415 protein-coding genes, 8 tRNA genes, 1 other RNA gene and 24 pseudogenes (2 of these 448 running past the window's edge) are annotated in these 461,373 nt (G+C 69.9%); 159 read left to right on the forward strand and 289 right to left on the reverse strand.

Annotation, left to right across the window (positions count from 1 at the left end):
* From A0130_02280 to A0130_02290, 3 genes are all read left to right on the forward strand, one after another.
* On the forward strand, positions 1–239 hold the 3' end of the coding sequence (locus A0130_02280; GenBank protein ANF30654.1) for an ABC transporter permease. Its footprint begins 526 nt before the window's first position; only the last 239 of its 765 coding nucleotides appear in the window; its start codon lies off the left edge, out of view; the stop codon is at positions 237–239.
* Positions 240–301: 62 nt separating this feature from the next.
* Complete coding sequence (locus A0130_02285; GenBank protein ANF30655.1) at positions 302–598, forward strand: hypothetical protein; 297 nt, start codon at positions 302–304, stop codon at positions 596–598.
* Entirely contained in the window at positions 595–852 is a 258-nt protein-coding gene (locus A0130_02290) for a hypothetical protein (GenBank protein ID ANF30656.1), read from the forward strand. The genes A0130_02285 and A0130_02290 overlap by 4 nt, the downstream gene beginning before the upstream one ends.
* 156 nt (positions 853–1,008) lie before the next feature.
* On the opposite strand, the gene A0130_02295 is transcribed toward A0130_02290, so the two are convergent.
* From A0130_02295 to A0130_02310, 4 genes are all read right to left on the reverse strand, one after another.
* On the reverse strand, positions 1,009–1,377 hold the full coding sequence (locus A0130_02295) for a hypothetical protein (protein ANF30657.1): 369 nt from the start codon (positions 1,375–1,377) through the stop codon (positions 1,009–1,011).
* Positions 1,378–1,452: 75 nt separating this feature from the next.
* Positions 1,453–2,196, reverse strand: coding sequence for a methyltransferase type 11 (locus A0130_02300; GenBank protein ID ANF30658.1), 744 nt, complete (start codon positions 2,194–2,196; stop codon positions 1,453–1,455).
* A gap of 25 nt (positions 2,197–2,221) precedes the next feature.
* On the reverse strand, positions 2,222–4,039 hold the full coding sequence (locus A0130_02305; GenBank protein ID ANF33262.1) for a hypothetical protein: 1,818 nt from the start codon (positions 4,037–4,039) through the stop codon (positions 2,222–2,224).
* A gap of 269 nt (positions 4,040–4,308) precedes the next feature.
* Positions 4,309–4,698 (reverse strand): translation initiation inhibitor, encoded by a 390-nt coding sequence (locus A0130_02310; GenBank protein ANF30659.1) that lies wholly within the window; start codon positions 4,696–4,698, stop codon positions 4,309–4,311.
* Positions 4,699–4,981: 283 nt separating this feature from the next.
* Here A0130_02310 and A0130_02315 point away from each other — a divergent pair, with 283 nt between their 5' ends.
* Positions 4,982–5,470, forward strand: coding sequence for a translation elongation factor (locus tag A0130_02315; protein ANF30660.1), 489 nt, complete (start codon positions 4,982–4,984; stop codon positions 5,468–5,470).
* 25 nt (positions 5,471–5,495) lie between these two features.
* On the opposite strand, the gene A0130_02320 is transcribed toward A0130_02315, so the two are convergent.
* Positions 5,496–6,338, reverse strand: a complete 843-nt coding sequence (locus tag A0130_02320; GenBank protein ID ANF30661.1) for a class II glutamine amidotransferase — start codon at positions 6,336–6,338, stop codon at positions 5,496–5,498.
* A gap of 121 nt (positions 6,339–6,459) precedes the next feature.
* On the opposite strand from A0130_02320, the gene A0130_02325 reads away from it, so the two are divergent.
* On the forward strand, positions 6,460–6,720 hold the full coding sequence (locus tag A0130_02325) for a hypothetical protein (GenBank protein ANF33263.1): 261 nt from the start codon (positions 6,460–6,462) through the stop codon (positions 6,718–6,720).
* 37 nt (positions 6,721–6,757) lie between these two features.
* Here A0130_02325 and A0130_02330 read toward each other — a convergent pair whose 3' ends face one another.
* The 6 genes and pseudogenes from A0130_02330 to A0130_02355 form a co-directional block, all read right to left on the reverse strand.
* Positions 6,758–7,300: a hypothetical protein gene (locus A0130_02330; protein ANF30662.1), complete on the reverse strand. Its 543-nt coding sequence runs from the start codon at positions 7,298–7,300 to the stop codon at positions 6,758–6,760.
* Positions 7,300–7,728, reverse strand: coding sequence for a hypothetical protein (locus A0130_02335; protein ID ANF30663.1), 429 nt, complete (start codon positions 7,726–7,728; stop codon positions 7,300–7,302). Before A0130_02335 ends, A0130_02330 begins: the two co-directional genes overlap by 1 nt.
* Before the next feature lie 115 nt (positions 7,729–7,843).
* Complete coding sequence (locus A0130_02340) at positions 7,844–8,911, reverse strand: hypothetical protein (protein ID ANF30664.1); 1,068 nt, start codon at positions 8,909–8,911, stop codon at positions 7,844–7,846.
* Positions 8,912–8,957: 46 nt separating this feature from the next.
* Complete coding sequence (locus tag A0130_02345) at positions 8,958–9,713, reverse strand: 3-oxo-5-alpha-steroid 4-dehydrogenase (GenBank protein ID ANF30665.1); 756 nt, start codon at positions 9,711–9,713, stop codon at positions 8,958–8,960.
* Positions 9,714–9,820: 107 nt separating this feature from the next.
* Positions 9,821–12,098, reverse strand: a pseudogene (locus A0130_02350) (glycosyl hydrolase).
* 22 nt (positions 12,099–12,120) lie between these two features.
* Positions 12,121–13,410, reverse strand: coding sequence for a hypothetical protein (locus A0130_02355; GenBank protein ANF30666.1), 1,290 nt, complete (start codon positions 13,408–13,410; stop codon positions 12,121–12,123).
* 99 nt (positions 13,411–13,509) lie between these two features.
* Here A0130_02355 and A0130_02360 point away from each other — a divergent pair, with 99 nt between their 5' ends.
* Together A0130_02360 and A0130_02365 are read left to right on the forward strand one after the other, a co-directional pair.
* Positions 13,510–14,121, forward strand: a complete 612-nt coding sequence (locus A0130_02360; protein ANF30667.1) for a TetR family transcriptional regulator — start codon at positions 13,510–13,512, stop codon at positions 14,119–14,121.
* Between the two features lie 104 nt (positions 14,122–14,225).
* Positions 14,226–14,585 carry a hypothetical protein gene (locus tag A0130_02365; GenBank protein ANF30668.1) on the forward strand — a complete coding sequence of 120 codons (360 nt, stop codon included), beginning with the start codon at positions 14,226–14,228 and terminating at the stop codon, positions 14,583–14,585.
* Between the two features lie 53 nt (positions 14,586–14,638).
* On the opposite strand, the gene A0130_02370 is transcribed toward A0130_02365, so the two are convergent.
* Both A0130_02370 and A0130_02375 read right to left on the reverse strand, forming a co-directional pair.
* Positions 14,639–14,714, reverse strand: a tRNA-Val gene (locus A0130_02370).
* A gap of 149 nt (positions 14,715–14,863) precedes the next feature.
* On the reverse strand, positions 14,864–15,334 hold the full coding sequence (locus A0130_02375; GenBank protein ID ANF30669.1) for a peroxiredoxin: 471 nt from the start codon (positions 15,332–15,334) through the stop codon (positions 14,864–14,866).
* A 157-nt stretch (positions 15,335–15,491) separates the two neighbouring features.
* On the opposite strand from A0130_02375, the gene A0130_02380 reads away from it, so the two are divergent.
* The 6 genes from A0130_02380 (at position 15,492) to A0130_02405 (ending at position 23,087) form a co-directional block, all read left to right on the forward strand.
* Complete coding sequence (locus A0130_02380) at positions 15,492–18,218, forward strand: pyruvate dehydrogenase (acetyl-transferring), homodimeric type (protein ANF30670.1); 2,727 nt, start codon at positions 15,492–15,494, stop codon at positions 18,216–18,218.
* Positions 18,199–19,440 (forward strand): PucR family transcriptional regulator, encoded by a 1,242-nt coding sequence (locus A0130_02385; GenBank protein ID ANF30671.1) that lies wholly within the window; start codon positions 18,199–18,201, stop codon positions 19,438–19,440. Before A0130_02380 ends, A0130_02385 begins: the two co-directional genes overlap by 20 nt.
* 84 nt (positions 19,441–19,524) lie before the next feature.
* Positions 19,525–20,445 carry an ACP S-malonyltransferase gene (locus A0130_02390; GenBank protein ANF30672.1) on the forward strand — a complete coding sequence of 307 codons (921 nt, stop codon included), beginning with the start codon at positions 19,525–19,527 and terminating at the stop codon, positions 20,443–20,445.
* Positions 20,445–21,449 carry a 3-oxoacyl-ACP synthase gene (locus A0130_02395; protein ID ANF30673.1) on the forward strand — a complete coding sequence of 335 codons (1,005 nt, stop codon included), beginning with the start codon at positions 20,445–20,447 and terminating at the stop codon, positions 21,447–21,449. The genes A0130_02390 and A0130_02395 overlap by 1 nt, the downstream gene beginning before the upstream one ends.
* A gap of 44 nt (positions 21,450–21,493) precedes the next feature.
* Positions 21,494–21,745 carry an acyl carrier protein gene (locus A0130_02400; protein ID ANF30674.1) on the forward strand — a complete coding sequence of 84 codons (252 nt, stop codon included), beginning with the start codon at positions 21,494–21,496 and terminating at the stop codon, positions 21,743–21,745.
* Positions 21,746–21,851: 106 nt separating this feature from the next.
* Positions 21,852–23,087: a beta-ketoacyl-[acyl-carrier-protein] synthase II gene (locus tag A0130_02405; protein ANF30675.1), complete on the forward strand. Its 1,236-nt coding sequence runs from the start codon at positions 21,852–21,854 to the stop codon at positions 23,085–23,087.
* A gap of 101 nt (positions 23,088–23,188) precedes the next feature.
* Here the strand turns inward: A0130_02405 and A0130_02410 are convergent, their stop codons facing one another.
* Complete coding sequence (locus tag A0130_02410) at positions 23,189–23,692, reverse strand: hypothetical protein (protein ANF30676.1); 504 nt, start codon at positions 23,690–23,692, stop codon at positions 23,189–23,191.
* 187 nt (positions 23,693–23,879) lie between these two features.
* On the opposite strand from A0130_02410, the gene A0130_02415 reads away from it, so the two are divergent.
* Positions 23,880–24,455, forward strand: coding sequence for a PadR family transcriptional regulator (locus A0130_02415; protein ID ANF30677.1), 576 nt, complete (start codon positions 23,880–23,882; stop codon positions 24,453–24,455).
* A gap of 3 nt (positions 24,456–24,458) precedes the next feature.
* On the opposite strand, the gene A0130_02420 is transcribed toward A0130_02415, so the two are convergent.
* Complete coding sequence (locus tag A0130_02420) at positions 24,459–25,298, reverse strand: hypothetical protein (protein ID ANF30678.1); 840 nt, start codon at positions 25,296–25,298, stop codon at positions 24,459–24,461.
* A 67-nt stretch (positions 25,299–25,365) separates the two neighbouring features.
* Entirely contained in the window at positions 25,366–27,072 is a 1,707-nt protein-coding gene (locus tag A0130_02425) for a bifunctional 3'-5' exonuclease/DNA polymerase (protein ANF30679.1), read from the reverse strand.
* 109 nt (positions 27,073–27,181) lie between these two features.
* On the opposite strand from A0130_02425, the gene A0130_02430 reads away from it, so the two are divergent.
* Positions 27,182–27,517 carry a hypothetical protein gene (locus tag A0130_02430; protein ID ANF30680.1) on the forward strand — a complete coding sequence of 112 codons (336 nt, stop codon included), beginning with the start codon at positions 27,182–27,184 and terminating at the stop codon, positions 27,515–27,517.
* A gap of 10 nt (positions 27,518–27,527) precedes the next feature.
* Here the strand turns inward: A0130_02430 and A0130_02435 are convergent, their stop codons facing one another.
* Positions 27,528–27,986, reverse strand: a complete 459-nt coding sequence (locus A0130_02435) for an NUDIX hydrolase (protein ANF30681.1) — start codon at positions 27,984–27,986, stop codon at positions 27,528–27,530.
* Positions 27,987–28,116: 130 nt separating this feature from the next.
* On the opposite strand from A0130_02435, the gene A0130_02440 reads away from it, so the two are divergent.
* The 4 genes and pseudogenes from A0130_02440 (at position 28,117) to A0130_02455 (ending at position 34,395) form a co-directional block, all read left to right on the forward strand.
* Positions 28,117–28,596, forward strand: coding sequence for a DNA mismatch repair protein MutT (locus A0130_02440; GenBank protein ANF30682.1), 480 nt, complete (start codon positions 28,117–28,119; stop codon positions 28,594–28,596).
* Between the two features lie 61 nt (positions 28,597–28,657).
* On the forward strand, positions 28,658–29,020 hold the full coding sequence (locus tag A0130_02445; protein ID ANF30683.1) for a hypothetical protein: 363 nt from the start codon (positions 28,658–28,660) through the stop codon (positions 29,018–29,020).
* Between the two features lie 128 nt (positions 29,021–29,148).
* Positions 29,149–33,094 (forward strand): annotated as a pseudogene (locus A0130_02450) (amino acid adenylation protein).
* The gene (locus tag A0130_02455; GenBank protein ANF30684.1) at positions 33,091–34,395 is read left to right on the forward strand and encodes a peptidase M1; all 1,305 of its coding nucleotides are present in this window, start codon (positions 33,091–33,093) and stop codon (positions 34,393–34,395) included. Before A0130_02450 ends, A0130_02455 begins: the two are co-directional and overlap by 4 nt.
* A gap of 6 nt (positions 34,396–34,401) precedes the next feature.
* On the opposite strand, the gene A0130_02460 is transcribed toward A0130_02455, so the two are convergent.
* Positions 34,402–34,962 carry a hypothetical protein gene (locus tag A0130_02460; GenBank protein ID ANF30685.1) on the reverse strand — a complete coding sequence of 187 codons (561 nt, stop codon included), beginning with the start codon at positions 34,960–34,962 and terminating at the stop codon, positions 34,402–34,404.
* 160 nt (positions 34,963–35,122) lie between these two features.
* Positions 35,123–35,680 (reverse strand): hypothetical protein, encoded by a 558-nt coding sequence (locus A0130_02465; protein ID ANF30686.1) that lies wholly within the window; start codon positions 35,678–35,680, stop codon positions 35,123–35,125.
* A gap of 490 nt (positions 35,681–36,170) precedes the next feature.
* Between A0130_02465 and A0130_02470 the strand changes: the two genes are divergently transcribed.
* Complete coding sequence (locus tag A0130_02470) at positions 36,171–37,391, forward strand: hypothetical protein (GenBank protein ANF30687.1); 1,221 nt, start codon at positions 36,171–36,173, stop codon at positions 37,389–37,391.
* On the opposite strand, the gene A0130_02475 is transcribed toward A0130_02470, so the two are convergent.
* Positions 37,382–37,645, reverse strand: coding sequence for a hypothetical protein (locus tag A0130_02475; GenBank protein ANF30688.1), 264 nt, complete (start codon positions 37,643–37,645; stop codon positions 37,382–37,384). The genes A0130_02470 and A0130_02475 overlap by 10 nt on opposite strands.
* Before the next feature lie 73 nt (positions 37,646–37,718).
* On the opposite strand from A0130_02475, the gene A0130_02480 reads away from it, so the two are divergent.
* On the forward strand, positions 37,719–37,922 hold the full coding sequence (locus tag A0130_02480) for a hypothetical protein (GenBank protein ID ANF30689.1): 204 nt from the start codon (positions 37,719–37,721) through the stop codon (positions 37,920–37,922).
* Here the strand turns inward: A0130_02480 and A0130_02485 are convergent.
* Positions 37,919–38,500, reverse strand: a complete 582-nt coding sequence (locus tag A0130_02485) for a hypothetical protein (GenBank protein ID ANF30690.1) — start codon at positions 38,498–38,500, stop codon at positions 37,919–37,921. The genes A0130_02480 and A0130_02485 overlap by 4 nt on opposite strands.
* Between A0130_02485 and A0130_02490 the strand changes: the two genes are divergently transcribed.
* Positions 38,481–38,954 (forward strand): hypothetical protein, encoded by a 474-nt coding sequence (locus tag A0130_02490; protein ID ANF30691.1) that lies wholly within the window; start codon positions 38,481–38,483, stop codon positions 38,952–38,954. The two genes, A0130_02485 and A0130_02490, sit on opposite strands and share 20 nt — an antisense overlap.
* 1,935 nt (positions 38,955–40,889) lie before the next feature.
* Here A0130_02490 and A0130_02495 read toward each other — a convergent pair.
* A complete protein-coding gene (locus tag A0130_02495) occupies positions 40,890–41,687 on the reverse strand; it encodes a hypothetical protein (GenBank protein ANF30692.1) in 798 nt (265 codons plus the stop codon).
* 181 nt (positions 41,688–41,868) lie between these two features.
* Positions 41,869–42,408, reverse strand: a complete 540-nt coding sequence (locus A0130_02500; protein ID ANF30693.1) for a hypothetical protein — start codon at positions 42,406–42,408, stop codon at positions 41,869–41,871.
* 282 nt (positions 42,409–42,690) lie between these two features.
* Here A0130_02500 and A0130_02505 point away from each other — a divergent pair, with 282 nt between their 5' ends.
* From A0130_02505 to A0130_02515, 3 genes are all read left to right on the forward strand, one after another.
* Positions 42,691–43,860, forward strand: coding sequence for a hypothetical protein (locus A0130_02505; GenBank protein ANF30694.1), 1,170 nt, complete (start codon positions 42,691–42,693; stop codon positions 43,858–43,860).
* Between the two features lie 70 nt (positions 43,861–43,930).
* Complete coding sequence (locus tag A0130_02510; GenBank protein ID ANF30695.1) at positions 43,931–44,539, forward strand: hypothetical protein; 609 nt, start codon at positions 43,931–43,933, stop codon at positions 44,537–44,539.
* 86 nt (positions 44,540–44,625) lie between these two features.
* A complete protein-coding gene (locus A0130_02515; GenBank protein ANF30696.1) occupies positions 44,626–45,786 on the forward strand; it encodes a hypothetical protein in 1,161 nt (386 codons plus the stop codon).
* Positions 45,787–45,864: 78 nt separating this feature from the next.
* On the opposite strand, the gene A0130_02520 is transcribed toward A0130_02515, so the two are convergent.
* Positions 45,865–46,308 carry a hypothetical protein gene (locus A0130_02520; GenBank protein ANF30697.1) on the reverse strand — a complete coding sequence of 148 codons (444 nt, stop codon included), beginning with the start codon at positions 46,306–46,308 and terminating at the stop codon, positions 45,865–45,867.
* Positions 46,309–46,742: 434 nt separating this feature from the next.
* Here A0130_02520 and A0130_02525 point away from each other — a divergent pair, with 434 nt between their 5' ends.
* Positions 46,743–47,000 (forward strand): hypothetical protein, encoded by a 258-nt coding sequence (locus A0130_02525; protein ID ANF30698.1) that lies wholly within the window; start codon positions 46,743–46,745, stop codon positions 46,998–47,000.
* Positions 47,001–47,666: 666 nt separating this feature from the next.
* Here the strand turns inward: A0130_02525 and A0130_02530 are convergent.
* The 3 genes from A0130_02530 to A0130_02540 all read right to left on the reverse strand — a co-directional run bounded on the left by A0130_02530 (position 47,667) and on the right by A0130_02540 (position 49,460).
* Positions 47,667–47,894: a hypothetical protein gene (locus A0130_02530; protein ANF30699.1), complete on the reverse strand. Its 228-nt coding sequence runs from the start codon at positions 47,892–47,894 to the stop codon at positions 47,667–47,669.
* Between the two features lie 244 nt (positions 47,895–48,138).
* Positions 48,139–49,119, reverse strand: a complete 981-nt coding sequence (locus A0130_02535; protein ANF30700.1) for a hypothetical protein — start codon at positions 49,117–49,119, stop codon at positions 48,139–48,141.
* 80 nt (positions 49,120–49,199) lie between these two features.
* Positions 49,200–49,460: a hypothetical protein gene (locus A0130_02540; protein ANF30701.1), complete on the reverse strand. Its 261-nt coding sequence runs from the start codon at positions 49,458–49,460 to the stop codon at positions 49,200–49,202.
* Between the two features lie 58 nt (positions 49,461–49,518).
* Between A0130_02540 and A0130_02545 the strand changes: the two genes are divergently transcribed.
* The gene (locus A0130_02545) at positions 49,519–49,806 is read left to right on the forward strand and encodes a hypothetical protein (protein ANF30702.1); all 288 of its coding nucleotides are present in this window, start codon (positions 49,519–49,521) and stop codon (positions 49,804–49,806) included.
* A gap of 99 nt (positions 49,807–49,905) precedes the next feature.
* Here the strand turns inward: A0130_02545 and A0130_02550 are convergent, their stop codons facing one another.
* Entirely contained in the window at positions 49,906–50,259 is a 354-nt protein-coding gene (locus A0130_02550; GenBank protein ID ANF30703.1) for a hypothetical protein, read from the reverse strand.
* A gap of 201 nt (positions 50,260–50,460) precedes the next feature.
* Between A0130_02550 and A0130_02555 the strand changes: the two genes are divergently transcribed.
* The 4 genes from A0130_02555 (at position 50,461) to A0130_02570 (ending at position 54,847) form a co-directional block, all read left to right on the forward strand.
* Positions 50,461–50,967: a hypothetical protein gene (locus A0130_02555; GenBank protein ID ANF30704.1), complete on the forward strand. Its 507-nt coding sequence runs from the start codon at positions 50,461–50,463 to the stop codon at positions 50,965–50,967.
* Between the two features lie 483 nt (positions 50,968–51,450).
* Positions 51,451–52,041: a hypothetical protein gene (locus A0130_02560; protein ID ANF30705.1), complete on the forward strand. Its 591-nt coding sequence runs from the start codon at positions 51,451–51,453 to the stop codon at positions 52,039–52,041.
* Between the two features lie 176 nt (positions 52,042–52,217).
* A complete protein-coding gene (locus tag A0130_02565; protein ID ANF30706.1) occupies positions 52,218–54,494 on the forward strand; it encodes a hypothetical protein in 2,277 nt (758 codons plus the stop codon).
* A gap of 44 nt (positions 54,495–54,538) precedes the next feature.
* The gene (locus tag A0130_02570) at positions 54,539–54,847 is read left to right on the forward strand and encodes a hypothetical protein (GenBank protein ID ANF30707.1); all 309 of its coding nucleotides are present in this window, start codon (positions 54,539–54,541) and stop codon (positions 54,845–54,847) included.
* On the opposite strand, the gene A0130_02575 is transcribed toward A0130_02570, so the two are convergent.
* The 4 genes from A0130_02575 to A0130_02590 all read right to left on the reverse strand — a co-directional run bounded on the left by A0130_02575 (position 54,848) and on the right by A0130_02590 (position 56,922).
* Positions 54,848–55,057 carry a hypothetical protein gene (locus A0130_02575; protein ANF30708.1) on the reverse strand — a complete coding sequence of 70 codons (210 nt, stop codon included), beginning with the start codon at positions 55,055–55,057 and terminating at the stop codon, positions 54,848–54,850.
* A gap of 213 nt (positions 55,058–55,270) precedes the next feature.
* Complete coding sequence (locus A0130_02580) at positions 55,271–55,921, reverse strand: hypothetical protein (GenBank protein ANF30709.1); 651 nt, start codon at positions 55,919–55,921, stop codon at positions 55,271–55,273.
* A complete protein-coding gene (locus A0130_02585; GenBank protein ANF30710.1) occupies positions 55,918–56,457 on the reverse strand; it encodes a hypothetical protein in 540 nt (179 codons plus the stop codon). The genes A0130_02580 and A0130_02585 overlap by 4 nt, the downstream gene beginning before the upstream one ends.
* A 75-nt stretch (positions 56,458–56,532) precedes the next feature.
* A complete protein-coding gene (locus tag A0130_02590) occupies positions 56,533–56,922 on the reverse strand; it encodes a hypothetical protein (protein ANF30711.1) in 390 nt (129 codons plus the stop codon).
* A gap of 205 nt (positions 56,923–57,127) precedes the next feature.
* Between A0130_02590 and A0130_02595 the strand changes: the two genes are divergently transcribed.
* The 4 genes from A0130_02595 (at position 57,128) to A0130_02610 (ending at position 58,998) form a co-directional block, all read left to right on the forward strand.
* A complete protein-coding gene (locus A0130_02595; GenBank protein ID ANF30712.1) occupies positions 57,128–57,307 on the forward strand; it encodes a hypothetical protein in 180 nt (59 codons plus the stop codon).
* 547 nt (positions 57,308–57,854) lie between these two features.
* Complete coding sequence (locus A0130_02600; protein ID ANF30713.1) at positions 57,855–58,067, forward strand: hypothetical protein; 213 nt, start codon at positions 57,855–57,857, stop codon at positions 58,065–58,067.
* Between the two features lie 243 nt (positions 58,068–58,310).
* Entirely contained in the window at positions 58,311–58,538 is a 228-nt protein-coding gene (locus tag A0130_02605; GenBank protein ID ANF30714.1) for a hypothetical protein, read from the forward strand.
* A gap of 43 nt (positions 58,539–58,581) precedes the next feature.
* On the forward strand, positions 58,582–58,998 hold the full coding sequence (locus tag A0130_02610) for a hypothetical protein (protein ID ANF30715.1): 417 nt from the start codon (positions 58,582–58,584) through the stop codon (positions 58,996–58,998).
* A 34-nt stretch (positions 58,999–59,032) separates the two neighbouring features.
* Here A0130_02610 and A0130_02615 read toward each other — a convergent pair whose 3' ends face one another.
* From A0130_02615 to A0130_02625, 3 genes are all read right to left on the reverse strand, one after another.
* Positions 59,033–59,632: a hypothetical protein gene (locus A0130_02615; protein ID ANF30716.1), complete on the reverse strand. Its 600-nt coding sequence runs from the start codon at positions 59,630–59,632 to the stop codon at positions 59,033–59,035.
* 1,067 nt (positions 59,633–60,699) lie between these two features.
* Positions 60,700–60,957 (reverse strand): hypothetical protein, encoded by a 258-nt coding sequence (locus tag A0130_02620; GenBank protein ANF30717.1) that lies wholly within the window; start codon positions 60,955–60,957, stop codon positions 60,700–60,702.
* A complete protein-coding gene (locus tag A0130_02625; protein ANF30718.1) occupies positions 60,954–61,172 on the reverse strand; it encodes a hypothetical protein in 219 nt (72 codons plus the stop codon). The genes A0130_02620 and A0130_02625 overlap by 4 nt, the downstream gene beginning before the upstream one ends.
* A 615-nt stretch (positions 61,173–61,787) precedes the next feature.
* Here A0130_02625 and A0130_02630 point away from each other — a divergent pair.
* The gene (locus tag A0130_02630; protein ANF30719.1) at positions 61,788–61,982 is read left to right on the forward strand and encodes a hypothetical protein; all 195 of its coding nucleotides are present in this window, start codon (positions 61,788–61,790) and stop codon (positions 61,980–61,982) included.
* 250 nt (positions 61,983–62,232) lie between these two features.
* Here A0130_02630 and A0130_02635 read toward each other — a convergent pair whose 3' ends face one another.
* The 4 genes from A0130_02635 to A0130_02650 all read right to left on the reverse strand — a co-directional run bounded on the left by A0130_02635 (position 62,233) and on the right by A0130_02650 (position 64,278).
* Positions 62,233–62,499, reverse strand: coding sequence for a hypothetical protein (locus tag A0130_02635; protein ID ANF30720.1), 267 nt, complete (start codon positions 62,497–62,499; stop codon positions 62,233–62,235).
* A gap of 31 nt (positions 62,500–62,530) precedes the next feature.
* Entirely contained in the window at positions 62,531–63,004 is a 474-nt protein-coding gene (locus A0130_02640; protein ID ANF30721.1) for a hypothetical protein, read from the reverse strand.
* Between the two features lie 411 nt (positions 63,005–63,415).
* The gene (locus tag A0130_02645) at positions 63,416–63,766 is read right to left on the reverse strand and encodes a hypothetical protein (protein ANF30722.1); all 351 of its coding nucleotides are present in this window, start codon (positions 63,764–63,766) and stop codon (positions 63,416–63,418) included.
* Positions 63,763–64,278, reverse strand: coding sequence for a hypothetical protein (locus tag A0130_02650; GenBank protein ID ANF30723.1), 516 nt, complete (start codon positions 64,276–64,278; stop codon positions 63,763–63,765). Before A0130_02650 ends, A0130_02645 begins: the two co-directional genes overlap by 4 nt.
* Before the next feature lie 120 nt (positions 64,279–64,398).
* On the opposite strand from A0130_02650, the gene A0130_02655 reads away from it, so the two are divergent.
* The 3 genes from A0130_02655 (at position 64,399) to A0130_02665 (ending at position 67,650) form a co-directional block, all read left to right on the forward strand.
* Entirely contained in the window at positions 64,399–64,986 is a 588-nt protein-coding gene (locus A0130_02655; protein ANF30724.1) for a hypothetical protein, read from the forward strand.
* Positions 64,987–66,532: 1,546 nt separating this feature from the next.
* Entirely contained in the window at positions 66,533–67,135 is a 603-nt protein-coding gene (locus tag A0130_02660) for a hypothetical protein (GenBank protein ANF30725.1), read from the forward strand.
* Positions 67,135–67,650 (forward strand): hypothetical protein, encoded by a 516-nt coding sequence (locus A0130_02665; protein ANF30726.1) that lies wholly within the window; start codon positions 67,135–67,137, stop codon positions 67,648–67,650. Before A0130_02660 ends, A0130_02665 begins: the two co-directional genes overlap by 1 nt.
* Positions 67,651–67,762: 112 nt before the next feature.
* Here A0130_02665 and A0130_02670 read toward each other — a convergent pair whose 3' ends face one another.
* The gene (locus A0130_02670) at positions 67,763–68,137 is read right to left on the reverse strand and encodes a hypothetical protein (protein ANF30727.1); all 375 of its coding nucleotides are present in this window, start codon (positions 68,135–68,137) and stop codon (positions 67,763–67,765) included.
* Positions 68,138–68,240: 103 nt separating this feature from the next.
* On the opposite strand from A0130_02670, the gene A0130_02675 reads away from it, so the two are divergent.
* Together A0130_02675 and A0130_02680 are read left to right on the forward strand one after the other, a co-directional pair.
* Positions 68,241–68,711 (forward strand): hypothetical protein, encoded by a 471-nt coding sequence (locus tag A0130_02675; GenBank protein ID ANF30728.1) that lies wholly within the window; start codon positions 68,241–68,243, stop codon positions 68,709–68,711.
* A gap of 43 nt (positions 68,712–68,754) precedes the next feature.
* Entirely contained in the window at positions 68,755–68,985 is a 231-nt protein-coding gene (locus A0130_02680; GenBank protein ID ANF30729.1) for a hypothetical protein, read from the forward strand.
* A gap of 157 nt (positions 68,986–69,142) precedes the next feature.
* On the opposite strand, the gene A0130_02685 is transcribed toward A0130_02680, so the two are convergent.
* Positions 69,143–69,799 carry a hypothetical protein gene (locus tag A0130_02685; protein ANF30730.1) on the reverse strand — a complete coding sequence of 219 codons (657 nt, stop codon included), beginning with the start codon at positions 69,797–69,799 and terminating at the stop codon, positions 69,143–69,145.
* 1,655 nt (positions 69,800–71,454) lie between these two features.
* On the opposite strand from A0130_02685, the gene A0130_02690 reads away from it, so the two are divergent.
* Complete coding sequence (locus A0130_02690; protein ID ANF30731.1) at positions 71,455–71,787, forward strand: hypothetical protein; 333 nt, start codon at positions 71,455–71,457, stop codon at positions 71,785–71,787.
* A gap of 2,109 nt (positions 71,788–73,896) precedes the next feature.
* Positions 73,897–74,928 carry a hypothetical protein gene (locus A0130_02695; GenBank protein ID ANF30732.1) on the forward strand — a complete coding sequence of 344 codons (1,032 nt, stop codon included), beginning with the start codon at positions 73,897–73,899 and terminating at the stop codon, positions 74,926–74,928.
* A 696-nt stretch (positions 74,929–75,624) separates the two neighbouring features.
* On the opposite strand, the gene A0130_02700 is transcribed toward A0130_02695, so the two are convergent.
* From A0130_02700 to A0130_02710, 3 genes are all read right to left on the reverse strand, one after another.
* The gene (locus A0130_02700) at positions 75,625–76,365 is read right to left on the reverse strand and encodes a hypothetical protein (protein ANF30733.1); all 741 of its coding nucleotides are present in this window, start codon (positions 76,363–76,365) and stop codon (positions 75,625–75,627) included.
* Between the two features lie 95 nt (positions 76,366–76,460).
* Complete coding sequence (locus A0130_02705) at positions 76,461–77,117, reverse strand: DNA-binding response regulator (GenBank protein ID ANF30734.1); 657 nt, start codon at positions 77,115–77,117, stop codon at positions 76,461–76,463.
* Positions 77,114–78,259: a hypothetical protein gene (locus A0130_02710; GenBank protein ANF30735.1), complete on the reverse strand. Its 1,146-nt coding sequence runs from the start codon at positions 78,257–78,259 to the stop codon at positions 77,114–77,116. Before A0130_02710 ends, A0130_02705 begins: the two co-directional genes overlap by 4 nt.
* A 182-nt stretch (positions 78,260–78,441) precedes the next feature.
* Here A0130_02710 and A0130_02715 point away from each other — a divergent pair, with 182 nt between their 5' ends.
* Positions 78,442–78,951 (forward strand): hypothetical protein, encoded by a 510-nt coding sequence (locus A0130_02715; protein ANF30736.1) that lies wholly within the window; start codon positions 78,442–78,444, stop codon positions 78,949–78,951.
* The gene (locus A0130_02720; GenBank protein ANF30737.1) at positions 78,915–79,709 is read left to right on the forward strand and encodes a hypothetical protein; all 795 of its coding nucleotides are present in this window, start codon (positions 78,915–78,917) and stop codon (positions 79,707–79,709) included. The genes A0130_02715 and A0130_02720 overlap by 37 nt, the downstream gene beginning before the upstream one ends.
* Before the next feature lie 118 nt (positions 79,710–79,827).
* Here the strand turns inward: A0130_02720 and A0130_02725 are convergent, their stop codons facing one another.
* The gene (locus tag A0130_02725) at positions 79,828–80,064 is read right to left on the reverse strand and encodes a hypothetical protein (GenBank protein ANF30738.1); all 237 of its coding nucleotides are present in this window, start codon (positions 80,062–80,064) and stop codon (positions 79,828–79,830) included.
* A gap of 216 nt (positions 80,065–80,280) precedes the next feature.
* Between A0130_02725 and A0130_02730 the strand changes: the two genes are divergently transcribed.
* Entirely contained in the window at positions 80,281–81,348 is a 1,068-nt protein-coding gene (locus A0130_02730; GenBank protein ANF30739.1) for a hypothetical protein, read from the forward strand.
* Positions 81,349–81,605: 257 nt separating this feature from the next.
* Here A0130_02730 and A0130_02735 read toward each other — a convergent pair whose 3' ends face one another.
* The gene (locus A0130_02735) at positions 81,606–82,262 is read right to left on the reverse strand and encodes a hypothetical protein (GenBank protein ANF30740.1); all 657 of its coding nucleotides are present in this window, start codon (positions 82,260–82,262) and stop codon (positions 81,606–81,608) included.
* A 293-nt stretch (positions 82,263–82,555) separates the two neighbouring features.
* Between A0130_02735 and A0130_02740 the strand changes: the two genes are divergently transcribed.
* Entirely contained in the window at positions 82,556–83,359 is an 804-nt protein-coding gene (locus A0130_02740) for a hypothetical protein (protein ID ANF30741.1), read from the forward strand.
* Between the two features lie 5 nt (positions 83,360–83,364).
* Here A0130_02740 and A0130_02745 read toward each other — a convergent pair.
* The 3 genes from A0130_02745 to A0130_02755 form a co-directional block, all read right to left on the reverse strand.
* Positions 83,365–83,439: transfer RNA gene (locus tag A0130_02745), tRNA-Met, on the reverse strand.
* Between the two features lie 195 nt (positions 83,440–83,634).
* On the reverse strand, positions 83,635–84,888 hold the full coding sequence (locus A0130_02750) for a glucosyl transferase (GenBank protein ID ANF30742.1): 1,254 nt from the start codon (positions 84,886–84,888) through the stop codon (positions 83,635–83,637).
* 92 nt (positions 84,889–84,980) lie between these two features.
* The gene (locus A0130_02755) at positions 84,981–85,946 is read right to left on the reverse strand and encodes a multidrug DMT transporter permease (GenBank protein ID ANF30743.1); all 966 of its coding nucleotides are present in this window, start codon (positions 85,944–85,946) and stop codon (positions 84,981–84,983) included.
* A gap of 41 nt (positions 85,947–85,987) precedes the next feature.
* On the opposite strand from A0130_02755, the gene A0130_02760 reads away from it, so the two are divergent.
* Positions 85,988–86,554, forward strand: a complete 567-nt coding sequence (locus A0130_02760) for a peptide deformylase (GenBank protein ANF30744.1) — start codon at positions 85,988–85,990, stop codon at positions 86,552–86,554.
* 11 nt (positions 86,555–86,565) lie between these two features.
* Here A0130_02760 and A0130_02765 read toward each other — a convergent pair whose 3' ends face one another.
* Positions 86,566–87,441, reverse strand: a complete 876-nt coding sequence (locus tag A0130_02765; protein ID ANF30745.1) for a hypothetical protein — start codon at positions 87,439–87,441, stop codon at positions 86,566–86,568.
* Positions 87,442–87,521: 80 nt separating this feature from the next.
* The gene (locus A0130_02770; protein ID ANF30746.1) at positions 87,522–87,845 is read right to left on the reverse strand and encodes a hypothetical protein; all 324 of its coding nucleotides are present in this window, start codon (positions 87,843–87,845) and stop codon (positions 87,522–87,524) included.
* A 173-nt stretch (positions 87,846–88,018) separates the two neighbouring features.
* Between A0130_02770 and A0130_02775 the strand changes: the two genes are divergently transcribed.
* From A0130_02775 to A0130_02785, 3 genes are all read left to right on the forward strand, one after another.
* Entirely contained in the window at positions 88,019–88,219 is a 201-nt protein-coding gene (locus A0130_02775) for a hypothetical protein (GenBank protein ANF30747.1), read from the forward strand.
* Between the two features lie 105 nt (positions 88,220–88,324).
* Positions 88,325–89,566, forward strand: coding sequence for a hypothetical protein (locus A0130_02780; GenBank protein ANF30748.1), 1,242 nt, complete (start codon positions 88,325–88,327; stop codon positions 89,564–89,566).
* A complete protein-coding gene (locus A0130_02785; GenBank protein ANF30749.1) occupies positions 89,563–90,225 on the forward strand; it encodes a DNA-binding response regulator in 663 nt (220 codons plus the stop codon). Before A0130_02780 ends, A0130_02785 begins: the two co-directional genes overlap by 4 nt.
* A gap of 46 nt (positions 90,226–90,271) precedes the next feature.
* On the opposite strand, the gene A0130_02790 is transcribed toward A0130_02785, so the two are convergent.
* From A0130_02790 to A0130_02840, 11 genes are all read right to left on the reverse strand, one after another.
* Positions 90,272–90,344, reverse strand: a tRNA-Asn gene (locus A0130_02790).
* Between the two features lie 79 nt (positions 90,345–90,423).
* Positions 90,424–91,437, reverse strand: a complete 1,014-nt coding sequence (locus A0130_02795) for a hydroxyacid dehydrogenase (GenBank protein ID ANF30750.1) — start codon at positions 91,435–91,437, stop codon at positions 90,424–90,426.
* On the reverse strand, positions 91,434–92,321 hold the full coding sequence (locus A0130_02800; GenBank protein ID ANF30751.1) for an oligopeptide transporter: 888 nt from the start codon (positions 92,319–92,321) through the stop codon (positions 91,434–91,436). Before A0130_02800 ends, A0130_02795 begins: the two co-directional genes overlap by 4 nt.
* Positions 92,322–92,331: 10 nt before the next feature.
* Positions 92,332–94,020, reverse strand: a complete 1,689-nt coding sequence (locus tag A0130_02805) for a glutathione ABC transporter ATP-binding protein (GenBank protein ANF30752.1) — start codon at positions 94,018–94,020, stop codon at positions 92,332–92,334.
* Positions 94,017–95,087 carry a peptide ABC transporter permease gene (locus tag A0130_02810; GenBank protein ID ANF30753.1) on the reverse strand — a complete coding sequence of 357 codons (1,071 nt, stop codon included), beginning with the start codon at positions 95,085–95,087 and terminating at the stop codon, positions 94,017–94,019. Before A0130_02810 ends, A0130_02805 begins: the two co-directional genes overlap by 4 nt.
* 1 nt (position 95,088) lies before the next feature.
* On the reverse strand, positions 95,089–96,186 hold the full coding sequence (locus A0130_02815) for a peptide ABC transporter permease (GenBank protein ID ANF30754.1): 1,098 nt from the start codon (positions 96,184–96,186) through the stop codon (positions 95,089–95,091).
* Between the two features lie 95 nt (positions 96,187–96,281).
* The gene (locus tag A0130_02820) at positions 96,282–97,910 is read right to left on the reverse strand and encodes a peptide ABC transporter substrate-binding protein (protein ID ANF30755.1); all 1,629 of its coding nucleotides are present in this window, start codon (positions 97,908–97,910) and stop codon (positions 96,282–96,284) included.
* 166 nt (positions 97,911–98,076) lie between these two features.
* The gene (locus A0130_02825; protein ID ANF30756.1) at positions 98,077–99,930 is read right to left on the reverse strand and encodes a DNA primase; all 1,854 of its coding nucleotides are present in this window, start codon (positions 99,928–99,930) and stop codon (positions 98,077–98,079) included.
* A 47-nt stretch (positions 99,931–99,977) separates the two neighbouring features.
* Positions 99,978–101,213: a hypothetical protein gene (locus tag A0130_02830; GenBank protein ID ANF30757.1), complete on the reverse strand. Its 1,236-nt coding sequence runs from the start codon at positions 101,211–101,213 to the stop codon at positions 99,978–99,980.
* 73 nt (positions 101,214–101,286) lie between these two features.
* A complete protein-coding gene (locus tag A0130_02835) occupies positions 101,287–102,609 on the reverse strand; it encodes a deoxyguanosinetriphosphate triphosphohydrolase (GenBank protein ANF30758.1) in 1,323 nt (440 codons plus the stop codon).
* Positions 102,599–103,789, reverse strand: coding sequence for a tRNA-dihydrouridine synthase (locus tag A0130_02840; GenBank protein ANF30759.1), 1,191 nt, complete (start codon positions 103,787–103,789; stop codon positions 102,599–102,601). Before A0130_02840 ends, A0130_02835 begins: the two co-directional genes overlap by 11 nt.
* Positions 103,790–103,843: 54 nt before the next feature.
* On the opposite strand from A0130_02840, the gene A0130_02845 reads away from it, so the two are divergent.
* Positions 103,844–104,350, forward strand: a complete 507-nt coding sequence (locus A0130_02845; protein ANF33264.1) for a hypothetical protein — start codon at positions 103,844–103,846, stop codon at positions 104,348–104,350.
* A 120-nt stretch (positions 104,351–104,470) separates the two neighbouring features.
* Complete coding sequence (locus A0130_02850) at positions 104,471–105,352, forward strand: hypothetical protein (GenBank protein ID ANF30760.1); 882 nt, start codon at positions 104,471–104,473, stop codon at positions 105,350–105,352.
* A gap of 185 nt (positions 105,353–105,537) precedes the next feature.
* Here A0130_02850 and A0130_02855 read toward each other — a convergent pair whose 3' ends face one another.
* Genes A0130_02855 through A0130_02865 form a run of 3 tightly spaced genes read right to left on the reverse strand, consistent with a single transcriptional unit; the run spans position 105,538 to position 107,794 of the window.
* Positions 105,538–106,209: a disulfide bond formation protein DsbA gene (locus tag A0130_02855; GenBank protein ANF30761.1), complete on the reverse strand. Its 672-nt coding sequence runs from the start codon at positions 106,207–106,209 to the stop codon at positions 105,538–105,540.
* 29 nt (positions 106,210–106,238) lie between these two features.
* Positions 106,239–107,057, reverse strand: coding sequence for an isoprenyl transferase (locus tag A0130_02860; GenBank protein ANF30762.1), 819 nt, complete (start codon positions 107,055–107,057; stop codon positions 106,239–106,241).
* Positions 107,054–107,794, reverse strand: a complete 741-nt coding sequence (locus A0130_02865) for a DNA repair protein RecO (protein ANF30763.1) — start codon at positions 107,792–107,794, stop codon at positions 107,054–107,056. Before A0130_02865 ends, A0130_02860 begins: the two co-directional genes overlap by 4 nt.
* Before the next feature lie 60 nt (positions 107,795–107,854).
* Between A0130_02865 and A0130_02870 the strand changes: the two genes are divergently transcribed.
* A complete protein-coding gene (locus A0130_02870; protein ANF33265.1) occupies positions 107,855–108,604 on the forward strand; it encodes a hypothetical protein in 750 nt (249 codons plus the stop codon).
* A gap of 18 nt (positions 108,605–108,622) precedes the next feature.
* On the opposite strand, the gene A0130_02875 is transcribed toward A0130_02870, so the two are convergent.
* From A0130_02875 to A0130_02950, 16 genes are all read right to left on the reverse strand, one after another.
* Positions 108,623–110,395: a 2-isopropylmalate synthase gene (locus A0130_02875; protein ANF30764.1), complete on the reverse strand. Its 1,773-nt coding sequence runs from the start codon at positions 110,393–110,395 to the stop codon at positions 108,623–108,625.
* A gap of 143 nt (positions 110,396–110,538) precedes the next feature.
* Positions 110,539–113,040: a hypothetical protein gene (locus tag A0130_02880; protein ID ANF30765.1), complete on the reverse strand. Its 2,502-nt coding sequence runs from the start codon at positions 113,038–113,040 to the stop codon at positions 110,539–110,541.
* Complete coding sequence (locus tag A0130_02885; GenBank protein ANF30766.1) at positions 113,037–114,299, reverse strand: hypothetical protein; 1,263 nt, start codon at positions 114,297–114,299, stop codon at positions 113,037–113,039. Before A0130_02885 ends, A0130_02880 begins: the two co-directional genes overlap by 4 nt.
* Positions 114,300–114,477: 178 nt before the next feature.
* The gene (locus A0130_02890) at positions 114,478–115,923 is read right to left on the reverse strand and encodes an ABC transporter permease (GenBank protein ANF30767.1); all 1,446 of its coding nucleotides are present in this window, start codon (positions 115,921–115,923) and stop codon (positions 114,478–114,480) included.
* Entirely contained in the window at positions 115,920–116,675 is a 756-nt protein-coding gene (locus A0130_02895; protein ANF30768.1) for a peptide ABC transporter ATP-binding protein, read from the reverse strand. Before A0130_02895 ends, A0130_02890 begins: the two co-directional genes overlap by 4 nt.
* 10 nt (positions 116,676–116,685) lie before the next feature.
* The gene (locus A0130_02900) at positions 116,686–117,681 is read right to left on the reverse strand and encodes a hypothetical protein (protein ID ANF30769.1); all 996 of its coding nucleotides are present in this window, start codon (positions 117,679–117,681) and stop codon (positions 116,686–116,688) included.
* Between the two features lie 181 nt (positions 117,682–117,862).
* Entirely contained in the window at positions 117,863–118,558 is a 696-nt protein-coding gene (locus A0130_02905) for a DNA-binding response regulator (GenBank protein ANF30770.1), read from the reverse strand.
* A complete protein-coding gene (locus tag A0130_02910) occupies positions 118,555–120,492 on the reverse strand; it encodes a two-component sensor histidine kinase (protein ANF30771.1) in 1,938 nt (645 codons plus the stop codon). Before A0130_02910 ends, A0130_02905 begins: the two co-directional genes overlap by 4 nt.
* Positions 120,493–120,589: 97 nt before the next feature.
* Positions 120,590–121,483: a GTPase Era gene (locus A0130_02915; protein ANF30772.1), complete on the reverse strand. Its 894-nt coding sequence runs from the start codon at positions 121,481–121,483 to the stop codon at positions 120,590–120,592.
* Positions 121,480–122,841 (reverse strand): hemolysin, encoded by a 1,362-nt coding sequence (locus tag A0130_02920; GenBank protein ANF30773.1) that lies wholly within the window; start codon positions 122,839–122,841, stop codon positions 121,480–121,482. Before A0130_02920 ends, A0130_02915 begins: the two co-directional genes overlap by 4 nt.
* 8 nt (positions 122,842–122,849) lie before the next feature.
* On the reverse strand, positions 122,850–123,311 hold the full coding sequence (locus A0130_02925) for an rRNA maturation RNase YbeY (protein ANF30774.1): 462 nt from the start codon (positions 123,309–123,311) through the stop codon (positions 122,850–122,852).
* Between the two features lie 8 nt (positions 123,312–123,319).
* A complete protein-coding gene (locus tag A0130_02930; GenBank protein ANF30775.1) occupies positions 123,320–124,408 on the reverse strand; it encodes a phosphate starvation-inducible protein PhoH in 1,089 nt (362 codons plus the stop codon).
* A complete protein-coding gene (locus tag A0130_02935) occupies positions 124,395–124,751 on the reverse strand; it encodes a histidine triad nucleotide-binding protein (GenBank protein ANF30776.1) in 357 nt (118 codons plus the stop codon). The genes A0130_02930 and A0130_02935 overlap by 14 nt, the downstream gene beginning before the upstream one ends.
* Before the next feature lie 130 nt (positions 124,752–124,881).
* The gene (locus A0130_02940) at positions 124,882–125,610 is read right to left on the reverse strand and encodes a 16S rRNA (uracil(1498)-N(3))-methyltransferase (protein ANF30777.1); all 729 of its coding nucleotides are present in this window, start codon (positions 125,608–125,610) and stop codon (positions 124,882–124,884) included.
* A 2-nt stretch (positions 125,611–125,612) separates the two neighbouring features.
* On the reverse strand, positions 125,613–126,725 hold the full coding sequence (locus A0130_02945; GenBank protein ANF30778.1) for a molecular chaperone DnaJ: 1,113 nt from the start codon (positions 126,723–126,725) through the stop codon (positions 125,613–125,615).
* A gap of 51 nt (positions 126,726–126,776) precedes the next feature.
* A complete protein-coding gene (locus A0130_02950; protein ANF30779.1) occupies positions 126,777–127,799 on the reverse strand; it encodes a heat-inducible transcriptional repressor HrcA in 1,023 nt (340 codons plus the stop codon).
* A 158-nt stretch (positions 127,800–127,957) separates the two neighbouring features.
* Between A0130_02950 and A0130_02955 the strand changes: the two genes are divergently transcribed.
* Together A0130_02955 and A0130_02960 are read left to right on the forward strand one after the other, a co-directional pair.
* Entirely contained in the window at positions 127,958–128,392 is a 435-nt protein-coding gene (locus A0130_02955) for a hypothetical protein (GenBank protein ID ANF30780.1), read from the forward strand.
* A 91-nt stretch (positions 128,393–128,483) separates the two neighbouring features.
* Complete coding sequence (locus A0130_02960) at positions 128,484–128,867, forward strand: hypothetical protein (protein ID ANF30781.1); 384 nt, start codon at positions 128,484–128,486, stop codon at positions 128,865–128,867.
* Between the two features lie 13 nt (positions 128,868–128,880).
* Here the strand turns inward: A0130_02960 and A0130_02965 are convergent, their stop codons facing one another.
* Positions 128,881–130,116 (reverse strand): coproporphyrinogen III oxidase, encoded by a 1,236-nt coding sequence (locus A0130_02965; protein ID ANF30782.1) that lies wholly within the window; start codon positions 130,114–130,116, stop codon positions 128,881–128,883.
* Positions 130,116–130,763, reverse strand: coding sequence for a hypothetical protein (locus A0130_02970; protein ANF33266.1), 648 nt, complete (start codon positions 130,761–130,763; stop codon positions 130,116–130,118). The genes A0130_02965 and A0130_02970 overlap by 1 nt, the downstream gene beginning before the upstream one ends.
* Positions 130,764–130,867: 104 nt before the next feature.
* On the opposite strand from A0130_02970, the pseudogene A0130_02975 reads away from it, so the two are divergent.
* Positions 130,868–131,473 (forward strand): annotated as a pseudogene (locus A0130_02975) (hypothetical protein).
* A gap of 6 nt (positions 131,474–131,479) precedes the next feature.
* Here A0130_02975 and A0130_02980 read toward each other — a convergent pair.
* The 3 genes from A0130_02980 to A0130_02990 are packed head-to-tail and all read right to left on the reverse strand — an operon-like array spanning position 131,480 to position 134,885.
* Complete coding sequence (locus tag A0130_02980; protein ANF30783.1) at positions 131,480–131,725, reverse strand: hypothetical protein; 246 nt, start codon at positions 131,723–131,725, stop codon at positions 131,480–131,482.
* Positions 131,726–131,756: 31 nt separating this feature from the next.
* Positions 131,757–133,607: an elongation factor 4 gene (locus A0130_02985; GenBank protein ANF30784.1), complete on the reverse strand. Its 1,851-nt coding sequence runs from the start codon at positions 133,605–133,607 to the stop codon at positions 131,757–131,759.
* Positions 133,608–133,664: 57 nt separating this feature from the next.
* Complete coding sequence (locus A0130_02990; GenBank protein ANF30785.1) at positions 133,665–134,885, reverse strand: amidohydrolase; 1,221 nt, start codon at positions 134,883–134,885, stop codon at positions 133,665–133,667.
* Between the two features lie 88 nt (positions 134,886–134,973).
* On the opposite strand from A0130_02990, the gene A0130_02995 reads away from it, so the two are divergent.
* A complete protein-coding gene (locus A0130_02995; protein ANF30786.1) occupies positions 134,974–135,852 on the forward strand; it encodes an epimerase in 879 nt (292 codons plus the stop codon).
* Between the two features lie 151 nt (positions 135,853–136,003).
* Positions 136,004–136,264 (forward strand): 30S ribosomal protein S20, encoded by a 261-nt coding sequence (locus A0130_03000; protein ANF30787.1) that lies wholly within the window; start codon positions 136,004–136,006, stop codon positions 136,262–136,264.
* Between the two features lie 114 nt (positions 136,265–136,378).
* Here the strand turns inward: A0130_03000 and A0130_03005 are convergent, their stop codons facing one another.
* From A0130_03005 to A0130_03030, 6 genes are all read right to left on the reverse strand, one after another.
* Positions 136,379–137,419, reverse strand: a complete 1,041-nt coding sequence (locus tag A0130_03005) for a DNA polymerase III subunit delta (GenBank protein ID ANF30788.1) — start codon at positions 137,417–137,419, stop codon at positions 136,379–136,381.
* A gap of 2,386 nt (positions 137,420–139,805) precedes the next feature.
* Positions 139,806–140,486 (reverse strand): hypothetical protein, encoded by a 681-nt coding sequence (locus A0130_03010; GenBank protein ID ANF30789.1) that lies wholly within the window; start codon positions 140,484–140,486, stop codon positions 139,806–139,808.
* Between the two features lie 93 nt (positions 140,487–140,579).
* Positions 140,580–140,843 (reverse strand): hypothetical protein, encoded by a 264-nt coding sequence (locus tag A0130_03015; protein ID ANF30790.1) that lies wholly within the window; start codon positions 140,841–140,843, stop codon positions 140,580–140,582.
* Complete coding sequence (locus A0130_03020) at positions 140,840–141,259, reverse strand: hypothetical protein (GenBank protein ANF30791.1); 420 nt, start codon at positions 141,257–141,259, stop codon at positions 140,840–140,842. Before A0130_03020 ends, A0130_03015 begins: the two co-directional genes overlap by 4 nt.
* A gap of 189 nt (positions 141,260–141,448) precedes the next feature.
* The gene (locus A0130_03025) at positions 141,449–144,034 is read right to left on the reverse strand and encodes a leucine--tRNA ligase (GenBank protein ANF30792.1); all 2,586 of its coding nucleotides are present in this window, start codon (positions 144,032–144,034) and stop codon (positions 141,449–141,451) included.
* Between the two features lie 139 nt (positions 144,035–144,173).
* Positions 144,174–145,535, reverse strand: coding sequence for an anthranilate synthase (locus A0130_03030; GenBank protein ANF30793.1), 1,362 nt, complete (start codon positions 145,533–145,535; stop codon positions 144,174–144,176).
* A 17-nt stretch (positions 145,536–145,552) separates the two neighbouring features.
* On the opposite strand from A0130_03030, the gene A0130_03035 reads away from it, so the two are divergent.
* Positions 145,553–146,350 carry a hypothetical protein gene (locus A0130_03035; protein ANF30794.1) on the forward strand — a complete coding sequence of 266 codons (798 nt, stop codon included), beginning with the start codon at positions 145,553–145,555 and terminating at the stop codon, positions 146,348–146,350.
* Positions 146,351–146,458: 108 nt separating this feature from the next.
* On the opposite strand, the pseudogene A0130_03040 reads toward A0130_03035, so the two are convergent.
* The 4 genes and pseudogenes from A0130_03040 to A0130_03055 all read right to left on the reverse strand — a co-directional run bounded on the left by A0130_03040 (position 146,459) and on the right by A0130_03055 (position 152,240).
* Positions 146,459–148,122, reverse strand: a pseudogene (locus A0130_03040) (thiol reductant ABC exporter subunit CydC).
* Positions 148,123–148,159: 37 nt separating this feature from the next.
* On the reverse strand, positions 148,160–149,788 hold the full coding sequence (locus A0130_03045; GenBank protein ID ANF30795.1) for a thiol reductant ABC exporter subunit CydD: 1,629 nt from the start codon (positions 149,786–149,788) through the stop codon (positions 148,160–148,162).
* 1 nt (position 149,789) lies between these two features.
* On the reverse strand, positions 149,790–150,818 hold the full coding sequence (locus A0130_03050) for a cytochrome C oxidase assembly protein (protein ID ANF30796.1): 1,029 nt from the start codon (positions 150,816–150,818) through the stop codon (positions 149,790–149,792).
* A 12-nt stretch (positions 150,819–150,830) separates the two neighbouring features.
* Entirely contained in the window at positions 150,831–152,240 is a 1,410-nt protein-coding gene (locus A0130_03055; GenBank protein ANF33267.1) for a cytochrome BD ubiquinol oxidase subunit I, read from the reverse strand.
* Between the two features lie 92 nt (positions 152,241–152,332).
* Here A0130_03055 and A0130_03060 point away from each other — a divergent pair, with 92 nt between their 5' ends.
* The 3 genes from A0130_03060 to A0130_03070 all read left to right on the forward strand — a co-directional run bounded on the left by A0130_03060 (position 152,333) and on the right by A0130_03070 (position 154,445).
* Positions 152,333–152,701: a transcriptional regulator gene (locus A0130_03060; GenBank protein ANF30797.1), complete on the forward strand. Its 369-nt coding sequence runs from the start codon at positions 152,333–152,335 to the stop codon at positions 152,699–152,701.
* Complete coding sequence (locus A0130_03065) at positions 152,698–153,654, forward strand: peptidase M48 (GenBank protein ID ANF30798.1); 957 nt, start codon at positions 152,698–152,700, stop codon at positions 153,652–153,654. The genes A0130_03060 and A0130_03065 overlap by 4 nt, the downstream gene beginning before the upstream one ends.
* Before the next feature lie 98 nt (positions 153,655–153,752).
* The gene (locus tag A0130_03070; GenBank protein ANF30799.1) at positions 153,753–154,445 is read left to right on the forward strand and encodes a hypothetical protein; all 693 of its coding nucleotides are present in this window, start codon (positions 153,753–153,755) and stop codon (positions 154,443–154,445) included.
* Between the two features lie 3 nt (positions 154,446–154,448).
* Here A0130_03070 and A0130_03075 read toward each other — a convergent pair whose 3' ends face one another.
* The 5 genes from A0130_03075 to A0130_03095 form a co-directional block, all read right to left on the reverse strand.
* Positions 154,449–155,375, reverse strand: a complete 927-nt coding sequence (locus tag A0130_03075; protein ID ANF30800.1) for a glycine/betaine ABC transporter — start codon at positions 155,373–155,375, stop codon at positions 154,449–154,451.
* Positions 155,376–155,443: 68 nt separating this feature from the next.
* Entirely contained in the window at positions 155,444–156,184 is a 741-nt protein-coding gene (locus A0130_03080; GenBank protein ID ANF30801.1) for a glycine/betaine ABC transporter permease, read from the reverse strand.
* Positions 156,181–156,870, reverse strand: coding sequence for an ABC transporter permease (locus A0130_03085; GenBank protein ID ANF30802.1), 690 nt, complete (start codon positions 156,868–156,870; stop codon positions 156,181–156,183). Before A0130_03085 ends, A0130_03080 begins: the two co-directional genes overlap by 4 nt.
* Positions 156,867–157,763, reverse strand: a complete 897-nt coding sequence (locus A0130_03090) for an ABC transporter ATP-binding protein (GenBank protein ID ANF30803.1) — start codon at positions 157,761–157,763, stop codon at positions 156,867–156,869. The genes A0130_03085 and A0130_03090 overlap by 4 nt, the downstream gene beginning before the upstream one ends.
* A gap of 262 nt (positions 157,764–158,025) precedes the next feature.
* Complete coding sequence (locus A0130_03095) at positions 158,026–158,682, reverse strand: TetR family transcriptional regulator (protein ANF30804.1); 657 nt, start codon at positions 158,680–158,682, stop codon at positions 158,026–158,028.
* Between the two features lie 201 nt (positions 158,683–158,883).
* Here A0130_03095 and A0130_03100 point away from each other — a divergent pair, with 201 nt between their 5' ends.
* From A0130_03100 to A0130_03110, 3 genes are read left to right on the forward strand one after another with little or no spacing between them, the layout of a single operon-like run.
* On the forward strand, positions 158,884–159,981 hold the full coding sequence (locus A0130_03100; protein ID ANF33268.1) for an ACP synthase: 1,098 nt from the start codon (positions 158,884–158,886) through the stop codon (positions 159,979–159,981).
* A gap of 34 nt (positions 159,982–160,015) precedes the next feature.
* Complete coding sequence (locus tag A0130_03105) at positions 160,016–161,125, forward strand: hypothetical protein (protein ID ANF30805.1); 1,110 nt, start codon at positions 160,016–160,018, stop codon at positions 161,123–161,125.
* Between the two features lie 52 nt (positions 161,126–161,177).
* Complete coding sequence (locus tag A0130_03110; protein ANF33269.1) at positions 161,178–162,227, forward strand: hypothetical protein; 1,050 nt, start codon at positions 161,178–161,180, stop codon at positions 162,225–162,227.
* 25 nt (positions 162,228–162,252) lie between these two features.
* Here A0130_03110 and A0130_03115 read toward each other — a convergent pair whose 3' ends face one another.
* The gene (locus A0130_03115; protein ID ANF30806.1) at positions 162,253–164,076 is read right to left on the reverse strand and encodes a hypothetical protein; all 1,824 of its coding nucleotides are present in this window, start codon (positions 164,074–164,076) and stop codon (positions 162,253–162,255) included.
* A gap of 55 nt (positions 164,077–164,131) precedes the next feature.
* On the opposite strand from A0130_03115, the gene A0130_03120 reads away from it, so the two are divergent.
* Positions 164,132–164,920, forward strand: coding sequence for an SGNH hydrolase (locus A0130_03120; protein ID ANF30807.1), 789 nt, complete (start codon positions 164,132–164,134; stop codon positions 164,918–164,920).
* 12 nt (positions 164,921–164,932) lie between these two features.
* On the opposite strand, the gene A0130_03125 is transcribed toward A0130_03120, so the two are convergent.
* Together A0130_03125 and A0130_03130 are read right to left on the reverse strand one after the other, a co-directional pair.
* The gene (locus A0130_03125; GenBank protein ID ANF30808.1) at positions 164,933–166,141 is read right to left on the reverse strand and encodes a D-alanyl-D-alanine endopeptidase; all 1,209 of its coding nucleotides are present in this window, start codon (positions 166,139–166,141) and stop codon (positions 164,933–164,935) included.
* Positions 166,142–166,208: 67 nt separating this feature from the next.
* Complete coding sequence (locus tag A0130_03130; protein ANF33270.1) at positions 166,209–167,033, reverse strand: rRNA methyltransferase; 825 nt, start codon at positions 167,031–167,033, stop codon at positions 166,209–166,211.
* Positions 167,034–167,110: 77 nt separating this feature from the next.
* On the opposite strand from A0130_03130, the gene A0130_03135 reads away from it, so the two are divergent.
* The gene (locus A0130_03135; GenBank protein ID ANF33271.1) at positions 167,111–167,956 is read left to right on the forward strand and encodes an NAD-dependent deacetylase; all 846 of its coding nucleotides are present in this window, start codon (positions 167,111–167,113) and stop codon (positions 167,954–167,956) included.
* Between the two features lie 38 nt (positions 167,957–167,994).
* Complete coding sequence (locus A0130_03140) at positions 167,995–168,594, forward strand: phosphoglycerate mutase (protein ANF30809.1); 600 nt, start codon at positions 167,995–167,997, stop codon at positions 168,592–168,594.
* Positions 168,595–168,603: 9 nt separating this feature from the next.
* Here A0130_03140 and A0130_03145 read toward each other — a convergent pair whose 3' ends face one another.
* Both A0130_03145 and A0130_03150 read right to left on the reverse strand, forming a co-directional pair.
* Positions 168,604–169,683: a mannosyltransferase gene (locus A0130_03145; protein ANF30810.1), complete on the reverse strand. Its 1,080-nt coding sequence runs from the start codon at positions 169,681–169,683 to the stop codon at positions 168,604–168,606.
* Positions 169,680–170,591, reverse strand: coding sequence for a hydrolase (locus tag A0130_03150; protein ID ANF30811.1), 912 nt, complete (start codon positions 170,589–170,591; stop codon positions 169,680–169,682). Before A0130_03150 ends, A0130_03145 begins: the two co-directional genes overlap by 4 nt.
* Before the next feature lie 103 nt (positions 170,592–170,694).
* Here A0130_03150 and A0130_03155 point away from each other — a divergent pair, with 103 nt between their 5' ends.
* The 8 genes from A0130_03155 (at position 170,695) to A0130_03190 (ending at position 178,491) form a co-directional block, all read left to right on the forward strand.
* A complete protein-coding gene (locus A0130_03155; protein ID ANF30812.1) occupies positions 170,695–172,404 on the forward strand; it encodes a trehalose synthase in 1,710 nt (569 codons plus the stop codon).
* A gap of 153 nt (positions 172,405–172,557) precedes the next feature.
* The gene (locus A0130_03160; GenBank protein ID ANF30813.1) at positions 172,558–173,244 is read left to right on the forward strand and encodes a DNA polymerase III subunit epsilon; all 687 of its coding nucleotides are present in this window, start codon (positions 172,558–172,560) and stop codon (positions 173,242–173,244) included.
* Positions 173,245–173,316: 72 nt separating this feature from the next.
* Positions 173,317–173,640, forward strand: coding sequence for a hypothetical protein (locus tag A0130_03165; GenBank protein ID ANF30814.1), 324 nt, complete (start codon positions 173,317–173,319; stop codon positions 173,638–173,640).
* Positions 173,641–173,796: 156 nt separating this feature from the next.
* Positions 173,797–175,068 (forward strand): hypothetical protein, encoded by a 1,272-nt coding sequence (locus A0130_03170; protein ANF30815.1) that lies wholly within the window; start codon positions 173,797–173,799, stop codon positions 175,066–175,068.
* A gap of 684 nt (positions 175,069–175,752) precedes the next feature.
* Positions 175,753–176,076 carry a hypothetical protein gene (locus A0130_03175; protein ANF30816.1) on the forward strand — a complete coding sequence of 108 codons (324 nt, stop codon included), beginning with the start codon at positions 175,753–175,755 and terminating at the stop codon, positions 176,074–176,076.
* A 44-nt stretch (positions 176,077–176,120) separates the two neighbouring features.
* Entirely contained in the window at positions 176,121–176,816 is a 696-nt protein-coding gene (locus A0130_03180; GenBank protein ID ANF30817.1) for a hypothetical protein, read from the forward strand.
* Positions 176,817–176,964: 148 nt separating this feature from the next.
* On the forward strand, positions 176,965–177,357 hold the full coding sequence (locus A0130_03185; GenBank protein ID ANF30818.1) for a hypothetical protein: 393 nt from the start codon (positions 176,965–176,967) through the stop codon (positions 177,355–177,357).
* 219 nt (positions 177,358–177,576) lie between these two features.
* Positions 177,577–178,491 carry a hypothetical protein gene (locus tag A0130_03190; protein ANF30819.1) on the forward strand — a complete coding sequence of 305 codons (915 nt, stop codon included), beginning with the start codon at positions 177,577–177,579 and terminating at the stop codon, positions 178,489–178,491.
* 551 nt (positions 178,492–179,042) lie between these two features.
* Here A0130_03190 and A0130_03195 read toward each other — a convergent pair.
* Entirely contained in the window at positions 179,043–179,258 is a 216-nt protein-coding gene (locus A0130_03195) for a hypothetical protein (protein ANF30820.1), read from the reverse strand.
* 383 nt (positions 179,259–179,641) lie between these two features.
* On the opposite strand from A0130_03195, the gene A0130_03200 reads away from it, so the two are divergent.
* The 3 genes from A0130_03200 (at position 179,642) to A0130_03210 (ending at position 182,116) form a co-directional block, all read left to right on the forward strand.
* Positions 179,642–179,947, forward strand: coding sequence for a hypothetical protein (locus tag A0130_03200; protein ANF30821.1), 306 nt, complete (start codon positions 179,642–179,644; stop codon positions 179,945–179,947).
* Positions 179,948–181,268: 1,321 nt separating this feature from the next.
* Positions 181,269–181,751 carry a hypothetical protein gene (locus A0130_03205; protein ID ANF30822.1) on the forward strand — a complete coding sequence of 161 codons (483 nt, stop codon included), beginning with the start codon at positions 181,269–181,271 and terminating at the stop codon, positions 181,749–181,751.
* A 119-nt stretch (positions 181,752–181,870) separates the two neighbouring features.
* A complete protein-coding gene (locus A0130_03210; GenBank protein ANF30823.1) occupies positions 181,871–182,116 on the forward strand; it encodes a hypothetical protein in 246 nt (81 codons plus the stop codon).
* Positions 182,117–182,438: 322 nt separating this feature from the next.
* On the opposite strand, the gene A0130_03215 is transcribed toward A0130_03210, so the two are convergent.
* From A0130_03215 to A0130_03225, 3 genes are all read right to left on the reverse strand, one after another.
* Entirely contained in the window at positions 182,439–182,693 is a 255-nt protein-coding gene (locus A0130_03215; GenBank protein ID ANF30824.1) for a 50S ribosomal protein L31, read from the reverse strand.
* A gap of 122 nt (positions 182,694–182,815) precedes the next feature.
* Positions 182,816–183,604: an ABC transporter ATP-binding protein gene (locus tag A0130_03220; protein ID ANF30825.1), complete on the reverse strand. Its 789-nt coding sequence runs from the start codon at positions 183,602–183,604 to the stop codon at positions 182,816–182,818.
* Between the two features lie 50 nt (positions 183,605–183,654).
* Positions 183,655–184,842 (reverse strand): glycosyl transferase family 1, encoded by a 1,188-nt coding sequence (locus A0130_03225; protein ID ANF30826.1) that lies wholly within the window; start codon positions 184,840–184,842, stop codon positions 183,655–183,657.
* 47 nt (positions 184,843–184,889) lie between these two features.
* On the opposite strand from A0130_03225, the gene A0130_03230 reads away from it, so the two are divergent.
* Both A0130_03230 and A0130_03235 read left to right on the forward strand, forming a co-directional pair.
* Complete coding sequence (locus A0130_03230; protein ID ANF33272.1) at positions 184,890–186,134, forward strand: glucose-1-phosphate adenylyltransferase; 1,245 nt, start codon at positions 184,890–184,892, stop codon at positions 186,132–186,134.
* Positions 186,131–186,790 (forward strand): phosphoserine phosphatase SerB, encoded by a 660-nt coding sequence (locus A0130_03235; GenBank protein ANF30827.1) that lies wholly within the window; start codon positions 186,131–186,133, stop codon positions 186,788–186,790. The genes A0130_03230 and A0130_03235 overlap by 4 nt, the downstream gene beginning before the upstream one ends.
* Positions 186,791–186,863: 73 nt before the next feature.
* Here the strand turns inward: A0130_03235 and A0130_03240 are convergent, their stop codons facing one another.
* Positions 186,864–187,574: a beta-ketoacyl-ACP reductase gene (locus A0130_03240; protein ID ANF30828.1), complete on the reverse strand. Its 711-nt coding sequence runs from the start codon at positions 187,572–187,574 to the stop codon at positions 186,864–186,866.
* Between the two features lie 158 nt (positions 187,575–187,732).
* Between A0130_03240 and A0130_03245 the strand changes: the two genes are divergently transcribed.
* The 4 genes from A0130_03245 to A0130_03260 all read left to right on the forward strand — a co-directional run bounded on the left by A0130_03245 (position 187,733) and on the right by A0130_03260 (position 190,128).
* A complete protein-coding gene (locus A0130_03245; GenBank protein ANF33273.1) occupies positions 187,733–187,984 on the forward strand; it encodes a hypothetical protein in 252 nt (83 codons plus the stop codon).
* Positions 187,985–188,008: 24 nt separating this feature from the next.
* Complete coding sequence (locus A0130_03250; protein ANF33274.1) at positions 188,009–188,218, forward strand: hypothetical protein; 210 nt, start codon at positions 188,009–188,011, stop codon at positions 188,216–188,218.
* A complete protein-coding gene (locus A0130_03255; GenBank protein ID ANF30829.1) occupies positions 188,215–189,090 on the forward strand; it encodes a sortase in 876 nt (291 codons plus the stop codon). Before A0130_03250 ends, A0130_03255 begins: the two co-directional genes overlap by 4 nt.
* A gap of 165 nt (positions 189,091–189,255) precedes the next feature.
* The gene (locus A0130_03260; protein ID ANF30830.1) at positions 189,256–190,128 is read left to right on the forward strand and encodes a patatin; all 873 of its coding nucleotides are present in this window, start codon (positions 189,256–189,258) and stop codon (positions 190,126–190,128) included.
* A 174-nt stretch (positions 190,129–190,302) separates the two neighbouring features.
* On the opposite strand, the gene A0130_03265 is transcribed toward A0130_03260, so the two are convergent.
* Together A0130_03265 and A0130_03270 are read right to left on the reverse strand one after the other, a co-directional pair.
* Positions 190,303–191,901, reverse strand: coding sequence for an ABC transporter (locus tag A0130_03265; GenBank protein ID ANF30831.1), 1,599 nt, complete (start codon positions 191,899–191,901; stop codon positions 190,303–190,305).
* A gap of 75 nt (positions 191,902–191,976) precedes the next feature.
* On the reverse strand, positions 191,977–192,306 hold the full coding sequence (locus A0130_03270) for a hypothetical protein (GenBank protein ANF30832.1): 330 nt from the start codon (positions 192,304–192,306) through the stop codon (positions 191,977–191,979).
* Positions 192,307–192,527: 221 nt separating this feature from the next.
* Between A0130_03270 and A0130_03275 the strand changes: the two genes are divergently transcribed.
* Positions 192,528–192,977: a hypothetical protein gene (locus A0130_03275; GenBank protein ID ANF30833.1), complete on the forward strand. Its 450-nt coding sequence runs from the start codon at positions 192,528–192,530 to the stop codon at positions 192,975–192,977.
* A gap of 166 nt (positions 192,978–193,143) precedes the next feature.
* On the opposite strand, the gene A0130_03280 is transcribed toward A0130_03275, so the two are convergent.
* The 3 genes and pseudogenes from A0130_03280 to A0130_03290 form a co-directional block, all read right to left on the reverse strand.
* The gene (locus A0130_03280; protein ANF30834.1) at positions 193,144–193,473 is read right to left on the reverse strand and encodes a non-heme iron oxygenase ferredoxin subunit; all 330 of its coding nucleotides are present in this window, start codon (positions 193,471–193,473) and stop codon (positions 193,144–193,146) included.
* Positions 193,473–194,672: a Fe-S cluster assembly protein SufD gene (locus tag A0130_03285; GenBank protein ID ANF30835.1), complete on the reverse strand. Its 1,200-nt coding sequence runs from the start codon at positions 194,670–194,672 to the stop codon at positions 193,473–193,475. The genes A0130_03280 and A0130_03285 overlap by 1 nt, the downstream gene beginning before the upstream one ends.
* A pseudogene (locus A0130_03290) lies at positions 194,669–196,086 on the reverse strand (Fe-S cluster assembly protein SufB). The gene A0130_03285 and the pseudogene A0130_03290 overlap by 4 nt, the downstream one beginning before the upstream one ends.
* Before the next feature lie 285 nt (positions 196,087–196,371).
* On the opposite strand from A0130_03290, the gene A0130_03295 reads away from it, so the two are divergent.
* Positions 196,372–197,313: a cytochrome oxidase assembly protein gene (locus A0130_03295; GenBank protein ANF30836.1), complete on the forward strand. Its 942-nt coding sequence runs from the start codon at positions 196,372–196,374 to the stop codon at positions 197,311–197,313.
* Here A0130_03295 and A0130_03300 read toward each other — a convergent pair.
* Both A0130_03300 and A0130_03305 read right to left on the reverse strand, forming a co-directional pair.
* Positions 197,287–197,847: a hypothetical protein gene (locus A0130_03300; GenBank protein ANF30837.1), complete on the reverse strand. Its 561-nt coding sequence runs from the start codon at positions 197,845–197,847 to the stop codon at positions 197,287–197,289. The genes A0130_03295 and A0130_03300 overlap by 27 nt on opposite strands.
* 53 nt (positions 197,848–197,900) lie before the next feature.
* Positions 197,901–198,821, reverse strand: a complete 921-nt coding sequence (locus tag A0130_03305) for a protoheme IX farnesyltransferase (protein ID ANF30838.1) — start codon at positions 198,819–198,821, stop codon at positions 197,901–197,903.
* Positions 198,822–199,077: 256 nt separating this feature from the next.
* Between A0130_03305 and A0130_03310 the strand changes: the two genes are divergently transcribed.
* The 6 genes and pseudogenes from A0130_03310 to A0130_03335 all read left to right on the forward strand — a co-directional run bounded on the left by A0130_03310 (position 199,078) and on the right by A0130_03335 (position 207,230).
* Entirely contained in the window at positions 199,078–201,168 is a 2,091-nt protein-coding gene (locus A0130_03310; protein ID ANF30839.1) for a transketolase, read from the forward strand.
* A 30-nt stretch (positions 201,169–201,198) separates the two neighbouring features.
* Positions 201,199–202,329 (forward strand): transaldolase, encoded by a 1,131-nt coding sequence (locus tag A0130_03315; GenBank protein ANF30840.1) that lies wholly within the window; start codon positions 201,199–201,201, stop codon positions 202,327–202,329.
* Entirely contained in the window at positions 202,326–203,936 is a 1,611-nt protein-coding gene (locus A0130_03320) for a glucose-6-phosphate isomerase (GenBank protein ANF30841.1), read from the forward strand. The genes A0130_03315 and A0130_03320 overlap by 4 nt, the downstream gene beginning before the upstream one ends.
* Positions 203,937–203,960: 24 nt before the next feature.
* Entirely contained in the window at positions 203,961–205,502 is a 1,542-nt protein-coding gene (locus tag A0130_03325) for a glucose-6-phosphate dehydrogenase (protein ID ANF30842.1), read from the forward strand.
* A pseudogene (locus tag A0130_03330) lies at positions 205,499–206,463 on the forward strand (OpcA protein). The gene A0130_03325 and the pseudogene A0130_03330 overlap by 4 nt, the downstream one beginning before the upstream one ends.
* Positions 206,460–207,230: a 6-phosphogluconolactonase gene (locus A0130_03335; protein ID ANF30843.1), complete on the forward strand. Its 771-nt coding sequence runs from the start codon at positions 206,460–206,462 to the stop codon at positions 207,228–207,230. The pseudogene A0130_03330 and the gene A0130_03335 overlap by 4 nt, the downstream one beginning before the upstream one ends.
* A 147-nt stretch (positions 207,231–207,377) precedes the next feature.
* Here the strand turns inward: A0130_03335 and A0130_03340 are convergent, their stop codons facing one another.
* From A0130_03340 to A0130_03450, 23 genes and pseudogenes are all read right to left on the reverse strand, one after another.
* Positions 207,378–207,809, reverse strand: a complete 432-nt coding sequence (locus A0130_03340; GenBank protein ANF30844.1) for a hypothetical protein — start codon at positions 207,807–207,809, stop codon at positions 207,378–207,380.
* An 87-nt stretch (positions 207,810–207,896) separates the two neighbouring features.
* A complete protein-coding gene (locus A0130_03345; GenBank protein ID ANF30845.1) occupies positions 207,897–208,262 on the reverse strand; it encodes an electron transporter in 366 nt (121 codons plus the stop codon).
* A 23-nt stretch (positions 208,263–208,285) separates the two neighbouring features.
* Positions 208,286–208,531, reverse strand: a complete 246-nt coding sequence (locus A0130_03350; protein ID ANF30846.1) for a preprotein translocase subunit SecG — start codon at positions 208,529–208,531, stop codon at positions 208,286–208,288.
* Between the two features lie 70 nt (positions 208,532–208,601).
* Positions 208,602–209,405 carry a triose-phosphate isomerase gene (locus tag A0130_03355; protein ID ANF30847.1) on the reverse strand — a complete coding sequence of 268 codons (804 nt, stop codon included), beginning with the start codon at positions 209,403–209,405 and terminating at the stop codon, positions 208,602–208,604.
* Entirely contained in the window at positions 209,393–210,610 is a 1,218-nt protein-coding gene (gene pgk / locus A0130_03360; GenBank protein ID ANF30848.1) for a phosphoglycerate kinase, read from the reverse strand. The genes A0130_03355 and pgk overlap by 13 nt, the downstream gene beginning before the upstream one ends.
* Positions 210,611–210,625: 15 nt before the next feature.
* On the reverse strand, positions 210,626–211,630 hold the full coding sequence (locus tag A0130_03365; GenBank protein ANF30849.1) for a type I glyceraldehyde-3-phosphate dehydrogenase: 1,005 nt from the start codon (positions 211,628–211,630) through the stop codon (positions 210,626–210,628).
* A 103-nt stretch (positions 211,631–211,733) separates the two neighbouring features.
* Complete coding sequence (locus tag A0130_03370) at positions 211,734–212,360, reverse strand: superoxide dismutase (GenBank protein ID ANF30850.1); 627 nt, start codon at positions 212,358–212,360, stop codon at positions 211,734–211,736.
* 40 nt (positions 212,361–212,400) lie between these two features.
* On the reverse strand, positions 212,401–213,381 hold the full coding sequence (locus A0130_03375) for a DNA-binding protein WhiA (GenBank protein ID ANF30851.1): 981 nt from the start codon (positions 213,379–213,381) through the stop codon (positions 212,401–212,403).
* A gap of 55 nt (positions 213,382–213,436) precedes the next feature.
* Positions 213,437–214,330: an RNase adaptor protein RapZ gene (locus tag A0130_03380; protein ID ANF30852.1), complete on the reverse strand. Its 894-nt coding sequence runs from the start codon at positions 214,328–214,330 to the stop codon at positions 213,437–213,439.
* A gap of 37 nt (positions 214,331–214,367) precedes the next feature.
* On the reverse strand, positions 214,368–216,389 hold the full coding sequence (locus tag A0130_03385; GenBank protein ID ANF30853.1) for an excinuclease ABC subunit C: 2,022 nt from the start codon (positions 216,387–216,389) through the stop codon (positions 214,368–214,370).
* Positions 216,390–216,392: 3 nt separating this feature from the next.
* Entirely contained in the window at positions 216,393–219,269 is a 2,877-nt protein-coding gene (locus A0130_03390; GenBank protein ANF33275.1) for an ABC-ATPase UvrA, read from the reverse strand.
* Between the two features lie 238 nt (positions 219,270–219,507).
* On the reverse strand, positions 219,508–220,029 hold the full coding sequence (locus A0130_03395; protein ID ANF30854.1) for a hypothetical protein: 522 nt from the start codon (positions 220,027–220,029) through the stop codon (positions 219,508–219,510).
* Positions 220,026–221,378 (reverse strand): hypothetical protein, encoded by a 1,353-nt coding sequence (locus A0130_03400; protein ANF30855.1) that lies wholly within the window; start codon positions 221,376–221,378, stop codon positions 220,026–220,028. The genes A0130_03395 and A0130_03400 overlap by 4 nt, the downstream gene beginning before the upstream one ends.
* Positions 221,375–222,442 carry an ATPase gene (locus tag A0130_03405; GenBank protein ID ANF30856.1) on the reverse strand — a complete coding sequence of 356 codons (1,068 nt, stop codon included), beginning with the start codon at positions 222,440–222,442 and terminating at the stop codon, positions 221,375–221,377. Before A0130_03405 ends, A0130_03400 begins: the two co-directional genes overlap by 4 nt.
* 94 nt (positions 222,443–222,536) lie before the next feature.
* Positions 222,537–223,073 (reverse strand): annotated as a pseudogene (locus A0130_03410) (hypothetical protein).
* Positions 223,010–223,720, reverse strand: coding sequence for a hypothetical protein (locus A0130_03415; protein ID ANF30857.1), 711 nt, complete (start codon positions 223,718–223,720; stop codon positions 223,010–223,012). Before A0130_03415 ends, A0130_03410 begins: the two are co-directional and overlap by 64 nt.
* Before the next feature lie 90 nt (positions 223,721–223,810).
* Complete coding sequence (locus A0130_03420; protein ANF30858.1) at positions 223,811–225,877, reverse strand: excinuclease ABC subunit B; 2,067 nt, start codon at positions 225,875–225,877, stop codon at positions 223,811–223,813.
* Between the two features lie 66 nt (positions 225,878–225,943).
* Positions 225,944–226,546, reverse strand: coding sequence for a dephospho-CoA kinase (locus A0130_03425; GenBank protein ANF30859.1), 603 nt, complete (start codon positions 226,544–226,546; stop codon positions 225,944–225,946).
* A gap of 84 nt (positions 226,547–226,630) precedes the next feature.
* Positions 226,631–228,073: a 30S ribosomal protein S1 gene (rpsA, locus tag A0130_03430; protein ID ANF30860.1), complete on the reverse strand. Its 1,443-nt coding sequence runs from the start codon at positions 228,071–228,073 to the stop codon at positions 226,631–226,633.
* A gap of 108 nt (positions 228,074–228,181) precedes the next feature.
* Positions 228,182–229,165: an NAD-dependent epimerase gene (locus A0130_03435; GenBank protein ID ANF30861.1), complete on the reverse strand. Its 984-nt coding sequence runs from the start codon at positions 229,163–229,165 to the stop codon at positions 228,182–228,184.
* The gene (locus A0130_03440) at positions 229,162–229,800 is read right to left on the reverse strand and encodes a hypothetical protein (GenBank protein ID ANF30862.1); all 639 of its coding nucleotides are present in this window, start codon (positions 229,798–229,800) and stop codon (positions 229,162–229,164) included. Before A0130_03440 ends, A0130_03435 begins: the two co-directional genes overlap by 4 nt.
* Before the next feature lie 14 nt (positions 229,801–229,814).
* Positions 229,815–231,488, reverse strand: coding sequence for a hypothetical protein (locus A0130_03445; GenBank protein ID ANF30863.1), 1,674 nt, complete (start codon positions 231,486–231,488; stop codon positions 229,815–229,817).
* An 87-nt stretch (positions 231,489–231,575) separates the two neighbouring features.
* Positions 231,576–234,248: a DNA polymerase I gene (locus A0130_03450; protein ANF30864.1), complete on the reverse strand. Its 2,673-nt coding sequence runs from the start codon at positions 234,246–234,248 to the stop codon at positions 231,576–231,578.
* A 57-nt stretch (positions 234,249–234,305) separates the two neighbouring features.
* Here A0130_03450 and A0130_03455 point away from each other — a divergent pair, with 57 nt between their 5' ends.
* A complete protein-coding gene (locus A0130_03455) occupies positions 234,306–234,710 on the forward strand; it encodes a thioesterase (protein ID ANF30865.1) in 405 nt (134 codons plus the stop codon).
* A 12-nt stretch (positions 234,711–234,722) separates the two neighbouring features.
* Here the strand turns inward: A0130_03455 and A0130_03460 are convergent, their stop codons facing one another.
* Positions 234,723–235,331: a transcriptional regulator gene (locus A0130_03460; protein ANF30866.1), complete on the reverse strand. Its 609-nt coding sequence runs from the start codon at positions 235,329–235,331 to the stop codon at positions 234,723–234,725.
* A 38-nt stretch (positions 235,332–235,369) separates the two neighbouring features.
* On the opposite strand from A0130_03460, the gene A0130_03465 reads away from it, so the two are divergent.
* A tRNA-Leu gene (locus A0130_03465) sits at positions 235,370–235,455 on the forward strand.
* A 4-nt stretch (positions 235,456–235,459) separates the two neighbouring features.
* On the opposite strand, the gene A0130_03470 is transcribed toward A0130_03465, so the two are convergent.
* Positions 235,460–235,960 (reverse strand): translation elongation factor, encoded by a 501-nt coding sequence (locus A0130_03470; protein ANF30867.1) that lies wholly within the window; start codon positions 235,958–235,960, stop codon positions 235,460–235,462.
* Positions 235,961–236,044: 84 nt separating this feature from the next.
* On the opposite strand from A0130_03470, the gene A0130_03475 reads away from it, so the two are divergent.
* On the forward strand, positions 236,045–236,371 hold the full coding sequence (locus tag A0130_03475) for a thiol reductase thioredoxin (protein ID ANF30868.1): 327 nt from the start codon (positions 236,045–236,047) through the stop codon (positions 236,369–236,371).
* Here A0130_03475 and A0130_03480 read toward each other — a convergent pair.
* Positions 236,364–237,173: a hydrolase gene (locus A0130_03480; protein ID ANF30869.1), complete on the reverse strand. Its 810-nt coding sequence runs from the start codon at positions 237,171–237,173 to the stop codon at positions 236,364–236,366. The two genes, A0130_03475 and A0130_03480, sit on opposite strands and share 8 nt — an antisense overlap.
* A gap of 49 nt (positions 237,174–237,222) precedes the next feature.
* Here A0130_03480 and A0130_03485 point away from each other — a divergent pair, with 49 nt between their 5' ends.
* Together A0130_03485 and A0130_03490 are read left to right on the forward strand one after the other, a co-directional pair.
* On the forward strand, positions 237,223–238,251 hold the full coding sequence (locus A0130_03485; protein ANF30870.1) for an alkane 1-monooxygenase: 1,029 nt from the start codon (positions 237,223–237,225) through the stop codon (positions 238,249–238,251).
* 124 nt (positions 238,252–238,375) lie between these two features.
* Positions 238,376–239,317 carry a hypothetical protein gene (locus A0130_03490; protein ID ANF30871.1) on the forward strand — a complete coding sequence of 314 codons (942 nt, stop codon included), beginning with the start codon at positions 238,376–238,378 and terminating at the stop codon, positions 239,315–239,317.
* 91 nt (positions 239,318–239,408) lie between these two features.
* Here the strand turns inward: A0130_03490 and A0130_03495 are convergent, their stop codons facing one another.
* Positions 239,409–239,876: a hypothetical protein gene (locus tag A0130_03495; GenBank protein ID ANF30872.1), complete on the reverse strand. Its 468-nt coding sequence runs from the start codon at positions 239,874–239,876 to the stop codon at positions 239,409–239,411.
* A 62-nt stretch (positions 239,877–239,938) separates the two neighbouring features.
* Between A0130_03495 and A0130_03500 the strand changes: the two genes are divergently transcribed.
* A complete protein-coding gene (locus A0130_03500; protein ID ANF30873.1) occupies positions 239,939–240,724 on the forward strand; it encodes a GDSL family lipase in 786 nt (261 codons plus the stop codon).
* A gap of 30 nt (positions 240,725–240,754) precedes the next feature.
* On the opposite strand, the gene A0130_03505 is transcribed toward A0130_03500, so the two are convergent.
* A complete protein-coding gene (locus A0130_03505) occupies positions 240,755–241,651 on the reverse strand; it encodes a hypothetical protein (protein ANF33276.1) in 897 nt (298 codons plus the stop codon).
* 107 nt (positions 241,652–241,758) lie between these two features.
* Here A0130_03505 and A0130_03510 point away from each other — a divergent pair, with 107 nt between their 5' ends.
* From A0130_03510 to A0130_03520, 3 genes are read left to right on the forward strand one after another with little or no spacing between them, the layout of a single operon-like run.
* Positions 241,759–244,200 (forward strand): phosphoketolase, encoded by a 2,442-nt coding sequence (locus A0130_03510; GenBank protein ANF30874.1) that lies wholly within the window; start codon positions 241,759–241,761, stop codon positions 244,198–244,200.
* A gap of 40 nt (positions 244,201–244,240) precedes the next feature.
* Entirely contained in the window at positions 244,241–244,810 is a 570-nt protein-coding gene (locus tag A0130_03515) for a GNAT family N-acetyltransferase (protein ID ANF30875.1), read from the forward strand.
* 36 nt (positions 244,811–244,846) lie between these two features.
* Entirely contained in the window at positions 244,847–245,734 is an 888-nt protein-coding gene (locus A0130_03520; protein ID ANF30876.1) for a multidrug DMT transporter permease, read from the forward strand.
* A gap of 18 nt (positions 245,735–245,752) precedes the next feature.
* On the opposite strand, the gene A0130_03525 is transcribed toward A0130_03520, so the two are convergent.
* From A0130_03525 to A0130_03760, 48 genes and pseudogenes are all read right to left on the reverse strand, one after another.
* Entirely contained in the window at positions 245,753–246,634 is an 882-nt protein-coding gene (locus A0130_03525; protein ID ANF30877.1) for an ABC transporter permease, read from the reverse strand.
* Positions 246,621–247,555 (reverse strand): annotated as a pseudogene (locus A0130_03530) (multidrug ABC transporter ATP-binding protein). The gene A0130_03525 and the pseudogene A0130_03530 overlap by 14 nt, the downstream one beginning before the upstream one ends.
* Complete coding sequence (locus tag A0130_03535) at positions 247,552–248,595, reverse strand: hypothetical protein (GenBank protein ANF33277.1); 1,044 nt, start codon at positions 248,593–248,595, stop codon at positions 247,552–247,554. Before A0130_03535 ends, A0130_03530 begins: the two are co-directional and overlap by 4 nt.
* Before the next feature lie 160 nt (positions 248,596–248,755).
* Positions 248,756–250,171, reverse strand: coding sequence for a pyruvate kinase (locus A0130_03540; protein ID ANF30878.1), 1,416 nt, complete (start codon positions 250,169–250,171; stop codon positions 248,756–248,758).
* A gap of 80 nt (positions 250,172–250,251) precedes the next feature.
* Complete coding sequence (gene gltD / locus A0130_03545) at positions 250,252–251,709, reverse strand: glutamate synthase (protein ANF30879.1); 1,458 nt, start codon at positions 251,707–251,709, stop codon at positions 250,252–250,254.
* Positions 251,702–256,279 carry a glutamate synthase subunit alpha gene (locus tag A0130_03550; protein ID ANF30880.1) on the reverse strand — a complete coding sequence of 1,526 codons (4,578 nt, stop codon included), beginning with the start codon at positions 256,277–256,279 and terminating at the stop codon, positions 251,702–251,704. The genes gltD and A0130_03550 overlap by 8 nt, the downstream gene beginning before the upstream one ends.
* 168 nt (positions 256,280–256,447) lie before the next feature.
* Complete coding sequence (locus A0130_03555) at positions 256,448–257,437, reverse strand: prolipoprotein diacylglyceryl transferase (GenBank protein ANF33278.1); 990 nt, start codon at positions 257,435–257,437, stop codon at positions 256,448–256,450.
* An 83-nt stretch (positions 257,438–257,520) separates the two neighbouring features.
* Entirely contained in the window at positions 257,521–258,321 is an 801-nt protein-coding gene (locus tag A0130_03560; GenBank protein ANF30881.1) for a tryptophan synthase subunit alpha, read from the reverse strand.
* Positions 258,318–259,529, reverse strand: a complete 1,212-nt coding sequence (locus A0130_03565) for a tryptophan synthase subunit beta (GenBank protein ANF30882.1) — start codon at positions 259,527–259,529, stop codon at positions 258,318–258,320. Before A0130_03565 ends, A0130_03560 begins: the two co-directional genes overlap by 4 nt.
* Entirely contained in the window at positions 259,529–260,299 is a 771-nt protein-coding gene (locus A0130_03570; GenBank protein ANF30883.1) for an indole-3-glycerol phosphate synthase, read from the reverse strand. The genes A0130_03565 and A0130_03570 overlap by 1 nt, the downstream gene beginning before the upstream one ends.
* 3 nt (positions 260,300–260,302) lie before the next feature.
* Positions 260,303–260,533 carry a hypothetical protein gene (locus A0130_03575; GenBank protein ANF30884.1) on the reverse strand — a complete coding sequence of 77 codons (231 nt, stop codon included), beginning with the start codon at positions 260,531–260,533 and terminating at the stop codon, positions 260,303–260,305.
* 69 nt (positions 260,534–260,602) lie between these two features.
* Entirely contained in the window at positions 260,603–261,298 is a 696-nt protein-coding gene (locus A0130_03580) for a hypothetical protein (protein ANF30885.1), read from the reverse strand.
* Positions 261,288–262,819: pseudogene (locus A0130_03585) on the reverse strand (anthranilate synthase). The gene A0130_03580 and the pseudogene A0130_03585 overlap by 11 nt, the downstream one beginning before the upstream one ends.
* A gap of 5 nt (positions 262,820–262,824) precedes the next feature.
* On the reverse strand, positions 262,825–263,220 hold the full coding sequence (locus tag A0130_03590; GenBank protein ANF30886.1) for a phosphoribosyl-AMP cyclohydrolase: 396 nt from the start codon (positions 263,218–263,220) through the stop codon (positions 262,825–262,827).
* Positions 263,217–263,981, reverse strand: a complete 765-nt coding sequence (locus A0130_03595; GenBank protein ID ANF30887.1) for an imidazole glycerol phosphate synthase cyclase subunit — start codon at positions 263,979–263,981, stop codon at positions 263,217–263,219. The genes A0130_03590 and A0130_03595 overlap by 4 nt, the downstream gene beginning before the upstream one ends.
* On the reverse strand, positions 263,981–264,820 hold the full coding sequence (locus A0130_03600) for an ATP phosphoribosyltransferase (GenBank protein ANF30888.1): 840 nt from the start codon (positions 264,818–264,820) through the stop codon (positions 263,981–263,983). The genes A0130_03595 and A0130_03600 overlap by 1 nt, the downstream gene beginning before the upstream one ends.
* A 43-nt stretch (positions 264,821–264,863) precedes the next feature.
* Positions 264,864–265,127 (reverse strand): phosphoribosyl-ATP pyrophosphatase, encoded by a 264-nt coding sequence (gene hisE, locus A0130_03605; protein ID ANF30889.1) that lies wholly within the window; start codon positions 265,125–265,127, stop codon positions 264,864–264,866.
* Positions 265,128–265,148: 21 nt separating this feature from the next.
* Positions 265,149–265,811 carry a ribulose-phosphate 3-epimerase gene (locus tag A0130_03610; protein ID ANF30890.1) on the reverse strand — a complete coding sequence of 221 codons (663 nt, stop codon included), beginning with the start codon at positions 265,809–265,811 and terminating at the stop codon, positions 265,149–265,151.
* A gap of 10 nt (positions 265,812–265,821) precedes the next feature.
* Positions 265,822–267,252 carry a methyltransferase gene (locus tag A0130_03615; GenBank protein ANF30891.1) on the reverse strand — a complete coding sequence of 477 codons (1,431 nt, stop codon included), beginning with the start codon at positions 267,250–267,252 and terminating at the stop codon, positions 265,822–265,824.
* Positions 267,249–268,172, reverse strand: a complete 924-nt coding sequence (locus tag A0130_03620) for a methionyl-tRNA formyltransferase (GenBank protein ANF30892.1) — start codon at positions 268,170–268,172, stop codon at positions 267,249–267,251. Before A0130_03620 ends, A0130_03615 begins: the two co-directional genes overlap by 4 nt.
* A gap of 246 nt (positions 268,173–268,418) precedes the next feature.
* Positions 268,419–270,488, reverse strand: a complete 2,070-nt coding sequence (locus tag A0130_03625) for a preprotein translocase subunit SecA (protein ID ANF30893.1) — start codon at positions 270,486–270,488, stop codon at positions 268,419–268,421.
* Positions 270,489–270,490: 2 nt separating this feature from the next.
* A complete protein-coding gene (locus A0130_03630; protein ANF30894.1) occupies positions 270,491–271,684 on the reverse strand; it encodes a methionine adenosyltransferase in 1,194 nt (397 codons plus the stop codon).
* Positions 271,685–271,735: 51 nt separating this feature from the next.
* Complete coding sequence (locus A0130_03635) at positions 271,736–273,037, reverse strand: phosphopantothenoylcysteine decarboxylase (protein ANF30895.1); 1,302 nt, start codon at positions 273,035–273,037, stop codon at positions 271,736–271,738.
* Positions 273,038–273,122: 85 nt separating this feature from the next.
* On the reverse strand, positions 273,123–273,383 hold the full coding sequence (locus A0130_03640) for a DNA-directed RNA polymerase subunit omega (protein ANF30896.1): 261 nt from the start codon (positions 273,381–273,383) through the stop codon (positions 273,123–273,125).
* 106 nt (positions 273,384–273,489) lie between these two features.
* Positions 273,490–274,431 carry a guanylate kinase gene (locus A0130_03645; GenBank protein ANF30897.1) on the reverse strand — a complete coding sequence of 314 codons (942 nt, stop codon included), beginning with the start codon at positions 274,429–274,431 and terminating at the stop codon, positions 273,490–273,492.
* Positions 274,424–275,287: an orotidine 5'-phosphate decarboxylase gene (locus A0130_03650; GenBank protein ID ANF30898.1), complete on the reverse strand. Its 864-nt coding sequence runs from the start codon at positions 275,285–275,287 to the stop codon at positions 274,424–274,426. The genes A0130_03645 and A0130_03650 overlap by 8 nt, the downstream gene beginning before the upstream one ends.
* Positions 275,284–278,571, reverse strand: a complete 3,288-nt coding sequence (gene carB / locus A0130_03655; protein ANF30899.1) for a carbamoyl phosphate synthase large subunit — start codon at positions 278,569–278,571, stop codon at positions 275,284–275,286. Before carB ends, A0130_03650 begins: the two co-directional genes overlap by 4 nt.
* Positions 278,571–279,713, reverse strand: coding sequence for a carbamoyl phosphate synthase small subunit (locus A0130_03660; protein ID ANF33279.1), 1,143 nt, complete (start codon positions 279,711–279,713; stop codon positions 278,571–278,573). Before A0130_03660 ends, carB begins: the two co-directional genes overlap by 1 nt.
* A gap of 22 nt (positions 279,714–279,735) precedes the next feature.
* Positions 279,736–280,269: a hypothetical protein gene (locus A0130_03665; GenBank protein ANF33280.1), complete on the reverse strand. Its 534-nt coding sequence runs from the start codon at positions 280,267–280,269 to the stop codon at positions 279,736–279,738.
* Position 280,270: 1 nt separating this feature from the next.
* Positions 280,271–281,626, reverse strand: a complete 1,356-nt coding sequence (locus A0130_03670) for a dihydroorotase (protein ANF30900.1) — start codon at positions 281,624–281,626, stop codon at positions 280,271–280,273.
* Complete coding sequence (locus tag A0130_03675) at positions 281,592–282,560, reverse strand: aspartate carbamoyltransferase (GenBank protein ID ANF30901.1); 969 nt, start codon at positions 282,558–282,560, stop codon at positions 281,592–281,594. Before A0130_03675 ends, A0130_03670 begins: the two co-directional genes overlap by 35 nt.
* Positions 282,557–283,117, reverse strand: coding sequence for a bifunctional pyr operon transcriptional regulator/uracil phosphoribosyltransferase (locus tag A0130_03680; GenBank protein ID ANF30902.1), 561 nt, complete (start codon positions 283,115–283,117; stop codon positions 282,557–282,559). Before A0130_03680 ends, A0130_03675 begins: the two co-directional genes overlap by 4 nt.
* Before the next feature lie 154 nt (positions 283,118–283,271).
* Positions 283,272–283,985 carry a hypothetical protein gene (locus A0130_03685; GenBank protein ID ANF30903.1) on the reverse strand — a complete coding sequence of 238 codons (714 nt, stop codon included), beginning with the start codon at positions 283,983–283,985 and terminating at the stop codon, positions 283,272–283,274.
* A complete protein-coding gene (locus tag A0130_03690) occupies positions 283,982–284,410 on the reverse strand; it encodes a transcription antitermination factor NusB (protein ANF30904.1) in 429 nt (142 codons plus the stop codon). Before A0130_03690 ends, A0130_03685 begins: the two co-directional genes overlap by 4 nt.
* The gene (locus A0130_03695; protein ID ANF30905.1) at positions 284,411–284,974 is read right to left on the reverse strand and encodes an elongation factor P; all 564 of its coding nucleotides are present in this window, start codon (positions 284,972–284,974) and stop codon (positions 284,411–284,413) included. It abuts the gene before it with no gap.
* Between the two features lie 69 nt (positions 284,975–285,043).
* Positions 285,044–285,481, reverse strand: a complete 438-nt coding sequence (locus A0130_03700) for a 3-dehydroquinate dehydratase (GenBank protein ANF30906.1) — start codon at positions 285,479–285,481, stop codon at positions 285,044–285,046.
* 1 nt (position 285,482) lies between these two features.
* The gene (locus tag A0130_03705; protein ID ANF30907.1) at positions 285,483–285,866 is read right to left on the reverse strand and encodes a hypothetical protein; all 384 of its coding nucleotides are present in this window, start codon (positions 285,864–285,866) and stop codon (positions 285,483–285,485) included.
* Positions 285,863–286,940, reverse strand: a pseudogene (locus A0130_03710) (3-dehydroquinate synthase). Before A0130_03710 ends, A0130_03705 begins: the two are co-directional and overlap by 4 nt.
* Entirely contained in the window at positions 286,937–287,452 is a 516-nt protein-coding gene (locus A0130_03715) for a shikimate kinase (protein ID ANF30908.1), read from the reverse strand. Before A0130_03715 ends, A0130_03710 begins: the two are co-directional and overlap by 4 nt.
* A 4-nt stretch (positions 287,453–287,456) precedes the next feature.
* Positions 287,457–288,664, reverse strand: a pseudogene (locus A0130_03720) (chorismate synthase).
* 31 nt (positions 288,665–288,695) lie between these two features.
* On the reverse strand, positions 288,696–289,535 hold the full coding sequence (locus A0130_03725) for a hypothetical protein (GenBank protein ANF30909.1): 840 nt from the start codon (positions 289,533–289,535) through the stop codon (positions 288,696–288,698).
* Positions 289,536–289,829: 294 nt separating this feature from the next.
* Positions 289,830–291,349 (reverse strand): annotated as a pseudogene (locus tag A0130_03730) (hypothetical protein).
* A 112-nt stretch (positions 291,350–291,461) separates the two neighbouring features.
* Positions 291,462–291,917 carry a crossover junction endodeoxyribonuclease RuvA gene (locus A0130_03735; GenBank protein ID ANF33281.1) on the reverse strand — a complete coding sequence of 152 codons (456 nt, stop codon included), beginning with the start codon at positions 291,915–291,917 and terminating at the stop codon, positions 291,462–291,464.
* An 18-nt stretch (positions 291,918–291,935) separates the two neighbouring features.
* Positions 291,936–294,593, reverse strand: coding sequence for an alanine--tRNA ligase (locus tag A0130_03740; GenBank protein ANF30910.1), 2,658 nt, complete (start codon positions 294,591–294,593; stop codon positions 291,936–291,938).
* A gap of 42 nt (positions 294,594–294,635) precedes the next feature.
* Positions 294,636–294,827, reverse strand: coding sequence for a hypothetical protein (locus tag A0130_03745; GenBank protein ID ANF30911.1), 192 nt, complete (start codon positions 294,825–294,827; stop codon positions 294,636–294,638).
* A gap of 79 nt (positions 294,828–294,906) precedes the next feature.
* A complete protein-coding gene (locus A0130_03750; protein ANF30912.1) occupies positions 294,907–295,284 on the reverse strand; it encodes a hypothetical protein in 378 nt (125 codons plus the stop codon).
* Between the two features lie 123 nt (positions 295,285–295,407).
* Complete coding sequence (locus tag A0130_03755) at positions 295,408–296,031, reverse strand: 30S ribosomal protein S4 (protein ID ANF30913.1); 624 nt, start codon at positions 296,029–296,031, stop codon at positions 295,408–295,410.
* Between the two features lie 189 nt (positions 296,032–296,220).
* Entirely contained in the window at positions 296,221–297,507 is a 1,287-nt protein-coding gene (locus A0130_03760; protein ANF30914.1) for an AAA family ATPase, read from the reverse strand.
* Positions 297,508–297,709: 202 nt separating this feature from the next.
* On the opposite strand from A0130_03760, the gene A0130_03765 reads away from it, so the two are divergent.
* From A0130_03765 to A0130_03775, 3 genes are all read left to right on the forward strand, one after another.
* Positions 297,710–298,483: a peptidylprolyl isomerase gene (locus A0130_03765; protein ID ANF30915.1), complete on the forward strand. Its 774-nt coding sequence runs from the start codon at positions 297,710–297,712 to the stop codon at positions 298,481–298,483.
* 79 nt (positions 298,484–298,562) lie between these two features.
* A complete protein-coding gene (locus A0130_03770; protein ID ANF30916.1) occupies positions 298,563–299,792 on the forward strand; it encodes an ATPase in 1,230 nt (409 codons plus the stop codon).
* A 108-nt stretch (positions 299,793–299,900) separates the two neighbouring features.
* A complete protein-coding gene (locus tag A0130_03775; GenBank protein ANF30917.1) occupies positions 299,901–300,512 on the forward strand; it encodes a hypothetical protein in 612 nt (203 codons plus the stop codon).
* Here A0130_03775 and A0130_03780 read toward each other — a convergent pair.
* The 11 genes and pseudogenes from A0130_03780 to A0130_03830 form a co-directional block, all read right to left on the reverse strand.
* The gene (locus A0130_03780) at positions 300,499–302,745 is read right to left on the reverse strand and encodes a GTP pyrophosphokinase (GenBank protein ANF30918.1); all 2,247 of its coding nucleotides are present in this window, start codon (positions 302,743–302,745) and stop codon (positions 300,499–300,501) included. The genes A0130_03775 and A0130_03780 overlap by 14 nt on opposite strands.
* 67 nt (positions 302,746–302,812) lie before the next feature.
* Positions 302,813–303,181, reverse strand: a complete 369-nt coding sequence (locus A0130_03785) for a sulfurtransferase (GenBank protein ID ANF30919.1) — start codon at positions 303,179–303,181, stop codon at positions 302,813–302,815.
* 8 nt (positions 303,182–303,189) lie between these two features.
* Positions 303,190–304,209: a preprotein translocase subunit SecF gene (locus A0130_03790; GenBank protein ID ANF30920.1), complete on the reverse strand. Its 1,020-nt coding sequence runs from the start codon at positions 304,207–304,209 to the stop codon at positions 303,190–303,192.
* On the reverse strand, positions 304,209–305,942 hold the full coding sequence (locus A0130_03795; GenBank protein ANF30921.1) for a preprotein translocase subunit SecD: 1,734 nt from the start codon (positions 305,940–305,942) through the stop codon (positions 304,209–304,211). Before A0130_03795 ends, A0130_03790 begins: the two co-directional genes overlap by 1 nt.
* A gap of 62 nt (positions 305,943–306,004) precedes the next feature.
* Positions 306,005–306,430, reverse strand: coding sequence for a preprotein translocase subunit YajC (locus A0130_03800; protein ANF30922.1), 426 nt, complete (start codon positions 306,428–306,430; stop codon positions 306,005–306,007).
* A 58-nt stretch (positions 306,431–306,488) separates the two neighbouring features.
* A complete protein-coding gene (gene ruvB / locus A0130_03805; GenBank protein ID ANF30923.1) occupies positions 306,489–307,526 on the reverse strand; it encodes a Holliday junction DNA helicase RuvB in 1,038 nt (345 codons plus the stop codon).
* Positions 307,523–308,143 (reverse strand): Holliday junction ATP-dependent DNA helicase RuvA, encoded by a 621-nt coding sequence (locus A0130_03810; GenBank protein ANF30924.1) that lies wholly within the window; start codon positions 308,141–308,143, stop codon positions 307,523–307,525. The genes ruvB and A0130_03810 overlap by 4 nt, the downstream gene beginning before the upstream one ends.
* On the reverse strand, positions 308,140–308,733 hold the full coding sequence (locus A0130_03815) for a crossover junction endodeoxyribonuclease RuvC (GenBank protein ANF30925.1): 594 nt from the start codon (positions 308,731–308,733) through the stop codon (positions 308,140–308,142). Before A0130_03815 ends, A0130_03810 begins: the two co-directional genes overlap by 4 nt.
* A gap of 9 nt (positions 308,734–308,742) precedes the next feature.
* Positions 308,743–309,507, reverse strand: a complete 765-nt coding sequence (locus A0130_03820) for a transcriptional regulator (protein ID ANF30926.1) — start codon at positions 309,505–309,507, stop codon at positions 308,743–308,745.
* 15 nt (positions 309,508–309,522) lie between these two features.
* Positions 309,523–310,148 (reverse strand): annotated as a pseudogene (locus A0130_03825) (glutamine amidotransferase subunit PdxT).
* Positions 310,138–311,037 (reverse strand): pyridoxal biosynthesis lyase PdxS, encoded by a 900-nt coding sequence (locus A0130_03830; GenBank protein ANF30927.1) that lies wholly within the window; start codon positions 311,035–311,037, stop codon positions 310,138–310,140. Before A0130_03830 ends, A0130_03825 begins: the two are co-directional and overlap by 11 nt.
* Before the next feature lie 113 nt (positions 311,038–311,150).
* Between A0130_03830 and A0130_03835 the strand changes: the two genes are divergently transcribed.
* Together A0130_03835 and A0130_03840 are read left to right on the forward strand one after the other, a co-directional pair.
* Complete coding sequence (locus A0130_03835) at positions 311,151–312,461, forward strand: transcriptional regulator PtsJ (GenBank protein ANF30928.1); 1,311 nt, start codon at positions 311,151–311,153, stop codon at positions 312,459–312,461.
* A 28-nt stretch (positions 312,462–312,489) separates the two neighbouring features.
* Complete coding sequence (locus tag A0130_03840; GenBank protein ID ANF30929.1) at positions 312,490–313,341, forward strand: pyridoxal kinase; 852 nt, start codon at positions 312,490–312,492, stop codon at positions 313,339–313,341.
* On the opposite strand, the gene A0130_03845 is transcribed toward A0130_03840, so the two are convergent.
* Both A0130_03845 and thrS read right to left on the reverse strand, forming a co-directional pair.
* Complete coding sequence (locus tag A0130_03845; GenBank protein ID ANF30930.1) at positions 313,338–313,931, reverse strand: HIT family hydrolase; 594 nt, start codon at positions 313,929–313,931, stop codon at positions 313,338–313,340. The two genes, A0130_03840 and A0130_03845, sit on opposite strands and share 4 nt — an antisense overlap.
* On the reverse strand, positions 313,919–315,901 hold the full coding sequence (thrS, locus tag A0130_03850; protein ANF30931.1) for a threonine--tRNA ligase: 1,983 nt from the start codon (positions 315,899–315,901) through the stop codon (positions 313,919–313,921). Before thrS ends, A0130_03845 begins: the two co-directional genes overlap by 13 nt.
* 195 nt (positions 315,902–316,096) lie before the next feature.
* Between thrS and A0130_03855 the strand changes: the two genes are divergently transcribed.
* The gene (locus A0130_03855) at positions 316,097–318,337 is read left to right on the forward strand and encodes a hypothetical protein (protein ID ANF30932.1); all 2,241 of its coding nucleotides are present in this window, start codon (positions 316,097–316,099) and stop codon (positions 318,335–318,337) included.
* A gap of 83 nt (positions 318,338–318,420) precedes the next feature.
* Here A0130_03855 and A0130_03860 read toward each other — a convergent pair whose 3' ends face one another.
* Positions 318,421–320,493, reverse strand: a complete 2,073-nt coding sequence (locus tag A0130_03860) for a hypothetical protein (GenBank protein ANF30933.1) — start codon at positions 320,491–320,493, stop codon at positions 318,421–318,423.
* A 277-nt stretch (positions 320,494–320,770) separates the two neighbouring features.
* Here A0130_03860 and A0130_03865 point away from each other — a divergent pair, with 277 nt between their 5' ends.
* From A0130_03865 to A0130_03880, 4 genes are all read left to right on the forward strand, one after another.
* The gene (locus tag A0130_03865; GenBank protein ID ANF30934.1) at positions 320,771–322,027 is read left to right on the forward strand and encodes a phytoene dehydrogenase; all 1,257 of its coding nucleotides are present in this window, start codon (positions 320,771–320,773) and stop codon (positions 322,025–322,027) included.
* 30 nt (positions 322,028–322,057) lie between these two features.
* On the forward strand, positions 322,058–322,696 hold the full coding sequence (locus tag A0130_03870) for a hypothetical protein (protein ANF30935.1): 639 nt from the start codon (positions 322,058–322,060) through the stop codon (positions 322,694–322,696).
* Between the two features lie 264 nt (positions 322,697–322,960).
* Positions 322,961–323,329, forward strand: coding sequence for a hypothetical protein (locus A0130_03875; GenBank protein ANF33282.1), 369 nt, complete (start codon positions 322,961–322,963; stop codon positions 323,327–323,329).
* Positions 323,308–323,712: a hypothetical protein gene (locus A0130_03880; protein ID ANF30936.1), complete on the forward strand. Its 405-nt coding sequence runs from the start codon at positions 323,308–323,310 to the stop codon at positions 323,710–323,712. The genes A0130_03875 and A0130_03880 overlap by 22 nt, the downstream gene beginning before the upstream one ends.
* Before the next feature lie 47 nt (positions 323,713–323,759).
* Here A0130_03880 and A0130_03885 read toward each other — a convergent pair.
* From A0130_03885 to A0130_03895, 3 genes are all read right to left on the reverse strand, one after another.
* Positions 323,760–323,831: transfer RNA gene (locus tag A0130_03885), tRNA-Val, on the reverse strand.
* Between the two features lie 24 nt (positions 323,832–323,855).
* Positions 323,856–323,929: transfer RNA gene (locus A0130_03890), tRNA-Cys, on the reverse strand.
* A 63-nt stretch (positions 323,930–323,992) separates the two neighbouring features.
* Positions 323,993–324,068, reverse strand: a tRNA-Gly gene (locus tag A0130_03895).
* 169 nt (positions 324,069–324,237) lie between these two features.
* Between A0130_03895 and A0130_03900 the strand changes: the two genes are divergently transcribed.
* Positions 324,238–324,313: transfer RNA gene (locus A0130_03900), tRNA-Val, on the forward strand.
* A 34-nt stretch (positions 324,314–324,347) separates the two neighbouring features.
* Here the strand turns inward: A0130_03900 and A0130_03905 are convergent.
* The 5 genes and pseudogenes from A0130_03905 to A0130_03925 form a co-directional block, all read right to left on the reverse strand.
* On the reverse strand, positions 324,348–324,983 hold the full coding sequence (locus tag A0130_03905) for an alkaline phosphatase (protein ID ANF30937.1): 636 nt from the start codon (positions 324,981–324,983) through the stop codon (positions 324,348–324,350).
* A gap of 103 nt (positions 324,984–325,086) precedes the next feature.
* Positions 325,087–325,931, reverse strand: a pseudogene (locus tag A0130_03910) (hypothetical protein).
* Between the two features lie 117 nt (positions 325,932–326,048).
* Positions 326,049–326,579: a PemK domain-containing protein gene (locus tag A0130_03915; protein ANF33283.1), complete on the reverse strand. Its 531-nt coding sequence runs from the start codon at positions 326,577–326,579 to the stop codon at positions 326,049–326,051.
* A pseudogene (locus tag A0130_03920) lies at positions 326,485–327,766 on the reverse strand (ammonium transporter). The gene A0130_03915 and the pseudogene A0130_03920 overlap by 95 nt, the downstream one beginning before the upstream one ends.
* 82 nt (positions 327,767–327,848) lie before the next feature.
* Entirely contained in the window at positions 327,849–329,132 is a 1,284-nt protein-coding gene (locus A0130_03925; GenBank protein ID ANF30938.1) for an ammonia channel protein, read from the reverse strand.
* A gap of 219 nt (positions 329,133–329,351) precedes the next feature.
* Between A0130_03925 and A0130_03930 the strand changes: the two genes are divergently transcribed.
* Entirely contained in the window at positions 329,352–329,660 is a 309-nt protein-coding gene (locus A0130_03930; GenBank protein ID ANF30939.1) for a hypothetical protein, read from the forward strand.
* On the opposite strand, the gene A0130_03935 is transcribed toward A0130_03930, so the two are convergent.
* Together A0130_03935 and A0130_03940 are read right to left on the reverse strand one after the other, a co-directional pair.
* Positions 329,657–330,091 carry a cysteine desufuration protein SufE gene (locus tag A0130_03935; GenBank protein ANF30940.1) on the reverse strand — a complete coding sequence of 145 codons (435 nt, stop codon included), beginning with the start codon at positions 330,089–330,091 and terminating at the stop codon, positions 329,657–329,659. The genes A0130_03930 and A0130_03935 overlap by 4 nt on opposite strands.
* A 34-nt stretch (positions 330,092–330,125) precedes the next feature.
* On the reverse strand, positions 330,126–331,028 hold the full coding sequence (locus A0130_03940) for a thiosulfate sulfurtransferase (GenBank protein ANF30941.1): 903 nt from the start codon (positions 331,026–331,028) through the stop codon (positions 330,126–330,128).
* A gap of 135 nt (positions 331,029–331,163) precedes the next feature.
* On the opposite strand from A0130_03940, the gene A0130_03945 reads away from it, so the two are divergent.
* Positions 331,164–332,219 carry an ATPase gene (locus A0130_03945; GenBank protein ID ANF30942.1) on the forward strand — a complete coding sequence of 352 codons (1,056 nt, stop codon included), beginning with the start codon at positions 331,164–331,166 and terminating at the stop codon, positions 332,217–332,219.
* A 15-nt stretch (positions 332,220–332,234) separates the two neighbouring features.
* Here the strand turns inward: A0130_03945 and A0130_03950 are convergent, their stop codons facing one another.
* Positions 332,235–333,452 (reverse strand): hypothetical protein, encoded by a 1,218-nt coding sequence (locus A0130_03950; protein ID ANF30943.1) that lies wholly within the window; start codon positions 333,450–333,452, stop codon positions 332,235–332,237.
* A gap of 101 nt (positions 333,453–333,553) precedes the next feature.
* Here A0130_03950 and A0130_03955 point away from each other — a divergent pair, with 101 nt between their 5' ends.
* The 4 genes from A0130_03955 (at position 333,554) to A0130_03970 (ending at position 338,780) form a co-directional block, all read left to right on the forward strand.
* Positions 333,554–334,165, forward strand: coding sequence for a hypothetical protein (locus A0130_03955; protein ID ANF30944.1), 612 nt, complete (start codon positions 333,554–333,556; stop codon positions 334,163–334,165).
* Positions 334,158–335,354: a ribonuclease D gene (locus A0130_03960; protein ANF30945.1), complete on the forward strand. Its 1,197-nt coding sequence runs from the start codon at positions 334,158–334,160 to the stop codon at positions 335,352–335,354. Before A0130_03955 ends, A0130_03960 begins: the two co-directional genes overlap by 8 nt.
* A 73-nt stretch (positions 335,355–335,427) precedes the next feature.
* Positions 335,428–336,636, forward strand: a complete 1,209-nt coding sequence (locus A0130_03965) for an acetyl-CoA acetyltransferase (GenBank protein ID ANF30946.1) — start codon at positions 335,428–335,430, stop codon at positions 336,634–336,636.
* Positions 336,637–336,641: 5 nt separating this feature from the next.
* Entirely contained in the window at positions 336,642–338,780 is a 2,139-nt protein-coding gene (locus A0130_03970; protein ANF30947.1) for a 3-hydroxyacyl-CoA dehydrogenase, read from the forward strand.
* A 74-nt stretch (positions 338,781–338,854) separates the two neighbouring features.
* On the opposite strand, the gene A0130_03975 is transcribed toward A0130_03970, so the two are convergent.
* The 4 genes from A0130_03975 to A0130_03990 are packed head-to-tail and all read right to left on the reverse strand — an operon-like array spanning position 338,855 to position 342,494.
* The gene (locus A0130_03975) at positions 338,855–339,835 is read right to left on the reverse strand and encodes an aldo/keto reductase (GenBank protein ANF30948.1); all 981 of its coding nucleotides are present in this window, start codon (positions 339,833–339,835) and stop codon (positions 338,855–338,857) included.
* Positions 339,832–340,233, reverse strand: coding sequence for a MerR family transcriptional regulator (locus A0130_03980; protein ID ANF30949.1), 402 nt, complete (start codon positions 340,231–340,233; stop codon positions 339,832–339,834). Before A0130_03980 ends, A0130_03975 begins: the two co-directional genes overlap by 4 nt.
* A 48-nt stretch (positions 340,234–340,281) precedes the next feature.
* Complete coding sequence (locus tag A0130_03985; protein ANF30950.1) at positions 340,282–340,533, reverse strand: hypothetical protein; 252 nt, start codon at positions 340,531–340,533, stop codon at positions 340,282–340,284.
* Positions 340,534–340,541: 8 nt separating this feature from the next.
* Positions 340,542–342,494 carry a 1-deoxy-D-xylulose-5-phosphate synthase gene (locus tag A0130_03990; protein ID ANF30951.1) on the reverse strand — a complete coding sequence of 651 codons (1,953 nt, stop codon included), beginning with the start codon at positions 342,492–342,494 and terminating at the stop codon, positions 340,542–340,544.
* Between the two features lie 176 nt (positions 342,495–342,670).
* Between A0130_03990 and A0130_03995 the strand changes: the two genes are divergently transcribed.
* Complete coding sequence (locus A0130_03995; GenBank protein ID ANF30952.1) at positions 342,671–343,357, forward strand: hypothetical protein; 687 nt, start codon at positions 342,671–342,673, stop codon at positions 343,355–343,357.
* A 48-nt stretch (positions 343,358–343,405) separates the two neighbouring features.
* Here A0130_03995 and acnA read toward each other — a convergent pair whose 3' ends face one another.
* The 5 genes and pseudogenes from acnA to A0130_04020 form a co-directional block, all read right to left on the reverse strand.
* Positions 343,406–346,219: an aconitate hydratase gene (acnA, locus tag A0130_04000; GenBank protein ANF30953.1), complete on the reverse strand. Its 2,814-nt coding sequence runs from the start codon at positions 346,217–346,219 to the stop codon at positions 343,406–343,408.
* A gap of 140 nt (positions 346,220–346,359) precedes the next feature.
* Positions 346,360–348,737 (reverse strand): annotated as a pseudogene (locus A0130_04005) (ATPase).
* A 25-nt stretch (positions 348,738–348,762) separates the two neighbouring features.
* Positions 348,763–349,545, reverse strand: a complete 783-nt coding sequence (locus A0130_04010; protein ANF33284.1) for a hypothetical protein — start codon at positions 349,543–349,545, stop codon at positions 348,763–348,765.
* A gap of 9 nt (positions 349,546–349,554) precedes the next feature.
* The gene (locus A0130_04015) at positions 349,555–350,226 is read right to left on the reverse strand and encodes a hypothetical protein (GenBank protein ID ANF30954.1); all 672 of its coding nucleotides are present in this window, start codon (positions 350,224–350,226) and stop codon (positions 349,555–349,557) included.
* Positions 350,223–350,681 carry a deoxyuridine 5'-triphosphate nucleotidohydrolase gene (locus A0130_04020; GenBank protein ANF30955.1) on the reverse strand — a complete coding sequence of 153 codons (459 nt, stop codon included), beginning with the start codon at positions 350,679–350,681 and terminating at the stop codon, positions 350,223–350,225. Before A0130_04020 ends, A0130_04015 begins: the two co-directional genes overlap by 4 nt.
* Before the next feature lie 40 nt (positions 350,682–350,721).
* Here A0130_04020 and A0130_04025 point away from each other — a divergent pair, with 40 nt between their 5' ends.
* Positions 350,722–351,168 carry a hypothetical protein gene (locus A0130_04025; protein ID ANF30956.1) on the forward strand — a complete coding sequence of 149 codons (447 nt, stop codon included), beginning with the start codon at positions 350,722–350,724 and terminating at the stop codon, positions 351,166–351,168.
* A gap of 1 nt (position 351,169) precedes the next feature.
* On the opposite strand, the pseudogene A0130_04030 reads toward A0130_04025, so the two are convergent.
* A pseudogene (locus tag A0130_04030) lies at positions 351,170–351,462 on the reverse strand (dUTPase).
* Between the two features lie 204 nt (positions 351,463–351,666).
* On the opposite strand from A0130_04030, the gene A0130_04035 reads away from it, so the two are divergent.
* Together A0130_04035 and A0130_04040 are read left to right on the forward strand one after the other, a co-directional pair.
* Positions 351,667–352,809, forward strand: a complete 1,143-nt coding sequence (locus tag A0130_04035) for a DNA-binding protein (protein ID ANF30957.1) — start codon at positions 351,667–351,669, stop codon at positions 352,807–352,809.
* Between the two features lie 95 nt (positions 352,810–352,904).
* Complete coding sequence (locus A0130_04040; protein ANF30958.1) at positions 352,905–354,170, forward strand: hypothetical protein; 1,266 nt, start codon at positions 352,905–352,907, stop codon at positions 354,168–354,170.
* On the opposite strand, the gene A0130_04045 is transcribed toward A0130_04040, so the two are convergent.
* Positions 354,118–355,242, reverse strand: a complete 1,125-nt coding sequence (locus A0130_04045; protein ANF30959.1) for a hypothetical protein — start codon at positions 355,240–355,242, stop codon at positions 354,118–354,120. The two genes, A0130_04040 and A0130_04045, sit on opposite strands and share 53 nt — an antisense overlap.
* Before the next feature lie 88 nt (positions 355,243–355,330).
* On the opposite strand from A0130_04045, the gene A0130_04050 reads away from it, so the two are divergent.
* Complete coding sequence (locus A0130_04050) at positions 355,331–357,817, forward strand: DNA topoisomerase IV (GenBank protein ANF30960.1); 2,487 nt, start codon at positions 355,331–355,333, stop codon at positions 357,815–357,817.
* 78 nt (positions 357,818–357,895) lie between these two features.
* Here A0130_04050 and A0130_04055 read toward each other — a convergent pair whose 3' ends face one another.
* A complete protein-coding gene (locus A0130_04055; protein ID ANF30961.1) occupies positions 357,896–359,995 on the reverse strand; it encodes a DNA topoisomerase IV subunit B in 2,100 nt (699 codons plus the stop codon).
* A 211-nt stretch (positions 359,996–360,206) separates the two neighbouring features.
* Between A0130_04055 and A0130_04060 the strand changes: the two genes are divergently transcribed.
* Genes A0130_04060 through A0130_04070 form a run of 3 tightly spaced genes read left to right on the forward strand, consistent with a single transcriptional unit; the run spans position 360,207 to position 362,271 of the window.
* Complete coding sequence (locus tag A0130_04060) at positions 360,207–360,443, forward strand: hypothetical protein (protein ID ANF30962.1); 237 nt, start codon at positions 360,207–360,209, stop codon at positions 360,441–360,443.
* A gap of 54 nt (positions 360,444–360,497) precedes the next feature.
* Positions 360,498–361,184 carry an alanine racemase gene (locus A0130_04065; protein ID ANF30963.1) on the forward strand — a complete coding sequence of 229 codons (687 nt, stop codon included), beginning with the start codon at positions 360,498–360,500 and terminating at the stop codon, positions 361,182–361,184.
* Positions 361,185–361,194: 10 nt separating this feature from the next.
* A complete protein-coding gene (locus A0130_04070; GenBank protein ANF30964.1) occupies positions 361,195–362,271 on the forward strand; it encodes an alanine racemase in 1,077 nt (358 codons plus the stop codon).
* Positions 362,272–362,344: 73 nt separating this feature from the next.
* Here the strand turns inward: A0130_04070 and A0130_04075 are convergent, their stop codons facing one another.
* The 5 genes from A0130_04075 to A0130_04095 form a co-directional block, all read right to left on the reverse strand.
* Positions 362,345–363,061 (reverse strand): cobyric acid synthase, encoded by a 717-nt coding sequence (locus A0130_04075; GenBank protein ANF30965.1) that lies wholly within the window; start codon positions 363,059–363,061, stop codon positions 362,345–362,347.
* A complete protein-coding gene (locus tag A0130_04080) occupies positions 363,058–364,332 on the reverse strand; it encodes a UDP-N-acetylmuramyl tripeptide synthetase (GenBank protein ID ANF30966.1) in 1,275 nt (424 codons plus the stop codon). The genes A0130_04075 and A0130_04080 overlap by 4 nt, the downstream gene beginning before the upstream one ends.
* A gap of 4 nt (positions 364,333–364,336) precedes the next feature.
* Positions 364,337–365,698, reverse strand: coding sequence for an RNA polymerase sigma factor (locus A0130_04085; protein ANF30967.1), 1,362 nt, complete (start codon positions 365,696–365,698; stop codon positions 364,337–364,339).
* Positions 365,699–365,926: 228 nt separating this feature from the next.
* Positions 365,927–367,255 (reverse strand): MFS transporter, encoded by a 1,329-nt coding sequence (locus A0130_04090; GenBank protein ID ANF30968.1) that lies wholly within the window; start codon positions 367,253–367,255, stop codon positions 365,927–365,929.
* A gap of 60 nt (positions 367,256–367,315) precedes the next feature.
* Positions 367,316–368,245, reverse strand: coding sequence for a hypothetical protein (locus A0130_04095; GenBank protein ANF30969.1), 930 nt, complete (start codon positions 368,243–368,245; stop codon positions 367,316–367,318).
* Positions 368,246–368,335: 90 nt separating this feature from the next.
* Here A0130_04095 and A0130_04100 point away from each other — a divergent pair, with 90 nt between their 5' ends.
* From A0130_04100 to A0130_04110, 3 genes are all read left to right on the forward strand, one after another.
* A complete protein-coding gene (locus tag A0130_04100) occupies positions 368,336–369,853 on the forward strand; it encodes a leucyl aminopeptidase (protein ID ANF30970.1) in 1,518 nt (505 codons plus the stop codon).
* Between the two features lie 104 nt (positions 369,854–369,957).
* The gene (locus A0130_04105; GenBank protein ANF30971.1) at positions 369,958–371,331 is read left to right on the forward strand and encodes a dihydrolipoyl dehydrogenase; all 1,374 of its coding nucleotides are present in this window, start codon (positions 369,958–369,960) and stop codon (positions 371,329–371,331) included.
* A gap of 78 nt (positions 371,332–371,409) precedes the next feature.
* A complete protein-coding gene (locus A0130_04110; GenBank protein ANF30972.1) occupies positions 371,410–372,921 on the forward strand; it encodes a dihydrolipoamide succinyltransferase in 1,512 nt (503 codons plus the stop codon).
* Between the two features lie 5 nt (positions 372,922–372,926).
* Here A0130_04110 and A0130_04115 read toward each other — a convergent pair whose 3' ends face one another.
* A complete protein-coding gene (locus A0130_04115) occupies positions 372,927–374,189 on the reverse strand; it encodes a hypothetical protein (protein ANF30973.1) in 1,263 nt (420 codons plus the stop codon).
* Between the two features lie 330 nt (positions 374,190–374,519).
* Between A0130_04115 and A0130_04120 the strand changes: the two genes are divergently transcribed.
* From A0130_04120 to A0130_04130, 3 genes are all read left to right on the forward strand, one after another.
* On the forward strand, positions 374,520–375,179 hold the full coding sequence (locus tag A0130_04120; protein ID ANF30974.1) for a lipoate--protein ligase B: 660 nt from the start codon (positions 374,520–374,522) through the stop codon (positions 375,177–375,179).
* Entirely contained in the window at positions 375,176–376,165 is a 990-nt protein-coding gene (locus A0130_04125; protein ID ANF30975.1) for a lipoyl synthase, read from the forward strand. Before A0130_04120 ends, A0130_04125 begins: the two co-directional genes overlap by 4 nt.
* Before the next feature lie 62 nt (positions 376,166–376,227).
* Entirely contained in the window at positions 376,228–376,923 is a 696-nt protein-coding gene (locus A0130_04130) for a hypothetical protein (protein ANF30976.1), read from the forward strand.
* A gap of 30 nt (positions 376,924–376,953) precedes the next feature.
* On the opposite strand, the gene A0130_04135 is transcribed toward A0130_04130, so the two are convergent.
* Positions 376,954–377,376 carry a transporter gene (locus A0130_04135; GenBank protein ID ANF30977.1) on the reverse strand — a complete coding sequence of 141 codons (423 nt, stop codon included), beginning with the start codon at positions 377,374–377,376 and terminating at the stop codon, positions 376,954–376,956.
* 139 nt (positions 377,377–377,515) lie between these two features.
* Between A0130_04135 and A0130_04140 the strand changes: the two genes are divergently transcribed.
* Positions 377,516–378,940: a type I glutamate--ammonia ligase gene (locus tag A0130_04140; protein ANF30978.1), complete on the forward strand. Its 1,425-nt coding sequence runs from the start codon at positions 377,516–377,518 to the stop codon at positions 378,938–378,940.
* Between the two features lie 168 nt (positions 378,941–379,108).
* Here A0130_04140 and A0130_04145 read toward each other — a convergent pair whose 3' ends face one another.
* The 3 genes from A0130_04145 to A0130_04155 form a co-directional block, all read right to left on the reverse strand.
* Positions 379,109–380,572, reverse strand: a complete 1,464-nt coding sequence (locus A0130_04145) for a hypothetical protein (protein ID ANF30979.1) — start codon at positions 380,570–380,572, stop codon at positions 379,109–379,111.
* Positions 380,573–380,723: 151 nt separating this feature from the next.
* Complete coding sequence (locus A0130_04150; protein ID ANF33285.1) at positions 380,724–383,762, reverse strand: bifunctional glutamine-synthetase adenylyltransferase/deadenyltransferase; 3,039 nt, start codon at positions 383,760–383,762, stop codon at positions 380,724–380,726.
* Positions 383,759–385,096 carry a glutamine synthetase gene (locus A0130_04155; GenBank protein ANF30980.1) on the reverse strand — a complete coding sequence of 446 codons (1,338 nt, stop codon included), beginning with the start codon at positions 385,094–385,096 and terminating at the stop codon, positions 383,759–383,761. Before A0130_04155 ends, A0130_04150 begins: the two co-directional genes overlap by 4 nt.
* A 139-nt stretch (positions 385,097–385,235) precedes the next feature.
* Here A0130_04155 and A0130_04160 point away from each other — a divergent pair, with 139 nt between their 5' ends.
* From A0130_04160 to A0130_04170, 3 genes are read left to right on the forward strand one after another with little or no spacing between them, the layout of a single operon-like run.
* The gene (locus A0130_04160) at positions 385,236–385,448 is read left to right on the forward strand and encodes a hypothetical protein (GenBank protein ID ANF30981.1); all 213 of its coding nucleotides are present in this window, start codon (positions 385,236–385,238) and stop codon (positions 385,446–385,448) included.
* On the forward strand, positions 385,445–385,831 hold the full coding sequence (locus tag A0130_04165; GenBank protein ID ANF30982.1) for a hypothetical protein: 387 nt from the start codon (positions 385,445–385,447) through the stop codon (positions 385,829–385,831). Before A0130_04160 ends, A0130_04165 begins: the two co-directional genes overlap by 4 nt.
* A 35-nt stretch (positions 385,832–385,866) precedes the next feature.
* Positions 385,867–386,718, forward strand: coding sequence for a 3-methyl-2-oxobutanoate hydroxymethyltransferase (locus A0130_04170; GenBank protein ANF30983.1), 852 nt, complete (start codon positions 385,867–385,869; stop codon positions 386,716–386,718).
* Here the strand turns inward: A0130_04170 and A0130_04175 are convergent.
* Entirely contained in the window at positions 386,715–386,924 is a 210-nt protein-coding gene (locus A0130_04175; GenBank protein ID ANF30984.1) for a hypothetical protein, read from the reverse strand. The two genes, A0130_04170 and A0130_04175, sit on opposite strands and share 4 nt — an antisense overlap.
* 12 nt (positions 386,925–386,936) lie before the next feature.
* On the opposite strand from A0130_04175, the gene A0130_04180 reads away from it, so the two are divergent.
* The 4 genes and pseudogenes from A0130_04180 to A0130_04195 all read left to right on the forward strand — a co-directional run bounded on the left by A0130_04180 (position 386,937) and on the right by A0130_04195 (position 391,894).
* Positions 386,937–387,803 (forward strand): type I methionyl aminopeptidase, encoded by an 867-nt coding sequence (locus tag A0130_04180; GenBank protein ID ANF30985.1) that lies wholly within the window; start codon positions 386,937–386,939, stop codon positions 387,801–387,803.
* A 45-nt stretch (positions 387,804–387,848) separates the two neighbouring features.
* A pseudogene (locus A0130_04185) lies at positions 387,849–388,681 on the forward strand (polyphosphate glucokinase).
* Between the two features lie 17 nt (positions 388,682–388,698).
* Positions 388,699–391,211: pseudogene (locus A0130_04190) on the forward strand (histidine kinase).
* Positions 391,208–391,894, forward strand: a pseudogene (locus A0130_04195) (DNA-binding response regulator). Before A0130_04190 ends, A0130_04195 begins: the two co-directional pseudogenes overlap by 4 nt.
* A gap of 17 nt (positions 391,895–391,911) precedes the next feature.
* Here A0130_04195 and rnpB read toward each other — a convergent pair.
* The 4 genes and pseudogenes from rnpB to A0130_04215 form a co-directional block, all read right to left on the reverse strand.
* Positions 391,912–392,281, reverse strand: an RNA gene (gene rnpB, locus A0130_04200) — RNase P RNA component class A.
* A 43-nt stretch (positions 392,282–392,324) separates the two neighbouring features.
* Positions 392,325–393,059, reverse strand: a complete 735-nt coding sequence (locus A0130_04205) for a hypothetical protein (protein ANF30986.1) — start codon at positions 393,057–393,059, stop codon at positions 392,325–392,327.
* 28 nt (positions 393,060–393,087) lie between these two features.
* A pseudogene (locus tag A0130_04210) lies at positions 393,088–393,905 on the reverse strand (Nif3-like dinuclear metal center hexameric protein).
* An 88-nt stretch (positions 393,906–393,993) separates the two neighbouring features.
* Positions 393,994–396,041 (reverse strand): annotated as a pseudogene (locus tag A0130_04215) (hypothetical protein).
* Between the two features lie 59 nt (positions 396,042–396,100).
* On the opposite strand from A0130_04215, the gene A0130_04220 reads away from it, so the two are divergent.
* Positions 396,101–396,907 carry a thymidylate synthase gene (locus A0130_04220; protein ANF30987.1) on the forward strand — a complete coding sequence of 269 codons (807 nt, stop codon included), beginning with the start codon at positions 396,101–396,103 and terminating at the stop codon, positions 396,905–396,907.
* Positions 396,904–397,383, forward strand: coding sequence for a dihydrofolate reductase (locus tag A0130_04225; GenBank protein ID ANF30988.1), 480 nt, complete (start codon positions 396,904–396,906; stop codon positions 397,381–397,383). Before A0130_04220 ends, A0130_04225 begins: the two co-directional genes overlap by 4 nt.
* A 30-nt stretch (positions 397,384–397,413) precedes the next feature.
* Here A0130_04225 and A0130_04230 read toward each other — a convergent pair whose 3' ends face one another.
* Positions 397,414–398,022 (reverse strand): hypothetical protein, encoded by a 609-nt coding sequence (locus A0130_04230; protein ANF33286.1) that lies wholly within the window; start codon positions 398,020–398,022, stop codon positions 397,414–397,416.
* A 107-nt stretch (positions 398,023–398,129) separates the two neighbouring features.
* Here A0130_04230 and A0130_04235 point away from each other — a divergent pair, with 107 nt between their 5' ends.
* Positions 398,130–399,428: an aminotransferase gene (locus tag A0130_04235; protein ANF30989.1), complete on the forward strand. Its 1,299-nt coding sequence runs from the start codon at positions 398,130–398,132 to the stop codon at positions 399,426–399,428.
* 2 nt (positions 399,429–399,430) lie between these two features.
* The gene (locus tag A0130_04240) at positions 399,431–399,940 is read left to right on the forward strand and encodes a GNAT family N-acetyltransferase (GenBank protein ID ANF30990.1); all 510 of its coding nucleotides are present in this window, start codon (positions 399,431–399,433) and stop codon (positions 399,938–399,940) included.
* Between the two features lie 81 nt (positions 399,941–400,021).
* On the opposite strand, the gene A0130_04245 is transcribed toward A0130_04240, so the two are convergent.
* From A0130_04245 to A0130_04260, 4 genes are read right to left on the reverse strand one after another with little or no spacing between them, the layout of a single operon-like run.
* Positions 400,022–400,720 carry a PTS enzyme I gene (locus tag A0130_04245; GenBank protein ID ANF30991.1) on the reverse strand — a complete coding sequence of 233 codons (699 nt, stop codon included), beginning with the start codon at positions 400,718–400,720 and terminating at the stop codon, positions 400,022–400,024.
* Positions 400,717–401,358, reverse strand: coding sequence for a dihydroxyacetone kinase subunit L (locus tag A0130_04250; protein ANF30992.1), 642 nt, complete (start codon positions 401,356–401,358; stop codon positions 400,717–400,719). Before A0130_04250 ends, A0130_04245 begins: the two co-directional genes overlap by 4 nt.
* 32 nt (positions 401,359–401,390) lie before the next feature.
* Entirely contained in the window at positions 401,391–402,389 is a 999-nt protein-coding gene (locus tag A0130_04255; protein ID ANF30993.1) for a dihydroxyacetone kinase subunit DhaK, read from the reverse strand.
* A gap of 23 nt (positions 402,390–402,412) precedes the next feature.
* The gene (locus A0130_04260) at positions 402,413–403,462 is read right to left on the reverse strand and encodes an anthranilate phosphoribosyltransferase (protein ANF30994.1); all 1,050 of its coding nucleotides are present in this window, start codon (positions 403,460–403,462) and stop codon (positions 402,413–402,415) included.
* Between the two features lie 132 nt (positions 403,463–403,594).
* Here A0130_04260 and A0130_04265 point away from each other — a divergent pair, with 132 nt between their 5' ends.
* From A0130_04265 to A0130_04285, 5 genes are all read left to right on the forward strand, one after another.
* Entirely contained in the window at positions 403,595–404,239 is a 645-nt protein-coding gene (locus A0130_04265) for a cytochrome B (GenBank protein ID ANF30995.1), read from the forward strand.
* A gap of 23 nt (positions 404,240–404,262) precedes the next feature.
* Positions 404,263–405,102: a cystathionine beta-lyase gene (locus A0130_04270; GenBank protein ANF30996.1), complete on the forward strand. Its 840-nt coding sequence runs from the start codon at positions 404,263–404,265 to the stop codon at positions 405,100–405,102.
* 45 nt (positions 405,103–405,147) lie between these two features.
* Positions 405,148–406,215: a ubiquinol-cytochrome C reductase gene (locus tag A0130_04275; protein ANF30997.1), complete on the forward strand. Its 1,068-nt coding sequence runs from the start codon at positions 405,148–405,150 to the stop codon at positions 406,213–406,215.
* On the forward strand, positions 406,212–407,834 hold the full coding sequence (locus A0130_04280; GenBank protein ANF30998.1) for a ubiquinol-cytochrome c reductase cytochrome b subunit: 1,623 nt from the start codon (positions 406,212–406,214) through the stop codon (positions 407,832–407,834). Before A0130_04275 ends, A0130_04280 begins: the two co-directional genes overlap by 4 nt.
* Before the next feature lie 76 nt (positions 407,835–407,910).
* Positions 407,911–408,726 carry a hypothetical protein gene (locus A0130_04285; protein ID ANF30999.1) on the forward strand — a complete coding sequence of 272 codons (816 nt, stop codon included), beginning with the start codon at positions 407,911–407,913 and terminating at the stop codon, positions 408,724–408,726.
* A 766-nt stretch (positions 408,727–409,492) separates the two neighbouring features.
* Here the strand turns inward: A0130_04285 and A0130_04290 are convergent.
* The 5 genes from A0130_04290 to A0130_04310 form a co-directional block, all read right to left on the reverse strand.
* Positions 409,493–409,915 (reverse strand): cytochrome c oxidase subunit IV, encoded by a 423-nt coding sequence (locus A0130_04290; GenBank protein ID ANF31000.1) that lies wholly within the window; start codon positions 409,913–409,915, stop codon positions 409,493–409,495.
* 3 nt (positions 409,916–409,918) lie between these two features.
* Complete coding sequence (locus A0130_04295; protein ID ANF31001.1) at positions 409,919–411,667, reverse strand: cytochrome ubiquinol oxidase subunit I; 1,749 nt, start codon at positions 411,665–411,667, stop codon at positions 409,919–409,921.
* Between the two features lie 9 nt (positions 411,668–411,676).
* Positions 411,677–412,576 carry a cytochrome C oxidase subunit II gene (locus tag A0130_04300; protein ANF31002.1) on the reverse strand — a complete coding sequence of 300 codons (900 nt, stop codon included), beginning with the start codon at positions 412,574–412,576 and terminating at the stop codon, positions 411,677–411,679.
* A gap of 145 nt (positions 412,577–412,721) precedes the next feature.
* A complete protein-coding gene (locus A0130_04305) occupies positions 412,722–413,078 on the reverse strand; it encodes an iron-sulfur cluster insertion protein ErpA (protein ID ANF31003.1) in 357 nt (118 codons plus the stop codon).
* A gap of 77 nt (positions 413,079–413,155) precedes the next feature.
* Complete coding sequence (locus A0130_04310) at positions 413,156–414,595, reverse strand: dipeptidase (protein ANF31004.1); 1,440 nt, start codon at positions 414,593–414,595, stop codon at positions 413,156–413,158.
* Positions 414,596–414,636: 41 nt separating this feature from the next.
* On the opposite strand from A0130_04310, the gene A0130_04315 reads away from it, so the two are divergent.
* Together A0130_04315 and A0130_04320 are read left to right on the forward strand one after the other, a co-directional pair.
* Entirely contained in the window at positions 414,637–415,230 is a 594-nt protein-coding gene (locus A0130_04315; GenBank protein ANF31005.1) for a hypothetical protein, read from the forward strand.
* 1 nt (position 415,231) lies between these two features.
* A complete protein-coding gene (locus A0130_04320; GenBank protein ID ANF31006.1) occupies positions 415,232–416,167 on the forward strand; it encodes a DUF4440 domain-containing protein in 936 nt (311 codons plus the stop codon).
* Here A0130_04320 and A0130_04325 read toward each other — a convergent pair.
* From A0130_04325 to A0130_04335, 3 genes are all read right to left on the reverse strand, one after another.
* Positions 416,135–417,178 carry a dihydroorotate dehydrogenase gene (locus tag A0130_04325; protein ANF31007.1) on the reverse strand — a complete coding sequence of 348 codons (1,044 nt, stop codon included), beginning with the start codon at positions 417,176–417,178 and terminating at the stop codon, positions 416,135–416,137. The two genes, A0130_04320 and A0130_04325, sit on opposite strands and share 33 nt — an antisense overlap.
* Positions 417,179–417,364: 186 nt before the next feature.
* Complete coding sequence (locus A0130_04330) at positions 417,365–417,832, reverse strand: transcriptional regulator NrdR (protein ID ANF31008.1); 468 nt, start codon at positions 417,830–417,832, stop codon at positions 417,365–417,367.
* A 16-nt stretch (positions 417,833–417,848) separates the two neighbouring features.
* Entirely contained in the window at positions 417,849–419,159 is a 1,311-nt protein-coding gene (locus tag A0130_04335) for a histidinol dehydrogenase (GenBank protein ID ANF31009.1), read from the reverse strand.
* 59 nt (positions 419,160–419,218) lie between these two features.
* Here A0130_04335 and A0130_04340 point away from each other — a divergent pair, with 59 nt between their 5' ends.
* Complete coding sequence (locus A0130_04340; protein ANF31010.1) at positions 419,219–419,749, forward strand: flavin oxidoreductase; 531 nt, start codon at positions 419,219–419,221, stop codon at positions 419,747–419,749.
* Positions 419,750–419,774: 25 nt separating this feature from the next.
* On the opposite strand, the gene A0130_04345 is transcribed toward A0130_04340, so the two are convergent.
* The 21 genes from A0130_04345 to A0130_04445 form a co-directional block, all read right to left on the reverse strand.
* Positions 419,775–423,290: a DNA polymerase III subunit alpha gene (locus tag A0130_04345; GenBank protein ID ANF31011.1), complete on the reverse strand. Its 3,516-nt coding sequence runs from the start codon at positions 423,288–423,290 to the stop codon at positions 419,775–419,777.
* A 24-nt stretch (positions 423,291–423,314) separates the two neighbouring features.
* Complete coding sequence (locus A0130_04350; protein ANF31012.1) at positions 423,315–424,235, reverse strand: RNA pseudouridine synthase; 921 nt, start codon at positions 424,233–424,235, stop codon at positions 423,315–423,317.
* Complete coding sequence (locus A0130_04355) at positions 424,236–424,793, reverse strand: signal peptidase II (protein ANF31013.1); 558 nt, start codon at positions 424,791–424,793, stop codon at positions 424,236–424,238.
* 31 nt (positions 424,794–424,824) lie between these two features.
* Complete coding sequence (locus tag A0130_04360) at positions 424,825–425,649, reverse strand: cell division protein (protein ANF31014.1); 825 nt, start codon at positions 425,647–425,649, stop codon at positions 424,825–424,827.
* 146 nt (positions 425,650–425,795) lie between these two features.
* Complete coding sequence (locus A0130_04365) at positions 425,796–426,092, reverse strand: hypothetical protein (protein ID ANF31015.1); 297 nt, start codon at positions 426,090–426,092, stop codon at positions 425,796–425,798.
* Between the two features lie 84 nt (positions 426,093–426,176).
* On the reverse strand, positions 426,177–426,704 hold the full coding sequence (locus A0130_04370) for a cell division protein SepF (GenBank protein ID ANF31016.1): 528 nt from the start codon (positions 426,702–426,704) through the stop codon (positions 426,177–426,179).
* Between the two features lie 39 nt (positions 426,705–426,743).
* Positions 426,744–427,457: a YggS family pyridoxal phosphate enzyme gene (locus A0130_04375; protein ID ANF31017.1), complete on the reverse strand. Its 714-nt coding sequence runs from the start codon at positions 427,455–427,457 to the stop codon at positions 426,744–426,746.
* A complete protein-coding gene (locus A0130_04380; GenBank protein ANF31018.1) occupies positions 427,423–428,601 on the reverse strand; it encodes a cell division protein FtsZ in 1,179 nt (392 codons plus the stop codon). The genes A0130_04375 and A0130_04380 overlap by 35 nt, the downstream gene beginning before the upstream one ends.
* A gap of 145 nt (positions 428,602–428,746) precedes the next feature.
* The gene (locus A0130_04385; GenBank protein ANF31019.1) at positions 428,747–429,736 is read right to left on the reverse strand and encodes a cell division protein FtsQ; all 990 of its coding nucleotides are present in this window, start codon (positions 429,734–429,736) and stop codon (positions 428,747–428,749) included.
* A gap of 7 nt (positions 429,737–429,743) precedes the next feature.
* Entirely contained in the window at positions 429,744–431,189 is a 1,446-nt protein-coding gene (locus A0130_04390) for a UDP-N-acetylmuramate--L-alanine ligase (protein ID ANF31020.1), read from the reverse strand.
* A gap of 67 nt (positions 431,190–431,256) precedes the next feature.
* The gene (locus A0130_04395) at positions 431,257–432,327 is read right to left on the reverse strand and encodes a UDP-N-acetylglucosamine--N-acetylmuramyl-(pentapeptide) pyrophosphoryl-undecaprenol N-acetylglucosamine transferase (protein ANF31021.1); all 1,071 of its coding nucleotides are present in this window, start codon (positions 432,325–432,327) and stop codon (positions 431,257–431,259) included.
* Entirely contained in the window at positions 432,324–433,580 is a 1,257-nt protein-coding gene (locus tag A0130_04400) for a cell division protein FtsW (protein ID ANF31022.1), read from the reverse strand. The genes A0130_04395 and A0130_04400 overlap by 4 nt, the downstream gene beginning before the upstream one ends.
* Positions 433,537–435,090 (reverse strand): UDP-N-acetylmuramoylalanine--D-glutamate ligase, encoded by a 1,554-nt coding sequence (murD, locus tag A0130_04405; GenBank protein ANF31023.1) that lies wholly within the window; start codon positions 435,088–435,090, stop codon positions 433,537–433,539. The genes A0130_04400 and murD overlap by 44 nt, the downstream gene beginning before the upstream one ends.
* Positions 435,087–436,202: a phospho-N-acetylmuramoyl-pentapeptide-transferase gene (locus A0130_04410; GenBank protein ANF31024.1), complete on the reverse strand. Its 1,116-nt coding sequence runs from the start codon at positions 436,200–436,202 to the stop codon at positions 435,087–435,089. Before A0130_04410 ends, murD begins: the two co-directional genes overlap by 4 nt.
* Complete coding sequence (locus A0130_04415; GenBank protein ANF31025.1) at positions 436,199–437,623, reverse strand: UDP-N-acetylmuramoylalanyl-D-glutamate--2,6-diaminopimelate ligase; 1,425 nt, start codon at positions 437,621–437,623, stop codon at positions 436,199–436,201. The genes A0130_04410 and A0130_04415 overlap by 4 nt, the downstream gene beginning before the upstream one ends.
* A complete protein-coding gene (locus tag A0130_04420; GenBank protein ID ANF31026.1) occupies positions 437,624–439,168 on the reverse strand; it encodes a UDP-N-acetylmuramyl peptide synthase in 1,545 nt (514 codons plus the stop codon). It abuts the gene before it with no gap.
* Between the two features lie 28 nt (positions 439,169–439,196).
* Positions 439,197–440,939, reverse strand: coding sequence for a penicillin-binding protein (locus A0130_04425; protein ANF31027.1), 1,743 nt, complete (start codon positions 440,937–440,939; stop codon positions 439,197–439,199).
* 19 nt (positions 440,940–440,958) lie between these two features.
* The gene (locus A0130_04430; protein ID ANF31028.1) at positions 440,959–441,627 is read right to left on the reverse strand and encodes a hypothetical protein; all 669 of its coding nucleotides are present in this window, start codon (positions 441,625–441,627) and stop codon (positions 440,959–440,961) included.
* Positions 441,624–442,610: a 16S rRNA (cytosine(1402)-N(4))-methyltransferase gene (locus A0130_04435; GenBank protein ANF31029.1), complete on the reverse strand. Its 987-nt coding sequence runs from the start codon at positions 442,608–442,610 to the stop codon at positions 441,624–441,626. The genes A0130_04430 and A0130_04435 overlap by 4 nt, the downstream gene beginning before the upstream one ends.
* Positions 442,611–442,726: 116 nt before the next feature.
* A complete protein-coding gene (locus A0130_04440) occupies positions 442,727–443,158 on the reverse strand; it encodes a division/cell wall cluster transcriptional repressor MraZ (protein ANF31030.1) in 432 nt (143 codons plus the stop codon).
* Positions 443,159–443,396: 238 nt separating this feature from the next.
* Entirely contained in the window at positions 443,397–443,777 is a 381-nt protein-coding gene (locus A0130_04445) for a hypothetical protein (GenBank protein ID ANF31031.1), read from the reverse strand.
* 78 nt (positions 443,778–443,855) lie between these two features.
* Between A0130_04445 and A0130_04450 the strand changes: the two genes are divergently transcribed.
* Positions 443,856–444,986 carry a geranylgeranyl pyrophosphate synthase gene (locus A0130_04450; GenBank protein ANF31032.1) on the forward strand — a complete coding sequence of 377 codons (1,131 nt, stop codon included), beginning with the start codon at positions 443,856–443,858 and terminating at the stop codon, positions 444,984–444,986.
* A 15-nt stretch (positions 444,987–445,001) separates the two neighbouring features.
* On the opposite strand, the gene A0130_04455 is transcribed toward A0130_04450, so the two are convergent.
* The gene (locus A0130_04455; GenBank protein ANF31033.1) at positions 445,002–445,343 is read right to left on the reverse strand and encodes a transcriptional regulator; all 342 of its coding nucleotides are present in this window, start codon (positions 445,341–445,343) and stop codon (positions 445,002–445,004) included.
* Positions 445,344–445,494: 151 nt separating this feature from the next.
* On the opposite strand from A0130_04455, the pseudogene A0130_04460 reads away from it, so the two are divergent.
* Positions 445,495–446,596 (forward strand): annotated as a pseudogene (locus A0130_04460) (hypothetical protein).
* Between the two features lie 100 nt (positions 446,597–446,696).
* On the forward strand, positions 446,697–448,598 hold the full coding sequence (locus A0130_04465) for a serine/threonine protein kinase (protein ANF31034.1): 1,902 nt from the start codon (positions 446,697–446,699) through the stop codon (positions 448,596–448,598).
* Between the two features lie 360 nt (positions 448,599–448,958).
* On the opposite strand, the gene A0130_04470 is transcribed toward A0130_04465, so the two are convergent.
* From A0130_04470 to A0130_04480, 3 genes are all read right to left on the reverse strand, one after another.
* Entirely contained in the window at positions 448,959–450,329 is a 1,371-nt protein-coding gene (locus A0130_04470; GenBank protein ID ANF31035.1) for a 3-deoxy-7-phosphoheptulonate synthase, read from the reverse strand.
* 66 nt (positions 450,330–450,395) lie between these two features.
* Positions 450,396–451,085 carry a 1-acyl-sn-glycerol-3-phosphate acyltransferase gene (locus tag A0130_04475; GenBank protein ID ANF31036.1) on the reverse strand — a complete coding sequence of 230 codons (690 nt, stop codon included), beginning with the start codon at positions 451,083–451,085 and terminating at the stop codon, positions 450,396–450,398.
* 28 nt (positions 451,086–451,113) lie between these two features.
* The gene (locus A0130_04480) at positions 451,114–452,064 is read right to left on the reverse strand and encodes a glucokinase (protein ID ANF31037.1); all 951 of its coding nucleotides are present in this window, start codon (positions 452,062–452,064) and stop codon (positions 451,114–451,116) included.
* A 139-nt stretch (positions 452,065–452,203) separates the two neighbouring features.
* Here A0130_04480 and A0130_04485 point away from each other — a divergent pair, with 139 nt between their 5' ends.
* Positions 452,204–454,033: a long-chain fatty acid--CoA ligase gene (locus A0130_04485; protein ANF31038.1), complete on the forward strand. Its 1,830-nt coding sequence runs from the start codon at positions 452,204–452,206 to the stop codon at positions 454,031–454,033.
* Between the two features lie 12 nt (positions 454,034–454,045).
* Here A0130_04485 and A0130_04490 read toward each other — a convergent pair whose 3' ends face one another.
* From A0130_04490 to A0130_04510, 5 genes are all read right to left on the reverse strand, one after another.
* Positions 454,046–454,825, reverse strand: a complete 780-nt coding sequence (locus tag A0130_04490; protein ID ANF31039.1) for a hypothetical protein — start codon at positions 454,823–454,825, stop codon at positions 454,046–454,048.
* A gap of 272 nt (positions 454,826–455,097) precedes the next feature.
* Positions 455,098–455,943 carry a UDP-glucose 4-epimerase gene (locus tag A0130_04495; protein ID ANF31040.1) on the reverse strand — a complete coding sequence of 282 codons (846 nt, stop codon included), beginning with the start codon at positions 455,941–455,943 and terminating at the stop codon, positions 455,098–455,100.
* Positions 455,944–455,965: 22 nt separating this feature from the next.
* Positions 455,966–456,457 carry a peptide deformylase gene (locus A0130_04500; protein ID ANF31041.1) on the reverse strand — a complete coding sequence of 164 codons (492 nt, stop codon included), beginning with the start codon at positions 456,455–456,457 and terminating at the stop codon, positions 455,966–455,968.
* A 32-nt stretch (positions 456,458–456,489) separates the two neighbouring features.
* Complete coding sequence (locus A0130_04505; protein ID ANF31042.1) at positions 456,490–457,830, reverse strand: hypothetical protein; 1,341 nt, start codon at positions 457,828–457,830, stop codon at positions 456,490–456,492.
* A gap of 65 nt (positions 457,831–457,895) precedes the next feature.
* A complete protein-coding gene (locus A0130_04510) occupies positions 457,896–461,300 on the reverse strand; it encodes a pyruvate carboxylase (protein ID ANF31043.1) in 3,405 nt (1,134 codons plus the stop codon).
* Between the two features lie 70 nt (positions 461,301–461,370).
* Between A0130_04510 and A0130_04515 the strand changes: the two are divergent.
* Positions 461,371–461,373 (forward strand): annotated as a pseudogene (locus A0130_04515) (chromosome partitioning protein ParA); it runs 815 nt beyond the window's last position.

Consider the following 461,373-nt stretch of genomic DNA (forward strand, 5'->3'; position numbering starts at 1 on the left):
ACCCGCTGATCTTCCTGCCGTTCATCAGCTCGGCCTTCGTGCCGACGGAGTCGATGCCGGCACCGGTCGCCTGGTTCGCGGAGAACCAGCCGGTCACGTCGATCGTGAACACGATGCGGGCGCTCTTCGCCGGGCAGCCGGTGGGCACCGACATCTGGATCGCGCTGGCGTGGCTGGTCGGGATCCTCGTGGTGGCCTACGCCTTCGCGATCGCGAAGTACCGTCGCAAGTTCAACTGAGCACCACGCCGACGCCGCCCGTCTCCCCCTGGAGGCGGGCGGCGTCGCGTACGCTCGGGACTATGTCATTCCAGGCGTACTTGGACACCATCGAGAAGAAGACCGGCCTCACCCCGCGGCAGCTCGTCGACATCGCTCACGAGCGCGGACTCGACGCGCCCGGCGTCAAGGCGGGCGAGATCCTCGCCTGGCTGAAGGACGACTACGACCTCGGTCGCGGGCACGGGATGGCGCTGGTGCATGTCATCCAGAAAGGGCCGACGATCAGCACGAAGCACGTCGGCACCGACGGCGTGCACCGGGACGAGTCGGAGACCCTCTGGCTCGACGGCGTCGCGACCAAGCCTGCCGACTCATGACGCAGTACCGCGCGGTGTTCGACGCCGAGGTCACCTTCTCGAACGAGGGCGGCCTGCAGGCGCAGGGCTTCCGCGTCGACCTGCCGGGACCGGACGTCACCGCGGATGAGATCGGTCGGCTGTTCGTCACCTCACTCGACCTCCTGATGACCGACACGGTGACCATCCACAACGTGCGCATCATCGAGGAGCCGCACAAGGGGACGCGCGGCGGTCCCAGCGACCCCCGATCGTTCGGCCCCGTCAATTCTTGACGGTTTCGGTCCCCCGAATTGAGGACACCGCCGCTCCCCCGCTAGCGTGATGGAGGCCCGGGGATGCCGGACCCGACGCGGACACGAATTCGCTGGCGAAGACGTCTCAACCCGACGCGAACGGATCGGCATCCCGGGGGAACCACCTCCGTTCCCCTAGCTGCTCTTATCGCTGTGGTCGACCAGCGGCTGCACCTGCACTCCGCTGTGGTCGTGCCGCGCCTCCGCCAGCCCGGACGCCAGCTCGACGGCGGTCTCGCGGTCCGGGACATCGATCAGGTAGAACCCGCCGACGACCTCCTTCGCCTCGGTGAACGGCCCATCGACCGCGACCGGTTCGCCGCCGTCGCCACGACGGACGGTCACCGCCGTCCTGGAGTTCTCGAGCTCTCCGGACGCGCGGATCACGCCCTGGGCCTTCCGCCAGAACTCGCCGTGGGCAGCGTCGATCTCCGCCCGCTCGGCCTCGGTCATGGTGCTCCAGCGCTCTTCGTCGCCCTGGATGAGGATGATGTACTCGGTCATCGGTCACGCCTCCTGTCTCGCATCATCTCGTGATGGAGCGTCGAACGGGAACCGCCCGGATCGACACGGTGGGCTTCAGCGCACGGGTTCGAGGACGAGGAGCGGCGTCAGGTAGTGCTCGGTGACCACGCCCCCCAACTCATCCACCGCCCGAGCGGCCTCCTCGGCTTCTGCTGCCGTCCAGTCGCTGAATGTCGTGAACAGGTCCCGGACGGCGTCCGCGTCAAGATCGACGGCCCACGCGAACTCTGCGGCCTGCACGGTTCGGAACAGGCCGCCGGATTCGAGTGCCCGTGCCCAGCTGGCCGTGTCCGTCTCGTCCGGCTGCGCCCGGCGCGGAGCATCCCGGGCGTCGACGATCCGCTGGATGGCTTCGCGGAACGGCCCGGGGGCCACCGATGGGTCGCCGTAGGCGGTGCGCCACACGGCCAGCCGCCCGTCGGTCGTGAGGATGCGATGCAGCTTCGGCAGGACGACGTCGAGGTCGAACCAGTGCACGGCCGTGGCGACGGTCACGAGGCCGAACGATCCCGCGGGGAACTCGACGTCCTCTGCGGTGGAGCGGACCACGCGCACGGCGGGAAGCGCGTCATGGAGACGCGCCGCCAGCGCACCTCCCGGCTCGACCGCCGTCACCTCCATGCCGGCCTCGACCAGGATCCGCGTCGCCTGCCCGGTCCCGGCGCCGAGGTCGAGCGCCCGCACGCCCGCCCCCAGCAGACCGAGCGCGGTGAGGCGGTCGGTCAACGCCGACGGATACGGCGGCCGGGCGCGGTCGTACAGCTCGGCGTACCGGTCGAAGTGCATCGGGTCGGGCATGACGCCGACGCTACGCCTCGACCGGTCAGAGCGAGACGCGGTTGCGGCCGGTGTTCTTGGCGCGGTACATCGCGGCGTCGGCCGCATCCAGCAACTGCTTCGCCGTCAGCCCAGGCTCGATGGTGATGACGCCGCAGGACGCGGTGACGGTCATCGGTCCGCGCGCGGTCCGGATGGGGTCGGCGATGTCGCGCACCAGGCGGGCGGCGAAGCGTTCACCGTCCTCCTGCGTCGCGGCGGCGCTGAGTACGACGAACTCGTCGCCCGCGAGCCGAGAGATCACATCCGTCGAGCGGCTGTCGCGGGTGAGCCGGTCGGCGATCGCCCGCAGCACGGCGTCGCCCGTCTCGTGCCCGTGCCGGTCGTTGATCGACTTGAACTCGTCCAGGTCGAGGAACAGCAGGACGCCGCCCTCGCCGTCGGTCACGGTCTTCTCGAGCTCGTGCTCGAAGGAGCGCCGGTTGTGCAGCCCGGTGAGGTGGTCGATCAGAGCGAGTTGGGCCAGGTGCGCCTCGCGACGACGGTCGAGTGCCCGGGCGAGGTCGCGCCCGAGCTCGCGGGATTCCTCGGCGACCGATCCCCACGGCAGCGCCGTGCCTTCCACGCTCTGCTTCCACTCGGAGAACGACCGGCGCGGCGACAGCGCGTCATCGCGGTTGGCGGCGGTCTGGTCGCCGAGCCAGCGGATCACCTGGGCGACCTCCTGGCGGAAGAACAGCAGCACGCCGTGCGCGCCGACCGGGACGACCATCAGCCCGGCGAAGCCCGGCATCAGGACGCTGAGCGCCGGATGGGTGCGCGCGAGCTCGTTCGTCGCCAGCGGCTCGGTGCCTGCCGCGGACAGGAGCAGGCTGCGGTCGGTGAGAGGCACGGCGCCGACGCTGCGGCTGACACCGTCGAGGGCGAGGATGACGCCGTCGGCGCCTACCAGGCGGCACAACTCCGGGCCACTCTCGACGAGGGTGATGAGCGGGTCGTCGGATGACGGGACACCGGCGAGCACGGCGGAGCGCTGCTCCCGGATGCTGAGGTCGCGGCGCAGCTGCGCGATCGACTCGAGCGCCCCGAGCTGCAAGGTCAGCTGGGTGGCCAGCACCTCCAGCGCGCGGCGCAACAGGATCGGCATCCGCCGCTCGGTGCGATGGGCGCAGGTGATCATGCCGACCAGCCGGTCCTCCTGGATGAGCGAGAACGACACCGTCGACGCCTGACCCATGTTCCGCATGAATTGGAGGTGGTGCGGCGACACCGCGCGGAGCTCCGCGCTGCTGAGGTCGAGTGGTGGGGAGTCCACCACCGAGACCAGCGGCGTCCCGAGGTCGTCGGTGCTGACGATCTGGCGCGAGAGCTTGGTCAAGTAGAGCGAGCGGGCCTGCTGCGGGATGTCGGAGGCCGGGAAGTGCAGCCCGCGGTACGACTCCATGTCGGGCTCGGACGCCTCGCCGGCGACCTCTCCGTGACCGTCCTCGAAGAAGCGGTACACCATCACCCGGTCGAAGCCGCTGATGCGCTTGACCTCCTCGGCCGCGGCCTGGCGGAGCTCGTCGGCGCCGGCCAGCAGCCCGAGCGAACGGATCGCGCCCACGACGGAGGCTGTCGGAAGGTCGGGCGTCGTCTCGGCTGGCTCCAGCTCGATGATCATCTGACCGCCCTGCCGGTGGGTCACGGCGTCGAAGGCCTCGTCGCCGATCTCGACGCGAATGGGGTCGCCGTGGGTCTCGGCGGTGACGCTCCACTCCAGCGTCGGGCTGTTCAGCTCCGACACCGAGCGGCCGAGCCAGCGGCCGGCGTTCTCACTGACGGTGACGATCTCGTACGTCGCGATGTCGACGACGAAGAGCATCCCGAACGACTGGATGCGACCGGGCGTCCTGATCGGTTCTTTGACGCATTCCTGGAGCCGTCGGAGCTCAGCGGGGTCGAGCCCGATCTGTCCATCCACCACTTGACCCTAATGCACGTTTTCCTGCTTCACCACCGCGCCCGACGCGGCCGGCGACGGCGGCAGGGACGACGCAGGCGCCGAGGGCGAGGCCGCCGTCGACGAGCTCACCGAGTTCGACGGCCCCGACGAGCGGGACGAGTAGGCGACCCTCACGGCGTGCCCCTGGGTCAGCCCGGCACGGACGCCACGGCGTCGATCTCGACCAGTGCACCCGGACGCGCCGGAGACACGGCGAGCACCGTGACGGCCGTGCGGTGGTCGCCCCACACGATGCGGGTCGCGCCGTAGGCGGCGGTCGGATCGATGCCGGGCGCGAGGTGGATGGTCAGCTTCACCACGTGCTCCGGCCCGCTGCGTGCGGCTGCGAGCACCGCGAGCAGGTTGCGCAGCGCCTGCTCCGTCTGCGCCTGGAGTCCGTCGAGCAGCTCGCCCTCCGCATCCACCCCGTTCTGACCGCCGACGAAGAGCAGCCGCCCCGCTGGCGCGATCATTCCCTGAGCGAACGCGGGGCTGCGGAACAGCTCCGGCGGGTCGACGGGCGTCGGTTCTCCGGCCATGACGGGTCCTTTCTCCCTATGCGGCCGATACTGCCGCCGACCACCGACATCGGCGCTCGCGTTACAGTGGAGGCGTGAACCCGCTCATCTCGCAGCCCGTCGGGCGTCTGGAGGTCGTCGGCGCGCTCAGCGCCGGCGCGAGATAGCGCTGTCCCCTCTCCGGTGATTCCGCGCGCTTCGGCGCGCCGTCCGCCGCGCGTCTCCGCACGCTCTCGTGCGCCGCGGCGTCTTCCACGGCCGCATCCGGCCGTGTTCGACCGACCTCCGATAGACAGGTTCATCCATGATCCCCCTGACCGAGAATCAGATCCGCTCCTCCTTCGTCAACGCGTCCCAGCGTGAGCGCAAGGAGGCCACCCTCCCCGACCTGGCGCAGCTGCGCTTCGACGACCTCGACTACCTGGGCTGGCGTGACCGCAAGCAGCCGGCGCTCGGGTACGTCGTCGCCGTCGTCGACGGCGAGCCCGTCGGCGTGCTGCTCCGGCTGGCCGACGGCCGCATCCGCTCGCGTCCCCAGTGCTCGTGGTGCGAGGACGTGCACCTCCCTAACGACGTCGTCTTCTTCATCGCGAAGCGCGCGGGAAAGGCGGGCCGCAACGGCAACACGCTCGGCACGCTCGTCTGCGCCGACTTCCAGTGCTCCGCGAACGTCCGCAAGCGGCCGCCGACCGCCTACGTCGGTTTCGACGTCGAGGCGGCCAGGCAGCAGCGGATCGACGCGCTTCGGGAGCACGTGGACGCCTTCGTCCGCCGGGTAATGGACGGCGACTGATGACGCCACTGCGGGAGGCCGCCGCTCAGGCCGCCTCCCGCAGGAAGTCCTGGTGCCGATAGCCGTCGTCGTCGAGGATGGCGACGGTCGACTCCTCCACCTCGATGAATGCACCGGGCATGTCCGTCAGCGGCTCTGAGACCACCACCTTCGCCTTCTCGCCGAACACGTCGAGCCTCGCCGCATCCGGGTACAGCTCGCGCAGCTCCGGGATGGCCGTCGAGTGGAACAGGGTCCGGCTCTTGTGCGCCGTGGAGTAGCGGAAGGCCCACAGGGTGCGGCCGTCCGACACCGCGACCGTGCCCTGCATCGGGTACTGGATTCCGACCTTCCTCCCCTCCTCCTCGACCCGGCGGATCGCGCGCCCGAGCCCGGCGATGGGGTCGTCCTGCAGACCCTCCGTGAGGGCGAGGTAGAACAGCACCTCGGAGTCCGTCGTGCCGTGGATGAGCGGGTACAGCGAGGGGTCGACGGCGAAGGACAGCTCGCGCTTGGTCTTCGTGAACCCGTCGAGGAAGCCGTTGTGCATGAACAGCCAGTTCTCGTAGCGGAACGGGTGGCAGTTGCTCTGCTGGATGGGCGGTCCGGCCGCCGCGCGCACGTGCCCGAAGAACAGCGGGCTGCTGATGGCGTTGGTGAGCTCGCGGAGGTTCTCGTCGTGCCACGCCGGCTCGATGCTGTGGAAGAGGGACGGTGTGGCCCCCTGCACTGGGTCGCCGCCGTACCAGCCGAACCCGAAGCCGTCGCCGTTCACGGTCTCGTTGCCGAGCGGCGAGTTGAGCGACTGGGCGACCAGCGAGTGCTGCGTGTCCAGGATGAGCTCGGCGGGCTTCAACGGCTCCCCCGAGTATGCGAGCCAACGGCACATGACTTTCCTCCCCGAGGTTCCGGATGCGTCCGGGTGCGGACGGCCGCACCCTAACCCGCGGCGACGCATGGCGGGAATACAGAAAACGGCCGTCACTCCTTCGTCTGGGCGCTGTCAAGGCCTGGCCGCAGAACACGCGGTCCGCTTCACTGGACGCATGACGACGCGCACGGTCTTCCTTCGGCAAGGGCTGGAGGTGGCGGAGATCTCGGACCACGAGTGGCGGATCAGCGATGCCGAGGCCGCCGCGCTCGGAGCACCCTCCGTCGTCGGCTTCGTCCTTCAGCTGGACGGCATGTTCGAGGTCACGCAGATCGGGCGGCCAGGGCGCCGCACGTACTTCCGGTCGTTCGACGCGGCGTTACGGGAACTGCGCGGCTGACACGCGCTTCGGCCCGGCCGGTCGATCGCCGGCCCGGTCATGCGATCGTCGGCGTCGCGAGGTCTTTCGCCGTAACCGGCACCACGACGACCGGTCTCCGCTGGTCGTGCGTCAGCCGCGCGCCGACGGAGCCGGCCAGCCAGTTCTCCAGCGTGTTGGAGAAGCCGGGCCGATGCGTCCCGACGACGACGAGCCGCGCATCCGTCTCGGCCGCCAGCCGACCCAGCGCCTTGGCCGGGTCTCCCGCGAGCAGCCGCACCGACCAGGCGATCGGCGCGATGCCGGTGTCGGCCAGCGCCGACTCGATCGCGGATGTGAGTGCCAGCGCGGCTTCGCCCTCCCCCGCTCCCACCTCGGTCGGATGCAGTGACTCCTCCGCGACCTCGCCGGGCTTGTCCCACTCGGTGAGGTAGCTGTCCTCCGACACATAGGCGCAGAGCAATGGCCTGCTCAGCTCGACCGCCAGCCGAGCCGCCTCTATCAGCACGGCCCGCGATTGACCCCGGTGCACTCCGACGATCACCGGACGGTCCCGCGCGGCGGCATCCTCCTCCCGAGCGTGGTCGCCCTCGGCGGTCATCAGTCGCTCGACGCCTGCGGTGTGCCCGCGATGTTCACCAACCACTGCACGCCGAACCGGTCGATCGCCATGCCGAAGCTGTCGCCCCAGGGCGCCTTGTTGAGCGGCTCGAGCACGGTGCCGCCTTCGATCAGCTTGTCCCAGTAGCCGGTGAGCTCCGCCTCGTCGTCCCCGCTCAGCGAGATGGAGATGTTCGAGCCCTCCTGGAGGTCCATGTGGGCGGGGACGTCGGCGGCCATCAGGGTGAAGCCGCTCGGCGACGTGAGCTGCGAGTGCATGATCAGGTCGTTGTCCGCGGGGTCTTGCGCCATCTGGTAGTCGGCGAAGGTGCTGCGCTGCACTTCACCGCCGAAGACGGACTGGTAGAAGTCCATCGCCTCGCGCGCGGACGCGCGGAAGTTGAGGTAGGGGTTCAGGGTCGACGGCATGGTGTCCTCCTCGTGAGAGCTCGTGGATGCCCGTTCGCCGCTCAGCGTAGCGAGCGGTGCGGGCGCGTCACCAGAGCGCAGAGATCCGGAAAAGCATGCGAAGGATCGGGCTCACTCAGCGCCGGTACGCGGCCACGAACAGTTCGCCGCGGATCTCACCCAATCGCCCGAGAATCCGGTCGACGAGCGCGTCGGTCACGCCGCCGGCCGACACGTCGAACGGCCCGATCGGCTGCAGCTTTCCGCACCGCACCCGGACGACCTCCCAGCCGACGGCGCGCAGCAGGCGGTCCTTGCGGCGATCCGACTCCTCGCGCGGGCCCACGTGCTCCAGGCCGTGCCGCCCGGTGGTGTCGTACTCGATGGCGACCTTCAGCTCGGGGATGAGGATGTCCGGCCAGACCTCGAGGTGCGCGTGGAACGGCCTCGCCACCCGCACGGCGTTGGCGTCGAGCGACACATCCAGTCGCGCCGCCAGCCGCCGCTTCAACTCCGGTTCGGCGGCGGACGCGGGAACCGGCGCCCACCGACTGACGAACGCCTCCCCCACCGCGACCCGGTCGGCCCCGCCGCGCGCGTGCCGGCAGATCGGGCACCGACGCCCGCCGAGGATGCGCTCGATCGTCGCCTGGTAAGCGGGATGGCCCTCCTGGCACTGCCACGAGAACTTCCCCGCTGTGCTGTTCGCCGACGACACCGCCACGCGTGAACCGGGGGCCGCCATGCTCACCAGCTGCTCGCGCGTCAGCGTCTCGCGGTCGAGGCGCCGGCACAGGTAGCACCGGTCGTCGTTTGGGACGTTCTCGATGCGGCGCAGGTCGCGCGCGTGCCCGCAGATATGCAGCCCCGCATCCGGCTTCGGCATCTTCACACCGCGCGGCGCCGCCAGCTCGGCGCATTGCGGGCACCACACCGACCGTCGCCGGGTTCCGCCCGGGCGCGACCGCTGCTCCTCCGGCGTCGCGACGAATATGTGACCCGAGTCGCACTCCCACACCAGGTACACGTCGGCCGCGGGCGGGATCTGGGTCAGCGTGATCCCGTGGTTGAGGTCGGGATAGTACTGCCGCACGAGCACGGGATACCGCTCCCAGTCGGTGCGGTAGCGCCCGATCGGGTACGGCACCGCCGCCCTTTTCGACCACTGGCGGCGCGCCCACCACTGCTCGACGCTCTCGGTCACCGCATCCCTCCTCTCCGGCAGAGCCTAAGCGGGGCCGCCGACACCGTCAGAGCACGAACGGGATGAGGGCCCGGCGCTCGGGCGGATAGTCCGGGAACGTCGAGCGGTACCAGCGGTGATTGGACACGGCCCGCGGCGCGAGGTTCGCCACGGTGTAGAGCGCGAACGCGAGGCCCGCGAGCGACCAGGTCGCGACGGCCCACCCCGTCCACTCGACGATCTCGCCGAGGTAGTTCGGGCTCGACACATAGCGGAAGCCGCCGCTGTGCGGGATGCGGTACCCGCCGCTGCCGTCGCCGCGGAGCCGCCGCAGAGTCCGGTCCGACCGCATGTTCAGCGCGAGTCCGCCCGCGAACAGCGCCACGCCGATCCAGAACCGCGGGTCCGCGAGCCAGGCGGCCGGGTACACGCCGTACTCGGAGATCCACCGCGCGTTGACCCACGCGTTGAGCAGGTTGAACAGGATGGCCAGCAGCATGACGAGCACTGGCATCCGCGATCCCGACCGCATCAGGAACGGGTACACGAACGCCCGGTACACGTAGTGCACCTGCCAGAGCAGCAGGAACAGCAGGGGCACGAGCTCGAAGCGGTGCTCGCCCAGCAGGTAGAACGCCGCGAAGAGGATGGACGCCGGCGCCTCCATCACCACCCAGGCGACACGCGCCGGGACGGTCGGCCCCCACCCGCCGCGCCCGTGCCGCCCGCCGTACGGGGCGACGACGAACAGCAGCGCGACGAAGGTGACGGCGGCGAGCAGCAGCTCGGCGTACACGAACCAGCGGTACGGTCCCTCGGGCATGCCGCCAGGGTAGCGGCAGAGTTCTCGTGGTGTCCGTTACCTCGGTCGCAGGCTCCCTCGGCGCTGGGGTCGCGGCATCGCTCCGCGCTGCCCTCAGCTCCACCGCGCTACTGCTGGGGCGCGTTGGCCGCCGCGAGCAGCCCGTCGATCATCTCCGGCGTGACCGACCCCCCGGCCATCATGCCGATGCGGCCGATCGGGAACGAGCCCATCATCTTGTCCATGGACACGCCCTCCGGCATGATCGTCGACGCCCCCTCGAGCATCTGCGACATCCCGGCCAGCGCCTGCTGCACCATCGGACCGGCGACGGGATGCGCCATCACCTCGGCGAGCGACGACTCGCGCGTCAGCGGCAGCCGCACCTCGTCCCCTGCGACGCCGACGGTCGCCGAGGTCCGCAGGTCACGGCTGGAGGCCCCGACCTCGACCAGGTAGTCGCCGCCCTCCACGATCCAGCGGTCGGCGCGGACGTCCCAGTACGCGAGGTCCTGGCGACGCACGAGGATCGAGACCTCGCGCGACTCCCCCGGCGCCAGTTCCACGGACGCGAACCCCTTGAGCTCGCGCGGCGCGCGCTGCACGCCCGAGCCGGGGAGCGAGATGTACGCCTGCACGACCTCGCGGCCGGCGCGCTGGCCGGTGTTCGTGACCGTCAGGCGCACCTCCAGATCGCCGTCCGCGGTCGTCGTCGCGGTCGCATCCCCGTATCCGAACGCCGTGTACGAGAGACCGTGGCCGAACGGGAAAGCGACCTCCATGCGCCGCGCGTCGTACCAGCGGTAGCCCACGAAGATGCCCTCGCCATAGCGGACGTGCCCCTCCTCCCCCGGGAAGTTGAGGTACGCGGGGGTGTCCTCGAGCCGGAGCGGTACGGTCTCGGTCAGCTTGCCGGACGGCGCGACGGCGCCGAACAGCACGTCGGCCGTGGCCGAACCGCCAGCCTGCCCCAGCAGCCACGCCTCGACGATGGCCGGGACGGACCCGGCGAACGGCAGCGCGACCACGCCGCCGTTCGACAGCACGACGACCGTGCGCGGATTCGCCGCGACGACCGCGTCGATGAGCGCGAGCTGGTCGGCCGGGAGGTCGATGTCCTCCCGGTCGTAGCCCTCGGACTCCAGGCGCGCAGGAAGCCCCGCGAACACGACCGCGACCGACGCGCTGGACGCGGCGGCGACGGCCTCGTCGCGCAGGCGAGCGGTCTCGTCGTCGGTGACATCCAACGCGAGCGAGAAGCCCGGCGCGTACGACGCCTGCGGCGCGACCGTGCGGATGGAGGTGAGCGCGTCATCCAGCCGGGTCGGGTGGATCATCGACGAGCCCGCGCCCTGGTACCGCGGCTTCTCCGCGAAGGCGCCGATCACCGCGATCGACTGGTCGTCTCGCAGTGGGAGCAGCGGAGCGCCGTCGACCTCGTCGTTCTTCAGCAGCACGATGGAACGGGAGGCGGCCTCGCGGGCGAGCGCGTGGTGCGCATCCACGTCGAGCGGTCCCTCGACACGCGGGGTGACGGCCCAGCGGACCGCGAGGTCGGCGTTGCGCTGCGCGGACGCGTCGAGCGCCGCCGCATCGAGCGTCCCGTCGTTCACGGCCGCGACGACCTGCTGGTCGGTGATCCCCCCGTACCCGGCATCTCCAGGTCGAGACCGGCCCGCAGTGCCGAGACTCGGTCGTTCACCGCGCCCCAGTCCGAGACCACCAGCCCCTCGAAGCCCCACTCGTCTCGCAGCACGTCGGTGAGCAGCCAGCGGTTCTCCGAGGCGAACACCCCGTTGATGCGGTTGTACGAGCACATCACCGTGTGCGGCTGGGCGTCCTCGACGACCCGCTGGAAGCCGCGCAGGTAGATCTCGCGCAGTGGACGCGGGTCGACGTCGGACGAGGAGCGCATCCGGTCGTCCTCCTGATTGTTCGCCGCGAAGTGCTTCAGCGAGGCGCCGACGCCCTGCGATTGGATGCCGCGCACGATCCCGCGCCGAGCACGCCGGAGACGATCGGGTCCTCGCTGAGATACTCGAAGTTGCGGCCGCACAGCGGGGAGCGCTTGATGTTGATGCCCGGGCCGAGGATGACGGCCACGTCCTCGATGGACGACTCGACGCCCAGGGCGGTGCCGACGCGCTCGGCGAGCTCCACATCCCACGAGGAGCCGAGGGCGACCGCCGGCGGGAAGCAGGTGGCCGGGACGCTGTCGCCGATCCCGAGGTGGTCGCCGCCCTCGCGCTGCTTGCGCAGCCCGTGCGGGCCGTCGGTGAGCATCACGGACGGGATGTCGCCGACCGCCTTGGTGCGCCAGAAGCTCTCGCCGCTTGTGAGCGCCGCCTTCTCCTCGACGGTCAGTCCGCTGAGGTCGGCGCGCGCGCCTGTCGTGGTGTCGGTCATGGGGTTCCTTTCGGTGTGATGGTCAGCGGGTCGCCTTGATGGGCCACACGGCCAGCGCCCCCAGGATGCCGAGGACGATCGCGATCGGGAAGAGCGCGGCGTAGCCGAAGGCGAGCACGATGGCGCCGGCGACTCCCGGGGCGAGGGTCTGCGGGAGGGTGGCGGCGATGTTCACGACGCCGAGATCCTTCGCGAACGACTTCGCCGACGGGAGCACCTCGCTCATCAGCGCGGTGTCGACGGCCTGGAACATCCCGAAGCCGAAGCCCGAGAGCACGGTCATGATGATCCAGGCGTTCACGTCCGGCCAGATCCACGGCAGCAGGAAGCCGAGGCTGACGACAGCGGCGGAGGCGAAGACGAACGGCTTGCGGCGGCCGAACCGGTCGGAGAGCGGGCCGGAGACGATCGTCGAGATGATGATCCCGACCAGGCTCAGCAGGCCGAGCAGCGGGATGAGCTGTTCCGGGTGCTCGACGTGGAAGTAGTCGGTGAGCAGGAACAGCTGGAAGCCGGTCACCGCGAAGTAGCCGGTGTAGAGGAGCAGCCGGCCGGTGAACGCCCAGAAGAAGTCGGGATGCGCGATCGGGTTCACCCAGAAGGTCTTGAGGAACTGGACGAAGGTGAACGGCTCGCGCTCGAGGCGGGTGCTCGAGTAGTCCGGGTTGAACAGGACGAACAGGCTCAGCACGACGAGCGAGAACACGGCGAAGAACACGTACCCGACGGTGAGGCTGTTGAAGAAGAGGGAGCCGACGATCTGGCCGCCGAGAGCGCCCACCATGAGGCCGATGCCGGACAGCGCGGCGAAGGTGCCGCGGCGCTTGAGCGGGACGCGGTCGGGCATGATCGCGGTCAGCGGGCCCTGCGCGAAGTTGTAGCTGATCTGCACCAGCGTCCAGGCGATGACCACGCCGACCAGGGTGTTCGCGAAGGCGAGCCCGATCAGCGACAGGCCGCCCGCGAGTGAGCCGATGACGATCCAGGGCGCGCGCCTCCCGAAGCGGGACCGCGTCCGGTCGGAGATCTGCCCCGCGATCGGCTGCGCGATCATCGCGGCGAAGGCGCCGATCGTCGCCGCGATCGTCAGGTTGGCGACCTTGTCCTGCTCGCCGAACAGCACGGTGATCTGCTGTGGGAGCAGGATGCCCGGCAGCGCGCCCCAGATCAGGTAGATGCCGAGGTTGGCGGGGACGATCCACAGCATCAGGCGGCCGAGGCCCTTGATCGGCGCGGGCGGGTCGTCGTTCCCGGCTGCGGTGCCGACGAAGGTGTTGGTCGTGACCGGTGGGACGGAGGTGTCTGACGTCATTGTCGTGGGGGTCCTCTCACCATCCACCGTGGATGGTGGCAAAACCTTACGTCACTCGGTTTTGGAAAAGCAAGCGTCGTTCGGGTTTATGCTCGGGTCATGGCACGACGGGGCGCGTACGCGAAGGGTGTGGCCAAGCGGGAGGAGATCCTGGAGGCCGCGCTCGACGTCATCGCGCGCGAGGGCTGGCATGGCGCGTCGGTGAAGGAGCTGGCCGAGGCCGTCGGGCTGTCGCAGGCCGGGTTGCTGCACTACTTCGGCAGCAAGGACGAGCTGTTCACCGCCATCCTCCGCAAGCGCGATGAGGTGGATGCGCGGCGTTTCGGCGGCATCGACGAGAACCCGGGCATCGAGCGGATGCGGGAGGGTTTCGTCGGGATCGTCCGGCACAACGCGGAGGTCCCGGGGCTGGTGCAGCTGTTCTCGCGGATGGCCGTGGAGGCCGGCGAAGAGACGCATCCCGCCCACGCGTACTTCGTCGAGCGCAGCGAGGCCCTGCGGCGGATGTTCGCCCGGGCGCTGGCCCAGCGCCAGGAGTCCGGCGACCTGCCGGACGGCGTCGACCCCGAGACGCTGGCCCGCGTCGTCCAGGCGGTCTCCGACGGCATGCAGCTGCAGTGGCTGCAGGACCCGACGGTCGACATGGCCGCGACGGTGGATGCGATGTTCACGCTCCTGGCCGCCCGCTCCCCCGCCGCCCGCGACATCTAGTTGCCGCAACACGCCGTTACCGCCGATGGCGTAGCGGCGTGTTGAGTCACATAGACGAGTGGTGGGGCTTGCGCGGCGCCGGCGGGGCAAGCCTAAGCTCCGGTATGGATGGCGATGCGGCGCTCGAGGTCACGTACCGGAGCTATCTGGTGCGCTGTAATGAGCACCGGTTCGACACGCTGGGCGACTTCGTCCACGATCGCGTCGAGGTCAACGACCGGGTGATGAGCGTTCGCGAGTACGGCGACGGGCTCGCCGAAGTGATCGCGCTCCTCCCCGACTTCCATTGGGAGATTCGGCACCTGGTGATCGACGAGCCCTGGCTGGCGGCGCACCTCGGCGACTCGGGCACGACGCCGAGCGGTGGGACCGTACGGCTCCCGGAGTTCGCCGTCTACCGCTTCGACGAAGGACGAATCACGTCGGTATGGGGAGATCTCGACCGCGACCGGCTGCTTCCTTGAGTTGTGTCGGCACCGCGTCGCGGCTCAGCAGCGAACCGACGACGATGCAGAGATCGTGGGCCCTGCCGGGATCGAACCGACGACATCCACGGTGTAAACGTGGCGCTCTACCAGCTGAGCTAAAGGCCCGTGATGCCGACCAGCCTAGCCGGTCTGAAATGGAGGAGTTCGGATCCGCCGCGCCGGAGGATGTTGCGTTGCGGAGGAGCCGATCGGCTTAGGACCGCACAGACTCCTCCGTTTTGAACGGGAGGAGCGGCAAAGCAGAGTGGACCGGGTCAGACGTGCGCGGGGAGGCGGTCGAGTGCGGCGCGGTAGGAGTCGATCGAGCGGGCCTCGCCCGGCGCGGTGATGAACGACGCGCGGATGATGCCGCGCTCGTCGACGAGGAAGGTCGCGCGGTTCGCGAAGCCCTTCTCGGGGAGGAACACCCCGTACTCCTTCGCGATCTCGCCGTGCGGCCAGAAGTCGGCCAGCAGGGAGAAGGAGTAGCCCTCCTGCTCCGCCCACGCGCGCAGCGCGTACTTGGAGTCGACCGAGATCGCGAGCAGCTCGACCCGGTGGTCCTCGAAGAGGGCGAGGTTGTCGCGCAGAGCGCACAGCTCTCCGGTGCACGTGCCCGAGAACGCGAGCGGGAAGAAGACCAGCGCGACCGCTTTGCGTCCGCGGAAGTCGCTGAGCCGCACGGTCTCGCCGTACTGGTTCAGCAACTCGAAGTCGGGTGCCTGGGTGTCGTTCTCAAGAGCCACGAGGAGACAGCATAAACCTGTCCGATGGGAGCGCCAACCGTGCGGTCAACACCGAGCCCGGAGTGCGGCTAGGCTGAAGGATGGTGTCCACGCTTGTCGAGAACCGACAGCCCAGCGGCACGTCCACGATCCATCCGACACAAGAAAGAGGTCGAGGGTGACTGTAAACGACCAGGACCCGTACTCGGTGAACAACATCGATTCGGACCCGGAGGAGACCGCCGAGTGGCGGGAATCCCTCGACCAACTGGTTGCGGCCCATGGCCACGAGCGTGCTCGCGAGATCATGCTCAGCCTGCTGAAGCGCTCGTCCGAGCTGCACCTCGGCGTCCCGATGGTCCCGACGACGGACTACATCAACACCATCTCCGCGGAGGACGAGCCCGCGTTCCCCGGCGATGAGGAGATCGAGCGCCGCTACCGCGCGTGGATCCGCTGGAACGCGGCCATCATGGTGCACCGCGCGCAGCGCCCCGGCATCGCGGTCGGCGGCCACCTCTCCAGCTACGCTTCCAGCGCGACCCTCTTCGAGGTCGGCTTCAACCACTTCTTCCGCGGCCAGGACCACCCCGGCGGCGGCGACCAGGTCTTCTTCCAGGGCCACGCCTCCCCCGGCGTCTATGCCCGCGCGTTCCTCGAGGGCCGGCTCAGCGCCGACCAGCTCGACGGTTTCCGCCAGGAGAAGTCCCACGCCGGCGGCGGCCTCTCCAGCTACCCGCACCCGCGCCTCATGCCCGACTTCTGGCAGTTTCCGACCGTGTCGATGGGTCTCGGCCCGATCAACGCGATCTACCAGGCGCAGCTCAACAAGTACCTCACCAACCGCGGCATCAAGGACGCCTCCGACCAGCACGTCTGGGCGTTCCTCGGCGACGGCGAGATGGACGAGGTCGAGTCGCGCGGCCAGCTCCAGGTGGCGGCGAACGAGAAGCTCGACAACCTCACCTTCGTCATCAACGCGAACCTGCAGCGGCTCGACGGCCCGGTGCGCGGCAACGGCAAGATCATCCAGGAGCTGGAGAGCTACTTCCGCGGCGCCGGCTGGAACGTCATCAAGGTGATCTGGGGCCGCGAGTGGGACGACCTGCTCGCTCGCGACACCGACGGCGCCTTGGTCAACCTCATGAACCAGACGCCGGACGGCGACTACCAGACGTACAAGACCGAGAACGGCGCGTACGTCCGTGAGAACTTCTTCGGCCGCGACCCGCGCACCCTCGACCTGGTCAAGGACTACACCGACGACCAGGTGTGGGGCCTCAAGCGCGGCGGTCACGACTACCGCAAGGTCTACGCGGCGTTCAAGGCGGCCGTGGAGCACACCGGCCAGCCGACCGTCATCATCGCCAAGACCATCAAGGGCTACGGGCTCGGTCCGTCGTTCGAGGGCCGCAACGCGACCCACCAGATGAAGAAGATGACGCTCGACAACCTGAAGGCGTTCCGCGACGCGATGCGCATCCCGGTGTCGGACGCGCAGCTCGAGGAGAACCCTTACCTCCCGCCGTACTACAACCCCGGCGCCGAGGACGAGACGATCAAGTACCTGCACGAGCGCCGCCGCGACCTGGGCGGCTACGTGCCCGAGCGCCGCGCGAAGTACACGCAGTTCGACCTGCCGGACGACTCCTCGTACGCGATCTCCAAGAAGGGGTCGGGCACGCAGGAGGTCGCCACGACCATGGCGTTCGTCCGCCTGCTGAAAGACCTGCTGCGCTCGAAGGAGTGGGGCAAGCGGATCGTCCCGATCATCCCGGACGAGGCGCGCACCTTCGGCATGGACGCGTTCTTCCCGAACGCGAAGATCTACAACCCGAACGGCCAGAACTACACCTCGGTCGACCGCGAGCTGCTCCTGGCCTACAAGGAGAGCCCGCAGGGCCAGATCATCCACGTCGGCATCAACGAGGCGGGCGCGGTCGCCGCGTTCACCAACGTCGGCACGTCGTACTCGACGCAGGGCGAGCCGCTCATCCCGGTCTACGTCTTCTACTCGATGTTCGGGTTCCAGCGCACGGGCGACGCGCTGTGGGCGGCGGGCGACCAGATGGCGCGCGGCTTCCTCATCGGCGCCACCGCCGGCCGCACCACGCTGACCGGCGAGGGCCTGCAGCACGCCGACGGCCACTCCCCCCTGCTCGCCGCGACGAACCCGGCGGTCGTCTCGTACGACCCGGCGTACGGCTACGAGATCGGCCACATCGTGCGCGCCGGCCTGGAGCGCATGTACGGCGGCAATCACCCTGACCCGAACGTCATGTACTACCTGACGGTCTACAACGAGCCGATGGTGCAGCCGGCCGAGCCCGAGGGCGTGGATGTGGACGGCATCGTCCACGGCATCCACCGCCTCCGCGTCGCCGAGAACCAGGGCCCGAAGGCCCAGCTGCTCGCGTCCGGTGTCGCGGTCCCGTGGGCGCTCGAGGCCCAGCAGCTGCTGGCGCAGGACTGGGGCGTCTCGGCCGACGTGTGGAGCGTCACCTCGTGGGGCGAGCTGCGCCGCGACGGCCTCAAGGCGGAGGAGCACAACTTCCTCTACCCGCAGCAGGAGAAGCAGGTGCCGTACGTCACCCGCAAGCTGCAGGACGCCGAGGGTCCGTTCGTCGCCGTGACCGACTACGAGCACGCGGTGCCCGACCAGATCCGTCAGTTCGTGCCCGGCGAGTACGCCACGCTCGGCGCCGACGGCTTCGGCTTCTCGGACACCCGCCCGGCCGCGCGCCGCTTCTTCAAGATCGACGGCCCGTCGATGGTGGTCCGCACGCTCGAGTTGCTCGCGGCCCGCGGCCAGGTCGACCCGAACGCTCCCGCGTGGGCGATCGAGAAGTACCTGCTGCACGACGTCAACGCCGGCACCACCGGTTCTGCGGGCGGCGAGGCGTAACACCGCCGTGGCAGGAAGCCAGGTAGAGAGGACGAAGCCCGAGACGCTCGCGTGGCTGCGCAAGATCTCGGGTGAGCTGGCCACGACCACGCTCAAGAAGCTCGAGGACACCCTTCCCTGGTACCGCGACATGCCACCGGGCCGGCGCAGCGCCGTCGGCCTGGTGGCCCAGGCGGGCATCTCGTCGTTCATCTCGTGGTACGACGACCCGCGGTCGACGCCGTGGATCGCAGCCGACGTGTTCGGCGCCGCCCCGCGCGAGCTGCTGCGCAGCGTGAGCCTGCAGCAGACCCTCCAGCTGATCAAGATCACCGTGGAGGTCGTCGAGGAGCGGGTCAAATCGGCGGGCGGCGAGGACCTGCGGGAGGCCATCCTGCTCTACTCGCGGGAGATCGCGTTCGCCGCGGCAGACGTCTACGCGCGCGCCGCCGAGGCCCGCGGCCTCTGGGACGCGCGGCTCGAGGCTCTGGTCGTCGACAGCATCCTGACCGGCGAGTACGACGACGAACTGCCCAGCCGGATCGCCGCCCTCGGCTGGCACGGGCACGGTGAGGTCAGCGTGCTCGTCGGCACCGCGCCGAAGATGCTCGATGTCGACCAGCTGCGCCGCACCGCGCGGCACATGTCGGCGGACGTGCTGATCGGCGTGCAGGGCAGCCGGCTCGTCCTGGTGATCGGCCGGGCGTGGCCGAGCGACAGCACCCCGGACGACGCGATCGGCCCGGCTCCGGTGGTCTCGTTCCTCGAGATCGCCTCCCAGCTCGAGCCCGGGTTCGGACCGGGCCACCTGGTGCTCGGCCACGAGGTTCCGAGCCTGGTGGACGCGTCCAAGAGCGCCAAGGCGGCCCTCGCCGGGTTCGCGGTGGCGAAGGCGTGGCGCAACTGCCCGCGTCCGGTGCACGCCGACGACCTGCTGCCGGAGCGGGCGCTCGCGGGCGACGGCCTCGCCCGCGCCACGCTGATCAGCCGCATCTACCGCCCACTGCAGGCGTACTCGTCCGAGCTGCTGACGACGCTCTGGTGCTACCTCGACAACGGCCGCTCGCTGGAGGCGACGGCGCGCGAGCTGTTCGTGCATCCCAACACGGTCCGATACCGGCTGAAGCGCGTGTCGGAGGTCATCGGCTGGGATGCGACGGGCGCGCGCGAGGCGCTCATCCTGCAGGCGGCGCTCATCGTCGGCTCGATCAACGAGCCGGATTCGCCTCGGCGCGGCGGCTGAGTTGTAGACAGCCACAAGCATTCTTCGAATACTTCGTATCCATCCGACACATCCGCCCAGCGGAAGATTGGCAGACTGGAAACCGTGATCGTCATCGTGTGCCCGGGGCAGGGATCCCAGACCCCGGGCTTCCTCGAGCCCTGGCTCGCCGAATCCTCGTTCCGCGATCAGCTCACCGGCATCTCCGACGCGGTCGGCATCGACCTCGTCGCGCACGGCACCGTGAGCGACGCCGACACCATCCGCGACACCGCGGTGGCGCAGCCGCTGATCGTCTCGGCCGGCCTGCTGACGCTGTCCGCCCTGTTCGCCGACGGTCGCCGCGAGCGCGTCGGCGGGATCGCCGGGCACTCGGTCGGCGAGTTGACGGCCGCGGCCGGTGCGGGCGTGCTGAGCGAGACCGATGCCGTCGCGTTCGTGCGCGAGCGCGGCGCCGCGATGGCCACGGCGGCCGCCGAGGTGCAGACCGGCATGAGCGCGGTCCTCGGTGCTGACGAGGGCGAGCTCCTCGCGCGCCTCGACGAGCTGGGCCTCTCCCCCGCCAACTACAACGGCGGCGGTCAGATCGTGGTCGCGGGAGCCCTGGACGCGCTGGCCCAGCTGGCCGAGAACCCGCCGGCCCGTGCACGCGTGATCCCGCTGCAGGTCGCCGGCGCGTTCCACACGCGCTACATGGCTCCGGCCGTCCCCGCGCTGGAGGAGTTCGCGTCCACGCTGACGACGAACGACCCGACCCTGCGCCTCTGGACCAACAAGGACGGCTCCGAGGTGACCGACGGCGCCGAGTTCCTCCGCCTGCTCGTCGGGCAGGTCTCGTCGCCGGTGCGCTGGGACCTCGACATGAAGGCGTTCGAGCAGGCCGGGGTCACCGGTCTCATCGAGGTCGCCCCCGCGGGCGCTTTGGTCGGACTCGCCAAGCGCGGCCTCAAGGGCGTCCCGACCGTCGCCATCAAGACCCCGGACGACCTGCCGGCCGCCTTCGACCTCATCGACCAGGAGGCCTGATGACCCACCCCACGCTGCAGCAGTCGCACGGCCCGCAGTACACCCGCATCCTCTCGATCGGCGCGGCGCGCGGCGACCTCGTCGTGCCGAACGACGACCTGGTCGGCCCGATCAACTCCTCCGACGAGTGGATCCGGCAGCGCACCGGCATCATCACGCGCACGCGGGCCAGCCACGACGTCCTCGCCGTCGACCTCGCCACCGAGGCCTCGAAGGAGGCCATCGCGAAGTCCGGCGTCGACCCGTCGCTCATCGACGCGGTGATCGTCGCCACCATCTCGAACGTGCAGCAGACGCCGTCGCTCGCCGCCGTGCTCGCCGACCGCGTCGGCTCGAACCCGGCCGCGGCCTATGACATGAACGCCGCCTGCGCCGGATACACGTACGGCATCGCCCAGGCGGATGCGCTCATCCGCGCGGGCGTCGCCCACTACGCGCTCGTCGTCGGCGCCGAGAAGCTGTCCGACGTCGTCGACCCGACCGACCGCACCATCTCCTTCCTGCTGGGCGACGGCGCGGGCGCCGTGGTCATCGGCCCGAGCGAGTACCCGGGCATCTCGAAGACGGTCTGGGGCTCCGACGGCTCCAAGGCCGACGCGGTCGGGATGAACGGCACGCTCACCGAGTTCCGCGACGGCGAGAAGGAGTGGCCCACGCTCCGCCAGGAGGGCCAGACGGTCTTCCGCTGGGCCGTGTGGGAGATGGCGAAGGTCGCCAAGCGCGCCCTGGACGAGGCCGGGGTCGCCCCCGACCAGCTCGCGGCGTTCATCCCCCACCAGGCGAACATGCGCATCGTCGACGAGTTCGCCAAGCAGCTCAAGCTGCCCGAGACCGTCGCGATCGCGCGCGACATCGAGACGACGGGCAACACGTCCGCCGCGTCCATCCCCCTCGCGACCCACCGACTGCTCCAGGAGCACCCGGAGCTGAGCGGCGGTCTGGCGCTCCAGATCGGCTTCGGCGCCGGTCTGGTCTTCGGCGCCCAGGTCGTCGTGCTGCCCTAGACTGTTTCCCGGTCACAACGACACCCCCTCAAGGAGAGAAAACCATGGCATTGTCCACCGAAGAAGTTCTTGCCGGCCTGGCCGAGCTCATCAACGACGAGACCGGCATCGCGACCGACACGGTTGAGCTGGACAAGTCGTTCACGGACGACCTCGACATCGACTCGATCTCGATGATGACCATCGTGGTCAACGCCGAGGACAAGTTCGACGTCAAGATCCCCGACGAGGAGGTCAAGAACCTCAAGACCGTCGGAGACGCGGTCGAGTTCATCGTCAAGGCGCAGGACGCCTAAGGCTCAGGCCTGATTTCTCCGCGCGGGCGGCGCTCCCCCCGGATCGCCGCCCGCGCGTGCGGGAGCGCTCTGACTCCCGCGACTCCACTCACAGAGAGTTGCCGTTATGACCAAGAAGATCGTCGTCACCGGCGTGGGCGCATCCTCGCCGCTCGGTGGCACCGCCCCTGAGAGCTGGACCGCGCTGCTCGCCGGCGAGTCCGGAGCCCGCACGCTCGAGCACGACTGGGTCGCCCAGTACGAGCTCCCCGTCACGTTCGCCGCCGAGGCGAAGGTGCGCCCCGAGGAGGTGCTGGAGCGTCCCGTCGCCAAGCGCCTCGACCCGTCCAGCCAGTTCGCGCTGATCTCCGCCATGGAGGCCTGGGAGGACGCCGGCCGCCCGGACGTCGCGCCCGAGCGCCTCGGCGTCGACTACGCCACCGGCATCGGCGGCGTGTGGACGCTGCTCGACGCCTGGGACACCCTCCGCGACCGCGGCCCGCGCCGCGTGCTGCCGATGACCGTGCCGATGCTCATGCCGAACGCGGCCTCGGCCGCCGTCTCCATGCACTTCGAGGCCCGCGCGTTCGCCCGCACCGTCGCCTCCGCGTGCGCGTCGAGCACCGAGTCCCTCGTCAACGCCTACGAGCACCTGCAGGCGGGCCTCGCCGACGTGGTCATCGCGGGCGGAACCGAGTCGGCCATCCACCCCATCACCGTCGCGTCGTTCTCGTCGATGCAGGCGCTGTCGCGCCGCAACGACGACCCGGCGCACGCCTCCCGCCCGTACAGCGTCGACCGTGACGGCTTCGTCATGGGCGAGGGCGCGGCCAGCCTCGTGCTCGAGACCGAGGAGCACGCGCTCGCCCGCGGCGCCCGCATCTACGCGGAGCTCGCCGGCGGCGGCGTGACCGCCGACTCGTACCACATCACCGCGAACGACCCCGAGGGCCGCGGCGCCAGCCGGGCCGTCCACCTGGCGCTGCGCCAGGCGGGCGCCACCCCGGACGACGTCACGCACATCAACGCCCACGCGACGAGCACGCCGGTCGGCGACCCGTCCGAGTACGTCGCCCTGCGCGAGGTGTTCGGCGACCGGGTGCACGGCATCCCGGTGTCGGCCACGAAGGCGTCCACCGGGCACCTCCTCGGCGGCACCGGAGCGCTGGAGGCGGTCTTCACGATCTTCGCGATCCGCGACCGCCAGGCCCCGCCGACGATCAACATCACCGAGATGGACCCGGCGATCCCGCTGCAGGTGAAGGGCGAGCCGCAGCCGCTGGGCGACGGCGCACAGCTGGCGATCAGCAACTCCTTCGGCTTCGGCGGCCACAACGCCGTGGCCGCGTTCCGCAGCTACTGATTCCTCCGCACAGCAGAAGGCCCCGGTCTCGTGACCGGGGCCTTCTGCGTGTCACCGCGTGCGGGCGGCCGGAGCCGGGCCCGCCGCGGGAGGTTCAGCCGTCAGCCGACGTTGTGCAGCCAGATGACCGACGTGTCGTCGTGCGCGTGCCGGAACGGCTCCAGCTCGTCGTCCCAGGCCTGGCCGAGGGCAAGCCGCAGTTCGCGGTGCAGCTCGAGGGCGTTGGCGCCGGCGATCTCCATGGCGTAGCGGATGCGGTCCTCCGGCACGACCATATTGCCGGCCGTGTCGACTTGGGCGAAGAAGATGCCGAGGTCGGGGGTGTGCATCCACCGGCCGCCGTCGGTGCCGTGACCGGCGTCCTCCGTGACCTCGTAGCGCAGGTGCTCCCACCCGCGCAGCGCCGACGCCAGCCGTGCGCCGGTACCGGCGGGACCGTCCCAGAAGAACTCGGTCCGCTGGGCGCCCTTCAGCACGGGCTGTGTCTCCCACGTGAAATTGACCGCGCGACCCAGAGCACGACCCGCCGCCCACTCGATGTGGGGGCAGAGCGCGCTGGGAGAGGAGTGCACGTAGAGCACCCCTCGAGCTGCGTGTGCCGACATGGTTCTCCTCCGTTCGTTGGTGCGTCTTCCCCTACGACCAGGAACGGGATGGAGTGCTTCGGCGTATGAAATTGGATGCGCTCACGCGCGTTGCCACGATTATGCCTGAGAACCGCGGGTAGTTACAAGATTGTGATTCGGCGATTCGGTCGCCTGACGAACGCCCGGGCGGAATAGCATACCGAGTATGTCGGTGCAGAACGGTTTCCTGGCGCTGCTGACGCAGGGCCCCGCCTACGGCTCGCAGCTTCAGAGCGAGTTCCTCTGCCGGGCCGCGCACCGGCGCCAGCTGAACCCCGGGCAGGTCTACTCGACGCTCGACAGGATGACCGACCAGGGTCTGGTGGAGTCGGCGGGCGCGACGGAGGACGGCCTCCCCCTCTACGCGCTGACCGACACGGGGCGGGAGGCTGCGGCGGCCTGGCTGGCCGACGGCCCGGCGGATGGCCGACCCGACTGGGACGAGATGCAGGACCAGGTGCTCATCGCGGCGTCGCTCGACGGCGTGGACGCGCTGCGCATCGTCGACGGGTACCGGGCGGCCTACGCCGAGCGCATCCGCTACCTCTCCCACGAGGCGGACTCGCGGGCGCTGCTGGCCGCGAACCGCGCCGCCGAATTAGGCGCGAAAGCGGCCATCGAGTGGCTGGACGAGGTCACCGCGATGCTCGCGGCGCATCCGGGGGCGCTGGTGCAGCCGCGGTCCCCTGAGCGCCCCCGGCGCGGCCGCCGTCCGGCGGTCGAGACCGCCGCCACCGACTAGGGGTCAGTGGAGCAGCTCGCCCTGCTTGTTCAGGACGTTCTTCTCGCCCGCCTCGATCGGGACCGCGAAGCGGTTCTGCGCCGGCGGCAGCGGGCAGTTGAAGTTATAGCTGAACGCGCACGGCGGCAGCACGGCGAGGTTGAAGTCGAGGGTGACCGTGCCGTCCTCGTTCGGGACGACGAAGAGGAAGCGCCCCACCGAGTAGGTGCTGTCGCCGTTCGTGGTGTCCGCGAAGACCAACTGCAGCGCGCGGCCCGCCTTGAACGCGGCGAGGTTGTAGTCGACGCCGCCCTTGGTGAAGGTGATCTCGCCCGGGATGACCATGTCGCGGGTGGCGCCGTCGTCCTTCAGGTGCTCGAAGCCGACCGTCTTGCCGCCCTCGATCGGCGAGAACGTGGCCTGGATGATCCACTCCGGGTTGAATGGGAAGGCGTCGATCGAACCGAAGTTCTGGATGTCCTCGGAGTTCGCATCCCACACCCGCAGCGCGTAGTCGCCGGCCTCGCTGGCGATGACGAACCCGGTCTGCGTGTCGCTGAACCGGATCGCCGACGGGTTCGGGTCGTCCTTGCCGCGCACGATCGCGGAGCCGTCGACGAGGACGTCGTCGACGAAGATGTTGTCGGTCGCCTGCGCGGTGACCTTGAGCCCCGACTGGCCGGCGGGCAGCGGCGACCAGAGCCCGGGGACACCCCAAACCGGCTGCTGCGACTCGGGGTCGCCGGTGATCCACTGGGTGTTCACGAGCGCGAGGTTGCCCTGCGGTGCGGTGACCGCCTGCTCGCGGCGCGCGCGGTAGCGGGCCAGGACGGCGTTCGGGTCGGTCTGCACGGTGTCGGTCATGGTGTCCATCCTCGATCAGGTCGTAGCTCGTAACCAACTCCGACACTCGGGCATTCCGCGTGGGGCTTCATTTGGCCTGTCCGTAGTCGTCGACGATCGCGGCGGTGACCGGGAACTCGACCGGGAAGCCGCCGAACAGCAGCCGCCCGGCCTGCGCTGCCGACGCGCGCACGGCGTCCGCGACCGCGTCTGCCAGGGCGGCCGGCGTATGGACGATGACCTCGTCATGCAGGAAGTAGACCAGATGGGGCGCCTCCGTCAGCGGCGCCTCCGGCGACAGGGCGGTGAGGCGGTTGCGCAACTCCGCCATCCAGCACAGCGCCCACTCCGCCGCACTTGCCTGCACCACGAAGTTGCGAGTGAAGCGGCCCCAGTCGCGCGCGAGCGTGCGGGCGCGGCGTTCGTCGGCAGCGGTCGACTCGGCGGCGAAAGCGGCGGATTGAGCGACCGCCCACTGCCGACCCGGGAGCGGCGACGAGCGCCCCAGCCGCGAGGTGACCTTCTCGCCGCGCTCCCCCGCACGCGCCGCATCCTCGACCAGCCGCACGGCCTGCGGGAACGCGCGCTGCAGCCGCGGCATCAGCCGACCGCTCTCCCCCGACGTCGCGCCGTACATCGCGCCGAGCATGGCGACTTTGGCGTGCGCCCGCTCCTCCACCGCGCCGGAGGCGACGATGCCCTCGTAGAGGTCCTTGCCGCGTCCGGCCGCCGCCATCGCCTGGTCGGCCGCGAGACCGGTGAGGACCCGCGGCTCGAGCTGGGCCGCATCCGCCACCACGAGCTTCCACCCGGGATCGGCGACCACCGCCGCGCGCACCTGCTTCGGCAGCTGCAGCGCGCCGCCGCCTCGCGTGGCCCAGCGGCCGGTCACCACGCCGCCCGGGACGTAGTCGGGGCGGAAGCGGCCGTCGCGCACCCACGCGTCGAGCCACGTCCATCCGTTGGCCGTCACCAGCCGCGAGAGCTTCTTGTACCGGAGCAGCGGCTCGATGACCGGATGCTCCTGGCGCTTCAGCTCCCAGGACCGGGTGGAGGTGGCCATGATCCCGGCGCGCTGCAGCGCCTTGAGGAGGTCGGGCGGGCTGTCCGGGTTGAGGTCGGGCGCATCCAGCTGGTCGCGGATCTCGTTGGCCAGCTCTTCGAGCACCGGCGGGCGGCCGTAGGACGGGCGCGGGCCGAGCAGGTCGGAGAGCAGCGCGTCGTGGCGCTCGACGCTGTACGGGAGGCCCGCGTGCTGCAGTTCGACGCCGATGAGGGCGCCGGCGGACTCGGCGGCGAGCAGCAGGCGCAGCCGGCGCGGGTCGGCGCTGCGGGCGACGGCATCCTCCTGCGCCTCGAACTCGGCTCGGACGGCGCGCGCGGGAGCGCCCGGCGACGGGTCGGCGTCCTCGAAGTCGAACAGCGCGGTGTGGGCCGGCGCGACGGGCTCGAGCGGCTCGGCCACCGCGTCCCACGGGCCGGGCTCGGCGGCGGCCAGTGGGGTGCCCGCGGTCAGCGTCGAGTTCCGCAGGATGGTGTGGCACAGCCGGAGGTCGACGCAGCGCTCGAGGCGCACCCCGGCAGCGAGCAGGCCGGGATACCAGCCACGCGTGTCGTCCCAGACCCAGCGCGGCCGGTCCGGGCCGCTCTCCTCCGCGGCGATCAGCGCGGGCAGCGCGTCGTCGTCGACGAGCTCCTTCTCCTCCTCCGCCCCGGGGCCGTCGTCGGCCGTCGCGCGGGAGAGCCGCGTGACGCCCACGCGCCCGGGCGCGACGCGTTCGAGGAGGATGTGCACGCATCCATTCTCCGGCCCGCCGCCGACACCGGCGCGTCGCTTGCCATCCGGCTCGACCGTGAGGATAATTCATCGAACGACGATGCCGACCCGAAAGGCATGATCGACGATGACCGTATACCTGCATGACAGTCAGGGTGTGTGGATAGCGTTCCGGACCGACCCGAGGTCCCGGGACCTGTTCAATCCGGATGGCGACTGGATCGGCTGGTTCCCCTGGGGCGACGACGACGCCGTCACGCCTGACGGGGATTACCTGGGCACGATCCGCGGCGACCGGCTGTTCGCCCAGAGTTCGCACGCCTACCGAGGCCGACCCGGCTATCCTGGCGCGCCCGCCTACCCCGGCGCCGCGCCGTATCCCGGCGCCGCGTCGTACACGGGTCTCCCGGACGACTGCGACGACGTCGCCGGCTCGTTCCTCTGGCCGCGCCTCGCGTCCTGACGCGCCCGACTCAGTCAGAGAGGGCGGTCAGGCGCGCCCGGAGCGAGGGCCACGAGGCCGCGAAGCCGGGGTGCAGGGGCAGAGCGAGGACCTCGTCCACCGGCACCCAGCGCAGCTCGATGCTCTCGACGTCGGCCATGTGCGGCTCGAACGCGCGCACCGCCTGCGCGACCACGGTCGTGTACGACCAGAAACCGAGGTCGAGCACGCTCTCGAAGAGGACGCGGACCGCGTCCGCGGGCACGGCAGCCTCTTCCGCGGCCTCCCGCAACGCCCCTTCGACAGCGGTCTCCTCCGCGTGACGGGCGCCACCCGGGAGCCCCCACGTGCCGCCGAAGTGGCTCCAGTCGGCCCGGTGCTGCAGCAGCACCCCGCGTCGCAGGTCGTGCACGAGCAGCCCGGCCGCGCCGAACCGGCCCCAGAACCGCTGGCCGTCCGGCCCCTCCACCCACGCGTCACCCGAGTCCACACCCCCACGTTAGTCGCGCGGGCACGTGCGTCTGCGGCGTCCCGTAACATCTGCGCTCGATCGCCGCGACGCACACGTTACGCAGCGCCGCATGCACGCGACCGGGCGGATGCGGTGGGAGGCTGATTCCATGACCGTCCGCAGCGCCGCCGTCCTCCTCCACCGCCGTCGCAGCGAGGTGGAGGTGTACATCGCGCACATGGGCGGGCCGTTCTGGGCGCGGAAGGACGAGGGGGCCTGGTCGTTCCCGAAGGGGATCGTCGAGGAGGGCGACCTCGGCGACGAGCTGTCGGCCGCGCGGCGGGAGTTCGCCGAGGAGATCGGGACGCCGCCGCCGGACGCCGACTACGTGCCCCTCGGCGAGTTCCGCGGATCGGGCAAGACGATCGTCGTGTTCGCCGCCGAGAGCGAGTTCGAGCCGGGCGAGGTGCGCAGCAACACCTTCGAGCTGGAGTGGCCGCCGCGGTCGGGGCGGCGGCAGGAGTTCCCGGAGGTGGACGACGCGCGCTGGTTCCCGCTCGTCGTCGCCCGCACCAAGCTCACGAAAGCGCAGCGGCCCATTCTGGACGCGCTGCTCGCGCGACTCGGACGCGACGCGGAAATGCCCTAGTCCCCACAGCCTCCCGCGCCCGTATGCTCGGCCCCACAGGGCGAGACCCGAGGGAGGGGCCGTGGCGAAGAGCAAGGCCGAGAAGGCCGCCGAGAAGGCGCTGGACACCGCGCGGGTCGCGGTCGGGGAGGCCGAGAAGGCCGTCCGCAAGCTCGACAAGAAGACCAAGCGCGAGGCCGAGGACCTGAGGGACCGGCTGGAGGCGGCGGCCAAGGACGCCAAGAAGGCCGTCCGCCGCGCGGGCAGGACCGCCGACGAGGCGCGCGCGTCCGCGAAGTCGGTGGCCGAGCACGTCGCGGTGCCCGCCTCGCATACCGGCATCCCGACATTCCGCGAGCTGCGCGACCGCGCGAAGGCGCGCGGCATCCAGGGCTACTCGCGCATGAACAAGGCGCAGCTGCTGCACGCGCTCGGCGAGGGATGACGACCGGGCCCCGAGCGCATCCGGCGGCCGCCGTTCACCGACGCTTAACCCGCCGCCCGTAGCGTGCCGCCGTGCCCGACAGCCCCGCCCGCACCGCTCGATCCGCCCGCACCGGCCCTCCGGCCGACGTGCCCGCCACGTCGCCGACGCCCGGACTGCTGCTGCGCGGCGACGAGGCGCCGCCCGCGCGCACCCTCATCGACGTCCTCACCGAGACCGCCCGCCGCTTCCCCGATGCTTCGGCGCTGGAGGATGCGGCGGGGGCTCTGAGCTACCGCGAGCTGCTCGCCCGGGTCAACGCCGGCGCCGCGGTGCTGCGCGAGAGCGGAATCCGGCGCGGCGACCGGGTCGGAGTGCGGATGAGCTCCGGCACCCGCGACCTGTACCTGGCCATCCTGAGCGTGCTGGCCGCGGGGGCGGCCTACGTGCCGGTGGACGCCGACGATCCGGAGGAGCGCGCCGGCCTGGTCTTCGGCGAAGCGGGCGTGCGGGGCGTGCTCACGGACGCCGGGCTGGAGCTGACGGGCGAGGAGAACGCGCGTCCGGTCTTCGCCGCGGAAGCGCCGCATCCCAGCACCGCCGCCGTCCCGGTCATCGAGCCGCCGACGCCGGAGGACGACGCCTGGATCATCTTCACCTCCGGCTCGACGGGCACGCCGAAGGGCGTCGCCGTCCGCCACCGGTCGGCGGCCGCGTTCGTGGACGCCGAGGCGCGCCTCTTCCTGCAGGAGGAGCCGATCGGCCCGCAGGACCGCGTGCTCGCCGGGCTGTCGGTCGCCTTCGACGCGTCGTGCGAGGAGATGTGGCTGGCGTGGGGCCACGGCGCCTGCCTGGTCCCCGCGCCGCGCTCGCTCGTCCGCACCGGGATGGACCTCGGCCCATGGCTGTCCGCCCGCCGCATCACCGTCGTCTCGACCGTGCCGACGCTCGCCGCGCTCTGGCCGGTGGATGCCCTCGACAACGTCCGCCTGCTCATCTTCGGCGGCGAGGCGTGCCCGCCCGAGCTGGTGACCCGCCTCGGCCTGCCGGGCCGCGAGGTCTGGAACACATACGGACCGACCGAGGCGACGGTCGTGGCCTGCGCCGCGCCCCTCGTGCCCGGCGAACCGGTGCGGATCGGCCTCCCCCTCGACGGCTGGGACCTCGCGGTCGTGGACACCGACGGGCATCCCGTCGCGGACGGTGTGGGCGGCGAGCTCGTGATCGGCGGCGTCGGCCTCGCCCGCTACCTCGACCCGGCGAAGGATGCCGAGAAGTACGCGCCCATGCCGACCCTCGGCTGGGAGCGCGCCTACCGCAGCGGGGACCTCGTCCGCTTCGACCTCGAGGGTCTGTTCTACCTGGGGCGCGCCGACGACCAGGTGAAGCTCGGCGGCCGCCGCATCGAGCTGGGCGAGGTGGAGGCGGCGCTGCAGCAGCTGCCCGGCGTCTCGGGTGCGGCCGCGGCGGTGCGCCGATCCGCGGCGGGGAACGACGTGCTGGTCGGCTACCTCGCCGTCCCCGATCCGGACGCCTTCGACCGCGCCGCGTCGCTTGCGCACCTGCGGGAGACGCTGCCCGCCGCGCTCGTGCCGCTGCTCGCGGTCGTGGATGAGCTGCCGGTCCGCACCTCGGGCAAGGTCGACAAGGCGGCCCTCCCCTGGCCGCTGGAGGACGCGGACGGCGACGGCGGCGGCGCGGCGACCGACGACCCCGTGGCGCAGGCGCTCGCCGCGGACTGGCGCAGCGTCCTCGGCCTCCCGGTGTCGGGCCCCGACGACAACTTCTTCGACCTCGGCGGCGGCTCGCTCGCCGCGGCGCAGCTGGTCTCGCTCATCCGGCAGCGGCATCCCGACATCACTGTCGCCGACATCTACGCCACCCCGCGCTTCGGCGCGATGGCCCAGGTGCTGGCCGAGAGCTCGCCGTCGTCCTCGGCCGGCTCCACCCACGTCGTCCCGCCCACGCCGTTCCGGATGCGCGCGCTGCAGACGGTGCTGGGCGTCCCGCTGTTCATCCTGGGCGGGATCAGGTGGCTGCTCTACCTGCTGACCGCGTCGCTCCTCCTACGGCCGCTCGGCGGCTTCGACGTGCTGCCCGCGGTGGACCCCGTCTGGCTCGTCATCGGCCTCGTCGTCTTCGTGACGCCATGGGGCCGGATGGCGATCTCGATCGTCGCCGCCCGGCTGCTGCTGCTCGGGTGAAGGCGGGCGACCATCCGCGCGGCGGAGGCGTGCACCTGCGCCTCTGGCTGGCGGAGCAGGTCGCCCACCAGGTCGGCGCGGCCAGCCTCGCCGGGGCCCCGTGGATCCTGTACTACGCACGTGCTCTCGGCGCGACGATCGACCGCGGCGTCGACCTGCACACTCTCCCGCCGGTAACCGGGATGCTGCGCATCGGCGCCGGCGCCTCGATCGAACCCGAGGTGGACCTGGCCGGGTACTGGATCGACGGCGACGTCGTCCGCATCGGCGAGATCAGGATCGGCGCGGGCAGCTCGGTCGGCGCTCGGAGTTCGCTCATGCCGGGCACGAAGATCGGCCGCAACGCGACCGTCGCCCCGGGCTCCGCGGTGTTCGGGCGGGTTCCGGCCGGCCAGAACTGGTCGGGCTCCCCGCGGTCCGCATCGGCCGCGCCCACGACTGGTGGCCGCGGGAGCGCCCCGAGCGGCGGACCCGCTGGGTCGCCGCGTACGCGCTCGCCTCGGTCGTCGTGTCGCTGGTGCCGGTGGTGGCTCTCGCCGTCGGCGCCGCGGTGGTGGCCGTGTTCGTGCGCGGCGCAGCGAACTGGGGCGACGTCGTCGCGCGGGCCGCCGTCGGGCTGGTCCCGGGAACGCTCGCGGCCGGTGTCGTGCTCGCCGCCCTGGTGGTCCTGTTCGTCCGTCTGCTGGGCATCGAGATGCGCGAGGGCGTCTACGCGGTGCGCAGTCGCGTCGGCTGGCAGGCGTGGTCGACCGAGCGTCTGCTCGACCTGGCACGCACCATCCTGTTCCCGCTGTACTCGAGCCTCTTCACGCCGGTCTGGCTCCGGATGCTGGGCGCGCGGGTCGGCCGCGACGTGGAGGCGTCGACGGTGCTGCTCCTCCCCCGGATGACGCGCATCCGGGACGGCGCGTTCCTCGCCGACGACACGCTGGTCGCGTCGTACGAGCTGGGCGGCGGCTACATCCGGATCGCGAACGTCGACATCGGCGCACGTGCGTTCCTCGGCAACTCCGGGATGGCCGGCGCGGGCAACCGGGTGCCGCGCGACGGCCTCGTCGCCGTCCTGTCGTTCGCGCCGCGCAAGGCGAAGGCGGGCTCCTCGTGGCTCGGCTCTCCGCCGGTGCGGCTGCGGCGGCAGGCGCAGGATGCGGACCTCTCGCGCACCTTCGAGCCGCCGCTCGGCCTGCGGGTCGCCCGCACCGCCTGGGAGCTGCTGCGCATCGTCCCGGTGTTCGTCACCTGCGCCATCGGGCTGGGGGTCGTCATCGCGCTCGGCGCGATCCACGCGTCCTGGGGGCTCGGGTGGGCCATCGTCCTCGGCGGACCCGTGCTCCTGCTGGCCGGCGCGGTCGCCGCCGCTGTGAGCACCGCGGCGAAGTGGGCGCTGCTCGGGCGGCTGCGCGCGGGCGAGCATCCGCTCTGGTCATCGTTCATCTGGCGCAGCGAGGTGTCGGACACGTTCACCGAGATGGTCGCCGCCCCCTGGTTCGCGTGGGCCGCCGCCGGGACGCCGGCGCTGGTGTGGTGGCTGCGCAGCCTCGGCGCGCGGATCGGCTCCGGCGTGTGGATCGACAGCTACTGGCTGCCGGAGGCCGACCTGGTCACGCTCGGCGACGCATCCACGGTCAATCGGGGGTGCGTGGTGCAGACGCACCTGTTCCATGATCGAATCATGAGCATGGACCACGTCACCATCGAACGCGGCGGAACGCTCGGCCCGCACAGCGTCATCCTGCCCGCCGCCGACATCGGCCGGGAGGCGACGGTCGGACCGGCGTCGCTCGTGATGCGCGGCGAGACCGTCCCCGCCGGCAGCCGGTGGAGCGGCAACCCGATCGGTCCGTGGCGCGAGGTCGTCGTGCGCGAGTACCGGGCGCGGGTCGGCGGATGACGGACGCCGCGCCGCACAGCTACCTCCCTCGCTCGGGCACCGACGACTACGCGGTGCTGCAGTACGACCTGGACCTGAACTACCGGGTGGCGACCAACCGGCTGGATGCGACGGCCGTCATCCGCGCCCGCGCCGCAGTGGACCTCGCCGCGGTCGTGCTCGACCTGGTGCACCTGAAGGCGAAACGCGTCCGGATCGACGGACTCAAGCGCGCGCGCTTCAGCCAGAACGCGACGCACCTGCGGATAACGCCGCCCGCCGTGCTGCCGGCGGGCACGGAGTTCACCGTCGAGATCGCGTACGACGGCTCGCCGGCGCCGCGCCGCACCCGCTGGGGGACGCTCGGCTGGGAGGAGCTGACCGACGGCGTGATCGTCGCCGCGCAGCCCTCCGGCGCGCCCACCTGGTTCCCCTGCAACGACCGGCCGTCCGACAAGGCCGCGTACCGCATTCGGATCACCACCGAGCAGGCCTACACGGTGCTCGCGACGGGCGAGCCGATCAGCCACAGCGTGAGCGGCGGCCGCGGCACCTGGACGTTCGAGCGCGAGGAGCCGACCGCCACCTATCTCGCTGCGGTGCAGATCGGCCGCTACACGCTCGAACGGCGGCGCACCGACGGCGTGGACTGGGCCGTCGCCTACCCCCCGGCTCTCGCCCGGCGCGTCCTGCACGACTTCGAGCCTGTCGGTCGCATGCTGGAGGTTTTCCAGCGGCGGTTCGGACCGTATCCGTTCCCGTCCTACACCGTCGTCGTGACCGAGGACCCGCTGGAGATCCCGCTCGAGTCGCAGGCGATGGCGGCCTTCGGGTCGTCGCACGCCGACGGCCGCGGCGGCTCCGAGCGACTGATCGCCCACGAGCTCGCCCACCAGTGGTTCGGCAACAGCGTGGGGCTCGCCTCCTGGCGCGACATCTGGCTGAACGAGGGCTTCGCCTGCTACGCCGAGTGGCTGTGGTCGGAGGCGTCCGGAGGGCTGTCGGCCGCGACTCACGCCCGTGCCCACCACGACCGACTGCGGCTCGCGCCGAAGGACCTCCTCCTGGGCGATCCCGGCCCCGACGACATGTTCGACGACCGCGTCTACAAGCGCGGCGCCTGCCTCCTCCACGCGCTGCGCAACCGGCTCGGCGACGAGCGCTTCTTCGAGCTGCTGCACGCGTGGACCCGGAACCACCGGTTCGGGACGGTCACCAGCGCCGACTTCGAGGCGCTCTCCCGGGCGTTCTCGGATGAGCCGCTGGATGCGTTCTTCGACGCGTGGCTCCGCGAGACGCGGCTGCCGTCGCTGTCGGGATGAGCCGGGCTAGCGCTGCTCGGCGATCGTGACGACGAAACCCGGTTCGCGGACCGGGCGCAGTCGGTAGCGCCGGCCGTCGAGCGCGGCGCCGCGAAAACCGAGCCGGACGGCGTCGGGCACGACGCGCAGGCCGCGTCCGTCGGCCTTCAGCACGGCCTCGACGGCGGTCCAGCGGCGGAGCGGGTCGCCGCGGCCGGGCGCGAGGTCGTCGATCGCTGCGCGGCGCTCCTCGGGCACATCGGCGGGTTCGGCGTCGATGCCCACGGGGACGCGTGAGGCGACGGCGAAGGCACGTCCGCCGGCGTGGGCGAGGGCCAGGTGCAGCGAGCTTCCGGCCACAGTCGGGCGTCCATGCGAGAGGCCGCAGTCGGGGCAGCTCGCCTCGATCTGGATGCGGGGCTCACCCGCGTCGGCGGCTGCGGCGAACAGGGCGGCGCGACCCGCCAGGAATCGTCGCCGGACCCCATCGTCGCGGAGGCCGTCGAGTCGGCGGCGGTCGCCACCGGACAGGCGCCCGGCGATGTCGTCGGCGGCTGCGCCGTAGGGCACGACCACGAAGGCGGGCACCGCATCCTCCGTTCGCCGCAGCCGACGGACCGATGCTACCCTGCGGTCCGCGAGCAGGCTATCGACCGGTGGCGCCGCGGACATGCGCGAGTCGCCGGACAGCCGTCGGGTCGGCTGCCGGCGCCTCGCCGTCAGGGTAAGCGGGCGTTCGGGGGTGGGATCAGCGGGCGGTGCCGCTGCTCCCGTCGTCGAAGCGCGGTGCCTCGTGGCGCGGCGCGTGGCGTGCGGCGTCGTCGACCGGCGCGGCGTCGTTCGCCGGGATTGTCCCGGCCGGAGCGGGCCCGCCCGCGGCCGCGGTTCCCGCCGGCGCGGCGGCGGGTGCAGCATCGCGCTCGTCGACGTCGCGAGCCGTTCCGTCGTCCACGCGGTTGCCGTGGCGGTCGGTCTTCACGTCCGGGTCGACGCGGTCCGCCTTGCGCAGGGCCTCGTCCGACTCCGCGCGGGCCTTCTCCGCCGCGGCCTGGCGTTCGGCCGACTCCGCCTTCAGGCGCTCGGCGTCGACCTCGGCCTGCTTGGCATCGGCGGCGGCACGGGCGGCCTTCGCTTCCCGTTCACGGGCGTCCAACTGCGTCTGCGCAGCGGACTGCCGCATCTCCTCCGCGCGGCGCCGATCGGCCTCGCGCTTGCGGTTGCGGCCGACGGTCGCGGCGATGACGGCGATCACGATGACGACGATCACCACGACGACGATCAGGATGATCCATCCGGTTGTGTTCATGCCGGGTCACGGTACGCCGGAGCGCCGAAATAGCTAGGGGATTGAAGGATCGGGTCCGTACGCCACGGAGGAGGGCTAACCCACCCGGGGATCTGTGGTAGGGCGGACGGGACTTGAACCCGTGACCGAGGAATTATGAGTTCCTGGGTACGTTCCGATCTCCCGTTGGGCCATCTGGAGCTCCCGCGGAATTACACGGTTTTTTGGTGAACGTTCCGGAACGGAACTGCATGACCATGTGTACCCTAGCGTGTACCCTTGTGTACCCTACCGAGTACCTCGCAGATCGGCACCAGGAGACCAACCCATGCCAGCCAGACGTAAGCCCCGCCCCCGTAACCGCGCCGAAGCGGAAGCGCTCGGTGTCAACCCGCGCGACCGCCGGCGAAATGGCGAGGGTGGCCTGTTCTTCGTCAGCGGGCGTCAATTGTGGGAGGGGCGCATTGAGCTGCCACCGGACCCGGTCACCGGGAAGCGGCGGTACAAGACGGTGCGGTCGAAGAGTGAGGAGCAGGCGCGGATCAAGCTCGATGCTGCTCGTCTCGAACTGATCGAGCACGGCAACGTCATCACCGATCGGTCCACTGTCGAGGACGTCGTCTGGTACTGGTACGAGAACCACGACATCAAGCCGTCAACTCGTGCGTCGTACCGATCGAAGATCACCAACCAGATCGTGCCGTTCTTTGGGGCGAAGCTGGTCCGCCAGGTTACGGTGACTGACATTCGGGAATGGCACAAGTGGCAGACCCGCCCGTCAGTAGTCAACGGGAAGGCGACTGGTGACCTCGGCTTGTCGCAGTCGTCAGCGCGGACAGCCCACTTCATCCTCAGCCAGGCTCTTCAGGAGGCTCGGGCGCAGAAGCTCGTGCGCACCAATGAAGCTGACCTGGCTGGCCCGCCGGAGATCGACGCGTCCGCGACGGGAGCGATGGTCAGAGGCGCTCTTACCTCAGAGCAGGCGTTCACACTCCTCGAGCATGTTGCTGACGATCGCCTCGCCGCCCGGTGGGTGATGGCACTGCTGACCGGCGCCCGGCAAGGCGAATGCCTGGGTCTGACGCTTGACCGGGTGGACTTCGACGCCGGCGTGCTCGACCTGTCCTGGCAGCTGCAACGCATCGCGTGGCGCCACGGGTGCGTACCGGACCGGCAAGAGCCGGTCTGCGGGCATGCATACGGGGCGTACTGCCCCGATCGGGTGCTCGACGCTAAGAAGTCATGGACGCACCGTCACCTTGTCGGTGGCCTGTATCTCTCCAGCCCGAAGACGAAGTCCAGCACCCGGACGATTCCGCTGGTGGAGCCGTTCACGAGCATTCTCCGCGAACGCGTCGAAGCGGCGAAGGACGAGGCGAACCCTCACGGTCTCGTCTTCACCAGCGGCGAGAAGTACTCCGGCCCGAACGCGAAGGAACGCAGCCCCATCGACGGGTCGCCGCTAGACCCGAGCCGTGACTCGAAACGGTGGAAGGCGCTTCTTAACGAGGTGGGCCTCCCTGACGTGAAGCTCCACTCGGCCCGTAACACTGCGGTGACAACGCTGCTCGACCTTGACGTGCCGCCGCATGTCGTCCAGCAGATCGTCGGCCACGGTTCTGTGGACATGACACGCAGGTACGACCGACCGAACGTAGAACGCCTCCGAGCCCACATGGGCAAGCTCGAAGGCGCTTACGGCGGTGTTTGGACGGCTGCTGGTCAGAGGTAGCTTGGGAGGCTCTTCAGCCACCGTTCCAGCTCGTCGGAGGGAATCAGTGGCTTGGAGTTAGCCATGCGGCCGCGGAGCGAACCGTCGGCCAGTCTCGCGCGGATGAACCTGTCGCTGAGTCCGACAGCTGCTGCTGCCTGCTGCACGGTGTACGCGAGGGGGCGCGCTGCCTGCAGGAACACGGTCGCGGGCGGGTTCTCGGCAAGGTACTGCTCGACGGTCTGGGGCGGAGTATAGGTGTTGGTCACCTTCACTCTGTGCGCGAGGTCAGAGGTCGGCTGGGTTCCCGCGCCCTTCCGACGTATCCTCGAACAAACCTTCGAGGAAATGGAGGATGCGGTGGACGAGAACACGCGCGAGTCCGAGGACGGCTTCAACGGTGCTTACCCTTCGTCCGACGGCGACTGGGCGGAGCGGGCGTACCGCGACGCCGGCATGGAACCCCCGTGGACCCTGCATTACGAGGACGGCAAGGTCGTCGGCCCCGCCACTCCCCCGGACGGCGACGCTGCGCCGCCGCATCGGGTCTAGGCGCGGACGTACCGAAGACGAGCGCCGCTGACGTACTCGCCCTTGTACTTGCGGAGTGAGCCGTCAGTACCGGGGATGGAGATCTCCTGCGGCGGCCGCCCGTCGGTGAAGGGAACAGCTCGCTCGGTCACGGCCCCCTGATCATCGTGGAACGGAACGATTTGGAACGTCATCCCCGGTACAGGGGTTGTAGTGGCGCGGACGAGGACGTAGTCGTGCAGCTGTTCGTCGGTGAGCGCGCGGATGGATCGGGCGAGGCCGGCGCCGCTGCGGGCTTCGTCTGACGCCCACGCCCTTACTTCACGGGTGAGCTCATCGATAACGTCGTTGAACGAGCCTTCCACGGTGACGGTGATCCCTGGTGGTGTCATGATCGCCCACGTCGTCGTCCGGCTGGTGCTGTCACGACCGAACACGACCTTGACGTCGGAGCGTGTGGTCCGCATCTCCCGCCAGGCGACGAACTCACCGGGCGTGAACAGGTCGGCGAGTTGGCGCATCGCGTCCGCGTGGTGCAGCCCGGCGGCTGAGGCCAGGACGCTGCGTTGAACGAATGCGGTGTCGTCGGGGATGTTCACTGAGGAATTCTACGGGCGGTCGGACGTCGCTACTACGCTGTCGACCATGAGCGAACGCGCCGAGCATCTTCCGTTGCTACCCGACGCTGCAGGCGCGTACGAGAAGCTACTGGCGGTCGGGTTCGACACGGAAGAGTTGATCGCCGGGTGGTCGGTGATCCTCTTGGAGTTGCGTGAACGGCTCGCGGCCCGGTCGCCAGAGTTCGTCCTGCGGGCAAAGGAGAAATTTGCCCTGCCGACCTTCGTCGCGTATTACACCGGCGACGTCTCGGAGCAGGACAAGGCCGTCGCTGAGTCTGCCGCGCGTTACTCGGAGTCGGTCGCCTCGCTGACGTGTCAGTGGTGCTCGAGACCGGGCCGGCCTCGCTCCGAGAAGATCATCACAGTCGCCTGCGACGGCTGCCTTCCGCTGCTTCTCGCCGCGTGGGATGAGCGCCACGCACCGATCAGCTAGCTGCTTTCGCTGCGGCGACGTACCGGGCGCCGGTCTTGCGGCTGACGCCGAGGGCTGCCGCAACCTCGGGGCCGGTGGGCCAGCTGCCGCGATCGGCAACGCGGTCCAGCACCCACTGGACGCCCGCTGACTTCGCTTCACCGGCGCCGTCGTCACCACGGCCGCAGGGGTCTTCAGCGCGGCGGGTCGTCTGCGAGCCGGAGTCTTGGCGCCGACGAACGCCGTACCGCCCGCGGTGACGGGCATCAGGTACGCCAGCGGGATTGGGATGCGGCTCTGCATCGCCAGCTCGACATGGGCGTGGTAGCTCAGTGTGAACGAGGCGATCGCGACGACAGTCACGAGGGCACCGAGAACCCTGGTGTTGTTGGTCATGCTTCGCCTCTGCGCGGCAAAACCCTTTAGGGTGCTTTGGTTTGTGTTTGCTGAGCGTTCCCTGGACGTGGCAATAAGGGCGAGCACCACCTCCGCGGGCTACCTCCTCATCTCCCCCGCCGAGAATCACTACGAATAAGCAACACGCAACACCGCCTTGTAGAAACCTGCATGGTCTTCAGGTTCTTCATGATTTGTTCAAATGGACTGGTCGCCACAGCGACGAAGCGCCGCCCCCGAATACGGAGACGGCGCGCCTTCATGACACGGAGCCTCATCAGTCATTCAGGGCCGGGCCAAGTCCAGAACACAGGTCTGAAGGGGCTGTTCTGCGCCGGGAACGCGAAGTAAGCGCGACTTGAGGCTCGTACGGCGCGAGAGCTTTCAACGCTGGCCGGGCTAATTCCAGTCGTGGTCTAAGAAAAGCTCGCGTGCCGCTGCCCTTGCGCCACCCTCCTCAAAACCATCCCATTCGTCGTCCCACTCGCGCTCGGGATCGTCTAATTGCGTGTTCTCGTTGACTTCCCGCGAGGACTGCTTGTCCGGTTCCGCGTCCGAGTGTCCGGTCGAACTCTCGATCAGGTTGGCGAGACGTAACGTTTCAGGTGAGGCAGTCTCCTCACCTCGGAGCAAAAGAACTCGCTCGTTGTGGCTGAGGCTCTCTGTCTGTTCGAGAAATGCCCGCGCACTCGCCAGCGCCGAACTCTGGGCCGCCTTGTCGTGGGCCACGCATGCGGGCAGCCGGTCCCCTTGTCGTACCAAGTACCCGGCGTCGCACAGCCGTTTGACGATTGGGTGCATGGCTTGTGGGGAGATCCCGAAGGCAGCCGCCAGCGCTCGCACCGATGGAAGTTGGCGACCCGCGCTCAGCCGGCCCGCTATAACGGAGCTTGCAATTCCGTCGAAAATCTCTTCCGACCGCGACACGTATTTCCTCCTATGAGATCTGTACTAGTGACACTTGCACAGATAGATGCGGCGGTATCGACGGAGCGCTCGCTCTACGCTGAGTTCAGAAACTGTACAAGCAGGCATTGCACACGAGGGAGTGGTTACGCCGCAACGACGATGCGCCGCTTCATAAAATGACCTCCGTTGTACCGGTGTCCGAGAGTTGTCTCATCGACGATGCGACACCGCGATCCCAGCAGACACAAGGGAAAGAGCCCTCTCTAGCCCCCTTGTCTTATCTATCTTTCTTTTAAGGACTCATGAGGAGAGAGAAGAGAGTATATATCTGCCCCTTCTGGGGGAGATATATACACCCATCGGTGACTATAGGGGGCCTGTTTTTACCGAAACCATCTGACAACTACCGCCGATCCCCGATTCTGGCGCGGAATCACGCGGATCTTCGTGTCCGAGGCTGGCTCGTACAGCCCCGGACTGGGCTCAGAGGGGGTACGAGACGCGTGGTCGTGATCTCCGCCCTGACCAAGGATCCGTAGCTAGCACACATTCGCGCTAGCAGCGATTGTCTGTAGGCCGAAGATTCCCTGCCCTATTCCGAGTTGCTTACAGTCGGCCAGGGATGGTGTCGGGCAACCGCCTCGCGCGGCCTCACATCCGGGAGAGAATCTCCTGCTTCTTCGCCGCGAACTCGTCCTCGGTGAGGATACCGGCGTCGCGGAGCTGGGCCAGCTGCTGCAGCTGGGCGACGTGGTCGGGGGCGGTCACGGCTGGCTGCTCCGGGGCGGCGTTCGCGACCTGCACCTGGATTGGTGTGGCGGCGCGGGCCTGCATGAGATTCAGGATCTGCTGACGGAATGCGGCTGCATCGTCACGGTTGACGCGAAATCCGACTGTGCCGCCGGCAGTCTGCACCTCGACCAGGTGGTACAGCATCCCGTCTTTCCGGTTGGAGACTGAGGTGATCTGGTGGATCGGCAACATTTCGTACGCATCCTTGCCGCCCTTCACCCCGGTGGCGAGCAGCGAGAGTCCGCCGGTGAGGACGCCTGCGGTGATCTTCCCACCGGAGACCCCGCGGCCACGTTCCCATTCGATGCGGTCCGGCCACAGCTTCACCTTGGCGTTCTTCCCGTCAATGTGGGAGACGATCTCGTACAGCGGGAGGTCATCTCCGGCGACGACCACCGACACTTCCTGGTCGTTACGGGCGGCGGTCACGGTGGAGACCCCGTATCCGATGTTGGCCCGGGTCTCCGCGGCGACACTAGCGGCAGCGTTCTTCACCTTCGCGAACACCCCCTGCCGCTCGCCGGTGACGACGACCGCGCCGGCCTGGTCGATGACCTGCGGCGTCTGCTGGTCGGAGAAGTGCTCCGTCCACTGGGCGCCGTCCCACCACCGCTGGCGTCCGGATCCGTCGTCGTACCAACCGGCGGGTGTGCTCATATAGATCTCCTTGCTTCTTTGGGGCGAATCCACGCTAGTTGGCGATGATCAACCGTTGGCACCCCAGAACAGGGGTGCAGGCTGGCTGCTCAGGTCGAACTCGTTTGTTCTCGATCACGAGCCCGTTAGAAGGGCGGCGGCTGGTTCGGGTCGCAGCCGCCGCCCGGTACACCGGCGCTCGTCACTTGAGGTTGACGGTCTCCCCCTTGGAGAACGCGTTGTCGGACACCTGGATGCTGGCGGCGGTGGTGCCGGCGGGGACGTCGAACAGGATGGGGCCAGTGATGGCGTTCCCGGGGTTGATCGCGGCGACCCACGCGGACTGGTTCGGGCTGGCGTAGAGAGTCGCGGTCGGGTCGGCGTCGTAGGTCTTCCCGGTCCCGTCGACGAGCTTGACGTAGTTGGAGATGAACGTCGCGGCGCTGGTCCCGACGTTCTTGATGGTCAGGTCCACCTCGATGAACGTGCCCTGCGCGGTCTTCGTGAGCGGGGAGGCTCCGGCGGTGGTGCCGGCGTCCTTGCTTGCCGTGGCGGTGTACTCGAACGAGCCAACCTTCACAGGAGTGTTCAGCCCGGCGGTCGCCGGCGCGGCCGGGGCGGTAGAACCACCACCTCCGGTGGAACCGGCTCCGGCCGTGCCGCTGCCGGCGGAGCATCCGGTGAGAGCGAGACCGGCGATCAGTGCGACGGTGGCGGAGATGGTGGCGGTGCGACGGAACATGGTGTCCTCCTGGTGAGAGTTCTCGGGGCCGACGTTCGGCCTCAACCAGGACACCGCGGGGCGACCCTCCTCCGACACGTCGGAACGGTCAGGATGCCGTGTACGAAAGTACGGTTCGGCCCCTCCGAAAGGTGGTGGGGACCTATCGCAGCCCGCATCTACGATCAGTGCATGACCTCCACCCCACCCCCGACGAGCAGTTGGCCGGCGACCGCGCCCGTCCCGTCCATGCCGTCAACGGCTCGACGTCGCTGGGCGCTGGTCGGCTCGATCAGCTTGGCGGTGCTGTGTGCGCTGTTCGCGATGTCCGCCGGTGGCAACTACGGGACAACCGGTTCGACATTCCCCGCGGCGGTGCAACTCCTGGCGATGGTCGGTGCGTTCGTGATGATCGGTGCGTCCGTGCTGCTGGTCTGGCGGCACCGTTTCCCGGTTCTTGTGTCCGCGCTCGCGATCGGCGGTGCCATCGTCTTCCCGACGACACCGCTGCCAGCCTTGGTCGCGTGTGCTGCGGCGACCGCTGCGATGACCGGGTGGCGGCGGTGGGCGATCGTCGCTGGAACGTACGTGGCGGTCTTCGTCTCGTTCTGCTGGGACATCGCCGCTCACGTGTCGATCCTGTCGGACTTCGTCAACGCGCCCGCGGAGGGAACCCCGGCCCGGCTGGCGATGTTCTGGTCGCTGCCGGTCCTCGCGGCTGTTGCTGTCGCACCGTTCGCTGGGTACGGGTTCGCCCGGCAGCTGCGCCGGGAACGGGACGCGGCGAGGCGTGGCGCGGTCGAAGCGAACCGGAACGTAGCGGTCCTCCACCACGAGGTGGAGCTAGAACGTGACCGGCAGGAGCTCGCCCGGGAACTGCACGACACTCTCGCCGCACGGCTCAGCTCCCTGTCCCTTCACGCCGGGGCTCTCGAGCTGACCGTCGACGGCAGCGATGACCGGGCGGCAGCAGCGGCCCGCGCGGTCCGCGAAACCGCGCAAAGCTCCCTCGACGAGCTGCGCAACGTTGTCCACACTCTCCGCAATCCGACCGCCCCCGGTGTCAGCACTGGGCTCGCGGACATCTCCCATCTCATCGACGAAGCCCTTGCCGACGGCGTTGACGTTCGCGCGCAGGTCCTCGTCAACGACCCGACATCCTGCGACCCGCAGGTCGCGCACGCCTGCTACCGGATCGTGCAGGAGTCGATCTCCAACGTCCGCCGACACGCGCCCGGCGCTGGTATCCGAGTCGAGGTCCGCGGAGGGCCCGACACCGGTCTGACCATCACGGCGACCAACTGGCTCACGCGACAGGCTGCGCCGACCTCAGTCGGGGGCGGGCACGGTCTCGCCGGTATGGGCGAACGGGTCACCCTCGTCGGCGGGTCTTTCCAAGCAGGGCCCACCCCGGACGGGACGTTCACCGTCCTCGTCTGGATGCCGTGGGCTCCCCGCACAATCGGCGTCTGAACCTCCCGGTAGACTCGCCGGCGTGACCGGCAGCCGACCAATCAGTGTCCTCGTCGTCGATGACGACGCGATGGCGGCGAACGGTCTCACTGCGCTGCTCGAACTGTCCGGAGACATCCGCGTCCTCGGCCGCTGCTCAGACGGGACAGAAGTCGCCGACGCCGTCGTCAACCTGCGCCCTGACGTCGTCCTGTGCGATGTGCGGATGCCGCGGATGGACGGGGTCGCCGTCGTCAAGCAGCTCGCCGGTACCGGTCCGGTGTTCCTCATGATGACCGCGTTCGACGAAGACGGACGTGTCCTCGACGCGGTCGCCGCCGGGGCAGCCGGTTTCATGCTCAAAGATGAGGACCCACGTCGGATCATCGACGCTGTCCTCGAAGTCGCCGCAGGGGACGCCGCGTTTTCCCCGCGCGCGGCGAGGCAACTGACCAGCTGGGTGCGGGACTCCCATGCGTCCGAAGCGCGCCGCGACGCGACCGAGAAGATGGGCATGCTCACCGACCGGGAACGGGAGTACGCCATCGGGGTGACCAATGGGGCGTCGGACGCGGAGCTCGCGCAACAGTTCTTCGTCGCGGAGACCACCGTGAAGTCCGCCCTTGCCGGGATCCGCACGAAGTGGGGTGTGCGAACCCGCACTGAGCTCGCCGTGGTCGTCGCCCGCTCCGGCGCGTGACACGTTCGCTCAGCGAAGGGTAGACAGCGCTTCTCACCCTTAGTGGGGGCTGATTGGATCCTATGTGTTCTGACAGGATCGCAAACATGAGTGACCCGAGCACCCCCGAATCACAGCAGCCCAACACCCCAGCATCGCCGCAGCCGACCCCTCCGCCGTCGCCCACTCCGAGCACCGACGGAATCGTCCCGCCCGCAGCGGGTGCGACCCCTCCGCCGCCGGCGCCGAGCCAGGCTCCCGGGGCGTACCCGCCTCCGCCTGCAGCTGGTCAGGCGCCGGGTGCGTACCCGCCACCTCCCGCCGGGACGGTCCCTCCCGCGCCGTACGGTGTTCCGCAGCCGCCGAAGAAGAGCGGGAACGGGTTCGCTGTCGCCGCTCTCGTTCTCGGCATCATCGGCGTCGTTTTCGCGTTCACCCCCGCCGCCGGCTTCGGCATCTTCCTCGGCATCCTTGCCCTGATCTTCGGCATCATCGCCCTGGTGCGGAAGCCCGCGAAATCCGGCGTGCCGATCAGCGGCACCGCGCTTGGAGCGGTCGCGCTCATCATCGGCATCATCTTCGCCGCCGTTTACGCGGGCGGTAAGACCGCACCGTCTGCCGCGGACGCACCGGCAGCGGCGAACACCGCGGCCGCCACCACCCCGGCGGCGCCGTCCCCGGAGCCTTCGAAGACGCAGACCCCGCCGGACCCGAACGCCGCGTACGACAAGACGTTCGGGACGTTCGCTCCGGTGAACCAGACCGGCACCGGCGACTCCGTCATCGCCCTCCCCGCCGGTGTGAAAGCTGGTGTCGTCACCGCGAGCCACCAGGGCTCGTCGAACTTCGTCCTCACCGTCCTCGACGCGTCGAACCAGTCCACCGGTGACCTCCTTGTGAACACCATCGGCAACTACGCCGGTGTCACCGCGTACGGGCTGAACGGACTCGGCGGTACTGGCGTGAACCTCCAGGTCAAAGCGGACGGCGCGTGGAATATCACCATCTCCCCGATCAGTGCCGCGCCGGAGCTCGGACTCCCAGGAGGTGCCACCGGCGACCAGGTGTACAAGTACAACGGCGCCGCCGGGAACTGGACGTTCACCAACCAGGGCCAGTCGAACTTCGTCGTCATCCAGTACGGCGGTGCCATGCCGAACCTCGCCGTGAACACCATCGGCGCGTACTCCGGCAAGGTCCCCATGTTCGCAGGACCGACCGTCATCACCGTGAAGTCCGACGGCGCCTGGACCGTCGCCGCCGGGTAACCCACGACCGCAACGCCAACGGGGCGTCTCCATCTGGGAGACGCCCCGTTTCGTTTGCCCACTATGGGTGGCCCGCCTCTACGACAGTTCGGCGAGCCAGTGGTACCGCTCGAGGTCGGAAGCGGTGAGGTAGTCGGTGTCCTGGTATCCGTCCACATGCAGGCGGTAATACTTCTCTCCTCCTGGCACGCCGTCGATCTTCATCACGTAGTTGCATTCGCCCTGGTTCGCCGCCCACGAGGTAGTCCCCGCGCCGATCTTCCCCGTCGCGACGACGTCGCCGGACTGGTTCGTGACAGTCACCTGGCGCCCCTGCAGCGGATCCTCGAAGTCGCAGCGGCTGCCTTCCGGGAACTGCTGCTTGGTCGCATAACCCAGCCCGAACGTGAACGTCCCATCGACCGTGAACGACGACGAGTGAGTCGCGTCCGGAGTGTCCGGGGCATCGCTTGCCGGCAGGGTCGTACACCCCGCTAAGAGAAGCGCAGAGGCGACCGCGGCAGAGGCAAACAGGGGTTTCATGGTCGCACTCTAGTGTGGGAGCGCAATCGGTGGGCAGCGCATATCTTCATCCCAGTCCGGCACTGAATCGCAGCGGCCCGGCGGTAAACCTATCGGCGCGCACCGGCATCCGATAACGTCTGGTCAACGCCCGCCGCAGTGCGGGTCAGCATCTCCCGAAGGAGCTCATGATGGCCGACCCCGGCTGGTACCCGGACCCGAGCGGTGCCCCGCAGCTGCGCTGGTACAACGGCTCGGGGTGGACAGAGAACACGGCACCGTACGCGGCTCCGACTCCGGCTACTGCACCACAGGTCGCTCGGCAGCCGGCTGCCGGATACCCGGCGACTCCAGCGCCGACGATTCAGCAGGCGCAGCAGTTCTATTCGCCGGCGGCGTCGCCGACTGTTAGCAAAGACCCTGGGTCCGCGCCGCGCCGTGGGCTCGTTCTCGGTGTGATCTCCGCCATCCTGGCCGTGCTGACGATTTTCTTCGGCCTGCTCGGCGGCACCGTTTACGCGTTGAACTGGCTCCTCTGGGTTGCACTGGTGGTCCTCGCTCTCCCCGCAACCGTGCTCGGCATCATCGGCCTCATCCAGTCATCCATCGGTCTCTCACGGTCCGTGGATCCCCAGCAGCGGAGGCAAGCCGGCATCGGACTCGGAACATCCATCGTCGGCTGCCTCTCAATCGTCCTCCTGTTCGTTCTGTGACAGGGCCCGATGACCGTTGACCCGTCCACGCCGGAAGGGCGCCGCCGCACCCGCCGTGGGGTCTGGTTGGTCGCCGCGGTCTTCTCGTTCATGGCGGTCCAAGGACTGCTGCTCAAGTGGGCGATCGTCAGCGGCTCACCAGTCGCCTGGACCATCTGGGCACTGTTCGTCGCCGCCGCGGTGACCGGGTTCGTGGTCGAGTCGCTGGCGGAGCGGCGGCGCAGACGAGGCGGATAGAGGCGGGTACTATCCGGGGCGTGTCCAGGTGGCGGCCATACGAGCGAGCGATCTACACCGTCCTGGCGGTCGTCGCCATCGTGGTCGGGTTGAAGCTCCTCGGCGTCTGGTGAACATCGCACTGAGTGGGGAGACTAATGCTGCTTGCCGGTTCATCCACCCAGGCCGAAGCGGCTGCTGCGCTGCCCTTCGTGTTCATCATCGTGATTGTGACCGTCGTCGCTGCCGTCTTCTTTATTCGGAGGTTCGGTCGACGCGGTTAACCGGTAGGCCCGTGGGAGCGGTCGCTGGCGGCTCAGCGCCTGCGCCGACGCACCAGCAGCGCAGCACCGACGGCGACTGCGAATAGGAGGGTGATCGCAAGCGGCAGCGCGGGCCACGTTCCCGGAAGCATGACGTACGCGCCGCCAGTGCGGAGTGTCGTCCCGGTCACGTCCGTGGTCCGAAGTCCCGTCCCCGCTTGCCCCGCCGATAGTGGCGGAAGTAGACGATGGCGAGAATGCTCGACAAGAACCCGAGTCCGATACCGAACCACCCGGTGGTGATGCCCGCGAACAGAACGAGAATGCCGCCGAGCAGGCAGAGCCCGGCAGCGGACGCGTACACGAAGCCAATGTTCCGCCAGAACTCGGGGCGGCGCGTTCGCGGGTCGGTCACGAGACGGACGATACGCCCAACCGGTCGTGCTTGTGCGAGTTCGCGACCTAGAAGATGTCGACGGAGATGTTCAGGTCCTCGTCTTTGTCCTTGCCGCACCGGATGCAGCGTTGGTAGCGGCCGCCGTCCGGGGTGGTCTCCGTGTGCCAGCGGTGCCGGTTGAGCCGGCACAGAAGTGGCTTGCGCTGCGCGCTCTTCGTCGAGTTGCGTTCGGGCATCTGCGTACCCCCTTCGTGTTTCTGTATCAGCGTCCGATGATGCCGTGCTCGCGGGCGATGGTCACGGCGGTCACTCGGTCGTGGGCGCCGAGTTTCGCGTAGATGTGCTCGAGGTGCTTGTTCACGGTGGAGAGGCTGATCCGGAGCCTGTCGGCGATTGCTGCTGCGGTGTCGCCGGTGGCGACGGCATCGAGGATCTGGACCTCACGGTCCGTGAGCCCGAGGAGGTCCGCGATGCGAGCGCGGACGAGTGTCAGCCCGTCTGGTGACGACAACCTCAGGGTGACCCTGTGGGTACGGTCCAGGTTGACGGTCACTCTCCTCGACCCGTCGGGTGACTCGACTCGGTCGCGGATGAAGCGCCAGAGGTCGGGGTGGTCTGCGAGCATTTCCGCGAAGCCTTCGGTTTGGTAGAGCACCTGGTCATGGTGCTGGTCGAAAAGCAGCAGCATCTGGTTGCCGTCGAGGTAGCCGGTTTCCAAAGCGGTACGGACAAGCGCTGCGGTCCTGAGCTCCTCCACTCGGTCCCACGCCTTCCGCCACAGTGAGCGGTATCCGTCGAGGCGCTGCCGTTCCTTCTCCGTGAAGTCCCGGCCGCCGCGGTTCAACGACAGGGAGATGACGACCGGACCCTGAACCCACATCGCCGCGGCAAGCTGTGCCCGCAAACCCGCCGGTCTGAAGACCTCGCGGTAAAGCGGGTGCTCCGTCCATACCCGGCCGGGGAGCAGATCTTCGATGCTCACCCACTGTGTCGTGCGGGTCTGGAAGTAGTGCCGAATGAGTGGGTGCCCGAGGGGTGCTGCGCGCACGGCCGGCGAGAGGTCAGCGCCGGCGGTCTTCTGCGCCACCATTTCGTACCCGACTGCGGCTCCCACGGCGAGAGCGGCGACCCGCGTACTGTCAGCGCTGACCAGCGAGGCGGCGTCCTCCACCGCCGCCTGCGTCAGCTCGTCTTTGGTCCGCACCTCAAGGAGGCGCCCCACCTGCGTGTCGTATCCCGCCATATCGGCCCCCGCGTGCCCAGCACCGGGATACTTCCATCGTCCCAGCCGGGAGCCGTCCGCGCGATACCGGATGCGGGTGGTCAGAAGGCGCGGCCGAACAACAACGGATGCGCCCGTTGCGTGTGCAAAACCTGCGACGGCATCTGCGGGCACGCCGGAAGCGTGTGAGCCCACGCTCGAGAACCAGTCAGGCACCGTTGCGGGATCGCGTCGGCGGGCGCGACGGCGTGTGTCGTCAGCGCGTCCGGTGCCATCGGCAGCTGCTCCGGTAACGGGGTCGGGGTCAGGCAGAAACACGCTGCGACCGCGACCGCGGTCAGTCCGAGAAGCATGATGATCACCTCCCTCGTCGAGAGGATGCTCCCTGCCGAGTGTCGGCCGCCATCGGAAGAACTACGAATGGCCCCGCTGCTCCTGCAGCGTCAGCATCGGAGCTGGGAGGTGAGTTTCATGCTCAAGAGAACCCGCGCTCAGACCGCCGCGGCGGCCCTCGCCGTCTTCGCAGCGCTCACGCTGACGGTTGCTGCGCCGGCGACCGCTGACGCGAAGATCAAGGGCGAGCCGACGGTCCAAGTAGCGAAGGTCAAAGGCATCGACGGGCAACCGCAGGCGCTGGTCGCTTCGGGTCAGCCTCCGACGCATTGTGTGCCCGGCCGGTACAAGTGCCCACTCGGGATGGGACTCTGACCGGTCCGGTTGGGGGAACGAACCCGGCATCGCCCAGGTCCCTCCGGCGGTGCCGGGTTCGGTAGGACACCAGGCACCTCGTAGGTCGGCGCCGCGGCGCTACTCGAGCAGGTCGGCCGTCATGTCGTAAACGGCTCGAATTTCTTCGTAGAACCGGTCGGCGATGATCACCGGTGCGGTCGTCGTGGTCAGCCCCAGTGAGTACGGGCGACGTGCTGCAGGGTGGGTGAACGCACCCTCCTCGTACGCGACCGGCACGGCGAAATAGAGCCTGCCGTCAGATACCAGGTCGAGGAGGACGAAGTTCCCCGCCCGGTCGAACCGGATCTGGGCGCGGAGCATCCACCCTTCGCCGTACTCGCTTGGGTAGACCCAGAATTGGCCCTGGGGCCACGTTGCCTGTAACCGGGCGAGCATCTGCTCGTAGAGCTTCCGCTCGAACATGTACGCCACCGGAACTCCTCAGTTCGTCGGCGATCGTAGCGACTGCAGGAGTGCCGCGGCTAGGGAGCTGGCTCGTACCGGGTTGGAGCTACCGTAATGCGGCCTGGCTGCCACCCGGAGTAGGGATTGAGCGCACTGAGCAATTCTCACTATCCTGAGCGTCATCTGGGTGCCGCCGCCGCGATACCCTCCGGCCACTGAGGAGTTCCTATGTCACAGCCGGTCCCACCGGGTTGGTATCCCGACACCGACGACCCGACCGCTGAACGCTGGTGGGAGGGCAACTCCTGGACTGACCAGCGCCGGCCACGAGGCGTCGTCACCATCGCCGACCAGCCGTACCTCGTGGTCGATCGGACAGAGGACGGGATCAAAACCGCGAGAACCGCGGTCACCATCGGGTACGTCGGCCTCTGGTTCTGCATCGCCGCTACCATGTTCAGCGTCCTCGGCGCAGGGTTCACCGCGCTCGCGCGGATGCTGATCATCGGGCTCGGTCTCTTCACCCCCATCGCCACGGTCATCGGCATTGTCGTGATCATCCTCGCCGCGCGAGCATTCGGGATGATCCCGCCCGGACCCGACCGTCAACCCGCACGGACCGCGATGATCCTCGGCATCGTCTCCGCCGCAACCGGCGTCATCGCGCTCGTCCTCTGCATCCCGCTCGGGCTGCTCTTCCACTACCTCGGCGCACTCGTCCAGCGACCAAGCTGACCAACAGCCAGCCTCACGAGCCGACGGACCAGAAGCGAGAAGGTAGTGCGCGGATTTAAAAGAAACCGGACGTCAGAACCGGCCACGCCGACAGGCGACCCGACCGTTGCCGCGAAGCGGAGCCGGGGTCCGCGCCTGCTCCTCTGGGCGGCCCTCCTTGCGATCGTCGCCCTTGTCTTGGCGGCCGGCGCCGGTGGCTGGTGGCTAGCCAACCAGACCCTCATCGCGTCAGCAGACACCCACCCGATAGCGGAGACCGCCGCCCCGGTAAGCCTTGACGACGGCGTCACCATGCCGGACATCAGAGGGCTTGCCCGCGACGACGCCGCTCAGGTTCTCGCGGACGCTGGCATCCCCGCTTCTGCCATCGCTTTGACCGACTCCCCGTCGGCGGCGCCAGCAGGTGTCATCGTCACGCAGACACCAGCGTTCGGGGAGAAGAACCCGAAGAAGGTCACTCTTGGAGTCGCCACCCCGGCGACCATGCCGAACCTCGCCGGGAAGACCCGCGCTGATGCCATCACCGCACTCTCCGGTCTGGGTGTCACCGTCACCGTCGAGTTCGCGTACAGCCGGGACAACACACCCGGCACCGTCATCGGGTCGAACCCCGCTACCGGTGCCCCACTTGCGCAGGACGCGACCATCACGGTTGCCGGAACCGCATCCACCATCTCGCTCAGCAACGTGAACACCCTCCGTGGCGACTGCTCCACCAGTTCCTCCGTGACCGTCAGCGGAACCAGCTACCAGACCGCGGTGGTGTGCGACTCGAACACCGAGACGGTCCAGAACGTCTGGCTCATCGAAGGGAAAGCGGACAGGCTCACCGGGACCATCGGAATGCCGGACACGACGGCTGCCGGCTCGACCGCGCGGGTCCAGATCCTCGCCAACGGAACCCCAATCCTCGACCAGCAGCTGACCTACGGGAAGACCATCCCCGTGGACTTGCCTACGGCGGGTGTGCTGCAACTCGCGTTCGTCGTCACCGCACCCGCGGACACCCAAGTCGCATTCGCGGCCGCCACCCTCTACGGTGACGATGCCGCCATCTCCGGGCTCAAGCACTGATGCGACTTCCCCGAACCCTCGCCGCCCTCACGTTGGCGATTGCCGTCGCCCTCACACCGCTTGCCTCGGCCACGGCAGCGACCGCAACGACACCTGCTGCGGCCACTGCCGCCGAACCCGCGAACACCGGTGCGGACATTGCACCGATCGTCGTCCTCCTGGACACGTCCGGGTCGATGGCTGACGACGACGGCGCCGGTGTCATCAAGCTCGACGGGGCTAAGAAAGCCGTCAACGGAATCATCCAGTCGCTCGGCGGCACCTCTGTCTTCGGGTTCTGGACGTTCCCCTCCGGCGGTGACTGCGGGCCGGGACGATTCGCCGTCGAACCGCAACGTCTCACGGATCCGGTCTCCGCGATCGCGAAGGTGAACGCCCAGACTGCTGACGGGCAAACCCCTACCGGTGACGCGCTGAAGGCCGTCGCGGACGACCTCGAGAAACGCGGGTACAAAGCCGCCACCATCGTCCTCGTCTCCGACGGGCTCAGCAACTGCGGCGCCCCGCCGTGCGACGTCGCGAAGACCCTGGTGTCCAACGGGTTCGACGTCACCGTTCCCACCATCGGGTTCCGGACGTCCACGGACGGTGCGAAGGAGCTCGCCTGCATCGCGGAGGCGACCGGCGCGAAAACGTACTCCGCCGGCGACAGCGCCGAACTGAACACCCGGCTCTCGAAACTCGTCGAATCACGCCTCACCCTCAGCGTCGATTTCACGCAGCGGGTGACGACAGGTGGGTCAACGACGATCACCGCCAAGGTGAAGCAGGCCGCAGGACAACCCGCGGCGAACGTGCGGCTGACACTCACCCTCACCGACCGGAACCCGCAGGCGCCGCAACAGGTGGTGATTCCGAAGAGCCCGCAGCGGCGGGCAGCGACCCCACCGCTCGTACGTCTCGGCAACCTGCCCACCGGTGCCTCCCGCGCCTTCACATGGACTCTCGGGACAAGCGCGACCGAGAGCGCGACAGATTTCCTGGTGAACGCGTGGGGCGACAACGCCGCCAAAGTCGCATACGGCGGCAGCTATTTCACGTTCCAGCCGTCGAAAGAAGCCAGCCTCGGAGGTCCTCTCAGTGGGATCTCAAACCAACACCCGTTAGTGATCTTCGGAGACTCCTACTCGTCCGGGGAAGGCACCAAGAACTACCTGCCGACTCCAAACGGTGTCAGCGCAGCCTGTCACCGCAGCTCCGACACATACCTGGCTGACGTCCTCCCCAAGACCCAGTCGGTCGTAGTTGCCTGTTCCGGCGCAGTCACAAACGCGTTGACGACGAGCAGCGATAGGTCGAACCGGTCGCAGATTCAGGAGATGAACAGCCTCGGTATCGTCCCCAGCGCTGGCGCGATGACATTCGGCGGGAACGACATCGGATTCGCGGGCCTGGTCAAACTGTGCCTCGACCCGAAGAGCTCGTGCGCCGACGACGACCTTCTCAACACGACGCGGAACAACATCACGGCGTTGGTCCCGAAGTTGCAGGGCACCTATCAGACGGCGTGGTCAGCCATGAACACGCCGGAAATGCGGGCGAAGCGCGGCGGGAACTACGCGCCCTTGTTTGTTCTCCCGTATCCGTATGTGGTCAAAGAAACCAGGTACGGCGGCTGCGACATCATCGCGCAAACCCAATACGGGATCACCCAGACCGTCGGGTTCGACGCCAAAGAGGTCCAGGTGGCGAACACCATCGTCGAGGAGCTCGACAAGGCAATCTCCCACGCAGTCGCGGACGCGCGGCGAGACGGATACGCCGTCTACTACGCCACCGACGTCGCCGGGTCCTTTCGGCCCAACAACACCGCGTGCGAAAAAGGGGACGCGTCGTACATCAACAATGTGTCTGTCGATATGGAGCTGAATGCCTTCTCGGAGACCATGCATCCCAAGGCGACCGGCTACCACGCTGAGACGACAGCCTTCCTTCGATGGCTTCCCACCGCGGGCACCATCAAGCCGGACGTGTCAGACTCACGGATCAACGACAACCTCGCCCATGTCGGGCCGTCCACCCAGATCGTCTGGCCGACCCGGTACACGCCGGACAGCAGCATGCTGCTCGCCCCTGGCGGGACATTGCAGGTGAACTCCGGCGGATACCAGCCGGGCTCCCCGGTCACGTTCACGATTCATTCGACGCCGACCGTCCTCGGAACCATCACCGCCGACAAGGACGGGGACGCCCGCGGCTGGCTGACCATCCCGGATGACGTGCAGCTCGGCGCGCACCAGCTCGTGGTCAGCAGCATCTCTAAGGCTGGCGCCTTCCAGGTGAAGACGACGCCCGCGGCGGTGATCGCACCGACACCGTGGTGGGTTCCCATCGCGCTCGGAGCGGCGGTGCTCGCCCTACTCGCGGCCGCGGTGCTGGCCGTCGTCGGCCTCGTGCGGCGTCGACGGGCCGCCCCAGTGGCGCAGCTGAGCACGGTGAGTGAGCCCACCTGAGCACCACCGTGGGAAAGAGGGAGATCTTGCGAAAAGTATCTGGAGTGACCGGAGCCCTACTGCTGTGTCTCGTCGCGCTCTCAGGCTGCAGCGCTGCCCCGGCCGCTCCGGACATTACCTTCGACGCTAATTCGCATTCCGATCCGAACGCACCACACAGCTGCGCACAGTACTCCGGCGACGACGTCGCCGCGTGCCATCAGGGTGAAACATACGCGAAGTCGGACGGGGCGACAGAGTCGTCCGCTCGTGAGCAGTGCAAGCAGCAGCCGCTCGCCGGTCAGCCTTCGTCGGTGGAGCTCATCACCGCGTGCGAGTACGGGGTGCTGTTCGTCTTCCACCCCGGGGCGTAATCAATACCGCCCCTGACTGAGGTAGTACGGGACGACGAAGATGAGGATGATGGTGACGGCGATGCTGACGTACCCGATCCATAGCGCGGCGACGGCGAACCCGCGGCCGCTGTCTCCGGTCCGGTTGATCTGCGCGAGGCCGACGTGGGCGAGGACGACGGCGGGGACGGCGAGGAAGAACGACATGACGAACCCGACGACCGCGAGCACGTTCGTCCGCCCGGACGGTGTCACCGTCCCGCCAGGCGTCGGCCGGTTCCTTCTCCGGACTGCCCAGATGATGAGCGCGACGACCGCCGCGACGATGACGATGAGGACCGTGAGAGTGATCGGGTCAATAGCCACGACCGCAGCTTAGTTGAGCGTCGCTCACCCGCCGGTAGTCCCAGCACGGGGTACAGCCCGGCACTACCGGTTCGGATGCTACTTCGGCTCTTCGCTTCCGGCGAGCACCCCGTCCCAGCAGGTAGACCCGCGGTCGGGGAAGGTAGCTTGGATGAGGATGCAGTCGCCCATGACCGGGCCGTTGTCCACGTAGAAGTTCACGTTCGGGACAGCCGGGTTGTACGCCTCGTACACGCCGGGTGCGACCGCGACCAGTTGAGTGACCGCTGACCCGCCCATCCCGGCCCAGTTCTGCACGCGGGAGTCCACACTGCCGACGGACACCACCAGCGGGTAGCCGGGGAACTGCGCCTTGATCTTCTGCACCAGCGGGGACTCAGCGACCGCCGGCGGCGTCGCGTCCGCCGCGGGGACATCCTCGAACGTCAGCGAAACCGTCTCACCCTCCTGCACCTTCGAGCCGGCGGCGGGGTCTTGGGCGGTGACCTTAGGGTCCGTCCCCGTCGGTGCGACGTTCCCGTCCACGGCGGCGAACCCACGGTTCTGCAACGTCCGCCTCGCGGCATCCCGGGTCTGCCCGACAACGTCGGGGACGGTCACCTTCTCCGCGGCTGTGGATGAGGTGATGGCCTTCGGCGAACCATCCTCCGGCGTTGAGCTCGAGCACGCAGCCAACCCGGTGACGGTCAGCGCGGCCGCGACCAGGGCGGTGAGGAACCGGCGGTTCATGAGCAGGCCATCGGGTCGGCGGGAAGGCCCAGCCGGGACCGGATCCGCTGGCTGGCGGCGGACGCGGCGTCCTGGATGGGGAACTGGTTCGCGATCGCAGCCTCCCAACTGGTCGCTGTCGCAATCTGAGACAGGGTGGACGCGGCAGCGAAGTCAGCGTCACGGACGACAGCGATGTCGTCTTTCACCTCGCCCGGCCATGTCGCCTGGTCGAGCTTCGTCGCGGTCGCGGACGACGCGTCCCGGGCCGCAGCCGCTGCGGCACGCAACCCGTCGATGTCGCCGGAGTTCCCCTGCCAGATGGTGTTGAACGCCTGCCCGGTGGTGTTGACCGCGCACGCGCTCGCCTTGTACAGCGCCGCCGCTTCCGCGGTCGTCATCACCGTCGGGGTCGGGGTCGGGGTCGGGGTCGGAGACGTGACCGTGGTGGCCTTCACCGTAGGAGTGGATGCGGTGGTGACGGTCTGGGCGGAGCAGCCGGCAAGCCCGGCGACGAGCAGGACAGCGGTGGCGACACGGGCGGTGCGAGTAAACATGAGCATCCTCTCAACCTATGAAGATCCCATGACCGTCCCCCACCCCCACAATGCGGGACGGTGTTCGCTAGACGATCACCACAGGCGGGCCGGAGCGCCCGCGAGCTGGCGCGGGAACGTCTCATCCTCCGGGACGGTGACCCGGCTGATGAGTCGTCCGGTCGCCTCAATGAAGTCAATCAGCCCGTCGCCTTCGTGGTCGTCGATGAACACGTCAGCGCGGTCGCAGCCGGCAGTGTCAGGGCCGTACGCATAAACGTCGGGGATCAGGTCAGGGGCGGTGTCCGCGCAGGTCACCATCACGTGGACGTCAGCCTCACCCGACTGGGACACCACGGCGACGACCGCCCGAAACGGGACACCACCGAAGGTATCCTTCTGCCAGGTGAAGTGGATGGTGAACTCGTCCCACGACCAGGGGCGGTTCAGAGCTTGCATGGCGGTCTCACGGTTCAGTCGGGCCACGGCGGCACCTCACTTTCTGTCCCCACAGTTATGCGCGGGTCAGGCGGCTCAGCTGTAACAGCGTCACCGGAGGTCCCCGTCGGAAGAGACATCAACTGCCGTCGCCTACCGCTCCGACCATCGGCTCCCGGTGTCCCAAAACTGGGGTGAGTGTTGTGGTCCGAGAACCCGCGCCGCGCTCATCGACCCCCGATACGCTGGCGGAATGGTCTCACCAAACACCCCGGTCCTCATGATCATTGCCACGATCGCGGCCTCGCTGCTCGGCATCATCATCTGGGTGTTGATCTGGTGGGCAATCATCCGTGGGGCAGTGTTGTCCGCGCTCAGAAAACACCATGCAGAGGTCCGCGGACCGGTTCAGGAGCTCTACCGCGGCGAGTAGCAATCTACTGGTGCTCGCGGGGCGAAGCGGTGACTCTTGATATGGCCGTTCCGTCGTTCACGAGTCGATTTCGGCGGCGCTGTTGGTTACCGACCGCTGGCAGAACGCGCTTCGAAGGCGGTGAGCAGCTCGGCGACACGTTCGACACGGAGGAGGACGCGGTCGCTGACGGTCGGGAGGAAGCACAGTCTCGAGGCGCTGAGCATACGATTCGGAACAGCGACGGGACCATCGGGGAGAAGAACTCGCACGGTCACGACCAGCGGAACATCCCCGGCTGACAGCTGCCTTTCGCGGCTGCCCCTGGTGGGGCATGGTGGATCTCGCCCGGGGCGGCGCCGCGTCCACCCTTCTCCCGGCCGGTGCGGCGCCGCTCACGGCCCAGCGTGCAGCGTGCAGACTGGCACGGGCGTACCATCTGCCGCATGCCGCTACTCCTGGTACTGGGCATCGTTGCCTTGATGGCTGTCTTCGCCGTCACCGGCGGCCGCGACGAGGCCCGCGCGCTCCGGAAAGCGGCAACTGCACGAGCGCGGAGGAATAGGCCGTGACTGCCTTGCCGCGCCGCAACGGCGGGATGCTGTACCTCCAGATCGGAACGGCGATGGTGCTCGGTATCGGTGCCGTCCTCCTCGGAGTGCTCGCACCCCCGCCCAACGGACTGGGGTGGCTCGTCATCCTCATCGGCGGAGTCATGATCCTGGCCGGACTAGGCGGCGCCGTCTACGCGTTCGCCCGGACCCGTGGCGGCACCCGGTGAGTTCCCGGCACGTGGCAACCCGCTCTCGTCGTGACACCGTCGTCGGCTGGTGGCTGATCGCGGGCGGCCTGGCTGTCGCCGCTGTTGGTCTCACGTGTCTGGCGACGTACCGGGCCGCGGGTGACGGCACGTGGCTGTCGGCCACGCTCCACTTCGCTGGGTTCGCTTCCGCGGCGGGTGCGTCGGCCTTGGTCGGTACCGGGGTCCGAACGCTACGGCAGCGCGACGGAGATCGAGCGCCTGATGACCGTTGACCCGTCTACGCCAGAAGGGCGTCCCCGGACTCGGCGCGGCATCTGGGTCGTCGCCGCCGTGCTCGTCTTCTTCGTGCTGCAGGGCCTGCTGTATCGTTGGGCGCTCACAACTGGGTCGCCCGGCGCATGGGTCTCCTGGGCCTTGTTCGTGGCCGCCGCGGCGGCGGGGTTCGTGGTCGAGTCGCTGGCGGAGCGGCGGCGGCGGCGTCAACGGTGAGCTGAGGTGCTCTCTGCTACGTTTCGAGCAGGGGGGTAGACCGATGCGACGAACGATCTTCACGGTGGTGCTGGCAGCGTCGGCCGTCATGTTGAGCGGGTGTGTTGGTGCGGCGACACCGTTCGATCAGGCTCGCACCGCTGACGACACGGTCCCGCCGGTCGCGGTGAAGTACATCGAGAACGCCGACATCAACTCGTCCAGGTATCAGGGTGACGCGGACGGTCACGCGCTGTACCTGCTGCGGGGCACCGGTGAGATGAAGGCCTGCCTCGTCTACACAGACGGGACAGCGGACGGGTCGTTCGCGTCGTGCAGCGGTGGCGGCTGGTTGAAAGTGTCTCCATCGGACGGCGCGGAGTTCGTAGTGCAGCTTTCCGGTTTCAGTGACCAGCCTGGTGCGGGCGAAGTCCAGGTCTCACCGTGGGTACGGCAGACCAGGCAGGGGCGAGACGAGTAGTCGCGATCGCGCCGGCAAGCAGCGGCCGCCAGGGTCATCGTCCGCCGAAGAGCCGGCGCAGCCATCCCTTCGACGGCTCCGGGGTGGGCGCTTCCGCAGAGACCGGCTTCGGTTCCGGTTCCGGTTCCTCAGCTTCCGGTTCACCGACGACGAGGAGGTCGATGTGGATTGCCGTGACCGTTCCGTCGGCGGCAACTGACTGCAGGAGTGGGTAGAAGCCGTCGCCCCAGCCGGAGTGGGAGAGCACGAGGTTCTCACCGTCGGTGGCCCGCGGAAGGACAATGTTGGCGGTGCCCGCCGGGTATGGGCTGTCGGCGTCCATCTGCGCGAACCACCCGTCGGCCCCGCCGGTGTCGAACACATCTGAGTACCAGTCCGAGTCCTCGGCAGGCATGCACCGCGGGATCGCGTCCGCGTCGACGAACGCGACGGTACCCGCGTCAACACCGACGCCCCAGAACCGCCCGTCACCCGGCCTACCGGTTTCCTTCGGCGCCGCTTCGACCAAGGCCGGCTCGGCACCGGAAAGCAACACGGAGAGGTACGCCTCCCGCATGTGCGATCCGTCCTGGGCCTGCGACACATCGGCGACGGTCACGAACACCGGATACCGGCCCGGCCGGACCGGAACCACGACCTGGTCCTCTAGATACGCGAACGGATCACACACGCCGAGACGGCCAGACGCGACATTTAACTCACCGAGGTCTACGACGGAGAGTCGAACTCGACGCCCATCGGGAAGGGGTGCCAGGCCAGTCGAGAGGGCGTGAAGTTCGCTGAGGTCCACGCTTCATAATCGCGGTGCATGCATTCCGCCCGCCCACGACACGCTCGGCATCGGTTGGAGGTGCGCCAGGTCGTCGCCGCTGCGGTAGCCGGGTTCGTGGTCGACTCGCTGGCGGAGCGGCGACGCAGACGGGGCGGATAGCGTGCGGGTATTATCCGGGGCGTGTCCATGTGGCGGCCATACGAGCGAGCGATCTATACCGTCCTGGCGGTCGTCGCGATCGTGGTCGGTCTGAAGCTGTTGGGTGTTTGGTAAGCGGGTTCCGTCGTCTTAGGGATCGCGGCGGAGAACCAGAAGGCGCACAGCAGCTCCTGCGGCGACCACCACGAAGACGGCCGCGATCGCCAATCCCACGAACGGCCCCTTTGGGTCCGTGAACGCGAGCAGCACCCCCAGCCCGGCCGCGATTACCGCGAAGAACACGGTGAGTCGGGCTGCGAAGACCTGGAACTCCTGGTTGCCGCGACGCCCGCCATCGCGACGGGCTGGACCGCTCATCGGGATTGCCTGTCGTCGGTGGCCTTGCGGAGGAGGAAGTACCCACCGACTGCGAGGGCGATGAAGAACAGCCCGGTGAGTACGCCGCGCGTGGAGGCGCCGATGACGCCGAGGACGAGGAGAACGATTCCGCTGAGAAGGAACCCGGCGGAGACCACGTACGGAATCCACTTGTTGATCGCGGATGGTTTCCCGTCCGGCGCTCGCCCGCACGACGGCCGCCGGTGCGGATGTTGGCTCGCCCGCTGATACCGAGTAGGACGAAGCCCGCGAGCATGATCGCAACCGACACGAGGGCGAGCCATAGACCCGCGTGCAACGCCCCGATCACGGCGAGCCCGATAAGCCCGACCACGATGACGCCGACGGACACCCACATGGTCGGGCGGATCCATGCCGGTTGCGGTTCGCTGCTATTCGTCATCGTCAGAACTCGCATTCGATTCGTTCTGCAACTCGCGTCGACGCCGGCGCCACAGAGCCGTCAGCTGAACGGCGCTTCCCAAGACGATGAGGGCGAAGACGGTCGTGATGATGGCGGGAGCCCACTGGTGAGTCCCGGAGATTCTGATCCAGCCGAGGATGCCGGTCACCACGATGAGAGCCCCGCACGCCCAAATGAGCCCGAGAAGGATACGAATGCTCCACCGTGGGTCCCGTGGCTTGATCATGAGCGGTTCCAACGGCGGGCCAGGTACCAGACCGCCCACCACGAGTAGGCGGTGAGCACGATGAGCACGACATACACGCTAGCCACAAACCAGTTCTTCCCGGGGAGCCACACGATCGTGAAGAACAGCAGCAGCAGCGTGGACAGGGCTGCGTAGAACCACGCTATCTGTGGGTTCGACCACGCCAGCCACCACGGCCGTCTACCGTTAGCCATCGTCGCGGTCCCCGATTTGAGGCGGCCGGCCGTCTAAGGCACGGCCACGATCTCGTCGCCGCCATCCGAGCGTTGTGCCGGCGAACGTCAGGAGCGCTGAGGCGATGAGGATTAAACAGGCAGTCCAGAGCGCCGTGCTGTGCCGTTCCGCCGCTTGGATGCTGGCGTAGACGGCGATGTTGAGAGCGACCACACCACCGGCACTTGCCCAGATGATGAAGGAGGGCCTCGGGGCGTTGCGTCGGGTCACGATGCGTCCCCGTCCTCACGGTGCCGCTGCTCCCAGAGCGCGACAGCCCACAACCAGATGGCGAGAATCGCCCCGACGACGCTGATGGCAGCGAACCACCAATTGCCGTGTCTCAGCGAGGTCAACAGCCCGCTGCCCGCAGAGATGGTCAGGAACAGCGCCATGAGCAGCGTGTACCAGCGTCCGCGCCCGCCGCGGGCTCGCGCCCACCACGGCTTCTTCGTCGGCGCACCGGTCACGGGTCGGACTGTACTCCCGAGCTGCGCGCCTGGGGGCGGGCGTAGCATGCCTTCATGGCAGAGCCCCAGTCACCGCGTGGATTTCTCGGGTGGCTTCGTGAGCACTATGTCGGCTGGCAGATCGGTGTGGCCTGCTTCTGGGGCCTGTTCGCTGTCTGTTACGCGTTCCTTGTCGTCGCGGACCCCTCGGACGGCCTCCACGTCTTCATGCTCGTCCTCGCCATTGTGGTCTGCGGCCTGACGACGGCCGGGGTTCTGCTCGAGCGCCGCCGACGGCGAAAGCAGCCAAGCGGGGAAAAGACAGACGACGCGGGCGGATAAGAGGCGGTTCCCGCGCCTGTCATGGACGGCGTTTGTCTCGGAAGCCTGCCCATAGACAGAGCCCGATGCCTGCGGCGAACGGGACCGCACCGGCAAGCCGCCAAGCCACCTCGGGACCGAAGGCCAGCAGCAGCGCGCCACCAAGCCACAGCAGCACCCCCAACACGAACCAGAGCTTGAGGTCGGCGCGGCGCGTCTTCGGGTCGGTCACGAGACGCGACTGTACTCCCGGGGGACAGGACGGTGGTCGTTACAGGAAGATGAGCAGCGTCCCGGCGATGATGGCGGCGATGCACACCCCGATGACGAAGCCTTGCACGCGGCGGCTCTTCCAGGCGCTGCCGCGGGCCCGGCCGACGAGCGCTGCGATAACGCCGACGGCCAGCGCGACCAGAAGCACGGTGAGCAGAATGCTTGTGAGCCGGCCTCCGCTGTCTCTTGCAGCCGTCTGCGCGCCCAGCATGCCGGCGCCGGCCCACGCGGCCGCATGGAGGGCGTGCGTTTTCGGGTCGGTCACGGCTCGCACTTTACCCGCGGCCCTCCCCGGTTCACCCGAACAGCGACTGCAGTAGCCTCGGCGTGTACGTTTCCGGGCCGGCGTTGTTCCAGTTGGACGCGATCCAGTCGCCGTGACCGAGGTACTGCGATTCGCCGATCGACCGGCCCGTGTGGGAGTCGTTCGTCAAGCACCACTCGCCGTCGTAGATCGCGCTGCATCCCCAGTTGAGCTGTTCCATGCGGGTGATCGCCGCTTGCGCGGTTGCCGCGTCGACGTGGCGGAACTGGGTGGTCAAGAACGTGTCGGTCGGGCCGTTCGCCGGCGCCCAGTCGCAGATGATGCCGGGGTCCTGGGACAGCATCGGGGCGAGTGTCGAGTCGTAGCTGCCGTAGCCGCTCGCATCCGCCCGAGGTGCCCGCGACCCGGACTTCCAGGGCGGGTTGAGGACGAGCGACCCGTCCGGTGACACGAACGTGGTGAGTCCGGAGAAGAACGCCTTGCAGCTCGTGGGTAGCCCGTCCACGACGGCGGGCGTTGCCGACCCCGTCGGAGAGCTCGGGCCGTGGGCCACCGCGGATTGGGTCGGCGCGCTCGTTGCCGCCGCGGTGCAGCCAGCGAGGGAAAGCGCGATGAGACCGACGACCGCTGACCTTGCGAGCTTCACGCGGGCAACCCTAGCGGACGCCGTCCCTTCCTATCGGCGACGTTGCGTCCTCGCCACGAGCACGATAACGACCACCACGACAGCAATCGTGGCGAGGACTGAAAGCCAGACCGCGTCCGGAATCGGGCCGTATGCCACCGTGTCGTGGCATTCTTGCCCTTGGGGCGGCGCTGTCGCGCACGACGCTCGCAGCAGCAGCTGGGTCATCGCTCCGACACCTGTGACTGCGCCCGGCGCGCGGATACCGTCGAGCCGGATCCTGCACATGCGTCATCGCCGCAGCCACCCGAGGACTGATAGTCCTGCGTTGGAGAACCGGACCCAGTAGAGGATCGCGAGCAGTGCGCACGCGGGCAGCCCGACAGCGAGCGGCAACGCCCGCGCCCAAGCCGGCAGGAGTGTCATCGCACCGACAGTGCCCGCCAGGACGTAGCCGAACACTGCGAGCAAGACGACGCCGATCGACAGATCACGTCGCTGCGCGACCGTGTCATCCTTCGGTGCGGCAAAGCGCACCAGCACGGTGACGATCCGTCGACGGAAGAGGATCACGGCGGTTGCCACGATCAGCACCCAGCCGGTCGAGGCGAGCGTCGCGATCGGGGAGGCGAGGGCGTTCACTGGGTCGCTCCTTCGGGGTGAGCCGAGACGATCGCCCGTGGCTCGTCCGGCCATCCGAGCCACCCGCGGACGTCCATCTCGTAAGGGGTACCGACGTGGAGTGACCGCCCGAGCGTTTCTGCTTCCTGTTCGTCGAGCCCGCCGCCGCCTCCGGTGACTTGCAGCTGCCCGCAGGTGGTGGTGTCGATGTCGTAGACGGTGCCGAGGTACCCAGACTTCCCGTAGGTGTCGTGGTGGGTGTTCCCGTCGACGACGCAGACCATGTCTGTTTTGGTCTGCCACCAGATGTTCGATGCGACAGCCTCCACACCGAGGCCGACGAAAGTGAGACCGACCACGGTGATTGCGGTGATGCTCGTAATGAAGCTGAGCCGTCGCACCCACGGTTTCGTATTCGGTCCGAACCCTTGTCGGGCATCCAGTGAGTTCGCGAACTGCTCCGGCGTCCGCTTGTCCAGCGGGACCATCTCCAACCCGGCCTGCAACCGGTCCGCGAGCGTCTTGCGTGGCATGTACCCTCCTCAACCGATCGTATGCGGCCGCGCGGTATCAGCTCGCTCAGATCATGCGTTCCGAAGAAGGCGGACACCGCGGTAACCTAGTCGCCGTCACGCACCTGGGGAGGTTCCCGCATGAGCGTAGACCCGACGGCCACCCTCACGCTGTACGCACAACCGGGCGTCACCCGCGCCGATTACCTCTCTGCGGCCCTCGACGCACTTTCTCACACCTTTCCTGGCGAGTCCGTCGGCTGGAATCGCTTCGACGCGGTCACCGGAGAGGTCGAGATGGTCGGCACCCCGCCGGAAGTGTTCGGCCCAGACGCTGCGACGGCAGCCGCGCTCGCCCGAGTGCAGGACCATCCGATGGTCGTGAGCTACATGATCAACCTTGAAGGCATGGAGCCACGTCGGCTCAGCGACCTGGTGAGCCTAACCGACCTTCATCGCACGGACGCGTACCACGAGCTGCTGCACCCGGTCGGCGCGGAGTACCAGCTCACCGTGTTGTCTCACCGGCCGGCGAGGACGGCTGCCGCCACCTGGACGTTCAACCGCACCAGTCATGACTTCACCGACAACGAGCTCGAACTTGCCACACACCTCCAACGAATACTCGTGCTCATCGAGCAGACCTGGGGCGTCACCGATCATCTGCCCGAGGAGTCGCCGCTCACCCCGCGGAGGCGCAAGTACTCGCCCTCATCGGTCACGGCATGACCGCCCGCGCTATCGGGTTCCGGCTTGGATCTCCGAAGGCACCATCCACAAGCACGTCGAACACCTCTATCGGAAGCTCGGCGTCACCGACCGGGTCCTCGCTGTCGCCGCCGGCCGCCGTCTCGGCATCATCCCGTAATTAGACGGCCGACGGCAGCGGTCAGCGAACTCGTCCGAGCATGAACAGTCGAGGGCCGGCGTGCGTAACCGGCTGGACCGGCATTCGTGGACACACGGCGGCCAGACGCGACCAGGCCCTAGCTGATGCCAGGCACCGTTCCGGTACCGCATCGGCGGGCACCGCGGCGTGGACCGGAATCTCGAACGCGTCGGGCGTCACCGGAATCTGTTCCGGCAGAGGGGCCGGGGTGAGGCAGAAGCACGCGGCGACAACTGTCGCTGTGACTGCAAGCAGCATGGTGATCACCTCCCATCACCCGTGATGCTCGCGTTTTCCTTATCCAGCCACCATTGGCATATCTGCCCACCCGGCTCTGCCTACGCAGTTCTACCCATACCGCCCGCCTGTCGGAGAGCGCGAGCATCAGCGGTGGAGGTGGTCACCGTGAACGACGAGCACCCGCGGGACGACATCGACTGCATCGTCACGGACTGGTCGAGGATTGCCTTCCCGACCGTCGCCCTGCCGGTGATGGCGGGCGCCCACGCTGCAGCTGCAACCAGCCCACTCCCGGAACGGAGATAGTGATGAGCACGAAACCCCGCGCTGCCGCGGCGACCCTCGCCGTCCTCGCAGCGCTCACTCTCACCGTCACCGCGCCGGCTACCGCCGAAGCGAAGGTCAAAGGCGACCCCACGATCCGGATCGCGAAGATCAAGGACGTCGTCGGGCAGCCGGAGGCCCTCGTCGCTCCTGGGCAACCGCCGACGCCGTGCAAGCCCGATCGGTACAAGTGCCCGCTCGGGGCGGGCTGCTCTGACCGGTCCGGATGGGGGAGAGCTCGGCACCGCCACCGTCCCTCCGGCGGTGCCGAGTTTCGCCGTCAGCTGCTCGAAGATGCCAGCGGTGGTGTGAGTAGCACCGCGACACCTAGAAGGATGAGGGTCGTGACGACCAGTCCGACGAGGACGACCAGCCACACTCGTTGACCTGCTGAGCGGGCGGCGAACCCAGCCCCGACCGCCGCGCCGAACAGGATCAGCACGGACGGGATGACCCAGAGCCCGATCTTGAACTCGGTTTCACCGGCGTTGGCCTCGGCGATGCCGGAGTCGTAGGGTCCGGGCCACCCGTATCGGAGCAGGTGCTGCCATTCTCCGTAGGCGGAAGCGACGGGTACGAGGAGGAGGACTGCCGCGATGCCGTAGATGATCGCGGGGTGGCCGCTTTGTTCCGTTCTGTCTGCGACCTGGGGCCGCTGGGGCCTGGAACCGTCATGTCAACGGAACCTACACCGCGCGGCGGGAAACAATCCGACCAGTACAGCTGCTCCTAGCACCACCCCAGGTGGTCGCCCGGCAATCGGGGGACGGGCGCCACCACCCCGGAATGGAACCTTCTCAAGCGGTCGGACATTACATCAGCATGGAGAGCATGGACGGTCTCACCGACGCGGAACTCTGGTCCCGTGTCCGCGCTGGCGACGGAGCCGCGTTCGGTGTCGTCTACGACCGGCACGTCAACCGAGTGTTCGGCTTCTGCCGTCGCGCGACAGACTCTATCGACGCCGCCGACGACCTGACCGCACTGGTGTTCCTCGAAGCATGGCGGAAACGCTCCGCCGTCCGCGTCGTCGGCGACTCAGTGATCGGGTGGCTGCTCGTCACCGCAGGATACGTCGTCCGGAACCACACTCGCGCGGAACGCCGGTACCGCCGCTACCTTGCTGCCGTCCCACCAGCCGAGCACATCCCAGACCCCAGCGACCAGGTGCTCACACGCCTGGACGGTCAGGCACAGTCAGAACGTGTCCAATACGCGTTCACCCGGCTCAGCGCACACGACCAGCAGGTGCTGACACTCTGCGTCCTCGAGGAAATCCCCCTCGCCGAGGTAAGCAGCGTGCTCCATGTGCCTTTGGGGACAGTGAAGTCCCGACTCAGTCGGGCAAAGGCCAGGTTGGCGCAGCTGCTCAGCGAACCAGCCGGGGACACCCCAGCTCGAACTGTCGAAGAAGGAGGAATCTGATGCCCGCAACACAGCAGGAACGGCGCGCCGCCATCCGGGAAGCGCTCGTCACCGTCGCGGAGAAGAACACTGCAGCGAACCGGCGGCTGCGGAACATCCGCCGAGCATGGATCCTCATCCCTACCGCCGCAGCTGCCGTGGCACTTACCGCCGGCGGGCTCGCCTTCGCCCAGTACGCCAACGTCACCGACAAGAGCAACGTGGCCTGCTTCGCGCGGGCAGAGCTGGACCCATTCGGCAACTTCCCCGGCACGCACGCTGCCGTCGCAGACGAGAGCGGAAACGGACCCGCATCCGTCGAGGACGCCCGCGCACTCTGCTCCGACCTGTGGGCCCAGAACATCCTCGACGCTCAGACCCCGAACGGGACCGCCCCGCATGACGCCTACGACCGGAGCTTCTCCCACCCTGTCCCACCAGAACTCGCCGTCTGCGTCATGCACGACGGGACAGCCGCAGTCGTCCCCGGTGATGACAGCGTCTGCGCGAAGCTGGGCCTGTCAGTCAAACACTGATCGGCGGGACATGGTCCGAGCAGCGGTCACCGGGCCTACCGTAACCGTGACGCCGACTATCAATAAACCGCGTCTTAGACGGCTAAGCACCGTTTTACTGAACATCGGGGCGTCACCGGAGGTCCCCGTCGGCGGTGACATCCACCGCCACTGCCGGTTGTGCGCACGTTGCCCGGGACACCTGGAAGGTTCGGGTCCGCTGGGTCGCGACACCACGGTCCGTCAGCTCCACGGTGACCTCAACCTGCTGCGGGACGATCCGCGCGTCCGGGAACGCCACCCATTCCACAGTCCCACCCGCGGTGACATCCCGGCACCCACCGCCGGCGCAGACAGTCACTCCCGTGCCCGGGTGAGCGCGGACAAACGCGGACGGGTCCACCGTAACCAGCGGTCCCACCGACACCGCGGCAGCGCATGTTCCCGGCTGCGCCGACATCTGCGCGGTCACCACCAGAAGAACCACCGCGATAGCGGCCACCACCACTGACACCCCGACGACCAGTCTCCCCCGCACCACCGCACGGTAACACTAGACGGCCCGTGATGGTCGAAACCGTGACCCCGCTACGATCAGTCCGGGAGGGGATATGGGGCGCAGGACGCTGGCGGAGCGGATCCAGGACGGGTTCGAGTCCCGGCCGTTGACCGAACACCATCCGATGTCTCCGGCACGGCCGGTCACCCCGGCTCGGCGACGCCAGGCGAAGTTCTACTTCATCGCCTCAGGAGTCGTGTTCGCAATGGTCGCCTTCGTTCTGGCATTCCTCGCTGTGGACGGGGTGTGGTGGAACGTGCAGTCCCAGGCGGTCTGCACGATCACATCCGCACAGCATCACCCGGTGTACTCGAAGTCCGGGTTCCTCGGCACCGACTGGAACATCGGGACCGCGCAATGCGGAGACCTGCAAGTGACCCGGAACGGGGAACGGTTCCCGGACGCGGCCGCGCAGCACGTCGCCCGGTCACTCCACGTCGGCGAAACCTACCGGCTGTACCTGCGCGGGTGGAACGGCTGGCCGGAGCCGGCGAAGGCGATCATCGGCGCAACCCACCTCTGACGGCGGCTCCCCACCGGGGAACATGAGGGTTTATCGTTCGCGTATGCGGTTCTTTGTCATCGTCCCCATCGGCCTCGTCGCCACCGGGGTCATCCTCGCAGCTCAGGGTGCGTTCTGGGTCGCGGTCACCGCACTCATCATCGCCGCGCCGTGCCTGGTCATCGCGGTCGCGCACGGGGCGATCGCCCGCTGGTGGGAACGCCGCTCCTTCGCGAAAACCATCGAGCAGCAGCAGAACGGCACCTACGTCGAAGAGTGGCGCCGCCACGTCTGACAAGCGGTAACCGACCCGGCCGGGGCAGTTCACGTCTGCGGCGGCGTGAAATCCACTCGAACGTCCCAGTTGAACTCCCCGGCGAGGTCCCCCTCCCGGAGAAGCCCGACCTCCCGCGCGCGAAGGACCGCGCTAAGACGGTCAGGGACTCCGAGCTTCAGATAGATGTTCTCCAGGTGCTTGTGGACGGTCCCGACGCTGATGCTGAGTCTGCTGCCGATCTCCTTCGCGGTATCTCCATGCGCCAACGCCAGAAGCACCTGCAATTCCCGCGGGTGACAGCGACGGCGGACGAGGCGATCCGGTTGAACGCTCGGAACACAGACACGAGGGCCGGCTGGACGTCGACCGCGAAGCGGAGTTCGGAATCAGTGAAGTCACTCGATGCGCGGTTGACTGCGAGATAGACCCAGGTGCCGGAACCGGTGAACGGCGACAGGGGGATGAAGGTGCTGAACCGGGCCCCGATCGGGTCCAGGTCCTCTCGGTATAGGCGGGAGGCCCTCAGCTCGTCGAACCCGATGGTGTCACTCATCCGCGCCGGCGCCCACCCCGGGTGCTGGTCGTACCACTGGAACACGGGATGCTCGGCGAGGTATCTCGCGACCGCGTCCACGGCCAGCGCTTGACGTTCAAGATAGGGGCGGAGCACGACGCTCGCCGTTCCTCGGTCGAAGTCCATCTCGTTGTAGGACACGAGATCGGCTTCCAGCGTCGTGTCCAGCAGGTTCAGCGTCGAATCGACGAGCGCACCGAAGCTGCTCGCACCGGCGATCCGGTCCAGCTCGCTCAGCAACTGCTGCCTGTCGGGCATGCCCATCCGGTCACCGCCCGCCACACACGCGCATACGACCCTCCCCCACTGAAACGGCGGAATGATACTGCGACACCCACGCCTCCCACCACCGACGCTTGACCGGTCGGACGCCACCTCCGCCCGGCGATAGCCGTTGCGTCGAAAACCCAACCCCGGGACGCGACAGCGGCCCGCCCCGGCGATAGCCGCGGGTCCGTGCGCTAGCCGGCCCGATTCTTAAGAGGGAGAGTCGACAGACACTCCCTCAACCACGGCGGAATCCGAAGGCCCCACGGGAACACGACCACACCCGTAAACAAGAAGGCAACCTCCATCAGAACCGACGCTCTCCCTACCCAACCCAGCCACCCCGAAAACCGACACCCGGTCTACGAAACCCAGCCACCTCGAAAACGACCCGCACCACCCCGAAAACCGACACGTCATCATTCACCGGTCCCTCCTTCGTCGGGACCTCTCGTCGCTGCGCTCCTCACGCGACTCGTCACGGGGATCTCTTCGACCCGTGTGCCGGTTCCCTCGCTCCTCGGGAACCTCTCGTCGTCGCTGGCGCTCCTCCTCACGCCGGGCCACTTCGTGTCCCTCTCGCTGCGCCTCGTTCCTCGGCTTCGCTCACGGTCCAGTGGTCGTCGCTGCGCTCCTCCCCTGCCCCTATTCCGGAGGCCGCTGGCGCGTCCTCCTCTCGCTGCCTTCTCCTCCCTTCGGTCGTCGTCGTTCGCTCACGTTCGTCGTCGGCTGGCGCCTCCTCCTCAGTCGTCGGCTGCGCCTCCTCCGTTCGCTACGCTCACAGCTCCGGCTCGTCTCGTTTCCGGCACGCTTCATCTCGTCCACGCATCGGTTGTCGGTTCGTTCCGGGACGTCTTCGGTGTGACCTCGTCGCGGTGTCTTGGACGTGACGGTGACCGGGACGAACTCGATTCGATTCCTGCGTTCCGACTCGGGACGACGCGGGACGATCAACGAAGCGCTGCGCGCCGCTTCGATGGAGACATTCGCAGAGACAGTCACCACCTCGGGATGGGACGGAACGGGACGACACGATACGACCACGAGCCGGAGACGATACGAACCACCGGGAGGCGACACAGCGGGGACAACCTATGAGACTCAGCCACAGGACCGCGCGCAGCGCCACCACCCGTCAACGGAGGCAACCTGGAGCACACAGCCAGAGCCGACGGAGACGCACCGAAGACGTCCCGAAACGTAACGTGCAGGAGCGCGGAGTCGGAAGAGAACCATGAGCCTGCGAAATGGTTCTCTGAAGCGCAGCGCGCGAGCCAGCGAAGAGAGCGCCAGCGAACGAAGCGCCGCGAGCGGAGGCCGCAGCGAAGCAGAGGCCGACAAGCCAGCCACAGGCCAGCGAGGAGCGCAGCGACGAGCTGACGAGCCGACACGTCACGTCGGCGAGTCAAGGACATTCAAGGGCACAAGTAACCACTGACATATCGAAGGCACTCGTCAACACACAGGGGCGGCGGCCGGCGGGCTGAACGGATTGGGCGAACAACGACCCGTGAACAGCCGGTTTTCTGCCGAGGAACCGGGTGTTTTCCGCCGCATCTTCTCGGGTGAGGACACCGCCGGGTTTCAGGGCGGTTCCGGAAGCTCAAGGAGACGCATTGACCGCAGTGATTCCGCCGCGCGGAACAGTGACCGAACTCGGCGTGACCGAGCTGGATTCCGTGACGCCCGGGAGCGTGCTCGTAACCTGCACGAATGGCATCTTCCGGGTGGCGGTTTACACCACCCCGACGCTCGGCATTTCCACGGGTGTCACCGCCTGGTATCTCGGGCAGGAGATCGTCGAGCTGGAGGACGTTCTCCACGACGAGCTCATCGACGATGTCCGGGAGCTCATCCACGCGATCGGTGACGGGACCCTGTACGCGATCGACGGAAGCGCGCACTCGTCGGTGACGGGACACCGTGTACTTGATCGGTGGCACGTTCATCGGTGTCCAGGCCGCGGACCCAACCGGTGAACGGGAAGGAATCATGGACACGGCGGCTTTAGCCATCCCCGCGATAGAGCCCGGCTAGACCTCGCCGATCCAGGACCGGCTCCCCGACCCAAGCGGCGATATCAGCTTGGGAACGGCAACTCGACCGAAGGCTCGTGCCAGAGGCACTGCTGGGCGGAACGCGATCGAGTTCGATGTGAACGAGCAAGAGCTGCGAGCATCTTGAATGCTTACTTGAATGCTTACTTGAATGAATTCTTGAATGATTTGTGAATGCTCTGGTGATCTATTCCCGATCACTCACTGACATGACTGTGGGTGAACCCGTTTTGGGGGGTTCGGACAGAGGAGCCCACTTGCAAAGGTGAATAGCCACATTGCCCATACACCCCAAGGATCACGTGACGAACACTTTCACTGGCCGCTCCCCAGCACTGAGCAGCACTGCAATGAACTTCGGCGAAACCTTGCGCGGTGTACTGATCAACGTGCTGACTGTCCCGAAGGACCAGCAAGCGACGAGCCCGAAAGACATTCCCGCTCGCTGCCTAACCTCTAACGGCTAGCACAATGGCAACCAGCTACTCCGCGGCGACAAGCAAGAGCATTCCGCTCATCGTTCAGGCGGGTTCACCTGACCCCAAGGTCAGGGCGGCGGCACTCAACCAAGGGCACGCGCATCGCGAGATCCCCGAGCCTGTTCTGACACTTCTCGAGTGGGACGAGGACTCAGATGTCTGCTTCGCGGCGGCGGATTTCAGACGGTCGTCACAGGAACGTGAGCAGGCATACGGCCGCTTGTACGCAGACCCTCGGTTGAGCGCCCATGAGGTGTTTCGTCGAGCCCCATATCTATTGCCCAAGCATGCGCTGGAAACGTCCGCGCTCTGGCACGAGCCCGAGTTTCGGATTCGGGTCGCCGAAATGGCCCGCTACCCAGACCACCGAATCCTCTATGTTTTGTCACGGGACGCCGTCAACGGCGTTAGGCGAGCTGTCGCATCGAGCAGGGACGTTCCGGACTCTGTCCTACGGGAGCTGAAGCGCGACGGAGAACCCACCGTTGCGCAGCTCGCGAAGAAGCACATCAAGGACCGAAGACGCGGCATAGATGCGCTCAGCAAGTCCCAAACGGAACGGGGAGAGCTCGCTGCGTGGAGCCTTGCCGTCGACCGGTTACTCAAAGCATCGGATGCAAGCGTCGGAGAACTCGTCGAGTTGTTAATCGCCGAGTCCCTGGCGTTACCCACAGCGAGGATCATAGAGCAGTCGTGGGTTCCATCCCGGATTCTCGCCTCACTCGTCTCTGGTCGCGACAAACAGCGTCAGGTTGTCCTGACCGCCATCGCCGCCCATCCGAACACCCCCGGTGAGACGCTGGATGAACTTGCGCACGGAATCTGGGGCGAGGAGCCTGCGCTCCTCGCACTCCGCAACCCAAGCCTTCCCACGCAGACTCTGATCGAGCTCGCGAGCACGGCCCGGCAGCCCGGGCGATGGAAGCTCGAAGCACTATGGGCCAACCCCTCCATGCCCGAAAGTCTGATCCTCAGTAAGCCCGCGAATGTCGGCGCGCGGATCGGCATAGCCCAAAATAGTGCCGCACCCGACTTCGTTCTTGCGGCACTCGCACGGGATGAAGACATCTCCGTCCGCGCGGCCGTCGCCACAAATCCGGCCGCGCCCGTAGATGTTCTGCTCAAGTTGGCCGGCAATTCCGAGGAGGAGTTCTTCACCTCGATTGTTGGCGCGCTTGCGTCCAACGTCCGGCTTCCCCGCATCGCGCTCGACACCCTGCTCTCACATCCCACCGCGAAGGTCTGGATAGCGCAAGCACCGCACACTCCCTCCGACGTACTAGTCCAGCTCGCAACTGACGACGATCCTCAGGTGCGTTGGACCGCCGCAAGCAACCCGTCAACACCGGAGTCGGTACTCGAAGGGCTCTCTAACGACGAGGCCGTCAGATTCGTCAACAAGACCTGGTCCCCTGATCTGGTTCGCATGACAGAAGCGACGAGACGCGCAAGGGAAGCATATGAGTCCTCGCCACTGCCAAAGCCGTCATCCCCGGCAGAAGCAGCAGCGGTTTTCATTGCCGCGCTGCCCGAAGATGAGCGCGGCGACCTTGTGACGCATGGTTCACCGCCCGACATTGCCCAGTCGGAGTTCATCCTCGCGGCCCTCGTGAATGACCCTTCGCCCTCCGTGCGGGGTTCGGTTGTACACAGGGCCGGTGAAGAGGTCCTGACGGTCCTTTCCTCTGACCCCGATCAGAGCGTCCGCTTTGCCGTCGCGTGGACAACCGCGAACCCCGCCCTGTTGAATACGATGTCGCGGGATCCGTACGCGAAGAACGCCGTCGTGGCCAACCCCGCCACACCCGCTAGCGTCCTGTGGACGTTCATGGACTCGAGCTCAGAGCTCGACCTTGAGCTTCTGGCACAACACCCGAACGCAACCGCCGAGGTGCTCGACCGATTGGCCCGTTTGGAGCACTCCAGCGAAAAGGTGCGCAGCATCATCGCCAAACACCCAAACGTCGGACCTGAAACGCTAACGATGCTCGCTAACGACGGCCAGGCTATCGTCCGGCAGTTCGTCGCCGCCAATCGTAGAACTCCCACTTCTGTGCTCGCCCGTCTCAGCACCGACGACGATCAACTTGTCCGGGCGATCCTGGCGCTGAACAAGCACACGCCCGTGCCCACTCTCGAGCACCTTTCGACGGACCCCGTGGATCAAGTACGCCAACTCATCGCCATCAACCGTCGCGCGCCAGGACGCCTCTGGGGCGCACTCACGCTCGACGCTGATCCCGTCGTCCGCTCGTTAGCCGATGAGAATATGACCCCTGCCATCGAAGAGCGCCGTCGGCTTGCCGCGGACCCTCGAACGGCCAAGGACCTGCTCGACCTCTTGGCGAGCGACCACGACCCCGACGTTCGGCGGGCGGTCGCCGCCAACCCTAGCTCGCCCGCCGATGCGCTTGCGCGGCTGTCCAGCGACGTCGACGTCGGGATCCGGCTCCTTGTCGCTCGACGAGCCGACGCGACGGGAGAAATCATCTCTAAGCTCACAACCGACGTGAAGTGGTCCGTGCGAAGAACAGCTCGATCCACGCAGCGTCGCAACATCGCCCAGACAAACTGGCCTGTCTAAGCCCGACCTGAGTCAATCTCACATGCCCGGGACGACGTCTTCCACTGTTGAGCACGCCTCGGCATCCAAGGCTCCGCTTGCCCGATTTCTGCCAAACGTGAAACTCCGGCAACTGGCACTTGAACCCGCCCCGCATACGGCTGTCTTCATGCCAATCCGCATGAAAACGGGGCCTCTCGCGCTGCTTCCCCGATAGTTGTTTTGTCACAGAAGCCGCGGCCTCCAGGCTCCAACCGCTCCCTTGCCAGACCGCTCGCCTCCGCTAGGTCTCGATCGTTGCACGCGCTGCCGACATTCTGCAAACACCGTCTCCGACTTGCGCTGGCTCAGTTCCAAGTGCCCGACCCGGTAACGACAGATCTTTGGCTAGTTAGCTAGCTATAGAGCCCCTGGCTATCTAGCTCTAAAGCTCCGTGGCTAGCTAGCTAGCTAGCTAGCTCTATAGTCCCCAACACGGCCAGATGACACCGTCCGCTACCTGCACGACGAGGTGCTCCCTGCATATCGCGCGTACTCGGACTCGTTGGCGAAAATCGAACCGGATACCGCCGACCTGGCAGACGCCCACGCGACCCTCGGACAGGCGGTGACCGAGATGACCACCGCAATCGGATCGTGCGTGCGAGCACCATCGACGGCGACCTGCGCCGATGCGTTGACAGAACCGACCCACGCGACCGGATTGGATCGAGGCCGTCATGCACGCCGACGCGGGTCTCTGACACGCTCAGGGCGCACGCGGAGCGCGCCGAGCACGAACAGTCCGAAGACGAGCAGGACGGTGTCTCCGCCGATCATCAGCCCCCAGCGCCAACTCGCGCTGACGTTGCCGAGGGCGAGTGCCATGTCGGTGACGGCGTGGATGAGGATGAGGGGCCACATGGCGAGCCCGCGCAGTCGGAGCCCGGCGAGTCCTACTCCGTAGCACGCTGCGCCGACGACCTGAGCTGCCGTGACCGCGACGTTCGCTCCGAATGCGATGTTGGACAGATGAGCGAGGCCGAACAGGGCCGAGGAGAGCAGTGCCGCACGGAGCGGAGTCCAGGTGCGGAGGGCGTCCAGGACGAGTCCGCGGAACCACAGCTCCTCGTACACCCCCGTGGCGAGGTAGCCGATGACCAGCACGACCACGGCCTGGGCGCTCGCGTCCTTCAGTCCGCCGGCGAACGGGGCCAGCACGACCAGGAGGGGCAGGACGAGGAGTGCCGGAGGGCAGGATCCATTCCGCAGGAGTCGCGGCTTGCGGACGAGGACGACGACGACAGCGAAGACGGCGAGCAGCAGGACGGCGATGAACCTCTGGGTCATCATGTCGAGCTGCGGCGCGACGAGCGCGAGCAGGCCTGCGCTGGCGATGGTGGCGGCGACGGTGAGGATCCAGAGGGAGATCGCGGTGGCCGCAGGTCGTCGGACGACGGCGTTGACTGGGGTGAGCATGCGCCGACAGTATCCGCGCAGGGAAGGCCCTCGGATCGTGCCGGAGTCGGATTACCGGCTGATCGTACCTCCGCCCTCGGTAGGAGGGTGAGGCGTCAAACCGCGCCGGTACGGAAGGCGTAGATCACCAGCTGAGCGCGGTCGCGACTGCCCGTCTTGGAGAGCAGGCTCCCGATGTGCGTCTTCGCGGTCGCCATGCTGATGTGGAGCCGCGCGGTGATCTCGTCGTTGGAGAGGCCCTCGGCGATGAGCTGCAGCACCTCCTGTTCCCGAGCGGTGAGCGCCACCGCGGTAGGCGCATCGGAGGCCGGGGTGCTGGCAGGCTGTTGCGTTGCGAGGGCGTCGAGCAGCCGCCGCTGCACCGACGGGTCGAGTTGGGCGTCGCCGGCCGCGACGGAGCGGAGCGCGCGTTCGATGTCCTCGGCGGACGAGTCTTTGGTGAGGTAGCCGCGGGCGCCCGCGCGGAGTGCCCGGAATACCCAGGCGTCGTCGTCGTAGGTGGTCATCACGACGACGCGGATGTGCGGCAGCTCGGCGAGGATCTGCGCGGTCGCCTCGACGCCATCGAGGTGGGGCATGTTGAGGTCCATCAGGACCAGATCCGGTTGGCTGGTTCGAGCTTGGCGCACGGCGTCGTCGCCGTCGATGGCGGTGCCGACGACGGTGATGCCCTCGATGAGCCCGAGCAGCAAGGCGACGCCGTCGCGCACGATCTTCTGGTCATCGGCGACCAGCACGCGGAGCTCATTCACGCGGGCACTTCCGTTCGCGACAGGGGCAGGGAACAGCTGGTCTCGAAGCCGTCCTCGGTGGGTCCGCCAGTGAACTCGCCTCCGAGGGCCTGGGCGCGCTCGGCCAGGCCGGAGAGGCCGAACCCGGTGGCGAGCATTTCCGACGGGGCACTGCCGGCGTTTCGGACACTGACGACGACCTCGTCGGGTGACCACCGCAGTTCGATGGCCACGGATCGGCTGTCGGCGGCGTGCTTGCGGACATTGCTCAGTGACTCCTGGACGGTGCGGAACACCGCGAGACCGATATCGCCGTCCACGGCCACCGGCTCGCCCGATTGGTGCAATCGAGCGGGGATCCCCGTGTCCCGGGAGAAGGAGGTCACCAGAGTCGGAAGGTCAGCGAGATTCGCGAGCGCCTCGCCGCGCAGCGCTGCGATGGCCCGCTTGCCCTCGGCGACCCCGTCGCGGGCCGACTTCTGCGCCAGCGCGAGTTGCTCCAGGACGCGCGGGTCCGTGTGCGTCCGCTCGCCCAGCAGGCGGGCGGCTTCCAGCTGCAGGCTCAGGCCCGACAGCGTGTGCGCGAGGACGTCGTGCAGTTCTCGCGCGAGGCGGGCCCGCTCGCCGAGCGCTGCCGCGTCGTCGCGCGCCTTGCGGGTCTCCGCCTCCTGCCGCAGCAGCTGCTCGGCGCGCACCGTGGCGTCGCGCTTGAGGGCCGCGAAAGAGGAGGCCGCGAAGAAGAACAGGAGGCCCAGCACGATGTTGAGCAGCGCGTTCCAGGGGTGGTCGCTGGTGACCGCCTCAGCCGCGGCGACTAGAACGAGCACCGGGATCGACGCGAGCAACGCCGGTCGCGGCGGCATGCTCAGCGCGATGGCGGACACGGCGACGAATCCGGCGACGAAGCCAGGGCCCCACGGTTGCCAGAGGTCGAGGACGGCGCCGGCCAGGCCGTACAGCGCGAACCCCGCAACGCGCCAGCGCATCAGCGAGGTGGGGAGGAGCAGGGCAGGGGTCCAGATCCCCGCGGATAGGAGGACGACGAGCACAAACAGCTCGCGCGGCACGGACTGCGGCGGTTCCGAGAGCAGGCACACGGCGGCGACGACGCCTGCCACCGCCGCACCCAGCTGCGTGAAGGAGAAGGTCAGGTATCGCCTCATGCTCCAACACTAGAAGAGTCGGAATACGCCGGATCGGCCCGAGGTAGGAGAACTTTGGCACGCGGAATCCAACTCTGGGCCGAGGACCCTCGGGCCCGGCACAGACACGATCGACTCATGACGACCCCGGAACGCTTCGAAGGTGCGCACGCACGCCTTATTCACCGTCAAGGAAAGACACTATGACCGTCGACCAATATCTCCTGAACATCGGGCTTCTCGCCTTCATTTTGATCTCCAACCTTGGCGCGCGAAAAGTGTCGTCGCTCCGGCTTCTCCTTCCCGTGCTGATCGCCGCAGTGTGCGGTGGTTTGTTCCTCACCGACGTCCCCACTGCTGGCAACGATGTTCTGCTCGAGGCCATCGGAATTGGCGCGGGGATGGCTTTAGGAGTCGCCGCAGGGTTCTTCATGCGAGCGGACGTGCGTGACGGTGTGACCGTGCTGCGTGCGGGGTGGTCATATGCGCTGCTGTGGATAGTCGTCATCGGCGGACGAATGCTTTTCGCCTACGGTGCGGACCATTGGTTCCCCGCACAGATCGCCGATTTCTCGATGTCTGCGCGAATTACAGGTGCGCCAGCATGGGCGGCTACCTTCATTCTGATGGCCTTGGCGATGGTCGTGGCGAGGGTCGCGACCACCACTCTGCGCACATGGCCCCTCAGGCCGTGGCGCGCGACGACCCGATGAGCGCTGACATGAGACAGAACACCGCGCGAAGCGCGCCACTGAGGAGGGCCCGGGAACTGTTCACCTCGACGCATCTCGTGCGCGGAGGGACCGTTGGTCAAGACAGCGGGCTGACATGGTTCCGTACGGACGCTCCTCACGAAGAGCTGAACGCGGTGCTTGCGGTGACCGGCGACCGCATCGACGATGCCGTCCGGGCGATGGGCGATGCTCCGGCGCTCTGGCATTCCTGGCCAGGCGACCCGCGCTTCGACGTCGAAGCTCGCCTCCGGCAGCGTGGCTTCCGGTTCGTCGAAGAGGAACCGGTGATGGTGCTTTCACTGGACGACGGCCACGCGTTGCCGCCTGTCCGGTCTGTGCCGGGGCTGCGAATCCAACTGGTCGCAGACAGGGAGTCCCTCGCGGAGTGGGTTCGCGTCTGGACGGGCCGCACTGATCCCGATCTCGTGGCCGCCCTCGCTGATACGGGTCTCGGACGCCCCGCAGCCGTCCACCACCTTCTCGCTCGGTTGAACGGGGAACCGATCGGCTGCGCAGCGGCCGTCGTCACCGACTCCGTCGTCGGGGTCGAGCATGTGATCACCTCCGAGGCACACCGCGGGAAAGGGGTCGGAACGGCGCTCACCATCGCCGCGGTCGAGGAAGGAACCACGCGCGGCGCGATCGCGGCGGTGTTGACCGCCTCTCCCGATGGGCTCGGGATCTATCGGCGACTCGGATTCGAGGAACATGCAGCTGTGCGCCGACTCGCTCTGTGAACTGGTGTGTCAGCTGACTCCCCCGTGGTCAAGATGGCGGGTTCCGCAGACAAGACCCAGAGGCCGCGCTTGGAACTTCCGAGATTCCCCAAATCCGAGGAGAGCAGCCTTGGTCGTTTCAGCAAGCCAAGGGGTCGGCGGGAAGCCCGAGCCGGGATTGGAGACGCTGTGACGCTGCGGCGGCTGCGTCGTTGGGCGCGAACGCGACCTGCATCGCCGCTTCCCAGGTCGGTGCGGCGACCATCTGGGTGAGCGTCGCCGGGGCCCGTTCGCCCCGGTGAACTAGAGGGGAATCGGCGACTCGGTCGTCGCTGTCCCCGCTGGCGCAGAAGCAATCATAGTCATCGCCAGCCATCAGGGTTCCACCTTCGTCCTCAAGGTCATCGACGCGAGAAGAAGAGCGCACGCACCTCAGCGCCGCCAAAGATCTATGTCTGTGGCGGGAAGGGGCTCGGGCGGGACGGGAAGCTCCACTGGAACACGATCGGCTGACGCCCCCTACACTCGCCCCGGAATGGGGGCACATCGCAGGATGAGGATGTGTCAGGATTATGCCGCCGGCTCAGTTGAGATGGAAGGCCGCTCCATGAATCGACGCACCCCGCTCCTCCTCATCTCTGTAGCCGTCCTAGCATGCATGATCGTTTCGGGGTGCTCGAGAGATGCCTCCCGGCTCGACACGTCGGGCGGCGGCACCGACATCTCTCGGGTTGACCTGTGCGGCTGGGTGAACGCATCGACAGCGGCAATGGGTGGGACCTTTGGCGTCGCCGGGCCTGCAGCTGCGGCAACAGCGCAGACCATCCGCCGTTCAGGGGACGTGACCGCCGTGACATGCGAGGTCCGCAGCCTCGGAACCGGCGGCATCGGCCAAGACGAGACGCTCGGCGAGGTGACCCTTATCCGTGGCGGCGAGGCGGTGAAGGACGCCAATCCGCGAGGAGTCGCGAAGAAGTACTCCCACGGGTCATACGAAGGGCTCTCCGCCGAGGCGGACTACCCGCCGGCCGCGCTGGTAGCCGTGCAGCTCGAGGACGGCCTCGTTCTCAACGTCGAAGGCTTCCGCGCCGGTAGCAACGTCGACATGTCGACAACCTCAGCGGCCGGCACCGAACCGCTTATGGCTCAGCTGCTCGACCAGCGCGACAGCCACCACATCGGCGAAATCCCGAAGGACTCGATGGCAGATGCCTGGGCCTTCTGCGACTCGCTCGGTATCCCGTCCTCACGCGACAACTTGGGCGTCTCTGCCGGCGACAAGCTCGTAATCAGCGCGACCGGCGAGCCGAACACAAACGGTTCAACCCTCGGCGGCGTGGTGGACCGCGGCCGGCGTGACTGCAAGATGACGCTCGTCGACCCCAACCCAGGCTCGGCGGACATCTGGCCTTGGAATTCGCCATTCGGCCAGGAGCGAGAGGTCGTAGACATCGAGTTCTTCGGCTTCGGCAGCGATGACGACGCAGCCTCGGCCGCCGCCGGAGCGTCGACCTTCCCTCCAGGTAAGGTAGCAGCCGGCAAATGGGCGTACGGGGCAAGCCCGTTGGTGCAGAACCCGGGAACCCAAGAACTCTTGCAGCAGCTCAGCGAGAAGGTCGCCGCTGCTGCGGTGCCGGAAGCCCCAGCCGCTGGCGACTAACTGGCCGATCCGCCGCATATCCCTTTCCGCCCAGGAAGGACCCGCGGGATACCCGAGCTCACCTTCCCGGACGGTGTAGCTGAGGTCTGAAAGCGCTAGCTGGCTTAACAGGTCTCCGACGTTCACGAGGGGCTTTCCTGGCGTTCCTTGAGGAGACTTCGCATCACGTCGGCGAGGACTTGCCGAGGCGCCGCTACAGGCGGCGTCGGGATTCAATGCGTGTTGGCCGAGTCACGCCCTTCGATGTGCGCGGCGCGTCAGCGAAACGCGTGAAGCATCTCCTCCAACGCTGTCACGCCAGCGTCCGCTTCCCGAGGGTCTAGCGACAGCGCTAGGTCAGCAGCGACTGCAGCTGGAAGCGGTTCCACAAGCGGCACAGGCGACGTGTTCTCCCGAATGACGTCCGGCCCGTCGGGATCTTCGACCAGCAGGAACCGCTGAGCCAACTGCTCGAACCTCACACTCGGACGGAGGTAACCGTCCACCCGGCGGAGGTCCTCGATGAGGTCTGACGAGATCACTGAAGCAGCAGCCCTCCCAGACGCCACCAGCTCAGACTGCACTGCCGCGCCATCGGCATGAACCCGCCACGTCCTCGAACGCGAACCGACAGCGCGGTAGAGAACGCCAGCGGAGACATCACGAAGACGGGCGTGAAGACGCGAACGGGTCCGCGAGGTGAGCCAGGTAGGGGTCACGCCGGAAAGCTCGTACAGGGCCGCCCACGCGACGGGAATGCTGAGAGGACGACCCGCCGGCATCCGACGACGCTGGTACTCGTGGACGGAGTCGGAGGACACCAGGTACACGCCGGACAACTTCCGGCTGGCGAGGACTCCGGTGGTGACGAGGTCGTTCGCGTGGCGGCGTGAGATGCCGAGCAGGTCGGCGGCGTCAGCGACGGAGATGTCCACGACGCCACAATACCCCCAAGAGTGGAGGTCATGTGGCCCATAAAGCAAGAACCGCCCGGGGGCGGACCAACGACACCCTAGGCGGTTCTCGGACGGATTCGGGCCCGTCTCTACCCCTATGCGCGGCAGTCAACGTCGGCTGTCGCTCCGGTTGAAAGCCCCCAAGCTCAACCGTTCAACAACGTAAATGCGGCGATTCTTGCTGATAGGTTCACGTCAGGCCGGCAAAGGGGGCAATCGTGACATCACTGCGCGCTGACAGCAACCCAGCTAAAGCCGTGGACGCGCTTCGTATGGCCCTGGGGCGATTCGAGTACGCGCAGCGCATCGCAAACGTTCAGGAGCGATACGACTCCTACTTGCGTACCGCGGTCGAAGCGGAAGCCTCGTTGTTGAAGTACTACAGCCCCGCAGAAGTAGATCGCCTGGTGCTGGGTCCGACCTTCCAGCAGTTCAGCGACTCAAACCTCGCAGCCTTCGGCTGGACGCACCAGCGGCTCGACAACGAGCTCGAGCGCCGGGTGGAAACCCTGACAAACGAAATCACTGACCTTCAAGAAGAGATTGCGCGATGGGCGTACCAGGTGCCCGAAGGCGCCTTCGCTGACCACCGGCTACATGCGCTGGTGATTGACACTGGCGTACTCGAAGAGCACCCCGACCGCGCCGAACTGGCAGACCTGGCTCCCAAGTGGCTGGAGCAGGCGAGGCGTCCGTCAGGAGGGATAGCTCTCGCGTTCGCCTCAGTAACCCTTGATGAGATCGATCGCCACAAGACGGTCGCTCAGAAGATGCACGGTGGGGACAAACTCCTCAAGACGGAGGCGCGTCGGGCTCAGAAGCTACTGGGCTCGCTCTTCGATGGTGGTGTGCAACGATCAGAAATCGACAGCTCGTGGCACGGCATCTACGGGTTCCTCCAAGCGCGCCCACTCGGGCACGTCCCGTTTGCGATCGCCGACAACGAGATCATCTCCTATGCCCTCGACCTGGTGCCGTTCGCCGCGAGTGTCACTTTCGTTACCTACGACCTGGGTCCCTCGATCACTGCCGAGCAGCAGAATCTTCGCGCTCTACGTCTGGATTACGCAGACTAAATCCGTGGGGCCTCAGGGACTCGAACCCTGGACCTGACCAGTTATGAGCTGGCTGCTCTAACCTGCTGAGCTAAGACCCCGAAGCGGTTTTTACCCTACAGGACGGACACCGCTGATCCCGGCCAAAGGGACGCTTTCCGGGCACCATGTGTACCCTTGCGTGTACCCTGCGGCCAGAAATTCCGCTAAAACACTGGGATGTGACTCTTGATCCAGAGAGTTATGAGTTCCCTGCTCTGACCAGCTGAGCTACCGCCCCGAGCGTGCCGGGCCCGTCACTCCGGGGCGGGCACGCTGGAGGCCGCGTCCGTCACCGGGTCGGCCACCGGCTCACCACGATACAGGCTCTCGAAGGTGCTGATCGTCGTCTGGATGTCGTGCGCGGCCACGATGCGGAGCGAGGCTCGCTTGAGCACGTCGAGCTCGTCCTGCGGCAGGCGGAGGACGCTCTCCAGCTTGTCCGCGAGGTCCTGCGCGTCGCCCGGGCGGAACAGGTGCCCGTTCTCGCCGTCGTGCACCAGGTGCGGCAGCGCCATGGCGTTCGCGGCGACGACCGGCAGGCCCGAGGCCATCGCCTCCATGGTCGCGATGGACTGCAGCTCGGCGATCGACGGCATCGCGAAGATCGTCGCGCGCGTGTACGCCTCCCGCAGCTCCTGGTCGCTCACGTAGCCGAGGAACTCGACGCGGTCAGCGATCCCGAGGGTCTCGGCCAGCGACTGCAGGTTCTTCAGCTGGTCGCCGCCGCCGACGATCTGCAGGCGCGCATCCAGGTCGGCGGGGAGCAGCTTGATGGCGTTGAGGAGCACGTCGATGTGCTTCTCGCCGGTGACGCGGCCCACGAACAGGATGCGGTTCGCCGTGCGCGGGGTGAAGTCGGGCGTGTAGTTCTGCGCCTCGATGCCGCAGGAGATCGCGTGCACTCCGCGCAGGCCGGTGGCGTTCTCGAGGAAGTCGGCGGCCTTGCGCGTGGGCGTCGTGACGGCCTCGGCGCGGTCGAAGCTCTTGCGGGCGTCGCGCCACTCGATCGCGATGAGCGCCTTCTGCAGGAACTTGGGGATGACCGTGAACTCCATGATGTTCTCGGGCATGACGTGGTTGGTGGCGACGATGCGGATGCCGCGCTTCTGCGCCTCGTACGCGAGCCCGCGGCCGACCACGATGTGCGACTGGAAGTGGACGACGTCCGGCTTGACCTCGTCGAGGATGCGGCGGGCGTTCGCCTTGCTCATCCACGGCAGGGCGAAGCGGAGCCAGTCGTGCGGGTACCAGCGCCAGCTGCGCAGGCGGTGGGCCGTCATCTTCTGGCCCTCGTGCTCCTCGATCCAGGTGCCGTGCTTGCGGCTGGCCGCCGGAGCGACGATGTGGACGTCGTGGCCGCGCTCGACCAGGCCGGCGGCGAGGCGCTCGGCGAAGCGCGCCGCTCCGTTGACGTCGGGGGCGAAGGTGTCGCAACCCATGACGATGGTCAGCGGCTTCTTGGCTGCCGGGGCGGGCGGGGTGTGATGCGGTCCGCTCGTATCAGGCACGTGGTTCGTTCCCTACGGTCGAAGTATTCGGATGGCGAACGGGCACAGCGCTCGCGGTCCGGGCTGCAGGTGGGCCCGGTCGATTCAACGGCCTAGTCTAGGCGGCTTTCGCCCGCCACGTCCGCAATGCGGTCGGCGACCGGCGCGTCCGACGCCGACTGCGGGTGGTACTTCGCGAGCTGGAACACGCCCAGGATGGCGACCGCGCCGGTGATCGCGAAACCGACCATCGCCCACCACGGAGCCCCCGCGGCCTCGTTGAGGACGACGATGCCGATGGTGACCGCGACCAGCGGGTCGATGACCGTCAGACCCGCGATCACGAGGTCCGGAGGACCGGACGAGTAGGCGTTCTGGACGAAGTACGCGCCGAGCACGGCGGCCAGCAGGAGGGCCACGATGCAGGCGACGAGCAGCCAGTCCCACTCCTGGTTCGAGATGCGGTCGATGGCGACCTTCGCGAGCGTGGCGACGAAACCGTAGAGCACCCCGGCGCCGACGATGTACATGATCGCCTTGAACCGGTGCCGCAGGAAGGCGAACAGGAGCCCGAAGGCGATCAGCACGACGGCCAGGATGATGAGGATGACGACCAGCGCACGGCTCGTCACCGGCAGGTCGCGCGCGAAGACGGCGGCCAGCAGCACGAACGCGCCGACGCCGCTGACGCAGAGGGTCACGGCGATCACCGACTGGTGATTGAGCTTCACCCCGCTGACCCGGGCGTTCAGGATGCTCGTGATGACGAGCCCGACGACGCCGAGCGGCTGCACGAGAATGATCGGCGACAGCTTCAGGCTGACGAGCTGGAAGACGATGGCGAGGCCGAGCAGCAGCGTCCCGATGACCCAGGACGGGCGAGCGAGCAGCAGACCGAGTTGGCGCACGTTCAGGCCGCTCTCGGCGTGGCCGGCGGTCGCCTCGACCTTGGCGACGCCGTGGTGCTGCAGCTGGGCTCCGACGGAGAGGAAGACGGCACCGACGAGCGCGACCGGGATGCCCAGGAGCTGGCTGGGCTGATACGACAGGTCGAACGCGTCCATCAGTTCCGTACCCACCTGAACGACCCTACCGGGAATGATCCGGATAGTCTTGCCGAATGGCCGTCCTCCCGATCCGGATCACCGGTGACCCCGTCCTCCACTCCCCCGCCCGCCCGATCGAGCAGATCGACGACGAGCTGCGCACCCTGGTCGCTGACATGTTCGAGACGATGGACGAGGCGCCCGGCGTCGGGCTGGCCGGCCCGCAGGTGGGCGTGCCGCTCCGCCTCTTCGTGTACGGCTGGACCGACGACGACGACGTCCAGCACCGCGGCGTCGCGATCAACCCGACGCTCTGGCTCAGTCCGGCCGCGGTGGGCGAGCTGGATGAGGACACCGAGTCCGAGGGCTGCCTCTCGTTCCCGGGCGAGCGCTTCCCGCTCCGCCGGTCCGACCGCGCCATCCTGCAGGCGACCGACCTCGAGGGGAACGACTACGAGGTCCGCGCCGAGGGCTGGCTCGCCCGTATCTTCCAGCACGAGTACGACCACCTCGACGGCGTGCTCTACGTGGACCGGCTGACGCATACGTTCGGCAAGTCGGCGCAGAAGGTCCAGCGCAAGAACAGCTGGGGCGTCCCCGGGCTGAGCTGGCTGCCCGGCCGCGACCACCTCGAGGACTGAGCCGCCGCGCCCTAGCGGCGCAGGTCGACTCCGTGCACGCCGTTGTGGTGGCGCAGCGCGGGGAACACGACCGACAACGTGAAGCCGACGCCCGGCACGGTCTGGGCGTGCAGCGTGCCCCCGAACAGCGCGGCGCGATCGCGCATCTCGATGATGCCCGCACCCTCGTAGTGCTCGGTCAGCGCGCGCACGTCGTCGGTGATGGAGTAGGCGGTCGCCTGGTCGACGCCGTCGCGGTCGAGCCCCAGGCGCCGTGCGGCGGCGCGGATGCCGTCGTCCTCGACGCTGACCTGGAGGCCGTCTGCCGTCCAGGCGAAGGCCACGGACGCGTTGGTGCCCGGGCCGCCGTGCTTGAGGGCGTTCTCCAGGCTGGTCTGCAGGATGCGGAACACGGCCAGCTCGGCGCCCTGCCGCAGTTCGAACCGCTCCCCCGTCTCGGTGAAGGAGACCGCGAGTCCGGCATCCCGCAGCACCCGGAACAGGTCGCGTGCGGAATGGAGGCTCGGCTGCGGGAGGGACGCGTCCTGGGCCTCGCGCGCGACCGCCTGCAGCCGGCGCAGGTCGCCAAGCGCATCGCGGGCGGACGTCTCGAGCGCGCCGGCGGACCGGACGGCCGCGGCGGGGTCGGCGTCGGCGGCGTACCGCACGCCCTCGGCCTGCGACACCAGCCGCGACACGGACTGGATGGCGACGTCGCCCAGGTCGCCGATGATCCGGAAGCGACCGGCCTGCTCGGCGAGGTCGAGCTCACGGTCGATGCGGTCCCACTCGGACTCCTGGCGGGCGTCGCGCAGCCGGCGGTGCCGGGCGCGTTCGGTGAGCCACAGCACGAGGAGGATCAGGGCGGCGACCACCGCGATCGCGGCGATCACTGCGGCGGCGTCCATCCCGTGCTCCTTCCGGCCGCACGCTCGCGCGGCCCCGTCGATCGTACCGGGGCCGCGCGAGGGTCGTCTCTTCGTGCGGATCAGGCGGTGCTGTCGCGGTTCGCGCGCAGCACCTCGAGGCGGGCGCGGTACTCCTGCTCGTCGATGTCGCCGTTCGCGTAGCGCTGGGCGAGGGTCTGCTCGGCGGAGCGGGTCGCGCCTCGCGGTCCCCAGGGGCCGTAGCCGCCGTACCCTCCGCGTTCCGCGGCCGCGCGCCGCCAGCGCCGGCCGAGGAGGCCGAACAGGAGCACGAAGACGAGGATCCAGAAGATCGGGATGAAGATCCACCACCAGCCGACGAACGGCGGTCCGTACGCGACGACGCAGGGCGCTGCGGCGACGGCGGTGGCCAGTGTGCTGAGCATGATGTGTCCAATCGGTGTGGTCCGCGCCTGTCGCGGACGTCACTGTCAGCCTCGTCGCGACGGGGCGTTCGCGAATCCGCCGCAGGGAGCGACCCGCGCTACTCCGCCGGGAGCAGGCGGCGACCGGGAATGCCCTCTGCCGGGAGGCGGCCCGGGCGACGTACGATGCGCCCATGGAGCACGAGGACGGACGCCACGACTCTCCGGACGAGGAGCCGGACGAGGAGCTGAGCGAGTACGAGAACGACGATGCCGAGATCCGGGCGTCGGAGGAACGCGAGGCCGGGCTGACGGCGCTCGGCGGCCCGGGGTTCGGCGGCCTCTTCGGCCACCACCGGGACGACGACGGCTTCAACGCGCAGAACAACCCGTGAGCTGGCCGGGCGCGCGCCGCGTACTCCCCGGGGAGTAGCCCCGCAGGCGCCGTGAGACAACCCACGGCGGATGTGTGCCCCTTGCCGCGTGATTAGCATGAGGAGATGCCCTGGACTCCGCCCGCCGATCGAGGCGAGGGCGCGCGCCCGGTGAACGCGCACCCGGGTCCGGAGAGCTGGACGCGCGGGCCGTGGTCCGACCGGACGCCGCCGCAGGGAGTGCGCTGGTTCGCGGCAGTGCTCGCCGCGCTGCTCCAGCTGCCCGCGATCGCGATCGCCGGGAGCAACGCCGCGGCCGATCCGCTGGCGCTCGGTTTCGCGCTGCTCGCGTTCGCGGCCTCCTTCGTGCTGCTGCTCGCCCGCCGTCATCCCGGGCTCACCGTCGTGGTGATCGCCGCGCTCTGCGCCCCCGCCATCGCGATCACGACCGGGCCGCCGTTCTCCGTGGTGCCGCTGGCGTTCGCCGTGGTGAGCGCCGTCGTGCGCGGAGCACGCGTCTGGGCGTGGTGGACGCTCGCGGGCTTCGCCGTCGTGGGGCCCGCCGCGGCCTACCTGCTGCGCGGGAACCCTGCGGCCATGATCCGGCCACTCATCGTCGCGCTCATCCTGTGCCTCCTCGTCGGCGTCGGCGAGGCGCTGCGCAACCGCGGTGAGCGCTATCGGGAGGTCGCGCGCGCCGTCGCCGCGCGTCGCGAGGCCGCCGCCGAGGCCGAGCGGCTCCGCATCGCCCGGGAGCTGCACGACGTGCTGGCGCACTCGCTGTCGCAGATCAGCGTCCAGGCCGGCGTCGGGCTGCACCTGTTCGACTCGCGGCCGGAGAAGGCGCGCGAGAGCCTCGAGGCGATCAAGACGACGAGCAGCCAGGCGCTGGAGGAGGTGCGCGGGGTCCTCGGATTCCTCCGCGGGCCGGACGGCTACGCCGAACGCTCCCCCGAGCCTGACCTGGCGCGCATCCCGGTGTTGGTGGAGACGTACCAGCGCGCGGGACTGCGCATCGACTATGCGAACAGGATCGCGTCCACCCCGTCGGCCGCCGCGCAGCTCGCCCTGTACCGGATCGTGCAGGAGTCGCTCACCAACATCGGTCGGCACGCGCAGGCGACGCGGGTCGCCATCCAGCTGGACGAGGCCGACGGCTGGTACGTGCTCACCGTCCAGGACGACGGACGAGGGCTCGCCGAGTCGCAGGGCCCCGGCTCGGACGGCGGCGGCAGGGGCATGCTCGGGATGCGCGAACGCGCGGAGCTGCTCGGCGGCCGGTTCGAGACGCGCACGCCCGAGGGCGGCGGGCTGATCGTGGAGGCGCGCATCCCCGTCACCCCGGTGGCCGAGGCGGCCGCCTCGTGATCCGCGTGCTGGTGGCCGACGACCAGCTGCTGGTCCGTGCGGGCTTCCGGGCGCTGCTGGAGTCGGAGGACGACGTGGAGGTGGTCGGCGAGGCCGGCACGGGACGCGAGGCGGTCGAGCTGGTGCGGCGGACGCATCCCGACGTCGTGCTCATGGACATCCGGATGCCCGACGGCGACGGCCTGTGGGCGACCGAGGAGATCGTGGCCGACCCGGAGCTGGCCGGCACGCGGATCGTGATCGTGACGACGTTCGAGCTGGACGAGTACGTCGCCCAGGGGATCGTCGCCGGCGCGAGCGGCTTCCTGGTGAAGGACACGGAGCCGGTCGAGCTCATCCGCGCGGTGCGGGTGGTCGCGGCGGGGGATGCGCTGCTTTCCCCCGGCGTGACCCGCCGCCTCATCGAACGCGTCTCGGGCGGCCTGCGCCCCGCGCCCGACTCCGCACAGCTGGCGCAGCTGACGGAGCGCGAGCGCGAGGTCCTGGCGCTGGTGGCGCACGGACTGACGAACACCGAGATCGGCGAGCGGCTCTACCTCAGCCCGCTCACCGCGAAGACGCACGTCTCGCGCATCATGACCAAGCTCGACGCGCGCGACCGCGTCCACCTCGTCGTCCTCGCCTACGAGACCGGTCTGGTGCAGCCCGGCTGGCAGTAGCCCCGCGCAAACGAAAAGGCCCCCACCCGAAGGTGAGGGCCAGACGCTCCCCGACTTGGACTCGAACCAAGAACCTGCCGGTTAACAGCCGGCTGCTCTGCCAATTGAGCTATCGAGGAATGCTTGATCAGCGAAGCTACTCTAGCAAGCTTCCCGGCTGCTCGTGAAATCGGCCGGGCGGCCCGGGTGCGTCGCCGCTCAGTAGCCCGCCGACGGGTCCACGACGCCGACGAAACGCCCGTCGTCGAGGAACGCCCGCACGTTCTGCCGGATGCGCTCCGCCAGCAACGGCGCCGTCATCTCGGGGGTGTCCGCCTGGTGCGGAGTGATGATGACGGTCGGCTCGTCCCAGAGCGGATGTCCGTCCGGCAGCGGCTCGGGGTCGGTCACATCCAGCCCCGCACCGGCGATCGAGCCCGACCGCAGCGCGTCGAGCAGGGCGTCCGTGTCCACGAGGCCGCCGCGGGCGATGTTCACGAGATACGCCGTGTCCTTCATCGCCGCGAGCTCCGTGGCGCCGAACAGGTGCCGCGTGCCCTCGGTGAGCGCCGCGGCGACGACGACGAGGTCGGCCGAGGGCAGCACCTCCCCCAGCTGGGATGCGGTCACCGTGCGGACAGCACCCGGTACCGGAGCGGACGAGCGGCGGACGATGGTCACGCGGGCGCCGAACGGCTCCAGCAGCCGCATCAGCTCCAGCGCGATGCCGCCGGCGCCGACGATCACCACGTCGAGGCCGTAGAGCGAGCGCCCCTCCGGCTCGGTGGCCCACGACCGTGCGCGGACCCGCTTCGGGATGACACGCAGCAGGGCCAGGCTCAGCACGAGCGCGTGCTCGGCGACCGGCTGGGCGTATGCGCCCTTCGCGCTGGTCCAGACGAGCCCGGGGCGGTCCTCCGAGGCGAGGATGCCCGCGAAGGCATCCACCCCGGCGAACGGGAGCTGCACCCAGCCGATGCCGGGATGCGCCTCCAGAACCGGCGGGAACGCCGCCGCATCCTTGTTCGACAGCCAGACCACACCGCGCGTGCGGTCGGACAGCGGCTCGACCGTGCCGCCGGCCGCCTCGACGGCATCCACGAACTGCTGCTCCGGCTCCGGCAGCACGGCGATCGGGCCGGACTCGGGGCGGCGGTCCGCCGGGAGGGCGGTCACCTCGTCCGCCAGGACGGCGCGGTGCCGCGGGGCGCCAGCGGTCTCGTCGGTGCTCATGCGGTCTCTCCTCGTCCGTCCTTCTGCGCAGCCCGGCGGGCCGCCGCTCGCTGGGGCCGCCGCTCCGTGCGCTGCTGCGGCGGGTTGAGGGCCTTCGCGAGGCCGGCGACGAACGGATGCGCGGGATCGGCGAGCACCTCCTCGATGGGCCCGTAGCCGACCGGGCGGCCGGCCTGCAGCACCAGCGAGGTGTCCGTGGCGCGCCGCAGCACGGCGAGGTCGTGGCTGACCACGACCGCCGAGAAGTCCGCGTGCGTCCGCAGCTGGGAGAGCAGGTCGATCACCGCGTCCCGGACGGTCGCGTCGATCCCGGCCGTCGGCTCGTCCGCGATCAGGATGCTCGGGCCGAGCACGAGCGCCCGGGCGAGCGCCACGCGCTGCCGCTGGCCCGAGCTCAACTCGTACGGGTACTTGTTCAGCACCGAGAGCGGCAGGTGGACGGTGTCGAGCATCGTCGCGGCGCGCGCTCCCGCGGCCCGCTTCGGGTAGTGCGCGTCGCGCTCGAAGATCGGCAGCGCGACGTTGTCCTGGACGCTGAGCGACGGCTCCAGCGTCGCCGCGGCCTCCTGCGGCAGGTAGCCGACGTGGAAGGTCACCTCGGCCAGGTCGCGCTTGCGGGCCTTGCGGAGCTTGTGCCCCAGCACCGACGCCTCGCCGCCGCTGATGCGCGGCCCTGGGTCGGAGGCACGCGCCGGGAGCACATGCCCGGCGAGCACCTGCGCGAGAGTGCTCTTGCCGGAGCCGGTCTCGCCGAGCACCCCCAGCACCTGCCCCCGCTCGAGACGGAAGCTCACCCCGCGCAGGGCCACGCACGATGTGCTGGGGCCCCGCGCGGGGTATTCGACCGAAAGGTCGCTGACGACGATGGCGGGCTCGGAACTCACACCATCGACCCTAAGCGGTCGGCGCGCTCAACCTCCGCAGTTCCTCCCGCCGGTCGGCCTGTTCGGCCGGATCCGGGACCGGGAGGGATGCGAGCAGCCGCTGCGTGTACGGCTCGCGCGGGTTGCCGAGGACCTCCGCGCCCGTGCCCTCCTCGACCAGGCGGCCGCGATGCAGCACCGCGATCCGGTCGGCGAGCAGGTCGACCACCGCGAGGTCGTGGCTGATGAACAGCGACGCGAAGCCGAACTCCCCCTGCAGGTCGGAGAACAGTTCCAGCACGCGGGCCTGAACCGAGACGTCGAGCGCCGAGGTCGGCTCGTCCGCGATGAGGAGGGTCGGCTCCAGAGCGAGCGCTCGTGCGAGGCTGGCGCGCTGGCGCTGGCCGCCGGACAGCTCGTGCGGGAAGCGGTCCCCGTACGCGCGCGGCAGCTGCACCGCCTCCAGCAGCTCGTACACGCGCTTGCGCGCCTCGGCCGGCGACGACGCGCGTCCGTGCACCACCAACGGCTCGGCCACGCACTCGGCGATGGTCAGCAGCGGGTTGAAGCTGGACGCCGGATCCTGGAACACGAACCCGATGTCGCTGCGCACGCCGCGGAACTGCCGCTCGCGGACGCCGTTCATCTCGACCCCGAGCACCTCGAGCGATCCGCCGGTCACCTTGTTGAGGCCGGCGATCGCGCGCCCGATCGTGGTCTTGCCGGAGCCGGACTCGCCCACCAGGCCGAGCACCTCGCCCGGGCGGATCTCGAACGAGACGCCGTCCACGGCGACGAACCCCGGGCGGCCGAGACGGCCCGGGTACTGGATGCGCAGGTCGCGCGCTCGCACGACCGGCGCCAGCTGCGGGCGCTCGGCGCGGGCGATGGCGCGCTCCTGCGTCGCGACGGCGCCCTGTCCGATCTTCGGGACGGCGGCGAGCAGCTTCTGCGTGTACTCCGCTTTCGGCGACGCGAACAGCGTGCGCACGTCGGCCTGCTCCACGAGCTTGCCCTGGTACATCACGGCGACGCGGTCGGCCAGGTCGGCGACCACGCCCATGTTGTGCGTGATCAGCACGATGGCGGCGCCGAACTCGTCGCGGCAGCGGCGCAGCAGGTCGAGGATCTCGGCCTGCACGGTCACGTCCAGCGCCGTGGTCGGCTCGTCGGCGACGATCAGCCCGGGGTTCAGCACGAGCGCCATCGCGATGACGATGCGCTGCTTCTGCCCGCCCGAGAACTGGTGCGGGTAGTATTTGACCCGCTTCTCCGGCTCCGGGATGCCGACCCGCTCGAGGATCTCGATCGCCTTCGCCTGCGCCTCCTTCTTCGACAGCTTGCCGTGGGCGCGCAGGCCCTCGGCGATCTGCCAGCCGACCGGATAGACGGGGTTGAGGGCGGTTGACGGCTCCTGGAACACCATGGCCACGTCGGTGCCGCGCACCTCGCGCAGCGTGCGCTTGTCGATGGAGACGATGTCCGCCTGGGACGCGCCGTCCTTGCTGCGCAGGATGACCGCGCCGGACGCCGTCGCGGTCTCCGGCAGGAGTCCGAGGATGGTCTTGGCGGTGACCGTCTTGCCCGAGCCGGACTCGCCGACGATCGCGAGGACCTCGCCCGGGGCGACGTTCAGGCTCACGCCGTCGACCGCCTTGACGACGCCGGAGTCGGTGGCGAAGCTCACCGAGAGGTCGTCGATCTTCACCACGTCGCTCATGGACGCACCTCGATTCCGTGCTGGTCGAATGATTCCCCGCCCTCGAGTCCGTCGACTCCCCCGGGACCCGCGGTCAGCGGACCGCCCGGGACGACGGACGTCTCGGCGACCTGACCCGACGCGACCGCGGCGCGACGGCGACCGCGCAGGCGCGGGTCGGCCAGGTCGTTGAGGCTCTCGCCGACGAGCGTGATGCCGAGGACGGCCAGCACGATCGCGAGACCCGGGTAGATGGCGGTCCACCAGATGCCGGAGGTCACGTCGTCCACGGCCTTGTTGAGGTCGTAGCCCCACTCCGCGGCGGCCGTCGGCTCGATGCCGAAGCCGAGGAAGCCGAGGCCCGCGAGGGTCAGGATGGCCTCCGACGAGTTGAGCGTGAAGATCAGCGGCAGGGTGCGGGTCGAGTTGCGCAGGACGTGACGGAACATGATCCGCCCGTTGCTCGCCCCGACGACCTTCGCCGCCTCGACGTACGCCTCGGCCTTGATGCGGACCACCTCGGAGCGGATGACCCGGAAGTACTGCGGGATGTAGACCACCGTGATCGAGATCGCGGCGGCGAAGATGCCGCCCCACAGACTCGACTGGCCGCCGCTGATGGCGATGGCAACGACGATCGCCAGCAGCAGGGACGGGAACGCGTAGATCGCGTCGCAGACCACGACGAGCACGCGGTCCAACCAGCCGCCGAAGTAGCCGGAGACGAGACCGAGCAGTACGCCGATGAAGATCGACAGGATGACGGCGACGATGATCACGAGGATCGCGGTCTGCGCTCCCCAGATCACCCGCGAGAACACGTCGTAGCCGCCGGAGGTGGTGCCCCAGATGTGCGCGGCGCTCGGCGGCTGCTGCGCGCCGAACGATTTTCCGTCGGCCTTGCTCTGGGCGAAACCGTAGGGTGCGATCAGCGGGGCGAAGACGGCGACCAGGATGAACACGACCGTGAGCACGAGGCCCACGACGAGCATCCCGCGCTGCAGCCCGACGCTCTGACGGAGCTGATGGACGATCGGCAGGCGGTCCCAGAGGGAACGCTTGCGGGAGGTGAGTGCTGCGTTCGACATCTCAGTACCTCACTCTCGGGTCGATGAGGGCCGCGATGACGTCGACCACGAAGTTGGTCAGGGTGACGATCACCGCGAGCAGCACCACCATGCCCTGCACCGCGACGAAGTCGCGCGCCTGCAGGTAGTGCACCAGCTGGAAGCCGAGGCCCTTCCACTCGAACGTCGACTCGGTCAGCACCGCGCCGCCGAGCAGCAGCGCGATCTGCAGGCCGATGACCGTGATGATCGGGATGAGGGCCGGCCGGTAGGCGTGCTTGCGGAGCAGCCGCGACTCGGGCACGCCGCGCGAGCGCGCCGCATCCACGTAGTCCGTCGACAGCGTCCCGATGACGTTCGTGCGGACGAGACGCAGGAAGATGCCCGCCGTCAGCAGGCCGAGTGCGATGCCCGGCAGGATCGCGTGGAGCAGCACGTCGCCGATGACGTCCGGGTCCCCGGTCTGGAACGCGTCGATCAAGTAGATGCCTGTCTTGTTGTCGAGCGTCTGCATCTCCAGTTCCGAACCGGTGGACGCTCGCCCGGACACCGGGAGCCACCCCAGCCAGATCGAGAAGATCAGCTTCAGCACCAGGCCGACGAAGAACACGGGCGTGGCGTAGAAGAGGATGGCGAAGATGCGCAGGGTCGCATCCTGGGCCTTGTCGCGGTAATACGCGGCGATCAGCCCGAGCGGGATGCCGACGATGAAGGCGACGATGAGAGCGTAGAAGGCGAGCTCCAGCGTGGCGGCGCCGTAGTGGATGAGCACCTGCGTGACCGGCTGGTTGTCGGTGAAGGTCGTGCCGAAGTCGCCGCGCAGCAGTTGGCCGAGGTACTCGAAGTACTGGACGATGATCGGCCGGTCGTAGCCGGCCTCGTGCACCCGCTCCGCGAGCTGCGCGGGCGGCAGTTTGCCGCCGAGCGACGCGGTGATGGGGTCGCCGGTCGACCGCATCAGAAAGAAGACGACGGTGACCAGGATGAAGATGGTGGGGATGATCAGGAGAGCGCGGATCAGGAGGTAGCGGCCGAGGCCGCCTCCGGAGCGCCGCTTCGCCCTGGTCCGCTCGGGGCCGGGGGTCGTCCCGGCGTCGGCGGTGCTGACAGTCGCTGTCATGGAAGCCAATCGTGGTGGTCGTGGAGAGGGGGTGGCTCGCTGCGTCAGCGAGCCACCCCCCGGTTCAGCTCAGAGCGTGTCGCTCGTCGCCGAGGTTACTTCGAAAGCGCCCCGTAACGGAACTTGAAGGAGGCGTCGAGCGTCTTGTCCGCGCCCGACACGCCCTTGGCGACGACAGCGACCTGCGAGCCCTGCAGCAGCGGCAGCGTGCTGAGGTCGGCGCCCACCTTGGCCTGGATCTCCTCGATCAGCTTGGTGCGCTCGGCCTTGTCGGTCGTGCCCGCCTGCTTCGCGATGAGGTCCTGGACCTCGGCGTTGTCGTAGTGGTTCGCCAGGAAGTTGTCCTTGATGAAGAACGGCGACAGGTAGTTGTCCGCGTCGGAGTAGTCCGGGAACCAGCCGAGCTGGTAGGCCGGGTACGTGTCCTTGGTGCGGTCCTTCGAGTACTGCACCCACTCGGTCGACTGCAGGTTGACCTTGAACAGGCCGCCGTTCTCCAGCTGCTCCTTGACCAGCGCGTACTCGTCACCGGAGGACGGGCCGTAGTGGTCCGGGTTGTACTGGAGGTTCAGCGACACGGGCGTGGTCACGCCGGCCGCCTGCAGGGCCGCCTTCGCCTTGTCGAGGCTGGGGCCGCCGTTGCCGTCGCCGTAGAGGTCCTTGAGCACCTTGGTGGCGCCGGTCAGGCCGTCCGGGACGTAGGAGTACAGCGGGGTGTAGGTGCCCTTGTAGACCTGGTCGGCGATGGCCGCGCGGTCGACGAGGTCGGCCGCCGCCTGGCGCACCGCGAGGGCCTTCTTCGGGTCCGCCTCAGAGGTGGTGGCGCCGAACGGCTGGGTGTTGAAGTTGAACACGATGTAGCGGATCTCGCCACCCGGGCCCTTGACGACCTTGACCTTGTTGTTGCCCTCGAGGCTCGCGATGTCGGTGGCCGAGAGGCTGCGGAAGGCCACGTCGATCGCGTTCTTCTGGATGTCGAGCTTCAGGTTCGAGGACTCGGCGTAGTACTTGACGTTGACCTTCTGCGTCGCCGGCTTGCCGAGGATGCCCTTGTAGCCGTCGAACGCCTTGTACGCGATGAGGTTGTTGAAGTCGTAGCTCGTGATGTCGTACTGACCGGCGAAGGGGTGGCCCTTCACGATCGTGTTGTCCGGCGTGACCTTGTCGGCCGAGAAGACCTGCTCGTCGACGATCGGACCGGCCGGGCTCGAGAGCACCTGGGCGAAGGTCTGGTCGTTCGGGACCTTGAGCTTGAAGACGACCGTCGTCTTGTCCGGCGTCGAGACGCTGTCGAGGTTGGCGAGCAGCGACGCGGGGCCGTTGGGGTCGTTGATCTTGATCTGGCGGTCGAAGGTGAACTTCACATCCGACGAGGTCAGGTCGTGGCCGTTCGCGAACTTCAGGCCCGGCTTGAGCTTGACCGTGAACTCGGTCGGCGACGTGAAGTCGGCGCTCTCGGCGATGTCCGGCTTGACGTCCGGGCTGCCGTAGGGGCTGTTGAGCAGGAACGGGTAGACCTGGTTCATCACGGCGAAGGAGCCGTTGTCGTACGAGCCCGCCGGGTCGATCGACGTGATCTTGTCGGTCGTGCCGACGGTGATCGCACCGCCACCGCCGCCGGATCCGTTGTTGCTGCCCGAGCAGCCGGCGAGCACCAGTGCCGCGGCCGCGAACGCGGCGGATACGGCGAGCAGGCGCCGTCCACCGTTGTGTGCGGATGTCATATCCGAGTACCTCTTCCTGGTGTGGGATGCGCGGCGGCGTCGTTGCAGGCGTGCGTGATCGCCGTTCGCGTGAGAACTTTCCTAGCACGGAATCCTCGTGGAACATGCATTCGAATGCGGATCCGGGCGCGATCTTCACACAAGCGCAACAAAAGAGCGCGGGAACCTACTCGCCGCGGAGACGCCGCCGTTCGGACTCGATCGCGACCATGGCGATCGAGATCTGCCGTCGCAGCTCCGGGTCCTCGGTGCGGCCGAGGCGCGAGGTCAGCTCGGCCTTCTCGCGGAGCAGATCGCGGTCGATGAGTCCGTCGACGATCGAGCGGGCGTAGCGTCCGGTGTCGCCGTCCTGCGGGAGGGCCGCGACGGCGAGGGCGTTGACCGTCGGGGCGTAGGCCTGGGGCACTTCGGCGAGCACGCGATCCACCCAGCCCGGCTGCGTCAGCGTGGGGAGCTGGCTCGCGATGGCGTCGCGGACCACGGCGTGGGTCGGGTTCACGAACGGGACCTGGACGGCGCGGGCCGCGCGCTCGGGGCCCACCTCGCCCGGGAGCTGCAGGAGCACCATGAGGCTCTCGCGCTCGGTGCGCTGGGTGGGATCGGCGAGGTCGGCCTGCGGCAGCGGGCGCGCCTGCTCGCGGGCCGTGTCTGCAGTCGACGGCGTGCGCTCACGGGAGTCGCCGCCGCGCTGGCCGCCGCCGCGCTGGGCCGCGCGGACGGCTCGCGTCGCATCCTGCAGCTCCGCACCGGAGAGGCGGGCCAGCTCGCGGGTGTAGCCGCTCTGCGAGGCGGGATCGCGGATGGTCGCGACGATCGGAGCGCCGGCGCGCAGGGCGGCCATGCGCCCCTCCACCGAGTCGAGGTCGAAGCGCTCGACCACCTGGCGGATCATGAACTCGTACATCGGCTTGCGGGAGTCGATCATCCGCCGGACGGCGTCGTCGCCCTTCGCGAGCCGGAGGTCGCACGGGTCGAGGCCGTCCGGGCCGACGGCGACATAGGTCTGGGCGGAGAAGCGCTGCTCCTCGCCGAAGGCGCGGGTCGCGGCCTTCTGGCCCGCCGCATCCGGGTCGAAGGTGAAGATGACGGAGCCCTGGCTGCTGTCGTCGCCCATCACCCGGCGGATCACCTTGATGTGGTCGACGCCGAACGAGGTGCCGCAGGTCGCGACGGCGGTCGTGATACCCGCGAGGTGGCAGGCCATGACATCGGTGTACCCCTCGACGACGACCACCTGATCCTGGCGGGAGATGTCGCGCTTGGCGAGGTCGAGGCCGTAGAGCACCTGTGCCTTCTTGTAGACGGCGGTCTCGGGGGTGTTGAGGTACTTCGGACCCTTGTCGTCGTCGAGCAGGCGGCGGGCGCCGAAACCGATGGTCTGGCCCGTCACATCCCGGATCGGCCAGATCAGCCGGCCGCGGAAGCGGTCGTACACGCCGCGGTCGCCCTGGGAGACCAGGCCGGCGGCGAGCAGTTCGTCCTGCGTGAAGCCCTTGCCGCGCAGGTGCTTGGTGAGCTCGTCCCAGCTCTTCGGGGCGAAGCCGACGCCGAAGTGGGCCGCGGCGTTCGCGTCGAAGCCGCGCTCCCCGAGGAATCGGCGGCCGGGATCCGCGTCCGGGGCGGACAGCCGGTCGCGGAAGAACTCCTCGGCGGCCGAATTGGCCGCCAGCAGGCGGGCGCGGTTGCCCGAGCCCTCCGATGGTCCGCCGCCGCCCTCCTCGTAGTGGAGCTGGTAGCCGATCCGCCCGGCGAGGCGCTCGACGGCGTCGGTGAAGGACACGTGGTCCATCTTGAGGAGGAACTCGTAGACGTCGCCGCCCTCGCCGCAGCCGAAGCAGTGGTACCGGCCGACGCCCGGGCGTACGTAGAAGCTGGGGCTCTTCTCGTCGTGGAACGGGCAGAGACCCTTGAGCGCGCCGACACCGCCGGTCTTGAGGCTGACGTAGTCGCCGACGATGTCGGCGATGTTGGTGCGGGCCTTGACCTCTTCGATGTCGCTCTGTCGAATCCGGCCGGCCATGCTCTCGATTCTAGTAAGCCGGACCGACGCTCACGGCGGCCTGTGGATTACTCGTTCGGTGGGCGGCGACGTCGTGTGTTCTGGGCGATCTCGATGATGGCGCAGAACACCTCGATGCCGACGCGCAGCAGGAGCACCGCCAGCATCGCTCCCACCAGGGTGATCAGCACGCCGAACAGGAACACGAACGCCCCGATCGGAGCGTGCGTCGCGATCGCGGAGGTCAGCGAGTTGGCGAAGCCGACGACGATCCCGAGCCCGATGAGGACGAGGCCCACCACGTACACCGGTCCGGCCAGCTTGCGCGTGACGTAGTTGGTGAACGTGAAGTCGAAGAGCGACGAGAAGAACCGGGAGTCGTCGAGCCGATCGGCGAGGTCGTTCACGGTGCGGCCGTGGGCGCCGGGATGGGCCGTGCTGGGCTGGGCGGTGTCGCCGGTGGAGTGGGGCGCGGCCTCCGGTACCGGCTCCAGCCGCTCAGTGCTCGCGGTGGCCGTTGTGGCCGCCGGGACTGTCGATTCGCGGCCAGCCCCCGGCGCCGGCGATGCGTCGGGTGCCGTGTCGAATCCGGACACGTCGGGACCCGTCGCCGCGATCGGCTCGACCGGTTCGGACGTCTCGAGCCGTTCGGTCGACTCCGTGCGTGCCGTGACCGGCTCGGGCGGCGCGATGGTCTCGTCCGACGCCACCGCGGACGCCGTGGCGGCGCCCTCGGCGTCGCCGGCCGCAGGCGCGCCCGCGTAGACCTCTTCCGCGGTGGGGAGGCGCTTCGTCGCCGCGATCTCCGTCTCCGCCGGCGGCTCGGCCGGCGACGTCGACGTATCGGCGGGCATCGCAGCCGCCCGGGAGCGCCCGGCCAGCGGCTCGCGCGCGCCGAGGGTCGCATCCATGATGTCGGGCGCTTCACCCTCGGGGGCGATAGGCGCCGGCTTCACCGTGGTGCGACGCGTGCGCGGCGCAGCCGGCTTCTTGGCGGCCCCGCCGGCGGTGGTGCCGGCGCTCTTCGAGCCCGTGGTCTTGCGTGCGGTGGCCGGCTTGGCGGTCGCCGCCTGGGGAGCGGTCGTCTCGGATGCCGCGGCACCGTCGGCAGCCACCGTCTCCTCACCCGCTGCCGTCGACGCCGGCTTCCGCGTCGTCGAGCGGGAGGCGGTCGTGCGCCCGGCACCCGTTCCGGTCGACGCGCGCGATGTGCGGCGGGGCTTCTCCGGCGGGGCCGGGGTCGCCTCCGGCGACTCGCCACCGGCGGGGCGGTCGTCGTCCGACGGCGGTAGTGGGGTGCTCATGCGTCTCCTCCTGAGGGCCTGCCCCCCAGCATTCTGCACGGAGCGGCCGTATTCAAGCCCGGTCGTCCGAGCGTCAGTGCTGAACCAGTCGTTCGTACCAGCTGAGTGCGGACTGGTCCGTGAGGCTGGCGACCTGGTCGACGACCACTCGCCGGCGCTGCGCGTCGGTCTCGGCGTCGCGCCAGTCCTCGGCGAACCCCGGGTCGAGCTCCGCCGGGCCCCGCTGGTACAGCAGGTCGGCCAGCGTCGTCAGAATCTGCCGCTGCTGCGCGTAGATCGGCTGCCGCGTGTTCCGTGACATGACGAACGTCGCGACGATGCCCTTGAGCACTGCGATCTCGGCGCGGATCCCGAGCGGCACGACGACGTCGGCGCCGAAGCGGATGAGGTCGGACCGACCCGCCGACTCCTTCGTCGCGTGGACAGCGGCGTGGGCGAACCGGCCGATCAGCTGGCTAGTCAGGTTCTTCAGGCGCGCCTGCGAGCGGCGCGAACCGTCCCAGCCGTCCAGCCAGATGTCCATCGAGTCGAGCCGGTCGAACGCCTCGATCAGCTCCTGGTGGCTGACCTCACCGCCGACCCACTCGTGCATCGACTGCACGAGGTCTTCGTGGTCGACGCGGCTGCCGAGCGCGGCGACGTCGATGTAGCCGTTGACCACGGCGTCCTCGAAGTCGTGCACCGAGTAGGCGATATCGTCGGAGAGGTCCATGACCTGGGCCTCGATGCACCGCTGGCGCTCGGGCGCGCCGGCGCGCATCCACTCGAAGACGGCGTGGTCGTCGTCGTAGAAGCCGAACTTGGCGCGGCCGCTCGGGTCGGGCACCGACGACGACGCGGGCCACGGGTACTTGCAGCTCGCGTCGAGGCTGGCGCGGGTCAGGTTGAGGCCGTACGGACGTCCGTCGCGTCCGAACACCTTCGGCTCCAAGCGGGTGAGCAGCCGGAGCGTCTGCGCGTTGCCCTCGAAGCCGCCGATGTCCTCTGCCCACGAATTGAGCGCGCGCTCGCCGTTGTGCCCGAACGGCGGGTGGCCGATGTCGTGGGCGAGGCAGGCGGTGTCGACGATGTCGGGGTCGAGCCCGAGGCTGTTGGCGAGCTCGCGGCCGACCTGCGCGACCTCGAGGGAGTGCGTCAGCCGGTTGCGGGCGAAGTCGAGGCCCGCGGTGGGGCTGAGCACCTGCGTCTTTGCCGCCAGCCGGCGCAGGGCGCTGGAGTGCAGCAGGCGTGCGCGGTCGCGCGCGAAGTCGCTGCGGCGGTTGGAGTGGTGCTCGGGCAGCCAGCGCTCGCTGTCGTACTCGGTGTAGCCGTCGGCGGCCGCCGCACGGGCGTCCCGCTCTGCACCGCCCCCGCGCTCGGCGTCGTTGCGGGTGGTCGCCGCCACGTCATCCACCACTGTTGTGCACCTCCGCGTCGGCGACCTCGGCGCGCTGGGCGCCGTCGAGGTCTCGGCTCTGCAGCCAGCCGTCCGGCAGCGCGGGCCGTTTCGGCGAGCCCGCTCGCCCGCGCTGGCCCTCGGCCGCCTCGCCCGGGTACTCCTGGTCCCAGTCGAGCGTCGCGAGCAGGTCGTCGAGGTGCTGCAGGGTGTCGACCGTGGCGAGGCTCGCCCGGAGGTCGCCGCCCACGGGGTAGCCCTTGAAGTACCAGGCGACGTGCTTGCGGATGTCGCGGCAGCCGCGCTCCTCGCTCTCGAAGAACTCGACCAGCAGCTCGGCGTGCCGGCGGAACGTCTGCGCCACCTGGCCCAGCGTCGGGTGCGCCTGCGCCGCCTCGGCCTCGACCGCGCTGATCTCGCCGGCCTTCGCACGGAAGGCTGCGGCGAGGTCGCCGAAGAGCCACGGGCGTCCGAGGCAGCCGCGGCCGACGACGACACCGTCGCATCCTGTCTCTTCCACCATCCGGATCGCGTCGGCCGCCGACCAGATGTCGCCGTTGCCGAGCACCGGCGTCGAGGTGATCGTCTCTTTCAGCTTCGCGATGGCCGACCAGTCGGCGTGCCCCGAGTAGAACTCGGCGGCGGTGCGCGCGTGCAGGGCCATGGACGCGACGCCCGCGCCCTCGGCGATGCGGCCCGCCTCGAGGTAGGTGAGGTGGTCGCTGTCGATGCCCTTGCGCATCTTGATGGTCAGCGGGATGTCGCCCGCCGCCTTCACGGCGCCCTCGACGATCTCGCGGAACAGGCCGAGCTTCCAGGGAAGCGCCGCTCCCCCGCCCTTGCGCGTGACCTTGGGCACCGGGCAGCCGAAGTTGAGGTCGATGTGGTCGGCGCGGTCCTCCGCGACGAGCATCGTGACGGCCTCGCGCACGGTGACCGGATCGACGCCGTAGAGCTGGATGGAGCGCGGCGTCTCGGACTCGTGGTGGGTGATTAGGCGCAGGGATTCGGGCGTGCGTTCGACAAGGGCGCGCGAGGTGATCATCTCGCTCACGTACAGGCCTGCGCCGAACTCGCGGCACAGCCTCCGGAAGGCGGTGTTCGTGATCCCGGCCATCGGCGCCAGGACGACGGGCACGTCGAGCCCCAGCGGACCGATGGTCAGCTGAGGGGCGTGGCTTAGGGTGGCAGTGGTAGACATCTCATTCGATTCTCCCAGAAAGCGTGCTGAGCCATGGCCGAGAGCTCGGAATCGGTGGACAACTCATCCACTTCGCCCGTCGGTGGAGAACTTCCGCCCGGCCGCGAACGTGTGAGCGCGGATGCGGCGGCACGCGGTGTCGACATCCGCATCGTCGAGCGCCCGGCCGCCCGCAGCCTGCAGGAGGCGGCGTCTCTGCTCGGTCTGCAGCCGTCGGACATCGTCAAGACGCTGGTCGTCAAGCGCAGCGACGACACGTTCGTGTTCGCGCTGGTGCCCGGCGGCCGCAAGATCGCCTGGCCGAAACTGCGCGGCGTCCTCGGCGTCAACAAGCTGCAGCTGCCGGACGCGTCGGTCGCCCTCTCCGCCACCGGCTACGAGCGCGGCACCATCACCCCCTTCGGCAGCACGACCGCATGGCCCGTCGTCGCCGACGCGACCATCCCGGGACGGACGGTCTCGATGGGCGCTGGCGAGCACGGCTACTCGCTCTTCGTCGACGCCGACGCCCTCATCGCCGCCTACGGCGCCACCGTCGCCGACATCACCGACCCCGAATAAGCGTCTAGTTGACGCAACACGCCTCGCGCGCTTGTCTTCACGCGGCGTGTTGCGTCAACCAGACGGAGGGACTGTGGAGAGTCACCGGCGCAGTGGGTGCGGAGGTGGCAGGGTGGCCGGATGCACGACGCGCGACTCGGCGACAACTTCCACACGACGACGGCCCAGCGATTGGGCGTATCGCGCCAGCGGCTCCGCCGAGCGGACCTGGTGGCGCCGCACTTCGGCGTGCGCGCCACGCACACGGCTGACGACCTCGTAGGCCGTTGCCATGCATTCCTCCCCGCGATGTCCTCACGGATGGCGTTCAGCCATGCGACCGCCGCGCTGATTCACGGCCTGCCGTTACCACCGAGACTCGCCCGTGACCCGACACTGCACGTGTCCTCCCTGGCCCCGACACGCGCTTCACGCCACACAGGAGTTCGTGGGCACCAGATCCGCCTCCGTCTGGACGAGATCGACGTCGTGGCCGGACTACCCGTGGTGGGGCCGATCGAAACATGGTGCCAGCTCGCCGGGGCGCTCGATGAGGCCGACCTCACCGTGTGCGGCGATGCCCTCGTCCGTCGGAAGTCGCCACTGACGACCATCGCAGAGATGGAACGCGCGGTTCAGCGGTGCGTCGACAGGCCGGGTGTACCGGTCCTCCGTGGTGCGATGGGCCGGGTTCGGCCGAATACCGACTCGCCGATGGAGACGGTGATCCGTCTGGCCCTGGTCGACGCCGGGCTCCCAGAACCGCTGGTGAACTACGGCATAGCGGACAGTGGGGGCCGTATCGTCGCGCACGGTGATCTCGTCTATCCGGAAGCGCGCGTGGTGGTGGAGTACGACGGCGACCATCACCGGACGGAGGATCGCCAATACTTCATCGACATCGATCGGCTGTGGCGGATCCAATCCCTCGGATGGACCGTGGTGCGCATCAACCGGACGCACCTCGCCGACGGCGCTGCCGAGGCCGTCAGCCGCACACGTTTCGCCCTGCGCTGTGGTTGACGCGACACGCCGTCGCGGCACTCCGCCGTGCGGCGTGTTGCGTCAACTAGACGGCTACGGGAGGGCGCAGGTGTCGCCGTCGCAGACGGCGGCGGCGGCGCCGAGCGGGATGAGGGACGGGCGCGGAGCGGGCGCGGCGGCGTCCGGCGCCGCAGGCGTGGCGGCGGCGGCAGCCTCGGCGGCGGTCACGCGGTCACCGCGGCGCGCTCGGTCCAGACCTGCTCGAGGACCTGGGCGAACGTCTGCGCGTCCTGGGCGCCGGAGACGCCGTACTTGCCGTCGATCACGAAGAAGGGGACGCCGTTGATGCCGTACTCGGCCGCGGTCTCCTGGTCGGCGCGCACATCCGAGAGGTACTGCGACGACTCGAGGGCCGCCACCGCCTCCGCGCGGTCGAGCCCGACCTCGGCGGCGAGGTCGGCGAGGTCCTCGATGCGGCCGACGTGCCGGCCCTCGACGAAGTAGGCGCGGAACAGACGCTCCGAGAGCTCGAGCTGCTTGCCGTGCGCCTTCGCGAAGTGCAGGAGCTCGTGGGCCTTCACCGTGTTGGTGTGCTGGAGGTTGTCGTAGTCGTACTCGAGGCCGACCGACGACGCGATGCCGGTCACGCGCTCCAGCATCTGCTCGACCTGCGCGGCCGGGATGCCCTTGTGGCCCGCGAGGAAGTCGATCTCGCTGCCGTCGAAGTCGACCGGGGTGTCCGGCGACAGCTCGAACGAGTGGTACTCGACCTCGACGTCGCGGCCCTCACCGGCGCCGGAGAACAGTCCGCTGCCCGCCTCGAACTTGCGCTTGCCGATGTAGCACCACGGGCACGCGATGTCGGACCAGATGTCGATCTTGATGGGTTCGCTCACGTGAAGGCCAACATCCTGCACGACTGCAGTTATTCCGGCACCGACGAAGCCGTCGGAGCGTCCACCGCTCCCCCGAACCGGCGGCTGCGTCCCAGGTACAGGGAGATCGCATCCCACAGGTCGGTCCGGCTGAAGTCGGGCCACAGGGTGTCGAGGAACACCATCTCGGCGTAGGCGCTCTGCCAGAGCAGGAAGTTGCTGGTCCGCTGCTCCCCCGAGCTGCGCACGAACAGGTCGACATCGGGCATGTCCGGGAGGTACAGGTGCCGCTGGATGGTCTTCTCGCTCACCGCGGACGGCCGCAGCCGACCCGCCGCGACATCCTCGGCGATGGTCCGCACCGCATCCGCGATCTCGGTGCGCCCGCCGTAGTTGACGCACATGGTCAGCGTGAGCACGTCGTTGCCGGCCGTGAGCTGCTCGGCGTACTGCAGCTCCTTGATGACCGACGACCAGAGCCGCGGCTTGCGCCCGGCCCACCGCACCCGCACGCCCCACTCGTTGAGCTGGTCGCGCCTGCGGTGCAGGACCTCGCGGTTGAACCCCATGAGGAAGCGCACCTCGTCCGGCGACCGCTTCCAGTTCTCGGTCGAGAACGCGTAGACGCTGAGGTGCTTCACTCCCGCCTGGATGGCGCCCGCCACGACGTCGAGCAGCGCGGCTTCGCCCGCTCGGTGGCCCTCGATGCGGGTCAGGCCCTGCCGGTTGGCCCAGCGGCCGTTGCCGTCCATGACGATGGCCACGTGCGAGGGCACGCTGCCTGCCGGGTACGCGGGCGGGTACACCCCGGTCCAGTCGAGCGGGCGGTACTCCACCGCATCCTTGTGCGTGTACGGCTTCGGACTCATCCACTCGCCTTCGTGTCGTGCTGGACGTGCTGCAGGGAGCGCAGGCCGCGCTCCAGGTGCCACTGCGTGTAGGCGGCGACGACGCCGTTGGCGCGGTTGCGCGTGGTCTCGGACGCCGCCTCGGCCGTGTCCCAGTCGCCGGTGAGCAGCGCGCCGAGCACTGCGATGGTGTCGGCGTCGACCTTCGGGGCGCCCTGCGGCGCGCAGTCGGCGCAGACCACGCCACCGAGCTGCACCACGACGGCGGTGTGCGGGCCGGGCGCGCCGCAGCGTGAGCAGTCCTGGAAGCTCGGCGCCCATCCGGCGAGGGACAGCGCGCGCAGCAGGTAGGAGTCGAGCGTCAGCCCCGGGCCGTGCTCGCGCCGGGAGAGCGACCGCAGCGCGCCGACCAGGAGGAGGTACTGCTGCAGGGACGCCTCGGCGTCGGTCAGCCGGTCGGCCGTCTCGACCATCGCGTTGGCCGCGGTGTAGCTGGCGTAGTCGTCGGCGATGAGTGCGCCGTACGCACCGAGCGTCTCGGCCTGCGTGATGACGTCGAGCGACCGGCCCTCGTAGAGCTGCACGTCGGCGACCATGAACGGCTCGAGCCGCGACCCGAAGCGGGACGCCGTGCGCCGCACGCCCTTCGCCACCGCACGGATCTTGCCGTGCTGCCGGCTGAGCATGGTGACGATGCGGTCGGCTTCGCCCAGCTTGTGGGTGCGGAGCACGACGGCTTCATCACGATAAGTCGGCACACTCGATTATCCCGCTTTGGGCTGACAAACTGGCGGATGCCGAAGTGATACACATAGGTGGTGAGCAGCACGACCGTCCTGGCCATCCCGCTGTGGGGCGACCTCCTCGCCGTCGGCATCGGCAGCCTCCAGGGCGCGATGTTCGCGGCCGGCTTCCGCGACCGGCGGCTCGACCTCCTCGGCGTCGCGATCATCGGCGTCGCGACCGGCGTCGGCGGCGGCCTGCTCCGCGACATCCTGCTCAACGTCACGCCGGTGGCGCTGCAGTCGAACTGGTACCTCCCGAGCACGGTCGTCGCCGCCCTGCTCGGGATGCTGCTGATCCGCCTGTTCCGGAGGCTGGACCCGCTCATCACCTTCCTGGACGCGCTCACGATCGGCCTGTTCGGGGCGATCGGCGCGAGCAAGGCGCTGGCACTCGGGCTGCCGGAGGTGCCGGCGGTGTTCGTCGGCGTCGTCTCGGCGGTCGGCGGCTCGATCCTCCGCGACATGCTGCTGAACCTGCCGATCGCGCTCATGCACGTCGGCTCGCTCTATGCCGTGGCGGCCGGCGCGGGCACGATCGTGCTGGTCGTCATGATCGACCTCGGCGTCCCGCTGACCGTCGCGGCGATCGTCTGCGTCGTCGTGACGACGGTCATCCGCCTGCTCGCGGTCCGCTTCGGCTGGAGCCTCCCCGAGCAGCGAGAGCTCGGACGCATCCCGCGCATGCGCTGGCCGCGGTTCGCCCGCCGGCAGAGCGCGGCGCAGACCGCCGAGCGCACCGAGACCGGCGCCATCCCGCGCTACCGCATCGACAAGGGCGAGTAGCGCGGGACGGCGGACCGGCTACGCCGAGACCAGCTCGTCGGCCGTGTGCCCGGCGGAGGTGCGCACCGCGCGGTTGACCGCCGAGACGACCGCCTTGAAGGACGCGGTGGTCGTGTCCGCGTCGATGCCGACGCCCCAGCGGCGCTGGCCGTCCACATCCACCTCGACGTACGCGGCCGCCAGCGCGGACTCGCTCGCCGACAGCGTGTGCTGCGAATAGTCGTACAGGTGGGCGTCGACGCCGTGCTGGTGCAGGATGTCGAAGAACGCCGCGATCGGCCCGTTGCCCTCGCCGGTGGCCTTCGAGACGGTGTCCCCGTCGCGCAGCGTCACCGTGAGGACGACGTGCTCGCCCGTCTCGTTCGACGTCGTCGTGGCGCCCAGCTCGAAGCGTCCCCACTTGGCGTCCGGGTCGGACGCGGGAGCCGGCAGGTACTCGTCCTGGAAGATGTCCCAGATCTGGCCGCTGGTGACTTCGCCGCCCTCGGCTTCCGTCTTCGCCTGCACGACGCCCGAGAACTCGATCTGCAGCTTGCGGGGCAGGTCGAGCGCGTGGTCCGTCTTCAGCAGGTACGCGACGCCGCCCTTGCCGGACTGCGAGTTGACGCGGATGACCGCCTCGTAGGAGCGACCCAGGTCCTTCGGGTCGACCGGCAGGTAGGGCACCGCCCAGACCAGGTCGTCGACCGTCACGCCCTCGCGTTCGGCCCGCGCCTCCATGGCCTCGAAGCCCTTCTTGATGGCGTCCTGGTGCGAGCCGCTGAACGCGGTGAAGACCAGGTCGCCGCCCCACGGGCTGCGCTCGCCGACGGGCAGCTGGTTGCAGTGCTCGACCGTGCGCTTGATCTGGTCGATGTCGCTGAAGTCGATCTGCGGGTCGATGCCCTGCGTGAACAGGTTGACGCCCAGCGTGACCAGGTCGACGTTACCGGTGCGCTCGCCGTTCCCGAACAGGCAGCCCTCGATGCGGTCGGCGCCGGCCATGTAGCCCAGCTCCGCGGCGGCGACGGCGGTGCCGCGGTCGTTGTGCGGGTGCAGCGACAGGATGACGTTCTCGCGGTGGTTCAGGTGGCGCGACATCCACTCGATCGAGTCGGCGTAGACGTTGGGCGTCGCCATCTCGACCGTCGCGGGCAGGTTGATGATGACCTTGCGCTCGGGGGTGGGCTCGAAGATCTCCAGCACCTGGTTGCAGATGTCGGCGGCGAACTCCAGCTCGGTGCCGGTGTACGACTCGGGCGAGTACTCGTAGTAGATCGTCGTGCCGGGGACCAGCGACTCGAACTGGCGGCACAGCCGCGCGCCGCTCAGCGCGATGTCGATGATGCCCTGCTGGTCGGTGCGGAACACCACATCCCGCTGCAGGATGCTCGTCGAGTTGTACAGGTGCACGATCGCCTGCTTGGCGCCGACCAGCGACTCGTAGGTGCGCTTGATCAGGTGCTCGCGCGACTGGGTCAGGACCTGGATGGTGACGTCGTCCGGGATGGCGTCCTCTTCGATCAGGCTGCGGACGAAGTCGAAGTCGGTCTGGCTGGCCGACGGGAAGCCGACCTCGATCTCCTTGTAGCCCATCCGGACCAGCAGGTCGAACATGATGCGCTTGCGCTCGGGGCTCATCGGGTCGATGAGGGCCTGGTTGCCGTCGCGCAGATCGACCGCGCACCAGCGAGGCGCCTGCGTGATGTGCTGGGACGGCCAGGTGCGGTCCGGCAGGTCGACGCGGATCTGCTCGTGGAACGGCCGGTATTTGTGGATCGGCATGGCGCTCGGCGCCTGTGTGTTCTTCATGGTCTTCTCGAATCCTTCACTCGTGTGCTGGGGAGAGCCGACGACGAACTCCGCGACGAGTGAGGCCCGGGATTAGTACTCGTCGCGGCAGCTAAGAAGGAGCAGACCGTACACAGCGCTTACGTTACCACGCGCGGTGGAGCTCAGGCGCGTCCCCGCAGGAACGACGCGGTCTGCCGCACGGACAGGCCGGGGAGGTACGCGCGGGCCAGCGCGATGCCGATCGCGGGCAGCGCCACCGGGTCCGGGTAGGCCATGATCAGCGGGTGCAGCTCCGGCTGGAACTTCTGCTTGAACTTGAGCAGCGATCGGAAGCCGTACACCGGCTCGAGCGACGAGCTCAGGTAGCCGAGAACGCGGTCCATGGTGTCCTTCTCGTCCTCGGGTGTCGCCGCCGTATGCGCGAGGGGCGCGGCCGACAGCGACATGAACTCGATGCCGTCCTCCTTCATCCGCGTCGCGGCCTCGGCGATGAGGAACTCCATCACTCCGTTGATGCTGTCGGGGCGGCGGCGCATGAAGTCGAGCGTCCACCCGACGACGATGCCGTTGCGATAGGTGGGGAGCCAGCTCGTCACGGCCTCGATGCGACGGCCGTGCTCGTCGCCCTCCCCCTCGGCGACGGCGAGCATGAGCCGCACCTCCGGATCGCGCAGCTCGTCGATCCCGCCGAGCGTGAAGCCCATCTCGGGAAGGTCCTTCTCGGCGACCCACTGCTCCGAGATGTCGGAGAGCTGCAGCGCGTCGGCCAGCGACAGCGCGCTGTACGACGTCCACTCGGCCCGGATCCCGGCCCGCTGCGCCCGGTTGATGGACGACCGCACGTCCTGCCACTTCTTACCCGTCGTCGCCCAGAGTTGCGGCCGGATGACGGTCTCCTCCGCCACGGTCATGGTCGACCAGCCGAGCCGCTCGAACAGGCCGTGATAGCGGGATTCGACGCTGTAGAAGACCGGGATCCACCCGTTGTCGTCGCAGAAGCGCGCGAAGCCCTGGATGGCGCCGTCGTGCGGCGTCGGCGCGCCGAACGGGCCGCCCGTGGTGAGGGCGACGCGTCCCTCGACGCGGTATGCGATCGCTCCCCCGCCGACCGGGTCGAACCAGTAGGAGTTGCCCGGCCAGGTCGCCATGAACGAGATGGCGTCGCCGCCGCCCAGGTGCAGCAGGCGGCGGACGCGCGCGGAGTCGTCGGTGCCGCGTCGGAGGCCCCTTCCGAGCATCGGCGGGAGGGCGCCGATGATGGCGACCAGCCAGAACACGGTTCCGATGTTGTGGTAGACGATGGTCGCGAGCGGGGTGGTCGGCAGGTACTGCAGCGGTTCGCGTCGCAGGAAGCTGACCGGGACGAACCGTTCCAGCACGTCGGCGAGCAGGTCGCTCACATCCACCGGCCGGGTGAAACCCGTGTCCTTCTGCAGCCAGCCGACGAGCACGTAGAGCACGATCAGCCCGAGACCCGTGGACACGACCAGCACGATGTAGCGCCGCACCGAGCGAGCTGAGGGCATCACGGTGAAGTGCCGGCGGAAGATCACGAGAAGGATGGCCATCGCCAGCGGCACGAGCGTCGACAACGCCAGGATGGCCGTGACCTCCCAGTAACGCGGCGAGACGGACGGCCGTGCCGACGCGATCGGCAGGATGCCGTAGTACAGCGCGGAAAGTAGCGCCAGCAGGGCGTTCACCGCGACCGCCAACCAGAGCGCAAACCGTCGCCCGCGCAGCAGGCCGTAAGCGGCGACGAGCAGGAGGAGCAGCGGCAGGACCGACAGCAGCACGGGTCCGAGGCCGTTGATCCGCTCGAGGGTGAGGTCGCGCACGCAGTCGCGGGTCACCGCGAACGCCTGGCAGCGCTCGACGACCGACGTGGCGCTCGGCGCCTCGTTGCTGAACAGCAGACCGACTGGCGACAGCAGGCCGTACCGAGTCGAATTGAGCAGGCCGATCACCGGCCCCAGCGCACTGATCGTCACCGCGGACGCGAGGAGCACCCGGACCTCGTGGTGGGAGCTGCGGAGCCAGCCGGCCGCGATCTTCCGCTGCCGCAGCAACGGGCCGAGCGCGAGGCCGGCGAGCACCGCGAGGAGGCGGTAGAGGTCGGACGGGAGGCCGGAGTACAGCAGGTACATGATGGCCACGAGCAGGGTGACGACCCGGATGCGGCGGCGCCACAGCGTCCCGGCGAACGCGGACGCCGTCATGATCGTGCCGCCGATGGCGGTGAAGGCGTCGAGCACGAGCAGGCCATGCACGTTCCGGGCCCACAGCTCGCCGATGTCGTTGGCGAGCACCTGCACGGTGACTCCGACGACGATGCCGACCGCCGCGGTGCCGAAGAACGCAAGCGCGGTGCGCCAGGTTCCCATCAGGCGCTCGGATGCGCCCACCAGCACCACGGTCAGCACCAGGACGACGATCAGCTCGAGCAGGTCTTCGGTGAACAGGACGGCCGTGAACGGCGCCCACCAGTGACCGTCGAGGAGCTGGACGGCGCCCGCGCCCAGCCAGCCGCGCAGCGGGCGGTGCGGTCCGCGCAGCGGCCCCGTCGCCAAAGCGAGCACGAGGATCAGCAGCGCGACCCCGGTGGTGAAGGGATGGGACGCGACCAGCCGGCCGAGACGCCCGAGCAGTGCCTTCGGTCTCACGACCCGAGGCCCATCTGCGCTGCGATGGCGGGGAAGCCGTGCGCGAGCACGTACCGCACGGTCTTCCAGTCGTGCGCGGTCCCCGGCGAGGTCAGCAGCTCGGCGTGGATGCCGGCCTTCTGAGCATTCTGGTACAGCGTGCGGGCGAACGCCGAGTACTTGGCGTCGTTCTGCCCGGAGCCGAACACCATCACGGTGTCCCGATACGGTGCGTTGGCTTTCATCTGCGCCGCCGGCTGCGCCTTCTCGTACGCGGCCTTCGACCCCCCGAATCCCGTCGCGATGGTGAGCTCCTCATTCCCCAGCGTCGGCCCCAGCTCGCTCGAGGACGCGAGCGCGGACCCGAACAGGTCCGGGCGCTCCGCCGCGAACTGCACGGCGCACGTGGCGCCCTGCGAGTAGCCGAACACTCCCCATCCTGCCGGATCGCCGCTCACCCGGAGGTTCGAACGCACCCAGTTGCGCACATCCGCGAGCAGATACGTCGCGGAGTTGCCGTAGTCGCGCGAGTCGACGCACATGGGATTGCGGCCGGGGCCGCCGAGCTGGTCGGCGGCGACGACGATCGGCGCGTACCCGCCGTGCGTCTTCGCGAAGGCGTCCATCGTCGTCGCGACGTCGCCGGCGGTGAACACGTCGGCGGGGGCGCCCGGCTGGCCGGAGAGCGCGTACAGCACCGGCAGCGCGGGCGGATGCGCGGTGAGCGCGATCGGCGGGAGGTAGACGACCGCCTCGCGCGCCGGGAAGCGCGACTCGGTGGCCGGGATGCGGACCTTCCCGACCTCGCCCTTGGCGGGAACCGCGGGCGGGTCGCCGGCCGGGTCGGCGACGGTCGCCTTCCAGTCGGTGCCGGCGACGACCTCGCCGCGCTCGGCGTGCAGGTCGAGCGCCTTGTACGGGATGACTCCGAGCGCGTCGTTCAGGTTGCGGTAGGCGCCGAAGTCGGCGTTGATGCCGCAGAACGCCGCCGCGACGAAGACGGGGATGCTGATCACGGCGATGACCTTGCGCCACCAGCGGGAGCGGAACAGGTTCGCGATGGCGAGGCTCACACCGCCGAACCCGAGCGCCGTCCACAGGGTCGTCACCGGGGTGAGCGCCACACCGAACACGTCGAGCACATCGGTGAACAGCCACACCACGAACCATCCCGCCAGGCCGCCCAGGAGTGCGGCGGTGAGCCCGGCGAGTGTGCGCTTCCAGGTGGGGCGGATGAGCAGGTACAGCGCGAGAGCGGCGGCGAGGACATCGAGCGCGATGAGGAACGGCGGTTTGTCGATCCTCAGGGTCAGGAGCCAGTTCAGGGGACGTTCCTCTTCTGTGCGGGCGATGCGGCGTCACGGTCGGTGCACGCGGCGGGCGGGACGCTCCATTATTCAGCGCCCAGTTCATCGATAGCTGAGGCTCTGTGAGAGTTCAGCCAACCTTCAGGGCGTGTCACTCGACGACGAGCGCCTGCACCGGCGACACGCGCGTGGCCCGGCGGGTCGGTGCGAGTGCGGCGAGGACGGCCAGTGCTGCGGCCGCGAGGATGATCGCGCCGAGGAACGGCCACGGCAGCACAGGGACGAGCAGCCCTCCGCCGGGGATCATCCCGAGCAGCGCCTGGGCGCCGATCCAGCCGTACACGGTGCCGAGAACGAGGCCCGTGGCCACCGAGGCCACGGTCAGCTGGGCGCTCTCGGCGAGGATCATCCGGCGCACCTGTGCCGCGCTGAAACCGAGCGCGCGGAGCAGCCCGAGTTCACGGGCCCGCTGCAGCACGCTCAGCGACAGGCTGTTGACGACCCCGCAGGCCGCGATGACCGCCGAGAAGCCGACCAGCACCGTGAAGACGGCGAGGACGCCGCCGATCACGCTCTCGGCGCCCTCGTACATCCCCGGCTCCTTCGCGGCGGCCGACCGGATCAGCTGAAGCCACGTGGAGGCGGCCACGACGAACATGGTGATGAGGGTCACGCCGATGACGAGGCCGATCGCGGTGCGGGAGCTGCGCTCGGGGTTGCGGACGGCGTTCGCCGCCGCGAGCCGTCCGGCGGCGCCGCGGCCGAGCAGCAGTCCCACGCCGCGCAGCACCGCCGGCAGGAAGAAGGGCGCGGCCAGCACGATCCCCGTGAAGGAGAGGATGCCCCCGGGCAGCGCCACGAGCACGCCGTACGACGACAGGTCGGCGAGCGGTCCGCCGACGCGGACGAGGACGCCCAGGCCGAGCAGCAGCCCGAGCGCGAGGAGCGCGGCGCCGGCGAAGACGAGCAGGAGGGAGACCACCAGCCGGCCGCGGCTGCGCACGACGCGCGACGGTCGTTCCTCGGCGGCGCCCAGCGCCTGCACCGGGGTGACCGCGAGGACACGTCGGCTGCCGATCCACGACGCCAGCCACGTGGTCAGGGCGACCACCACGGCGGGGCCGAGCATGGTGGCGCTGAGGACCGGGTAGAGCGCGTCCGGCAGGATGCCGACGGCGACGAGCGCCCGCACCGCGACCAGGGAGAGGACGGCTGCCGCCGCTCCCCCGATCACCGCTCCGATCACCCCGACCGCGAGTCCCTCCGACGCGACCGACCGGCGCTGAGTGCGGGCGCTGGAGCCGATGAGGCGCAGCAGCGCGATGGTCCGCGTCCGGCCGGCGATCACGGTGGCGAAGGTGTTGGTGGTCACAATGGCGCCGACGTAGACGGCAACCACGAAGAAGAGGCCGGCAACGATCGCCAAGGCGATCTGGACGCTGCCGTGCTCGCCCATCCTCGACGCCCCGATGTAGGCGCCGAGCACGTTGACGCCGCCCACGAGGGCGACGCCGAACGCCGAGCTCAGCGCAGCGACGAGGATGCCCGCCCGGTGATCGCGGGCGTTCGCGCGGAACGCGGAGAACGGGCGGCTCACGCGCGCGCCTCCATCCCGAGCATGAAGGACGAGATCTCCTCGGGCGTCGACTGCGGACGCTCGGCGACCACCCGGCCGTCCGCCAGGAAGACGATGTGGTCCGCGTAGCTCGCGGCGATCGGGTCGTGGGTGACCATGGCGATGCTCTGGCCGAAGGTGCGTGCCGCATCCTGGAGCACGCCCAGGACCTCGCGCCCGGTTCGCGAGTCGAGGTTGCCGGTCGGCTCGTCGGCGAACACCAGGTCGGGCCTGGTGGCGAGCGCGCGGACGATGGCCGCACGCTGCTGCTGGCCTCCGGACAGTTCGTGCGGACGGTGGGTGAGCCGGTCGCGCAGGCCGAGCGTGTCGACCAGGTGGTCGATCCACTCGTTCTGGACGCGGGTCGGGCGACGCCCGTCGAGCTCGAACGGGAGCAGGATGTTGCCCCGCACGTCGAGGGTCGGGACGAGGTTGAACGATTGGAAGACGAAGCCGACCCGGCGGCGGCGCAGCAGTGTGAGCTCCGCGTCCCCGAGGCGCGTGATCTCGGTGTCGCCCAGGAAGACGCGCCCGCTGGTGACGGAATCGAGCCCCGCCATGACGTGCATCAGCGTCGACTTGCCGGAGCCGCTCGGCCCCATGATCGCGGTGAACCGGCCGGCAGGGATGCCGACAGTGACGCCGTCGAGGGCGTTGACGCGTCCCGCGCCCGTGCCGTAGGTCTTCGTGGCCGCTTCGACGCGCGCCACCGTTTCGGTGAGAGTCAGCTCCATGTCTTCGACGCTACGGAGGCGGGGACGCGGCCGGATCGGGCGACGGGCCGATTCTGTGTCCTTCCTGAGGATGACGTGCGGTGCCCGTGGATCGCCAGGGTCGCCACTGCGGGGCGCCGGTGAGGAGCAGCGAGGCCGGGGTCAGATGCACGAGCAGCGCGAGAACCCACGGCACCGACAGGGCGGTGGCGAATACGAGCGCGGACGGTTCGGCGCCGCTGACACGCCACGCCTGGATGACGACCGCGTGGGTGAGGACGACCAGCAGCGACGGCACCGCCAGCCTCGACACCGCCCGGCTGATACGCCCGCCCACCCGCGCGAACACCCGCTCGGCCACCAGCACCAGCCCGGCGCAGATCGCGAGGGAGACGGCCACGGTCACCACGGGCATCCCCGTGTCCGCCTTCTTGAGGTCGACCGGAGAGACCAGCCTCGTCGCGACCACGGCGAGCCCGATGACCGCGAGGAGCACGCCCGTGCCCGTCGGGTACGGGATGCGATCCCGACAGTGCGCCAACAGCCGGCCGCCCAGAACGAACACGAGGCACGCCACGGCGGTGCCGGCCGACAGGGGCACCTCCTGCAACGGGAGCCTGAACACCCACAGCGAGACGAGTGCTGCAACCGGCACGGACCATTGCAGCCACAGGGGAAGGCGCTCGACCACCCGGGTGAGCACGGCGGCCACGAACAGGGCGGTGACGAACCAGAACGCCGCGAACTGCCCGCCCAGCGCGGTTCCGCCCCAGACGGCGCTCGCGACCGGGAACGACACCTGACCGCGCAGGAGCAGGTCGCCGACCAGCGGGGACATCACGATCACCAGCCACGCGACGTACGGCATCAGCAGACTTCGTGCACGCCGCCGCACCTCGTCGAGGAGGCCGCGGCCCGCCCGCCACAAATACCCTGTCAAAACGAAGAACAGGGGCACGTGCCAAGCGAACAGGACGTCGCGCAGCGGATCCGCGCCGAAGACGTGCGTGTAGACGACGGCCGTCACGCCGAGGACCCGCAGGGCGTCTACCCCGCTGACCGGGGTCCGGCCATCCGCCGCTCCGTCCGTCGCGCGAGCCCGCGCGTGCGAGCCGCGCCGACGACGAGCCGGGTGACCCGTCACTGGTACAGACGGAGGGAGGGTCGGGTTCGTGATCCCGACCGGCGGGCTATGAAAGTGTTGCGCGCTATTCGGCCGCGGTGAGCCCGTGCTCGAAGGCGTAGACGACCATCTGCACGCGGTCGCGCAGGCCGAGCTTCGCCAGAATGCGCGAGATATGCGTCTTGACGGTCGCCTCGCTGAGGAACTCGGATCCCGCGATCTCGGCGTTGCTCAGGCCGCGCGCGGCGAGCACGAAGATCTCGCGCTCGCGCGAGGTGAGCGACTCGAACTCGGGCGGGGTCTGCCGCACGGGCTGCGCCGCGGAGAAGTACTCGAACAGCTCCCGTGTGGCGCCCGCCGCGATGACCGCGCTGCCCGCGTGGACCGTGCGGATCGCGGCGAGCAGGAACTCCGGTTCCGCGTCCTTGAGCACGAACCCGCTGGCCCCGCCCCGGATGGCGCGGGCGGCGGCCTCGTCGAGGTCGAACGTCGTCAGCACCACGATTCGGGGCGGCGTGCGCCCGGCGCGCTCGGCGTCGGCGATGATCGCGCTCGTCGCGGCGATGCCGTCCATGACCGGCATCCGGATGTCCATCAGCACGACGTCGGGTCTGGTCTCGGCGGCGACCCGGACGCCCTCCTGCCCATTGCCCGCCTCGCCGGCGAACTCGAGGTCGTCCTGCGAGCCGAGCAGCATCCGCACGCCGGCTCGGAAAAGCGGCTGGTCGTCGACGAGCAGCACCCGGATGCGATCACCCGTCTGGACGGCGGCCCCGCTCACGCCGCCGCTCCCACAGGAGCGCCCGGCAGGAACGCGGAGACGACGAACTCCCCATCGACCGGGCCCGCGCTCAACGAGCCGCCCGCGAGGGACGCGCGCTCGCGCATTCCGGGCATGCCGTGGCCGATGCGCGGCACCGCACCGGTGCCGACGGGCCCGGTGGACGTGGACTCGATGGGACTTCTCATGGTGTTCCTCACGGTGATGACGAGGCCGGGCGGACGGCCGCCCGGTCCGGGGCCGCCGGTGGCGGGCTCCTCGACGAGAACGACGCTCGCCGGACGGCTGGTGTCGCCGTGCCGGAGGGCGTTGGTCAGCGCCTCCTGGACGATGCGGTAGGCGGCGAGCTGCTGGGCGGAGCCGAGTCGATCGACGGCGCCGGTGCGTTCGAGCCGGACGTCGAGCCCGGCCGAGCGGATGTGCTCGACGGTCTGATCGAGGTCGGCCAGGGACGGCTGCGGGCCGTCGTGGGCGACGTGCGCCGGACCGTCGGGCAGACCGGCGCCGGTGGGGCCGGAGGCGCGCAGCTCGGCGAGCAGCACGCGCACATCCCCGAGCGCCGAGCGGGCGGTGGAGGCGATGGTCGCCAGGGCCTCGTCCACCGCATCGGGATCGGACTGCCGCGCGTACCGTGCGCCGTCCGCCTGCGCGATGACGACAGCCAGCGAGTGCGCGACGACGTCGTGCATGTCGCGGGCGATCCGCGTGCGCTCCTGCTCGACGACGACGTCCTCGACCGCCCGGTCGCGCACGAGCTCCGCCTCGTCGCGGGCGCGGCGTGCGGCGCGTGCGTTGCGCCAGGTGCGCACCAGCAGGCCGAGCACCCAGGACAGCCCCAAAACGGTGACACTCACCACGAAGAGGAACGCGAACTGCAGCGCGACGCTGGCGATCTGGCTGGAGAGCAGGTCGTAGTACCCCTGCGCCACCGCGGCCGTGACCGTCAGGTACAGCGCCGCCACGAACGCGCCGATGCCGGCCGAGATGAGTCCGGCGGCTCGCACCACGCGGTCGCCGTAGGCAGCGGTCGCGTAGAGCACGATGAGGACGCCCAGGTCGCTGACCAGGATGCTGTGCCCCGTCGTCATCTGCAGGACCGCGGCGAGCCACGCCAGGGAGAGCGCGACCGCCGGGGACATCCGCCGCAGCGCGACGGCCACGGCGAACACCGTGATCACGACGAACGCGGCGCGGTCCTGCTCCCCCACGACCAGGCAGAACACCTCGAAAAGGACGGCCCCCACGATGTCGACCGTGAGCTGGGTGCGCGTCAGCCGCCGCACCAGCTGGGCCCGGTCGGCGTCATCCTCCGCGGCCTCCGCTCCCCCGCTGGACGCCAGCCAGACGAGCACCGACGGCCCCTGCCCCCCGATGACCCCGCCGCCCGAGCCGCCCTGCGCCGCTCGCTGACGCGCCACGAGGAAGCCGAGCAGCCACGCCGCGACGAAGATGACCGCGAGCAGCAGGCTCATCAGCAGGAACCCGACGCCCTGGCTGGTGTAGTAGCCGCCGATCACCGGCCCGAACTGCGGGAACTTGAGGTCGCCGCGCACCGTGAACAGGTACGCCGTCGCCGGCGCGAGCAGGATCGCCGAGGCGAAGTCGAGCCAGCGCAGCACCCTCCCGCCGTGCGACGCGACCCCGACGAGCGCGACGACCACCGCGATGGCGGCGATGACCCGGAAGGCGCCAGGGAGCGAGGACTGCTCGGTCAGCTCCAGCAGCACCGCCACCCAGACCAGCCCGAGGGAGACACCGGGCAGCGTCCGGGACAGCGCCACCGCAGCGCAGTAGAACACCAGCGCCAGCGCGGCCGCCATGTCGAACGGCAGCCCCGTGACGAACCACGCCCCGAACAGCACGACGGCCAGCGCGGGCTCGAGCACCCAGCGGTGCGGCGCGAGCGCGCTCAGGAGCCGGCGGCGGGAGGACATGCTTCTACCGTACGGTCCCGCCAGCGCGGCCGCGGCGACTATCCGCAGGAATCATCCTCGGGATGTAGCCGGGCCCTGCCTGTGGAGGACGCCGGGGCTAGAACCCGAGCCGCCCCAGCTGCTTCGGGTCGCGCTGCCAGTCCTTCGCGACCTTCACGCGGATCGACAGGAACACGTGCCGCCCGAGCAGCTCCTCGATCGGCTTCCGTGCCGCCGCGCCGACGTCGCGGATGCGGCTGCCGCCCTTGCCGATCACGATCGCCTTCTGGCTGTCGCGCTCGACGAAGAGGTTCGCGTAGATGTCGACGAGGTCCTTGTCGTCGCGCTCCACCATGTCGTCGATGGTGACCGCGAGCGAGTGCGGCAACTCGTCCTCGACGCCCTCCAGCACCGCCTCGCGGATGAGCTCCGCGATCCGGTCCTCGAGGCCCTCGTCGGTGGTCGCCTCCTCCGGATACAGCGGAGCGGGCGACTCCGGCAGCAGCTTCATCAACTCGGTCGTCAGCGTGTCGAGCTGGATGGCGCTCGCCGCCGACACCGGGACGATGGCCTCCCACTCCCGCAGGGCCGACACGGCGAGCAGCTGCTCGGCGACCTGCGCCTTGCCCGCCGCATCCACCTTGGTGACGATCGCGATCTTCTTGGCGCGCGGGTAGTCGTCGAGCTGCTCGTTGATGAAGCGGTCGCCGGGGCCGATCTTCTCGTCTGCGGGCACGCAGAAGCCGATCACATCCACGTCGCCGAGGGTCGACTGCACGAGGGTGTTGAGCCGCTCCCCGAGCAAGGTGCGCGGACGGTGGATGCCCGGGGTGTCGACCAGGATGAGCTGGCCGTCCGGGCGGTGCATGATGCCGCGGATCGCGCGGCGCGTCGTCTGCGGCTTCGAGCTCGTGATGGCGACCTTCTCGCCGACGAGGGCGTTGGTCAGCGTCGACTTGCCCACGTTGGGGCGGCCGACGAAAGAGACGAATCCGGCGTGGTACTCGGTCACGAGCGGCTCTCCTGGGTGGTGTGGCGGTCGGAGCGGTGCTTGTCGGGGCGATCCTGGTCCGCGGGCATGGGGACATCGTCGCCGTGGGGCTCGGGCAACAGGGCGACATCCCGCTCGACCAGCACCGAGGCGACGTGCTTGTGCCGGCCCTCGATGCGGTCGACCGTGAAGCGGAGGCCGTGCACGGTGACGGTCGAGCCGACCTCCGGCAGCCGGCCCAGCGCCTTGGTGACGAGGCCGCCGACGCTGTCGACGTCCTCATCCTCGATCTCGAGGTCGAACAGCTCGCCCAGGTCGTCGATCGGCAGGCGCGTGGCGATGCGGTAGCGGCCCTCGCCCAGCGGCTGGATGAGCGCGACCTCGTGGTCGTACTCGTCCGAGATGTCGCCGACCAGCTCCTCGATGAGGTCCTCCAGCGTGACGAGGCCCGCGATGCCGCCGTACTCGTCCACCACCATCGCGAGGTGGTTGGACTCGCGCTGCATCTGGGCGAGGAGGGCGTCGGCCTTCTGGGACTCCGGCACGAACAGCGCGGGGCGCGCGAGGTCGCGCACGGTCAGCTCGTCGGCGCCCAGGGGACGCTCGAAGCTGAGCTTGGCCGCATCCCTCAGGTACAGGATGCCGACCACCTCGTCCGGGTCGCCGCCGTCGATCACCGGCATGCGCGAGACGCCGGTCGAGAAGAACAGGCCCATCGCGGTGCCGAGCGTCGCGGTGGAGTCGACCGTGATCATGTCGGTGCGCGGGATCATGACCTCGCGCACGACCGTTTCGTTGAACTCGAAGATCGAGTGGATGAGCTCGCGGTCGTCCTCCTCGAGCACATCGAACTCGGTCGCCTCGTCGACGATCGAGAGCAGCTGCTCCTCGCTCGTGACCGGCGCCGATCGGGCGCGGGACGGCGTGACCTTGTTGCCAAGCGCGACCAGGCCGCCCGGGATGGGTCCGAGGACGATGCGGATGAAGTGCACGAGCGGCGCGGCCAGTCGCAGCAGGAGGGTCGAGTTGGCACGGCCGACGCTGCGCGGGCTGACCCCCACCAGCACGAACGACACCGCGGTCATGATGATGGCGGCGAGGATCAGGGAGATCCACCACTGCTCGAAGATCTGCTCGAACGCGAGCGTCACCAGCACGGCGGCGGTCGTCTCGGCCAGGAGTCGCGTGAAGTTGATCGCGTTGAGGTACGCGCCGGGGTCCTCCGAGATCGCCTGAAGGGACCTCTTCGCTCGGGAAGTCGTCGCCAGATCGGCGATATCCCCGCGGGATCGGACGGCCAGCGCGGCGTCGACCGCCGCCATGAGGCCGCCGAACGCGACCAGCAGGAACGCGGCGATGAAGAAAAGCGCCTGCAGCATCCCGGCTCCTACCGCTGTCGGTCGTAGCGGCCGAAGCCGACCAGGATGTCGCGCTGGATCGCGAACATCTCGCGCTCCTCCGCCGGCTCGGCGTGATCGAAGCCGAGGAGGTGGAGGATGCCGTGCGTCGTCAGCAGCAGCAGCTCGTCTTGCAGGCTGTGACCGGCAGTCTCCGCCTGCACCTGCGCGACCTGCGGGCAGAGCACCACGTCGCCGAGGAGGCCGGCCGGGGACGGCTCCTCCTCGGTGCCCGGGCGCAGCTCGTCCATCGGGAAGCTGAGGACGTCGGTCGGGCCGGGCTCGTCCATCCACTGCACGTGCAGCTGCTCCATGGCCGCCTCGTCGACGAGCACGATCGCGAGCTCGGCGTCGGGGTGGACGTGCAGGATGTCGAACGCGTACGCGGCGAGCCGCTGCAGGGCGGACTCGTCCACCTCGATGGTCGACTCGTTGTTGATCTCGATGCTCACGGCGGGCCTTATCGTCGCTTCGGCAGGTGGTCTCGCGGCGAGCCGGAGCGCCGCTCGGCACGGTTGGCGAACTCGGCCGCCTGCTCGCGCTCGAAGTGGCGAGCCTGCTGACGCGCGTCGTATTCGGTGTAGGCGTCGACGATGCGGCCGACGAGGCTGTGACGCACGACGTCTTCGCTGGTGAGGCGGGCGAAGTGGATGTCGTCGATGTCGTTCAGGACGCGAGTCACCAGACGCAGGCCGCTCGCCGCGTTGGGCAGGTCGATCTGCGTGATGTCGCCGGTGACGACCATCTTCGAGTTGAAGCCGAGACGCGTCAGGAACATCTTCATCTGCTCCGGCGTCGTGTTCTGCGCCTCGTCGAGGATGATGAACGAGTCGTTCAACGTGCGCCCGCGCATGTACGCGAGCGGGGCGACCTCGATGGTGCCGGCCGCGAGCAGCTTGGGCACGAGGTCCGGGTCGAGCATCTCGTTGAGCGCGTCGTACAGCGGGCGGAGGTACGGGTCGATCTTGTCGGTCAGCGTGCCCGGCAGGTAGCCCAGCCGCTCGCCGGCCTCGACCGCGGGCCGCGTCAGGATGATGCGGTTGACCTCTTTGCGCTGCAGCGCCTGCACGGCCTTCGCCATCGCGAGGTAGGTCTTGCCGGTACCGGCGGGGCCGATCCCGAACACGATCGTGTTGTGGTCGATGGCGTCGACGTACTGGCTCTGCCCGAGCGTCTTCGGACGGATGCTCTTACCGCGAGCGGTCAGGATGGCCTGTCCGAGCACGTCGGACGGGCTCAGGTTGAGGTCGGTGCCGAGCATCTTGGCCGAGCTGGTGACCTCGGCGGGAGAGAGGTCCTGGCCGTTGCGGACCATCTGCAGCAGCTCCTCCACGAGCCGCTGCGCCGCGGCGACCTGCGGCGCGTCGCCTGTGAGGGTGATCTCGTTGCCGCGCACGTGCACGTTCACCAGGGGGTACTGGCGCTCCAGCGTCGTGAGGAGGCGGTCCTGCGGGCCGAGGAGACGGACCATCTGAACGCCGTCGACGCTGAGACGCGCCTCGGCGCCGGACTCGGCCGGGGTCGGCTGGGTGGATTCAGAGCTGGGCAAGTGATCCTTCCTGGAGGTCGCCGCTGAGGACGTGCGCGTGGACGTGGAACACGGTCTGTCCCGCGCCCGCGCCGGTGTTGAAGATGAGGCGGAAGTCGCCGTCCGAGTGCTCGTCGGCCAGCTTCTGCGCGGTGGCGACGACCTCGGCCAGCAGGGCCGGGTCGCCGGCGGCGAGCTCCGTGACATCGCGGTACTGCTCGGTCTTGGGCACGACGAGGAGGTGCACCGGAGCCTTCGGTGCGATGTCGCGGAACGCGATCACACGCTCCGAGTCGTACACCACGTCGGCCGGGATCTCGCCCGCGATGATGCGCGAGAAGATCGAGCGCTCTTCGTCTGCCATGTCTCCATCCTATTCGCGCGGGGTGACATGCGGCCGGGCTGTCCGCTGTCGGCGTGACCAGTCGCTGCGATTCGTGACGAATGGTCGCCGTTCGTCACGAATGGCTGCCATTCGTGACGGATCAGGGAGGCTACCAGCGCCCGAGGGCGGCGTTCAGCACCGCGAGGGCCGCGGGGCCGGCAGTGGAGGTGCGCAGCACGGTGTCGCCGAGTCGCACGAGCTGCGCCCCGGCAGCCCGGAACGCGTCGAGCTCCTGCGGCGCGATCCCGCCCTCCGGGCCGACGACGAGCACGAGGTCTCGGCCGTCCGGCTCGACACCGGTGAGCGGCGCCTCCGCGTCCGGTTCGAGCACGAGCACCCGAGCCCCGGACGCCACGGCCGCGATCTGCTTCGTCGTCGCGAGCTCGGCCACCTCGGGCGTCCACGCGCGGATCGACTGCTTCGCCGCCTCCCGCACGATCGTCGCCCAGCGCTCGCGACCCTTCGCGACCTTGGCGCCCTCCCAGCGCGAAACGGACCGGGACGCTGACCACGGCACCACCGCGTCCACGCCCAGCTCGGTCGCCGCCTGGATGGCCAGCTCGTCCCGGTCGCCCTTGGCGAGCGCCTGCACGAGGGTGATCGCCGGCGTCGGACGCGGGACGCGCGACACCGACTCCACGTCGATCGTCAGCTCGGTGTTCGTCGACACCAGCACCTCGCCGGAGGCCACCAGGCCGCGGCCGTTGCCGATGAGCACCGACTCCCCGGGCCGCGTGCGGTTCACGGTCGCGGCGTGCTTCGCCTCCGCGCCGGTCAGCGACAGCCGGCCGCCGACCTCGACATCGGCGAGGTCTTCGCGCAGGTAGAGCGACGCCACGGCTACAGGTTGAGGAACCGGTCGCGGAGCTTGGCGAACAGCCCCTGCTGGAAGTGCGCCAGCGACGGCTGCGACCCCTTGTAGGTGGAGGCGAACTTCTTGATCAGCTCCTTCTCCTTGTGGTCGAGCTTGGTGGGCGTGACCACCTGGATGCCGACCCGCAGGTCGCCGCGGCCGCTGCCGCGCAGGTGCGTGATGCCGCGGTCTTTCACCGTGACGATGTCGGCGGACTGCGTGCCCGGCTTGAGCTCGAGGCGGATGTCGCCGTCGAGCGCCTTCACCGTCGCGGTCGTGCCGAGGATCGCGTCCGTCATCGACAGCTCCAGCGTGCAGAGCAGGTCGTCGCCGTCGCGGCTGAACACCTCGTGGTGCTTCACCTTGATCTCGAGGTAGAGGTCGCCGTTGGGACCGCCGGCGGGGCCGGCCTCTCCGCTGCCGGGCATCTGCAGGCGGAGGCCCGTGTCGACGCCGGCGGGGATGTCCACCGGCACCGTGCGGCGCGCTCGCACGCGGCCCTGGCCCTGGCAGGTGACGCACGGGGTGGCGATGACCGTGCCGTAGCCGCGGCAGGTGCCGCACGGGCTGGAGGTCATCACGTTGCCGAGCAGCGAGCGCACGGACCGCTGGATGCTGCCCGTGCCGTGGCAGATGTCGCAGGTGACCGGCTGCGTACCCGGCTGGCAGCAGGAGCCGTTGCAGGTCTCGCAGACCACGGCCGTGTCCACCTCGAGGTCGCGGTGCGTGCCGAAGACGACCTCGTCGAGGTCGACCTCGACGCGCAGCAGCGCATCCTGACCCCGCTCGCGGCGCGACCGCGGACCACGGCCACCGCCGCCTCCCCCGCCGAAGAACGTCTCGAAGATGTCGCTGAAGCCGGCGAAGTCGGCCCCGCCCGCTCCGCCGAACCCGCCGGAGCCGCCCAGGTCGTACTGCTGGCGCTGCTGCGGGTCGCTGAGCACGTCGTACGCGTGCGTCACCAGCTTGAACCGCTCCTGCGCCTCGGCGCTGGGGTTCACATCCGGGTGCAGTTCGCGCGCGAGGCGGCGGTACGCCTTCTTGATCTCGTCGGGACTGGCGTCGCGCTCGACGCCGAGGACTTCGTAGTGGTCGGCCACGTGGGCTGTTCCTTCTTCTTTCGTCGTGCTGTCATTCGGGCTTCCGGCGGCCTACTGGTCGCCGAGCAGCCGGGAGAGGTAGCGGGCGACGGCGCGGACGGCCGCCATGTTGCCCGAGTAGTCCATGCGGAGCGGACCGAGCAGGCCCACGCGGGCCACATCCGCTCCCGCCGCACTGTAACCGCTGGAGAGGATGGATGCTTCCGTGAGCCCGAAACCGGCGTTCTCACGGCCGATGCTGACGGCCACGCCGTGCTGATCCGTCGCCATCTCGTCGAAGAGCCGCAGGAGCACCACCTGCTCCTCGATCGCCTCCAGCACCGGGGTGATGCTGCCCGGGAAGTCGAGCTCGGTGCGGACCAGGTTGGCCGCGCCCGCCATCACCAGCTTCTCCTGCCGGTTGGCGGCGATCTGGTCGAGCAGGGCGCTCGCGACGGGTTCGACCAGCGCGCGAGTGCGGTCGGTGAGCGCGGAGGGGAGGTCGCGCATCCGGGCGGTCGCCTCGGTCAGCGTCAGGCCGGCCACGGCGCCGTTGATCGCGCCGCGGATCTCGGCCACATCCTCGTCGCTCAGCTCGGCGGGCAGTTCGATGACCCGCTGCTCCACCGCGCCCGAATCGGTGATCAGGACGCTGAGCAGCCGCCGCGGCGCGAGAGCGACCAGCTCGATGTGCCGGATGCGCGAGCGCGTCACCGAGGGGTACTGCACCAGCGCGACCTGGTTGGTCAGCTGCGAGAGCAGGCGCACGGTGCGCGAGAGCACTTCGTCGAAGTCGCCGGACGCGCCGAGGAACGTCTCGATGGCGGTGCGCTGCGCGGTCGACAGCGGCCGCACTTCGGCCAGGTGGTCGACGAACAGGCGGTAGCCCTTGTCGGTGGGGACACGACCGGACGAGGTGTGCGGAGCCGCGATCAGCTCCTCCTCCTCCAGCAGCGCCATGTCGTTGCGGATGGTCGCCGCCGACACGCCGAAGGAGTGCCGCTCCACGATGCTTTTCGAGCCGACGGGCTCGCGCGACGCCACGTAATCCTGAACGATGACGCGCAGCACTTCGAGACTGCGTTCCGAGACCATGCCCGCCTCCCGTCGACCCATTAGCACTCGTGGTTCTTGAGTGCCAATCCTACCGCGAGGAAACGCGGTCAGGATGATTGTCGGCTGTGACACGGCGGCAGTACCGTATGTGCACCGGTTCGACGCGCGTCGCAACCGATCATGAAAGGGCTACGCCGATGTCAGACCCGAACCAGCCCGCCGACCCCGCCGGCGGCGTCCCCCCGCAGCAGCCGTACGCCTCCGCCCCTGCCGCCCCGCTGGACGCCGCGCAGGACAAGCAGTGGGCCGCCTTCGCCCACCTGGGAGGCATTCTCTGGATCCTCCCCTCCCTCATCATCTACCTCGTGTTCAAGGACCGGGGACGTCTCACCAACCAGGAGGCCAAGGAAGCCCTGAACTGGCAGATCACCTGGATCCTCGCGTGGATCGCCTCGCAGATCATCGGGATCATCATCGGCAGCTTCACCTACGGGATCGGCTACCTGCTCTTCGGCCTGCTCATCCCGTGGGCGCTGTACATCCTCAACCTGGTGTTCTCGATCCTCGGCTTCGTGCGTGTGAACAGCGGCGGCACCTACCGCTACCCGGTGAACTTCCGCTTCATCAAGTAACCGACGCGTTCAGACTCTTCTCAGCCTGGGGCTTCACGCCCTAGGCTGAGGCCGACCATGTCCACCCTGTAAAACAAGGGAGAACAGCACCATGTCCGCGACACCTCCGCCGCCCCCGCCGCAGCAGCCTTATGGCGGCGCCTCGCAGCAGCTCAGCCCGGCCGACGAGAAGCTCTGGGCCACCCTCATCCAGATCGGCGGCATCCTGTTCAGCTGGATCCCCGCGCTGATCGGGTACCTGGTGCTGAAGGACCGCGGTCCGTTCGTCCGGGCGCACGCCGCAACGGCCCTGAACTTCCAGATCACGATCTTCATCGCCTACGTCGTCGGCGGCATCCTCTCGATCGTCGTCATCGGCATCTTCATCATCATCGCCGCGTGGATCCTGGACATCGTGTTCAGCATCATCGCCGCGATCAAGGCGAACCAGGGCGAGTACTACACGTACCCGATCGCGATCAAGTTCGTCAGCTAGCGACCCCGGCCGCTCAGGCGGCCTCGTCCGCGAGCAGCCGGCGCACCACCGCGTCGGCCAGGAGCCGCCCCCGCAGGGTCAGCACGATCGATCCGCGGAGGGCGGCTCTTCCGTCCACCAGGCCGTCGGCTATCAGGCCGGGCACCTCGTGGCGCCCCGCGTCGCCCAGCTCCGCGGTCGACACGCCCTCCCGGATGCGGCTGAGCAGCAGCACGCGCTCGACGTGCCGCGTCCCGGCGTCGAGCGTCTCCCGCCCGGCCGCCGGCGACTCCCCCGCCAGCACGCGCTGCGCGTAGGCGGCGGGGTGCTTCACGTTCCACCAACGGACGCCGCCGACGTGGCTGTGCGCGCCCGGACCGATCCCCCACCAGTCGTGACCCAGCCAGTAGGCGAGGTTGTGGCGGGAGCGATGGGTCTGATCCGTCGCCCAGTTGCTGACCTCGTACCAGTCGTACCCGGCGTCGGCCAGGCGCTGGTCGGCCAGCTCGTACATGTCGGCCTCAAGGTCGTCGTCCGGCTCCGGGACCTGCCCGGAGCGGATCTGACGCGCCAGCTTGGTGCCCGGCTCGACGATGAGCGCGTACGCCGACAGGTGGTCCGGCCGGCAGGCCAGCGCGGTGTCGAGGCTCTGCGACCAGTCGTCGAGGGACTCCCCAGGCGTTCCGTAGATCAGGTCGAGGCTCACCTGGAGGCCGGCCTCGCGCGCCCAGCCGACCACGAGCGGGATGCGCGCCGGGTCGTGCGTGCGCTCCAGCGTCTCCAGGACGTGCGGGACGGCGGACTGCATCCCGAACGACACCCGCGTGAAGCCGGCGTCGGCGAGGCGGCGCAGGTCGTCCGCATCCACCGAGTCGGGGTTCGCCTCGGTCGTCACCTCGGCGCCGTCGGCGAGTCCCCAGGCGTCGCGGACAGCGCCCAGCATGGCCGCGAGGTCGCCCGGCGGGAGCAGAGTCGGGGTGCCGCCGCCGAAGAACACCGTGGAGACGGAGCGCTGCGGGAGGCCGCTGTCGCGCAGCACGCCGGCCGCGAACTCGACCTCGCGCACCGCGTGACCCGCGTACTCCGACTGGGACACCCCGCGTAGCTCGGTCGCCGTGTACGTATTGAAGTCGCAGTAGCCGCAGCGCACACGGCAGAACGGGACGTGCAGGTACACGCCGAAGTCGCGGTCGCGCGCGTCGTGTGCCGCGGATGCGGGGAGCAGGCCGTCGGCCGGGGCCGGGTCGCCCAGGGGCAGGGTGCTCGGCATCAGGCGGAGCTCGCGGGGTGGAGCGCGCGAAGGTACTTCGCGGTGTAGTGGCGCTGCATGAACGACAGCACGGGGAAGCCGAGGCGGTAGAACGCGTTCGACGGCCGCGAGAGCGCGCGGAGGACAAACCACACCGTCCCGTCGTCGTGCCGCTCGACCAGGAACAGCTCCTCGCCGCTCTCGGGATGCCCGTGCAGCGTCCCGTAGGCGAAGCCGCGCCGGTGCGGCTCATCGATCACGTAGACGACGCGGATGGGCGCGGACACCTTGAACGGACCGAACGGGATCTTCAGCACGGCGGTCATCCCATTGCGGACGAACGGGGTGCCGTCGTCGGCGAAGACGTCCTCCTCGGGCCGGTTGGCGCGCATCCGCATCGGGGTGCCGTCGGGCCCGAACTCGACGCCCTCGTACTGCACGCCGGTGCCCTCGTTCACGTCGGTGACGAGGATGCCGCTGCCCTTCTGCACTCCCCAGGCCATGAGCGCGGTCGCCGCGGCGTCGAAACGCTCGTCGCCGCTGCCCAGCCGGATGCTGCGCTCCAGCGGCTTGTAGCCCTTCGGCGGGTAGTACAGCAGATCCGCCGCCTGGGTGGCGCCGACCGCCCCGTACGTGACGGGTTGGTCGGTGAAGCTGGAGCGCCGCATGGCATCCATCTTCCGCCATCCGGCGCAGGTTCGCGAAACGGGGGTCTGGAGGTGGGGAGGTCGCCGTGCTGTAGTGGACGGGACTCGCAGTGAAGGGAGCACCCATGGGCAGGATCGTGCTGCAGGCGTTCATCACGCTCGACGGCGTGGTGCAGGGCGGCGGCGGACCGGAGGAGGACCCCTCGGGCGACTTCCCCTACGGCGGCTGGGCCCTGGCCTGGGACGCTGAGCACGACCACGACTCCGACGACTCGCTCGTGCTCGACTGGGAGAGCCGGACAGAGGCGCTGCTGCTCGGCCGCACGACCTACGACATCTGGGCGCGCTCGTGGGGCGTGTGGGAGGAGGACGCGCCGGGGCTGGAGGGCGAGCTGACCCGGCGCTACAACCGCATACCGAAGTACGTGGTGTCCCGCACCGTGACCGAGCTGGGTTGGCAGAACTCCTTCCTGCTCGGCCCGGACGTCGCCGATGAGGTCGCCCGGCTGCGCGACGAGATCGACGGCGAGATCCGCATCTGGGGCAGCACCGAGCTCGTGCGGACGCTCGCCGCGGCCGACCTCATCGACGAGTACCGGCTGATGGTCTACCCGCTGGTGCTCGGGACGGGGAAGAAGCTGTTCCCGGACGGCTTCCCGTACCAGCGGCTGACGCTGGAGTCGACCAGACCGCTGGCGTCGGGCGTGCTGGTCAACGTGTACCGGCGAGGGTGACCGCTACTCCTTGTGACCCTCGCGATTCGCCGAAAGTCGCGGACGCGCGACGATCTGCGTGACTCCAAGCAGCTCGATTCCCAGAAGCTTTCCGTGGCTGTCGACATCGAGGATGACGGAGAACGGGCCCAACTCCTCATCCTCGACGAGGATCTGACGGGCGGCCTCGCCAGGAGCGATGCGATCGAAGGAGATGTAGCCGGCGTCGGCCTGCGGGTCGTACGTCGTGTCGACGATGATCGAATCCATGGTTCGACACTAGCCAGTGCCGCGCAGACCGCTACTTCTTGTCTTTCTTCTCCGTGTCGCCGGAGAGCGCGGCGATGAAGGCCTCCTGGGGGACCTCGACGCGGCCGACCATCTTCATGCGCTTCTTGCCCTCCTTCTGCTTCTCGAGGAGCTTGCGCTTGCGGGTGATGTCGCCGCCGTAGCACTTGGCCAGGACGTCCTTGCGCATCGCGCGGATGTTCTCGCGCGCGATGATCCGGGCGCCGATCGCGGCCTGGATGGGGACCTCGAACTGCTGGCGCGGGATGAGCTCGCGCAGGCGAGAGGCCATCATCGTGCCGTACGCGTAGGCCTTGTCGCGGTGGACGATTGCGCTGAACGCGTCCACCGTCTCGCCCTGAAGGAGGATGTCGACCTTGACGAGGTCGGACTCCTGCTCGCCATACGGCTCGTAGTCGAGGGAGGCGTAGCCGGCCGTCTTGGACTTGAGCTGGTCGAAGAAGTCGAAGACGATCTCGCCGAGCGGCATCGTGTAACGGATCTCGACGCGGTCCTCGCCGAGGTACTCCATGCCGAGGAGGGAGCCGCGACGGCTCTGGCAGAGCTCCATGATGACGCCGACGTAGTCCTTCGGCGCGAGGATGGCCGCCTTCACGATCGGCTCCTCCACCTTGTCGATCTTGCCGCCGGGGAACTCGCTCGGGTTGGTGACCGTGACGGTCTTCTTATCCTCCGTCGTCACCTCGTAGATCACGCTCGGGGCGGTGGTGATGAGGTCGAGGCCGAACTCGCGCGACAGGCGCTCGGTGATGATCTCCAGGTGGAGCAGCCCGAGGAAGCCGCAGCGGAAGCCGAAACCGAGCGCCACCGACGTCTCGGGCTCGTAGACGAGCGCCGCGTCGGAGAGCTTCAGCTTGTCGAGCGCCTCGCGCAGCTCCGGGTAGTCACTGCCGTCGATCGGGTAGAGGCCGGAGAACACCATCGGCTTCGGCTCGGTGTAGCCGGGCAGCGCCTCGGTGGCGGGCTTCGCAGCGGAGGTGATCGTGTCACCGACCTTCGACTGGCGGACGTCCTTCACGCCGGTGATCAGGTAGCCGACCTCGCCGACGCCGAGGCCCTTCGACGGGGTCGGCTCAGGCGAGGATACGCCGATCTCGAGGATCTCGTGCGTCGCCCGCGTCGACATCATCTGGATGCGCTCACGCGGCTGCAGCTTGCCGTCGACCATGCGGACGTACGTGACGACACCGCGGTAGCTGTCGTAGACGGAGTCGAAGATCATCGCGCGGGCGGGGGCATCGGCCACGCCGACCGGCGCGGGGATCTCGGCGACCACGCGGTCGAGCAGCGCCTCGACGCCCATGCCGGTCTTGCCCGAGACGCGCAGGACGTCGTCCGGCTTGCCGCCGATGAGGCTGGCGAGCTCTTCCGCGTACTTGTCGGGGTCGGCCGCGGGGAGATCGATCTTGTTGAGCACCGGGATGATCGTCAGGTCGTTCTCAAGCGCGAGGTACAGGTTCGCGAGGGTCTGCGCCTCGATGCCCTGGGCCGCGTCCACGAGGAGGATGGCGCCCTCGCACGCGGCGAGCGACCGGGACACCTCGTAGGTGAAGTCGACGTGCCCGGGGGTGTCGATCATGTTGAGGGCGAACGTGTCGCCGTCGACCGACCAGGGCATGCGGACCGCCTGGCTCTTGATGGTGATGCCGCGCTCGCGCTCGATGTCCATGCGGTCGAGGTACTGCGCACGCATGTCGCGGTCGGAGACCACGCCGGTGATCTGCAGCATGCGGTCGGCCAGCGTCGACTTGCCGTGGTCGATGTGCGCGATGATGCAGAAGTTGCGCAGGGAGGCCGGGTCGGTCGCGGCGGGCTCGAGGGCCTGAAGAGCTCGTGGTGACATCGTCCGGCCATTCTCCCATGAACCCCCGGCCCGCGAACGCACGGCCCGGGCGCGCGCTCAGGCGAAGCGCTCCGCGCGCTCCACGACCTGCCCCTGGCCGTCCTCGAAGCGGTAGACCTCTGCGCCCTGGATGAAGACGCGCTCCGCACGCGAGTTGACGTCGAGCGGGTCGCCCGACCAGACCACGACGTCGCCGTCGAGACCCGGGGTCAGCGAGCCGACCCGGTCATCGAGGCGCAGGAACGCCGCCGGGTTGACGGTCAGCGCCTCCAGCGCGGTCTCGCGCGGGAGCCCGTCTTTCACCGCGAGGGCGGCCTGGTAGATGAGGAAGTTGATCGGCACCACCGGGTGGTCGGTCGTGATCGCGACCCGCACGCCCGCCTTCGCGAGCACAGCGAGATTGGCGATGGCCCGGTCGCGCAGCTCGACCTTCGACCGCGAGGTGAACATCGGCCCGAAGATGACCGGGATGTCGCGTTCGGCCAGCACGTCGGCGATCTTGTGAGCCTCGGTGCCGTGGTTCACGACGAGGCGGTACCCGAACTCGTCGGCCAGCCGCAGGGCGGTCGCGATGTCGTCGTGGCGGTGCGTGTGCTGGTCCCAGGCCAGCTCGCCGTCGAGGACGCGCACCAGCGTCTCCTTGGAGAGGTCGCGGTCGAACGGCTTGCCCTCGGCCGCAGCGCTGTCGCGCACCGCTCGGTAGTTCTGCGCCGCGACGAACGCCTCCCGGATGATCATCGCGACGCCCAGGCGCGTGCTCGGCGTCTGGTTCTTGCCGCCGTAGACCCGCTTCGGGTTCTCGCCGAGCGCGGACTTCACGCTCACGGCCTCGTGGATGACCTGCTCGTCGATGATGCGGCCGCCCCACGTCTTGATGGCGACCGTCTGGCCGCCGATCGGGTTGCCGGACCCGGGCTTGACCACCACCGAGGTGACACCTCCCGAGAGAGCGTCGCGGAAGCCCTCGTCGTCGATGTTGATGGCGTCGATCGCCCGCACCGCAGCGGTGTTCGGCGTCGTCATCTCGTTCGTGTCGTCGCCTGCGGGGCCGTTCGCCTCCTCGTGGATGCCGACGTGGCCGTGCGACTCGATGAATCCCGGGAGCACCCACTTGCCGGCTGCATCCGCGACCTCCACGCCGCCGGGCACCGTGACCTCGTCGGCCGTGCCGACCGCCTCGATGACGCCGTCCCTGACCAGGACGACGCCGTTCTCGATGGGCTCGTGCGAGACCGGGACGACATAACCGTTGACGATGGCGATGGTGGAAGAAGTCATGGATCGAGCCTACGCGCGGCGCGAGCCGCATCCACCGACGGAGGCGAATCTGGGGAATGCGGGCTCTCCACAGACGTTGTGGACAGCTATGACCATCCTTCTGACCGGCGCGACCGGCTTCATCGGCTCCTCCGTCCTCCCCCGCCTTCTCGACGAAGGCCATCCCGTCATCACACTCGTGCGCGACGCCGAGAAGGCCGCAGCGGTCAAAGCCGCCGGCGCCACCGCGCTGATCGGAGACGCAATGGACGCGGCCCTCGTCGAGCGGGCTGCGCGCGAGAGCGACGGCGTCATCCACCTGGCATCGTCGAAGGACGTGGACGCGGTGCTCGTGCCGGCGGTCCTGGCGGGATTGGCCGGATCGGGCAAGCCGTTCGTCCACACCGGCGGCGTCTGGACCTACGGCTCCAACGACGACATCGTCGAGGACTCCCCCGTCGCACCGCCGGCGCTCACCGCCTGGCGCGGAGATGCGGAGGCGGTCGTCCTCGAGGCGGACGGCGTGCGGGGCATCGTCGTCGTCCCCTCGATCGTGTACGGCCACGGCAAGGGCCTCGCCAACGTGATCGTGGACGCGCCGCGCGGGACCGGCGTTGAGGCCCTGCGGCTGATCGGCGACGGCTCGCAGCACTGGGCGACCGTGCACGTCGACGACCTCGCAGCGCTCTACGTGCTCGCGCTCGAGCAGGGCACGGCGGGTGCGACGTACATCGGCGCGGGCGGTCAGAACCCGACCGTGCGCGAGCTCGGCGAGGCCGCCGCACAGGCCGCGGGAGTCGCGGGGGGTGTGGTTGCGGAGTCCGTCGAGGAGTCGCGGTCGCGGCTCGGCGAACAGCTCGCGGACGCTCTGCTCCTCGACCAGCAGGCGCGCGGGACGAAGGCGCGGATCGACCTCGGCTGGGAGCCGAACGGCCCGTCGCTGCTGGAGGAGCTGCTCGTCGGCACGTACGCGCCCGCCCGCGTCTAGCGCATAGGCGTCGGGTTTTGGCGTGATGCGCAGGGCGCTGGTAGAGTTGTTTGTTGGCTTGCGTGTGGATGTGTCCGCACGAAACGCCGCAAGGCGCCCTCTCCGCTGAGCGGCACATCCCTAACTCACTCAGAAACGAAAGTGACCACTCGTGGCAAACATCAAGTCGCAGATCAAGCGCAACCGCACGAACAAGAAGGCGCAGGAGCGCAACAAGGCCGTCAAGAGCGAGCTCAAGACCGCCATCCGCGCCACCCGTGAGGCCGTCGTGGCGGGCGACAAGGAGAAGGCGACCGCGGCGCTGCGTCTCGCCGCCAAGAAGATCGACAAGGCGGCCAGCAAGGGCGTCATCCACAAGAACCAGGCGGCGAACCGCAAGTCTGCGATCGCCAAGCAGGTCGCCGCGCTCTAAGCGACGACCGACCGCGGGACCTGTCCCGCGCCGCTAGCGAGCCCCCGCTCAGGACCACGGTCCGGGCGGGGGCTCGCTGCATGTGCGGGAGGCGGTGAACGGCGGCGGGCGTTCTCAGTCGCGGCCGCGGGCGCTCACGATGCGGATCATGCGCTCGAGCGCGAACACCGGGTCACGGCCGCCGCCCTTGACGTTGGCGTCCGTCTCGGCGAGCAGCTCGATGCAGCGGCCGAGGCCGTCTTCCGTCCACCCCTGCAGGTCGCGGCGGGCGCGGTCGACCTGCCACGGCGCGAGGCCGAATTGCTGTGCCAGCTGGCCGGAGCCGCCGCGCGAGCCGGAGATCTTCGCCATCGTCCGGATCTTGCTGGCGAAAGCGGCCACCATCGGGACGGGATCTGCGCCGGAGGCGAGCGCGTGGCGCATCGTGACCAGCGCCTCGCCGTGCCGTCCGGCGATCGCGGCGTCGGCCACCTGGAAGGCGTTCGTCTCGACGCGGCCGCCGTAGTACTTGTCGACGGTCGCCTCGGTGATCTGCTCGGCGGAGTCGGACAGCAGCTGCTGACAGGCCGCCGCCAGTTCGGCGAGGTCGTCGGAGAAGGCCGAGGTGATCGCACGGAGCGCACCCGGAGTGACCTTGCGGCCGGCCGCGGCGAACTCGGCCTGGACGAAGTCGTACTTCTCGGCGTCCTTCTTGAGCTCGGCGCACACGATCTCGATGCCGCCGCCCGTGCCGGCGCGGATCGCGTCGAGCAGCTTCTTGCCGCGCACTCCCCCGCCATGACGGAGGGTGACGACCGTACCGTCGGCCGGCCCATTCAGGTAGTCGAGCATGTCGGCGAGGAACGCGTCGTTGCACTTCTCGACGGCCTCGACCCGGATGAGCCGCGGCTCGCCGAACAGGGAGGGGCTCGCGACGGTGAGGAGCTCGCCCGGCGCGTAGTCACCGGCGTGCAGATCGCTGATCTCGAGGCTCGGATCGTCGGCCTTGAGGGCATCGCGGAGCGTGCGGACCGCACGGTCGGCGAGGAAGCCCTCCGACCCGGTGACGAGCACGACCGGCGCCGAGCGCACCTGGTTCCATGGGAGCTGCGGAATGGCGCTGGCCGCCGCGCGCGCCTTGGTCGCTCCGCCTCTGCTGCCGCCTCGGGTCGCCACGTGTCTCCTCGCTGGTCTGCGGCCAGGGATAGTCCCGGCGCCGCCTTCCCAGGATACGGGCGACCACCGTCAGCGGAGGCAGCGGTGCGTTCGCTCCAGACTCGGAGACCCGACGAACCTGCGGAGACCAGGATCATCCCGCGTTCGTCCGTCCGGACCGGCATGGTGCCGGCGTCGGCGAGCATGCGGAGGGCCGATGCCGTCGGGTGACCGTAGCCGTTCCGCGCGCCGACGGAGACCAGGCCGACCCGGGCGCCGAGCGCACGGTAGAGCCGCGGGCTCTGGTCGGCGGAGCCGTGGTGGGCGACCTTCACCACGTCGACCTGGCGAACGGCGCGGGTGGCCAGGACTGCATCCTGAGCCTGCTCCCCCAGGTCGCCGAGGAAGAGCGAGCGGATGCCGCCGCCTTCGGCTTCGAGAGTGATGCTGCCGGCGTTGCCGATGCCGGCGTCGGGAGACACGGACGCGCTGGGAGCCGGCGGCCAGAGCAGGCGCCAGGTCGTCGAGCCCAGGCGTCCGGCCATCCCCGCGTACCCTCGTTCGACGGGAACCCGCGCCTCGGTCAGCACGCGGAGGGTGCGCTCGTCCGCGTCTCGCGCGGGCACCTGGGTGATCGCCCGCCGGACCCGCGACGCCACACCGGCGACTCCGCCCACATGGTCGGCGTCGAAGTGCGTCAGCACGAGCACCTCGATCGAGGAGATCCCGAGCCGATCGAGGCACGCGGCGGCGGGTTCGGGATGCCTCCCGACGTCGATCATCGCCACCGCGTCGCCCTCGCGCACCAGGACGCCGTCGCCCTGCCCGACATCGCAGGCGGCGATGCGCCAGTCACCGGGGATTGCCAGGGCACGGCCGACCGCTCCACCTCCGAGAACAGCGACATAGGCGACCGTCCCGGCGCACAGAGCGACCGCCGCCACGACTGCGAGCAGCCGTGGCGCGCCGCGCATCACCACCAGGACCACGGCGACCAGCACGGCCGCGCACAGCACGACGCCGACGACTCCGGGGACCCACGGCAGCGCACCGCCCGGCAGGCCGCTCGCGGCGGTGGCGACCTGTGCGATCCAGGCGGACGGGATCCACGCGAGGCGTACGAGGAGATCGCCCAGACCGGGTGCCCACGGCAGCACGGCGCAGGCGAGGCAGCCCAGCACGGTCGCCACCGGAGCGGCCGGCTCGGCGAGGAGATTAGCCGGGATGCCCCACAGCGGAAGGGACGGCGTCAGCTGGATGAGCACCGGCTGGCATGCGAGCTGCGCTGCGGTCGGCACGGCGATCGCGATGGCGAGCGACCGCGGCATCCAGCGGCTCAGCACCCTGCTGAGCGGCCCGGCGAGTACGAGCAGCCCCGCGGTGGCGAGGATCGACAATGCGAAGCCGTAGTCGCGGGCGAGCCAGGGGTCGTGCACCAGGAGCACCACGGCCGCGAGCGAGAGCGCGGGCACGCCGTCGGACGGACGACCCCGCGCAAGGGCGAGGAGCAGCACACCGGCCATCGCGGCCGCCCGGATGACGCTCGGTCCGGGGCCCACCAGCCCCACGAAGGCCGCCAGCGCGAGCGCGGCGAGCCCGATCCGGAGTCGCCGCCCTGCGCCCACGGCCCGCGCGACGAGGAAGACGAGGCCGATGACGAGCGCACAGTTCGCGCCGGAGACCGCGGTGAGATGGCTGAGCGAGGACGCCTTCATCGCGTCGCCGAGCTCGGGCGGCAGCGACGTCTCGTCTCCGATCGCGAGCCCGGGCAGGAGGGCACCGCCGTCGCCCGGCGTCCGGGAGGCGGATTCCGCGAACGCCGTGCGGACGGTTGCCGCCCACGCCAGCCATGGCGGGGGTTCCCGCTCGACAGCGGGCGGTTCACCGGCAACGGTGCGTACCGTGTAGGTGGTCGCTTCGCCGGGGTCGTTGTGGAGGATCGTTCCGTGAACGCGGACCACGGCGCCGTTGGCCAGGAGACGCGCATCACCCACTTGCGCGTCGAACTGCAGGATGACGGGCACGTTCGGCGACGAGTCGATGGTGGTGCCGCGGGCCGACCAGCGCGGCCCACTGCCGAGACCGCTCGAGATGCGCTGAGGTGTGCGTTCGATGCGCACGTGGAGGTCGACCGTGTCACGGTCGCGCGCGGCGGCGTCGAGGACGCTGCTCTCCCGGCCGGGGCTGTGCACCGCGACGACCGCAGCCCCGAGGGCCACTGCGGCGAGAACGGTCGCCGCCGCGGCGATGCGACCGCGACGCGGAACGACCGCCGCGAACCCGAGACACACCAGCGCCCCGGCACCCGCGGCAAGCGCGGCCCATGCAGCCGCGGACGGCCCACCGATGAGCACCGCGCAGGCGATCCACAGCCCGGTGGCGGGCAGCGCGAGGCGGAGGTCCGGCATCACACCGCCACCCGATCCTTGAGACCGTCGAACAGCTTCTGACCGATGCCGGAGACCTTCAGGAGGTCTGTCACCGCGGCGAAGCGGCCGTTCGCCTGTCGCCAGTCCAGGATGCGCTGGGCGAGCGCTGGCCCGATGCGCGGAAGCGTCTCGAGATCGGCCTGAGCCGCGGTGTTGAGGTTGACGATCCCGCCAGTGGCTCCCGCGCCTGCGGTCCCGCCGGCGGCTGTCGCCGGAGGCGGCGCTTCCCCAATGCGCAGAACCACGAGCTGCTCACCGTCGGCGACGGGGCGCGCGAGGTTGACGGCGGCGGGGTCCGCGTCCTCCGTCAGCCCACCGGCCGCCGCGACGGCGTCGAGCACGCGCGACCCGGCAGGGAGCGAGGCGATGCCCGGCTTCCGCACCGCCCCGGTGACGTGGACCAGCACCTTTCCGCCCGCATCCGAAGCGCCGGCAGACGGTGTGAAGGCTGAGCCGGTGGCCGTCGCTGCCGTCGGCACCGGGACCTCGCTCCCGCCTTGCGCCGCAGCCGACACGAGCACCCCGACGACCGCCACCAGGATGACCAGCACCACCGCGGCCCCCACCCCGATGCGCACGCGCCCCGGCCGACCGAGCGGCGCATCGTCACGAGACGATGCAGGCTCAGCGTCGGCGGGAGATTCGGCTCGGTGTCGCATCCCTCCACGCTAGAAACGCGTCGACCCCAGCACGCCGGACCGCGGAAATCTGTGGAGAGACGACGACGGCCGCGGCCTGTGCACAACCGCGCCTCAGACACCGCCCAGCAGGCTCACCATCCAGGCGATGGCGACGGCACCGCCGAGGATCAACAGGCATCCCCCGATTGACGCCAGGAACACGAACAGCCCACGAAGCGCGCGTCGGCCGCCGAGCGTGTCGGTATCGAAGGTCCTCGCCGAGATCTTGTCGAGGTTGGGCGCGACGATCGACACGTACGGTTCCTGCGGGTCCGCGGGCAGTCCGTAGGGGAGCGGCTCCCCGCCTTCGTCACCACGGCGCGGGCTCGCCGTCACCGGATGCGCTCCGCCTTGAACCGCCGCCGCTCGGCCTTCGCCGCCGCGAAGAAGCGGCGCGAGCTCGGCAGCCAGAGCAGAACGGCGGATGCGACCGAGGCGATCAGTCCCACGACGCCCCACGCCACCCCGAGACCATCGGGAGTCGCGAACAGCGAGGGAGCTGTCACTACGCCGAGAACCGCCGACGCGGCGACGACCACCCGCGCCCACCCACGACCGCGGAGGACGGATCGGGCGACGACCAGCCAGAGAACCGCGCCGAAAACCACGATCGCGAACGTGAAGATCACCGTGCCGATCACGCCCTCCGGCGTCAGCTGCATCCACCGGCCGTTGCGCTGGAACCAGCGGGCGTGCTGAGCGACATACGCCCCCCAGTCCGTCGTCACAGCGCGGATGACCTGCTGGACCACCCCGACCGCCAACGTCGCGAGGGTGATCCAGACGCTCAGTCGAACACTTCTGGGAGGCGACAGCCACGCTTCGAACCGCTGCCAGCGGGGCGCAGCGACGAGCGACCGGGTCAGCGCGTCGGATCGTGGCACGTTCGAATGCTACCGTCGCGCCGCGCCCGGCCGCCGATTCAGGTCAGAAGACCCGGATCAGCCGCGCGGCTTCGTCGCGATGTTCACCAGCCGCGGAGCGCGCACGATGACGTTCACAATCTCGCGGTCGCCCACCGACCGGATGACCGCCTCCGACTGCCGCGCCAACGACTCCAGGTCGTCGGACGCGATCTTCGGGGAGACCTCCAGACGGTCGCGCACCTTGCCGTCGACCTGGACGATCGCGGTCACCGACTCCTCGATCAGGAGGGTCGGGTCGGGCTTGCGCCACTGCGCCAGCGCCACCGACGGCTCGTAGCCCAGCTTCGCCCACATGTCCTCGGCGGTGTAGGGCGAGAACAGGTTCAGCGCCATGGCGACGACCTCGGCGGCCTCGCGGACGGCGGCATCGGCGGGGCCGGCTCCCGAGTCGATGGTCTTGCGGGTCGCGTTGACCAGCTCCATCAGGCGGGCGACGACGACGTTGAACTTGAACGACTCGACCAGGCCAGGAGCGTCGGCCAGGAAGCGGTGCGTGACCCGGCGCAGGGCCGCGTCCCCCGTCTTCCAGACAACGTCGGGGGCGCTCGTCACGTCGTCCGCGATGCGCCAGGCGCGCGCCAGGAACTTCGCCGAGCCGGACGGCGACACGTCGGCCCAGTCGATGTCGTCCTCCGGAGGTCCGGCGAACGCCATCGTCAGGCGCACCGCGTCCACACCGTGCTCGTCCAGCTGCTCGGACAGCTTCACCAGGTTGCCGCGCGACTTCGACATCGCGGAGCCGTCCATCAGCACCAGCCCTTGGTTCAGCAGCGCCGTGAACGGCTCCGTGAACGAGATGTAGCCCAGGTCGAACAGCACCTTGGTGATGAAGCGCGCGTACAGCAGGTGCAGGATGGCGTGCGTCACGCCGCCGACGTACTGGTCGACCGGCGCCCACTTCTCGGCGTCGCGCGGGTCGAACGCCTGCGTGTCGTCGTTCGGGTTCAGGAAGCGCAGGAAGTACCAGGAGCTGTCGACGAACGTGTCCATCGTGTCCGTGTCGCGCTTCGCCGGGCCGCCGCAGTTCGGGCAGGAGACGTTGACCCAGTCGGTCGCCGCACCCAGCGGGCTCGTGCCCTTCGGCTGCAGGTCCAGGCCCTCCGCCAGCGGCAGCAGCACGGGCAGGTCGGCCTCGGGCACCGGCACCTCGCCGCACTCCTCGCAATGGATGATCGGGATGGGCGTGCCCCAGTAGCGCTGACGCGAGATCAGCCAGTCGCGCAGACGGAAGTTCTTGGCCGGCGCGCCCAGGTGCGACGCCTGCAGCGCCTCGGTGACGCGACGGATCGCGTTCGACTTGCTCAGCCCGTCGAACGGCCCGGAGTTGATCGACCGGCCCTCGCCGGTCAGCGCGACGCCCGTCTCGGACGGGTTGGACAGCTCCACGTCGTCCGGCAGGATCGGCTCGCCGGTCTCGGGGTCCGTGTGGATGACCGGGATGGCGCCGGTCACCGGCTGCGTGGTGTCCACCACGACGCGCACCGGCAGGTCGAACGCGCGGGCGAAGTCCAGGTCGCGCTGGTCGTGCGCAGGCACGGCCATGATCGCGCCGTGACCGTAGTCGCTCAGCACGTAGTCGGCCGCCCAGATCGGCAGCTTCTCGCCGGTCAGCGGATTGATCGCGTGCCGCTCCAGGAAGACGCCGGTCTTCTCGCGCTCGGTGCTCAGACGGTCCATCTCGGTGGTGCCGCGGACGACGTCCAGGTAGTCGTCGAACCGCTTCTTGACCTCGGGACGCGCATCCTTCACCAGCTCGGCGGCCAGGTCGGAATCGGGGGCGACCACCATGAAGGTGACGCCGTACAGGGTGTCCGGGCGGGTGGTGTAGACCGTCACCGGCTCGTCGCGGCCCTCGATCTGGAAGGTGACGTCCGCACCGGTCGAGCGCCCGATCCAGTTGCGCTGCATCGAGATGACCTTGGACGGCCAGGCACCCTCCAGCTGGTTCAGGTCGTCCAGCAGGCGGTCCGCGTAGTCGGTGATGCGGAAGTACCACTGGGTCAGCTTCTTCTTGGTGACCAGGTTGTCGCAGCGCTCACAGCGGCCGTTGACGACCTGCTCGTTCGCCAGCACCGTCTGGTCGAAGGGACACCAGTTGACCTGGCTCGCCTTGCGATACGCCAGGCCCTTCTCGTACAGCTTCAGGAACAGCCACTGGTTCCAGCGGTAGTAGCCGGGGTCGCTCGTCTGCAGCACGCGGTCCCAGTCGAAGCTGGGCGCATAGCGGCGCATGCTCGCCTTCTGCTGGGCGATGTTGTCGTTGGTCCAGCCGGCCGGGTCCAGGCCGCGCTTGATCGCAGCGTTCTCCGCGGGCAGGCCGAAGGAGTCCCAGCCGATCGGGTGCAGCACGTTGAAGCCCTGCTGACGCCAGTAGCGGGCGATGACGTCACCCAGCGCGTACGCCTCGGCGTGGCCCATGTGCAGGTCGCCCGACGGGTACGGGAACATGTCGAGGATGTACTTGCGCGGTCGCTTGTCGGCGGGGTCGTCGGTCGCGAACGGGCGCAGCTCCTCCCACACCGGGAGCCACTTCTCCTGGATGGCCGCGAAGTCGTACTGCCCGCGCTCGGGCTGCGTCTGCTCGTCGTGCTGGTCTGACACGTGACTCTCAATCTCGGTTCCGTCGTGCCGCCGCCAGGATGCGGGACGGCACGGAAGAGGTCCGGGCGACAGGGCCCGGGTCTCCAGAGTACTAAACGTCGGACGCGTCCAGACCGTTCCCAGCGCGCTCCCGGTTCGCCTACGGCGTGATTCCGGCGGCCGCGAGTACCGCCGCGGCCTTCACGCGGACCTCCTCCAGCTCGTCCTCCGGCACCGACAGCGCGGTGATCCCGCCGCCCGCGCCGACGGTGGCGACGCCGTTCGAGAAGTGGATGCTGCGGATCACCATGGCGAGGTCGGCGCTGCCGTCGACGCCGAGGTAGCCGAAGCATCCCGCGAACGCGCCGCGTGGGGCGCCCTCCAGCCGGTTCAGAATGCGCATGGCGCTGAGCTTGGGCGCACCGGTCATCGACCCGGCCGGGAAGCACGCGGCCACCGCATCCACGGCTCCGAGGCCCGGGCGCAGCGTCCCCTCGACCGTGGAGACGAGCTGGTGGACCTGCGCGTAGCTCTCCACGGCGAGCAGATGGCTGACCTCGACCGAACCGGTCACGCAGACGCGCCCGAGGTCGTTGCGCATCAGGTCGACGATCATGACGTTCTCGGCGCGCTCCTTCTCGCTGGCCTCGAGCTCGGCGCGCAGCTCGACGTCGGCGACGACAGTCGCGCCGCGCGGGCGGGTGCCCTTGATGGGACGGGTGCGGACGCGCCGGCCGTCGACGCGGAGGAACTCCTCCGGCGAGGAGCTGACGAGCACGTCGCCGCCGATCCGGAGGAACCCCGCGTAGGGGGCGGGGCTCGCGCTGCGCAGGCGGAGGTGGACGGCGAGCGGGTCCGCGTCCGTGCGGCCTTGCACGCGGTTGGTGAGGCACAGCTGGTAGGCGTCCCCGGCGCGGATGGCGTCTTGGCAGGCGGCGATGAGCGCGAGGTAGGCGGCGGCGTCATGGCGCCAGGTCGCTGGAGCGGGATGGATGGGGTGGGCTACTTCGTAGACGGCTGCGGCGCCGGGGGCGGTGCGAAGGCGGGATGCGGTGGTGCGGACCCACGCGCGCGAGCCCGGCGCGTCGAGGGCGACCACGTCGACCGTGCGAGCGGAGTGGTCGAACGCGATCAGGCGGTCGACGAAGAGGAGGGCGGCGTCCGGGGCGTCGGAGGCGGCGATGGGTGCGCCGGCCGCGGTGGCGCCCGCCTCGTACCCGAGCCGGCCCCACCAGCCGAGCGGGTAGCCACCGGTCTCGGGATGCGGACGCTCCCGGAGGTCGTCGCGCAGCGCGTCCAGGATGCCGCCCGGCCGGGTCTCGCCGCCGAGCGTGACCGTACCGTTCGCGACGTCGGCCGTCGCCGTGACCGTCCCGGTGCCGATGAAGGAGCGCCCGGTCACCGCATCCGGGCCGCTGTCGAGCCAGACGGCGTCCACGTCGGCGCGGCCGAACAGGGTCGCGAACGCGTCCGCCGGATCGACCCAGGCGTCGAGCCGGTGAACACGGAGCGGATGGACCACCGCACTAGCCTAGGCGAGTGGATGCACGCAGCACCGGTCCCGTGAACACCCTCGCCGACTGGGCGGAGGGCGCGCTGCGCGTGCGCGACGACTGCGAGGTGGTCGAGACGGAACTGCTGGGGGCGGATTCGTTCCTGGTCCGGCACGGGCGCGTCCTGGCGCTCGGGCTGCATCGGGCGCGCTTCGTCGAGACCGTGCGCGAGCAGGGCTACGCGGGCGGCGACCTGGAGGCGTTCTGGGATGCCGCGATCGCGTCGGTGCCCCGGGAGGGTGCGTGGTTCCCGCGGTTCGAGCTGGTGCGAGCGCGGGAGGCGTTGCGGCTGCGGTTCCGGCTGCGGCCTGCACCGGCGCTGACCGAGTCCCTGGTCGTGGCGACCGCGGACGCGGACCCGCGGCAGGTTCCGCACCTCAAGGGTCCGGACATCGACCGGCTGAGCGCGCTGCGACAGCGGGCGCAGCGGGTCGGAGCGCAGGAGGCGGTCATCCTGGACGGCGGACGCGTGTCCGATGGGGCGACCTCGGCGTTGCTGTGGTGGCGGAACGGCACGCTGTTCGCGCCGCCGTTCTCCCTCCCCCGCGTCGACAGCGTGGCCGCGCGGACCGTGCGAGGCATCGCAGCGGCGGTCGGCGTGCCGGTCGAGGAGGAGGCGGTGCGGCCGTCCGAGCTCGACGGCGCGGTGCTGTGGGCGGTCAACGCGCTGCACGGGATCCGGGCGGTCACGTCGTGGGTCGACGGCCCGGCGCTGGCGCTCGACCCGGCCCGCACCGACGCATGGCGCGCCCGCTTCGCCGCGCTCGCCCGCCCGCTGCCCTGACCCCGCGTCGTCCCCGCCCCCGCGATCGATGGGTCGCAACACGCCGTTACGCGCGCTCGATAACGGCGTGTTGCGACCCGTGGATGGGGCGGTTGGGCCCCGGGGCGGTCAGGCGACGAGGGCGCCGTGCTCGAGGCGGAGGGTGCGGTCGACGAGGTCGGCGGGGAGGTCGGCGTGCGAGATCAGCAGGACGGTGCGGCCGTCCTCGGCGGCGGTGGTGAGCACGTCGCGGACGATCGCGTCCGCGGCCGCCGCGTCGACGTTGGCGGTGGGCTCGTCCACCACCAGCACCGGGAAGTCGGCCAGGAGCGCCCGGGCGAGCGCGATCCGCTGCGCCTGACCGCCCGAGACCAGCGCGCCGCGCTCGCCGACGGCAGCGCCCAGGCCGCCGCGCTCGACCACCCATTCGCGGAGGCCGACGCGGTCGAGGACGGCCAGGAGCTCGTCGTCCGTCGCCGTCTCCCGCGCGAACAGCAGGTTCTGCCGCACGTCGGCGTCGAAGAGGTACGGACGCTGCTCCACGACTCCGACCACGCGGCGGACGTCGTCCTGCCGGAACCGCGCCACGTCGCCACCACCGAGGCGGTAGTCGCCGGTGTGGTCGATCAGCCGGGTCAGGACGTGCACGAGGGCGGTCTTGCCCGCGCCGGTCGGCCCGGTGAGCAGGACGCGCTCCCCCGGCGCGAGCCTGAGCGTCACGTCGCGCAGCACCGGCGCCTCCGCATCCGGCCAGTGTGCGGACACTTCGTCGAGGACGACCTCCGGCGCGCCGGTCCGGCCGGCCCGCAGCGGCAGCGCGTCCGCCGCGTCCACCAGGATGCCGTCCGGCACCACCGCGGGCGCGGCGGACGCGATCCGCTCGGCGCTCGCGCGGACGCTGCGCCACGCGCCGAACGCGAGCGGCACCGTCCCGAACACCTCGAACACCGCGATCGGCAGCAGCGCGACGACCGCCAGCCCCGGCGCGGATACCGCCCCGCCGCCGAGAGCCGGCACACCCACTGCCAGCGCCCACACCGTGGCACCGCCCGCGAGCAACGACACCGCGCCCGCCGTCACGCCCAGCCCGATGGCCCGCGACCGCGCCGCGGCCGTCAGGCGTTCGCTCGCCTCGCGCACCCGCCGCTCCCCCGCCTCCAACGCGCCGAACGCGGTCAGCACGTCGAGGTTCGCGACCAGGTCGTGCAGCGCGTCGTTGAGGTCGGCGCGCAGGGACGCGATGCGCCGCTCGGCGGTCCCGGCCGCCCAGCGGTTGAGCAGCACGCCGGCGCCGAGCGCGACCGCGAGCATGACAAGCAGTCCGAGGCCGGCTGCCGGCAGCACCAGGAACGCGACGACGACACTGCCCGCGACCACGATCCCGGCTGTGACCAGGGGCTGGATGACGCGGAGCGCCACGTTCTGCAGTTCGTCGACGTCGTCGGCGAGGCTCGTGAGCAGATCGCCCGAGCGGATGCCGCGGAGGCCGTCGGGGGCGAGCGGCTCGAGCCGGGCGTACAGCCGCGACCGGACGGTTCCGAGCTGCCGGAACGCCGCATCATGACCCGCCAGCCGCTCCAGGTAGCGGAAGAACGCCCGCCCGAGGGCGAAGGCGCGCACGCCGACCACGGCCATCGACAGGTACATCATCGCGGGCTGCTCCGACGCCCGCGTGATCAGCCACGCCGACACCCCGAGCAGCGCGACGGCGCTCGCGCCGCTCAGCGCGCCGAAGCCGATCGCCGTCCAGAGCCGCCCCGCGGCGGGACTGCCAGACGCAGGATGCGGCGCACCTCCGCAGCGTCCACGACGGCCACCGACCCACCCACCTCAGACACGCGACACCTCCGCCTCCATCGTCAGCATGGCATCCGCCGCCTCCGCCACCGCGTCCCGGTGGCTCACCACCAGCACCGCCGTGCCTTCCCGCGCGATCCGGCGCAGCGACTCCAGCAGCCGCGCCTCGGTCGCCGCGTCGAGCGCGGAGGTCGGCTCGTCCAGAATGAGGACGGCGCACTGCCGCGACCGCAGCCGGTACAGGGCCCGCGCCACCGCGACACGCTGCGCCTGCCCGCCCGAGAGCCCGGCGCCGCCCGCGTCCACCGGCGTCGACGGGTCCAGTTCCCCGGCCGCCGCTTCCCGCAGCGCCGAGGCAACGAGCGACGACGACGGCGACGGGTCGCCGAGCGCGACGTTGGACGCGATCGTCCCGGCCATCAGCCCGCTCTTCTGACCCGCCCACGCGATCCCCGAGCGCCGCGCGGACACCTCGGCCCGTCCATCCACCAGGATGCGTCCCTCCTGCGGCACGAACCCGAGCGCCGCCGCCACGAGGCTCGACTTGCCGCTCCCGCTCGGCGCGCGCAGCACCGCCAGGGTCCCCGGCGCCACGGCGGCGCTGAAGGCGCCGACCACCTCCCGGCCGTCGTACCCGATGGACACACCGTCGAAGACCAGCCCCCGCGACCCGTTCGACGAGACGACCGCGGGCGACGCGGCCGCCCCTTCCGCCTCCTCGATGATCGCGAACGCGTTCGTCGCCGCCTCGATCCCCTCGGTCGCCGCGTGGTACGCCGCGCCGACGTTCCGCAGCGGCAGGAACGCCTCGGGCGCGAGCAGCAGCACGAACAGCCCGACGGACAGGTCGAGCGAGCCGCCGAGCAGCCGCAGCCCGATCGTGACGGCTATCACCGCGACCGACAGGCTCGCCGCCAGCTCGAGCACGAACCCGGAGAGGAACGACATCCGCAGCACCTTCATCGTGTGCACGCGGTACTGCTCGCTCACCTCGTGGATCCGCGCCTCCTGCCGGTGCTGCCGCCCGAACAGCTTCAGCGTCGAGAGGCCGGCCACGACATCCAGGAACGCGCTCGACAGCCGGGACAGCGCGGCCCACTGGCGCTGCTGCGCAGCCTGCGTCGCCCAGCCGACGAGCACCATGAACAGCGGGATGAGCGGCAGCGTCACCATGAGGATGATGCCGCTGGTGAGATCCCGCCAGCCGATGACCAGCACGAGCAGCGGCATCGCCACCGCCGTCGCGATCAGCTGCGGCAGGTACTTCGCGAAGTAGCCGTCCAGCGCCTCCATGCCGCGGCCCGCGACCAGCGTGACCTCGGCGGTGCTGCGGCGGGAGACCCATCCCGGTCCCAGCCGGCCGATGGATGCGACCAGCCGCTCCCGCAGCTGCCCGACCACCCGCGCGCCCCCGCGCGACGACACGGCCTCCACCGCCCAGAACAGCACCGCCCGTACGGCGACGACGACACCGAGGAGGACGAGGGTGCCGCTCAGCGCCGACACCGGCTCCCCCGCGATCGCCCGCACCACCACGTCCGTCACCAGCCACGCGAACGCGACGACGGTCGCCGTCTGCAGCACGGAGAGCAGGGCACCGGCAGCGAGCGTGCTGCGGGTCGCGGACGCGTAGCGGAGGAGGCGCGGGTCAAGCGGGCGCATGTCAGGCCGTCACCGACTCCGGCGCCGACTCGGGCTCCTCGGGGATGTGCGCCCGCGTCACGCGCTTGCGGAAGATCCAGTAGGTGAAGCCCTGGTACACGAGGATCAGCGGAAGGAAGATCGCCGCGACCCAGGTCATGATCGTCAGCGTCAGCTGCGAGCTCGACGCATTGGCGATGGTCAAGCTGTTCTCCGGGTTCGGCGACGACGGCATCACGTCCGGGAACAGCGCAGCGAAGAGCGACACCACCGCGAGCGCGATCGTCGCCGCCATGAAGCCGAACGACCAGCCCTCGACGCCGCGCAGGTTGGCGATCCAGGATGCGATGAGCGCGACCGCGGCGAGGATCGCGAGGGCGAGGAACACCGGCGAGAAGTGCGCGACCGCCGTCCAGCCGAGGAACACGGCCGCCACCACGATCGCCGCCAGCCCCGACCAGACCGCCAGCCGGCGCGCCCGCAGCCGCAGGTCGCCGTCCGTCTTGAGGGACACGAACACGACGCCGTGGGTGAAGAACAGCAGCAGCGTGGTCAGGCCGCCGAGCAGCGCGTAGCCGTTGAGGAGGTCGAACAGCGTGCCGGTGTAGTCGTGGTGGGCGTTCAGCGCGACTCCGTGCACGATGTTCGAGAACGCGACGCCCCAGAGGAAGGCCGGGATCGCCGAGCCCACGACGATCATCCCGTCGAACCACTTCTTCCAGCGCGCGCTCGCCCGCTGGTGCCGGTACTCGAACGAGACGCCGCGGACGATGAGGGCGAGCAGGATGAGCAGCAGCGCCAGGTAGAACCCGCTGAACAGGGTCGCGTACCACTCGGGGAACGCCGCGAAGAGCGCCGCGCCGCCCACGATGACCCACGTCTCGTTGAGGTCCCAGATCGGGCCGATGGTGTTGATCATGACGCGGCGGTCGGTGTCGTCGCGGCCGAGGAACGGCAGCGCCATCCCGACGCCGAAGTCGAAACCGTCCAGCACGAAGTAGCCGACGAAGAAGAAGGCGATGATGCCGAACCAGAGAACTGCGAGATCCATTGCCTGCTCCTCCTAGTAGACCGTGGTGACGGGGATGGGCTCGCCCGCCTCGTCGAGGTGCTTCGCGGCGTCGTCGGGGCCCTTCTGCGCCGCCTTCTTGATGAGCGTGAACTCGACCACGGCGAGGGTGCCGTAGATCGCGGTGAAGGCGATCAGCGAGATCAGCACCTCCAGGCCGCTCGTGCCGGGCGAGACGCCGTCCGCGGTCTTCATGAGGCTGAAGACGATCCACGGCTGGCGACCCATCTCCGTGAAGATCCAGCCGACGATCATGGCGAGCAGCGACAGCGGCATCGCCCAGATCGCGACCTTCCACATCCACGGCTTCGGGGTGCGGCCCTTGCGGGTGAACCACAGGCCGCCGAGCGCGACCAGGATGTGCGCGGCGCCGAGCCCGATCATCCAGCGGAACGCCCAGTACGTGACCCAGATGACCGGCGTGTAGTCGCCGGGGCCGTAGAGCTGCGTGTACTGCGCCTGCAGGTCGTTGATGCCCTCGACCGTCCCGGTCAGCGTATGCGTCGACAGGAACGACAGCAGGTACGGGATGCGGATGCTGAACAGCTCGTGGACGCCGTCGGGCGTGCCGAGGGTGAAGATCGAGAACGAGGCGTCGGCTCCCGTGGAGGTCTTGTAGAGCGCCTCCGCCGCGGCCATCTTCATCGGCTGGGTCTCGACCATGGCGAGGCCGAGCTGGTCGCCGCTCAGCACCGTCCCGATGCCGGCCCCGATCATCAGCCAGAGGCCGAACTTGAGCGCGGGGCGCATGGTGTCGAGGTGCTGGTTGCGCGACAGGTGCCACGCGGCGACCGCGATGATGAGGCCGGCCGACACCATGAAGCAGCCGAAGATCGTGTGCGGGAAGGCGGCGAGGGCGACCTTGTTCGTGAGCACCGCCCAGAGGTCGGTGAGCTCCGCCCGGCCCTTCGCCGGGTTGAGGTGGTAGCCGACCGGGTTCTGCATGAACGCGTTGGCGGCGAGGATGAAGTACGCCGACAGGATGCTGCCCACCGACACGATCCAGATCGTCGCCAGATGCAGCCCCTTGGGGAGCTTGTCCCAGCCGAAGATCCAGAGACCGATGAAGGTCGCCTCGAGGAAGAACGCGAGCAGTCCCTCCAACGCGAGGGGCGCGCCGAAGATGTCGCCGACGAAGCGCGAGTAGTTCGACCAGTTCATCCCGAACTGGAACTCCTGCACGATGCCGGTGACGACGCCCATGGCGAAGTTGATGAGGAAGATCTTGCCGAAGAAGTGGGTCAGCTGGAGGTACTTGGGCTTCGCCGTGCGGTACCACGCGGTCTGGAAGATCGCGGTGCAGGTGACCAACCCGATCGTGAGCGGCACGAAGAGGAAGTGGTAGATCGTGGTGAGCCCGAACTGCCAGCGCGACAGCAGGAGCGGGTCCAGCAGTTCGTTCACGTGCATCCCTCCGGATCACTTCTACGCCCTGTAGAAGAACAACTTCTACGAAGTGTAGAACATTCCCAGCCCATTCGCGCTACCCTGGGATCGTGGCGAACCTCGGAGAACTGGAACGGGCTGTCATGGACACCCTGTGGGACGGCGACGCCCCCATCGCGGCCGGTGAGCTACGCGACAAGCTAGCGGCATCCCGCGACGGTGGGAAGGCACCAGCTCTGACGACGGTGCTCACGGTGCTGTCCCGGCTGGAGGCCAAGGGATTCGTCGGGCGCGACCGTGACGCCCGCCCGCACCTCTACTACGCGGCCCTCACCCGCGCCGGACACGTCGCGGACCTCATGCGCGAGGTCCTCGAGTCGTCGTCCGACCGCACCGAGGCGCTGGCGTACTTCGTCGGCTCCGTCGACGAGTCCGAGGCCGAGGTGCTGCGCCGACTGCTCGACGCCCGCAGCGTGTGAGCACCGACCCCGTCGCGCCGCTCGCCGGGGCGATCTTCCTCGGCGCGCTGGCCGTCGCCCTCGCCTGGCCTGTGCCGCTGCTGCTCGCGCGCGCCAAGTGGCCGGCCGCCGCACCCGTGCTCGCCGTCGCGCTGTGGCAGTCCATCGCCCTCGCCGGGGGCATCTCGATGATCGGATCGTTGCTGCTCGCCGGCCTGCTCCCCTTCGGCGACGACCTGTGGAGTCGCATCCAGGGCGCCGCCGACTCGCTGTTCAGCGGCCCGCTCCCGCCGGGCGTCAGCCTGCTCAACGCGTTCCTGCTGAGCGCTGCGATCCTTCTCACGGCGCACCTGGTCCTGAACCTGGCGCTCACCTCGGTGCGCAGCCGCAACCAGCGGCACCGGCACATGGAGCTGCTCCGCCTGCTGTCGTCGCCGCTGCCGGACACCCCGAGCACGCGCGTGATCGACCATCCCGCGCCGGCCGCCTACTGCCTGCCCGGCGCACGCAGCGTGACCGTCCTCTCCGAGGGGATGATCGAATTGCTGTCCCCCGCCGAGCTGGACGCGGTGGTCGCCCACGAGCGCGCACACCTGCGGCAGAAGCACCACCTGCTGCTGGATGCGTTCCGCTCCTGGAAGCGCGCGCTCCCCTGGTTCCCGATCGCGACGCGGGCGCAGGATGCCGTGGCGCTGCTTCTCGAGGAGCTGGCCGACGACACCGCCCGCAAGGCGTCCGGGGACGCCGTGCTCGCCGAGGCGATCCGGCTGGTCGACGCCACCGGCCCGGCGGGCGCGGCGCTCGGCGCACCGAAGGACAAGCGGACGCCCGAGCAGCGCCGCGCCGCCCTGGTCGCGCGCGAGGAGCGGCTCACCGACGCGCGCCGGACCGTCGGCCCGGTGCTTCGAGCGTCCGTGGTCGTGGCCACCGCGCTGCTCGTCATCGTGCCGCCGCTGGTCATCCTGCTGAGCTGACGGGTCGGCGGGCTGACGAGCCTCCTCGCCGGCACCGTGCAGCGACAGGTCAGGGTCCACCGCTACGCTGCGAGCATGCCGCGACGGATGCCGACGACATGAACGACGCCCTCACCTGGATCCTCGACCTCGTGCAGAGCGTCGACCCGGTCCTGCGGACCCTGCTGGCGGGGGTCGCGATCATGCTGGAGACGTCGATCCTGGTCGGGCTGGTCGTCCCCGGAGACACCGTCGTGCTGGTCGCGAGCACCGGCGTGTCGAGTCCGGTCGAGTACGTCGCCCTCGTGGTCGCCGTGATCGTCGGGGCGTTGTGCGGCGAGTCGATCGGCTTCGCGCTCGGCCGGTTCTTCGGCCCACGCATCCGCGGGAGCGCTCTCGGCCGCAAGATCGGCGCGCGCAACTTCGACCGCGCCGAGGCGTACCTCGCGCGCCGTGGCGGCATCGCCGTGTTCCTGTCGCGGTTCCTCCCGGTGCTGCACTCGCTCATCCCGCTCTCGGTCGGCATGAGCCCGATGCGATACCGCACCTTCATGGCATGGACGGTGCCCGCCTGCATCCTGTGGGCGTTCGCCTATGTGAGCGTCGGCTCGGCGGCGGCCGGCAGCTACCGCGAACTGTCCCGCGAACTGCACTGGGCCGGCTACATCTTCGTCGCGGTGATCGCGCTGTTCATCGTCGCGGTGTACGAGGTCAAGAAGGTGCTCGGCAAGCGCGAGGAGCGGCACATGGAGGCCGCAGACGGCGACGCGGCGGCCCGGGAACCCGAACCGCCGCGTGATGGAGCCGTCTGATCGTTACTTGACCGGGTGCTCCTGCAGCCACTTCTTGGCGACCGCATCGGGCTGGGTCTTGCTCGCGCCCTGGTTCTCGCCGTTCATGTCGATCAGGTCGGAGGTGGTGAGCTCCTTGGAGACCTTGTTCAGGACCTCCTTCACCTTGTCCGACGCCTTGGAGCTGTTGATCAGCGGCACGATGTTCTGCGCGGCGATCAGGCTCTTCGGGTCCTTGAGGGTGACGAAGCCGTTGTCCTTGATGGCCGGTGTCGTCGTGTAGATGTCGGCCAGCTGTACGTCGCCGTTCTTCAGCGCCGCGACGGTCAGCGGGCCACCGGAGTCGCTGATCGGCTTGAGCGTCGCGGTGACGCCGTAGGCCGACTTGAGTCCCGGGATGCCGTACGGACGGGTCGCGAACTCGGGGTTCGCGCCCACCGTCAGCGGCACGGTGACGTTCTTCAGGTCGTCGAGGCTCGTAACGTTGTACTTGTCCGAGAACTCCTTGGTGACGTTGTACGAGTCGGCGTCCTGGGCCTCCGACTGGTCGAGCACCTCGTAGCCCTTCGGCAGCGCCTTGCCGAGGGCGGCGTAGACGTCGTCGCTCGAGGTGGCGGTGCTGTTCTTGTCGTAGAACTGGAGCAGGTTGCCGCTGTACTCGGGGATGAGGTCGATGGAGCCGTCCTGCAGCGCCTTGAGGTAGACGTCGCGCTGGCCGATGCTCGGCTTGTAGGCCACCTTCACGCCGTTGGCCTCGAGGGCCTGGCCGTAGACCTGCATGAGGATCTCGGACTCGCCGAACGCGGCCGAGCCGATGGTGACGGTGTCGCTGGAGGACGAGGCGGAGCCGGTGCTGAACGCGCCGCCGCCCGACGAGCAGGCGCTGAGCGCGAGCAGCGCCCCGGCGGCGAGCACGCCGGCCGCGATGCGGCTCTTCTTGGATGCGAACATGATCTCTTCTCTCTTGGTGTCCCGGTGCGGGAGCTCGGTGTGCGTGGGTTTCGGGAGGGTGGTGCGGGTCAGGTGGTCGGCGCGCTCTCGCGGGCCGATGCTCGGGAGGGGCGACGGTCGCCTTCGCCGGTGTCGCGCACGCGCCCGGCGACGACGCCGCGTGGCACGACGAGGCGCTGGGTGATGGCGAACAGACCGTCGGAGACGAGGGCGAGCGCGATGACGATGATCGAGCCGCCGAGCATCTCGGGGTAGTTCTGCACGGCGATCCCGTCGATGAGGAACCGCCCGAGGCCGCCGACCGGCAGGATCGCCGCGACCGTCCAGGTCGCGATCACCTGCAGGGCGCCGGAGCGGAGCCCGCCGATCACCAACGGGAGGGCCAGCGGCAGCTCCACCTTGGTGAAGACCTGCCAGCCGGTCATCCCGATCGCGCGTGCGGCGTCGATCGGCGCCCGGTCGACGGATTGCACGCCGGAGTACGCGCCCGCGAGCACCGGCGGGATGGCGAGGATCGTCAGGGCGATCAACGGCGGCACGATCGTCAGGTTCGTCGTGATGAGCGCCAGGTAGATGACGAGGCCCAGCGTCGGCAGCGCACGGAGGGCGCCGGAGACGCCGACCGCGATACCGCGGAAACGGCCGGTGTGGCCGATGGCGAACCCGATCGGCAGCGCGATCACGGCGGCCAGCAGCAGGGTCAGCAGCGAGTAGAGGATGTGCTCGCCGGTGCGTGCCGGAATGCCGCTAGGACCGGCCCAGTTGGTCGGGTCGGCGATCCAGGCGAAGGCGGCGAGGATGTCGGTCATGCGCCGGTCACCGCCTTCACGGTCTCGCGGTGCCGGAGGCGCTTCGTCCGCCGGTCGGCGCGCGCCCACGGCAGCAGCACCCGGCCGATCCCGACCAGGATCAGGTCGAACAGCAGCGCGAGGATCATGATCAGCACGATCCCGACGACCGCCTCCTCGGGGTAGTACCGGTTGAGGCTGTCCGTGAACAGGAAGCCGAGGTTCGGCACACCGAGCAGCGCGCCGACGCTGACGAGGCTCACGGTGCTTACCGAGACCACGCGCAGCCCGGCCAGCAGCACGGGACCGGCGAGCGGAAGCTCCACCGACCAGAAGCGACGCCAGCCGGAATACCCGACAGCGGTCGCCGACTGCAGCACGTCGCCGGGAACGGACGCGAGCGCATCCGCCGCGGTCCGCACCATGATCGCCACCGCGTAGACGCTCAACGCGACCACCAGGTTCAGCGGCGAGAGGATCTGCGTGCCGATCAGCGCCGGCATGGCGAAGAAGAACGGCAGCGACGGGATCGCGTACAGGATGCCGCAGATCGTCAGCAGCGCGCCGCGGCTCCAGCGGTAGCGGTTCGCGACCCAGCCGATCGGCACCGACACGATGAACCCGATCGCGATCGGGAGCGCGGCGAGCCACACGTGATTGACCGTGAGATTCCAGACAGGGCCGAGGTTCGACCACAAGAAGCTCACGACGCGTCCTCACCCTGCGCCGGAGCACCCGCGACCGAGACGGTCGCGGCCTTTGCCTCGGAGGGAACGGCGCCCTGCTGCGCGCCGGAGAGCACGCCGGCGGCGCGCCCGTCGCTGTCGACCAGCACCGAGCCGGTCGGCGTCTGCTCGACGTGCAGCACGCGGCGCCCGCGGTCGGCGCCGACGAACGATGCGACGAAGTCGTCGGCGGGGTTCGCCAGGATCTCGGCGGGCGTTCCCTTCTGGGCGACGATGCCGCCCTTCCGGAAGATGACCACCTGGTCGCCGAGCTTGAACGCCTCGTCGATGTCGTGGGTCACGAACACGACCGTCTTGTCGAGGTCGCGCTGCAGGTGGAGCAGCTCGTTCTGGAGATCGTCGCGCACGATCGGGTCGACCGCGCCGAACGGCTCGTCCATGAGCAGGATGTTGGGGTCGACCGCGAGACCGCGGGCGACGCCGACGCGCTGCTGCTGACCGCCGGAGAGCTGGCTCGGGTAGCGATCGGCCAGCGACCGCTCGAGCCCGACGGTGTCCATCAGCTCCAGTGCCCGCTCCCGCGCTTCCTTCTTCTTGACGCCCTTGAGCAGCGGCACGGTCGCGATGTTGTCCACGACCTTGCGGTGCGGCAGCAGCCCGGAGTTCTGCATCACGTAGCCGATCGAGCGGCGCAGGGCGACGGGCTTGAGCGACAGGACGTTCTCGCCGTCGATCTCGATCGCGCCGGAGGTCGGGTCGACCATCCGGTTGATCATGCGGAGGATGGTGGTCTTGCCGCTGCCCGACGAGCCCACCAGCACGGTGATCTTGCGGGAGGGGATGACCAGCGAGAAATCGTCGACGGCCAGCGTCCCGTCCGGGAACCGCTTCGTCACGTCGCGGAACTCGATCACGACAGCGCTCCCGTCGAGCGGGTCGCTGAGCGATCGGCGTCGCTTCGGGGTGCGGAGACTGTGGCGGCCATCGCCCCCAGCCAAACAGCCAGGCGCTGTTTTGGCAATGAATTGCGTCGAATCGTGACGTTCAGGGTCGCTCTCACGCGGCCCCCCTTCGCTCGGTGACGGTGCCGTTCAGCGGCGTTCGCTCCCTGTTCGGAGCGCTCGCCCGTGTGGATGGCAACCTGCCACCGACCACCGACATTCCCGTGCGGGAGGCTCAGCCCTTCGGGTCGAACCGGCTCTCGAGGTACTCGCGGGCGACGGTCCGCGCCTCGGCGATGTAGCGCTCGTCGCCGTTCGGGTCCTCCACGAAAGCGCGGTTGATCAGGGAGTCCATGATCTCGACGACGACCTCGAGGCGGAATGCCAGGTCGTCGCCGGCCGGAAGCCCGTACTCGTCGGAGAGGATCTGCGCGAACTGGTGGGCGAAGCCCGCCTCACGCGCGACCTCGTCCTCCGGAACGCCCGCGCGCTCGGCATCGGCGAAGCGGATGATGCGGAACCCGCGCTCGGTCCGGAACATGTCCACAAAGGCGTCGATGGCCGCCTCGACGGCGTTCCACCAGTGCTCCGGGGCCTGGGCGTCGATCGCCGCGACGACCGAGTGGCGGTAGCGCAGCAGCGCCCGGTCGCGCAGCGCCTGGAGCAGCACGATTCGGTCGGGGAAGTAGCGGTAGACGGTCCCGATGGACGCGCCGGCGCGCTCGGCCACCATGGCCGTGGTCAGTCGGTCGAATCCGATCTCGTCGACAACGTCGGCGGCGGCATCGAGCAGCGCATCGATGCGGGCGGCGCTGCGCTCCTGGATCGGCTCGGTACGGACGAGCGGTGCTCCGACGCTGCTCTGTCCGGCGACCAGATCGTTGATGGGCACGAGGGCGACTCCTTCTCTCTCTCGATCAGTCGATGGTGCGGGTCCCCAGCCCGGCGACGGAATCACCGTCGCACATACCTCGATGGTAGTCGGGGAAACCTCACTTCCGCTGGGTAATACTCTTCGACCCGCCGAAGAAAAGTCCCCCAGATCTGGGGGATGCATACGAATGAACCTTCACTCCATGAGAAAATGAAGCAGATGCCTTCTTCCGAATCGCGCCCCGACAAGGTCACCGGCGACCCCGCTTCCCGTCGCAGCGCGGCGGTGGAGCCGATCATGCACCGGGCCGCGCGCATCGAGGACGCCTTCCACGACTTCCGCGCGCGACGCGCCCGCAGACGCGGCTTCCTCCCGACGATCGTGCCGTACACCGGCTACGGCGCGCCCAGCTGGGTGCGCATCCTGGGCCGGGTCGTGCTGGCGAAGGATCCGCGCCCGGGAAGCCGCGCCGAGCGACTGCACCGCAAGCGCGAGGAGTCGGTCCGCGGCTGGCGTTCGTTCATCAGCGTCCCGCTCGCGAACACGACCGTCACCGTCGAGATCGAGGGCGACCGCCACGAGGTGGTCACCGACCGCGGCGGCGTCATCGACACGGTCGTCCCCGCGCAGCTGACGCCGGGCTGGCACACGGTCAAGCTGTCCACCGCCGAGTCGACGCGCGTCTTCGAGGCGCCGGTGTTCGTCGTCGACCCGAAGGCGACCTTCGGGGTCATCTCCGACATCGACGACACCGTGATGGTCACCGCTCTCCCCCGTCCGCTGCTCGCCGCCTGGAACACGTTCGTGCTCGACGAGCACGCCCGCGTGCCCACGCCGGGCATGTCGGTGCTGCTGGAGCGGCTCGCGGCCGCGCATCCCGGCTCCCCGGTCCTCTACCTGTCGACCGGCGCCTGGAACGTCGCACCGACGCTGACCCGGTTCCTCTCTCGCAACCTCTTCCCCGCCGGTCCGATGCTGCTGACCGACTGGGGCCCCACCCACGACCGCTGGTTCCGGAGCGGCCGCGAGCACAAGCACACGAGCCTGGAGCGGCTCGCGCAGGAGTTCCCGGGCCTCAAGTGGCTGCTCATCGGCGACGACGGGCAGCACGATGAAGACCTGTACGGCGAGTTCACGGTCGCGCACCCCGACAACGTGTCGGCGGTGGCCATCCGGCAGCTGTCCAGCGGCGAGGCGGTGCTCGCCGGCGGCCGGTCGAAGGCCGAGAAGCACAGTGAGCTCTCCGGCACGCCGTGGGTGTACGCACCCGACGGCGCCGGCCTCAGCGAGCAGCTCACCGAGCTCGGCCTGCTCTGACGCGCTGTCGGTGGTCTCTGGCAGGCTGGCCTCCATGCCCGCCAGCCGCTCCGCCGTCCGCGTCTCCCGTGCCGACCTGCTCCGGATGCGGCGACTCGCGCAGGCGATCGACGGGCCTCGCGAGCCGGACGCCGCCTCCGTCGCGCGCCGTCTGCTCGCTCTGCAGGGCCAGGACTTCGCCGCGGGATGCTGGGCGCTCGCCCTGCGGACGACCGGCGCCACGCTCGGCGACGTGCTGACCGACCTCGACGCCGGCCGCGTCATCCGGTCGTGGCCGATGCGCGGCACGCTGCACTTCGTCCCGCCGGAGGACCTCCGGTGGATGCTGTCGATCACGATGGATCGCATGGTCGCCGGCCTGGGGCGCCGGCAGCAGCAGCTCGGGCTGACCGCCGCCGACTTCGAGCGGGCCGCCGAGATCGTGACGGACGCGCTGGAAGGCGGCCGCAGCATCGGCCGGGCGGAGCTGATGGAGGTGTGGGAGGCCGCCGGGGTGTCCACGACCGGGCAGCGCGGCTACCACCTCATCTACTTCCTCGCGCAGACCGGCCTGCTGTGCTGGGGACCGGTCATCCGCTCGGGCAACGGCAACCCGACGCAGGCCCTCGTCCTGCTCGACGAATGGGCGCCCGCTCCCCCGGCGCTCGAACCCGACGAGGCGCACGCGCAGTTCCTGCTTCGGTACCTGCAGGGCCACGGACCCACAACCATCCGCGACTTCGTCTGGTGGACGAAGGGCACCATGGCGGGCGCGAAGACCGGGCTCGCTGTGCTCGGCGATGCCGTGACGACCGTTGAGAGCGACGGCGTCGAATACCTGACGACCGTCGAGCTCGCCGATCGTGCCGCGTCCACGCCCGCGACCCGCGCCGAGAAGGATGCGGTGCACCTGCTGCCCGCGTTCGACGAGTACCTGCTCGGCTACCAGGACCGCTCGCCCATCCTCGACGACGGTCACTTCGAGCTGATCGTCCCAGGCGGCAACGGCGTGTTCCAGCCGATCATCGTCGCCGGAGGCCGTGTGGTGGGCACCTGGCGCCGCGACGGAGCACGGGTCGTCCCGCAGCCGTTCGCGCCGCTTACCGAGGCCTGCAGCACACGGCTGGAGCGCGCGGCGAAGGCGTACGCCCGCTACGCCCGGTAGCGTGGAGTCCGTGGCACGCACCAGCACGAGACGGCGCCGGCTCCCGGCCGGAATCGCGCTCCCCGCCACCATCCGGACCAGCACGCGGGCGCCGTTCCTCCAGGTCGTGAAGACGGCGGTCGCCATGATCCTCGCCTGGGCGGTGGCGAGCGTTTTCGTGCACGGCGAGCTGCCGATCTTCGCGACGATCGCGGCGCTGCTGGTGGTGCAGCCGAGCGTCAACCAGTCGGTCGGACGCGCGATCGAACGCTCCATCGGCGTGATCGTCGGGGTCGTGATCGCCTACCTGATCGGCCTCGCCTTCGGCACCAACAGCTGGATCGTGCTGCTGGCGGTCGTCGTGTCGGTGCTGCTCGCGTGGGCGCTGAGGCTGACGCCCGGGACCGCGAACCAGGTGCCCATCACGGCGATGCTGGTGCTCGCGATCGGCGCCTCCGACCCCGAGTACGCGCTCGCGCGGATCGTCGAGACGGTGATCGGGGCCGCGATCGGCGTCGTCGTCAACGTCGCCATCGTCCCGCCGGTTCTGACGGCTCCGGCCCGTCAGGCCGTCGAGGCTCTCGGCAACGAGACCGCGTCCACCCTCGACCGGCTGGCCGACGCCCTGCGCACGACCCACACCCGGGGCGAACTGGATGCGCTGCTCATCGAGGCGCGTTTGCTGCGCCCGATGGAGGCGAAGGCGCAGACCGCGATCACGGCGGCCGACGAGAGCCTGTCGCTCAACCCGCGGCAGCGCAAGCACCGCGTCTACCTGCAGCACGACCAGCAGCTCTTCGACAGCCTCCGCCCGCTGATCAACCGCACGCTCGGGATGACGCGCGCATACCACGACCACTACGACGACAGCCTCGCCGCTGAGCCGACCATCCACGCCATCAGTGACGAGCTGCACCGCGCCGCACACGACCTGCGGCTGCTGACCCGCGATCCCGACGAACCGCTGGTCGAGCCGGGCACGGAGACGGCCGGTGTCCCGGTGCTGACCGCGCCACTGACCATCGCCACTCCGGACCCGCGGCACTGGGTGCTGATCGGCTCCCTCGTGGAGGACCTGCGCCGCATCCACGTCGAGATCGCCGGCGACGACGCCACGACGTAGCCGGCGACGCGACGGGCGGCCGCCGCTAGTGCGAGCCCAGGCGCTTGCGGAGGAAGTCGATCCGCGACTGGAGCTGGGTCACGCTCGCCTGCGCGACCGCCGGCCCGCCGCACACCCGCCGGAGCTCGGCGTGGATGAGGCCGTGCGGCTCCCCCGAGTTCTTCGAGTAGAGCCCGACCAGGCTGTTGAGCAGCTGCCGCTGCTCCTTCAGCGTCCGGTGCAGCGGCGCGGGCGGGTGCCCCTCCGCCGCGGCCGGGCGTGACGAGTGACGGCGCGCCTGCCGCTGCTGGCGCTGCAGCAGCAGCTCGTGCACCTGCTCGGGTTCGAGGATGCCGGGCAGTCCGATGAAGTCGTGCTCCTCGTCCGTCCCGGGCACGGCGAAGCTGCCGAACTCCTTGCCGTCGTACAGGACGCGGTCGAAGTTCGCCTCCGAGCCGAGCGCCTCGAACGCGAACTCCTCCGTGAGAGCCTCGGACGCCCGCTCTTCGCGGTTCGCCTCGGCGACCATCGCGTCCTCGGGGTTCCACAGGTCGCCCTCGGCGTTCTCCTCGACGACGCGGTCGAGCGCATGGTCGCGCTCCAGCTCCATCGCGTTCGCCAGCGCCATCAGAGTGGGGACGTTCGGCAGGAACACCGATGCCGTCTCGCCCCGCCGCCGGGCGCGCACGAAGCGGCCGATCGCCTGCGCGAAGAACAGCGGCGTGGAGGCGCTCGTCGCGTAGACGCCGACCGCGAGCCGGGGCACGTCGACGCCCTCGGACACCATGCGCACCGCGACCATCCAGCGGGAGTCCCCTTTCGAGAACGCCTCGATCCGGTCGCTCGCCTCCTTCTCGTCGGAGAGCACCACGGTCACCGGCTCGCCGCTGATCTGCTGCAGCAGGTCGGCGTAGGCACGGGCGGCGTAGTGGTCGGTCGCGATGACGAGGCCGCCGGCGTCAGGGATGGAGTTGCGCACCTCGGTCAGCCGGCGGTCCGCGGCCGACAGCACCGCCGGGATCCACTCGCCGCGCGGGTCGAGTGCGGTGCGCCACGCCTGCGCGGTGATGTCCTTGGTGTTGCCCTCGCCGAGGCGAGCCTCCATCTCGTCGCCGGTCTTGGTGCGCCAGCGCATGTGGCCGGCGTAGACCATGAAGATGACCGGGCGGACGACGCCGTCCTCCAGCGCGCGGCCGTAGCCGTAGTTGTAGTCGGTGACCGAGGTGCGGATGCCCTGGCGGTCGGGCAGGTACGTCACGAACGGGATCGGCGCGGTGTCGGAGCGGAACGGGGTACCCGTCAGCGACAGGCGGCGCGTGGCGCGCTCGAAGGCGTCGCGGATGCCGTCGCCCCAGCTGAGCGCGTCGCCGCCGTGGTGGACCTCGTCGAGGATGACCAGCGTGCGGTGCGCCTCGGTGATGTCCTTGTGCAGGGATGGCCGCATTGCGACCTGTGCGTAGGTCACCGCCGCCCCGCGGTAGTGCCGTGCGTATCGGCCGTCGGAATTCTTGAAGTCGGGGTCGAGATTGAGGCCGACCCGGGAGGCAGCCTCCGCCCACTGGCGCTTGAGGTGCTCGGTCGGCGCGACCACGGTGACCCGCTCGACCACCCGGCGCGACAGCAGTTCGGTGGCGAGGCGGAGGGCGAACGTCGTCTTACCGGCGCCGGGCGTCGCGGCGGCGAGGAAGTCGCGCGGCTCGTTCACGAAGTAGGCGTCGAGCGCCTCGGCCTGCCAGGCCCGGAGTTTGCCCGCCGTTCCCCACGCCGCGCGCTCCGGGAACGACGGCGACAGGTGCTCGGCCGCGAAGCTTCCGGCGTGCGCGCCGGGTCGCTCGGACTCGTCCGGCTCGGGTGTTGCTGTCGTCTCCACTTGAATCAAATCTACCCGAGAGCACCGACACCCTCGGGCGTTGCAGAATGGAGCAATGGCCGAAGCTCAGCATCCCTGGTCCCGCTACGTCGCTCTGGGCGACTCGTTCACCGAAGGCATCGGCGACCCGGAGCCCGGCAGCCCGGGCGGCCACCGCGGCTGGGCGGACCGCGTGGCCGAGGTGCTGAGCCAGAAGACCGACGACTTCGCGTACGCGAACCTCGCCGTCCGCGGCAAGCTGATCAAGCAGATCCTCGACGAGCAGGTGGATGCGGCCGTCGCGCTGCGCCCCGACCTCATCACCCTCTCGGCGGGCGGCAATGACGTCATCCGCCCGGGAACCGACCCCGACCAGATCGCGCTGCTGTTCGACGAGGCCGTGTCGCGGCTCAGCGTCGACGGCGCGACGGTCGTCGTCTTCACCGGCGTCGACGTCGGCTTCTCCCCCGTGTTCCGCGGCATCCGCGGCAAGGTGGCGATCTACAACGAGAACATCCGCGCCATCGCCGCCCGTTACGACTGCATCGTGGCCGACCAGTGGTCGCTGACCGAGATCCAGGACCCGCGCATGTGGGCGCCCGACCGCCTCCACCTGGCGCCGCTCGGCCACCACACGGTCGCCCGCATGGTGCTGGCCGCGCTGAACGTCGAGAACGACCTGCAGCCGATGGATCCGGAGCCGCTGCCGCCTCGCACCTGGCGTCAGGCGCGGTCGGAGGACCTGTCGTGGGCGCGGGAGTACCTGGTCCCGTGGGTGCTCCGCCGCATCCGGCACCAGTCGTCGGGCGACCACATCACGGCGAAGCGCCCGGAGGCGGGTCCGTTCCTGATCAGCAGAGACTGAGCAGCCGGGCGACTAGGTCCCCAGCCCACCCGGGTGCGCGAGGCGCCAGCCGAACCCGGGATCGGGCACGTCCTTCGCGAGCGCGAGCGGCACCGTCTCGGTCTTGCCGTTCAGGGTGAAGGTGCCCTGTCCGAGGATGTCACCGGTGAACCCGGATGACAGCGGCCGCGTCTGCAGGTCGACGGCGATCGGCGTGTCCGACCACACCACGAACGACTTCGTCTCGGTGGCGATCAGCTTCGAGGACGCGCCCCACGCGGTCGTGTACGTGCCGAACACCTGACCCTTCTCGACCGGCGTCACCTGGTGGAAGCCGTCCTTGACGCTGGTCAGCAGCGCCTGCACGCCCGCCCAGAGGTCGTCGTGGGTCGGCGCGCCGAGCACGACGCCGAGGACGCGCACCTTCGTGGAACCGACGGGCACCTGCGCCGAGAAGAGGAGGCAGTTGCCCGCCTCGTCCGTGTTGCCGGTCTTGATGCCGTCCATGCCCTCGAAGCCGAGGAGGGTGTTGGTGTTGTCCTGAGCACCGGCGCCCGGCAGCGTCACGGTCTTCTGCGACACGATCGACGACAGCGCCGGCGAAGCCAGCACGAGCTTGCCGATCCCGATGAGGTCCTTCGTGGTGCTGACGTTGCCCGGGTCCAGGCCGTCCGGCGTGGTGATCTTCGTGCCGGTGAAGCCCTTCTGCGCCAGCCAGTCGTTCGCGGCCTTCACGTAGGCGTCGGTCGAGCCGTAGGCCCAGTTCGCGAGCGAGATGGCGTAGTTGTTCGCCGAAGGGAGCAGCATCGCCTCGAGCGCCTGCTTCTCGGTCATCGAGGTGCCTGCGACGACGGGCGCCCACGAGCCGCCGGCGCCGATGACCTGGTTCCAGATGTCGACATCGCGCTGCGTGAAGGCGATCTCCGGTCCCTGATCGTCGCCGTTGAGCGGCTTCTTCTCGAGCACCAGGAGCGCGGTGATCGTCTTCGTGATGCTCGCGATCGGCACGCTCGCCGCGCTGCCGTGCGCGGCCGACGCGCCGGGATAGTCGGGCGCGACGATCGCGGCCGATCCGTAGCCGGGCCAGGCGAGCTGCGCCGCGGGCTGCGCGATCGTCTTGTCGTGGGCGGTGACCGCGGCGGTCGCGGGCACCGGAGCGACGAGCGACCCGACGACGTAGACGAACGCGACCAGGATGGCGGTCAGCAGCCCGAAGACGACGATCCGGCGACGGCGGTACACCTTCCGTGAGACACGGCGCGGCGGATCGGCGAGGACTTGCTGGGGCACCCTCGGATTTTAGCGGCGGCTACCGATGCGACTGCTGAGAACGCGCGCGCAGCGCCCACAATGCGACAGCCGACGCGGACGCGACGTTGAGCGAGTCGACCCCGTGCAGCATCGGGATGGTGACCACGGTATCCGCCGCGGCCAGCGCCCGGCGGCTCAGCCCGTCCCCCTCGGCGCCGAAGACCATCGCGATCCGCTCCGGCGGCGCGGCGGCGTACTCGTCGAGGGTGACCGCGTCGTCGGCGAGTGCCAGCGCGGCGATGTCGAAGCCGGCGTCGTGCAGCAGCGGGACCGCGTCATCCCACTCGGGCAGCCGCGTCCACGGCACCTGCAGCACGGTGCCCATGCTCACCCGGACGCTGCGCCGGTAGAGCGGGTCGGCGCAGCGCGGCGTGACGAGAACGGCGTCGGCGCCGAGGCCGGCAACGGCGCGGAAGATGGCGCCGACGTTGGTGTGGTCGACGATGTCCTCGAGCACGACCACGCGCCGCGCATCCCGCAGCAGGTCGGCGGGAGCAGGCAGTTCCGGACGGTGCATCGCCGCCAGGGCGCCCCGGTGCAGGTGGTACCCGGTCAGCCGTTCCAGCACGTCGGCCGACCCGACGAACACCGGCACGTCGGGATACGGCTCCAGCAGCGGCTCGATGTCCGGCAGCCACTGCTCCTGCAGCAGCACGGACCGCGGTCGGTGCCCGGCGGCCAGCGCCCGCGTGATCACCTTGGTCGACTCGGCGATGTACAGACCGCCCGCGGGCTCGCTCACACGGCGCAGCGCCACGTCGGTCAGGCGGGAGTAGTCGGCGAGGCCGTCGGCCTCCAGGTCGTCGATGCGGTGCAGGAGCATGGCGTCCACATTGCCAGGCCGACGAAACAAATCCGAAAACTGGGGTGTTTAGAGTGGAGGAGGACCTGGAGGTGCCTGTGACCACGCTGACGACCGAGCTCCCGCCGGAGCTGGCGCGCGGCATCGACCAGACCGTCGAGCTCCTGAGCGGTCGCCGCTTCGCGGTGCTGACCGGTGCGGGCGTGTCGACCGACTCCGGCATCCCGGACTACCGCGGCGAGGGCGCGCCGAAGCGCACGCCGATGACGTTCCAGCAGTTCCTCGCCGACGACCGCTTCCGCAAGCGCTACTGGGCCGGCAGCCACCTCGGCTACCGCCGGTTCGCGGCCGCGCATCCGAACGCCGGCCACCGTGCGCTCGCCCGGCTGGAGGCCGCCGGCGCGGCGAACGGCGTCATCACGCAGAACGTCGACGGTCTGCACAAGCAGGCGGGCTCGCGCCGCGTCGTCGACCTGCACGGCGCGATGGATCGGGTGCTCTGCCTGGTCTGCGGCCAGATCTTCGCGCGCGAGGCGATCACCGCGCGCATCGACGCCGCCAACCCGTGGCTCGACACCGAGGGCGCCGTGGAGATCGCGCCGGACGGCGACGCGATCGTCACCGACATCGACGCCTTCGTCGTCCCCGACTGCACGGTCTGCGGCGGTCACCTCAAGCCGGACGTGGTGTTCTTCGGCGAGTTCGTCCCGGCCGAGAAGTACCGCGAGGCCAGCGCCCTGGTCCGCTCGGCGGAGGCGCTCCTGATCGCCGGCTCCTCGCTGGTCGTCAACTCCGGCATCCGGCTGCTCGAGGAGGCCCGGCGCCGCCGCCTCCCCATCGTCATCGTCAACCGGGGCCAGACCAAGGGCGACGGCCGCGCGACCATTAAGCTGGACGGCGGGACGACGGAGACGCTCGTCGAGCTCGCCACACGGCTCGGCTGAACGAAGGAGCACCCGCGTCCCGCGGCGAAAGGACGCGCGTGACCTTCATCTCCCTCGTTCGGCACGGTCAGACCGACTGGAACCTCGCGAAGCGCATCCAGGGCTCCAGCGACATCCCGCTCAACGACACGGGCCGCGCCCAGGCGGAGACGACAGGACGCGCCCTCTCGGGCGGCCGGTTCGACGCGATCTACGCGAGCCCGCTCTCGCGCGCCCTCGAGACCGCGCGGATCATCGCCGGCCACGTCGGCCTCGGCGATCCGGGCCGCCTGCCCGCCGTCGCCGAGCGCAACTACGGCGAGGCCGAGGGGCTGACCGGCGAGCAGATCCTCGACCGCTGGCCCGACGGGATGCCCGTCCCCGGCCGGGAGACCCGCGACGAGGTCGTCGCACGTGCCCTGCCGGCCCTCCGCGAGCTGGGCGAGCGGCATCCCGGCGAGAACGTCATCGTCGTCAGCCACGGCGGCGTGATCTCATCGCTGGTGCGGCACGTGACCGATCATGCGCTGCCCGGCCCCGGTGAGCTCATCCCCAACGGCTCGGTGCACCGCTTCATCTACGACGACGGCGAGCTGACCCTCGACCGCTTCAACCTCGGGCCAGAGGACCGCGACCTGTTCACCGCGTCAGTGATGTGACGGGTGCCGTCAGCGCGAGCGCGCCGCGGTCGTCTCCAGCACGGTGAGCAGGTGCCGGGCCGACCCGTCCCAGGTGTACCGCTGGGCCTGCGCGCGACCGGCGGCCGACCGCGCGGCCCACACGCCGTCCTCCTCCAGGTGGCGCACACGGGCCGCGAGCTCCTCGGCGTCGTCCGCGGAGAAGAACAGCGCGGCCTCGCCGCCGATCTCACGGAAGATCGGGATGTCGCTGACGACCACGGGCGTCCCGAGCTCCATCGCCTCCACCAGCGGGATGCCGAAGCCCTCGTCGTGCGACGCCGTCACGAGGGCGGTCGCTGCGGCCAGCGTTTCCGCGTACTCCTCGTCGCTCGCGCCGTCGTGGAAGACGATGCGCGCGCTGGGAGCCAGCTCGGACAACCGCTGACGCTCGTCGTCGGAGACGCGGCTCATCAGGTGGAGCGTGTAGTCCGGCAGCAGCGCCGCCGCCCGCACCAGCGTGTCCACGTTCTTGTACGGCATGAACGAGCCCATGTAGACCAGGCTCTTCGACTCGGGCGCGGTGCGCTCGGCGCGGCCCGGGGCGATCGCGGGCATGTCGGCCGCGTTCGGCACGACGTAGACCGGCTTCTTGGTCAGGTGATGCTCGGCGATGAGTCCCTTGGTCGTCTCCGACACCGTGACCACCGCGTCGGAGCGGTTCAGCAGCATCCGCTGCGGCCACCACGCCAGGTGGTAGAGCCGCCACAGCCCGCGCACGAACGCCGGCAGGTCGCGCGGCGGCGTCGGGTGCCGGTAGTAGATGAGGTCGTGGACCGTCAGCACGAGCCGGTACTTGCGGCCGAAGCCGCCCATCGTCTGCATCGGGGTGAAGACGATGTCCGGGTCGAGCTTGTTGACCGTCCGGGCGACCCACGGCTCCCCCGCCGACGTCGGCGACGGGATGAGCTCCCACGGCAGGTCGGGCAGCAGCTCCAGCTGGCGGTGGTCGCTGATCAGCATGGTCACCGGGTGCAGCTTGGCCAGCGCCGTCACGACGCCCGCGGTGTAGCGGCTGATGCCGTCGTGACGCCCGATGCGGGTGTAACGGCAGTCGAAGAGGATCTTCACGCCGGCTCCCCCAGGAACCGCTCGATCGCCTCGGCTGCCGAGACCGGCGTCTCGTAGTGGATGAGGTGCCCGACATCCGGGATGACGACCAGCTCCGCGTCCGGGAACAGCGTCTGCAGCCGGAACTCGGCCTCGATCGGCGTGATGTCGTCCTTCTCGGCGGCGACCAGGAGCGTCCGCTCGGGGATGCGCGCCGCGTACTCGCTCACATCGTGGGAGACGGACGCGCGGAACGCCTCCAGCACCACCCGGCGGTCGCTGAACGCGGAGAAGTACCGGTCGTGCTGGTCGTGGATCCAGCGGCGGAGGGACGCATCCTTCGTCTTGGCCATCGCCATGCTCATGACGCGCACGATGACGCGGTTGCGCAGCAGCCCGAATCCGAGGCGCTCGGGCAGCGCGGCGGCGAGCCAGTAGTAGAAGATCGCGAGGCGCGTGAAGATGCCGCGCGGGCCCTCGAGCGCGGGCTGCCCGATCGGGTTCACGAGGACGACGGCATCCGGGCGGGCGGCGACGGATGCGGTGCTCGCCAGCGAGCCCGACACCACGATCGACCCGAACGAGTGGCCCAGCAGCACCACACGGCCTCCCGCGGGCAGCTCCAGCCCGGCCACGAACTCCCGCAGCCAGCGGCCGTACCCGTCGATGTCGTGCGCCGCCTCGGTCATCGGCGTCGACTCCCCGAACCCGGGGAGGTCGGGCGACACCATCCGCACGCCGCGCAGCTGCGCGACCACCGGCTCCAGGCCGTGGTGATCCCCGCGGAAGCCGTGCACGAGCACCAGCGTCGTGTCCGCATCCGGGTCGCCGTAGTCCCAGAACCGGGTGGTCGAGCCGAGGATGCCGAGGGCCCCCTCGCGGACGGGGACGCGCTCGAGGTCGGCGGCGTAAGGGGAGGTGATGGACATCGTCCGACAGTCTAGGCAACCGAGGCGCGCGGGAGCCCGAATGAACCTTAGACTTCACTGGTTGTAATCGTTTGCACCCACCTCTTCGCCCCCAAGGAGAACCGTGAGTTTCACCGCGCCCATCACGCTGCCCGGACTCGCCCTCGATCCCCAGTGGTACCGCCGGTCGGTCTTCTACGAGGTCATGGTGCGGTCGTTCGTCGACAGCAACGGCGACGGGTCGGGCGACATCTCGGGGCTCACCTCCAAGCTCGACTACCTGCAGTGGCTCGGCATCGACGCCCTCTGGCTTCCGCCGTTCTTCCAGTCGCCGCTGCGCGACGGCGGGTACGACGTGTCCGACTTCAAGGCGATCCTGCCCGAGTTCGGGACGATCGACGAGTTCCGCGAGCTCGTCACCAAGGCGCACGAGCGCAACATGCGCATCATCATCGACCTGCCGATCAACCACACGTCCGACCAGCACGAGTGGTTCCAGCAGTCCCGGTCCGACCCCGAGGGCCCCTACGGCGACTTCTACGTGTGGAACGACACCGACGACAAGTGGCCGGACATCCGCATCATCTTCGTCGACACCGAGGACTCCAACTGGGCGTTCGACGAGGCCCGGCGCCAGTACTACTTCCACCGGTTCTTCTCGCACCAGCCCGACCTCAACTTCGAGAACCCTGCCGTCCACGAGGCGATGTACGACATCGTCAAGTTCTGGCTCGACCTCGGCGTCGACGGCTTCCGGCTCGACGCCATCCCCTACCTGTACGAGTCCGACGAGGGCAACGGCGAGGGCGAGCCGAAGACCCACGAGTTCATCATCCGGCTGCGCGAGTGGGTCGATCGCGAGTACCCGGGCCGCATCATGATCGCCGAGGCCAACCAGTGGCCGCGCGAGGTCGCCGCCTTCTTCGGCAGCGAGGAGGAGCCGGAGTGCCACATGGCCTTCGACTTCCCCGTCATGCCTCGCATCTTCTACGCGCTGCGGTCGCAGCAGGCCAGCGAGCTGGTCCGGGTGCTGTCCGAGACCACCGACGTGCCCGAGGGGGCAGCCTGGGGCGTCTTCCTGCGCAACCACGACGAGCTGACGCTCGAGATGGTGAGCGAGGAGTACCGCCAGGCGATGTACGGCTGGTACGCCTACGACCCGCGGATGCGCGCCAACATCGGCATCCGCCGCCGCCTCGCCCCGCTGCTCGACAACTCCCGCGCCGAGCTGGAGCTCGCCCACGCGCTGCTGTTCTCGCTGCCCGGCAGCCCGTTCCTCTACTACGGCGACGAGATCGGGATGGGCGACAACATCTGGCTGCCCGACCGCGACAGCTCCCGCACCCCGATGCAGTGGACGCCGGACCGCAACGCCGGCTTCTCCAGCGCCGACCCGGGCAAGCTCTACCTGCCGGTGGTGCAGTCGCTGGTCTTCCACTACAACCAGGTGAACGTGGAGGCGCAGCTCGCGCAGTCCCGGTCGCTGCTGCACTGGATCCGCAACGTCATCCACGTGCGCAAGGCGCACCCCGTGTTCGGGCTGGGCGACATCCGCGTGCTGCCGACCGACCACGAGTCCGTGCTCGCGTTCATCCGCTCGTACGGGGGCAGCGGGACGCACTTCGGCGACCAGCCGGAGGACGTGCTGTGCGTGTTCTCGTTCGCGCACAATCCCGTGTCGGTGACGCTGGAGGCGCCCGAGTTCGCCGGGCGGACGCTGTACGACCTGTTCGGCGGGGCGGAGTTCCCGACTGTGGCGGAGGACGGCCGCTTCACCCTGACCCTCGGCACGCAGAACTTCTACTGGCTGCACATCGAGCCGCGCCGCGACTGACCGCTTCCCTCCCCACCCGCTCCCCCTCCCCTCCCCCTCCCACCCGTTCCGTGAAGTGCAGGTAGTTGCGCGCTCCACCGGCGTGTCGAGCAACTACCTGCCCTTCGGCGTGTGATCCGTCGGAGTGACAGTGGGGGTGCTTAGCGTTGGGGTATGAGCAACTGGCACCACCGGCTGGGGGTCTTCGATCTGGAGACCACGGGGATCGACGTGGAGTCCGCTCGCATCGTCACCGCCCACGTCGGCCTGCTCGACGAGACCGGTGAGGTGCTGCACCGCCGCGACTGGATCCTCGACCCGGGCGTCGAGATCCCGTCCGAGGCGACCGCGGTGCACGGCATCACGACCGAGCGCGCGCGTGAGCTGGGGATGGATCCGGCCCACGGTGTCGCCGCGATCGTCGAGCAGCTGCGCAGCCTCTTCGACCGCGACATCCCGGTCGTCGCCTACAACGCGCCCTACGACTTCACCCTCCTCGACCGCGAGGCCCGGCGCTACGGCGTGGCGCCGCTGGTCTCCCCCGGACCGATCATCGACCCGCTGGTGATCGACAAGGCCGTGGACAAGTTCCGCCGCGGCAAGCGCACCCTCACCGTGACCGCGACCCACTACGGCGTCGACCTGCTCGCCGCCCACGACGCCGGCGCGGACGCGATCGCCGCCGGCCGGGTCGCGCAGGCGCTCGCGCGCATCCACGCCGACGCCCTCGCCCTGGAGGCGGCGGAGCTGCACCTGCGCCAGGTCGACTGGTGCCGGGAGCAGGCGGCTGACTTCCAGGAGTACATGCGGCGCGAGCGCGACCCCGAGTTCACCACCTCGGGCGCCTGGCCTCTGCGTTGACCGCTTCTGGTTGCGGTTCCCCCGCATGCGGGGGCTGGTAGCGGTATGCGCTGGCCCGTTACCCTGTGGGCCATGAGCGACTCCAACCTGAACCCGCAGCCTCTCCCTCCGCAGCAGCAGCCCCAGTACCAGCAGTCCTACGGCGCTCCTGCGCAGCGGGGCTGGAACGTGCTGGCGATCGTCGCCTTCATCGCGACGTTCTTCATCAGCATCCTGGGCATCATCCTGGGCTTCATCGCCTTGTCGCAGATCAAGCGCACCGGCGAGCAGGGCCGCGGCCTCGCCCTCGCCGCGATCATCATCGGCTTCGTCGCGCTCGCCCTCGGCATCATCGTCTCGATCATCATCATCGCGGCCGTCGCCGCCAACCCGAACGTCTACTACCAGGGCTCCTGACTCCCGCCCCGCAACGCCGAAGGCCCCCGTCCAGCGGACGGGGGCCTTCGTGCAGCGGCAGGAGCCGCGCGGCTTACTTGCCGAAGTTCTTGTAGCGCACCTAACTGATACGCTCGACTCATGACCGAGACGCCTGCCACTTCGCGCCCCCGCGCAGTGCTCTATGTCCGCCTCAGCAAAGAGTCTGCCCTGTCGACCTCGGTCGCCGGGCAGCACGACGACCTAACCGCTATCGCCGCCCGGGAAGGATGGGAGGTCGTCAAGGTCTACGAAGACAACGGCCTCTCCGGCGGCAAGGAGCGCGCCAAGGCACAAGCGGCCTTCGACATGGTAGCTCGCGGCGACGCCGACGTCCTCGCCGTCTACGCCTATGACCGATGGAGTCGGCAAGGCATCGAAAAGGCCGCGGATGTCATCCGCCTCATCCGCGAGCGCGAGGAGTCCGGCCGCCCCGCTCTCTTCGTCGCCGAGCGTGAGGGCATCCGCTCCGACCGCGATAACTGGGAGATGCAACTCGCCTTCGCCGCCGACGTCGCCAAGAAGGAGCGCGACCGCACCCGCGCCCGGCAGATCGCCGCCCGTGACCGTATGCGGCGGGAGGGGCGCAATCCCGGCTACGGCACGCCGCCCCTCGGCTACAAGACCGGTCCGCACCCGACCCTTCCGGCCGGACGAGGTCTCATCGTTATCGAAGAGGAGGCCGAGGTCATTCGCGAGGTAGCAGAGCGCCTCGTCGACGGCGAGAGCACTGTCAAGATCGCTACCGACCTGACCGAACGCGGCTTCGCCCGCGCGCGCTCCCCCTACCGCCGAGCCGTCCTCGCGGGCACCAACCCGACGGGTCTCGACACGGGCGTATGGTCCTCGCCGCGCATCCGCGACACCTGGACCTCGGACCACTTGCTAGGGCGCGTGAGCTTCGGAGGTCGCCCAGTAACCGACGCGACAACGGGTCTCCCGCTCACTCCCTTCGAGCCGATCCTCGACCTGGACACGGTCCTGCGCATCCGGGAGCGCTTTTCCGAGAAGCGCGGTCAGAACGCCAAGCGACGCGCGGCCCGCCTTCTCTCCGGCGTCGCCTACTGCGGCCTCTGCGGTACCAAGATGTATGCGAAGGTCTCGCGCGAGGTCCCGTACTATCAGTGCTCCGCGGTGGCGCACGGTATCAAGTGCACACAACCGCGCATCGACGCGAAGCTGGTCGAGGACATGGTCACGGGCCTCTACCTCAAAGCACGCGGCCACGCCCCGAGGTCAAGGTCATCGAGCACCTCAGCGACCCGGCCACAGCCGCTCTCCTCGCGGCTGTCTCCGAGCAGATCACAGCGGAGACCGCCCGCTGGGCCGCGCTCGACGGCGACGAGGCCGACGCCGTACTCGCCTCGATCGGCGACCTCAAGAAGCGTCGCGCGGAGCTACAGGCGGTAAAGCCGACTCGATCCGTCGAGGTCGTCCAAACCGGCCGCACGTTCGCCGAGACGTGGGCCGACGCCGATACGGAACGCAAGCGCACGATGCTTCTCGATGCACTAGACCACGTCAGCGTCTATCCACGCTCCCACGAGGAGCGAGTTGTCTTCCACTGGAATAGCTAGCCACCAAAAAGAGAGGAAACACCCATGCCCAACTACGACGAGACCCCCGAACTCGACCTCCTCGCGATCGCGCTTGACCCGCGCATCTCTGCGCCGGAGCGGCCGGGCCAGTTCATCCCGAACGGCCTGACCTTCGCCGACGGATCGACGATGTCGCGCTCGGCAGCCGAAGTGCTCGGCTACCTCCGCTGAGAGGGGACGAGAGCGCGCCTATCGCCCTCGTCCCCGTCTCAACCCTAAAGGCCCCCTCCTCGCCGAGGGGGCCTCTTCGCGTTCGCGGGCAGTAGCGGCGCATTTGAGTGCCTCTACATGGGAGGCCTCCGAGCGCGGGAAGCGCCGGATCGGCCTCTAAGCCTGACGATCTGACGAAACAAACGTCAGTCAGGTATCCACTCAATGAGCGAATTTCTCTCTATATATATGGGCGGATGCCAACTGACGAAAGTTCCGTCATTCCGTCAGGGAAGCGCCGCCCGCCGGGCGCAGCGCTCCGACCTCCGAGCCTAGGAACTCTCCGATGCCCCGCCTTGACCCCCGAACTCTCTTCACCGGCTACGCTGCCGCCGAGTCGATCACGACACCCGCGGAGGAGCGCCGCGTCATCGACGCCGCCCAGTCCGGCGACGCCGACGCCTTTGACCGGCTCCTCCGTGCCTACTCGCCTCTCCTCAAGCGCTCCTACTCCGGCGCGATGCTCCGCGCCTCGGGACGCGCCTACGGCGAGAGAGCCGACGACCTGCAAGCCGACCTCCTCTTCCTCTTCACCGAGGCCGTGCACGACTGCAAGATCGACCGCCTCGCGGGCATTCTCCCCGCTACCTCGCCCGGGCAACGCACGTGAACACCCACGCCCTCCTTGCCGTCCCTCCGAAGACTCAAGAGCGCGTGCAAGCGCTGCTCAAGGCCGCCGGAGGCGACGCCGACCGCGCCCGCGAACTGGCAAAGCTGGACAAGGAAGTCTCGCCCGAGACCTTCGACGCCGCGCTCAAGGCGCTCCGCCCCGTTGAGTCCCTCTTCGCCGAGGACGCCGACGGCAACCTCATTCACGACTACGCCGTCGACGCCGACGGCGACACGCCCGTCTCAGCGATCGAGGACCGCCTCCTCGCCGAGTACGCCCTCGCGGCGCTCACTTCCGAGGAGAAGATGGTCGTCCGTCTCATGTACGGCTTCGGCGGCTTCAACCCCGCCGTCCCGGAAGAGGTCGCAGCAACGCTCGGCATCGACAAGCGCACCGTCGACAAGACCCACGCCGCAGCGCTGACGAAGATGCGCCGCGCGCTCGGCGCGTTCAATCCCACGGTCGACGACGCTCCCGACGCGGACTCTGAGGACCCGCTCGCCCCGCGCACCGATCTTGAGGCGGAACTCGTCAAGCTCGCGGCGAGCTTCGACGTAGACCCCGGGCCGGCCGTTTACACGCTCCGCGATCTACAACGGCGGTCGGCGAAGTCGTGCACCTCCTGCGGCCGTCGCCTCGACCTCTCCGCGTTCGGTACCGCCTCTTCCCGGCCGCTCGCCGTGGACTCGCAATGCCTTGAATGTCGCTCTCAGGCCGCCCGCGATCGCCGTGCCGCGTAACGCGGGGCTGAGTGCCTCTTCATCTGTAGGAGTGATCCCTTCCTAGGCGCTCTCCTACAAGCCTGTCCGGACCGCTCTTCCCGGACGCTAGGGCCGTTCACGCACGGAGTCGCGTGGGCGGCCCTTCTTCGTTCCCCGAGGAGGCACCGTGCCCGCACTTCCCCCGCCGCTCTCGGCGCTCACGTCGCGTCTCGGCATCGCCGCCGACGGCCTCGACGGCCTCGACACCGCCCGAGCCTCCGCAGCGCTCGACGACGCTACGGCGCTCGCGCTTGCCGAGGTCACGCCCGCCGCAGGCGACGCATGGCTCACCAAGTGCCCGCCGGTCGTCACCCTCGTCATCCTCAAGGCCGCCCGCCGCGAGTTCGAGAACCCCCGCGGCTTCGTGACCGAGACGCAGGGCGAACGATCCGCGACCCTCGCGGTCTCCTCCGGCGTCTACCTGACCGCCCGAGAGATAGCCACGATCCGCCGCGCCGCGACAGGCTACCCCGGCGGCTTCGTCGGCAGCGTCCGCACACCGTCCAGCTACTCCGAGTAGCTCCTCGAATCTTCCGCCCCGCCCCTACCCTGCAAACCCCTTCTCTCGGCAGGCGAGGACGGCGCGGGGCGGCTCTCCGACACGCAGGCGTGTCACCCCTTCCGCGTGCAGGCACGCGACCCGCCCCCCTTCACGAGGCTCGCCCCGGTAGTGCCGCGAGCGTCTCCGCCTCTCCTTCGTCCGGCGCATCGCGCCCCACCGTCTCAAGGAGACCCCCTCATGGCTACTAGCCCCAACACCCTCGTCACCCCGACTCAGGTCGCCGCCGTCGCCGCGGAGCTTGCCGCCCAGTCCCTCACCGTCGCAGGCACCCTCTCGCGCTCCTACGAGTCCGAGTTCGGAGGCCGGATCGGCTCGTCGGTGCAGGTCCGCATCCCCGCGGCCTTCCAGTCCCGGTACCGCGCGATCAACTCGACCGACGACCTCGCGACCGACAACGTCGACGAGCAGTTCGTCGAGGTGAAGCTCACCGACCACGCCTACAGCCGCGCGGCGCTCACCTCGGCTGAGATGTCGCTCGACATCCAGAACTTCTCGGCGCAGGTCGTGAAGCCGCAGGTCGGCAGCATCACCCGCCGGATCGAGAATCTCGCGATCGCGACCCTCAAGGCCGCCCCGGCCGACACCACGATCACCTACTCGGCGACCGACCCGGCCGCGACCTTCTCCGCCGCCCGCCGCGTGCTCCGCTCTCGCGGCATCGACGCTAGCGTCCCCCTCTACGCCGCGGTCTCCGCCGACGTCTACGAGGACGTCCAGAACGCGAACGCCTTCGACACCAACCAGAGCGGCGCAACCGTCGACCTCGGCAACGCCTCCGGGATCATCCGCGGCTTCCGCGTGTTCGAGGTTCCGAGCCTGTCCGATGGCGAGATTGTGTTCTATGTCGCCGCCGCCGCTCACCTCGCCGTGCGCGCCCCTGAGGCCCCGCTCGGCGTCGAGTCGGCCTCCTCGACGACATCGGAGAACGGCTTCGCGATCCGCAATGTCATGAGCTTCGACAGCGTCAAGGCGCAGTCGGTCTCGCTCGTCGATACCTTCGTCGGCGTGCAGGCCCTTGACCTCCCGGTCGACAGCGCCGGGACCGTCGACCTCGTCCCGTTCGGCGGCGTCGTCCACGTCCTCGCGGCGTAACCCTCTTCCGGCGGCGGGCCGCGCCCTACTCCCGCGACTCGCCGCCGGGACCCTCACCCTCTAGGAGACCCGATGCTCACTTCGACCGACCGCGACCTCTCCGCCGGGCAGCGCCGCTCCTTGCGTCTTCTTGAGATTCTCAGCGACCCCGACGTCGCCCTCCCCGCCCGCGTCGAGGACCTCGACCTGGACACGGGCCATTGGCTCGACCGGATCGCAGCTGACCTCGGCGTCCCGCGCCGGTCGCGCTCACGCGGCTCCGCGTCCATCACTTCGAGACCATCGCCGCACGGCGCGCAGCACTCGAAACCGCACACTTCGCCCGCACCGCCGCCAAGGCTGCCGGGCGCATCTGACTGGCACCGCGCTTCTCCGGTAGGCAAGCGCAGTGCGGCTCGGCACCTGACTACTCCCAGGGGGCCGAGAGCACGGGGGGTTAGGGACCCCGCGCGTGCAAAGCCGTGGGCCGCTCGCCTCGTCCTCCTAGGCGCACCTCGTGGATGCAGTGCGTACGACCAAGCGCGAGCGCCCACGGCACCTCAACCTTCGGCCTAAGGCAACGAGGACGTGTCGACCAAGTCATACTCAATCAGCCCGGCGCGACCCACCTCCGAGCGCGCGAAGGTCTCCATCCACTCGGCGCGCTCGCCCGTGCGAACCACTCGAATGCGGGTCGGCGACTCATCCTCGGTCGGCGGGAGCGCGACCAACTCGACGCCTGACTCGACGCCGCCCACGAGGACAGCGAAGAGCTTCTCGTCGCTCACTTCCGTCCACCACCCATACGACGACGGTATGACTACTGGCTTCCGTGCGCGAGACAGCGTTGCAACTCCCCTCCCCGGGGTGCCTGAGTACCGGTAAGGCAAAGCGTCTCCCAGTGCGCGCAGGTTCCAGGGTTTCGGCGCTCAATCGCCCCAATCACCAGATCGCCCCTCCGGCCTAAGCCGCGAGGGGCCTTTTTTGCGTTCAGCCCCACTACTGTTCTGCTATGCCAAGTCGGGACGCGGTCCGGTCGTTCGAGCGGCGCATGTCGCTACATAGGTACTTTCTCAACGCTGATTATCTGCGCGACGTTTTCATGCGTCGCTTGGCGGCGCAACAAGGAGTCCCCGCAACTGATGCCGATGACCTAGACAATCAAAGCGCGATGCTCTTGTGGTACGCCGCCCTCTATGTCGTCATCGAAGGCTGGAAAGAGCTAGACCTCTCTGACTCGGAGGTCGACGGCTTCCTCTCCGACGACCGCACCGACAAGCTGCGAGTTTTTCGCAATAAGGTCTTCCACTACCAAAAGGAGTACTCGCCGAACGGGCTGGTTGCGTTTCTAGAGGCAGACGGCCCAGACGGCAGTTCGAGTGCCGAGTGGGTGCGAGGGACCCACTTCGCTCTCGGCCGCGCAATCGTTCGGTCGATCGAAGAAACGAATCCGACCTACCCTGAACCGCGCGCCTAGGAGCGGTTAGGACGCAGAGTTGCGACCCTGAGAGCGTGGACACGACACGCGCAGCCATTCTTGCGCTCATCATCGTCGGGGCAACTGCCCCGCTCCTCGGAGCCTTGCTCGCGGTCGCTAACGCCTCTCGAACTCTCAAGGCTCACGAGCGCGACGTCAAAGTCTCGCAAGCGATCTTGAAGGAATGGAGGGCAGAGTCAAGCGCGCGCCGCTTCGATTCGGTGGTCGAGGCAGACGCCTTCAACTTGACCTATCACTCACGCTTTCTAGCCCTAGGCTTACCGGTTCCCTCGCGCGCTGCTGCGGACGATAACGCGACGGGCGACCTCGCGGTCTCGCGGGTGCTCCGCCTGCTCGCAAGAGGACAGGGGTGGAATGTCTCCCTTATCGTGCTCGGCGTGTTCGCCTCTACGGCTGCGGCGATTTGGTCTCTGTGGCTTCCGACGCCGTGAGGCGTTCGTAAACGCGCTCAACGGGCACTGCGGCCACTTCAGACCATTGCGCGCGAGATGGGTCGGCGACGAGTCGACTTCCGTCTCGCTCAAAGAAGGGCAGTCCAAGGCTGAAACGGTACGTGTCGCGCACGTTCATGCCGATATCGCGTACCCAGAATTCGAGCCGAAATGCCGCCCGTTCGGGGCTGCCAACTTGGTCATCCGTCGACAGCCCAATTGCGTTCACGACGCGATTCCAGTAAAGCGTTTTGGCATTGTTCCGGCCCGGTAGGACGTAAAGGGGCGTGCCCTGAGGTAGACCGTCGATCGTGCCACCGTCGAAGTTGGTTATGTCTATCCTCGCGGGCACCCTGGATACGTTCCTGAACGTCAACCTAAGCTCAGTCCGAAAGCGGGGCCGTTCGTTCTCCTCGAACGTGGCTCGCCACTCGACAAGGAACTCGCCCCGCTCGTGGGCAGACCAAAGCGGGCTAATGCCGTCACCCGGTCCCGGCGCGACCCTGACGAATAAGCTCGGCGCGAGAGCGTCGAGCCGCGCTTCGGCGACTCGGGTCTCCGCTCGACGTTGGGCGGCCCCCTGCTCCTCCGCTTCCGCGCGCGCGGCCAGCGCTTGAGCTTTGGTGTCCTCAAGCGCCAACTCTTGCAAGCGAACTTGCTCCTTGACCGCGACCGCCTGCTCACGTGCCGAATGAGCCGCTCGCCTCGCATAGATGCCCGCAGCGCTTGCGGCGACGAGGGCACCGAACGTGGAGAGGGCAGCTATCCAATTCGGGACAGCATCACCCCAGGTATCTATTCCGCTCACCCTCCACAGCGTAAAGCCACGGCGGACCAATCTCCGATGGCTACGCCGCTAGTATTCGGCAATGGACATCTGGGCAGACATCGTCGCGACGCTCGCGCTCATCGGGGCGGCGATCGGATTCCTGACAGCACGAAGGGCGCGGAAGAGGGCAGAGGAGAGCGCGATTCTCGCGGCAAAGGCGCAATCCGAAGCGACCGATGCCCTCCGGCGAACCGCCGAAGCAAACGAGCGCCTGACCGCCCTGTGGGAGCGCGTCACGACGCCTCCACCCCCTCGTCCTAAGTGGAACGTTTACTACAACCCCGGCGACGGTTCGGGGTTCCTGATCAACGTGGGCGAGGAGAAGGCCTACGGCGCTACCGTGCGCGGCTACCCGCAAGTAAGCGAACACCTCGCTCGCACCCCGTATCCGACGGACGTTCCCCCGCAAGCTCAACTCTCGTTCGAGGTGTTCGAGTCGGCCGGACCCCTCGAACGTATCGAGGTGTCATGGCAGGACGAGGCGCACTCGACGATTGAGCGGGAACAACTCTGGGTCACCTAGACCGGTTCGGCCGTGAGCGAACGAACCTGCGGGATCGCGTCGGCCTCTATAGCTTGCTGCCCATGACACCTCATACCGCCTTTTGGAGTTGGACCGAACGCTACGACCAGCAAGTCCGCGTGACGGCGATCGAGAACCGCGACGACCGCGTCGCGCTCACGATCGAGACCACACCGGCATGGATGGGCGGAATCGAGGACTTACACGCGACGCTCCCCGATCGCCGCCGCATGCCCATCCGCGCTCTCGCCCACAGCGGGCAAGGCCGCTTCACCATCGAAGCCGAGGGCCACCTCGGCGGCGGCGATTGGTTTAGCATCCGCCTTGACTCGGCGTGGGCCGTCATCGAGGTCCGCGAGCCGTAGCCGTCACCGCGCCAAACGAAAGCCCCCGTACACCGTTCGCGCGGTGCATGGGGGCTTTTCGTCGTTAGAGGCCGAGTCGCGGGTCCGGCGTCTCCGGGCCGTCGCCCGCCTCGGGCATCTGGTACTCGCCGCCCCTAGCGCAGTGCCAGACCCACCCGCCACCGAGTCTTGCCTCGTCGGGGTTGTACTCCCATGTCATCGGACCGCCGTGAATTGAGCATGTCTTAGTTATCGCCATGGTGCGAGAGTATCCGCCGCTTACGACAAAGCCCCCGACTTCATGAGAAGCCGGGGGCGATGTCCCTCGAAGAGGGGTGAAGATTTAGGAGCGTCCGAAGTTCTTGTAGCGCGAGTTGAACTTCTCGACGCGGCCGGCCGAGTCGAGGATGCGCTGCTTGCCCGTGTAGAACGGGTGCGACTCGGAGGAGATCTCGACGTCGATCACCGGGTAGGTGTTGCCGTCCTCCCACTCGATGGTCTTGTCGCTCGAGACGGTGGAGCGGGTGAGGAACGTCGCACCCGAGGCCAGGTCGCGGAAAACCACCGGGGCGTAGTCGGGGTGGATGCCAGTCTTCATCAGGACTTCCTTGTTGCGTGTCGTAATCGGTCGTGTCCGCGCCGGACGGCGTGAGGACGGGAAGCTTGTCGGCCCAGACCGGGCCAGCTACCTACTTTAGCAGATCGGGGCCCGAAACGCGGTCACGACGTGGCGCGCGCGGCGTAGCGGCCGTCGGTCTCGCTGAGCTCGACCGCGATGCCGAAGGTGTCGCTCAGGTTCTCGCTCGTCAGCACCTCGTCGATCGGGCCGGCGGCCGCGATCCGCCCGTCCGCGAGGAGCAGCGCGCGGTTGAAGCCCTGGGGGATCTCCTCGACGTGGTGCGTGACCATGACGATCGCCGGCGACTTCGGGTCGCTGGCGTAGCCGCCGAGCAGCTTCACGAGCTCTTCGCGGCCGCCGAGGTCGAGGCTCGCGGCGGGCTCGTCGAGCAGCAGGATCTCGGGGTCCGTCATCACGGACCGTGCGATCTGCACGCGCTTCTGCTCGCCGTCCGACAGGCTGCCGAAGGTGCGCTCGGCCAGGTGGTCGAGGTGCCACTCGCCGAGCACGCGGAGCGCCCGGCGCTCGTCGATCTCCTCGTACAGCTCGTTCCAGCGGCCGGTGACGGCGTACGCGGCGGTCATCACCACATCCAGGACGCGCTCGTTGCGCGGGATGCGCCGGGCCAGCGCGCTGGACGCGAAGCCGAGCAGCGGACGGAGCTCCGACAGGTCGGTGTGGCCGACCGATTCGCCGAGCACGACGGCCTCGCCCGAGCTCGGATGCAGCGCCGCCGCGGCGATCTGCAGCAGCGTGGTCTTGCCGGCGCCGTTGCGGCCCAGGATGACCCACCGCTCGTCCGGCTCGACCGCCCAGTCGATTCCCTGGAGGACGGGGTTGCCGTCCCGCACAACGGACACGTCGGTAAGTCGGATAACGCTGTCGGCCATGTCCTCCAGCCTACCTGCGCCGGGCGCCCCTCCGTGACGAAGCGGACGCCTCAGCGCGCCAGCAGCGACCGGTAGACGTCGCGGGTCTGCTCGGCGATCGTGGTCCAGCTGAACGACGTCTCAGCGCGCTCGCGCCCGGCCTCGCCCATCTCCGCCGCGCGCGCCGGATCGCTCACGACCTCGATCAGCGCCGCGGCCAGGTCGTCCACGAACCGCTCCGGGTCCGTCGGCGTCCCCGTGCCGTCCTGCAGCTGCTGGATGGGCACGAGCCGGCCGGTCACGCCGTCCACGATCACCTCGGGGATGCCGCCCGTCGCGGTTCCGACGACCGGAAGCCCGCAGGCCATCGCCTCGAGGTTCACGATGCCCAGCGGCTCGTAGATCGACGGGCAGACGAACACCGTGGACGCGGTGAGCGCGATCCGCAGCTCGTCGTTCGGCAGCAGCCGGTCGATCCACACGACACCGTCGCGCTCGGCCTGCAGCTGCTCGACGAGCCCGGTCACCTCGGCGAGGATCTCGGGGGTGTCGGGCGCGCCGGCGCACAGGATGATCTGCACCTCCGGCGGCAGCTGCCGAACGGCGCGCAGCAGATACGGCAGGCCCTTCTGACGGGTGATGCGCCCGACGAAGATGACGGCCGGACGCTCGGGGTCGATCCCGAGCGCCCGCGCCCGCTCGTCGTCGCGCAATGGCTGCCAGCGCTCCAGGTCGATGCCGTTGTAGATCGTCACGACCTTGGTCGGGTCCAGCGCCGGGTACGCCGCGAGGATGTCGCGCCGCATCCCGTCGCTCACCGCGATCACGGTGTCGGCGGCCTCGAAGGCGGTCTTCTCGATCCAGCTGGACACGCGGTAGCCGCCGCCCAGCTGCTCCGCCTTCCAGGGGCGCAGTGGCTCGAGGCTGTGCGCCGTCACCACGTGCGGGACGCCGTGCAGCAGCTTCGCCAAGTGACCCGCGCCGTTCGCATACCAGGTGTGCGAGTGGACGACGTCCGCTCGCCCGCAGTCCTGCGCCATCTGCAGGTCGACGCCGAGCGTCGCGATGGCGCCATTGGCGTCCGCCAGCTCGGCCGGCACGCGGTAGGACGCGGTGTCCGGCTCGTCCCGCGACTCGCCGAAGGCGCGCACGACGACCTCGGTGTCGGTCCGCAGGGCACGCACCAGCTCGGTGACGTGCACCCCGGCTCCCCCGTAGATGTCCGGCGGGTACTCCCGGGTCAGTAGATCGACGCGCATGACCGAAACGCTAGTACAGCCCCCAGTTCGCCTCTACTGTTATGCACATGGCACCAGGCAAGAAGATCTTCGGCATCGTCCTCGCGGGCGGAGAGGGAAAGCGGCTGATGCCGTTGACGGCGGACCGCGCGAAGCCCGCCGTCCCGTTCGGCGGACAGTACCGCCTGATCGACTTCGCGCTGTCGAACCTCATCAACTCGCAACTGCGGCAGATCGTCGTGCTCACGCAGTACAAGTCGCACAGCCTGGACCGCCACGTGTCGCAGACCTGGCGCCTCGACGGCATCACCAGCTCCTACATCGCCTCCGTCCCCGCCCAGCAGCGCCTCGGCAAGCGCTGGTTCAGCGGATCGGCGGACGCCATCCTGCAGAGCCTCAACCTGCTGCGCGACGAGAAGCCCGACATCGTGGTCGTCGTCGGCGCCGACCACGTGTACCGGATGGACTTCGGCCAGATGATCCAGGCGCACATCGACTCGGGAGCCCCGGCGAGCGTCGCCGCCATCCGTCAGCCCATCGGGCTGGCCGACCAGTTCGGCGTGATCGAGGTGGAGCCGGAGCGGCCCACCCACATCGGCGCGTTCCGCGAGAAGCCGCGCGACCCCGTCGGACTGCCCGATTCGCCGAACGAGGTGCTCGCCTCGATGGGCAACTACGTCTTCGACGCCGACGCCCTCATCGACGCGGTGATCCGCGACGGCGACCGCCCCGACTCCAACCACGACATGGGCGGCGACATCATCCCGGACTTCGTGTCGCGCAACGAGGCCGCGGTCTACGACTTCAACAACAACGACGTGCCGGGTTCGACGGACCGCGACCGCTACTACTGGCGCGACGTGGGGACGATCGACTCGTTCTTCGAGGCCCACCAGGACCTCATCTCGGCGCTGCCGGTGTTCAACCTGTACAACAACAGCTGGCCGATCTTCAGCCAGGTGCTCAACTCGCCGCCCGCGAAGATCGTGCGGGATGGACGCGGTGCCCTGGGCACGACCATCGACTCGATCGTCTCGCTCGGATCCGTGATCTCCGGCGCGCACCTCGAGCGCAGCGTCCTCGGTCCGTGGGCGAAGGTCGACTCGGGTGCGAAGGTGATCGACTCCGTCGTGTTCGAGCGCGCGGTGATCGAGCCGAACGCGTTCGTCGGCCGCGCCATCCTCGACAAGGACGTGGTGGTCGCCGAGGGCGCGCAGATCGGCGTCGACCCCGAGCGCGACCGCGCCCGCGGCTTCACCGTCACCGAGTCGGGCATCACGGTGGTCGGCAAGGGCGTGCACGTCGTCCCATGACCGACAGCCACAACCGAACAGCGTCCGTCCTCGTCGTGCTCGACGCCGACTCCACCCTGCTCCAGGACGAGGTGATCGAGCTGCTCGCCGAGGAGGCGGGATCGCGCACCGAGGTCGCAGAGATCACCGAGCGCGCCATGCGCGGCGAGCTCGACTTCGAGCACAGCCTCCGGGAGCGCGTGCGCACCCTGCGCGGGCTGCCCGCGTCGGTGTTCCAGCACGTCGGTGAGCGCATCCGGGTGACGGACGGCGTGCCGGAGCTCATCGCGGGCGTCCAGGCCGCCGGCGGTGTCGTCGGCGTGGTCTCGGGCGGTTTCCACGAGCTGCTGGACCCGATCGGCGAGCGGCTGGGCCTCGACCACTGGCGCGCCAACCGCCTGGTGGTCCGGGAGGGACGGCTCACCGGCGAAGTCGACGGCCCGGTCATCGACGCCGCCGCGAAGGCGCAGGCGCTGCTGTTCTGGGCGGCCGCGGCAGGCGTGCACCTCACGCAGACGGTCGCCATCGGCGACGGCGCGAACGACCTGCGGATGATGGCCGAGGCCGGTCTGGCGGTCGCCTTCAACGCCAAGCCGAAGGTGCGGGCGGAGGCCGACCTCGTGATCGACCGGCCCGACCTCTCCCAGGTGCTCCCCCTGCTCGGCCTCCGCGGCTAGCATCCATCGCCTCCTCGCTTAATCCGATCGCGCGTCGCGCGGCGAATGAATAAGCGAGGAAGCGATGAACGAATCAGTGACCCATGCCGAGGCCGCCGTCGACGGGGATGACCGCGCCGGAGATGTAGCCGGCGTCGTCGGAGGCAAGCCACGCGACGACCTTGGCGACCTCGCTCGGTTGCGCGAAGCGGCCGGCGGGGATGCTCTTCTTGTACTCCGCCTGCTGGGCCTCGGGCAGCTCGGCCGTCATGTCGGTCTCGATGAAGCCGGGGGCGACGACGTTCGCGGTGATTCCGCGCGCGCCGAGCTCGCGCGTGATCGACCGCGCCATGCCGACGAGTCCCGCCTTCGACGACGCGTAGTTGACCTGGCCGGCGCCTCCGAAGAGTCCGACGACGCTCGAGATCAGGATGATGCGGCCGAAGCGCGCCTTCAGCATCCCCTTGTTCGCCCGCTTCACGACGCGGAAGGACCCGCCGAGGTTGGTCTCGACGACCGAGTCGAACTCCTCGTCGGTCATGCGCATCAGCAGCGTGTCCTTGGTGATGCCGGCGTTCGCGACAACGACCTCCACCGGGCCGAGCTTCTCCTCCACCTCGGTGAAGGCGGCGTCGACGCTCGCGGCGTCGGTGACGTCGGCGCGCACGGTCAGCGCGCCGGCGGGGCCCTCCCCGGAGCGCGCGGTGACCGCCACCCGGTGGCCCTGGGCGACGAACTCCTCGGCGATCGCGTAGCCGATCCCCCGGTTGCCTCCGGTGACGAGGACGGTGCGTGGCGTGGTCATGCGCTTCCCTTCAGGAATGGTGCTTGCTGCGTATTCGGCCCGAGCGGGGCCCGACCCAAGTTTATGGACGTACGCTGGAGTCAACGCTCATGAAGAAGCCCTCAGCACCGTCGATCACGAGTCTCCCCCTCTCTCCGGACGAGGAGCGCAAGCACCGGATGATCCGCTATTCGGTCGCCATGGGCATCCGCGTGGTCTGCGTCCTGGTCGCGGTGATCGTACCGGGATGGTGGGCCCTCGCCCCGATCGTCGCCGCCGTCTTCCTGCCGTACTTCGCCGTCGTCATCGCGAACGTCTCGGTGGAACGCGGCCAGGCGGACGTCCAGCGTCCAGGCGGTATCGTTCCTCTGTACCCTCCGCAGGCTCCGCGCGCCGACCAGAGCGCCGAGAACCCGCGCGAGGATCCGTAAAACAGGAGGCGCGCAGTGATCGGGATGGACGCGCCGGCGCCGCTGACCTGCTCGCGCGCCGGCTGCCGCGAGACCGCGTCCTGGCGGATCGAGTGGCGCAACCCGCGCATCCATACCGAGGACCGCGTGAAGGTCTGGCTCGCCTGCGACGAGCACGTGGACTTCCTGCGCGAGTTCCTCGCCGCGCGGGAGTTCCCGCTGCGCGTGGTCCCGGCCGTCGGGGCCGACGCATGAGCGGCGCCGACCCCGAGACGAAGGCATCCGGCTGGAGTTTCGCGTTCTCACGCCGATGGTTCGGCTACCTGGCGTTCGCGATCGTGTTCGCCATCGCCTGCGGCTTCCTCTCCAACTGGCAGCTCGCCCGCTCCAAAGAGGCAGCAGCGGCGAACGCCCTGGTCACGGCCAACTTCGATTCGAAGCCGGTGCCGCTGACCGACGAGCTTCCGACCCTCGGCTCCTACTCGCCGAAGCAGGAGTGGACGCGCGTGACCGTCACCGGGACGTACGAACGCGACCAGCAGCTGCTCGTGCGCAACCGGCCGTTCAACGGCAGCCCCGGTTTCGAGGTGCTGATCCCGCTGCGGACCGCCGACGGCGCGCTGTTCGTCGTCGACCGGGGATGGGTCCCCACCGGCAGCAAGACCGACGCACCCGACCACGTCCCCGCCGCACCGTCCGGACCCGTGACCGTCGTCGCGCGGCTGAAGGCGAGTGAACCGGCCATCGCGGGACGCACGGCGACCGGGGATCAGGTGGGCACGATCCAGCTCTCGGTCGTGAAGCAGAAGCTCGGCGGCGCGGACGTCTACACCGGCGCGTACGGCCTGCTCGACAGCGAGGACCCGACCCCGGCGACCGCGCCGACGCCGACCGTGACGGCCCCACCGACTCAGGATGAGGGACTCCACTGGTCGTACATGATCCAGTGGATCATCTTCGCCCTGATCGGCTTCTTCGGTCTCGGCTACGCGCTCGTGACGGAGTACCGCAAGCGCAACTCCGACGACCCGGCCGAGCGCGCACGGGCCGCGGAGCGCGAACGGCGGCGGCGGGCGAAGCGGACGGACGCGGACGTCGAGGACGAGCTGCTCGACGCCACGCGCTGAGCGCCGCACGGGCCGCGTGCTATCGTCATCCCGATCGTGTTCCGACTCCAGGAGGTGAGACCCATGTACACACAGACAGTGGGCGCTCCCCTCAGCCCACGATCGCGCGGCTAGAACCTTCGCCGCCGGGAGCGCCGTTCCGCATGATCGCGAAAGGCGACTCCCATGAACAGTTCCTCTTCTTCTGCGCGCACTGAGCGCGCGCTCGTCCTCGGCGGCGGCGGCGCGACCGGCAACGCGTGGCTCATCGGCGTGATCGCCGGGCTCGCCGACGCCGGTGTCGACGTCGCCGCGCCCGACCTCACGGTCGGCACGTCGGCCGGCTCGACGGCCGCCGTCCAGCTCTCGCTCTCCGAGCCGGCGGAGCTGTACGCCGCGCTCACTCCCCCGCCGCCGCGCGGTGCTGCCCCCGCCGGGCGTCCGGCTGGCGGCCTCGACCGCGTGCTGTCGCTGATCGCCGCCTCCACCGACATGGACGACTACCGCCGCCGCATGAGCGCGTCGGGCCTCGCGCTCGACGCCGAGGACGACGGCTCGCGCTCCGAGCGCTGGCGTGCGGTGGCCGCCTCCCGCCTGGGCGGTGCGGGTTGGCCCGAGCGGCGCCTCCTGATCACCGCGGTGGATGCGCGTACCGCCGAGGGCGTGGTCTTCGACCGCGACAGCGGGATCGACGTGGTGGATGCGGTGGCCGCCAGCACATCGAGCGCCCACCCGCTGCGGATCGGTGACGCGCGCTACCTCGACGGCGGCTACCGCATCAACGCGGAGAACGCCGACCTCGCGACCGGCTACGCCCGGGTACTTGTGCTCTCGCCGTTCAACGGCCGGTCGCTCCCGCCCGCGTCGTGGGGCACGCACCTGGCGGTCCAGGTGGATGCGCTGCGCGCCTCCGGGAGCCGCGTCGAAGTGATCGGCCCAGAGTCGGAGGCCCTGCACGGCGCCAACGCGACCGATCCGTCTCTGCGTCCCGCCGCCGCACGCGCGGGCTTCGCCCGCGGCCGCGAATACGCGCCTGCCGTCGCCGCCCTCTGGATCTGAGCCGCCAGGGATTCGTGCCGAATGTGCACAACTCGTAACGAATAGCGCACATTCGGCACGAATCCGCGAGCACAACCCGCGGCGTGGGGACTGACCGCCCTCGCGATTCGTCACGGATGGTCGCGATTCGTCACGAATGGCGACCATTTGTGACGAATCGCGGGCGCCGGGCGGCTAGGCGAGCGAGATGAGGTCGAGGTAGTCGCGCGACCAGTGGTCCTCGGTGCCGTCGGGCATGATGAGGACGCGCTCGGGGTTCAGCGCCTCGACCGCCCCCTCGTCGTGGCTGACCAGCACGACCGCGCCCTCGTAGTGGGCGAGCGCATCCAGGATCTCCTCGCGGCTCGCCGGGTCGAGGTTGTTGGTTGGCTCGTCGAGCAGCAGCACGTTGGCGCCGGAGACCACGATCATCGCCAGCGCGAGTCGCGTCTTCTCGCCGCCGGACAGCACTCCCGCGGGCTTGTGCGCGTCGTCCCCGGTGAAGAGGAACGAGCCCAGCACCTTCCGCGCCTCGGTCTCTGTCAGGTTCGGCGACGACGAGACCATGTTCTGCAGCACGGTCCGGTCGACGTCGATGGTCTCGTGCTCCTGGGCGTAGTAGCCGATCCGGAGGCCGTGGCCCGGCTCGATCTGCCCGGTGTCGGGCGCGTCCACGCCCGCGAGCATCCGGAGCAGCGTGGTCTTGCCCGCGCCGTTCAGCCCGAGCACCACGACCTTCGAGCCGCGGTCGATCGCGAGGTCGACAGCGGTGAAGATCTCGAGCGAGCCGTAGCTCTTGGACAGGTCGCTCGCCTGCAGCGGCGTGCGTCCACACGGTGCCGGGGTCGGGAAGCGCAGCTTCGCCACCCGATCGACCTGGCGCACGTCCTCGAGGCCTGCGAGCAACTTCTCGGCGCGGGCGACCATCTGGTGCGCGGCCGCCGCCTTGGTGGCCTTCGCCCCGAACTTCGCCGCCTGCAGCTGCAGCGCGCCCGCCTTCTTCTCCGCGTTGGCGCGCTCCTTCTTGCGGCGCTCCTCGTCGGCGGCGCGCTGGCGCTGGTAGTTCTTCCAACCCATGTTGTAGATGTCGATGACCTGGCGGTTCGCATCCAGGTAGAAGACGCGGTTGACGGTCTCGCCGACCAGGTCGACGTCGTGCGAGATCACGATGAAGCCGCCGGTGTAGTTCTTGAGGAACTCGCGCAGCCACAGGATCGAGTCCGCATCCAGGTGGTTGGTCGGCTCGTCGAGGATCATGGTGCGCGCGTCCGAGAACAGGATGCGCGCGAGCTCGATGCGACGCCGCTGACCGCCCGAGAGGGTCTTCAGCGGCTGCTCCAGGATGCGGTCCGGGAGGTTCAGGTTGGACGCGATGGACGCGGCCTCCGCCTCGGCGGCGTACCCGCCGAGCAGGTGGAAGCGCTCCTCCAGCCGTCCGTACGTCTTCATGGCGGCCTCGGACACCGCGGTGTCGCTGCTCGCCATGTCGAGCGTGGCCTTCTGCATCCCGAGCACGATGGAGCCGAGGCCGCGGGCGTCCAGGATGCGCGTACGCGCGAGGTCGTCGAGGTTGCCCGAGCGCGGGTCCTGCGGCAGATAGCCCAGGTCCCCCGACCGGTCGACCTTGCCCGCGGTGGGCAGCAGGTCGCCGGCGAGCACCTTGGTCAGCGTGGTCTTGCCGGCGCCGTTGCGCCCGACGAGGCCGATCTTGTCGCCGTCCGCGACGCGGAACGAGACGCCCTCCATGAGGAGGCGCGCACCGACGCGCAGTTCGAGGTCGTGCACGGCGAGCACAGTTCAGTCCGTTCGTTCAGGGGTGGTCATGCGAGAGTCCCGGCACTCGCGTACCGGGACCCGTCGTTGGTGTTCTTAGATCGCGAAGCCGAGGGCGCGCATCATGTCGCGGCCGTCATCGGTGATCCGCTCGGGACCCCACGGCGGCATCCACACCCAGTTGATGCGGAACGCCTCGACGATGCCGTCGAGCGCCTCGGCGGTCTGCTCCTCGAGCACGTCGGTGAGCGGGCAGCCGGCACTCGTCAACGTCATGGAGATGATGAGCGCGTTGTTCTCCTCGTCGAAGGCCAGGTCGTAGATCAGGCCGAGGTCGACGACATTGATCCCGAGCTCGGGATCCATCACGTTCTTCAGCGCCTCCTCGACCTGGTCGAAGAGCGCGGGGCTCAGAGTGGCGGGCATGAGTGGATTCTACCTCTCGGTGATCTCGATCGGTCGGGCGCTCAGGCGCCGGCCAGCTCGGCCTCGTCGGCCGCCGCGGGCTCGGGGCGTCGACGAACCGGTCGTAGCCCTCCTCCTCCAGGCGGTCGGCCAGCTCGGGGCCGCCCTGCTCCGCTACCCGGCCCGCGACGAAGACGTGCACGAAGTCCGGCTTGATGTAGCGCAGGATGCGCGTGTAGTGCGTGATCAGCAGGATGCCGAGGCCGGTGTTGGCCTTGGCACGGTTGACGCCCTCCGACACGATCTTCAGCGCGTCGACGTCGAGGCCGGAGTCGGTCTCGTCGAGCACGGCGAACTTCGGCGTGAGGAGCTCGAGCTGGAGGATCTCGTTGCGCTTCTTCTCGCCGCCCGAGAAGCCCTCGTTGACGTTGCGCTCGGCGAACGAGCTGTCCATGCGGAGCGCGTTCATCGACTCCCGGACGTCCTTCACCCAGGTGCGGATGGACGGCGCCTGGCCGTCGATCGCGGTCTTCGCGGTGCGGAGGAAGTTGGTGTTGGTGACACCGGGGATCTCGACCGGGTACTGCATGGCGAGGAAGAGGCCGGCGCGGGCGCGCTCGTCGACGGTCATCGCGAGGACGTCCTCGCCGTCGAGCGTGATCGTGCCGCCGGTGACGGTGTACTTGGGGTGACCGGCGATCGTGTAGGCGAGGGTGGACTTGCCCGAGCCGTTGGGGCCCATGATCGCGTGGATCTCACCCTCGTTGATGGTGAGGTCGACGCCGTTCAGGATGGGCTTGGTGCCCTGTTCCGTCTCGACGGTGACGTGCAGGTCGCGGATTTCCAGCGTGGACATTGTCAGTTCGTTTCTTTCGTAACGCTCGGGTCGATGAAGACGTCTCCGTCGATGATCTCGACGGCGAAGACGGGGACCGGCTCGTAGGCCGGGAGGTTCAGGGGCTTGCCGGTGACCAGCGAGAACTGCGAGCCGTGGGCCCAGCACTCCAGGGTCTCGTCCTCGACGAAGCCCTCGGACAGCGAGATCTCGCCGTGGGTGCAGGTGTCGCCGATGGCGTGGACGTCGCCGGCGGAGTCCTTCACGACGGCGATCGGCACGCCGTCGAGCACCACGCGCGTGGCCTGGTTCTCGACGAGCTCGGCGACGGCCGCGACCCGCTGGGCCGCCATCAGTGCGCGGCCTCGGTCGAGGCGGCCGTCACGGACGTCGTCTCGAGCTCGGCCTCGATCTTCGCCTGCAGGCGCTCCTGGAGCGCCGGCGAGCCGATCTGCTGCACGATCTCGGCCAGGAAGCCGCGCACGACCAGTCGGCGCGCCTCCTCCTCCGGGATGCCGCGGGACTGCAGGTAGAACAGCTGCTCGTCGTCGAAACGACCGGTCGCGCTCGCGTGGCCCGCGCCGACGATGTCGCCGGTCTCGATCTCGAGGTTCGGCACCGAGTCGGCGCGGGCGCCGTCGGTGAGGACGAGGTTGCGGTTCTGCTCGTAGGTGTCGGTGCCGACGGCCTTCGGGCCGATGAGCACGTCGCCGATCCACACGGTGCGTGCGCCCTCGCCCTGCAGCGCGCCCTTGTAGGTCACGCGGCTGCGGGTCTCGGGGCCGTCGTGGTAGACGTACACCTGCTGCTCGAGGTGCTGCGTCGCGTCGGCGAAGTACGCGCCGAGGAGCTCGGCGTCCGACCGCGCGCCGGCCAGGTGCGCCGACGGGTTGAGCCGCACGACGCCGCCGCCCAGGGTGATCGCGACGTGCTTGAGACGGGCGCCTTCGGCGAGCCGCGCGAAGTGGGCGGCCACGTGGAGCGCGTCGTCGTCCCACTCCTGGAGCGACACGACCGTCAGGTCGGCGTCCTTCCCCAGGAGGAACTCGACGTTCTCGGTGAGGTGAGCGGCGCCCGTGTTCTGGAGGATGAGGGTCGCGGTCGCGCCCTCCGCCACCTCGACGACGGTGTGGGCCGCTCGCGGAGCCGAGCCGAGACCCGACCGCGAGACGGTCACCTCGCGGTGGTCGCCGCTGAGGTCGGCCGAGATGCTGACCAGCAGCGCCTGCTCGAACGCCGTCCAGGCGTTGGCGGACGCGCGGTCCTCCGGCGTGCCGGCGCGGCCGATGCGCGAGTCCTCGCGACCGACCCACAGGGTCGAGACGCCCTTGGCGCTGGTCACGTCGTAGACGTACGGCGAGCCGTCGAGGTCGCCGGTGGTCAGCTCCTGGATGCGGGCGACGGGGGTGTACTTCCACATCGGCTCGCGCCCGGTGACGGCCGGGAACTCCGACACCTCGGTGGAGGTGAACCGCTCCGAGCGGGTCTGCACGGGCACCGGGGCGCGCATGTGCGTGGGCGCGGCCGGGGTGGTCTGCGTTTCCTGCGTCATCCGACGGAGCCTTCCATGCCCATCTCGATGAGCTTGTTGAGTTCGAGTGCGTACTCCATCGGGAGCTCCCGCGCGATCGGCTCGATGAAGCCGCGGACGATCATGGCCATGGCCTCGTCCTCCGGCATGCCGCGCGACATCAGGTAGAACAGCTGCTCCTCGCTCACGCGCGACACCGTCGCCTCGTGGCCGAGCTGCACGTCGTCGACCCGGATGTCGATCGCCGGGTACGTGTCGGAGCGCGAGATGGTGTCGACCAGCAGCGCGTCGCAGCGCACGGTGTTGGCGGAGTGGTGCGCGTTCGCATCCACCCGTACCTCACCGCGGTAGCCGGCGCGGCCGCCGCCGCGGGCGATCGACTTCGAGACGATCGACGACTGCGTGTACGGCGCCATGTGGATCATCTTCGCGCCGGCGTCCTGGTGCTGGCCGGGGCCCGCGAAGGCGACGGACAGGGTCTCGCCCTTGGCGTGCTCCCCATCAGGTAGATCGACGGGTACTTCATCGTCACCTTGGAGCCGATGTTGCCGTCGATCCACTCCATGGTCGCGCCCTCGGCCGCGGTGGCCCGCTTGGTGACGAGGTTGTAGACGTTGTTGGACCAGTTCTGGATGGTCGTGTAACGCACGCGGGCGTTCTTCTTGACGATGATCTCGACGACCGCGGAGTGCAGCGAGTCGGACTTGTAGATCGGCGCCGTGCAGCCCTCGATGTAGTGGACGTAGGAGCCCTCGTCGGCGATGATCAGCGTGCGCTCGAACTGGCCCATGTTCTCCGTGTTGATGCGGAAGTAGGCCTGCAGCGGGATCTCGACCTTGACGCCCTTCGGCACATAGACGAACGAGCCGCCCGACCAGACGGCCGTGTTGAGCGCGGCGAACTTGTTGTCGCCGGACGGGATCACCGTGCCGAAGTACTCCTCGAAGAACTCCGGGTGCTCGCGCAGCGCGGTGTCGGTGTCCATGAAGATGACGCCCTGGGCCTCGAGGTCCTCGCGGATCTGGTGGTACACGACCTCGGACTCGTACTGCGCGGCGACGCCGGCGACGAGCCGCTGACGCTCGGCCTCGGGGATGCCGAGCTTCTCGTAGGTGTTGCGGATGTCCTCGGGCAGGTCTTCCCAGCTCTGGGCCTGCTTCTCGGTGGAGCGGACGAAGTACTTGATGTTGTCGAAGTCGATCTCCGACAGGTCGGCACCCCAGGTCGGCATCGGCTTGCGCTCGAAGAGCTGGAGGGCCTTCAAGCGGCGCTGGAGCATCCACTCGGGCTCGTTCTTGAGCCCGGAGATGTCTTTCACCACCTGGGGCGAGAGCCCGCGACGTGCGGAAGCTCCCGCGGCGTCGGAATCAGCCCAGCCGAACTCGTACTGCCCCAATGAGGCGAGCTCAGGCCGATCGATCAGGATGTCTGACATATCTACCTCGTTTCCTACCATCCGTAACCGGATATCAGTCCGGCTCATTCCCCTCGGCGCACGGCGCGAGGCCGGGCGCTCTGAGAGTCGTGATTGTGCGAATGGCGCAACTGCGTACCTAGACTGTTCGTGGAGGCGGGCCATGGCGCACCGCCTGACGGCCGCGCACCGAGGCGCGTTCCTCGAACTCAACAATTCTACAGGTGCGACCAGGTAAGAACAGAGGCGCGCCTGCGCATTGACCGAGTATCCGCATCCCGAGACCGACGAGAGAGCCCCGACACCATGAACCGCTTCATCGCCTGGCTGCCGGACCGCGTGGATGCGCGCCTGAAGGTGATCGCGTGGATCTACCTCGTCGGTCAGGTGATCCTGGTCGGCACCGGAGGCCTGGTGCGGCTCACGGCCAGCGGACTCGGCTGCCCCACCTGGCCGAAGTGCACGGCGGACTCGCTGGTGAACACGCCGGAGATGGGCGTGCACGGCATCATCGAGTTCGGCAACCGGGTGCTCAGCGTGCTGCTCGGGCTCGTGGCGATCATCGCGTTCGTCGCCATCCTGCGGCTGCGCAAGCAGCGCCCGGACCTGTTCTGGCTGACCCTCATCGCCGGCCTCGGCATCCCCGCTCAGGCGGTGGTGGGCGGCCTCAGCGTGCTCAGCGGCCTGAACCCGTACGTGGTCGGCCTGCACTTCGTGGTCTCGATCGTGCTCGTGGGCCTGTGCACCGCGTTCGTCTTCCGCCTCTACACCGTGCCCGGACCGCGCGTCCGCGCCGTGCCCGGCTGGTTCGCGGGCGTCGCGCACCTCACCAGCGGCTTCGTCGCGCTGACGATCCTCGTCGGCATCCTCACCACCGGCAGCGGACCGCACGCGGGCGACGCGCACGCGCCGCGCAACGGGCTGAACTCCGAGATCCTGCAGCATGTGCACGCCATCCCGGCCTATGTCACCTTCGCGCTGACGGTGGTGCTGGTGATCGGGTCGTTCCGGTACCGCACCACCCGCGTGCACCTCTTCGCCCGGCTGCTTCTGGCGGTCGAGTTCGCGCAGATCGTCGTGGGCCTCGTCCAGGCGAACACGGGCCTGCCGGGCACCCTCGTCGGCGTGCACATGATGCTCGCCGCGCTGCTGGCCTCCGCGATGACCGCCGTCGTGCTGTCGCTCAAGGCGCCCGCGGCGCAGCTCGGACTGGAGTCCGACTCAGAGGCCGACGTCGTCGCGGCGTAGCGTCCCCACGCGCGCCTCGCGCCGCTCGCCGTGGAGCTCCACGACGCTGCGGATCCCCTGGGCGAACGAGAACCCCGCCGCCTCTGCCAGGCGCCGGCTGGGCTCGTTGCCGGGCACGTACTCCCAGTTGAGCTGCTCGAAGCCGAGCCCCGCCGGGTCGAGCGCGTGCTTCGTCACCGCGACGAGCGCCTCCCGCATGTAACCGCGGCCGCGCGCCCAGGGCCCCGACCAGCAGCCCAGGGAGGCCGAGCCCGCGCGGTCGTCACGGCGCACCTCGAGCGCGCCGAGCATCCTGCCGCCGGTGGTCCGGTGCAGCGCCCACACCGTGTACCGGTGGCTCGCCAGTCCGTGCGGGCAGTACGACCGCACGAAGAACTCGGCGCTCTCGCGGGTGTACGGCATCGGCAGCGGGACCCACGCCCGGGTCTCGGCGTCCTGGCAGGCGTCGAGCACGTCCGGGATGTCCGCCTCCGTCGGCTGGTCGAGCACGAGGCGGGACGTCAGCAGGCGGGTCATCAGCAGCGGTGCCGTCATGCGCACATGCTAAAGGCGCAAGCGGCGGCGCGCCACCAGATGTCGACGAATCCTCAGAAGGGCAGCAGCGGGTCGATCGCGACCGCGAGGAAGATCAGCGTCAGGTAGGCGATCGAGCCGTGGAAGACCCGCATCGGCGACACCGACTCGTGACGGATCGCCAGGTTGTAGAGGCGGTGCGACTCGTAGATGAACCAGCCGCCCGCCACCAGCGCGACCGCGGTGTACAGCAGCCCCATGTTGGCCACCGGGATGAGCAGCAGCGAGCAGGCGACCATGGCCCACGCGTACAGGATGACCTGCAGGCCCACGACCGCGCGGCCGCGCACCACCGCGAGCATCGGGACGCCCGCCTCCTGGTAGTCGGAGCGGTACTTCATCGACAGCGGCCAGTAGTGCGGCGGCGTCCACAGGAAGATGATGCCGAACAGGATGAACGGCGCCCAGTCGAGCGACCCCGTCACCGCCGCCCAGCCGATCAGCACCGGCATGCAGCCGGCGACGCCGCCCCACACGATGTTCTGCGGGGTCCGGCGCTTCAGGATCAGCGTGTAGAAGACGACGTAGAGCAGGATGGCCGCGACCGAGAGCCCGGCGGCCAGCCAATTCGTGAAGAAGCCGAGCACCAGCACGGACGCGATGCCGAGCGCCCACGCGAAGACCAGGGCCTCGCGGTCGGACAGCTCGCCGGTCACCAGCGGGCGGTTCTTCGTGCGGCGCATCACGCGGTCGATGTCGCGGTCGATGTAGCAGTTGAAGGCGCCGGCCGAGCCCGCGCTCATGTACCCGCCGACGACCGTCGCAAACACGAGCCAGAGGTTCGGGATGCCGTTCGCCGCGAGGATCATCGTGGGGACCGTGGTCACCAGCAGCAGCTCCACCACGCGCGGCTTGGTGAGCGCGAAATACGCCTTCACCTTGCGAGCGACGCCGATGCGGCCCGGTTCGACACGGCTCTCTACAGCGACGTCCATTGCTCCTCGTGGGGTTTCGGCGGATGATGCCTGCATCAGTCTACGACAGGCTGTAGAGGGGGTACCCCGAACAGGTGGCTGGCACAACCGGCTGAGGGAACACCCCGTGTTTCATGCGTGTTACCTATACTGGGAGGTGCTCGCCAGCCGACGCCTCTCATGGCGCGGCGCCGATGACGTCCACGGCGCGCACTACCTCAACCGGTGCGGGTACCACGACGACCCTCACCTATTTCTACGAAGGGTCAGTTTTCACGTGGCAGCACTGCAGTGGGATCCCATTGACAACAAGGCGGTAGACACGGCTCGCGTTCTCGCGGCCGACGCGGTGGAGAAGGTGGGCAACGGCCATCCCGGCACCGCCATGAGCCTCGCCCCCGCCGCCTACCTGCTCTTCCAGAAGGTGATGCGCCGCGATCCGCGCGACCAGCACTGGCTCGGCCGCGACCGCTTCATCCTCTCGGCGGGACACTCCTCGCTGACCCAGTACATCCAGCTCTACCTGGGCGGCTACGGTCTCGAACTCGACGACCTCAAGGCGCTGCGCACGTGGGGCTCCCTCACCCCCGGCCACCCCGAGTACGGACACACCGACGGCGTGGAGATCACCACCGGCCCCCTGGGCCAGGGCATCTCCTCCGCCGTCGGTTTCGCTTATGCCGAGCGTTTCGAGCGCGGTCTCTTCGACCCCGACGCCGCTCCCGGCACGAGCCCGTTCGACCACCACGTCTACGTGATCGCGTCGGACGGCGACCTGGAGGAGGGCGTCAGCTCCGAGGCCTCGTCGCTCGCCGGCCACCAGGAGCTCGGCAACCTGATCGCGATCTACGACAGCAACCAGATCTCGATCGAGGACGACACCGACATCGCCTTCACCGAAGACGTCCAGAAGCGCTACGAGGCGTACCACTGGGACGTCCAGGTCGTCGACTGGAAGAAGACCGGCGTCTACCAGGAGGACGTCGAGGAGCTCTACCAGGCCATCGAGAACGCGAAGGCCGTCACCGACAAGCCCTCGCTGATCATCCTCAAGACGATCATCGGCTGGCCGTCGCCCAAGAAGCAGAACACCGGCAAGATCCACGGCTCCGCCCTGGGCGCCGACGAGCTGCGCGCCGTCAAGGAGGTGCTCGGCTTCGACCCGGAGCAGACCTTCGAGGTCGCCGACGAGGTCATCGAGCACACCCGCAAGGCGATCGAGCGCGGCGCCGAGCAGCGTGCCGAGTGGCAGAAGGGCTTCGACGCCTGGGCCGCCGCGAACCCGGAGCGCAAGCAGCTCCTCGACCGCCTGCTGTCCGGCGAGGCGCCCGACCTCGAGAGCGTCATCCCGGTCTTCGAGCCCGGCAAGGACGTCTCCACCCGTGCTGCCAGCGGCAAGGTGCTCAACGCCATCGCGCCGGCCATGCCGGAGCTGTGGGGCGGCTCGGCCGACCTCGCCGAGTCGAACAACACCACCATCGAGGGCGCGCCGTCCTTCGTGCCGAGCGAGCGCTCGACCCACGAGTGGACCGGCAACCCCTACGGCCGCGTGCTGCACTTCGGCATCCGCGAGCACGCCATGGCCGCGATCATCAACGGCATCGTGCTGCACGGACCGACGCGTCCGTTCGGCGGCACGTTCCTCATCTTCAGCGACTACCAGCGCCCGTCGCTGCGTCTGTCGGCGCTGATGAACATCCCGTCGATCTTCGTCTGGACGCACGACTCGGTCGCGCTCGGCGAGGACGGCCCGACCCACCAGCCGATCGAGCAGCTCTCGACGCTGCGCGCCATCCCGAACTTCACGGTGGTCCGCCCCGGCGACGCCAACGAGGTCGCGTGGGCCTGGAAGACCATGCTGGAGCGCCGTCAGGGCCCGGCCGGCATCGCGCTGACCCGCCAGAACATCCCGGTGTTCGAGCGCGGCGAGGGCGACGCAGAAGGCGACACCCTCGCGTCGGCGTCGAACGTCGCGAAGGGCGCGTACATCCTGGCCGAGGCGCCGGGCGGCACGCCGGACGTGATCTTCATCGCGACCGGCTCCGAGGTGCAGATCGCGCTCGAGGCCCGCCAGCTGCTGCGCGAGGAGGGCATCAATGCCCGCGTCGTCTCGGCGCCGAGCCTGGAGTGGTTCGACGAGCAGCCCGCCGAGTACCGCGAGCACGTGCTCCCGTCCGACATCAAGGCCCGCGTCTCGATCGAGGCCGGCCTCGCGCTCGCCTGGGACAAGATCGTCGGCGACCACGGCCGCAGCGTCTCCATCGAGCACTTCGGCGCCTCGGCGGACTACAAGACCCTGTTCCGCGAGTTCGGCATGACCACCGAGCACGCCGTGTCCGCCGCCAAGGAATCGCTCGCGTCGCTCTGAGCGCGGGCACAAGAGGAGAAGAAGAAGACAATGACCGACACCACCTCCACCACCCAGACCCCCACCGCCGCTTTGTCGGCCGCGGGTGTCAGCATCTGGCTGGACGACCTCTCCCGTGAGCGCATCAACTCCGGCGGCCTGCAGAAGCTGATCGCCGAGAAGAACGTCGTCGGCGTCACCACGAACCCGACCATCTTCGCCGCCGCCCTCTCCAAGGGCGAGGCGTACGACGAGCAGGTCCGCCAGCTCGCCGCCGCCGGCGTCTCCGTCGACGACGCGATCTTCGAGATCACCACCGACGACGTCGCCAACGCGAGCGACATCTTCCACGAGGTCTTCGAGCGCTCGAACGGCGTCGACGGCCGCGTGTCCATCGAGGTCGCGCCCGGCCTTGCCCACGACACGCAGGCGACCATCCACGCCGCGAAGAGGCTGTCGGACAAGATCCAGAAGCAGAACGTCATGATCAAGATCCCGGCGACGGTCGAGGGCCTCGAGGCCATCACCGAGACCATCGCGGCGGGCATCAGCGTCAACGTGACCCTGATCTTCAGCCTCGAGCGCTACCGCGAGGTCATCAACGCGTACCTCACCGGCCTCGAGAAGGCCAAGGAGGCGGGCATCGACCTCTCCGGCATCCACTCGGTCGCCTCGTTCTTCGTCTCGCGCGTCGACACCGAGGTGGACAAGCGCCTCTCGGCCATCGGCACCGACGAGGCCGAGAGCCTCAAGAGCAAGGCCGGCATCGCCAACGCCCGCCTCGCCTACGAGGTCTACGAGAAGGAGTTCGCCACCGAGCGCGCCAAGCAGCTGGTCGCCGCCGGCGCCAACGAGCAGCGCCCGCTCTGGGCCTCCACCGGCGTCAAGGACCCGAGCCTGCCCGACACGCTGTACGTCGAGGCGCTCGTCGCCCCGAACGTGGTCAACACCATGCCGGAGAAGACCCTCGACGCGACCTTCGACCACGGCAACATCACCGGCGACACCGTCACCGGCACCTACGCCGAGTCGAACGACGTGCTCAACAGGCTGGCCGACCTCGGCATCAGCTACGACGAGGTCACCGAGCTCCTGGAGCGCGAGGGCGTCGAGAAGTTCATCGTCTCCTGGGACGAGCTCGTCGAGACCGTGAAGAACGCCCTCGAGGGAGCGGCCAAGTGACGTTCCGCATCCACGTCACCGGTGCGGCGGCCGAGGCCGTCCGCACCGTGGTGCCGCAGCTCGTCGCCGACAAGGTGGCGTCCGGCATCACCGCCCAGGACCCGGCCCTCTGGGGGCCGGCCGCCGAGCCCGAGGCGAGCAAGCGCCTCGGCTGGACCGAGGCGGTAGCCATCTCGCGCCCGCTCGTCCCCGAGATCGTCGCGCTGCGCGAGGAGCTCCATGCCAAGGGCGTGAACCACATCGTCCTCGGCGGCATGGGCGGCTCGTCGCTCGCGCCGGAGGTCATCACCCGGACCGCCGAGGCCGAGCTCACCGTCCTGGACTCGACCGACCCGGGCCAGGTGCTCTCGGCGCTCCGCGACCGGCTCGAGGCCACCGCGGTGGTCATCTCGTCGAAGTCGGGCTCCACGCTCGAGACCGACAGCCAGAAGCGCGTCTACGAGAAGTGGTTCACGGACGCGGGCATCGACCCGCGCGAGCGCATCGTGGTCGTCACCGACCCCGGTTCGCCCCTGGACCAGTCCGCTCGCGCGGACGGCTACCGCGTGTTCAACGCCGACCCGAACGTCGGCGGCCGCTACTCGGCGCTCACCGCGTTCGGCCTGGTGCCGTCGGGTCTCGCCGGCGTCGACATCTCCGAGCTGCTCGACGAGGCCGAGGCCACGCAGATCGAGCTCGCGGTCGACAACGAGCAGAACCCCGGCCTCGTGCTGGGCGCCGCGATCGCCGGCACCAGCCCGCTCAAGGACAAGCTCGGCATCGTCGCGGACGGCACCCACATCGTCGGCTTCGCCGACTGGGCCGAGCAGCTGATCGCCGAGTCCACCGGCAAGGAGGGCACGGGCCTGCTCCCGGTCGTGCTCGACACGCTGGCGCCCGAGCTGGAGTCGAAGCCGGCCGACCTGCAGGTCGTCCGTCTCGTCGCCAACGCGGAGGCGCACCACCTGTTCCCGGCCGACCGCCACGAGGGCGAGATCCTCGTCTCCGGCAGCCTCGGCGCGCAGCTCCTGGTCTGGGAGTACGCCGTCGCCGTCGCGGGACGCCTGCTCGGGATCAACCCGTTCGACCAGCCAGACGTCGAGGCCGCCAAGGCCGCCGCGCGCTCCCTGCTCGACAACCGCCCCGAGCCCGCGGCCCCCGCTTTCACCGCGGGCGGCATCGAGGTCCGCACCACCGGGTCCTTCCTCGGCGACGCGAACACCCTCGACGCCGCGGTGGACGCGCTGCTCGCGCAGCTCGGCCCGGACGGCTACGTCGCGGTGCAGGCGTACGTCGACCGGCTCGCCCTCCCCCAGCTCGCCGGCATCCGCGACCTGCTCGCGGCCAAGGCGAACCGCCCGGTCACCTTCGGCTGGGGTCCGCGCTTCCTGCACTCCACGGGTCAGTTCCATAAGGGCGGTCCGGCGGTCGGCGTATTCCTGCAGATCACGGCGACGGCACCGGAGGACCTCGAGATCCCCGGCCGTCCCTTCACCTTCGGTCAGCTCATCCAGGCCCAGGCCGCCGGCGACGCGAGCGTCCTCGGCGAGCACGGCCGCCCGGTGCTGACCCTGACGCTCACGAACCCCGAGGCGGATGTCGTCTCGCTGTTCGAGGCCGTCAACTGACCCTCGACTAAGGAGATCAGACACTTGTCACCGGTGGAGATCACCCCGGAGTTCAACCCGCTGCGGTTGCCCTCCGACCGCCGACTGAATCGCATCGCGGGGCCCAGCAGCCTCATCATCTTCGGAGTGACGGGTGACCTGTCGCGCAAGAAGCTGATGCCCGCGGTGTACGACCTCGCGAACCGCGGCCTCCTGCCGCCCGGGTTCTCCCTCGTCGGGTTCGCCCGGCGCGACTGGGAGGACCAGGACTTCGAGAAGGTCGTCTACGAAGCGGTCAAGCAGTACGCCCGTACGCCGTTCGACGACGACGTGTGGCAGCAGCTCGCACAGGGCATCCGGTTCGTGCCGGGAGAGTTCGACGACGACGACGCGTTCCGGCGCCTCAAGGAGACCGTCGAGCAGCTGGACGCCGAGCGCGGAACGATGGGCAACCACGCGTTCTACCTGTCCATCCCGCCGAAGGCCTTCCCGATCGTGACCGAACAGCTGAAGCGGTCGGGTCTCGCCGACCAGTCCGGCGAGGGCTGGCGGCGCGTCGTCATCGAGAAGCCGTTCGGGCACGACCTGCAGTCCGCACGCGAGCTGAACGCCGTCGTCGAGACGGTCTTCCCGCCCGACTCGGTGTTCCGCATCGACCACTACCTCGGCAAGGAGACCGTCCAGAACATCCTGGCGCTGCGCTTCGCGAACGAGCTGTACGAGCCGATCTGGAACGCCAACTACGTCGACCACGTGCAGATCACCATGGCCGAGGACATCGGCGTGGGCGGCCGTGCCGGGTACTACGACGGCATCGGAGCGGCGCGCGACGTCATCCAGAACCACCTGCTCCAGCTGCTCGCGCTCACGGCGATGGAGGAGCCCATCTCGTTCAACGCGGCGGATCTGCGCGCCGAGAAGGAGAAGGTGCTCGCCGCCGTCCGGCTGCCGAAGGACCTCTCGAAGTCCACGGCTCGCGGCCAGTACGGCAGCGGCTGGCAGGGCGGCGAGAAGGTCGTCGGCTTCCTCGAGGAGGACGGGATGAACCCGCACTCCACGACGGAGACCTACGCGGCCATCAAGCTGGAGATCGGCACGCGTCGCTGGGCGGGCGTCCCGTTCTACCTGCGCGCGGGCAAGCGCCTCGGGCGCCGCGTCACCGAGATCGCCGTCGTGTTCAAGCGCGCGCCGCAGCAGCTCTTCGCGGAGTCGCAGACCAGTGCGCTCGGCCAGAACGCGCTCGTCATCCGCGTGCAGCCCGACGAGGGCGTGACCATCCGCTTCGGCTCGAAGGTACCCGGCGCCGGCATGCAGGTGCGCGACGTGAGCATGGACTTCGGCTACGGCCACGCCTTCACCGAGGCCAGCCCGGAGGCGTACGAGCGGCTCATCCTGGATGTGCTGCTCGGCGACCCGCCGCTGTTCCCCCGTCACGAGGAGGTCGAGCTGTCCTGGAAGATCCTCGACCCGATCGAGGACTTCTGGGCCACGCAGGGCCAGCCCGAGCAGTACCGCCCCGGAACCTGGGGCCCGAAGTCGGCCGACGAGCTCCTGGAGCGCGACGGCCGCGTTTGGAGGCGTCCATGATCGTCGATCTTCCCGCGACGACCGTCAGCAACATCTCGAAGGCCCTGGTCAAGATCCGCGAGGAGGGCGGCGCGGTCGCCCTCGGCCGCGTGCTCACCCTGATCATCGCCACCCACCTCGGGCAGGAGGAGGAGGCCATCGAGGCTGCCAACGACGCCTCCCGCGAGCACCCGATGCGCGTCATCGTGGTCTCGACCGAGGAGGACGACGAGCGCAAGAAAGGCGAGGCCCGGCTGGACGCGCAGATCCGCGTCGGCGGCGACGCCGGGGCGAGCGAGGTCATCGTGCTCCGCGCCTACGGCGAGACCGCGAGCGACGAAGAGGGACTGGTCACCGGCCTGCTCCTCCCCGACGCCCCGGTCGTGGTCTGGTGGCCCGGGATCGCGCCCGAGAAGGCGTCCCACTCCCCACTCGGCCGCATCGCGACCCGGCGGATCACCGACGCCTCGGCCCAGCCGAACCCGCAGGACTTCCTGTTCCACCTCGGCCAGACGTACGCCCCGGGCGACACGGACTTCGCCTGGACGCGCCTCACCCTGTGGCGCGCCCAGCTCGCGGCCGTGCTCGATCAGCCGCCGTACGAGCCGATCACCTCGGTCGAGGTGGCCGGCGCCGCGGACTCCCCCTCCACCCTTCTCCTCGCCGCGTGGCTGCGCCTGCAGCTGCAGGTGCCGGTGCAGTACGACCTCGCCTCGCGCAAGATCGGCTCCGGCGGCATCCACGGCGTCAAGATGGAGCGTGCCTCCGGCGTCATCGAGCTGGAGCGCGAGGTCCCGAACGTCGCCCGCCTGTCGCAGCCGGGCAGCCCACCCACGATCTCGCCCTGCCACGCCGCAACCTGCGCGACTGCCTGGCCGAGGAGTTGCGTAGGCTGGACCCGGACGACCTCTACGGCGAGGTGATCACGAAGGGTCTCGCACTGCTGGAGACCGCTGACGAAGGAGCAGGCGCCAGGGCATGACGAACGAACGGCGGGTGCTCGTTCACCCGGACAAGGAGGCTCTGGCCGCGTCGGTGGCCGCGCGCTTCCTCACCAAGACGATCGACATCCTCGACGACCTCGGCCGCGCGAACATCGCGCTGACCGGGGGCACGATGGGGATCGCGGTGCTGGAGGCGGTCAACGCCTCCCCCGCCCGCGACACCATCGACTGGTCGAAGGTGCACTTCTGGTGGGGAGACGAGCGGTTCGTGCCGCGGAACGACCCCGACCGGAACGAGCGCCAGGCGCGCGAGGCCCTGCTGGACCACATCGCGGTGCCGCCGGAGAACGTCCACCCCTTCCCCGCATCCGACGAGATCCCCGACATCGACGAAGCGGCCCGTGTGTACGCGGCCGAGCTCGAGGCCTTCGGGCATGAGGACTGGCCGGTGCCGAAGTTCGACATCACCTTCCTCGGCGTCGGTCCTGACGGTCACATCGCGTCGCTGTTCCCGGACCGTGCCGGCATCCGCGAGGAGAAGGCGTCGGTGATCGCCGAGCGCAACTCCCCGAAGCCGCCGCCGGAGCGGCTCAGCCTGACGCGGCCGGTCATCAACTCGTCCGACCGCATCTGGCTGGTGCTCGCCGGCAGCGACAAGGCGAGCGCGCTCGGCCTCGCACTGGCGGGCGCGAGCTACACCGAGGTTCCGGTCGCGGGCGCCAAAGGCCGCAAGCGCACCGTGTTCTTCGTGGACAAGGACGCCGCGGTCGACGTGCCCGAGCAGCTCATCGCGCCGTCGTACTGACGCACGACGCATGAAGGCCCCGTCGGTCCGCCGGCGGGGCCTTCGTCGTCTGCTCGATTCGCGACTGCGGTTCTTCGGAACATCTGCAGCGACGCGCGCAAGCGCAGACGTTACGTCAACCCGCAGACGGGGTGCTTCGCGAGCGCGTCACGCGGAGGCGCGGACGCGTTCGCGGAGGGTCGCGAGGCGCGCGACCGGGGCGCCGGTGAGCGGGCCGCGGCTGCGGATGGCGAGACGGTCCCGTTCGAGCGGGCGGATGCCGCGCGCGAACGCGTGGGTCAGCAGGTGCAGGTAGAAGGCCAGCAGTCGCGAGGTCTCGTCCCGCACCTCCGCCTCGGCGCCGGCGAGGTCGAGCTCGTCGACCCAGCGCTGCAGCTCGGCAAAGGCCACACGCAGGCGCAGGCAGTGACGAGCCTCGACGCTTCCCAGCGGTTCGCCGTCCTCGTGGCGGGTCAGCAGGGCCTCCGCCTGCTCGGCCCGATCGACGGCCTCGTCGAGGAGCGCCACCAGGCTGAGGCGCCCGACCTCGTCCCCGAGCGCACGGGAGGCGGGCATCCGGTCGTCGGCGGGTCCGCGCATGTGCCACCTCCTGCTGTGGCACGAAGTCTAGCCGCACGACGAAGGCCGTCCACCCATCGGATGAACGGCCTTCGTGCGAGAGTCGCGTCAGTTCGTGGTCGGACGACCGCGGCGGGCGCGCAGCTGGTTGAGCGCGTCTTCGAGCAGCTGCTCCGCCTCCTCCTCGCTGCGGCGCTCCTTCACATACGCGAGGTGCGTCTTGTAGGGCTCGGTCTTGGCGACCGAGGGCGGGTTCTCCTTGTCGCGGCCGGCCGGCAGACCCGTCGACGGCGAATCGATGACGTCGGGGATCTCCTCCTCGGGCAGGTTCGCCGCGAAGTAGCGGACGGTCTCGTTGCCGAGGGCGTCCCAGTACGAGATGGCGATGCGCTCCGCGTGGAATCCGCGGTCCTGCTCCCCCATGGGGCCCGCACCGACGCGCGAGCCACGGATGGCACTTCCTCCGGAAGCCATAGTGTTTCCCCTCTTCTCAGCGCTTAAGCGCTGAACTTGGTGATCAGGCCGAGAACCACGATGCACGTGATCCAGATGAGCCCGAGGATGACCGTGATCCGGTTGAGGTTGCGCTCCGCGACACCGGACGCACCGAGGTTGGAGGTGACACCGCCGCCGAACATGTCGGAGAGGCCACCGCCGCGGCCCTTGTGCAGCAGGATGAGCAGCGTCAGCAGGAGGCTGGTGATGCCCAGCAGCACCTGCAGGACGACCTGGAGAATGAGCACGGGGAACCTTTCGGGAAGCGTCCGGGCCGAGCCCGGGGAAGACCAACGACCAGTATAACGCGCGGGCTGCTCAGAGGCCGACGTGCTTCTGGTACCGCACGATCGCGGCGAACTCGTTCACGTCCAGGCTGGCACCGCCGACCAGCGCACCGTCGACGTTCGGCTCGCGCATGAAGCCGGCGATGTTGCCCGACTTCACCGATCCGCCGTAGAGGATGCGGGTCTTGGCCGCCACGTCGTCCCCGAGCACCTCGGCGATCACACCGCGCAGCGCGGCGCAGACCTGCTCGGCCTGCTCGGGCGTCGCCGCCTGGCCGGATCCGATCGCCCACACCGGCTCGTAGGCCACCACGATGTCGGCGGCCGAGTCGACCTTCGACAGCGCGGCGCGCAGCTGCGCGACCGGGACGGCGCTCGCGCCGTGGACCTCGAGGTCCTCCGCCGTCTCGCCGACGCAGATGATCGGTGCGATGTTGTGCTTGAGGGATGCGGCCACCTTCGCGGCCACCTGCTCGTCGGTCTCGCCGTGCAGCGTGCGCCGCTCGGAGTGGCCGATGATCACGTAGCGGGACTCGAGCGCCTCCAGGAAGGCGGCGGAGATCTCGCCGGTGTACGCGCCGGACTCGTGCTCGGAGACGTCCTGGCCACCGAAGGCGAGCGGGAGCTTGTCGGCCGAGATCAGCGTCTGCACGCTGCGCAGGTCGGTGAACGGCGGGAAGACCGCCACCTCGACCGCGGAGAAGTCGTGGTTGGCATCCTTCAGCGTCCACGCCAGCTTCTGCACGAAGGCGATCGCCTGCAGGTGGTCCAGGTTCATCTTCCAGTTGCCTGCGATGAGCGGCACGCGCCGCACCGAGGGGCTCACTGCTGCCATCCGAGGACCTCCAGTCCGGGGAGTCGCTTGCCTTCGAGGAACTCGAGGCTCGCGCCTCCGCCCGTCGAGATGTGACCGAACTGGTCGTCGCGGAACCCGAGCGCGCGGACCGCCGCGGCCGAGTCGCCGCCGCCGACGACGCTCAGGCCGTCGACCTCGGTCAGCGCCTGGGCGACCGCCTTGGTGCCGGCCGCGAACGGCGCCAGCTCGAACACGCCCATCGGCCCGTTCCAGAACACCGTCTTGGCGCTGCGCACGTACTCGGAGAACAGCTCGGCCGTCTCGGGGCCGATGTCGAGCCCGAGGCCCTTGTCGCCCCACTCGGTGTCTTCGATCGCGTCGATCGGGCGCACCACGTGCTCCGCGTCGGCGCCGAACTTCGAGGCCACGACCACGTCGCGCGGGAGCACCAGCTCCACACCCAGCTCCTCGGCCTTCGCCAGGTAGCCCTTCACGGTGTCGATCTGGTCGACCTCCAGCAGGCTGGAGCCCACCTTGTGGCCCTGCGCCGCGAGGAACGTGAACAGCATCCCGCCGCCGATGAGCAGCGAGTCCACCTTCGGCAGGAGGTGGCCGATGACGCCGAGCTTGTCGGAGACCTTGGATCCGCCGAGCACGACCGCGTACGGACGCTCGGGGTTCTCGGTCAGCCGGTCGAGCACCTCGAGCTCGGCCTGGATGAGCGTGCCCGCCGCGCTCGGCAGCAGCTGCGCGAGCTCGTAGACGCTCGCCTGCTTGCGGTGCACGACGCCGAAGCCGTCGGACACGAAGGCGTCGCCGAAGGCGGCCAGCTTCTCTGCGAACGCCGTCCGCTCGGCGTCGTCCTTCGCGGTCTCCCCCGGGTTGAAGCGGAGGTTCTCGAGCAGGGCGACATCACCGTCGTTCAGGCCGGCCACGGCGTCAGCCGCGCCACCGCCGACGGTGTCCTTCGCGAAAGTCACCGGCTTGCCCAGCAGCTCCGAGAGCCGCTGGGCCACCGGCGCCAGGCTGTACTTCGCGTCGGGCGCGCCCTCGGGGCGGCCCAGGTGGGAGATGACGACCACCTTCGCGCCCTGGTTGATCAGGGCGTTCAGGGTGGGAATCGACGCTCGCACACGGCCGTCGTCGGTGATCTTCGAGCCCTCCAGGGGCACGTTCAGATCACAGCGAACGACGACGCGCTTGCCGGCGAGCGAACCGAGTGCGTCGAGTGTGCGGAGCGTCACGTCGGTTCCCTGTCGTTAGAGGCGCTCGGCCACGTACTCGGTCAGGTCGACGAGACGGTTGGAGTAGCCCCACTCGTTGTCGTACCAGCTCGAGAGCTTGACCTGGTCGCCGATGACGCGCAGCAGGCCCGCGTCGAAGATCGACGAGTGCGGGTCGGACACGATGTCGCTCGAGACGATCTCGTCCTCGGTGTACTTGAGGATGCCCTTGAGCGGACCCTCGGCGGCCTTCTTGTACGCGGCCTTGACCTCGTCGACGGTGACCGGACGCGAGGCGGTGACGGTCAGGTCGGTGATGGAACCGGTGGGCACCGGGACGCGGAGGGCGAAGCCGTCGAGCTTGCCCTTCAGCTCGGGGAGCACCAGGCCGATGGCCTTCGCGGCGCCGGTGGAGGTCGGCACGATGTTGATCGCGGCGGCGCGGGCGCGGCGCAGGTCGGAGTGCGGGCCGTCCTGGAGGTTCTGGTCGGCGGTGTAGGCGTGGACCGTGGTCATCAGGCCGCGCTCGATGCCGAACTCGTCGTTGAACACCTTGGCGAGCGGCGCGAGGCAGTTCGTGGTGCACGACGCGTTGGAGATGATGTTGTCGGTCTCCGGGTTGTACAGGTGCTCGTTGACGCCCATGACGAACGTGGCGTCCTCACCGGTGGCCGGGGCCGAGATGATGACCTTCTTGGCGCCGGCCTGGATGTGCTTGCGCGCGTCCTCGGCCTTGGTGAAGCGGCCGGTCGACTCGATGACGATGTCGACGCCCAGCTCGCCCCAGCCGAGGTTGGCGGGGTCGCGCTCCTCGAGGACCTTGATCGGCTTGCCGTTCACGACGATGTTGTCGCCGTCGAGCTCCACTGTCGCGTCGAGACGGCCCGTGATGGAGTCGTACTTGAGCAGGTGCGCGAGCGTCTTGTTGTCGGTGAGGTCGTTCACCGCGACGATCTCGAGGTCGCTGCCCTTCGCGAGGGCGGCGCGCAGGTAGTTACGACCAATGCGACCGAACCCGTTGATTCCGATCTTTACGGACACAGATGTCTCCAGTTACTCGATGGGCGCCGGACGGCGCACTTTGGTGGGTGGTTGTTGCGGACGTCGGCGTCCCGGGAGGCTCCCTCCCGGGACGCCATCCTGCCTACGACAGTAGCAGCAGACCCGCGGTCTTCTCGCGCGCGCGGAGGAAGCGGTCGTTGACGTCGCCCCAGTTGGTGATGTTCCAGAACGCCTTGACGTAATCCGCCTTCACATTGACGTAGTCGAGGTAGAAGGCGTGCTCCCACATGTCGAGCATGAGGAGCGGGACGGTCGCCGCGGCGAGGTTGCCCTGGTGGTCGTAGAGCTGCTCGATGATGAGCTTCTGGCCCAGTGAGTCCCACGCGAGGATCGACCAGCCGGAGCCCTGGATGCCCAGCGCCGACGCCGTGAAGTGGGCGCGGAACTTGTCGAACGATCCGAAGAACTCATCGATCGCGGCCGCGAGCTCGCCGACCGGCTTGTCGCCGCCGTCCGGGGAGAGGTTGTTCCAGAACACGGTGTGGTTGACGTGGCCGGCGAGGTTGAACGCCAGGTCCTTCTCGAGCTTGTTGACGTAAGTCAGGTCGTCGGCGTCGCGCGCCTCGGCGAGCTTCGCGAGGGCGGTGTTGGCGCCGTCCACGTACGTCTTGTGGTGCTTGTCGTGGTGCAGCTCCATGATCCGGCCGCTGATGTTCGGCTCGAGGGCCGAGTAGTCGTACGGCAGGTCAGGCAGCGTGTAGTCAGCCATTACTCATCTCCACTTGTGGTTGGGGTTCGACGTTTGAAAACTACACCTCGTCCAGATCGGCCGGGAGGCTCGCCTCCGTGCCCGGGATGCCCAGGTCGGAGGCGCGCTTGTCGGCCATCGCGAGAAGGCGGCGGATGCGGCCGGCAACCGCGTCCTTCGTCATCGGCGGGTCGGCGTGGTGGCCGAGCTCGTCGAGGCTCGCGTCGCGGTGGGCGAGGCGCAGTTCGCCTGCGTACTGCAGGTGCTTCGGCACGTCGGGGCCGAGGATCTCGAGCGCGCGCTCGACGCGCGCGCAGGCGGCGACGGCGGCCTGCGCGGAGCGGCGCAGGTTGGCGTCGTCGAAGTTCACGAGGCGGTTGGCATTGGCGCGCACCTCGCGGCGCTGGCGCAGCGCCTCCCAGTTGGCGACCGTCTGCGCGGCGCCCATGGCGACGAGCATCGCGCTGATCGCGTCGCCGTCGCGGATGACGACGCGGTGCACGCCGCGCACTTCGCGGGCCTTGGCGGCGATGCCGATGCGGCCGGCGGCGCCGACGAGGGCCATCGCGGCCTCGTTGCCCGGGCAGGTGACCTCCAGCGCGGCCGAGCGGCCCGGGTCGGTCAGCGAGCCGCTGGCGAGGAACGCGCCCCGCCACACGGCCGCCAGCTCTTCGCGGGAGCCGGTCGTGAGCCGGTTCGGGAGACCGCGGATCGGGCGGCGGCGGGCGTCCAGGAGGCCGGTCTGACGGGCGAGGGTCTCGCCGCCGTCGAGCACGCGGACCAGGTACTGGCTGTTCCGGCGGACGCCGGAGGGCGAGGTCACCGAGACGTCGCTGCGAACGCCGTACAGCTCCGCCAGGTCTTTGCGCACGCGTCGCGCGAGCTCGGGTGTGTCCAGCTCGCTCTCCACCGCGATCCGGCCGCCGATGAGGTGCAGGCCGCCCGAGAACCGGAGGATGGTGGCCAGCTCTGCTGCCCGGACGGTGGTCTTGCCGACCTCGACCTTCGTGAGCTCGTCCTTGACGTCGGCGGTGAGAGCCAATCGGATTCCTTACTGTCTCAAGGCGGGGGTGGTGCCGTGGATGGGAGGGCCGGGATCATTCACGGCCGAGGTCGCGGTGTTTGGTGTTCACCGCCAGACCGGGGAAAGTGCGCAACCGTGCCGCGAGCTCTTCCGCAATCGCGACAGAACGGTGTTTTCCGCCAGTGCAGCCTATCGCGAACAGGGCGTGGCGTTTGTTCTCGCGCTGGTAGCCGGCGACGATCGGCTTCAGCGCGGCCATGTAGCCCTGGATGAACTCGGCCGCACCGTCCTGCGTCAGGACGAAGTCGCGGACGACCTCCTCGAGGCCGGTGTGCGGCCGCAATTCGGGGTTCCAGAACGGGTTCGGGAGGAAGCGCGCGTCGGCGACCATGTCGGCGTCGGCGGGCAGGCCGTACTTGAAGCCGAAGCTCATGACCGTGACCTGCACGTCGGCCGCGTCCTCCGCGGCGAAGGTGTCGGTGATGTTCGTGGCCAGCTGGTGGATGTTGAGGTCGGTCGTGTCGACGATGATGTCGGCCGCCTCGCGGATCTCGCGCAGGCGGGCGCGCTCGGCGTTGATGCCGTCGAGGATCGTGCCGTCGCCCTGCAGCGGGTGCGGCCGGCGCACCTGCTCGAAGCGGCGCACGAGCACCGCATCCGACGCCTCGAGGAACAGCACGCGCACCTTGGTGCCCTCGCGCAGGCTCTGGATCATGTCGCGCAGGTCGACGAAGAAGTTGCGGCCGCGCACGTCGACGACCGCGGCGATGCGCGGCAGACCGGACTCGGCCCGATTCGCCAGCTCGACGAGCGGGCGGAGCATCTGCGGCGGCAGGTTGTCGACCACGTACCAGTCGAGGTCTTCCAGCGCGTTGGCGACCGTCGAGCGGCCGGCACCCGACATCCCCGTGACGATGAGCACTTCCTGCTGCTCGGCGCTTGCGTTCGTCTCATCGTCGGTGGCCATCGACCGGTCTCCTCCGCTTTCCTGCTCTGCCCCCAGCCTAGCGACTGCTGTCCACCGGTTGGCCGTCCTGAGGCTGCGCATCCGTCGCGGGCGCACTGTCGGCCAGCCGCTCGAAGACGGCGGCCGCAAGCCGCGGTCCGACGCCGCGCACCTCGGCGATCTGCTCGGGCGTCGCCTTGCGCAGCTGGGCGACGGAGCCGAAGTGCTTCAGCAGCTCCTTCACGCGCGACGGGCCCAGGCCCGGGATCTCGCCCAGCACGGTGCCGATGTCGCGCTTGCGGCGCGCTCGCTGGTAGGTGATGGCGAACCGGTGCGCCTCGTCGCGGAGCCGCTGGATGAGGAACAGGGCGTCGCTGTTGCGCGGCAGGATGACCGGGAAGTCCGAGTCGGGCAGCCAGATCTCCTCCAGCCGCTTCGCGATGCCCGCGAGCTGGATGCCGGTGACGCCCGACTCGTCGAGGGCCCGCTTCGCGGCGGCGACCTGGGGCTGGCCGCCGTCGACGATGAGCAGGTTCGGGGGGTACGAGAACTTGCGGCGGCGGCGCTCCGCGGCGTCCTCCACCACCTCGTCGGCCCCCGCGGCTCCTTCGGCGTCGAGAGCCGTCTCCTCGTCGAGCGTCTCGGCGGGGGTCGCGGGCGTCTCCTTCAGGTAGGCCAGCCGTCGCGAGATCACCTGGTAGATCGACTCGGTGTCGTCCGTGGACTCGGGGATGCTGAACCGGCGGTACTGGTCCTTGCGCGGAAGGCCGTCCTCGAAGACCACCATCGAGGCGACGATGTTCGTGCCGCTGAGGTGCGACACGTCGTAGCACTCCATCCGAAGCGGGGCGTCGGCCATCCCGAGCGCGTCCTGGATGTCATTGAGCGCCTTCGAGCGTGCGACGAAGTCGGAGCTGCGCCGCGTCTTGTAGAGCACGAGCGCGTTCTTGGCGTTCATCTCGACCGTCTGAGCCAGTGCGGCCTTGTCGCCGCGCTGCGCCGTGCGGAGCGAGACCCGGCCGGTGAGCCGTCCCCGCGGGGCCGACGGGTCGGGCGTCTCACGGCGGCGCTGCGTGAGCCACTCGTCGAGCTCGGCGGTGTCCTCCGGCAGCTCGGGCACGAGGATCTCGCGCGGCGGCGCATCCGGGCCGTCGTAGGCGTTCTGCACCACGGTCTCGACGAGCTCGCCGAGACCCAGGTCGAGCTCCTTGTCGACCACCCAGCTGCGGACACCGCGGACGCGGCCGCCGCGCACGATGAACTGCGTCACCGCGGCGGCGAGCTCGTCGTGGGCGATGCCGAACACGTCGGCGTCGACATCCTCCGGCAGCACGACCGCGCTCTTGCCGAGCGCGCCCTCCAGTGCCTGGATCGCGTCGCGGTGGCGGGCGGCGGACTCGTAGTCCATCGTGCTCGCCGCCTGCTTCATCTTGTCGTTGAGGTCGCGCAGGTAGCCGCTGTCGTTGCCCGCCATGAAGCTGGCGAAGTCGATCGCGAGCGACTTGTGGTCCTCCGGGGTGATCCGGCCGACGCAGGGCGCGGCGCACTTGCCGATGTCGCCCAGCAGGCACGGCCGACCGGTGAGCTCGGCGCGCCGGTAGACGCCGTCGGAGCACGACCGCATCGGGAACGCCTTGAGCATCAGGTCGACCGTCTCGCGGATCGCCCAGACCTTCGTGTACGGGCCGAAGTAGCGTGCGTCCTTGATGTTGCGGTTGCGGGTGATCATCACGCGCGGGATGCGGTCGCCGAGGGTCACCGCCAGGTACGGGTAAGTCTTGTCGTCGCGGAACTTGACGTTGAACGGCGGGTTGAACTCCTTGATCCACGTGTACTCGAGCTGGAGGGCCTCGTACTCCGTGCCCACGACCGTCCACTCGACGCTGGACGCCGTGGTCACCATCCGCCGCGTGCGCTCGTGAAGGCTTCGCAGCGGCTGGAAGTAGTTGCTCAGCCGCGCGCGGAGGTTCTTCGCCTTGCCCACATAGAGGACGCGGCGGTTCTTGTCACGGAACCGGTACACTCCCGGCTGGGTCGGGATCTCGCCGGCCTTCGGCCGGTAGCTGACGGTGTCGGCCATCCCTTACGCAGCGCCCCGGGCGGACTCGCCCTGCAGGATCTCCTTGAGGAAGAACCCGGTGTGGCTGCCGGGCGTCTCGGCCACCTGCTCCGGAGTGCCCGTCGCGATGACCTCGCCGCCGCCGGCGCCGCCCTCCGGGCCCATGTCGATGATCCAGTCGGCCGACTTGATGACATCGAGGTTGTGCTCGATGACGATGACCGTGTTGCCCTTATCGAGCAGTCCGTTCAGCACCAGGAGGAGCTTGCGGACGTCTTCGAAGTGCAGACCGGTGGTCGGCTCGTCGAGCACGTACACGCTGCGGCCGTTGGAGCGGCGCTGCAGCTCCGTGGCGAGCTTGACGCGCTGTGCCTCGCCGCCCGACAGGGTGGTCGCGCTCTGGCCGAGGCGGACATAGCCGAGGCCCACGTCGACCAGCGTCTGCAGGTAGCGGTGGATGGCCGAGATCGGCTTGAAGAACTCCGCCGCCTCGCTGATCGGCATGTCGAGCACCTCGGCGATGTTCTTGCCCTTGTAATGCACCGACAGGGTGTCGCGGTTGTACCGCGCTCCCCCGCAGACCTCGCACGCGACGTAGACGTCGGGCAGGAAGTTCATCTCGATCTTGATCGTGCCGTCACCCGAGCACGCCTCGCAGCGGCCGCCCTTGACGTTGAAGCTGAACCGGCCGGGCAGGTAGCCGCGGGCCTTCGCTTCCGGCGTCTCGGCGAAGAGGTTCCGGATGCGGTCGAACACGCCCGTGTAGGTCGCCGGGTTGGAGCGCGGGGTGCGGCCGATCGGCGCCTGGTCGACGTGCACGACCTTGTCGAGGTTCTCGAGGCCGGTGATCGTGCGGTGCTTGCCGGCCACCTTGCGGGCGCCGTTGAGCTTGTTGGCCATCACCCGGTACAGGATGTCGTTGACCAGCGACGACTTTCCTGAACCCGAGACGCCGGTGACGGCGACGAACGTGCCGAGCGGGAAGTCGACCGTCACCTTCTTGAGGTTGTTGGCCTCGGCGTCGACGACGCGGATCATCCGCTTCTTGTCGATCTTGCGCCGCTTCGCCGGGATGGCGATCTCACGGCGGCCGGCGAGGTAGTCGCCGGTGAGCGACGCCGTGTTCTTCAGCAGCTCGTCGTACGAGCCGGAGTGGACGACGTGACCGCCGTTGACGCCGGCGCCCGGGCCGATGTCGACGATCCAGTCGGCGGTGCGGATGGTGTCCTCGTCGTGCTCGACGACGATCAGAGTGTTGCCGAGGTCGCGCAGGGCGACCAGCGTGTCGATCAGACGGCGGTTGTCGCGCTGGTGCAGGCCGATGCTCGGCTCGTCGAGCACGTACAGCACGCCGGTCAGTCCGGAGCCGATCTGCGTGGCCAGGCGGATGCGCTGCGCCTCGCCGCCGGACAGCGTGCCCGCGGCGCGCGCCAGGTCGAGATAGCTCAGGCCGACCTGGATGAGGAAGTCGAGGCGGATCTTGATCTCGCGCAGCACCTGCGCGCCGATCTTCTGCTCGCGCTCGGTCAGGTGCAGCTTCTCCATGAACGCGCGGGCGTCGCTGAGGCTGAGCAGGGACGCGTCGGCGATGCTCTTGCCGTGAACGAGGACGGCCAGCACCTCGGGCTTGAGGCGCTTGCCGCCGCAGACCGGGCACGGCACCTCGCGCAGGTACTCCGCCCAGCGGGCGCGCTGCGTGTCGGTCTCGGCTTGGAGGTACTGGCGCTCGATGTAGGGCACCACGCCCTCGAAGCCCGAGGTGTACGACATCTCGCGGCCGTAGCGGTTCTTCCACCGCACCTTGACCTCGAAGTTGTCGCCGTGGAGGACCGCGTCCTTCACGTTCTGCGGCAGCTTCTTCCACGGGGTCTTGAGCGAGAACTTCAGGTCGCGCGCGAGGCCGTCGAGCAGCTTCTCGTAGTAGTTGAACAGGCTCTTGCCCTGGCTGGTCCACGGCACGATGACGCCCTCGGCGATGCTGAGCTCGTCGTCGTCGAGCAGCAGCTCCTCGTCGACCGACATGCGGGTGCCGAGGCCGGAGCACTCGGGGCAGGCGCCGAACGGGGCGTTGAACGAGAACGTCCGCGGCTCGATCTCGGTCAGCTGGATGGGGTGGCCGTTCGGGCAGGACAGCTTCTCGCTGAAGTTCTGCCACGCCGCCGCGCCCTCGCGGTCGACGTAGTTGACCTGCACGAGGCCGTCCGTGAGGCGCAGCGCGGTCTCGAGCGAGTCGGTGAGGCGGCCCAGGATGTCGGGGCCGGCGACCAGGCGGTCGATCACGACCGAGATGTCGTGCTTGACCTGCTTCTTGAGCGTGGGCGGGTCGGACAGCTGGATCTGCTCGCCGTCGACCAGGGCGCGGGAGTAGCCGCTCGCCGCGAGCTCCTTGAAGAGGTCGACGAATTCGCCCTTCTTCTGCGAGACGACCGGGCTGACGATCATATAACGGGTGCCCGGCTCGAGCTCCATCAGCTGGTCGGCGATCTGCTGCACGGTCTGGCGCTGGATGCGCTCACCGCAGATGGGACAGTGCGGCACGCCGATGCGCGCCCACAGCAGACGCATGTAGTCGTAGATCTCGGTGATCGTGCCGACGGTCGATCGCGGGTTGCGGTTGGTCGACTTCTGGTCGATGGAGACCGCCGGGCTCAGGCCCTCGATGAAGTCGACGTCGGGCCGGTCCACCTGGCCGAGGAATTGGCGCGCGTACGCGGACAGCGACTCGACGTAACGCCGCTGGCCCTCGGCGAAGATCGTGTCGAACGCGAGCGACGACTTGCCCGACCCGGAGAGGCCGGTGAAGACCACCATCGAGTCGCGCGGGATCTCGAGGTCGACGTTGTGGAGGTTGTGCACCCGTGCTCCGCGCACACTGAGGTGCGAGCCGGTCACCCGGCTGATGCTGCTGCCGAAGTCGCCGTCCCCGTGCACCCGATCGTTGTTCACTCGCCCGCTGCTCACTCGCTCTATTCTCCGCCATCCGTCATTGTTCGAGGGGGCTGTTCGCCCACCGCGCACCGCACTCCGGCGCCTCGAACATCCGTTCGATTCTACCCTCTCGAGCGCGGCGATCCCCGCACGCGTGAGTCTAGGAGCGACCACCGACATTCGATCCCGACGGCCGCCTCCGGTGCTCGGGTCAGCGGTTCGGGCGGCGCAGCAGGGCGGGGACGAGCATCCCGACCAGGGCCAGCACTGCCAGGCCCGAGACGATGGCGAGCAGGGGGACCGCGACGCGTCCCGTCGGGAGGAGGACCGCCACGGCCACGACCTGGACCGGGATCTGAAGGAGCACGAACCGGCGCAGCGACGGCAGCAGCACCGCAGGCTGGAGGCGCGCCGCGGCCGGAACCACCAGCATCCACGACGCGATCACGTGCAGGGCGTGCGCGCCGGCGACCAGCGCGAGCATCCGGACCGTCAGCGTGCCGGGTTCGATCAGGGACGACAGCACCAGCACGCCGATCAGCACCCACGCCGTCAGCCAGCGCGGGCGCCACACGGCGACGCCGACGAGCAGGGCGCCGATCGCCGTCCACGGGCCGCTCGGCACGCCCGCGAGGACCAGGGTCAGGCCGAGCGCGGCGAACAGCGCGCGGAGCGACCAGCCCGGTACGGTGCGGGCGCCGAGCTCGGGCGTCGTGTGCGCGGGGTCGCTCATCCGCGCCTCGCCGTCGTCAGGGAGCGCAAGCCGGCCTCGCGGGACACCGGATCCTGCCAGCCGAGCAGCTCCACCCCGCCGGCCTCCAGCTGTCGCAGGCGGAGGGTGCGCTCGAGCTCGACCGTGCGGAGGGCCAGCCGCTCTCGCGCGGTCAGCTCGCGCGGGTCTCGCACCGGGAGCACGTCGACGGCGATGACGCGATGCCCGGATGCGCGCCATCCCAGTGCCAGAGTCGACGGCTGGTCGTCGAGGAAGGTCGAGAGCACGTACACGATCGCGCCCGGCGACAGCCGCGGCGACCGGACGCGCTGGAAGGCGGTGCCCGTGGCCGTCGTCAGTTCGATCTCCCGCAGCACCCGCTCGCGGTGGCGGGCCCCGGCGCGCGGCGGGAGGACGCGGCGGGACTCCCCCAGGTCGTCGAACCCGACCCGGTCACCCACCGCGGCGTAGGCGACGGTGAGCGACGCGGCCGCCTCGCGCGCGAGGTCGAGCGAGGACAGCGCCGGTCGCGGGTAGGCGCGCGACCAGTCGGCCACGATCCCGGTCAGGTCGTCCCGCGCGTCGAGCACCAGGTGCACGGCGGCGTCGGAGGTCGCGGTGGTCCGGCGCACGTACAGCTCCCCCGAGCGTCCCGCGCGGGCGGTCGCGCGCCAGTCGATGCGGCGAAGCCGGTCGCCGGAGTGGAACAGGTCGACGTCACGGAACTCGCCGCCGTCGCCGGGCCGCGTGGAGACGTGCTGACCGGTCAGGCCGAGCAGGCGCGCCGGGAGCGGGAGTCGGCGGAGCGGCACCCGGCGCGGACGCACCACCCGCTCGACGGAGACCTCCTCGCCCGGGGCGCCGACCCACGCCGCGTCGGCCCCGACGGCCCGCGCCGCGACCTCGGCCACGCGCTCCGGACCGGAGTGGATGACGGGGACCTCGCCCGTGGTCCTGGCGGCGGTGTGCGGCGTGAGCACCGCATCCACCGGCGCGGCGCCGCCGAGGGCGAGTCGCAGGTGGAGTGCGTCCGGACGCTGCGTCGTTGCGGCGTGGAGGTCGACGGTGAGCGCCGTGGACCCGTCCGGCGCGGGATGCGCGGGTCCCGTGGAGGCGACCGACGTCTCGGTGACGAGGTCGTCCGACGACGTGTCGCGGTCTCTGCGCGGGCGGCGGTCCCAGCTCAGCGCCGCCGCGAGCAGCAGGGGCGCGCCGACCAGTGCCGGTTCGACGCGCGTCATGACGAACGCCGCCACCACACCGGCCACGCCGACCACGACAGCGCCGGCGAGGGCCGGGCTCAGCGTCCATCCCCCGCGCGCGGCGGTGTGCGTGCGGTCCTGGTCCGCGTGGTCGGCGTGGTCGGTCATCGTCGCTGCGGGTCCGTCCCGGCCGCGTCCGCAGGCGCCGGCGCACGGCGGCCCGCCCCCACGGCAGGCGGACCGGCGACCGTGCTGACCACCTCCGCGACGACCTGCTCCGCGCGGACGCCGCCCGTCCACGCCTGCACGGTCAGCGTGAGCCGATGGGCGAGCACGGGCACGGCGACCGCCTTCACGTCGTCCGGGAGGACGAAGTCGCGTCCGTCCAGCACGGCCAGCGCCCGGGCGACCAGCAGCAGCCCCTGCGACCCGCGTGGCGACGCGCCCACCTCGACGGAACGGTGGCTGCGGGTCGCGGCGGCGAGGCGGACGCAGTAGGCGGCGATGTCGGGGTCCACATCCACCGCTTCGATGCCCGCCTGCATGGCCGCCAGCGTCGCCGCGTCGATCACCCGCTCGACGCTCGCGACCTCATGGCGTCGGGCGATGCGGGCGAGAAGCACACGCGACTCCCCCGCCTCGTCGGGATAGCCGACGCTCAGGCGCACCATGAAGCGGTCGAGCTGGGCCTCCGGCAGCGCGTACGTACCCTCCGACTCGATCGGATTCGCCGTTGCGACGACGTGGAACGGCGACGGCAGCGGGAAGCTGCGACCCTCGACCGACACCTGCCCCTCGGCCATCGCCTCCAGCAGCGCGGACTGCGTCTTCGGCGACGTGCGGTTGATCTCGTCGGCGAGGAACAGTCCCGTGAACACCGGCCCGGGCCGGAACTCGAACTCGGCCGTGCTCGGCACGTACACGAACGAGCCGGTGATGTCCGACGGCAGCAGGTCGGGGGTGCACTGCAGCCGGCGGAAGTCGAGCCCGACGGCGGACGCGATGCTGCGCGCGGCGAGCGTCTTGCCGAGTCCAGGGACGTCCTCGAACAGCACGTGGCCGCCCGCGAGGATGGTCGCGAAGGCGACGCGGAGCGGCGCGCGCATGCCGACGACGACGCTGCTGACCCGGTCGAGCACCGCGGCGCCGAGGCGCGCGACGTCCGGGACGGCCAACGCGGGTGCCTGCGCGCGTGTCGCCTCGTCGGTCTGCTGGGTGGGGTCAGCGGGCATGCGGCGGCTCCTGGATGCTCGGGACGGGTGGTCGGGATGAGGTGGACGGCGCGGCGGCGGGCGTCGGGAAGGGTGCGACCGCGTCCTCGTAGGCCAGCGCCTCCAGCCGGGTCAGTGCCGCGGAGACCTCCGACGTGCGCGGCGGGGCTACCCCGGAACCGCGACGGAGGAGCCGGAGCGCGTCGGCCCCGAGCAGCTCCTCGAGGCGGGCGTCCGCGGTGCGGTCCTCCAGGTCGAGGCCCCGGAGCAGGAGCGCGCGCTCGGCGAGCAGTCGGAGCCGGCGCACGCCCTCGGGCGATACCCGGCCTCCGCGGGCGCCGAGCGACCAGCCCAGCTGGACGATGTCGCGGCGCGCGCCCGGCCGGGGCTGCGGGGCGGGGACGGCCCAGACGACGTCGGCGGCCTCCCCCAGTGCCGAGAGGCAGGCGGTGAGGGCGAAGGCAGCAGCACCGAGTCCGATGGCGTGCGCGGCGTCCATCCCGAGGTACCAGGCCGCGACGCCGAACGCGAGCCCGACAAGGGCGCTGAGGATGAGCCGACGCAGTATCCGGGGCGGCAGACGGCGGGTCATCGGCGGGCTCCGAAGCGCTCGGCCGACGTCGACGCGCGCGAGCGAGGGGCGTCGCTCCACGAGGCGCGGAGCGCGTCGACCGCCGAGCGCGCGGCGGCGACGTCCTCGGGCGTGACCGCGGCGCTGCTGAATCGCGCGCGCTGGTACAGGGCGAGGAAGCGCTGGGTCGCGTCCCGGTCGGCCGCCACGCGAGCGAGGACGCGGGTGGTGAACTCCGCCGGCGTCTCGGCCGGCAGGCGGCGGACCCCGGAGTCGGCGGCGCCCTCCTCGAGACCGACCCAGGCGCGTTCGATCGCGTCGCGGGGCTCGCGCGCGTCGGCGAGTTCGGCGGACGCGCGGTCGAGTCCCCGGCGGACGTGCTCGGGCTCGGCGTGTCGCTCCGGCTCGGGATGGGCGTCGCCGACCTCGGCGTCGGTCACGTCGGTCAGCGGCGGCAGGTCTCTCGGCGGGACGGCCCGGCGGCGCAGGCGCCAGAGCAGGGCGAGCGCGATCACGACCGCGAGCACGATGAGGGCGACGAGCAGCCAGGACAGGTCGAGGCGCAGCACCTGCGTCTGCTGCTGCGGTTCCGGACTTCCGGAGAGCTGGGGCCGCGGCGGCGCGGTGGCGATCGGCGCGGGCGGGAGGAACATCCGCGGCCCGGTGAACTCGGGGGCGCCCTGGAACGCGACCGCGATCACGGCGACGCCGACCAGCACGGCGCACACCGCGAAGGTCCAGCGCCGTCCCGTCGTCCTCGAAGCCACCCTGCCACCGTAACCCGCCCGTGCGCCGAGCGCGCGGACGACCCGGACCCGTCAGCCCAGGTGGCCGGCCTTCTCCATCTGACGCAGGTCGCGCTTCAGGTCGGAGAGCTCGTCGCGCAACCGCGCCGCCAGCTCGAACTTGAGCTCGCCGGCGGCCGCCAGCATCTGCTGGTTGAGGTCGGCGATGATGCCCTCGAGCTCGGCCGCGCCCTGGGCGGCGATGCCGCCGTTCCGGAGGTTCGGGGTCGGGCTCTTGCGCTTCTGGTCGCGACCGGCCAGCATCCGGGCGGTGTCGGCCTCCTCGCGCGCGAGGATGTCGGTGATGTCGGCGATGCGCTTGCGCAGCGGCTGGGGGTCGATGCCGTTGACGCGGTTGTACTCGATCTGCTTCTCGCGGCGACGCTCGGTCTCCTCGATCGCGTTCTTCATCGAGTCGGTGAGCACGTCGGCGTACATGTGCACCTGACCGGAGACGTTGCGGGCGGCGCGGCCGATCGTCTGGACCAGCGAGGTGGACGAGCGGAGGAAGCCCTCCTTGTCCGCGTCGAGGATCGCGACCAGCGAGACCTCCGGCAGGTCGAGTCCTTCACGGAGCAGGTTGATGCCGACCAGCACGTCGTAGACGCCCGCACGGAGCTCGGTGAGGAGCTCGACACGACGCAGGGTGTCGACGTCGGAATGCAGGTAGCGCACCTTGACGCCGGCCTCCGCGAGGAAGTCGGTGAGCTCTTCCGCCATCTTCTTGGTCAGCGTCGTGACGAGCACCCGCTCGTCGCGCTCCACCCGCAGACGGATCTCCTCGAGCAGGTCGTCGATCTGGCCCTTCGTGGGCTTGACGACGATCTCGGGGTCGACGAGGCCGGTCGGGCGGATGATCTGCTCCACCACGCCGTCGGCGATGCCCAGCTCGTACTTGCCCGGCGTCGCGGACAGATAGACGGTCTGGCCGACACGGTCCTTGAACTCGTTCCAGCGCAGCGGGCGGTTGTCGAGCGCGCTCGGGAGACGGAACCCGTGCTCCACCAGTGTGCGCTTGCGCGACGCGTCGCCCTCGTACATGGCGCCGATCTGCGGCACCGTCACGTGCGACTCGTCGATCACGACGAGGAAGTCGTCCGGGAAGTAGTCGAGCAGGCAGTGCGGCGCCTCGCCCGGACGACGGCCGTCGATGTGGCGCGAGTAGTTCTCGATGCCCGAGCAGAAGCCGATCTGCTCCATCATCTCGAGGTCGAACTGGGTGCGCATGCGCAGCCGCTGCGCCTCGAGCAGCTTGCCCTCCCGCTCCAGCTCCTGCAGGCGCTCGTGCAGCTCCTCCTGGATGGTGCCGATCGCGCGCTGCATGGTGGCCGGGCTCGCCGCATAGTGCGTCGCCGGGAAGACGGATACCGCGTCGAGCTTGGCGATGACGTTGCCGGTCAGCGGGTGCAGCGAGTACAGCGCTTCGATCTCGTCGCCGAACAGCTCGATCCGGATCGCGTGCTCCTCGTAGACCGGGATGATCTCGATCGTGTCGCCGCGCACCCGGAACTTGCCGCGCGAGAAGTCGACGTCGTTGCGCTCGTACTGCATGTTGACGAAGCGGCGGATGAGCGCGTCGCGGCCGACGTTCTGGCCGACCTGCAGGGCGACCATCGCCTCCAGGTACTCCTCGGCCGCACCGAGGCCGTAGATGCAGGACACGGTGGAGACCACGACGACGTCGCGCCGGCTCAGGAGCGAGTTCGTCGTGGAGTGCCGCAGGCGCTCGACCTCGGCGTTGATGGACGAGTCCTTCTCGATGAAGGTGTCCGTCTGCGGCACGTAGGCCTCGGGCTGGTAGTAGTCGTAGTACGAGACGAAGTACTCGACGGCGTTGTTCGGCAGCAGCTCACGGAACTCGTTGGCGAGCTGAGCGGCCAGGGTCTTGTTGTGCGCCAGCACGAGGGTCGGCCGCTGGACCTGTTCGATGAGCCAGGCGGTCGTCGCCGACTTGCCGGTTCCGGTCGCGCCGAGCAGCACCACGTCGGTCTCGCCCGCGTTGATGCGACCCGCCAGCTCGGCGATGGCCTGCGGCTGGTCACCGCTCGGCTCGTACTCGCTGACGACCTCGAAGGGACGGACGGAGCGTGTGGGAAGCATGTCTCCAGTCTAGGAAGGACCACCGACACTCCGAGCGGCTCTCGCTCACAGCGGAACGCCGGGGCTTCAGAACGCGGCGCGGAGCTGCTCCCAGAGCGCGTCGACCTGCTCCAGCGTGCGGTCGAGCGTGCCGCCGGTCTCGATGACGACGTCCGCGACGGCGAGCCGCTCATCGTCCGACGCCTGCGACCGGATGCGGCGCTCGGCCTCAGCGCGGTCCATCCCCCGCAGCTCGACCAGCCGCTGGATGCGTGTTTCGGCGTCCGCGTGCGCGACGACGACACGGTCGAACCGGTACTCGTTGGCCGACTCGACCAGCAGCGGGACGTCGTAGACGACGATCGCGTCCGGGTCGGCCTCCCCCGCGGCGCGGAAGCGCGCGGTCGACTCGGCCATCACCGCGGGGTGGGTGATGCCGTTGAGGGCCTGCAGCGCCTCGGGGTCGCCGAAGACGATGGCGCCGAGCGCCGGGCGGTCGAGGGTTCCGTCCGGCGCGATGACGCCGTCGCCGAAGCGTTCGGCGATCGCGGCCAGGGCCGGACGGCCGGGTTCGACCACCTCACGCGCGATGCGGTCCGCGTCGACGACGACGGCGCCGTGGGAGGCGAGGCGGGAGGCGATGGTCGATTTGCCGGAGGCGATCCCGCCGGTGAGTCCGATCAGCTGCACCCGCCCAGCCTAGCGGCGGCCGCGCTCCCGGGAACGACGAAGCGGCCGGCCCCGAAGGACCGGCCGCTCAGTGTTCGAGTTCGCTCAGTTGTTGGAGCTGAGCTTCTCGCGCAGAGCCGCGAGCGACTCGTCGTCGGCGAGGGTTCCGCCCGAGTTCGTGTCGGAGGAGTACGACGAGGTACCGCTGTCGGCGGCAGCCTCCTCGAGGCCCTTGGCGACCTGGCGCTTGTGCGCCTCCCAGCGCGCCTGGGCCGCAGCGTACTGCTGCTCCCACTCGTCGCGCTGCGCCTCGAAGCCTTCCTTCCACTCGTTGGTCTCGGGGTCGAAGCCCTCCGGGTACTTGTAGTTGCCCTGCTCGTCGTACTCGGTGACCATGCCGTAGAGCGCCGGGTCGAACTCGGTGCCCTCCGGGTCGACGCCCTCGTTCGCCTGCTTGAGCGACAGCGAGATGCGGCGGCGCTCCAGGTCGATGTCGATGACCTTAACGAACACCTCGTCGCCCACCGAGACGACCTGCTCGGCCAGCTCGACGTGCTTGCCGGACAGCTCGGAGATGTGGACGAGGCCCTCGATGCCGTCCGCGACGCGGACGAACGCACCGAACGGGACGAGCTTCGTGACCTTGCCCGGCGCGACCTGACCGATCGCGTGGGTGCGGGCGAAGACCTGCCACGGGTCCTCCTGCGTCGCCTTGAGCGACAGCGAGACGCGCTCGCGGTCGAGGTCGACCTCGAGGATCTCGACGGTGACCTCCTGGCCCACCTCGACGACCTCGGAGGCGTGCTCGATGTGCTTCCAGGAGAGCTCCGACACGTGGACGAGACCGTCGACGCCGCCGAGGTCGACGAACGCACCGAAGTTGACGATCGACGAGACGACGCCCTTGCGGACCTGGCCCTTGTGCAGGTTGTTGAGGAACGTGGTGCGGGACTCGGACTGGGTCTGCTCCAGCAGCGCGCGGCGCGAGAGCACCACGTTGTTGCGGTTCTTGTCGAGCTCGAGGATCTTGGCCTCGATCTCCTGACCCAGGTACGGGGTGAGGTCGCGGACGCGGCGCAGCTCGATGAGCGACGCGGGCAGGAAGCCGCGCAGGCCGATGTCGACGATCAGGCCGCCCTTGACGACCTCGATCACCGTACCGGTGACGACGCCGTCGGCCTCCTTGATCTTCTCCACATCGCCCCAGGCGCGCTCGTACTGCGCACGCTTCTTGGACAGGATGAGGCGGCCTTCCTTGTCCTCCTTCTGGAGAACGAGGGCCTCGACGGTGTCGCCGACCTCGACGACCTCGGTGGGGTCGACGTCGTGCTTGATGGAAAGCTCGCGCGAGGGGATGACGCCCTCGGTCTTGTAACCGACGTCGAGGAGGACCTCGTCGCGGTCGATCTTGACGACGGTGCCTTCGATGAGGTCTCCGTCGTTGAAGAACTTCAGCGTCTTTTCGACCGCGGCAAGAAAGTCCTCAGCAGATCCGATGTCGTTGACGGCGACCTGCTTGGGTGCCTTGTCGGTCGTTGCGGTTGTCATGTAGTGGGTGCTCCGTTATGGACAGGATTCAGGCCGGTCGCGATAGGTTTTCGATGTGATTCCGCGAACGGCAGGCGGATAGGGATGTCACACAAGTGACGTTCTAGTCTACCGGGCGTTGGGCGCGTGCAGCAAGCCGCGCTCGCCCAGGATGTCGCGGAGCGCGGGCTCCAGGTCGGGGAAGGCGAAATGGTAGCCCGCGTCGAGCAGGCGTTCGGGCTCCACCCAGCGGCTCTTCAGCACCAGTTCGGTCTCGGTGCGAATGGCCGCGGAGCCCACCTCCAGCATCCACCGGTACGCGGGAAGGCCGACGCGCACGCCGAGCAGTCGGCGCAGCAACGCCATCAGGGAGCGGTTGTCGGTGGGATGCGGCGCCGCGACGTTGACCGGCCCGTCGAGCTCCGGATGCGCGCGCAGGAACTCGATGGCGCCGAGCACGTCCGCGATGTGCACCCAGCTGAACTTCTGGCGGCCGCCGCGCGCCCGGTACTCGTGGAACGTGCCCGCGTTGCGGCGCGCCGCCGTGGCGAACCACGGCCCGTCGACCTGCGGCCCGCCGAGGCCGAACCGCACGAGGTTGACGAGAGGTGTGAGCGCGCTGCCGTCACCGAGGACGATCGCCATGCGCAGGGCGACGCGGCGGGTGGCCGGCAGATCGCCCTCGAACAGCTCGCGCTCCCAGGCCTTGGCCACGTTGACGGAGAAGCCGGTGCCGAGCTCGCCCGTGGACTCGGTCATCGGCCGGTCCTCCGCGTGCCGGTAGATCGTCGCGGTGGACGCGTTGAACCAGACCGGAGGAGGCGCGTCGCTCGCGGCGATCGCCTCACGGACGGCCTTCGTCGTCGCGAGGCGCGACCGGAAGATCTCGGCGCGGTTGGCGTCGCCGTACCGGCAGTTGACGCTCTTGCCGGCGAGGTTGATCACCGCGTCGGCGCCGGTCACCGCAGTCCGCAGCCCGGCCGCGTCGTCCCACCGGACGTCCGGGCCGGCACGCCCGACCAGCACGACCTCGGCCCCGGAGGCCCGGTAGTGCCGCTCCAGGTACCGTCCGACGAAGCCGGATCCCCCGGCGATCACGATGCGCTCGGTCACTCCGACCGCTCCCCCTTCTCGATCCCGTAGCGGAACCGTCCCTTGTACTGATAGATCCGGCCGATCACCGGCACCGCGACGACGATGGAGACCTCCTGGCGGTCGGTCGCGTCGTCCCATCGTTCCGTGAGGACGACCACCGGCGCCACGAGCCGCGGAATCGGCACCCGTCTGTCGCCGACGACGAGCCTGACCGTTGTCGAGCGCAATCGCAGTCCGCCGTCCCGCACCGTCGCACGGAACAGCGCCTCCGCCCGGACCGGGTCGCCGAGACGGTCGATCAACGCGCCGCCGCTCACCCCGATCTCGTCGACCATCAGCGCCTTCCGCGCGCGACGGTGTGCCGTCAGGTCGAACGAGCGCGTGGCGGCCACCGCCGGCGATCCGTCGGCGGCGGTCACCGCCCGGTTGGCCACGGTGAACGGCACCGCGCGCTCCCACACCGGGAACATGACGTGCGCCCGCGCGAACCAGGCGAGCACCGGCCACACCCAGCGCCGCGGCGTGCCGACCGTCTCGAACACGCCGCTCCCCCGCCCTACCGCGTCGTCCGGGATGGCGTCGAAGTACGTCCGCAGGCGCGGATGCAGCTCGTCGAACGCCGCGCCGAGCACGACGCGGTAAGGAGAGGTCACCGGTGGAGGCGCGTTCAGTCGAGCAGCGCCGACTTCAGCGTGTCGAGGCCGACGCCGCCGATGTCGAGGGCCTTCTTGTGGAACGCCTTGATGTCGAAGGACGCGCCCTCGCGACGGGCGTACTCGTCGCGCAGCTGCTCCCAGATGCGCTGGCCGATCTTGTACGACGGCGCCTGCCCGGGCCAGCCGAGGTAGCGATTGACCTCGAACCGGACGAAGCCGTCGTTCATGTTGACGTTCTCGCGCAGGAACGGGAAGGCGTCCTCGCCCGTCCACGGACGCGAGCCGTCGGGCAGCGGCTTCTCGAGGTGCACGCCGATGTCGAGCACGACGCGCGCCGCGCGCATCCGCTGGCCGTCGAGCATGCCCAGACGGTCGGCCGGGTCGTCGAGGTAGCCCAGCTGCTCCATCAGGCGCTCCGCGTAGAGGGCCCAGCCCTCGGCGTGCCCCGAGGTGCCGGCGATGCGGCGCCAGGAGTTGAGCTGCGCCTTGTTGTAGGTCGCCTGCGCGATCTGCAGGTGGTGACCCGGGACGCCCTCGTGGTAGACGGTCGTCAGCTCGCGCCAGGTGTCGAACTCGGTGACACCCTCGGGCACGCTCCACCACATCCGGCCGGCGCGGGCGAAGTCGTCACTCGGGCCGGTGTAGTAGATCCCGCCCTCCTGCGTGGGGGCGATCATGCACTCGAGGCGGCGGATCTCGGCCGGGATATCGAAGTGCGAACGGCCGAGCTCCTCGATGGCTCGGTCGCTGGTCTCCTGCATCCACCGCTGCAGCGCGTCGGTGCCGTGGAGCTTGCGGCTGGGGTCGCCGTCGAGGAACTCGATCGCCTCGAGGACGCTCGCTCCCGGCTTGATCTCGTCGGCGATCGACTCCTGCTCGGCGCGCATGCGGGCGAGCTCCTCGATGCCCCACTCGTAGGTCTCATCGAGGTCGACGGTCGCACCGAGGAAGCCGCGCGAGGCGAGCGCGTAGAGCTCGCGGCCGACCGCATCCTTCTCGGGCGCGTGCTGCGCCAGCTCGTTCTCGAAGAAATCGGCCAGCGTCGCGTACGCCTGCGCAGCCTGCTGGGCACCGTCGGCGAGCTCCGCCTTCAGCGACTCGGGGAGCACGCCGTTCAGCGGCTTGGCGTCGGCGGTGAACTCGTAGAAGAAGCCCGTGTCGGCGACCTGCTTGCGCGCCTGCGCCAGCACCTCGCGCACCTGGCGGATGGCCGGGACGTTGCCGGCAGCGATGCCGCTGCGCAGGGTCTCGATGTAGCCGTCCATCGCCGCCGGGAGGTTGTGGAGGCGCTTGGAGACGTTGGCCCAGTCGTCTTCGGTGTCGGTGGGCACGAGGTCGAAGATGTCGCGCAGCTCCTGCGCCGGCGATGCGATGACGTTGAGGTCGCGCTGGGCGAAGCCCGCTTCGTGCTTCTCTACCGTGAGCTGCAGCTCGCGCGTGAGGTCCATCTTGGTGACGCGGTCGATGTCGTCGACGGGCTCGGCCGCCTCGATGCGGGCCAGAGCCTCCTTCACCTTGGCGATGGCGTGCTCCGCGCCGGCGGGCGAGTAGTCGGCGTATTCGCCCTCACGGCCGGGACGGCCGAGCCAGACGTGGAACTCCGGGTACAGCTCGAGCTGGGTGTCGACCCACTCCTCGGCGATCGTGTCGACCGGGGTGGGTTCGCGCTTCTGATCGTTGGTCATGGCTCGACCCTACCGACGACGGCTCCTGCTCGGCACGGGACGCCCTGAATTGTGGACAAGTCGACGGGCCGGCCACCTGTGCACGACTCAGTGCGCCGCCGCGTCCCAGTTCGCGCCGCGGCCGACCTGCACGTCGAGAGGCACGCGGAGGTCGGCGGCGCCGGCCATACGGGCGCGCACGATGGCCTCCAGGGCATCCCACTCGCCCGTCGCCACCTCGAAGATGAGCTCGTCGTGCACCTGGAGCAGCATCCGCGATTCGAGCTTCTGATCGATGATGTCGCCGGCGATGCCGAGCATGGCGACCTTCATGATGTCGGCCGCGGAGCCCTGGATGGGCGCGTTCAGCGCCTGCCGCTCGGCGTTCTCGCGCATGACGCGGTTGGTCGACGTCAGGTCGGCGAAGGGACGGCGGCGGCCGAAGATCGTCTCGGTGAATCCGTCGACGCGGGCCTGTTCCACGACGTTGCGCAGGTAGTCGCGCACCGCGCCGAAGCGCTCGAAGTAGTCGGTCATCAGCTGGCGCGCCTCGGACGTCTCGATACGCAGCTGCTTGGAGAGGCCGAACGCCGACAGGCCGTACGCGAGGCCGTACGACATAGCCTTGACCTTCGTGCGCATGGCCGGGGTGACCTCGGCGGGAGTCACGCCGAAGACCCGGGAGCCGACGAAGCGGTGCAGGTCCTCCCCGCCGTTGAACGCCTCGATCAGGCCAGGGTCTTCCGACAGGTGCGCCATGATCCGCATCTCGATCTGCGAGTAGTCGGCCGTCAGCAGGGTCTCGAAGCCCTCGCCCTGCGTGAACGCCGAGCGGATCTCGCGGCCCTCCTCGGTGCGGATCGGGATGTTCTGGAGGTTCGGGTCGTTCGACGAGATGCGGCCGGTGCTCGTGCCGGTCTGGTCGTAGGTGGTGTGGATGCGGCCGTCCGACTCGACCGACCGCTCCAGTGTCTCGACGATCTGCTTGAGCTTCGTCGCGTCGCGGTGCTGCAGCAGCAGACCGAGGAAGGGGTGCGGGTTCTTCTCCTGCAGGTCGGCCAGCGAGCCGGCGTCGGTCGAGTAGCCGGTCTTGGTGGCGCGGGTCTTCGGCATCCCGAGCTCCTCGAACAGCACCTGCTGGAGCTGCTTCGGCGAGCCGAGGTTGAGCTCGTGGCCGACCTGCGCGTACGCCTGGGCCGCGAAGTCGTTCGCCTTATCGGTCAGCTGCCCGCGGAGACGGGAGAGCACGGCGGAGTCGATGCTGACGCCGTTGAGCTCCATCTCGGCGAGCACCGCGACGAGCGGCAGCTCGATGTCGTCGAGGACGCTGCGCGTGCCCTCGTCGAGCGCGATCGCTTGGCCCTCGGCGACACGGCGGATGAACCACGCCTCGGTCGCCGGGCTCACCGCGTCGTTGATCGGCACGAGCTGGTTCGGGTCGGAGACCGGCAGTGTCTCGCCCAGCACCTCGTACACCTGCTCGGCGAGCGACTGGGCCGCCGCTCCCGGATTCACCAGCCAGGATGCGATGCGCGTGTCGAACGCGAGGCCGTCGACCACGAAGCCGGCGCGGCTCAGCGCCTTGAACTGCGGCTTCGCGTGGAAGAAGTATTTGGGAGCGCTGCTCGCCAGCCACTCCTCGAGCGCCGCGTAGTCGGGCCGCCCGGGTACCCACGGCACGTAGACGCTGTCGTCGGCGGTCGCGAGACCGAAGCCCGAGATGCCGGCCGGTCCGAGCTCGAGCTGGACCGCGACGGCGGCGCCGTCGGCCGACGCCTTCGACAGCCAGTTCGCAAGCTCCTCGTCGACCATCGTGCGGACGGGCGGAGCCGTGACCGCGCCCGCGTCTCCCACCTGGGCGGACGAGGCGACGCCGTCGAGCATCCCCTCTTCGGCCGCCGTCTTCATCAGCCGCTCGAGCAGGGTCTTGAACTGCAGACGGGCGAAGATGTCGCGCACTGCGTTCTCGTTCAGTGGCTTGCGCTCGAGGTCGGCCGGCCCGATCGGCAGCTCGACGTCGTCGCGCAACTGGTTGAGGCGGCGGTTGCGGAGCGCGTTCTCCTTCTGGTCGCGGAGGTTCTGGCCCACGACGCCCTTGATCTCGTCGGCGTGGGCGACGATGTTCTCGACCGTGCCGTACTGCTGCACCCACTTGACGGCGGTCTTCTCGCCGACCTTGTCGATGCCGATGAGGTTGTCGCTGGTCTCGCCGACGAGGGCGGCGATCTCGGGGTACTGGTGGGGCTCGATGCCGTACTTCTCGCGCACCGCGGCCGGGTCGTAGACCTTGAGCTCGGAGACGCCGCGCACGTTCGGGTACAGCAGCGTGACGTCGTCGTTGACGAGCTGGATGGTGTCGCGGTCGCCCGAGACGATGAACACCTTGTAGCCCTGCTCGGCCCCCTGGCGTGCGAGGGTGGCGAGGATGTCGTCGGCCTCGAAGTCCTCCTTGGCGATCGTCGTGACGTTCATCGCGTGGAGGGCCTCTTCGAGCAGCGGGACCTGCCCGGCGAACTCGGACGGCGTCTCGCCGCGCGTGCCCTTGTACTCCGGGTACTCGCGGGTGCGGAAGGAGTAGCGGGAGATGTCGAAGGCCACCGCGAGGTGGGTCGGCTTCTGCTGCTGGAGCAGGTTGATGAACATCGCGATGAAGCCGTGGATCGCGTTCGTGTGCTGACCCTCGCGGTTCACGAAGCTGTCGACGGGGAGGGCGTAGAAGGCCCGGAATGCCAGCGAATGGCCGTCGATGATCAGAAGGGTAGGCTTTTCGGAGTCTGACACCAGGCCAGCCTACAAGGGGCCGGTGACAGTCCAGACGACCGTCAGGAGAGGCCGAGGATGACCGAGGACGCACTCGCGTACGTGCAGCAGAGGGGGCTCGGCGCACTGGCCGAGAAGATGGGCATCGAGATGCTCGAATTCACCGTGGAGCGCGCCGTCGCGCGCATGCCGGTGGAGGGCAACACCCAGCCTGCGGACCTCCTGCACGGCGGCGCGTACGTGGTCCTCGGCGAGTCGCTCGGCTCGATGTCGGCCAATCTCTGGGCAGGCGAGGGACGCCTCGCGGTCGGGATCGAGATCAACGCCTCGCACACCCGCTCCGCGACCAGCGGCTACGTGACCGGCGTCTGCACGCCCATCCACCTCGGCCGCACGCTGGCGACGCACGAGATCGCCGTGACGGACGACCAGGGCCGCCGCTGCTCCACGATCCGCATCACGAACCTGATCAAGGACCTGTGAGGCCCCGCGCCCTTACTTCTTGGGCGCGAGCTGCTCGATGATCGCCTGGGCGACGTCGTGCATGGTGAGGCGGCGGTCCATCGACGCCTTCTGGATCCAGCGGAACGCCTCCGGCTCCGACAGGCCCATCTTCTCGTTGAGGAGGCCCTTCGCGCGGTCGACCAGCTTGCGGGTCTCGAAGCGCTGGACCATGTCCGACACCTCGGCCTCGAGGGCGATGATCTGCTGGTAGCGGGCCAGCGCGATCTCGATCGCGGGCAGCAAGTCGTTCGGCGTGAACGGCTTGACGACGTAGGCGAGGGCGCCGGCCTCGGTCGCGCGCTCCACGAGCTCCTTCTGGCTGAACGCGGTCAGCAGCACGACCGGGGCGATGTGGTCCTTCGACAGCCGCTCGGCCGCCGAGATGCCGTCGAGCTGGGGCATCTTGACGTCCATGATCACCAGGTCGGGGCGCAGCTCGGTCGCGAGCGCGACGGCGGTCTCGCCATCTCCGGCCTCACCGACCACCTCGAACCCGTTGTCGCGCAGGATCTCGACGATGTCGAGACGGATGAGGGACTCGTCCTCCGCGACGACGACGCGGCGGGGTGCGGTGGGGGTGGTCGGTTCCTGGTCAGTCACGTGCAAAATCCTACGGTATCGTTCAGGTGTTGTTGTGCGCCGCCGTGGCGGAATGGCAGACGCGGAGCACTCAAAATGCTTTGTCCGGAAGGGCGTGTGGGTTCGAGTCCCACCGGCGGCACGACTCTCTAGATGCGGGCGCCGACGACGGTCGCGGCGAAGCGCCGGGCGCGTTCCGCCAGCCCCTCGATCCGCTGCTCGACCACCAGGTCCGCGTCGAATCCGACGTACGACGGCGGCGGCGTGCGGCGCACATTGGCGCTGCACTCGAACGCGCCGCAGACCAGCGTTCCCACCGTGTCCCCGTTGCGGCCGGCCGCTCCGGCGCGCCGCGCGGACCAGAACCAGACGTCGTTGGTGAGGTGCACATCCTGACACCAGCCGCACATCGAGGGCCCGTGTGACCGCATGCTGGCCTCAGAGGCGCGGAGCACGATCCCCACCGGGCCGTCGCCGGTCGGGATGACGACGTAGCCGCGCTGCGGCAGCCGTGGATCGCGCCAGCCGAGGTACTCGCGTCGCGACCAGTCGACCTCGTGCAGGCCGGGCGGCATCGGAAGCTCCTCGGCTTCGCTGCGGGAGCAGTTGACGAACGACTCGCGGATCTGCTGCGGGCTCAGGATCTCCATGCGCACCTCCTCGTCCCATGCTCGCACAGGTTTCGGACGGCACCGCTTGACCCTGCCCCACGGGTCAAGGCTTAGCCTGCCGTCATGACCACGATCGATAGCGTCACGGACGCGCGCTTCCAGGAGGACGTGCTCGCCGCCCCGGGCACCACCGTCGTCGAATTCTGGGCGGAATGGTGCGGTCCGTGCCGCGCGCTGACGCCCATCCTGGAACAGCTGCAGGACGAGCACGCCGACCGCATCCGCATCGTCAAGATCAACGCCGACGAGAACATGGACATCGCGGTCGCCTATAAAGCGCTCGCCCTGCCCGTGCTCAAGGTATTCCAGAACGGGGAGGTCGTGAAGACGATCATCGGTGCGAAGCCGAAGCCCGCGATGGAGCTGGAGCTAGCGCCGTTCCTCACGTGAGGTGGTCGTAGGCGCCGCTCACCCAGCCGATGTAGCGGTCGGCGGACCGCAGGACGGCGCCGCGCGCATCCTCCGGGATCACGTTGCCGAGGTTGCCGTACATCCGCTCGAACGGCCGCTCGCAGACCGCGTCCGCGACCCGCCTCACGACGGCCGCCGACAGCGGGATGTCGTTCGGGAAGCTGCGCTGGAACGTCACCCACCGCTGCGACGGGCCGGGGAACACTGTGTCCCCGCTGAGCACGACGCCGCGATCCCAGTGGGCGACCGCGCTGCCCGGGAAATGCCCGCCGATCGTCCGCAGGGTCACGCCGGGCAGCACCTCCACCTCGCCGGCCCAGGTCTGGATGGCCGCGTCCTCGCGCTGCACCCAGTGCCGGTCGGCGGCGTTGACGAGCACCGGAGGGTCGCCCAGCATCCGGGACCAGGTCACCTGCGCGCCGAACATGTGCGGGTGGCTGGTGGCGATGACGGCCGCGCCGCCGAGGTCCAGGACCGCTGCCGCGGCGGCCTCGTCGACGTAGCCGGTCGGGTCCCAGAGGAGGTTCCCGTCGGGCGTGCGCAGCAGGATGCTCTGCTGCCCGATCCCGACCTTCGGCTCGCTGCGCAGCCCGTACAGGTCGGGCTCGAGCTCGGTGACGACGACGTGCTCCCCCTCGCGCTGAAGGCGCTGCAGTGTGGTCCACTCCTGGCCCGTCGGCGGCACGTACTGCCGCTCGTCCTCGCAGATCGGACACGACGCCGGGGCGTCCTCTCCCGCTGGATATTCCACCGCACAGGTCGCGCACAGCCACTCCGCCATGCCCCCGACCCTAGCGCGGCGGAATAGGCTGCCGTGAGGACCGATTGGAGTGGATGTGAAACGCATCGGGTTCCTCAGCTTCGGGCACTACCAGCCCATCCCCGGCTCCGTGTCGCGCACCGCGGCGGACGCCCTGACCCAGACCATCGAGCTGGCCGTCGCCGCCGAGGAGCTGGGCGCGGACGGCGCATTCGTCCGCGTCCACCACTTCGCACCGCAGCTGGCGTCGCCGTTCCCGCTGCTCGCGGCGATCGGCGCGCGCACGAAGCGGATCGACATCGGAACGGCCGTGATCGACATGCGCTACGAGAACCCGCTCTACATGGCCGAGGATGCGGCGGCCGCCGACCTCATCAGCGGCGGGAGGCTGCAGCTCGGCGTGAGCCGCGGGTCACCCGAGACGGCGCTGCGCGGGTCGGAGTCGTTCGGCTACGTCCCCGCCGATGGCGAGACGGACGCGGACATGGCCCGCCGACACACGGAGCTGTTCCGCGCCGCGATCGCCGGCGCGGGCGTCGCGGAAGCGAACCCCGCGATGACCGGCGGTCAGCGCGGCGCGCTCGCGATCGAACCGCAGTCGCCCGGTCTGCCCGACCGGATCTGGTGGGGTGCGGGCACGCGCGCGACAGCGGTGTGGGCGGCCGAGCAGGGCATGAACCTGATGAGCTCCACCCTGCTCACCGAGGACACGGGCGTCCCGTTCTCCGACCTCCAGTACGAGCAGCTGCAGCAGTACCGCGAAGCGTGGACGGCGGCGGGCTGGGAGCGCGAGCCGCGCGTCTCCGTCAGTCGCAGCATCCTGCCGATCACGACCGACCTCGACCGCCGCTACTTCGGCGCCTCCGCCCTCGCCGACCGGCACGACCAGGTCGGTCACCTCGACGGCGGACTGGCGCGTTTCGGTAAGAGCTACGTGGGCGAGCCCGAGCGGATCGTCGAGGAGCTGCGCGAGGACGCGGCGGTCGCGGACGCGGACACCCTGCTGGTGACCGTGCCCAACCAGCTCGGCGTCGAGTACAACGCGCACCTGCTGGAGACGATCGTCACCCAGATCGCCCCGGCGCTCGGCTGGCGCTGAGCGCACATCGACAGCGTTTGTACCCCGAACGCGGCATAGACGTGCCCCGAGGAATTGGGATGATTGGTGTACTGCGCACCCGAAGCTGCAGTACTGCAATGGATCTGCTTCCGAAGGGTGTGCCATGGATGGCCGTCGTTTCCGCTCCGTGTTCGTCTCCACAGCGCTCGCCGTCGCTCTCGGCGGGTCGCTGCTCGCAGCCGCGCCGGCGGCGGCCGTGACCGGCCGAGTGGACAGCGGGACCACGGCATCCTCCGCCATCACCGGGATGTGGGCGTGGGGCAACCCGATCGACCCGGCCGAGGACGCGCGCGGCGAAGGGATGCCGCAGTTCGAGCCGCAGGCCCTGGCGCAGTTCGCGGCGGCGCACCAACTGAAGACGGTGTTCCTGTCCGTGCCATGGGCCGCGGACGAGGGGCCGTTCTCGGCGTGGCTGTCAGACGCGGTGGCGGCGCTGCACGCGGCCGGGGTGACCAAGGTCGCGGCGCTCGGCGGCGACCCGGGGTGGGCGGACGACCCGTCGCTCGCGGCCACCTGGACGGCGGCCGCCCTCCGCGCGGCGCCGTTCGACGCGGTGCAGTTCGACGTGGAGCCGTGGGTGGTCTCCTCCGACAGCGAGCTGCCGGCCGTCGTCACGAAGCTGAACACGATGTACGACGCCGCCCGGGTCGCCGCCGGATCCGTGCCGATCGGCGCCGACCTGCCGTGGTGGCTGGCCGCCAAGCCGCAGCCGGGAGGCGGGACCGCCTTCGACGCGCTGCTCCCCCACCTGAAGTCGGTCGCGATCGTGGCGTTCAGCGACCACGCCGCCGGGACGGACGGCATCGTCGCCTACGCGAAGCCTGCCGCGCAGGCGGCCGCGGCCAAGCGCATCCCGTTCACCGTGGGCGTCGAGACGGACACGCCGGAGGTCGCGGGCGGACCGGCGGCGACGTTCGGCGACGACAGCGCGGCGCTCCTCGAGTCGGAGACGGCGAAGGTGCGTACAGCGCTCTCGTCGCTCCGCGGCTACGGCGGCGTGACCGTCGAGCACCTCCGCAGCTGGCAGGACCTCCTCGCCCGCTAGTCCCGTCCGTGAAGGGCAGCTCGTTGCGGCCGACACGCCGTAAGAGTGCGCAGCTGGCTGCACTTCATGGGAGGGGATGGGGAGACGGGGGTCAGGCGGCGTCGGCGGCGGCCTCCAGGGCGGCGATGTCGAGCTTCCGCATCCGGAGCATGGCCTGGTTCGCGCGAGCGGCGCGGGCGCGGTCGGGGTCCGACTGCAGCTCGAGCAGCCGGCGCGGGACGATCTGCCAGCTGACGCCCCAGGGGTCCTTCAGCCAGCCGCACATGCTCTCCTCGCCGCCGTTCGCGGTGAGCGCCTCCCACAGCCGGTCGACCTCCGCCTGGTCGTCGCACAGCACCGACAGCGAGAAGGCCTCGGTGAAGCCGCCGGCCGGTCCGGTGTTCATCGCCTGGTACTCGACCCCGTCGAGCGTGAACCTCAACACGATCAGGCCGTCCGGCATCCCCTCGCCGTAGCGCTGGACCTCCAGGATCTCCGAGTTCGGGAGGAGCGACGTGTACAGCTGCGCCGCCTCCTCCACACCGCTCTCGAACCACAGGAACGTGCTGACCTTCTGCATGGGAGCCCCCTCACACCGTCGTGGATGCGGCCCATCGTAGCCGCGCGGGGTAGCGTTGCCCCGTGTCGATCGCATTCTCCAGTTACATCGCCATCGGGGACAGCTTCACGGAGGGCGTCGGCGACGACCTCCCCGACGGGCGGGTGCGCGGCTGGGCCGACTTCGTCGCACTGGGGATGGCCGCAGCGTCGCCCGAGCCGTTCCGGTACGCGAACCTCGCCGTGCGCGGCCGCAAGCTCGGACCGATCGTGGCGGAGCAGGTGGAGCCGGCGATCGCGCAGCATCCCGACCTGGTCAGCCTCAACGGCGGCGGCAACGACATCATGCGACCCCGCGTCTCGATCGAAGGCGTGGCGAAGACACTGGTGGATGCGGCGGATCGCGTGGTCGCGTCCGGCAGCCACATGCTGCTCCTCAGCGGCGCGAACCCCAGCGCGCACCTGCCGCTCGGCGGGCTCATCCGGCGCCGCGGCGAGGAGCTCGCGCTCGCCGTCCGGGAGATGCTGCCGCGCGAGGGCATCACGTTCGTCGACAACTGGGCCGACGAGGGCCTCGAGGACTTCCGCTACTGGTCGGCCGACCGCCTCCACCTCGGCCCGCTGGGCCATGCGCGCGTGGCGAGCAACGTGCTGACCGCGTTCGGCATCCCGGTGCCCGCGGAGTGGGGCGTCGAGGAGGTCGCCGCCGCCCCGCCCGGGGAGCGCACCCGGCGCACGGCCGACTACTACCGCCGCTACGTGCTGCCGTGGATCGGTCGGCGGCTCACCGGACGGTCCTCCGGCGACGGCCGCGCGGCGAAGATCGCCGAGCTGACCGTCGTCGACCCCGCCTCCGCCCAGCCGCTTTAGGAAGCTGCATCCAATGGTCCCAACACGCCGCTAAGGCACGCGGCGTAACGGCGTGTTGGGACCAGTAGATTCCGAGGCGGCGGCAGCGACCAGGCGGGCGACGGCGGTGGGATGCTCGACGTGCGCGAAGTGGCCGGTGCCGGGGAGGACGACGCCGCGCCACCCGGGGACGAGCGCCGCCAGGAGCACGTCGTCGCGCGCCGGGACGAACACGTCGTGGTCGCCGCGGATCGCGAGCACCGGGCAGCGGATGCGCACCCACCGCTCCCCCGCCGGGTAGTCGCGTGCCGTGGCTACGGCCCGGACGAACGCGGCCGGCCGCAGGTCCCGCGCCAGCTCGTGCACGACGCCCGGCACCGGCGCGGCGAAGAGCGGCGACACCAGCACCCGGAGCAGCCCGCACCGGTCGAGGGCCCGCACCAGCGGTGAGCCGAACCGGCCCAGCGCCGCGAGGACCCGCATCCCCGCAAGCAGGAGGACGAGCGGCGCGTACCGCAGCAGCATCCCGCTTGCGCTGAGCCGGTCGGCCCGCGCGCCGAATACCGTCGCCGACACGACGACGACGCTCTCGGTCCCTTCCGGCTCCCGGACCGCCAGCTCCAGCGCGACGAAGCCGCCCAGCGAGTGCCCCACCACCCGCCATCGCCGGTATCCGAACGCGCGGGCGACCTCCGCCACCGCGCCCGCCAGCACCCCGGCATCCAGCGTCGCAGGGTCCGCGGGCGACGCGCCCCAGCCCGGCAGGTCCGGCACCACCAGGTCGGGCACCGGACCGCCGCGCTCCGCCTCCAGCGCCGCGATGAGCGGCCGCCACGTGGTCCACGACCCCGCGGCGCCGTGCAGAAGGATGGTCGCGACCGACTCCTCCGGCGCGAGTTCACCGGGAGTTCGGCGCACGGCCACCGGCCCGGCATCCGTCTGCACGATCGTCACTTCCACGCCTGTTGTTCGGAGCGGACCGGCCGTAGGATGCGCCACAAGCCGCCCACGAACGACGTACCCGGCTGCCCGGGTGGCCGGACCGGAGGAGCACGATGACCGAAACGACCGAGACCCGCGGACACGACCTCAGCGAGGAGACGCTCGACCGGCTGGACGCCTGGTGGCGCGCCGCCAACTATCTCTCCGTCGGCCAGATCTACCTGCTCGACAACCCGCTGCTGCGCCGGCCGCTCAGCCGCGACGACATCAAGCCGCGCCTGCTCGGCCACTGGGGGACGACTCCGGGCCTCAACTTCATCTACGCGCACCTCAACCGAGCCATCCAGGAGCGGGACCTCAACACCCTCTTCGTCGCCGGTCCGGGTCACGGAGGGCCGGGAGTCGTGGCGAGCGCCTACCTCGACGGCACGTACAGCGAGGTCTACAGCGCCATCGATCAGAGCGAGGACGGCCTCCGTCGCCTGTTCCGCCAGTTCTCGTTCCCCGGCGGCATCCCGAGCCACGCGGCCCCGCAGACGCCCGGCTCCATCCACGAGGGCGGCGAGCTCGGCTACGCCCTCTCTCACGCCTACGGCGCCGCGTTCGACAACCCGGACCTCCTGGTCGCCGCGGTCGTCGGCGACGGCGAGGCCGAGACGGGCCCGCTCGCGACCGCGTGGCACTCGAACAAGTTCCTCAACCCGGCACAGGACGGGGTGGTGCTGCCGATCCTGCACCTCAACGGTTACAAGATCGCCAACCCGACCGTGCTGGCGCGCATCCCGGAGTCCGAGCTGCTCGATCTGATGCGCGGCTACGGCTATGCCCCCTACGTCGTCTCCGGCGGCTTCGACGGCGAGGACCCGCGCGCCGTGCACGAGCGCATGGCCGCGACGCTGGACGAGATCCTCGACCGCATCGCCGAGATCAAGGACGCGGCGGGCGCCGGCACCCTCGACGGACGACCGGCGTGGCCGATGCTGATCCTGCGCACGCCGAAGGGGTGGACGTGCCCGGCCGAGATCGACGGGCATCCGACCGAGAACAACTGGCGTTCGCACCAGGTGCCGCTCGCGAACGCGCGTGACACCGAGGCGCACACCCGGCTGCTGGAGGACTGGCTCAAGTCGTACCGCCCGGAGGAGCTGTTCGACGAGGAGGGGCGCCCGGTCGAGCTGGTGACGTCGCTGGCTCCCCGCGGCGAGCGCCGGATGAGCGCCAACCCGGTGGCGAACGGCGGCCTGCTGCGGAAGGACCTGCGCCTACCGGACTTCCGCGACTACGCCGTCGACGTGTCCACTCCGGGAGACTCTGTGGCGGAGGCGACGAAGGTGCTCGGCGAGTGGTTCCGGGATGTGATGGCCGCGAACCCGGACGACTTCCGCCTGTTCGCCCCGGACGAGCTCGCGTCCAACCGTCTGCAGGCGGTGTACGAAGACACCCGCAAGCAGTGGAACGCGGAGTACCTCCCGATCGACTCCGACAACCACCTGGCGCCGACCGGCCGGGCGATGGAGGTGCTGAGCGAGCACCAGTGCCAGGGCTGGCTGGAGGGCTACCTGCTGACCGGACGCCATGGCGTGTTCACCTCGTACGAGGCGTTCATCCACATCGTCGACTCGATGTTCAACCAGCACGCGAAGTGGCTGAAGTCGGCGGGCGAGGTGGCGTGGCGGCGGCCGGTCGCCTCCCTCAACTACCTGCTGAGCTCCCACGTGTGGCGGCAGGACCACAACGGCGCCTCCCACCAGGACCCCGGGTTCATCGACCACGTCGTCAACAAGAAGGCGGATGTGGTGCGCGTCTACCTGCCGTTCGACGCGAACACGCTGCTCTCGACGTACGACCACTGCCTGAAGTCGGTGGACTACGTGAACGTCGTGGTGGCGGGCAAGCAGCCGTCTCCGCAGTGGCTCGACATGGAGGATGCGATCGCGCACTGCACGCGCGGCATCGGGATCTTCCCGTGGGCGGGCACCGAGGCGGAGGGCGAGGAGCCGGATGTGGTGCTCGGTTGCGCGGGAGATATCCCGACGCTGGAGACCCTGGCGGCCGCCGACATCCTGCGCCGCCGCCTTCCCGACCTGAAGGTGCGGGTGGTGAACGTGGTGGACCTGATGCGGCTGCAGGACGCGCGCGAGCATCCCCACGGTTTGACCGACCGGGAGTACGACGCGCTGTTCACCACGGACAAGCCGGTCATCTTCGCGTATCACGGCTACCCGTGGCTCATCCACCGCCTCACCTATCGCCGCACGGGCCACGACAACCTGCACGTGCGCGGCTACAAGGAGGAGGGCACGACGACGACGCCGTTCGACATGGTCATGCTCAACGACCTCGACCGGTACCACCTGGTGATCGACGTCATCGACCGTGTGCCCGGGCTGGCGTCGCGGGAGGCGGGGCTGCGGCAGGAGATGCAGGACGCGCGCCTGCGTGCACGTCAGTACACGCGGGAGCACGGGGAGGACATCCCCGAGGTCGCGGAGTGGAAGTGGGGCGGCGGCGAGCGGACGACCCGGATCGACACGACCGGCGGGGACAACGACTGAGCCCTCCCTCGTCGTCGGTGGCCGCCGCTAGGGTCGACGCATGAGCGACATCGTGGTCCGCCCGGCCGACTCCTCCGTCTGGGACGACGTGGAGGTGGTGTTCGGCACGCGCGGCGATCCGTCGGGGTGCTGGTGCCAGTGGTTCAAGGTGTCGGGGTCGCAGTTCCGGGAGCTCTCGCGTCCCGAGCGGGCGTCCCGGCTGGAGGAGCAGGTGGCGGAGGGGTCGCCGGGCGTGATCGCGTGGGTGGACGGCGCGCCCGCCGGGTGGGCGGCGGTCGAACCGTACGCGGCCTACCCGAACCTCCGACGCTCGCCCATCACCAAGCGCCTCGAGGGCGACCCGGAGAATCCGTGGGCGGTCACCTGCTTCGTGGTGCGGCACGAGTTCCGCAATCAGGGGCTGTCGCGGGCCCTGCTCGACGGCGCGGTGGAGCACGCCCGCTCGCGGGGGGCCGACGTGGTGGAGGGGTACCCCGTCGACCCGGAGGTACGGCCGTCGCTGTCGAACGCCGAGCGGTACCACGGGACGGTGTCGCTGTTCCGCGACAGCGGGTTCGAGGTCGTCCGCCGGCCGAGCGCGACGCGGGCGATCATGCGGCGGACGGTGTGACGTCGCCGGTCCCGACGCGCCGGTAAGCTCGGTCGGGTGAGCTCCACCCGTCGCGACCGCCTCGTGGGAGCGGGCACCCAGGTCGCGACGGAGGTCAGCATCAACTTCGGCTCGGCGGTCGCCGGGCTGCTCATCCCGGTCGTCGGGTCGATCGTCGTCGTCGCCGCCCGCCAGGTGGTCACCGCGGCGGCTGTTCTGCCGTTCTACCGGCCCAAGCGCGCTGAGCTCACGTGGATGCGCCTCTGGCCCGCGCTGGCGCTCGGCGTGGTTCTCGCAGCGATGAACCTCAGCTTCTACGAGGCCGTCGGCCGGCTCGGGCTCGGGATCGCGGCGACCATCGAGTTCCTGGGTCCGTTCGCGCTGGCGCTGGTGGGCTCACGACGGCTCCTGGATGCGGGATGCGCGGTCGCGGCGGCGGCAGGCGTGTTCCTGCTCACCGCGACGGAGGGCGCGATCGACCCGTGGGGCGTCGTGCTGGCGCTGACCGCCGCGGCGGCGTGGGCGGCATACATCCTCCTCACCCGTCGCGTCGCGATGCGGCTCCCGGGTTTGGAGGGGCTCAGCGTGGCGAGCGTCGTGTCCACGGTGCTCACCGTGCCGCTCGCGCTGATCGTGGTCGACTACTCGAAGCTCGACCTGCGCATCCTGCTCATGCTGCTCGCCCTTGGCGTGCTGTCGTCGGCCGTGCCGTACAGCCTGGACACATTCATCCTGCGCCGCCTCACGCCGCGGCTCTACGCGGTGATCACGAGCTTCGGGCCGGTCGTGGCGACGATCTTCGGGGTCATCGTGCTCGGCGAGCGGTTCACCGTCGTGCAGCTGATCGGCATCCTCGTCGTGTGCGCGGCGGCGGGTATCACCATCGCGACACAGCGCGAGCAGCCGCGCTCCGAGCTGGAGCAGACGGCCGAAGCCGTGCCGTGATGTCCGGACGGGCGCGGCTCAGGACAGGATGTCCTTGGTCGTGAAGCGGCCGATCGCGAGCGCGCCGAAGACCGCGATGTAGCCGAGCTGCAGCAGCGCGTTCTGTCCGAAGGAGTCCCACGAGATCGGATCGCGCAGGAAGTCGCCGAAGCCCAGCCAGTAGTGGCTGAACAGCCACGGGTGCAGCGCGTCCAGCTGCGGGAGCTGGTCGAGCACCTGGGCGATCACGGCAAGCACCGCGGTGGCGGCCATCGCGCCGACCGGGACGTCAGTGAGCGTCGACAGGAACAGCCCGATCGTGCACAGGCCCAGCAGCGACACCACGATGTAGAGCGCGATGAGCAGCATCCGCAGGTACGCCTCCCCCAGGCTCACCTGCACTCCGGAGAGTAGCGTCACCGGTCCGATCGGGAACAGCAGCATCCCGATCAGGGCACCGGCGACCGCGACCACGAGGGCCGCGGCGACGCAGAACACCGCGCAGCCCGCGTACTTCACGGCGAGCAGCCGGAGGCGGCCCGCCGGGGCGATCACGAGGTACCGGAGCGTGCCGTGGCTGGCCTCCCCCGCGATGGTGTCGCCCGCGACGACCCCGATCGTCAGCGGGAGGAACAACGGCACGCAGACGACCAGCGCCGTGAACGCGACGAACAGGCCGTTGCTGCTGATGTCGCTGAGGAACGCCGGTCCGCGCGAGCTGCCGCCGGTGATGCGCACGGCGACGGCGATCAGGATGGGGACGGCCGCGAGGGCGCCGAACATGGCGTAGGTGCGCCAGCGGCGGAACATTACCGAGATCTCGGAGCCGAGCAGCGCCCATCCCCCGGACGGCCGCTCGCGGCGGGCGGCGACGGACGTGCGCTTGACGGGCGCCGCGGCGGTCAGCTCACTGCTCGACATCGAAACCCTCCCGGTGAGCTCGACGAACCGCTCCTCGAGGCTGGACGCGCGCACCGCGAAACCGCGCAGCCGCACGCCCTCGCCGACGAGAGCTGCGGCGAGCTGCTCGGCGGCCGGCGCGTCCTCGGGGAGCGCCGCCTCGACGCCCGCGGCGGCCGCCTCGGCGTCCAGCCCGAACCGGGCGAGTACGGAAGCTGCGAGGGACGCATCCGGAGTCTCGACGGCCACCCGCGGGCCGGAGCCGCGCCGCAGGTCGTCCAGCGACCCCTGGGCGACCAGCCGCCCGGCGCGCATGATCGCGGCATGCGTGCACACCTGCTCGATCTCGGCGAGCAGGTGGCTGGAGACGAACACCGTCGTCCCCTCGTCGGCCAGCGAGCGGACCAGGGTCCGCACCTCGCGCGTCCCCTGCGGGTCGAGACCGTTCGTCGGCTCGTCCAGCACCAGCAGGTCGCGGTCGGTGAGCAGCGCGCCGGCGATGCCGAGCCGCTGCTTCATGCCGAGCGAGTACGCCCGGACGTGCTTGCCCGCCGCGTGCGACAGGCCGACCCGGTCGAGTGCCGCCTCGACTCGCGCGCGCCGTGTCGCCCCGGGCGCGTAGCGGTCGGCGGTGTCACGGCGGATGAGATTGGCCGTTCCCGACAGGTACGGCGCGAACGCCGGGCCCTCGACCAGCGCGCCGACCCGCGGGAGGACGGACGCACCCCGCGCCGGCATCTCCTCGCCGAGCACGCTGATCGCGCCGGCGGACGGGGAGATCAAGCCGAGCAGCATCCGGATGGTCGTGGTCTTGCCGGAGCCGTTGGGGCCGAGGAACCCGAACACCGACCCGCGCGGCACGTGCAGGTCGAGGCCGTCGACGACCGCCCGCGACCGGAAGCGCTTGGTGAGGCCGCTGGTCGCGATCGCCGCGTCGGTCACTGTGCGGGCGCGTTCGCCGCGGCCTGCAGCGCCGACACCGGCACGGCGCCGGCCAGCACCCGGCCGTCGGAGGTGATCAGCACCGAGAGCAGGGAGGCGCTGAGCGCCCGTCCGCCGTCGACCGGCTGGGTGAGCTGCGCGAACAGCGGATCGTCGGCCACCGACGCCGGAGCGGAGCCCGCGGGCAGGGAGACGATCGTCGACCATCCCTCACCCGTCACGGTCGGCTTCGGGCGCGTGCCCTTCGCGGCGGCGGCGTCCTCCCGCGTCGGCAGCTTCTGCTCGCTCACCGACGCGCCCTTCGGCGGCGTGAACGAGAACACCGACGCGTCGGGCGTGTCCGTGCTGAACGTCGTGAAGCCCGCCTCGAACGCCGGGGAGCTCGCCCCCCGCGCCGTCACATCGACCTTCAACGGGATGCCCGTCTTGCCGTCGACGGCGATCGAGACCGAGCCGACCAGCGTCGCGTCGGTCTTCGGGGTGAGCACGAGGTCGTAGGCGTCGCGTCCGGCGACGTTCACGGGGTCGCCGAGCGTCACCGTCGTGGAGGGGTCGACCGCATCCAGGAACCGCTGAGCGAGCTGCGACGGCGTCAGCGCGGTGGCATCCGGCGTCGGAGTCTTCTCCTCGTGCGCGGGGATGGTCGCGTGCGTGACCTTCTCGCCCTTCGAATCGTAGAGCCACAGGTCGGAGCCGTCGCGGTACGCATCCCGCTCGGCCAGGCGGTCGAGCACCTGGACACGGACCTTCGTCGGGCCGTCGACCCACACCTTCGCCGTGTGGTCGGCCAGCGCGAGGTCGAGCGCGTCGGCCGCGCTCGCATCCTGCGAGCCGCTCGACGTGGACGGGAGGCTCGGCAGCCCCAGGTCGGTCGTCTGCTCGACGGTGCCGGAGAACGCCCGGGTGTCGCTCGCGGCGACGAGCCGAAGCACATCGGACGGCGACTTCACGGGCAGGTCCGTCGCCCCGGCGGCCAGCGGTGTCACGATGACAGCGGCCGCGATGGCGGCGGGGACGACGACGGCCGGCGCCCAGCGGATCCAACGGTGTTCCATAGCCCGAGGATACGCGCGGGGAGGTCGCTCCGACCCTCCGGATTGCCTGAGGAAACCGGACTTCATCCCCCGGTCGGACACCGCCTCATCCCGTGGTCTGACACGCAGAAGGGCCCCGCCGGAGCGGGACCCTTCGTGACCGGTGCTAGAGGACGTCTCCGACCTTGTGCACGCGGATGTCGTTGGTGGTGCCGGGAATCCCGGGAGGGGAACCGGAGATGATGATCACCTTGTCGCCGTCGACGGCGCGGCCGGTCGACTTGAGGGCCTCATCCACCTGGGCGACCATCTGGTCGGTGTGCGTGACGCGGCCGACGACGAACGACTCGACGCCCCAGAACAGCGACATGCGGCGGCGGGTCGACTCCTCCGGCGTGAAGGCCAGGATCGGGATCTTGTTCCGCAGGCGGGCCATGCGGCGGGCGGACTCACCCGACTCGGTGAAGACGCAGAGGAACTTCGCCTCGACGAAGTCGGCGACCTCGGTCGCGGCCAGCGTGATCGCGCCGGACTGCGTGCGCGGACGGGTGCCGAGCGGCTGGATGCGGTCCAGGCCGTGCTCCTCGGTCGAGGTCACGATCCGGGCCATGGTCTGGACCGTGATGGCCGGGTACTCGCCGACGCTGGTCTCGCCCGAGAGCATGACCGCGTCCGCGCCGTCGAGGACGGCGTTGGCGACGTCCGAGGTCTCGGCGCGGGTCGGGACCGGGCTCGAGATCATCGACTCGAGCATCTGAGTCGCGACGATGACCGGCTTCGCGGCTCGGCGGGCCAGCTCGACGGCGCGCTTCTGCACGATCGGGACTGCCTCGAGGGGCAGCTCCACACCGAGGTCGCCACGGGCGACCATGATGGCGTCGAACGCCTCGATGATCTCCTCGAGTGCGTCGACGGCCTGCGGCTTCTCGATCTTGGCGACGACCGGGACCTTGCGGCCCTCCTCCGCCATGATCTCGTGCACGCGCTGGATGTCGGCGGCGTTGCGCACGAACGAGAGGGCGATCAGGTCGGCGCCGAGCTTGAGTCCCCAGCGGAGGTCGGCCTCGTCCTTCTCGGACAGCGCCGGAACGTTCACGGCGACGCCCGGGAGGTTGATGCCCTTGTTGTTGGAGACCGGGCCGGCAACGATGACCTCGGTCGTCACGACCGGGCCGTCGACCGAGACCACGCGGACGCGGACCTTGCCGTCGTCGATGAGGAGGAAGTCGCCCGGCTTGACGTCGTTGGGCAGGCCCTTGAAGGTCGTCGAGGAGATCTCTTTGGTGCCGATGATGTCCTCGGTGGTGATCTTGAAGATGTCGCCTTCGGCCAGCTCGTAGGGGCCGGCCTCGAACTTGCCGAGGCGGATCTTCGGTCCCTGCAGGTCGACCAGGACGGCGACCGGCTTCCCGGCGTCGTCGGCGGCCTTGCGCACGTTGGCGTAGACCCCTTCGTGCACCTCGTAGCTGCCGTGGCTCAGGTTCATCCGGGCCACGTCCACACCCGCGTCGATGATCGCGCGGATGTTGTCGTAGCTGGAGGTCGCCGGCCCGAGGGTCGCGACGATTTTGGCCCTTCTCATGCTGTGTCGTAGCTCCGTGATTCTGCGCTGGGGGCGCGATTTGGGGGTCGTGGCGCCCGGCCGGGCGGGCATGGCGTCGCTCAGACGAGGATGCCGCGGTCGGTGGGACGGATGGGAGACGGCAACTGCGTCTCCCCTTCAAGATACCGGTCGACGGCCGCAGCCGCTGCACGGCCCTCGGCGATGGCCCAGACGATGAGGGACTGCCCGCGGCCGGCGTCACCGGCGACGAAGACGCCCTCCTGCTCGGTCTGGTACTGGCCGTCGCGCGCGACATTGCCGCGCCCATCGAACGGCAGGCCCAGCTGCGAGGACAGGTCGTCCTGCTCGGGACCGGTGAAACCGAGTGCGAGCAGGACCAGATCGGCCGGGATCTCGCGCTCGGTGCCCGCCTTCGGCACGCGACGGCCGTCGAGGAACTCGGTCTCGGCCACGCGCAGCGCGCGGACCTCGCCGAACTCGTTCGCGAGGAACTCGACGGTCGACACGAGGTACTCGCGCTTGCCGCCCTCCTCGTGCGCCGACTGGACCTCAAACAGCGTCGGGGTGGTCGGCCATGGCTGGTGGCTCGGGCGCTCCGCCGGCGGCTGCTGGCCGATGGCGAGGTTGGTGACGCTCGCGGCGCCCTGACGGTGGGCGGTGCCGATGCAGTCGGCGCCGGTGTCGCCGCCGCCGAGAACGACGACGTGCTTGCCGTCCGCGGTGATCTGGTCGGCGACCTGGTCGCCCGCGCCCGCCTTGTTCTGCTGCACCAGGTACTCCATGGCGAAGTGCACGCCGGAGAGCTCGCGGCCCGGGATGGGCAGGTCGCGCGGCACCATGGCGCCGGTGGCGACGACCACCGCGTCGTAGCGGGCGCGCAGGTCGTCCCACGTGATGTCGACGCCGATGTCGACGCCCGCGCGGAAGCGGGTGCCCTCGGCCATCATCTGGTTGAGACGCGCCTCGAGGTGCTTCTTCTCCATCTTGAAGTCCGGGATGCCGTAGCGCAGGAGGCCGCCGATGCGGTCGTCGCGCTCGTACACGGCGACCGTGTGCCCGGCGCGGGTGAGCTGCTGGGCAGCGGCGAGGCCGGCGGGGCCGGAACCGACGACGGCGACCGTCTTGCCGGTGAGGCGCTCCGGCGGGTGCGGCTGCACCCAGCCGTTCTGCCACGCCTGGTCGATGATCGAGACCTCGACCTGCTTGATCGTCACCGCGGGCTGGTTGATGCCGAGCACGCACGACGACTCGCAGGGCGCCGGGCACAGGCGGCCCGTGAACTCGGGGAAGTTGTTGGTCGCGTGCAGGCGATCGATCGCCTGGCGGCCCTCCCCGCGCCACATCAGGTCGTTCCACTCCGGGATGAGGTTGCCCAGCGGGCAGCCGGAGTGGCAGAACGGCACGCCGCAGTCCATGCAGCGGCCGGCCTGCCGGCGCAGCTGCGCCGGGTCCTGCGCCTCGTAGACCTCTTTCCAGTCCATGAGCCGCACGGAGACGGGGCGGCGCTTCGGCAGCTCCCGCTCGGTCGTCTTCAGAAAGCCTTTAGGGTCAGCCACCGGTCACCTCCAGAATCCGGTTCCACACAACATCGCCGTCGGGGTCGAGTCCCTCGTCGACGGCCTCCTGCCGCATCTGCAGCACCGCGGCGTAGTCCCGCGGGAGCACCTTCACGAACTTCGCCACCGTGGCGTCGAAGTCGTCCAGCAGCCGGGTGGCGAGCGCCGATCCCGTCTCGGCCACGTGCCGCTCGAGCAGGTCGCGCACGATCTCGATGTCGGCGCTGCCGAGCGGCAGGAGCTCGAGCTCGCCGCTCGCGAGCGACTCGCGGTTCACGCGCTCCGGCTTCAGGTCGTAGACGTACGCCGTGCCGCCGGACATGCCCGCGCCGAGGTTTCGTCCGGTCCCGCCGAGGATGACGGCGAGCCCGCCGGTCATGTACTCCAGCGCGTGGTCGCCCACGCCCTCGACGACCGCTGTCGCGCCCGAGTTGCGGACCAGGAAGCGCTCCCCCACGATGCCGCGGATGAACATGCTGCCCTGGGTCGCGCCGTAGCCGATCACGTTGCCGGCGATCACGTTGCGCTCCGCCGGGAAGACGCTGTCCCGCGGCGGCCGGACGACGATCTGGCCGCCCGAGAGCCCCTTGCCGACGTAGTCGTTGGAGTCGCCCTCCAGCCGCAGCGTGATGCCCGACGGGAGGAACGCGCCGAGCGACTGGCCGGCCGAACCGGTCAGCGTGATGTCGATCGAGCCGGCCGGAAGGCCGTTCTCGCCGTGGCGGACGGTCACCTCGTGGCCGAGCATGGTGCCGACGGCGCGCTCGGTGTTGCGGATCGGCAGCGACAACTGCAGAGTGCCGCCGTTCGTCAGCACGTCCTCGGCCGCCTCGATCAGCTGCACGTCGAAGTGGTGCTCGAGTTCGTGGTCCTGCTCGCGGCCGTTCTTGCGCGGCGCCTCGGGACCGAACTGCGGGCCGTGCAGGATGGGCGACAGGTCGAGGCCGGACGCCTTCCAGTGCTCGATCGCGCGGTCCACATCCAACAGCTCGGCGTGCCCGATCGCCTCGTCGAGGGTGCGGAACCCGAGGGCGGCGAGGTACTCCCGCACTTCCTCGGCGATGAACTCGAAGAAGTTGACGACGAACTCGGGCTTGCCCGAGAACCGGGAGCGCAGCTCCGGGTTCTGCGTGGCGACGCCGACCGGGCAGGTGTCGAGGTGGCAGACGCGCATCATGATGCAGCCGGAGACGACCAGCGGAGCGGTCGCGAAGCCGAACTCCTCGGCGCCGAGCAGGGCGCCGACGATGACGTCGCGGCCGGTCTTCAGCTGGCCGTCGACCTGCACGACGACGCGCTCGCGCATCCCGTTCAACATCAGCGTCTGCTGCGTCTCGGCCAGTCCCAGCTCCCACGGCGTGCCCGCGTGCTTGAGCGAGTTGACCGGGGACGCGCCGGTGCCGCCGTCGTGGCCGGAGACCAGGATGACGTCGGCCAGCGCCTTCGCCGTCCCGGCCGCGACAGCGCCGATGCCCGACTCGGAGACGAGCTTGACGTGGACGCGGGCGCCCGGGTTGGCGCGCTTGAGGTCGAAGATCAGCTGCTTGAGGTCCTCGATCGAGTAGATGTCGTGGTGCGGCGGCGGCGAGATGAGGCCGACGCCCGCGGTCGCGTGACGGGTGCGCGCGACCCACGGGTACACCTTGGTCGGCGGCAGCTGGCCGCCCTCGCCGGGCTTCGCGCCCTGGGCGAGCTTGATCTGGATGTCGTCCGCGTGCGTCAGGTACATCGACGTCACGCCGAACCGGCCGGACGCGACCTGCTTGATCGCGCTGCGGCGCTCCGGGTCGAGCAGGCGGTCGAGGTCCTCGCCGCCCTCGCCGGTGTTCGACTTGGCGCCGAGCCGGTTCATGGCGATCGCGAGGGTCTCGTGCGCCTCCTTGGAGATGGAGCCGTAGCTCATCGCACCCGTCGAGAACCGCTTGACGATGGACGAGACGGGCTCGACCTCCTCGATCGGCACCGGCGGGCGCTCGCCCTCCTTGAGGGAGAACATCCCGCGCAGGGTCATCAGCGACTCGGACTGGTCGTCGACGAGCTGCGTGTACTCACGGAAGACGTCGTACCGGCGCGTACGCGTCGAGTGCTGCAGCCGGAACACCGTCTCCGGGTTGAAGAGGTGCGGCGAGCCGTCGCGGCGCCACTGGTACTCGCCGCCGGTCGCGAGCCGCTCGTGCGCGAGCGCCGCACCCTCCGACGGGTACGCGCTGTCGTGCCGGGCCAGGTTCTCGGCGGCGATGACGTCGATCCCGACGCCGCCCAGCTTGCTCGTCGTGCCGGTGAAGTACTGGTCGACGAACGCCTGCGACAGACCGACGGCCTCGAACGCCTGAGCGCCCGCGTACGACGACACGGTCGAGATGCCCATCTTGGACATGATCTTGAGCACGCCCTTGCCGAGCGCCTTGATGACGTTCTTCACGGCCTTCTCGGGGCTGACGCCGGTGATCATGCCGCTGCGGACGAGCTCCTCGCAGGTCTCCATCGCCAGGTACGGGTTGATCGCCGAGGCGCCGTAGCCGATGAGCAGCGCGACGTGATGCACCTCGCGCACGTCGCCCGCTTCCACGATGAGGCCCGCCTTCATGCGGGTCTCGGAGCGGATGAGGTGGTGGTGCACCGCGGCGAGCATGAGCAGCGACGGGATGGGCGCGAGGTCCTTCGTGGAGTCGCGGTCGCTCAGCACGATGAACTGCGCGCCGTTCGCGATCGCCTCGTCGACCTCGTCGCACATCTCGGCCAGCCGGCGCTCGAGCGCGTCGGGACCCGCGTCGGAGCGGTACAGGCCGCGCACGGTCGTGGTGAGCGTGCTGCCCGGGCGCGGGTCGATGTGCTGGATCTTCGCCAGCTCGTCGTTGTCGATCACCGGGAAGTCGAGGACGACCTGCCGCGCGTGCTCCGGACCGGCGGTCAGGAGGTTGCGCTCCGGGCCGAGGCCGAGCTTCAGCGAGGTGACGACCTCCTCGCGGATCGAGTCGAGAGGCGGGTTCGTGACCTGCGCGAACTGCTGCGTGAAGTAGTCGAACAGCAGGCGCGGACGCTCGGAGAGGACGGCGACCGGGGTGTCGGACCCCATCGCGCCGAGCGGCTCGGCGCCTGTGGTCGCCATGGGCTTCAGGAGGATGCGGACCTCCTCCTCGGTGTAGCCGAACGTCCGCTGCCGGCGCACGATCGACGCCGGGGTGTGGACGATGTGCTCGCGCTCCGGCAGGTCTTTCAGGTTGATCCGGCCCTCGTCCAGCCACTCGCCGTAGGGAGCGGCGGCTGCGAGCTCGGACTTGATCTCCTCGTCCTCGATGAGACGGCCGGCGACCGTGTCCACCAGGAACATGCGGCCCGGGCGCAGGCGGCCCTTGCGCACGACGCGGCTCGGCTCGATGTCGAGCACGCCGATCTCGGAGGCGAGCACGACGAGGCCGTCGTTGGTGACGACGTAGCGCCCGGGGCGGAGGCCGTTGCGGTCGAGGGTCGCGCCGACGAGGGAGCCGTCGGTGAAGACGATCGCGGCGGGGCCGTCCCACGGCTCCATGAGCATCGAGTGGTACTCGTAGAACGCGCGGCGGACCGGGTCGATCTCGGTCTGGTTCTCCCACGCCTCCGGAACCATCATCATCACGGCGTGCGGGAGCGGGCGGCCGCTGAGCGAGATGAGCTCCACGACCTCGTCGAACGAGGCCGAGTCGGACGCGCCGGGAGTGACGACCGGGAAGATCGGGCGCAGGTCGCCGAGCAGCTCGCTCTCGAGCTGCGACTGGCGGGCGCGCATCCAGTTGCGGTTGCCCTGAACCGTGTTGATCTCGCCGTTGTGCGCGATCATGCGGAACGGCTGCGCGAGCGGCCACGACGGGAAGGTGTTCGTCGAGTAGCGCGAGTGGACCAGCGCCAGCTTGGACGCGAAGCGCTCGTCCGACAGGTCGGGGTAGAACGGCTCCAGCTGGAGGGTCGTCACCATGCCCTTGTAGACGAGCGTGCGGCTGGAGAGCGACGAGAAGTACAGGTCGAGCTCGCGCTCGGCGCGCTTGCGCAGGAAGAACGTCTGGCGGTCGACGGCGATGCCGGAGACCTGCTCGCCGTTCTCGTCCACGCGGGTGGAGGCGACGTACAGCTGCTCGATGACCGGCATGGCCTGGCGGGCCAGCGTGCCGAGCTCCTCCGGGCGCACCGGGACGGGACGCCAGCCGAGCACGGTCAGCTCGTGCTCGCCGGCGATCGCCTCGAGCGCGGCCTTGATCTCGGCGCGCGTCTGCTCGTCGCTCGGGAGGAAGGCGTTTCCGACGGCGTAGCGGCCGGCGGCGGGCAGCTCGAAGTCGACCACTGCGCGCAGGAAAGCGTCCGGAACCTGGGTGATGATGCCCGCGCCGTCGCCGGTGCCGGCGTCGGAGCCGACCGCACCGCGGTGCTCCAGGTGGCGCAGCGCCTCGAGCGCCGCGTCGATGATGTCGTGCCCGGCGGTGCCGCGGAGCGTCGCGACCATGGCGAGGCCGCAGGCGTCCTTCTCGTGGGCAGGGTCGTACAGGCCCTGCGGGCCTGGCACGGTCCCGAAGCGGGAATGGGGAGGCGTGAGCGCCATCTGTCGACCGTCCTCACAGTGTCGTGGATGTGGGGATGTGGAATGCGGGGACGCCTTCGGCCCGTGCTGGGAGGGGTTCCGCCGCTCCGCCCGATCCGGGTGCGATCGGGCTGTTCGGTGCGGTCAGTGCGTGGGATCGCCTCGACGGTTACTTCGTGCCGTCGGAATTCATCCGTTCGTGGGGCTTGTGGCCTTGGCCGAAGCGGACCCGGCAGGTGCGCCGTCTACGTCGGCGGCGCCCTCGTCATCCAGGTCCGTGTCGTCCGAGTCTACCTCAGCATCGGGACGCACCCATTCACGACCCGGCCGGTAGGGGCTGGGCTCGAGTCCGGGGTGACGGCGGGACTGCACGAGGAAGATGATCACGCCGAGCACCACCGCGGCGAAGGCGGCCCAGACATTGGTCGGGATGCCGAGGAACGAGAACTCGCTCGGGTCGATGCGGATCGACTCCAGGTAGGAGCGGCCGAGGCCGTACCAGACGAGGTAGACGGCGAACAGCTTGCCCCACTGGAGGTGCCACTTGCGCTCGATGAGCACGAGGACCACGACGCCGATGACGTTCCAGATGATCTCGTAGAGGAACAGCGGCTGGAACAGCGTGTTGTCCGGCAGCCCGACCGGGATCGCCTTGTTGGTGGAGTCGATCTCGAGGCCCCACGGCAGGTTGGTCGGCAGGCCGAACAGCTCCTGGTTGAACCAGTTGCCGAGGCGGCCGATCGCCTGAGCGAGCAGCAGTGCCGGTGCCAGCGCGTCGGCGAAGGTCCAGAACCGGATGCCGGTCCAGCGGCAGCCGATCCAGGCGCCGACCGCGCCGCCGAGCAGCGAGCCGAAGATGGCGTTGCCGCCCTCCCAGATCGCGAACACCTTCCACGGGTCGGCGCCCGGGTAGAAGTAATCGCCCGGGTGGGTGAACACGTGGTAGAGCCGTGCGCCGACGATGCCGAGCACCACGACCGGGATGAGGATGTCGAGCACCACGCCAGGCTCCGCGCCGCGCTTGGTGAGGCGGCGCGACGTCCAGATCGCGGCGACGACGATGCCGATGAGGATCATGATCGCGTACGTCTGGATGCGCCAGTGCAGCCCGAAGATGTCGATCGGGATCTGCTGCCACTCCGGCCCGGGGCTGGGGATGCTGGCGTACCAGCTGCTCATGGTCAGGGTCACCCGAGGACTGCCTTTCGATCAGGATGCACAGCGCACGAGGTGTCGCGCTGCGAGATTAGTCTAGGGCGCGGTCAGCCGCGCCGCGTTCCGGCCGCGAGCTCGGCGGCTGCGCGCCCGGCCGCCTCCACGCCGCCGTCGCCGAGCGCCTTCACCAGCGCCGAGCCGACGATCGCGCCGTCGGCGTACTCCAGCACTTCAGCCACCTGGGCGGCCGTGGAGATGCCGAGGCCGACGCACGTGCTGGTGGCTCCCGCCTCGCGGAGGCGGCCGACGAGCGTGCGCGCCGCCGCATCCACGTCGCTGCGTGCTCCGGTGATGCCCATCGTCGAGACCGCGTAGACGAAGCCGCGGCTGGACTCCACCGCCTGCTTCAGACGCGCGTCGGTCGAGCTGGGCGCGGCGAGGAAGACGCGGTCGAGGCCGACGCGGTCGGAGGCGGCGAGCCAGTCACCGCCCTCGTCCGGGATGAGGTCGGGCGTGATGAGCCCGGCTCCCCCGGCCTCGGCGAGGTCGTCGGCGAAGCGGTCGACGCCGTACTGCAGCACGGGGTTCCAGTACGTCATGACGAGCACCGGGATGTCGACCTGCGCCGTGATCTCGCGCACGGCGGTGAAGCCGTCGCGAAGGCGGAACCCGGCGCCCAGCGCCTGCTGGGTGGCCGCCTGGATGACCGTGCCGTCCATCACCGGGTCGGAGTACGGCAGGCCGAGCTCGATGACGTCGACGCCGTTCTGGGCGAGCGCGACCGCGGCGTCGACGCTGGTGCGGAGGTCCGGGAAACCCGCAGGCAGGTAGCCGACCAGCGCGCCCGCCGCCTCGTCGTTGCGCCGCGCGATCGTGTCGGCGACGCGGCTCACCGCGACCCCGCTCACGACTGCACCGCGCTCTCGTCGATGAGGTCGAAGTAGCGGCCGGCGGTCTCCATGTCCTTGTCGCCGCGCCCGCTGAGGTTCACCAGGATGAGGCCCTCCGGCCCCAGCTCGCGGCCGAGGGCCAGCGCGCCGGCAAGGGCGTGCGAGGACTCGATCGCCGGGATGATGCCCTCGGTGCGGCTGAGCAGGCGCAGCGCGTCCATCGCGTCCGCGTCGGAGACCGGCAGGTACTCGGCGCGACCGATCTTCGCGAGCCACGCGTGCTCGGGACCGACGCCCGGGTAATCGAGGCCCGCCGAGATCGAGTGCGACTCGATGGTCTGGCCGTCCTCGTCCTGCAGCAGCATGGAGCGCGCGCCGTGCAGCACGCCCGGTCGGCCCTTGGTGATCGTGGCCGCGTGACGCGGGGTGTCCGCACCCTCGCCGCCGGCCTCGTAGCCGATCAGCCGGACGTCCTCGTCGTCGAGGAATGCGTGGAAGATGCCCATCGCGTTCGACCCGCCGCCGACGCACGCCGCGACCGCATCGGGCAGACGGCCGGTCAGCGCGAGCACTTGCTCCCGCGCCTCCTCGCCGATGATCTTCTGCAGGTCGCGGACCATCGCCGGGAAGGGATGCGGCCCCGCGACGGTGCCGAAGATGTAGTTGGTGTTCTCGACGTTGGTGACCCAGTCGCGCATCGCGTCGTTGATCGCGTCTTTGAGGGTGCGCGAACCGGTCTTGACCGCGACCACCTCGGCGCCGAGCAGGCGCATGCGGGCGACGTTGAGCGCCTGGCGCTCGGTGTCGACCTCACCCATGTAGATGGTGCACTCGAGGCCGAACAGCGCGGCCGCGGTCGCGGTGGCGACGCCGTGCTGGCCGGCGCCGGTCTCGGCGATCACGCGGGTCTTGCCGATGCGCTTGGTGAGGATGGCCTGCCCGAGCACGTTGTTGATCTTGTGCGAACCGGTGTGGTTGAGGTCTTCGCGCTTCAGGATGATGCGTGCGCCGCCTGCGTGCTCCGCGAACCGCGGCACCTCGGTGATGATCGACGGACGGCCGGTGTAGGTGCGGTGCAGCTCGTCCAGCTCGGCGTGGAACGCCGGGTCGGCCTTCGCCTCCTCCCACGCCGCCGACAGCTCGTCGAGCGCTGCGACCAGCGACTCGGGGACGAACCGCCCGCCGAAGTCGCCGAAGTACGGACCCTGCTCAGTGCGGAGGGACATCAGACTCCCAGGAACTCTTCGAGCGTCGCGACGGGGTCGCTCGTCACGAGCGCCTCGCCGACGAGCACCACATCGGCGCCCGCCGCCCGGTAGTGTGCGACGTCGTCGGCCGACTTCACGGCCGACTCCGCCACGCGGATGACGCCGGACGGGATGCTGCCGGCCAGGCGGCCGAACAGGTCCCGATCCAGCTCGAACGTGGTGAGGTCGCGGGCGTTCACGCCCACGAGGCCGGCGCCCGTGTCGAGCGCGCGGCTGAGCTCGTCGGCCGAGTGCGCCTCCACCAGGGAGGTCATGCCGAGCTGGGTGATCAGCTCGTGCAGCTCGACCAGCTGCTTCTGCTCCAGCGCCGCTACGATCAGCAGCACCAGGTCGGCGCCCGCGGCACGGGCCTCGAACACCTGGTACGGATCGGCGACGAACTCCTTGCGCAGCACCGGGATGGACACGGCGTCGCGCACGGCCTCGAGGTCGGCGAGCGAGCCGTGGAACTTGCGCTCCTCGGTCAGCACGCTGATCGCGCTGGCGCCGCCGGTCTCGTACGAGACGGCGAGGGAGGCCGGGTCGGGGATGGCGGCGAGCGATCCGCGGGACGGGCTCGCGCGCTTCACCTCGGCGATGATCTTCACGCGCTCGCCGGGCGCGAGCGCCGCCAGGGCGTCGAGCGCGGCCGGACGGGCGAGCGCCGCGGCCTCCACCTCGGCGAGCGGACGCTCGGAGCGTCGCCGGTCAGCGTCTTCCAGCGCGCCGGCGACGAGGTCGGCGAGCACGGATCAGTGGCCCTTCGGGGTGTACTTGGAGCCGCCCACTCCGTAGCCCGCGCGCTTCATGACCCAGCCCACGATGAGGCCGATCACGGCGAGTCCCGCCGCAGCCCAGACGATGATCGGGGCGTCGAAGAAGAACGCGATCGCGCCGATGGTGAAGGCGACCAGCATGATGATCACGGCCGTCCACGCCGCCGGCGAGTGACCGTGGCCTGGTTCGACTGACTCGCTGCTCATGGGACTCCTGCACGTCGGGTGCGCGCCGCCGGGCGCGCACGGGGGATGGAACGCACCCAGTCTAGTGGCTCAGCGCGTGGGGTCGTCGCCGCGCGTCAGCTCGTCCCAGCTGTCGATGGCGGTGTCGCGGTCGAGGGTCTGGGGGCCCTCGGGCGTGTCGCCGGCAGCGTCCTCCGGGGTGTCCTCGTCGTCCGCGGCGTCGGCGACGACCTCCTCAGCCGGGCGCCCGTCCTCGCCGGCGAACCGGGTCTGGTACTTGCGCGACGGCCCGGGCCAGACGCGCGAGAACACGATGACGGCCGCGCTCGCGAGCACGATCACGACACCGGCGACGATGGCGAGCCACGGCCAGAACTGCGTCTCGACCGAGTGGACGAGGTGGCGGACGGAGGCGTCGCCGGCCACGCCGGTCGCGGAGGTGATGGCGGAGGCGGAGGCGCGCACCGCATCCGACACCGCGGTGATCGCCGAGAGGAGCACGGAGACCCCGAGCAGGATGCCGAGCAGCGCGAGCACGATCCGGAACACCGGACCCGCGATCGCCAGCGCGGCGGTCAGGGCCAGCCCCGCGAGCGCGAGCGCGGTGAGCGCCGGAGCGGCCACCGATCCGGCCACGGAGATCGTGGCGGAGTGGTTCGCGGTGTCGGTCAGCCGGATGCTGAACCAGGTCTGCGTCGCGGCGAGCAGGGCCAGGCCGCTCCCCACGACGAGGAGCAGCATCGTCGTGTACTTGACCCGGCGCCCGGCTCTCACATCAGCCGGCATTGGGAACCCGCTTCATCGCGTTCGCCACCGCGACCGCGCGCAGCGGCGCTGCGGCCTTGTTGACGGACTCCTGGAACTCGCTCTCGGGCACCGAGTCGGCGACCAGTCCCCGCCGGCCTGCACGCGCGCCACCCCGCCGAGGATGGTCGCGGTGCGGATCGCGATGGCGAGGTCGGCGTCCCCGGCGAAGTCGAAGTAGCCGATCACGCCGCCGTAGACGCCGCGCTGTGCGGGCTCCAGCTCGTCGATGATCCGGAGCGCCATCGGCTTCGGCGCCCCCGACAGCGTCCCCGCCGGGAACGTCGCGCGGAAGACATCGATCGCGGTCGCGTCCGGGCGCAGGTCGCCCTCGACCGACGAGACGATGTGCATGATGTGGCTGAACCGCTCGATGCGCATGAACTCCGTGACCTCGACCGTGCCCGCCGCGCACACCTTCAGCAGGTCGTTGCGGGCGAGGTCGACGAGCATGAGGTGCTCGGCGCGCTCCTTGTCGTCGGCGAGGAGGGACGCCTCCAGGTCGAGGTCCTCCTCGGGGGTCGCGCCGCGCGGGCGTGAGCCGGCGATGGGATGCGTGAAGGCGCGCCCCTCCTGCACCTTCACCAGCGCCTCGGGCGACGATCCGACGATCTGGTACGCCTCGCCGTCCGGCTTCTCGAGCGACAGCAGGTACATGTACGGGCTCGGGTTGAGCGCCCGCAGCACGCGGTAGACGTCGAGCGCGGGCGCGGTGCACTCCAGCTCGAAGCGCTGCGAGATGACGACCTGGAAGATGTCGCCGTCGACGATGCGCTCCTTCGCCGTGACCACGGACGCGAGGAAGTCCTCGCGTGGCGTGCGGGAGGTCGGCTCGGCCGGGGTGAGGAGGTCGACCTCCTCCAGCCACGCCTCGGACGGCTGCGAGAGCTCGCGCTGCATGCGGTCGAGGCGGGCCTGCGCATCCGCCCACAGCGTCTCGGCGTCGTCGGTGCCGTCGGCCAGGGCGTTGGCGATGAGCTTCACATAGCCGGAGCGGTGGTCGATTACGACGAGGTCGGCGACGAACGCGAGCGCCTGGCCCGGCACGTCGAGGTCGGCCGGTGGCGCGTCGGGCAGCCGCTCGATCTGGCGGATGGCCTCCCAGCCGATAAAGCCGACGAGTCCACCGGTCAGCGGCGGCAGCCCCGGGATGCGCGGCGTCTGCCAGCGCGCGTGGAGCGCAGCGAGGGCCTCCAGCGGGCGCAGGGTCGACGCCGTGCCGAGCGCGCGCTCGGCGGCGAGGCCGTAATCGAGCCAGCGCACGTCGTCGTCCTGCTGCGTGAGCACCCCGAAAGAGGCAGCGCCGACGAACGAGAAGCGCGACCAGATCCCGCCCTGCTCGGCGGACTCCAGCAGGAACGTCCCCGCGCGGCCCGCGGCGAGCTTGCGGTAGATGCCGACCGGCGTCTCCCCGTCCGCGAACAGCTCGCGGACCACGGGGACGACGCGATGGTCCGCCACGAGCGCGTCGAACGCCTCGCGCTCGGTCGTGGCGGCGGGCATCCGGATCACAGGTCGGCCGCCTCGATGTCCGGGCTCGCGCCCACCTCGGGCTGCAGCACGTCCGCGTCGAAGCAGGTGCGCGTCCCGGTGTGGCAGGCCGCGCCGATCTGGTCGACGGTCACCAGCAGCGTGTCGCCGTCGCAGTCGAGCGCGACGCCCTTCACGTACTGCACGTGGCCCGACGTGTCGCCCTTGCGCCAGTACTCCTTGCGCGAGCGAGACCAGAACGTCACGCGGCCCTCGGTCATGGTGCGGCGGAACGCCTCGGCGTCCATCCACCCCATCATCAGCACCTCGCGGGTGTCGTACTGCTGGATGATCGCGGGCACCAGGCCGGTGTCGGTGAAGCGGATGCGCTCCAGCACCGCCTCTGGCTTCGTCGTGTTCGCGGTGTCGCTCATCGTCGGACCTCCATCCCGGCCGCGGCCAGTTCGTCCTTCACCTGATCGATGGTCAGTTCGCCCTGGTGGAACACGCTCGCGGCGAGCACCGCGTCCGCCCCCGCCTCGATCGCGGGCACGAAGTCGCCGAGCCTGCCGGCGCCGCCCGACGCGATCACGGGGACCGTGCTCAGCGCGCGCATCTCGCGGATGAGCTCCAGGTCGAAGCCCTCCTTGGTGCCGTCGGCGTCGATGGAGTTGACCAGCAGCTCCCCCGCGCCCAGCTCGATCGCCCGGCGCGCCCACTCCAGCGCGTCCAGGTCGGTCTCGGTGCGGCCGCCGTGCGTGGTGACGACGAAACCGGACGGCGTGGCCGCCGAGCGCTTCACATCCAGGGACAGCACGAGCACCTGCGCGCCGAAGCGCGCCGCGATCTCGGCGATCAGCTCCGGGCGCGCGATGGCGGCCGAGTTGACGCCCACCTTGTCCGCGCCGTGGCCGAGCAGCTTCGCCACATCCTCCGGGCTGCGCACGCCGCCGCCGACCGTGAGCGGGATGAAGACCTGCTCGGCCGTCGCCCGCACCACGTCGTAGGTGGTGGCGCGGTCGTCGACCGTGGCGGTCACATCCAGGAACGTCAGCTCGTCGGCGCCCTGCTCGAAGTAGCGGGCGGCGAGCTCGACCGGGTCGCCCTGGTCGCGCAGGTTCTGGAAGTTGACGCCCTTCACGACGCGGCCGGCGGCCACATCCAGACAGGGGATGACGCGGACCGAGACGCCCATCAGATCCTCGCGGCGTGGATGGAGGTGACCAGGATGGCGCGCGCGCCCAGCTCGTACAGCGCGTCCATGATGTGGTTGGTCTGGTCGCGCTTGATCATCACGCGGACGGCGACCCAGTCGGGCTCGCCCAGCGGCGACACCGTCGGGGACTCGACGCCCGGCGTGAGGGCGACGGCCGCATCCAGCAGCGCCACCGGCAGGTTGTAGTCGATGAGCACGTACTGGCGGGCGACCATGACGCCCTGCAGGCGGCGGACCAGCGTGTCGACGCCTGCGGCGCCGGCGGGCGACGAGATGAGCACCGCCTCCGACTCGAGGATCACCGGCCCGAAGATCTCCAGCCCCTGCTTGCGCAGCGTCGAGCCGGTCTCGACCACGTCCGCCACCGCGTCCGCCACGCCGAGCCGCACGGCCGACTCCACGGCGCCGTCGAGCTTGATGAGCGACGCGCTGACGCCGTTCTCGCCGAGGAACGCGCCGACCAGGCCCGGGTAGCTCGTCGCGACGCGCTTGCCCTCCAGGTCGGCCAGCTCGGTGAACACCCCTGCGGGGCCGGCGAAACGGAACGTGGACGCGGCGAAGTCGAGGGCCTCGATCTCGGCGGCCGGCGAACCGGAGTCGAGCAGCAGGTCGCGGCCGGTGATGCCCACGTCGAGCGCGCCGGAGCCGACGTAGGTCGCGATGTCGCGCGGCCGGAGGTAGAAGAACTCGACGCCGTTGCGGGCGTCGGTGACGATGAGCTCCTTGGGGTCGCGGCGGCCGACGTAGCCGGCCTCGTGCAGCATCTGCGCCGCGGTCTCGGAGAGGGATCCCTTGTTGGGGACGGCGATCTTCAGCATGTTGGGTCTTTCGTGTCGACGAGCAGTGGATGGGGGCGAGCCATCACAGATGTCGGTACACGTCGGCCGGGGTCAGGCCCTTCGCGAGGAGCAGGACCTGCAGGTGGTAGAGCAGCTGGGAGGCCTCTTCGGCGAGCGCCTCGTCGGACTCGTACTCGGCGGCCATCCACACCTCGGCGGCCTCCTCGACGATCTTCTTGCCGATGGCGTGCACGCCGGCGTCCAGTTCGCGGACCGTGCCGGAACCCTCCGGTCGGGTGCGCGCCTTGTCGCTCAGCTCGGCGAAGAGGTCGTCGAAGGTTTTCACCGTTCTAGCGTAGCGGGCGCGTCAGTGCGCGTGCGCCGAGGCGGCGTCCCGGAGCGCCTGGATGCGCTCGGCGGGCTCGCCGCGGAACACGCTGGAGCCCGCGACGAAGGTGTCGGCGCCCGCGGTGGCGGCGGTCACGATGGTCTCCTCGGTGACGCCGCCGTCGACCTGCAGCCAGACGTCGAGGCCGCGCGCTTCGACCGCCTCGCGGAGGGCGACCAGCTTGGGCATCATCTCGGGCATGAACGACTGGCCGCCGAATCCCGGCTCGACGGTCATCACGAGCACCTGGTCGAACTCCTCCAACAGGTCGAGGTACGGCTCGACGGCGGTGCCCGGCTTCAGGGCGATGCCGGCCCGCGAGCCGATCGCGCGCAGGCGGCGCGCCAGCGAGATCGGGTCGTGGGCGGCCTCGGCGTGGAAGGTCACCGAGTAGGCGCCCAGCTCGGCGTACCCGAGGGCCCAGCGGTCCGGATCGTCGATCATCAGGTGCACGTCGAGCGCGATCGGGCTGACGTCCTGGATCCGGCCGACCATCTGCGGGCCGAAGGTCAGGTTGGGGACGAAGTGGTTGTCCATCACATCCACGTGCACCAGGTCGGCGGTGTCGATCCGCTGCAACTCGGACTGCATGTTGACGAAGTCGGCCGCGAGGATGCTCGGGTTGATGCGCACGTGTCCCATGCGCTCCAGCCTAGGCCGGGGCGTCGGCGGTCTTGCGCAGCAGGGCGATGAACATGGCGTCGGTGACATGGCGGTGCGGCCACAGCTGCACCGTGCTTCTGTCGCCGGCGAGGTCCATGCGCTCGTTCACGAAAGCCTGCACGAGCTCGGCGGTCGGCTCGAGCTGCAGGACGCCGGAATGCCGGTCGAGGGCATCCTGCACGATGCCGCGGGTCTCGGCGACGTGCGGCGAGCACGTGACGTAGGCGAGCAGTCCTCCGGGCTTCAGCGCGGCGATCGCGGAGTCGAGCAGCGCCGCCTGCAGCACCGTCAGCTCGGCGACGTCGCGGGGCGTCTTGCGCCACCGGGCCTCCGGGCGGCGGCGGAGGGCACCGAGCCCGGTGCACGGCGCGTCGAGCAGGATGCGGTCGAACGCCTCCGGGTTCTCCGTCCCGATGACCGTGCCGTCCTGCTCCCAGACGGGGACCTCGAGCGGCACCGGCGCGAGCGCGCGACGGACCAGCTCGGCGCGGGCGGGCACCAGCTCGTTGGCGACCAGCGATGCTCCACCGGCCAGCGCCTCCGCCGCGAGCAGCGCCGCCTTTCCGCCGGGACCCGCGCACAGGTCGAGCCAGCGTTCGCCCGGCACGACGGGCTGTGCGCGCGTCAGCGCGAGGGCGGCCAGCTGCGAGCCCTCGTCCTGCACGCGGATGCGGCCGTCCGCCTCCTCGACCAGGCGCTGCGGGTCTCCCCCGCCTGTCGTGAAGCCCGGAGGCGAGAAGCGGTCGGGACGCGCGCCCTCCGGCTCGTCGGCGAGGCCCGGCAGTGCGATCAGGTTGACCCGCGGTGCCGTGTTGTCGGCCTCCAGCAGCGCCTCCAGCTCGTCGACGCGACCCTCCGCGTCGAGAGCGCGGCGGAACGCGCGGATCACCCAGACCGGATGCGAGTGCAGGGAAGCGAGCCGGTCGTCCTCGTTCTTCGCGCGGGCGGCGACCTGCTGGCGCCACTCCTCCGGGGTGTGGCGGCCGATCTCGCGGAGGACGCCGTTGACGAACCCCGTGCCCGAGCGGCTCCCGACCGTGCGGGCCAGGCCGACCGACTCGTTGACCGCCGCGTGCGCGGCCACACGGGTGGACAGCAGCTGGTGCGCGCCGAGGCGGAGCACGTCGAGCAGCGGCGGGTCGATCCGGTCGACCGGACGGCCCGCGGCGATCTCGATGACGCGGTCGTAGTAGCCCTGCATCCGGAGGGTGCCGTAGGTCAGCTCGGTTGCAAGGGCTGCATCGGCCGAGGAGAGCGCGGCGCGCGCGATCCGGGTCGGGAGGAGCAGGTTGGCGTAGGCGTCGGACTCCCGAACCGCCTGCAGCACGTCGAAGGCGACCCGGCGGGCGGGCTGCACGTGCGTCTGCTGCGGGCGGGACGGGCGGTTGCCGCGGGCACGGGCGTCGGGGCGCGGGGTCACGAGAGCACCAGGCCTTCGTCGGCGGACTGCGCGGCGCCGCGCATCCAGTCGGCCGCCGCCATCGCGCGCTTGCCGGCCGGCTGGACGGTGACCAGCTCGAGCGGGTCGGTGCCCGTACCGACCAGGATGCGGCGATCGCGCGCCTCGACGACGCCCGGGGCGAGCGGCGGCTCGCCGTCGGTGCGGCGGGCGGCCAGCACCTTGAAGCGCTCGCCGCCGAACAGAGCGAACGCGCCCGGCTCGGGCGTCACGCCGCGCAGGCGGGCGTAGACGCGGTGCGCCGGCTCGGTGAGGTCGAGGCGCGCGTCGTCGAGGGTGAGCTTGGGGGCCGGTCTCGACTCTCCCTGCTGCGGTACGGCACGCGCGGTCCCGGCGGCGAGGGCGTCGGCGGTGTCGGCCAGCAACGCCGCGCCATCGACGGCCAGGGCGTCGAGCAGCTCGCCGGCGGTCTCGTCCGGGCCGATGGGACGGTGCAGCTCGGCGTACACGTCGCCCGCGTCGAGCTCGGGCACGAGGTGGAACACCGCCGCGCCCGTCTCCGTGTCGCCCGCGATGATGGCGTGCTGGACCGGGGCCGCGCCGCGCCAGCGCGGGAGCAGCGAGAAGTGCAGGTTGACCCATCCCAGTCGCGGCAGCGACAGCAGCGGCTCGCGCACCAGGCCGCCGTACGCGACGACGACGCCGAGGTCGGGCGCCAGCTCGCGGATGCGGTCGGTCACCTCCTCCCGCAGCCGGTTCGCCTTGATCACGGGAAGGCCGAGACGCTCAGCGGCGTCTGCCACCGGCGACGGCGTGAGCACGCGCTTGCGGCCGAGGGGCGCATCCTCGCGGGTAACGACGGCGACCACCTCGTGGCGCGCGGCGACGGCCTCGAGCGACGGGATGGCGACGGCCGGGGTGCCGGCGAAGACGATGCGCATGGAGAAGGTTCTTTCGGTTCGGGACGGCCACCCAGCCTACTCCGCGCCGCCTCACGCCGCCGTCGCCCTGGTTGACGCAACACGCCGCCCGCAGCGCAGGTATTGCGGCGTGTCGCGTCAACCAGACGCGTCGTCGGCGGCCGGGTGCGCGTGGGCGCCACCGCACCCCGCCCATGGGGCGCAACACGCCGCTACGCGCGCGCGATAACGGCGTGTTGCGACCCATGGATGCGGGTTCGCGCGGGGCTACAGGATCTCGGGGTCGTCGAAGCGGACGCGGAGCGTCGGCGCGGGGCGGTAGCCGGGGCGGCCGGCGGGCGCGCGGCGGCGGCGGGTCGCGTTCTTGACGACGGCCGCGCGTACCGCCGCCGCCACGTCGCCGCCGTGCGCGTACTCGAAGCGCAGCACCGCCCGCACCTGGTCCGGGCCGGCTCGCCGGGCCGATGCGCCGTCGGGCTCGACCGGCGCCGGGCCGAGCACATCGATGAGGAGGGACGCGTCCACCGCCTCCAGCACCTCCGTCACGGTGGCCTCGGCGCCGGTCACCGACGCCAGCCGGACGGCGGGCGGGAAGCGCAGCTCGCGGCGGTCCACCAGCTCGGCGTGCGCGAACTCGACCAGGCGGCCGGTCGCGAAGTCGCGGGCGAGCGGCCCGGACACGCCGACCAGCACGGTCGGTGCCCCCGGCGCGGCGAGTCCGGCGGCGCTCTGCCACCAGCGGAGGCAGTCCTCGGCGACATGCAGGGATTCGCGCGCGAGCATCCGCTCGCCGTCGAGGAGCAGCACGGCCTGGTAGCCGCCCTCGGCGATGGGCTCGGCGCCCCGCGTCGCGACGACCAGGGCCGGCGCCGACCCGATGCGCTGGACCGGGTGGTCGCCGTCGGCGAGGATGACGCGCGTGCCGGGGAACGCCCGTCCCAGTTCCTCGGCGGTACGGCCGGAGCCGACCGTCACCATCCGGAACCGCCGGTGCTCGCAGTGCTCGCACTGCCAGTCGGTGGCGAGACGTCCGCAGACGGTGCACGACGGCGGTGCGCCGGCCCGGGTCTGGTGCAGCGGACCTTTGCAGTACGTGCACCGGGCGGCCTGGCCGCAGTTCGCGCACGCGATCACCGGTGCGTATCCGGGGCGCGCGACCTGCACGAGCACCGGCCCGCGGGGTCGCCCGCTCGACCCGTCCAGCGCCTCGCGGGCCGTGCGCCAGGCGGTCGAGGGGATCCGCGCCGCGCGCGCCATCGGCTCCGGAGCCTGCTGGTTGGCGGTGAGCACGATCTTCGGCGTGAGGGCGCGCTCGGGGCCGACGTCGCGCAGCCAGCCGAGCTCGACCAGCCGCTGCGCCTCGACGCTCCGGATGTTGCCGCTCAGCACGAGCGCACAGCCCTCCAGCTCCTGGCGGACCAGCGCCGCATCCCGCGTGTGGACGTACGGGCTCAGCGGCTCGGCGTGCAGCGGGTCGCTGTCCTCCCAGACCACCAGCAGGCCGAGGCGGGACGCGGGCGCGTAGACGACCGACCGGTTGCCGATGACGATGCGCGGACCGGACAGCGCCTCCAGGAACCCGCGGTACCGATCGGCGTTCGCCTGCCCGGCGTCGGCGCGCACCACGGCCTCCGGCGGCGCGACCGCGGCGAGGGCGGCGGCGAGCTGCTCCAGGTCGCGGTGGTCCGGCACGGCCACGATGGCGCTCCGTCCGCCGCGCCAGCAGTCCGCGGCCAGCGCGGCCAGGGTGACCGCCCACTCCCCGACCCACGTGCCGTCGGGCAGCGGGACCAGACGCGGGATGGCACGCAACGCGATCCGTTCGTCGCGGGCCACCGCATCCTCCAGCACCCGCTCGCCGTACCCGCGCACCGGGACCACCGGCCCGGCAGCGCCAGCCGATGGTGACATCTGGTCGCCATCGGCGTCTGCTGGTGACATCTGCTCACCACTCGATTCGGGACGCGACGCGAGCCATGCCTTCTCGACACGCACCATCCGCCCGGGCACGGCCAGGCGCAGGATGTCGCTCGCGGTCCCGGCGCTGCGGTCGGCGAGCCGCCGCGCCAGACGCCACACCTCGGGCGTCAGCACCTGCGCCGGCGACACCACCGCCTCGATCGGGCTCAGCGTCCCCTCGAACGCGTCATCCGGCGCACCGACCTCGACGAGGTACCCGTCGGCCACCCGGCCCGCGGAGCGCAGCGGCACGCGCACGCGCACGCCGGGCACCGCCGCGTCGGCGAGCTCCTCGGGGATGGCGTAGTCGAAGAGGTGGTCAAGCTGCGGGAGCGGGGAGTCGATGACCACCCGGGCGACCCGTGCGGCCGCCGCCACGCTCAGAGTCCTGCGGCCGAGCGCAGGTCGTCGACGCGGTCGAGCGCCTCCCAGGTGAACTCGGGGAGCTCGCGGCCGAAGTGGCCGTAGGTCGCGGTCCGCGCGTAGATCGGGCGCAGCAGGTCGAGGTCGCGGATGATCGCTGCAGGACGCAGGTCGAAGACGTCCTGGATGGCGCGGATGATGCGCTCCTCCGGCACCTTCGCGGTGCCGAACGTCTCGACGTAGAGGCCGACCGGGGCGGCCTTGCCGATCGCGTACGCGATCTGCACCTCGAGCCGGTCGGCGAAGCCCGCCGCCACGGCGTTCTTGGCGACCCAGCGCATCGCGTACGCGGCCGAGCGGTCGACCTTCGACGGGTCCTTGCCCGAGAAGGCGCCGCCGCCGTGCCGGGACGCGCCGCCGTAGGTGTCGACGATGATCTTGCGGCCGGTGAGCCCCGCGTCGCCCTTCGGCCCGCCGATCTCGAAGCGGCCGGTCGGGTTGATCAGCGTCCGGATGTGGGACGTCTCGAGCCCGGCCCCGTGCAGTACCGGGTTGATGACCTCCTCGACGATCTCGGCCTGCAGCTGCTCGTTCGAGACGTGCGGCGCGTGCTGCGTCGACAGCACGACCGTCTGCACCGACTTGGGCACGGCCCCCTCGTAGCCGATGGTGACCTGGGTCTTGCCGTCCGGGCGGAGGTAGTCGAGCGTGCCGTCCTTGCGCACCGAGGCCAGGCGCTCGGCGAGGCGGTGAGCCAGCCAGATCGGCAGCGGCATGTACTGCGGGGTCTCGGTGGTGGCGTAGCCGAACATGATGCCCTGGTCGCCCGCGCCCTGGCGGTCGAGGTCGTCGTGGCTCTGCTCGGCGCGGGTCTCGAGCGCGTTGTCGACGCCCTGCGCGATGTCGGGCGACTGCGCGCCGATCGAGACGGAGACGCCGCACTGGGTGCCGTCGAAGCTCACGTCGGACGAGTCGTAGCCGATCTCGACCAGCTTGTTGCGCACCAGGGCCGGGATCTCGACGTAGCCCTTCGAGGTCACCTCGCCCGCGACGTGCACGAGGCCGGTCGTGACCAGCGTCTCGACCGCGGACCGACTGTGCGGGTCGACGGTGAGGAGCGCATCCAGGATGCTGTCGGAGATCTGGTCGCAGATCTTGTCCGGGTGACCCTCGGTGACGGACTCGGACGTGAAGAGACGCAGATCTGCCATGGTTCTCCCGGGGTCGAATGGGCTGAGCACGCGACCGGATCGGCGACGTGATTATGCGATGACGTCGAGGATACGGTCGGCCACCGACAACTTGCTGCCCGAGGCCTCCATCACTATATCGCCGCCCCTCCGCAGGACCACGACCTCGTTGCTCTCCGTTGCGAAGCCCTGCGACCAGCCGACCTGGTTGAGCACCAGGAAGTCGCTGCCCTTGTGCTCGAGCTTGGTGCGGCCCAGCTCGATGAGGGCCTGCGGGTCGGGCTCGGTCTCGGCGGCGAAACCGACGACGACCTGGCCGTCGCGGCGGTTGGCCGCGAGCCCGGCGAGGATGTCGGGATTGGCGACCAGCTCGAGCGTCAGGGTGTCGCCCTGGTCGGCCTTCTTGATCTTGGCGTCGCGGGTCTCGGCCGGGCGGTAGTCGGCGACGGCGGCCGTCATCACGACGATGTCGGCGGCGCGCGCGGCCTCGGTCACCGCCTCCTGCAGCTCGAGCGCGGTCTGCACCTCGATCAGCTCGACGCCCTCCGGCGGCTCGACCTCGAGGTGCGCGGCGATGAGGACGACCTCGGCTCCGCGGGCCTGTGCGGCGGCGGCGATCGCGACGCCCTGGCGTCCGCTGGACCGATTGCCGAGGAATCGCACCGGGTCGAGCGGCTCGCGCGTCCCTCCAGCGGTCACGACTACGCGCTTGCCGGCCAGGTCGACGCCGCCGCGCGGAAGGCGCGCGGCCTCGTTGGCCCGGCGGCGCTCGGACAGCACGACCACGTCGTTGACGGTGGATGCGGCGGGCAGCGCGACGGGAGCGGGCGCCCCGACCGCGCGCGGGGTCGCACCCGCGGCGCGGAGGGCCGCCCGCACGATGACCTCGGGCTCCTCCATGCGGCCGGGTCCGGAGTCGTTGCCGGTCAGCTGACCGCTCGCCGGGCCCACGATGGTCACGCCGCGGCCGCGCAGCGTCGCGATGTTCGCGACGGTCGCCGGGTTGCGCCACATCTCGGTGTGCATCGCCGGCGCGATCACCAGCGGGGCGGTGGATGCCAGGACCGTGTTGCCGAGGAGGTCGTCGGCGATTCCCGCGGCGAGCTTGGCGATGGTGTTCGCCGTCGCGGGCGCGATCACGATGAGGTCGGCCGACTGCCCGATCGCCACGTGCCGCACCTCGGCGACGCCCTCGTACAGGTCGGTCGCGACCGGGTTGCGGCTGATCGCCTCCAGCGTCGGACGCCCCACGAACCGCAGTGCCGCCTCGGTGGCGACCACGTGCACCGAATGCCCTTCGAGGACCAGGGCGCGGATCACTCCGACGGCCTTGTATGCGGCGATGCCGCCGGTCACTCCGACGACGACGGTCAATCGTGGGCTCAACGGCGGCACCTCTCCTCGGCCGGGGGCTCCCCGGCTGCGATGGTCTGCGGCTGTACTGCTGCTGGGTCTCGCGTTACTCCGCGGAGATGGGCTTGATGACGAGCTTGTCCTCGTTGATCTCGTGCAGCGCCACCGAGAGCGGCTTGTCGTCGACCGAGGAGTCGACCAGCGGGCCGACGTTGTCGAAGAGGCTGCCCTCGTGCAGGTCGGCGTAGTAGTCGTTGATCTGGCGGGCCCGCTTCGAGGCGAAGATCACGAGCGCGTACTTCGACTCGACGCGCGACAGGAGGTCGTCGATGGGCGGGTCGATGATGCCGTTGTTGCTGGTTGCCATAGCGGGCTGCTCCTTGTTCTGGGCGACCGGGCGCGGTGACCCGATCGACGGCCGCGTCACGCGGCCGGGGACGGTGGGCGCGCCGGCAAGGGCGCGGAAAGAGGGCTCACGGACGCGACGGCGCCGCGCGGACCTTCATCAAGTCTACGACCTCGCGGGCCGCGGTCGCGACGTCGTGGTTGACGACCTTGTAGTCGAACTCGTCCTGGGCGGCCAGCTCGACCTTCGCGGTCTCCAGCCGCCGCTGCTGCTCGGCCGCGTCCTCAGTGCCCCGTCCGATCAGGCGCCGGACCAGCTCCTCCCACGTCGGCGGGAGCAGGAAGATGAGCCGCGCCTCCGGCATGGACGCCCGCACCTGGCGTGCGCCCTGGAGGTCGATCTCCAGCAGCACGCTGCGGCCGGCGGCCAGCGCCTGCTCGATCGGCGCGCGCGGCGTGCCGTAGCGGTAGGCGTTGTGCACGGTCGCGTGCTCCAGGAGCTCGCCCTCGACGATCATCCGGTCGAACTCGGCATCGTCGACGAAGTAGTAGTTGACGCCGTCGACCTCACCCGGCCGGGGCTTGCGCGTGGTCGCGGAGACCGAGAGCAGCACATCCGGGTAGTTCTCCCGGATGTACGTGGAGACCGTGCCCTTGCCGACCGCGGTCGGGCCGGCGAGCACGACGAGGCGGTTGCGCTGGCGCAGGCTCCGGTTCTCGCGCTCGATCAGGAACTCGCGGAGGCGCAGCCGCTGGTGCCGGCCGAGGCCGCCGAGCCGCTTCGCCGGCGAGATCTGGAGGCGGTCGAGCGCCTCCTGCATCTTGGTCTGCCCGATCGCGGGCACGCTGAGCAGGAACTCGGTCACGCGCAGACGGCCCTCGACGCCTTCGGGGTCGGCGGTCGCGTGGTCGAGCACGGTCAGCGGCGAGACCTCGCGGGAGGCGATGGAGGCCTTCACGGCGGCACGAGCGCGCCGCGCGGCCACGGCGGCCTGTGAGGCTGCCTGCCGGTCGACCTCGGGCGGAGCCGGCCGGACGCCGCGGTCGGTGGATGCTGCGGCGTCAGACATGCGCGGCCCGCACCTCCTCGGCGCGGCGGTCGATCGCGTCCGCCAGCCCCTGCGGCCCCGCGTTCAGCAGCCCGCGGGACTCGCTCACGATCACGCCGGCCGCGAGCGACCCGAACAGCCGCGGAGCATCCTCGACCTTCGCGCCCTGGTGGCCGAAGCCCGGGGCGAGCACCGGCAGGGCGGGCGTCCGCTCCCCCGCGGTCTGGACGTCGATCCCGTAGTCGGCGAGCTCGACGGTCGCGCCGAGCACCAGCCCGACGGTGCCGAACGGGCGCCGGCCCGGCTGCTCCTGGTTGAACGCATGCACGTCTTCGATGATCGCACGAGCGACGGACCGCCCGGTCCACGGCCCGCTCTGCACGATCGCCTGCTGCACGGCCGCGGCCTCCGGATTGGAGGTGGCGGCCAGCACGAACAGGCCCTTGCCCGCCCGCTCCCCCAGCGCCATCGTCGCGTCCAGCGACCCGACGCCCATGTACGCGGCGACGGTCAGCGCGTCGGCCTCGAGCCGCGATCCCGGAGTCAGCCACGCCTCGGCGTACGCCGTGACGCTGGTGCCGATGTCGCCGCGCTTGGCGTCGGCGATCACCAGCAGACCGGCCTCGCGCGCGGCGGCCAGCACGTCCTCCAGGGCCGCGTAGCCGGCGGCTCCGAACCGCTCGTAGAACGCGACCTGCGGCTTGACGATGCCCGCGCGTCCGGCGGCGGCCTCGACGACCGTCAGCCCGAACGACCGCAGGCCGTCGGCGCTCGCCGGCAGCCCCCACGCCTCCAGCAGGTGGGCGTGGGGGTCGATGCCGACGCAGAGCCGGCCGCGCGCGGCGAAGACCTGCGCGAGCCGGTCGCCGAACGTCATGCGCGGGCGGCCCTCTCCACGGCGTACTCCTGCAGCGACTTCACGTCGAAGCCCTCCCGGATGGCGTCCAGCGACGCGACCGCGGCGCTCAGCTCGGCGATGGTCGTGAACAGCGGCTTGTCCGCCGCCACGGCCGCCGCGCGGATCTCGTACCCGTCGGCGCGCGCCGAGCGCCCGCTCGGAGTGTTGATCACCACATCCACCTCGGACCGGTTGATGATGTCGACGATCGAGTCGCCGCCCGACTCCAGCGCGTCGCTGTGCTTGCGCACGATGCGCGCCTCGATGCCGTTGCGGTTGAGCACCTCGGCGGTGCCCTCGGTGGCGACGATCCCGAAGCCGAGCTGCGCCAGGCGCAGCACCGGCAAGACCACGGCCCGCTTGTCGCGGTCGGAGACCGAGACGAAGGCGGTGCCGGTCAGCGGCATCCCGCCGTAGGCGGCCGACTGGCTCTTCGCGAACGCGGTCGGGAAGTCCTTGTCGATGCCCATGACCTCGCCGGTCGAGCGCATCTCCGGGCCGAGCACCGAGTCGACGACCGTGCCCTCCTTCGTGCGGAACCGCTTGAACGGCAGCACAGCCTCCTTGACCGCGACGGGCGAGTCCATCGGGATGAGCGAGCCGTCCTCCGCGGGCAGCAGCCCCTCGGCGATCAGGCCGTCGATCGTCTCGCCGACCATGAGCCGCGACGCGGCCTTCGCCAGCGGGATGCCGAGCGCCTTGGACACGAACGGCACGGTGCGGGACGCGCGCGGGTTGGCCTCCAGCACGTAGAGCACACCGGCGCCGATCGCGAACTGCACGTTGAGCAGGCCGCGCACCCCGATCCCCTCGGCGATCTTGAGGGTCGCCTCGCGCACCCGGTCGATCTCGCGGCGGCCGAGCGTGATGGGGGGGAGGGTGCACGACGAGTCGCCCGAGTGGACCCCGGCCTCCTCGATGTGCTCCATCACGCCGCCGATGTACAGCCGCTCGCCGTCGTAGAGCGCGTCGACGTCGATCTCGATCGCGTCGTCGAGGAAGCGGTCCACGAGCAGCGGATGCGACGGGCCGACGATCCCCTGGCCCGCGACGCGCTCGAAGTAGTCGGCGAGGGAGGCGTTGTCGTACACGATCTCCATGCCGCGGCCGCCGAGCACGAAGCTCGGGCGGACCAGCACCGGGTAGCCGATCTGCTCGGCCGCGTGCGCCGCCGACGGGTAGTCGACCGCGGTGCTGTTCTTCGGCGCCACCAGTCCCGCGTTCTCGAGGATGCCCGCGAACAGCCCGCGCTCCTCCGCCAGGTCGATCGCCTCCGGCGTGGTGCCCAGGATCGGGACGCCCGCCGCCTCGAGGCCCTTCGCGAGCCCGAGGGCGGTCTGGCCGCCGAGCTGGACGACGACGCCCACCAGCTCGCCGGTCTGCGACTCCGCGTGGATGACCTCCAGCACGTCCTCCAGCGTCAGCGGCTCGAAGTAGAGCCGGTCGCTGGTGTCGTAGTCGGTCGACACCGTCTCCGGGTTGCAGTTGATCATGATCGTCTCGAACCCGGCGTCGTGCAGCGCGAACGACGCGTGCACGCACGAGTAGTCGAACTCGACGCCCTGGCCGATGCGGTTCGGGCCGGAGCCCAGGATGACGACCTTGCGCTTGTCGCTCGGCTCCACCTCGGTCTCCAGGTCGTAGCTGGAGTAGTGGTACGGCGTGAGCGCCGGGAACTCGCCCGCGCAGGTGTCGACCGTCTTGTAGACCGGGCGCACGCCGAGGATGTGGCGCACCTCGCGAACGTCGGCCTCGCCGAAGCCGCGCAGCTCGCCGATCTGGGCGTCGGAGAAGCCGTGGTCCTTGGCGTAGCGCAGCGTCTCGGTGTCGAGGGTCGGCGCATCCCGGATCAGGTCGGCGACCTCGTTGATCAGGACGATCTGGTCGATGAACCAGGGGTCGATCTTGGTCGCCTCGAAGACCTGCTCCGGCGTCGCGCCGAGGCGGAGCGCCTGCTGCACGTCGACGATGCGGCCGTCGGTCGGCGTCGCGATGGAGGCGAGGAGCTCGTCCACGGTGCGCGTCTGCTCGCCCCAGTGGAACGACGACCCGCGCTTCTCCAGCGACCGCAGCGCCTTCTGCAGGGCGCTGGTGAAGGAGCGGCCGATCGCCATCGCCTCGCCGACCGACTTCATGGTCGTGGTCAGCGTCGGGTCGGCGGCCGGGAACTTCTCGAACGCGAACCGGGGAACCTTGACGACGATGTAGTCGAGCGTCGGCTCGAAGCTCGCCGGCGTCACCTTGGTGATGTCGTTCGGGATCTCGTCCAGGCGGTAGCCGATGGCCAGCTTGGCCGCGATCTTCGCGATCGGGAAGCCGGTCGCCTTCGACGCCAGGGCCGACGACCGCGAGACGCGCGGGTTCATCTCGATGACGATGATGCGGCCGTTCTCGGGGTTCACCGCGAACTGGATGTTGCAGCCGCCGGTGTCGACGCCGACGGCGCGGATGATGTCGATGCCGATGTCGCGCAGCTTCTGGTACTCGCGGTCGGTCAGCGTGAGCGCCGGGGCGACGGTGATCGAGTCGCCGGTGTGCACGCCGACCGGGTCGACGTTCTCGATGGAGCAGACGACGACCGTGTTGTCGGCGGTGTCGCGCATGAGCTCGAGCTCGTACTCCTTCCAGCCGAGGATGGACTCCTCCAGGAGCACCTCGCTGGTCGGGCTCTGGTGGATGCCGTCGCCGGCGATCCGGCGCAGCTCCTCCGGCGTGTACGCGAAGCCCGATCCGAGGCCGCCCATGGTGAACGACGGGCGGACGACGAGCGGGTAGCCGAGATCCTCGGCGAACTCGAGCGCCTCCTCGACGGTGTGAGCGATGTGCGAGCGCGCGACCTCGGCGCCGGCCTCGACGACCAGCTCCTTGAAGATCTGGCGGTCCTCGCCCTTCTGGATGGCCTCGAACTTCGCGCCGATCAGCTCGACGCCGTACTTCTCGAGGATGCCGTGCTCGTGCAGCTGCATGGCCGCGTTGAGCGCGGTCTGGCCGCCCAGGGTCGGCAGGATGGCGTCCGGCTTCTCCTTGGCGATGATCGTCTCGATGACCTGCCAGGTGATCGGCTCGACGTAGGTCGCGTCGGCGAAGTCGGGGTCGGTCATGATCGTCGCCGGGTTGGAGTTGACCAGGATGACACGCACGCCCTCGGCCTTGAGCACGCGGCACGCCTGCGTGCCGGAGTAATCGAATTCCACGGCCTGCCCGATGACGATCGGGCCGGAGCCGATGACGAGGACGGAGTTGATGTCGTCGCGTTTGGGCATCAGGCGTTCTCCTGGTTGTTCGTGGCGTTCTCGGAGTGCTGGGCGCGAATCATGTCCAGGAACCGGTCGAAGAGGTAGTTGGCGTCGTGCGGGCCGGCCGCCGCCTCCGGGTGGTACTGCACGCTGAAGGCGTTGAGGTCGAGGCAGTTGAGCCCCTCCACGACCTGATCGTTGAGCGAGAAGTGGCTCACCTCGACGCGGCCGAAGCCGGCGGGCGAGTCGAACGCGGCGTCGATCGGGGCCTTCACCGCGAAGCCGTGGTTCTGGGCGGTGATCTCGACGCGGCCGGTGCGCTTGTCGAGCACCGGCTGGTTGATCCCGCGGTGGCCGAACGGCAGCTTGTACGTGTCGAGCCCGAGCGCGCGGCCGAGCAGCTGGTTGCCGAAGCAGATGCCGAAGTACGGCAGGCCGGCGCGCAGCGTCTCCTGCAGCAGGGCGACGTGCTTGTCGGACGCCTGCGGGTCGCCCGGGCCGTTCGAGAAGAACAGCGCCGAGACGCCGAGCCCGAGCACATCCTGCGCCGACACCTGCTGCGGGAGCACGTGCACGTCGAGGCCGCGAGCGGCCAGGTTCTCGAGGGTCGACTTCTTGACGCCGAGGTCGAGCACGGCGACCGAGCCGACCTTCTCGCCGACGGCCGGGACCGTGTAAGGCTCGACCGTCGACACCTCGGCCGACAGGTTGCGGCCGCGCATCTTCTCGCCGGCGAGCACCAGCTCCAGCTGCTCGCTCTCGCTCAGGTCGAAGTCGTCGCCCGAGAAGATGCCGGAGCGCATCGCTCCGGCCGAGCGGATGTGACGCGTCACCGCGCGCGTGTCGATGCCGCTGATCCCCACCACGCCCTGCGCGACGAGGTCGTCGTCGAGGCTGCGCTGGGCGCGGAAGTTCGAGACGACGCGGCTGGGCTCGCGGACGACGTAGCCCGCGACCCAGATCTGCCGCGACTCCATGTCCTCGTCGTTGGTGCCCGTGTTGCCGATGTGGGGCGCCGTCTGGAGGACGATCTGCCCGGCGTACGACGGGTCGGTCAGGGTCTCCTGGTAGCCGGTCATGCCGGTCGCGAAGACGGCCTCGCCGAGCGTGCGTCCGCGGGCGCCGTAGGCCCGGCCGACGTAGCGTGTTCCGTCTTCGAGGACGAGCACCGCGGGGTCTGTTGCGAGCACGTCACACCTCCTTGTCGTTCGGGCGGGACTCGCCCGCCGCGTCCGGAGCGGCTGCTCCGGGGACGATTTCGTGGATGGCCGCGGTCAACTGCGCGCGGCCGGCCGGGTCGACGACCCGGAAGTAGCTGTCGGCGGCCGTGCCGCCGCTGGTGGTCCACCCGAGGCGGAGCAGGCCGTCGCGCTCGACCGCGCGGTCGATGGCGACGCTCGCCGCGCCGACGCCGGTGACGACCGCGGCCGGGATGAACACCGGCGTCTCGCCGGTCACCGCGATCGCGACGCCCTCGGGCCGGACGGTCACCACGGCCTTTCCGCGGAACGCGAGCCCCGGGAGCGCCAGACGCTCGAGATGCTGACCGGCTTTCGTCGTGGCGACGTACAGGGCGTCCGTCTCCGCCGTCGGAGCGCTCAGCGTCCCGGGCGTGGAGTAGCCGGCGCCCGCGCCGCTGTCGCGTCGCACGCGGCGGCGCCAGCCGACGATCGCGAGGGCCAGGACGATGACGACGACCGCCAGGATGCCGAGGGTGGGGAGCAGCTTATCCACGGGCTCCCACCTCCTCGGCGTCGCGCACGACGCCGTCGAGCACGGTCGGGCGGCCCTGGTGGAAGGTCGCGACGACCCGGCCCGGCAGGGTGAGGCCGAGGTACGGGGAGTTGACGCCCTTGCCCGCGAGGTCCTCGGTCGAGAACGTCCGTGACACGGTCGGGTCGTAGAGGAACAGGTTCGCCGCGGCCCCGGGCTCGAGCGGGCCGCCGTGGCCGTCGAGCCGGCCGATCCGCGCCGGCGTCGCCGAGAGCACGCGGGCGACGTCGGTCCAGCCGAGCATCCCGTTGTCGACGACGCTGGCCTGCACGACCGACAGCGCCGACTCCAGGCCGACCATGCCGAACGCCGCCGCATCCCACTCGCAGTCCTTCGACTCGACAGGATGCGGAGCGTGGTCAGTGGCGACGATGTCGATCGTGCCGTCCGCGAGGCCGGCGCGCAGCGCCTCCACGTCCTCCCCACGACGGAGGGGCGGGTTCACCTTGTAGCGCGCGTCGTAGCCGGAGGCCAGCTCCTCGGTCAGCGCCAGGTGGTGCGGCGTGACCTCGGCGGTGACGTCGATCCCCCGGGCCTTTGCCCAGCGGATCACGTCGACGCTGCCCGCGGTGGAGACGTGGCACACGTGGAGCCGGGAGCCGACATGCTCGGCGAGCAGCACATCCCGGGCGATGATCGACTCCTCGGCGACCGCCGGCCAGCCCGCCAACCCGAGCTCGCCGGAGAGCTCGCCCTCGTTCATCTGGGCGCCCTCGGTGAGCCGGGGCTCCTGCGCGTGCTGGGCGATGACGCCGTCGAACGCCTTCACGTACTCGAGCGCACGGCGCATCAGCAGCGGGTCGGAGACGCATTTGCCGTCGTCCGAGAAGACGCGGACGCGGGCACGGGACGCGGCCATCGCGCCGAGCTCGGCGAGCCGCTCCCCCGCGAGGCCCACGGTGACCGCGCCGATCGGGCGGACCGTGGCGTAGCCGGCGGCCTCCCCCAGGCTCAGCACCTGCTCCACGACCCCGGCGGTGTCGGCGACGGGAGACGTGTTCGCCATGGCGAACACCGCGGTGAAGCCGCCCGCCGCGGCGGCCCGGGTGCCCGTCAGCACGGTCTCGCTCTGCTCGTAGCCGGGCTCGCGCAGGTGGGTGTGCAGGTCGACCAGTCCCGGCAACGCCAGAAGTCCGTCCGCGTCGATCCGGGTCGCGCCCGCGGCGCTCAGCCCGGTGCCGACCTCGGCGATCCGTCCGCCGTCGACCAGCAGGTCGGCACGGGAGCCGTCGGCCAGCGTCGCGCCGACGATCAGGAACTTCTCCACACTCACCTCACACCACCTGCCCGCTACCGCTGCCGCTGTCATTCCCGCTCAGCAGCAGGTACAGGGCCGCCATCCGCACGGAGACACCGTTCGCGACCTGCTCCCGGACCGTCGAACGCGGGGAGTCCGCGGCCGCGGCCGAGATCTCCAGCCCGCGGTTCATCGGCCCAGGGTGCATCACAATGCTATCGGCCTTGAGCCGGCCGAGCCGTTCGTCGTCCAGTCCCCAGGTGCGCGCGTATTCGCGGGAGTTGGGGAAGAACGCGTCGTTCATCCGCTCGGCCTGGATGCGGAGCATCATCACCACGTCCGGGCTCTCGGCGATCGACTCGTCCAGGTCGTAGCGGACGCGCACGGGCCAGCCGTCGATGCCGACCGGGAGCAGCGTCGGAGGCGCGACCAGCGTCACCTCGGCCCCGAGGGTCTGCAGCAGCCACACGTTCGACCGCGCGACGCGGGAGTGCAGGATGTCGCCCACGATCGCGACAGACACGCCCGCGAGGTCCTTCCCGCGCGAGGCGGAGCCATGCAGCCGCCGACGCATGGTGAACGCGTCCAGCAGCGCCTGCGTCGGGTGCTCATGCGTGCCGTCGCCCGCGTTCAGGATGCCGGCGTCGATCCACCCGCTCGTCGCGAGCGTCTGCGGGGCGCCGGAAGAGCCGTGGCGGATGACCACCGCGTCCGCGCCCATCGCCTGCAGCGTCTGGGCCGTGTCCTTCAGGCTCTCGCCCTTGCTCACGCTGGAGCCCTTGGCGGAGAAGTTGATCACGTCGGCCGAGAGCCGCTTGGCCGCGGCCTCGAACGAGATGCGGGTGCGGGTCGAGTCCTCGAAGAACAGGTTGACGACCGTCTTGCCGCGCAGGGTCGGGAGCTTCTTGACCTCGCGCTCCTGCACGTCCGCCATGTCCTCGGCGACGTCGAGCAGCTGGATGGCGTCGTCGCGCGACAGCCCGCGCGTGGAGAGCAGGTGCCTCATGCGTCCACCCCAGCCGGCTCCTCGATGGTCACCGACTCCTCGCCGTCCGTCTCGGCGAGCCGCACGTAGATGCGCTCGGAGGCCGCCGACGGCAGGTTCTTGCCCACGAAGTCCGCCCGGATGGGCAGCTCGCGGTGACCGCGGTCGACCAGCACCGCGAGGCGCACCGCCCGCGGGCGGCCGAGGTCGCTGATCGCGTCGAGCGCGGCCCGGATGGTGCGGCCTGAGAAGAGCACGTCGTCCACGAGCACCACGGTCTTGCCGTCGATCGACCCGGGCAGCGAGGTCGGCTGCGGGGTGCGGGTGGGATGCCGCGACAGGTCGTCGCGGTACATGGTCACGTCGAGCGCGCCCACGATGTCGGCGGGCGAGTGGATCGCCGCCGGTTCGATGCGCTGGATGTTCTCGGCGATCCGCCGCGCGAGCACGACGCCGCGGGTCGGGATCCCGAGGATCACCAGCTCGTCCGTTCCCCGGTTGGACTCGAGGATCTCGTGGGAGATCCGAGTCAACGCCCGGGCGATGTCAGCCTGCTGCAGCACGGTACGCGCTGTCATGCCGACCTCCTTCCCCGCCTCACAGGACGGCTCTTAAAGGATGCCTACGGCCTCCACCCTACCAGCAGTGTCTGCGGCACTTCGGAACGTCTGCGCCGGGTCGCCCCAACGCAGACGTTCCAAACCACCGCAGACAGCAGCGTTGGAGACCGGGTCAGTGGTCGGCGAGGAAAGCGGTGAACGCCTTCTCGTCGGTCACGCCGCCGGGATACTGCTTGCCGTTCACGAGGACGGTCGGGGTGCCCTTGATCACGTCGAGCACCTTCTTGCCGTCGACCTCGATCGGGCCCTTCTGCGAGTTCGCCGTGTTCCGCTGCGCCCATGCCTGGTAGGGCCCGCTGTCGGCGAGGCAGGCCGAGATGTCCCCCGCTCCCGCGTCGCTCGCGCGCTTCGCGAGCTCCTTGTCCGTCAGACCGTCGGAGTTCTCCTCCGGCTGGTCGGTGAACAGCGCCTGGTAGAACGGCAGGACGGCGTTCTCGTCGGTCACGGCGACGCACGTCAACGCGGCGGCCGCGCGGGTCGAGTAGCCCGTGCCGTTCGAGACCGCGTCGAGGAACGTCAGCGGGTGCAAGCGCAGCGTGATGTCGCCGCTGTCGACGGCCTTCGCCAGGGTCTCGCCGTTGGCCTTCTCGAACGCGCCGCAGACCGGGCACATCGCGTCGAACCAGATGTCGACCTTCTTCGCGCCGTCCCCTGCGGTGATGAAGCCGCCGTCGAAGTCGACCGCGCCATCCGTGCCCTTCGGGGGCGCGTCCGTCGCCACCGGCACGTTGGACGCGCCGCCGAGCAGCGAGCATCCTGCCGCGGCCACACCCACGCCGACCGCGAGCACGACGGCCGCCGCGATCCGGCGCAGACGGGCGCTCATCCGCGGTTCGCCGAGCCGTTGGCCTGGGCGATCTTGGCGAGGAGGCCGTTCACGAATCCGGCCGAGTCGTCCGTCGAGAGCACCGTCGCGGCCTCGACCGCCTCGGAGATCGCGACGCCGTCCGGCACCTCGTCGTTGTACAGAACCTCCCAGACGCCGATGCGCAGGATGGCGCGGTCGACGGCGGGCATGCGGGCGAGCGTCCACCCCTGCGCGTACGTCTCGATCTGCTCGTCGATCTCGTCCTGGTGCTCGATGACGCCGTCGAGGATCTCGCGGGCGTAGAGCCACGAGGCCTCGCGCGCGGGCTGGGATGCCGCGCGCTCGGCCTCGGTCGCGAGCGCCTGGCGCAGCGGCGTCTGCCGCAGGTCGGCGCTGTAGAGGACGTCGAGGGCGCGCTTACGGGCCTTGGTGCGCGCGCTCATCTAGTCGTTGACGCGGCCGAGGTAGTCGCCCGTGCGGGTGTCGACCTTGACCTTCGTGCCGGTCTCGAGGAACAGCGGGACCTGGATCTGGTAGCCGGTCTCGACGGTCGCGGGCTTGGTGCCGCCGGTCGAGCGGTCGCCCTGGAGGCCCGGCTCGGTGTAGGTGATCTCGAGCACGACGGAGGCCGGGAGCTCGACATAGAGCGGCGAGCCCTCGTGCAGCGCGACGGTCACGTTCTGGTTCTCGAGCATGAAGTTGGCGGCGTCGCCGACGACCGGGCCCGGGATGGTGATCTGGTCGTAGTCGGAGGTGTCCATGAACACGAAGTCCGCGCCGTCCTGGTACAGGTACTGGTAGTCGCGGCGGTCGACGTTGGTGATGTCGATCTTGGCGCCGGCGTTGTAGGTGCGGTCGACCGTCTTGCCCGTCGTGACGTTCTTGAGCTTGGTGCGGACGAACGCACCGCCCTTGCCCGGCTTGACGTGCTGGAACTCGATCACGGTCCAGAGCTGTCCGTCGATGCTGAGGACGACGCCGTTCTTGATGTCAGCGGTAGAAGCCAAGAGGATGTTCCGTTTCGTTGGTGAGAGAAAGATGCGGGGAGCGCAGAAGGCCCCAGAGGATTCTAGACGTCAGCGCCCGTTTCGGCGAATGAACGCCAGCGCCAGCCGGTACGACTCGAAGCCGAAACCGGCGATGACGCCGGTGGAGACGGCGGTGAGCACGCTGGTGTGCCGGAACTCCTCGCGGGCGTGCGGATTGGACAGGTGCACCTCGACGACGGTGCCGCCGGCCTTCGTCACGAGGGACACCGCATCCCGCAGCGCGTACGAGTAGTGCGTCCACGCGCCGGCGTTCAGGATGACGGGCGCGCCGGAGTCGGCGGCCTCATGCAGCCAGCCGAGCAGCTGCGCCTCGTCGTCGGTCTGGCGCAGGTCGACGCGGTCGTCGCCCGCGTCCTCCTGCAGGACGGCGCGGAGGTCGTCGAGCGTCCCCGAGCCGTACACGTCGGGCTCGCGCGTGCCTAGACGGCCGAGGTTGGGGCCGTTCAGGATCAGGATGTCGGCCACGTCACTCCTCTCCGTCCTTCAGCGGGCGCACGCGCACCGCCGACCAGGTCTCGTCGACCGCGATGTTGCTGACCCCGCGCCAGCCGTAGGTGCGCGCTTCGCCGGCCACCACATCCCGGTTCACGTCGGCGCGGCCGCCCTTCGGGTACACGACCCAGACTGCACGAGCACCGGTGGCTACCGGCAGCTGCTCGGCGTAGCGGGCCAGCAGCTCGTCCCGGGTGCGCACGACCGTCGCGACGACCGCCGCGTCCGCGACCGCCGCCTCCGTCGCGCCCTCCGGCAGGACCCCGAGCAGCGCGCGATCGTCGTCGTCCGCGACCACCAGCGCGACGCCGTCGCCGGCCTTCGCCTGGAACCGCTGCAGCACGGTCTTGTCGGTCACGAACCCACCTCCTGGTATGCGGCGAACAGCAGGCTCTGGTCCGGGCCGGCCAGCACCGTCGGGCGCGCCACGTCGTCGAGCACGATGAATCGGAGCATACTGCCCCGCGCCTTCTTGTCGCGCTGCATGGTCGCCAGCAGCGTCTGCCAGCGGCCGGCCGGGTAGGAGACGGGCAGGGTGAGGGACTCCAGGATGCGGCGGTGCCGCTCCACGACCTCGTCGCTCAGCCGGCCGCTCAGCCGGGCCAGTTCGGCGGCGAACACCATGCCGACCGAGACGGCCGCGCCGTGCCGCCACTGGTACCGCTCGGCGTGCTCGATCGCGTGGCCCAGGGTGTGGCCGTAATTGAGGATCTCGCGGAGCCCCTGCTCGGTGAAGTCCTCCCCACGACCCGCGCCTTGATGCCGATGGAGAGCTCCACCAGCCGGCGGAACTCGGGGCTCTCGGGTCCGTCGCCCGGTCGACGTCCGCTTCGAGGATGTCGAGAATCTCCGGCTCGGCGATGAAGCCGTACTTTACCACCTCGGCGAACCCGGCGAGCAGCTCGTTGCGCGGGAGCGACGACAGGGTGTCGAGGTCGCAGATCACCGCGGCGGGCGCGTAGAACGCGCCGACGAGGTTCTTGCCCTCTGCCGTGTTGATGCCGGTCTTGCCGCCGACCGCCGCATCCACCATCCCGAGCAGCGTCGTGGGCACCTGGATGAGCTTCACGCCGCGCAGCCAGGTCGCCGCGACGAAGCCGGCGAGGTCGGTGACCGCGCCGCCGCCGAAGCCGATCACCGCGTCGGAGCGGGTGAAGTCCGCCTGCCCCATGATCTGCCAGAGGAACGACGCGACCTCGACGCGCTTGGCCGCCTCCGCGTCCGGGATCTCGGCGAGCAGCACCTCGTAGCGGTCGACGAGCGACTCGCGCAGCTCGGCGGCCGCTGCTCCGAGGGTGGGCTGGTGGACGAGCAGGATCTTGCGCACCCCGCTGCCCAGGTACGGCTCGAGGCCGAAGCGCACGCCGCGGCCCACGACGACCGGGTACGGCTCGCGTCCAGCGACGAGGATCTCGGTGGGTGCGTCGGTCATGCGTGTCCTTCCGTGGCGCCGTCGCGGACCCACGCGGCGATCTCGGCCGCGATGGTGTCGATCGGGCGGGTCGAGGTGTCGGCCGTGTAGTCGGCGAGCGACTGGTACAGCTCGCTGCGGGAGGCGACCAGGCGCTTCCAGGAGTCGAGGTCGGTGATGAGGGGGCGCTTGCCGTTGGTGATCCGCTTGGCGATCGCCTCCGGCTGCACGGTGAGGAGAACGACGCGGGCGCCGGCGAGGTCGGCCTGCGTCGCCGGGTCGAGCACGGCTCCCCCGCCCAGCGAGACGATGCCGGGATGCCGGAGCGCGTCGGCGACCGCGGCCCGCTCCCGCTCACGGAAATACGGTTCGCCGTGAGTCGCGAAGATCTCGGGGATGGGGCCGTGCAGGGAGACCACCACCGCGTCGGTGTCGACGAACGGCAGGTGGAGCAGCCGGGCGAGCCGCTTGCCGACGCGCGACTTGCCCGCCGCCGGGGGTCCGATCAGCGCGATCGTGTCGGGCGACGTCACGGCGTCAGGCGTACGGCGCGTGGACGCGCTCGGTGGTGAGGTTCTGCGGGATCGCGTCGAGGTAGCCGCGCAGGTTGCGCGCCGTCTCGGTCACGGAGTCGCCGCCGAACTTCTCGAGCACCGCGTTCGCCAGTACCAGGGCGACCATCGCCTCCGCCACCACGCCCGCGGCGGGCACGGCACAGACGTCGGAGCGCTGGTGGTGCGCCGGCGCGGCCTCGCTGGTGGCCACATCCACGGTCCGCAGCGCGTGCGGGACGGTCGCGATCGGCTTCATCCCGGCGCGGACGCGGAGCACGCCGCCGGTGCTCATCCCGCCCTCGGTGCCGCCTGCCTTGTCGCTGGTGCGGACGATCGTGCCGTCCTCGGCCAGCAGCTCGTCGTGCGCCTCGGACCCGCGGCGGGTCGTCGTGAGGAAGCCGTCGCCGATCTCGACGCCCTTGATCGCCTGGATGCCCATCAGCGCGGCCGCGAGCTGCGCGTCGAGCTTGCGGTCCCAGTGGACGTGCGAGCCGAGCCCCGGCGGGAGGCCGTAGGCGAGCACCTCGACGACGCCGCCGAGGGTGTCGCCGTCCTTGTGGGCCGCATCCACCTCGGCGACCATGCGCTCGGAGGTGGCGGGGTCGAAGCAGCGCAGCGGGTCGGCGTCGAGCGTGTCGACGTCGGTCGGGCGCGGAAGCGGGGAGTCCTCGGGGACGCGGACCGGGCCGATCGAGAGCGTGTGGCTCACCAGGGTGATGCCGAGCTCGTTGAGGAAGGCCTTGGCAACGGCGCCCAGCGAGACGCGGGCCGCCGTCTCACGCGCGCTGGCGCGCTCGAGGACCGGACGGGCCTCGTCGAAGCCGTACTTCTGCATGCCGACGAGGTCGGCGTGGCCCGGACGCGGGCGGGTCAGCGCGGCGCCGCGACCGGAGTTCAGCACCTCGGGGTCGACCGGCTCGGCGCTCATCACATCCACCCACTTCGGCCACTCGGTGTTGCCGATGCGGAGCGCGATGGGGCTGCCCATGCTGAAGCCGTGGCGCACGCCGCCGGAGATGTCCAGCGCGTCCTGCTCGAACTTCATGCGCGCGCCGCGGCCGTAACCGAGCTTGCGGCGTGCGAGATCGGCGCGGATGGCGTCGAGCGACACCGGGACCCGGCGGGCAGGCCCTCCAGGACGGCGATGAGTTCGGGACCGTGGGATTCCCCGGCCGTGAGCCAACGAAGCATGCTTCGATTCTGGCATATCGGCCGTGGTGCCTCAGTTCTCGAGCGGGTCGCCCTGTTCGTCGATCCCGACCGCGTCCAGCATCGCTGCGAGCACGCCCGGCTCGTCCTCGAGCGGCTGCAGCGGGTCGCCGGAGACGAAGATGCGGACCTGCAGCAGCGCCTGGTGCGCCAGCATGGCGAGTCCCGACACGGTGCGGCCGCCGACGGCCTCCCACTGCCGGGCCAGCGCGGTCGGCCACGGCTCGTAGGCCACGTCGAACAGCACCGAACGGCGGCGGGTGGAGTCGGTGTAGACCGCCTCCGTCGTGGTACCGCCGGGCAGGGTGCTGATGACGAGGTCCGGGACGTCGAGCGAGCGGTCCGCCTGCGAGAACGGGCGGATGCGGACGCGCAGCCCGAGGTCGTTCGCCAGCGGCTCGATCCAGGCGCTGCGCGCGAGGTCGCGGACGTGCACGTCCACGCGCTCCGCGCCCAGCTCGGCGGCGGCGACGAGAGCGGACGCCGCGGTCGCTCCCCCGCCCAGGATGTGGACGTACCGCGCCTCCTCGAGCCCCGCGGCCTGCAGCGCTCGGACGATGCCGGCCACGTCGGTGTTGAAGCCACGCAGGTCGTCGCCGTCGAGCAGGACCGTGTTGGCGCCGCCGGTCTGGTCGGCGATGCGGTCGGTCTCGGTGAGCAGCGGAAGGACGGCCTTCTTCAGCGGCATGGTCAGCGACAGGCCGCGCCACTCCGGACCGAGTCCGTCGATGAACGCCGGCAGGCCGTCCTCGGTGACCTCGACGGCCTCGTACGACCAGTCGAGGCCGAGTGCGTCATACGCGGCACGGTGCAGCTCAGGCGAGCGGGAGTGGCCGATCGGCGAGCCCAGCACCGCGAGCCGGCGGCTGGGGCCTTGGCCTTGCGCGGTGTCCCCTTCTTGGCCGCTTTCGCGGGCGCGGGGGCAGACTCGGGCTCAGGTTCACCCGCCGGCTCGGCTTCCGCCTCCTCCTGGTCGTCGTCCGCCGGCTCCTCGCGCTCGGCGGCCTCCTCGGCCTCCGCGACCGCTGCCTCCTCGGCCTCCGCTTCACGCTCGGCCTCCACGATTTCGGCGATCAGCGCCTCGGCCGACGCCTCGGAGACGCCGTCCTCCACTCCCAGCTCGTCATCGGCCGGTCGGTTGCGGGGTTCAGCCATAGTTCGGGTTGTCCTTCATCCACTGCTGCCACTTCTCCACCGCGGCCTCGTGCTCCGCCTGCGTGGTCGAGAAGATCGTCTCGCCGGTCTGCAGGTTCCAGGTCACGAAGTACATCCACGGGCCGTCCGCGGGCTTCTGCACGGCGTTGATCGCCAGGTCGCCCGGGTTCGAGATCGGTCCGACCGGGAGGCCCGGGTGCACGTACGTGTTGTACGGGTTGCCGGCGTCCGCACGCTCGGCATCGGTGGTCTCCACGCGGTCGGTGTGACCCGTGCCGTACGCGACCGTGGCGTCGGACTGGAGGTCCCAGCCCTGCGCGATGCGGTTGAGGAACACGCGCGCGACCTTCGGATAGTCGTCCTTCAGTCCCGCCTCGCGCTGCACGATGGAGGCCAGCACAACCGTGTTCCACCGGTTCGCGGGAGCGACTCCGGCCTCGTCGAGCGACTGGAACATCCGGTCGACCATCGTCTTGATCGCCTGCTGTGCCGTGGTGCCCGGCGCGAACGTGTAGGTGGCCGGGAACAGGAAGCCCTCCAAGGACTTCGCCTCCGGCGGCAGCCCGTAGGCCGCCGGGTTCGCCGCGGCGGCCTGGAGGTCGGCGAGCGGGATCTTCGTGGAGTCGGCGACCGTCTGCAGGATGTCCTTCTCGACGGTGCCCTCGGGGATGACGGCCGTGTTCTCGACGCGCGAGGCGGGATCCTGCAGAGTGGCCAGGGCCGCAGCCGCACTCATCTTCTTGGCGAGCTTGAAGACGCCCGGCTGGAACTCCGGCTCGGGCTTCTGCCGCAGCAGCAGCGAGTAGAAGGCCTCGTAGGTCTTCACCACGCCCGCCTTGGCCAGCTTGTTCGCGATCGTGGAGCCGTCGTCACCGGATGCGATCGTGAACATGACCTCGCCCGAGCCGTTGCCCTTGTAGTCGTTCTCCGGTGGGAACAGGGCGTCCTGAACCTTGGCGATCTGAGGCTGGAAGATGGCGTACGCGCCGCCCGCCATGCCGCCCAGGACCGCGAGGATCACGACCGTGACGATGAGCCGCTTCACCCAGCGGCGCTTCTTCGGGGGCTCCTCGTGGGACAGGTAGTTCTGCTGCCGCCAGACGAGGGGGTGCTCGTCCTGGGCTGACGCGTCATCGGTGTCCAGCACTCCGAAGAGAGTACGCGCAGGATGGTCGTGATGCGAGTGCGACCGCTCGTCGACACCGTGCCGGGCTGCGACCCCACCGGCTGGGGCTCCTCGACCTGCGCGACGGGACCGGTGACCACCGCGTCGAAGTCGAGCCCGGCGAGGGCGGCGACGTCGGCCGGCGACTCCTGCGTCGGGGTCGGCGACGAGATGGGCGAGCCGTCGTTCAGGGACCAGCCGGCGGCCGACGGCGACACGGCGGCCGAGACCGGCTGTGCGGGCGCCTGCGGCTCCTCCGGCCCCTGCGGCTCCTTGTGCTCCTCCGGAGCGCCAGCCTGAGCGCGCTCTTCCGCCTCGCGGGCGGCGCGCGCCTCCCGTCGCGTCATCGGCGGACGCTCTCCGCCGCCGGACGCCTCGCCGGCGGGCGGAACCGCGGGAGAGCGGTTCACGGCCGGGAACGAGGGCGGCTCCGGCCGCTCCTGGGGGTTCTGAGACAAGCTACTGTCCAATGCTCGTTTCGACGGGGTCACCCGGCGGACGGCCGGTGGCCCGTTCCGCGTCGAGGGCGTGCTGCAAAATTATCGTGGCCGCGACCTGGTCCACGACCGGACGCGCCTTCTTCGTGTTCCTGCCCGACGCGCGCAGCGCCTGGGACGCCGACACCGTGGAGAGTCGCTCGTCCACCAGTCGTACCGGAACACCCACCTCTGCGGCCAGCGTTTCGGCGAAACCGATCGCGTCTCCGGTGGAGGCGGTGTGGGCGCCCGAGAGCGCCAGCGGCAGTCCGACGATAACCTCGAAGGCTCCGAGTTCCCCGACGATCTCGGCGATCCGGCGACGATCCACACCGTCTTCGGAGCGTGCGACCGTCTCGACCGGGGTCGCCAGCATCCCGTGGAGATCGGACCGGCTGACGCCGATCCGGACCTTGCCCACGTCGATGCCGACGCGCACCCCGCTGCGCATCGGGAGTTATCCGATCGCCGAGACGACCGCGCTCAGCGCCGCCGGGATCGCTTCCGCGTCGGTGCCTCCGCCCTGGGCGAGGTCGGCCTTGCCGCCGCCCCCGCCGCCGAGCACGCCCGCGGCGGTCTTCGCCAGAGCACCGGCGTTGACGCCGGCGTCGCGCGCCGCCTGGTTGGTGCCGACGATCACGACCGGCTTGCCGCCGGCCCGCGCCGCGAGGGCGACCGCCGCCGCATCCGAGCCGAGACGCTCGCGGACCGTGGTGACCAGCAGCCGCAGGTCGTCGGCCGTGTTGAGGGTGCCCGCATCCTCGGCGACCACCGTCACCGCGCCGCGGCGCGTCGCGGACTCCAGCAGCGACGGCACCTTGTCGAGCACGGCGCGGGCCTCGAACGCCTGGATGCGCTTCTCGGCCGCCTTGAGGTTCGCCATCAGGTCGGCGATCTTCTCCGGCAGCTGCTCGCGCGGCGTCTTGAGCGAGCTGGACAGCTGCGACACGATCGTGCGCTCCACCGCCAGGTCTTTGAATGCCTCGAGACCGACGAGCGACTCGACACGGCGGTTCGTCGAACCGACGGACGACTCGCTGACCAGGTTGATCATCCCGATCTCGGAGCTCGTCGACACGTGGGTGCCCGCGCACAGCTCGCGCGACCACGGGCCGCCGATGTCGACGACGCGCACCACGTCTCCGTACTTCTCGCCGAACAGCGCCATCGCGCCGAGCGACTTGGCCTCGGCGAGCGGCAGCTCACGGGTGGTGACCTCGAGGTTCTGGCGGATCGCGTTGTTCGAGATCTCCTCGATCTCGCTGCGGGTCTCGGCCGAGAGCGCCTGGTTCCACGAGAAGTCGAGACGCAGGTAGCCGGCCTTGTTGTACGAGCCCGACTGGTGCGCGTTCGGCCCGAGCACCTGACGAAGGGCCGCGTGGATGATGTGGGTGCCGGAGTGCGCCTGGCGTGCGCCGCGACGGTAGTCGGCATCCACGATGCTGGTCGCGGGCGCGCCGACGCCCACCTCGCCGCTGCGCACGAGCACCTTGTGGCTGATCAGGCCCTTGACCGGCTTCTGCACGTCGAGCACGTCGAGCTCGTAGCCGGGGCCGACGATCGTGCCGGCGTCCGCATCCTGACCGCCGGACTCCGCGTAGAGCGCGGTCGCGCCCAGGATGATCTCGGCCACCTGGCCCTCGCGGGCGCGGTCGACCGACCGGCCGTCGACGATCAGGCCGAGCACGCTCGACTCGGTCGTCAGCTCGGTGTAGCCGGTGAACACGGTCTCGCCGAGCGAACGGAACGAGCTGTAGACCGACAGGTCGGCCAGCGCGGTCTTCTTCGCCTTGGCGTCCGCCTTCGCGCGGGCGCGCTGATCGGCCATGAGCTTGTCGAACGAGGTGCGGTCGACGCTGAGGCCGGCCTCCTCCGCCATCTCGAGGGTCAGGTCGATCGGGAAGCCGTACGTGTCGTGCAGCAGGAACGCGGTGTCGCCCGCGAGCTGCCCGCGACCCTCCTTCTGCGTGTTCGACACGGCGGTGTCGAGGATGCTGGTGCCCGCCGCGAGCGTACGCAGGAAGGTCTCCTCCTCGGCGTACGCCAGCTGCGAGATGCGGTTGAACTCGGTCTCGACCTCCGGGTAGGCCGCCTTCATCGCGTCGCGCGACACCGGGAACAGCTCCGGGAAGGTCGCCGTCTCAACACCCAGCAGGCGCATGGAGCGGATCGTGCGGCGCAGCAGGCGGCGGAGCACGTAGCCCCGGCCCTCGTTGGACGGCGTCACGCCGTCGGCCATGAGCATGAGCGCGCTGCGGACGTGGTCGGCCACGACGCGCAGACGAACGTCGTCCTCGTGCGCCTCGTTGCCGTAGGGCTTGTTCGCGAGCTCGGCCGCGCGGTCGAGCACCGGCCGCACCTGGTCGATCTCGTACATGTTGTCGACGCCCTGCTTGATGAACGCCACGCGCTCCAGTCCGAGGCCGGTGTCGATGTTCTTCTTCGGCAGGTCGCCGAGGATCTCGAAGTCCTTCTTGCCGTCGCCCTCGCCGCGCAGGTACTGCATGAAGACGAGGTTCCAGATCTCGACGTAACGGTCGTCGTCCGTGGCGGGGCCGCCGTCGATGCCGTACGCCGGTCCGCGGTCGAAGAAGATCTCGGAGCATGGACCCGCGGGGCCGGGCTGACCGGTCGACCAGTAGTTCGTGTCCTTGCCGAGGCCCTGGATGCGCTCGGGCGGCAGGGTGGAGACGCGCTCCCAGATCTCGCGCGCCTCGTCGTCGTCCTCGTAGACCGTGACCCAGAGGTCCTTCGGGTCGAAGCCGAGGCCGCCCTGGTCCTCCGACGTGGTCAGCAGCTCCCACGCGAACGTGATCGCCTGCTCCTTGAAGTAGTCGCCGAAGGAGAAGTTGCCCGCCATCTGGAAGAAGGTGCCGTGACGCGGGGTCTTGCCGACCTCCTCGATGTCGAGCGTGCGGATGCACTTCTGGACGCTCGTGGCGCGCGGGAACGGCGCAGGCACGACGCCCGTGAGGTACGGCACGAAGGGCACCATCCCGGCCACCGTGAAGAGCAGCGACGGGTCGTCGCTGACCAGGGAGGCGGAGGGGACGACGGTGTGGCCGCGCTGCGCGAAGAAGTCGAGCCAGCGGCGGTGGATTTCAGCGGTCTGCATGGGTTCCGGTCGATCGAGGTGTGCGAAAAGGGGAAGGGGGCGTCAGTCGCCCTGGATGGCCGAGCGGATCTCGGCCTCGCGCTGGCGGTAGCCGTCGGTCACGGCCTCGCCGAAGTCGCGCGCCTTCTGGTCGATGGTGCTGAAGAATTCGCGACCCTTCTGGGTCTCGTTCACCTTGTGGGCGACGGCGAAGCCGATGCCCACGCCGATGAACAGCCACAGGAAACTCTTCATGCTGATCCTCCCTCTGCGGATGGGGCCCGGCGCGGACGCCCGGCGCACCCGAACAAGTCTAGTGGGAGGAGCCGGAGGGTTATCGGGATGCGGACTTCTTGGTGGAGAACCCGCCCGCGGCCTTGAAGGCGGCCCGTGCGGCGGCGCTGAAACCGGCCAACTTGATCAGCGGACCGCCGACGGTCGCGGCGAAGAGGGCGACGAGCGAGGACACGTTGCCGGTCACATCCGCCACGTTCTTCGTGATGACGTCGACGCGGGCGAGCTGCTTGTTGGTCTCCTGCAGCGTGGTCGCCGTCTCGTCGAGGATGGGGGTGATCCCGTCGCTCGCCTCCTTGATCGCGTCGCGCGTCGAGTCGAGCACCCGCCCCAGCTTGATCAGCGGGATGGCGATGAACCCGACGAGGACCGCGAACACGAGTGCTGCGATCAGTCCCGCGATGTCTCCTCCCGACATGGGGGCTCCTTCCATTCCGCCTCCGGCATACGGGACAAGCGTAGTCGCCCGAGCCCGCGGCGGATACGGAAACGGGGCCGTGGCTCGAAAGCCACGACCCCGTCCGGGAGTGAGAACGCCGCCTTATCGGGCCGCGTAGTACTCGACGACCAGCTGGACCTCACAGGTCACAGGGACCTCGGCGCGCTTCGGGCGACGCACCAGGCGGGCCTGCAGCTTGTCGATCTCGACGTCGAGGTAACCCGGGGTCTTCGGGAGGACGTCGAGGTGACCGCCGGCGGCCGCGACCTGGAAGGGCTCGGTGCCCTCGGAGCGGGCCTTGACGTGGATGAGCTGACCCGGCTTCACGCGGAACGACGGACGGTCGACGATCTTGCCGTCGACGAGGATGTGGCGGTGCACCACGAACTGGCGGGCCTGCGTGATGGTGCGGGCGAAGCCGGCGCGGAGCACGAGGGCGTCGAGACGCATCTCGAGCAGCTCGACCAGGTTCTCACCGGTCAGGCCCTGGGTACGACGGGCCTCCTCGAAGGCGATGCGGAGCTGCTTCTCGCGGATGCCGTACTGGGCGCGCAGGCGCTGCTTCTCGCGCAGACGAACGGCGTAGTCCGAGTCGGCCTTGCGCTTGGTGCGGCCGTGCTCACCGGGAGCGTAGGGGCGCTTCTCCATGTAGCGCGCCGCCTTCGGGGTGAGCGGGATGCCCAGGGCCCGCGACTCGCGGGTCTTGCTGCGGGAACGTGAAGACACGATTTCCTTTCGAAGTTTCTCTCTGAAGTAGTGGATGCGGGCGCATACGCGCCTTGTGTGGGCACAGTGCCCGAAGAGAGAGGGATTGTCGCCAGGGACCCCCGGCTAAAGGGTCGGTCCCGTCGAATCGTGTACTCGGCAGCCGACCCCGCACACGCTTCTAGGCGGGTCAATGATAGCAGAGCGGAGTCAGCGTCCGCGCACGATGCGGCGCAGCTTCGCGAGGCGCGCGGACACGTCGCGTTCGTTGCCGTGCTCGGTCGGCGTGTAGTACGTCGTGCCGTCCAGCTCGTCGGGCAGATACTGCTGCTGCAGCACGCCGAGCGCGTCGTCGTGCGGGTACTTGTAGCCCTTGCCGTGGCCGAGGCGCTTGGCGCCCGGATAGTGCGCGTCGCGCAGGTGCTTCGGGACGCGGCCGATCTTCCCGGCGCGGACGTCGGCGATCGCCGCATCCAGCGCCATGTACGCCGCGTTCGACTTGGGCGCGGTCGCCAGGTGCACGACGGCTTGAGCCAACGGGATGCGCCCCTCGGGCATGCCGATGTACTGGACGGCGTCGGCGGCTGCGACGGCCACTCCGAGCGCCGTCGGGTCGGCCATGCCGATGTCCTCCGATGCGAGCACGATGATGCGGCGGGCGATGAAGCGCGGGTCCTCCCCCGCCTCGATCATGCGGGCCAGGTAGTGCAGCGAGGCGTCGACGTCGGAGCCGCGCACCGACTTGATGAAGGCGCTGATGACGTCGTAGTGCTCGTCACCGTTGCGGTCGTAGCGGAGCAGGGCGCGGTCGACCGCCTGCGCGACAAGCTCGGCGGTGATCACCGGCTTCTTCTTCGACGTCGCCGGCGTGGACGACGCGGCCGTCACGGAGGCGGCCTCGAGCGCCGTGAGCGCGCGGCGAGCATCACCCGACGCCAGCCGGATGATCGCGGCGCGCGCCTCCGGATCGAGCGTGTACTGGCCGCCGAGCCCGCGCTCGTCGGTGACAGCTCGATCGACCACGACGCCGAGGTCGTCGTCGCTCAGCGTCTCGAGCGTGAGCAGCAGGCTGCGGGAGAGCAGCGGCGAGATGACCGAGAACGACGGGTTCTCGGTGGTCGCCGCGACGAGGATGACCCAGCCGTTCTCGACTCCGGGGAGCAGTGCATCCTGCTGAGCCTTGGTGAAGCGATGGATCTCGTCGAGGAAGAGCACGGTCGAGACACCGTAGAGATCGCGCGTCGAGAGCGCCTCGTCCATGACCAGACGCACGTCTTTGACGCCGGCGGTCACCGCCGAGAGCTCGACGAACCGTCGGCCCGACGAGTGCGCGATCGCCTGCGCCAGCGTCGTCTTGCCCGTGCCGGGAGGACCCCAGAGGATGACGGAGACGGACCCCGACTGCCCCTCCTTGTCGGACGCGAGGGCGACCAGCGGCGACCCGGGCTTGAGGAGATGGCGCTGACCGGCCACTTCGTCGAGCGACTTCGGGCGCATGCGGACAGCGAGCGGCGTCGCTCCCGTCCGGAGCCCAGGTTGCACATCGACCACCTGACAAGCGTAGTCGCGACCACCGACACTGCGGCCGTTCGCTGGGAGCCGCCGGTTTGTCGTCCATAGGCGCGCTCGATAGGGTTCTCCATGATCCAGCGGGCTCCGCCTCGCGGACATCCCCCGTACGGACCGCCGGAGGACACACGTGGCACCGAAGCAGAACGACCGCGACGCGCGACTCGCCCGCGAGCGGCTGCGCGCCTATCAGGCGCGCCAGACCGTGCACGTGCACAAGGCCAAGCGCCGCCGCCGTGACAACTGGGTGGCCGGAATCGCGGCCCTCGTGATCGTCGCCCTCGCGGTCGGCACGCAGCTCCTCTACTTCTCGGCCGGACCGGGCGCCGCGAAGGCCTCGTCGTCGGCGCAGCCGTCCACGCCGTCCACTTCCGCTACCGTGCCGCCGAAGTCGCTCGCCGAGGACCGCACCTGGACCGGCACGATGACGATCAACGGCATCCCGCTCGGCGTCTCGCTCGACGGCGCCGCCGCCCCGCAGGCGGTCGCCTCCACCGTGTCCCTCGTGCAGAAGAAGTTCTACGACGGGCTCACCTGCCACCGCCTGACGAATGGCGGCTTCTACGTCCTGCAGTGCGGCGACCCGGAGGGCAACGGCCAGGGCGGCCCGGGCTACTCCTACGGCCCGATCGAGAACGCCCCCGCCGACAATGTCTACAAGGCCGGCACCATCGCGATGGCCCGTCAGAGCAACAACGCCGAGAGCCAGGGCAGCCAGTTCTTCATCGTCTACGAGGACACGACCATCCCCTCCGACGACGCCGGCGGCTACACCGTGATCGGCCACGTGACCTCAGGACTCGACCAACTGAAGACGCAGGTCGCCGACAAGGGCATCGAGGGCGGCGGCACCGACGGCAAGCCCGCCGTGGCCACGACCATCGACACCTTCACCCTGCAGTGATCGCGGCCGGTGCAATAGGCTGATTCCCAAACGTTCGTGCGGCATCCCGCCCGCATCGCGCAGCAGCAAGGTGAGGCTCTTGGCTACTTTTGAACAGCACCCCTGGGGTCGTGTCGACGAGACCGGGACCGTATACGTCCGCGAGGGCGACGGCGAACGCGTCGTCGGCGAGTACCCCGACGGGACGGCGGACGAGGCGCTCGCGTACTTCGAGCGCAAGTACACCGATCTCGCCGGCCAGGTCGGCCTGCTGGAGCAGCGCGCCCGCCGCGGCGCGCCCGCGAGCGACATCGCCAAGTCGGTGGCCAACCTGCGCTCTTCGGTCGAGGGCGCGAACGCCGTCGGCGACCTGGCCTCCCTGCTGACCCGCCTGGACGCGCTGGGCGGCACGGTCGAAGAGCTCACCGAGCAGCAGAGCGCCGAGGCGAAGGCCGCGCTCGAGGCCGCGGTCGCCGAGCGCACCGCGATCGTCGAAGAGGCCGAGGCGCTGGCCGCGCAAGACCCTGCGCGCACGCAGTGGAAGAACACGAGCACCGCCCTCGACGCGCTGTTCGCGCGGTGGCAGGCCCACCAGCACGACGGGCCGCGCATCCCGAAGAACGAGGCGAACGAGCTGTGGAAGCGGTTCCGCGCCGCGCGCTCGACCATCGAGCACAACCGCAAGGCGTTCTTCGCCGAGCTCGACACGCAGCACCGCGACGTGCGCAACCGCAAGAACGCGCTCATCGAGCAGGCCGAGAAGCTCATCCCGCTCGGCGCGGACGGTGTGCCCGAGTACCGCCGCCTCCTCGACCAGTGGAAGGCCGCGGGTCGCGCGGGCAAGAAGAACGACGACGCGCTGTGGGCTCGGTTCAAGGCCGCGGGCGACGCGATCTACTCCGCGAAGGCCGAGGTGGATGCGCGCGACAACGCCGAGTACGAGGTCAACCTGCAGCAGAAGCTCGCCCTCCTCGACGAGGCGGAGCCCCTGCTGAAGGCGACCGACCGCGAGGCGGCCCGCGCCGAACTGCTGTCGATCCAGGAGCGGTGGGACGCGATCGGTCGCGTGCCGCGTGAGCAGGTGCGTCCCATCGAGGACCGCCTGCGCAAGGTGGAGGCGGCCGTGCGCCGCCTCGACGAGGAGCACTGGGAGAAGAACGACCCGGAGAAGAAGGCGCGTTCCGAGGGGCTCGCGAGCCAGCTCAACGCGGCGATCGCCAAGCTCGAGCAGGAGCTCGCCGAGGCGGAGGCGTCCGGCGACAGCGCGAAGGTGAAGGCGGCGCAGGAGGCCCTGGACGCGCGCAAGATCTGGCTGGACGCGCTGGGCTGAGTTCCGGCTGACGCGCGAGGAAGTCTCCACAGGACGGCTCTCGCGCTGGTTCTCCACCGATCCGGCGATCGGCGGGTGCGCGGCGCGGCGAGCGGCGAGGCTGGAGGCATGTCCTCGATCACCTCTCCCCTGCTCGATGCGGATGTGCTCCCCCTGGCGGAGCTGTTCGCCCTGTGCCTCGACGGTCAGCTGTTCCGCGTCGGCGACTCCTTCGCCGCGATCGGCACGCCGGACGGTCCGGAGCTGCGCGCGTCCGCGTTCGTCCGCTCCGCGCCCGGCTGGACCGTCGCCGACCGCGGCTCGGCGGCGTGGATCCACGGCACGCGCGCATCGCCTCCGCCGCTTCCGCAGGTGTGCGTCCCGGCCGCACGGCGCGGCCGCGTGTCGTCCGCGCTCGTCGACGCGTGCCACCGCACCCTGGCGGCCGACGAGACGGTGACCATCGGACCGGCACTGGTGACCACTCCGTTGCGGACCGCGCTCGACCTCCTCAGCGCTCCTGGGCGCTTCCGCTCGGAGCAGGCGCTCGAGGTGCGGGGTCTGCTGAGGCTCGCCTCGGTGGGCGTCGACGAGCTCTCCGAGCGGCTGGAGGCGCGACCGCGCAAGGGCGCGGACCTGGCACGGGGGCGGCTGCCCCAGGTCGCGCGGGTGCCGGACGCGGGGCGGGTGCCCGACGTCAGCTGGCCGGCATCGCCGGTCGTCGAGCTCAGCCGGCGCTGACGCGGTACACGTCGTAGACGGCGTCGATGCGTCGCACGGCGTTCAGCACGCGGTCGAGGTGGGTGGTGTCGCCCATCTCGAAGACGAAGCGGCTCAGGGCCAGTCGGTCGTTCGACGTGGTCACCGTCGCGGAGAGGATGTTCACATGGTGCTCCGAGAGCACACGGGTCACATCGCTGAGCAGCCCGGACCGGTCGAGCGCCTCGACCTGGATCTGCACCAGGAAGACGCTCTTCGAGCTCGGCGCCCACTCGACGTCGATCATGCGGTCCGGCTCCTGCAGGAGCGACTGCACGTTGTGGCAGCTCGCCTGATGCACCGACACGCCCTGGCCGCGGGTGATGAAGCCGACGATCGGGTCGCCCGGCACCGGCGTGCAGCACTTCGCGAGCTTGACCAGGATGTCGGGCGCGCCGCGCACGAGAACGCCGGAGTCGCTGTTGCGCAGCTGGCGTCGGCCCTTGACCGGGATCTCGAGCTCACCGTCCGACTCGACGTCGGTCTGCAGCGACGCCAGGATCTTCTCGATCACCGACTGGGTCGAGATGTGACCCTCGCCGATCGCCGCGTACAGCGCCGAGACGTCCGGGTACTTGAGCGACGAGGCCACCTCGACCAGCGCGTCCTGGGTCATCAGCTTCTGCAGCGGCAGGTTCTGCTTGCGCATCGCGCGCGCGATCGCGTCCTTGCCCTGCTCGATCGCCTCGTCGCGGCGCTCCTTGGTGAACCACTGGCGGATCTTGTTGCGCGCACGGGGGCTCTTGACGAAGTTCAGCCAGTCCTGGCTGGGGCCGGAGTCGGGGTTCTTCGAGGTGAAGATCTCGACGACGTCGCCGGTGTTGAGGCTGCTCTCCAGCGGGACGAGACGGCCGTTGACCTTGGCGCCCATCGTGCGGTGGCCGACCTCGGTGTGGACGGCGTAGGCGAAGTCGACCGGCGTCGCGCCGGCCGGCAGGCCGATGACCCGCCCCTTGGGCGTGAAGACGTAGACCTCCTTGGCGCCGATCTCGAACCGGAGCGAGTCCAGGAACTCGCTCGGGTCGGCGGTCTCGGCCTGCCAGTCGGAGATGTGGGCGAGCCACGCGAGGTCGGTGTCGACCTTGCCCGGTCCGCCGGTGCTCTTGCCGGTGGTCTGCTCCTTGTACTTCCAGTGCGCGGCGACACCGAACTCCGCCCGCTGGTGCATCTCTTCCGTGCGGATCTGGATCTCGACCGGACGACCCTGCGGGCCGATCACGGTCGTGTGCAGCGACTGATACAGATTGAACTTGGGCGTCGCGATGTAGTCCTTGAAACGGCCGGGCATCGGCGTCCAGCGCGCGTGGATCTGGCCGAGCACGGCATAGCAGTCGCGCACGGTGTTGACGAGAACGCGGATGCCCACCAGATCGTAGATGTCGTCGAACTCGCGACCGCGGACGACCATCTTCTGGTAGATCGAGTAGTACTGCTTCGGCCGGCCGACGACCTTGCCACGGATCTTCGCGGACTTCAGGTCGTCGTTGATCGCGTCGATGACCTGCTGCACCAGACGCTCGCGCTCGGGCGTGCGCTGCTTCACGAGGCTCTCGATCTCGGCGTAGAGCTTCGGGTAGAGCACCGCGAAGGAGAGGTCTTCGAGCTCCCACTTGATCGCCTGGATGCCGAGGCGATGCGCGAGCGGAGCGTAGATCTCCAGTGTCTCGGTCGCCTTGCGGGTGGCGGACGCCGCGGGCACGAACCCCCAGGTGCGGGCGTTGTGCAGGCGGTCGGCCAGCTTGATGATCAGCACGCGGATGTCTTTCGACATCGCGACGATCATCTTGCGGACGGTCTCGGCCTGGGCGCTATCGCCGTACTTGACCTTGTCGAGCTTGGTGACGCCGTCCACCAGCATCGCGATCTCGTCGCCGAACTGGTCGCGGAGCTCATCGAGCGTGTACTCCGTGTCTTCGACCGTGTCGTGCAGGAGCGCAGCGGCGATGGTCTTGGCACCGATGCCGAGGTCGGCGATGATCTGGGCGACGGCGACCGGATGCGTGATGTACGGCTCGCCCGAGCGGCGCTTCTGGCCGCGGTGGGCGCGCTCGGCAGTGGCATAGGCGCGCTCGATCAGCGACAGATCGGCCTTCGGGTGGTGCATGCGCACCGTGCGGATCAGGGTGTCGACCGCTCCCGACGGCTGTGCCCGCGAGAAGATGCGGGGTACCAGACGGCGCAGGGAAGCGCTCTGCGATGTCGTCGTGTCAACCATGCGCGCCTCCTTCCGTCCATTATGGCCGCTGAAACCCACCGTTCCGTCACGGTGAACGTTCCGCAGGCTACGCGATCGCTCCTGGCGTACCGTCGTCGCGCTGGACCGGCCCACCGGACTCCTGCCAGGCGCCCATCCCGCCCGCGACGTTGGCCGCCGGATAGTTGGCCTCGTTCAGGGCGTCGGTCACCATCCGCGACCGGTGGCCGCTTCGGCACACGACGAGGATCTGCTGGCCGTCGGGGAGCTCGTGCTGCCTCTCCCCCAGCTCGCCGAGCGGGATGTGATGGGCGCCGGGCGCGTGGCCCGCCTCCCACTCGAACGGCTCGCGCACGTCGAGCAGCCAGGCGGAGCCCGCGTCGGTGAGCTCGCGCGCACGCGCGGCCGACACCTCGTCCTCGGGAAGGTACCCGGTGGGGGCGGAGGCGTCGGTCATGCGGCCGGCTACTCCGCGGCCGTCGCGACGACGTCGCGCTTGACCGTGGCCTTCGGCCGGATGGCGAGCACCTTCTGGTCGTGCTTGCGGATGGCCGGCTCCTTCTCACGGAACTGCGAGTACATCGGAGCCGCCAGGAAGATGGTCGAGTACGTGCCGACGATGATGCCGATCAGCAGCGCGAGCGAGATGTCGCGCAGCGTTGCCGCGCCCAGGGCGTAGGCGCCGATGAAGAGGATGGACGCGACCGGCAGCACCGCGACGACGGCGGTGTTGATCGAGCGCACCAGCGTCTGGTTGACCGCCAGGTTGACCGACTCCGCGAACGTCCGGCGCGTCAGCTCCAGCTCCTCCTTGGTGTTCTCGCGCACCTTGTCGAACACCACGACGGTGTCGTACAGCGAGTAGCCGAGGATGGTCAGGAAGCCGATCATCGTCGCAGGCGAGATCTCGAAACCGACGAGCGCGTACACGCCCGCGGTGATGATCAGGTCGTGGAACAGCGAGATGATCGCCGCGGCCGACATCTTCCAGGTGCGGAAGTACAACGCCATGGCGATGAACGCGAGCAGCAGGAAGACGACGAGGCCCTGGATGGTCTGCTGCGTCACATCCGCACCCCAGGAGGGGCCGATGAACGTCGCGGAGACCTCCGACGAGTCCACGTTGTACGCCTTAGCGAGCGCGTCCGACACCTCGCGGGTCTGCGACTCGGAGAGCTGGTCGGTCTGCACGCGCACGGCGTTGTTGCCGACCACGCTGACGTGCGTCACCGCGCTCGGGACGACGCTCGTGACCGCGCTCTGGGCCTTCGACGTGTCGGTGCTCGAGACGTCGCTCACCTGGAACTGCGATCCGCCGCGGAACTCGATCGAGAAGTTGAACCCGCCCTTGACCACGGGGATCAGGATGGAGATCACGACCATGACGGCGGCGATCGAGTACCAGATCTTCCGTCGGCCGACGAAGTCGATCGACCGGGCACCGGTGTAGAGGTCGTTGCCGAACTTGACGAGACGGCTGGCCATCAGGAGTCCTTCCCCTCGGAGCCACGATCGGAGGACGACGTCGACGCGCCGGCGAGCTCTGCCGCCTTGCGCTCCGCGATCGTCTGGCGGCGGGCCGCCTCCTTGCTGCTGCGAGCGGCCGTACCGGCGCCCACGGTCGCGGTCGGCGTACGGAACTTGGCCGCACCGCGGTACACGGCGCCGAGCGCCTGCGGGTCGAGGCCCGAGAGCGGGTGGCCGGAGCTGAAGAAGCGCGTGCGCGCCAGCAGCTGCAGCGTCGGGTGGGTGAACAGCAGCACCACGATGACGTCGATGATCGTCGTCAGTCCGAGGGTGAAGGCGAACCCGCGCACGTTGGCGGCGGTCAGCACGTAGAGCACGACGGCCGCGAGCAGGTTGGTGGCCTTCGACGCGTAGATCGTGCGCCGCGCGCGTCCCCAGCCCGCCTCCACGGCACCCTCGAGACTGCGCCCATCGCGCAACTCGTCTCGTATTCGCTCGAAGTACACGATGAAGGAGTCGGCCGTGAAGCCGATCGCGACGATCAGACCCGCGACGCCGGCGAGCGACAGGCGGTAGTCGTAGTGCCACGACAGCAGGGAGATGGTGAGCCAGGTCAGCACACCGGCGACGACGAGCGAGAAGATCGTCACGAAGCCGAGCAGGCGGTACTGGAAGAACGTGTAGATGCCGACCAGGATGAGGCCGATCAGACCGGCGAGCAGACCGCTGAGGAGCTGCGAGGTACCGAGGGTCGCCGAGATCGTGTCCTGGCTCTGCACCTTGAAGCTGAACGGCAGCGCGCCGAACTTCAGCTGGTCGGCGAGCGCCTTCGAGGTGGTCTCGGTGAAGTTGCCGGTGATCTGCGGCTTGCCGTCCGTGATCGCCGCCTGGGTGGTCGGCGCCGAGATGACCTTGCCGTCGAGCACGATCGCGAACTGGTTCTGCGCTCCCTGCTCGGCGACGAGTCGCGTGGTGACGTCGGAGAAGGCCTTGGTGCCCGCGTCGTTGAAGACGATGTTGACGGCCCACTGGCCGGTGGTCACGCCCTGCGAGCTCTGCACGAGCCCCGCCGACGCGTCCTTGATGTCCTGACCCTTCACCTCGACCGGCCCGAGCAGGTACTTGACCTGGTTCTGGTCGTCGCAGGTGATCAGCGGCTGGTCCGTCGGAGCCGAGCTGGACGTCTTGCTCGCGTTGGCCTTGCAGTCGTAGGCGTCGAACTCGGCCTGGAGCTTCGGCGTGACCCACGCGAGGTCGCTGCCGTTGGTCGGCTTGGTCGACGGCGTCGACTGGAGGCCCGGGGCCGGCGTGGGCGCGGGCGTCGACTTGCCGTCGGCACCGACGACCTCGTTGGTCGGGCCGCCTGCGACGAGCACCGGGCGGAAGTCGAGGCGGGCCGAGGACTTCACGCGATCGAGCGTCGCCTGGTCCGGCTTGCCGGGCAGCGAGACGACGATGTTGCGCGATCCCTCGGTCGAGATCTGGGCCTCGGACACGCCGGACGCGTCGATGCGCTGACGGATGATCGAGACCGCCTGGTCGAGCTGCTGCTGCTGCACCGACTGACCGTTCTCGACCTGCGGGGCGAGGATGATCTGCGTCCCGCCCTCGAGGTCGAGCGCGAGCTTGGGCAGCCACGTCGCATTGCTGAACAGGACGCCGGCCGTGAGGGTGCCGAGGAGCACCACCACGATGACGCCGAGCCACGTCAGCGAACGCCAGGCTTTCTTGACCGGGGTCGACTTTGCCACCTAGGTACTCAGCTTTCTACGAGTGCTCCGGCGCGGTCGGGCGCCGGAGCACAGGGAATGTGTCAGTCGTCGTTCTGCGTGCGCTTCTTGGACGCGTCGTCGAGGCGCTCACCGTACTCCGGGGTCGCGGCGTTCGTGCCGTCGGCCGGGATGGCGTGGTCCTCGTTCAGCTCGACGGCCGGCGCGGCGGCGTCGCCGGTCTCGGTCGCGTCGACGGCGTCCTTCGGCTCGACCACGCGGGCGAGCACCTGGCGGTGCACCTTTACGGTGTGGCCCGGGCTGGTCTCGATGACGGCCGAGTTGTCGTCCTCGTCCACCGACAGGAGGGTGCCGTACAGGCCGAAGTTGGTCATGACCTCGGCGCCGGGCACCATCTTGGAACGGGTCTCCTCCTGCTCCTTGCGGCGCTTCCGGCTGTTCCGGAACATGAAGAAGACGAGGGCCGCCAGGATGACGACCATCAGGATGGTCAACGGGTCAAAGGCCATGAGGCTTTGCCGAACCTTTCAATGGGGGGCAAGGGGTTGGCCGAACGGCCAGGTTGGATTATATGTCATCGATCAGCGTCGGAGGCTGGGAGGAGCCCTGCCCCCGGCCGGGGATCCCCAGGTGCCGCCACGCCGCCGGCGTCGCCACCCGCCCACGCGGGGTCCGGGACAGAAGACCGATGCGCACGAGGAACGGTTCGACCACTGATTCTATCGTCTCGGCCTCTTCGCCGACAGAGACCGCGAGGGTGTTCAGGCCGACCGGTCCCCCGTCGAAGCGCTCCAGGATCGCGTGCAGCACTGCCCGGTCGAGGCGGTCGAGGCCGAGAGGGTCGACGTCGTACAGCTCGAGCGCCGCGCGCACCGCATCCACATCGCCCCGTCCGCCGTGCACGAGGGCGTAGTCGCGCACCCGCCGCAGCAGCCGGTTGGCGATGCGTGGGGTGCCGCGGCAGCGTCCGGCGATCTCGGCCAGCGCCTCGCGGTCGATGTCGAACTCGAGCATGACGGCCGCGCGCGACAGCACCTGCGTGAGCTCGGCGTCGTCGTAGAACTCGAGGTGCGCAGTGAAGCCGAAGCGGTCGCGCAGCGGGTTCGGGAGGAGACCCGAGCGCGTGGTCGCGCCGACCAGCGTGAACGGCGCGAGGTCGAGCGGGATGGATGTGGCGCCCGCCCCCTTGCCGACCATGATGTCGATGCGGAAGTCCTCCATCGCGAGGTACAGCATCTCCTCCGCGGAGCGCGCCATGCGGTGGATCTCGTCGATGAACAGGACTTCTCCCGGCGTCAGCGACGACAGCAGCGCGGCGAGGTCTCCCGCGTGCTGGATGGCCGGTCCGCTCGACAGGCGCAGGGGACGCCCGCTCTCGTGGGCGACGATCATCGCGAGGGTGGTCTTACCGAGCCCGGGAGGACCGGCGAGGAGGATGTGGTCGGCCGTGCGCTCCTGCATACGGGCCGCGGTGAGGAGCAGCTGCAGCTGCCCGCGGACCTTCGCCTGGCCGACGAACTCCGCGAGGCTGCGCGGCCGCAGGGCGCCCTCGAACGCGAGCTCGGACTCCGACTCGAGTTCGGGCGCGGTCAGGTCGTCGCTCATCGTGCCGCCTGCTGCGCCGGGCCGAGGCGGGCGAGAGTGAGCCGCAAGAGGGTCTGGACGCTGTCGCGCTCCGACTCGGCCGTGTCGGCGACGACCTCGGCGACGGCGTCGGACGCGATGCGCTCCGGCCAGCCCAGCCCGACGAGCGCGACGAGCACGCTGTCGGCGACCGACGATGGCGCGCCGGCCCTTTTCGCGACAGGAGCCGGACGCCGTGCGGCGGCCAACTTGCCCGTCAGCGACACGACGATGAGCTTGGCTGTTTTAGGCCCGATTCCGGACACTTTGCGGAACGGCGCGTCGTCGTCCGCGGACACCGCGGTGGCGATGTCGTCCGGTGACAGCACGGAGAGCACGCCGATCGCCGACTTCGGACCGACGCCGGAGACGCCGTTGAGCAGCTCGAACACCTCCAGCTGCTCCCGATCGGCGAAGCCGAAGAGCTGCAGTGCGTCCTCCCGCACGATGAGGGAGGTGTGGAGGAACGCCTCCTCCCCCGTGCGCAGCGAGAGCACGTGGTCGGGCGTGCACTGCACGGAGAAGCCGACGCCGCCGACCTCGATGACGGCGGTGCCGCCGACAGCCGAGAGGACGGTGCCGCGGAGGGATGAGATCACCGTGCAAGCCTACGGGGAGCCGCCGACGCTCGGCTGGAGCGCTCCGCGGCGCGCCACGCGGCCTGCGCGGGGGTGAGGGAGCCGGCCGCTCCCCCGGCGTCCGGCGCGACCGGGCCGCCGCGCCAGGCGTGGCAGATGGCGATCGCGAGCGCGTCCGCCGCATCCGCGGGCTTCGGCGCCTCGTCGAGTCCGAGGATGCGCGCGACCATCGCCTGGACCTGCTTCTTGTCGGCCGAGCCGTAGCCCGTGATCGCCGCCTTGACCTCGCTCGGCGTGTGCAGGCCGACCGGGAGCCCGCGCTTGGCGGCCGAGTGCAGAGCGACGCCGCTCACCTGGGCCGTGCCCATGACGGTCCGGAGGTTGTGCTGCGCGAAGACGCGCTCGATCGCCACGACCGCGGGGCCGTGCTCGTCGAGCAGCCGCTCGATGCCGGTGCCGACGGCGAGCAGGCGCTCCTCGAGCGCCATGCCCGGCGGTGTCCGGATGACCGTGACGTCGACCAGGGTCGCGCGGCGGTCGGGACGCACATCCACGATCCCGACGCCGCAGCGCGTCAGACCCGGGTCGATACCGAGCACCCGGATCGTCACGGCTTCCGCCTACTCGTCGTCGTCGTCGAGCTGCGCCTGCACCTCGGGGCTGATGTCGAGGTTGGTGTAGACGTTCTGGACGTCGTCCGAGTCTTCGAGGGCGTCGATCAGGCGGAACACCTTGCGGGCGACCTCGACGTCGACCTCGACGTTGACCGTGGCCACGAACTCGGCGTCGGCCGAGTCGTAGTCGATGCCGGCCTCCTGCAGCGCGGTGCGGGCGGCGACCAGGTCGGACGCCTCGGTCAGCACCTCGAAGCTCTCGCCGCGATCGGTGACCTCTTCGGCGCCGGCGTCGAGCACCGCGGTGAGGACCGTGTCCTCATCCACGCCGTCGGCGTGCGGCACCACGATGACGCCCTTGCGGTGGAAGTTGTACGCGACGCTGCCCGGGTCGGCCATAGTGCCGCCGTTGCGGGTCATCGCCGTGCGCACCTCGGCGGCGGCGCGGTTCTTGTTCTCGGTGAGGCACTCGATGAGCAGGGCGACGCCGCCCGGGCCGTAGCCCTCGTACATGATCGTCGTGTAGTCGATCGACTCACCGGTGAGGCCGGCGCCGCGCTTGATGGCGCGGTCGATGTTGTCGTTGGGGACCGAGGTCTTCTTGGCCTTCTGGACCGCGTCGACGAGCGTCGGGTTGCCGGACAGGTCGGCGCCGCCGGTCTTCGCCGCGACCTCGATGTTCTTGATGAGCTTGGCGAAGGACTTCGCGCGGCGGGCGTCGATCACCGCCTTCTTGTGCTTGGTCGTTGCCCACTTGGAATGCCCGGACACTGGTGCTCCCTCGTCTTACGTCTGAAAACTCGTCCATTGTACGCGAGCGGCGTCGCGCACCTTGGTCAAGAAGTACTCGTGGAAGCGCGTGTCCCCGTGATCTCCGGGTGGAACGACGTCCCGATCAGGTTGCCCTGTTCAACGGCGACGACGCGGCCGTCCGCCACCCGCGCGAGCGCGGTCGCCGCGGGGCCGACCTCCTCCACGATGGGGGCGCGGATGAACACGGCGTGCATCGGCTCCTCGCCCACCGCGGGGATGTCCAGGTCGGTCTCGAACGAGTCCACCTGCGAGCCGAAGGCGTTGCGCCGCACCGACACATCCAGGCCGCCGAGGCTCTGCTGGCCGGCGATGCCGTCGAGGATGCGGTCGGCCAGCATGATGAGGCCCGCGCAGGTGCCGTAGACCGGCAGACCGCCGGCGATCGCCTCGCGCAGCGGTTCGGCCAGGCCGAACGTGCGCGAGAGCTTGTCCATCACGCTCGACTCGCCGCCCGGGATGACCAGGCCGCCGATCTCATCGAGTTCGGCGGCCCGGCGGACCGGAACGGCGTCGGCGCCCAGGCCGCGCAGGACCGCGAGGTGCTCACGGAAGTCGCCCTGCAGGGCGAGGACGCCGACCTTCTGTCCGTTACCAGCCACGCTCGGCCAGGCGGTGCGGGGCGGGGAGGTCGCCGACGTTGATGCCGACCATGGCCTCGCCGAGGCCGCGCGACACCTCCGCGATGACCGACGGGTCGTCATAGAAGGTGGTCGCCTTGACGATCGCCGCCGCGCGCTGCGCCGGGTTGCCCGACTTGAAGATGCCCGAGCCGACGAACACGCCGTCCGCGCCGAGCTGCATCATCATCGCGGCGTCCGCCGGGGTGGCCACGCCGCCCGCGGTGAACAGCACGACCGGGAGCTTGCCGGTGTCGGCGATCTCGCGCACCAGCTCGTACGGGGCCTGCAGCTCCTTGGCCGCGACGTACAGCTCGTCCTTGGTCATCGACTTCAGTGCGTTGATCTCCGAGGTGATCTTGCGGATGTGCTTGGTCGCCTCGGACACGTCGCCGGTGCCCGCCTCGCCCTTGGAGCGGATCATCGCCGCGCCCTCGTTGATACGGCGCAGCGCCTCGCCGAGGTTGGTCGCACCGCAGACGAACGGGACGGTGAACTGCCACTTGTCGATGTGGTTGACGTAGTCGGCGGGCGACAGCACCTCGGACTCGTCGATGTAGTCCACATCCAGCGCCTGCAGCACCTGGGCCTCGACGAAGTGGCCGATGCGGGCCTTCGCCATGACCGGGATGGACACCTCGGCGATGATCGCCTCGATCAGGTCCGGGTCGCTCATCCGGGCCACGCCGCCCTGGGCGCGGATGTCGGCGGGGACCCGCTCGAGCGCCATGACGGCGACCGCGCCGGCGTCCTCGGCGATGCGCGCCTGCTCGGGGGTGACGACGTCCATGATGACGCCGCCCTTCAGCATCTCGGCGAGGCCGCGCTTGACCCGGCTCGATCCGATGGTGCTCTGCTCGCTGTCCGTCATGGTCGCCCTCTCGTGCGGTACGCGCAGCAACGTGCGGTACGAAATCTGTTTTGGCCTATGCCGAAGATAGCACTGTCACCGCGGCTCGATAGACTCGGATCCTCGGGAGGGACATGGACCAGCAGACCATCACGGGCGCCACGGCGTCCGAGATCGCGGCGAGCGTGCGCGCGCTGCACGAACGCGGCGCGCTGCGGACCGGCGACGCCCTGCCTCCCGTCCGCGAGCTCGCCGCGCAACTCGGCGTCAACCGCAACACCGCCGTGGCCGCCTACCGCCTGCTCGCACAGGCCGGCGTCGTCACCGCACGGGGCCGCGCCGGCACCGTCGTCGCCGGCGTCACCGCGGTGGCGCAGGAGGGCTACGCGGCCGACAGCATCCTGCGCGACATCGGCACGGGCAACCCCGACCCCGCGCGCATCCCCGACCTCACGGGCGCCCTCGCGACCGCTGTCGGGCGACCGGTGCTCTACGGCGAGCCGGTCATCGACCCGGCCTTCGAAGAGCGCGCGCTGGTGTGGGTCAGCGCCGACCTCCCCGACCGCCCGGTGCGCATCACGGTCACCAACGGGGCGGTGGATGCGGTCGAGCGGCTGCTCGCGCAGGCCCTGCTCCGCGACGACGCTGTGGCGTTGGAGGACCCGTGCTTCCTGGCGAGCATCCACACCGTCCGGCTCGGCGGCTACCGCGCCGTTCCCGTGCCGGTGGATGCGGAGGGCATGACCGTCGAAGGGCTGCACGCCGCGCTCGACGCGGGCGTCCGCGCGGTGATCTGCACCCCTCGTGCGCAGAACCCGACCGGGGCGACGCTCTCCCCCGCCCGAGCCGCTGCACTGCGCGCGGTGCTGGCCGACCATCCGTACGTGCTGGTGATCGAGGACGACCACTTCTCGATGCTGTCGCAGCGTCCCTACGAGACCCTGATCGGGCCCGAGCACCGGCGGTACGCGCTGGTCCGCTCGGTGTCGAAGTCGCTCGGGCCGGACATGTGCCTGGCCGTCGCGGCGACGGACCCCGAGACGGCCGACCGCCTCGCGTTCCGCCTCTCCCCCGGCACGACGTGGGTCAGCCACATCCTGCAGCGCCTCGTGCTCGCGCAGCTGACGGACGACGCCGTGCTCGCTCAGGTGGAGGAGGCCGGCCGCCACTACGCCGAGCGCAACGCCGCCTTCGCCGCACGCCTGACCGATCGCGGGCTGCCGACCGAGGCCGGTGACGGCCTCAACCTGTGGGTCGAGCTGCCGGTCGAGGCGCGGGTCGTCGCCGACAAGCTGATGCGCCGCGGGTGGCTCGCGCGCACCGGCGACGAGTTCGTGCTCGGCGAGCATCCCGCGCCTTCCCGCCACCTGCGGCTGACGGTGCACGACCTCGACGAGGACGAGACCGAACGCCTGGTCGCCGACCTGGCCGACGCCGCGAAGTGACGTCCGCGTGAGATGAGAGGATCGAGGGATGAAGATCCTCTCGATCCAGTCCGCGGTCGCCTACGGTCACGTCGGCAACTCCGCCGCCGTCTTCCCGCTGCAGCGCATCGGCGTCGAGGTGCTGCCCGTCTACACGGTCAACTTCTCCAACCACACCGGCTACGGCGCGTGGCGCGGGCCGCTGATCGCCCCGGACGACGTCCGCGACGTGATCACGGGGATCGAGGAGCGCGGCGTGCTCGGTCAGATCGACGCGGTGCTGTCCGGCTACCAGGGCAGCGAGGGCATCGGCGACGTGATCATCGACGCGGTCGCGCGCGTCAAGGCCGCCAACCCGAACGCCGTCTACGCCTGCGACCCGGTCATGGGCAACGCGAAGTCGGGCTGCTTCGTCGCGCCGGCCATCCCGGTTCTCCTGCGCGAGCGCGTGGTTCCGGTCGCCGACATCATCACGCCGAACCAGTTCGAGCTCGGGTTCCTCACCGAGACGTCGCCGGACACGCTGGAGTCGACGCTGGAGTCGGTGGATGCGGCCCGCGCGATGGGCCCGCGCACCGTCCTCGTGACCAGCGTCGAGCGTCCGGACGCCCCGGCCGACACGATCGAGATGCTGGCCGTGGACGACGCCGGCGCGTGGCTCGTTCAGACGCCGCGCCTCCCCATGAAGGCCAACGGCTCGGGCGACGTGACGGCTGCGCTCTTCACTGCGCACTACGTCCGCACCGGCGACGCGGAGCTGGCGCTGCGCAAGACCGTGTCGAGCGTGTTCGACCTCCTCACCCGCACGCTGGAGTCGGGCGAGCGGGAGCTGCAGCTCGTGGAGTCGCAGGAGTCGTATGCCCACCCGCGTGAGCAGTTCGCGGTGACGAAGGTCCGCTAGGCCTTCGGCCAGGCGTCCGCGATCGCCTGACGGACGTCGCCGAGAAGCTGGGGAAGCGCCTTGGTGCGGGCGATGATCGGGAAGAAGTTCGCGTCCTGCGCCCACCGCGGCACGATGTGCTGGTGCAGGTGCGCCGCGATGCCGGCGCCGGCGACCGCGCCCTGGTTCATGCCGATGTTGAACCCGTCGTTGTGCGACACCTCGCGGATGACGCGCATCGCCGTCTGGGTGATGCTCCCGATCTCGGCGACCTCCTCCTGCGTCGCCTCGTCGTACAGCGCGATGTGCCGGTACGGGACGACCAGCAGGTGACCGCTGTTGTACGGGAAGAGGTTCAGCAGCGCGTAGGCGTGCGTGCCTCGTGCGACGATCAGCGCGTCTTCGTCGCTCATGCTCGGCGCGACGCAGAACGGGCAGTCGTCGTGGCCCGGGTCGCCCTGCTGGATGTAGACCATCCGGTGCGGGGTCCACAGCCGCTGGAATTCGTCCGGCACCCCGACCAGGTAGGACGGGTCGTCGACGCGGACGGGAGCATCGGCCCCGTCCGCGCCGGCGCCGTCGTCGTACGAGTCGAGATTCAGTCGTGCCATGCGGTGTCGACCAGCTCGTGGCTGCGGATGCTCTCGACGATGCGCTCGATCGCCTCGTCGACCGTCACGCCGTTGCGCTGCGTGCCGTCGCGGAAGCGGAAGCTGACCGTGCCCGCCGCCGCATCCTCCTCGCCGACGATCAGCTGGAACGGCACCTTGGCCTTGGTGTGCGTGCGGATCTTCTTCTGCATGCGGTCGTCGGAGTGGTCGACCTCGGCGCGCACACCGCGGGCCCGGAGCCGCGCGATCACGTCGTCGAGGAAGGGCGCGTACTGGTCCGCGACCGGGATGCCGACCACCTGCACCGGCGACAGCCACACCGGGAACGCCCCGGCGTAGTGCTCCAGCAGGATGGCGAAGAACCGCTCGATCGAGCCGAGGAGCGCCCGGTGGATCATCGCCGGCTGCTTGCGCGTGCCGTCGGCGGCGTTGTACTCGAGCTGGAACAGCTCCGGCTGGTTGAAGTCGAGCTGCACGGTGGACAGCTGCCAGGTGCGGCCGATCGCGTCGCGCGCCTGCACCGAGATCTTCGGGCCGTAGAACGCCGCCCCGCCCGGGTCGGCGACCAGCTCGAGACCAGACTCGATCGCGACCTGCCGCAGGGTCTCGGTCGCGGTCTCCCACGACTCGTCGCTGCCGACGTACTTGTCCGGGTCCTTCGTGGACAGCTCCAGGTAGAAGTCGGTGAGGCCGTAGCCGCGCAGGGTCTCGAGCACGAACTCCAGCTGCCGGGCGACCTCGTCCTTGATCTGGTCCTCGGTCACGTAGATGTGCGCGTCGTCCTGCGTCAGGCCGCGGACGCGGGTGAGGCCGGACAGGGTGCCCGACTTCTCGTAGCGGTACACGGTGCCGAACTCCGACAGGCGGAGCGGGAGCTCGCGGTAGCTGCGGCCCCGCGCCCGGTAGATCAGGTTGTGCATCGGGCAGTTCATCGGCTTGAGGTAGTAGTCCTGCCCCTGCCGGGTGATGTTGCCGTCGGCGTCCCGCTCCTCATCCAGGTGCATGGGAGGGAACATGCCCTCCTTGTACCAGTTGAGGTGCTGGCTGGTCTCGAAGAGGTGCGCCTTGGTGATGTGCGGGGTGTTCACCAGCTCGTAGCCGTTCGCGATCAGGCGATCGCGCATGTAGTCCTCGATCTCCTTGCGGATGATCCCGCCCTTGGGGTGGAACACCGCCAGGCCCGAGCCGATCTCGTCGGGGAAGGAGAACAGGTCGAGCTCGGCGCCGAGCTTGCGGTGGTCGCGCTTGGCGGCCTCCTCCATGCGGGTCTGGTAGGCGCGCAGCTCGTCCTTGCTCGGCCACGCCGTGCCGTAGATGCGCTGCAGCTGCTTGTTCTTCTCGTTGCCGCGCCAGTAGGCGGCGGCGACGCGGGTGAGCGCCCAGCCGTTGCCGATCATGCGGGTGTTCGGGAGGTGCGGACCGCGGCAGAGGTCCTTCCACACCGTCTCGCCCGTCTTCGGGTCGACGTTGTCGTAGATCGTCAGCTCGCCGCCGCCGACCTCGACGCTCTCGCTCTCGTCGAATGCGGCCGTGTCGCCGTGCTGCGCGCCGCCCTTGAGCCCGATCAGCTCGAGCTTGTACGGCTCGTCCGCCAGCTCGGCGCGCGCCTCGTCGTCGGAAACGACGCGGCGGACGAACCGCTGGCCCGCGCGCTGGATGCGCTGCATCTCCTTCTCGAGCGCCTTCAGGTCCTCCGGGGTGAACGCCTCGAGCACGTCGAAGTCGTAGTAGAAGCCGTCGGTGATGGGCGGGCCGATGCCGAGCTTCGCCTCCGGATTGATCGCCTGGACCGCCTGCGCGAGGACGTGCGCGGTGGAATGACGCAGGATGTTGAGGCCGTCGGGAGAGTCGATGGTGACGGGCTCGACCTCGTCGGTCGTCGTGACGGTGGTCGCGAGGTCCTTCAGCTCGCCGTTGACGCGCATCGCGACAACGGAACGGTCGGTGAAGAGCTCGAAGCCGTCGGCCACCTGTCCACTCCTAGGGTTCTGGTCATCAGGGAACCCTCCAACTCTAGCCGGGTGCCGGAGCGCGACACCTCTTGTGGCCCATAAGGGTGCATGCGCGCGTATAGGACCTCGTCGTAGACTGCCCGTACTGCCCTGCCCGACTGCATCCGGACGGACCCGACCGACTGGACACCACTACCTCCCCCACACGAGCGGATGTCCATCATGAGAATCGGTACCCTTGCGACGACCGGAGCGCTGCTCCTGTCCCTCATCGGAGCCTCTCCCGCTCTGGCTGCCACGCCGGAACCGGAGCCGACTCCCACAGCCACCAGCACGCCGGCCCCCACCGCGGAGCCGACCGCGCCCGCAGACCCGGCCGCGTCCGCTGAGCCGACGGCCCCCTCCTCTCCCGCGCCGTCGACGTCGACGCCCGCGGCGGACCCCAGCCTCGCCGTCCAGGACGCCGCGGGGGACCACGCGATGGGCTCCACCATCGAGGCGGTCGAGGGCCCGGCGGCCGGAGCCCGCACCATCACGCCGAAGGCGGCGCTCGGCGTGGGCGGCATCCTCGGCATGGACGTCAGCGGCTGGCAGCCGACGGTCGACTGGAACGCGATGTGGGCCAACGGCGCCCGCTTCGTCTACATCAAGTCGAGCGAGAGCACCGACTACGTCAGCTCGCACTTCCCGTCGCAGTGGGCCGGGGCGACCAGCGTCGGCATGATCCGCGGCGCCTACCACTTCGCCACGCCGAACACGACCGACGGCGCGACTCAAGCCCGCTACTTCGTCGCGCACGGCGGCACGTGGGCGCCGGACGGCCGCACGCTCCCGCCGCTGCTCGACATCGAGTACGCGACCGACGGCAGCGGCACCTGCTGGGGTCTCTCCCCCGCGGCGATGAGCCAGTGGATCCGCGACTTCGTCGGCACCATGAAGGCGCTCACCGGCATCGAGCCGGCGATCTACTCGACCGCCAACTGGTGGAACCAGTGCACCGGCTCCAACAACACGTTCGGCGCCTACCCGCTGTTCGTCGCCCGCTACGGCACGACCACCCCGGGTGCGCTGCCGGCCAGCTGGCTGAACTGGACCATGTGGCAGTACGCCAGCTCCGGCGTCTTCGCGGGTGACCAGGACATCTTCAACGGCAACTACGCCCAGCTGCAGGCCTTCGCCTTCGGCGCGAACAGCCACCCGCCGATCGGCGCGTACGACACCGCGACCGTCACCTCCGGCCAGCCGTTCAGCGTGACGGGATGGGCGTTCGACCTGACGAACCTCGCGGCGGCCGTCCAGATCCAGGTCTCCTGGAGCACGCCCGCGGGGAACACCACGACCACCGGCACCGCGAACCTGTCGCGTCCGGATGTGGGAGCCGCCTACCCCGCCGCGGGCGGCACCCACGGCTTCTCGATCTCGACCCCCTGGGCCGGATACGGGCAGTACGGAGCGTGCATCACCGTCGTCGCCCTGCCCGGCGACCGCGCGGGCAACAGCTCGCTCGGCTGCAAGACCGCGTTCATCTCCGCCGCGACGGCGACCGCTCCGACGGCGCAGCGCCTCACCGGTTCGGACCGCTTCGCCACCGCCGTGGCGATCTCGCAGGACCGCTACCCGACCGCGGGCGTCCCGGTCGTCTACGTCGCCTCCGGCCTCGACTACCCTGACGCCCTCGCCGCCGCCCCCGCCGCCGCGGCCCAGCGTGGACCGGTGCTGCTGACGACGAACTCCAGCGTCCCGTCCGCCACCCTGACCGAGGTCCAGCGCCTGAAGCCGCAGAAGATCGTGGTCGTCGGCGGCCCGAACGCGGTCGGCGACACCGCCGTCGCGCAGCTCAACGCCATCGCGCCGGTCACCCGCCTGGGCGGAAGCGACCGCTACGAGACGGCGCAGCGGATCGCGGCCTACGCCTTCCCGAACGCCACGAAGGCGTACGTGGCGAGCGGCTTCGGGTTCGCCGACGCCCTCTCGGCCGGCCCGGTCGCCGCCAAGCTGGGCGCACCGCTCCTCCTCGTCGGGACCCCGAACCTGGACGCCGGAACGCAGGCGTTCCTCGCATCCCGCTCGATCAAGCAGGTGACGATCGTCGGCGGCACCAGCGTGGTGTCCCCGCTGTGGGCCCAGGGCGCGCAGTCCGCCGGCATCGCGGTCACCCGGATCGGCGGCTCGTCCCGCTTCGAGACCAGCACCCAGATCACCGCCACCGCCTTCGGCGCGAACGCCGGCCAGAACGTGTACATCGCGTCCGGCGTGAACTGGCCCGACGCCCTCGTCGCCGCCGCAGCCGCGGGCTCGGTGCCCAAGCCGCTCCTGCTCAGCAACAGCGGCTGCGTCCCGCGCACCGTGGGCGACCAGCTGGTCCGCCTCGGCACCACGTCGATGAAGGTCGTGGGCGGCACCGACGCGCTGACCGCCGACGTGAACTCGCTCGGCGTCTGCTTCGTCGGCTGAGGTCGGACGACACACCGAGGGCCGTGTCCCCCGCCTGATGGATGGGAGGCACGGCCCTCGTGTCGTGCGCTACGCGGTGAGCGCTACTTGGTGAGTCCGGCGAAGAACGCCGGGCCATTGGGCGTCCCGACTCCGGTCGCCGTGTCGTAGCCCTTCGTACTGTGGAGGGTCTGGCTGGGCGACTCCTGCGTCCGCAGGCTGTAGCTCAGTCCGCCCGCAGCGCTCTCGCTGTCGACGTAGTTGACCCGCAGCACCGACGGGAGCGGCGCGTTCACGCCCGTCCCGAACCGGTCGGCCTGGTCGACGTCGTAGAACGCCGAGCCGCCGGCCGTGTACGCCGCGTAGATCCGCGGGTTGAGGAACCCGAGCGGAGCCCCGGCGACCTGGTTGGCCACGGCCGCGATGCCCGCGGTCAGCGGGGCGGCGACCGAGGTGCCGCCGATGCGGTACTCGTCGTAGTACGTCCCGTTGCTGAACGTCTGCGTCTGGCCGACCAGCAGGCCGGTGTTCGGGTCGGCGAGGGCGCTGATGTCCGGAACCAGGCGTCCCGACGCGGAGCCCACGGCGGCCGCCTGGTAGGCGGGCTGCGCGAACAGACGGCTCACGCCGCCTCCCCCGCCGCCGTTGAAGGTGCCGGGCAGCGGTGCTGCGAAGGTGCCGTTCAGCACGTAGGGCGCGCTGGAGATGTGATCCGTGGGCGTCGGGTTCACCGGGTCGAGGCCCGTCTGCCAGCCGACCTCGAACGACCGCTTCCACCCGCTGTTGTTCAGCGGCGAGGCCGGGTCGTCGATCGCGGCGTAGCCGAGCGCCGGAGCGGCGCCGGTGGGAACCACGGATGCCGAGGATCCGCCGACCGCGGTGACGAACGGGCTGTCCGCGTAGAAGTCGACCGTCGGCGTGCCGAAGTTGCCCACTTCATCCCCGTCGTCGCCGCTGGAGACGAACACGCCGACACCGGTGGCCGCGGCCTCGATGAACGTGTTGTTGAGGCTGTTCACGAAGCCTTGCGGCACCGCCTCACCGGCGAACCCGTAGCTGATCGAGAGGATGCTCGCGAGGTGCTTGTCGACGATGTGGTTGACGGACGCGTCGAAGTCCTGACGTGCGTTCGCCGATGCGACGTAGAGGAGGTCTGCGCCGGGAGCCGTCGTGTGGATGGCCTCCGCGTCCAGGGTCTCCTCGCCGTAGTAGTCGCCGGGCACCTGCTGCGGGGTGTCCGGGTGCTTGTACACACCGGGTGCCACGAGCTGCGTGATCTTCGGAGCCGGCAGGTTGTGCAGGCTGCTGTACTTCGTCACATCCTGGACCAGGGTCGGGCTCGCGTTGGCCCCGACGAACGCGACCGTCTGGCCGCTGCCGTCCGCGGCGACCTGATCGAGGCCGTACAACCCGCGCACCTGGGCCGGCGTGTACCCGCATGGCGCGATCGGCTTGGTGGTCGTCCCGTATGCCGGGGCGTTCGGCATGGAGACAGTCTTCTCGCCGTACCAGAGCGAGCACGGCTGCCCGGCGCGGAAGCCGACCGACGGGGCGCCGTGGTTCTGCTTCGGCGCGTTGCCGTTGCCGGTGGTGTTCGTCGGCTGGATGAGCGACGCGCCCTGGTCGAGACCGGCGACGCTCTCCACGATGCCGGCCAGCGACGACGGGACGCTGACCGCCGACTCCGGAGCCCGCAGCGTCGTGCCGTAGGCGCTGTATTCGCCGAGGGTCACACCGAATGCCCTCTGCGCCTGGGCGACGGTGCCCTCGGCCGAGACGTACCGGTTGTTGGAGGGGGTGTCGACGATGCTGAAGCCCGCGCCGCGCAGGAACTGCTGCACCGCGACCACGCTCGACTGGCTCGGCGCGAACTGCTGGCGGAAGGCCTGCGGGGTGAGGTACTTCCGGTACGACGAGGAGCCGGGCGTCGAGACCGCGAGCGCGGTCGCGGCTGCGGTGTCGGCGTTGCGCCATGGCAGGTACACGCGGATGTCGACCGGGTCCCCGGCGGGGGCGGCGGAGCGGAGCGCCTTGGCGTTCGCCCACGCGGGCTGACTCCCGGGCAGGGCGTTCCTGCCCGGGGCTGCTGCGGCCGGCGTCGCGGCCGCCGCGGCAAAGAGAAGGGCCGCGCCGGCGGTGACGGCTGCGGCCCTGATGGTTCTCGAAGTGGTGCGCATGATGTCCTTTCATCGATGCGGGATGCGCGCTGGTCGGCGCCCTTCGATCCAACAACCCCGGATGGGGGCGGACCAAGAAGTTCACTCTGAGAAAACGCTCAGGCGTCGCGACGTGCGCGTACGGTGCGGGTTGTGACGCCCTCCCGATCCTTTCTCGACCGCACCTTCGTCGTGACGCTGGTGCTCATGAGTATCGGGTCCACCGAGCGCGGCGGCGCGCGGCGTCGGAGGCGCGGGCCGCCGCGGGGATGTGACGATGGGCTCCTACACTCGGCACATGCGCACGCATGACGTGGTGGTGATCGGCGCCGGCTTGGCGGGCCTGCGGTGCGCCGCCGAGCTCGCGGAGCATGGGCGCGAGGTGATCGTGCTCGACGCCGGGGACCGCGTCGGCGGCCGCCAGCGAAGCGACCGCGTCGATGGCTTCACGCTCGACCGGGGGTTCCACGTTCTGAACCCCGCCTATCCCGCTGTCCGCGCTGCGGTGGAGGTCGACAGCCTCTCCATCGCGGCCTTCCCGACCGCGGTCCGGGTGCGCCGACCGGACGGCTCGATGGCGACGCTCGCGCATCCCATCCGGCATCCGGGCCTGCTTCCGGCCACCCTCGCCAGCGGCCTGCTGGGCGCGCGCGACCTGCTGGGACTGGCCCGCTGGCTCGGCCCGCTCCTTCTCCGGCCGCGCGCCACCGTGGCCGGCCCGGACCGCTCCCTCGCCGCCGGCTGGGACGCCGCCGGTCTCACCGGGCCGCTCCGCACCCAGGTGCTGTCCCCCTTCTTCGCGGGCGTCCTCGCCGACGCGTCGGAATCGACATCCGACACGTACGTGCGTCTGCTCGCCCGATCGTTCCTTCCCGCGGTGGCCGGCCTTCCCAGGGAGGGGATCGCCGCGCTCCCGAACGAACTCGCCCTGCGCGGCCGTGAGGCCGGCGCCGAGATCCGTCTAGGTCGCGCCGTGAACCGGCTCCAGCGACGCGAGGGCCGATGGGAGGTGGATGCGCTCGGCGAAGAGACCCTGCTCGCGCGCGACGTGGTGGTGGCCGTCGGTGCGGAATCCATCGAGGGACTCGTGGATGCTCCCGCGCCCTCCACCCGCGGGCTGCAGACGTGGTGGTTCGCGGCCGACGAGACCCCGGCGTCCGCTCTGCTGACGGTCGACGGTGGGCGCGAAGGGCCCATCGTCAACGCGCTGGCGATCTCGGCGACGGTCCCGGAGGCGGCGCCGCCCGGCCGGCACCTGGTGCAGGCGACCTGCCTGTGGTCCGCGGGGGCCGGCGCCAGCGAGGCCGACGTGCGCGCACAGCTCGGCCGCCTGAACGGGGCCGCCTCGTCGTCGTGGCAGCTCCTGCGGCGGGACGACATCCCGCACGCCCTCCCCGCGCTTCCACCGCCGATGCGGCGCCCATCCCCCGCTCGGATCGGCCCCGGCCTGCACATCGCAGGCGACCACCGGGACTCGCCGTCCATCCAGGGTGCGCTGCAGTCCGGGCTGCGGGCTGCGAGGTCGGTGCTCGGCGGCGAGAAGAAGTGGACATGACGACTCGAAACAGCCGCGAGGAGGGGCAGGATGAGCGACACCTTGAAGCTGGTCGAGTGGCGAGGCGACGAGGATCCGGAGCGCGTGGAGGCGGCCACCCTCGCGCTGAGCGAGGACCGGCTGAATGCGCTCGGCACCTCGCGGACCGCCGACTACGTGGTCGGCTGGTCGCTGCGAACGGGGCCGGGGTGGGTGACCTCGCAGCTCATCGTGGCCGTGTTCGGACGCGGGTTCGCTCGGAGACTCGCCCTGACGAGGGACGCTGAGGGCCGATGGTCGAGTGAAGTGTCGCAGGAGGGTCTCCGTTCGTACAACGGAGAGCGCCTCGACGATCCGGGAATCGGCGACCCGGAGTCCCTCGACGGCGCCGACGACTGCGACCTCGCCCTCTGCCCGGTGACCAACACTATGCCGATTCTGCGGCTCGGCGCCCACAGGCAGGCGGTGGCCGAGTCGGCATTCATCATGGCCTGGGTGGCGCTGCCGTCGCTCGCGGTGGTTCGCAGCGAGCAGTTCTACAGTTCCGGGCCGGACGCACCGGAGGCCGGCCAGGCGGTCGTGCGCTACGAGAGCGGCGATCGCGGCTTCCGAAGCGAGTTGACCGTCGATCCGGACGGCGTCGTCATCGACTATCCGCAGATCGCCCGGCGCATCCGGCCGAATGGATGAATCACGCATCAGTAGCTTGCGGCCATGGCTGATGAGATCGATGTCCGCGTGGCCGAGTCGCTGAGCGAGGGCTGCGGACCCTCGACCTCACATCGCGGCCCGGCCGCGAGTCGGCGATCCGCCTCTACCAGTCCGTCGGCTTCCAACGGCGCAACTCGATGCTGATGCGGTTCGCCGGCGAGCTCGAGTAGCTGAGGTCAATCGATCTTCTCAACGAGGTCGCCTGCCAAGATGGAGCTGACGGACGACGATCGGGGGGATCGGATGACGGTGTCGGAGCTGGGACCCGCTGTCGCGCGTGAGACGGACCGGCTCCGCCGGCGCACCATCGCGGCGAACATCCTCGTCGCTGTCGCGGTTTTGGTGCTGGTGCTCATGGCAGCCGTCGACTGGTACTTCATCACCAGGCTGAACTTCTTCGTGCGCATGCTCATGCTCGCGCTGCTGGTCTTCGTCGGCTGGCTCCCCGTCGCGCTGGTCATCACCGCTGTGTGCCTGCGGCCGTACTGGGTGACCTTCATCGCGCTCGGTGTCGTCGGCGCCGCGGTGCTCGCGACCCTCGGCATCGTCTGGGCCTTCCCGGACGCAACCTACCCGTACCCGGAGATCTCGTGGCCGCCTCGCGGTTGGTGACCGGGGAGACACGAAGCGCCCTTCGCTATGATCCCGCCAGCGAGAAGGGGGGCTCGATGAGACGGGATAAGGGTGCTGTCGGCCATGCGCTACCAGCCGTGGTGATAGTGCTCGTCGCTGCCGGTTATGTGAGTTGCCTGCTTGCCGTGGCGGTAGCCCCTGCGCTCGCGCCTGAGCCCGACCAGTGGGTCGGCGTGCCGAGCTACACGGAGCATCCGTGGCTCGCGGCAACAGTCGCTCACGCGCTCTACTGGCTGGTCGTACTTCTGGCGGTGTCGGCGTGCATCGCTGCGATCACGTGGGCGGGAACCGCGGCATTGCGACAACTCTCCCACGCGGAGCGCGTTGCCGTTGAGGACCTTAGTCACGCGCAACGCGGATAAGGTCTCCCAAAAGCGAAAACCCCCGGCGCACCGGGGGTTTCTCTCTGTGGGCGATACTGGGATCGAACCAGTGACCTCTTCCGTGTCAGGGAAGCGCGCTACCGCTGCGCCAATCGCCCGAGTCTGAACTCAAGAGCTCAGAATCGAGGTGGATACGGGATTCGAACCCGTGTATACGGCTTTGCAGGCCGCTGCCTCGCCTCTCGGCCAATCCACCGAACGCCACAACACGGAAAAACCGTACCGTACCTGAGAGGCCCGATCCGAAGACCGGGCCGACTCGAGCGGATGACGAGACTCGAACTCGCGACCCTCACCTTGGCAAGGTGATGCGCTACCAACTGCGCTACATCCGCATTTCGTTCCGCAGTTCCCTGCGGCACTTGAAAGACTCTAGCCGATCCGTGCGCCCAAGACAAAACCGATGACGCCCTCCGGGTGTGTCGCCCGCCGCGCCCGCCTCGATGTGCGTTGGACCCTCCGAGTCGGCTAGTATCGGAACTCGCAGCCGCTTGGCTGCGAGATGGGCGATTGGCGCAGTTGGTAGCGCGCTTCCTTCACACGGAAGAGGTCATCAGTTCGAGTCTGGTATCGCCCACCACAGAGAAACCCCCGGTCACGCCGGGGGTTTTCGTTTAACTCTCCATGGCCTTCGCGTCAGCACGGGCACGCCGGCGCCGCCGGAGCGCACTGATCACGATCGGCGCGACGGAGACCACGACGACCACGATCATCAGGACGTCGATGTTGTTCGCGATGAACGGGATGCCGCCCAGGAGGACCCCGAGCAGGACCATCACGAGCACCCAGCTGACGCCGCCGAGGGCGTTCCACAGCAGGAAGCGGCGGTAGCGCATGTTCGCGATGCCGGCGGACAGCGGGACGTAGGTGCGCACGAACGGCACGAAACGGCCGAGGACCAGGGACGGTCCGCCGTATCGGGCGAAGAAGGCCTCCGCAGCCTCGAGCCGTTCTGTCTTCAGCACGCGCGCATCCGGTTTGAAGAGGCGCCGCCCGAACCGCTTCCCGAGCCAGAAGCCCGCCTGGTCGCCCAGGAAGGCGGCGACGATCGCGACGCCGACGATCTGCCACACCTGGATCCCGAGCGTGGGGGCGAGGATCGCGGCGGTGATCAGCAGCGAGTCCCCCGGCAGGAACGGGAAGAGGAGGCCCGACTCGATGAACACGACGACGGCGATGCCCACGAGCACCCACGGCCCGAAGGCGTGCAGCCACGAGGATGCGTCGAGCAGGGGAATGGACAGGTGCACGATGGATCCTCCGGGGCAGCCGAGCGTGAGCCTCACGAGTTGTACGCTCACGGTGCCCAGCGGGCCAGCCCCTCTCAGCGGCTGCGAAGAAGCAAGCCGCGACTTACGGCAGCGCCTCCGGGTCCAGATTCAGGATGGCGTCCTCGTACAGGCCGCCGTTCGCATCGAAGGCGGCGCGGGACGGGTTCAGCCACAGCAGGTCCTGCAGCGAGATGCCGAAGCGCTCTGCTACGTACCCGGGCAGGTCGCCGTGGCCCACCCGGTAGCTCGCGGGGGCGCCCGACGGCGTGGTGGCGGTCACCATGCCTCCGGCGAGCGGACGCGCTCCCCCGTCGACCGGGTGCACGTTGGTCTGGCGGGGCGGGACCGACCAGTGGACGGTGTTCACCGCCAGCACCTTGCCCGGGCCGAGCTCGACGGGGACGCCATCCGCGCTCGCCACCGAGGAGTACGTGACCAGCGCGACGAGATCGGCGGGAGCCGCTCCGATGTTCGCCGACGAGGCCGCCCCGGCGCGGTCGTCGGGCCGCCGAGCACGTGGTCGCCCATGCCGTGGAACACCACCCCGTCGCCGACGCGCGGAGCGACCTCCAGGAGGGTGACCGAGACCGGGATGGGCGCGGTGTTCGTGAAGCCGGAGTACTGGGCGGAGTAGGTGTTGTCGCCGTTGGAGACCATCCGGTAGTGGAAGTGGATGCTGCCCTTCGGTGAGGCGACGTCGCCCTGGGCCACGACGGTGCCGGCGGGCACAGGCGTCAGGTACGGGGCCGGCTGCGGCGGGAGGCTCGGCGAGGCCGGCGGCTGCGAGGGCGTCGGCTGTGCGGGTGCGGGCGCGGCCGGGGACGGCGAAGCGGACGGATGGGCGGTCGCGGTCTTCGAGGCATGCGGACGGCTTCCTGCCGTCGCCGCGGCCGGCGCGCATCCGGCGAGTGCGGCGACGACGGCCACCGCGGCGACCAGGACGGCAGCGGGTCTCCTCAGGGCTTCTGCGGGCACCGCTTCATCCTGGTGCCTGGCGACGGGGAGAACAAGAGGTATTCGATCGACTCGGACGATCGGGGACCCTCACCGCCACCCGTAGCGCGCTGCGAGCGCCCGCCGGACGGCCTCGTACGGAGCCGCATCCAGCGCCGCGCCCTCGCGCCGCATCCCCGACTGGTGCAGCCGGAACACCCGGTCGAGCCGGACGAAGCTCGGCCGGTGGCGGCCGTCCCAGTCCCCCGAGCCGATCGCCAGGTACTCCGGCCGCCCGGGATGCTCCTGACTGGTCAGGGCCACCGCCAGCACGGTCCCGCCGGGCTCGGCCGCGACGACGAGTACCGGGCGGTCCTTGCCGCGGCCGTCCGCCTCCTCATAGGGCACCCAGGTCCACACGATCTCGCCGGGGTCGGCGTCGCCGTCCAGGCGGGGTTCGTACGAGGTCCGGATACGGCCGAGCGTCCGCGGGTCGACCTGCTGCATCGCTCCGGACCCGGCGCGTCCGGGCTCAGCCCGTCCGGGCTCAGCGGCGGGAGTCCGCCTGGTCGGCGACGCCGTCGGCGACGCGGTCCGCGACGGGCGGAGCATCGCGCTCAGTGACGACAGGATGCTGCGCAGGGAGGCCACGTCCGGCACCATAGCGGATGCGCGTGAGACCCGCCGTGAAGCGCAGCGCGAGCGCCAGCAGCAGCGACACCGTCGTCGCGTACAGCAGCACGGCCATCCCGGCGACGCCCTGGGCGATGAACAGGTCGAAGTTGCCGCTGTCGACCATGCCGCTCCCGCTGGCGAAGAGCCCGGGAACAGCAGCCCGACCAGTCCCCGACGATGGTCACGACGCAGAGCGTCAGCGACGGCCCGAAGCGGGCGCGGGCGGCGAGGTCGACCATCGTGGCGCAGGCCAGCGCCGACAGGGCGCCCACGAGCATCGCCCAGCCGAGCGTGAGCACCCCGGAGGCGGCCGTAACGGACACGAGGCCGGCGAAGGCGCCCCACAGAGCGCTGGTGAGGGCCGGGCGGCGCAGGAGGACCGCATCCACCAGCATCCACATCAGGACACCGGCCGCTGACGCGACGAAGGCGCCGATGGCCATCAGCGGCGCGTACGCGTCGAGGGCGCCCTCGGAGCCCACGACGAGACCCAGCCAGCCCACCCAGAGCGTGGCGCCCCCGAACGCGAGCAGCGAGGGGGTGACGGGATGCGCGGGCTGGTGCTCACCGCGGCCGCACGCCAGCAGCACGCCCACGGCGCTGCCGCCCGCCGCCACGATCGGGAGCGCTCCGCCGAAGTCGACCACGTGGAGGCCGGCGACCGCCCAGCCGTCGTCGAGCGAGAACACGCCGTAGGCGACCGGGACGACGACGAGCGGCAACCAGAGGACGGTGAACACGATCCAGGCGCGCAGGGTGAGCCGGGACGAGACCGCGACGGCGACGACGGCGGTGCACAGCACGAGCACGGCGATGACGTACCCGGCGCGGGCGAGCGGATACGGGGAGGCGGCGGCCGGGTCCGTGCCGGCGAGCGACGCCAGGCCGGGGTCCGGCTTCCCGAGCAGGTGACCGATCAGCGGGGGGCCGGCGACAATCCCGTAGCCGCCGGCGACCGCGAGGACGACGGTGACGGCGAGGCCCAGCAGCACGAACCGGAACGCACGCGCGGCGCGCGCCCGTCCGCCGAGGCCGCCGACGTAGAACGCCAGCCCGAAGGCGGCCAGCAGCACGAGCGCGCCGCAGAAGAACAGGAGCAGCGCATCCACCTGGTCGGGCGTGGCCTGCGCCGCGGTGCTCCCTCGAACCGGAATCACCCCTCACCCTAGCGAGGGTGGATGACGGAACGGGGCGCCGCCCGCAGGCGACGCCCCGTCCGTGTCGGGCAGAGGACGGTCAGACCGTCTCGAGGGCGTAGCCCTCCTCGCCGTGCACGACGGTGTCGACGCCGGCCAGCTCGTCCTCGTTCTTGATGCGGAAGCCCATCGTCCGCTGGATGACCCAGCCGATGGCGTAGGCCAGGACGAAGGAGTAGATCAGGACCGCGAAGGCGCCGATCGCCTGAACAGCGAGCTGGTAGAAGCTGCCGCCGTAGAGGAGGCTGGAGAACTGGTCCGTGGCCTCGCCCTTGCTGTTGTAGACGTGGGTGAAGCCGAAGATGCCGATCCAGAGGGTACCGATGAGGCCGCCGACCAGGTGGATGCCGACCACGTCGAGCGAGTCGTCGAAGCCGAGGCGGAACTTCAGGTCGATCGCCAGGGCGCAGACCGCGCCGGCGACGAGGCCGAGGAGGATCGCGAAGCCCGGGGTCAGGATGTTACAGGCCGGGGTGATCGCGACCAGACCCGCGACGGCACCGGATGCGGCGCCGATGGAGGTGGGCTTGCCGTCCTTGATCTTCTCGACGATCAGCCAGCCGATGGTCGCGGCGGCCGGGGCGGCGAGGGTGTTGACCCAGGCGATCGCGGCGACGCCGTCGACTGCTGCCTCGGAGCCGGCGTTGAAGCCGAACCAGCCGAACCACAGGAGCGCCGCACCGAGCAGGGTCAGCGGGACGTTGTGCGGCTTGGACATGCCCTTCTGGAACCCGACGCGCTTGCCGAGGACGAGAGCCAGGGCGAGACCCGCGGCGCCGGCGTTGATGTGGACCGCAGTACCACCGGCGAAGTCGTTCACGTGGAGGACGGCGGGGGCCCAGCCATCGGCGAGATTGAACACCCAGTACGCGACCGGGAAGTAGACGACGGTCACCCAGATGCCGGCGAACACCATCCACGAGCCGAACTTGGCGCGGTCGGCGATCGCACCCGAGATCAGGGCGACGGTGATGATGGCGAAGGTCGCCTGGAAGCCGGCGAACGCGAGACCGCCGAGGTCGGGGGTGATGCCGTCCTTCCCCATCAGGCTCGACAGGAACCAGTCCGGCGTGCCGAGGAAGTGCGGGATGGACGGGGTGCCGAACGCGAGACCGTAGCCGTAGACGACCCAGAGGACGCCGACGAGCGCCATCGCGCCGAAGCTCATCATCATCATGCTGATGACGCTCTTGGCCCGGACCATGCCGCCGTAGAAGAAGGCGACGCCGGGGGTCATCAGCAGGACGAGGGCCGCGGCCACGAGGAGCCACAGGGCGTTGACCGTCCCTGCCTCCGCGTAGTCCGCTGCTGTGTGGAGCACCATGCGAATCATCTGCCTCTCTGTGCAAGCCCCGCGGGTTCATGGGGTTTCGGGGTGGAGCCAGTTTCGAGCCGAGAGGTTTCCGTGGAGGGATGCTCGTGTTTCGCGGTTGTTACGCATCCCGGTCGCGTGTAAACACTGTGTTTCCGGATGCTTCCGATGCGCCCCGCAGGCGTAGGGAAACGGCCGGGATGCCGTGTGCACGCGAAAGGGAGTTGCGCCGTGGGACCGCAGCGTATCCAGCTGAGCCGCCGCAAGGGCTGGCGGAAGCCCGAGAACACCGTCGTCGTGGCGAGGCCGACGAAGTGGGGCAACCCGTTCCCGATCGCCGAGCTCGGGCGCGAGCGCGCCATTGCGGCGTTCCGCGCGATGCTCGACGACCCGGAGGAGCGTGCCGCGGTGGGCTACCCGGATCCGGACGAGATCCGCGCCGCCCTGGCCGGCCGGAACCTGGCCTGCTGGTGTCGGCTCGACCAGGCGTGCCACGCCGACGTGCTGCTCGAGGTCGCTAATCGAGGACCGGCGGCTTAGGCCGCCACCTTCTCCCGCACCTGGCGCTTGGCGCGGCCGAGCAGCGCCGACATGCCGCGGATCCGCAGCGGCGAGACCGCCTGGGTGAGGCCGAGTGTCTGAGGGAAGTCGTCGGGTACCGCGAGCACCTCGTCCGCGGTGAGCCCCGCGAGACCCTGGACCAGGATGGACGCGAAGCCGCGCGTGGTCGGCGCCTCCTGCGGGGCGGTCGCAAACAGGTGCACGATGCCGTCCGCATCCACCTCGACGAAGATGAACACCGGCGCCTGGCACTCCTCGACCCGCTCGAACAGGTCGGGGTGGTCGCGGTAGCGCTCGGGCAGCTCCGGCAGCTCGTCGGAGAACTCCAGCAGCAGCTGGAGGCGGTCGTTCTGCTCCAGCGCCTGGAAGTCGTCGCGGATCTCGGCGAGCGCGCCCGTCAGTTCAGTCACCCTTCAAGGCTACGTCTGATTCGGGGACGCCCGGTCAGCGGGCCGGGACCTCGCCGGGTTCCGTGCCCGTGACGATCGGGACGCGAACGGCCGAACCCCACTCCGTCCACGAGCCGTCGTAGTTGCGGACGTTCTCGAAGCCGAGCAGGTGCGTGAGCACGAACCAGGTGTGGCTGGAGCGCTCGCCGATGCGGCAGTAGGCGATGACGTCGTCGCCCGGCTTCAGCCCGGCGCCGTCGAGGTAGACCTGCTCGAGCTCGGCGCGGCGCTTGAAGGTCGCGTCCGGCGCGGCCGCCTTCGCCCACGGCACGGACTTCGCCGACGGGATGTGGCCGGCGCGCAGGGCGCCCTCGGTCGGGTAGCCGGGGATCTCGGTCCGCTCGCCGCTGTACTCCTCCGGCGAGCGCACGTCGATGAGTGGCTGCGAGCCGAGAGCGGCGAGGACGTCCTCCTTGAAGGCGCGGATGACGGTGTCGTCGCGTTCGACGACCGGGTACTCGACGGCGGAAGTCTGCGGCACGTCGCGGGTGAGCTCGCGCCCCTCGGCGATCCACTTGTCGCGGCCGCCGTCGAGGAGGCGGACGTCGTCGTGGCCGAACAGGGTGAACACCCAGAGGGCGTAGGCGGCCCACCAGTTGTTCTTGTCTCCGTAGATGACGACCGTGGTGTCGCGGGAGATGCCCTTCGAGCCGAGCAGCTCGGCGAACCGCTCGGAGCTGACATAGTCGCGCACGACGGGGTCGTTGAGGTCGGTGTGCCAGTCGATCTTGACCGCGCCGGGGATGTGACCGGTGTCGTAGAGGAGGACGTCTTCATCCGACTCGACCACGACGAGCCCGGGTTCGCCCAGGTGGGTGGCGAGCCATTCGGTGCTCACCAGCCGCTCCGGATGCGCGTAGCCGGCGAACTCGGGCGACGGGTCGGTCTCGATGGTCATACGGTGTCCCTCCCGGAGACGGAGCGAGGTCGCGGGGATAGGCTGGAGAGCCTGCGACGCAAAGGAATCTACGTCCAGCGTAGGCGGCTGAGAACGGCCGCGGTAAGACTTCGACACAAAGGTGCACAACCCGCCATGACCCTCGAGCAGACCGGCGCCCTCCCCCGCCTCGCCGACCGTTCTCCCCAGATCACGGGCGCCGAGATCGCCGAGAGCCTGGTGCCCCCGTCGCAGTTCGAGCACGCGACGTTCGAGTCCTACCGGCCCGACCACGACTACCCGTCGCAGGCCGAGGCCGTCGCGACCCTGAAGCTGTTCGCGAAGACGTGGGAGCCGCAGCGTCCGGCCGGCCTGTTCAGCCGCAGCCGGAAGAAGGTGGAGGCGATGAAGCCGGGCGTGTACCTCGACGGCGGTTTCGGCGTCGGCAAGACGCACCTCCTCGCTGCGCTATGGCACGAGGCTCCCGGGCCGAAGTACTTCGGCACGTTCATCGAGTACACGGCGCTGGTCGGCGCGCTCGGCTACGCGGGCGCGGTCGACCTGCTCCGCGGCTCCACGCTCATCTGCATCGACGAGTTCGAGCTGGACGACCCGGGCGACACCATGATGATGACCCGGATGCTGGGCGAGCTCGTCGCCTCCGGCACGCGCATCGCGGCGACCAGCAACACCCCGCCGAACGCCCTGGGCGAAGGACGCTTCGCCGCGAGCGACTTCCTCCGCGAGATCCAGTCGCTGTCGTCCAACTTCCAGACCATCCGCATCGACGGCCTCGACTACCGCCGCCGCGACACCACGGGTGCGGCCGTCACGGTGGAGCCGGACGCCTACGAGCGCATCGTCGCGACGATCGCCGGCCGCGGCGAGACCGTCACGAGCGACGACTTCCAAGACCTCATCGCGCACCTCGCGACCGTGCATCCGTCCCGCTACATCAAGATCATCGAGGGCGTGGATGTCATCGGCCTGTCGGGCGTGGAAGTGCTGCACGACCAGATGGCAGCGCTGCGCCTGGTGGCGTTCATCGACCGCGTGTACGACGCCGAGATCCCGATCGTGCAGACCGGCGTCGCCCTGAACGACGTCTTCGACGACGAGATGCTGGGCGGCGGGTACCGCAAGAAGTACCTGCGGTCGATGTCGCGCATGATCGCGTTGACCTCCGGCGAGCTGCCGCCCCACGACGACTGACGCGCGTCCGGTACGTCAGGCGGCCGGATCTCCGACGGTCTCCGCCGTCGCCGGCACGTGCACCCTCAGCCACTCGGCGATCGCCCCCGACCACTTCGCCTCGTCGTAGTTCCACAGCTTGGTGTGCAGCGCGGTGTCGAACGGCACCAGCGTGACGATGTCGCTGCGGGCCGCGGCGAGCGCGCGGGAGCCGGTGGAGGGGACGAAGCCGTCGTCGTCGCTGTGCAGGATGAGCATGGGGAGGCTGAGCTCGGAGGCGCGGGCGACGAAGTCCATGCTGCGCAGGTCGATCGGGGCGCCCTGGCCGGTGATGGGGCCGCTCCACTCGGCCTCGATGAGACGCAGGGCCGCACGGGTCATCACGTCCGGGATGCGCAGCATGTTGCCTTGGTACTCGAGGGTGTCGATCCAGTCGATGACGGGCGACTCCAGGACGATGCCCGTCACATGCTGCAGCGCCGTCGAGCGGGTGATGGTCTGCAGCACGACCGCTCCGCCCATCGACCAGCCCATGAGCACGATCGAGCGGGCGCCGTGCTCGACGGCGTAGAGGATCGCCGCCTCGATGTCGCGCCACTCCGTCCCGCCGAGGCCGTACCGGCGGTCGATGCTCTCGGGGGCGTCGCCGTCGTTGCGGTAGGAGGCCAGCAGACTCGTGAAGCCGGCGTCGTGGAAGGTGCGAACCGCACGCAGCCCCTCCTGACGGGAGGCGCCCCAGCCGTGCACCTGGATCACCCAGCGGCCGTCCTCGGCCGACGACGGTGCCGGGAAGATCCACGCCGGAGCCTCGCCGAGGTCGGTGGCGATCTCGACGCTCGTCACCTCGAGCCCCAGCTCTTCCGGCTGGAGGTAGTAGTAGCCGCTGATCCGGGCCCGCCCGGCGCGCAGCGTCCCGAACTCGACGCGTTCGATCTCGCGGACGACCGCGCCGTCCTGCCGTTCGATCAGGCCGCCGAGCTTCGCGTACGCCGTCTCGTTGCCCCACCACAGCCCCAACCGGCCGGGCATGGCGGCATCCGGGGTGTCCCGCAGCGTGACGGTTCCCGCGGTCTCGTCGAAGGCGCGGACGATCTGGTTCTGCGGCCGCCGGCGCACGGGGGTGATCACGGTGCGCGCCACGCGGGCGGTCGCCCAGGCGGCGGTCGCCGCGGCGCCGAGGACCAGTCCCCCGGCGACGATCGCCGCCGTGCCGAGCACCTTGCCGAACACCGATCCCGAGCCGCTTCCCGCCATAGTGTGCACTGTACCGGCGACGGCCCCAGCGCGTCCTCAGGACTTCTCCAGGCGGCGTGCCTTACTACCCGGACACGGCAAAGGCTTCTAGTGTTCGAAGCGTGCCGACACCGACATCCCCACCGCAGCATCCGGCGGAGTTCGCCACGGCGCTGCAGTCCATCCGCGCCGCAGTGTCGCGACCGGAGCTCGTCATCGAGGAGATCCCCGCGCCCGCACAGCTGGCGCCGTACTCGGTCGCGCTCGCGGCCGACGTCCGGCCCGCCCGGCACGGGAGCGACTCCGACCTCGGCACCGGCCGCTTCATCCTGCTGTACGACCCCGACGAGCCGGAGGCGTGGGGCGGCCCGTTCCGCATCGTCTGCTTCGCGCAGGCCCCGCTGGAGACCGACATCGGGCTCGACCCGTTCCTCGCCGACGTCGCCTGGTCGTGGCTGGTGGATGCGCTGGACGCCCGCCACGCCCGCTACACCGCCGCCAGCGGCACGGCCACCAAGATCATCTCCACCGGGTTCGGCGAGCTCGCCGCCCAGGGCGACGGATCGCAGATCGAGCTGCGCGCGTCCTGGAGCCCGCTGGAGTCGGACGTCTCGGCGCACGTCGAGGGATGGGGCGAGCTGCTGTGCATGCTCGCCGGCCTCCCGCCGACCGGCGAAGGGGTCAGCCTGCTGACCACGCGGGCGGCCTCGCCGAGAAGGACACCGCGTGGCTGAGCACACCGTCATCGACACGCGGGACGGCTACCAGCGGGCCGTCGAGCGGATCGTCGCGGGCGAGGGCCCGATCGCGGTCGACGCCGAACGGGCCAGCGGCTTCCGGTACTCGCAGCGGGCGTACCTCATCCAGGTCTTCCGGCGCGGATCGGGCACGTTCCTGTTCGACCCGCCGGCGATCGGACGTTTCGACGAGCTGAACGACGCCATCCACGATGACGAGTGGGTGCTTCACGCCGCCACGCAGGACCTCACCTGCCTGCGCGAGGTGGGCCTCGACCCGTCGATCGTGTTCGACACCGAGCTGGCCGCGCGTCTGCTCGGGATGCCGCGCGTCGGGCTCGGGACGGTCGTCGAGGAGCTGCTCGGCATCCACCTCGCCAAGGAGCACAGCGCGGCCGACTGGTCGACGCGTCCCCTGCCCGAGCCGTGGCTGAACTACGCGGCGCTGGATGTGGAGCTCCTGCCCGACCTGCGCGACGCGATCGCCGCGCTGCTGGACGAGGCCGGGAAGATGGACATCGCCCGGCAGGAGTTCGCCGACGAGCTGGTCCGCGAGCTGACGCCGGTGCGCGCCGAGCCCTGGCGGCGGCTGTCGGGCATCCACTCCATCCGGGGCCTGCGGAACCTCGCCGTCGCCCGCGAGCTCTGGCTGAGCCGGGATGCGCTGGCCCGCGAGCTCGACACCGCGCCCGGTCGACTGGTGCCCGACGCGTCGCTGACCGCCGCCGCCAAGGCGATGCCGGAGAGCAAGCGCGCGCTGGCGTCGTTGCGCGAGTTCACGGGCCGCGCCAGCCGCAGCGAGCTCGACCGCTGGTGGGCCGCCATCGAGGCGGGACGCACGACCGACGACCTGCCGGTGCTGCGCGGGAACGGCGACAGCCTCCCGCCGCCGCGCGCGTGGTCCGATCGCAACCCGGAGGCGGACGCCCGGCTGAAGGCCGCCCGCGCCGCGCTGACGGCCGTGTCGGAGGAGCGCGCCATCCCGCTGGAGAACCTGCTCACTCCCGAGACGCTGCGGCGCGTCGCCTGGGCTCCCCCGGCCGAGATCACACCCGAGACGGTCGGCGACGCCCTCGCCGCGCACGGCGCACGACCCTGGCAGGTTGCCGCAACCGCACAGGTGATCGCCCAGGCTTTTGTAGATGGCCCCCAAAACACCGACGAGGGGCCCGAGCCCGTTTCGTAGGAAGGATCAAACGATTCTTTTCGTGCACAGACGTGTACCTAGGATCGTTCCCGACCTTGATTTGGGAGGCACTGTGGCCGATAGGAACGAAGTCGTGTTCGTCGACGGAGTCCGTACTCCGTTCGGGCGAGCCGGCGAAAAAGGGCAGTACTGGAACACTCGCGCGGACGATCTCGTCGTGAAGGCGATGATCGGCCTGATGGAGCGGAACCCCGAGGTGCCCAAGGACCGGATCGACGATGTGGCGATCGCCGCCACCACCCAGCAGGGCGACCAGGGCCTGACCCTCGGACGCACAGCCGCGCTCCTCGCCGGCCTGCCGAAGTCGGTGCCCGGCTTCGCGATCGACCGGATGTGCGCGGGCGCCATGACCAGCGTGACCACGCTCGGCTCCGGCATCGCGTTCGGCGCCTACGACCTCGTCATCGCGGGCGGCGTGGAGCACATGGGCCGCCACCCGATGGGCTTCGGCGCCGACCCCAACCCGCGCTTCCTCAGCGAGAAGATGGTCGCCGAGGACGCTCTCAACATGGGCATGACAGCGGAGCGCATCCACGACCGCTTCCCGGCGCTGACGAAGGAGCGCTCCGACCGCTTCGCGATGCGCAGTCAGCACAAGCTCGCCGCCGCGTACGAGGCGGGCAAGATCCAGCCGGACCTCGTGCCGGTCGCGATCCGCTCCGAGGCGGGCTGGGGACTCGCCACGCAGGACGAGGGCATGCGTCCGGAGACGAACATGGAGGGCCTCGCGACTCTCAAGACCCCGTTCCGTCCGCACGGACGCGTCACCGCGGGCAACTCGTCGCCGCTGACCGACGGCGCCACCGCGTCCCTCCTCGCGTCCCACGACGCGGTGAAGGAGCTCGGCCTCACGCCGAAGATGCGGATGGTGAGCTTCGCGTTCGCCGGCGTGGAGCCGGAGATCATGGGCATCGGCCCGGTCCCGTCAACGGAGAAGGCGCTGCGCAAGGCGGGTCTGACCATCGACGACATCGGCCTGTTCGAGCTGAACGAGGCGTTCGCCATCCAGGTGCTGTCGTTCCTCGACCACTTCGGCATCGCCGACGACGACCCCCGCGTCAACCAGTGGGGCGGCGCGATCGCCATCGGCCACCCGCTCGCCGCGAGCGGCGTGCGCCTGATGATCCAGCTGGCCGCGCAGTTCGCCGAGCACCCCGAGGTGCGCTACGGCATCACGGCGATGTGCGTCGGCCTCGGCCAGGGCGGCACCGTCATCTGGGAGAACCCCAACTACGACAAGCGCGCTGCGCGGAAGGGCTGAGAAGCGTGACGGACTACAGCAAGATCGACTTCAGCCCGCTCGAGGCCGTCGCCGACGACGAGGTCGTCACCCACGCCTTCGTGAAGGATGTGCCGCTCCCCAGCGGCAAGCGCCTCGCGCTGGTGACCCTCGACAACGGCCGCGACCACACCCGCCCCAACACCCTGGGCCCCGCCACGCTGATGGAGCTCGGCCGGGTCTTCGACGAGCTGACGGAGCGGGCGAAGCGCGGCGAGATCGACGCGGTCGCCGTCACCGGCAAGCCGTTCATCCTCGCTGCCGGCGCCGACCTCAGCCGCGTGGGAGACATCCCGAGCGTGGAGGTGGCGAAGCTGCTCCCCCAGCTGGGCCACTACGTCCTCGGCAAGCAGGCGCACTTCGGCGTCCCGTCGTTCGTGTTCACGAACGGACTCGCGCTCGGCGGCGGCGTGGAGATCGGCCTCAACGCCGACTACCGCACCATCGACCGCAACACGGCCGCGTTCGCGCTGCCCGAGGTGTTCCTCGGCCTCATCCCGGGCTGGGGCGGCGCGACCATCCTGCCGAACCTCATCGGCATCGAGAACGCGCTCAAGGTCGTCGTCGAGAACCCGCTCAAGCAGAACCGGATGCTCAAGGCGCAGGAGGCGTTCGACCTCGGGATCGCCGACGCGATCTTCGACTCGGCGAACTTCCTCGAGGACTCGCTGCTGTGGGCCGACAAGGTCCTGACCGGCGCGGTCGTCGTGAAGCGCCCGAACGAGCCGGGCAAGCTCGAGCGGATGGTCAAGTGGGACGCCGCCATCGGCATCGCCCGCAAGATGCTCGAGTCGCGCATCGGCACGGTGCCGAAGTCCCCGTACAAGGCGCTCGATCTGCTCAAGGCCGCGAAGTCGAACGACCGCGAGGCCGGCTTCGCGCTCGAGGACGACGCGCTGGCCGAGCTCATCTCGGGCGACCAGTTCCAGGCGAGCATCTACGCGTTCAACCTGGTGCAGAAGCGGGCGAAGCGCCCGGCAGGAGCCCCCGACAAGAAGCTCGCGAAGAAGGTCACCAAGATCGGCGTCATCGGCGCCGGCTACATGGCCAGCCAGTTCGCGCTGCTGTTCGTGCGGCGGCTGCGGGTGCCGGTAGTCATCACCGACCTCGACCAGGCGCATGTCGACAAGGGCGTGGCCTATATCCACGACGAGATCGGCAAGCTGCAGGAGAAGGGCCGCATCTCCCCCGATGAGGGCAACCGCCTGCGCGCGCTCGTCACGGGCACCGCGGACAAGGCGGACTTCGCGGACTGCGACTGGGTCATCGAGGCCGTCTTCGAGGAGCTCTCCGTCAAGCAGAACGTGTTCGCCGAGGTGGAGCCGTTCCTCTCCGACGAGGCGGTCATCGCGACCAACACGTCCTCGCTGTCGGTGGAGCAGATCGGCGCGAAGCTGAAGCACCCGGAGCGACTGGTCGGCTTCCACTTCTTCACCCCGGTGGCGGTCATGCCGCTCATCGAGGTCGTGAAGACCCCGCACACCGACGAGGCCACCCTGTCCACCGCGATGGTGACGGCGGCTGCGCTGAAGAAGAACGCGGTCATCACCGCCGACACCCCGGGCTTCGTCGTCAACCGCGTGCTGGCCAAGATCCTCGGGGATGCGATGCACGCCGTCGACGACGGCACGCCGTTCGAGGTCGTCGACGAGGCCATCGCCCCGCTGGGCCTGCCGATGGCGCCGTCCGCCCTGCTCGACCTCGTCGGGCTCAAGGTCGGCGCGCACGTGCTCGACACCCACCACGCGGCGTTCCCGGACCGGTTCTACCGCTCCGAGAACCTCCACAAGCTGGCCGAGTACGGCACGCTGCTGGAGAAGGACGCCAAGGGCAAGGTGAAGGGCCTCGACAAGGGCGCCGCGAAGATCGTCTCGGGCGGAAAGAACCCGTGGACGAAGGAGCAGATCCTGCGCACCCTGGAGGACGGGCTGGCCGACGAGATCCACCGCATGCTGGTCGATGACCACGTCGTCGAGGCACCGGAGGACATCGATCTCTGCATGATCCTCGGCGCGGGCTTCCCGTTCCAGATGGGCGGCATCACGCCGTACCTCGACCGCGTGGGAGCGTCGGAGCGCGTGTTCGGCGACACCTTCCACCACCCGCCGATCAAGGGCGTCGCGTAAGCACTCTCTCGTTGACGCAACACGCCGTCCACCCCTCGGGGCGGACGGCGTGTTGCGTCAAGCAGAGGGGCGGGTCAGCGGTTGACCGTCGACATGTCGGGGTAGCGGTCGCCGACCGGGGCGGCGACGGCGTCCAGGCGGGTGAGCTGGTTCGCGGTGAGGGTCAGGTCGGTCGCGGCGACGTTCTGCTCCAGGTTCTTCACCTTCGTAGTGCCGGGGATGGGCGCGATGTCGTCGCCCTTCGACAGCAGCCACGCGAGCGCCACCTGGCCGGGTGCCGCACCGACCTCGCGGGCCACCTCGTCCACCTGCTCGACGATGCGGATGTTCGCCTCCAGGTTGTCGCCCTCGAACCGCGGGTTGAAGCGGCGGAAGTCGTCGTCGGACAGGTCGTCGAGCGAGCGGATGGTGCCGGTCAGGAACCCGCGGCCCAGCGGCGAGTAGGGCACGAAGCCGATGCCCAGCTCGCGCACGGTCGGCAGGACCTCGGCCTCGGGGTCGCGGGTCCACAGCGAGTACTCGGTCTGGATGGCCGTGACCGGGTGCACCGCATTCGCACGGCGGATCGTGGCGGCGGCCGCCTCGGAGAGCCCGTAGTGCAGGATCTTGCCCTCGTCGATCAGCTCCTTCAGCGCCCCGACCGTGTCCTCGATCGGGGTCTTCGGGTCCATCCGGTGCTGGTAGTAGAGGTCGATGCGGTCGGTGTTCAGCCGGCGCAGCGAGCCCTCGACGGCGAGGCGCAGGTTCTCGGGCGACCCGTCCAGCCCCCGCTCGTCGTTCTGGCGGTGAAGGATGTTTCCGAACTTCGTCGCGATGACGACGCGGTCCCGTCGCCCGTCGGCGAACGCCTTCGCGAGCAGCTCCTCGTTCGTGTACGGACCGTAGATCTCGGCGGTGTCGAAGAACGTGACGCCCAGCTCCATCGCCCGGTGGATGGTGCGGATCGAGCCGGCTTCGTCCTGGCCCGCTCCCGTGTAGAACGCGGACATTCCCATGCAGCCGAGGCCCAGCTGCGAGACCTCCAGCTTCTCGGTTCCCAGTGCGATCGTCTTCATGCGTCGTTCCCTTCCGTGACCTGCTCGACGGTGCGCCGGTACAGGTCGATCTTGTAGTCGATGGCCGCCAGGCTCGCCGTCATCTCCTCCAGCTGCCGCACCACCGCCATACGGTGCAGGAGCAGCAGCTCCAGCCGCTCCGCCTCCGTCCCGTCGCCCTGACGGGCCAGCACGACGTACTGGCGCATCGTGGCGATCGGCATGGCGGTCGAGCGCAGCTTGGTGAGGAAGCCGACCCACGACACATCCGCCTCGGTGTAGCGCCGATGGGTGGAGGACGCGCGCTCGACCGGCGAGAGCATGAGCCCCTCGCGTTCGTAGTAGCGCAGTGTGTGGGTGGTGAGTCCGGTCCGCTCGGCGACGTCGGAGATCGACATCGCCGTCCGTGTGTCGGTCATACCGTCACGTTACGACTTAGAGTGCACTCCAAGTCAACCGGTCAGAGATCAGTCAGCCGCCCTGTCGGCCACCACGGCCCTGAGCATCCCTGCGGGCGCATCGTCGATGTCGTAGGTGTCCAAGCGTTCGATCCTTGCAAAATCCTCAGGAGACATCCACGCTGGGCGCGCGTCCACCACCGTGAGCTCGGGATAGCGAATGGATATATCCGCCTCCGAACGCGCCCACAGGAGCCCCCAGAGACCCCCCATGCCGTAGTCGTACACCACCAGGTAGCGTCGCTTGTCCGCAGGGGTCACGTCGGCGCTCAGGCGCCGGGCTTCTTGGCCGCCGGCGTCTCGTCGGCGGCGGTGTCGTCGGGCAGCGGGCGAGCGATCGGGACTCGGCTGCCGAGCACCTGTGCGACGAGGTCGCGGGCGATCTTCTGCGGGGTGAGCCCAGCATCCTCGAGGATCTGGTCGCGCGACGCGTGCTCGATGAACGCGTCGGGCAGGCCCAGCTCGTCCACCGCGGTGTCGATGCCGGCCTCGCGGAGGTCCTGGCGGACGCGCGTGCCGATGCCGCCGACGCGGATGCCGTCCTCGATCGTCACGACGATGCGGTGCTCGGCTGCGAGCGACAGGATGCTCTTCGGCACCGGGACGACCCAGCGCGGGTCGACGACGGTCGCACCGATCCCCTGCGCCGCGAGCCGCTCCGCGACCTTGAGGCCGAGGTCGGCCATCGGCCCGACGGTGACCAGCAGGACGTCCTTGCGGTCGCCTTCGAGGAGCACGTCCACCCCGTCGTCGAGGCGGCGCACCGCTGCGATGTCGGGCTGGACCGGTCCCTTCGGAAAGCGCAGCACGGTCGGTGCGTCCTCGACGGCCACCGCCTCGGCGAGCTCCTCGCGGAAGCGCGTGCCGTCGCGCGGCGCCGCCAGCCGGATGTTCGGCACGACCTGCAGGATCGCGAGGTCCCAGATCCCGTGGTGGCTCGGTCCGTCCGGGCCCGTCACACCGGCGCGGTCGAGGACGAAGGTCACGCCCGCCTTGTGCAGTGCGACATCCATGAGCACCTGGTCGAACGCGCGGTTCATGAAGGTGGCGTAGATGGCCACGACAGGATGCAGCCCGCCGAACGCGAGGCCGGCGGCGCTGGTCGCCGCGTGCTGTTCGGCGATGCCGACGTCGTGGACGCGGTCCGGGAACCGTTCGGCGAACTTGTGCAGGCCCGTCGGGCGGAGCATCGCGGCGGTGATGCCGACGATCTTCGGGTTCTTCTCGGCGAGGCGCACGATCTCGTCGGCGAAGACGCCGGTCCAGTCCGGCGTGCTGGCCGCGCTGGTCGGCTCTCCGGTCTCCGGGTCGATCTTGCCGACGGAGTGGAACTGGTCGGCCGCGTCGCGCAGAGCGGGCTCGTAGCCGCGTCCCTTCTGGGTGATCGCGTGGACGATGACCGGGGCGCCGTAATTCTTCGCCTGGCGGAGCGCCTCCTCCATCGCCTCGATGTCGTGGCCGTGGATGGGGCCGATGTACTTGATGTCGAGGTTCGAGTACAGCGCTTCGTTGTTCGAGAAGCGGCTGAGGAACCCGTGGAGGCCGCCGCGGACCCCCCGGTAGAAGGAGCGGCCCGGCGTGCCGAGCTTGTCGAAGGCGGCCTGCGAGGTGAGGTAGAGGCTACGGTAGGTCTTCCGGGTGCGGACCGTGTTGAGGAACCGAGCCATGCCGCCGATCGTCGGCGCGTACGAGCGGCCGTTGTCGTTGACCACGATGATCAGCTTGCGGTTGTTGTCGTCGGAGATGTTGTTGAGCGCTTCCCACGTCATGCCGCCGGTCAGCGCGCCGTCGCCGACGACGGCGACCACGTGACGGTCCTTCTGCCCGGTCAGCTCGAAGGCGCGCGAGATGCCGTCCGCCCAGGACAGAGACGAGGAGGCGTGAGAGCTCTCCACGATGTCGTGCTCGGACTCCGAGCGCTGCGGGTAGCCCGCCATCCCGCCGCGCTGCCGCAGCTGCGAGAAGTCCTGGCGGCCGGTCAGCAGCTTGTGCACGTAGGACTGGTGGCCGGTGTCGAAGACGATGGCGTCCCGCGGGGAGTCGAAGACGCGGTGGATCGCGATGGTCGTCTCGACCACGCCCAGGTTGGGGCCGAGGTGTCCACCGGTCTTCGCCACGTTGGCGACGAGGAACGCCCGCACCTCGGCGGCGAGCTGGACCAGCTCACCGTCGGTCAGGCGGTCGAGGTCGCGTGGACCGTGGATGGTCTCGAGGATACCCATGCGTTCGAGTCTAGGCTCGCGCGAGTGGGGAGAGGCTCGGAACGTGCGGTGACCGGTGGAAGTCCGCATTCTGCACCCGTTAAACACAGCGGCCCGGGCGGACCCGGGCCCCTGAGAGCGTAAACGTCGTTGGTGGTGCTCGACGCTTTCATCCGCAAGGTTACTACTCTCATCGGATGACCGTCGACATCCTGACCTATTTGAGCAGAGCCCGTATGTCGACGTACGTCTCGCACTGTGAGGGCGACGAGAATCGAGCGCTCGGGCTCTACCGGGCCAACGCGCGCGTCAGCAGCGCAGCCCACACGGCTGTTCACTACTTCGAGATCCTCTACCGGAATGCCCTGGATCAAGAACTGAGGTCCTGGAATGAAGCGAGGCAGGGCACCCAGGAGTGGACCTTGTATCCAGCGCCCCTCCTGATCTCGGTGCTCACGGCGGGTCGCCTAGCGGCCGCCCGGCGCGACGCTACTCACGCCGTGAGAGGACGACGGCCGATCACTCACGACGACGTGGTCGCGCAGCTGTCGCTCGGCACGTGGCGCTACATACTGCCGTCGCTCCATCATCAGGGCAAGCAGAAACTGTGGGACGAGTCTCTTGAGCACGCCTTCGCTCACCGACACGGTGTCCGTGCTGATCAGATCGTGACTTCCGTCTCGATCATTTACGACCTCCGGAACCGAGTCGCACACCACGAGCCCGTGTTCGGCCTGGATCTGCGGGGCAAACGACGAGCAATGCGTGATGTGCTGAATTGCGTTCACCCCACCGCGCGCCGCTGGTTCGTGGAGCACGAGCCGCTGTCGGCGGCGCTCGACGCGTTTTACGCCGAGTGGCCCGAGTTCGCACGCACGAATTGAGCCCCCGGCGCCATCAGGCACCGGGGGCTCAGGTCGCGCGCTCTCCGCTCAGACCAGGCTGCGCAGCACGTACTGCAGGATGCCGCCGTTGCGGTAGTAATCCGCCTCACCTGGGGTGTCGATGCGGACGACCGCGTCGAACTCGACGGTCTGCTTGCCGGCGGGCGAGTGCTCGCTCGGCTCGGCGACGACGTGGACCGTCTTCGGCGTGGTGCCCTCGTTCAGCTGCTCCAAGCCCGTGATCGAGAAGACCTCGGTGCCGTCGAGGCCCAGCGAGTCGGCGGTCTCGCCGGCCGGGAACTGCAGCGGCACGACGCCCATGCCGATCAGGTTCGAGCGGTGGATGCGCTCGAAGCTCTCGGTGATGACCGCGCGGACGCCGAGGAGGCTGGTGCCCTTCGCCGCCCAGTCGCGCGACGAACCGGAGCCGTACTCCTTGCCGCCGAGGATGACGAGCGGGGTGCCCTGCGCCTGGTAGTTCTGCGACGCGTCGTAGATGAACGACTGCGGCGCGTCCGGCTTCGTGAAGTCGCGGGTGTAGCCGCCCTCGACGCCGTCCAGAAGCTGGTTCTTCAGGCGGATGTTCGCGAACGTGCCGCGGATCATCACCTCGTGGTTGCCTCGGCGCGAGCCGTACGAGTTGAAGTCCTTGCGGTCGATGCCGTGCTCGGTGAGATACTGGCCGGCCGGGCTGTCCGCCTTGATGGAGCCGGCAGGCGAGATGTGGTCCGTGGTGACGGAGTCGCCGAGCTTCGCCAGCACCCGGGCATCGACGATGTCGGTGACCGGCGTCGTGTCGAGCGTCATGCCCTCGAAGTACGGGGGCTTGCGCACGTAGGTCGACTTCTCGTCCCACTCGAAGACCGAACCGGTCGGAGTCGGCAGCGACTTCCAGCGCTCGTCGCCCTCGAAGACCGACGCGTACTGGTGGACGAACATGCCCTCGTTGATGGACGAGTCGATCGTGTCCTGCACCTCGGCCGCGTCGGGCCAGATGTCCTTGAGGAAGACGTCGTTGCCCTCGGAGTCCTGACCCAGCGGGTCGACCTCGAAGTCGAAGTTCATCGAACCGGCGAGCGCGTACGCGATGACCAGCGGCGGGCTCGCGAGGTAGTTCATCTTGACATCGGGGTTGATGCGGCCCTCGAAGTTGCGGTTGCCCGAGAGCACTGCAGTGACGGCCAGATCGTTCTGGTTGACCGCCTCGGAGATCTCGTCGAGCAGCGGGCCCGAGTTGCCGATGCAGGTGGTGCAGCCGTAGCCGACCGTGTAGAAGCCCAGCGCCTCGAGGTCCTGGGTGAGTCCGGCCTTCTCGTAGTAGTCGGTGACGACCTTCGAGCCCGGCGCGAGCGTGGTCTTGACCCACGGCTTCGCCTTGAGGCCCTTCTTCGCCGCGTTGCGGGCGAGGAGGCCGGCGGCGAGCATCACCGACGGGTTGGAGGTGTTCGTGCACGATGTGATCGCGGCGATCGCGACGGCGCCGTGGTCGAGGACGAAGTCCTCGCCGTTCTCCTTGATCGTCACCGGGGTGGGGTTGGAGGCCACCTTCGGGGCGTGGCTGTGGTGGGTGTGCGCGTGGAGGCTGCGCGCGTCCTCCGGCTGCAGCTCACCGGGGTCGGAGGCCGGGAAGGACTCGGAGATGGTCAGGTCGACGAGGTCGTGCGAGACGTCGGCGTAGTCGACGAGGTCCTTCTCGAACTGGTCCTTTGCGTGAGTCAGCTCGATGCGGTCCTGCGGGCGCTTCGGGCCGGCGATGGACGGGACGACCGTCGACAGATCGAGCTCGAGGTATTCGCTGTAGACCGGCTCGACCGACGGGTCGTGCCACAGGCTCTGCGCCTTGGAGTACTCCTCGACCAGCTGGACCTGCTCTTCGCTGCGGCCGGTGAGGCGCAGGTAGTCGAGAGTCACGTCGTCGATCGGGAACATCGCGGCGGTGGAGCCGAACTCCGGGCTCATGTTGCCGATGGTGGCGCGGTTGGCGAGCGGAACCTCGGCGACGCCGGCGCCGTAGAACTCGACGAACTTGCCGACCACGCCGTGCTTGCGCAGCATCTGCGTGATGGTGAGCACGACGTCCGTCGCGGTCACGCCGGTCGGGATGGCGCCGGTCAGCTTGAAGCCGACCACCTTGGGGATGAGCATCGAGACCGGCTGGCCCAGCATGGCCGCCTCGGCCTCGATGCCGCCGACGCCCCAGCCGAGGACGCCGAGGCCGTTGACCATCGTGGTGTGCGAGTCGGTGCCGACACAGGTGTCGGGATAGGCCAGCAGCTCGCCGCCCACCTCGCGGGTCATCGTGACGCGGGCGAGGTACTCGATGTTGACCTGGTGCACGATGCCGGTGCCCGGCGGGACGACCTTGAAGTCGTCGAACGCGGTCTGGCCCCAGCGGAGGAACTGGTACCGCTCGCCGTTGCGCTCGTACTCGAGATCGGTGTTCCGCTCCAGCGCGTTCTCGGTACCGAACAGGTCGGCGATGACCGAGTGGTCGATGACCATCTCGGCCGGCGCGAGCGGGTTGATCTTCTTCGGGTCGCCGCCGAGGGCGGAGACCGCCTCGCGCATGGTGGCGAGGTCGACGATGCACGGGACGCCGGTGAAGTCCTGCATGATGACGCGGGCCGGCGTGTACTGGATCTCGGTGTCCGGCTCGGCCGCCGGATCCCAGCCGCCCAGAGCGCGGATGTGGTCAGCGGTGATGTTCGCGCCGTCCTCCGTGCGGAGCAGGTTCTCGAGGAGCACCTTGAGGCTGAAGGGCAGCCGCTGGTATCCCTCGACGGTGTCGATCTTGAAGATCGTGTAGTCACGCGATCCGACCGTCAAGGTCTCTTTCGCACCGAAGCTGTTCACAGCAGACACAATGCCCTCTCCTTCATCGGCAGGCGATGTTCACGCACGCCTCGTCCATCTTCGTCGTCCGTCGAAGCGCCTTTCCAGCAAGGTAAGCCTAAATCCCACCCGCGCGAAAGTATCTTGACGTCGAGATAAAACTACCACGATCAGAGCCGATCGAAGACCAGCGATCGCCGCTTGGCGAACCGGTAGAACAGCTCGATCCCGGCCGCGCCGACGGCGCCGACCGCGATGCCCCACGCGAGCGCGCCGTCGAGCTGCAGGTGCATCTCGAAGAAGGTGGCGGTGAAGGGGATGACGCACACCAGCGTGAAGGCGGCGGCGACCGCGGCCAGCAGCAGCCATCGGATGCCGGTGAGCGGCCTGGTGAGCACGCACAGCATCCACAGCGACACGCAGAAGAGCGCGACCGTGGTGACGCTGCGGGCCTCGTGGAGCGGGATGCTCCGGTACAGCGGGCGTAGGCGACGATGGCCGTGATGCCGGCGATGAGGCCGGTGGGGATCGAGTACCGGAGCACGCGGCCGAGCACCCCGGGCGTGTAGATGCGCTTGTTCGGCGCGAGCGCGAGGAAGAAGGACGGGATGCCGATCGCCAGCGAGGACACCAGCGTCAGCTGGCGCGGGAGGAATGGGAACGGCCACAGGATCGCAGCGCTCACGAGGGCGAGCAGGATGCCGTACGTCGTCTTCGCCAGGAAGATGTTGCTGACCCGCTCGACGTTGGCGATGACCCGTCGGCCGGACGCGAGCACGTCGGGCAGCCGGTCGAAGCGGTCGTCGAGCAGCACCACGCGGGATGCGGCTTTCGTCGCAGCTGTGCCCGTGCCCATCGCGATGCCGAGGTCGGCGTCCTTCACCGCCATCGCGTCGTTGACGCCGTCGCCCGTCATCGCGACCGTGCGCCCGCGCTCCTGCATCAGCCGCACTGCGGCCCGTTTCTGGTCGGGGCTCACGCGGCCGAGCACGCTCGCGCGCTCGAGCGCGTCGGCCAGCTCGTCGTCGGTCGTGAGCGTGGAGGCGTCGATCGCGTCGCCCTCGAGCTGCAGCTCGCGGGCGATGGCCGCGACGGTCACGGGATTGTCGCCGGACATCACGACGACGCGCACCGACTGCTCGCGGAAGTACCCGAGCGCCGCCTGCGCTTCGGGCCGAAGCGTCTCGGCGAGCAGTACCAGCAGCACCGGCTCCACCCGCGTGCCCGTCAGCGGCATGTGCACCTCCGCGGGCAGCGGGTCGATCGCCCGCGCCAGGGCAAGTGTGCGTAGCCCTGTCGCGGCGAGCGCGGTAGCACGTGCCAGCGCTTCGGGGTGACCGTCGAGCACACGTTCCGGCGCCCCGAGCACCCATGAGCTCTCGGAGCCGCCGTCGATCGTCATCGTGAGCGCGCTGTACTTGGTGGCCGAGCTGAACGGGATGCGCCGCCCGACCGCGATCCGGTCGCTGCGGAACCGCGAGCCGAGGATTCCCGACGTCGCGTTGCCCGCTTCGTCCGACCCGAAGGCCGCGAGCGCGAGCTCGCCGTCGGCGACCGCCTGCTCCCCCGCCTGCGCCTCGGTGTCGTGGAGCGACAACTCGCCGGTCGTCAGCGTGCCGGTCTTGTCGAGGAACAGCACGTCGACGCGCGCCAGCACCTCCACCGCCGCCAGTTCTTGCACCAGCACCTTGTGCCCAGCGAGCTGGATGGCGGCCACGCCGAAGGCCAGGCTCGTCAGCAGCACCAGCCCCTCCGGGATGAGTCCGACGACGGCGGCGACGGCGTCGAGCAGCGCCCGTCGCCACCGGTCGTCGACAAAGACCTCGGAGAACCCGCCGTAGGCGAAGACGCGCCCCAGCAGGGTGATGAGGATGATCGGCCCCAGGATCCACGACAGGTAGACCAGGATGCGATTGGTCGCGTCGCGGAGCTCGGACCGCACCTGACTGTGCTTGCGGATCTCGCTCGTGAGCTTGCTCGCATAGGAGTCGGCGCCCACCGCCGAGACGGTCGCCAGTCCCGTCCCGGACGCGACGTGCGACCCCGAGAGCAGAGGCGCCCCCGCGTCTTTGAACATCGGATCGGACTCGCCGGTCAGCATCGACTCGTCGAGCGACAGACCGGTGCTCTCGACCACGACGGCGTCCGCCGGCACCTGATCGCCCGGACGGAGGACGAGCAGGTCGTCGAGCACCACCTGGTCGAGCGCGACCGTCAACACCGCGCCGTCGCGGCGCACGCGGCTGTGCGGCGCGGCGAGGAGCGCCGCACGATCGAGCACGCGCTTCGCGCGGTACTCCTGCACGATGCCGATGAGGGCGTTGACGACGACGATGCCGAAGAAGAACCCGTCGCGCAGGTCGCCCAGCAGCACCACGACGACGAAGCAGGCGGTGAGGATGCCGTTGAACAGCGTGAAGACGTTCTCGCGCAGGATGTCGCCGACCGACCGCGAGCTGGGCTGCTCCTGCGTATTGACGCGCCCGTCGGCGACGCGCTCCTCCACCTGGGCGGAGGTCAGCCCGTCACGTGTTCCCGCGTCCAGCATCCCTCCCCCTTACCGTCCGGTGGTCCTACTTGGTAGACGAGGTGGGACGGGCGTTCGTGACGGGCTTCTGAGGGAATTGCACCTTCACGACGAACCACGTCACGAGGAGGAGCGGAGCGTAGAGCGGGACGCCCATGAGCAGCTTGGTGAGCGCGAGCGCGCTGGTCGCCTCGTCGGTGTGCGCCAGATACAGCGGCACCTGCACCACGAGGCGGGCCGCGAACAGCAGGAACCACAGGAAGGTCAGCGCCTGCATGACCCGGAACTTCCGCTTGTCCTTGCGCCACGCGATGCCGTCGCCCATCAGGTAGCCGGCCGCGAGACCGATGATCGGCCAGCGCACGAGCATAGAGATCAGGATGCCCGCGGCGTACGCGGCGTTCGTCCAGATCCCGAGGAGGAAGTTGTCCTCGCCGCGCCCCGTGATGAGCGCGAGGATCGCGGAGATGCCGACGCCGATGAGGCCCGCTAGCGCCTGCGTCACCGGCGTCTTGCCGATGATGCGGACGACCGTGAAGACGATCGCCACCGCCACCGAGCATCCGATCGACAGCGGCACGTTCTGAGTGAACGTGAAGAGCACGAGGAAGACCAGGCCGGGGAGGATGGTCTCGCAGAGCCCGCGGATGCCGCCGAGCGCGCCCAGGAGCGCCGCGCCGGTCGACGAGTCGTCCTCGGCGAGCTGGCCGAGACCGGAACGGCGCGCGGCGGCGGCGATGCTCTCGCCGAGACCGGGCGCGGGAGTCTGCGTCTCGGCGCTGTCGTCCGGCTGAGGGATCGGGCGCTCGGGGCGCTCCTCGTGGGTCATGTCCACGCCTTAAAGAGAGGAGTAGTCGTTCTCGCTGCCGGTCGTCGGCGCGGCCGGCATCCGGAGCGGAATGAGGTCGCGGGGCGGCATGGGCACCGACCCGCGCACCACGACGATGCTGCGGAAGAGGTCTTCGACCAGCGCCGCGGCCTCCGGCTGCACCGCCGCATCGCCCGCGATGACGCCGCGCAGGAACCAGCGCGGCCCGTCGACGCCGATGAAGCGCGCGACGCGCGTCTCCACCGCGCCGCCCGCGGCCGCCGCAACGGGGATCTCGGCCACGAGCTCCGGACCGAAGGCGCCCTCGCGCTCGGTGACCCGGCCGCCCTGGCGCTGGATCTGGTCGGTGATCTGCTCGCGGATCTCGTGCCACAGCCCGGTCGATCGGGGAGCGGCGAACGGCTGCACCTGGAGCGTGGAGCCGGCGTAGTCGAGCCCGACCGCGACGACGCGCTGCGTCTCCTCCTCGACCTCGAGGCGCAGGTGCAGGCCCTCGCGCGGCAGGATCTTCACGCCGCCGAGGTCGACATAGGGACGGACCGGGTTGGCCTCGCTCTCGTCGAGCGGCCCCTCGGTCTCGCGGTCCTCCGGGGCCGACTTCTCGAACTCCACGGCGTCGCCCTGCTGCTCGAGCTCGGCGTCGCCGCCGGCCCCGCGAGGGGTGTCGCTGATGTCGCTCACGCGTGTTCTCCTGCCTCGGTGACGGTGTACCCGGACGAGCCGAAGCCCGCGCTGCCGCGGTGGCTGTCCGGGAGGGTGTCGACGGGGACGAACCGGGCGCGCGTGACCGGCATGACGATCAGCTGGGCGATCCGGTCGCCGACGGCGATATCGTACGGCATCGACCTGTCGGTATTGAGGAGGGTGACCTTGATCTCGCCGCGGTAGCCCGCGTCCACGGTGCCCGGCGCGTTCACGATGGTGATCCCGTGGCGCATGGCCAGGCCGCTGCGCGGGACGACGAACGCCGCGTATCCGTCGGGCAGGGCGATGGAGACCCCGGTCGGCATGGTGAACCGCTCCCCCGGCCCGAGCGCGACGGCCTCCGCGGCGCTGAGGTCGGCGCCGGCATCCCCGGGGTGCGCATAGGCGGGCGGGAAGGCGGCCACGATCGGGACATCGACGGTATCGGTCACGTGTCAGAGGGTAGTGCAGAAGTCTGGTCGAATAGAGGACATGGACCTGTACCGAGAGCGGCTCTGGGCGACGCCCTGGCTGTTCATCTCCACCCTGCTCGTGATCCCCGCGATCATGCTCGTCTTCGCGCCGATCAATTTCGCGGTCGGGGTCGTGCTGGCGATCGTCGTGTACGTCGCCTGGGCGATCTTCCTGGTCGCGACGGCGCCGACCATCCGCGTGACGGAGGACGAGTTGATCGCCGGCAGCGCGCGCATCCCGCTGACCCTCGTCGGCGAGCCGGTCGCCTTCCACGGGGAGGACGCGTCGCTGGAGCGCGGACGTCGGCTGGACGCGCGGGCCTGGCTGCTCATCCGCGGCTGGATCAAGCCTGTGGTGAAGGTGCCGGTGCTGGACGCGGACGACCCGGCGCCCTACTGGCTCCTCTCAACAAGAAACCCGGACCAGCTGGTCCGGGTTCTCGGTGAGGCTCGACGCGTGTCGTGAGTTATGCCGCGCACTCCACGCAGATCGGCCCGAGCTTCGTCTCGTGGTCGATCTGCGAGCGGTGCTTCACCAGGAAGCAGTTCACGCAGGTGAACTCGTCCGCCTGGGGAGGCAGCACGACGACGTCGAGGTCGAGGTCAGAGAGGTCGGCACCGGGGAGCTCGTATCCGCCGGGTTGTCGGCGTCCTCGACGTCGACGACGCCCGACATCTTGTCCGGGACACGCTCCTTGAGGGCCTCGATCGACTCGGAGTCGTCCTCGGTCTTCCGCGGTGCGTCGTAATCGGTTGCCATGCCCATCCACTTCTCGTCGTAACGGCCGATTCTCGCAATCGGCGGCCATAGTTTGCATCAATCGCCACTGAATAGCAAAACCATTCAGGAGCCTTTCAGCGATTGCTGGATGTGCAACTTCCGGCACGCCCGCGGTATTCCCCGGAATGCCTTCTCTCCCGTGTCATTCTGGGGCGGTACAGACGAGCTCGGAAGGCACTCCACATGCAGGATCTGAAGGTCATCGGGGTCGAGAACGGCGCACTGGTCGCCGTCGGCGACGACGGTGAGCGTTTCCGCATCGCCGTCGACGAGGCGCTGCAGTCGAAAGTGCGGCAGGTGCGCCAGGAGGCGCCCGCCGACGCCCCCAAACTCTCTCCGCGCGAGGTCCAGGCGCACATCCGCTCCGGCATGTCAGCCGAGGACGTCGCGGCCGTGACGGGAGCGCCGCTGGAGTACGTCCAGCGTTTCGAGGGACCGATCATCGCGGAGCGCGAGCACATCGTCGCGAGCGCCCTCAGCGTCCCCGTGCACACCACCGACGCCGTCGACCCGCTCGGCGAGGGCGAGACCTTCGGGTCCGTCATCCGCGATCGGCTGGCCTCCCTCGGCGTCGCCGGCGAGCGCTGGGCGAGCTGGAAGGACAGCGAGACCGGCTGGATCGTGAAGCTCGAGTTCACCGCCGACACGATCGACCACGACGCGCGCTGGTCGTACGACGCCCGCAAGCACGCGCTGGCTCCGCTCAACTCCGAGGCGACCACGCTGTCCCAGGCGGGCGAGCTGCGCGGCGGGGCGCTCATCCCCCGCCTGCGTGCGGTGCTGCCGCACGAGGGCGAGCCGGACACGTCCCGCTTCGACAGCGGCGCTTTCACCTTCCCGGCGCCGTCGGTCGATCTACTCGGTCCCGAGATCACCCAGCCCATCGAGCCGCTGCCGCAGGGCCGCATCCCGGGGGCCAACAACTCCATTCCCGTGTCGGCCATGAAGCGCGCCGACGAGGGCGCCCCGCGCGACCTGCACCAGACGGCCGACCTGCTGGAGGCGCTGCGCCGCCGCCGGGGCGAGCGCGAGGCCGCCACCTACGACGACCGCGGGTCGGCGCCCGAGGCTCCGGTCCACGCCGAGTCGCCGGTCGCGTCTCCGCAGGAGCCGACGCCGTCGGTGTCGCCGTTCCGTGTCGTGGATCGTCCGCCTGTCGCCGAGCAGCCCCCGCTGCCTCTGGATGTGCCCGCGCCACCGGCCACCCCGGCGCCGTCGAACAACGACTCCGGCCCGCAGCCGTCGACCCGCAAGAAGGGCCGGGCTGCCATGCCGAGCTGGGACGAGATCGTCTTCGGCGCGCGCACGGACGACGACCTGGCGTGACCGCTTCCGCTTAAAAGAGGTCTCGATTCCGGACCGTTCGTCGACGACACGGTGTCGATTCCAGGTTCTGCACGAACGTCCCGTATCCTGTGGGAATGCTTGCAACCGACCCTGCACGCACGATCAGTGCCGGCCTGCGCGGCCATGACAATGCGCTCGGGCTGATCCGGCTCGTCCTCGCCCTCGCCGTGCTGGTGTCGCACACCTTCCCGCTCGGCGGTTTCGGCCACGATCCGGGCACGGGGATCACCAAGGGTCAGGCCAACCTGGGCAGCCTCGCGGTCGCCGGGTTCTTCGCCATCAGCGGCTACCTCATCACCAAGAGCGGGATGTCCGCCGACGTCGTGCAGTTCCTCTGGCGACGCGTGCTCCGCATCTTCCCCGCGTTCCTGCTCGCGCTCCTGCTCGCCGCCTTCGTCCTCGGCCCGATCATCTGGTCGCTCGACGGCCACTCGCTCGCCGCGTACTTTGCCCGAGGCGCGACCAGCCCCTGGCATTACCTGCTCTCTAACTGGAACCTGCACGTCGGCACGTGGGGCATCCTGGACATCTTCCAGCACTCCACCCCGTACGGTCAGGCCACTCACTCCAGCGTCATCAACGGGTCGATGTGGACGCTCGGCTACGAGTGGGACTGCTACATGATGATCGCGATCCTGCTGCTCGCGGGCGTGCTCACCAAGGCGCGACCGGTCGTCGTGATCGTGGCCGGCGTCATCTTCGCCGCGCAGATCGTCGACCTGGTCAGCCCGGGCACCATGGGCTCGGTCTTCCCGCCCCTCGGCAGCGTGCAGTTCTCCTACCTGTCGTACCCGTTCATCGTCGGCGCCGTCTTCGCGGTCTACTCGCGGTCCATCCCGCTCAACGCGCGCTTCGGCGTCGCCGCCGGCGTCGTCATGGTCTGGACGCTGCTCAACGGCGGATACGCGGTCGTCGGCGTGCCCGCGGGCGTCTACTTCATCCTGTGGCTCGGCTCGGCGATCCCGGGCCGTCTGCGCACCATCGGCCAGAAGAACGACATCTCGTACGGCGTCTACCTCTACGCCTTCCCGGTGCAGATGACCCTCGCCTACTTCGGTCTCAACAAGCTGGGCGTCGTCCCGATGATCCTCGGCGCGGCCATCATCGTGCTCGCGATCTCGTGGCTCAGCTGGCGGTTCATCGAGAGCCCCGCGATGTCGCTGAAGAACTGGGGACCCGGACGCGGCGTCGCCTACTGGGTGCAGAAGGTGCGCCGCCGGCCGGCCACGACCCCGGAGGCGCGGCCTGCGAACCACGTGCACGCCCCGCACCCCGTGACGGCGGAGCTCAGCCTGCCGCCCCGAACCGCAGCAGCGGCACCCGCGTCTCCTCCGGCGTGATCGAGCCGTGCTGGCCGATCATGTTCCGGCCGGTGCGCTGCGGGTCGCGCCCGTCGTAATAGGCCACGCGCTTGCGGGCGGCGACCAGGACGTCCCCGATGCGGGGAGCGACCTCGTCGTCCACGACGGAGCCGAACCAGCCCGCGTCGATCGCCTCGGCGCGCGTCGCCACCCACGAGCGGTCGCCCTCGGCGTCCCGCCAGCGCTCCGCGACCACGGGCGCGGACGTGCCGGGCACGGTGTAGAGGTGCAGCAACCGCGGCTCCCCCGCCACGTCGGCCACGCCGTCGAGCAGCTCGGGCGCGGTGTCGTAGAGGATGTGGCCGCTCTCGGGAACGTCGACGACGCCGTGGTCGGCGGTCAGCAGGGCCCCGCGCCCGGGGCCGAGACGCCGCGCGAAGGCGGCGACCAGCGCATCCAGCGTCTCGAGTGCCGCCGTCCAGTCCGGGGACTCCCAGCCGCGAGCGTGCGCAAGCGAGTCGAGCTCGGCGACGTAGAGGTAGGTGAGGCCGGGGCCGGCCTCTGCCACGATCGACGCGGCCACGTCGAAGCGCTCGCTCAGTGACTGCACCCCGAGGAACTCGGCGCCGCGGAGGACCGCGGCCGTGAATCCGGACCCCGCGAACTTCGGCAGACCGATCGCCCTCGCGCGCACGCCCTGCTCGGTCGCGCGCTCGAAGACGGTGCGGGACCGCTGCCAGGTGGCGGGGTCCATCCGGTCGTCCCAGCCGGAGAGCTGGTTGGTGAGACGTCCGGCGGCGTCGCGCACCCGGTAGCCGACGAGTCCGTGCTCGCCCGGCGTGGTCCCGGTGGTCAGGGTCGCCAGGGCCGCGGCGGTCGTCGTCGGGAAGCCGGCGTCGATCGTGGTCGTCTTGCCCAGCATCGGCGCGAGCGTCCGGGCGTGGCCGGAGCGCGCCCGCAGGGCGGCGGCGCCCAGTCCGTCGACGACGATCACGACCACGTGCTCGAGCCGCGGCAGCCCGAGGTCGTTCGCCCGGCCCTCGAGCGCGGCCAGCGAACTCGGCAGAACCGTGGCGAGGCTCGCTCGGGTGGTGAACGCGGCCGGTAGCATGAGTGGCATCCGGCCCAGTCTGGCACAGGCCACGCCAGGCCGGACGAGCCGCCCCCGCTCCACCCGAGCCCCTGCACAGAATGCACGAATGACACCAGCAGACGACCAGCCCGCCGCCGGAACGACGGAACGCATCGAAGACGTCGACGTCACGACCGAGATGCAGGGCTCGTTCCTCGAGTACGCCTACTCGGTGATCTACTCCCGAGCGCTCCCGGACGCCCGCGACGGCCTCAAGCCGGTGCAGCGCCGCATCCTGTACATGATGACCGAGATGGGACTGCGGCCGGATCGCGGCCACGTGAAGTCGGCGCGCGTCACCGGCGAGGTGATGGGAAAGCTGCACCCGCACGGCGACAGCGCCATCTACGACGCGCTGGTGCGCATGGCGCAGGACTTCACCCTCCGGGTGCCGCTGGTCGACGGCCACGGCAACTTCGGCTCGCTCGACGACGGCCCCGCGGCCGCCCGCTACACCGAGGCGCGCCTCGCCGCCGCGGCGCTCGCGATGACGGAGGACCTCGACGAGGACGTCGTCGACTTCGTCCCGAACTACGACAACCAGCTCATGCAGCCGGATGTGCTGCCCGCCGCCTTCCCCAACCTCCTGGTCAACGGCGCGAGCGGCATCGCGGTCGGCATGGCGACGAACATGGCACCGCACAACCTGATCGAGGTCGTCGGCGCCGCGCGGCACCTGCTCGAGAACCCGGACGCGACCCTCGACGACCTGATGGCGTACGTGCCTGGCCCCGACCTGCCGAGCGGGGGCACCATCGCCGGTCTCGCCGGCGTGCGCGACGCGTACGCGACGGGACGCGGCAGCTTCCGGATGCGCGCGAAGGTGACGGTCGAGTCCATCACGGCGCGCAAGAGCGGACTCGTCGTCACCGAGCTGCCCTACCTCGTCGGCCCCGAGAAGGTCATCGAGAAGATCAAGGACGGCGTCAACGCCAAGAAGCTCAACGGCATCTCCGACGTCACCGACCTCTCCGACCGTCAGAACGGCCTCCGGCTGGTCATCGGCATCAAGACCGGGTTCAGCCCGGAGGCGGTGCTCGAGCAGCTGTACCGGCACACGCCGCTGGAGGAGGGCTTCTCGATCAACAACGTCGCCCTCGTCGCCGGCGGCCCGCAGACCCTCGGCCTGCGCGAGCTGCTGCAGGTCTACCTCGACCACCGCGTCAGCGTGGTCACCCGTCGGTCGCAGTTCCGGCTCGCACGTCGCAAGGAACGCCTGCACCTGGTCGAGGGACTGCTCATCGCGATCCTCGACATCGACGAGGTCATCCAGGTCATCCGGACGTCCGACGACACGGAGGCGGCGCGCACCCGCCTGATGCAGGTGTTCGACCTGAGCACCCTGCAGGCGGACTACATCCTCGAGCTGCGCCTGCGCCGCCTGACGCGGTTCAGCCGTATCGAGCTCGAGACCGAGCGCGACCAACTGCGCGCCGAGATCGCAGAGCTGGAAGAGCTCCTCGCCTCGCGTCAGCGCATCAACGATCTGGTGTCGGATGAGATGGAGCAGGTGGCCACCCGTTTCGGCACCCCGCGCCGCACGTTGCTGACCGAGGCCAAGCCGTCGATCGCGAGCGCCTCCCGCAGCAAGGCGGCGAACGTGCAGCTGGAGGTGGCCGACGTCCCGACGCGCGTCTACCTGTCGACGACGGGGCGCATCCTGCGTGTGGACGCGGCGCTCGGGCCTGACGGGGAGGGCGGCCTCGACCGCATCCAGCCGCCGGCCCGCCGCAGCAAGCACGACGCGATCCTGTCGCAGCTGGACACGACGAGCCGCAGCGAGATCGGGGCGGTGACGAACCGCGGACGGCTGATCCGCTTCTCCCCCGTCGACCTGCCCGGCGTGCCGGCCAACTCCATCCAGCTCGGCGCGGGCGTGAAGGTCGGCGACTATCTGGCGCTCGCGGACGAGAAGGAGCGCATCCTCGCCCTCGTCTCCCTCACGGACACGGAGCGGACGATCGCTCTCGGCACCAGGCAGGGCGTCGTGAAGCGCGTGGCGGCGGGCGACTGGGCCAACAAGCAGGAGTTCGAGGTCATCTCGCTCAAGGCCGGCGACGAGGTCGTCGGCGCCACCACGGTGACGGACGCGGACGAGCTGGTCTTCGTCGCGAGCGACGCGCAGCTGCTGCGGTTCGCCGCCTCGACGGTCCGCCCGCAGGGACGCGCCGCGGGCGGCATGGCTGGCATCAACCTCGGGGCGGACGCGCGGGTCATCTACTTCGGCGCGGTGGCTGCCGACGACGCGGCCGAGGCTGTCGTCGCGACCATCGCGGCGAGCGACGCCACGCTGCCGGGCGCCGACCCGGGCACCGCCAAGGTGAGCGACTTCGCGGAGTTCCCGGCCAAGGGACGCGCGACGGGCGGCGTCCGCGCGCAGCGGTTCCTCAAGGGCGAGAGCGAGCTCGTCCTCGCCTGGGCCGGCCGGGCCCCCGCGCTGGCCGTCGCCCCCGACGGCGTCGCGCGCACCCTCCCCGAGGGCGGCGCCCGCCGCGACGCCTCGGGCGTGCCTCTGGACATGGTCGTCGGCTCCATCGGCCGCCGCCTCGCCTAACGCAGCCCGCGAGCACAGGAAAAACGTCGCCTGATCAAACGATCGGCGACGTTTTTCCTGTGCTCGGCGGCTAGCAGGTCAGGCGTCGATGCGGGCGCGGGAGAGGTCGTCGGCGCCCTGGATGATGAACTCCTTGCGCGGGGCGACGTCGTTGCCCATCAGGAGCTCGAAGACGCGGTTCGCCGACTCGGCGTCGGAGACCCGCACCCGGCGCAGGGTGCGGTGGGCGCGGTCCATCGTGGTGGTCGCCAGCTGGTCTGCATCCATCTCGCCGAGTCCCTTGTAGCGCTGGATCGGCTCCTGGTACTTCCTGCCGCGCTTCTTCAGGTCGGCCAGGACCGCCTGCAGCTCCGCCTCGGAGTACGTGTAGATCGTCTCGTTCGGCTTCGACCCGGGGTTCACCACGACCACGCGGTGCAGCGGCGGGACGGCGGCGAACACGCGCCCCTCCTCGATCATCGGCCGCATGTAGCGGAAGAACAGGGTGAGCAGCAGCGTCCGGATGTGCGCGCCGTCGACATCCGCGTCCGACATGATGATGACCTTGCCGTAGCGGGCGGACGACAGGTCGAAGCTGCGGCCGGAACCGGCGCCGATGACCTGGATGATCGCCGCGCACTCGGCGTTCGAGAGCATGTCCGAGATGGACGCCTTCTGCACGTTCAGGATCTTGCCCCGGATGGGCAGCAGCGCCTGGTACTCGCTGTCCCGTGCCCGTCGGGCCGTTCCCAGCGCGGAGTCGCCCTCGACGATGAACAGCTCGCTGTTGGCGACGTCGCTGGAGCGGCAGTCGACCAGCTTCGCCGGGAGGGACGACGTCTCGAGCGCGTTCTTGCGGCGCTGCGTCTCCTTGTGGGCGCGAGCGGAGATGCGGGACTTCATCTCGGCGACGACCTTGTCGAGCAGGAGCGAGGACTGCGCCTTGTCGTCGCGCTTCGACGATCCGAACCGCTCGGCCATGGCCTTCTGGACGACGTTCGCGACGATCGCCCGCACGGCCGGTGTGCCGAGGATCTCCTTGGTCTGGCCCTCGAACTGCGGCTCCGGGAGGCGCACGGTGAGCACGGCGGTGAGGCCCGCCATCACGTCGTCCTTCTCGAGCTTGTCGTTGCCGGCCTTGAGGCGCCGGGCGTTCAGCTCCACCTGCTGACGCAGGAACTTGAGCAGCCCCTGGTCGAAGCCCGCCTGGTGGCTCCCGCCCTTCGGCGTGGCGATGATGTTGACGAAGCTGCGCATGACCGTGTCGTACCCGGTTCCCCAGCGCAGCGCGATGTCGACCTGGCAGTCGCGCTTCAGTTCGGTCGGCACCATCGCGCCGGAGTCCGAGAGCACCGGCACGGTCTCGGTGAAGTGCCCCTCGCCGGTCAGCCGCCAGGTGTCGGTGATCGGGCTGTCGGGGGCGAGGAAGTCGACGAACTCCGAGATGCCGCCCTCGTAGCGGAACGTGGTGACACCCGCGGGCTCGCCGCCGGCCGCGGGGGTGCGCTGGTCATCGATCCCGATCGAGATGCCTGGCACCAGGAACGCGGTCTGCCGCGCGCGCCCGATCAGGTCGTCGGTGGAGAACTCGGCGCCCTTGGTGAAGATCTGCCGGTCGGCCCAGTAGCGGATGCGGGTCCCGGTCACGCCCTTCTTCACCTTGCCGACGACGCGCAGCTCGCTGCCGCTGACGAACGGGCTGAAGGGGTTGTCGGGGCTCGGCGCGCCCGTCCCGTCGTCGAAAATGCCCGGCTCGCCGCGGTGGAACGACATGGCGTAGGTCTTGCCGTCGCGGTCGACCTCGACGTCGAGGCGCTCGGACAGCGCGTTGACGACGGAGGCGCCGACGCCGTGGAGGCCTCCCGAGGCCGCGTACGACCCGGAGCCGAACTTGCCGCCCGCGTGGAGCTTCGTGAAGACGACCTCGACACCCGAGAGCCCCGTCTTCGGCTCGATGTCGACGGGGATGCCGCGCGCCTGGTCGCGCACCTCGACGCTGTCGTCCGCGTGCAGCACGACGTCGATCGCGGACCCGAAGCCGGCGAGGGCCTCATCCACGGAGTTGTCGATGATCTCCCACAGGCAGTGCATGAGCCCGCGGGAGTCGGTCGAGCCGATGTACATGCCGGGTCGCTTGCGGACGGCCTCCAGCCCCTCGAGCACCGACAGGTGCCTGGCCGAATAGTCCGAACTCGCCACGGGCGCTCCTCAGGGATCAGGTGCGCCTCGGGTGCGGCGCGCACGTACACGGTCAAGAGTACGTGGCGGCCGGGGCACACTACGCCACCGACACCCGCTCGCCGGGAGGCTACGCGTTGAGCGAAATAGCAGCCAATACGCGCCTGGTTGCCGAGCATCCGTGGTTCTATAGACGTACCGAGTTCACCGGTTGCGACGGAAGGAGCATCACATGTCGACAGTCACCTCGGAGAACGGGGCCATCGACGAGCTCGCATCGGGGCCGCAACTGACGGCCGCGGACCGTTGCGACAGCTGCGGAGCGCAGGCGTACATCCGGGTCGTCGTGAACAACGGCGAGCTGCTGTTCTGCGCCCACCACGGCAAGAAGCACCAGGAGAAGCTCTCGCAGATCGCCCACAGCTGGCACGACGAGACCGCTCGCCTGTTCGAAGAGCAGCGCGCCTGACGCGGCTCGCTCGCGAAGCGCGGAACTGACCGGAGGATGGCCGCCACGACTGGTGTGCGCCGACGTGCCCATATCGATCTCGACGCCATCCGCTCGACGGCAGCCTCCGCCGCTTCGCCGCTCCCCGACTGCACCGCCGATCTCCGCGCCGACGCGTACGGACACGGGCTCATCCCCGTGGCACGTGCGCTGACGGATGCGGGGGTCGGCGGTTTTCTCGTCTCCCGGGTGGAGGACGCGGCCGCGATCGCCGATGACGGACTGCCCGCGCGGGTCTTCGTCGGGCAGGCTCCCGAACCGCTGCTCGGCACGTCGCTGTTCGGGCTCGACCCCGCGCATCCGACCCCGCCGGCGATGCGACTGGAGGGCGAGGTCGTCTCGGTCAAGCGGGTTCCTGCCGACCGCGGCGTCTCCTACGGCTACACCTACCGCACCTCCCGCCCCAGCACCCTCGTGCTCGTCGCTCTCGGGTACGCGGACGGCATCCTGCGCGTCGCCTCGAACAAGGCGCCGGTGAAGGTCGGCGACACGATCGGACGCATCACCGGACGCATCGCGATGGACCAGTTCGTGGTCGACATCGGCGACGACACGGCGCGCCCCGGTGACGCCGTCGTCCTGTTCGGCGACTCCGCACGCGGCGAGCCGACCGTGCTCGACTGGGCGGATGCGCTCGGCGTCGCCGCCCCCGTGATCACCAGCCGCCTCGGCCGCCGCATCGAGAGGACCTACGCCGCATGAGGACGCCCGCATGACGATCGTGGACGCCGTCGCCGAGCCGCTCCCCCGCGCCGTGATCGACCTCGCTGCCGTGCGACACAACGTCGCGCACCTCACGAAGCTCATCGCGCCCGCCGAGACCATGCTGGCTGTGAAGGCCGACGCCTACGGCCACGGCCTCCTCCCCATCGCCCAGGCGGGCCTCGAAGCAGGGGCGTCGTCGCTGGCCGTGCTCGAGATCCCCGCCGGACTCGTGCTGCGGCACGCCGGCGTGACCGTCCCGATCCTCGCCTGGCTGCACGGGCAGGACACGGACTGGCGCGCGGGCATCGAGGCCGACATCGAGCTCGGCATCTCCGCTGCGTGGCAGCTGGAGGCGATCGCGGCTGCCGGCGCCGACCGCCCGGCGGTCGTGCACCTGAAGGTCGACACCGGCCTCAGCCGCAACGGCGCGACCCGCGAGGAGTGGCCCGGGCTCGTTCAGTACGCCGTCGAACTGGAGCGCCAGGGCCTGGTCCGCATCCGCGCCGCCTGGTCGCACCTCGCCGACGCCTCCATCGCCGACGACGAGGCCGCGCTGGCGGAGTTCCGCGACGCGGTCGTCCAGGCGGAGAAGCTGGGCGCGCACTTCGAGGTGCTGCACCTGGCGGCGAGCTCGGCGGGCATCCGGATGCCGGAGGCGCGGTTCTCGTTCGTCCGGTTCGGCATCGCCGCCTACGGCTTCTCCCCCTTCGACGACGCCACCGGCGCGGAGCTCGGACTCATCCCGGCGATGCGGCTGGAGGCTCCCGTCACCCAGGTGCACGTCGGCGGCACCACGCAGGTGCGGCTCGGTATCGGCTGGGCGGACGGCGTTCCCACGCTCGGGATCGCCAAGACCAGCATCCAGCTGAACGGCCGACGCTGCCAGCTCCTCGCCGTCGAGGCGGACAGCATGCTGGTGGATGCGGGAGCGCACCGCGTCGAGGTCGGCGACACCGCGATCCTCTTCGGCCCGGGCACCGACGGCGAGGTCACCGCCGAGAAGTACGCCGACTGGGCCGAGACGATCGCCGACGAGATGGTCACCGGCGTCGCCCCTCGCGTCCCCCGCGTCTACGTCAACTGACCGCCGCTGAAGTGCAGCTTGTTGCGGTCGACACGCCGTGCGACACCGCAACGACCTGCCCTTCGGGCTGGGGTCAGAGCGAGACGCCGAGGCGGTCGGCGATAGCGCGGCGCGCGTTCGTCGCGTAGCGGTCGACCCGCTCGGTCTGCGCGACCGGCGGCAGCTCGCTGCGCAGCGCGGTGCCCAGCAGCCGGTCGGCCAGCGCCGGATTCATCGGAAGCAGCGGGCCGTGCAGGTGCGTGCCGATCGACGCGCCGACGACCACGCCCTCCGTGCCGTCGCCGTTGCCGGTCCCGCTGACGAGACGGCCGAGCGGTTCCGCGCCGTCGAGCACGGTCCGCGCCGAGTGGTTCTCGAAGCCCGCCACGGTCGAGCCATCTGCCAGACGCACGACGACCTCCCCGACGTGCCGCTTGCTCCCGAGCGCTGCCCGGGTCGGGAAGACGCCCGCGCCCGCCAGCAAGTCGCCTTCCGGCGTCTCCAGGCCCGTGCCGAGCAGCTGCCAACCGCCGGCGATGGCGAGGAAGGGCACGCCGGCGGCCTGCCACTCCCGCAGCCGCGGCGCGATGCGCAGCACGTCCTCGTGCACGGCGCGCTGACCCGAGAGCGGGCCGGAGCCGATGTGCACGAGGTCGACGCCCGTGGGCAGCTCGCCGCCGACGGCGTGCGGGACGACCTCGGCGTCGATGCCGCGCCAGCGCGCGCGCTCGGCCAGCGCCAGGACGTTGCCGGCGTCGCCGTTGATGCCGAGCTCGGCCGGGTACAGGTGCAGGATGCGCAGGACGGTCATCGCTCGCCGCCCTCCAGGTCGAGGAAGCCCAGCTGCTTCCGGATGAGCATCATCTGCTCGTAGTTCACGATCATCGTCTTGGTGCCGCGGGCCGGCTTCGGCAGCTTCAGGAACGCCTGCAGCGCCGGCTTCAGCTCCGGGACGACCTGGTCGACGTCGATGCCCGCGTACGCGAAGCGCGTCGCGAACTGCCACGCCTTCGTGCCGGACACCACATCCACGTGCGTGAGCTTCGACAGGTCGATGTCGTAGACCCACGACGGATCCGGGGTGCCCTCGTCGACCGCGACGAACACCTGCTCGGGCGACTCCGCGAGATAGTCGAGGTTGAGCTGCAGGCTCGGCGGGTTCTTCATCATGATGATCTCGACGTCCTCGTCGTTCACCTTCAGCGTCTCGCCGCGTCCGTAGACCGTGCGGAGCGCGGCCATGGCGGCGACGACGGCGGTGGGCTGGAAGCGGTCGCCGAGGAGGCGGCGCGCCATCGCGGTCGCGCCCGCCGCGTCCACCGCGTAGTGCAGGCCGCGTGCGGGGAGGCCGATGCGCACATCCACGCCGCCGATGGTCAGCTGGGCGCTCTGCACCTCGAGCTTGCTGACGAAGACCGACGGGATGGGCAGCGTGCCCGCCGCCGTGCCGGTGAGGTCCTTCACGTTCGCCAGGCCGTTCGGAGACGATTCGATGATGGACGGAGCCACGGCGAACGTCGTCACGTCGCGGCCCTGCGCGGTCAGCTCCGCACCGACGCGCGCCAGGCTGTCGTCGTCGGCGTTCACCACGACGAACTCGGACGAGCCCTCGGCGATGGAGCGCAGCATCCCGATCACCCGGGTGGGCTCGAAGAAGCGGTTGAGCTGGTCGATCTGCACGTTGAGCAGCAGGGAGCCGCGCGGCTTCAGCACGCGAGCGAGGTCGACGCCGTAGGCCTCGTCGACCTCGATCACGCCGACGTCGCCGCGCACGTACCCGTCGAGCGGCACGTCGGCGAGCAGGGCGGAGGCGATGCCCTGCGGCAGGTTGCCGCCGGACGGGTTGGTGAAGACGTCCAGGCCGTGCTCGCGCAGGATGGCGGTGAGCATGTTCGTCGTCGTGGACTTGCCGTTCGATCCGGAGACGAACACGACGCCGAGCGGAAGCCGGCTGACGGCGCGCTCCAGGAACTTCGGCGCGATGGCGAGGGCGACGCGGCCGGGGACCGCGGAGCCGCCTCCCCGCAGGCGAAGGAGCCAGCGGGCGAGGCGGCCGGCGATGACCGCCAGTCGGTAGCGCACCGGTTTACTCGAGGTAGTCGCGCAGCGACTGCGACCGCGACGGGTGGCGCAGCTTCGCCATCGTCTTCGACTCGATCTGACGGATGCGCTCGCGCGTCACGCCGAACGTGTCACCGATCTGGTCGAGGGTCTTCGGCATGCCGTCGCCGAGGCCGAAGCGCATGCGGATCACGCCCGCCTCGCGCTCCGACAGGGAGTCGAGCAGGCTCTCCAGCTGCTTCTGCAGCATGGTGAAGCCGACCGCGTCGGCCGGCACGACCGCCTCGGTGTCCTCGATCAGGTCGCCGAACTCGCTGTCGCCGTCCTCACCCAGCGGGGTGTGGAGCGAGATGGGCTCGCGACCGTACTTCTGCACCTCGATGACCTTCTCCGGGGTCATGTCGAGTTCCTTCGACAGCTCCTCGGGGGTGGGTTCGCGACCCAGGTCCTGCAGCATCTGGCGCTGCACGCGGGCCAGCTTGTTGATGACCTCGACCATGTGCACCGGGATGCGGATGGTGCGCGCCTGGTCGGCCATGGCGCGGGTGATCGCCTGACGGATCCACCAGGTGGCGTAGGTGGAGAACTTGAAGCCCTTCGTGTAGTCGAACTTCTCGACGGCACGGATGAGGCCCAGGTTGCCCTCCTGGATGAGGTCGAGGAACTGCATGCCGCGGCCGGTGTAGCGCTTGGCGAGCGACACGACGAGGCGCAGGTTGGCGCCGAGCAGGTGGCTCTTGGCGCGCTGGCCGTCGCGGGCGACCCACTTCAGCTCGCGCTCGAGCTCCTTGCTGAGGTTCGGAGTGTTCGCCAGCTTGTCCTCGGCGAACAGACCGGCCTCGATCCGCATGGCGAGCTCGACCTCTTCGGCCGCGTTCAGCAGCGGGACCTTGCCGATCTGCTTCAGGTAGTCCTTGACCGGGTCGGCGGTGGCGCCGGTGATGGTCGTCGAGTAGACGGGGATGTCGTCCTCTTCGTCGACGGCGCGCAGCACGAGCGCGTCGGTCGGCAGGGGCACGTCGGCTGCGGCGGCCAGGGCCGCGGGGGCCTTGCTCTCCGTGTCGGGCTCGGCGTCGTCGTCCGCCTCGGCCTCGGCCTCGTCGGTCTCGGTCTCGTCGGTCGCCTCGGCGTCCTCCGCGACCTCCACCTCGTCGATCTCGACCTCGGCGTCGTCGTCGAGCTCCTCGTCGTCGTCAGCCGCGGCGGACGCCTTGGACGTCTGCTTCTTCGCAGCCGTCGACTTGGTCTTCGCCGGAGCCTTCGCCGCCGCCTTCTTGGGCGCGGCCTTCTTCGCCGCGGGCTTCGCGGTCTCGTCCGCAGCCGCAGTCACGGTCTCTTCGACCTCGACCTCCGCTTCGCGGGTCTTCGTTGCTGCACGGGTTGCCATGTGAACACCTTTCATACCAAGCGGAGGAGGGCCGGGATCCTGACGGCCGAGCCTGGCTCAGGGTTGCGTGCGGACACTACTAAGACCCAAGTCAAGTCCGGGTGGGTGCGCCGGGCATCGTCTAATGCTCCGGCCCCGGGACATGAATGGGTCCAGACGTCAATTATTGCACGTTCCGCGTGAGCCCCCGACCACGTACATCCCTTTTTCGGCAATACAGCCGGAGCCCTACAGCGCTTCGTGCCCGCCGCGCCTCCTCCACGCTCCTACGAGTGCAACCCAGAGAGGGGCTACTTCTATTCCCTCTTCCTCGCGGAGGCGGCGGCGTGTCCGGCGCCGGGCACGGATCAGGAACAGCACGCCGATGCCGACGATGACGTACTGGATGGCGAACGCCCAGCGGAAGTGGTCCAGCTGGTAGAGCTCGGCATCCGCGTCGCTGTGGGCCTGCACGTCGAGCGCGACACCGATGAGGAACATCATCACGAAGCTGGCGAGGAAGCCGCCGACGTTCACGATGCCGTTCGCCGACCCGAGGCTGTGCAGCGGGTTGAAGGTGCGGGCGAAGTCGAATCCGATCAGCGATCCCGGGCCGCCGATCCCGATCGCCGCGATGAGCACGACGATCGTCCAGAACGGGGGCTTTCCCGGCCAGAGCAGCACGAGCGTCCACGCCGCCGCCATGAGGGCGACGATCCCGAGCACCAGGTTGCTGCGCCGCATCGGGTAGCGCGCGGTGAGGATGCCGAGGATGGGACCCGAGATGAGCCCCGCGCCGACGAGCACCGTGAGCAGCGCGGAGGCGGCCGCCGGCTGGATGCCGATCGCGAAGACGAGGAACGGGATCCCCCACATCAGGCTGAACACCGTCCCGGACGACTGGGTCACGAAGTGGGACCAGAAACCGAGCTGCGTTCCCGGCCGAGCGAGGCTGATCCTGAGCTGGCGGAGCGACTCGGACCACGTCGCCGGACGCGGCCCCTCGCTCGCGCCGACCGGGCGATCGGTGACGCCGACCACGATGCCGATCAGCGCGACGACGGACAGGGAGGCGGCCGAGAGGAAGGCGACCGTCCAGCCGGACAGGTGCAGGAGCAGCGCGAACGGCACGGCCGACAGCACCTGGCCCAGCTGACCGACGTTGCCGATCCACTGCGACAGCTGCGGCACGATGCGGCCGCGGAACCAGGAGTTCACCAGCCGCATGAGAGAGGTGAAGACGGTGGCGTCGCCGGCCCCGACCAGGATGCGTCCGGCGATCGCGATGGCGATGGTCGGCGCGTACGCGACGGCGACCTGGCCGACGACCATGAGCGCCGTGCCCGTGAGCATGAGAACGCGCGAGCCGATCCGGTCGATCAGAACGCCGACGGGCACCTGCATGCCGGCGTAGACGATCAGCTGGACGACGGCCAGCGTCGAGAGGACGGACGCCGACACGTGGAAGCGCTCGGTCGCAGCGACTCCCGCGACACCGATCGTGGTGCGCTGCATGACGGCGATCAGGTAGGCGAAGACGCCGATCCCGTAGACGAACCAGGAGCGACGCGAATTCACCAGACGATCCTACGCCCGGCTATGCATGTGCTCGGCCGGGCCGGGAGGCGCGGTGTGCGCTCAGCGGTCGCCGCGGCCGTTCTCCTCGTCGCCGTGACGGCGGAAGGCGAGGAAGTTCTCGAGCTCGGCCGCGATCTCGTCGGCGGTCGGGAGCTCGCCGTCGCTGTCGGTCAGCGGCGAGCGCACCTGCGTGTCCTCCATATAGGAGTCGTGCCGCTCCTCCAGGGTGCCGACCAGGCGGCCCAGCTCGGTGTTGCCTGCGACCTGCTCGTCGATGTTGGCGATGAAGTCCCGGTCCTCCTGGCGGAGCCGGTCGGTCGGGAAGATGAGCCCGGTGGCCGCACTGATCGAGTCGAGGGCGGCGACGGCCGCGGCCGGGTACTCCGTGTCGGCGAGGTAGTGCGGGATGAGGAGGATGAATCCGGCGATCGGGTACGACAGCTGCTGCAGCCGGTACTCGAGGAGGTGCAGCGCGTTGGCGGGCACCTGCGTGTGCGGCTTCCAGATCGACATGGAGTCGATCAGGTCCTGCCGGTTGCCGCTCACGGTGACGCCGATGGGGCGCGTGTGCGGGACGGGCATCGGGATGGAGTGCACCCAGGTGATGCTCTTCACCTTGAACTGCTCGATGAGGCCGAGCACGGCTTCCGTGAAGGCCTCCCAGCGGAAGTCGGGCTCGAAGCCGGAGAGCAGCAGGAACGGCTGGCGGAGCTCGTCGTAGGCGAGGTACAGCTTGAGCGTGGCCGGCTGGTAGTCGGTCAGGTGGTCCTGGTCGAAGTAGATGATCGGGCGACGCGCGCGGTAGTCGAGCAGGATGTCGGCGTCGAACGTGGCGACGACCTCGCTGTCGAGCGTACCGAGGAGATAGGTGCCGAGCTGGCTGACCCCGGAGCCTGCGTCCGCGAAGCCGGTGAGGCCCGCAACCAGCGGCAGGCCCTCCGGCACCTGGAGCGCCGGGTTGAGCTCGAAGAGTCGACGGGGGTCTCGCATATCTCAACTCTAGAGCGGACCCCGCGCCGCGAACCTGTCTGTGACCGCTGCCGGGAACGCCCACAGCGAACACCGGGTTAGGGTCGACTCATGACCGTTCCCGCGCTGACTGTGACCCTCTCCTCCACCCCCACCGCGTCCGCCGATGTGCTCGTCGTGGCCGCCCGGAACGGACGCGACGGCATCGCCGTGCTCTCCGGCGAGCGCCGGGAGGAGCTGGCCCAGCAGCTGCGCGAGGTCGGCTTCGCGGGAGGCAAGGACGAGCTCGTGCGGCTGCCCGGGTCGGGCGACGGTCCGTCGCTCGCGGTGGTCGGCCTGCCGGAGGACGGCGTGGACGGGCTGCGTTACGCCGCTGGAAGTGCGGTGCGCCAGCTCGCCGGCACGTCCGCTGTCGCGCTCGACCTGCCGGCCGTCGACGGGGAGCAGCTCGGCGCGATCGCCGAGGGCGCGGCCCTCGGCGCGTACGCCTTCACGGAGTACCGCGAGAAGAGCCGGGCGGCGACGAAGGACCCGGTCGCGTCGATCGAGGTGCTCGGCGGAGACCTCGCCTCGGACGGCTCGGCAGACGGCTCCGCGGTCGACGCCGATGCGCTGGCCGTGCGCGCCACCGCCGTCGCCGAGGCCGCGTCCCTGGTCAAGGACCTGGTCAACACTCCTCCTCTCGATCTCTACCCCGAGACGTTCGCCGAGCGTGCCTCCGAGGCGTCCTCCGGCCTCCCGGTCACCGTGAAGGTGTGGGACGAGCAGGAGCTCGCCGCCGACGGCTTCGGCGGCATCCTGGGCGTCGGCCAGGGGTCCACGCGCGCGCCGCGCCTGGTCAAGGTCACCTACGCCCCGGAGGGTGCCCCCCGTCATCTCGCTCTGGTCGGTAAGGGCATCACCTTCGACTCCGGCGGCCTGTCCCTCAAGCCCGCCACCGGCATGGTCGGCATGAAGTACGACATGACCGGCGCGGCGACCGTGCTGGCCGTAGCCCTCGCGGCCGCGCGTCTCGCGCTCCCGGTGAAGGTCACCGCGTGGCTCTGCCTCGCCGAGAACATGCCGTCCGGCTCCGCCATCCGTCCGAACGACGTGCTCCGCATCCGCGGCGGCCGCACCGTCGAGGTGCTGAACACCGACGCCGAGGGCCGCCTCGTGCTCGCCGACGGTCTGGTCGCCGCGAGCGAGGAGCAGCCGGACGCCATCGTCGACGTCGCCACCCTGACCGGAGCCGCGATGGTCGCGCTGGGCACTCGCTACGCCGCCGTCATGGGCTCCGACGACCTCGTGGACGACGTGCTCACCGCAGGCAAGGAGACCGGCGAGCTGCTCTGGCCGATGCCGCTTCCGGGTGAGCTCCGCGCCACGATCAACTCGGACGTCGCCGACATCGCCAACGCCAATCCGGGCAACACCGCGGGCGGCGCCCTGCTGGCCGGCGTCTTCCTGCAGGAGTTCATCGGACGGACCGGCGCCGAGGACGACGCGCCGCGTATCCCCTGGGCGCACCTGGACATCGCGGGCCCCGCGAAGAGCCCGGCCGCGCCGTACGGCTTCACCGGCAAAGGACCGTCCGCCGTCAGCGTACGGGCGCTCATCCGTCTGGCCGAGAGCATTTCCGGGAAGTAGTAGGGTCGTATGGGCGGGAAAACCCGCCTATCAACATGCCTCCCGGAGCCATCCCCTCTGGGCGGCTTCGTGTCACATGATCTGATGCGCGAGGGAGTAGCTGGGTGTCTGAGCAGAACTTTGACATTGTGGTGCTCGGCGGTGGGAGTGGAGGCTACGCAGCAGCGCTGCGTGCGGCCGAGCTCGGTTTCACCGTCGGCATGATCGAGAAGGACAAGGTCGGAGGTACCTGCCTGCACCGCGGCTGCGTCCCGACGAAGGCGCTGCTCCACGCGGCAGAGATCGCGGACTACTCGCGCGAGTCGGCGAAGTACGGCATCGTGACCGAGCTGCAGGGCGTCGACATCAACGGCGTCACCCAGTACCGCCAGGGCATCGTCGCCAAGAAGTACAAGGGCCTTCAGGGCCTCGTGAAGGCCCGCGGCATCACCGTGATCGAGGGTGAGGGCCGCCTGGTCTCCCCGACCACCGTGCAGGTCGGCGAGGACACGATCGTCGGCAAGAACGTCATCCTCGCCACCGGCTCCTACTCGCGCTCGCTTCCGGGCCTCGAGATCGGCGGCCGCGTGATCACCAGCGAGCAGGCGCTCGAGCTGGACTTCGTCCCCAAGAAGGTCGCCGTGCTCGGCGGCGGCGTCATCGGCGTCGAGTTCGCGAGTGTCTGGAAGTCGTTCGGCTCCGACGTCACGATCATCGAGGCGCTCCCCCACCTGGTCCCGAACGAGGACGAGTCGATCAGCAAGTCGCTCGAGCGCGCCTTCCGCCGCCGCGGCATCGACTACAGCCTGGGTGTGCGCTTTCAGGGCGTCACCCAGAACGAGAACGGCGTGGTCGTCACCCTCGAGAACGGCAACACGATCGAGGCCGACCTGCTGCTCGTGGCCGTCGGCCGCGGCCCCCTCACCCAGGGTCTCGGCTTCGACGAGGTCGGCATCACCATGGACCGCGGGTTCGTCATCACCGACGAGCGCCTCCACACCAACATCCCGGGCGTCTACGCCGTCGGCGACATCGTCCCCGGCCTGCAGCTCGCCCACCGCGGCTTCCAGCAGGGCATCTTCGTCGCGGAGGAGATCGCGGGCCTCAACCCGATCGTCGTCCCCGACGTGAACATCCCCAAGGTGACCTACTGCGACCCCGAGGTCGCCTCGATCGGCCTCACCGAGGCGAAGGCGGCCGAGAAGTACGGCGCCGACGCGGTGAGCAGCTACGACTACAGCCTCGCGGGCAACGCCCGCAGCGAGATCATCGGCACCAACGGCAGCGTGAAGGTCGTCCGTCTGAACGACGGCCCCGTGCTCGGCGTGCACATGATCGGAGCCCGCGTCGGCGAGCTCATCGGCGAGGCGCAGCTGGCCGTGAACTGGGAGGCGTACCCCGAGGACATCGCGCCGCTCATCCACGCGCACCCGACGCAGAACGAGTCGCTCGGCGAGGCCTTCCTGTACCTCGCGGGCAAGCCGCTGCACACCCTCTAGGACGATCAGCCGGGTCCGCCGCGGGCGGACCCGGCTGCAATAAGCTACTGAACGATCAGGTTTGAAGGAGAAAAGCTCATGAGCGAATCCGTCAGCCTCCCGGCGCTCGGCGAGAGCGTCACGGAAGGCACGGTCACCCGCTGGCTGAAGAACGTTGGCGACCGTGTCGAGGTGGACGAGCCCCTGCTCGAAGTCTCGACCGACAAGGTCGACACCGAGATCCCGTCGCCGGTGGCCGGCGTCGTCGAGGCGATCCTGGTGCAGGAGGACGAGACGGTCGAGGTGGGCACCCCGCTCGTGACGATCGGCGACGGCTCCGGCGCAGGCGCCGAGGCCCCCGCCGCCCCGGCTGCTGAGGCCGCTCCGGCCGAGGCTGCTCCGGCCGAGGCTGCTCCGCAGGCTGCTCCGGCCCAGGAGGCCCCGCAGGCCGCTCCGGCTCCTGCTGCTCCGGCCCAGGAGGCGCCTCAGGCTGCTTCCGCACAGGAGGCGCCGGCTCAGCAGGCCGCTCCCGTCCAGGAGGCGCCGGCCCAGCCGTCCGCCCCTGAGCAGGCCGCTCCGCAGCAGGCCGCGCCCGCTGCCCCGGCGCAGCCCGCTGCCGCGGCCCCCGCGACTCCCGCTCAGCCCGCCGCTGCGCCCGCTCAGGCTGCTCCTGCTCAGGCAGCTCCCGCCCAGACGTCGGGCGCGCACGCCGGCAACGCCGGGTACGTGACCCCGATCGTCCGCAAGCTCGCCAACGAGCAGGGCGTCGACCTGTCGACCGTCAGCGGCACCGGTGTCGGCGGACGCATCCGCAAGGAGGACATCCTCCAGGCCGCTGCTCCCGCCGCGTCCGGTTCGGCTGCTCCCGCCGCCGCGCCGGCCCCCGAAGTCTCGCCGCTGCGCGGGACCACGCAGCCGATGTCGCGTCTGCGCAAGGTCGTCGCCGAGCGCGCCGTCGTCTCGATGCAGTCGACCGCGCAGCTGACCACCGTCGTCGAGGTGGATGTCACCAAGGTGGCCGCATTCCGCGACCGCGTGAAGGGCGACTTCCTGGCGAAGACCGGCGTGAAGCTCTCGTTCCTGCCGTTCTTCACCCTGGCCGCTGCGGAGGCGCTGAAGACGTACCCCGTCATCAACGCCACGGTCGACGGCGACAGCATCGTCTACCCGGACCACGAGAACATCTCGATCGCCGTCGACACCGAGCGCGGCCTGCTCACCCCCGTCGTGCGCAACGCGTCGGAGCTCGACATCGCCACCCTTGCGAAGGAGATCGCCGACCTCGCCGAGCGCACCCGCGACAACCGCCTCAAGCCGGACGAGCTCGCGGGCGGAACGTTCACGGTCACGAACACCGGCTCGCGCGGCGCGCTGTTCGACACGCCGCTGGTGTTCCTGCCGCAGGTCGCCATCCTCGGAACCGGCATCGTCGTGAAGAAGCCGGTCGTCGTCTCGGCCGACGGCACGGACTCGATCGCGATCCGCTCGACGGTCTACCTGGCCCTCTCGTACGATCACCGCATCGTGGACGGCGCCGACGCGGCCCGCTTCCTCGTCGCGGTCAAGAACCGTCTCGAGGGCGGCAACTTCGAGGGCAACCTCGGCATCTGACCCGCTCACGGGTACACCGCCCGTAGCCGCCAACCGGCCTCGCTCCTCACCAGCAGGAGCGAGGCCGGTTCGCTTTTCGGGGTGCGAGAGGCGTCGGGCGCCGCCGCGATCAGCGCTGCATCGCCCCATCGCTCCACGAGGCTCACGGACGCGCCCTCGAAGTCGCGCTCGTCGGCCGATCCCGGTCGATTCATCGCGTCTGTCTCCTGCGCGACGAAGGCGGGCTCCGCGTCGAGGACCCGAGCCAAGCAGGCCGGAGCGGCCGGCCGCTCGACGAAGCAGGCGTGTCGAGCCTCCAGCACGGCGGCCGCCGCCACCACCGGGTCGGCGGTGTCCATCCCGTCGGATCCGGATGCCCGCGGCGCCGACGACGCCGCAGGCGCACCGCTCGGCGCCCCAGACGCAGCGCTCGACGCCGCCGCAGCAGCGCTCGGCGCCGTCGTCGGGGCGACCGCCCCGGGCGGCGCACTCGTCGCCCCAGCGCTCGAGCCGGCGAGTCCGGCGGTCGCTCCCGCGCTCTCCGCCGGGGTCGCCGGCAGCAGCGCGGCGATCGCCACCGCAGCGATCAGCGGCACGGACCCGACCGCGACCACGGCCGGACGCCTCCGGGCCCATGCGCCCAACCGACGGCCCACTGTGCGGGCGGGCTCGCCATCCAGGAACTCCATCGCCGACATCAGAGCTCCTCGCGCACCGCCGCTTCGGGACGCCCGGCGAGAGACCTCGGAGCCGACTGCGTCGACACCACTCGCGTGCTCCTGCAGCCTGACGGGCTCTGGCGCCACGGCCGCGAGCACCGATGACTCCACGTGCTCCCACCTCCCCCGCCGCAGCCCGCGCTCGACGGCCCCGAGAAGCGTCATCCCGGTTCCGTCGACTACTTGGAGGCACACGGTCCGCGCGAGTCCGTAGAACGCCTCGGCATCAGCGACCGCCGCCTCCGGTTCGTACGGCACCACCCCATCCAGCTCATCCAGCGCCGGACAGCCGTCCGCGGCGAACACGACTCCGCTGGGGCTCAGGCCCGGGCGCGCCCACCCGGCCCGGTGCAGCGCCGCGACACCGTCGGCGACGCCGAGCAGCACGGTCGCCGCCTCGCCGCCCCGGAGGCCGTCGCCGCGCGTCAGCCGACGCGCAAGGTCGCCGCCTTCCGGATACACGAACAGCACCGCCTCCCAGTCCCGCCCGCGGACGCGGCAGTCACCGACCAGCCGCACCACGCCGACCACGTGCTCGGACGCCGCACCTTCGCGGGCGGCCGCCTCCACCGGATCGGGTCCTCGTCTCTCGCGAACGCGCAGCAGGCAGCGCCTGCCCGAGACGGCGCCGGTCACGACGACCCGCGCCTCGGGACCGACGTCCGGCGGACGACACGAGGCATCGAGCTGCCATCCTTCGGCCTTCGCGAGCTGCACGGCAACGCGAAAGGACTCCGAGGGCTCGGCCGACAGGGAACGAGAGGAGCGCGAAGTTCTGATCACGACTCCATCCCAGCCGACCGCGCAACCGGCGACCCGAGTAGACCCGAATCGGTGGACAACCGGGCCTAACCTCTGCCTGTGGACAACTCCCGCCGGATCCGCGCATAGACTGACCCCGTGACCACGTATGACGTCACGGGGCTAAGCGCCAACTCCGTGCCGTATCTCGAGGCCCTTCAACAGCAGCGTGCCCTGCACGCCGCCGTCGTCGCAGGCCGGGCGCCAGACACCGTCATCCTCCTCGAGCACTCGCCGGTGTACACCGCCGGCAAGCGCACCGCGCCGGACGAGCGTCCGACCGACGGAACCCCCGTCGTCGACGTCGACCGCGGCGGCAAGATCACCTGGCACGGGCCGGGGCAGCTCGTGGGGTACCCGATCCTCCGCCTCCACGACCCCATCGACGTCGTCGGCTACGTCCGTGCGCTGGAACGCGTCCTCATCGACGTGCTCGCACGCGTCGGCGTGACCGGTGTGCAGGTCGAGGGCCGCTCCGGCGTGTGGATGCTGCCCGAGCACAATCCCGGAGCCACACGCGACGAGAAGATCGCCGCCATCGGCATCCGTGTCGCCGAGGGCGTCACCATGCACGGCTTCGCGCTCAACTGCTCGAACAGCCTCGACGCCTACGACCGGATCGTCGCGTGCGGCATCCGCGACGCCGGGGTGACGACGATCTCACGCGTGCTCGGCCGGACCGTCACGCCGCAGGACGTCGCACCGCTGGTGCAGGAGGCCTTCGACCTCGAGTTCACCCCTGCCGGGGCCGTCGCGTGAGCGCCGCACCTGAGGGGCGCCGGATGCTGCGCCTCGAGGTCCGCAACGCCCAGACGCCGATCGAGCGCAAGCCCGAATGGATCAAGACCAAGGCGAAGATGGGCCCGGAATACCGGCAACTACAGAACCTGGTCAAGTCCGAGGAGCTGCACACCGTCTGCCAGGAGGCCGGCTGCCCGAACATCTACGAGTGCTGGGAGGACCGCGAGGCGACCTTCCTCATCGGCGGCTCGCAGTGCACCCGCCGCTGCGACTTCTGCCAGATCGACACGGGCAAGCCGGCGGAGTTCGACCGCGACGAGCCTCGTCGCGTCGGAGAGTCCGTCGAGCGGATGGGGCTGCGCTACGCCACGGTGACAGGCGTGGCGCGCGACGATCTGGAGGACGAAGGGTCGTGGCTCTACGCGGAGACGATCCGCGAGATCCACCGCCAGTCCCCCGGCACCGGGGTCGAGATCCTGGTGCCGGACTTCTCCGGCAACCCGGAGCACCTGGGCCGGGTGTTCGACGCGCGTCCCGAGGTGTTCGCGCACAACGTCGAGACGGTCCCGCGCATCTTCAAGCGCATCCGTCCCGCCTTCCGTTACGAGCGCTCGCTCGACGTGCTGACCCAGGGACGCGACGCCGGCCTGATCACGAAGTCGAACCTCATCCTCGGGATGGGCGAGGAGCGGCACGAGATCAGCACCGCCCTCCGCGACCTCCACGACGCGGGGACCGACATCATCACGATCACGCAGTACCTGCGGCCGAGCCCGCGGCACCTGCCGGTCGCACGCTGGGTGCACCCCGACGAGTTCGTCGAGCTCAAGGAGGAGGCCGAGGAGATCGGGTTCCTCGGCGTGCTGGCCGGTCCGCTGGTGCGCTCGTCGTACCGCGCAGGGAGGCTGTGGGCGCAGTCGATGCAGGCTAAGGGGCGGCCGGTCCCCGACCACCTCCGGCACCTCGCGGACGCCTCCCTCGGCTTCGCCCAGGCCGTCTCCTGAGAGGTCTCCCCCAGCAGCGAACGGGTCATCTGGAACACCGCCGAGCCGGTATCCTTGGAGCTATGGCAAAGGACAAGTCCACCAAGGAGCCCGGCCGTCTGAAGCAGATGTGGCAGGTCTTCCAGATGACCCGTCGCTACGACGACCGCGCGGTCCTCTACATCGTCCTGGGGGCTGTCCTGCCGATCATCGTCGGCGTACTGCTCGCGGTGTTCCTCTCGGGCGGCAACGTCTTCACGATGGTGCTGTGGATCCTCGCCGGCGTGCTCGCGGGCGTCCTGATCGCGCTCATCATCCTCGGCCGCCGCGCCGAGCGCGCGGCGTACTCGCAGATCGAGGGCCAGCCGGGCGCGGTGGGCGCCGTGCTGCGGTCGTCGCTCAAGCGCAGCTGGCGCGGCTCGGAGATGCCCGTCGCTGTCAACGGCAAGACGCAGGACGCGGTGTACCGGGCGACCGGGCGCGGTGGCGTCGTGCTCATCAGCGAAGGCCCGGCGACCCGCACCAAGCGCATGGTCGACGAGGAGCGCCGCAAGGTCAACCGCGTGCTCCCGAACGTCCCGGTCACGATCATCAGCGTCGGCCCGGACGCCGACTCGGTGCCGCTGCACAAGGTGCCGCGCACGCTCGCGAAGATCAAGCCGACCCTCACCAAGGCCGAGGTCCTGGCGATCAGCAACCGCCTCCAGTCGATGGAGAACCAGATGCCGATCCCGAAGGGCATCGACCCGATGAAGGTCCGCGCGCAGCGGGCGCGCTGACCCGAAGGCGCCTCCCGGCTGCCGAGCCGCTCAGCCGCGGATGAGGACGGTTCCGGCGACCTTGTCGTGGAAGCCGCGCTGGTCCGAGTCCCAGACGAGCGCCGGGATCACCACGCACAGCAGCACCGTGCGGACGATCGGGCGCCAGACGCCGACCCAGCCGCCGCGGATCGCGACGACGCGCAGCCCGAAGATGCGGTGGCCGAGGCTGCCGCCGATGGTCGGGATGAAGACGATCTGCAGCAGCGCGAAGAGGCCGAGCGTCGCCCACTGGTCGTAGTGGAAGAACGCGAAGGACAGGAAGGACGCGATCGCCCAGTCCACGGCGATCGCCCCGATACGTCGGCCGAAGCGACCAACCGATCGCGGACCGGCCTCCGGAAGCCCGAGTCGCTCGCCCGGATAGCGGCTGGGGGCAATGTCGCCGGGGCGGTTCGACGGGTTCTGCGGCACCCGCCGAGTCTACCCGGCCGGGGTACGCGTAACATGCTCGAAACATTGGCGTGACCGCGGGGAAACGGCCTCCCCTACGTTGGACCCGTGGGCTGCACGCGCAGTCCGGTCACCCGCAAAGCCATTGGGAGTCGTCCGCATGTTCCGTGATTCTTCCGAGGTGCTCAAGTTCATCAAGGACACCGACGTCAAGTTCCTTGATATCCGCTTCACCGACCTTCCCGGTGTGCAGCAGCACTTCAACATCCCCGCCGCTACCGTCGACGAGGACTTCTTCTCCGTCGGCCAGCTGTTCGACGGCTCCTCGATCCGCGGTTTCGCGTCGATCCACGAGTCCGACATGCAGCTCATCCCGGATGTGTCGACCGCCTACGTCGACCCGTTCCGCGCCGAGCGCACCCTGATCATGGTGTTCGACATCTACAACCCGCGTAACGGCGAGATCTACGCGAAGGACCCGCGTCAGGTCGCGAAGAAGGCGGAGAAGTACCTGGCGTCGACGGGCATCGCCGACACCGCGTTCTTCGCCCCGGAGGCGGAGTTCTACATCTTCGACGACGTCCGCTACGAGGTGAACCAGCACTCGAGCTTCTACTCCGTCGACTCCAGCGAGGGCGCCTGGAACTCGGGTCGCACCGAAGAGGGCGGCAACCTCGCCAACAAGACCCCGTACAAGGGCGGCTACTTCCCCGTCTCGCCGGTCGACCAGCACGCCGACCTGCGCGACGACATCGTCCTCAAGCTGATCGAGGCGGGCCTCGAGGTCGAGCGCTCGCACCACGAGGTCGGCACCGCCGGCCAGGGCGAGATCAACTACAAGTTCGACACGATGGTCCACGCTGCCGACGACATCCTGAAGTTCAAGTACATCGTGAAGAACACCGCGAGCGAGTGGGGCAAGACGGCGACGTTCATGCCGAAGCCGCTGTTCGGCGACAATGGCTCGGGCATGCACACCCACCAGTCGCTGTGGAACGACGGCAAGCCTCTGTTCTACGACGAGGCCGGCTACGGCGGCCTGTCGGACGTCGCCCGCTGGTACATCGGCGGCCTGCTCAAGCACGCCCCCGCGGTGCTCGCCTTCACGAACCCGACGGTGAACTCCTTCCACCGCCTGGTCCCCGGCTTCGAGGCCCCGGTCAACCTGGTCTACTCGGCCGGCAACCGCTCGGCGTCGATCCGCATCCCGATCACGGGCTCCAACCCGAAGGCGAAGCGCATCGAGTTCCGCGCGCCCGACGCCTCCGGCAACCCGTACCTCGCGTTCGCCGCCCAGCTGATGGCGGGCCTCGACGGCATCAAGAACCGCATCGAGCCGCACGAGCCGGTCGACAAGGACCTCTACGAGCTCCCGCCGGAGGAGGCCAAGAACATCCCCCAGGTGCCGGCGTCGCTCGGCGAGGCCCTCGACGCGCTCGAGGCCGACCACGACTTCCTCACCGCGGGCGGCGTGTTCACCCCGGAGCTCATCGAGACCTGGATCGAGTACAAGCGCGAGAAGGAGATCAAGCCCCTCGCGCAGCGTCCGCACCCGTTCGAGTACGAGCTGTACTACGGGGTCTGATCCGCGTCAGGTATCACAGAAGGGCCGCATCCCGCGAGGGGTGCGGCCCTTCCGCGTATCCGCCGGTCCTGCGCAACGTCGGATGTCGGGCCGAGGAAGTCCGAGGGCCGCGGTCGGGATGGACAATCCTCCCGACAACGGCCGGATCTCCGTCGATATGCGGGCGTGTCAATCCGCCGGTATCAGCGCGAACCCGGTGTCCGGCCTCGAGATCCCCCGCGAGAACGCTGCCAGCGAGTCCGAGCGGGAGTCGATACGCCAGTCGTTGGTCGAGCGTTCGCCTCCGACGTAGCTGGTGATCGCCAGGCTGAACCAGCTGAAGCCGATGATGTCCGCGTTCTTGGGGTCCGCGAAGCCGTCGAAGAAGCTCTTCACCCAGGCCGGCTTGTGGCCGTCGGTCTCCGAGGCGCCGACCTCGGCGAGGAGGATCGGCTTGGTCGTGAGCGCCCGCAGCTGATTCAGGCTGGAGTCGTAGGTGTACGAGAACGTGAAGTCGTTGCCGGCACGCCACGGCGGGCGCAGGTAGCCCGACAGTCCCACCCAGTCGACGTACGCGTCGCCCGGGTAGTAGCCGTTCAGGAACGCTTGCGTCGCGTGCGACGCCGGCTGCATGTTGTTGATGATGTTCGGCGCCCATACCCAGATCACCAGGCTGTTGGCGCCCTCCTCCTGGAAGATGTCGTGGACATGCCGCCACATCCTCACGTAGTCGCCCACGTTGTTGCCATTGATCGGCTTGTTGCTGCCGTTGAGCTCCGACCACGGGTACCAGGTGCCGTTCATCTCGTGGTCGAGGCGGATGGCGAGGGGCAGGCCGGTGGCGATGATGTCCTTCGCGTACTGGTGCAGGTACGCGTCGAAGCCCCCGTCGATGATCTTCGGCAGCGAGTAGTCGGGGGCGGAGTTCGAGTTGTTCGCGGCGGCGATCGGGCGCGACTCCCAGGTGAGCAAAGGGAGTCGGCCTTTCTGCCACGCGCGCGTGACGGCGTTCGCGCGGAAGTTCTCATCCCATCCGCTGAAGTACCCGACGACGTTCGGCTGCACGCCGATCTTCTTGGACGTCGCGTCGAACGTGGCCCAGTTGAACGGGGCCTGTTCGGTGAACATCCCGAAGTAGCGCTTGTCCGGATGCAGGAGGGTGTCCCGACTGGGCGCCGTGACCGCTGCGGGCTGGGTGTGCCCGGTCCCTCCACCCGTCGAGGGATGCGCGGAGCCACCCGTCGACGAGGCGCCTCCCGACGCCGATCCTCCCGAACCGTCGGCTCCGTCCGCCTTCAGCTGGGCGATCTCCTGCTGGGCCGCCGCGAGCTGCTGCTGCGCGGACGCCATCTCCTTGGCGTGCGCCGCCGCGGCGACAGCGGCCGCCGCGGCCTGGTGCTTCAGCTTGGCGGACTGGCTGGCCACGGTGCTCGTGGTCGCGTTCAGTTTCTTCCTCAACTGGGCGTTCTGGGCGGCGAGCGGATTCGTGGCGGCGATGACGGTGTCCGCCACCTTCCGCACCGGGTTCTCGGGCGTCGACCAGACGAACCAGGACACGGCGACGAGGCACGCGGCGAGCACCAGGGCGGCGACGGCCGTCAAGCGGGCATTGGTCCGGCTGCGGGCCCAGAAGCGAAGAGAATTGGTCGACATGATGCACCTCCGGGTTCGGGAGGGTCGGATGCATCCACGTCGTCGGGGACCGGGTGGCCCCAGTGTGGGGGCCGCGGTCGGATGCGGCAACCCGGTCCGGCCGGAATTTACCTCCCCGAAACGCGCGGTTCTCCCGTCGCCGGCGCGAGCATCACGCCGTCGGCGTCGGCCGCTGCGGAGCGCCGTAGAAGGCGCGCTCGAAGACCTGGCGCGCGCGGCGGGTGACCGCGAGGTAGTCCTCCTCCAGCCGGCTCGCCGAGCCGGGCGGGTACTCCATCAGGCGGGCGACGCCGTCCAGCGCCACCCGGTCCGAAGGCAGGACGTCGGCGGTCTTATTCGTCCAGAGGGTCATCGCCGAGCGGGTGCGGGACGCGAAGATCCAGGCGTCGCGCAGCCGGGTCGCGTCCTCCGCCGACACGAAGCCGTGGGCGGCGGCAGCGGTCAGGGCCTCCAGGGTGGATGGGGTGCGCAGCGCGGGGACGGCGGAGGCGTGCTCCAGCTGGATGAGCTGCACGAACCACTCCACGTCGCTCAGCGAGCCGCGGCCGAGCTTGAGGTGGCGGGAGGGATCGGCGCCCTGCGGGAGGCGCTCGTTCTCGACCCGGGCCTTGATGCGCTTCACCTCGCGCACCTCCTGCTCGCCGATCGACGCGGGATACCGCACCTCGTCGGCGAGCTCGGCGAAGTCCGCGAGCAGGGCCGCATCGCCGGCGACGCCGCGGGCTCGGAGCAGCGCCTGCGCCTCCCAGGTCAACGACCAGCGGCAGTAGTACGCGCGGTACGACTCGAGCGAGCGGACCGGCGGGCCGTTCTTCCCTTCCGGACGCAGCCCGATGTCGAGGTCGAGCGGGAGGCGGTTGTCCTCGGTCAGGCGGTTCAGCTCGGAGACGATGGTCAGGGCCGCGCGGTTGGCCGCCTCCTGGTCCGCCGCGAGCGGGCGGAAGACGTACATGACGTCGGCGTCGGAGCCGAAACCGAGCTCGCGTCCGCCGAACCGACCCATCCCGATCACCGCGAACTCGAGCTGGTCGGCGTCGTCTCTGGCGGCACGGATCGCCCGCAGTACGCCGTCGATGGTGTTCTCGGTGACGTCGCTCAGGCCCCGCGCCAGCTCGTCGATGGTCGCGAAGCCGAGGATGCCCGACACCGCCAGCCGCAGGATCTCGCGTCGGCGCATGGCCCGGATCGCGGTCGCGGCGGTGTCGACGGATTCGTGCCTCCCGAGGATCGCCGCCGTCTCGTCCCGCAGCAGCGCCGCCGACCGGGGGCGCAGCTCGTCCTCCGACTCCAGCCACGCCGCGGACTCCGGGATCCGGCCGAGCAGTTCGCCCGCGAAGCGCGAGCCCGACAGCACGCGGGTCAGGCGCTCGGCGGCGCCGGTGGAGTCGCGCAGCATCCGGAGGTACCAGTGCGTGCCGCCGAGCTCCTCGCTGAGGCGGCGGAAGGTGAGGAGGCCGTAGTCGGGGTCGGGGCCGTCGGCGAACCACTGCAGCATGACCGGCAGCAGGTGGCGCTGGATGGTCGCCCGGCGGGAGACGCCGCTGGTGAGCGCGGCGATGTGGCCGAGCGCTCCACGCGGGTCGCGGAAGCCGATCGCCGCGAGCCGCGCCTCGGCCTGGGCGCTGGTGAGGCCGACTCCCCCGGCCAGTCGCGCGTCCTCGACCGAGGTGGAGGCGACGGCGCTGAGAAGCGGACGGTAGAAGAGCCGCTCATGCAGGCCGCGCACGCGATGCTTGATCTCGTTCCAGGCGACGAGGAGCTGGTCTGCGTTCGGCGCGAGACCGGTGGCACGGGCGAGGATGCGCACGTCGGCCTCATCGCGCGGCATGAGGTGGGTGCGCGTCAGCCGGCGCAGCTGGAGTCGGTGCTCCATGAGGCGCAGGCTGCGGTAGTCGTGCGAGAAGGCGGCGGACTCCTCGCGGCCGATGTAGCCCTGCGCGGCGAGCGCGGCGAGGGCGGACAGCGTGTCGCGCTGGCGCACCTCCTCGTCCGTCTGGCCGTGGACGAGCTGAAGCAGCTGCACGGTGAACTCCACGTCGCGCAGCCCCCCGGGCCCGAGCTTCAGCTGGTAGTGCACCTCGTCGTCCGGGATGTTGTCGGTGACGCGCTCGCGCATCCGCTGCACCGATTCGACGAAGTTCTCACGGGAGGCGCTGCTCCACACCTTCGGAGACAGCGCCGCGACGTACCGGTCGCCCAGGCCGGGGTCGCCGGCGAGCGGGCGCGCCTTCAGGAGCGCCTGGAACTCCCAGCCCTTCGCCCAGCGGTCGTAGTACGCGATGTGAGAGTCGAGGGTGCGGACGAGCGCGCCGTCCTTGCCCTCGGGCCGCAGGTTGGGGTCGACCTCCCAGAGGCCGGGCTCGATGGCGGGCTCGTGGATGCCGCGCATCGTGAGCATCGCGAGGCGCGTCGCGATGTCGACGGCTCGGCCGGGCTCCAGTCCCGCGGACTCGACGCCCTCCGTGACGAAGATGACGTCGACGTCGCTGAGGTAGTTGAGCTCCCGGGCGCCGGCCTTGCCCATCCCGATCACGGCGAACGGGGTGGCCCGCACCTGCCGCTCGGGGAAGCGGCCGGGGCCGGAGCCGATGGTCATGCGGCGGGCGACGGCCAGCGACGCCTCCAGCGCGGCGGAGGCGAGGTCGCTGAGGGCGGCGGCGACAGCGTCGAACCCGGCGACGGGATCCGCCTGCTCCAGATCGAAGGCTGCCAGCTGCACGAGCCGACGGCGGTAGCGGACGCGCAGGGCGGTCCAGGCGCGCTCGTCGGCGTCGGCCGCGACGCCGTCGACCGCATCCACGGCCTCCAGGAGGTCTGCCCTCAGCTCGTCGGGCCCGGGCAGCGAGGCGACGGGATGCGCGAGAGCGTCGAGCTCCTGCGGCTGGCGCAGGAAGAACTCGGCGATGCCCTCCGACGCGCCGATCACCCGGAACAGCCGGCGGGCGTCCTCGACGGAGGCGAACCGCGGACGTGCACGGTCGGGCGCCTGCCGCAGCAGCCGCAGCGCCCAGGCGAGCGCCGTGTCCGGATCGGCGGCCGCGGAGATCGCGCCGGTCAGCTCCTCCGGGTCGAGCCCGGTCAGGTCGGCGAGCTCGTCCAGCTCGCCGCGGACCGAGCTCAGCCCCACGAACCCGGCACGCGCCAGGGCGGTGAGAGAGAGCTGCTGCCGGGTCACTTCGTCAGCGGTCAGAGGATCTCGAGGTTGGTCCGGAGCTCGAAGGGGGTGACCTGCGCGCGGTACTCCGACCACTCCCGCCGCTTGTTGAGGAGCACGTAGTTGAACGCCTGCTCCCCCAGCGTCTCGGCGACGAGCTCCGAGTCCTCCATGAGCGAGATCGCGTGGTCGAGACTGGCCGGCAGCTGGCTGTAGCCGAGGGCGCGGCGTTCGCCGTCCGAGAGGGCCCAGACGTTGTCCTCGGCCTCCGGCGGGAGCTCGTACTGGCCCTCGATGCCCTTGAGACCCGCCGCGAGGAGCAGCGAGAACGCGAGGTAGGGGTTGGCCGCCGAGTCCATCGCCCGGTACTCGACCCGGGAGCTCTGCCCCTTGTTCGGCTTGTACAGCGGAACGCGGACGAGCGCCGAGCGGTTGTTGTGGCCCCAGCTCACGAAGCTGGGCGCCTCGTCGCCGCCCCACAGGCGCTTGTAGGAGTTGACGAACTGGTTGGTCACCGCCGTGATCTCGGGCGCGTGACGCAGGAGGCCGGCGATGAAGTGGCGGCCGATCTTCGACAGCTGGTACTGCGCGCCCGGCTCGAAGAACGCGTTCGTGTCGCCCTCGAAGAGCGACATGTGCGTGTGCATGCCCGAGCCCGGGTGGCCCTGGAGCGGCTTCGGCATGAAGGTCGCGTACACGCCCTGCTCGATCGCCACCTCCTTGATCACCGTGCGGAAGGTCATGATGTTGTCGGCGGTCGTCAGCGCGTCGGCGTAACGCAGGTCGATCTCGTTCTGACCCGGGCCGGCCTCGTGATGACTGAACTCGACCGAGATGCCCAGGTCTTCGAGCATCCGTACCGAGCGGCGGCGGAAGTCGTGGGCAGTGCCGCCGGGGACGTTGTCGAAGTAGCCGGCCGAGTCGACGGGCTCAGGCCCCTCTTCGCCGAACGAGGACGACTTGAGCAGGTAGAACTCGATCTCGGGATGCGTGTAGAAGGTGAAGCCGCGGTCGGCCGCCTTCTCGAGCGTGCGCTTCAAAACGTTGCGCGGGTCGGAGACCGCGGGCTGGCCGTCGGGCGTCGTGATGTCGCAGAACATGCGCGCGGTGGGGTCGATCTCGCCGCGCCACGGCAGGATCTGGAAGGTGGTCGCGTCGGGAAGCGCCAGGAGGTCGGACTCGTAGGCGCGGGTCAGACCCTCGATGGCCGACCCGTCGAAGCCGAGGCCCTCGCTGAACGCGCCCTCGACCTCGGCCGGGGCGATCGCGACGGACTTCAGCGTGCCGACGACATCGGTGAACCACAGCCTCACGAACTTGACGCCACGCTCCTCGATCGTACGAAGAACGAAGTCGCGCTGCTTGTCCATCCTGCCCCTTTCCTCGGCCGGTTCCAGACTAGTGGGTGGAGGGTCGCGACACGCGGTGCAACACGGTTCTGGGCGGTGGTACACTTGCGGAATGCCGACCACGTTGCTCCGGACTCAGGTGACCCATACGCCAGCCGTCGTGCGCGCTCTCGAGACCGCACGCGAGACATGGTCCGACGAGAGCGACGGCAAGCTGCTGCTGCACCTGATCGAGGCCGGCGAGCGGAGCGTCCGCGAGCAGCGGGACCGAGAGATCGAGGAGCGCCGCGCCGCGCTGGATCGCATGAGCGCCAAGTACGCCGGAATGTTCACGGAAAGCCTCGCCTCCATTCGCGAAGGCTGGCCCGAGTGACATTCGCGGTGGACGCGGGTGTCCTGATCGCCCTTCTGGATCCGTGGGACGTCCACCACTCCGCGGCGAAGGATGTCTTCGAGGTCGGCAGCCGGTACCTCGTGCACCCGGTCAACCTGGCGGAAGCGCTCATCAATCCCGAGCGCGAGGGTCAGGCTCTCGAGGCTTTCGAGGACCTTCGCCGCTTCGGCGTCACACCGACGACCCTGGGACCGAACGAACCGCTGATCCTCGCACGCCTTCGCGCCGAACACCGCCTCACCATGCCCGACGCCTGCGCCCTCGCCGTCGCCGTCGGCAACGACATTCCGCTGGTCACCTTCGACAACAAGTTGGCTTCAGCCGCCTCGAAGCGCGGGCTCCACGAGCCCGTACCCGTCTGACTCACCGGCCGTTTCCCCGTCACTAGACTGACGACATGAGCGAGCAGTCACCGGTGCCCTCCGTCCATCCCTCGTCTTCGTCGATGCAGTCGCTGAAGCGGGTACGCACCCGACACTTCCAGGCGGCCAAGGAGGAGGGCGCTCCGTTCACCGGCCTGACCAGCTACGACATGCTGACCGCTCAGATCTTCGACGAGGCCGGCATCGACTTCCTGCTCGTCGGCGACTCCGCCGGCAACAACGTGCTCGGCTACGACACGACGCTTCCGGTCACCATCGACGACCTCATCCCGCTGACCCGCGCGGTCGCCAAGGCCGTGAAGCGCGCGTTCGTGGTGGCCGACATGCCGTTCGGCTCGTACGAGACCGGGCCGCTGGAGGCGCTGCACACCGCCGTCCGCTTCATGAAGGAGACCGGCGCGCACGCGGTCAAGCTGGAGGGCGGTCGGCGCAGCGCGGAGCAGATCCGCCGCATCGTGGAGGCGGGCATTCCTGTGATGGCGCACATCGGGTTCACGCCGCAGAGCGAGCACGGGCTCGGCGGACACCTGGTGCAGGGGCGCGGCGACGCCGCCGAGCAGGTGCTGGCCGATGCGCACGCCGTCGAGGAGGCCGGGGCGTTCGCCGTGGTGCTCGAAATGGTGCCCGCCGAGGTGGCGAAGCGCGTGACGGCCGAGCTGCGCATCCCGACGATCAGCGTCGGAGCCGGCCCGCACACCGACGGCCAGCTGCTGGTGTGGACCGACTGGGCCGGCCTGTCGACGGGTCGCGTTCCGCGCTTCGTGAAGCAGTACGCCGACCTGAAGACGATCCTCGGGGATGCTGCGCGCGCCTACAAGGCGGATGTGCAGAACCGCACCTTCCCCACCGAGGAGCACAGCTTCTAGCGGTTCTCCTCCGCGTCCTCCTCGGCCCACTTGGCGGAGTTCTCGCGGAGCTTCTCGAGCGCGTGCTCCGCCTCTTCGCGCGTGTCGAACGGACCGACGCGGTTCGGAGCCGGCGACAGGAAGCCCTGCTCCACCTCGCCGGTCTTCATGTTGTACCAGTACTTGTGCTCGGCGTCCTGCTTGATGCCGTACTCGTCGCTCGTCATAGAGTTGATCGTATGCCCAAGGATTCCGCCGGTCACCTCATCCCCGGCCGCGTCACACCGATGCGCCCGGTGCCGAGCCGCATCCCGCGGCCGGAGTACGTCGGCCGTCCCGGTCCCGCGCCGTACACCCGCGGCGACGTCTACACGCCCGACGAGGTGGCGCTCATCCGCGAGTCCGGCCGCATCGCGGCGCAGGCGATCGCGCTGGTCGGCGAGAACGTCCGACCCGGCGTGACCACCGAGGAGCTGGATGCGATCGGGCACGAGTTCCTGCTCGACCACGACGCGTATCCCTCCACGCTGGGGTACCGCGGCTTCACGAAGTCGATCTGCAGCTCGGTCAACGAGGTCGTCTGCCATGGCATCCCCGATGACACGGTGATCGAGGAGGGCGACATCGTCAACATCGACATCACCGCGTACAAGAACGGCTTCCACGGCGACAGCAACCAGACCTTCATCGCCGGGACCGCGTCCGACGAGGTCACCCAGCTGGTCGACCGCACGCGCGAGGCGCTGAACCGCGGCATCAAGGCGGTCGCGCCCGGCCGTCAGGTCAACGTCATCGGCCGCGCGATCGAGTCGTATGCGAAGCGCTTCGGCTACGGCGTGGTGCGCGACTTCACCGGCCACGGCGTCGGCGCGGCCTTCCACACCGGACTGATCATCCCCCACTACGACGCCGCGCCCGCGTTCGACGACGTGATGGAGCCGGGAATGGTGTTCACCATCGAGCCGATGCTCACGCTCGGGACGCACGAGTGGGAGATGTGGCCCGACGACTGGACGGTCGTCACCAAGGACCGCAGCATCACGGCCCAGTTCGAGCACACGCTGGTCGTGACCGAGCGGGGTGCGGAAATCCTCACGCTCCCCTAACGCCCCGGCCAGCGGCGACCGCTGCGGGCGCGGTAGATTCGAGGCATGACTTCGCAGAAGCACGCGATCGGCATCGACATCGGCGGCACGGGGATCAAGGGGGCTCTGGTCGATCTGTCGACCGGCGAGCTGCTCAGCGACCGGGTCAAGCTGCCCACCCCGCGGGCGGCAAGCCCGACGACATCGTCGAGACGACGAAGGAGATCGTCGACCAGCTGGCCAAGGAGGAGCCGGAGGCGCCCGTCGGCGTGTGCTTCCCGGCGATCGTCAGCCACGGCGTGACCCTGTCCGCCGCGAACGTCGCCAAGGACTGGATCGGGCTGCACGCCGAGAACCTGTTCGAGAAGGCGCTCGAGCGCGACATCCACTTCGTCAACGACGCCGACGCCGCCGGCTACGCCGAGACGCGGTTCGGCGCCGCGAAGGGCAAGGACGGCCTCGTCATCATGACGACGCTCGGCACCGGGATCGGATCCGCTCTGATCTACGACGGCATCCTCATCCCCAACGCGGAGCTCGGGCACCTCGAGATCGACGGCCACGACGCGGAGTCGCGCGCCGCCTACTCGGCGAAGGAACGCGAAGACCTCAGCTGGGAGAAGTGGGCGAAGCGCCTGCAGAAGTACTACTCGAAGGTGGAGTTCCTCTTCACCCCGGACCTCTTCATCGTCGGCGGCGGCGTGTCCAAGAACTACCAGGAGTTCCTGCCGCTGCTGAAGCTCAAGACGCCGATCGTGCCGGCGGTGCACCGCAACAACGCGGGCATCCTCGGCGCCGCCGCCCTCGCGGTGCGGAGCGAGCGTCGTCAGGCGGGCGCCCGCGGCCGGAGCGGCGAGGTCGCAACGCCGGACGACGCCCCCGCGCCGACTCCGGCCTGACGCACGGAGGTCATCGGATGGCTCGGGGTCGCCTGCGGGTGATGCTCGGCGCCGCCCCCGGCGTGGGCAAGACGTTCGCCATGCTCGAAGAGGGCGAGCGTCTCCGCGGCCTGGGCAAGGACGTCGTGGTGGCGGTGGTCGAGACGCACGGCCGGGTGGCGACCGCCGCCATGCTCGAAGGTCTGGAGGTCGTTCCGCGCCGGCTGGTCGAGCATCGCGGGGTGACCCTCGACGAGATGGATCTGGACGCGGTGCTGCGCCGTCATCCCCAGGTCGCCCTGGTCGACGAGCTCGCGCACACGAATGCGCCCGGCTCGGAGCACGCGAAGCGCTGGCAGGACGTCGAGGACCTGCTGGAGGCCGGGATCGACGTGATCTCGACCGTCAACATCCAGCACATCGAGTCGCTGAACGACGTGGTCGAGCAGATCACGGGCGTCCCACAGCGGGAGACCATCCCGGATGCCGTGCTGCGACGCGCGGACCGCATCGAGCTGGTGGACCTCGCCCCGCAGGCGCTGCGCGACCGCCTGGCCGAGGGCGTGGTCTACCCGGCGGCGCGGGTGGATGCGGCGCTGTCCAACTACTTCCGGCTCGGCAACCTGACGGCCCTTCGAGAGCTGGCGCTGCTGTGGCTCGCCGACGAGGTGGACAGCGCCCTGCAGCAGTACCGCGCCGAGCACGGCATCGCCGGAACGTGGGAGGCGCGGGAGCGGGTCGTCGTCGCGCTGACCGGCGGCCCCGAGGGCGAGACGCTGCTCCGCCGCGGCGCCCGCATCGCCGCCCGCAGCTCCGGCGGTGAGCTGCTCGCGGTGCACGTCACGAGCCAGGACGGCCTCCGCGAGGCGGCGCCCGGCGTCCTGGCGAACCAGCGCGCACTGGTCGAACAGCTCGGCGGCAGCTACCACCAGGTGGTCGGCGAGGACATCCCGCGCGCCCTGGTCGAGTTCGCGCGCGGCGAGAGCGCGACGCAGCTGGTCATCGGCGTCTCGCGCCGCAGCCGGCTGTCCGCGCTGCTGACCGGTCCGGGGATCGGCGCGACGGTGATTCGGGAGTCCGGCGACATCGACGTGCACATCGTGTCGCACGCCAAGGCGGGCGGCCGGTTCGCGCTGCCGCGACCGAAGGGCGGCCTCACCGTCCGGAGGCGCGTGTACGGCTTCCTGCTCGCCCTGGTCGGCGGCCCCTGCTGACGCTGCTGCTGACGAGCGGGCGGTCGCACGAGTCGATGACGGCGGACGTGCTCAGCTACCAGCTGCTCGTCGTGGTCGTCGCGCTCGTGGGCGGCATCTGGCCGGCCCTGTTCGCCGCGCTGCTGTCCGGGCTGACGCTCGACTTCTTCTTCGTCGAGCCGCTGTACACGATCACGGTCGGAGAGCCGCTCCACCTGCTCGCGCTCATCCTCTACGTGGTCATCGCCGCTCTGGTCAGCCTCGTCGTCGACCAGGCCGCCCGGCGCACGCGGGCCGCGCAGCGGGCGGCGGCGGAGGCCGAGCTGCTGGCGACCGTCGCGGGCGAGGTCATCCGCGGCGAGGACGCGGTGCAGGCGATCGTCATGCGGACGCGGGAGGCGTTCGGGCTCGCGACGGTGCGGCTGGTGACGCCTGGGGGCGAGGTCGTGGCGAGCGACGGCCCGGAGCCGGAGGACGAGCCCGCGCAGCGCATCCCGGTCGGCACCGTGGACGGCCGGGGCGCCCAGGACGCCCGCGTGAGTCTGGAGCTGTACGGCCGGGACCTGGAGGCGGGCGACCGGCGCCTGCTCTCCGCGATCGTCGCGCAATTGGATGCCGCGCTGGAGCACCGCGAGCTCACGGCCACCGCCGCCGAGCTGGCACCGCTGGCAGAGGCGGACCGGGTGCGGAGCGCCCTGCTGGCGGCCGTCGGTCACGACCTGCGCCGCCCGCTCGCGGCGGCGACCGCGGCCGTGACCACCCTGCGCCAGGAGGAGCTGGCGCTCAGCGAGGGCGACCGGGAGGCACTGCTCGAGACCGCGGAGGACAGCCTCCACAACCTGGCCTCCCTAGTCACCGACCTGCTCGACGCGAGCCGGGTGCAGGCGGGCGTGCTGGCCGTCTCGCTCGCGCCGACCGAGCTCGACGATGTCGTCCTGCCCGCGCTCGACGAGCTCGGCATCGGCCCGGGCGACGTGGAGCTCGACCTCTCCCCCGACGTCCCTCCCCTGCTGGCCGACGGCGTGCTGCTGCAGCGGGTGCTGGTCAATCTGCTCGGCAACGCCCTCCGCTACAGCCCGGCCGGCACGCCGCCGGTGCTCGCCGCCAGCGCGTTCGCGGGGACCGTGCAGCTGCGCGTGATCGACCGCGGGCCGGGCATCCCCGAGGAGCGGCGGGAGGCGGTGTTCGCGCCGTTCCAGCGGCTGTCCGACACCGAGAACGACTCCGGGATCGGGCTCGGACTCGCCCTGTCGAAGGGCTTCGTCGAGGGGATGGGCGGGACGCTCGACGTGGAGGACACACCCGGCGGCGGCCTCACGATGGTGGTCTCGCTCCCGGCGGCCGGAGGGGACGCATGAAGATTCTGATCGCGGACGACGACCCGCAGATCCTGCGCGCGCTGCGCATCCTGCTCACCGCGCGCGGCTACGAGGTGCTGACGGCGCGCACGGGCGCCGAGGCGCTGTCGGTCGCGGTCGAGACGCATCCCGACCTCGTGATGCTCGACCTCGGCATGCCGGAGCTGAACGGGATCGAGGTGATCGAGGGCCTGCGCGGCTGGACCAGCGTGCCGATCCTCGTCGTCTCCGGACGGACCGGCTCGGGCGACAAAGTGGATGCTCTGGACGCCGGCGCCGACGACTACGTCACCAAGCCGTTCGCGGCCGACGAGCTGCTCGCCCGCATCCGCGCCCTCACCCGGCGGCAGACCACGACGGCGGACGAACCGGTGATCGCGTTCGGAGACGTCACGGTCGATCTCTCCGCCCATCAGGTGACGCGGCGGGATGCCGAGGGCGCGCATCCGGTGCGCCTCACGCCGACGGAGTGGCAGCTGCTCGAGGTGCTGCTGCGCAACCCGCGACGGCTGGTCACACGGCAGGCGCTGCTCACGCAGGTCTGGGGCCCGCAGTACACGAAGGACACCGGCTACCTGCGGCTCTACCTGGCGCAGCTGCGCAAGAAGCTGGAGCCGGAGCCTTCGCAGCCGCGGTACCTGCTCACCGAGCCCGGGATGGGGTACCGCTTCGTGCCGGACGAGGGCCCGGGCGAAGAAGGGGAATGGGCCGGCTGATACGCCGGGTTCTGTCACGGCGCCGAAGCGCCGCGGACGGCCATCTATCTCGGAGCGACGTTGCCGCCGCCCTCCAGCGGTCTACCCGGGGACGAGACGAGCAGCCTCATGGTCCCCTGTCCGACCTTGCTCCGGGCGAGGTTTACCCAGCCGGCCGGGTCACCCCGGCCGCTGGTGGTCTCTTACACCACCGTTTCACCCTTACCGGGAGGCGAGCCTCCCGGCGGTCTGCTTTCTGTTGCACTTTCTCGCGGGTTGCCCCGGGTGGGTGTTACCCACCGCCCTGCTCTGCGGAGCCCGGACGTTCCTCGGCGGCCCGCTGACGCGGACCGACGCGACCGTCTTGCCGACCCATTCCGGCCTCCACCCTAGCGCAGGGCCGATCTCCGAGCCTGGGTCAGAGCCCGCTGTCCTCGCCGCGGACGAGGATGGCCCCGCTGTCCGGGCAGAGCACGACGTCGTCGGCCGCGGCGCGGCGGATCTCGGAGAGGTCGGACTCGGTCAGCTTCACGTTGGAGCCCATCGAGACGCCGCGGATGAGCGCGGCGGCGCCGATGCCGTACCGGGCGCGCTGGCGCTCGTACAGCTCGATCAGGTCGGCGGGGAGCGCGTCGGCGATGGTCGCGCGGTCGGCCGCGGCGGCCTTGCGCTGCACATCGAGCTTGCCGGCCTCCTCGTCGCGCTGCGCCTCGAGCGCCTCGACGCGCGAGCCGAGTTCGGCGCGCTCCGCCTCCACCGCGGCGAGCGCCTCCTCCAGCGTCTCGACCCGCTCCATGACGGTCAGCTCGATCTCTTCGAGGTCGTCCTTGCGGCGCGCCAGCGAGGCGAGCTCGGCTTCGAGCGCCTGCACATCCTTGACGGAGGCGGTCTGCTGCACGCGGTCGGTGTCGCGCTTGACCCGGGCCTCGACGAGCTCGACGTCGGACTCGACGCGCTTGAGCTCTGCGCGGGCGTCCTCCAGCTCGCCGGTGGCGGCGATCCAGCGGGCACGCAGCGCCTCGACCTCGGGCTGGAGCTTCGCCAGCTCGCCCAGCTGCGGGAGGTTCTTGGTCGCGTGCGCGAGCTGCGCGAGGCGGGTGTCGGCGGCCTGCAGGCGCAGGAGCTCGTTCTGGTCGGCGGGACTGGCTTTCACGATGCGGTGCTTCCTTCGTGCGGGGTGGTCATTGCAGGATGGCGAAATCCCACGGATCGGTCCGGAGCTCGCTCACGACGACCTCGACGCCGGGGAGCGCCGCACGCAGCTGCTCGGCGGCGGTGTCGAGCCAGAGCCATTCGCTGGCCCAGTGGGAGACGTCGAGGAGCGCAGGGCCGCCGCCGAGCGTCGCCTGCTCGCGGGCTTCGGACGCCGGATGGTGGCGCAGGTCGGCGGTGATGTAGACGTCGGCCGTGCGGACGGCGTCGGAGCCCAGCAGCGAGTCGCCGGCTCCGCCGCAGACCGCGACGCGCGTGACGGGCTGGTGATAGTCGCCCGCCGCTCGCACGCCGCCGGCGGTGGGGGGCAGTAGGTCGGCCACCGCACGGGCGAGCTGGCCGAGGGTCGTGGGCTGCGGGAGGTCGCCCACCCGCCCGATGCCGGTCGCGCCGTCGGCGGCCGGGGCGATGGGGCTCGTGTCGCGGAGGCCCAGCCGGGCGGCGAGCACGTCGCTGGTGCCGTCGGCGACCACATCGGCGGTGGTGTGCGCGGCGTACAGCGCGACGCCGCCGCGGATGAGCCGCGCGAGCAGGGCGCCCTTGTAGCGGTCCTCGGCGATGCTCGTCACCCGCGCAGCAGCAGCGGGTGGTGGGCGATCAGCAGGTCGGCGCCCAGCTCGACCGCCTCGTCGACCGTCGCGGCGACGGCATCGACCGCCAGCAGGATGCGCTGCACGGGAGCCGCCGGATCGCCGGAGACGAGCCCGGGCGCATCCCAGCTCTCGGCACCCGCGAGCGGCCACAGCTGCTCGACGGTGTCGCGGACGGAGGAGAGGGTGTTCGGCACGTCGATCAGCCTACGGGATGGGTCCCCGGCACGAGCGGGCGGTCTCCGATCTGCGGAGAACCCGCCAGGCCCCCGCCTGTGGAGCGTGTCACTCGACGGACTGCTCCTGCCGGCGCACCGCAGGCACGGCCGACACCAGCACGCCGAACAGCCCGATCACGAGCGCGATCACGACGCCGATGTTGCTCGTGCCGATCCCCGCCTGCGGGTCGATGCCGACCATCCGGAACAGGTAGCCCTCCCAGCCGAGCCACGGCAGTGGCGAGCTCACGGTCCCGAGGCCGACCGCCGTGCCCGCGACCAGCAGGGCCAGGTTCGTCCACCGCCAGTCCGGGTACGCGCCGCCGCGCGCGAGCAGCGACGGCGAGTGCAGCCGCCGGGTGCGCAGCATCATCTCCCCGGAGAACACGCCGACCCAGGCGGCGACCGGCACCGACAGCGCGGTCGGCACTCCGCGGATCACCGAGGAGAGGTCGGTCACCGTCGCCGCGAGCACGCCGCCCACGATCGCCACGGCAGCCCCGGCGACCAGGGTGCTCCAGCGCCGCCCCAGCCGCACGCCGAGGGCGTCGATCGTGAACCCGGTCGAGTACAGCGTCAGCACCAGCGCCGAGACGAGCGAGAGTCCGACCGCCAGCAGCAGTGGGACGGGGTACCAGCCGGGGAGGCCGAGCCCGACGAGCGCGCCGACCGGGTCCTGCGCGAGATCGGCCGCCCATCCCGGATTCGACGCGGCGAGCAGGCCGCCGTACGAGACGAGGACGAACGGCGGGACGCCCGCTCCGAAGGTCGCCCAGAGCATCGCTGCTCCCCCGGACGACAGCGGACGCTGGTAGCGCGCGACCTCCGCGCTGCTCATCGCCCAGGCCAGCCCGACGTAGCTGAGCACGAGGACGGCACCGGTCACGACGTGCGTCCAGAGCGCGTCCCGGGCGTCGAGCGCCCGCGAAAGGTCGACGTGCTGCCACGTCGCCATGATCATCAGCACGATGAGCACGGCGGAGGCGATGGTGAGCACCAGCTGCACCCGCGCGACCAGCGCATACCCGATGTACGCGACCGCGACGGCCACGGCGATCGTGACGGCGAGCGCCGTCACCGTCGCTCCGACGGCGTTGCCCGGCCACCCCTCTGCCTCGGTGAGCGACCCCGCCGCGGAGCCCGCCAGCCAGAGCAGCACGGAGCCCCAGAACAGCTTGACCACCAGCGCGATGACGGTCGGGAGGAGGTTGCCGCGCATCCCGAAGGTCGCCCGCGAGACGACGAGGGTCGGCTGCCCGCTCCACTTGCCCGCGAGCGTGCCGAGGCCGAGCGGGAGGAAGGAGAGCGCCACGCCCACGAGGGTGGCGACGAGCAGCTGCCGCAGGCTCAGGCCGAGGACGAACAGGGTCGCGCCGACGCCGACGCTGATGAGGGACGAGGTGCCCGCGAACCACAGCCAGAACATCCGGGAGGCGCGGCCGGCGCGAGCGCGGAGGGGCGTCGGCTCGAGATCCGACGTCTCGGGGTGAGAATGCTCGGCCGCGCATGGCGGGCGGCAGCGTGCGAGGCGGATTCGACGGGGGCCTCGGGGGCCGGTGCCTCGGGAAGGGCGGCGGGGGCCGGAGCGGAGTCCACGGCGCGGGAGGCGGCGGGAGCGGGTGGGGTGTCCGGTCGGGGCTCCGGCTGCTGCTCGTCGGATTCGGGCTGCGCGACCGGGAGGACCGGCACCGGCTCGGAGTCACGCGGCGCGAGCTCCGGCGGGACGAAGTCGAGGGGCTCAGCGCGCGCGATCGGCCGATAGGCCGGCGGCGAGATCACCTCGGCCGGCGGCTCGGGCTGCGGCTCCTCTGCCCGCTGCACCGGGATCGCCGCCGTCGCCACCCACGGGCTGAAGGTCGGCTCCGGCCCTGTCGGCTCCCGTCGCACCGGGAGGTCGTCGAAACTGATCAGCTCCGTCGGCGCCCCGACCCACTGATCCTCGTCATCCGACGCCTCGTCTGCATCGTCACCGTCGGCGGCCTGCGCCTCCGCCGGCGCCGTCCCGGCCCGCGGAACGACGATGGGGATCGCGGGCGTTATCCGCGCGACCTCCTCCTCCAGCGCGCTGGCGAGCTCGTCGTCGCTGTGCCGCTCGCCGCGCGTCGCCCCATCCATGACGCCAGACTACCGACGCGTCGCGCGCACCTGGAGCGGCGAACACGTACCATCGGAGCGTGACCCGGATTGCGACCCCGTACGAAGACCTGCTGCGCGACGTGCTGGCGAACGGCGCCCGCAAATCCGACCGCACCGGCACCGGGACGCGCAGCGTCTTCGGCCGTCAACTGCGGTTCGATCTCGCCGACGGCTTCCCGCTCATCACCACCAAGCGCGTCCACTTCAAGTCGATCGCGTACGAGCTGCTGTGGTTCCTCCGCGGCGAGAGCAACGTCGGCTGGCTGCGCGACAACGGCGTCACCATCTGGGACGAGTGGGCCGATCAGGATGGCGAGCTCGGCCCGGTCTACGGCGTCCAGTGGCGCTCGTGGCCGACCCCCGACGGCCGGCACATCGACCAGATCCAGCAGGTGATCGACACCCTTCGAACCGACCCGGACTCGCGCCGCATCATCGTCTCCGCGTGGAACGTCGCCGACATCCCGGATATGGCGCTCGCCCCGTGCCACGCCTTCTTCCAGTTCTACGTCGCCGACGGCAAGCTCTCCTGCCAGCTCTACCAGCGCAGTGCGGACATGTTCCTCGGCGTCCCGTTCAACATCGCCAGCTACGCACTGCTGACGCTCATGGTCGCCCAGCAGGTCGGCCTCGAGCCGGGCGAGTTCGTCTGGACCGGCGGGGACGTCCACATCTACGACAACCACGTCGAGCAGGTGACGGAGCAGCTGACGCGCGATCCGTATCCCGCGCCCACCCTCCGCTTCGCCCGGAAGCCCGAGAGCATCTTCGACTACCGGTTCGAGGACTTCGTCGTCGAGGACTACCAGCACCACCCCGCCATCCGCGCGGCCGTGGCCGTATGACGATCGGACTGATCTGGGCGCAGGCCCACGACCGGGTGATCGGCGCCGGCGGCGTCATGCCCTGGCACCTCACCGAGGACCTCAAGCACTTCCGCGCAGTGACCGGCTCCGACCCGGTGATCATGGGACGCCGCACCTGGGAGTCGCTGCCCGAGCGCTACCGCCCGCTCCCGGGCCGCACGAACATCATCGTCACGCGGCAGGAGGGCTGGGAGGCACCGGGCGCGCAGGTCGTCCACTCGGTCGACGTCGCCCTCGCCGCGGCAGCCGACGGCATCGTCTGGGTGATCGGCGGCGCCGAGCTGTACAGCCAGACCCTGCCCCGCGCGGACCGCCTCGAGATCACCGAGATCGACCTCGACGTGGACGGCGACACCCGGGCGCCGGACCCGGGCGACGGCTGGACCGTCGACGCCGGCGACTGGCAGACCGCCGGCAACGGGATGCGCTACCGCTTCCTCACGTACACCCGCTGACCCGAACCTGAACGGAACAGAAGGGATCCGTCAGCCTCCGGAGCCGAGACCGGCCACGAGGTTCACCGTCGCCGCGACGATGACCGTCCCGAACAGGTACGAGAGCAGCACGTGGTGCAGGATCGTCCGCCGGATGTACGAGCTGGAGATGTCCGTGTCCGACACCTGGAACGTCATCCCGAGGGTGAAGGCGAGGTAGGCGAAGTCGCTGTACTGCGGCTCCTCCTTCTGATTGAAGTCGATGCCGCCGCCCCCGCGGTAGTAGATCCGGGCGTAACGGAGCGTGTAGAGGGTGTGGACCAGCGTCCAGGACAGGGCGACCGACACGATCGCCAGCAGCGCGACCCCCAGCTGGGCTCCGCCCTTGAGGTTCCGGGCGTCCACCAGGATGTAGACCACGGCCACGACGCTCGCCGCGGCCGCGAGGATGAGCACGAGGTCGGCCGTCCGGCGTCCCGGGTCCTCCAGCGTCGCGTGCTCCTTGGTGGTCGGCCCGTCGAGCTTCCACACCGACACCCAGACCCAGGTGACGTAGACGAGGCACGCCGCCGCCCACCCCGCGATGACGGCGTAATGCCACGCGTTGAGGAGGCCGGTGACAATGGCGACGAGCAGTCCCGCCACCAGGGCCGCAGCCATCTTGATCCGCGTGATCCCGCGGCGGCGCTTCACTTCGTCGGTCACACTCCGGATGTTCGCACACCCGGGCCGCGCGGACCCTGAGGCTCGGCCGGTACGATCGATGCGTGACCGACGCACCGCTGCAGCCCGCTCCCCTCGCCGACCTCGACACCCCGACCCTGCGCGCGGCGCACGCCGCCTTCGCACACGACTACGACGAGCTCAAGGCCGCCGGCCTCTCACTCGACATCACGCGCGGAAAGCCGTCCGCCGAGCAGCTCGACCTGTCGAACGACCTGCTGCACCTGCCGGACGGCGCCTACCGCGATGCAGCGGGAACCGACCTCCGCAACTACGGCGGCCCGAACGGCCTGCCTGAGCTGCGCGCGATCTTCGCCGAGGCGCTCCAGGTGCCGGTGCCGCAGCTGCTCGCGCTCGGCAACTCCAGCCTCACGATCATGCACGACACCATCGCGCAGGCACTGCTCCACGGCGTTCCCGGCGGCGAGCTGCCGTGGGCGAACCAGTCGATCAGCTTCCTGGCGCCGGTGCCGGGGTACGACCGCCACTTCACCATCCTGGAGCGTTTCGGCATCCGGATGATCCCGGTCCCGATGAACGAGGACGGCCCCGACATCGAGGCGGTCGCGTCGCTTCTCGCCGCCGACGACAGCATCAAGGGGATGTGGTGCGTCCCCGTCTACTCGAACCCGACCGGCGCCGTGTACAGCGAGGAGGTCGTGCGCGCCCTCGTGTCGCTGCCCGCCGCCCCCGACTTCCGCCTGTTCTGGGACAACGCCTACGTCGTCCACCACCTCACCGACGAGCGACCGGCGCCGATCGACGTGCTCGCGCTGGCCGCCGAGGCCGGCAACCCGGACCGCCCGCTCATCTTCGCGTCCACCTCCAAGGTCACCTTCCCCGGCGCCGGGGTCGCGTTCTTCGGCGCGTCCGAGGCGAACGTCGCCTGGTTCCAGTACAACTCGGCCGCGCAGAGCATCGGGCCGGACAAGATCAACCAGCTGCGCCACGTCCAGCTGCTGCGGGATGCGAACGGCCTCGCCGCGCACATGGAGAAGCACCGCGCCATCCTCGAGCCGAAGTTCGCCGCGGTCGACACGGTCTTCCGCGACCGCCTCGCCCCGTGGGGCGCGGGCTCGTGGAACGCGCCGAAGGGCGGCTACTTCGTCAGCCTCGACGTGCCCGACGGAGCGGCGAAGCGCGCGGTGCAGCTCGCCAAGGAGGCGGGCATCGCCGTCACGCCGGCGGGAGCGACCTTCCCGTACGGCGACGACCCGCGCGACGCGAACATCCGGATCGCGCCGACCCTGCCGCCGCTCGGCGAGCTGACCACCGCGCTCGAGGGCTTCAGCACGGCGATCCTGCTCGCGGCGGCGGAGACGCTGCTCGCCGACCGGGACTGACCGTGGCCGGCTGGGTCGTCCGCGCGAGCACCGAGGACGACTGGGAGGCGTACCGCGCCCTTCGGTTCGAGATGCTCGCCGACGCGCCGATCGCGTTCCTCGAGACGCTGGAGCAGGCGAAGCAGCACCCCGAGGAGCACTGGCGCCGCCGCGCCTCCAACACCGTCGGCACCACCACGCTGTTCGCCGCGGTGGCGGAGGACGGGCGCTGGCTCGGCAGCATGGGCGGGTACCAGGCGGTGGGGGCTCTCGACCCGTACCTCGTCGGCGTCTACGTGACGCCGGCGTTCCGCGGCCGCGAGCACGGGATGACGGACGCGCTCCTCGACGCCGTCATCGCCTGGGCCCGGGGACGCGGCGACCGGCTGCTGCTGGAGGTGCACGAGGACAACGAGCCGGCCATCCGTTCGTACCTGCGGCGCGGGTTCGTCTTCACCGGCCGCACGCAGCCCTATCCGCTCGACCGCACGGCGAACGAGCGGGAGATGGAGCTCCCGCTCCCCACCTCCTGATGCCGCCGAGCACAGGAAAAACGTCGCCCCGCACGGAGGAAGGCGACGTTTTTCCTGTGCTCGGCGGCTAGGGGGCGCGGGTCAGACCTCGCCGAAGCCGGTGTCGACCAGGTCGGCCAGCGCGTCCACGGCGGGGCGGCCGTCGGGGTCGTCCGAGGCGATGCGCGCGGTCGACCCGGCCGTGAGACCGAGCGACATGATGCCGAGGAGGCTCTTCGCGTCCTTGCCGTTGACGGTCACCTTCACCGGGAAGGTGTTGGCGAGCTTGACGAACTCCGCCGCGGGGCGTGCATGCAGGCCCTCCGGGTTCCGGACGACCACCTCGCGCTCGTAGGGACCGGAGGCGGCGGGCGCCTCGGGCTCCGGAGCCGCGTCGCCGCCGGAACCGGCCCACGCGTCGACTGCGCCGCGTGCCGCCTCGGCGACCGCGTCCAGCCCGCTCCCCGACTCGGCGGCGACCGCGGCCGCCACGCCGCCCTCGACGAATGGGACGTCGACCACGCGGACGCGCGCCCGCTGGTCCTCGTCGAGCATGTCGAGCACCGTCTCCGCCGTCAGCAGGGCCGAGCCCAGGTCGCTGATGACCACGACCCCGTCACCGCCGTCCGCCTCCGCGACACCGGACATGACCTTCGTGAAGCTCGTGCCGATCCCGTCGTCGTCCGTGCCGCCGGCCGCGACCAGGTGCACCGATCCCGCCATCTGACCGGCGAGGTCGACCATCCCCTCGGCGATCCGGGAGCTGTGCGAGACGAAGACGATGCCGACCTTCTCGCTCATCCGGCCGCCTCGGCCGTCTGCGCCGCAGCCCGCAGGATGAGCGCCGTCGACTGCGCGCCGGGATCGCGGTGCCCGGCCGACCGCTCGCCCAGGTAGCTCGCGCGGCCCTTCCGGGCGACCAGCGGCTCGGTGGCCTCCGCGCCCTTCTCGGCCGCCTCCGCCGCGGCGCCCAGGATGCCCGCGGCCGACGCCCCGGACTCCTGGGCCGCCCGTGCGGCGTCGACGGCCGGCGTCCAGGCGTCGACCATGGTCTTGTCGCCGGGTTCGGCCTTGCCGCGGGACACGATGCCGTCGCGCGCGGCCGCCAGGGCCGCCACGAGGGCTTGGGTCTCGATCTCGTCGCCCGCGCCCACCGGATCCGCGGCCTTGAGGAACGCCGTGCCGTAGAGCGGGCCGGACGCGCCGCCCACGGTCGAGATCAGCGTCATCGCGACCGAGCGCAGCGCCGCATTCGGCGTCGCGTCGTCCGGCAGCTTCTCCAACGCTGCAACCGAGGCGCGCAGGCCGCGGTCCATGTTCTCGCCGTGGTCGCCGTCGCCGATCTCGCGATCGAGGGTGTTGAGCTCCTGCTTGTGCTCGCCGATGGATTCGGCGGCGGCCGAGATCCACGCCTTCACCCAGTTCGTGTCCAGCGTCATCGACGCCTCCTTGTCGTTGTCGATCCGGCTTGTCAGATGCCCCAGCGCAGCGCGGCGGTGTGGACGGGGGCGTCCCACAGCTGCGTGAACTCGTCGTCCAGCTTGAGCAGGGTGATCGACGCGCCCTGCATCTCGAGCGAGGTGACGTAGTTGCCCACGAGCGAGCGGGTGATCGAGATGCCGCGCTCGTCGAGGATCTCGGCCGCGCGGCGGTACAGGATGTACAGCTCCGACAGCGGCGTGCCGCCCATACCGTTGACGAACAGCAGCACCGGCGAGCCCTCGTACGAGAGATCGGCGAGGATGGCGTCCATCATCCGGTCGACCAGGCGGTCCGCCGGCTCGAGCTTGATCCGCTCGCGCCCCGGCTCGCCGTGGATGCCGACGCCGAACTCGATCTCGTCGTCCGGGAGCACGAAGCCGGGCTCTCCGGCGTGCGGGACGGTGCCGTCGGTCAGCGCGAGGCCGATCGACCGCACGTTCGCGTTGACGCGCTCGGCGATGGCGGTGACCGTGTCGAGGTCGTCTCCGCGGTCGGCGGAGGCGCCCGCGATCTTCTCGACGAGGACGGTGCCGGCGACCCCGCGGCGTCCCGCGGTGTAGAGGGAGTCCTGCACGGCGACGTCGTCGTTCGTGACGACCGAGCGCACCGTGATGCCCTCGGCGCCGACGAGGTCGGCCGCGGTCTCGAAGTTGAGCACGTCGCCCGTGTAGTTCTTGACGATGTGGAGCACGCCCGCGCCGCCGTCGGCGGCCTTGGTGGCCTCCACGATCGGCATGGGGGTGGGCGAGGTGAAGACCTCGCCGGGCACGGCCGCGTCCAGCATCCCCTTGCCGACGAAGCCGGCGTGGAGGGGCTCGTGGCCGCTGCCGCCGCCGCTGACCAGTCCGACCTTGCCCTGGACGGGTCCGTCGGCCCGGGAGACGAACTTCGGATCCTGCGACACCCGGACGATGTCGGCGTGAGCCCGGCCGAACCCCGCGAGGGACTCGGTCACGACGTCGGGTACGTCGTTGATGAGCTTCTTCATCGAAACCCTTCCTTCCACTGCTGTCAGTGCGTCGCCGCCACCCACTGGTCGAGCTTCGCGGCCGCGGCCCCGGAGTCGATCGCTTGGGCTGCGACCGCCATTTGCGAACGGAAACGATCCAGGATGGAGACCTGGACCCTCGACGGGTCGGACGCGAGCTCGTAGGACACGAGCCCGGCCGCCGCGTTGAGCAGGACGATGTCGCGCACGGGGCCTTCTTCTCCCGCGAGCACGGCACGCACGACCGCCGCGTTGTACGCGGCGTCCTTCCCGAGCAGGTCCTCGATCCGCGCCCTCGGGATGCCGAGGTCGCGCGGGTCGATGTCGTGCTCGGTGACGAGGCCCCGGGAGACCTCCCAGACGTGGCTGTGGCCGGTGGTCGACAGCTCGTCGAGCCCGTCGTCGCCGCGGAAGACCAGCGCGGTCGCACCGCGGGTCTGGAACACGCCGACGATGAGCGGGATGCGGTCGAGCGTCGCGACGCCGACCGCGGATGCCTCGGGGCGCGCCGGGTTGCACAGCGGTCCGAGGTAGTTGAAGACGGTGGGGACGCCCAGCTGCGCGCGCACCGGCCCGGCGTTGCCGAATCCCGGATGGAAGGCGCTGGCGAAGGCGAACGTGATGCCGGCGACGCGCAGCACCTCGGCGACGCGGTCGGCGGAGAGCGTGAGGTCGATGCCCAGGGCGGCCAGCACATCCGAGGAGCCGGACGAGGAGCTCGCCGCGCGGTTGCCGTGCTTGATGACCGGCACCCCGGCCGCGGCGGCCACGATGGACGCGGTCGTCGAGACGTTCACCGTCCCGAAGCGGTCGCCGCCGGTGCCCACGATGTCGAGTGCCATCGGGTCGACGTCGAGCGGGACGGCGTGGTCGAGGATCGCGTCGCGGAAGCCGACGATCTCGTCGACCGTCTCGCCCTTGGCGCGCAGCGCGATGAGGAAGGCGGCCAGCTGGGCGTCCGTCGCCTCGCCGCTCATCACCTGGTCCATGGCCCAGGCCGCATCCGCCACGCTCAGGTGCTCCCCCGCCAGGAGAGACGTCAGCACGGACGACCAGGACTGCGTGTGGACCATGATGTGATCCTATCGGCGGCCGACACGCCACGGCGATACCGGCCATCCAGCACCGACTGAGGCTGACCTAACCGGAAATCGGGCCGATTCAAGCCCCATTGGTGAGAAAACCCCGGCTTCTTTTCAGCCATAATGGGTTACGTGACGAGCACCTCCCTTTCTCCCTCAGCGAGTGCGCCGGTTATCAACCGGCCCAACGTCGTGGCCGTCGGCACCATCGTCTGGCTCGGGTCGGAGGTGATGTTCTTCGCAGGCCTGTTCGCGATCTACTTCACCCTCCGGTCGACGTCGCCCGACCTGTGGGCCGCCGAGACGCAGCACCTCAACGTGCCGTACGCGCTGACGAACACGATCATCCTGGTTCTCAGCTCGGTCACCTGCCAGTTCGGCGTGTTCGCCGCCGAGCGCATGCAGCCGCGCCGCGCGGGCGGCATCCTGCAGTTCTGGCGCTGGGGCATGGTCGAGTGGTTCACGCTGACCTACATCATGGGCGCGATCTTCGTCTCCGGTCAGGTGCTCGAGTACGCGACGCTGGTGTCCGAGGGCATCGCGCTCAGCTCCAACGCCTACGGCTCCGCCTTCTACCTGACGACCGGCTTCCACGCCCTGCACGTCACGGGCGGCCTCATCGCCTTCCTCCTCGTCATCGGCCGCGCGTTCGCGGTCAAGATCTTCGGCCACAAGGAGGCGACCAGCGCCATCGTCGTCTCCTACTACTGGCACTTCGTCGACGTCGTGTGGATCGGACTGTTCGCGGTCATCTACATCATCCGATAGGAAACAGGAGCGTTCTTCACCCCATGCGTCCGAAAAACCCCAGCACGGTCAAGCCGGCCCGTTCGGCCAGGGCCTCCCGCAAGGGCGGCCGTCGCCACCCGCTGGCCACCGTCGCGCTCCTCGCGATCGGCCTGGGACTGACCGGCGGCGCGTACGCCGCGTTCACCACCACCACGGCCTCGGCCGACGAGCCCCAGGTCGCTGCCGCGAGCCAGAGCTCCGTCGACGAGGGCAAGAAGCTCTTCCAGGCCAACTGCGCCACCTGCCACGGCCTCGACGCCCAGGGCAGCTCGGTCGCGCCGAGCCTCATCGGCGTCGGCGCCGCCGCGGTCGACTTCCAGGTCGGCACCGGCCGCATGCCGATGCAGATGCAGGGCCCGCAGGCGCAGGAGAAGCCGGTCCAGTTCACGGATGAGCAGGTCAAGGCGCTGGCCGACTACGTCGCCTCCCTCGCCCCCGGGCCGTCCATCCCGGAGCAGAAGTACCTCGACGGCAAGGGCGACGCCGCGCACGGCGCCGAGCTCTTCCGCATCAACTGCGCGATGTGCCACAACGTCGCCGGCGCCGGTGGCGCGCTGACCGAGGGCAAGTACGCCCCGCCGCTCACCGGCGTGAGCGCCCAGCACATCTACGAGGCCATGGTCACCGGTCCGCAGAACATGCCCGTGTTCAACGACCTGAACATCACGCCGCAGGGCAAGGCCGACATCATCACGTACCTGAAGTACATCCAGAACAACCCCTCCCCGGGTGGTTTCGAGCTCGGCTCCCTCGGCCCGGTGGCCGAGGGCCTCTTCCTCTGGATCTTCGGTCTGGGCGCCATCGTCGCCCTCACCGTGTGGATCACGGCGAAGTCGAACTAATCCGGATCCGTCTTCGGGTACGAACACAGCGTAAGAAGGAGAGCAATGGCACAGGACGACAACGGCGGGCACGAGCTCACGCCCGCCCGTCCGTCTGAGGAGCACCGGACCGGCAACCCCGGTACCGCGGTGGTGATCCGCGACGCCGTCGAGAACCCCGGGTTCCCGCCGCACCGTCCCCGCGTCACCGACCTCGACCCGAGGAAGGAGCGGCGCGCCGAGCGCACCGTCTACACGCTGTTCTACCTGTCGATCGCCGGCTCCGTCTGGGCCATCGCCGCCTACATGGCGTTCCCGATCGTCGACGGCGACCCGGGCTCGGTCCGTCTCAACAACCTCTTCATCGGCATCGGCAGCGCGCTCGCGCTGCTCGCCATCGGCATCGGCGCGGTCCACTGGGGCAAGGCGCTCATGCACGAGAAGGAGGGCGTCGACCTCCGCCACCCTGTACGGGGCAGCGAGGCGACCACCGCCCGCGCGGCCGAGATCTTCCGCCAGGCCGACGAGGAATCCGGCTTCAGCCGCCGCACCCTGGTGCGCAACAGCCTGATCGGCGCGCTCGTCGTCTTCCCGCTCCCCGCCGTCGTCCTGTTCCGCGGCCTCGCGCCGCAGAACGTCGACCCGGTGGAGGCTCTCTCGCAGACCATGTGGGCCAAGGGCGTCCGCCTGACCCGCGACCCAACCGGCACGCCCATCAAGGCCTCCGACGTCACCCTCGGCAGCGCGTTCCACGTGATCCCCGAGGGCCTCAACGAGGCCGAGGACATGCTCGAGCAAAAGGCGAAGGCCGCCGTGCTGCTCATGCGCCTCAAGCCCGAAGACCTGCACGTCTCCAAGGGCCGTGAGAACTGGAACTACGACGGCATCGTCGCCTACTCCAAGATCTGCACGCACGTCGGGTGCCCCGTGGCGCTCTACGAGCAGCAGACGCACCACCTGCTCTGCCCGTGCCACCAGTCGCAGTTCGACATCACGCACGAAGCGCAGGTCATCTTCGGACCGGCGAAGCGGCCGCTGCCGCAGCTGCCGATCACCGTCGACGCCGATGGCTACCTGGTCGCCCGCAGCGACTTCCACGAGCCCGTCGGCCCGAGTTTCTGGGAGCGCCATTGAGCACCACCACCGCCGCACGGCCTGCGGCACAGTCGACCGCCCCGCAGAAGGGCGGATTCGTGGCGGCTGCCTCGAACTACCTCGAGGACCGCACCAGCATCTCGGGCGCCGTCAAGGAGTTCGGTCGCAAGATCTTCCCCGACCACTGGTCCTTCCTCCTCGGCGAGGTCGCGCTCTACAGCTTCATCGTCATCCTGCTGTCGGGCACGTTCCTCACGTTCTTCTTCCAGGCGTCCATGGCCGAGGTGGTCTACCACGGCTCGTACGTCCCGCTGAAGGGCATCGAGATGTCGTCGGCCATGCAGTCGACGCTGAACATCTCGTTCGAGGTCCGCGGCGGACTGCTGGTCCGTCAGATCCACCACTGGGCGGCACTGCTGTTCGTGGCGGCCATCGGCCTGCACATGCTCCGCATCTTCTTCACCGGCGCGTTCCGCAAGCCGCGTGAGCTGAACTGGGTCATCGGCTTCGTCCTCTTCATCCTCGCGATGGGCGAGGGCTTCACCGGCTACTCCCTCCCGGACGACCTGCTCTCGGGCAACGGCCTCCGGATCATCGACGGCCTGATCAAGGGCCTGCCGGTGGTCGGCACCTGGATCTCGTTCCTGCTCTTCGGCGGCGAGTTCCCGGGCACGGCGATCGTCGGACGCCTCTACACGCTGCACATCCTGCTGCTGCCCGCACTGGTCGTGGCCTTCATCGCCCTGCACCTGATGTTCGTGGTCATCCACAAGCACACGCAGTACGCGGCTCCGGGTCGCACCCAGGGCAACGTCGTGGGCTACCCGGTCCTCCCGGTGTACGCGGCGAAGGCCGGCGGCTTCTTCTTCATCGTCTTCGGTGTCGTGGCGCTGCTCGCGTCGTTCTTCACGATCAACCCGATCTGGAACTACGGCCCGTACGACCCCTCCCCCGTGTCCGCCGGTACGCAGCCGGACTGGTACATCGGCTTCGCGGACGGCGCCCTGCGTCTGGTCCCGCCGGGCTGGGAGTTCGTGTGGCTGAACCGCACCTGGTCGTTCAACATCATCATCCCGGTGGCGATCCTCGGACTGTTCATCGTGACGGTCATGATCTACCCGTTCCTCGAGGCGTGGGTGACCGGCGACAAGCGCGAGCACCACATCCTGGACCGTCCGCGCAACGCCCCGACCCGCACCGCCATCGGCGCCGCCGGCGTCACGTTCTACGCGGTCTTCTGGGCGGCGGCGAGCTCGGACATCATGGCGACGCACTTCAAGCTGACGATGGAGGGCGTGATCCACGCCCTGCAGCTGCTGCTGTTCGTCGGACCGCTGATCGCCTACGTCGTGACCAAGCGCGTCTGCATCGCCCTGCAGAAGAAGGACCGCTCGATCGCCTTGCACGGCTACGAGTCGGGCCGCATCGTGAAGCTCCCCGGTGGCGAGTTCATCGAGGTGCACGAGCAGCTGAGCGACTACGAGCGCTGGCGTCTGGTCTCGTACGAGACCTACGAGCCGCTGATGCTCCGCCCGAACCGCCGCGGCAAGATCACCGCTGCGAACCGGGTGCGCGCCGGCCTCTCCCGCTGGTTCTTCGAGGACCGTCTCGTTCCGCCGACCCGCGGCGAGCTCGAGTCGGGCCACGGCGAGCACTGACCCATCCCGCGTGACAAGCGCCGGCGCGAGCGATCGCGCCGGCGCTTTCGCGTATCCCCGACAGGAAGCCGAAACCGTGCCGCGTGACCTCCCCCGCCTCGCCGCCTGGCTGCGCTGCCCTGTCTGCGCGGCGGACCTCGAGCAGGTCGACCGCCTGACCCTCGGTTGCACCAACGGCCACCGTCACGACGTCAACAAGCGCGGCTTCGTCTCGCTGCTCGGCGGCGGAAGCAAGCACCTGGGCGACTCCACCGAGATGCTCGACGCCCGCGACCGCGTGCTCGAGGGCGGCGCCTACTCCCCCATCGCGTCGGCGGTGGCGGCCAGCGCCGCCGGTGTGCGCATCCTCGACGCGGGAGCCGGCACCGGCTACTACCTGCGCGCCGCCCTCGCCCCATCCCCCGAGGCGAGCGGCCTGGCGATGGACCTGTCCCCGCAGGCGGTCGCCCGCGCCGTCCGCTCCTCCGAGCGCGTGGACGGCCTGGTGGCCGACACCTGGCGTCCCCTCCCCGTGCGCTCCGGACTGGTCGATGCGGTCCTCGACGTGTTCGCCCCTCGGAACCTTCCCGAGTTCCACCGCGTCCTGCGCCCAGGCGGACTCCTCGTGGTCGTGGTCCCGCGGGCCGACCATCTTGCGTCGCTGCGTGCGGCGGGCACCATGCTCGACATCCCGTCCGACAAGGCGGACGACGTCATCCACGCCGCAGAGCCCCTGTACGCCCTGCAGGCGCGCGAGCACGTGGCATACGACCTGGCACTCACCGACGAGCTGCGAGCGTCCCTGGTGGGCATGGGCCCGTCCGCCCGACACACCGCTGGAGTCTCGGCACCCGACCTCGCCGTCGACACGACGCGCGTCTCCGTCGACGTCCTCACCTTCGCCCGCCGCTGACGCGGCCTCCAGGCCGCCGCCGCGACGGCGGCTGCGCACGGGCGTCACAGTGCGCTGGCCCCGCCACACGCGACCCAGCCACCCCGCCACCGCGTCTGCGATTTGGTTGCCCCAATACGCCGTGGGACCTTCTCCCACAAAGGCGTGTTGCGTCAACCAGGCCGGCGCCGCGGCGACTGCGCACGGGCGTCATAGTGCGCTGGCCCGCCAGACGTGAGCCGTTCGCCCCGCCACTACGCCTGCGATCTGGTTGACCCGACACGCCGATCGGCCGCCTCCTGCGACGGCGTGTTGCGTCAAGCAGAGTTCGCGGCGGCCTGTGAGGACTGGTGGGTGTGGGCGGCGCAGCTCCGCGCCGGCGGGGGCCGCATCCATGAGACGCAACACGCCGTTACGGGGTCCGCGAAGCAGCGTGTTACGTCCCATGGCTGACCCCGCCGTGCGGGTGGCGTGCTATCCAGCGTCCAGACAACGCGCTACGCCGTGCCGTCCGCGTCGCGCGACAGCGTGTTCCGTCAAGCAGAGGTCGTGACAGGCATCCACTGGTCCCAACACGCCGTTATACCCCCGTAGGTAACGGCGTGTTGGGACCAGTGGATGCGAGCGGAACAGGTCAGCTCCGGCCGGGCCGCATCCATGGGACGCGACACGCCGCTACGGGGCACGCCTAACGGCGTGTTGCGCCCCATCGATGGGGTCGGGGTGCCGGCGCACACGACGAAGGCCGCCTCCCAGCGGGAGACGACCCTCGTACGGACGTGCGTGGTTACCGGGCGAAGTAGCCGCGGTAGTACTCGTAGACCCAGCCGACGATGCAGACCAGGCTGAAGGCGACGCCGATGAAGCAGATCCAGATGCCGACGGCGAGGCCGAGGATGACCAGGCCGGCGCCGAAGGCCAGCGCGATCGGCCACCAGCTCCACGGGCTGAAGTGCCCGAGCTCCGGGTCGCCGTCGTCGATGTTGGCGTCGAGGCGGTCCTCCGGGAGCTCACCGCCCTGCGAGGCGTGCGAGCGGCCCACGTAGAACGCGATGAACGCGGACAGGACGGCCGCGAGCAGCATGCCCACGGTTCCGACCCACTCGACGTTCCGGTGGAAGGAGTCGGCGAGGTTCCACAGCGTGTAGACGATCGCCGACAGGACGAAGAAGATCGACAGGATCCAGAAGAGGATGGCATTGGCGCGCATGTGCTACTTCACCTCGTCGTTCGCGACGTCGTGGACGGGGGCGTCGGGGGCGTCCTTCGCCGGGCCGATGCCGATCGGGATACCGGCCTCCGGGTGGTTCAAGTCGAACGCCGGCGACTCCGAACGGATGCGCGGGATCGACGTGAAGTTGTGCCGCGGCGGCGGGCAGCTGGTCGCCCACTCGAGCGAGCGTCCGTAGCCCCACGGGTCGTTGACCGTGACCTTCGGCGCGTTGCGCGCGGTCAGGTACACGTTGACGAAGAACGGGATCATCGAGATCGCCAGGATGCCGGCGCCGATCGACGAGACCTGGTTCATCCAGGTGAAGCCGTCCGACGGCAGGTAGGTGGCGTACCGGCGCGGCATGCCCACGACGCCCAGCCAGTGCTGGATGAGGAACGTCGTGTGGAAGCCGATGAACAGCAGCCAGAAGTGCCACTTGCCCAGGCGGTCGTTGAGCATCTTGCCGGTCCACTTCGGCCACCAGAAGTAGAAGCCGGCGAACATCGCGAACACGACGGTTCCGAACACCACGTAGTGGAAGTGGGCGACGACGAAGTACGTGTCGGACACGTGGAAGTCGAGCGGTGGCGAGGCCAGGATGACACCGGTCAGACCACCGAACGTGAACGTGATCAGGAAGCCGATCGACCACAGCATCGGCGACTCGAACGTGAGCGAGCCGCGCCACATCGTGCCGACCCAGTTGAAGATCTTCACGCCGGTCGGGACCGCGATGAGCATCGTCATCAGCGAGAACCACGGCAGCAGCACCGAGCCGGTCACGTACATGTGGTGCGCCCACACGGTGACGGACAGGGCAGCGATCGCGATCGTCGCGTAGATCAGCGTCTTGTATCCGAAGATCGGCTTACGGCTGAAGACCGGGAAGATCTCGGACACGATGCCGAAGAACGGCAGCGCGATGATGTACACCTCGGGATGGCCGAAGAACCAGAACAGGTGCTGCCAGAGCAGGGCTCCGCCGTTCGCGGCGTCGTAGATGTGCGCGTCGAACACGCGGTCGGCGGCCAGGGCGAACAGCGCGGCGGCGAGGACCGGGAAGGCCATGAGCACGAGGATCGAGGTCACCAGGGTGTTCCAGGTGAAGATCGGCATGCGGAACATGGTCATGCCCGGCGCGCGCATCGTGATGATCGTCGTGATGAAGTTCACGGCGCCGAGGATGGTGCCGAAGCCGGAGAGGCCGAGGCCCAGCACCCACAGGTTTCCACCGATGCCCGGCGAGAACGTCGTACTCGACAGCGGCGCATAGGCGAACCATCCGAACGAGGCCGCGCCCTGCGGGGTGAGGAAGCCGGCGACGGCGATCAGCGAGCCGAACGAGTAGAACCAGTACGCCAGCGCGTTCAGCCGCGGGAAGGCGACGTCGGGCGCGCCGATCTGCAGCGGCATGAGCACGTTCGCGAAGCCCGCGAACAGCGGGGTCGCGAACATGAGCAGCATGATCGTGCCGTGCATGGTGAAGAGCTGGTTGTACTGCTCCTTCGTCTGCACGACCTGCAGGCCCGGCTCGAAGAGCTGGGCGCGGATGATCAGCGCCATCACGCCGCCGATGAGGAAGTACACGAACGACGAGATCAGGTACATGTACCCGATCGTCTTGTGGTCGGTCGACGTGATGTAGTTCACGAGGATGTTGCCCTTGCGCGCCACGCCGTTGGCGGACACGAACGAGGGCGTGGGCTTCGGGGCGGTGGTCGCCCCCGGTGCCGGTGCTGTCGTCGTCATCAGTGCGTCCTACTCGTTGCCGCCCTGGGGACCCGAAGGGGTGCCCCGGCCCGGCAGGTTCTGGTTGCGGTCGTACTCGGAGCCCAGCTGGCCCTCGTATCCCTGGTCCTTGAGCTTCTGGATGTGCGCGTCGTACTCGGACTGCGACACGATCTTGACGTTGAAGAGCATCGCGGAGTGGTACTCGCCGCAGAGCTCGGCGCACTTGCCGACGAAGGTACCGGTGCGGTCCGTCGTCTCGAAGTACATGTAGTTGGTCTTGCCCGGGATGACGTCCTTCTTGTAGAGCATCGCCGGCACCCAGAAGGAGTGGATCACATCGCGCGAGTCGAGCTGGATGGTGATCTTCTTGTTCTCGGGGAGGTACAGGGTCGGGACCTCGCCCTCCTGGACCGAGCCGGGAGTGGCGCTGTTGTCGTCCGGCTGGACCTGGATTCCCGGGTCGTAGACGTTGTCGCTGACGTAGTTGAAGTCCCACGCCCACTGCTTGGCGTACACCTGGATCTTGACGTCGGGGTTGGCGTAGGGCTGCTCGATGGCGGCCTGGTCGCGCGCGGTGAAGGCGAAGAAGCCGAGCACCAGGATGAGCGGCACGATCGTGTAGAAGATCTCGATCGGCATGTTGTAGCGCAGCTGCACCGGGAGGCCGGTCTGGCCCTTGCGCCGGCGGTAGACGATGACCGCCCACAGGATCAGGCCCCACACGACGATGCCGACGATGAGGAGGACGATCCAGCTGGTCACCCACAGGCCGCTGATGCGCTCGGTGTGGTTCGTGACGGGCGGCTCACCCTCGACGAAGCCCGGGAGGAATCCGTGCAGCTGGGCCTGAGTGCAGCCCGCGAGCGCTACGACGAGCGTCGCGGCGATCGGGATGGCAGCCCATCGGAGACGGCGATTGTGACGCACCGGTGACCTTTCGAGTGACTACTGGGACAGTTCACATGCAACTGTATGTGGCTGTCTCTACCCTACTCCGACTGACACCCTGATCCGAACAAAAGGGCCGCCCCGAGAGGGGCGGCCCGATGTGTTTTCCTGTGCTATGGAGCGCTCAGTGGAACGAGTCTCCGCAGGCGCAGGAGCCGGTGGCGTTGGGGTTGTCGATGGTGAAACCCTGCTTCTGGATGGTGTCCTCGAAGTCGATCGTCGCACCGTCGAGGTACGGGACGCTCATCTTGTCGACGATGACCTCCACCCCGTCGAAGTCGACGGTCGCGTCCCCGTCGAGCATGCGCTCGTCGAAGTAGAGCTGGTAGATCAGACCCGAGCATCCACCGGGCTGGACGGCGACGCGCAGACGCAGGTCGTCGCGGCCCTCCTGCTCGAGCAGGCTCTTGACCTTGGAGGCCGCGGTGTCGGTCAGGCCGACGCCGTGGGCCTTGGTCGCGGTCAGCGTTGTGTCGGTCATGGGGCTCCTTCGGAAGGATGTTTCTGACTCCGGAACGAAATCTGGGTCGATTGTACGACTTCCCGGTGGGAATTGATTCAGGATGCCTCGCGCGCGTTCAGCCGCGCAAGCAGGAGCGCCTCGGTGAGGATCGCCCGCTTGAACACGCCGAGGTGGAGCGACTCGTTCGGGCTGTGCGCCCGCGTGTCGGGGTCCTCGACTCCGGTGACCAGGATCTGCGCCTCCGGGAACTCGCGGACGAGGTCGGCGATGAACGGGATGGATCCGCCGATGCCGGTCTCGACCGCCTCCTTGCCCCACGCGTCGGTCATGGCGCGCTTGGCCTCGGTCGCCGCCCAGCCGGCCGTGTCCACGAGGAAGGGGTCGCCCAGGTCGACGTCCTCGATCGTGACGTGCGCGCCGAACGGCGCGTGCGCCCGCAGGTGCCGCTCCAGCGCCTCGTACGCCTCCCGGGCCGGCTGCCCGGGCGCGACGCGCGAGCTGACGCGCACCGCGACGCTCGGCAGCAGCGTGTTGGACGCGTTGGCGACGGTGGGCGCGTCGATGCCGGTGATGGTGATGGTCGGCTGCGACCACATCCGGGACAGGATGGGCCCGGTGCCGATGCTGGTCACACCATCGAGGAACGCGGCGTCCTTCGCCAGCTCCTCCTCGCTGAACGCAGGCGGCTCGGCGGCGTCGGTGTAGGAGCTGAGGCCCTCGACGGCCACCGACCCCTTCTCGTCGTGCAGGGTCGCCAGCAGCTTGACCATGGCGAGCATCGCGTCTGGGGCCGCGCCGCCGTACATGCCCGAGTGCGAGGCGTGCTCCAGCGTCGAGACGGTGAGCTTGAACGTGACGTTGCCGCGCAGCGACACGGTGAGTGCCGGGGTGTTCACGTCGACGTTGTCGGAGTCGGCGACGACGATCACGTCTGCGGCCAGCGCCTCCTTGTTCTGCTCCAGGAAGTGCGCGAAGGAGCGGGAGCCGAACTCCTCCTCCCCCTCGATGAAAACGGCGAGGCCGAGCTCGAGGTCGTCGCCGAAGGTGTCGCGCAGCGCGCGGACGGAGGCGACGTGCGCGAGCACGCCCGCCTTGTCGTCGGCGGCGCCACGCGCGTACAGGCGGTCGCCGCGCACGGTCGGCTCGAACGGCGGCGTCTCCCACAGAGCCTCGTCGCCCTCCGGCTGGACGTCGTGGTGCGCGTACAGCAGGACGGTCGGGCGGCCGTTGCGCGCAGCGCGCGTGGCGAGCACGGCGGGCTGGCCGAGGGTCTCGCCGTCCGCGGTCGGCGCCTGCTTGATCTCGACCGAGTCGAACATCCCGGTATCGCTCAGGAGGCCGGCCACGGCTTCGGCGCTGCGGCGGACGTTGGCGGGGTCGAACGCCGACCACGACACCGACGGGATGCGCACGAGCTGCGAGAGGTCGGCGACGGCGGAGGGCATCCCGCGGTCGACCGCGGTGCGCACCGCCCGCTCGGCGGGGTCGGACGAACCGGAAGTCGCCGGATCGGGAGTCTGCTGGCTGTCTGTCATGCGGATAATGTTAAGCGGACCCCAGAATCGAAGGCGCGAAGTTGGCAAAGCGACAGAACCCGGCCGAGGCGGAGACGCCCGCGGTCGAGACCACGGAAGAGACGGCCGCCCGGCTGAAGCAGGGCAAGGGCGCACCCACGCCCTCTCGCCGCGAGCAGGAGGCCGCCCGCAAGCGTCCGCTCGTGCCGACCGACCGCAAGGAGGCGGCCCGCCAGGCCCGCGCCAAGCAGGCCGAGGCGCGCGAGAAGGCACGCGTCGGCATGGCCGCCGGCGACGACCGCTACCTGACCGCCCGGGACCGCGGACCGCAGCGCCGCTACGTGCGCGACTACGTGGACGCGCGCTTCTCGATCGGCGAGTTCCTCATCCCGGTGATGCTGATCGTCATCGTGCTGACCTTCCTCCCGTCGCCGGTGCTGCAGGTCTACGGCCTGTTCGCGCTGTGGGGCTTCTTCCTCATCGCGGTCATCGACTGCTTCGTGCTCGGGTTCCTGATCCAGCGCCGCGTCGGCGACAAGTTCGGCAAGACGAAGGTGGAGCGTGGGCTGCGCTGGTACGGCGCCATGCGTGCCCTGCAGCTGCGGATCATGCGCCTCCCCAAGCCGCAGGTCAAGCGCGGCCAGTACCCGAGCTGACGTGACGATCGTCGCAGCAGCCGACGGCTCCGCCCTCGGCAATCCCGGTCCGGCCGGGTGGGCCTGGTACGTCGACGACGACCACTGGTCCGCGGGCGGCTGGCCGCACGGGACGAACAACCAGGGCGAGCTCATGGCCGTCATCGACCTCCTGGAGGCGACGGCGCACCTGGAGGACAACGATCTCCACATCTTCTGCGACAGCCAATACGTCATCAACGCTGTGACCAAGTGGATGCCGGGCTGGAAGCGCAAGGGCTGGCGCAAGGCCGACGGCGCGCCCGTGCTCAACCGCGAGCTCCTGGAGCGACTCGACCGCGGGCTGCAGGGGCGTCGCTACCGGTTCGAGTGGGTCAAGGGACACGCCGGGCACGACCTCAACGAGGCGGCGGATGAGCGCGCCCGCGCGGTCGCCACGGCGTACCAGAAGGGCGACCCGATCCCGATCGGCCCGGGATGGGCGGGGACTGCGCCGGAGGCTGCGAAGCCGATGGCGGTGGAGCCGGAGGCGGCGGAATCCGCTCCGGCGCATGCCGCTCCCGCACCGTCCGACGCCCCCGTCGAGTTCGACCTGTTCGACGGCCTCGACGCCGCGGAAACGGACGAGGAGGTCGTCGCCCGCCTGGAGCGCGAGCTGCTCGAGCCCGCCGTCCGCTCCGACGCGTCCCGCCTGGCTGAGCTGCTGCATCCCTCGTTCGAGGAGATCGGACGCTCGGGACGCCTCTGGGCCCGTGACGCGATCGTCTCCGAGCTCGCCGACGAGGATGCGCCCGCTGCGGACCTCGAGGTGCTCGGCGTCGACCGGGTCTCCGGCGACGCGCTGCTGCTCACCGCTCGGACGACGGATGCGCGCGGCGCGACCCTGCGCAGCTCGCTGTGGGTGCGCAGCTCGGGTCGCTGGCGCCTACGCTTCCACCAGGGCACGCCGGAGGCGTAGCAGCCCGCGGTTGATCTCGCGCGCCCACAGCGGGCCGCGGTAGAGGAACGCCGTGTAGCCCTGCACCAGCGTGGCGCCAGCATCCAGGCGCTCCTGCACGTCTTCCGCGGTCTCGACGCCGCCGACCGAGATCACGCACAGCTCGGCCGGGACGACCGCGCGGATGAGGCGCAGCACCTCCAGGGAGCGGGCGGCGAGCGGCGCACCGCTCAAGCCTCCCGCGCCGGCCGCCTCGACGACCGCCGGATCGGTGACGAGGCCGTCGCGCGAGATCGTGGTGTTGGTCGCGATGATGCCGGCGAGACCCAGCTCGACGGCGAGGCGCGCGATGCGCTCCACCTGCTCGTCGGTGAGGTCGGGCGCGATCTTCACGAGCAGCGGGGTCTCCCCCGCCACCTCCTTGACCGCGGTGAGCAGCGGCGACAGGAGTTCGAGCTCCTGCAGGCCGCGGAGCCCCGGGGTGTTGGGCGAGCTGACGTTGACGACGAGGTAGTCGGCGACGGGCGCAAGCGCGCGGGCGCTGGTCAGGTAGTCGGCGGTGGCGTCCTCGACGGCCACGACGCGCGACTTGCCGATGTTGACGCCCAGCACGGGACGCGTCCGGGCACGGCGGACGCGGAGCAGCCGATCGGCGGCGGCGCCGGCGCCATGGTTGTTGAAACCCATCCGGTTGATGACCGCGCGGTCGGGGATGAGGCGGAACAGCCGGGGCTTGTCGTTGCCGGGCTGCGGGCGCGCGGTGATCGTGCCGACCTCCACGTGGCCGAAGCCGAGCGCACCGAGACCGAGCACGCCCTCGCCGTCCTTGTCGAAGCCGGCGGCGACGCCGAACGGCGAGTCGAACCGCAGGCCGAGCGCCTCGACGGCGAGGGACGAGTCGGGCGCGGTGAAGCGCCGGGCCAGGCCGCCGAGACCGACGGCCGGGAGGGCGCGGATCACCACGAACGCGAGGTGATGGGCCCGCTCGGGGTCGAGGCGGGAGAGGACGAGGTCGAAGAGTGCGCGATACATGCCGGTAGCAGAATACCGCGCGCGCGGTGGAGCTCAGGGCAGCGCGGAGCGATGCCGCGACCCCAGCGCCGCGCGGTGGAGCTCAGGGCAGCGCGGAGCGATGCGCGACCCCAGCGCCGAGGGAGCCTGCGACCGAGGACCGAGCCTGCGACCGAGGTCTGACGTAACAGCGCCGACAGGCTCCTTCTACTCGGCGGCGACCGGCTCCGCGTGCGCCACGCGCAGCGAGCGGATGGCCTCCTCGAAGTCGTCGAGCGAGTCGAACGCCTGGTAGACGCTCGCGAAGCGCAGGTACGCGACCTCGTCGAGCTCACGGAGCTCGGGCAGGATGGCGAGCCCGATGTCGTTGGCCTCGATCTGCGACGCACCCGTCGACCGGATGGTCTCCTCGACCTTGCCCGCCAGCACGGCGAGGTCGGAGTCGGTGACCGGGCGTCCCTGGCACGCCTTGCGCACGCCCAGCACGATCTTCTCGCGGCTGAACGGCTCCGCCACGCCGCTGCGCTTGATCACGCTGAGGCTCGCGGTCTCGGTGGTCGAGAAGCGACGGCCGCACTCCGGGCACTGCCGGCGGCGGCGGATGGAGAGCCCGTCGTCACTCGTCCGCGAGTCGATGACACGGGAGTCGGGGTGGCGGCAGAAGGGGCAGAACATGGTGGGATTCTATCGCTCACCGGGTGCGGAACCGCTGAGTGACCGCTTCCCCGTGCGCCGGAAGGTCCTCCGCGGTCGAGAGCGCCACGATGCGGTCCGCGACCTCCTGCAGCGCGTCGCGGTCGTAGCGGACCACCTGCTGCGGCCGCAGGAACGAGTACGCACCCAGGCCCGGCGAGAACCGGGCCTGACCGCCGGTCGGCAGCACGTGGTTGGAGCCCGCCAGGTAGTCGCCGAGGCTGACCGGCGAGGTGGGGCCGAGGAAGATCGCGCCGGCGTTGTGGATGGACGCGAGCAGCGCATCCGGGTCGGCCGTCTGGATCTCGAGGTGCTCGGGCCCGTAGGCGTTGCTGAACGCGGCGGCCGCGGCGAGGTCGTCCACGAGGACGACCGCGGACTGCGGGCCGCCGAGCGCCGTGCGGACGCGCTCGGCGTGCTTGGTGGCGTCGGCCAGGCGTGCGAGTTCAGCGACGACGCGGTCTGCGAACGCGGGGCTGTCCGTGACGAGGAGGGAGGCGGCGGCCTCGTCGTGCTCGGCCTGGCTGACGAGGTCGGCGGCGACGTAGGACGCGTCCGCCGTGTCATCGGCGATCACGAGGATCTCGGTCGTGCCGGCTTCGGAGTCGATACCGGTCTGTCCGCGGACCACGCGCTTGGCGGCCGCGACGTAGATGTTGCCCGGGCCGGTGATGACCTGCACCGGGTCGAGGCCGAGCTCTTCGACGCCGTACGCCAGCGCGCCGATCGCGCCGGCGCCTCCCATCGCATAGACCTCGTCGATGCCCAGCAGGCCCGCGGCCCCCAGGATGACCGGGTGGACCGCTCCCCCGAACTCGCGCTGCGGCGGGCTGACCAGGGCGACGGAGGCCACGCCGGCGACCTGCGCGGGCACGGCGTTCATCACGACGCTCGACGGGTAGACGGCCTTGCCGCCGGGCACATACAGCCCTGCGCGCTCGACCGGCTCCCAGCGCTGGACGATGCTCGCGCCCGGGCGGATGACCGTCTCGGCGCGCGGCGGAACCTGGGCGGCGGTCGCCTCGCGCACGCGAGCGATCGCCTCCTCCAAGGCCTCGCGCACGTCGGCGGGAAGCGCCTGAACCGCCGCGTCGATCTCCGCCTGCGGAACCCGGAGGGACGAGGGCGCGCCCCCGTCGAACCGCTCCGCCTGCTCGCGCAGGGCGGCGACACCGCGCTCGCGTACGTCGGCGATCAGGTCGGCCGCGACGGTCATCGCGACCTGCACATCCACGACGGGACGGGGCACGAGGCGCTGGAACGCGGCACGAGTAGGCTGGACACCGCGGAGATCGATGGTCTGGATCATGGCCCATCAAGCCTACCCGCCCGGAATCTTCCAGCCCGACTGGAGCTTGTACCCACAGTATGAACAGCGCATCCCCCGACCCGACCGACGGCACCGTCACCGACGCCACCCCCGACCTCGCGGCCTTCCGGCAGACCTTCCGTCGACACGCGGCCGGCGTCGCCATCGTCACCGCCCAGCGCGAGGACGGAACGCCCGTCGGGTTCACGGCCACCTCGCTGGCGTCGCTCGCGGCCGTCCCGCCGCTGGCGACATTCAACATGGCGCTGTCGGCGTCGAGCTGGCCGGCCATCGCCGAGACGGACCGCGTGGTGATCCACACGCTCGGGGTGCGCAACCGCGAGGTCGCCCAGATCCTGTCCGGCGACAACCAGACCCGGTTCGTCGGCGACCACTGGTACCGCGGGCCGCATGGGCTCCCCGTGATCAAGGACACGACCGCGTGGATGGTCGGGCGCATCATCGAGAGGGTCCAGGTGCACAACAGCGCGGTCGTCATCGTGCAGATCGAGCAGGGCGCCCTCGGTGAGGACGACGCGCCGCTCGTGTACCACGAGCGCACCTACTGGCGGCCAGGCACCCCGGTCTGACCCACTTCAGGGCGGGCAGACACACTCAGACCAGGCAGTTCGGCCCGAGCAGCCCCTTCAGCTCGCCGTAGAGGTCGGCGCTCACCTTCACCGGCTTCGGCACCTCGAAGACGCGCGCGACCTGGCCCTTCACGAGCCGCAGGCGCACCTCGCTGTCGCCGGGATGCCGCGCCAGCACCTCGCTGAGCGACATCACGGTGTCGGTCGTCGCGCGCTGGTCCGGCATGGTGATCATCAGGGTCGCGGTGTCGTCGACCTGACCGAGGTCGGGCGTCATGAGGGAGAACGCGTGCAGGTTCATCCCGTCGTCGCGCAGGCTCACCCGGCCGCGGACGACCACGATCGCGTCGCCCTGCAGCTGGGCTGAGTACTCCTGGTACGCCTTGCCCATGAACATGACGGTGAGCTCGCCACCGAAGTCCTCGACCTGGATCATCCCGTACTGGTTGCCCGACGCCTTCGCCACGCGGTGCTGCACGCTCGTCACGAGCCCCGCGATGGTGACGGTCTCGCCGTCCTGGATGTTCTCCGACCCGACCAGCTCGGCGATGCCGGTGCTCGCCAGCTTGGCCAGCTGCAGCTCGAGCCCGGCGAGCGGATGGTCGGACACGTAGAGCCCGAGCATCTCGCGCTCGAACGCCAGCTTGTCGCGCTTCGCCCACTCCGGCCGGTTCGGGATGTGGTGCTGGGTCTGCGCCACCTCGTCCTCGCCCCACAGGCTGTCGAAGTCGAACCCGACGTCGCCGTTCGCCTCGTTGCGCTTGATCTTGACGGCCGACTCGACGGCGTCCTCGTGCACCTCGACGAGGGCGCGGCGGGTGTGCCCGAGCGAGTCGAAGGCGCCGGCCTTGATCAGCGACTCCACGGTCCGCTTGTTGGCAGCATGGATGGGCACCTTGTTGAGGAAGTCGTGGAACGACTCGAAGCGGCCCTTGCTCTCGCGCGCCTCGCGCACGCCCTCGACGACGTTCGCGCCGACGTTGCGCACCGCGCCCATGCCGAAGCGGATGTCCTCGCCGACCGCGGCGAAATAGAGGTTCGACTCGTTGACATCCGGCGGGAGCACCTTGATGCCCATGCGGCGGCACTCGTTGAGGTAGAGCGCCATCTTGTCCTTGGAGTCGCCGACGCTGGTGAGGAGCGCCGCCATGTACTCGGCCGGGTAGTGCGCTTTGAGGTACGCGGTCCAGTACGAGATGACGCCGTAGGCCGCCGAGTGCGCTTTGTTGAACGCGTAGTCGGAGAACGGGAGCAGGATCTCCCACAGCTTGTTCACCGCGTCCATCGAGTAGCCGTTGGCCTGCATGCCCTGCGAGAAGCCCTCGAACTGCTTGTCCAGCTCGGACTTCTTCTTCTTGCCCATGGCGCGGCGCAGGATGTCTGCTTGGCCGAGCGAGAAGCCGGCGACCTTCTGCGCGATCGCCATCACCTGCTCCTGGTAGATGATGAGGCCGTAGCTGGTCGAGAGGATGTCCGCCAGCGGCTCCGCGAGCTCCGGGTGGATCGGCGTGATCTCCTGGAGGCCGTTCTTGCGGAGTGCGTAGTTGGTGTGCGAGTTCGCGCCCATGGGCCCGGGCCGGTACAGCGCGATCAGCGCCGAGATGTCCTCGAAGTTGTCCGGCTTCATGAGCCGCAGCAGCGAGCGCATCGGGCCGCCGTCGAGCTGGAACACGCCGAGGGTGTCGCCGCGCGACAGGAGTTCGTAGGCGGCCCGGTCGTCGAGCTCGAGGTCTTCGAGCACGAGTTCTTCTCCGCGGTTGTCGCGGATGTTGTCGAGCGCGTCGTTGATGATGGTGAGGTTGCGGAGCCCCAGGAAGTCCATCTTGATCAGGCCCAGCGACTCGGCGGCCGGGTAGTCGAACTGCGTGACGATCTGGCCGTCCTGCTCCCGCTTCATGATCGGGATGATGTCGATCAGCGGGTCGGACGACATGATGACGCCCGCCGCGTGCACGCCCCACTGGCGCTTGAGGTTCTCGAGCCCGAGCGCCGTGTCGAAGACGGTCTTCGCCTCCGGGTCGGTCTCGACGACCGCGCGGATGTCGACGGCCTCCTTGTAGCGCGGGTGGTTCTTATCGAAGATGCCCGTCAGCGGGATGTCCTTGCCCATGACGGGCGGCGGCATCGCCTTGGTCAGCTTCTCGCCCATTGAGAAGGGGAAGCCGAGCACGCGGCCCGAGTCCTTCAGCGCCTGCTTGGCCTTGATGGTGCCGTAGGTGACGATCTGCGCGACGCGCTCCGAGCCGTACTTCTCGGTGACGTACTTGATGACCTCGCCGCGGCGGCGGTCGTCGAAGTCGACGTCGAAGTCGGGCATGGAGACGCGGTCCGGGTTCAGGAAGCGCTCGAAGATGAGGCCGTGCTGCAGCGGGTCGAGGTCGGTGATCCGCATCGCGTACGCGGCCATCGATCCGGCGCCGGAACCACGCCCGGGACCGACCCGGATGCCGTTGCGCTTCGACCAGTTGATGAAGTCGGCGACGACGAGGAAGTAGCCGGGGAAGCCCATCTGCGAGATGACGCCGATCTCGTAGTCGGCCTGCTTGCGCACCTCGGGCGTGATGCCGTTCGGGTAGCGCTGCTCGAGGCCCTTCTCGACCTCCTTGACGAACCACGTCTGCTCGGTCTCACCCTCGGGCACCGGGAAGCGCGGCATGTAGTTGGCGGCGGTGTCGAACTGCACGTCGCAGCGCTCGGCGATGGCGAGGGTGTTGTCGCACGCCTCCGGGTAGTCGCGGAACAGCTGCCGCATCTGCTCGGGCGTCTTGAGGTAGAACTCGTCGGCGTCGAACTTGAACCGGTTGGGGTCGTCGAGGGTCGATCCGGACTGCACGCACAGGAGCGCGGCGTGGCTCTTGGCGTCCTCCGCGTGGGTGTAGTGGAGGTCGTTCGTCGCGACGAGCGGAAGGCCGAGGTCTTTCGCCAGCCGGATCAGGTCGGACATGATCCGGCGCTCGATGCCGAGCCCGTGGTCCATGATCTCGGCGAAGAAGTTCTCCTTGCCGAAGATGTCGCGGAAGTCGGCCGCGGCGGCCCGGGCGGCGTCGTACTGCCCGAGGCGCAGGCGCGTCTGCACTTCGCCCGACGGGCATCCGGTCGTCGCGATGATGCCCTTCGAGTACCGGCTCAGCAGCTCGCGGTCCATGCGCGGCTTGAAGTAGTAGCCCTCCATCGACGCGTACGACGACAGCCGGAAGAGGTTGTGCATGCCCTCGGTCGTCGCCGCGAGCATCGTCATGTGCGTGTACGCGCCGGAGCCCGACACGTCGTCGCCGCCGCCGTCGCCCCAGCGGATGCGGGTCTTGTCGGTGCGGTGCGTGCCCGGGGTGAGGTAGGCCTCGGTGCCGATGATCGGCTTGATGCCGGCGTCGGTCGCCGTGCGCCAGAAGTCGAAGGCGCCGAACATGTTGCCGTGGTCGGTGACCGCGACCCCCGGCATCCCCTGCGCGACCGCCGACTCGATCAGCGGTTTGACGCGCGCCGCGCCGTCGAGCATGGAGTACTCGGAGTGGACGTGGAGGTGGACGAAGGAGTCGCTCATAGGTGAGTACAGCCTACGTCGGACCTACGACGCTCGGAGCACGTCCAGGGCGTGTTGCAGGTCGTCCGGATAGGTCGTCGTGAAGGTGACCCACTCCCCCGTCGCCGGGTGCTCGAAGGCGAGCTGGACGGCGTGCAGCCACTGCCGCGTCAGGCCCAGTTTCGCGCTCAGGACCGGGTCGGCGCCGTACATCGCGTCGCCGACGCACGGGTGCCGCTGCGCGGCCATGTGCACGCGGATCTGGTGCGTGCGTCCCGTCTCCAGGTGGATCTCGAGCAGGCTCGCGGACGGGAACGCCTCGATGGTCTCGTAGTGCGTCACGGACGGCTTGCCGCCCGCCACGACCGCGAACTTCCAGTCCGACCGGGGATGCCGCCCGATCGGCGCGTCGATGGTGCCCGTCAGCGGGTCCGGGTGCCCCTGCACGACCGCGTGGTAGATCTTCTCGACCGTCCGGTCGTGGAAGGCGCGCTTCAGCGCGGTGTACGCGCGCTCCGACTTCGCGACGACCATGAGGCCGCTCGTGCCCGCGTCCAGCCGGTGGACGATGCCCGCGCGCTCGGCGGCGCCGGAGGTCGAGATGCGGAAGCCGGCGGCGGCCAGCGCTCCGAGCACGGTCGGGCCCTCCCAGCCGACAGAGGGATGCGCGGCGACGCCGACCGGCTTGTCGATCACCACGATGTCGTCGTCGTCGTGCACGATCGTCAGCTCCGGCACGGCGATCGGGACGATCTCGACGTCGGACTTCGGCTGCCATGACACCTCGAGCCAGGAGCCTGCGGTCAGGCGGTCGGACTTGCCCGCCTCACGTCCGTCGACGGTGACCCCGCCGGCCTCGGCGATCTCGGCGGCGAAGCTGCGCGAGAAGCCGAGGAGCTTGGCCAGGCCCGCGTCGACGCGTGAGCCCTCCAGCCCGTCCGGGATGGGGAAGCTGCGCGATTCCATCTAGCCCTGCGGCTTGTCGTTCGGCGTGTCGGTCGTGGTGGCCTCGTCGGCCTCCACATCTTCGGGCGCGGACTCGTCGTCGTCGTCGCGGCCCCGCTTGCCGTCCAGCCCCACACCACGCAGGGTGAGGATGAGGAACAGCACCATGCTCGACACGATCGCCACGTCGGCGAGGTTGAAGATCGCCGGCAGCAGCGGGATCTGCAGGAAGTCGACCACATGGCCGACGCCGAAGCCGGGCTCGCGGAATAGCCGGTCGGTCAGGTTGCCGAGCAGTCCGCCGAGCAGCAGCCCGAACAGGACCGCCCACGCCGTGGACCGGATGCGCGGCGCGTACCAGATGACGAAGCCGAGCACGCCGACGCCGACGATGGAGAAGATCCAGGTGGAGCCGCTGCCGATCGAGAAGGCCGCTCCCGCGTTCTTGACGAAGTGGAACTGGAGGAGCTGACCCAGGACCTCGATCTGCTGGCCCTCGAAGAGGTTCGACACGACCAGGACCTTGGCGATCTGGTCGATGAGATAGACGCAGAGCGCCACCACCGCCAGGACCGCCAAGGCCCTGATGCTGACCTTGGGCCGGGAAGGACTAGCCTCCAAAGCCGGGGAAGGCCGGAGTCTGGCCCGAGTTGCTGGAGTCGTCGGAGCCGCCTGCCGAAACCGGGGCGGGCACGCCGCCGCCGGCGCTCACCGGCGCCGCGGAGCGCGCGCCCGCGTTCTGGCCGCTGCCCTGGACGGGCGCGTCGAGGTCGCGGAGCTGGCCCTCGATGTACGACTTGAGGCCCTTCCGGTAGTCGCGCTCGAACGTGCGGAGCTCGTCGATGCGGCGCTCGAGGCCGGTGCGCTCCTGGTCGAGGGCACTGATCTGCGCACGCTGCTTCGACTCCGCCTCGGCGACGATGCGGGCGGCGGTGGCGTGACCCTCGGCGATGAGCTGGTCGCGCTTCTCGACGCCCTCGCGGACGTGCTCCTCGTGCAGGCGGCGGGCCAGCTGCAGGAGGTTGTTGGTGGCGTTCGGGTCGTTGGCGTCGTCGGCCGGAGCCTGGTAGGCCGGAGCCGCCTGCTGGGACTGCTCCGCCTGCTGCTTGGCCTGCGCGGCCTCCTGCTGGGCCTGGGAGAGGCGCTGCTTGAGCTCCTCGTTCTCGCGCTGGAGGCGCTCGGTCTCGGCGTTGTCGGCCGGTGCGGACGCGGCGGCCGGGGCAGCGCCGCCCTGGCCTGCGCTGCGCTGCAGCTCGGCGATACGCGAGTCGGCGGCCACGAGTCGCTGCTTGAGCTCGTCGTTCTCCTGGTTGAGGCGACGCAGCTCGACGACGACCTCGTCGAGGAAGTCGTCGACCTCGTCCTGGTCGTAGCCCTCGCGGAACTTCGTCGGCTGGAACCGCTTGTTGACTACATCTTCCGGAGTCAGCGCCATGGCAAGCCACCTTCGATCGTGAATTGGTTCGGGGATCGCGTTACCCAACGCTAGCAAAACGGGCGTCGGTCGCGCACTTCACCGCACGGTCTCAGCGCGGCTCGTCCACGATACAACGGGGCTCACCGCGGAAACGGGAGCGACGCTCAGCGGAATCCCAGCGTGACGTACAAGCCGATGATGACGACCAGCATGGTGAGGCTCCAGCCGAAGTCGATGGCGATCGGGCCCATGGACAGGCGCGGGATGATGCGGCGGAAGAAGCGGATGGGCGGGTCGGTCACCACGTAGGTCGACTCGGCGAGCACCAGGCCGAAGCCGCGCGGACGCCACTGGCGCGCGAAGACGCGCACGAGGTCCAGGACGAAGCGCGCCCACAGCACGAAGAAGTAGATGAGCAGCGCGTAATAGAGGACAGTCGCGATGAGCGAGACGACGAACACCCTCCCAGTATGGACGAAAGCGCACCGGCTCCCCTGGGAGGTAGCCGGTGCGCTTTCGAGTGTCGTGCGCGGCGCGTCGGGCCGTCAGGCCTGAGCGAAGAAGGAGGCGTCGACCTCGGCGTCCTGGCCGCCGTGCTCGCCGGAGACGACGACGTGGCTGGGCGAGAGGAGGAAGACCTTGGGGGTGACCCGCTCGATCTTGCCGTAGAGCCCCTGCGAGAGGCCGCTGGCGAAGTCGATGAGGCGGCGGGCGTCGCCCTCGCTCATCTGCGAGAGGTTGATGATCACCGGGATCCCCTCGCGGAACGACTCGGCGATCGCCTGGGCGTCGCGGTACTGGCGGGGGTGGACCGTGAGGATCTCGTTCATTTCCTGTACCGATGCATTCCGTGCGGTTTTCGACGTGCGCAGCGGCGTGACCGGCGCGCGGCCGGCCGCGGGAGCGACCGGAGCGGGGTGGGGGACGGCCTGGATCGGCGACGCGGCCGGCGTGCGCTCGGGGGCTTCGCGGCGGGGCTGGTGCTGAGCCTGCTCCTGCGGCTGGTCCTCGAACTCCAGCTCCTCGTCGGCGAGGCCCAGGTAGACCATCGTCTTCTTCAGCGGGTTGGCCATGGCTTCCTCCGTAGGCGCATCGAACTCTTGCTTTCGAGATTAACGAAGCTCCGGACGATTCCCGGTAATGGCGGTCCCGATGCGAAGGTGTGTCGCGCCTGCGGCGATCGCCTCGCGGTAGTCCTGCGACATCCCGGCGGAGATCGCGGAGGCGTCGGGGGCTAGCGCGCGGACGCGGTCGGAGGCGGCGCGCACGCGTTCGAAGGCGCGGGCGGGCTCCTCGCCGAGCGGGGCGACGGCCATCACGCCGAGGAGGCGGAGGCCGGGTGCAGCGAGCACGTGCTCGACCAGCGGCTCGAGGTCGCGGTCGGCGACGCCGCCGCGGGCCGGGTCGTCGGTGAGGTTGAGCTGCACGAACGCGTCGACAGTCGACTCGGCGTCGTCCTCGTGAGTGGCCAGCGCGTCCACCAGGGACGCCCGGTCGACCGAGTGGATGACGGAGGCGTACCGCCGCGCCTGCCGCGCCTTCTTGCTCTGCAGCTGACCGACGAAGTGCCAGGTGAGGTCGAGGTCGGCGAGCTCCGCCGCCTTCTCCTGCGCCTCCTGGTGGCGGTTCTCCCCCACGTCGCGCACGCCCAACGCGTGCAGCTCGCGGACGAGCGACGCCGGGTGGAACTTGGTCACGACGATCGTCGTGAGCTCCTCGGGCGAACGGCCCGCGGCCCGGGCGGCGTCGGAGACGCCCTCCCGGACCGCGGCCAGCCGCTCGGCCAGCCCGTTACTTGAGGAAGTCGGGGATGTCGAGGTCGTCATTCTCGTCGTCGAACGCCGGGTCCTTCTGCGGGGTCGCCTCGGCGACCGGCTGCTCGCCGGTCTGCCAGGCGGAGGTCTCGGGAGCCGGGATCTCGCCCGCCTCCACCTCGGCGGAGGACTGCACCTGGGACTGCTCGGAACCGGCCTCCACGAAGCTGGCGCGTCGCGCGTCCACTGCGGCCGGGCGCGCGTTCGGCTCGCCGCCGTCGAAGCCCGCCGCGATGACCGTCACGCGGACCTCGTCGCCGAGGGTGTCGTCGATGACCGCTCCGAAGATGATGTTCGCCTCTGGGTGCACCGCCTCCTGGACCAGGCGAGCCGCGTCGTTGATCTCGAAGATGCCGAGGTTCGATCCGCCCTGGATGGACAGCAGGACCCCGTGGGCGCCGTCGATCGAGGCCTCGAGCAGCGGGGACGCGACGGCCAGCTCGGCGGCCTTGATCGCCCGGTCGGCCCCGCGCGAGGATCCGATGCCCATGAGGGCGGAGCCCGCGCCCTGCATCACCGACTTGACGTCGGCGAAGTCGAGGTTGATGAGGCCCGGCGTGGTGATGAGGTCGGTGATGCCCTGGACACCGGCGAGGAGCACCTGGTCGGCGGTGGAGAACGCCTCGAGCATGCTGATGCCGCGGTCGCTGATCTCCAGCAGCCGGTCGTTCGGCACGACGATGAGGGTGTCGACCTCTTCCTTCAGGCGCTGGACGCCCGCCTCGGCCTGCTGCTGGCGGCGCTTGCCCTCGAAGGAGAACGGCTTGGTGACGACACCGATGGTCAGCGCGCCGATCGACTTCGCGATGCGCGCGACGACCGGTGCGCCGCCGGTGCCGGTTCCACCGCCTTCGCCCGCGGTGACGAAGACCATGTCGGCGCCGGCCAGCGCCTCCTCGATCTCCTCCGCGTGGTCCTCGGCGGCGCGGCGGCCGACCTCGGGGTCGGCGCCGGCGCCCAGGCCGCGGGTGATCTCACGGCCGACGTCGAGCTTGACGTCGGCGTCGCTCATGAGCAGCGCCTGCGCGTCGGTGTTGATGGCGATGAACTCGACGCCGCGGAGGCCGAGCTCGATCATGCGGTTGACGGCGTTGACGCCGCCTCCCCCGATGCCGACGACCTTGATCACGGCGAGGTAGTTCTGTTGTGCTGTCACGTCCGGCCTCCACGGGAACGTTCAACTTCAAGTTGAAGCTTAAAGTCTTGCTGAGTATGCAATTCTTGATCCGACGTTAGGTGCGCCGAGCCTCCGCCTGCGGAACCCCGCGCGCGTGTCGGGAAAAGTCGCAGCCATCGCGCGGTCAACCCGTCGTGACGCTGTGCGGGGACGAGACGTCGTAGCGTCCCGCATCGGGGGCGCTCTTGAGCAGCGCGGCGAGGTCCGCCGCCTTCAGCGACGAGTCCTCCGCGCTCCCCCAGACCACTGTCGCACCCTTCCCGCGCAGGGTGAAGCTCACGTCGTCCTTGGTCTTCGCGGCGATGGTGTCCACCTGAGCGAGGACGTCGGCGGGCAGTGCGCTGAGGACTCCCGCGGCGGCCGCGAAGCCCGAGTCGGCGTCCACGTCGGCGGCGCCCCCGCTCGCGGCGATCAGAGGATAGCCGTCCGGGCGCTTCTCACTGCTCGCGATCGGCACCTTGGCCGCGTCCACCAGCGTGAAGGCGGCGCCGCGCTGGATCACACCGACCGGCTGGCGCTCCACCACGCGCACCACGATGGAGTCGGGCGGGTGGCTCTCGACCGTGTAGCTGCGGATGAGCGGGAAGGCGGCGAGATCCGCCGAGATGCTCGCCTGGTCCAGGAGCGGAAGCGGCGTGCCGAGCTGGTCGGAGAGCTTCTTCTCGACCGTCGCCGCATCCAGCCGCGAGGTGCCGGTGACCTGGATGTGCTTGAGCGCCAGCAGCGGCGAGAACGCGATGATCGTCACGGCGAGCACCAGGGCGACCACGACGCCGGCGGCACCGAGCCACGCGTAGCGGCGGCGGCGCGACCGCTTGGTGAAGCGGCGCACCTCGCCGCGCTCCAGCCGCTTGCGCTCGCGGCGCGCGGCGCGGAGGGCCTTGTCGATCTCGCGGTTGGTGGGCAGCCGCGAATACGGCGACGCCTCGGGATCACGCGGTGGGGAGGTCGGCCGCTCGGCGGTCGGATCGGCGGTCAGGATGGGGACCGGCTCCGTCACCGTGCCGACGGGGCGTCTCGACTCGGCGAGGCCGGAGTCGGCGCGGTCGTCCTGCGGGCGCGCCGGAGGAACCGCCGGGGCGGCCGACCGATCGAAACCCTGGGGACGCTTCACGCGGTGGTCACTCCGCGGTCGCCGCGGCGGTCGCCGCCGTCTCCGGGTGCTCGCGCTGCAGCGCGTCCAGAAGCTGCGGGACGATGCGGTACACGTCGCCGCAGCCGAGGGTGATCACATAGTCGCCCTCGCGCGCGATGCGCGCCGTATGGTCGGCGGCCTGCTGCCAGTCGGCGATGAACGCGACGTGCTCGGGATGCTCGAAGCGATCGGCCACGAGGGCGCCGGTGACGCCGGGCTCCGGGTCCTCCCGCGCTCCGTAGACATCCAGCACGACGGTCTCGTCGGCGTACCGCTCGAGCGTCTCGGCGAACTCCTTCGCGAACAGCCGCGTGCGGCTGTACAGGTGCGGCTGGTGGACGGCGATGATCCGGCCGTCCCCCACGACCGTGCGGGCCGCGGAGAGCGCGGCCGCGACCTCGGTCGGGTGGTGCGCGTAGTCGTCGTAGACGCTGACGCCGCCGACCGTGCCGTGGAGCTCGAAACGGCGCTCGGTGCCGCCGAACTCCGCGATCGCGGCGAGCGACGCCGCCGGATCGAAGCCGAGCCCGGTCAGCACCGCGAAGGCGCCGCCGGCGTTGATGGCGTTGTGGCGGCCGGGGACGCGCAGCTGGGCGCTGTAGTCGACGCCCTGGTACCGCAGCGTGAAGGCGACCGGTCCGTCGGTGACGATGGAGTGGACGCGGACCTCCGCGTCCTCCGCCTCGCCGAAGGTGACGATCCGCTTGTCCGGAGCCTGCTCGCGGAGGCGGTTCGTGACGTGCACCGCACCGGGGTCGTCCGAGGACACGACGACGAACTCGTCGGACTCGCGGGCGAAGGTGACGAAGGCGTCCTCGAACGCCTCCAGCGAGCCGTAGTGGTCGAGGTGGTCGGGGTCGACGTTGGTGATGAGCGCGACCGCGGTGTCGTACAGCAGGAACGAGCCGTCGGACTCGTCCGCCTCGACGACGAACAGCTCGCCCGTGCCGGTCTGCGAGCTCTTGCCGAGGGATGCGATCACGCCGCCGTTGACGAAGCTCGGGTCCTCGCCGAGGCCCAGCAGGCCGGTGATGATCATGCCGGTCGAGGTGGTCTTGCCGTGGGCGCCGGCGACCGCGACGAGGCGGGACCGGTTGATCAGCCAGGCGAGCGCCTGCGACCGGTGCAGCACCGGGAGGCCCTTCGACAGCGCCAGCTGGTACTCCGGGTTGTCCTGCCACAGCGCGCCCGTGACGACGAGCGTGTCGGCGTCGCCGACGTTCGCCGCGTCGTGCCCGATGGCGATGGTCGCGCCGAGGCCGCGCAGGGTGTCGATGTTCGCCGAGTGCCGGACGTCCGATCCGGTGACGGTGTAGCCGGCCTCGAGGAACAGGCGGGCGATGCCGCTCATCCCCGAACCGCCGATGCCGACGAAGTGGAGCTTTCCGAGCTCCTCGGGGAGGGCGAGGGTCAGGTCGGGCTTGATCGTCACGGGTGCAGCTTTCGGTTACGCGAGAAGGTCTCCATTACCCCTCTAGGCTACGCGGAGAACGTGCGGATCAGCCGAGGGCGCTCCGGATGAGGGCCACCATGCGGTCGGACCCGTCGCGGACGCCCGCGGAAGCCGCACGGCGTCCCATCTCGGACGTGCGGTCCCGGTCGGCGAGCAGCGGGAGCAGTTCCGCATCCACCCACGGCGGCTGGAACTCCGCGTCGTCGACGAGCAGGCCGCCGCCCTCCCGGATGACGCCGGCGGCGTTGTAGCGCTGCTCGCCGTTGCCGATGGGGAACGGCACGTACACCGCGGGGATGCCGAGCGCGGCGAACTCGCTGACCGTGGCCGCGCCCGCGCGCGCCACCGCGAGGTCGGCGATCGCGAGGGCGAGGTCCATCCGGTCGCAGTACTCGAGCAGGCGGTAGCCGTCGACGCCCGGGTCGGTCAGCTCGCCGCGTCCGCCCTGGATGTGGAGCACCTGCCAGCCGGCGGCAGTCAGCTCGGTCGCGCGGGCCGCGATCGTCTGGTTGATGCGCCGGGCGCCGAGGGACCCGCCGGTCACCAGCAGCGTCGGCCGGTCGGGCGACAGACCGAACTCGGCGGCCGCCTCGGGGCGCGCGGCCCCGCGGTCCAACTGCTCGATCTCGACGCGCAGCGGCATCCCGACGAAGGTCGCGTGCGGCAGCGGCGTGCCCTCGAAGGCGACGCCCACCCACGGCGTGTAGCGAGCGCCGAGGCGGTTCGCCAGGCCCGGGCGCGCGTTGGCCTCGTGCAGCACCAGCGGCACGCCCGCCTTCCGGGCGGCCGAGTACGCGGGCGCGGCGGCGTACCCGCCGAAGCCGACGACCGCGTCGATCCCGCGCGACGCGATCAGGTCGCGCACCGTCTGGATGCTGCGCCGATACTCCCCCGGAAACTTCAGCGCGGCCGCGTTCGGGCGCCGAGGGAACGGCAGCTTCGGGATGGTCGCCAGCTCGTAGCCGCGCTGCGGCACGAGGCGCGCCTCGAGACCCTCCGCGGTGCCGAGCACGAGGACCTCGGCGTCGGGGGCGTCGCGGCGCAGACGGTCGGCGACGGCGAGCAGCGGGTTGACGTGGCCGGCGGTGCCACCGCCGGCCAGGAGGTAGCGGGTCACCGGCGCGCGCCCGACCGGTCTGCGATCGAGTCGCGGTGCGACTCCCGGGCGAACGACAGGACGATACCGATGGCGAGCATGGAACTGATCATCGCAGTTCCTCCCGCAGAGATCAGTGGGAGCGGTACGCCGAGAACCGGGATCACACCCAGGACGACCGCGATGTTGACGAACGCCTGCCCGATCAGCCACACCATGATCGCCGCGGTCGTGACCCGTGCGAACGGGTCCGTCGAGGCGTGGATGATGCGCAGGAAGACGATCGCCAGCATCACGAACAGCAGGAGGACGACGACCGCCCCGATCAGCCCCAGCTCCTCGCCGATGATCGCGAAGATGAAGTCGGTGTCGGCCGCCGGCAGCCACGACCACTTCGAGTGCGAGTTGCCGAGCCCGACGCCGAAGACGCCGCCCGAGGCGAGCGCGTAGAAGCCGTTCTTGATCTGCCAGTCGACGTCGGGGTTCGCGACGCTGGTGCCGCCGAAGAACGCTGCGATGCGGCCGACGCGGCTCGCGCTGCTGAGCGCGACGCAGATCGCCACGACGCCGACGAAGACCACCCCGGCCGCGAGGAACCGGAGCCGCACGCCGGCGAAGTACAGAGCGCCGAGGATGAGCGCGGCCATGATCATGGTCGTGCCCAGGTCGCCGCCCAGGGTGACCAGGGCCGTCGCCCCGCCCGCCACCGGGACGACCGGGATCGCGACGTGCTTCCACTGGTGCAGCACGTCCCGCTTCCGGGCCAGCACGACCCCGAGCCAGACGACGAGAGCGAGCTTGATCGCCTCCGACGGCTGCGCGGTGAACGAGCCGATCTTGATCCAGTTGCGGTTGCCGCCGATCTCCATGCCGAGGGGCGTGAGCAGCACGAGCACCTGCAGGAAGCAGGAGGCGGCGAGGAAGAACCAGATCGTCTTCCGCCAGAACGCCCTCGGGATGCGCGAGACGAGGAGCATGAGCGGCAGACCGACGAGCGCGAACACGCCCTGCGACCAGAACCGGGCGAAGAAGTTGTTGTTGTCGTTGTGCGACTCCACCGCCGACGAGGACAGCACCATGACCAGGCCGAAGACGACCATGAACAGCGTGATCCCGAGCAGCAGGAAGTAGTTCGCCGACTCCGAGGTCATCGAGCGTCCCAGCCCGATGCGGGTGGTGAGGGCGCTCAGGCGCCCGGCGGACTCGTGCTCCGGCTCGTCGGCGGGACGCTCAGCCCTGCTGCGGGTCGGGACGCGAGGCGGGCTCGTCGTCATCCGCCTCACCTCCCAAGTACTCGTGCACGGCCGCCTGGAAGCGGCGCCCGCGTTCTGCGTAGTCGGCGAACTGGTCCATCGACGCCGCCGCCGGAGCCAGCAGGATGGTGTCGCCCTCGCGGGCCAGACCGCCGGCCAGCCGCACCGCCGTCGGCATGACCTCACCAGTCTCGTCGGCCTCGACCTCGACCACCGGAAGCTCCGGCGCGTGTCGCTGGAATGCCGCACGCAGCGCGTCGCGGTCCACGCCGATCAGCACGGCGCCGCGCAGGCGGCCGACGTGCTTGCCGACCAGGTCGTCCACATCCACGCCCTTCAGCAGGCCGCCGACGAGCCAGACCACCGACGGGAAGGCGCGCAGCGACGCGTCGGCCGCGTGCGGGTTCGTGGCCTTGGAGTCGTCCACCCAGTTCACGCCGTCTTGGGTGCGCACCAGCTCGATGCGGTGCGCGTCGAGCCGGAACGCCGTGAGCACATCCCGGATCACCTGCGGCGCGACGCCGTAGGAGCGGGCGAGGGCGCTGGCGGCGAGGATGTTCGCCACGACGTGCGGTGCAGCCAGCCCGGCCTCGGCCAGCTCGTCGAGCGTCGTCAGCTCGAGGGCCGAGTTGGCCCGGTCGTCGAGGAACGCGCGGTCGCACAGGATGCCGTCGACGATCCCGAAGTCGCTCGGCCCCGGCACGCCGAGGCCGAAGCCGATGGCGCGGGCGCCCTCGGTGACCTCGGCCTCCTCGACCATCCGGAGGGTGTTCTCGTCGGCCTTGTTGTACACGCAGGCGACGCGGGTGTTGTCGTAGACCTTCGCCTTCGCGGCGATGTACGCCTCCATCGAGCCGTGCCAGTCGAGGTGGTCGTCGGCGATGTTGAGGCAGGCGGCCGAGAACGGCGACAGCTCGCCGCCCGGGTTCCGGTTGACCCAGTGCAGCTGGTAGCTGGAGAGCTCGACCACGAGCACGTCGAAGCCCTCGGGATCGCGGATGGCGTCGAGCACGGGCACGCCGATGTTGCCGCACGGCGCCACGCGGTAGTCGCCGGCGAGGATCATCGTCGCGGTCAGCTGCACCGTCGTCGTCTTGCCGTTGGTGCCGGTGACGCAGATCCAGTCGGCCGGACCCTCGGCGCCGTCGGGACGGGCGACCTTGTCGCGCAGCCGCCAGGCGAGCTCGATGTCACCCCATACCGGGGTCTCGCGCTCCTCGGCCCACAGCAGCAGCGGGTGGTCCCAGTGGAAGCCCGGCGACACCACGACGAGCTCTGGATCGAACTCCGCGAGACGCTCGGGCGCGGTCGAGAGGTCCTGCTGCTCGACCAGCTCGGCTCCGATGACCTCGAGCAGCATCCGTCGCTCGTCGTCGGCCTTCGCGGCGACCACGAGCACCTGCGCGCCGAGCTCGGCCAGCGTGTCCGCCACCGAGAACCCGGTCACACCGAGGCCGTAGACGGCCACGCGCAGTCCCGACCAGTCGGCGTACCAGCTGGTCAAGTCCTCCAGGCGCCGTGCGTCGCTCATGTGGCCAGCCACTCCAGGTAGAAGGATCCGACCCCGGCCGCGACCAGCAGGCCGCCGATGATCCAGAACCGGACGACGACCGTCACCTCGGCCCACCCCTTCAGCTCGAAGTGGTGGTGGATGGGGCTCATCAGGAAGATGCGTCTGCCGTGACTGAGCTTGAAGTACGCCCTCTGCACGATCACCGAACCGGCCTCGATGACGAACAGGCCGCCGATGAGGATGAGCAGCAGCTCGGTGCGGCTCAGGATGGCGAGCGCCGCGACCGCGCCGCCGAGCGCCAGCGACCCGGTGTCGCCGAGGAAGATCTGCGCGGGCGACGTGTTCCACCACAGGAACCCGACGACCGCGCCGACGATCGCGGTGGCCACGATCGCCAGGTCGAAGGGGTCGCGCACGTCGTAGCACTTGGCGACGTTCTCGACGCTCAGCTTGACGTTCGCGCACGACTGGATCGACTGCCAGAACCCGATGATGATGTAGGCGCCGATGGCGAGGATCGAGGCGCCGGAGGCGAGCCCGTCGAGGCCGTCGGTCACGTTCACGCCGTTCGAGGTGGCTGCGACGAGGAAGTTGATCCAGATGAGGTACAGGCCGTAGCCGACCAGGACGCCGATCACGCCGAACTTGGTGATCGCGCCGAAGTCGATGGCCGGCAGGTCGCGGATGAACGAGACGCTCATCGTCGCCGGGGTGTAGTCGTTGCCGTTCGGGAACCGGATCGCCAGCAACGCCCAGACGGTCGCGACCACGACCTGACCGGCGACTTTCGCCCATCCGGTCAGTCCCAGGCTGCGCTCGCGCCGGGTCTTGAGGAAGTCGTCGATGAACCCGACGATGCCGAGACCCACCATGAGGAACAGGACGAGCAGCGCAGAGACGCTGGTCTCGTCGCCCGTGAGCAGCAGTGCGGTGAAATAGCCGAACAGCGTGCCCAGGATGACGACGATGCCGCCCATCGTGGCCGTGCCGCGCTTGGCGTGGTGGCTCTGCGGCCCGTCGTCGCGGATGAACTGCCCCCACTGGAGGCGACGGAACAGCCGGATGAACAGCGGCGTCAGGAACAGCGTGAACGCCATCGACAGCGCACCGGAGGTCAGCAGGGCTCTCACGCGAACGCCCCTCCCAGCCGGTCGCCGAGGAAGCGCAGCCCGGCCGAGTTGGAGGACTTCACGAGCACGGTGTCGCCGGCCCGCAGGGAGCCCTGCAGGTGCTCGAACGCCTCGTCCTGCGTCTCGAAGTACACGGACTCGCCGTCCCACGAGCCCTCGTTGATCGCGGTGATGTGCATGCGCCGGGCTTCCGGCCCGACGACGACCAGCTGGTCGATGCCGAGGCGGACGACGAGCAGGCCGATGCGGTCGTGCTCCTCCCCCGAGAACTCGCCCAGCTCGCTCATCTCGCCGAGCACGGCGATCGTGCGGCCGCCCGGCTCCGCGATCTGCGCGAGCGTCTTGATCGCCGCCGCCATGGAGTCGGGGCTGGCGTTGTACGCGTCGTTGATCACGGTGACCTCGTCGTTGCCGAGCACCTCCATGCGTCCCCGCTCGGCGGTCTTCACCGACTGCAGGGCCGTCACGATGGTGTCGATGTCGACGTCGAGGACGTAGGCGGACGCCGCGGCGGCCAGCGCGTTCATGACGTGGTGCTCGCCGAGCACCTGGAAGCGCACCGGACGCGATTCGCCCTCGCCGCCGTCCCGCGACGGCAGGTGCAGCGTGAAGGAGGTGCCGCGGCGGTCGGACACGATGTCCGTCGCGCGCACGGCGGCCTCGTCGTCGAGGCCGAACCAGAGCACACGCGCGATGGTCTTGTCGGCCATCGTGCGCACGCGGGCGTCGTCGATGTTCAGGATCGCGACATCCGAGTCGAGGAGGTCGGTGACCATCTCGGTCTTCGCCTGCAGCGTCTTCTCGATGCCGCCGAACTCGCCGGCGTGCGCGAGGCCCACCTTGAGGACGACGCCGACGTCCGGTCGCGCCATGCGGACCAGACGCGCGATCTCGCCGATGCCGCTCGCGCCCATCTCGGCGACCAGGAACTGCGTCTCCTCGGTCACCTGCAGCATCGTGACCGGCGCGCCGACCTCGTTGTTGAAGGAGGCGCGGGGGGCGATGGTGGGGCCGACCTGCTCCAGCACGGCGCGCAGGAGGTTCTTGGTCGTGGTCTTGCCGTTCGAGCCGGTGATACCGACGATCTTCAGCAGGCCGAGGGCGCGCACGCGCGCGACGACCTCGGTCGCCAGGTCGCCGAGCGCGACGACCGTGTCGTCGACGAGGAGCTGCGGCACCGGGAGGTCGAGCGCGTGGTCGACCACGAGCAACGCGGCGCCCGCCTCGGCCGCCTGCGGCGCGAACAGGTGACCGTCGGTGAACTCGCCGGGCTTGGCGAAGAAGATCGTGCCGGGCACGACCTCGCGGGAGTCGGTGGTCGACGGGCCGGACACGGTCGTGTCGGGCGTGGCGTCCGTGCCGTCGAGCAGCAGCGTGCCGCGCGTGGCCTCGGCGATCTCGGCCAGGGTCATCGCGATCATCTACAGCCACCCGGCCTCTCGGAGCGCGAGACGGACGTCCTCGCGGGCGGAGTACGGCAGGCGCTGGCCCGCCACCTCCTGGTAGTCCTCGTGGCCGGGTCCGGCGTAGAGGACGACGTCACCCTCGCCCGCCAGCGACAGCGCGGTGCGGAAGGCGGCGCGCGGGTCCGGGACCTCGTACAGGTCGAGCTCCGGCACGGCCGTGCGGGCGCCCTCGAGCAGGGCGGCGCGGATGGTCGCCGGGTCCTCCCAGCGCGGGTGGAAGTCGGTGATGACCACGGCGTCGGAGCCGCGGGCGGCGATGGCGCCCATGTCGGTGCGTTTGGTGGTGTCGCGGTCGCCGTCGGCGCCGAACACCATCACGATGCGGCCGTCGGTCACCTTGCGCAGCGCGCTCAAGGTCGACAGGAAGGCGTCGGGGCTGTGGCCGTAGTCGATGAACACGACGGGCCCGCGGTCGCCGGACAGGCGCTCCGCGCGACCCGGGATGTAGGCGTCGATGCCGCCGTCGCGCTCCAGCGCGGCGCCGATGGCGTCGAGGTCGTAGCCGGACTCGACCAGCATGACGATCGCGAGGGCGGCGTTGGCGGCGTTGTACGCGCCGAGCAGCGGGATGCTCGTCTCGAGCCGGCGGCCGTCCGGGCCCTCCAGCGCGAACGCGGTGCGCTCCAGCGTCTCGTCCTGCACGGTCAGGGTCCACTCGGCGTCCGACCCGGGCGAGCTGGACAGCGTCGCGACCGGGATGCGGGACTGGTCCACCAGCCGGCGGCCCCAGTCGGAGTCGACGGTGACGACGCCGCGGCGCGCGCGGTCCGGCTGGAACAGCTCCAGCTTGGCCGCGAAGTAGTCGTCCATCGCGGCGTAGTCGTCGAGGTGGTCGTGGCTGAGGTTGGTGAAGCCGACGACGTCGAACACGATCCCGTCGACGCGGTGGCGGCTGAGCGCCTGCGCCGACACCTCGATCGCGGCGGCGCGCACGCCCTCCTCGCGCATCCGGGCCAGCAGGGCGTGCAGCTCGCTCGCCTCGGGCGTCGTGAGCTTGCTCGTGATGACCGTGTCGCCGATGCGGCGCTCGGCGGTCGAGCTGAGGCCCGAGACCACGCCGAGCTGTCCCAGGATTGCATTGAGCAGGTAGACGACGCTGGTCTTGCCGTTGGTGCCCGTCACGCCGAACAGCGTCGCCGAGTTCTCGTCGGTGCGGTAGATCCAGGCCGACACGGCGCCGAGTGCGGCGCGCGGGTCGGGCGTGACGATGACCGGGAGGCCGGAGTCGGCCGCGATGGCCGCGCCCTCCTCGTCGGTCAGCACGGCGACCGCGCCCGCCTCGGCGGCGGCAGCGGCGTACGTGGCTCCGTGGGAGTTGCGTCCGGGCACGCCCACGTAGAGGTCGCCCGGCTCGACGGCGGAGCTCGCGAGGGCCGCGCCGGTCACCTCGACGCCGTCGAGGTCGCCGCGGCAGTCAAGGCCGAACTCCGCGACCAGCTGTGCGAGCGGGCGGGCGACGGGATGCTCGGGGCGCAGAGAGGATGGCGCCGGTCCTGTCACGGGGCTCACTTTCGGTAGACGGTGTTCATCAGTAGTAGGGCGGATAGCCCGCCGGGCTCGACGTCGACGGCTTCACCCGGTAGGTCTTCAGCACTTGACTCATGATCGTGTGGAACAGCGGAGCGGCCGCTGCCGACGAAGTAATGGTAGTCGGGAATCCGAGGTTGACCGAAACGACGTACTGCGGATCGTCCACCGGCGCGACGCCCATGACCGACACGTAGTACGACGGCAGATAGCCGCCTTTGCCGTCCGGCTGCTGGGCTGTTCCGGTCTTGGCGGCGACCCGGTAGCCCGGGATCTGCAGCTGCTTCTTGAGCTCGCCGTCGGTCACCACCGACTCCATCATCCCGAGCGTGGTCGAGGCCGCCTGGGCCGAGACGACCTGGGTCGCCTTGGCGCTCGGGATGTCGGTCACGGTGCCGTCCGGGTGCTCGCAGCCCTCGACGAAGGACAGCGGGATGCGCGTGCCGCCGTTGGCGAGCGCCTGGTAGGCGCCGACCATCTGGATCTGCGTCGCCGAGACGCCCTGCCCGAACATGGTCGCGTACTTCGTCTGGTCGTCCCACTCGCTCACCGGGTGCAGCACGCCGTCGGACTGATCCGGATAGGGCAGCCCGGTCGACTCGCCGATGCCGAACTTCTTGAGGTAGTCGTAGCGCGTCTGGTCGCTGAGCGCCTTGCCGAGCTGCGACATGCCGGTGTTGGACGACATCATCAGCACACCGGTGAGGGTGAGCCGCAGTGGACCGTGGTAGCCCGAGTCGTGCAGATCGGCTCCGTTGCCCGACTTCCACGAGTAGGGGGCCAGCACCTGGCTCGTCGGCGTCGCCTTGCCCTGGTCGATCAGCATCGCGGCGGTGAGCGCCTTGAACGTCGATCCCGGCTCACGGGGGTCGGTGAGCGGCTGGAGCCGCCAGTACGAGGGGTCGGTCGCGTCGATGTTGTTCGGGTCGAGCGCCGGCCACTGCGCGATCGCCTTGACCTTGCCGGTCTTCGCCTCGGCGACGGTGACGAACCCGAACTTCGACCCGGTCGCCGCGACCTGCTGGGCCAGCGTCTGCTCGGCGAACCACTGGAGGTCTCCGTCGATCGTCAGCTTGAGCGTGCCGCCGTCCTTGGCCTGCTTCTGCACGACCGTGCTGCCGGGGATGGCGACCCCGTCGGCGCCGCGCTGGTAGGTCTCCTCGCCGTTCTGGCCGGCGAGGCACGTGTTCTCGCTCTTCTCGAGGCCCGAGTCGCCGCCGGCGGAGAGGAAGCCCAGCAGGTTGCCGGCGACCGCGCCGTTCGGGTAGCTGCGCGCCTGCTTCTTGGTGAAGGTCAGCCACGGGTACGGCAGCTTGTCGAGCTTGTCGAAGGTGCCGACGTCCATCCCGGACTTGATCAGCACGTACTGCGACTTCGGGTCGGCCTTGAGCGCCGCGTCGATGAGCGCGACGACCGCGTCGCCGCCCTGCCCGGTGATGGCGCCGATCTTCGCCGCCGCCTCCACCATCTTGTCGCGGCCGCCGGCGATCGCGTCCTTGGGCGACGCAGCGGCCGTGTACGTGTACACCGTCGTCGCGAGCACCGTGCCGTCGGCGTCGACGATGTCGCCGCGATTGCCGAGCAGCGGCGTCGAGACCTCTTTGGCGGTGACGGACTGGCGCTGCAGGGCGTCGGCCCGCACCACCTGGATGTCGACCAGCTTGGCGCCCAGGATGCCGACGGTCGCCGCGACGGCGAGAACCGTCACGGCGGTCCGCCGCCGCAGCATCTTCTTGCTGACCATGCTCCAGCCCGTTCCGTCGTCAGTGCGTCACCGGGGTCGGCAACGCTCCCTGCAACGGTACGGTCGGAGCGGTCGTCGGCGCGGCTGCCGCACCCTGACCTGTGGAATTCCCAGCCTGGCTTCCGGCTGTGGACGGATTCGCGCCGGCGGCGGCCTTCTGCTGCGCCGCCGTGACCAGCGGCACGCCGGCCAGCTGTGCGTTCGGCACGAGGTTGCCCTGCACGCCGGTCACAGTGCCCGCCGCGCCGTTCGCGGGCGCGGGCGCCCCCAGCACCGCGCCGTCGGAGAGCCGGAGGTAGGCCGGGCTGCTGTTGCTCACCATCCCGAGCGCGTTGGCGTTGGCCGCGAGGTTCTGCGGCGACGAGACGCGGTTGAGATCCTCGGACGCGGCCTGGTACGACCGCTGCAGCTGCGTCTGCTTCGCCTGCAGGGAGTTCAGCTGGTAGGCGCCCTGCGAGATCCCGATGCTCAGCAGCAGCTGCGACACCACGATCGCGAGCAGCGTGCCCACGGCGATCACCGCGTACAGCGCACGCGGGCGCGCCCGCCGCTGCGCCCGCGTCGGGACGACTTCGAGGTGGCTGCGCTTCGGCTCCTCCACCGGAGCGGGGAGGGCTCCGCCGTTCCACAGGGCGGCGGGCCGCCTGCGGGTCGGCGCCGGGACGGCCTCTGCCAGAGTGGTGCTCACGGGCGCCTCCTCGTCTGTTCGGTGGTGGATGCGGGGCGTACCCGCTCGGCCGCGCGCAGTCTCACCGGCGTGGCCCGCGGGTTCGCGGCCTTCTCGTCGTCGTCCGCCAGCTCGGCGCCGCGGATCAGCAGCTTCAGTTCCGGGCGGTGCTCCGGCAGCTCGACCGGGAGACCGGCGGGCGCACTGGAGGTGGAGCGGGTCTGCAGTTCGCGCTTCACGATGCGGTCCTCGAGCGACTGGTACGCCTCGACGACGATCCGGCCTCCGACGTTCAGCGCGTCGATGGCGGCGGGGATGGCACGCTCCAGCACCGCCAGCTCCTGGTTGACCTCGATCCGCAGCGCCTGGAAGACCCGCTTCGCCGGGTGGCCCTGCCGCTGCTGGGCGACCGGGGTCGCCTTCGTGATCAGGTCGACCAGCTGGCCGCTCCGCTCGATCGGCTGCCGCTCCCGCTCCTCCACGATGCGCCGCGCGTAGCGGCCGGCCAGCTTCTCCTCGCCGTAGTCGCGGAAGATGCGGCGCAGGTCGGCCTCCGAGTACTCGGCGACGACGGTGGCAGCCGTCAGCTCGCTCGTGCCGTCCATCCGCATGTCGAGCGGGGCGTCCTTCGAGTACGAGAACCCGCGCTCCACGCGATCGAGCTGGAGGGACGAGACGCCGAGGTCGAACAGCACGCCGTCGATGTGCTCGAAGCCCTCCCCCTCGACCGCCTCGCGGATGCCGTCGTAGACGGTGTGGACGAGGTGGACGCGATCGCCGAAGCGCTCGAGGCGCTCCCCCGCGATGGCCAGCGCCTCGGGGTCGCGGTCGAGCCCGACCAGCGTGACGTCGGGGAAGCGCTCCAGGATGCCGACCGAGTGGCCGCCCATCCCGAGCGTGGCGTCGACGAACACCGCACCGGGCCGTGTCAGCGCGGGCGCCAGCAGTTCGATGCAGCGCTCGAGGAGCACCGGGGTGTGGATCCTGTCATTGGAGTCGGTCATGGCCGTTCGGGACGGTCCGCGTGCCCCTGGTTCCGGATCCCCATCCATCCCGACCTGACACCGGGGAAGTGGTGTCAGGGCGTATGGCTGGGAGTCCGGCGTCAGGGACACAGCGGTCAGAAGAGTCCCGGGATCACCTCCTCCTCCGTGCTCGCGAACGCCGCCTCCTGCTCGGTGAGGTAGGTCTCCCAGGCGGTGGCGTCCCAGATCTCCGCGCGGCTGCCCGCGCCGATCACGACCAGGTCGCGATCCAGTCCCGCGTACGAGCGGAGCGCGGCCGGGATGGTCACGCGGTTCTGCTTGTCCGGGACCTCGGCGCTCGCCCCCGAGAGGAACACGCGCAGGTAGTCGCGGGCCTGCTTGCTCGTCACCGGCGCCTGGCGGATCTTCTCGTGCAGCGATTCGAACTCCCGCTGCGAGAAGACGTAGACGCAGTGCTCCTGGCCGCGGGTGAGGACGAGGCCGGACGCGAGCTCGTCCCGGAACTTGGCCGGCAGGATGATGCGCCCCTTCTCGTCCAGCTTGGGGGCATGCGTACCGAGGAACATCGGCTGCCACCCCCACTCTCCCGGCCCAGGTTGCGGTGTGCCTCCACTTTACTCCACTCCCATCCACAAATCGATGCACATTGGCCCGATTGCCCCGAATTGGGTACGTTCACCCGCGAAATCACGGGGCAGAACGAGGTGGAGGGAAATGGAGCGTCAGGGATGCTGGGCGGGCACGAAAAAGGGCCGATCTCTCGATCGGCCCTTCAGGGGTGAGTCTGTGGAGCGGAGTGGAGGGTCAGCTCTCTCCGCCGTCGTTGCGCTTGTCCCAGCGGTCGTTCATGCGGTCCATGAAGCCGGTCTGGCCTCCGCGCGCCTTGGCCTTCTTCGGCTCGGGCGCTCCCGGCTCGACCGCGACGCGCTTGCCCGGGGCGATGGCCACCAGGACGCCGGCGAACATGACGACGAAGCCGAGGATGCCCACCAGGGGCTGCTGGAACCACACGCCCAGCACCAGGACGATGACGCCGACGACCGCGAGCAGGATGCCCAGCACGATCGATCGGTACGCGGGTCTCGCCCGCTTGCCACCGACCTTGGCGACGAAGTCCGCGTCGTTCTGGTAGAGACTGCGTTCCATCTCTTCGAGGAGGCGCTGCTCGTGTTCCGAAAGCGGCATCCGGATCCCCCTCTTTCTCGTGGGTTCGAGGCTAGGTGAGCCTGATTCTAACCTCGCGGGTCTGGCTAGGCTAGGCGTGTGTCTGAAAGCATCCGGTTCACCGACCTCATCCAGTCGAGAATCGATGGATTCTTCGAATCACGCGCCTCCATTCTCGTCTCCATCGCCGATGAGCTCTCTCCGGTAGCAGGGTTCTCAAGGGATTTTCTCAGCGGCGGCAAGCGCTTCCGGGCGTTGTTCTGCTTCTGGGGCTGGCAGGCCGTCCGCACCGCCGGCGACGCGGACGACGACGGCACCGACGCCGGCTCCGTGCCCGCGTCCGGAGCGCTCGACGCGGTCGTCTCCGTGGCCAGCGCGCTCGAGCTGTTCCACGCCGCAGCGCTGGTGCACGACGACATTATCGACAACTCCGACACGCGACGCGGGGCCCCGGCCGCGCACAAGCGGTTCGAGCGGCTCCACGACCAGGAGGGCTGGGGCGGCTCCGGCGCCGCCTTCGGCACCGGAGCCGCGACCCTGCTCGGCGACCTGCTGCTCATCCTGAGCGACGAGCTCTTCGACGAGGGGCTCACCCAGCTGGTCAGCACACCGGCACGCCGGGCCGCCCGCGCGGAGTTCAACCGGATGCGGCTGGATGTGACCGCCGGCCAGTACCTCGACATCTTCGAGGAGATCGGCTGGCAGGGCCGGCCGGACGCCGACCAGCTGGCGCGGGCCGAACGGGTCATCGTGTTCAAGTCGGCGAAGTACTCCATCGAGTCTCCCCTGCTCATCGGCGGGGCGCTCGCGGGGGCGAACATCGGCCAGCTGGACGCGCTGCGCGACTTCGGCCTCCCCCTCGGGATCGCCTACCAGTTGCGGGACGACCTGCTCGGGGTGTTCGGCGACGCCGAGGTGACCGGCAAGCCCAGCGGCGACGACCTCCGCGAGGGCAAGCGCACCGTCCTCATCGCGCTGACCCGCGAGGCGATCCCGTCGGGAGCGCGCGCGGCCCTCGACGAGCTGCTCGGCGACCCCGACCTCACCCCGGAGCAGATCCGCACGATGCAGCTCACCATCCGGGAGTCCGGCGCGGTGGGGAAGGCCGAGCGGATGATCGCCGACAACGTGTCGCGCGCGATCGCCGTGCTCGACGCGGCTCCGCTGGGCGCGGCGGCGAAGGCGCACCTCCGCGACCTCGCCACGACGGTCACGCGCCGGACGGCGTGACGCGCAGGCTGTTCGCTACGCGAGCGCTTGAGCGATCCGGCGGACCTCGGCCTTCCGGCCGGCGCGAAGCGCCTCGATCGGCGACGTTCCGAGGCTCTCCTCCTCCTCGAGCAGCCAGTCGACCGCCTCGTCGTCGCTGAAGCCGTCGTCGGCCAGCACGATGAGGGTGCCGTGCAGCTCACTGAGGGGCTGACCGTCCTTCAGGAAGGCGGCGGGAACCTTGAGGACGCCGTCGACGCGCTTGGCGCCGAGATGGCGGTCTTCGATGAGGCGACGGACCCGGCTCACGCTCAGGCCCAGCAGCTCGACGAGGTCGGGGACGGTCAACCACTCCGTGGTCTGGACGGGCTCGCTCACCCTCCCAGCGTGCCACGAGTGGACGCCGCACGCACGTTCGCTCGATTGTTACGATCAGGTAAACTCCTGTCACATGCGTCACGTGCGTTGACTCCAGTTCCCACCTGTGCCAGCGTGGGGTGTCGACGTGTCACTCGATCAGGGGGTACCCATGGCTCAGGCAGACACCGGCAGGATCCGAGGCGTGCTGGGCACGGTCCCGATCGCCGTGGCGAGCTCGCTCGCGGTGACGATGGGGCTGGTCACGCCGGCGCAAGCGGCTCCGGCGGAGCACCGCGCCACGGACCGCGCCGGGGACACCGGCGAGGTCGGCGCCTTCGGGCGCTCCACCGTCGTCAGCACCATCGAGCGCACGCCGGAGGCATCGGTCGCGCAGGCAGCCGTGGCCGCCGCGCCGGCCAGCTACCGCGTCCAGTCAGGCGACACCGTGTCGGGCATCGCCGCCCGCTTCGGCCTCTCGACCGCCGCCGTGCTCGCCATGAACGGGCTGAGCTGGAAGAGCCTCATCTTCCCCGGCCAGGTGCTGGCCCTCGCCGGACCCGCGGCTGCGCCGGCGGCGCCCGCGCCGCGGCACCGGCCCCCGCACCGGCTGCCCCGCGCCCGCCACCACGACGTACACCGTCGCCCGCGGCGACACCATCAGCGGCATCGCCGGCCGCTTCGGCGTCACCACGAAGGCCGTCCTCGCCGCGAACGGCCTCAGCGCGTCGAGCCTCATCTTCCCCGGGCAGAAGGTCCGCATCCCCGGCCTCACCACCGCCGCGGTGAACACGCCGAAGCCCATCGTCGCGGCACCCGTCGCGGCGCCCGCGCCGCTGCCGGCGGTCGCTCCCGGACAGGTCATCGCCCTCACCGACGAGATGCGGGGCAACGCCGCGCTCATCGTCCGGCTCGGGCGTCAGCTTGGCGTGCCGGACCGGGGCATCGTCATCGCCCTGGCGGCCGCGGCACAGGAGTCCGGCCTCCGCAATGTCCGCTATGGTGACCGCGACTCGCTCGGCCTGTTCCAGCAGCGCCCGAGCACCGGCTGGGGAACGCCCGACCAGGTGCTCGACCCGACGCGCGCCACTCTCGCCTTCTACGGCGGCGCCGCGAACCCCAACAAGGGACGCACGCGGGGCCTGCTCGACATCCCGGGATGGAGCGGCATGAGCGTCACGCAGGCGGCGCAGGCCGTGCAGCTCTCGGCCTTCCCCGACGCCTACGCCAAGTGGGAGACGTCCGCCCGCGCGTGGCTCGCCCAGCTCGGCTGACGGCCGTGCACGCGGCGGAAGGTCACAGCCCGGTCACAGCCCTCGCCTCCACCGGTGTTTTGAGTCGATTCCGGCATACGTCGTTCCTTAGACTCGATTCGTGACCACGAGCCAGACCGACCCGATGATCGGCCGTCTCATCGACGGCCGGTATCAGGTGCGCTCGCGGATCGCTCGCGGCGGCATGGCGACCGTCTACCTGGCCACCGACCTCCGCCTGGAGCGCCGGGTCGCGATCAAGATCATGCACGGCCACCTGGCCGACGACTCCACCTTCAAGAGCCGCTTCGTGCAGGAGGCGCGCTCGGCCGCCCGGCTCGCGCATCCCAACGTGGTCAACGTGTTCGACCAGGGCCAGGACAGCGACATGGCCTACCTGGTCATGGAGTACCTGCCCGGCATCACGCTGCGCGACCTGCTCAAGGACTACGGCAAGCTCACCCCGGAGCAGACCATCGACATCATGGAGGCCGTGCTCTCGGGCCTCGCCGCCGCGCACAAGGCGGGCATCGTCCACCGCGACCTCAAGCCCGAGAACGTGCTGCTCGCCGACGACGGACGCATCAAGATCGGCGACTTCGGCCTCGCCCGCGCCGCCTCCGCGAACACGGCGACCGGTCAGGCGCTCCTCGGCACCATCGCCTACCTCTCCCCCGAGCTCGTCACCCGCGGGGTCGCCGATGCCCGCAGTGACATCTACGCGCTCGGCATCATGATGTACGAGATGCTGACCGGCCAGCAGCCCTTCCAGGGCGAGCAGCCGATGCAGATCGCCTACCAGCACGCCAACGACGCCGTCCCCGCGCCGAGCGCCAAGAACCCGGCAGTCCCCGCCGAGCTCGACGAGCTCGTGCTGTGGGCGACCGAGAAGGACCCGGACCGCCGTCCCCGCGACGCCCGCGAGATGCTCGACCGCCTGCTCGAGGCCGAGAAGTCGATCCGCGGAGAGGCGGTGCTGCAGCCGACAATGGTGCTGCCGCCGGCGTTCGACGTGGATGCGGGCGACACCCAGATCATCAACCCGGCCATCCGGCAGCAGGTCGCGTCGAGCACGCCGGCCGCGACCGAGACGCTGACGAAGGCCGCCGCGAAGCGCCGCTCGAAGGGCTGGTGGCTGTTCGCGCTGGTCATCCTGCTCGCGGTCGTCGCCGCCGGCACCGGCTGGTACTTCGGCGCCGGCCCCGGGTCGCTGGTCGCCGTCCCGAACGTCGTGAACTCCGCACCCGACGCGGCGACTGCGCAACTCACCAAGCTCGGTTTCAAGGCCGCTCAGGCCCCCGAATACAGCGTCACGGTCGCCAAGGGCCTGGTGTCGAGCACGGACCCGAAGGCGGGCGTGCCCGCCGGGCGTGGCAGCACGGTCACACTCCGCATCTCGCAGGGGCCGAAGCCGGTCGACGTCCCGCCGCTCGCGGGTCTCACGACGGACGCGGCCAAGAGCGCGATCACCGCGGTCGGCGCGAAGGTCGGCGACGTCACGCCGCAGTTCGACGCCAAGGTCCCGGCCGACACCGTCATCTCGGCGACGCGCGCCGACAACGGCGCCGACATCTCCGGCGGCGGCTCCTACTTCGAGGCCGCGGCGGTCAACCTCGTCGTCTCGGCGGGCGCCATCCCGGATGTCGCGGGCAAGTCTGTCGACGACGCCAACGCCATCCTGAGCAAGGTCGGCCTGCACACCGCCGCCGGCCCCGAGAGCTACAGCGACACGGTCGACAAGGGCGACGTCATCTCGGCCAAGCCGCAGAACGACCCGGTGCGCCCGGGCGACACCCTGCTCCTCGAGACCTCCAAGGGCCCCGAGCCCGTGACGGTACCGGATGTCGTGGGGAAGAACTGGGCGGACGCCAAGAAGGCCCTCACGGACGCCGGCTTCAAGCTCAAGTACAGCGCGATCGCCGATGTGGCGCCGTCCGCCTTCGTCGTGTCCAAGATCTCGCCGGAGGCGGGGACGCAGCAGCCCAAGGGCTCCACGATCACGGTCAACTTCGCCGGGTTCTAGCGATCGAGGGGACGCAACGCGCCGTTTCCCGGTCGCGATGACGGCGTGTTGCGTCGCCTCGATGCGGATCGGGACGCCGCGGCTCAGGCCCTGCGCCTCGGGTCCCGGTTCTCCTCGCGCCCTTCCCGCCAGCAGAGCCCTCCCTGCCGCGCGAAACGGAGGAGTTTCGGGCGTTCCCGCGCCGCGCACGCCTCCGTTACGCAACGGACTCCAGCGCGTCGCCGGCGATTTCCTCCGTTCTGCTCACGCGTCACGCCGGTGCGAAACGGAGGACAACAGGCAGCTCCGAGCCCCATCAACCCGAAACGGAGGAGTCCCGCGGCAACTCACCGCGGGACTCCTCCGTTTCGTGTGCGCGCCTCAGGCTTGGGACAGCTCCTCGGCGACCAGGAACGCCAGCTCCAGGGACTGCTGGTGGTTCAGACGCGGGTCGCAGAGCGACTCGTAACGGGTCGCCAGGGTCTCCTCGTCGATGTGCTCCGAGCCGCCCAGGCACTCGGTCACGTCGTCGCCGGTCAGCTCGACGTGGATGCCGCCGGGGTTCGTGCCCGCGGCGCGGTGCGCCTCGAAGAAGCCCTTCACCTCGTCGACGATGTCGTCGAAGCGGCGGGTCTTGTAGCCGTTCGGCGTCGTCAGGCCGTTGCCGTGCATCGGGTCGGTGACCCACAGGGGCTTGGCGTCGGAGCGCTTGATCGCCTCGAGCAGCGGAGGAAGCGCATCCCGGATCTTGCCGGCGCCCATGCGCGTGATGAACGTCAGGCGGCCCGGCTCGCGCTCGGGGTCCAGCTTGTCGATCAGGCGCAGCATGTCGTCGCGCGAGGTCGTCGGGCCGAGCTTGACGCCGATCGGGTTGCGCACGCGCGACAGGAAGTCGACGTGCGCGCCGTCGAGCTCGCGCGTCCGCTCGCCGATCCAGACGAAGTGCGCCGACGTGTTGTACGGCGTGCCCGTGCGGGAGTCGATGCGGGTCATCGGGCGCTCGTAGTCCATGAGCAGCGCCTCGTGGCTGGAGTAGAACTCCACCCGGGTGAGCTCGTCGAAGTCGGCGCCCGCCGCCTCCATGAACTTGATGGCGCGGTCGATCTCGCGGGCCAGACCCTCGTAGCGCTGGTTGGCGGGGTTGGCGGCGAAGCCCTTGTTCCAGCTGTGCACCTGGCGCAGGTCGGCGAAGCCACCCTGGGTGAAGGCGCGGATGAGGTTCAGCGTGGAGGCGGCCGTGTGGTACCCCTGCACGAGGCGGCGGGGGTCGGCCTGCCGCGACTCGGGCGTGAAGTCGTAGCCGTTCACGATATCGCCGCGGTACGCGGGCAGGGTGACGCCGTTTCGGGTCTCGGTGTCGCTGGAGCGCGGCTTCGCGAACTGCCCGGCCATGCGGCCCATCTTGATGACCGGCACTGAGGCACCGTAGGTCAGTACGACGGCCATCTGCAGCACCGTCTTGACGCGGTTGCGGATCTGGTCGGCGGTCGCCCCGGCGAAGGTCTCGGCGCAGTCGCCGCCCTGGAGCAGGAAGGCCTCACCGGATGCGGCGCGCGCGAGCCGCGTGCGCAGCTGGTCCACCTCGCCGGCGAACACGAGCGGCGGCAGAGTCGCGATCTCGGCGGACGCGGCGGCGGCGGCCTCGCGGTCCGGCCACTCCGGCTGCTGCTTGATCGGGAGGGTGCGCCAATAGTCCAGGCCCTCGATCACGGACTCGTCAGGTCGCACGACGGGCTCTGTGGTCTGTAGCACTGGTCTTCCGCTCACTCGGTGTGGATGGGGATATCCGAGCCTATCGCGAATGGCGGGGCGCCCGACCTACTGTGACAGCGTCGCCCGCTTCTCCTTGACCGTGGTGGCATAGACGTCGACGTACTCCTGGGCGCCGAGGCGCTGCAGCTCGTACATGATCTCGTCGGTGACCGAGCGCAGGATGAAGCGGTCGCCCTCCATCCCGTCGAACCGCGAGAAGTCGAGCGGCTCCCCGACGATGATGCCGATGCGGCCGATCTTCGGGAGGCGCGTCCCGATCGGCATGATCTTGGCCGTGTCCACCATGGCCACCGGGACGACCGGGACGCCGGCCTCCAGGATCATGCGGGCCACGCCGGTCCGGCCGCGGTACAGCTTGCCGTCCGGGCTGCGTGTGCCCTCGGGGTAGATGCCGAGGATCTCGCCGCGCGCCAGCACCTTGAGCCCGGTGTTGAGGGAGGCCTCCGAGGCCTTTCCTCCGGAGCGGTCGATGGGCAGCTGGCCGGTGGCGTTCATGAACGCCTTGGTCGCCCATCCCTTGATCCCACGCCGCGTGAAGTAGTCGCTCTTCGCGAGGAACGACACGTGCCGGTCCACTTCGAGCGGGAGGAAGATCGAGTCGATGAACGACAAGTGGTTGCTCGCCAGGATGACGGCGCCCTCGGCCGGGATGTTCTCGAGGCCGACGACCCACGGCCGGAAGATGCCGCGCAGCAGCGGGCCCACGACCACGTACTTCATCAGCCAGTAGAACATCGAACCGAAGCCTATCCCCCGCGTCGGCTCAGAGCGAGGATGCGTGCAGCCGCGCCAGGTCCGCGGCGCCGACGACCCCGGCGTCGTTCACCAGCTCGGCGATCACGAACTCCGGCTCGGGGTGGAACCCACGGGCAGGGAGGTTCTCGAGGTACGCCAGGCGGATCGGCTCGAGCAGCAGCTCGCCGGCCTGGGCGACGCCGCCGCCGAACACGAACAGCTGCGGGTCGAGGATGGCACCCAGGCTCGCGCAGGCCTGGCCGAGCCAGTCGCCCAGCTGGCGCAGAGCGGCGAGCGCGCCCGGGTCGCCAGCGGTGATGAGGGCGCTGATGTCGTGGCCGGTGAGGGCGCCGGTGCGGGCGCGGACGTCCGCGAGGCCCTGGCCGATGCCGCCCGCGTCGGCGAGTTCGTTGGCCATGCGCTGCAGCGCGCGTCCCGATCCGTACTGCTCGATGCAGCCGTGCGCGCCGCAGCCGCAGGGCAGGCCGCCGGGGACGACGCGCATGTGGCCGATCTCGGCGCCCGCGCCGAAGCCGCCGCGGAACAGGCGGTCGTTGCTGACGATCGCGCCCCCGACGCCGGTGCCGATGGTGAGGATGACCATGTCGGAGACCAGGCGGCCCGCGCCGTACCGGAACTCGGCCCAGCCCGCGGCGTTGGCGTCGTTCTCGATGAGGACGGGGAGGTCGATCCGCTTCTCGAGCTTCTCGCGGAACGGCTCGTGCCTCCAGCTGATGTTCGGCGCGTAGTAGACGGTGGACTGCGCGGCGTCGATGAAGCCCGCGGCCGCGACGCCCGCGCCGGCGATCTCCTCGTGGCCGTCGGAGAGGCGCTCGATCATCTCGACGACCGCGTTCTCGATCTGCTCCGGTCGGCTCGCGTCGGTGGGTACCCGGTCCTCGCGCACGATCGCGCCGAGCTCGTCGACGACGGCTCCCGCGATCTTGGTCCCGCCGATGTCGATGCCGATGGCGTGCACGTGTGGCCTTCCTGAGTGCGGGGGTGGGGGTGGCACCGGGTCGCAGAAGGCTCCCGGCCAAACCATCTAGAGTGTAATCAACCCATCCGGCCGAAGCCATTCGACCGGAAGCCCGCCGCCCGGTATCGAGGGAGCTACCGTGAATCTGTTCGAAACACCTGTCATCGTCCCCCTGGACCCGGAGGCCAACGCCACCGACCTGCTCGTGGACCGCGTGAAGCAGACTCCCGACCAGCCGCTGTTCAGCCTGCCCGACGGAGCAGGATGGAAGGACGTCACGGCCGCGGAGTTCCACCGGCAGGTGATCGCGCTGGCGAAGGGCCTCGTCGCTGCGGGCATCCAGCCGGGCGACAAGATCGGGCTGATGTCGAAGACCCGGTACGAGTGGACGCTGATCGACTTCGCGACCTGGTTCGCCGGCGCGGTGCTCGTCCCCATCTACGAGACCTCCTCCCCCACGCAGATCCAGTGGAACATGTCCGACTCCGGCGCCATCGCGGTGTTCCTCGAGACGGCCGAGATGCACGCCCGCTTCGACGAGGTGCACCCGGAGCTCCCGCTCATCGGAACGGTCTGGCAGCTCCACCTCGGCGACCTCGACAAGCTCGCCGCCGCCGGCCGCGACGTGCCGGACGAGGAGATCGAGCGCCGCCGCAACCTGGCGAAGGGGTCCGACATCGGCACCCTCATCTACACATCGGGGTCGACCGGGCGGCCGAAGGGCTGCGTCCTCACCCACTCCAACTTCGTCGAGCTGTCGCGCAACTCGGCCGAGGCGCTGAAGGAGGTCGTGCAGCAGCCGGGCGGAGCATCCACTCTGCTGTTTATCACGACCGCCCACGTGTTCGCGCGCTTCATCGCGGTGCTGTGCGTGACCGGCGGCGTGAAGGTCGGGCATCAGGCCGACACCAAGCAGCTGCTGCCGGCCCTCGCCAGCTTCAAGCCGACGTTCCTGCTGGCCGTGCCGCGCGTGTTCGAGAAGGTCTACAACTCGGCGGAGCAGAAGGCCGAGACCGGAGGCCGCGGCAAGATCTTCCGCGCGGCGGCCGATGTCGCCGTGGCACACTCCAAGGCCGTCGAGGCCGGGTCGGTGCCGTTCGGGCTCAAGCTGAAGTTCGCGCTCTACGACCGGCTGGTCTTCTCCAAGCTGCGCGCTGCGATGGGCGGCCGGGTGAAGTTCGCCGTGTCGGGATCCGCTCCGCTGGGCTCGCACCTCGGCCACTTCTACCACAGCCTCGGCATCAAGATCCTTGAGGGCTACGGCCTCACCGAGACGACCGCTCCCGCGACCGTGAACCGGCCCGACATGTTCAAGATCGGCACGGTCGGCCCGGCGCTCCCCGGCGTCGACCTGCGTCTCGCCGCCGACGGCGAGATCCAGGTGCGCGGCATCAACGTCTTCAAGGAGTACTGGAAGAACCCGGAGGCGACCGCCGCCGCGTTCGACGACGGCTGGTTCAAGACCGGCGACCTCGGTTCGTTCGACTCCGACGGCTACCTCACGATCACGGGCCGCAAGAAGGAGATCATCGTCACCGCGGGCGGCAAGAACGTCTCGCCCGCGGCGCTGGAGGACCCCATCCGCTCCAACCCGCTGGTCAGCCAGGTGATCGTCGTCGGCGACCAGAAGCCGTTCATCTCGGCCCTCATCACGCTCGACACCGAGATGCTGCCGACCTGGCTCGCGAACAACGGCGAGGACAAGGACATGACCCTCGCCGAGGCGTCCGTGAATCCGGCCGTGCACGCCGAGATCCAGCGCGCGATCGACCACGCGAACGCGGGCGTCTCGCGCGCCGAGAGCGTCCGCAAGTTCGTCGTTCTCGCCACGGAGCTGACCGAGGCGAGCGGCCACCTGACGCCGAAGCTGAGCATCAAGCGCAACGTCATCCTCGCCGACTTCGCCGACGTCGTCGACGGAATCTACAGCGACAACCCGAGCACGCAGGGCTTCTCGCTGGCGCACTGACGCCTCCACCCCTCACGATTCGTCACGAATCGCGCTCGTTCGTGCCGAATGGGCGCGATTCGTGACGAATGGCGCGAGCCGGGCGATCAGGCCGTCACGATTATGGAAGAGATCGTCGGCGGTGACGCGGACGACAAGCCAGCCCGCGACCTCGAAGTGCTCCTGACGTCGGATGTCGACGCCCCACTGCCGCTTCTCCCGATGGCCGTCACCCTCATATTCGAACGCGAGCCGAGACTCCCGGATGCTGAGGTCGGGATGCAGTGTCAGTCGCCCGTGGTCGAGAACTACCGGGCTGTTGACCTCCAGGTCGGAGAACCCGAGCTCCTCGAGCAACAGGCGGAGGAGCGTTTCCGGCCGCGAATCGGTGCCGAAACGGATGCGCGGCAGCGCCCACGCTCGGGCCCGGGTGCCTCGTGACCCGCGGCACTGATCAACAGCGGCGGCGAGTCGGCCGACATCCGTCCGGGGTTCGCGCGAGCGCGCGCCCACGAGGTGATCACCCGCCGCGACGAGGTCAAGCGGGCTGATCGCCGTCGACAGCTGGCACCAGACCTGCTCCGGCGAGCAGACGGGCAACCCTCCGACCGTTCCGCCGACGAGCGAGCCGAGACTGTGGCCGATCACGCCCCGCCCGCCCGGAGGCGTACGTGGGAACGGCACCGAGACGTGCAAAGGGCTGCCCGTGACGTCGGTGGGAAGCGGAATGCCGAGGAGCTCCGCGGCGGTCTGATGGCTGAAGACCGCTTCCTGCGGCATGAGCGGAAGATAAGCGAGACAGAGCGCGGGCACACTGCGCGCCTCGACATTGATGCGCACTCCATGGAAGGGGTGCAGCGGATCGGGGTGGCGCGTCGGTCGTGTCGTCGTGTGCCATGAATCGCCTCGCATACTCCATGATCTCGACGCTCTCCTGAGCGCGGCGACACACGTCCGATGCTGTGGAGAAGTCGCCCATCCACAACCCCATCGCGCATCCGACGTGGCGTTGATTCGTCACGAATGGGCGCGATTCGTGACGAATGGCGTTGATTCGTCACGAATGGGCGGGGTGAGGGACGGGGTCAGACCTCGTCGCGCCAGGAGTGGGTGGGGGCGTAGCCGAGGATGCGGCGGGCCTTGTCGATGGAGAGCAGGGTGTCGTTGGTGCCGAGGTCTCGCTTCAGCGGGACGCCGGGGAAGACCTCGGCGACCAGCTCCGCGTTGGGGCGGCTCATGACGGTGTCGGCGGCGGCGATGATGAAGCGGTCGAAGCCGGTCGTATCCCACTCGAGGGCGCGGCGGATCGCCTGGGCGCCGTCGCGCGCGTCGATGTAGCCCCACAGGTTCCACTTGCGGGCCCACGGGTCGTCGTCGAAGGCGGGAAAGGCCGCGTAGTCCTCGGGGTCCATGACGTTGGAGAAGCGGAGCGCGACGATCTTCAGCGCCGGGTCCCAGCGCACGAGCTCGATCGCCATCTGCTCCTCGAGGTGCTTCACCAGCGAGTACGTGCTCTCCGGCCGGGCCGGGTAGTCCTCGTCCACCGGGATGTACGGCGGCGGCACGTCGAACGGCAGGCCCAGGACGGTCTCGCTCGACGCGTACACGACGTTGCGGATGCCCGCCCGTCGTGCCGCCTGGAAGACGTTGTAGGTGACGCGGATGTTGTTGTGGAACGTCGCCACGTCGCTCAGGATGCCGGGCGCCGGGATGGCGGCGAGGTGCACGATCGCGTCGAAGCCGTCGTGCTGGTCGTTCACCCCGAGGATGGCGTCGATCGTCTGCCCGTAGTCGGTCAGGTCGACGCGGACGAAGCCGGGCCCGCGCTCCCCCGTCGCGTCCAGGGAGACGACGTGGTCCCCGTTCTTCCGCAGCTCGCGCACCACAGTGCGTCCGAGCTTGCCCGATCCTCCGGTGACCGCAATGCGCATACGGCCATCCTAGGCCGAGGCGTCAGAACCAGTCGGACTCGCGCACCTGCTTCATCGCCTCGCGCCGGCTCTCCTTGTCGAGGCGGTCGAGGTAGAGCTTGCCGTCGAGGTGGTCGGTCTCGTGCTGGAGCGCCTGCGCGAGGACACCGGTGCCGGCGACCTCGATCGGGTTGCCGTCGAGGTCGACGCCGGTCACACGGGCGTACGGGTAGCGCAGGGTCTTGAACCAGAGGCCCGGGACGGAGAGGCAGCCCTCGTCCATCAGCTCCGGCTCCCCCGACACCTCGGCCAGGACGGGGTTGATCACGTAGCCGACCTGGCCATCCACGTTGTAGCTGAAGGCGCGCTCGTTGACGCCGATCTGCGGAGCGGCGACGCCGGCGCGTCCGGGCGGCAGGACGCTGTCGACCAGGTCCTCGACGAGGCCGCGGACGCCGTCGTCGATGTCGCCGATCGGCTCCGACGGGGTCTTCAGCACGGGGTCGCCGAACAGGCGGATCTGGCGTTCGGTCACAGGTACTCCTCGAAACGGCGGGATGGACGGGGTCAGTCGCGTTCGGCCGGCAGGCCCTCGACCACGAGGGCGGCCAGCGTGCGGGCGGAGAGGCGCGTCAGCGGCTTGAGGTCCTTCCACGACACCACGGAGCCCGCGGCCAGCTGCGGGTCGTACGGGATGCGCACGATTTCGCGGACGCGCGACCGGAAGTGCGCCTCGATCTCCTCCAGCTTGACCAGGTTGGTGGCGTGCGTGGCGGTGTTCAGCGCGACGACGGCGTTGCGGACGAGGTCGCCGTAGCCGTTCGCCTCGAGCCAGGTCAGGGTCTCGGACGCGAGACGCGCCTCATCCACGCTGCCGCCGGAGACGATGACGAGCGAGTCGGCGCGCTGCAGAGTCGCCCGCATGACCGAGTGGACGATGCCGGTGCCGCAGTCGGTGAGCACGATCGAGTAGAAGCGCGCCGAGAGGTCGGCGACGACGTTGTAGTCGTTCTCGTCGAACGCCTCGGAGAGCATCGGGTCGGTGTCGGACGCGAGGATGTCGAGGCGCGTCTCATCGCGCGAGACGAGCGTCGAGAAGTCGGTGAAGCCGCCGATGCTCGCGGCCTTGTGCACCACGTCCCGGACCGTCGAGCGCGTCTGGCGCGGCACGCGCTCGGACAGCGTCCCGCGGTCGGGGTTCGCGTCGATCGCGATGATGCGGTCCTCGCGGGCCGAGGCGAGCGCCATCCCGAGCAGCGTGGTCACGGTGGTCTTGCCGACGCCGCCCTTGCGCGTGAGCACGGGCACGAAGCGCGCGCCGCCCTCCAGCTGCTTCTGGATGCGGTGGTCGAGCTCCTTGCGGGCGCGCACCTTGGCGGAGTCGCCGAGGTTCACGGTGCGGAACGTCACGTTGTAGACGAACCGCTGCCACGGACCCTCGGGACCCGGTCGCGTCTTGCGGTTGACCTCGAGGAGGCGGTCGGCGGTCAGCATGGCTGCAGGCTCCGGCTGCACCGAGTGCTCGCCGCGCAGACGGTCGCGGCGGGAGCCGGCGAACGGCTCCGGGGCCGGGAGCGCGGTGACGGGCTCGGTTGCGCCGTCGGCCGGCTCCGGCGCGGTCGCGAGCCGCGACGCGACGATCGCGACCGACATGGTCGTCGGCTCGGTCGGCGACGCGACGAACCCCGGGTCGACCGGGACCTCGTCGATCGCCACGGCGGCCTCGTCCTCCGGCATCTCATGCGGCTGTGCCGGCGGAAGGTCGACGGCGATGCTGAGGTTGGCGTCCACATCGAGCGACGGCAGCGGCTCGAACGCGGGCGCCGGCGTCAGCTCGTCGTCGGCCGGCACCAGCTCGCGCGCGGTGCGCTCCTCCTCCGGCCGACCGGCATCATGACTCTCGGCCACGTCGTCGCATTCTCCTTCTGCCGCGGGTGGGTCCCGCGACTCGTCATTGTAGGCCGTCGACCCGCTCAGGCGGGCTGGATGACCACGATAAGGTCACCCGCGTCCACCTGCTGGGTCTTCGGGATCGCGAGCCGCTCGACCGTGCCGGCGATGGGGGTCGTGATCGCGGCCTCCATCTTCATCGCCTCGATGGAGGCGACCGCCTGGCCCGCCGCAACCTGATCGCCGATCGCGACCTGCAGGGTCACGACGCCCGAGAACGGTGCGGCGATGTGCCCCGGCTTGGCCGTGTCCGCCTTCTCGGCGGCCTTCGACTCGACCGTAATGCTGCGGTCGCGCACGAACACCGGCCGCAATTGGCCGTTGAGCGTGGTCATGACCGTGCGCATGCCCTTCTCGTCGGCCTCGCCGATCGCCTCGAGCCCGAGGTAGAGGCGCACGCCGCGGCTGAACTCGATGACGTGCTCGCTGCCCTGCTTGAGCCCGTAGAGGTAGTCGAGGGAGTCCACCACCGAGAGGTCGCCGAACAGCTCGCGCATCTGCTCGTAGATGCGGGTCGGCGCGGGGAACAGCAGGCGGTTCAGGGTCGCCCGGCGCTCCTCGCTCGATCCCTCCAGCGCGGAGGCGTCGTCGGCGGAGAGGTCCTCCACGCCGACCTTGACCGTCTTGCCCGCCAGCACCTTGGTGCGGAAGGGCTCCGGCCAGCCGCCGGGCAGCTCGCCCAGCTCGCCCGCCATGAAGCCGACCACCGAGTCCGGGATGTCGTAGTTCTGCGGGTTCTCGGCGAAGTCGTCGGGGTCGGCCTTCACCGCGGCCAGGTGCAGCGCGAGGTCGCCGACGACCTTGGACGACGGCGTCACCTTCGGGATGCGGCCCAGGATGCGGTTCGCGGCCGCGTACATGTCCTCGACGAGCTCGAAGTCCTCCGCGAGGCCCAGCGCCTTCGCCTGCTGGCGCAGGTTGGAGAGCTGGCCGCCGGGGATCTCGTGCTTGTACACGCGACCCGTGGGGCCGGGCAGGCCCGACTCGAACGGACGGTAGACCTGGCGCACGGCCTCCCAGTAGGGCTCGAGGTCTTCGACCGCGGAGAGCGAGATGCCGGTGTCGCGCTCGGTGTGCGCGAGGGCGGCGACGAGGGCGGAGGCGCTCGGCTGGCTGGTGGTTCCGGCCATCGGGGCGCTCGCCACATCCACCGCGTCCGCTCCGGCGCGCGAGGCCGCGAGCAGCGTGGCCAGCTGGCCGCCCGGGGTGTCGTGCGTGTGCACGTGCACCGGCAGGTCGAACCGCTCGCGGAACGCCGCGACCAGCTTCTCGGCCGCGGCCGGGCGCAGCAGGCCCGCCATGTCCTTGACCGCGAGGATGTGCGCGCCCGACTCGACGATCTGCTCCGCGAGGCGCAGGTAGTAGTCGAGCGTGTACAGGTCTTCGGCCGGGTCGAGCAGGTCGCCGGTGTAGCAGACGGCGACCTCGGCGATCGAGGAGCCGGTGGCGAGCACCGACTCGATGGCGGGGCGCATCTGCGACACGTCGTTGAGGGCGTCGAAGATGCGGAAGATGTCGACGCCGGTCGCCGCGGCCTCGCGCACGAAGGCGTCGGTCACCTGCGTCGGGTACGGCGTGTACCCGACGGTGTTGCGGCCGCGGAGCAGCATCTGGATGTTGATGTTCGGCAGCGCCTCGCGCAGCGTCGCCAGACGCTCCCACGGGTCCTCGCCGAGGAAGCGCAGCGCGACGTCGTAGGTCGCACCTCCCCAGGCCTCGACCGAGAGCAGCTCGGGCGTCATGCGCGCCACGTAGGGCGCGACCGCGACGAGGTCGCGGGTGCGGACGCGGGTCGCGAGCAGCGACTGGTGTGCGTCGCGGAACGTGGTCTCGGTGACAGCGAGGGCCTTCTGCGCGCGCAGCGCCTCCGCGAAGCCCTTCGGGCCCAGCTCGAGCAGGCGCTGACGCGAGCCTGCGGGGGCCGGGGCGCTGAGGTCGATGTGCGGCAGCTTCTCGACCGGGTCGGCGGTCTGCGGACGCGGGCCGTTCGGCTGGTTGACGGTGACGTCGGCGAGCCAGTTGAGGACCTTCGTGCCGCGGTCCTTCGAGGCGCGGCCGCGGAACAGCTCCGGGCGCTCCTCGATGAAGGAGGTGGAGACGTTGCCGGCGATGAAGTCCGGGTCCTCCATCACGGCCTGCAGGAACGGGATGTTCGTGGCGACGCCGCGGACGCGGAACTCGGCCAGCGCCCGGCGGGCGCGCAGCACGGCGGCCGGGAAGTCACGGCCGCGGGTGATCAGCTTCGCGAGCATGGAGTCGAAGTGCGGGCTGATCTGGGCGCCCGGGTTGATCGTGCCGCCGTCGAGGCGGATGCCGGCGCCGCCCGGCGAGCGGTACGTCGTGATCTTGCCGGTGTCGGGCCGGAAGCCCGCGGTCGGGTCCTCGGTGGTGATGCGGCACTGCAGGGCGGCGCCGCGCATCTGGACGCTGTCCTGGCTCAGTCCGAGGTCGGCCAGCGACTCGCCCGCCGCGATGCGGATCTGCGACTGCACCAGGTCGACGTCGGTGATCTCCTCCGTGACCGTGTGCTCGACCTGGATGCGCGGGTTCATCTCGATGAACACGTGCTGGCCGGCGCGCTCGCCCGCGGTGTCGAGCAGGAACTCGACCGTGCCAGCGTTCTCGTAGTTGATCGACTTCGCGAACGCGATGGCGTCCCGGTAGAGCGCCTGACGGATGTCGTCGGAGAGGTTCGGGGCCGGGGCGATCTCGACCACCTTCTGGTGGCGGCGCTGGACCGAGCAGTCGCGCTCGAACAGGTGGATGGTGTCCCCCGAGCCGTCGGCGAGGATCTGCACCTCGATGTGACGCGGACGGAGCACCGCCTGCTCCAGGAACATGGTGGGGTCGCCGAACGCGCTGTCCGCCTCGCGCATGGCCTCTTCGAGGGCCGGGCGCAGCTCCTCCTTGGTCGCGACGCGACGCATCCCGCGGCCGCCGCCGCCGGCGACCGCCTTGGCGAAGATGGGGAACCCGATGGCGTCGGCGCCCGCCAGCAGCTCGTCGATGTCGCGCGACGGCGGGGTCGACTTGAGCACGGGGACGCCCGCGGCGATGGCGTGCTCCTTGGCGGTCACCTTGTTGCCGGCCATCTCGAGCACCTCGGCGCGCGGGCCGATGAAGGCGATGCCGGCCGCGCGGGCGGCCTCGGCGAGCTCGGGGTTCTCGGAGAGGAAGCCGTAGCCCGGGTAGATGGCGTCGGCGCCGGACTCCTGCGCGACGCGGATGATCTCCGCCACATCGAGGTAGGCGCGGACCGGGTGCCCGGGCTCGCCGATCTGGTACGCCTCGTCCGCCTTCAGCCGGTGCATCGAGTTGCGATCCTCGTACGGGAACACGGCGACGGTCTGGGCGCCCAGCTCATATGCGGCCCGGAAGGCCCGGATGGCGATTTCACCGCGGTTGGCAACGAGGATCTTTCGGAACATGGGGACCTTTCGAGCAGGGGTGATCACCACACAGCAAACGGTTAGGTTCTCTAAGACTAGTGAAGGTAACGTG

Source organism: Leifsonia xyli (assembly GCA_001647635.1).
GTDB classification, from domain to species: Bacteria; Actinomycetota; Actinomycetes; order Actinomycetales; family Microbacteriaceae; genus Leifsonia; species Leifsonia xyli_A.

Coding starts and splice junctions, on each gene's coding strand:
- A0130_04040 (ANF30958.1), top strand. CDS start 352,905: ATGCTTGCAACCGACCCTGCACGCACGATCAGTGCCGGCCTGCGCGGC.
- A0130_03745 (ANF30911.1), bottom strand. CDS start 294,827: ATGAAGAGTTTCCTGTGGCTGTTCATCGGCGTGGGCATCGGCTTCGCC.
- A0130_03650 (ANF30898.1), bottom strand. CDS start 275,287: ATGACGTTCGGCGACCGGCTCGCGCAGGTCTTCGCCGCGCGCGGCCGG.
- A0130_03455 (ANF30865.1), top strand. CDS start 234,306: ATGACCGAGGACGCACTCGCGTACGTGCAGCAGAGGGGGCTCGGCGCA.
- A0130_04110 (ANF30972.1), top strand. CDS start 371,410: ATGAGCGAATCCGTCAGCCTCCCGGCGCTCGGCGAGAGCGTCACGGAA.
- A0130_02820 (ANF30755.1), bottom strand. CDS start 97,910: ATGACATCCGCACACAACGGTGGACGGCGCCTGCTCGCCGTATCCGCC.
- A0130_02875 (ANF30764.1), bottom strand. CDS start 110,395: ATGAAGAACACACAGGCGCCGAGCGCCATGCCGATCCACAAATACCGG.
- A0130_02595 (ANF30712.1), top strand. CDS start 57,128: ATGGTCTCACCAAACACCCCGGTCCTCATGATCATTGCCACGATCGCG.
- A0130_02440 (ANF30682.1), top strand. CDS start 28,117: ATGACCGTCCGCAGCGCCGCCGTCCTCCTCCACCGCCGTCGCAGCGAG.
- A0130_03775 (ANF30917.1), top strand. CDS start 299,901: ATGTCCTCGATCACCTCTCCCCTGCTCGATGCGGATGTGCTCCCCCTG.
- A0130_03160 (ANF30813.1), top strand. CDS start 172,558: ATGAGCAACTGGCACCACCGGCTGGGGGTCTTCGATCTGGAGACCACG.
- A0130_04045 (ANF30959.1), bottom strand. CDS start 355,242: ATGCTACCGGCCGCGTTCACCACCCGAGCGAGCCTCGCCACGGTTCTG.
- A0130_04180 (ANF30985.1), top strand. CDS start 386,937: ATGCCCAAGGATTCCGCCGGTCACCTCATCCCCGGCCGCGTCACACCG.
- carB (ANF30899.1), bottom strand. CDS start 278,571: ATGCCCAAACGCGACGACATCAACTCCGTCCTCGTCATCGGCTCCGGC.
- A0130_02625 (ANF30718.1), bottom strand. CDS start 61,172: ATGGCTAACGGTAGACGGCCGTGGTGGCTGGCGTGGTCGAACCCACAG.
- A0130_04275 (ANF30997.1), top strand. CDS start 405,148: ATGGCACAGGACGACAACGGCGGGCACGAGCTCACGCCCGCCCGTCCG.
- A0130_04010 (ANF33284.1), bottom strand. CDS start 349,545: ATGACCCACGAGGAGCGCCCCGAGCGCCCGATCCCTCAGCCGGACGAC.
- A0130_02700 (ANF30733.1), bottom strand. CDS start 76,365: ATGCTCACCCCAGTCAACGCCGTCGTCCGACGACCTGCGGCCACCGCG.
- A0130_02605 (ANF30714.1), top strand. CDS start 58,311: ATGACCGTTGACCCGTCTACGCCAGAAGGGCGTCCCCGGACTCGGCGC.
- A0130_02620 (ANF30717.1), bottom strand. CDS start 60,957: ATGATCAAGCCACGGGACCCACGGTGGAGCATTCGTATCCTTCTCGGG.
- A0130_03580 (ANF30885.1), bottom strand. CDS start 261,298: ATGCCGGCTGATGTGAGAGCCGGGCGCCGGGTCAAGTACACGACGATG.
- A0130_02480 (ANF30689.1), top strand. CDS start 37,719: ATGGAGGATGCGGTGGACGAGAACACGCGCGAGTCCGAGGACGGCTTC.
- A0130_03295 (ANF30836.1), top strand. CDS start 196,372: ATGAACCGCTTCATCGCCTGGCTGCCGGACCGCGTGGATGCGCGCCTG.
- A0130_02995 (ANF30786.1), top strand. CDS start 134,974: ATGACCATCCTTCTGACCGGCGCGACCGGCTTCATCGGCTCCTCCGTC.
- A0130_04270 (ANF30996.1), top strand. CDS start 404,263: ATGCGTCCGAAAAACCCCAGCACGGTCAAGCCGGCCCGTTCGGCCAGG.
- A0130_02395 (ANF30673.1), top strand. CDS start 20,445: ATGACCCACCCCACGCTGCAGCAGTCGCACGGCCCGCAGTACACCCGC.
- A0130_04255 (ANF30993.1), bottom strand. CDS start 402,389: ATGAAGAAGCTCATCAACGACGTACCCGACGTCGTGACCGAGTCCCTC.
- A0130_03870 (ANF30935.1), top strand. CDS start 322,058: ATGAGCGACACCTTGAAGCTGGTCGAGTGGCGAGGCGACGAGGATCCG.
- A0130_02985 (ANF30784.1), bottom strand. CDS start 133,607: ATGTCACCACGAGCTCTTCAGGCCCTCGAGCCCGCCGCGACCGACCCG.
- A0130_02545 (ANF30702.1), top strand. CDS start 49,519: ATGGCCCCGCTGCTCCTGCAGCGTCAGCATCGGAGCTGGGAGGTGAGT.
- A0130_04140 (ANF30978.1), top strand. CDS start 377,516: ATGTTCCGTGATTCTTCCGAGGTGCTCAAGTTCATCAAGGACACCGAC.
- A0130_02320 (ANF30661.1), bottom strand. CDS start 6,338: ATGTGCCGTTGGCTCGCATACTCGGGGGAGCCGTTGAAGCCCGCCGAG.
- A0130_03600 (ANF30888.1), bottom strand. CDS start 264,820: ATGCTGAAGATCGCCGTCCCCAACAAGGGATCCCTCTCCGAGACCGCG.
- A0130_03215 (ANF30824.1), bottom strand. CDS start 182,693: ATGAAGACTGGCATCCACCCCGACTACGCCCCGGTGGTTTTCCGCGAC.
- A0130_03400 (ANF30855.1), bottom strand. CDS start 221,378: ATGACCGACCACGCCGACCACGCGGACCAGGACCGCACGCACACCGCC.
- A0130_04070 (ANF30964.1), top strand. CDS start 361,195: ATGACGATCGTGGACGCCGTCGCCGAGCCGCTCCCCCGCGCCGTGATC.
- A0130_03245 (ANF33273.1), top strand. CDS start 187,733: ATGATCCGCTATTCGGTCGCCATGGGCATCCGCGTGGTCTGCGTCCTG.
- A0130_04375 (ANF31017.1), bottom strand. CDS start 427,457: ATGACGACCTCGACATCCCCGACTTCCTCAAGTAACGGGCTGGCCGAG.
- A0130_03470 (ANF30867.1), bottom strand. CDS start 235,960: ATGGAGATCCTGAGCCCGCAGCAGATCCGCGAGTCGTTCGTCAACTGC.
- A0130_03685 (ANF30903.1), bottom strand. CDS start 283,985: ATGAGCGCCCGTCTGCGCCGGATCGCGGCGGCCGTCGTGCTCGCGGTC.
- A0130_03240 (ANF30828.1), bottom strand. CDS start 187,574: ATGACCACGCCACGCACCGTCCTCGTCACCGGAGGCAACCGGGGGATC.
- A0130_03445 (ANF30863.1), bottom strand. CDS start 231,488: ATGACCAACGATCAGAAGCGCGAACCCACCCCGGTCGACACGATCGCC.
- A0130_02295 (ANF30657.1), bottom strand. CDS start 1,377: ATGACCGAGTACATCATCCTCATCCAGGGCGACGAAGAGCGCTGGAGC.
- A0130_02725 (ANF30738.1), bottom strand. CDS start 80,064: ATGGCTGGCGATGACTATGATTGCTTCTGCGCCAGCGGGGACAGCGAC.
- A0130_02310 (ANF30659.1), bottom strand. CDS start 4,698: ATGGCCGGAGAACCGACGCCCGTCGACCCGCCGGAGCTGTTCCGCAGC.
- A0130_04175 (ANF30984.1), bottom strand. CDS start 386,924: ATGACGAGCGACGAGTACGGCATCAAGCAGGACGCCGAGCACAAGTAC.
- murD (ANF31023.1), bottom strand. CDS start 435,090: ATGAGCGACGCACGGCGCCTGGAGGACTTGACCAGCTGGTACGCCGAC.
- A0130_03260 (ANF30830.1), top strand. CDS start 189,256: ATGAACAGTTCCTCTTCTTCTGCGCGCACTGAGCGCGCGCTCGTCCTC.
- A0130_03345 (ANF30845.1), bottom strand. CDS start 208,262: ATGGCTTCCGGAGGAAGTGCCATCCGTGGCTCGCGCGTCGGTGCGGGC.
- A0130_03080 (ANF30801.1), bottom strand. CDS start 156,184: ATGACCGACATCCTCGCCGCCTTCGCCTGGATCGCCGACCCGACCAAC.
- A0130_03220 (ANF30825.1), bottom strand. CDS start 183,604: ATGGCCGACAGCGTTATCCGACTTACCGACGTGTCCGTTGTGCGGGAC.
- A0130_03420 (ANF30858.1), bottom strand. CDS start 225,877: ATGCTTCCCACACGCTCCGTCCGTCCCTTCGAGGTCGTCAGCGAGTAC.
- A0130_02685 (ANF30730.1), bottom strand. CDS start 69,799: ATGCCCGACAGGCAGCAGTTGCTGAGCGAGCTGGACCGGATCGCCGGT.
- A0130_02780 (ANF30748.1), top strand. CDS start 88,325: ATGCCCTGGACTCCGCCCGCCGATCGAGGCGAGGGCGCGCGCCCGGTG.
- A0130_03175 (ANF30816.1), top strand. CDS start 175,753: ATGCCCCGCCTTGACCCCCGAACTCTCTTCACCGGCTACGCTGCCGCC.
- A0130_02765 (ANF30745.1), bottom strand. CDS start 87,441: ATGGACGCCGCCGCAGTGATCGCCGCGATCGCGGTGGTCGCCGCCCTG.
- A0130_04095 (ANF30969.1), bottom strand. CDS start 368,245: ATGCGAGACCCCCGTCGACTCTTCGAGCTCAACCCGGCGCTCCAGGTG.
- A0130_04360 (ANF31014.1), bottom strand. CDS start 425,649: ATGGCGCTGACTCCGGAAGATGTAGTCAACAAGCGGTTCCAGCCGACG.
- A0130_03800 (ANF30922.1), bottom strand. CDS start 306,430: ATGGCCTTTGACCCGTTGACCATCCTGATGGTCGTCATCCTGGCGGCC.
- A0130_04340 (ANF31010.1), top strand. CDS start 419,219: ATGAACAGCGCATCCCCCGACCCGACCGACGGCACCGTCACCGACGCC.
- A0130_03050 (ANF30796.1), bottom strand. CDS start 150,818: ATGGATCTCGCAGTTCTCTGGTTCGGCATCATCGCCTTCTTCTTCGTC.
- A0130_04290 (ANF31000.1), bottom strand. CDS start 409,915: ATGCGCGCCAATGCCATCCTCTTCTGGATCCTGTCGATCTTCTTCGTC.
- A0130_02400 (ANF30674.1), top strand. CDS start 21,494: ATGGCATTGTCCACCGAAGAAGTTCTTGCCGGCCTGGCCGAGCTCATC.
- A0130_03380 (ANF30852.1), bottom strand. CDS start 214,330: ATGGCCACCGACGATGAGACGAACGCAAGCGCCGAGCAGCAGGAAGTG.
- A0130_02950 (ANF30779.1), bottom strand. CDS start 127,799: ATGGTCTCGGAACGCAGTCTCGAAGTGCTGCGCGTCATCGTTCAGGAT.
- A0130_02910 (ANF30771.1), bottom strand. CDS start 120,492: ATGTCCTCCCGCCGCCGGCTCCTGAGCGCGCTCGCGCCGCACCGCTGG.
- A0130_03790 (ANF30920.1), bottom strand. CDS start 304,209: ATGGCCAGCCGTCTCGTCAAGTTCGGCAACGACCTCTACACCGGTGCC.
- A0130_02495 (ANF30692.1), bottom strand. CDS start 41,687: ATGAGCACACCCGCCGGTTGGTACGACGACGGATCCGGACGCCAGCGG.
- A0130_03575 (ANF30884.1), bottom strand. CDS start 260,533: ATGAGCAGCGAGTCAGTCGAACCAGGCCACGGTCACTCGCCGGCGGCG.
- A0130_03510 (ANF30874.1), top strand. CDS start 241,759: ATGACCGAAACGACCGAGACCCGCGGACACGACCTCAGCGAGGAGACG.
- A0130_03630 (ANF30894.1), bottom strand. CDS start 271,684: ATGGCAGATCTGCGTCTCTTCACGTCCGAGTCCGTCACCGAGGGTCAC.
- A0130_02580 (ANF30709.1), bottom strand. CDS start 55,921: ATGAACCGCCGGTTCCTCACCGCCCTGGTCGCGGCCGCGCTGACCGTC.
- A0130_03690 (ANF30904.1), bottom strand. CDS start 284,410: ATGAGCGCGCGCACCAAGGCCCGTAAGCGCGCCCTCGACGTCCTCTAC.
- A0130_02405 (ANF30675.1), top strand. CDS start 21,852: ATGACCAAGAAGATCGTCGTCACCGGCGTGGGCGCATCCTCGCCGCTC.
- A0130_02830 (ANF30757.1), bottom strand. CDS start 101,213: ATGAGCACCCCACTACCGCCGTCGGACGACGACCGCCCCGCCGGTGGC.
- A0130_03370 (ANF30850.1), bottom strand. CDS start 212,360: ATGGCTGACTACACGCTGCCTGACCTGCCGTACGACTACTCGGCCCTC.
- A0130_04510 (ANF31043.1), bottom strand. CDS start 461,300: ATGTTCCGAAAGATCCTCGTTGCCAACCGCGGTGAAATCGCCATCCGG.
- A0130_04035 (ANF30957.1), top strand. CDS start 351,667: ATGCAGGATCTGAAGGTCATCGGGGTCGAGAACGGCGCACTGGTCGCC.
- A0130_02920 (ANF30773.1), bottom strand. CDS start 122,841: ATGCTGCAGGCGCTTTTCTTCATCGCCGCGTTCCTGCTGGTCGCGTTC.
- A0130_02935 (ANF30776.1), bottom strand. CDS start 124,751: ATGGCAGACGAAGAGCGCTCGATCTTCTCGCGCATCATCGCGGGCGAG.
- A0130_04440 (ANF31030.1), bottom strand. CDS start 443,158: ATGTTCCTCGGTACGCATGCCCCCAAGCTGGACGAGAAGGGGCGCATC.
- A0130_02330 (ANF30662.1), bottom strand. CDS start 7,300: ATGACCGCCGAGGGCGACCACGCTCGGGAGGAGGATGCCGCCGCGCGG.
- A0130_04495 (ANF31040.1), bottom strand. CDS start 455,943: ATGCGCATTGCGGTCACCGGAGGATCGGGCAAGCTCGGACGCACTGTG.
- A0130_04335 (ANF31009.1), bottom strand. CDS start 419,159: ATGATCCAGACCATCGATCTCCGCGGTGTCCAGCCTACTCGTGCCGCG.
- A0130_04155 (ANF30980.1), bottom strand. CDS start 385,096: ATGGACAAGCAGCGCGACTTCGTTCTTCGTACGATCGAGGAGCGTGGC.
- A0130_02965 (ANF30782.1), bottom strand. CDS start 130,116: ATGCCGAGCACCCTGCCCCTGGGCGACCCGGCCCCGGCCGACGGCCTG.
- A0130_03070 (ANF30799.1), top strand. CDS start 153,753: ATGAACGACGCCCTCACCTGGATCCTCGACCTCGTGCAGAGCGTCGAC.
- A0130_03270 (ANF30832.1), bottom strand. CDS start 192,306: ATGCCCGCCACTCTGAGCCCCGCGCTCTTCGACCAGGTCGAGGAGGCG.
- A0130_03255 (ANF30829.1), top strand. CDS start 188,215: ATGAGCGGCGCCGACCCCGAGACGAAGGCATCCGGCTGGAGTTTCGCG.
- A0130_03475 (ANF30868.1), top strand. CDS start 236,045: ATGACCACGATCGATAGCGTCACGGACGCGCGCTTCCAGGAGGACGTG.
- A0130_03830 (ANF30927.1), bottom strand. CDS start 311,037: ATGACGGACAGCGAGCAGAGCACCATCGGATCGAGCCGGGTCAAGCGC.
- A0130_04250 (ANF30992.1), bottom strand. CDS start 401,358: ATGACGCTGGACACGAACTGGGTGAAGGCGTGGATCTCGGCCGCCGCC.
- A0130_02520 (ANF30697.1), bottom strand. CDS start 46,308: ATGAAACCCCTGTTTGCCTCTGCCGCGGTCGCCTCTGCGCTTCTCTTA.
- A0130_03940 (ANF30941.1), bottom strand. CDS start 331,028: ATGACCATCGAGACCGACCCGTCGCCCGAGTTCGCCGGCTACGCGCAT.
- A0130_03855 (ANF30932.1), top strand. CDS start 316,097: ATGTCCATCATGAGAATCGGTACCCTTGCGACGACCGGAGCGCTGCTC.
- A0130_02730 (ANF30739.1), top strand. CDS start 80,281: ATGGAAGGCCGCTCCATGAATCGACGCACCCCGCTCCTCCTCATCTCT.
- A0130_03645 (ANF30897.1), bottom strand. CDS start 274,431: ATGTCTGACGCCGCAGCATCCACCGACCGCGGCGTCCGGCCGGCTCCG.
- A0130_03480 (ANF30869.1), bottom strand. CDS start 237,173: ATGGCGGAGTGGCTGTGCGCGACCTGTGCGGTGGAATATCCAGCGGGA.
- A0130_04325 (ANF31007.1), bottom strand. CDS start 417,178: ATGTATCGCGCACTCTTCGACCTCGTCCTCTCCCGCCTCGACCCCGAG.
- A0130_03620 (ANF30892.1), bottom strand. CDS start 268,172: ATGCGCATCGTCTTCGCCGGCACCCCGGCCGTCGCCATCCCGTCGCTC.
- A0130_03280 (ANF30834.1), bottom strand. CDS start 193,473: ATGGCGGCCCAGCGGGTCGCGGCCGTCGCCGAGCTCGTCGAGAACCAG.
- A0130_04085 (ANF30967.1), bottom strand. CDS start 365,698: ATGGCAACCCGTGCAGCAACGAAGACCCGCGAAGCGGAGGTCGAGGTC.
- A0130_04310 (ANF31004.1), bottom strand. CDS start 414,595: ATGACAGACAGCCAGCAGACTCCCGATCCGGCGACTTCCGGTTCGTCC.
- A0130_03590 (ANF30886.1), bottom strand. CDS start 263,220: ATGAGCGACACCGCGAACACGACGAAGCCAGAGGCGGTGCTGGAGCGC.
- A0130_04050 (ANF30960.1), top strand. CDS start 355,331: ATGACACCAGCAGACGACCAGCCCGCCGCCGGAACGACGGAACGCATC.
- A0130_02770 (ANF30746.1), bottom strand. CDS start 87,845: ATGCTCAGCACACTGGCCACCGCCGTCGCCGCAGCGCCCTGCGTCGTC.
- A0130_03860 (ANF30933.1), bottom strand. CDS start 320,493: ATGCGCACCACTTCGAGAACCATCAGGGCCGCAGCCGTCACCGCCGGC.
- A0130_04170 (ANF30983.1), top strand. CDS start 385,867: ATGAGCGAGCAGTCACCGGTGCCCTCCGTCCATCCCTCGTCTTCGTCG.
- A0130_03995 (ANF30952.1), top strand. CDS start 342,671: ATGACCGTCGACATCCTGACCTATTTGAGCAGAGCCCGTATGTCGACG.
- A0130_03105 (ANF30805.1), top strand. CDS start 160,016: ATGCCCGCCAGCCGCTCCGCCGTCCGCGTCTCCCGTGCCGACCTGCTC.
- A0130_02825 (ANF30756.1), bottom strand. CDS start 99,930: ATGGCCGGCCGGATTCGACAGAGCGACATCGAAGAGGTCAAGGCCCGC.
- A0130_02815 (ANF30754.1), bottom strand. CDS start 96,186: ATGACAGCGACTGTCAGCACCGCCGACGCCGGGACGACCCCCGGCCCC.
- A0130_03285 (ANF30835.1), bottom strand. CDS start 194,672: ATGACGCAGGAAACGCAGACCACCCCGGCCGCGCCCACGCACATGCGC.
- A0130_03490 (ANF30871.1), top strand. CDS start 238,376: ATGGATGGCCGTCGTTTCCGCTCCGTGTTCGTCTCCACAGCGCTCGCC.
- A0130_02355 (ANF30666.1), bottom strand. CDS start 13,410: ATGACGTCAGACACCTCCGTCCCACCGGTCACGACCAACACCTTCGTC.
- A0130_04415 (ANF31025.1), bottom strand. CDS start 437,623: ATGATCGCGATGACCCTGGCCGAGATCGCCGAGGCCACGCGCGGCACG.
- rpsA (ANF30860.1), bottom strand. CDS start 228,073: ATGACAACCGCAACGACCGACAAGGCACCCAAGCAGGTCGCCGTCAAC.
- A0130_02335 (ANF30663.1), bottom strand. CDS start 7,728: ATGCCGTCGACCCTGAACCCCTACCTCAACTTCCGCGCGTCCGCGCGC.
- A0130_02455 (ANF30684.1), top strand. CDS start 33,091: ATGACGGACGCCGCGCCGCACAGCTACCTCCCTCGCTCGGGCACCGAC.
- A0130_04295 (ANF31001.1), bottom strand. CDS start 411,667: ATGACGACGACAGCACCGGCACCGGGGGCGACCACCGCCCCGAAGCCC.
- A0130_03515 (ANF30875.1), top strand. CDS start 244,241: ATGAGCGACATCGTGGTCCGCCCGGCCGACTCCTCCGTCTGGGACGAC.
- A0130_04245 (ANF30991.1), bottom strand. CDS start 400,720: ATGAGCGAGAAGGTCGGCATCGTCTTCGTCTCGCACAGCTCCCGGATC.
- A0130_03165 (ANF30814.1), top strand. CDS start 173,317: ATGAGCGACTCCAACCTGAACCCGCAGCCTCTCCCTCCGCAGCAGCAG.
- A0130_02500 (ANF30693.1), bottom strand. CDS start 42,408: ATGTTCCGTCGCACCGCCACCATCTCCGCCACCGTCGCACTGATCGCC.
- A0130_03205 (ANF30822.1), top strand. CDS start 181,269: ATGGACATCTGGGCAGACATCGTCGCGACGCTCGCGCTCATCGGGGCG.
- A0130_02415 (ANF30677.1), top strand. CDS start 23,880: ATGTCGGTGCAGAACGGTTTCCTGGCGCTGCTGACGCAGGGCCCCGCC.
- A0130_02365 (ANF30668.1), top strand. CDS start 14,226: ATGGATGGCGATGCGGCGCTCGAGGTCACGTACCGGAGCTATCTGGTG.
- A0130_03975 (ANF30948.1), bottom strand. CDS start 339,835: ATGAAGACGATCGCACTGGGAACCGAGAAGCTGGAGGTCTCGCAGCTG.
- A0130_03595 (ANF30887.1), bottom strand. CDS start 263,981: ATGGGCGTCTCGGTCCGCGTCATCCCCTGTCTGGATGTGGCCGCCGGC.
- A0130_04075 (ANF30965.1), bottom strand. CDS start 363,061: ATGACCGTCCTGCGCATCCTGCACCTGTACCCGGCCGAGCTCGGCATC.
- A0130_03760 (ANF30914.1), bottom strand. CDS start 297,507: ATGCGCCCGAAGTCGCTCGACGAAGTGGCCGGTCAGCGCCATCTCCTC.
- A0130_03740 (ANF30910.1), bottom strand. CDS start 294,593: ATGCAGACCGCTGAAATCCACCGCCGCTGGCTCGACTTCTTCGCGCAG.
- A0130_04265 (ANF30995.1), top strand. CDS start 403,595: ATGGGTTACGTGACGAGCACCTCCCTTTCTCCCTCAGCGAGTGCGCCG.
- A0130_04145 (ANF30979.1), bottom strand. CDS start 380,572: ATGTCGACCAATTCTCTTCGCTTCTGGGCCCGCAGCCGGACCAATGCC.
- A0130_02795 (ANF30750.1), bottom strand. CDS start 91,437: ATGAGCACCGACGAGACCGCTGGCGCCCCGCGGCACCGCGCCGTCCTG.
- A0130_04330 (ANF31008.1), bottom strand. CDS start 417,832: ATGTTCTGCCCCTTCTGCCGCCACCCCGACTCCCGTGTCATCGACTCG.
- A0130_04060 (ANF30962.1), top strand. CDS start 360,207: ATGTCGACAGTCACCTCGGAGAACGGGGCCATCGACGAGCTCGCATCG.
- A0130_02515 (ANF30696.1), top strand. CDS start 44,626: ATGAGTGACCCGAGCACCCCCGAATCACAGCAGCCCAACACCCCAGCA.
- A0130_03670 (ANF30900.1), bottom strand. CDS start 281,626: ATGACAGCGGCAGCGGTAGCGGGCAGGTGGTGTGAGGTGAGTGTGGAG.
- A0130_03385 (ANF30853.1), bottom strand. CDS start 216,389: ATGGCCGACACCGTCAGCTACCGGCCGAAGGCCGGCGAGATCCCGACC.
- A0130_02860 (ANF30762.1), bottom strand. CDS start 107,057: ATGAGTCCGAAGCCGTACACGCACAAGGATGCGGTGGAGTACCGCCCG.
- A0130_02810 (ANF30753.1), bottom strand. CDS start 95,087: ATGTCGAACGCAGCACTCACCTCCCGCAAGCGTTCCCTCTGGGACCGC.
- A0130_02465 (ANF30686.1), bottom strand. CDS start 35,680: ATGAACACAACCGGATGGATCATCCTGATCGTCGTCGTGGTGATCGTC.
- A0130_03010 (ANF30789.1), bottom strand. CDS start 140,486: ATGCGACACCGAGCCGAATCTCCCGCCGACGCTGAGCCTGCATCGTCT.
- A0130_04260 (ANF30994.1), bottom strand. CDS start 403,462: ATGGTCCACACGCAGTCCTGGTCGTCCGTGCTGACGTCTCTCCTGGCG.
- A0130_03780 (ANF30918.1), bottom strand. CDS start 302,745: ATGGTTGACACGACGACATCGCAGAGCGCTTCCCTGCGCCGTCTGGTA.
- A0130_02555 (ANF30704.1), top strand. CDS start 50,461: ATGTCACAGCCGGTCCCACCGGGTTGGTATCCCGACACCGACGACCCG.
- A0130_03305 (ANF30838.1), bottom strand. CDS start 198,821: ATGGACGTCGCTGTAGAGAGCCGTGTCGAACCGGGCCGCATCGGCGTC.
- ruvB (ANF30923.1), bottom strand. CDS start 307,526: ATGAGCGACGACCTGACCGCGCCCGAACTCGAGTCGGAGTCCGAGCTC.
- A0130_02970 (ANF33266.1), bottom strand. CDS start 130,763: ATGCGGCGCTCCAGCTTCACCGACCAACCCGTCACGTACGGGGCGGTC.
- A0130_02805 (ANF30752.1), bottom strand. CDS start 94,020: ATGAGCGACGTGGTGAAGATCGACGACCTCTCGGTGAGCTTCGCCACC.
- A0130_04435 (ANF31029.1), bottom strand. CDS start 442,610: ATGACCGACTCCAATGACAGGATCCACACCCCGGTGCTCCTCGAGCGC.
- A0130_02315 (ANF30660.1), top strand. CDS start 4,982: ATGATCCCCCTGACCGAGAATCAGATCCGCTCCTCCTTCGTCAACGCG.
- A0130_02740 (ANF30741.1), top strand. CDS start 82,556: ATGGCCCTGGGGCGATTCGAGTACGCGCAGCGCATCGCAAACGTTCAG.
- A0130_02300 (ANF30658.1), bottom strand. CDS start 2,196: ATGCCCGACCCGATGCACTTCGACCGGTACGCCGAGCTGTACGACCGC.
- A0130_04130 (ANF30976.1), top strand. CDS start 376,228: ATGGCAAAGGACAAGTCCACCAAGGAGCCCGGCCGTCTGAAGCAGATG.
- A0130_03945 (ANF30942.1), top strand. CDS start 331,164: ATGACCCTCGAGCAGACCGGCGCCCTCCCCCGCCTCGCCGACCGTTCT.
- A0130_03925 (ANF30938.1), bottom strand. CDS start 329,132: ATGGTGCTCCACACAGCAGCGGACTACGCGGAGGCAGGGACGGTCAAC.
- A0130_02360 (ANF30667.1), top strand. CDS start 13,510: ATGGCACGACGGGGCGCGTACGCGAAGGGTGTGGCCAAGCGGGAGGAG.
- A0130_03250 (ANF33274.1), top strand. CDS start 188,009: ATGGACGCGCCGGCGCCGCTGACCTGCTCGCGCGCCGGCTGCCGCGAG.
- A0130_02535 (ANF30700.1), bottom strand. CDS start 49,119: ATGGCGGGATACGACACGCAGGTGGGGCGCCTCCTTGAGGTGCGGACC.
- A0130_03550 (ANF30880.1), bottom strand. CDS start 256,279: ATGGCGCTCACGCCTCCCCATTCCCGCTTCGGGACCGTGCCAGGCCCG.
- A0130_03230 (ANF33272.1), top strand. CDS start 184,890: ATGGCACCAGGCAAGAAGATCTTCGGCATCGTCCTCGCGGGCGGAGAG.
- A0130_02775 (ANF30747.1), top strand. CDS start 88,019: ATGGAGCACGAGGACGGACGCCACGACTCTCCGGACGAGGAGCCGGAC.
- A0130_03100 (ANF33268.1), top strand. CDS start 158,884: ATGCCTTCTTCCGAATCGCGCCCCGACAAGGTCACCGGCGACCCCGCT.
- A0130_03555 (ANF33278.1), bottom strand. CDS start 257,437: ATGAGCAGCTGGTACGCCAGCATCCCCAGCCCCGGGCCGGAGTGGCAG.
- A0130_03200 (ANF30821.1), top strand. CDS start 179,642: ATGCTCTTGTGGTACGCCGCCCTCTATGTCGTCATCGAAGGCTGGAAA.
- A0130_03045 (ANF30795.1), bottom strand. CDS start 149,788: ATGCGCCCGCTTGACCCGCGCCTCCTCCGCTACGCGTCCGCGACCCGC.
- A0130_02710 (ANF30735.1), bottom strand. CDS start 78,259: ATGAGGCGATACCTGACCTTCTCCTTCACGCAGCTGGGTGCGGCGGTG.
- A0130_03675 (ANF30901.1), bottom strand. CDS start 282,560: ATGAGGCACCTGCTCTCCACGCGCGGGCTGTCGCGCGACGACGCCATC.
- A0130_03495 (ANF30872.1), bottom strand. CDS start 239,876: ATGCAGAAGGTCAGCACGTTCCTGTGGTTCGAGAGCGGTGTGGAGGAG.
- A0130_03225 (ANF30826.1), bottom strand. CDS start 184,842: ATGCGCGTCGATCTACTGACCCGGGAGTACCCGCCGGACATCTACGGG.
- A0130_02680 (ANF30729.1), top strand. CDS start 68,755: ATGCGGTTCTTTGTCATCGTCCCCATCGGCCTCGTCGCCACCGGGGTC.
- A0130_02720 (ANF30737.1), top strand. CDS start 78,915: ATGGCCCCTCAGGCCGTGGCGCGCGACGACCCGATGAGCGCTGACATG.
- A0130_02420 (ANF30678.1), bottom strand. CDS start 25,298: ATGACCGACACCGTGCAGACCGACCCGAACGCCGTCCTGGCCCGCTAC.
- A0130_03300 (ANF30837.1), bottom strand. CDS start 197,847: ATGACGGCACCGCTGCTGATGACCCGCCTGCTGACGTCCCGCCTCGTG.
- A0130_03540 (ANF30878.1), bottom strand. CDS start 250,171: ATGAGAAGGGCCAAAATCGTCGCGACCCTCGGGCCGGCGACCTCCAGC.
- A0130_03315 (ANF30840.1), top strand. CDS start 201,199: ATGACCGACACCACCTCCACCACCCAGACCCCCACCGCCGCTTTGTCG.
- A0130_03990 (ANF30951.1), bottom strand. CDS start 342,494: ATGGGTATCCTCGAGACCATCCACGGTCCACGCGACCTCGACCGCCTG.
- A0130_02345 (ANF30665.1), bottom strand. CDS start 9,713: ATGCCCGAGGGACCGTACCGCTGGTTCGTGTACGCCGAGCTGCTGCTC.
- A0130_03395 (ANF30854.1), bottom strand. CDS start 220,029: ATGAGCGACCCCGCGCACACGACGCCCGAGCTCGGCGCCCGCACCGTA.
- A0130_04350 (ANF31012.1), bottom strand. CDS start 424,235: ATGGAATCGCGCAGCTTCCCCATCCCGGACGGGCTGGAGGGCTCACGC.
- A0130_02955 (ANF30780.1), top strand. CDS start 127,958: ATGTCAGACCCGAACCAGCCCGCCGACCCCGCCGGCGGCGTCCCCCCG.
- A0130_03130 (ANF33270.1), bottom strand. CDS start 167,033: ATGCTCCTGCACCGCATCGACGACCTGGAGGCCGACGGCCTCGCCGAC.
- A0130_02650 (ANF30723.1), bottom strand. CDS start 64,278: ATGCCACGCAAGACGCTCGCGGACCGGTTGCAGGCCGGGTTGGAGATG.
- A0130_02980 (ANF30783.1), bottom strand. CDS start 131,725: ATGGATTCGATCATCGTCGACACGACGTACGACCCGCAGGCCGACGCC.
- A0130_03355 (ANF30847.1), bottom strand. CDS start 209,405: ATGGCAGCAGTGAGCCCCTCGGTGCGGCGCGTGCCGCTCATCGCAGGC.
- A0130_02990 (ANF30785.1), bottom strand. CDS start 134,885: ATGACTTCTTCCACCATCGCCATCGTCAACGGTTATGTCGTCCCGGTC.
- A0130_02430 (ANF30680.1), top strand. CDS start 27,182: ATGACCGTATACCTGCATGACAGTCAGGGTGTGTGGATAGCGTTCCGG.
- A0130_04230 (ANF33286.1), bottom strand. CDS start 398,022: ATGGCTGCGGCCCTGGTGGCGGGACTGCTCGTCGCCATTGTCACCGGC.
- A0130_03980 (ANF30949.1), bottom strand. CDS start 340,233: ATGACCGACACACGGACGGCGATGTCGATCTCCGACGTCGCCGAGCGG.
- A0130_02655 (ANF30724.1), top strand. CDS start 64,399: ATGAGCGTAGACCCGACGGCCACCCTCACGCTGTACGCACAACCGGGC.
- A0130_03120 (ANF30807.1), top strand. CDS start 164,132: ATGGCCGAAGCTCAGCATCCCTGGTCCCGCTACGTCGCTCTGGGCGAC.
- A0130_03640 (ANF30896.1), bottom strand. CDS start 273,383: ATGGCAACCAGCAACAACGGCATCATCGACCCGCCCATCGACGACCTC.
- A0130_04225 (ANF30988.1), top strand. CDS start 396,904: ATGACGATCGGACTGATCTGGGCGCAGGCCCACGACCGGGTGATCGGC.
- A0130_02850 (ANF30760.1), top strand. CDS start 104,471: ATGCACGACGCGCGACTCGGCGACAACTTCCACACGACGACGGCCCAG.
- A0130_02585 (ANF30710.1), bottom strand. CDS start 56,457: ATGTTTACTCGCACCGCCCGTGTCGCCACCGCTGTCCTGCTCGTCGCC.
- A0130_04025 (ANF30956.1), top strand. CDS start 350,722: ATGGACCTGTACCGAGAGCGGCTCTGGGCGACGCCCTGGCTGTTCATC.
- A0130_03840 (ANF30929.1), top strand. CDS start 312,490: ATGAAGATCCTCTCGATCCAGTCCGCGGTCGCCTACGGTCACGTCGGC.
- A0130_02610 (ANF30715.1), top strand. CDS start 58,582: ATGCGACGAACGATCTTCACGGTGGTGCTGGCAGCGTCGGCCGTCATG.
- A0130_04100 (ANF30970.1), top strand. CDS start 368,336: ATGACCGTTCCCGCGCTGACTGTGACCCTCTCCTCCACCCCCACCGCG.
- A0130_03785 (ANF30919.1), bottom strand. CDS start 303,181: ATGACCGACGCCTCCGCCCCCACCGGGTACCTTCCCGAGGACGAGGTG.
- A0130_02660 (ANF30725.1), top strand. CDS start 66,533: ATGGAGAGCATGGACGGTCTCACCGACGCGGAACTCTGGTCCCGTGTC.
- A0130_03845 (ANF30930.1), bottom strand. CDS start 313,931: ATGGCACGACTGAATCTCGACTCGTACGACGACGGCGCCGGCGCGGAC.
- A0130_04400 (ANF31022.1), bottom strand. CDS start 433,580: ATGACGACGAGCCCGCCTCGCGTCCCGACCCGCAGCAGGGCTGAGCGT.
- A0130_03235 (ANF30827.1), top strand. CDS start 186,131: ATGACCGACAGCCACAACCGAACAGCGTCCGTCCTCGTCGTGCTCGAC.
- A0130_02840 (ANF30759.1), bottom strand. CDS start 103,789: ATGTCTACCACTGCCACCCTAAGCCACGCCCCTCAGCTGACCATCGGT.
- A0130_02675 (ANF30728.1), top strand. CDS start 68,241: ATGGGGCGCAGGACGCTGGCGGAGCGGATCCAGGACGGGTTCGAGTCC.
- A0130_02895 (ANF30768.1), bottom strand. CDS start 116,675: ATGGAGCTGACTCTCACCGAAACGGTGGCGCGCGTCGAAGCGGCCACG.
- A0130_04475 (ANF31036.1), bottom strand. CDS start 451,085: ATGTTCTACTGGCTGATGAAGTACGTGGTCGTGGGCCCGCTGCTGCGC.
- A0130_03340 (ANF30844.1), bottom strand. CDS start 207,809: ATGCGCGGACCCGCCGACGACCGGATGCCCGCCTCCCGTGCGCTCGGG.
- A0130_03190 (ANF30819.1), top strand. CDS start 177,577: ATGGCTACTAGCCCCAACACCCTCGTCACCCCGACTCAGGTCGCCGCC.
- A0130_04425 (ANF31027.1), bottom strand. CDS start 440,939: ATGGTCAGCAAGAAGATGCTGCGGCGGCGGACCGCCGTGACGGTTCTC.
- A0130_03610 (ANF30890.1), bottom strand. CDS start 265,811: ATGGGACACGTGCGCATCAACCCGAGCATCCTCGCGGCCGACTTCGTC.
- A0130_02715 (ANF30736.1), top strand. CDS start 78,442: ATGACCGTCGACCAATATCTCCTGAACATCGGGCTTCTCGCCTTCATT.
- A0130_03525 (ANF30877.1), bottom strand. CDS start 246,634: ATGTCGAGCAGTGAGCTGACCGCCGCGGCGCCCGTCAAGCGCACGTCC.
- A0130_04445 (ANF31031.1), bottom strand. CDS start 443,777: ATGCCGCTTTCGGAACACGAGCAGCGCCTCCTCGAAGAGATGGAACGC.
- A0130_02285 (ANF30655.1), top strand. CDS start 302: ATGTCATTCCAGGCGTACTTGGACACCATCGAGAAGAAGACCGGCCTC.
- A0130_04305 (ANF31003.1), bottom strand. CDS start 413,078: ATGACCGACACAACGCTGACCGCGACCAAGGCCCACGGCGTCGGCCTG.
- A0130_03565 (ANF30882.1), bottom strand. CDS start 259,529: ATGTCCCTCCGCACTGAGCAGGGTCCGTACTTCGGCGACTTCGGCGGG.
- A0130_03150 (ANF30811.1), bottom strand. CDS start 170,591: ATGTCCATCACCTCCCCTTACGCCGCCGACCTCGAGCGCGTCCCCGTC.
- A0130_03865 (ANF30934.1), top strand. CDS start 320,771: ATGCGCACGCATGACGTGGTGGTGATCGGCGCCGGCTTGGCGGGCCTG.
- A0130_02760 (ANF30744.1), top strand. CDS start 85,988: ATGGCCGTCCTCCCGATCCGGATCACCGGTGACCCCGTCCTCCACTCC.
- A0130_02665 (ANF30726.1), top strand. CDS start 67,135: ATGCCCGCAACACAGCAGGAACGGCGCGCCGCCATCCGGGAAGCGCTC.
- A0130_02960 (ANF30781.1), top strand. CDS start 128,484: ATGTCCGCGACACCTCCGCCGCCCCCGCCGCAGCAGCCTTATGGCGGC.
- A0130_02410 (ANF30676.1), bottom strand. CDS start 23,692: ATGTCGGCACACGCAGCTCGAGGGGTGCTCTACGTGCACTCCTCTCCC.
- A0130_04345 (ANF31011.1), bottom strand. CDS start 423,290: ATGAGCGACTCCTTCGTCCACCTCCACGTCCACTCCGAGTACTCCATG.
- A0130_02560 (ANF30705.1), top strand. CDS start 51,451: ATGCCGAACCTCGCCGGGAAGACCCGCGCTGATGCCATCACCGCACTC.
- A0130_03950 (ANF30943.1), bottom strand. CDS start 333,452: ATGGCGGGAAGCGGCTCGGGATCGGTGTTCGGCAAGGTGCTCGGCACG.
- A0130_03405 (ANF30856.1), bottom strand. CDS start 222,442: ATGCCCGCTGACCCCACCCAGCAGACCGACGAGGCGACACGCGCGCAG.
- A0130_03335 (ANF30843.1), top strand. CDS start 206,460: ATGACGAACGAACGGCGGGTGCTCGTTCACCCGGACAAGGAGGCTCTG.
- A0130_03835 (ANF30928.1), top strand. CDS start 311,151: ATGGACCAGCAGACCATCACGGGCGCCACGGCGTCCGAGATCGCGGCG.
- A0130_02510 (ANF30695.1), top strand. CDS start 43,931: ATGGCGGCGAACGGTCTCACTGCGCTGCTCGAACTGTCCGGAGACATC.
- A0130_02565 (ANF30706.1), top strand. CDS start 52,218: ATGGCTGACGACGACGGCGCCGGTGTCATCAAGCTCGACGGGGCTAAG.
- A0130_02305 (ANF33262.1), bottom strand. CDS start 4,039: ATGCTCTTCGTCGTCGACATCGCGACGTACGAGATCGTCACCGTCAGT.
- A0130_03875 (ANF33282.1), top strand. CDS start 322,961: ATGACGGTGTCGGAGCTGGGACCCGCTGTCGCGCGTGAGACGGACCGG.
- A0130_03750 (ANF30912.1), bottom strand. CDS start 295,284: ATGTCGGGAGGAGACATCGCGGGACTGATCGCAGCACTCGTGTTCGCG.
- A0130_02290 (ANF30656.1), top strand. CDS start 595: ATGACGCAGTACCGCGCGGTGTTCGACGCCGAGGTCACCTTCTCGAAC.
- A0130_03075 (ANF30800.1), bottom strand. CDS start 155,375: ATGTTCGCATCCAAGAAGAGCCGCATCGCGGCCGGCGTGCTCGCCGCC.
- A0130_04370 (ANF31016.1), bottom strand. CDS start 426,704: ATGGCCAACCCGCTGAAGAAGACGATGGTCTACCTGGGCCTCGCCGAC.
- A0130_03680 (ANF30902.1), bottom strand. CDS start 283,117: ATGACAGCGCGTACCGTGCTGCAGCAGGCTGACATCGCCCGGGCGTTG.